Source organism: Halotolerantifilum yawarlongkerapense, assembly GCF_054506745.1.
The window spans coordinates 1,382,944-1,844,316 of sequence record NZ_CP199719.1; the positions used below are offsets into that span (position 1 = coordinate 1,382,944).

Consider the following 461,373-nt stretch of genomic DNA (forward strand, 5'->3'; position numbering starts at 1 on the left):
TCTGCGAAACCGAACCACCATGTGTTACGCGTGTTCTTTTCCCAGTTTGCTACGTCAGCAGATACCATGATTGGATCTGTGTAGTAGTAGATAGGCATGTTTGTGTAAGAGTTCATCAGAATGTCGTTGGCTTCGTAGAGCAGTTCGAAACGCTCTTGACCTTCTGCAGTTGCAGACTGGTCGAGGAGTGCGTCGTACTCTTCGTTAGACCACTGAGCGTAGTTCATCGGAGAACCTGAACGGAACATGCCGAGGTACGTCATCGGGTCAGAGTAGTCGCCGATCCAACCGCCACGAGCAACTTGGAAGTCGCCGTTCTTTCTTGTATCCTGGAACACTGCCCACTCTTGGTTTGTCAGAGTAGAGTCGATTCCGAGGTTTGTCTTCCACATTTCTTGGATAGCTTCTGCGATAGCCTTGTGGCCTTCAGAAGTGTTGTACATGATCTCGATTGCTGGGAGACCTTCGCCGTTCGGGTATCCTGCTTCAGCAAGGATTTCTTGAGCCATGCCAACAGCGCTTCCGTCTGGAGCGATGTCGTAGTTTGGAACCTGCTCACTAAATACATTACCTTCAGCATCACGTGATGCGAGAGATACCATGTTCAGTGCTGGCAGCTGTCCACCCTTGGCTACTTGCTCAACGATCGCTGTACGATCGATAGCGAGTGTGAGGGCTTTACGTACGTTGACATCGTCGAAAGGCTCTTTTTCAGTGTTGAAAGAGTAGTAGTATACGCCATCCATCGGCAGAATCATGAACGTAGGATCTTCTGCGAGGAGTCTTGGAATTTCTTCCGTAGGCATGTCGTCGAGAACGTGTACTTCACCAGCATTGTAAGCTGTGAGTGCCGTCGTCTGGTCGACGATCATGAGCGTAGTGATTGTATCGAGCTTCACTTGATCTGCTCTCCAGTAGTTGTCGTTCTTCACAAGCACGAGTCGGTCGCCGCCAACATATGACTCGAGCATGAACGGTCCGTTAACTACTGAAATCTCAGGATCGATTGCCCAACCGCCATCAGGATTCTGCTCTACAGCACCTTCATAAACTGGGAAGAATGTGTAGAAAGCTGTGAGTCCGAGGAAGTAAGGTGTAGGTGCTCTCAAAGTAACCTCAAAAGTCTTCTCGTCTAAAGCTTGGAAAGAATCCACGTTAGCTTCGTCGAAGATCCAAGAGTACTCAGAAGCTGTTTCCGGATCGAGAACACGAGCCCAAGCGTACTCAAAGTCGTAAGCTGTTACAGGCTCACCGTTTGACCAGAGCGTGTCGCGTAGTGTGAACGTGTACACGAGGCCGTCATCAGACATCTCGTAGCTCTCAGCCATAGCAGGCTGCATTTCGCCGTTCACTTCTCGCATGAGACCTTCGAACATGTTGTTGACAACATCTCCACCGTCAGATGCTGCGTTCAGGCCTGGGTCAATCGTCTTTGGCTCAGAACCGAGGTTCCAGATCAACTCCTGTGCAACGGCTGGTTCTTCTTCCGGTGCGTCGGCTGGCTCTTCAGTTACAGTTTCTGCTGGCTCATCTGCTGTTGCTGGCTCTTCTGCCGGTGCAGAACAACCTGCGAACAGTGACAAGACCATTACTAGGGCCAACATCAATGCTAGATTCTTTTTGAACAAACAAATCCCCTCCATTTTTCTTTTTGAATACGATGGCTACAAGTCGACGAGACGTCGTTTGCGCTACCATCATTTCACGTGAATATTATAATACAGTTTCTTAAACTTTTCAAATATTTGCGCAGAGAATACATACGGAATCCACATCCGGGCAAACGATTCCCCTCACGAAACACCACCTTGAAACCGTGTTTTTTCAATGCTTGCAGGAGATAGTGACAAGAAATTCACATGTAAAAATTTTTTTATATTATGCGGTCTCCAAGAGCTCTCTTGCGCATAAATCACACTTTTAATCATTTGTCAACCCCTCTCCCTTTTTCACAGGCCATACCCTTTCTCGAAAAGCGAGCGCACAAAAAAAGAAGCCATCTTTATCAGATGACTTCTCATGAACATTATAATTCTTTGCGCTTTTCCGGTTCTTCGATCAGGTGACAAGCGACAAAGTGATCGCCACCAACATCCTGAAGTAGCGGCTCTTCTAGAGCGCAACGATCGAAGGCATGCATACAGCGCGTGCGGAATCGACAACCGCTCGGCGGGTTGAGTGGCGAGGGAACATCGCCCTCGAGTACAATCCGCTTCTGCGACGCCATGAGCTCGGGATCAGGAATCGGCACTGCCGAGAGCAACGCCTCCGAGTAGGGATGACGCGGCGTGTCATAGAGCACGTCGGATGCGGCCACTTCCACGAGTTTCCCCAGGTACATAACGCCAATACGATCGGAGATATGCTTGACCATAGAGAGGTCGTGCGCGATGAAGAGGTAGGTGAGTCCCAGCTCCTGCTGCAGGTCTTCGAGCATATTGACGACCTGCGCCTGGATCGATACATCGAGGGCAGAAATAGGCTCATCACAGATGATGAATTCCGGATCAACCGCCAGTGCACGGGCAATACCAATACGCTGACGCTGTCCACCAGAGAACTCGTGTGGGTAACGGCTGGCGTGATCGCGGCTAAGGCCCACACGCTCGAGCAGGTAGTAAATGCGTTCCTGGCGCTCTTTACCCTTGGCGAGGCCATGGATATCCAGGGGTTCACCGATGATATCTCCCACGGTCATACGCGTGTTTAACGAAGCATAGGGATCCTGGAAAATCATCTGCATCTTCTTTCGGAAAGGCTTCATATCGATTTCCGACAGCTTGCCGATTTCGGCGCCATCGAAAATCACTTCTCCGCCGGATAATTCGTACAAGCGGATCAGAGTACGTCCCGTCGTAGACTTGCCACAACCGGATTCTCCCACGAGACCGAAGGTCTCCCCTCTATAGATATGAAAGGACACGTCATCGACGGCCTTCACGTATTCTTTATGCTGTCCGAAGAAGCCCTTGTGCATGGGGAAGTACTTCTTCAGATTCTTAACGTCCAGTAAGATTTCTTTTTCCGCCATGATTACTCACCTCTCCTTACGCCTGTGTCCACTTCAACGGTCGGCGCCCCTTCATGCTTTAGCCAGCAGGCCGCACGATGCGTATCAGAAGAATTCACATAGCCCGGGAACTCTTCCAGACAGATCTTCATGGCATAAGGGCAACGTGCCGAGAAAGGACAACCCTTCGGGGGCTTGATCAGATCCGGCGGTGTGCCGGGAATCGGGATCAAACGCTGGTGCTGATCGAGGTCCAAACGCGGGATCGATTTGAGCAGGCCCATCGTGTAAGGGTGAGAAGGCGTGTAAAATACTTCCTGTGCCGTTCCCTCTTCCATGATCAGTCCGCCGTACATCACGACGATCCGGTTGCAGACATCGGCCACAACACCCAGATCGTGGGTGATGAGGATAATCGCTGTATCGACCTTTTCTCTCAGATCCTTCATCAGTTCGAGAATCTGAGCCTGGATTGTCACGTCAAGAGCCGTCGTGGGCTCATCGGCAATCAGTAGATCGGGCTGGCAAGACAGCGCGATCGCGATCATCGCACGCTGGCGCATGCCGCCGGAAAATTCGTGAGGATAGTTGTCCACACGCGTTTCCGGAGATGGGATTCCTACCAACTTGAGCATGTCGATCGCACGCTGACGCGCTTCTTTCTTGCTGACCTTCTGGTGACGGACAACCGCTTCGATAATCTGATCACCGATGGTGTACACGGGATTGAGCGAAGTCATCGGGTCCTGGAAGATCATGGCGATCTCATCCCCGCGGATGCTCATCATTTGCTTAGACTTCTTTTTGACGAGATCTTCACCTTTGAAGATCACTTCTCCTTCGACAATCTTACCCGGGTACTGGAGAAGACCCATGACAGACATGGAGGTCACACTCTTACCACTACCGGACTCTCCCACGATGCCGAGGGCTTCACCTTTGTCAACGTGAAAATCCACGCCTCGAACGGCTTGTACTTCCCCAACGTGCGTAAAGAAAGATGTCTTCAGATTTTTCACTTCGAGTATTCGTTTGCTCATCTTGAACTCCTTCCTATTTACGTAACCTTGGGTCGAGTGCATCGCGCAGTCCATCGCCAAGGAAGTTGAAGGATAGCACCGTCAAACTGATGAATAGCGATGGGTAGAACAGCTGGTAAGGGTAGGAACGCAGACCTTTAACGGCTGCGTCTGCCAAAGTACCCCAGGAAGCCATCGGCGCACTGACACCCAGCCCGATAAAGCTGAGGAAGGCCTCTGTGAAGATGGCGTTTGGAATCATCATGGCCAGGGAAACGATAATCGGACCCATGGCGTTCGGGATCAGGTGTCGCACCATGATCCGCCACGTGCTCGCACCGATGGTACGGGCGGCCAGAACGAACTCCTGTTCCTTGATACTAAGCACCTGTCCACGCACGATACGTGCCATGCGCACCCAGTAGACGGTACCCAGGGCGATCATGATCGTCTTGAGGCCTGGCTCGAAGAGCACCATGAGCAGGATAACGTACAGGAGCAGCGGGATTGTCGCGATGATATCCACAATACGCATCATCAGGTTATCCACGGAACCGCCGGCGTAACCGGAGATACCACCGTAGAGAACACCGATGAAGAACTGGACGACCGTCGCCACGAGGGCGATCGCCAGCGAGATGCGGGCACCGTAGGCCACACGAACGAAAAGATCGCGACCCAGGCTGTCTGTTCCGAAAATATAGGTTTGATTGCGTACAGTGACCGTTGGTTCTTCTAATACGCGGTCACCCACGCGGATTTCATACTTCTTGTAGTCCGGATCTTCCGAACCGGCGTTTTGCATCGCGAAGCTATAGTCGAGCACGACTTCTTGACCGTCGATCTCATAGATCCGCTGGCGGTTCATCATATCGTTTTTCGTGGGAGCCAGTTTCTCAATGATCTCTCCCTCGCGGGAAATCCGGTACATGGAGTACTCAGGATGCAGATAAAGTAGCGCATCATCGGAAATCTCAAAGAGATCGAGTTTGTTGGGCAGGTTCGTCATGTTTAGATCCTGATCGGAATAGTTGAAATCCGACATATAGGGCCCGACGAGAGCGAACAGGGTCATCAGGATGACAACGACCAGGCCGGCCATGGATAGGTAGTTCTTCTTGAGCCGACGCCACGCATCCTGCCAATAGGTCAGGCTCGGGCGACTGATAACCTCCGCATCTTGATCAGAACGTTCGACACGTTCCCACATCTGCGGTGTATTCTTGATGTTTTCTGACATGTCAATCCTCCTAGTCTCCGAGTTTGATACGTGGGTCGATGAGGCCGTAAGCGATGTCCACGAGGAATATCATAAAGATACTAAATGCCGCGTAGAAGACGGTTGTGCCGAGCAGGACCGTATAGTCACGGTTACCCACCGATTCAACGAAGTGCTTACCCATCCCGGGGATGGCAAAGATCTTCTCGATAACGAAGGATCCTGTCATAATTGCCGCGATCATCGGGCCCATGTAGGTGATGACCGGGATCATTGCATTTTTCAGTGCGTGTTTAAAGATAACAACGCCTTCCGGAAGTCCCTTGGCTCTGGCCGTACGGATGTAGTCTTGTTGCATGACCTCAAGCAGGCTCGAACGCATGAGCCGAGATACAAAGGCCAGACTGAAGCCCGACAGGGCGATGACCGGACCGATGTAATGCACGGGTGATTCCAGACCAAAGGATGGTGCCCATCCCAAGGTGGCACTGAAAATATAAATATAGACCGTGGCGATAACGAAGTTTGGCACCGCTACCCCCAAGGTGGCAAATACCGTTACAAGGTAATCCTGCCACTTGTTCTGCTTTAAAGCGGATATGATCCCCACCGGTATCCCCGCGATGATAACCGCCAGTGCCGCCAGACCGCCTAGTCTTGCTGACACAGGGAAACCCTGCTTGATCAAATCTTCAACATTATAACCAATTTTCTTGAACGATGGACCCATCTTGAAGGTTGCGATCCCCTTCATGTAATCCACGTACTGCTTCCACAGCGGGTCGTTCAGATGGTACTTTTCGTTCAGTGCTTGGAGCACCTGCTCCGGTAGTTCCTTCTCAGATGTAAACGGACCGCCTGGTACCGCGTGCATCAAGAAGAAGGTGATGGTCGCCACAAACCAGAGCGTGATGAACATCGAGATGATCCGCTTGAATAAGTATCGACTCAACTTGTGTACACTCCTTTCATTGATAACCCTCCTAGTAATCCATGAGTTTCGGCGCCGCCCATCGTACAGCGCACACCGGGGCCGAACCACCCGATGTGCAAATTGAAAAAAAATTCTTGAAGTTTTCAAACTACCCGAAAATTCAAGGACCTATATGAATGCGGTCTGTCGTTATGGGCGAACCTTAAAATTCATATGTCTAATAATAGAGTATAACGGTTGGAATTTCAACGTTTGCAGTCAAAATCACTCTTGAAGAAAATGTAACAACTCCCCGGTGCGCGGTAAAAAGCCCCTCTTGGCCTCATTACAAATTCGTAAGAATTACTGCGCTTGACAGAATGTTATCGTTTTCCCGAGTTGTCACACCTTTGTGTATCTTCTGACAACTGCAAGTTTGGCTTCTGTTTGCATGAAAAAAAGGACGCCACCCGAGGGTGACGTCCTGCCTTTAACCATCCAATCGCTCGCGCAATAGTTCATTGACCATTTGTGGATTCGCCTTGCCGCGTGAGGCCTTCATCACCTGACCTACGAGGAAGCCAAGTGCTCTCCCTTTTCCGCTTCGATAGTCTTCGATGGATTGTGGGTTCTGTTCGAGCACCTCATCTACCAACTTACCCAGCGCATCCTCATCGGAGATCTGCTTGAGGCCGAGGCTTTCCAACAGCTCATCGGGTTTCTCCCCTTGCTCGAACATGCCGCGGAAGATTTTCTTTGCAGCGCTCGTGCTCACGGTATTCTCCTTGACCATCTCGAGCAACCGTTCGAAGTCCTCGATTCCAAACTTCAAGGCATCGAAGGACGTCTCCTCATCCTTCATACGACGGAGGAGCTCTGTCATGATCCAGTTCGACACCAGCTTGGCGTCACCAACACGCTCCACTACCGTCTCGAAATAGGCGGCCAGCGCACGGTCAGAAACGAGCACGCCCGCATCGTAGTCAGGTAGCTCGTAAACGCTCACGAAACGTTCTTTCTTGGCCAGGGGTAGTTCGGGAATCGTGGCACGCACGCCTTCGATCCACGCATCGTCGATTTCGAAGTCCACGATATCGGGCTCAGGGAAGTAACGGTAGTCTTGCACGTGTTCCTTCGAGCGCATGAAGACCGTTTCGCCTATCTGGTCGTTCCAGCGGCGCGTTTCCTTATTCGTATTCTTCCCTTCCTCCAAAAGAAGCTGGTGACGCTTCGCCTCGTACTCGATAGCGCTGGCCACAGCCTTGAAGGAGTTGAGGTTCTTGACCTCCGCGATCTTGGAGACGAGACCCCTCTCGTCGTCCACCACGTTGATGTTCACATCGCAGCGCAAAGAACCCTGCTCCATCTTCACATCGGACACCTCGATGTACTCGAGAATCCCCTTGAGCTGGTCGAGGAAGGCAGTGGCCTCTTCGCCTGAGGCCATGTCGGGATGGGTCACGATCTCGATGAGAGGAACGCCGCTCCGGTTGTAATCGAGCAGGGAGCTTCCATCTTCTGAGTGAAAGGACTTGCCCGTATCCTCTTCAATATGAATCCGCTGGATACGGACTTCTTTCTTCTCGTCGCCCGTCTCGATGATCACGTGACCATCGGTGCAAAGCGGCTTGTCGTACTGCGAAATCTGGTAGGCTTTCACTAGGTCCGGATAGAAATAGTTCTTTCTATCCATCTTGCTGTGGCGTGTGATCTCGGCGTCAAAGGCAAGCCCCGTCTTGATGGCAAAGTCGATCACGCGTTCATTGACCACGGGCAAGGAACCTGGGAGGCCCAGGCATACGGGGCATACCTGGGTGTTCGTGTCTCCACCGTAGGTCGTGCTGCATCCACAGAAAATCTTGCTCTCCGTCTGCAGTTCGGCGTGAATTTCTAGTCCGATGATTGTTCTATACATATGCAACACCTCCTACAGTTCTGCCCGGTGGGCGCTTGCGTTCGTGGCACGTTCATAGGCGTGGGCCACTCGGATCAGGCCCTCTTCATCGAAGGGCTTCCCGATGAGCTGCATGCCCACGGGTAGGCCATCGACGAACCCACAGTTCATGCTCAGGGCCGGAAGCCCCGCGATATTCACTGGTACCGTGCAGATGTCCGACATGTACATTTTCAGTGGATCATCGGTCTTTTCTCCGAAGGCAAAGGCCGTCTCCGGACTCGTTGGCGAGAGCAGTACATCGTAGCTCTCGAAGGCACGATCAAAATCTTCCTTGATCTTGGTGCGAACCTTCAGGCCCTTGTTGTAGTACTCATCATAGTATCCCGCGGACAAGGAATAGGTGCCCAGCATGATCCTTCTCTTGACTTCTTCGCCGAAAGCCTCCGATCGGGCGCGCGTGAAGAGGTCGTTGAAACCCTCGAAATGATCCGGTCGGTAGCCGTAGCGCACGCCGTCGAAGCGCGCCAGATTCGAGCTACACTCACTGGTGGCCAGCACGTAGTAAACGGGTAGCGCATACTTCGAGTAGGGGAGCGCCATCTCTTCGACGGTAGCGCCCTGCGAACGGAGCACATCGGCCACCTCGAGCACCTTGTCACGCACTGCAGCGTCGATCCCTTCTCCGAAGAGTTCACGCGGTAAACCCACGCGCAGACCTGCAATCTCCTGTCCAAGGCTCGCCGTGTAGTCCGGCACTTCCACCGGTGCCGAGGTCCCGTCACGCTCGTCTGAACCTGCGATCACATTCATAAAGAGTGCTAGGTCACTCACGTCTTTCGTGAAGGGGCCGATCTGGTCGAGACTCGAGGCGTAGGCAACGAGACCATAACGCGAGATCCGTCCGTAAGTAGGCTTCATGCCCACGAGGCCCGTCAACGCCGCTGGCTGTCGAATCGACCCACCGGTGTCGGAGCCGAGGGACAAGGGCACTTCCCCTGCCGCAACCGCAGCCGCACTACCGCCGCTCGATCCACCGGGCACGCGGTTCAAATCCCAGGGGTTCTTTGTTGTTTTGTAGCCGCTGTTCTCTGTGGAGGAACCCATGGCAAACTCATCCATGTTGGTCTTGCCCACGATGATCCCATCGGCCGCCGTGATCTTCTCCACGACCGTCGCGTTATAAGGTGGAACAAAATGCTCGAGCATCTTTGATCCGCACGTGGTGTTCACCCCGGTGGTGCACATGTTGTCCTTCACAGCGATAGGCAGACCGGCCAGTAGACCGATCTTGTCTCCCGCTGCACGACGGCGATCCACTGCTCGTGCCTTCTCAAGCAAGGCCTCTTCGGAATAAAGCGTCAGGAAGGCGTCCACGCGCGTTTCCACGCTGGCAATTCGATCGAGGTAGGCCCGCATCACCGCTTCGGAAGTGACCGCACCCCCGTTCATTTTTTCGATCAAAGTGGTGGCTGTTTCATTGTACAGTTTCATCGTCATCCTCCTACTCCACCACTTTCGGTACACGGAAGCAACCGCTGAGCGCATCGGGTGCGTTCTCCAGAACATCGGATCGCTCCATGGACGTTGTCACGACGTCCTTTCTAAAGATATTCTTGATCGGGAGCACGTGGTAAGTGGGCTCTGTGTCCGCCACATCCACTTCCTCGAGCATCTCGATATAGTTTAGAATATCGTTCAACTGGCCTTTGAAGGCCTCTTTCTTCTCGTCATCGAAATCCAGCCGCGCGAGTTTCGCGACGTGCTCGACTTCTTTGCTTGTTAACGACATGTCCTTCGCCTCCTTCGTTTCCAATAAAGTTTAGTATATCACAGCTTTTTTCGAAAATCATCTTCTGTCATCAGCTCAACACCAAGGGAACTTGCCTTGTCCAGCTTGCTCCCCGCCTTTTCACCATAGAGTAGATAGTCCGTGTTTTTCGACACGCTTCCCGTTACCCGCCCGCCGCGGGCTTCGATCAGCTCTTTCGCCTCCTGGCGTGAATAGTTCTCCAGCGTACCCGTCAGCACAAACACCCGATCGGCGAAGGGATGGTCCGCGGAAACAGGACCAGTAACCTCCTCTTTCATCGTGAGCCCATGGGTCTTCAACTGTTCGATCATCTCGCGGTTTTCCGGTTCATCCAGATAAGACCGCAGGCTTTGCGCCATCTTGGGTCCCACATCATCGATCGCCTCGAGCTCATCGATCCCCGCATCGAGCAGCCGGTCCATCTCGGTGAAATGCTCTGCAATCAGCTGTGCAGCGCGGGCACCCACCAGGGGAATGCCCATGGCAGCCAAAAGATCCGATAGGGATCGGTCTTTCGATGCCTCCACCGATTCGATCAGCTTTTTGACCGACTTTTCGCCCAGACCCGGCATCTGTTCCAAGGCCTCTCGTCTTTCCTCGAGCGTGTAGAAGTCCGGTAGATCGCTCACGATCCCTTCTTCTAACAATCGTTCCACGAGGCGTTCGCCCAGACCGTCGATATCCATGCCCGCCTTAGATACAAAGTGGATCAACTGCCGTTGTTTTTTCGCAGGACAGGACTCGTTCATGCATCGCTTGGCCACTTCACCGTTCTGTCGAGCGGCCTCCCCGCCACATACAGGGCAGGTGTCCGGGAGTTGATAAGGTTTTTCGTCCCCGCTGCGCTTTTCCTTGACCACGGAAACCACGGCCGGGATCACATCGCCGGCTTTCTCAATGATGACGTGGTCGCCGATCCGAATGTCCTTCTCATCAATGTAATCCTGATTGTGAAGCGTTGCCCGGGCGATCATCGATCCCGCGACGCGGACCGGGGCGAGCTCCGCCGTAGGCGTCAGCACACCGGTTCTGCCCACTTGCACGGTTATGTCTTGGATGACCGTCTCCTGGCGCTCCGCCTTAAACTTGTAGGCAATGGCCCACCGGGGGCTCTTCGTCTTGACGCCGAGTTGGTCGCGCAGGTCAAGTTCGTCCACCTTGATCACGAGGCCATCGATCTCGTAGGGTAGGTCGTGCCTCTTCTCTTCCATCCGTGGAATCTCTTCCTGTACAGCCGCGATGCTCTCGACTACGTGATGGGGTCCCACGGGAAAACCGAGCTCTTCTAGCTTGTCGAGCGCCTCGTGATGGGTCTCGAACGTCGGTTCTCCGGTGAGATACTCGAAGACCCAGATCCCGAGGGGCCGCCTGGCCGCCACAGAAGAGTCCAACTGTCTCAGGGACCCCGCCGCTGCGTTGCGTGGATTGGCAAAGGGCGCTTGACCGGCCTTCTGCTGGTCGGCGTTCAGGCGTTCGAATCCCTTTTTCGGCATATAAACTTCTCCGCGCACCACCAGGTTCAGAGGCTCTGGGAGCACCAGGGGGATCTGACCGATTGTCTTGAGATTCTCCGTTACATCTTCCCCGCGCTGGCCATCACCTCGTGTGGCCCCCTGGACGAATCGTCCCTTCTCGTAGGTGAGGGCGACGGATAGGCCGTCCACCTTGTACTCGGTCACGTAGTGAAATGTCCCGTCGATTTCACGTTTTAACCGCGCATCGAAGGCCTCGAGATCCGCCTGGTCGTAAGAATTGTCCAGCGATAAGAGCCGCACGGGATGCTCGACCGTCTCAAACCTGTCGAGGACCCTACCGCCGACGCGCTGTGTGGGTGAGTCGGGTCGTTTCAACTCGGGATGCTCCTCTTCGAGATCCTCGAGTTCTTTCATCAGAGCATCATACTGGTCATCAGAAATCTGCGGCTGGTCTTCCTCATAGTAAGCGCGATTGTGCTTCTCAATACGCGCGATGAGCGACTCCATGCGCTCCTTTGCACCTTCCAAGGTCATCACTCCTTCCGAACCGGACATCACAGGACCTCGAGGGTCACATAGGCCGGATCCAGGGTCTTGATGCCCTGGTCATCAAAGGCCACCTTCAGATAATCTCCCTGCTTGGAGATGATCGTCCCGATTCCAAAAATCTTGTGTCGGATCTTCGTCCCCGGCATGAGGCCCGCACCTGCGTTCGCCGCTTTCTTTCTGATCGGAGCGGCCTCAAAGCTTAGCCCTTCGTTTAAGTGAGGCTTTGTGCTCGTGTCTGGTGCTGTCTCGAACTCCTCTACCGGTACTTCCTCGATGAAGCGGCTCCTTTGATTGATCTGGTTGCGTCCGTAGAGGAACCGTTGTTCAGCGTGACTGAGGTACAACCGCTCCTTGGCACGGGTGAGAGCCACATAGAACAGCCGCCGTTCTTCCTCGAGATCGCTCTCGTTCTCCAAGGCCCGAAAGGTCGGGAACATCTTCTCCTCAAGGCCTACGACGAAGACCACGGGGTACTCGAGCCCCTTGGCGCTGTGCACGGTCATCAGGGTCACCCGGTCTTCTTCTTCGATTTGATCGACATCCGAGGTGAGGGAAAGCGTCGTCAGGAATTCCTCCAGATCGCTGGTCTCTGCCGACTTCTCGTAGGCGGCCACGACGGCCTTGAACTCCATGAGGTTGTCGACGCGCGTCTGCGCCTCGATCGAACGGTCTTGTTTCAAAGCTTCGAGATAGCCGCTCTTGTCGAGAAGACGCTCGACAATCTCCATGACCGACAGATACTCTACCTCACCCTGCAGGCTATCGTAGAGGTTGAAAAAGTCCGTCAGGGCCTTCTCGCTGCGGCCGCTCATCTCGCCTTTCTCCGTCAGGCGTTTGAAGGCCTCAAAGAGGCTGATCCCTTCCGTATCCGCGTAAACCTTGACCCGTTCCATGGTCTTTTTCCCGATACCACGTTTTGGTTCGTTGACCACCCGCTCCGTGCTCAGATCGTCCTGCGGATTGAGCACCAGCGTGATATAGGCGACGAGATCCTTGATCTCCTTGCGTTCGTAGAACTTGATGCCGCCGATGAGCTGGTAGGCTACGCCCTCTCTGCGCAAAAGATCCTCAAAGGCTCGGGACTGGGCATTGGTCCGATACAAAATAGCCATGTCGCCGTACTTGTAGCCATTCATTTTCCGGAGCGTGAGCAAAGTTTCGACAACCTGCGCCGCCTCATCTTCTGCACTGTGGCCAAAATAGTAGCCGAGCTTCTCGCCCTCCACCTGCTCCGTCCACAGCTTCTTGTCGCGTCGATCGATGTTCCGCTCGATCACACGGTTGGCCGCCCGCAGGATCCGCTTCGTAGAGCGGTAGTTCTGTTCGAGCTTGATGATCTGGGCACTTTCAAAATCTTTCTCAAACTCCCGAATATTCCGGATGTCGGCACCCCGCCATCGGTAGATCGACTGATCCATATCACCCACCACAAAGGCGTTACCGTGGCCGGAGGAGATCAACTTGACGATCATGTACTGGGCCTTGTTGGTGTCTTGGTACTCATCCACGAGGACATGGTGAAACTTCTGCTGGTAGAAGGCCAAGACATCGGGCGCTGCGTTGAAGAGATCGATCGTCTTCATGAGTAGGTCGTCGAAGTCCATGGCCCCGTTCTTCCGGAGGACCTGCTCGTAGGCCTCGTAGACATCGGCCACCATCTTTTTCTCGAAATCGCCATCGTATAGCTTACGGTAGTCCGCTGCCGATAGCATATCGTTTTTCGCGTTGCTGATTTCCGCTGAAAAGTAACGGGGCGGAAACTGCTTGTCATCGATATTTTTGGCCTTGACCACCTGCTTGATCACCGTTTTCTGGTCCTGACCATCGTAGATGACAAAGCCCGTCGGATAACCGATACGATCGGCGTCCCGTCTCAAGATCCTCACACAGGTGGCATGAAACGTACCGATCCACATGCTCCCCGTCACCGAACCCACGAGATCTGTGATCCGTTCTTTCATTTCACCGGCCGCTTTGTTCGTGAATGTGATTGCGAGTAGGTGCGAGGGTCTCAGGTCCCGCTCTTCAAGCAAGTAGGCCACGCGGTGCGTGAGGACCCGTGTCTTTCCACTGCCCGCACCGGCGATCACGAGGAGTGGCCCGTCAGGCGCCGTCACGGCTTGGTACTGGGCTTTGTTGAGATGTGATAAATCCATAAATATACCTCCAAGGAACATAAGTTCTTTCTATTGTATCAAATGGTTCACGTGAACAAAAGGACGGCCCCGACCATGACAATAGCCAGATCGATGGCAGCGTGAAAGAAATAGGGATACAAAATGTGTCCGAACTTTCTAAGCAGCCATGAGAAGAACAGACCTCCCGTCCAAAGGACCAGCATCACCAGCAGGCCCAACCAAGGCGTCACGTAAGCTGCAAAATTCGTCAAATGATAAATCGAGAACAAGAGGGCAGAGATCACCCGGGTGCTTCTCTTCCCATCTTCTGGTGCCACTCGGAAAACCAGTTCTTCAAGCAGGGCATTACCGATGATCAGGTACAGGGCACCGAGCACAAAAGCGTAACCCTGCAGTCGGTACCGTTCGAACACCGTTTGACGGAGCATCTCGCGATCGATACCACCTAGGAAGGGCAGAAGGACTAGGGTCAGGCTTACGGCGAAGAGGAGGGCGAGGACCATGAGGCGCCGAAGGGCTGGACCCGAGGGCAGAGGTCTTGTCCACCAGTCCAATACCCGATCCCTTCTATTGTAGAGAAAGAGTCCAAACAAACCCCATTTAAAAAGCAACTTAACATAGTAGGGCAAGGCCATCACACCGTCCACGAAGGAGAGCACCAAGATGCTTATGATGAGAATCATCCAGTTTTCCCTGCGCATCGACATCCCCTCCGAAAAAAATGACAGGTGCCCTGCACCAGGCACACTGTCATTATATCGAAAGCTACAGTAATTTTATACCGTGTTTTTCACAAGTCTCGATCATCTCATCGGGCCAGAGGGCTGCCTGGACTTCTCCGATGTGAGCTTTCTGCAGGAAATACATGCAGATCCGCGATTGTCCGATACCGCCACCGACACTATAGGGTAGCTCCCCATCCAAAAGCATGCGGTGAAAGGGGAAGTGCTTGCGCTCTGTGGTCCCGGCAATCTCGAGCTGTCTCTCCAGCGCCTCCTCATCCACTCGGATTCCCATGGAGGAGAGTTCATAGGCGTTGTCCAACATCGGGTTGTAGAACAGGATGTCACCGTTGAGCTCCCAATCATCATAGTCGGGTGCGCGGCCATCGTGGGGGGCACCGGAGGCGAGTGCCCCGCCGATTTTCATCAGGAACACGGCACCGTGCTCCTTTGCCGCAAGATCCTCCCGCTCCTTCGGTGTGGCCTCGGGATAGGCATCCTCCAGCTCCTGGGTGGTGAGAAAGACGATCTTTTTCGGCAGTGTTCGCTCAAGGGATGGGTAGCGCTCGTGCAGATGGGTTTCGGTGGCTTTGAATACATCGTAGATTGTCTCGACAATCTCGCGCAGCGTCTCCTCTGTGCGCTCTTCCCGCTTGATGTGCTTCTCCCAGTCCCACTGGTCCACGTAAATCGAGTGGATGTTGTCGAGTTCCTCATCGCGGCGGATAGCGTTCATGTCCGTGTAAAGCCCTTCCCCGACGCCAATCTCATAACGGTGAAGCGCCATGCGCTTCCATTTCGCCAGCGAGTGGACGATTTCCACATGATCGCCCGTGTCGCGTACATCGAAGGCCACGGGACGTTCCACACCGTTGAGGTTGTCGTTGAGGCCCGTGTCCACTTTCACGAACAAGGGGGCGGATACGCGGGTCAAAGACAGGGCGTGGGCCAGCGAGTGTTCGAAAAAGTCCTTGGTTTCCTTGATCGCCACCTCGGTCTGCAGCAGGTCTAGTTTAGGTTTGTATCCCTCGGGAATAAACAGTTTGGCCATCCTTCTCACTCCTTCATTTCATTCAAAAAAAGATAAAGCCCCGTCCGTCAAGGGACGAGGCATCGCTCGTGGTACCACCCTCGTTCACGTACCATCCCCAAAGGGAGAACACGTCTCGAGATCGCAACTACAATCATAGTGCGCGCCGTTTAACGGTGGCGTGCCGTCCGCTACTACTCGTCCCGGGGGGACTTTCGATCGGATGCTCGGGGAAGTTGCGCCTTCCTGCCTCTTTCCACCGATCTCTCACCATCATCGGTTCGCTTATCGAAAGAGCGTACGAGGAAAACGGGTCCCGTCTTCGCATGTTACAACTTTTGTATATCTTACGCCAGGATCGGGCACATGTCAAGATTGACCGTCGATAAAAAATAATTTTTTCGAGCTCGAAAATCCGGCACTATGAAGCCATCACATCCCTGTGTGCAGAACGGTCAGACGAAAAAATTCAGCAGGAGCCCCTGGATCTGCCCCACTTTGCGCAGGATCTCGAGCTGCCGTTTTTCCTGTCGCAGGATGATATCGGTCAGTTCCAAGAGCTTCTTGTCCACCTGTTCAACCAGCCGAAGGACCTTTGTTCTGCCACGCCGCGAGAAACCACCGCGTTCCTCAACGGTCAATCCCTCTTTCACGGCCTCGTCCACGAAGGATTTTACCATCTCCTTGTAAGCCAGCAAGTTCTCTACCGTACGCGTCTGAACGAGGTGATTGCCCATGTCCTCGATCTCATCGAGCATCTCCTGAAGGACCACCCGCTGGTCGTCGATGGACTGGTGCTTCAGGACCTCCACGAAACTGACGCGGGGCGATTCCGTCGCCGCCTTCTTCTTTTTAGTCCCGGTGGTGGAACCGCTTCTCTCCGTCTTTTTAATCTTCATCTGATAAGCCCGCCTCCAGTCGATCGAATACAGAAACTAGCCCGTAGATCATCTGGTAGATCTCAATAGGCAGGTGCTCCCGCAGATCCATGTCCAGGTTATCTTTTAAAAAATCGCGATCCATGGCGGACGTCTCCCCGCGCTCCTTGGCCTGGGCAATCACCCGATCCGCCAGGGCATAGAGCCCCTTCTCATCTTCCATCATAAGCTCACATCCAATCGATCCGTCAGTGCTTCTGTACGCGCCATCGTTCTGCTCTGCGAAGCGAGCGAGGAAAAGGACATCTCTGCGAGTTCGAAGCCCATATCGGAGAGCCAGGCCCCATAGGGCGCGAGGGCCCGCTTGGCATCCTCACGAAAGGCCAGATCATCGTTCTTCACAGTGGTCTTCACACGCCCCTCGGTGATCTGAAGGCGAATGCCCGTCTTCCCGTGACGTTCGAGGTCCAGTACGAAATAGAGTTCACAGTTCGCGGCATCGACGCGACCGTTTTCTTTCTTTGCATTGATCATCACCGAAAGCGGCTTGATCTTCTCTTGGATCGTCACCGGAATCTGAAAGTGGTATTGGTCCTGCATCTGGTGCGTCGGTTTGTTCTGCAGCTGTTGCCCTTCGATGGATCGGCGGAGCCCGGTACCCACTTCTTCCCCAAAGGCTTCCTTCAGTGAGATCAAGAGTTGTTTGAGGTTCGGCTCGGGCAAGGGCTTTTCCTTCAGAAGCGACTTGGCCGTCTCGATCTCATGGTTGAAGCCCATGCGTCTCAGTTGTTCGAGCCCCTGCCGTCCGGTCATGTCGGCCCGTGCCGTGATTTTCGGTCGCACTTCTATGTGCACCTTCTCGAAGGAGAGCGTCAGACGCTCAAGTGCCTTCTCCACGCCTGCGGTCAACTTTTTTGCTCCGGTAAAATCATCCTCTTCCAGCAATTGCCGGGCTTGCGCGAGGTTACGCCTCCAGCTACCCAGGGCTATTTCTTCCTCCATGCTCGTGTAGAGGGTGAGGTCGGACTTTGTCATCAGGTCATCCATCCGCTCGATGGCTTCGGTGAGAGCAGCTCGTGGCGTCGGTCCTTCCACCTCTTTCAACAGGTGCAATAGCGTCTGCTTTTCCGTCCGAAAGGCCGACTCAGCCGCCAGGGTCCGCTCGGTGGTCTCGCGCACGAGGAGCATCGTCAGGTCCTCACGCGAAACCACCTCGGGCAGGGGGTAGCCTTTGGCCTCGATGTCGGCGACAAGCGCTGCAATCTGCTCCGTTGCGGTTTCGAGGAAAGCCTGGGTCCTATCCAAGGGCACATCATCGCTTGCTAGGACTGGATGCTCTCGTTCCGGAGACGCGATCGTGGACGCCCCTCCGGAAGAATGCTCCATCCCGTCGGATGACAACGGGCCCACGGTGGCTGATTCAGACGCAGTCGCCAAGGGGCCGAGGGGGAGCTGTTCGAGGGCACCGAAGTGGATTTCCAGCTTGAGCGCCTGTGCGAGGGCTTGGGGATCGGCTGTATCAAGCGGTAGCGCGGCAACCCCCTCCCCTTGTCCTAGCATCAGACCGAGGTCTTTGAAAAGCGAAGCGTAATCCGGTCGATCGACGAGCACATTTGCCAGTCTCATGAGATTCTCGGCAGTGGGGGCAATATCCTTGGCCACCACAAGACCGAGCACATTGCGGACGACCGCCGGTGGTGTTTTTTCCCCTAAGAGGGTCTTCACCGCATCGATAGCCTCTTCCGTCGGCTCGATACCTTCGGCCATCAGATAGGCCACGGCTTCGCGGTTTTCCTCCGTGGGAGCCATGCCGAGGTCCTTCAGCACCTGGCCCTCGCCGGCGATTTCGCGATTCTCCGCCACCACGTTGTTGACACCCTTGGTCTGCGGTGTCGTCATTTGATTGAGCCACTGTGCAATCTTCAAGATCCTCACCCTTTCTGAGTGATAATATCGGCATCGGCCACCCGAAGCTTAAGAAGTTTCCTCAGTGGCCCGGGGTCTCGCGACGGAGCCGGTAGGCACCGGCAGCACCGGCGATCAGGATCATGGCCACGAGGGCCAGCAGAGGGAGGATCAGATCGGTCAACCCTTTGCCGCCTACTACGAGCCCGCGCATGCCCTCCAGGGCCCAGCGGTGCGGAGTGATCGTCGAAAGAGCGAGGATCACCTGTGACCGGACGATCTCTAGCGGCCATAAACATCCCCCGATCATGGCCATGGCCGTGAGAACGAGCGGAGAGAAGGCCCCCAACTGTCCGGGAGTCTTCAGAAAGGTGCTGAAGAAGAGCCCGTAGGCCACCATAGCGCTCACGTAGAGAAAACTGAACACCAGAAGACCCGAGAGTTGATCGGCAAAGGGAAGGCCGAAAACCAGCACCCCCACGGTAAAGACAACGGTCATCTGGACCAGGCCGATCAAAACCGTCACCACGGCGTTACCCATGATGATCTGGACCTTCGACAGCGGACTGACGAGCAGTCGCCAGTAGGTCCCCTGCTTCTTCTCGGTGATCAGCTCCCCGATACCGAAGACCAGGGTGAAGGCGGCGAACATGACGGTGAACCCGATCATGGTCTCGGCCACATAGGCCACCCGCTCCCCTGAATCGGCAATGGTCATTCTCGTGTGCAGCACGTCGGACCGCGCCTGACCTTGCGCCAGCGCACGTTTCACCTCGTCGGTACCCGCTTCCGGGTAGGTGCTCTCGAGCAGGTCGATTACCGTCGCCTCCTCTACACGGGTCGACAGGATACTCTCGATCTGCCGCACAAGCGTTCCTGTCTCCAGGTCGCTCTTCGTGCTGACAAGCGATAGGGTCGGGTGTCCCTCAGAGAGTAGGGTCTCGAAATTTTCAGGTAGATCCAGATGCGCAGTGGCATCCCCCCTGCGTAAGGCGTCGGCAGCCTCTTCGCGCGTCGTGCCTTCGACCCTATAGGTCCCGAGTTCCTCCAGATCAGCGGCCAGTTCTTCACTCGCTGTGAGATCCGCCGGTGAGATCACCACCAGGGGAGCAGGCATAGAGGTGCCAGCACCACCGAAGACAAAGGTGAGCACGAGAGACATGCCGATCATAGCGAGAAGGATCTTGTATTCTTCTTTCAAGCGGATCAACCGCAATTTAAGAATGGCTAGCATTTTCAGATCCTCCTCTGTTGAGCTGCAGAAAAGCGAGAACGGCGAACAAGAGCATGTTCAGTAGAAGCAGGCTCAGGTGAAAGGTGATGGCCCCGAGTCCCTCGCCGCGCATCAGTGTCAGAAAGGCCCTGAGGGCCACCCCGTTCATCGGCAGGTAGCTCAAGGGCCGCAATACGGCCGGTAGCACCTCCACTGGAATGAAGGAGCCACCGAGCAGAGCCATCACCTGGAAGACGACGGACTCCAGCATGCGGGAGACCCTGAAGTCCCCACTGTTGAGGGTCCACAGGGCGAAGAATAGACCCATGGCACCGATGGTCGCCGCGAGGGTCAGGGCCAAAACGACCAGCGCGACGGGATCTCCCCAACGCACGCCGAAGGCCACTCCTGCATAGGCGATCATGACCACGATCTGCAGGAGGGCTATGGCGCTGATCACCGTTGTTTTGCCCAGCATGATCTGCCCCTTCGCCACGCCGCCGAGGTGCATACGGTCGAGGGTGCCGTCGATCTTCTCTTCCAAGAGCATCGCGGACCCCGTTCCCGCTGCAAAGAGCAGGAACATGGCCAGCATGGCCGCGCTGTAGTAGCTCATCGCATCGATGGTGGGCGATGGACCCCTGTTTTCCAGGGTCAACTGAATGTTCTCTTCTCCCAGCTCGTCAAAAAGATCGTTTTCTACAGTGCGATCGGTCTGCAGGGCCAGGGTGATGGCGGCGTTCTTGATCCCAACTCGGGATTCAAAGGCTCGCTCGAAAGCACCCATGATCTCGGCCATCAAGGTCGTTCGTGTTCGGTTGTTCTCACCACCGCGGATTGTCATCTCGGTTTTTTTCTCAAAGGGTGTCATCAGGTTGATGGCCAGGCTATCGAAAAAATCCGCGGGAAGGACCAGTAGCGCGTGCACACGCCCCCCAGCCAGGGCTTCTTTGCCCTCTGCCAGCGTCATCCGCTCGATCTGAAGGTGTTCAGCGAGAGCTTCATCACCCAAGAAGGTATCGAAGAAAAGTCTTTCCGCCTCCTCAGGATCGTAGGCAGCGACCACTTCCCCGCGGTCTTCCTCGGGGATCATATCCAGGAGCGGGTGGTCCTCCAGACCGCCCGAGCCTTCTCGGCCATCTTCCATCACCACGGCCACTCGGGTTCTGCCTATACCCTTGCCCCCTTCGAAGGTGCTCGATAGGGCCATGCCCAGGATCGTACAGAGGACCACGGGCATCAGAAGAAGCACTGCCATCTGCTTGGGGTCGGATAGTAGGATCTTCAAGTCCTTTGCGATCAGTGCTTTCATCATGATCACCTAGTCCCTGAGCGCTTTGCCAGTGAGCTGAAGAAAAAGGGTTTCCAGCGTGGGCTTGCGGTGTTCCAGCGTCTTCAGATGCCAGCCCGTCTCCCTTGCCAAGTCTACAGCAGCGCCCATGGTCGCAGCAGGCGCGTCGGTGGTGAGGAGAAAGCCACCATTTTCAGCCGTGACCGCCTGAACGCCGGCGAGCTGCCCCAGGGCCTTTTCAAGGTTGCCTGTCCCGCCTTTGAAAGAAAGGTGCAAGTATTGCTCGCCGCCGAAGGAACGCATCAGCTCAGCGTGTGTCCCCCGCGCGATCACCCTTCCCTCATCCATGATATGGATTTTCTCACACAGAGTCTCCACCTCTTCCATGTAGTGGCTGGTGTAGAGTACCGTCATCTCCTGTTCACGATTGAGGCGAAGGACCGTATCGAGGATGTGCCTTCTGCTCTGGGGGTCAATGCCCACGGTGGGTTCATCCATGATGAGCAGCTCGGGATCGTGGAGCAGGGCGGCGCCGATATTGAGTCGACGCTTCATCCCGCCAGAGTAAGTATCGACCCGGTGGTGGAGACGGTCGCCAATACCGATGATCCCAGCCACACGATCGATCGCATCATCGAGCGCCTGGCCTTTTAACCCGTATACACTGCCAAAAAAACGCAGATTGTCGATGCCCTTCAGGGTCGGGTAAAGCGCGATTTCCTGGGGGACCACGCCGATCTGCCCTCGTATGAATCCGGGGTTTTCCACGACGGAGCTACCGCGATAGGTCAAGGTCCCTGCATCGGGTCGCAACAAGGTACTGATGCAGGCGATGGTCGTGCTCTTGCCCGCCCCGTTCGGTCCCAGAAGACCACAGATTTCACCCTTTTCGATCTCGAGATCCACGCCACGCACGGCCCGAATCTTGCCATAGGATTTTTCCAGGTTCTCGACGCGTAACAGGTTCATGATCCGCTCCCCCCCTCAAAGAGGCGCATGAGATTCGGTGCTTCCTCGGTCAGTTCCTCTGGATCCACCAATCGATCAGCTGTCACTTCGGGCAGTTGCAGCGCATCCGACGTGCCAAAGTTCTCGTTCTCGAGGGTGTAGCCGATGGAAGTGGTGAGCGCACCGAAGCGTACAGCGCTGTCCAGGACCTCTCGCACCACACGGCCGTCGGCATCAACCCAGTAGGTCACTGTTCCGCTTAGGATCTCCAGATCGGACAGGGCTTCTTCGATCTCCGCTCGGTCCTCCTCCTTGGCCGTGGCCACCGCACTCTTGCGAATGGCTTCCGCGAGCGACGTCGGGTCCACGGATAGGTCGTAACGATCGGTACGCAGGGTCTGATCGCCCATCGTCAGTGCTTCCCGTTGGGTGACGAGGAGTGTTTCAGGGTCCTCTATCCCCTCGAAGGTCTCCATGTAGGCTTCCGCTTCACCCCACTGGATCTCACCGGCGATACCCGTCGACGACAGGTCGTCGAAGGCCATATAGCGACCGATCATCGGGATTCCGATGTAGGCCCCTTGTGCCGATTCATGGTAGGTCAGGGAGATACCCACGCCTCCAATTTCCAGGTAGTATTGATCCGAGCGCACATCGCCGCGCAGTTTCGCCAACTGTTCCACGCGGACCGTCTTAAAGCGCTGGAAGTTTTTCACGGCTCCGTCGGACCAATCGTGCCCGGCCTCTAGGGCAAGGTCCATCCGTACATACAGGTGAGTGTCGTAATGGGTCTGGGACTCGGTCTCTGCAATCGCGCGCTCGAGATCCTCGTAATCACGACTGCTACAGCCGGAAAGCAGGAGGGCGAGGAGCAGCAGGAGTAGGCTTGCTCTCTTGAATAGTCTCACGGTTCATCATCCTTTCTATCTCTTCAAGTCCATTGTATACCGATTCATGAGGAATCACCATCTACCCCACGTCACGAACTGACGCCCCTCACCGTGACTTTTGTCATAGATGAGAAGACCCTCCCGGCGACGGAAGGGTCTTCTTAGGATGCAATCGATGCCTTGTCCGCGCGTCTTCCCCTCGGCCGGTAAATGGCGCCCACCAGGGAGATGACAAAGAAGAAGAGCTGCCTCCGCTCGATACGGCGCTTGAAAAGCACCGCCTCTGTGACCAGAGTGAAGACAGGGATGGTGGCAATTAGCAAGGAGGTCATCGAGGCGCTGAGCAGTTGCACTGCCGTGTTTTCGAAATATAAGTACAGGCCGATCCCCACACCGCCAGCAAAGAGGAACATGGGTACATCACGGCGCTTGAGCGGATCGCGCGCTCCTTTGTAGGCCAGGAGCAGACGGATCATGACTGTGGCCAGGATAAAGCGTAGAACGGCGATGGTCATCGGGCCTAGGTAATCTAGCAATACCTTGGTGTTGACAAAAAAACGCCCCAGGCAATGATCGGGACGGTGATGGCAAGCCATCCTTTGGTTTTCTGCGTCATGGTTTCTCCTTTCCGATGCGCCGCTCAATGGCAAAGATGGCCAGCTGCGTACGGTCCCTCAGCTCCAGTTTCCCCAGCACATGGGTGAGATGGTTTTTGACGGTCCCCACGCTGATAAAGAGTTCCCTGGCGATCTCACGGTTGTTGAGCCCACGCCCCACACCGGCCACAATTTCGCGTTCTCGCTCGGTGAGCGGGAGTTCCTCGGCCGGGTGCAACACGGTCTCTTTCATACGACCGAGCACCTTGCCCAGCACCTGAGGTTCGATGAAGGCCCCACCTTTCATCACCTCTGTGAGGGCTTCTAAAATCTTCTCGGGCGATTGGCTTTTCAACAGATAACCATCGATCCCGGCGGCCAGCCCACCATCGATGTAATCGTCTCGGATGAAGGTGGTCAGGAGTACGACCTTGATCTGCGGGTATTTCTGTTTCAACCGTCTCGCCGTTTCGATGCCACCGAGACCCGGCATGTCGATATCCACCAGACAGAGGTCCGGGGTCTGCCTATCGAGGTGGGCGAGCAGTGTCTCGCCATCGGGGACAGTGAGCACCACCCTAACCTCTCCCTCTCCCTTGGCCTCCAGGACGGCCTTCAGCCCTTCCCGAACGACCGATTGGTCATCGGCTATCGCCAGTTTCATCACGGCAAACCTCCTTGTCGAGTTCCACATCGAGTACGAAACCCTCTTCCGTGCGAATCGCCAGTGATCCGCCCAGTTCTTCGATCCATTCGCGCATGCCACCGAGGCCTCTGCCCGGTATCGGCGGTGCGCTCACGATGCCATCGTCTGCAATGGTCAGATGGACGGATTGATCTCCTGCGGTGAGATACACCCGGAGGGCCTCTCCGTTGCTGTGTTTGAGAAAATTTGTAATGGCCTCCCGCACCACTGTTTTTACCGGTGTACAGGTCAGGTAAGCTTCGGCTCCCCCTGCCTCGAGGTCGACCGTGTAGCCCATGGCCGCGAGACGGGCGAGCATCCGGTCCACCGGTTCGATCCTGTGGAGATCACGCACCACCGCCTGTAGTTCGGACAACCCCTCGCGCAGCCTATCCTTGGCCGCCATCAGCTGGGGATCCTGCATGGTAGACATCTCCAATCGCAAGAGGACCTCGGTGAGACGGTGGCCCAGGGTATCATGAAGCGACCGGCTCATACGCTCTCTTTCCTTGACCAGGGTCAGCTGGTCGCGGTGGACCACTTCTTTGCGCAACCTGCTGTAGAGAGCAGCCACCGTTGCCTTTTCCGCCCGGTATCTATCGAGCAGAAGGATTCCCAGCGTGACGAAGAGCTGTAGGAGTCCGTAGAAGAGGACCATTTCGTTCAAGACGGTGGGGACCCCGTAAACCCAGGCGATGGGAAACTTAAACAGCGCCGCCAGGGTCAAGAGTACAAAGGTAAGCTTCCGATCCCTCTGGTCTTCATCAAAGGCATAGGCACCCAGGTTGTAAAGGTGCAGCAGGTGGGCCGTTGGGGACAGGAGCCGCGCCGACTGGAGTTCGATGCACACGGCACCGAGGGCCACCAGGGGATAGAGGGTGTGCGGCGGCACACGCCGCCATACCCTCATGGTGTAAAGGAGGGTTACCACCGCTATCCAGAACAAGATCCAGAGCCGTCGATTGCCCACGGGGGCTTCTTCCGCATAGTACAGCAGGCTAACGAGCATCCAGCCGCCCAATAGTATCCAGCGATGTGCCTTCCTCAACGTCTCTCCCCCCCTTATTGGCGCCCTACTCTCACTGTTCATTCTAACACGAAAGTCTCGAATTTTGGATCCTTTGTCCAGAAAGCAAGCAGAGGTACCGACACACGTCAGTACCTCTCTTTATCGGGCAAAGCCTCGTATTGTGCGAAGAGTTCTAGACAAGCCTCCCGTTCGATCGGGTGCATCTCGGGTTGATCCTCCTGAAACCTGGCATCGTCAAAACCGATTTTCTCTGCATCGCCGGCCGTGCAACCGTAATAGATGCGCCCGACCCTTGCCCATTGGATCGCTCCCTGGCACATGGGACAGGGTGCGCAGGTCGTGAACAATGTGCATTCGGACAAGTCGACGGTCGAAAGGGTCTCGGCCGCTTCGCGAATCGCCAACAACTCGGCGTGTGCCGTCGGATCCTTGCGATGGATCACCTCGTTGTGGCCCTTTCCGACCACTTTGCCATTGCAGATCACCACCGCCCCGAAGGGCCCACCGTGACCCGCTTTGATACCAACCCTGGCCTCTTCGATCGCCAGCTTCATCCAACCAATCATAGGATCACCTCCTAGGATACTCATACCCCAAAATGAAGAAAAACCCACGCAAAGCGTCGGTTCTCCTGTATGACTCCTCATCCGATAAAAAGTCGGCCGATTTGATAGATCAACCCGGATAATACCCAGGCAATGGCCAGCTGGTAGACCACAGAAAATCCCGTCCACTTCCAGGAATTCGTCTCACGCTTGATCACGCCGATCACCGCCACACAGGGCGTGTAAAGGAGAACGAAGACCAAGAAGGCGTAGATGGACAGGGGTGTGAACTGTGCGGACAAAGCCCCGTAGATCCCAGCCGCCGAGGCACTATCGGAAATCCCATAGAGGATGGACATATTGGCCACGACAATCTCTTTGGCGAAGATCCCCGTGAGCAGGCTCAGCGCAGCCTCCCAGGTACCGAATCCGTTGAAACGGAGGAGCGGGGCCAGCGCTTTACCGACGCTGGCGCCGAAGCTCTCGGTGATGGCAGCGGGTCCTGCAAAGTTGTAGTTCAAGACGAACCACAGGATCACGGAGGCCGCGAAGATGACAGTCCCCGCTTTGATCAAATACCCTTTGATCCGTTCGAAAACATGCACGAACAAGCTTTTGAGATCCGGTAGCCGGTAGCTCGGCATCTCCATGATAAAGTGGGAGGCCTCCCCCTTGAAAAGGGTGTGGCGAAGGACGAAAGCCGCCGCCAGGGCCACCACAATACCCAGCAGATAGAGCGAAAAGGTCACCAGAAAGGCCCGCTCCGGGAAAAAGGCCGATGATAAGAGCACGTAGACGGGAAAACGCGCCCCGCAGCTCATGAAGGGATTGATCAAAATCGCCAGGAGACGGTCGTTTTCATTTTCCAGGGTTCGCGTGGCCATAATGGCTGGCACGTTGCATCCGAAGCCCAAGATCATGGGGATGAAGGTCTTCCCACTGAGCCCCACCTTTGTCATCCACTGGTCCATGATGAAGGCAACGCGGGCCATATAGCCCGAATCCTCCAGAATCGAGATGAAGAAAAACAAGATCGCGATGTTGGGCACGAAGGTGAGCACACCTCCGACACCACCGATGACACCATCGACGATCAAATTGATCAGCCAAGGGGCCGTCGACAGGGCGACGAGACTTCCGCGGACCCATCCGGAGAGCAGCTCAGAGAAAAACACATCGATGTACTCGACGAAAACATTACCAATATTAAAGGTTAGGTAGAAGACCAACCCCATGATACCCAGGAAAATCGGGATTCCCCACACCTTGTTGAGCAGAACATTGTCGATGCGATCGGTGAGGGTGCTCCCGATGGGTCGTGCGTAGTGCACCACCTCAGCGATCAAGCGACCGATAAAGTCGTACTTTTGATGGATGATTTTCTCACCATTGTGATGATCGATTTCCAAGCTTCGAGAAAAGGTAACCTTCTCTCTGATGATCTCATCGTGTTCGAAGATCATCAGACTGGTCCAACGCTCGCGATCTGGATAGGGACCGGTCACGATGGCAGAAGAAATGGTCTCGAGCATCGCTTCCGTCTCCGCATCATAGGTAATCAGGGGATGGCCCTTGGGAGTCGCCTGATCTCCTGCGACGATTTTATCGAGCACCGCTTCCAGGTTTTCCCCCTTCAGCGCAACTATCGGGATCACAGGGACGCCGAGTCTTTCCGAGAGCAGGTCTGCATCGATGGTCATCCCGCGTTTCTCCGCTTCATCCATCATATTGAGCAGGATGATCGTGGGCATCCCCAGTTCGATCAACTGTGTGGACAGGTACAGGTTGCGCTCGAGGCTTGTGGCATCGACAATATTGACCACATAATCAAATCGCCCGTCTAAAAGGTACTCGCGGGCGATTTTCTCTTCAAGGGAATAGGGGGACAGGCTATAGATACCGGGTAAATCGACCACCTGGATCCTTGCATCCCGGTGGGTCAGGTGACCTTCTTTTCTCTCCACTGTCACACCGGCCCAGTTGCCCACGTAGTGGTTGGCACCGGTCAAGCGGTTGAAGAGCGTGGTCTTCCCTGCATTCGGGTTTCCGGCCAGACAGATGGTTCGCTCTTTCGACATAGCGACCACCTAGTTGAGCTGATCCACGAAAATTTTGTCGCACACGCCGCGCCCGAGGGCCAGACGCGTACCACGGACGCTCAGCATCATGGGTCCTCTTCCCGTATCCGACAAGACTTCTACCTCGACACCTGGTGTCAAGCCTAGGTCCGTCAACCGCTTCTTGAGTCGCATGCCCCAGTTGATATCCTTCAAGACCACGCGGGTCCCCTTTTTAGCACCAGATAATGACATAACTGTCAACCCCTTAATCGAAAGTATTTATCATTTGCTATCTTTATTGTAATGCGAATGAGAGGCGTTGTCAATGGCATGCGGTAAAACCTTAACAACCCTTCTGTCATTCGCTTTTGTTGGCCTTGATGATGGCCTGGGCAGCCAGTTGTGCCGACGCGAAGGCAAAATGCAAGTTGTATCCGCCCGTCCTGCCGTCGATATCGAGTATTTCTCCCAGTAGATAGAGTCCTGGTACTTTTTTCGACTCCATGGTCTTCGGGTTCACTTCCTCAAGAGAAACACCACCGCGCGTGACCATGGCCCGCTCATCCTTAATCCGATGAATCCGAAGGGGATGTGCCGTCAGGTGCTCCACCAATTGTGCGCGCTCTTTCTTGGTTAGATCGCCCAGCCGTTTCGCCGATAGGCTCCCGAGGAGGGCGGTGAGCAGACGTCCGGGGAGCTTTTCCTGGGCACCAAACCATGCTCCGACGGTCGTCGCACCCTTTGAAGCCGCGGCTTCGATAAGCTGCCCCTCTAGGTCGGCTCTCCAGAAATCCAAGCGGATCGTTTCACCTGCGGAAAGATCGCCGGCTTGATCTAAGACCAGCGGGCCGGATAAGCCGTCATGCGTGAAAAGCAGATCGCCTTCCGAACGTCGTCCGCGGGCATCTACCAGGGCGGCCGGTACGGCGATACCCGATAGCTTGTGAATCCAGGCGTCCTTCACTTCGACCGGGGCGAGCGAAGGTCTGGGCGCCCTAATACCATGGCCCATCCCCGCGGCCAGCTCATACCCGTCGCCGCTCGACCCCAGCTGTGGATAGGTGAAGCCACCCGTTGCCAAGAGCACACGACGGGCACTGTAGCGCTCTTTGTCGGTCTTCACGGTGAAGTAGCCGTTGTAAACGGAAAGACCGGTGACCGCAGTGGTGGTCCGGATTTGAATCCCCCGATCGATCGCCCGCTTCTTCAGGGCTCCGACGATATCCGAGGCCTTCAAGGACTCGGGGAACACCTTGCCATCTTCACGAACCAGACTGGGGACCCCCAACTCGTCAAAATGCGCGCGCAATTTCTCTGTGGTCAGCGCCCGTAAGGCAAACTTGGCGAAGCGTCCGTCGTGGAAAGCCTTCAGAAGTTCCTGCGGGCTCCCCGCGTGGCAGAAGTTGCACTGTCCACCGCCACTGGCCAGTACCTTGAGACCCGGTCGGTCCATTTTCTCCAGAAGGAGTACCTTTTCTCCGGCCAGCTGTGCAGCCGCGTATAGTCCGGCGGCACCGCCGCCAATGATGATCGTATCGTAAGTCATTCCATTTCTTCCTCTCATGGTTAAAGCCCTTTCCCATTTGGAAAAGGGCCCCGGGATCATCCCAGTAATTTTGCTTTCTTCGTCGTTTCTTCAACGGCCGTGATCAGAGCGCTTCTGAGCCCCTTGGCCTCGAGGGTCTTGATACCCTCTATCGTTGTACCACCCGGCGAGGAGACCATATCCTTGAGTTCGCCGGGATGCTTGTCTGTTTCGAGTACCAGCTTAGCCGCCCCGAGTACCGCTTGGGCGGCGAAGACGTAGGCATCTTCGCGTTTGAGGCCCATAAGAACGCCACCATCGGCCAGCGCCTCTATGAACATGAAAGCGAAGGCGGGTGACGACCCGCTGATCGCACTGATCGCGTCGATATCCTTTTCCTCCACGACCACGGCTCTTCCGCAGGCGTTGAACAGGTCGAGCACCGTCTGTAGCTCACGCTTGCTCACCTGATCGTTGGGGCTGATGGCCGTCATGCCGGCACCCACGAGGGCTGGGGTATTGGGCATGGCCCGAATGATCTTCATCTCGCGTCCGAAGGCCCGGGACATCTTGTTGATGGTGATGCCTGCAGCGATGGAGACAATCACCGTATCCTCCGCCACATCATCGCGAATCTCTTTGATAATCTTTTCCACGAGATGGGGCTTCACCCCCAACATAAGGATATTGGCCTTCTTGGCCACTTCCTTGTTCTCTAGGGCGATCTGAATCCCCAGCTGGTTGTTGGCCTCCTTCAGCTTATCGAAACTTTTCGTGCTAGCGATCACTTCTTCCGGTTTAAAGAGTCCGCTTTTAAGCGTTCCCTCGATAATAGCCGAAGCCATGTTCCCAAATCCTATCACACCGATCATGCTTCATTCCTCCTCATCTTATCATCTAACGCCTCCAAAAGCTCCCCTGGTTGATTTCCATGGTCGGGGTAAGAGACAAACAAATTGGTCATCTTGAAATGGTCGTAAGCATCCTTCTTGAGCTGGATTGCTTCGAAGTACTCTTTCATTTTGTCGAAAATCACACTGGTTCGACTGGCCTCACAGAAGGGATACACACTGATGAAAGCGTGATTGGAGTATCGAATAATGACATCTGTCTCCCAGTAGAACTCCTTAAGCGATACAAAGAGTTCCTGGATCAAGGTGTGGTAATGGTCATCGTCCACGATTTTCACATCATCATCAGGATGAATCATGACCACTCCGAGGCTGAGGGGATATCCCCCCTTCTCCGCTTTTTTCAATTCTCCCTTTAGGTATTGATCAAAGGGCATGACGACCTTGCCGATACGCATCTCCTCATCTTGAAAGGCGCTGAGCAGGTGACGCTTGACCCGGCGGTTCAGTTCGCGATCATCGATATCATGCAATATGTAATCCGTAGCACCGAGTTTGATCGCCTTGACAAAGGAAGATCTCGATGTCGTAGAGGTGAAGAGAACCACCGGCAGTCCCGGGCGCATGCGTCGCGCCAATTTCAACGCCTCGAACTCCTCTGCATTCTCGGCCACTTCCTCCATGATCACCAGATCCAGCGGTGTATCCTCTGAAGAAAGGAGCACCTGGAGAGCCGTCAGGGTCTGGGGCTCGATGAACTTGACGTTCTCATCGGAAAAGACCTTTTTGATCCGATTCTTAATGTACGTTCTCCGCTCGAAAATTGCTATGGTCTTCATCCACCACACCCCTCTATCTTCTATACTCTTCATTATACCCCATACACAGTGCCTTGGACAGCTGCGATTATGTCTGGGTACCACAGGAGCCCTTCCATTTGCTATAATAAGGTTATCGCACAATCACGCTGGGAGGGAAGAAACGATGGGACCGTCGATGTTCAAACAACTTAGAAGTGGTCAACTACCGCGGGCCATCGACCGATACCCACTCATCGGTAGGGATCGGCTGATCGCAGCCCTCGATGACGACCTCGAGTCCGCACGATTCGGAGCGGGTGGCTTCAAGCTGATTATCGGCGACTACGGTTTGGGCAAGAGCCTCTTGGCCGAGCATGTCAAGCAGCGGGGCCTGACCAGGAACTTCGTGGTCGCCCACCTCCAGCTGGACGAAGGGTTCCGCTTGCATCGCTTTGAAGATGTCTACTACCACCTCATGCACAACCTGTGGATGCAGGGACCACGCGGGGTGCGAAAGATCAGTTTGGACCGTTTGATCGACGACTGGATCCTGTCGATCCGACAAGAAACGGACAAGCGCGAAGCGCACGCGCAGATCAACCGGTTGATCGCAGACCTCCACGATGAACATCCTACCTTCGCAAGAGCCTTTCTCTTTTTGATCAAGGCCAAGATCACCGGTGATACGTCCATGGTCCGCGCCACCAGCAGTTGGCTGTCGGGGGATCTAACCGTTCCCCACGAAGTGAAAAAGCGGTTCGAGGTCAAGGGTGGTGTGGACAAGCATAATGCCTTCGATTTTCTGAGGGCCTTTCACCATCTCCTTTTGGCCATGGGCTACAATGGCTTCCTCCTCATCCTCGATGAACTCGATCTCATTGCAAGAAAACGTAGCGACCTGAGGGAGAAATCTCTGGAGAATCTCCGCACCCTGATCGATTACGCCTCCGGTGGCCACCTCGCTCATCATTACAGTCTGCTCTTGGGAACGCCGGCCTTGGCCCATACCCTCGGTGAATCAAGGGCCCTGTCTCAACGTCTGGTTCCCGACGGCCCTGCTAACGTGAAGAGTCCTACGGTCCTCCTAGAGGGCTTCAACCTTGAAGAGGCGGGGAACTTGACCCGGCTTCTTCTCGAGGGCTACGCTCTCCCACAGGACGGATGGAAAACCTATCGGAACCAGGCGCTGGTGATTCTGCAGAACAAAGGACACGCCATCCAACCGGTGAACCCACGGCAGTTCGTCACCACCCTGGTGGGACTGTTCGATCAACTGACCCTTCAAAATCCAGATTATTGATCACCACAAAGAAAAGGCCTCCGATCGACACTTTGCCGATCGGAGGTCCTTCTCATGTACCCAGGTAAGCCTTTTTCACTTCTTCGTTGACCAACAGCTCTCTTCCCGGACCCTCGAGCACAAGCCCGCCGGTCTCGAGCACATAAGCATAATCGGAAATCTCCAAAGCTACCTTGGCGTTCTGCTCGATCAGCAGGATGGTGACACCTTCCTTGCTGATGCGCTTGATAATCTCAAAGATATCCTTGACGATCAGCGGGGCCAAGCCCAAGGAGGGTTCATCCATCATCATGAGCTTTGGCTTTGTCATCAAGGCCCTGGCCACGGCCAGCATCTGTTGCTCCCCGCCGGACATCGTGCCCGCCTGTTGCCCGCTACGCTCTCGTAGGATCGGGAACAGATCATAGACCCACTCGATATCCTCCTTGACCTTCTCGTTATCCTTACGGGTGTAGGCGCCCAGGACCAAGTTCTCGTAGACGGTGAGATTGGCAAAGACACGACGGCCTTCCGGCACCAAGACGATGCCTTTCTTGACGATATCCACCGTGGTGAGCGCTGTAATGTCCTCGCCATTGTACAGGATCCTACCGTCCGTGGGCTTTTCCAAGCTCATGATCGAACGGAGGGTAGTCGATTTCCCGGCGCCATTGGCCCCGATCAACGAGATGATCTTACCTTGTTCCACCTCGATATCGATACCACGGAGCGCGTGAATCCCTCCATAGTGCACGTTCAGGTTTTCTATCTTCAGCATCTAATCAACCCCCAGATACGCTTCGATAACCTTCGGGTTGTTTTGGATCTCCGCCGGATTGCCTTCGGCGATGGTCTCGCCATGGTCCAGTACGTAGATTTTCTCACAGACCCCCATGATGACCTGCATATGGTGCTCGATCATCAGGATCCCCACGTCGAAGGTGTCACGGATTTCACGGATGAAGGCCATGAGTTCCATGGACTCCTGTGGATTCATTCCCGCGGCCGGTTCATCGAGCAACAGCAGTTTCGGATCGGTTGCCAGCGCCCGAGCGATCTCGAGACGCCGCTGTTTGCCGTAGGGTAGGGAAGAGGAGCGATCGTGTAAAGCATCCTTTAGACCCACCTGTTCGAGCAGCTCGATGGATTTATCGTAGATATGGGCTTCTTCCTTACGGTAGAAAGGACTTTTAAAGACCGACCCGAAGATCGTGGATTTCAGGCGTAGGTGATTGGCAATGATCACATTGTCCAGCACGCTGAGTTCTTTGAAGAGTCGGATGTTCTGGAAAGTCCTCGCCACACCGCGTTTTGTGATCTGATGGGGTTTTGCCCCGGTGATATCGTGGTTTTCAAAGAAGACCGATCCGTGGGTGGGTGCGTAGACACCAGTGATCATGTTGAACGCTGTGGTCTTGCCCGCTCCATTGGGTCCGATGAGACCCACGATCTCACGCTCGTCCACGGTGATGGACAGTTTGTCCACTGCCGTCAGACCACCGAATTGCATGGTCAGCTCATCGGTTCTCAAGATCGCCATGGCTACGCACCCCCTTTCTTATCTCGGAAACGTTTCACAAAGCGGTTCTTCGTGATCATATCCCAGTCCAGTTCATTGGTCCCCATGAGACCCCGTGGGTAGAACAGGATGACCGCCATCAGTAGCAAACTGAACAGCACCATCCGCATGCCTGGGATTCCGGGGATTGTGATGAAGCCGAGGGAGATGTCTGCCTCGATGAAACGGAGCACTTCCATCATCGCCGTGACGACAACCGCTGAGATCACGCTGCCGGTGATGCTACCGATACCGCCGAGTACCACGATGAGCAGAATATTGAAGGTCATCAGGAAACGGAACATCAGCGGGTCGATGGTCCCCATCATGTGGGCCAAGAGCCCTCCGCCTATACCCGCGAGAAAGGTTCCCAGGATAAAGGAGTAAACCTTGTGTTTGAACAGATCGATTCCCATGGCCTCCGCGGCAATTTCATCTTCCCTGATGGCCTTGAAGGCCTTTCCGTAACTACCGTCGATCAGGTATTTCATCAGGATGATCGTTAGGATTGCGAATCCCCAGGCCCAGAAAGTGTTCGTGTGCCGGGTGATTCCCTTCAGGCCGAGCGGTCCGTTGGTCAGCGACTGGAGATTGGTGAGCACCACGCGAATGATCTCACCGAACCCCAGCGTGGCGATGGCCAGGTAGTCATCGCGAAGTTTGAGCACCGGCGCGCCGATCAAGAAACCAAATAGCGCTGCCACGAGTCCCCCCATGAAAAGGGCCACGAGGAAGGGAAGCTGTACGTTCGCCAGGAAAGGCGCGATGGGCTTGAGGTAGAAATTCTGAGCCTTCAGCTCAGGTGACATGCTCAGGAGCACGGAGGTATAGGCCCCGATGGCCATAAATCCGGCGTGTCCGAGCGAGAAAAGACCGGTGAAGCCATTGATCAGGTTCAAACCCAGGGCCAGTACCACGTAAATACCCGAGAGATTGAGGATTCTCAGTTGGTACGAATCGAAGACCAGGTTGGCGACGATCAACAGAACGATCAAAAGGACCAAGGCGATGAGACTGTAACGAGTTTTCTGTGCTGTCGTCATGGTCTACACCTTCTCCTTCACGTTCGAACCGAGCAATCCGTTGGGCTTCACCATCAAGATCCCGATCAGCAGGACAAAGGCGAAAGCATCTCGGTATCCGCTGAGCGCCGGGAAGAAAGCAACGATCATGATCTCCATGAGCCCGAGGAGAAAGCCCCCGAGCAATGCGCCGCGGATGTTCCCAATGCCACCGACGACGGCAGCGATAAAGCATTTGAGACCGGGCATCAGGCCAAGGGTCGGGATCAACTGAGGGTATTTCGATCCCCACATGACACCACCGATGGCGGCCAGACCAGAACCCATACCAAAGGTGATCGAAATGATCTTGTTGACATCAATCCCCATGAGCTTCGCGGCTTCGTAGTCGCGACTGACGGCACGCATGGCCATCCCTGTTTTCGTCTTGTTAACGACGAAGAGAAGAATAGCCAGGGCTATGGCCGTGATCACGGGGATATAGAAGGTGACGCTCATGATCTTGATATCCCCCAGCGAAACCACCTGACTGAACAGGGGCGGTACTGGGAAAGCCTTCGGTCTACCGCCGAAGATAACAACGGCAAGGTTCTGTAGTAAGAAAGAGGCGCCGATGGCCGAGATCATGACCGAGATCCTGGGCTGATTTCTCAGCGGTTTGTATGCTGCCCGCTCGACCAGGATGCCGAAGGCCACCGTGAACAGGATGGCCAAGAGAAAGGCTAGGTACCAAGGAAGCATGAAGCTCGTCATCGCGTAGAAGGCGATATAGGTACCGACCATAAAAATCTCACCGTGGGCGAAGTTGATCAACCGGAGAATACCGTAGACCATTGTGTAGCCGATGGCCAGGAGCGCATACAAACTACCCAGGGAGATGCCGTTACTCAGATGCTGTAAGAATACGAAAAAAGACATAATACCTCCCATGAAAATGCGTAGACCTCTCGTGATAAAGAGGTCTACGTCTTTTTTTTAGTAAGGTTCTACCGTCGTCAGGTACTTGAACGCGCCATCATCCACGTGCTTGATCACAGCGCTCTTCACAGCATCGCCGTTCTCATCCAGTGTGACCATACCGGCCGCACCTTCGAAGTTTTCCGTGGCTGCGATGGCCTTCTGGATTTCCACCGGATCAGCACTACCGGCTCGCTCGATGGCATCCAAGATCAAGATGTAAGCATCGTAGCCAAGCGCCGTAACGGAAGCAGGCTCTTTGTCATAGCGTGATCTGTACTCAGCGAGGAAGATTTCACTCTCTGGCGTGATCGCGACTTCTGATGTGAAGAAAGTTGAGAAGACAGCACCTTCAACAGCTGCGCCACCGATATCGATAAACTCAGGTGCTTCCCATGTATCCGTACCGATGATTGGCGTCTCGATGCCCAGCTCACGCGCCTGTTTGATCAGAAGGGCAGATTCTGTGTAGTTACCCGGTGCAAAGATGACATCGGGATTCGTGTCTTTCACGCTGGTGAGCTGAGCGGTAAAGTCTTGGTCTCCCGTGTTGTAGCTGGACACCGTCAAGATCGCATCCTCATCACCCGTGATCTCTGTGAAGGCCCTTTCAAAGTACTGCACCAGACCCACGGAGTAATCCGATGAGATTTCCTGGATGATCGCAGCTTTCGAGGCGCCCAGTTCGTTGTAAGCGTAGCGCGCCATAACCGTTCCCTGGAAGGAATCGATGAAACAAACGCGAGAGTAATACTCTACACCCAAAGTAACCAATGGATTTGTACAGGATGCACCGACCGCGGGCACTTGCGCCTCATCTACGATGGGACCTGCGGCCATGGAGAATGAAGATCCCCAAGAACCGATAATCGCATTGACCTTCTCTTTTTCCACGAGCATCGTGGCAGCGTTGGCAGCTTCTACTTTATCCGACTTATTGTCCGCTACGACAAGTTCGACTTTTTTCCCGAGTACCTCAGGATACAATTCATTGGCCAGTTCGATTCCCTCGAGTTCCATGGCACCACCGGCAGCATTGGCTCCGGTCATTGGCTCGAAGACTCCGATCTTGATGACGTCGCTATCCGCTGCTGTCTCTTGTCCGCCACAGGCCGTCAACAAGAACATTCCCACGATCATTACGATAACTACATAACGCTTCATACGAAATACCCCTCCTCATTTTGTGTTAAAAAATTTTAACAATCATTCTATTATAATAAACACTTGTCCGCCAACTGTCAATAAGCCCCACGATAAAAAGAATCTTATACAGCATCTTTCTGACATGAAAAAAGCGCCCAAAACCTTAGTTTCTGGGCACTTTGAAAGTAAACCGCGTGCGTTTTCCCGGGAGGCTCTCGACTTCAACATCTCCCCCGATAGCCAACAGTTGTTGTTTCACGGCGAACAGGCCGAGCCCCCTACCGCTCATGACCTCGACTTGGTCCTTCGTGGTCATCTCCTCGAGAAATACCTTCTTCAAGAGGAGATGGTCCTCGATGGTCAGTTCCTCTTCTTCGCTGAGCAGTCTCTTCAAACGGAGTTTCTCCTTCAGGCGCTCGCGATTGATTCCCCGTCCATCATCCTCTATGATGAGGTAAATGCTGTTACCGATCTCCCGCCCCTGGCATCGGATCTTCCCTTTCTCGGGTTTGCCGGTGGCTACCCGCTCCGCCGCCGGTTCGATGCCATGTTCAATGGCATTTCTGAAGACATGATTCAACGATTTGACAAAGGGACTGTATACTTTCTCGTTCAGCAATAGATGTTCACCCTGGTATCGGATGGGTTCGATGGCGAGGCCGTTCTTATCGATGTACTCATTGAAATAGGTGATATGCGGTGCCAGGAGATCTTCAAGCGACGGGTAGGCCAATTCGACGAAATGATTATACAGTTTGTAATGCCGGTCTCGGCGCAGCAGTTCGGCAAATCCCTTGAAATCTTCTGGGTGCACCCGGATCCGCTTCGACCCCTTCAGCTCCGTCCCCATATAAGAGGTCAGGATCGCCAAGTCGCGCTCGAGGTGCTCCAGCGGTTGGTAAAAGCGCATGATCTCGATAAAACTCTGTTTATCCAGCGCTTCATCCTGCTTGATCTCATAGAGTTCGGTCTCGAGCGACCGCAGGAACCGGCTGATGTGAATCAGATGGAACTGTTCGAAGAGACCCACATAGGTATGCAGATCTGTCAGGATATGGATCAGAATCCGCGAGAGTACATCTTTAGAGCTCAAAATACTGTCGAGCTCAACGGCCGCATAATAACGAAAATCCTCCACTAGACTATTGAACGTGGCCCGGTTCTTGATGACCGCGGAGACCATGTTCAGCTGCAAGCGCTCCTGCTCCAGCCGATAGCTTTCCTTCAGAAGTGCCGTCTCATCACGGAATCGGATGAGGAGCCGGTCCGGGTCTTTCAAGAAGGTGTAATTCAGATGGTAGGTCCTCCGCTCGTTAACCCATTCCGTGGGTAAAAGGTCCATGAGCAGTTGCTTCTCCTGCTCTCCGGGCACCTTCAAAATCTTGCCGATCAGGGTGTGCAGATACTCCCTTCTCTCCACATGGTGCCCATATAGAAAACGATCGAGCTCTTTGCCCTTGAGACTCACATCAAAGAGCGGGTCTTCTCTCGCCACCAAGACCTCCAGCACGATCAGGGAGGGATCACAGATCACGATGCTCTCCGAGAGATTAGACAGGGCATCATCGATATGTCGTCCGAATATTGCTTCGTGATTTGCAGCATTGGGCGTAAGGGACATCAGACGGTCCAGGCGATAATGGTAGACCACCAAAAAGAGCTCGAGGAAAAAGATGACCAAGATGGCAAAGAACAGATGGTATCTTGTGTTCATATAGTGCAGATGATATGCTGCATCCGCCACGAAAAACACGGTGAGTAGCAAATGGAACAGCATGCCCAGTATTGCATACCCATTTTTCGTCTTCCGGTAGTGCGTCCAAAAGGCCCTTAGCATGTAGACCGTCATGGACAAAAGCACGAAGGCGTGCACATAGATCCAGTCGTCTAGGAACCGCTGCCGCATGTTCATGACGACCAGCACCGTGACCAGGCCATAGGTCTTAACGGTCCAAAGAACTCGTTCATCGATTTTTCCAGGTTGAATTTTGGTACTCACCAGGAAGGTGAGCGGTAACAGCAAATGGAAGGCTAGGGTATTGATACGTCCGAGGAGCCTCTCGGAAATCATGAAAAAGAGCTCTTGGTCGTAGCCAAAAATTCGCAAGGTCATGACCAGCAGAGCGACCAGTAAATAGGCGTAGAGCGTATAGTCACTTTCCCTGATCGTGCGGTGGTAAAAAATCGCATAGAGCACAAGTATGATAATGAGCATACAAAAGAGTAAAAAACCCATGTAGGAACGTGCCTCTAGATAACGTAGGATCTCCTCATAGGAGCCCCGAATGACACCAGGCGACTTCCAGTGCCGCTGATTTTCGGAAAGAAAATGAACGGTCACTTCGACAGCATCTGCTTCCTTGGGCTCAATACGATAGATCCCGTGCTCATCTGCGGCGAGTTCACGGTCTTCAGTGAAAACCCGTTGAAAAGACCACGTGTAGGGAAAATAAATTGCCGTGTCTTGCCCGGGATCAATCGGAATTTGTTTGGTCAATGTGCCGCGGTTGATGTCAGATCGTCTGAAGAGATCATTGAGATCTACCGTCTCATAGCGCGGGGCCCCTACTGCGGACTGGAGATAGCGACCACTGTAATACCGCCAATCCTGCTGTAGACCGGTGATCTCTGTATGCACGACCAGCTCCACGTACAAAAAGGCGACCAACAGGATCGCCAGTATCGGTATACCGTATTTTTTCATCCGTAACATCATCGATTGTTGCCCCCTCTACCCTTCCATTTTAACAGAGACGGATCTATAATAAAATAAGGAGACGTTTTTTAAAAGTGAATCTGAAGGAGGTCCCAATTTGCTTGACTACCATATGATCATCCAATCGATCGACACAGATGATACCGGCCGCATCATTTTGCGCATGAAACCGGAAATCGCTCAGTTCCTGGGCGAAGAATCCCACCGCACCAGCCTGAAGCAGATGCTGGAGGCTATCCTGAAGGAGGATTTTCTCAAACTGGAAATCGGCGGCCAGAATCTTCGGATCACCGTTGCCGATGGCAAACAGGAACTTGCAATCGAGCGTATTAAGGAAGAGATCTCAAACGCCCTGCAGCTGGCCTCTAGTTTCTCCGAGTCTTCAAAAGGTCCGATCAACTAGAAAATCCCTCGGGGGCACTTCTGCCTCCGGGGGATCTTTGCCGTACTCTTGTGAGGATCATTTCAACAGTGGTGAAATCTTCTTGTAGATGAGGGCCGTGATAATCATGATCACAACACCCTTGAGCAGATTGAAAGGCACCACCCCGTAGATCACGAGGGTCCTTACATCCACGATGGCCGCGTTCGCCTGTTGGCCCATAGCGATGATCGCATCGATGGGCATGAAGTTCTGGTAAAAGGGGATCAGTACGAAATAATTGGCCAGCGCTCCCACGATTGCCATGCTGACGATACCAACCAGCATACCCACGATCGCGCTTTTTCTCGATTTATCGCGATAGTAGATTGCCGATGCCGGGCCCACCAACGCCACGCCGATTACAAAATTAGCCAGTTCCCCAACGCCACCGGTCGACGTTTGGAACAGGTGCAAAAGATTCTTGATCAGTTCCACCATGATCCCTGCCACGGGACCCAGTGCGAATCCCGCGATAAGAGCCGGCAGATCACTTAGATCGATCTTGAGGAAAGCGGGGAAAAAGACAATGGGAAATTCGATGTACATAATCAAAAAGGCAATGACAGATAGGATGGCCACCTTTGTCATCACATTCACCTTCAAAAGTGAACCTCTCTTCTTTTGGTTGTCCATTCGGGAATACCTCCTGTGTTTTTGATAACGTAATCGGAGCATGAAAAAAACCCCGAAGCATCAGACAAGGCTCCAGGGTTTGCGCTCAAAAAAAGCTATGCTTCTTCTTCCATCCAGACTTTAACTGTCGGCTCTGGAATCTCACCAGATCAACCTCTCGGCTCGCGGGCTCTACCGCCGGTGGGGACTTACACCCCGCCCTGAAGAACTATTATTCATTTGCATATAAAAGATAACACAGGAAAAGCTTAGTGTCAACTATTTCACGAGTTCTTTTACCACGGCTAAAGCCGCATCGTAATCCGGTTCTGTACTCACCTCGGGTACGTACTCAACATACTGTACTTTTCTCGATGGGTCGATCACGACGACTCCTCTCGCCAGCATACGGGTCTCCTTCATAAGAAAACCGTACTTTTCACCGAACTCCACATCCCTGTAATCACTGACCACGCGGATGGTGTCCACACCCTCTTCTGAGCAGAATCTTTTTTGCGCAGTAGGTAGATCCACGCTGATCTGTACAATCTGAACACCCTCTCCCAGGGCCTCAGCTTCCTCATTGAATCGTTGTGCCTGCAAAGAGCAAACGCGCGTATCTAGGGAGGGTGCAGCGCTTAATACCACTACTTTTCCTTCCGTCTCTTCATAGAGAGAGAAAACCGAGAAGTCCTGACAAAGTGCATTGAAATCCGGCGCCTTATCCCCTGGCTTGATCGGATCTCCGACCAGTGTCACGGGAATACCTTTGGATGTTACCTTGACTGTCATGTGATATCCTCCTATCCTGTGATAAATATTCTCAATCCGTCTTTTCTATTGATACCTGTCCTGATGTGCTCTAAACAAATTCTTGGTTACTCCATCCCATACGGTGGTATCTGTATAGCGTTAGGAGTCCTTCTGAGCACTTGACAGATTTGTTATAATACATGGTAGGAGGTAACATACATGAACAAAGCAAGCCTAGTTTTATCCATCTTATTGATCGTCGCAATCTCCCTAGCCGGTTGTGCGGAAGCTCCAGTAACAGACCGTCCGGTCATCGGCACGAGCATCATGCCTCTCGCGGCCATGGTGGAAGCCATCGCCGGAGATACGGTGGATGTTGCCGTCGCCGTTCCCACGGGATCGAGTCCGACGAACTACCAACCGTCCCCTCGCGAACTGACGTCTCTATCTGAGGCCTCTCATTACTTCAGTGTCGGCACGCCGTCAGATCTCGCCTCGACGATCGATCGGCTACAGGATCTGAATGACAACCTTACGGTCCACCGTCTAGACGATCTCGTGCAGGAGACGTACCCCGCCCGGTATTTTGAAGAAGGGGAGCACCAACACGACGACGATGCAGAACACGGACACGACGACGATGCAGACCTCGAACATGACGACGATGCAGACCACGGACATGACGACGATGCAGACCACGGACACGACGACGATGCAGACCACGGACATGACGACGATGCAGACCACGGACATGACGACGATGCAGACCACGGACATGACGACGATGCAGACCACGGGCACGACGACGATGCAGATCACGCCGATGAGGAGGAGGCGCACGACCATGAACAGGGGCAGAAGGATCCTCATATCTGGCTCAGTCCACGTCGCGCCATGTTGATGGTCGATGAGATTGCGCGCGTCCTCTCGGAGGTAGCCCCGGAGCATGCAGAGCGGTATGCTGAGAACGCTGCTTCCTTCAGAGAGGAACTCGAGTCCATCGACGAAAGGATCCGCGCACGACTAGAAGAGGTTGAGAACAAAACCTTTATCATGTACCACCCTTCGCTGGGGTATTTCGCCGACGACTATGGTCTCGAGATGCTGGCCATTGAAGCCGGTGGCAAAGAGGCCACAGTGAACCAGCTCAAGGATGTTATCGATTTCGCTCTGGCGAACGACATCCGGGTCATTTTCTATCAAGATGAAATCACGTCCAAACAAGCGGAGACCATCGCCGAGAGTATCGATGGCGAGACTGTAGCCGTGTCCCCCTTGTCCGGCGATTACCTGGCGAATCTCGAGAAGATCGCCAGCACCCTCGAAGAACATCTACGCTAGGAGTCCTTATCATGATCAGTATACGCAACCTCACGGTTTCCTACGGTGAGACCCAGGTTTTGGATCGGGTCAACCTCGAAGTCTCTGACCGCGATTTCGTCGGGATCATCGGACCGAACGGGGCCGGAAAATCCACCCTGCTCAAGGCTATCTTGGGCCTGATCAAACCGGACAGTGGTGAGGTCGTCTTCACCGGACCCGCTACCATCGGCTATGTACCCCAGCTCGTCCACTTTGAGAACCGCTTTCCCATCCGGGTTCGCGACGTGGTATTATCCGGTGCTCTCGATCCACCGATCCGGCCTTTCCATCGCTACGGGAAGATCGAACGATCTATGGCAGAGAAATGGATGAAATCACTCGGGATCGATCAACTCGCCAGGCGGCTGATGCATCAGCTCTCCGGCGGTCAGAAGCAAAAAGTGCTCATAGCCCGAGCCCTGATGAGAAAGCCCGATATCCTTGTGCTCGATGAACCCACCGCCAGCATCGATGCCAGTAGCCGAACGGAAATTTTCGAAATCCTCAAGACGCTCAACGAAGACATGGCGATCCTTCTGGTGAGCCATGATGTGGGTGTGATTTCTTCCTACGTGAAGCGGATCGCTTGCATGAACATCCAGCTGATCGATCACAACGAGCCCGAGCTTGATCATGATACGATCGAAAAGATCTACGGGTGTCCGGTGGATCTGATCAGCCATGGTGATGTTCCTCACCGAGTGCTTCACGTACACGAGCACGCGCACAAAGGGGGGCACAGCTCATGATTGCCGATCTCCTGAGGTACCCTTTCCTTCAGAACGCCCTCATTGGGGCGCTGCTCGCCAGTGTGGTCTGTGGCATCATCGGCACTGTGGTCGTGGAGAAACGACTCGTGATGCTGTCCAGCGGCATCGCCCATACGGCCTTCGGCGGTATTGGTTTCGGATATTTTCTGAGCATCGAACCCATTGTGGGCGCCCTGCTTTTCGCCGTGGTATCCGCTCTGGCCATCACCCGGATCAAACGGTCCTCCATGGCCGGTGCCGATGCCCTCACGGGCATGTTCTGGTCTGCCGGCATGGCATTGGGCATCTTGTTCATCGCCCTGACGCCCGGTTATCCCCCGGATATGAACAAGTATCTGTTCGGCGATATCCTGACGATCTCCTCCACCCAGCTCCAGATTATCGGGGGTACAGGGGTCGTTGTGGCCCTCTCCTTCGTCTTGTTCTTCGATTACTGGCGAGCCTATCTATTCGATGAAGAGTTCGCGAAGGTCATCGGGTTGAACACGGCGGCCTTCGAGTACTACTTGTTCCTGCTCGTGGCCCTTGCCACCGTGGCACTGATCCAACTGGTGGGCATCATTCTGGTGATGGCGCTTCTGACCATCCCGCCCACGATGAGCCGCCATTATTTCGATGATTTCAAGACCATCATCTTCTCGAGTATCGGCCTGGGGATCCTGTTCTCCACCGTTGGGCTCACCTTGAGCTACTATCTGGATATCCCCTCCGGTGCAACGATCATCCTGGTCAGCATCACGGGATACCTTGTCTCACACATCATGAAACCCGCAGCCTAGGCTGCGGGTTTCTCTTATTTGTGGCCTTCTTTGGGTACGATACAGATAAAGCGGAAGGTCCCCTCACCAGTATTCTGGAACTGGTGGTGCTTCCCGGCGGGTACGTAGGCATAGGATCCGGCCTTCACCGCGATATCCTCGCCGTCGAGGTGGAGGGTACCCGTTCCCTCGATCATATAGTTGATGTGCGGCCAGGGGTGTTCGTGCCTGGGCGAATATCCACCTTCCCCCAGCTCGATGATACGCATCACATGGGAGTCCCAGCCCTCTTCGGGTGAGACGAGCACCTTCATGGCTGCATTTTTCACGGCGTCACCGCTTAGTACCTTGGCCTTGAGATCCTTTTCATTGGCAACGATCATGGTTATTCCTCCTTTGGTTTCTTTGTGCCCTCATTATACCATATTTTAGATAAATGATAATCATTAGCCCCTCGAAATAATTGATGGTGCAACTGGATTTTGCTATACTGAGTACAGGAAAAAGGAGGGCACTATGGACTTCAGACAGAAGCGCGAGCTGATCTTAAACGGGGCAATGACCCGCGTGATCCTGACGCTCTCATTACCCATGATGATCAATAACTTCATTCAGACCATCTACAACCTCACCGACACCTACTTTGTCAGCCGTATCGGTGGAAACGAGGTCGCCGCCATCCAGTTCACCTGGCCCATGATGTTCTTCATGATGAGTTTCGGCATCGGGTTCTCCATGGCCGCTACCAGCCTGATGAGCCAGTATATCGGCGCCCACGATGATGAGAAAGCACAGCGTGTCGGTGGACAGATCCTGCTCATCAGTCTGGTCTTCTCCACCATCGTAGGCATCGCCGGCGGACTCCTATCCAGGCCGATCCTCACCCTGATGGGCATCGAGGGCGACCTACTGGCCAATGCCGATGCCTATCTCAGCGTCATGTTCTACGGCATGCCAGGGATGTTCATGATCTTCGCTTACAATGGGGTTCGGAACGGGCAGGGCGATACCCTCCGTCCCATGATCCTCAGTGCCTTTTCCGTTGGCCTGAATATCCTGCTCGATCCGATCTTCATCTTCACCCTCGGTATGGGCGTGCGCGGCGCGGCCATCGCCACGGTGATCAGCCGGGTGCTCTTCGGCACCCTCGCCGTGACCAAGCTCTTCTTCAACCGAGATCTGCGGATCTCCCCGGAGGACCTGGTGCCCGATCCTGCCGTGATCCGCAAGATCACGGGAATCGGTTTGCCTTCCTCCGTGGGACAGTCCACTGCCGCGCTGGGCTTCGCGGTCCTCAACATCTTCATCGTCTCCTTCGGTGAGAGCACGCTCACAGCCTTCGCCATTGGCAACCGCATCAGCAGTCTGGTCCTGATGCCCGCCATGGGCATCGGCAGTGCCCTGGCCAGCATCGTGGGGCAGAACCTCGGGGCCGATCAGATCGAAAGGAGCCGGGCCTCCGTGAAGAAGAGTGCCCAGCTCTCCACTCTTTTTCTTGCCATCGGGGGGAGCATCCTCTTATTCTTCGCAAGGGACATCGTCAATCTCTTCGCGAATACACCTGCGCAGGCGGAACAAAGTTTGACTTACATGCGCCTCATCGTGGTCAGCCTACCGCTCATGGGCTTCTTCCAGATCTTCATCGGCGTCTTCCAGGGATCTGGACACACGATGTACGCCATGGCCATGATGATGGGCCGACTCTGGGTCCTGCGGATTCCGATGATCTTGCTCTTCAAGTCCTATACGGATTTCGGGCCCAATGGTGTGTGGTACGCGATGGTCTTATCAAATCTGCTCACCGTCCTGTTCGGTCTCTCCATCTACCTCACCGGCCGGTGGGAGCAAAAAGTTATCAAAAAAAGCGAGGTCCTGGGTGTAGAAGCACCCTAATCTGGACCCTATGTCAAGGACAATTAAAAAAAGAGAGAGCTAAGCTGCTTGTTTCAAGAGCTGATTCCGGTAAGATACCGGGGTCAGCTTTTTCAGTTTCCATTGGCCCCTCTCGTTGTTGTAGTACTCCATGTAGTCCGCGATAACCGTCTGCAATTCCTCGAGAGAACAGCATTCCTCATAAGCGATCTCATCCTTCAAGTGACCGAAGTAGCTCTCCTGTGGAGCATTGTCCCAGCAGTTTCCACGGCGGGACATTGACTGCTGGAGGCCACTTTCTCGTACTAATTTCTGGAATACAGGACTCGTGTAGTGACAGCCTTGATCGGAATGCAGGAGGGCTTCCGCATGTAAACTATTCCCATGATCTGCCTTCAGACTCTTCACTGTGTCGAGTGCAATATCCAAGGTAATCCGGTCAGAGACGTTGTAGGCTAGGATTTCCTTCGTTGTAGCATCGAGAATGGTGGAGAGGTAGCCTAGGAAGCCTTCCTTCCCTCGCAAGTAGGTAATGTCGGTCAGGAGGACCTTCCCTGGAATCGATTGGTCAAACTGCCGATCTAGGTGGTTCGGGAAAGTGCGGTGTTCCTTGGTGGCCTTGGCCATCTGGCGGTATGGGTTCGCACGCCGAATCGGACACTTTAGGCCGTACTTCCGCATGATTCGTTGGATTTTCTTGCGATTTGCTATCGTTTTCTTCGTGTTCAGGAAGTACATGACGACGGCGCGAGAGCCCTTTGCAACTTGTTTGTAGGCCATCGCCTCTATCGCGCTGTCACGCCATGCAAGATCATCCTTTTCCTTCTCCCATCGTTTGAGTTGGTTCTTAGGAGAGACGTGCGCATAGTAGCCGGATGTAGACACCTCTAAGATCAGACAAGCCCCTCGGACAGATAGCGAGCCAGGCTTACCCGTCATCTGCTGGATGAGTGCATATCGTTCATGTTTGGATAATTCACTTCCCCTCCTTTCTGCGAAGTCGAGCTTTTTTAGTAACTCATTCTCCTCTCTCAGGAGGGCATTCTCCTGCTTGGCCCGACGGAGCTGCTCTTCTGTCGAGAGTTCTGTAAGGCTACGGCGTCCTGAGGCCCCCTTACGCTGATCCTTCAAACCAATGATCCCTTTATCTCGATAAACCTTTTTCCATCGAGTGGCGGCGTTATGGATACGCCTCTCCCCTAAAACCTCTAGCGGGAGGCCTGCCTCCTCGAAAATCTGAAGGCTAGGCTTTCCCTTTTCCCACTCCGCGAGGAAGTGGACCTTGAACTCGTCTGAGTAAGTGATCGCTTTCGAGGAGACGTTTTTGACATAGGGGTTATGAGACAGTTCTTTGACCTGCTCATCTGTGAAGATGCGTTTTGACATGGCTTCCTCCTCCAAATATATTTCTGTAAAGCTCCTCGTGAGTCGGTTCAGATTCCTTTTCTCCAGTTTACCAGTAATGGAGGCTGAATTCTTACCTTAGACACAAGAAGACCCTATAAAGAGTCTCTTTTTCAAAGAGTCCACTTTATAGGGTCCAGTTTACCCTGAACCTCGCTTTTTCCAATCGCCTTCACCGTTCGATCTGTTCCCCGATGTCCCGACGGTAGTAGCTCCCTTCGAAGGTCACCCCGTCGATCTTACCGTAGGCATCGTTACGTGCGGCTTCGAGGGTCTCCCCCCTCCCGAGCACACCGATCACACGACCGCCGCTCGTGACCAGCGTACCCGTGGAATCGAGGGTCGTTCCGCTGTGAATTACATCGTCAGGTGAAAGCGTAACTTCGATGGGTATCCCCTTTTCGTAGGCACCCGGGTAACCGCCGGAGACCAGCATCACGCAGACCGCATGGTGGTCCGACCAGTCGAGGGTCACCTCCCTGAGACGGTCCTCCAGCATAGCCTCGAAGACATCGTAGAGATCCGTCTCCATACGGTCTAGTATCACCTGGGTCTCTGGATCGCCAAAGCGTACGTTGAACTCCAGCACATCGATCCGGTCCCCATCGATCATCAGACCGAGGAAGAGAATTCCGCGAAAGGGGAACCCGTCCTTCACGATCCCCGCCATGAAGGGATCGAGCACCTCGGTTTTAACTTGGTCCAGGCGTTCGGGCGTCATCACGGGACTCGGGGAAAAGGTCCCCATACCACCTGTGTTCAGGCCCTTACCGCCCTCACCGATCTTCTTGTAGTCCTGTGCCGGGGCCATGGTCAGGTAGCCGCTGCCGTCGACGAAACACAGGAGGCTGGCTTCCACACCCTTGAGATAGCGTTCGATCACGACCTTGCTACCCGCGTCACCAAAATTCTTATCGCGAAGCATGGCCGATAGGCCGGAGACTGCCTCCTCTTTGTTCTCGCAGATCAAGACCCCTTTTCCAGCTGCCAGGCCATCGGCCTTGAGCACCACAGGGTAGGTGAAGGACGCGAGCACTTCGAGCGCCGATGCGTAATCCGTGACCGTCACGCTACCGGCCGTGGGAATGCCGTGCCGCTCCATGAAGTCCTTTGCATGGGCCTTCGATCCTTCGAGCAAAGCCGCCGCTTTTCCCGGCCCGATGACCGACAGTCCCGCCGCTTCGAAGGCATCGACGATGCCGCCCACCAGCGGATCCTCGGGGCCTACCACGGTCAGGTCGATCGCTTCCTCTCGGGCAAAACGAACCAAGCCTTCGAAATCCATGGCATCCATTGAGACGTTGGTACAGTCCTCACCCGTGCCACCGTTGCCCGGCGCCACGTACACTTGCTCCACGCGGGGGGACGAGAGTAGTTTCTTGGCGATGGCGTGCTCGCGCCCGCCACCACCGACGATCAATACTTTTTTCATTCCCTCTTCCCTCCCTAGTGTTTGAAGTGACGCATGTCGGTGAAGACCATAGCGATTCCGTATTGATTCGCCATCTCGACGACCTCTTCATCCCGCATGCTTCCACCGGGCTGAACGATGGCCGTGATCCCGGCCTTGGCGCAGGCCTCGATGGAATCCGCGAAGGGGAAGAAGGCATCAGAGGCCAAGACAGCACCTTTGGTCTGCTCGAGGCTCTGCCGCAGGCTGTTCTCCACAGCCCAGATGCGATTGACCTGACCGGGTCCCACACCAAGGGTCTTGCTTCCCTTGGCCACGACGATTCCATTGGACTTGATGTGCTTCACGACCTTCCAGGAGAAGAGAAGATCCTTCATCTCCTTATCCGTGGGCACACGGTGGGTGACCACCCGCATATCCCCTTTCATCAGGGCAGCATCGATTCCCTGCACCAAGAGACCCCCTTCGACTTTCTTCAGATCAAGAGCGTTGGCCTTGGGTGCGTGCAGGATATTGGGTAGTTCGAGTAGTCGGATGTTTTTCTTCTGCGTCAAAATCTCGAGCGCCTCTTCCTCAAAGGCAGGAGCTACCACGATTTCAACAAAGATCTCATTGATCTTACGCGCGGTCTTCACATCGACGGGTCGATTGGCCGCGATGATCCCCCCGAAGATGGACTTCGGGTCCGCCTCGTAGGCTTTCATGTAGGCATCGTGGAGATCGAAACCCACGCCCACGCCCGAAGGGTTCGTGTGCTTGACAGCCACGACACAAGGTTCTCTGAACTCCTTCAGTAGAGCAAGCGCACCATTCGTATCGTTGATGTTATTGAAAGACAGCGCCTTACCGTGGAGTTGTTTGGCCTCCGATAGGGTGCCGGGTGTAGCAAGTGGCTCTCTGTAAAAGGCAGCCGACTGATGGGGGTTTTCTCCATACCGCAGGTCGTCGACTTTTTCGAAGGTTAAGGTCAATTTCTCCGGATAGGTCCTACCCGTCACACCGGCCAGGTGGGCCGCGATCAGCGCATCGTAGGCCGCCGTTGTCTCAAAGACCTTGAGCGCGTAGCGGAGTCGTTCCTCCCCGTCGACCTCACCGTCGGCTTTTAGACTCGTGATGAGTCCATCGTAGTCCGCAGGATCGGTGAGCACCAGCACATCCCTAAAATTTTTCGCCGCAGAGCGCAGCATCGTGGGACCACCGATGTCGATGTTTTCGATAGCTTCTTCTAGGGTGCAATCCGGTCGTGCGATTGTCTCCTTGAAAGGGTACAAGTTGATGACCACCAGATCGATGGTCTCGATCGCCAGCTCCTTCAACTGCTCGCGATGCTCCTCCAGATCGCGTCGGGCCAAGATGCCCGCGTGGACGGCCGGATGAAGCGTCTTCACGCGTCCGTCGAGACACTCGGGGAACCGGGTGATCTCACTGATATTGGTCACGGGGAGCCCTGACTCCGCAAGGACCCTCTCGGTACCTCCGGTGGAGATCAGCTGGACCCCCATCTCGTGTAGGCTCTTGGCAAAGGATACGATGCCGGTTTTATCGGAAACACTGAGCAGTGCGCGTTTGATCATTGATTGGAACCCCCTATTTCAATGCTACCCGATGCGATCCGCTTGACCACATCGATGAGTAAACGGTGCTCGATGACCAGCACACGACGTTGCAATGCGGATGCATCCATCGTGGGAGCCACCGGTATGCGCTTTTGATCGATGATTTCACCGGTGTCCACACCGGTATCAACAAAATGAACGGTCGCCCCGGTTTCCGCTTCCGCCGCGGCGATCACGGCCTCATGTACCTTGAGACCAAAATGATCCTTGCCGCCGTATTTTGGCAGCAAGGAGGGATGGATATTGATGATCCGCCTATGGTAACGGCTCACGAAAGGACCCGGGAGAATCTCTAGATAACCGGCCAGCACGATCAAGTCAACACCCATCGTTTCCAGTCGTCGTGTGAGATGATCGTAACGATCCTCTTTGGGCAAGACCAAGGTCTCGACACCAGCGATTCGCGCCCGCTCCAGTCCGTAGGCCTCCGATCGGTTCGACGCCACCAGGACCACCTCACCCTCGATGATGCCGGACCGACAACCGTCCAAAAGCGCCTGGAGGTTCGTTCCCCCTCCAGAGACGAGGACGGCGATCTTTAGCGTCATAACCGCGGCTCCCCGCCGCTGATGACGCGGCCAATGACCAGCGCCTCTTCCCCGGCCTCGCGAAGGATGGAGAGGGCTTCTTCCTGCACCTCGGGGCGGACGATCACCACCATGCCGATGCCCATGTTGAAGGTCCCGAAGAGCTCCTTATCACTGAGACCGGAGCGCTCGCGCACGTAGGTGAAAAGCGGTTGTTCCGGTAGGGCTGCGCGGTTGATCTCAAAGGTTAGACCCGCCGGTAGCACGCGGGGAATGTTCTCGAAGAAACCGCCCCCCGTGATATGAACGATCCCCTCCACCCGCAGGTGCTCGAGCAGTGAAAGCACAGGCGCCACGTAAAGCTTCGTTGGGGTGAGCAGTGCTTCTCCTAGGGGCATCTCCATTCCCGGGAGAGGCTCATCGAGGGGAAGGGCCCATGTATCGAGAAACAACTTGCGGACGAGCGAGTAACCGTTGGAGTGAAAACCGCTGGACGTGAGCCCAAGGATCACATCTTCCTCGCGAATCGATGCCCCGGTGATCAGCTGGTCCTCATCGGCCACGCCGACGCAAAAACCGGCGAGGTCGTATTCTCCTGCTTGGTAGAATCCCGGCATCTCTGCGGTCTCTCCGCCGAGCAGTGCCATCTTGGACTTTTTACAGGCGCCCGCGATCCCGGCCACGATACTGGCCGCTTTATCGGCCTCCAATTTTCCTGTGGCCATATAATCGAGAAAAAACAGCGGACGGGCACCCTGGCAGAGGACATCGTTAACGCACATGGCCACCAGATCCTGACCGATGGTATCGTGACGATCCGTCAAAAATGCGAGTTTTAACTTGGTGCCCACACCGTCGGTCCCTGAAACCAGAACGGGCTTTTCATAGCCGGTGGGGAGGCGGAAGAGTCCGCCGAATCCACCGAGCCCGCCGATGACGTGTTCGTCGAAGGTATCCTTCACGGCACTTTTCATCAGTTCGACGGCGCGCTGCCCCTCCTGGGTATCCACACCGGCGTCTTTGTAGGTCATCGGTTTTTCCATATCGCTCCCCCTATTTCTTCTCAAACACAAATTTATTGCCGACCTTCGGTACTTCCATGGGATAGTCGCCGTTGAAGCAAGCCAGGCACAGGTGCTGGCCGCTCAGTCCGATGGCCTCCACGAGGCCGGCGGTGCTGATGTAGTGAAGCGAATCGGCACCGATGGCTTCACAGATTTCATCGATGCTATGGGTGGCGCCGATCAGCTGCTTTTTCGTTGGTGTGTCGATGCCGAAGTAACAACTGTGCATCACCGGTGGGGAGCTGACGCGCACGTGGACTTCTTTAGCCCCCGCGGCCTTCAGCATATCCACGATCCGTCGGGAGGTCGTCCCCCGTACGATGGAATCGTCGATCAGCACCAGTCGCTTGCCCTCGATGTTGTCCTTGAGGACGTTGAGCTTGAGCCTGACGGCCAGTTCCCGCGTTTTCTGATCGGGCTGGATAAAGGTCCTGCCCATGTACTTGTTCTTGATCAGGCCCACACCATAGGGAATCCCCAGCTCCGCTGCGTAACCGATGGCCGCGGCGATCCCCGAATCGGGAACGGCGATCACGACATCGGCCTCCACGGGGCTTTCCTTCGCTAGGATTCGACCCGCGTTCTTGCGGGTGATGTAGACGTTCTTGCCGTCCACATCACTATCGGGACGAGCGAAGTAAACGTATTCAAAGGCGCAGTGTGCCGTGCGCTTGTTCTGATCGAAAAAGTGCGAGCGAACGCCATCTTTGTCGATGATCACCATCTCGCCCGGCGCGATGTCGCGGACAAAAGTGCCCCCCATCACATCGTGGGCACAGGATTCAGAAGCCAGGGCATAGCCCTGGTCTGTCTTCGAAAGGGAGAGCGGACGCAAACCATTGGGGTCCCGTACGCCGATGAGCACATCTTCTGACATGATCACGAGCGCGTAGGCCCCACGGATTTCTTTCACCGATTCCTCCACCGCCTCGGCGAAACCACGGTGGTAGTGTCGGGCGATCAGATTGGCGATGACCTCGGAGTCGATAGAGGTTTGAAAAATACTCCCGGCGTCCTCCAGTTCATCGCGCAGGCGATCGGCATTGACCAGGTTCCCATTGTGCGCCAGGGAAATGCTCCCACCCTTATAGCGGACCACTAAGGGCTGCGCATTGGCTACGTAGCTCTCACCGGTCGTGGAGTAGCGGACGTGCCCGATCCCCACGGATCCCTTCAGCTTGGCCAGGGTTTCCGAAGTGAACACTTCCTGGACCAATCCCATCTCTTTATAGTAGGTGGTGTGTCCATCATCTGAAACAGCAATGCCCGCGCTCTCTTGACCGCGGTGCTGCAGGGCGATGAGACCAAAGCAGATAGTCTCGGAAAGGGTATCGTCACCGGGGGAGTAAAGCCCGATGACGCCGCACTCGTCCTTCAACTTATCCATCATCATTGGATGCGCCCCAAGATCTCTTGGTAAACCGCTTCCGGATCGCCGAGATCCCTGCGGAAGACATCTTTGTCCAGCTTCTTTCCCGTCTCCTTGTCCCAGAGGCGACAGGTGTCGGGACTGATCTCATCGGCCAGGATAATCTCGCCATCGTATCGACCGAACTCGATTTTGAAGTCCACCAGGGTGATCCCACGCTCATCGAAATAGCCCTTGAGCAGGTCGTTCACAGCCGTGGCCATCGTCCTGAGTTTAGCAATTTCTTCTTTAGTGGCCAGCTCGATGGCGGTGATATGGTCGTCATTGATCATGGGATCACCCAGTTCATCGGACTTGTAACAGAACTCGATGACCGTGTGCTTCATCACAGTCCCCTCTTCGAGGCCGAGTCGCTTGGCCAGCGAACCGGCGGCAACGTTCCGAACGATCACTTCGACCGGGACGATCTCCACGGCGCGTACCAACATCTCACGCTCGGACAGTTTCTCGATCATGTGCGTCTTGACACCCGCCTTCTCCAGCTCTCCGAAAAGTAGGGCGCTCATCGCATTGTTCACGATCCCTTTATCGCGGATAGTGCCTTTTTTCACGCCATTGAAGGCAGTGGCATCATCCTTGTACTGTACTACATAGGCTTTCGGATCATCGGTCTTGAAAACTTTCTTGGCTTTCCCTTCATAGATCATTTCCCGCTTTTCCATTATTTCAAACCCCTTTCGGCCCTGAACTCAGGTATCTTAACGATCGGCAAATCAGCGTCGCTTCCCATGACAACAACCATTTTCACAACCAATCTTCCTTTCCGTTCTCGTTCCAATAAGTTGGCAATGTTCACCATTTGATCGCATCTGCCAGCTTTTCACCTTCATCCTATCAGAACACCCGGGAAAAGGTCAATGTTTTTACGAACGTTTTATTATTATATTGAGTTATTTTTCGTTATTTGAAGTAACGGACACCTCCGGCGATCACCGGCATATCCTTACTTCCCACGATATTCTGGTAAAGCCCTTCCTCGTAACGCTCCACGTGGCCCATCTTTCCGAGCACACGTCCGTCTGCCGATGTGATCCCCTCGATCGCCAGTACAGAACCGTTGGGATTGTAGCGACCATCCATCGTGGCCTGTCCCGCCGGATCCACATATTGCGTGGCCACTTGTCCCGACGCCACGAGTCGATCGAGTGCTTCTTGGTCGGCAACAAACCGTCCTTCGCCGTGACTCATGGCCGTCTTGTAAATCTCGCCCACCTTCACCTGGCTGAACCACGGCGATAGATCGGAGGCCACGCGAACAGAGCTGAAGGTCGCCACGTGTCGACCGATTCGGTTGAAGGTCAGGGTTGGATCTGAGGGCCGAAGGGGATGAATCTTTCCGTCGGGCAAAAGACCCAGCTTCACGAGCGCCTGGAATCCATTGCAGATACCGATGGTGAGACCATCGCGCTCATCGAGCAAACGCATGAGTTCTTCTGAAAGCCTGGGATGAGAGAAGACGGAGGCGATGAACTTGCCGCTTCCATCCGGTTCATCGCCGGCGGAGAAGCCTCCCGGAATCGCCAGGATCTGGGCAGAACGCAGGGCTTTCGAGAAGGCCTCGATCGACTGTGCGATATCCTGCTGATGACGGTTGCGGAAGAGGACCTCCACGACCTCGGCTCCAGCGCGCTCGAAGGCCCGCGCTGTATCTGTTTCGCAGTTGGTGCCCGGGAACACGGGGATCATGACCCGCGGTCTCGCCACTTTTTCCTTGGCGATGACAATGTTTTTCGCATGATAGCTTAGGGTGGCCACATCACCCCGTTCTCCACTCTCGAGCGGGAAGACACCGGCGAGCGGTTCTGTCATGAGGCGGTTCAGTTCCTCGAGGTCGATGGACTCGGGCCCCTTGCGCAGGGCCGCTTCCGCCATTGTCATCCCCAGGGCTCTGAATCCGTCAATCTGGATGGCTTCCTTGGTCTCGATCACCAAGGCACCGGGCATCCGGGCGAAAAGAGCATCTTCTCCCCGGATTTCCACACCCACACGATTGCCAAGGGCCATTTTGGCCAGGGTTTCTGCAATCCCACCGCCTTCTACCGCTGCGCTCGAGAGAAGGAGGCCTTCTTGCTTCAGTCCCTTCAGGCGCCTGTACCCTTCGAGGAGTGCTTTTGTATCGATCAGACCGTCATTCGTCCTAGGTGCTTCCAATAGGTAGAGGTGATGAGCGGGCCCCTTGAGCTCCGGGGTCACAATCTCTTCCACCTCGGCCATGGACACAGCGAAGGCGATGAGCGTGGGGGGAACATCGAGCTCATTGAAGGATCCGCTCATGGAGTCCTTCCCGCCGATGGCGGCCACATTGCACTCTTTTTGCGCTTTGATGGCACCGAGCAGAGCTGCGAAGGGCTTGCCCCATCTCTCGGGATCTGTACCGAGCCGCTCGAAATACTCTTGAAGGGACAAATGTACCTTGGCGGGGTTGCCACCGAGGGCAGCTTGCCTGGCAAGCGCATCGATTACGCTGTAATAACCCATGTAGAAGGGCGACCGCTCATTGTCTTCGGGCTCGAATCCCTGGGTCATCACAGTACAGGTAGAGGTGGTCCCTTTGTCGAGGTGCACCTTGGCCACCATGCCCTGCGCCGGTGTGTCACCCATTCGTCCACCAAAGGGGGCGATCACGCTCCCTGCGCCCACGGTGCCGTCGAAGGTTTCCACCAGACCCTTGTGGATCCCGCGGTTCAGATCGGTCGTCAGACGTTCGAAACCCTCTCGGAAGGACAGCTCTCTTTCTTCGGCGTCAAGGGTACCCCCGTCCACGTGAATCGAGACAGAGGGGGTTACACCGTTGGTCTCGAGGAAGTCGCGCGATAGGTTGACGATCTGATCGCCGCGCCATGTCATTTCCAGCCGTCCCGTGTCGGTGACCGTCGCGATGGGAGTGGCCTCTAGATTCTCGGAAGCTGCAAAACCCTTGAGCAGCTCGAGATCCTCCGGTGCGATGACCACGGCCATGCGCTCTTGGCTCTCGCTGAGCGCCAGTTCGGTCCCATCGAGTCCCGCGTATTTTTTCGGCACCGCATCGAGATTGATGTCCAGGCTCTCGGCGATTTCGCCCACGGCCACGGCCACACCGCCGGCGCCAAAGTCATTGGCGCGCAGGATCATGCGCTTGACTTCTGGTATCTTGAAGAGACGCTGGAGCTTTCTCTCTTCCGGTGCGTTTCCCTTCTGGACTTCAGAACCACAGGTGGCAAGAGAGGTCTCGTCGTGTTCTTTCGAGGAACCCGTGGCGCCACCGACTCCGTCGCGTCCTGTGCGTCCGCCGATGAGCACCACGAGATCGCCGTCACGAGGGGTTTCGCGACGTACGTCCTCAGCCTTCGTGGCACCGATCACAGCACCCACCTCCATGCGCTTGGCCAGATAACCAGGATGGTAGATCTCCCGGACGAATCCGGTGGCCATGCCGATCTGGTTGCCGTAGGAGGAGAAGCCGTGGCAGGCTTCCTTGGTAATCTTGCGCTGGGGAAGCTTCCCGGGCAGCGTTTCTTCTAAGGGAGTCCTCGGATCGGCCGCCCCGGTAACACGCATGCCCTGGTAGACATAAGCACGTCCCGATAGCGGGTCACGGATCGCACCACCGAGGCAAGTGGCCGCGCCCCCGAAGGGTTCGATCTCCGTGGGGTGGTTGTGCGTCTCGTTCTTAAAGAGAATGAGGTACTCTTCTTCTTGTCCATCCACCTTCACAGGGGCATGGAAGGTGCAAGCGTTGACCTCTTCTGAAACATCGAGATCCGAAAGCGTGCCCGTCCTGAGCTTGTGCTTCATATTGATCGTCGCGAGACCCATGAGGGTAAGCGGCTTCTCCCGCTCCCTCGGATGAGCTTCCTTCATCTCGAGGTAATCATCGTAGGCTTTTCGGATGACCTCCCGATGGGGGCCCTCTCCGAAGACCACGTCCTCGATCTTCGTGGCAAAGGTCGTGTGCCGACAGTGATCCGACCAATAGGTGTCCAGCATCTTAATTTCCGTGACCGTGGGCTCACGCTGTTCTACCGCTTTGAAATAGCGCTGGGTATGGACCAGATCGTCCAGGCTCATGGCCAGTCCCATGTCGGTGAGAAGCGAGCGCAATCCCTGACCATCAAGGGCCGTGAATCCCTCGATGCGTGATACGGGCTTCGGCTCTGGGTAGTGGGCTTCGATGGTGAGGGGAAGGGCTGCTGATCCCTTCTCTGCTTCCACGGGATTGATCAGGTAGCCTTCGATGGCCATGAGATCAGAGGAAGATAGCGCTCCCTTGAAGAGGTACCAAGTGGAGGACTTGACGGCGATGCCGGCCTTGCCCGTCAGGATTTCCAATACCTGACGGGCGCTATCGGCCCGCTGGTCGTACTGACCGTCGAGTAGTTTCACGATCAGAAGATACTCTCCCTCTAGGGGAATCAGCTCACTATAGGTGTGGTCGACATTAACCTCTGCCAAGACCCGGTGCGCAACCTCGTCAAAGGTTCCACCCAGTCCTTCGGTATCGTAACATTGTACTATGCGAAGGGACTCGAGTCCTTCGAGATGCAAATCCCGCATCAGGTCTTTCTTCAGCTGCTCTGTTGCGATGGCAAAGGGTGTTTTCTTCTCCACAAAAAGTCTTTGTACGGCCATGAGATGCCTCCTATTCTCTGCTTGTTGCCTTGATTGTACCACAGGAAGTGTTATACTTATATTGAATCATTTTAATCAAAATAATAAGGAGGGCTTATCAATGTCCGTGAGTCTCGATTACTATAAAGTCTTCCTGGCCGCCGCTCAAGAGGAACACTTCACGAGGGCCGCCAAACGACTGTACACCAGTCAGTCGGCGGTGAGCCAAACGGTGTCCGCGCTGGAAGAACAACTGGGCCTACCACTTTTCAAGCGCGTGGGCCGGGGGTTGAAACTAACGCCGGAGGGACGTCATCTGGCGACAGGCGTAGAAGAAGCTCTTGCCATCTTGGATCGGACGGAAAAAGAACTCTTCGCCATGAGAGATCTAGAGGCCGGTCGCCTGATGATTGGTGCGAGCGATACGATCTCACGCTATTTCGTTCTCCCCCTCCTTACCTCGTTCTCCGCCGCCCACCCGAACATCCAACTGACCTTTATCAACCGGTCCTCCCCGCGCATCACCGAGATGGTCACAGAGGGCAGTCTCGATATCGGCTTCGTGAACATCGATCCAGAAAAATCCTACGATGCTGTTACCCTCGAACCCGTGGCGACCTTTGATCATGGTTTCATTCGAAAGCGGGGTACTTTCCCCACGGTCACCACCCTCCAGGATCTGACCGATGTACCGATGGTCACCCTCGAGGACAATGCCACCACCCGGAGGGTCATGGACCGCTTCCTCGCCAAGGAAGGCCTTCGTATCACCCCCACTTTTGCTTTCGGGAGTATGGAGCTTATCCTGGAGATGGTCCGACGCGGTATGGGCATGGGCTTTGTGACCACGCGGGCCGTTTCCCAGGGGGACGATCTGGAGATCATGACCTTCGGAAAAAAAATACCCCACATTTCCGTGGGGTTGATTACGAGAAAGCATGCGGTCCTATCAAAGGCGCAGCAGACTTTCGTCCAAAAAGTGAAAGAAGAGGTCTCCACGTGAGGGACCTCTTCTTCTTTCTCATTTTTAATTAGAATGGATGCTTACACATCACAGCTACCGGCGCAGCTCGAGCAAGCGGAAGGTTGTTGTACCTTCGGCTGAACGAGGTAACCGTCGCCTTTGAATTCCACCATGATTTCTCCCATGGAATCATAGATGTTCTCCTGCATCACAAACGTCACACCATTGTGCTCTTCGGTGAGATCATCTTCTTTGGCCTCATCGAGGCCGAGTCCCAAGGATGGGCCGGAACAACCCATGCCCGCTAGGAAAATCCGAACACTACCTGGTTTATCTGTATTTTGATCGATGATTTTTTGGATTTCGTCACATGTTGCTTCATTGGTCGTGATATACACGTCTATCACCTCCGTATTCTAAAGTTATTATAACAAATAAGCACCTGGGGATGCTAGTCCCCCGTCCCATTGTTCACAAAGGGTTCATCAATCGTCTCGATGATCTTAAGGGCGTAGAAGCCAAAGAGCCCATAATAGACCACCGGGCTGATCGCCGCCATACGGTCTGGCATCAGCTCGATCAGGGTCACAACGATCGTGGGTAGGGTGATCGCGTAGGCCGATACTCGGAAGCAATCTTCATAAGCCATCCTGTGGTTCTTGACCCTGGCGATGGCCCAAAAGAATAAGGCCGCAAGGAACAAGCCGATCATTTTCCCGAGCACCCGGAAGAGTACGACCACAAGGAAAAGAATGAAGCTGAGGAGCATCAGGCGATCGGCAAAGAGCTTGAGCCGCTCGCGATCCACCTGCAGAAAACGCAGGTCTTGATAGTAGGTCTTGTTATAGAGTCGGTTGTTCGCCCGAAGCTGCATCCCGTCCGAGCCCAAGTACAACCCGATCTCATAGGGTTCGAGTACCTCGGCGCTCAGGTGCCCCTCTTCGTCGAAAATCAGGACCGACTGATCAAAATCAATGATGTGCGGGTGGTTCCCCTCGACCTCAAGACCCTCTTTGGTCAGGGTAAAGGGAGGGACGTCGTTCTCAATCCGGCGGACGAGAACGTCTTTGGAGGTCTGAAGGATCAAGAAATAACGGAGGCCTGTGAACATAGAAAGCACCACCACGAGAAAAATCACGTAGCGAACGGCTTTCGATGTGTCTTCCTGTAAGAATCTCCGGTAGGCCGCAAAAGACCCGATGGCGGAGAGCAAGTCTCTGAATTTCTGCATGGTCCCACCTCTCCCGAGTATTATACCATGACCCGGTCGCGATAGAAACACGCCGTTAAAAAAATCACGAAAATTCCGCCATCACTCCCGCCAAACGAATCTTCGTCATGATCCCTTCCTTTTGGGGTATAAGGCGAATAGGTCGCCACCGAAGAAGACAGCATCGACCGCCGGGCAGGTGGACCGCGGCGAATCTAGGGGGTGGGTAGGTCGCTAAACTTAAAAAAAGGACTACTGATCATGCTGCTCTTGTTGGTTGGAGTGGCCTTATCACTGGGTCTCTCCTATTATTTTGCCCTCTCGGGCAATCCGATCGCCGGATGGCGAGAAGAACGCGCTGTACGTTCCTTCTATGAGGGTCGGTACCACATGTCTTTTGACGTTTTAAAATCCAATTACGATTACAAGCGCGGGGAGTTCTCATTCGACCTGACACCCGAAAAGAACCCCGAGCATCACTTTACCACCACCCTTTACGAAACGAACCACAGGGATGTCTACGGAGAGACCCGGGCCACCGCGTATCTCAGGCGGCAGATAGCCGATACGCTGACGATGGATGATTCCGTAGAGGCCTTTCGATTCCATGTATCGGAAAACTATGACTCACCCGCACCGATGGAAACCGACCTGATGAAGCGACTGGGTCAGAACCAGTACACGATCTCGTTTTCCTTCGATGTCGCACACCTCGGTTCCTCGGCACTGGAGACCCTCTTTGATGATGTGAGAGGACATGTCGAAAGCGCGATGGATGTCCCCGTCGGTGGGCTGACCCTCCGCCTCAGCGCCTACGATGGAACCGACTATGCACACGAGGAAATGACGCTCATGCTCGGAAGCGATTAGCACCAGAGAAGGCTCTCCCCCTATGTTAGAAGAGTGGGCGTTCGAAGGCACGACCGGGGGTACCCAATGGAAAAAAGTGAGAAGGAGTGTGGCAATGGAAAACAACAAAGATCATGTGTACGGAAAAAGCCAGAAGGCGTTAACGCTTGAAGAGGCCCTGCAAAAACCCCGCAAATACCGGGACAGAAGGCTTGCCATGGAGCCCATGGATAACTACAGCAGTACACCCGAGGGTCCTCAGGGAATGCCCCTGTCCTTCTGGGCCTCTTGGAGCCTGGCCGATCGACCCAGGCGCATCGCTCTGTTGTTGGACGATTGCCAGGAAGAGTACCGCCCCTATGCAGAAGATATTCTGCCGAACCTGACCCGCCTCGTCGACACCTTCCGATCGGTCCGATCGACCCACGAGGGCGTTTGTATCGCCTGGAGTGCCTGGAGCCGTCGCTTTGAGGACGGGATCTCCAATGCCATGGACCGGTGGTATGGTCCGCGAGGACTGCGACCTGAGAATCCGGAGAATGCGGCTTACATCTTCACGGGAGAGGCAGGCCTCGAACCGCTCGAAGAAATCGCACCCAGCGAGGAAGAGATCGCGGATGGCTGGTTTTACCACGGAAAACACCTCGATATGTTTTGGACCTTCAACGAAGACGGCACCTCGTATCTAGATGAGAAGCTGAAAGCCCTCGGTATCGACACCATCGTCATCTCGGGCCTTTGGACGGATGAGTGCGTCCTGGCCACCGCCTATGCGGGTAGCTCCCGCGGCTACGATGTGATTGTGGTCGGCGATGCTGTCGCCACCGCGACGGCCAATCACGAGATGGCTCTGACCATTGCCAACAGCACCGTTGCCAAGGTCCTCTCCACTGATGACGTGATCCGCTACATGGAGGAGGACTTCACCACCGGCTCTCCCGGATCGGCCAAGGGCACAACGCATTCCGACGGACGTAAGGAAGACTGACAAAAAACCGATGCACAAAACCCGGAGGGCCATCGACAGGCTCTCCGGGTTTTCCTTGTGCGCAGATAAAGACAGTCAAACAGGTACCGGTCATGCAACCGATCCTATTTTCTCATCTCCATCTCCTCTAAGTAGGCTTGGTAGGACATGGATTCCAGACGCTCGGCCTTATCGATGACCATTTTCTCCAGATCTTTTTTGTAGGCCGCTACTTTCTCGTAAACATCCTCATCGAAAGCCCCGATGATTTCTGCCGCCAGGATCCCGGCGTTCTTCGCACCGTTGATGGCCACGGTCGCGACGGGAATTCCCGGTGGCATCTGGACGATTGAATAAAGAGAATCCAATCCGTTTAGCGTTCGTGTCTTCACCGGCACTCCGATGACAGGTGCCGAGGTCATCGAGGCCACCATCCCAGGCAGGTGGGCCGCACCGCCGGCGCCCGCGATGATCACCCTGATCCCCCGTTCCCTGGCTGTCTTGGCATAGTCCACCAAACGGTCTGGTGTTCGGTGGGCCGAGACCACCGTGAGTTCATAAGGAATCTCCAGTGCATCTAAGAAGACAGCAGCTTCTTTCATCACCGGCAGATCTGAGTCGCTTCCCATAATGATCCCGATCATTCTTTTCCTCCTTGTATTCTAATCAATCGATAGGCTTCTTCGACGGATGCTCTTGCTTCTTCTAAAGTTTCACCCGTGGCCGTGATGTGTCCCATTTTCCTTCCCGGTTTCGAAACTTTTTTTCCGTACACATGTACTTTTACATGGGGGTTCTCGTACGCTTTGTCGACACCCAGCACTTGACTGGGTCCCACAGGTCCTTCGCCCAGAATGTTTTTCATGGCGACGGGGCGGATCAAATCCACGTCTCCCAGCGGCAAGCCGGTAATCGCTCGGATGTGCTGTTCGTATTGAGAGGTAGCCGTCGCTTCGATCGTATAGTGCCCGGAGTTGTGGGGTCTCGGTGCCACCTCGTTCAGGTAGACTTCTCCAGAAGGATCGAGGAACATCTCCGTGCAGAACATACCCACACCTTCAAAAATCTCCATGATCTCGTGGGCCATGTCCATGGCCTTGTCCCGACTCTTGGCACTCATCCGAGCAGGGACCAGGGTTTCATCGAGAATGCTGTTCGAGTGAATGTTCTCCGCTACGGGATAGACCACGATGTCGCCCTGAAGGCCCCTGCAGGCCAGGACCGAGATCTCCCTGTCATAATCGATGAACTTCTCGGCCATCAGGCCTACTTTTCCAGCGCCCAGGGCCGCGAACTGCATCTCGATCTCCTCGGGACCGCCGACCACCGCGTTCCCCTTGCCATCGTAACCACCGGTTGTGGCCTTGAGCATGTAGGGAAAGCCGTAGGTTTCTCCCGCCAGTTCCATATCCTGCATTGTCTCCACCTTCATGAACGCGGGTGTCAGGATACCGGCGGCTTTCACGTGAGACTTCTGAGTGAATTTATCCTGGATGATTTTCAGGCTGTCAGCCGTGGGATAGACCGCATGGCCGGTGGTTTCCAGAGCACTCAAAAGATCGGCATCGATGTGTTCGAACTCATAGGTGATCACATCCACCGCATCGGCCAGTGCCCGGTAGGCCGCCTCGTCTTGAAAAGAGGCGCGGATGTGCTCATCGCTAATGCTATGGGAGGGGCAGTCCTCCGTCGGATCCAAGGTGACGATCTCAAATCCCAACCGTTTGGCATCGAGCACCATCATCTTGCCCAGCTGGCCGCCACCGATAATACCGATTCTCTTTTCCAATGGATTCATGGACTTCCCTCCAAAATGATTGTCCTCTACATGCCAACGTTCCCTCATCCCATTTGTTCGAACACGTGATGAAGGCGATTGGCGAACATTAACACCTTAAGAACCATTAAAGTTTGCATTTGTAGGTACATCATACCGTATTCGTGAAGACGGTTCAACATTTTCGTGGTAATTTCCCTATATACACGCCCAACGGCATGTTCCCTGGCATCCTCCCTAGTGCGGGCTTGTCTAGCATGATACAAAAGATCGGACAAGCCTACAGAAAATGCCTGCAATCCGTTGATTGCAGGCATCTTGTCTTATTCCCACTCGATGGTGCTGGGTGGCTTGGATGTAATATCGTAGACGATCCGGTTGATCCCTTCGACCTCGTTCACGATGCGACTCGAGATCTTTTCGAGCACCTCGTAGGGTATCCTGGCGAAATCTGAGGTCATCCCATCGATACTGGTCACCGCGCGAATGGCCAGCGTGTGGGTGTAGGTCCGCTCGTCTCCCATGACGCCCACGGACTTGATGTTCGGCAGCACCGTGAAATACTGCCAGATCTCACGTTCGAGGCCGGCCTTTTTGACCTCATCACGAAGAATCGCGTCGGACTCACTGACGAGGTGAAGCGCTTCCTCCGTGATCTCACCGATCACTCGAATCGCGAGGCCCGGGCCTGGGAAGGGCTGACGGTGCACGATCACGTCGGCTATACCCAGCTTCTCACCCACCGCACGCACCTCATCCTTGAAAAGGTCGCGAAGCGGCTCGATGAGGGAGAATTGCATATCCTCCGGTAGACCACCCACGTTGTGGTGGCTCTTGATCACCTGGGCTGTATCCGTTCCACTCTCGATCACATCGGGATAGACCGTCCCCTGTACAAGATAGTCAATATCCTGGAGCTTGTTCGCCTCTTCCTCGAAGACGCGGATGAACTCCTCCCCAATGATCTTTCGCTTCGTTTCCGGATCCGACACACCGCGCAGACGGTTCATGAATCGGTCGCGGGCATCCACCCGGATGAAATTCATATGGAAACCTTCCTTAAAAGTCTTCTCTACCTCATCGCCCTCGTTCTTGCGCAGCAGGCCGTGATCCACAAAGATACAGTAGAGCTGGTCGCCCACCGCCTTGTGTACCATCACGGCCGCCACGGAGCTATCCACGCCACCGGAGAGACCGACTAGCACCTTCTTTTCGCCCACCTTCTCGCGGATCTCGGCGATGGCCGTCTCAGCGAAGTCACCCATGTCCCAGTCACCCTTGGCCCCGCACACTTCATAAAGGAAGTTCTTGATCAGCTGTCTGCCGAAGGGGGTGTGCTCCACTTCCGCGTGGAACTGGACACCGTAGAGCCTGTTGGCGCGATCCGCCATACTGGCCACCGGGCAAGCGTCCGTTGTCGCCGTGACCTCGAAACCCGCCGGCGCTTCTTCCACAAAATCGAAGTGGCTCATCCAACAGGTGGCCTGCGTCACGTCAGCGTAGAGATCACGTGCCGCTTTGACCTTGAGCTCAATCTTGCCGTACTCCTTCTGGTCGGCTCGCTTCACCTTGCCGCCCAGTACATGGGCCATCAGCTGCATACCGTAGCAGATACCGAGCACCGGGATGCCCAGCTTGAAAATTTCGTTCGAGATGCTGGGCGCACCCTCGGCATAGACAGAATTCGGTCCCCCGGTGAAAATAATCCCGATCGGTTGGTTCTTCTTCGCTGCCTCGAGGGCGTTCTTGTAGGAGACCACTTCACTGTAGACGCCAGCCTCACGCACCCTACGGGCGATGAGCTGGTTATACTGTCCGCCGAAATCGACGATGAGAATCTGTTCGTTTTGCATGGGTCTCTCCTTAATCACGCACTGAGTAGTTGGCCGGTTCCTTGGTGATGGCAACATCATGGGGATGGGATTCCACGAGACCGGCGCTTGTGATCTGAACGAACTTTCCGTTCGCACGCAACGCCTCGATGTCAGCAGTGCCGCAATAGCCCATGCCGGACTTCAGTCCTCCCACCAACTGGTAGATGATATCCTTGAGCAGACCGCGATAGGGTACGCGACCCTCGATGCCCTCGGGGACAAACTTTTTCGTGTCATTCTGGAAGTAACGATCTTTGCTACCCGCTGCCATGGCGGCCTCGGAACCCATGCCCCGGTAACTTTTGAAGCTACGTCCTTGGTAGATCACAATCTCTCCCGGGCTTTCTTCCGTTCCGGCGAAGAGGGAACCGAGCATCACGAGATTCGCACCCATGGCAATCGCCTTGGCGATGTCCCCCGAGTACTTGATCCCACCATCGGCAATCACCGGTACATCGTAGGGCTTGGCAGCCTGCACGCAGTCGTAAATCGCCGTGAGCTGCGGTACACCCACGCCGGATACCACGCGCGTGGTACAAATGGATCCCGGGCCGATACCGACCTTTACCGCATCTGCGCCTGCCTCGATCAGATCGCGTGTAGCCTCAGCCGTGGCCACGTTGCCCGCCACCACTTCAACCTCGGGGAAGGCCTCCTTGATCTCGGTCACAGCCTTGATGATATTCTTGCTGTGGCCGTGGGCAGAATCGAGCACCACCACGTCCACACCCCGTTCGACCAAGGCGGACACGCGCGCCATCATATCGGTCCCGATACCAACGGCGGCTCCTGCCAGCAGACGCCCCCCGCCATCCGTCGCACGGTTCGGGAAGATCACGGCTTTCTCGATATCCTTGATCGTGATCAGACCCATGAGCGTTCCATCTTCTGCTACCAAGGGCAGTTTCTCGATCTTCCATTTGCGCAGGATCGCCTCGGCTTCCTCCATGGAAATGCCGGCAGAAGCGGTGATCAACTCTTCTTTGGTCATCACCTCATCGATGCGCTTGCCGAGATCGCTCTCGAAGCGAATATCGCGGTTGGTGATGATCCCAACGAGTTTCTTCTCCTCATCCACAATCGGCACCCCTGAAATGCGGTAGCGTCCCATGAGCTCCTCCGCATCGCTCACCAGATGATCCGGCGAGAGGTAGAAGGGATCTACGATGACGCCGTGCTCGCATCGCTTGACCTTATCGACCTCTAGGGCCTGTTGTTCGATGGACATGTTCTTGTGGATGATCCCGATGCCACCCTCCCTGGCCATGGCGATCGCCAGTTTTGCCTCCGTTACCGTATCCATACCCGCGCTCATGATCGGGATGTTGAGCGAGATTTTCTTGGTCAGTCGCGTTTGGACAGAAACCTTGTCCGGTGTGACACTGGATTTTTGGGGTACCAATAGAAGGTCATCGTAGGTAAACCCCTGTTTGATCACTTTATCTTCCACGTGCACGACTCCTTTCCTCATTTGATCTTCAAAAAACAACGAGCACGAACCCCATGGGCTCATGCTCAAGAAAAGGGGCGCGAACGACCCCTTCGTTGACCACGACCCATAGAGGGACAATTCACGGTTGTCCCGTAGAAACTTCCGAACCACATCATCGGAATTATATGGTGTCTCGCGCTTTAACTTTTTAATAACGTACCACGACCACCGCAGCTTGTCAACCACGTAGAAGCCTTACAGTTTATGCAATAAGCGAGAACACCCGTGACTTCAGTCGTGGGATGAATCGCTTGACTTTGTCCTAGAGTCACTGATAAACTAAAAGCGAACATATATTCTCATAAAATCTTTACAAGGAGGTGGTTTTTTGTTAAAGCATAAGGCGTACAAGTTCAGGATCTATCCAGACAACCCTCAAAAAGAGCAGATCGCAAAGACAATAGGCTGTAGTCGATACATCTTCAATCACTTCCTGAGCGAGTGGGAAACTGCTTACAAAACCACCGGAGAAGGGTTAACCCAGAGTATTTGTTCAGGACAACTACCCTCCCTCAAGAAAGAACTACCTTGGCTAAAGGAACCCGATTCCATCGCCCTTCAAGCGTCAATTGAAAACCTCCAGGATGCCTTTGATCGTTTCTTTAGAGGAGAAAATGGACATCCTCGGTTCAAGAGCAAGAAAAACCCCGTCCAGTCCTACAAGACAAAACACACAAACGGAAACATTGAGGTAGTGGGCAACAAAATTAAACTCCCGAAACTTGGCTGGGTGAAGTTTGCAAAAAGTCGCGAGGTTGAAGGTCGCATCATCAATGCTACCGTCCGCAGAAATGCTGCGAACAAGCATTTTGTTTCAATTCTTTGCGAAGTCGACATTGAGCCATTAAAAAAGACGGGTTCTTCTGTTGGGATCGACCTCGGACTGAAGGATTTTGCCATTCTTTCCGATGGAACGGTCTATGACAACCCAAAATTCTTCCGCTCGCTCGAAAAAGAATTAGCTAAAGAACAGCGCATTCTTTCTCGCAGAAAAGAGCGCGCGAAAAAAGAGGGACGAAAACTGTCCGAAGCGAAGAATTATCAAAAGCAAAAGCGAAAGGTTTCTCTTCTTCACGAGAAAATTAGGAACAGACGCGAAGACTACCTCCATAAGCTTTCCACCGATATCGTCAAAAACCACGACGTGATCGGCATCGAAGATCTTCACCTAAAAGGCATGGTGAAAAACAAAAAACTTTCGAAGGCGATTTCCGAGGCAAGCTGGGGGCTTTTCCGCGAAATGCTCGAGTACAAAGCAGACTGGTACGGTAAAACCGTAGTAAAAGTTGCCCGGAATTTCCCTTCAAGCCAGCTCTGTTCATCATGCGGGTACAAGAACAAAGCCGTTAAAGATCTCTCTGTGAGAACATGGACATGCCCTGACTGCGGGACCACTCACGACAGAGACGTTAACGCAAGCATGAATCTTCAAATCGAAGCCGAACGGCTTCTAACCGTTGGGACCACGGGGTTAGCCTAATAAACAACTGCCCGTTAGGGCGGTTTTCCTAGGAATCTTGGCACTTCAGTGCCAAGTTGTTCAATCATAACTTCAGCAAGGCACCCATGCATCTGATAGAATAGAAGTCATCGACCGAGATCCCATCTACCTGGAGGCCCATTATGTTTCGACATCTTCGCAGTTTTTTAAAAGAACACCGCTGGGCGTATCTCTTTGGCGTCCTGACGCTCGTCATCATCGACATCCTACAGCTCGTGACACCGATCCTCATCGGACAGTTCACCGATATCCTAAACGAAGGACGGCTCACCAATGCCATCATCTACCGGTACATGGCCTACGTCATGGCGATCGCCGCCGGTGTAGCCCTCGGCAGGTTCATCTGGCGCAACCTGCTCTTCGGGGTCTCGCGAGACCTGGAGTACGATTTGCGCAACCGATTCTTCGGACATCTCGAGAATCTATCGCTTTCCTATTTTAATACGCACAAGACCGGCGATCTCATGGCACATGCCACCAACGACCTCAACGCCATCCGCATGGCCTTCGGACCGGGCATCGTGATGATCACCGATGCTCTGTTCTTGAGCTTCATGACCCTCGGTCTTATGCTCACGCGTATTGACGTGCGCCTGACGCTTGTCACCCTGGTACCTCTACCCTTTATCGCCATCTTTGTCGGTCTACTGGGCCGCTCCATCCGGAAACGTTTCAAACGCGTCCAGGAGGCCTTTGGCGGGGTCCTCGATGCGACCAATGAGTCCTTTTCCGGCATCCGCATCATCAAGTCCTTCGTTCAGGAACGCTACCAACTGGCCTATTTCGAGAAGGCCAATGCCGAGAACTATGAGGCCAACATGGATCTGGTCAAGGTCTACGGGATCATGTTCCCCCTCGTCCAGTTCATCGCTTCCCTGAGCCTGCTCATCGGAATCGGATACGGATCCCACCTGGTTCTCTCCGATACGATCACCGTGGGCGAGTTCGTCACCTTCCTATCTTTCATCGGTATGCTCACCTGGCCCATGATGGCCCTCGGGTGGGTCATCAACATGCTACAGCGCGGCGCGGTGAGCCTCGAGCGAATCAACCACGTGCTCGATACCACATCGGATATCAAGAACCCCAAGCACCCCGTGGTGCCGGGTCCGATCGCTTCTATAGAAATGAACGATGTCACCTTCACTTACCAGGGCAAATCAGAACCCGCCCTTGAGAAAATCAACCTGGCGATCCACCGGGGAGAAAAGGTGGCCCTGATCGGTCGAACGGGGGCAGGAAAGAGCACCCTGGTCCACCTTATGAACCGTTCCATGGACATCACCGGTGGCGAACTGCTCATCAACGAACAGTCCATCGACACCCTCGACCTCTCCTCCCTTCGCCGACGATTCGCCTATGTGGTCCAGGATAACTTCCTCTTCTCTGATACCATCTTGGAAAATTTGCGTTTCGCCGCCCCGGATCTATCCGAGGAAGAGCTGTTCGAAAAAGCCAGAATCGCGGGTATCCACGAGGAAATCCAGGCGCTCGAGAACGGCTACGACACACTCCTCGGCGAACGGGGGATCAACCTCTCGGGCGGTCAGAAACAGCGTCTCTCCATCGCCCGCGCCTTGGCGGCCGATGCCGATATCCTTGTGCTCGATGATTCGCTCTCCGCCGTGGATACCAAGACGGAGAAAGCGATCAAGGAGCACCTCTTCGCCCTCGAGGACCAGACCACGATCTTCATCGCCCACAGGATCAGTACCATCAAGGAGGCCGATCGCATCTACGTGCTCGACGAGGGCCGGCTAATGCAGTCGGGCGACCACACATCGTTACTCGAAGAGGGCGGCCTCTATCGCGACCTGTACGAACACCAGCTCCTCGAAGAGGAACTGGACACGAAGGAGGTGTAGAGATGGCCATACAAAAGGGATACGAAGAAAAGCATATTGAAAAGAGTTTCGATCTCGCCATTTTCCGCCGCCTCTTCACCTTCACGCGGCCCTACCTGGGTCTGTTGTTGATCAGCCTCGTCCTGCTCCTGGCTGTGACGGGGGTCGATCTGTTCAAACCCTACCTGACCAAAATTGTTATCGATGATTACATCAAGGGGACCGAAAAACCCCTGCACATCGACCCCGAAGGACCGATCAGCCTAAATGGACGGACCTTCTCCTTTGGAGATGTGGGTTCCGCAGGTGATGCGGCCCTCTTAAAAAGCGAGGACCGCTACTACTTGGTCGAAAGATCCCTCACCTCCACCGAGAGGAGCCGGGTCCGTTCCATCGATGGCAGACCCCACCTAGAGGGCGAGCCGTTGGCCGTTGAAGCGCTCACCGATGCAGAGGTGGAGGCTGTGAAAAACCCGCTCAGGGGCGGCATCACGCGTTTGGTCCTGGTCTTTGGGGTCATCCTCATCCTGGGCTTCATCCTCAACTTCGTTCAGATCTACCTGCTGAACAAGGTAAGCCAGCGCATCGTCTACGACATGCGAATGAAACTCTTCGATCACATCCAGTCCCTACCGCTTCGTTTTTTCGATAAAAACCCCGTGGGTCGACTGACCACGCGCGTCGGAAACGACATGAACAATATCGCCGAGATGTATACGGGTGTGCTGATCAATGCCTTCAAGGATTTCTTCCTGCTCTTTGGTACCGTGGTCATCATGCTTTCCATCGACGTTACCTTCACCCTGATCTCCCTTTCCACCATGCCCTTGGTGCTCCTGGCTTCCTATGTCTTCCGTCTCAAGGCCCGCGAGGCACAGCGTGCGGTGAAGGTCAAGCTGGCGGTCATCAACTCCAAGCTCTCCGAGAATATCAGCGGCATGCGCATCATCCAATTTTTCAACCGGGAGAACGCCGTCTACAAAACCTTCGACCGGATCAACGAGGACCATCGCCAGGCCTCGCGTAGGGAGATCAAGATTTACGCCATCTTCCGCCCGAGCATGAACCTGATCTACAGCCTGACCCTGGCCATCATCCTCTACTACGGCGGTCGTCGCGTGCTCGGCGCCACCATAGAACTCGGTGTCCTTGTGGCTTTCATCTCCTACACGGAGCAGTTCTTCCGCCCGATTTTCGACCTGACGGAGAAGTTCAACATCCTACAATCGGCCATGGCTTCCTCGGAGCGAATCTTCATCCTCCTCGACGAAACCTCTGATCTTCCGGAACCAGAGGAACCGCAGACGCTCGATCCCCTCCGGGGAGACCTCAGCTTTGAGAATGTGACCTTCCGCTACGAGGAGGACGATGTGCTACAGGACGTTTCCTTTGATATCCAAGCGGGCGAGACCATCGCCATCGTGGGACACACCGGGGCCGGCAAGTCCACCATCATCAACCTGATCAATCGCTTCTACGACGTCAACGACGGTGCCATCACCATCGACGGTACGGATATTCGCAATGTGCCCCTCAAGCACCTGAGGGAACAGATCGGTATCGTGCTACAGGATGTCTTCATCTTCTCCGGTGACATCCAGAGCAACATCCGACTGCAGTCCCCCGATATCACCGACGAAAAAATCCGAGAGGTCGCTCAGCATGTGAATGCCGATCATTTCATCGAACGCCTGCCGAAGGGCTACGATGAAGTGATGGCCGAACGGGGCGCCACCCTTTCCAGCGGGGAACGGCAGCTGCTCTCCTTCGCCCGGGCCCTGGCACACGATCCCAAAATCCTGATACTCGACGAGGCCACGGCCAATATCGATACGGAGACGGAAAATCTGATCCAGGATGCGATCGAAAAACTCATCGAGGGTCGCACGACCCTGATCATCGCCCACCGACTCTCTACCATCCAACACGCGGACAAAATCTTGGTGCTACACCACGGCAAACTCTGTGAAATGGGCAACCACCAGCAGCTCCTCGAAAAGCGGGGACTCTACTACGATCTTTACCGCCTGCAGTACGCTTAGACGACGAAATGGCCTCCGATGTACGCTTCACGCGCTCATCGGAGGCCATTTCTCATTTTTTATTTCAAGGTCTCCAGCTGTTTTACGAGCAGTTCTCGCGTCCGCTCGGGATGAGCTCGCCCCCGGGTTTCCCGCATCACGCGACCCATTAGGGCCATCAGTGCCTTGTCTTTTCCGCCCAGATAGTCCGACACACTATCCGTCTCACGCGCCAGTACGCTCTCGATGATCGGCAGGAGTTCTTCCACCGATGCGAGCTGCTGGAGCCCCTGCTCTTCCACATAAGCCGCGGCCGACAGGTGGGGTTCTTCCCACAGGGCACCGAGGACCCGTTTCGCCATGCTGAAACTGATCTTTTCTTCGGAGATCAAGCCGGCCAACTCCGACAACTGCTCGGCCTGCAGGGGGATATCCTCTCCTTCCCCGAGAAGGCGGAGCACTTCCGAGAGAAGCAGATTGGCCAGCGGACGCACGTCCGCAAGGGAGCCTGCGGCTGCCTCGAAGAGATCCGCCAGCTGTTGGTCCGATACCAGGACCTCCGCTTCCGAAGCCTTCAAACCATAGGCTTTCATGTAGTGCACTTTCCGCTCTTCGGGAAGCGCGGGCATCTGGTCCTTCAGTTTCACCAGGAGCTCCTCTTTGATCCGTAGGGGGGGCAGATCCGGTTCGGGAAAATACCGGTAGTCGTGCGCATCTTCCTTGTTGCGCATAGCCTCGGAGAGGCTTCTCTCAGGAACCCAACGGCGCGTTTGCTGGATGATCACCTCACCACGCTCGAGAGAGTCCACCTGGCGCTTGAACTCCGCTTCGATCGCTCGCCCCACGAAGGTGAACGAGTTGAGGTTCTTCATCTCCGTGCGCGTCCCCAGCTTGGGGTCGTCTTTTTTACGGACGGAAAGATTCACATCGGCACGGAACTGTCCCTCGTTCATCTTACAGGGAGAGACCCCCGCATAGATGAAGGCGGCCCGCAATTTTTTCAGATAGGCCTTCGCTTCCTCCGCCGATCGTATCTCCGGCTCTGAAACCACTTCGATAAGCGGCACACCCCCTCGGTTGTAGTCCACCAACGTTCCACCCAGTAGCGAATCGTGCGTGAGTTTCCCCGCATCCTCCTCAATGTGGATCCGAGTGATCCCAATGGTCCGATGGCCTTGGGGAGTCTCAATGTGCACGGCCCCATCGTAGCAGATGGGCAGATCGTACTGGCTGATCTGATAGGCCTTGGGCAGATCGGGATAAAAATAATGCTTGCGGTCTTGCTTGTTGGTCCGGGCGATCTTACACCCTGTGGCCAAGCCCGCCAAGAGCGCTTTCTCTACCACCTTTTCATTGAGTACGGGCAGCGCTCCTGGAAAACCCAAGCAGATGGGACAGACCTGGGTGTTCGGTGTCTTGCCAAATGTGGTGCGGCATCCGCAGAAAATCTTGGTCTCCGTATCCAGTTCCACGTGGACCTCAAGACCGATGACCATTTCATATTCACTGTATCCCACGGGGCATCCTCCTCTCAATACACGAGGTTATCTCGAACTGGTGGGCCAGGCGCAATAGGTTTGCTTCGGAAAAAGCCGGGCCGATCAGCTGCATTCCAATCGGCAGCCCTTTTGGGTCGTAACCGGCGTTGATCGAAATCGCAGGTAGGCCGGCGATGTTCACAGGTACCGTATAAATATCACCCAGGTACATCTCCAGGGGATCCTGCGTCTTCTCCCCGATTCCGTAGGCCGTGGTGGGCGCCACCGGCGAGAGCACGGCATCATAGGTAGAGAAAATCTTTTCGAAATCCCGGTAGATCAGTTCCCTGGTCTGCTGGGCCTTTTTATAGTAAGCGTCGTAGTAACCGGCACTGAGGGCATAGGTCCCCAGGAGAATCCTCCGTTTGACCTCACGCCCGAACCCTTCCGCGCGACTCTTGCGAATCAAGGTTTGGTAGTCCTCGTAAACATCCGTCCGGTGACCGTATTTCACGCCATCGAAGCGGGCCAGGTTGCTGGAGGCCTCCGCTGAAGAGAGCAGGTAGTAAGCGGGCAGGGCATAAGAAACACTGCTCAGCTCCACCTCCTCCACGATGGCCCCTTCGCTTTCGTAGTGGGCCGCCGCACTGTAGATGGCCTCGCGAATCTCCGGATCGAGTCCTTCCCCGAGAAAGTCCACGGGTAGGGCCAGGCGCATCCCCCGGATGGATCCGTTGAGACCGCCGGCCATACCCCCGTAGGAGCGCTCCACAGAGGTGGCATCGAGTGGATCGTGACCCATGATCGTGGTGAGCACCAGCGCCATATCGGCCACGCTTCGGGTCATCGCCCCCACCTGGTCGAGACTAGAGGCGAAGGCCACCAGTCCACTTCTAGAGACGGTCCCGTAGGTGGGCTTCATCCCCACCACACCGCAGAAGGCGGCGGGCTGGCGGATGGAACCACCGGTGTCCGATCCCAGGGCGAAGGCCGCTTCGTAGGCTGCCACGGCGGCCGCGCTACCACCCGAACTACCCCCGGGTACCCGCTCGAGATCGTGGGGATTTTTGGTCGTGAGAAAGGCCGAATTTTCCGTGGATGAACCCATGGCAAACTCGTCCATATTGGCTTTTCCGAGCATCACGGCACCGGCATCGAAAAGCCGGGAAACCACCGTCGCGTTTTGCGGGGGAACGAAATCCTCGAGCATGCGTGAAGCGCAAGTGGTGGGGACCCCTTTGGTGAGCAGGTTGTCCTTGATGGCCACCGGGATGCCGTGAAGGTTCCCCACGCGTGGCAACCGGTCTAGTTCTGACGCGCGTGCCAAGGCTTCTTCCCCCGTGACCCGCAGGTAGGCACCGATACGTGTTTCCGTAGTCGCGATAGCGTCGAGATAACTCTTCACCAGCTCAGAAGGAGCCAGCTCCTCATGGCGGATGGCCTCCAGGGCTTGTGTGATGGATAATCGGTTCAACATATTTGCACCTACCCTTCCAGTACTCTCGGTATAAAGAATTGATCGGCCTCATGCTCCGGTGCGTTGGCAAAAACCTCATCGCGCGTCAGGGACGTGCGCTCGACGTCCGGACGTAGGACGTTCTCTAGCGGCAGCACGTGCGTGCGGGGTGGTACACCGTGGGTATCCAGCGCCATCAGGCGATCGGCAAAGCCGATGATCTCATTGAGGTCCGTCATGAGCGCCGCTTCTTCATCCGGGGTCAGGGCCAGGTTAGCCAGCTCGGCCACCCGACGGACAACGCCTTCTTCCAATCCACCCTGGTCTTCCGTCTCCACCGGTTGCTGGTCCCGCGAAAGGCCCAGCGCTTCGAGTTGCTCGGAGGAGACAGCACCCGGTGTCTCCATCATCGCGCAAGACCCATCGCGCATCTTGGGAAAAGCGATGACCTCCCGAAGACTCTTGGCTCCCACGAGGAGCATGACCAGGCGGTCAAGTCCGAAGGCAAAACCCCCATGGGGTGGCGTCCCGTATTGGAAAGCCTTGAGCAAGAAACCAAAGCGCTCTTCGACGATCTCCTTAGAGAGACCCAGCAGATCGAAGATCCGTGCCTGGAGCTCACCGTCGTGGATCCGGATGGATCCGCTCCCAAGCTCCACACCGTTGAGCACCACGTCGTAAGCCTTCGCCCGCGCTTGCAGCGGGTCCGAGTCGAGCAAGCTCAGGTCCTCATCCTTCACCATCGTGAAAGGGTGGTGCATCGCCTGGTAGCCCTTCTTCTCCTCGTCCCACTCGAAGAGCGGAAAGTCCGTGATCATACAGAAGGCCTCCTCGTCACGTCGCAGATCGAAGTGATCGGCCAAGGACAACCGCAACTGGCCGAGGATTTCGGACACTTTGGACCGTTCATCCGCGGAAAAGATCAAAAAGTCTCCGGGGCTAGCATCGAGTCTCTCGAGCATTTTTTCCAGCACGAGGGGATCGAAGAACTTCGTGATCACGGAATACAGTGATCCATCCTCCTTCACGGCGATCCAGGCCATCCCGTCGCCACCCATCCGCAGGGTTTCCTCCGTCAGGTCCTCGATCATGCGGCGGGGCATATCGGCCTTTCCCTTGAGGTTGATCGCCCGTACCACGCCACCCCGAGTCACGACTTTATCGAAGACCGCGAAGCCAGAGTCGTGCATCAGATCCGACAGATCGACGATGGGGAGGTCGAAACGCAGATCCGGTTTATCCGATCCGTAGCGATCGATCGCTTCACCGTAGGTCAAGCGCGGGAAGGGACCGGGATCGCTCTTGCCGGGAAACTCAGCCACCACTTCTCGAAAGAGCGTTTCCAGGTAGGTCAAAATTTCTTCTTCATCGATGAACAGCATCTCCATATCCACCTGGGTGAACTCCGGTTGTCGATCGGCGCGCAGGTCCTCATCCCTGTAGCACCGGGCCACTTGATAGTAACGGTCCACACTGCTGACCATCAGAAGCTGCTTGTAGATCTGCGGTGACTGCGGTAGGGCGTAGAAGGCGCCCGGAGTCACGCGGCTGGGCACCAGGTAGTCGCGAGCGCCCTCCGGTGTGCTCCGCGTAAGCGTCGGGGTCTCGATCTCAAGAAAACCAGCCCCTTCCATCCGCTCTCGAATGCTCCGGAGGATCTCTTGGCGATGGCGCAGGTTCTGCTGCATGGCGCTACGCCTTAGGTCCAGGTACCGGTACTCCAGGCGCAGGCGTTCGTTGACCTGATCGGCTTCCTCAAGGGGGAAGGGAGGCGTCTTGGCCTCAGAGAGAATGCGAAGTTCCTCGACCCGGACTTCCACGGTACCCGTGGCGATGGCCCGGTTGATGGTTTCCTCATCTCGGATTTTGACGCGTCCTCTCACGGCGATCACGTATTCCGCGCGAAGGCCCTCGGCCTTTAGAAAATCAGCCTCTTCTACGGCAGCGGCATCGAAGACCACCTGACTGATGCCCGAGGCATCCCGCACATCGACAAAAATCAAGCCACCCAGATCGTGGCGACGGGCGACCCAACCCATGAGTACCACCGTTTCACCGACCTGGTCCTCCGATAGGGCGCCGCAGCCCTGTGTTCTCTTCAAGCCCTTCATGCTCTCCATGTCCATCCTCCTTTTCGCCACAATAGAAAAAACCCCCATCCCAAAAAGGGACGAAGGTTTTGCTTCGCGGTGCCACCCTAGTTAATCCGACGCGTCGGATCCAGCTCTATTCCGGCACGAGTCGTCACGCGACCGATGCCTGGCGACGATAACGGGTCGCACCCGGTGGTCTCTACTGCACTGTTTTTCAAGACCACGGCTCAGAGATGTTTTTCGCACGATGGTCTCCCGCCGGACTTTCACCATCACCGGCTCGCTCTTGGGTTCACCTATCGTCTACTCTTCTCTTCAACGCCACATTTCTTTGAATGAGTTTTCCCCATTCTAGCCGAAAGCCGTCCGCTCGTCAAGGGCAGTGTAACGTTTTCTTCATATTTATTTTCTTATTCGGCCGTTTTTTTGCGCTTGATTGTAAAATGAAATTGAAACAATAAAAAATCCATAGTGTGCCAACCTGTAATATAATTAGTTCACCACAAACAATTATAAGGAGGGCATCACTATGGATACCATCAATGATACACCAGTTGACCGAAAGAATAAACATTTAAGTGCATTTGAGCGGGGTGAAATTGCATCTCTGCTCAAAGAGGGCTACAGCGCTTATGCCATCGCAAAGAAGCTAGGACGAGCGTATAACACGATTCGAGTCGAGCTCGAAAGAGGTACTGTCACCCAGATCAAAAACGACCGCGAGGTAAAGATCTACTATCCAGATACCGGCCAGCTCATTTACGAGCGTAATCGGGAAAACTCGAAGAAACAATACAAGCTGCTCCAGGTCAGAGCTTTCATCAAGCATGTTATGAAACAGTTCAGAAAGAGCAAACATTCGATCGACGCCATCGTTGGGCAAGCTCGAAAACTAGGGCTTTTCGCACCCTCAGAAATGGTCTGTACGAAGACCCTTTACAACTATATCGACCTAGGCCTTCTTGAGATCATCAACCTTGATCTCCCTCTGAAAGTTCGTCGTTCGAGTAAACCCGCTCGCGTACGGCAGAATAAGCTCAAGCTAGGGACAAGTATCGAAGAACGCCCAGAACATATCAATGACCGCAGCGAATTCGGACATTGGGAGATTGACACGGTCATCGGCAAGAAGACCACGGGAGAGCCTGTGCTCTTGACGCTCACAGAGAGGCAGACGCGTTATGAGTTGATCATCAAGATACCCAGTAAAACGGCACACGCCGTTATGGAGGCTCTAGAGGAGTTGACTATCACATTTGGAGCGTTCACCCCGGAGGTCTTCAAAAGCATCACGAGCGATAATGGCACCGAGTTCTCAGGTTTGGCTTCACTAGAGGAGCACATCAAAACCAGCGTCTACTTCGCTCATCCCTATACCTCAGGTGAGCGTGGCACTAACGAGCGACATAACGGAATGATCAGAAGGTTCATCCCAAAAGGGAAAAGCCTAAATGACTTCTCTGCTGAGTATATTGCTCGGATCGAGCTCTGGTGTAACACATTGCCTCGCAAAATCCTGGGGTATAGCACCCCTGAAGAAGCCTTTGAGGAAAAACTAGGATTACTTAGATGCAGTTAGATTAGTCCATCGGTTAAATATTGGCTCACTATTTCAATTTGCTATTGCAATCGAGGGCCGTTTTTTTGCCCGGATCCGTTTGTTTTTTTGCTTGCATATAATGAAAATCACCTCCGCTCCATCGGAGCGAAGGTGATTTTCAATCGGGTGGTGTGGGGCTTACATCATACCGCCCATGCCACCCATGCCGCCCATGCCACCAGGCATAGCCGGTTCATCTTCTTCAATATCCACAACAGCCGCTTCGGTGGTCAGGAACATCGCTGCGATGGATCCTGCGTTCTGGAGCGCGCTTCGTGTGACCTTCGTTGGGTCCACAATCCCCGCTTTGATCATGTCCACATACTCACCGGTCAAGGCGTCGAATCCGAAGCCATCCTTCTCGTGCTTCACCCGCTCGACGACTACCGAACCCTCTAGGCCAGCATTTTGAGCAATCTGACGGACCGGCTCCTCGAGGGAACGCGCCACGATCATAGCACCGGTCTTCTCGTCCTTCTCTAGCTTCTCGATCAACTCGAGCACGGGCTTGAGGGCTACGAGCAGAGCCGTACCACCACCGGGCACGATGCCCTCTTCCACAGCGGCACGCGTGGCATTCAGCGCATCCTCAATGCGGAGCTTCTTCTCCTTCATTTCCGTCTCCGTGGCTGCGCCCACTTGGATCACGGCTACGCCACCGGCCAGCTTGGCCAATCGCTCCTGGAGTTTCTCTTTATCGAACTCAGAGGAACTTTCGTCAATCTGCACGCGGAGTTGACGCACGCGCTCGTCAATGAGGGTTTTTTCACCCTCGCCATCGACGATGGTCGTGGATTCTTTGTCGATCTTGACGCTTTTGGCGCGACCGAGCATATCGATGGTGGCAGATTTCAACTCGTAACCGAGCTCTTCGCTGACCACCGTACCACCGGTCAGCACGGCAATGTCCTCGAGCATCGCTTTGCGGCGATCGCCGAAGCCCGGTGCCTTGACGGCGATACACTCAAAGGTCCCGCGGAGCTTGTTGACCACCAGCGTGGCCAGGGCTTCGCCCTCGATGTCCTCGGCGATGATGAGGAGCTTCTTGCCCTGCTGTACGATTTTCTCGAGCAGGGGAAGAATTTCCTGGATCGACGTGATCTTCTTGTCGGTGATCAGGATGTAAGGTTCATCGAGGGAAGCTTCCATCTTCTCCGTATCCGTTACCATGTAGGGGGAAACGTAACCGCGATCGAACTGCATCCCCTCCACAACTTCGAGGTGTGTGCCAAAGGTTTTCGATTCTTCCACGGTGATGACGCCATCCTTGCCAACCTTGTCCATGGCCTCAGCGATCAGTTCCCCGATCTTCTTGTCGGCGGCAGAGATCGAAGCGACATCCGCAATCTCCTCGCGGCTCTCGATCGGCACGGAGATTTCCTTGAGCCGTTCTACGGCTACTTCCACCGCTTCGTTGATGCCGTTTTTCAGAATCATCGGGTTGGCGCCGGCTGCTACGTTCTTGAGGCCTTCTCGCACGATTGCCTGGGCGAGGAGCGTAGCCGTCGTTGTGCCGTCACCGGCTACATCGTTTGTCTTCGTGGCCACCTCTTTCACGAGCTGGGCGCCCATGTTCTCGTACTTGTCCTCCAGTTCGATTTCACGCGCGATGGTCACACCATCGTTGGTGATCAGGGGAGAACCGAATTTCTTATCGAGGATCACATTGCGGCCCTTGGGACCGAGCGTAACCTTCACTGTATCCGCCAGTTTGTTCACGCCTTTCTCGAGGCGTCTTCTGGCGTCTTCTGAAAACTTGATTTCTTTAGCCATCTTGCATTTTCCTCCTTCGTAAGCGTGTTAGTCTACAATGCCGAGCAGGTTGGCGATTTCGATGATCGTCACTTCTTCGCCTTCGAATGTCACATCGGTACCGCTGAACTTCTTGAAGATCACGCGGTCACCCACTTTGATCCCGTCCTCATCCTTGATCTCTGTTCCGAGCGAAAGGACCTCTGCCATTTGCGGTTTCTCCTGTGCTTGTGTGGGGAGCACGATTCCGCTGACCGTCTTTTCCTCGGCCTTGAGTTTCTTGATGACAACTCGTTTTCCCAGTGGTTTGATGCTCATAGATGGTACCTCCTTTAAATGATTTTATCTGACCTCACCTCTGTGGAGACGAGGCACATAGCGCTTTCTATAGACAATGATAGTACAAAGGCAATCGAAAATCAAGAGTTTTTTAGCACTCATTTATTAGGAGTGCTAACAACGTCCGATCATAACAAAACACGGCGAACAGAAGGGTTCAACCGTGTTTGAGGTGATGAAGACCGATCTTGAAAATTGTCTCCACGTGGTCATCGTCCAAGGTATAGTAGATGACCTTCCCATCACGACGCCATTTCACCAGACGGGCGTTCTTCAGCACGCGGAGCTGGTGGCTGACCGCCGACTGCTTCATATCGAGCACATAGGCCAGGTCGCAGACGCAGAGCTCTGTCTCTGTCAAGATCGATATGATCTTCATGCGGGTAGAGTCTCCGAGCACTTTGAAAAAATCTGCAAGTTCATAGAGATCCGTTTCTTCAACAAGCTTTGCCTTTGCCTTCTCCACTTCATCCTCGTGGATGATAGTACAATCGCAGGTGGGCATCCTGATCACTCCTTTCCTATACTATCCCCTGTTTAGACTCTTCATAAAGTGCGTACATATGAAATAACGATAGAAGGGAAGTGAGTCCATGCAACTCTATGCTATTAAACTGGTCAACCAACACTTCATATGCCTGGCAGACAGTGTCGAAGAAGCACGAGAACTGCTGATCGATCGCTACCACGATGAACTGACCGACTACATTGATATCCAGTACATCCGGCCGGAGCACTTCGAGAGAGTCAACCTGAAGCTCGATGAGCCCGGTGTCATCAACCTGCCCTGAAGAGAGCACCCGATCGAAAGATCGGGTGTTATTCTTTTTTGAACACCTGATCGGCGAAAGTGATGGCCACGAGATATTTCTCGAGCACCGATTCTCCCCGCTCCTCGACCCGCTCGAGCTGTGATACGATCAATCCCCACTCGCCTCGCTCGTAGCTTTTACAGAAGCTCAGCAGGTCCTCAAGAAGGCTCCCCCCTCTGTGCTCGAGCGCAGCACGCACATCCTCCGTGACATTGATCTTATCGAGCACCACCGCGAAGGGACGATCCAGCAGGACGTCGAGATGACTGAAGAGCCCGAGCATGAAACACTCTTCCTTCCGACCGGCGAGCGAGAAGAACTTCGCCAGGCTCTCGAGAAACTTTGCCCGGACTAGGGAGCTCTTGATCAGCTCAGGTGGTTTGCTCCCCCCGAGGTCGCGGAGCATCAGTAGCATGATCCACTTGCGAATCTCCTTGAACCCGAGGAGCGTCAGCGCGTTCTTCACGCTATTGATGCGGTTCCTATTCGCAAAGGCCGGGGAATTGACCAGTGTCAAGAGCCGGTAGCTGAGCGATGCATCGTAGCCCACGGTGTTCGCGATCAAATTGAAATCCGGCTCCTCCCGCGATGCCTCTTCATAGACCTTCAGGTAGATGTTGCTCGAGACATCGAACTCCTTGGCGCTCATCACCTGCGGACGAGCGAAGAAAAAGCCCTGGAAGAGATGGAAGCCCATGAGCTTTGCGTCCACGAAGACCTCCATTGTCTCCACTTTCTCCGCCAGCAGGCGGACGTTTTTGCCTTTGAACATCTCCACGATGTAGGCGCGTTCGAGGACGTCCGTCTCTATGAAATCCACCTTCACGATATCCACCAGATCATAGATCGCGGGGTAGGGATAGTCAATGGTGAAATCATCGAGCGCGATGGTATACCCCTTCTTACGGAGACTCTTCAGCTCCTCGAGGAGCGCATCGTCGACAACAAGATCCTCGAGCACCTCGATCACGAGGTGGTCCTTTGAAAAGATCGTCGGGATCTCATCGAGGATCAAACGGCGCGTGAAATTGACGAAGGCCTTTTTACCCTCCGTCATTTTCTCCACACCGATGTTCGTGAGCGCGTTGACGATCACGTCACCTGTGGCAGCATCGCCATCGAGCACGTTTGCCTTACCAGATGCCTTGCTCCGGTACAACAGTTCGTAAGCGACCACCCGCTGGTGTGTATCGAATATCGGTTGTCTTGCTACGAAAACATCCATGAAATTCGCCTCACTTCTGAGCAAAAAACGTCGAACTGACTAGAACAACCCCATGACGAGACCGAAGATAATGGGCATGAACACGGCGGGCAGCAGGTTCCCCACCTTGATGCGTACCTCGAGCAGCATGTTGATACCCAGGCCGAAAATCAAGAGTCCGCCCACCACCGACATATTCGCTACGACGGGATCTGTGAGCACATCCTTGAGCAGACCCGCACCGAGTGCGATTGCACCCTGGTAGAGTAGCACAGAAACCGCCGAGAAAATCACCCCGATCCCCAGTGTCGATGCAAAAATCACCGAGGTGATGCCATCGATCACGGACTTGGCGAAGAGGGTCTCGTGACGTCCGAGGAGACCACCCTCCAGTGCGCCTACAATGGCCATAGAGCCCACGCAAAAGAGCAGGGATGCCGTTACAAAGCCTTTGGAAAACTGGCCGTCTCCCCCCTTGAATCTCGATTCCAGCTGATCACCCAATCCCTCGAGTCGCTCTTCAATGCGCAAGAAAGTGCCCACGATCGCTCCTGCGACCATCGAGAAGATGATGACCATGAGATCATCCACGGCCAAAGCACCCCTTAAACCGATTAGGATCACGGTGAGGGCCACAGCCTTCATGATGATATGAGCATAGTGTTCTTTGATGCCATGCTTAAAGAATAGTCCTAGCGTGCCACCCACCAGGATGGCAATCGTGTTGACAACGGTACCTAGCATACACGTCTCACTCCAATTCTAATCGGTTCTCTCTCATATAATAGAACAAATACTGCTGCAAGTATCCGGCGAGCTCGCCGAATGTATCGATAATCGCATCATCACCGTCAAAATAGCGTCCGATGGCCTTGCGGATCCACGTGTCCACCGGAAAGACATCGGTTCGGTGGTAACCGAAGAGCAAAATACAATCGGCTACCTTGGGACCCACCCCAGAAAACCTGAGCAACTCTTTTCTCAGTTCGGGGGTTTCCCTTTCCTTCAGCTTGTGAAAATCCCCCCCCATGGTCACCACGCGCTGTGCGGTCTCGACCACGTAGCGATCGCGATAGCCGAGTCCCAGCGCGCGCAGTTTATCGGGTGCGACCGCCGCCAGCACCTCCGGTTCGGGAAAAGCATAACCACCTCCCGCGGCGGGAAGACCGTAGGCCTCCGACAAGCCTTCTACCGAGGCCCGGATCCGGTGAATATTGTTGTTCGCGCTGATGACGAAGGTCACGAGGGTTTCAAAGGGCTCTTGACGTAAGATCCGTATTCCCTTACCCGCCTCGATCACCGATTGAAAACGCGGGGCGATCGCCAGGATCTCCTCGATGATGGTACTGTAGTCCGTTTGCAGGTCGAGATAATCGCTGACAAAACCTTCGATGAAATCGTTATCGGTACCCCTGACCTCCAGTTGCGTCTCGGTCGTTCGGAGTTCGATCTGATGGCCCTTCACGACACCCCTGTATCCGCCGTTCACCGGTATGAAGCGAAAAGCCTGTCCGCAGTTGAAGATTTGATCGAGATCAAAGTGTTGCGGTCGTTCCCAGAACATGGACACACCTCCACCTTCTACTATACTTTGAAGCTGGAAAAAACACAAGATGTCCCCTTTATCCGATCACCTCGATCGGGCAAAAGGAAAAGCGCTCGCCATCAAACAGACCGCTTTCCGTAAGCTTGAGGGCAGGGATCACGGGCAAGGACAAGAAGGCCAGCGTGAGAATCGGATCGATGCCCTTGGCGAGTCCCGCCTCTTTCACGGATGCTTTGAGCCCCTCTACCTGCGCCGCTACCGCTTCCATAGAGGACAGGCTCATCAGACCGGCGATGGGCAGGGGAATCTCGGCAACGACTTCACGATCCCGTACGAAGACCACACCACCCTTTAGATCGCGAATGCGATTGACCGCCAGGGCCATCTCTTCGTCTTCGCGACCGACCACAACGATATTGTGCGAGTCATGGCTGATTGTGGTCGCCAGCGCACCACCCGTCAGACCAAAACCCTCCACCAGGGCCACAGCCCGCTTTTTTGTCCCGGCATGACGTTCAAAGACGGCCATTTTGATCAGATCCAGATGCGTGTTATCGGCGAAACACCCGTCCACCACGTCAACCTTGCGCACGACTTTTTCCGTGACGATGGACTCTGGGATCAGACCGATCACCCGGACAATGTCGGAAGCGAGTGGCAACCTGAAGTCCTCCGCTGTCACGGCATCGAGCACCACCGTATCGAGCAGGGCAGCGGGCGGTTCGTCCGCTGGGATCCTTAGGTCCGATAGGGCGGTACCCCGTTTGTAGACCTCGCGGACGTTGAAGGCCGTGAGGTTGTCCACGAGCACCATGTCGGCCAGGTAGCCGGGTGCTAGGCCCCCTCGATCTTTCAAGCCGTAGCAAGTGGCGGCGTTGAGCGTGGCCATCTTGATGGCGGTCATGGCCGGCACACCTCGGCCCACGGCCCGGCGTAATAAGTGATCGATATGCCCTTCAGCGAGCAGGTCCCCCGGGTGGCGATCGTCCGTACAGAGGAGCACCCGGTTGTGGTTGCCTCGGGTTACCCCACCGATCAGCACATCCAGGTTCTTGGCTGCAGACCCCTCGCGGATCTGCACGTAGGCACCACCGGTGAGACGCTCCTGCATCTCGGCAAGCGTCGTGCACTCATGATCCGTGCGGATTCCAGCCGCCAGATAAGCAGACAGGTCTTTCCCCATGAGTCCCGGGGCGTGGCCGTCGATGGGTCGACCCTTTGCCCCGGCGATTTTCTCGAGCACCTCAGGATCAGCGGCCAGAAGCCCTGGGACGTTCATCATCTCGCCGAGACCCAGCACCTCTGGTTCACGATAGAAAGGTGCCAGATCCTCGGCGCAGAGGACCGCGCCCGCGTGGTCAAAAGGGGTGGCTGGTACGCAGCTGGGCAACATGAAGAAAAGATCGAGCGGTACGGCTCTTCCCGCCTCGACAAAATACCGCAACCCGGCTTCCCCTGCCACATTGGCAATCTCATGGGGATCGGCGATCACCGTCGTCGTCCCCCGGGACAAGACCCCCTCTGCAAAGGAGGAGATGCGACACATGGAGGATTCCACGTGCACGTGAGCATCGATAAGGCCCGGTAGCAGGTAGCCTCCCCCGGCATCGTGTTCTACTTGTCCCTCGTAGGTGCCGATGCCAGCGATGATCCCGTCGACCACCGCCACATCACCCGATTCGATGGTCTCGGTGAAGACATTGATGATCTTTGCATTTTTGATCACGAGCTCTGCCTTTTCCTGGCCCCGTGCTACGGCTATTCGTTTGTTGATCATAATAAGCCTCCTTATTTGCGAAGAATCTTTTCATTCTTTATATATCATTTACAATTTCCTGTCAAAGGGTCCCAGAGAAAAGCTCGGATTTTGTGAAAAAGTACCAGTGCGGCCTGTGCCCCTTCTCCTGTAGAATGGAGGTACAGGTTGCACGTCCCATGCAATCCGTCCCATGAAAAACTTTTTCATGACCGGTCGTCCCTGATCACGAACCCCCGATCAAAAGACCGGCCCAGCGGGTCCTCCGTCCCAGAGGACCTGCTACTTCATTTTTTGACGCGTAAAAATCCCCCGCGAGAGGCTCGATCAGCCCTTCGTGGGGGATTGCTTGATTTTTTGATTCTTTCTTCTCTACAAGAAGAATTTCAAAACGAACAACACCGCGATGAAGTAGGTCAACGTCGGAATTTCTTTACCCCGGCCCGTCAAGAGCTTCAGAATGGCTACGGAAACCACACCGAAAACAATACCCTCCGAGATGGAGTAAGAAAGGGGCATCATGATAATCGTGAGGAAAGCCGGGATCGCTTCGGTGAAATCATCGAAGTCAATCTCTTTGATCGGGCTCATCATGAAAAGACCCACGAGAATCAGGGCCGGTGCGGTGGCCGCGCCGGGTACCATCAGGAAGATCGGTGAGAAGAAGAGGGCGATAAAGAACATCACGGCCGTGCTAACGGCGGTGAGGCCCGTACGTCCGCCTTCCGATACACCGGAAGCACTTTCCACGTAAGTCGTGACCGTAGAGGTCCCGATCATCGCACCAACCGTTGTCCCCACGGCATCGGCGAAGAGGGCCATCTTGGCGTTCGGCACCTTACCATCTTCCGTCAGAAGGCCCGCTTTGGTCGATACACCCACCAGTGTTCCGACCGTGTCGAACATATCGACGAAGAGGAAGGTGAGGAGAACCACGAGCATATCAAAGGTAAAGATCTGTGTCCATTCGAAACGCATGAAGTAGGGCATCGTGGGCATCTGAACCACGCCACCGGGCAACTGCGTAACACCTAAAGGGAGACCAATGATCGTCGTTACCAGGATCCCGATGAACAGGGCACCCTTCACGTTGCGAGCGAGCAGGTATCCCGTGAGCACCAGGCCGATCAGTGCGAGCAGCGCGGATCCACTCGTCAGGTTCCCGAGGGTCACGATGATGCCCTCGCCTGGTACGATGATCTGGGCGTTGTTCAGGCCGATGAAGGCGATGAACAGGCCGATACCCACGGAGATGGCCCGCTTCAAGTTGAGCGGTATGCTGTTGATGATCGCTTCACGCACATTTAAGAAAGTTAATGCGATAAAGATAAGTCCTTCGAGAAACACAGCTGTGAGTGCGAACTCCCAGCTCTTCGACATACCGAGCACCACGCTGAAGGCGAAAAATGCGTTCAATCCCATACCCGGTGCCAAGGCGAAGGGCAGGTTGGCGAGGAGTCCCATCATGAGTGTGGCGATAATCGATGCGATGGCTGTTGCGGTAAACACGGGTAGGAATTCCATACCGGCACTCTGGAGAGTGAGCGGATTCACGACTAGGATGTAAGCCATGGTCATGAAGGTGGTGATTCCCGCGAGCACTTCCGTGCGGAAGGTCGTCCCATGCTCTTTGAGCTTAAAGGTTTTTTCGGAAAATCCGATGTCTGACATGTTTTGTTACCCCCGATTCTTAGTTTTTCAACTTGTCCCATGTTGATTACATGGTTATTTTAACACCCTGTATCAAAAATGCCAAATGTTTTTTAAAAAAATACGTTTAATTTTCGTGTTTTTGAAAAATCAAAAAAGACACCTCCGCGTGGGAGGTGCCTTCGCTCCTTATGCAGTTTAGAATAAGCCCAGAATTTCACCGTCAGGAAGAATATCCATGCGGTTGGCCGCCGGCACTTTCGGCAGGCCCGGCATGCGCATGATGCTACCGGCCATAGCGATCAGGAACCCGGCACCAGCCGAAGGCTTGACCTCGCGGATGGTGACCACGAAATCCTTGGGCCTTCCTTTGAGGGCAGCGTCATCGGAAAGCGAGTACTGGGTCTTGGCCATACAGATGGGCAGTCCCGACAGACCGTCTTCTGTCAGCTTGTCCATGTCTTTCTTTGCTTTCTTGGTGAAGTCCACGGCAGCTGCTCCGTAGATTTTCTGACAGATCATCTCGATCTTGTCCTCGATGGGCAGGTCGAGATCATAGAGAGGCGCATACTGCGTAGGCTTCGTCTCTACGATTTCTACAACAGCGCGGGCGAGCTCCTCGCCACCCGCTCCGCCGCCTGTGAAGACTTCCGAGAAGACGGCGCGGGCGCCGGCCTCTTCACAAAGACGCTGGATCATGGCCAGCTCGGCTTCCGTGTCCGTCGGGAAGTGGTTGATCGCCACGACAGCCGGCACGCCAAAGGTCGACACATTCTCGAGGTGTTTCGCCAGGTTTCCGAAGCCCTTCTCGAGAGCTTGCAGATTCTCTTCGGCCAGGTCTTTCTTGTCCACGCCACCGTGGTTCTTCAGCGCACGCACCGTGGCCACGATCACTGCCGCATCGGGTGTGAGGCCCGCTTGACGCGCCTTGATATTGAAGAATTTCTCGGCTCCGAGATCGGCACCGAATCCGGCTTCCGTCACCACGTAGTCCGCTAGTTTCAGGGCCATCTTGGTGGCCACCACCGAGTTCGCACCGTGGGCGATATTCGCGAAGGGACCGCCGTGGATCAGCGCAGGCGTGTTCTCGAGCGTCTGTACGAGGTTCGGCATGAGGGCATCCTTCAGAAGAAGGGCCATGGCCCCCGTTGCTTCGAGCTGATCGGCCGTCACGGGTGTGTAATCATACGTATAGGCCACGATCATGCGACCCAAGCGCGACTTGAGATCCTCCATATCCTGAGCCAGGCATAGGATCGCCATGACTTCTGAGGCCACGGAGATGTCGAAGCCATCTTCCCTGGGCACACCGTTACCGCGCCCGCCGAGACCGATGACGATATCACGCAGCGCGCGATCGTTCATATCGATAGCCCGGCGCCACACGATCCGTCGCGGATCGATGTGCAGGGGGTTGCCCTGGTGAATGTGATTGTCGATCAAGGCTGAGAGCAGATTGTTCGCAGCGGTCACCGCGTGGATGTCCCCGGTGAAGTGAAGGTTGATATCCTCCATGGGAACCACCTGGGCGTAACCACCACCGGCGGCGCCTCCCTTGATTCCGAAGCACGGTCCCAGGGAAGGTTCGCGAAGCGTCGTAAAGGTCTTTTTCCCAATACGGTTCAGGGCCATGGAAAGGCCCACGTTCGTGGTCGTTTTTCCTTCGCCGGCGGGCGTCGGATTGATGGCCGTCACGAGAATGAGCTTCCCGTCCGGCTCACCAGCCAGTCGATCGAGCACATCCAAATGGACCTTCGCTTTGTACCGACCGTAAAGTTCCAGGTCATCCTCCGTGAGTCCGACCCGTTTGCCGACCTCTACGATCGGATCCATCTTGGCTTCTTGAGCAATCTGCACATCTGTTTTCACTACTCGCACCTCCGTGTGTTTAAGAAAGGTCTAGGACCTTCATGATTTTCAGGGCTGTTTGCATGGCATACCTGTCTTTCTCATGGGAAAGACTTACCCCAGTGATTTCTTCGATCCGGTTGATTCGGTAGAGCACGGTATTGTAATGGGTGAAGAGTACTTCGCTCATCTTCTTCAGGTTGCCGTTGCACTCGAAGTAGACCTCCAGGGTCTTGATCAGCTCGGTATCTCGCTTCTCATCATAGGCGACGAGATCTTTCAGTGTCCTACGGTAGAAAATTTCTAGTTCATCTCGGATCGCCTCGTTGGTGAGTACCTTATAGATACCCAAAGAATCGAAGCGAATCACAGGATCGGATGGTACCATGAGCCCGGCGGCCTTGACGGCTTTGAGCGCATCTTTCAAGCTGCAGTGGACATCGTCGAGCCGCTGGTAAAGGCGACCGATCCCCACCAGGAGACCTTCGTCGTAAATCTTTTTAGACAGTACTTCATAGAAAAGGGTCCCCATCCTCCCGGCGATCTTTTCAAAATCCTCCTCCGATCGGAACTGGATCAGCACGTTGGCCTCCGACTCCTTCACGGCGATCAAGTAGGGTCTGCCCTTATCCTTCAGGATCAGTTCCAAAAGGTACCCCATCTTGCCCATGGCATCGCGTGCCACTGGATTTTGGGATAATCGCAAGTTGTAAATGGCATAGGCGCCTTCAGCGGTAAAACGATGGTTCGCCGCTCGGTCGATGGCCGTCGACCGGCGGTATGCGTCGAGCGAGACCAGATCTTCGAAAAATTCCACCTTGTAGCGGTTCTCCACTTCCTGAACAGAAAGTTGTTTGAGGAGCTCCAGGGCAATGACATTGGATACGGATTCGAGGTTCAGTTTATCGAACTCGGAGATCGGTTCGTAGAGACCGTAGCTGACCATGTGGCCAAAAACCTGGTTTTTCACCACGATGGGCACGAGCAAACGGTCGACCTCTCCATCCTCAAGGAGCACCCGATCCACGGAAACCTTCGAAAGCTTTCGCAGGCTCTTGTTCCGCCGGAAAGTTGTTTCTACATTTTCCACGAGCTTGTTGAGCATCAGATCGCGGAGATCGTTGTGGTAATAGAGATCTTCAAAATAATGATCCTTCACGAAGACAGGGTTCTTGATCGTCCTGGAAAGGCTCTTGAGAATATCGCTCAGATCTCCTCCTTTGAGAACCACGGCCATGGTATCGTTGTGGATGGTCTCCACCCGACGGAGCACCTCGGACTGCCGATCGTAGATCATCTTGTAGACCCCGGACATGATGTCGGTAAAGGCCGTATCATAGGCAATCTCGATCAGCGGGAACCCCAGGTCATCGGCTCGCGCTCGAAAATCCTCAGGCAGGGTGTCCCGATAAGGCTGGACCTTGATCAGCATCCCGCTCACCCCTCCGTGATCGAGGGCCTCCAAGATGTCAATCTGCTTGTCCCGATCCGCCTTGTCGAGCACTTCGGCCGTGGTCAGGATCATCTCTTCTCCCGCGATCCACTTCTCGATATCCAGATCCACCATGATATTGATATGTTTCACGCAGCGATCCAAACCGACCTCACCCGACAGGATAACGCTTTCCCCAAGGGTGCTAAGAGACAGCAGTTCCTTCACCTTCACACTAGAGTCCTTTAACACGGCCGGCCACCTCTTCCTTCGCTTTTTCACGCCTATGTTTCTATTCTACCAACAAAAAAGGCCTTCTTCAACGAGAAGACCGCTTTCGATGTGAATTTTCGACAAATCATTCGAGGGAGAATCCCGCTTCCTCGAAGGTGATCATATGGGCCATCATGGCCGAGGCCATGTCCACCAGCGGCATCATCATCACGGCACCGGTACCTTCGCCAAGCCGCAGACCCAAATCGATGGGCGCCTTCAAGCCCAGATGCTCCAGAGCCACCCCGGCGGCCGGCTCGGCAGAAGCATGACTGGCGATCATGTAGGCGGTGGCATACTCGGAGAGTCCGGCGGCGATCAGTGCACTCGCCGCGGCAATCACACCGTCGATGATCACGGGGACGCGCTTGGCGGCTGCCCCGAGGATCACCCCGGCCATCCCTGCGATATCGAGCCCCCCCACGCAAGAGAGGATATGCAGTGGGTCGGCCTGTGTGCGGTGATGCAGGGCGAGTCCCTTCTCGATCACCGCGATCTTGTGGGCGCGTTTTTCCGCCGGTAGATTGGCACCGAGTCCCGTGATTTCGCAGACCGCGGCGCCGGTTAGAGCGGCGATCACCGCCGTGGCCGGTGTGGTGTTGCCGATGCCCATCTCCCCGATGGCCACTAGCTGCGCTCCCTTTCCGATTGCCTCTTCGGCCATCTCGATGCCGACGACGAGGGCACGTCTTGCTTCTTCCCGCGTCATGGCCGCTTCCTTTGTGAAGTTGGCCGTACCCCGACGGACCTTTTTGTGGTGGATCGGCGCACCGGCCAGATCACGGTCCACACCGATGTCCACGATGTACAGGTCACTTCTCGCCTCCTTGGCGAAGGCACAGACGCCCGTGATTCCCTTGGTCATGTTGAGGGTCTGGATCCATGTGATATCCCGGGGAGCGGCTGATACCCCCTCTTCTGTGATCCCGTGGTCCGCAGCCATCACGATGGTGGCCCTCTTATCGAATCGAAAGCGCATCTGTCCTGTGATGGCAGAAAGACGGACGGCCAGGTCCTCCAGTTCCCCGAGGCTGCCCAGTGGTTTGATCAATCCGTCGATTCGGGCGCGTGTGGTCTTCATCAGCTCGGGATCCAGCGGTTCGATGTTCCTTAGGACCTCGTTCAATTTCTCGCTGGTCATGTTCTCTTCTCCTCCTTTTTACCAATGAAAAAAGGCCCACGGATCCCAAGGAGCGCACAGACAAGCCTGTACTGCTTCCCGGGACCGTGGACCTTACCTAATCCATGGTGTATCGATCGATGTGGCAGGTCTCCTGACTTCGCGTCTAGGCTAGGGACGCCTTCCCGAATCCCAAGAAGGATCGGTGGCCTTTCGTCCGTTCGCTCGGCGTTACAGTGGCGGGACCGTTCACGACTCTCACGTGATTCCCTATTCTCCCCTGGTGGGGCACCGCATCGAGTGATTCATTTTTGGTTGATTCTAGTAATTACCCTGTGCGTGCATGGCTTCGGCAACTTTTACGAAGCCAGCGATGTTGGCACCGGCCACGAGGTTGTATCCGAATCCGTAGTCGCCGGCAGCTTTCATGGCGTTGTCATGGATATTCTTCATGATCGCCTGGAGCTTGGCGTCGACTTCTTCTTCTGTCCAGCTGTAACGCATGCTGTTCTGGCTCATCTCAAGTGCAGATGTGGCCACGCCACCAGCGTTGGCTGCTTTTGCAGGACCAACGATCACGTTGCTCTTCTGGAGGAACTCAAGAGCATCGTTCGTCGTAGGCATGTTCGAACCTTCGATGACGAATTTTACGCCGTTTGCAACGATTTTCTTGGCGTCTTCCATGTGGATTTCGTTCTGTGTTGCGCATGGAACCAAGATGTCGGCTTTCACGCCCCAAGGCTTCTCGCCTTCGAAGTACTCCACACCGAACTTGTCAGCGTAGAGCTTCACTTTGTCAGCGCCGGAGTTACGCATTTCCACGAGGTAGTCGATCTTCTCAGGCGTCGTTACACCGTCTGGATCGTAAACGTATCCATCGGGACCAGAGAGAGTGACCACTTTACCGCCGAGGTCGCGAACCTTCTGGCAAGTACCCCAGGATACGTTACCGAAGCCCGAGATGGCAACCGTTTTGCCTTCGAAAGAAGTGCCTTCGTGCTTGAGTACTTCGTTGGCGAAGTAGACGATACCAAAACCAGTGGCTTCCGGACGGATCAGTGATCCACCGTAGGGAAGGCCTTTGCCCGTGAGCACACCGTTTTCAAAGGCGCCGCGGATACGTCGGTACTGGCCGTAGAGATAGCCAATCTCACGACCGCCCACACCGATGTCTCCAGCCGGAACGTCTACATCAGGACCAATGTGACGGTAGAGCTCTGTCATGAAGCTCTGGCAGAAACGCTGCACTTCGCCTGCGCTCTTACCGTTGGGATCGAAGTCAGAACCACCTTTACCACCGCCGATGGGAAGACCCGTAAGAGAGTTCTTGAAGATCTGCTCGAAACCGAGGAACTTCACGATGCCGAGGTACACGGATTTGTGGAAACGGAGGCCACCCTTGTAAGGGCCGATGGCGCCGTTGAACTGTACGCGGAAACCACGGTTCACGTGGAGGTTGCCGGCGTCGTCCACCCATGGTACGCGGAACATGATCTGACGCTCGGGCTCGGCGATGCGAGACAGGATATTGGCCTCAACCCACTCGGGGTGCTGCTCGAGTACGGGCTCGAGGGAAACAAATACTTCTTCAACCGCCTGGATAAACTCCGGCTCGGATGCATTGCGTGCTTTAACCTGCTCTAAAACCTCTTCAATGTACTTCATTGGACAACCTCTCCTTTTTTCGGGAATCGTTTTCCCGTCTCCAAAAATTTTTTTCCCTTCGTGGCAGAAACGTGGCAGAAAGTTTGTTAAAAATTTACGCAATCTGTCATACACGTGCATTATAACACACAATTTTGAAGAGTGACAACCGCGTCAACGCTTTTTCACATATAAATTTTTTGACACGATTGTCAGGTCCCTGATATAGAGGTGGGTCATGTGTTCAAGCGCCTGGAACACTTCCATTTGCAGTATTTTCAGACTTTTTGACAGGGGCCGTTCGAGGGGGTAGTCGTGCCCCATCTCGAGCAAAATCTCCAGTCCTCCCTGGCGTCGGTAGATGCGCCGCTTCTCGAGATGCATCTCCGGTGCCGCGCGGCAAACGGCCTCCTCCAGGACCTGATACAGGGTGTGATCGGAGATGGTGAACTGTCCCATCTGGGAGAAGGTCGGTCGCACCACGGTCTTTTCCTCGACCACCCCACCGCCAAGCCGACGTTTGATGAAGGCGTGGAGCGTGTCGAAAAAATGCCCGGAAAAGTCCCGCTTGATCTCAAGGGTAGGCAGGGGGATGATGTGCTTGCCGTGGAAAAGACGCTCTTCCCGGGCCTTCTTGATCTCGGCCTCCGTGCTGATCTCCTCGATCATAATCAGTTCGTCGACCGGATCAACCCCGAGGGCCTCGGCGATACGGTTGACCATCTTGATGGAGGTTCCGATGATCAGCATGTGGTCGTAATCACCCTTCTCCAACAGTTCCCTAGCCTGGCGCCGGTGCGCGTCGTCCAGAAAGAGGGCGCGCTTGACCGCGGCGATCTTGGTCTGCTCGGATTTCGCACTCGTTCCCGTGAGCCGCACGCGGTCCGAAATCAAGAGACCATCGTCCACGATCAGATCGACGCCCCGCTTGATGGCCAGTTCAATGGCCTTGAAGCTCTTGCCCGTTCCACTTTTCCCCACCAACGCTTCTACGCGCATAGTCATACCTCCCAAAGTATTGAAAATCATTATAAATTAAGGATTTGTGATGCTTTTCACGTGTCCTGTCTTGTTTACATTGTATACAAGAATTATAATGAATAACAGGTAAAGTTGAAAACATCATCTTGAAGGAGGTATGAACTATGGCATACTTTATTGAAGATTCTTGCATCGCTTGCGGCGCATGTGAGCCTGAGTGCCCAGTGAGCTGCATCACGGCCGGTGACATCTACGTGATCGACGAAGATGCTTGCATCGACTGTGGCGCTTGCGCGAATGTCTGCCCAGTAGACGCACCGCAACCCAAGTAAGTCTTAAAAAAGCACCGATACCACGCACGTGGTATCGGTGCTTTTTCTATGTCCATCCCAAAATACGCTGCAAGCATCGGCTTACCATCGAAAAAAAGAGCCTAGGTCGGCTCATTTTGGCTGAGGAACTGATTGAGTTTGCTCAGGAACTTCAGGACGGCCTTCTCTTCGTTCACCGTCATATCCGCCAAGATGAAATCGATCATCTGATCAAAGGTGGGAATCTGCTCTTGGTAGACGACCTTGCCCCGGTCACCCAGATAGACCTCGTAAGACCGACGGTCCTCTTCACACTGTTCCCGCTCGAGATAACCACGCTTGTGGAGTTTCCCAAGCACACCGTTGATGGTCTGCCGGTCGACCTCGAGAAGAGCGAGGAGCTCGAGCAGCTTCATCTGCCCCTGTTCGCCCAGGGTTTTGATCACCAAGAGATCGAGCAAATCGAGTCCCTGCCCGTGACGGTGGTTCATTCGGAAGCCCTTTTTGTGGAGCACGAGAAGCCGTTTCGCCGTCTTCTGCGTCATGTTCTTGATCTGATGCGTATAGTTGGCCATGGCATTCCTCCCGTTGATAACTCTTCTCGCTCATTCTATCATGACCTCGAAAAAAAAGAAAGCCTAGCGCAAGGCCAGGCTTTCTGGGGTCTATGGATTTAGTCGCGCTTGACGATCAGGGCTTCGCCCATACCGCCGCCGACGCAGAGCGTCGCAAGTCCCGTCTTGGCATCGCGCTTGATCATCTCGTGGAGAAGCGTCACCAGGATTCTGGCTCCGGAAGCACCGATGGGGTGTCCGAGGGCGATGGCGCCGCCGTTCACGTTCGTGATCTCGCTCTTGAAACCGAGGGTCTTGGCCACGGTGAGCGCCTGGGCTGCGAAGGCTTCATTCGACTCGATCAGATCGAGGTCTTCCACCGTCATGCCAGCTCGCTCCAGGGCCTTTTTCGTCGCCGGGATCGGGCCCGTACCCATGATGCTGGGATCGACACCCGCAGAAGCGTGTGCCACGATCGTCGCGAGGGGTTTCAGACCCAGCTCGTCAGCCTTCTCTTTGCTCATCACGACGAGCGCCGCGGCCCCGTCGTTGATCCCGGAGGCATTACCCGCTGTGACCGAACCGTCTTTTTTGAAGGCAGGTCTGAGTTTCGCGAGCCCTTCGGGCGTGGCGTTCGCTTTGATATACTCATCCTCTTTGAAGAGAATTGGATCTTTCTTTCGCTGTGGAATCTCCACGGGCACAATCTCATCGTCAAAACGACCGGTTTCCCTTGCCTTGGCCGCCCGCATCTGGCTCTCGTAGGCCAGCTCGTCTTGTTCCTCGCGGGTCAAGTCGAACTGCTCCACCAGGTTCTCGGCGGTCACACCCATATGGTAGTCGTTGAAGACATCCCAGAGACCGTCGTTGACCATGGGGTCGTAGAGTTCTCCGTTGCCCATACGCTGTCCCCATCGGCCCTTCTTGAGCAGGTAGGGTGCCATGGACATGTTTTCTGTACCCCCGGCGATGTAGACATCCCCCGCACCGGACACAATGCCCTGGTAGGCGAGTGATACCGTCTTCAGCCCGGAGCCACAGATCATATTGATCGTGCTACAGGGCACCGTCACCGGTAGATCGGCACCGAGGCCCACCTGACGGGCAACGCCCATGCCGTGGCCGGCCTGGAGCACTGATCCGAAAATCAGCTCATCCACGATCACCGGCTGGATTCCAGCCCGTTCGATGGCCGCGTTGACCACGATGCTACCGAGTTTCGCCGGTGTGATGTCCTTGAGCATTCCGCCGAAACTACCCAGTGGTGTCCGGACGGCGCTTACGATTACTACTTCTTTCATTTGTCATTACCTCCCTTTCGTATCCCTACTCATCATTATATCCCTCTTGGCGGGTCGGTGCAAAAGAAAAACCGAAGCGCTAGGCTTCGGTTTCCGGCTTTTCTTTTAAAAAATACGAAAGGGTAAGCAGATCATCGATGAGATGGACGTTTTCCACCACAATCTCCTCCGGTAAGTTCAAATCCACCGGTGCGAAGTTCCAGATACCGCGAATATCGGCTTCCACCAGTCGGTCGGCCACATCCTGTGCCCCTTCCTTGTTCGTACAGATGAAGGCGAGCTCCACGTTCTTCTCTTTGATGAAGGCTCCCAAGTCCTCCATATCGTAGACATCGGTATTGGAGATGCGCATTCCCACCAATCGGGGATTGATATCGAAGATCCCCTGCAGTTTGAATCCGTAGTCGCCAAAACTCGTGTAATTCGCCAGTGCCTGTCCCAGGTTCCCGGCTCCCACGATAACGGTGTTATAGGGTTTCGTCAGGCCCAGGATCTTGCCGATCTCGTGGTAGAGGTCCTCCACGTTATAACCGTATCCCTGCTGTCCGAATCCCCCGAAATTATTTAGATCCTGTCGGATCTGTGAAGCAGTGAATCCGATGATCCGGCTGAGCTCTTTCGAGGAGATGCGATGAACGTCCTTATCGAGCAGATCCTTCAGGTACCTATGGTACTTCGGCAATCTCTTGATGACCGCCATCGAAATCTTATTATCGGGCATTTTTCATCAACTCCAGTCTTTGTCAACCTGATTATAGCACCCTAGTTAAATTCCTGTCAAATGTTCTTGAAGATTCCTAAAGCTTTCCGACGAGGTCCCCCCAGGGGGAATTAAGATTCCATGATCCGGGGATTTATGATACACTAGTTGCGTCAAAAAACAAGCAAGAGCGAGGGAAAACCATGATGATTCTATCCTGTTCACAATTGAAAAAAAGCTATGATAGCGAGGTCGTTCTCGATGGGATCAGTTTCTCCATCCAGGAGGGCCAAAAAGTCGGTCTGATTGGCGACAACGGCAGCGGCAAGACCACTCTGTTCAAGATCCTGACGGGGGAGCTCTCCCACGATGAGGGGCACGTCTTCATCGCACGGGACAAGCAGCTCGGTTACCTACAGCAAACGGTGGAGGAAACGGACCGCTCCCTCTGGGACTTCGTGCTCGAGAGCTTCGCCGATTTGATGGCGCTCGAGAAAAAGATGCGTCTTCTCGAGATCGAGATCGCCGAGGCCCACGATGAACCGGACCGATTGGAGATCCTGATGGCCAACTACAGCGAGGCCACCGAGACCTTCGAGAGACGGAAGGGCTACGCCTACGAGAGTTATGCCAAGGGTATCCTCCGCGGTATCGGCTTTGAGGATGACCAGTTCGGTCGCCCCGTCTCCACCCTCTCCGGTGGTGAACGCTCGCGCCTGGCGCTGGCCCGCCTCTTGATCTCCACACCGGACATCCTCCTGCTCGACGAACCCACCAACCACCTGGACATCGATGCCGTACGTTGGCTCGAGGGGTTTTTGTCTTCTTACGAGGGCACGCTGATCGTGATCAGCCACGACCGGTACTTCCTCGACCAGATCGTCAACGTGGTCATGGCCCTCGATCATCACCAGTTGATCCGACACGAGGGTTCCTACACCGATTTCGTGGCCTACCGCGACCAGCTCCGCGAAGAGCAACGTCGACGGTATGAAAAGTACAAGACCGAAGTAGAGAAACAAGAGGAGATCATCCGCCGCTTCAAGGGCCGCGGGACGGAGAAACTGGCCAAACGGGCAAAATCCAGGGAAAAACGCCTCGAGCACATAGAAAAGGTCGATGCCCCGACAGACCACCACAAGGAGGCCAAGCTCAACTTCCACGTGACCCACCCTTCGGGAAAAGATGTGCTCCACGTCGAATCCCTCGGGTACGGCTACGAAGAGTCCCTTTTCGAGAATTATACCTTCGATGTCTACCGTGGCGACAAAATCGGGATCATCGGACCCAACGGAATTGGAAAGACCACCCTGGTCCAGCTGGTCTTGGGCCGTTTGCATCCCACCGAGGATGACGCCGTTATCCAATGGGGTCACAACGTCATGCGAGCCTACTACGACCAGGAACAGGCGGACCTCAGCGGCGACCGCGAGGTGCTGATGGAGATTCACGAGCACTTCCCGCAGTTCGACCTCACCGAGGCGAGAAGCCTGCTCGGACGCTTCCTCTTTTTCGGTGACGATGTGTTCAAGCCCGTGGGGGCGCTCTCCGGCGGGGAGAAGGCGCGGGTCGCCCTGCTCAAGCTCATGTTGTCCGAACACAACACCCTCTTGCTCGATGAACCGACCAACCACTTGGACATCAGCGCCAAGAGCGTGCTCGAGGGGGCGCTTCTCGATTACGACGGTACGGTGATCGCCATCAGCCACGACCGGTACTTTCTCAACCGCGTCTGCGACAAAATCTTTGAAATGCATCCCGATCATCTGGAGGTCTACCTGGGCAACTACGACTATTACCTCTACAAGAAGAAAGAGGCCAAACTCCTCGCAGCCGGTGGGGAACCGGAGGTGCTCACGAAGACCGAGCGCAAGGACAAGAACCGTCGAGAGCGCGAAGAGCGACAGGAGAAGCGGGCCCAGGTCGAGGCGCAACAGGACCTGGAGAGCCAGATCGCCGAACAGGAGGGGCGCCTATCGGAAGTGGAGGTGCTGCTGTGCGACGAGGCCGTCTACACCGATCCCGACCGGGCGGCACCGCTCACGCGCGAGATGCAGAGCCTGAAGGAGGCGCTCGCGAAACTCTATGAAAAATGGGAAGCTACCCTCTAGACAAAACGCCGACGTATCCTATAATAGAAATAGAATCACAACCAAAGGAGGCAACATCCGTGTTTGAAACTGTACAGAAGATCATCGCCGATCAGATGGGTCTGAAAGATCCCGAGAAAGTCACCATGGATACCGTCCTCGATGACGATCTGGGCGCCGATTCCCTCGACGCCGTGGAGATCATCATGGCTATCGAGGATACCTATGACATCGAGATTCCCGATGATATCGCGGAAAACATCCGCAAGGTATCCGAGATCATCACCTACCTCGAAGACGTGCTCGAAGACGAAGCGTAAAAAAGGAAATGCCCGGTGTACGACCGCTTGAAGCGGTGCGCACCGGGCATTCTACATTTTTTGTTCCCTACTTCATCCGGATCAGCTTGATGTAGAGCTTACCATCGACCTCGTCGACGGTCGCTTCATCGGTCATCAGGCCGATGAGGTGGAGCTCATTGTCCACATCGCAATCTCCGGCGAGACCCCAGTAGTATTCTTCCATCTCTTCTTGCTTTTCCGTGGCGAGGGCCATGACCAGGGCGTTGATCTTCGAGGATTTATTGGGGTTGTAATCCCCTTCCATGTAGATTTCAAAACGATCGGACTTATTGCGAACGGCGATATCGATATTCTTGGCCCCGAGGTAGAACAGGTAGTTCATGAGCTCGTCGACCATCAAGGAGATGCGCTTTTTCATATGTTTCATTTTAATCACTCTCTTTCTTGAAGGCCTCGATCACGGGGATGAGAAAGGCGGCAACAAAGCCCGCGGAGAAGCCGTTGTTATACAAATTGAGTCCGCTGTGGAGGACGCCCACGCTCAGGACCACGGAGGAGTGGATGAACCCCGTCAGGATCCCCACGCCCCAGCCGAATTCGCCGGCCAGCGGCGCGAGGGCCGTGCCGAAGAGGGCCGCTAGGATGGGGCCGGGTTCAGTGATCGACCACACCTTCATCATGGAGCCCAAGAAGACCCCAGCGAAAATCGGCCAGACGTTGTTCGGGTGCTTACCGAAGCCGCCGAAACCGGCCACCGTCAAGATGCCCCCGATCACCGGACCGTTGATGGGTGCTCCGACCAGCAACACGAAGGTCGTGGCCATAATCCCCAGCATACCCATGTTGAAGAGGGTCGTCCCCATGCCCTCGAGGATCACGAAATCCGTGACCAGACGGCCGACGTACTTGAAAAGCCGCGGGAGCACCTTGAATACCCCGGGGTTGACCCACCAGCCCATAAAGAGGAAGAAGGCAAAGCTCGCGTACAGGACCACGGCGGAAACGGTGGTGTAGGCATCGGTCCAGATCATCTGGCTTTCCACCTGGAAACCGAAGGACTTGAAGATTGCCACGTAGATGGTCCCCACCACGCCCACGGTAAAGCCGACGTTGTAGAGGTTAAAACCCTGGTGGACGCGCAGCATGTAGGTGGCGAGCGGTGGCAGGATAAAGCCCATGCTTATCCCCACGAGGGAGCTGATGAGCATCCGCTGCACGAGGCCGAGGCCGGGATAGGTCAGCAGGGCCGAGGCCATGGGGGCCAAGGCGGTACCGAAAAGAGAAACGTAGACGTGCTTGGAATAGCTATCACCCTGGACCTTCGCGTAGAGGTAGACCCCCGCGATAATGAACCAGATGTTGACCAGATTCTTCCCGAAAAAGGCAAAGCCGATGATCAGCATGATGGCGGCAAGGGTGGCACCGTTGAAGTGAATACCCATTTTGTAGAGCATGAAGGTAATGATCATCCCGAGGAGACCTGCGTTCACGAAGGTGGCCCCGGGCCCCCCGAGACCGAAGTAATCGGTGATCAGGGTGGCGGGGCTCGTCAGGATGACCTTGAGGCCGTTGACAATTTCTGTTGGTGTCGATAAGAAAAATCCTACGATCACGAGGAATAGGGCGAAGAGACCGATCAGCCCGAACTGATAGGCGCGGTCCTTCATAAGTTTTTCTCGCATGGGCAACTCCTTTTGCTAGATACAAGGGGTTGTCGCTCGGCACCGCTCGGCGGTCTTATTCAAGGCGCAGATTGGGTACGGCGTTTAGGAATAGGTCGGCGAAATCGCCGCGTTGGTACTGGTGGTAGGCACTGGCGCCGATCATGGCGGCGTTATCCGTGCACAGGTCCATCGGAGGGTAGTAGAAGGTGATGCCATCCTGAGCAGCACGGATGGTCAGCGCTTTTCTGAGGGCACGGTTGGCCGCCACGCCACCGGCGAGGCAGAGGGTTCTTGTCCCCACGCGCTCGGCGGCTTCCATGGCCTTGTCCACCAAAACCTCCACGACGGAGGCCTGGAAGCTAGCGGCCACGTCGGCCGTCACCACGGGTTCCTTTTTCATGCGCATGCTGTTGAGGTAGTTGAGCACACCGGATTTGATTCCGCTGAAGGAAAAATCCAGGCTCCCCTTCTCTAGGTAGGAACGCTTGAAATGAATGGCCTCGGGATTCCCCTCATCGGAAAGCCGGTCGATCAGGGGGCCACCGGGGTAACCGAGGCCCAGGGAGCGGGCCACCTTGTCGAAGGCTTCGCCCACGGCATCGTCCCGGGTCCGTCCGAGAACCTCGTGAACCCCGTAGTCTGGCACCCACACCAGGTGGGTATGACCGCCGGACACCACCAGGGTGAGGAAGGGCGGTTCAAGTGCGGGATGGGCGATATAATTCGCCGCGATGTGACCCTCGATATGGTTCACACCGATGAGCGGAACGTCCAGGCTAAAGGCCAGGGCCTTGGCGTAGGACAGCCCCACCAAGAGGGCACCCACGAGCCCGGGACCGTAGGTCACGGCCACGGCGTCGAGGGCATCGAAGGAAAGTCCCGCCTCCTCGAGGGCCGCGTCCACAATCCGACTGATCTTCTCCAGGTGATTGCGCGAGGCGATCTCCGGGACCACGCCACCGTAGGTGCGGTGGATGGCCACTTGTGAGTAGATGGTGTTCGAGAGGACCTCTCGACCGTTTTTCACGATGCTGGCGCTGGTCTCGTCGCAACTGGACTCGATGGCCAGGATAATTAGATCTTCCATAACTGCCTCCTTAACTTTAACCATTATATCCTGTGAGATGCCCCGAGGCAAACCCTTCTCTTGCCTAACTATGATATAATGATGGGTAATGACGTCGAAAGATGAGGGAGGACGCACGATGCTTGACAATACAACCGATCGCACCTTTATCGAAAGTTTGAGCTATCAGTATTTCACCGAAGCAGATTTCCTACAGGTCTGTCTCGAAGCCCTCTGTGCCCATGTACATTTTTCTTCCCTGGCCCTAGTTGCCATCGATTACCGGGACGGGCTGGTCCAAGAGGTGCTGACGGTGAACCGACGCAGGGCCAGTAGAAGGGAGACCTTCCCGCTCCTTCACTTCCGCACCCTGTTGTCCTCCTTGGAATCGGGAAAGTATCTCTTGCTCGACGAGAGGGATTACGAACTGGGAATGGTGATGCGAAAGCTGGATTTCAAGGCAGAGAGCATGGCCCTCTTCCCCCTCTTCACCCACGGCAAGATGACCCACGTGCTCGTGGGCATCCGAGAACAGGATGCTCCCGGTGAGCGCGCTATCAACACCTGCCGGGCGGTGCTCCCCCTACTGACGGAACACTTGGCCCGCGATATCAAACCGCTCCGCATCGCCTTCGAGGAAAACTTCGAACCCGCCCTCCTGGTCAACTGCGACCTGGTGATCCTAGAACTAAGCCACAACGCAGAGCGGTTTTTAGAAAGCAACGAACCCTATGCCCTGGAGACGTGGCTAGCGCACGATGAGCGGGAGCGGCTGAGAGAAACCCTTCTCTCGCTCGAAGCCAGCGAGTCGTCGACCTGTCTGATCGAGCGCACCGATTGGCACTATCCCTTGCGGATCAAGCGGATGTCCACCACCGCCCTCTACCTGATTTACCTCGATGCCGTTCCGATCAGCAAAGAGATTGCCGGTGGTCCGGACCTCGAGGATGTGCATGAGGTGCTCCTCGATCTCGTCCCCCACCATATTTACGTGAAAGATGACCAGGGGCGTATCGTCTATGCCAATGCCACCCATGCCGCCTACTTGGATCTGCCCAGGGAACAGATCCAGGGACACAGCCAACGTGAACTCCACCGGTTGATGCGAGAGGATATCGAACGCTTCACCCATGAGGATCAGGAGATCCTGAAGAGCGGACGCCGCATGCACCTCACCGACGAACGGGTGGTGGACAACCGGGGTATGACGCACTTTTTCGAAACGCACAAGATTCCCTATGAGAAGAGAGACGGTCGCTATATCCTAGGGGTCTCCACTGAGATCACCGACCTCGTGCGATCCCAAGCCTATCTACATCAAAAGAAAGAGGAACTCCAGAAGAGTTACGAAGATCTGGAGGCCATGAACGAAGAACTCTACAGCATCAATGAGGAGCTGCAGGAGACCTATTACGAAGTTAGTCGCCTCTACCGGGAGTCCGAACGAACCAACGAGGGACTCGAGGCGCTCATCCACACGATCATGGGACTGGGTGATGGCGATGTGAACCTCGATGCCTTCCTGATCAATGCCTTCCACGGCCTCTACCGCCTCATCGACACGGCGGACTACGGCAGCCTGGTCTTCTTCCAAGACGGTGTCACCCACTATATCGATGCCATCGGCCACGATCTAGAGGGTCTGAAGGGTCTACACATAGCAGAGGAAAAATTCATTCATTCCGACCAGGTGGTCATCGTAGATGACCTTCTCCATACGAAGAACATAGAGAGCCAGTTCACAGCAGAGGAGCTCAACGGGGTGATCGCCGCCTCGCAACCCATTCGTTCGAGCCTGATCCTGTGCCTTACCGAGGGCGATACGATGATCGCCAATGTATCGCTGGACATCAGCACCACCAGTGATAAGCAGTTCGCCGAGACGGACGAGCGGATCGCCGAGGGGTTCAAGACCCTGGTGAACGCCTACCTCGGCCAGAAGCGGCTGCGCGAGCTCTCCGAGGATTTTCACCAGCACATCGTGCTGGCCATCACCGGCATGCTGGAAATCCACGACCTCTACACGCGCGGTCACTCGGAGAATGTGGCCCGCATGGCGAAGGCCTTGGCGGCCAGGCTCTCCCTCGACGAGAGCGTTCTGAACGATACCTACTGGGCCGGCATGGTGCATGACATCGGTAAGATCCTGATCGGCGACGAGGTACTGAACAAGACCGAGCGCCTCACCGAGGAAGAGTACCGCATCATCCGCCAGCACCCCGTCTGGGGATACGAAACCCTCCGGGCGTCCAAACCCCTGGAGAAGATCGCCCGCTACGTCCGCCACCACCACGAGCGGTGGGATGGGAAGGGCTATCCCGATGGTCTCTCCGGTGAGGAGATCCCGCTGATCAGCCGCATCCTCTGCGTCGTCGACGCCTACGATGCCATGACCTCAGAGCGCAGCTACCGGTCGGCGCTGAGCTTCGAGGAAGCTACCGCCGAGCTGAAGAAGCACAGCGGGACGCAGTTCGCGCCCGAGATCGTCACCCTGTTCCTTTCGCTCTTAGAAGAGGCCCGTTGATCGGGTCTCTTTTCTTGTGCATAAAAAAATCCCCCGTCCGAGAGGACGAGGGAGGCTGATTACATCATGATCGTCGGGATCACGCTGAAGAGGATCACGATCACCCAGGGGATGAGGACCACGGCAGCGGCCTTCGCCGTCGTGATCTCGTGGATGATCTTGATACCAATGATGGAAACCCCGAGGTACCAGAGGTTGAAGATATCCAGAGACGAGGCGATCATGTAGGCGATGCTGGTCGTGTCCGGCGTGCCGAAAAAGAGGGCCGGTGAAAAGCTGATCATGGCATTGCCCGTGAAAAAGATAATGATGGAGCGCAGGATCACGCCCAGTACCGTGATCAGGTAAGCGTAGACCACAACGGCGAAGGTCTGCTTGAAACGCCCCGCCCCGCCGAAAAGGATCGAGAGACCGTGGGCGAAGGCCGCCTTGATGATAGGGCTTAACATGGAACCCAGGATTCCGCCCACCATGGTACTGATGGTCAGGGTGCGCAGCATCTCGGCGTTGATCGTGATATTGGGATTTTGCTTGGTCAACTGCTCGATTGTCATGGCCCTCAGGCCGTCGAGCTGCAGATAGAGGCCTAGCGCCACGATGACGAAAACAATGACAAAGGGCAGGAGGACCGGTTTGGGGTTACGCTTGATATCCTCCATGACCAGGGAGGGCGATGTGAAGATGCCCAACATGCGATCTGCGAAGGACAGCTTCGCCTCCTCCTCTTCCTCGAAACTCAGGCTCTCCTCGTAAAGGTCGTTTTTTGGTTCTTGTTCGTGTGCCATCGGATGATGTCCCCCTTTTTACTCGTAGCGCAAAGCTTCGATCGGGTCGAGCTTCGCCGCTTTGTTGGCTGGATAGATACCAAAGAAGATGCCGACGCCGGCAGAAAAGAGCCAGGCGATCAGAATGGTCCCGAGACTCGTGGCCGGGGGCACGTCGATAAAGGAAGCCACACCGTAGCCGAAGGCGATGCCCAGCAGCGTGCCGAGCACCCCGCCCAGCGTGGAGATAATGACCGACTCCACGAGAAACTGCATCAGGATGTCCTTGTGCTTGGCCCCCAGGGCCTTGCGGATCCCGATCTCTCGGGTCCGCTCGGTGACGGACACCAGCATGATGTTCATGACGCCGATGCCCCCCACCACCAGGCTGATGGCGGCGATGGCGCTGACCACAGCCGTCAGGATGCCCATGATGGAGTTGACCATCTCGAGCTGTCCCTCGGCGCTAAAGGCCTGGTACTTATTCTCGTTCTGGTGCCGTCGTTCGAGAACTGTGGTGATCTCCTCGATCATCTCTTCAGAGGAAACGTCAGCGTGAAAGTTGATCTCCGTGTAGTAGACGTACTGACCGAGACCCACCTGCTTTTCCATGAGGCTGTAGGGAACGTACACGTTGAGCGGTTGATCGAAGGCCCCTATGGATGGTATAGCCGATCCCGGCGGTTCGTAGACCCCGATGATGAGGAGTGACAGCTGCTGGGCGCCGGTGTTGACGCGCAGGCGTTCGCCCACCACATCGAGACGACCGAAGACTTCCTCTGCCACTTTTTTCTCGATGACCACCACGTTGCGGGCCGACTGGTCGTCGCCGTCCTGCAGAAAGCGGCCGTCGAGCAGGTCGAAGGCCTGGATATCTTGGTACTGGTGGTTGACCCCGTTGAGGGTCAGATCCACATTCGTCTGTTCCCCGGTGATCGGTGCCACCTTGCCTCCCCGCGTATAGGAGGGGCTGATGCCTTTGATCTGATCCTCAAAGATCCGGGCGATCGCATTGTAGTCGTCCTTGGTAATATAGTCGGAACGGACCAGGTCCTCCGACCAGTTCATGGTGAGGAAGATCCGGTTCACGCCAAAGGACTCGAACTCGCCGCGGATCGCCGATTCCATGCCACTGCCCAGGGAGACCACGGCGATTACAGAACTGATCCCGATGATGATCCCGAGCATGGTCAGGAGCGAGCGCATCTTGTTGACCCAGATGGCCTTCATGGCGATCCGGAAGCTCTCTACAAAGTTCATGCGGAGACCTCCTTCTTCTCATCGGACAAAATCTGCCCGTCCCGGAAGGTGATGACCCGGCTGGCGTGGGCGGCAATATCGTGTTCGTGGGTGACCAGGATGATGGTCGCCCCCTCACGGTTGAGTTCCTCGAAGATCTGCATGATCTCGACGCTGGACTCGGAGTCCAGGTTCCCCGTGGGTTCATCCGCCAGGATGATGGAGGGTTTGTTCACGAGGGCACGGGCGATGGCCACGCGCTGCTTTTGACCGCCGCTGAGCTCGTTGGGCGCGTGGGTCATCCGGTCGCCGAGACCGACGCGCTCGAGCGCGGCTACGGCACGGGCGTGCCGCTCTTTCCTGTGGACATGCCCGTAGATCATGGGCAGCTCCACATTATGCAGGGCTGTCACCCGGGGGATCAGGTTAAAGGACTGAAAGACGAAACCGATCTTTTCATTGCGGATCGCCGCCAGGTCCGTTCCCTCTAGGCGGTGGGTGCCCACACCGTCTAGCTCATAGGCGCCCTTCGTGGGGCGGTCGAGACAGCCGATGATATTCATCAGCGTGGACTTCCCGCTACCCGAGGCACCGATGATGGCGACGAACTCTCCCTCTTCGATGCGAAGGGTCACGCCGCGCAGGGCCTTGACTTTCACAGCCCCGGTGTCATAGATTTTCCATAGGTTCTCAATATTGATCATGAAGGCTCCTTTTTAATTCGTAACCTCGGCGAGCTGTCCGTCTTCAAAGGATTCCGTGGGATTGAGGACCACGCGGTCACCGACGGAAAGGGTATCGGTCAAGACCTCGAGGGAGAGGTCTCCCTCGATCCCACGCGTGACGGGGATCCGGTCCAGGCGGTTGTCGGCATTCACTTTAAAGACGAAGGCCTGACGGTCTTTATCGACATAGAGGGACTCGTAGGGCACGACGAGCGCATTATCCTTCTCGTCGGTGGTGATCTCGATGTCCGCGGAGAAGTTCGGTTTGAACGCCGTATCCGTTTGCAGATCGATCCTTACCTCGACCACGGTCTCGGCGCTCTGGCCGCTGGTGGTGCGTCTTGCCGATGCGCCGATAAAGGCAACGGTGCCCTCATAACGGGCATCGCGAAGGGCATCACCGGTCACCACAACAGGTTGTCCGATATCCACGCGCTTGATGTCGTACTCCGAAATCTGGCTGACCACCTCGAGCTTTGAGAGGTCATCCACGGTAAAGAGCGCTGTAGAGGGGCTCACCAGATCGTACAGATCCACGTCCAGGGCCGTCACGGTCCCGGCAATGGGTGAACGCAGGGTCATTTTCTCTAGCTGGTCTTCCAATCGCTCCAGGCGGAGCTGTGCGTTCTCCACATTGAGGCGAGCGACCTCCAGATCGCTGGAGAGTCCATAGCCCTGGTAGTTGCGCCGGGCTGATGTATAGTCGTTCTGGGCCAGTTCGTAGGCCAGTCGAGCCGCTTCAAGGGCAGACTGACTCACGGCACCGGCTTGAAAAAGCTGCTGTTGGTCCTCGTAGGTTTTCTTCGCGTCATTGAGCCGCTTTTCCGCCGTGGACAGGGCGAGGTCAAACTGTGTCGATCCCTGGGAACGGAGCTTCTGTAGATTTTCCCTACTGATGGCAAGCCCAATCTCAGCCTCTTCGATCTGCCGCTCCACTTCATCGGTTTTGAGCATGAGCACGATATCACCTTTCGAGACGAGAGTGCCCTCTGAGACCATGATCTCTGCTACCTCGCCGGAAACCTCCGGCCTAAGGGTAAAACTTTCCTTTGAAACCACGGTGCCGTCGGCAAAGATCCGTGCGCTCAAGTCCTGTTCCGTTGCTTCGCTCGTCTTGACGTAAAGAGGCTCTTCGCCGCCACCGCCCATGGCCTTGACGATCGCAAAACCGACGAAGGCCACGACCAGGGCCATCAATAGGCCGATTATTATTTTCTTCTTCATCCATCACACCTCACACCATAGGATCAGAGCGTCTTCTTGCTCCGCTTGATAGTAGTTTTCGCGTACGCCCTCGACGGTAAAGCCGAAGGCTTTGTATAGAGCGATGGCGGGCGCATTCGACCGCCTCACTTCCAATGTCATGTGCCCGACGCCGAGATCCCGGGCATCTTGGATCAAATGCTCCAGGAGCTTACGGCCGTAACCCTTTCCACGCCTCTTGGGACTCACGGCAATGTTCGTGATATGCCCCTCGTCGAGAATCTGCCAGTAGCCGCCGTAGGCAGCAATCTGATTTTCCTCCTCAAGCACCAGGTAACGGGCTAAGCTGTTCGTGGTGAGTTCCGCCCGGAAGGCTTCTGCAGACCAAGGGGTGGAGAAGCTCTCTTTCTCGATCGCCACGATCTGCGGAATATCCGCGATCGTCATCTCGCGGACGGTCATGTCATGTCTCCTCCCGCTCGCGTTCGGCCTGGCTTTTTCTCAGGTAGGTCACGCTGGCGGCGCCGGATTCGGCGAGGTCCTCCTCGCGCATCCCGGCCGCGAGCCAAGCGATATGGGCGGCGCGCTGGCGGTTGTTGGTCGCCTCGGCGAAAACCGCACGGCTGCCCAGCCGCTCGACGATCCGGTCCCTCGAGGGCGGTAGGCCGTCCCCAGTGAAAAGAATGGGCCCCTTGTGGTGGGCCAGGAGCTCAAGCCAGTCGTCGATGACGATGGCCCGCTCTTCTTCCACCGTAAGGAGTCGCCCCTTGTCCCACCGGTAAAGTCCGGTGTAAACTTGGGAGCGGCGCGCGTCCATGAGCGGGGCGATCAGTCCTTCGAAGTACATACCGTTGAGGGCAAGACCCGCGAGGGTCGAGATCTCGGCGATGGGAATGCCGTGCGGATGGGCGAGCCCCTTGGCCGCGCTCATCCCGATGCGGATGCCCGTAAAAGAGCCGGGACCTGCGGCCACGGCCACACGGTCGATGTCCGTCATGTCCAGTTCAAGGTTCTCGAGCAGCGAGGCCACCAGGGGCATCAGCTTCTCGGAATGGGTTCTCGGGTGATTGACGGTCATCTCGCCGAGCAATTTATCGTCGTCGAGGATGGCCACCCCGGCCACATGGGCCGATGTTTCAAGCGCTAGTATTTTCACGGTGCCACTCCTTCATTCTTTCTTCTAAGTCGGCATGTCCATCGAGGGTCAAGACCCGTTCGCCCGGCGTTTCGCCGTAGGCGATCGCGATCCACAGGGCCGGTTCCGGAATCAGTCCCCGGACTTGGTCCGCCCACTCTATGATAGATACCCCGTCCCCCTCGATGTACTCGTCGAAGCCAATCTCCAGCATCTCGTCCTCGGAAGCCGCCCGGTACACATCGAAATGGTAGACCAGGTAGCGACCGCTGTCGTAGACGTTCATCAGGGTGAAGGTGGGACTCGTGATCGGTTCGTCCACCCCGAGACCGGCGCCAATGGCCTGGCTGAGGGTGGTCTTGCCGGCACCGAGGTCCCCGGTGAGGCACAAGATGTCGCCGCCAGCCAGCTCACCGGCCAGGGCTTCACCGAAGGCACGCATGGTGCTTTCGGACACAATACGCAGGGTTGTCAAAGGAAGTCACCTTACTTTCTACTGTCAAGTATACACCAGGCCATAGGCCCAACCGGTGCATTTAAGGGTTTCTTAAGCCGTAGTTAAACAAATTTATATCTTTCAATACTATACCATACTTTTCTAACCCTGTGCGACAGGGCTAATTTCAAGGCTTTTGGGAATTGTCATGCCTTGGTCTTCTCTAGTAAGAAGAGTATTTTTCCTAGTAGGGTTTGGCATGCATCGTTAGCAAAAAAAAATGTCAGCCTCGAGTCTGTATAATGACAGCATTTTGTCCACACTTGCTTCCCCTTGGTTTGTCGATGACCAACCACCCACCTTCATGGGATTTCACATTGAACATACAACTCCCCCCGAGTTCTTAGCACGACAAAGCCCCGCGACAGAAGACCGATCGCAGGGCTACTTGAGGAAGGAAAGAAGTGAACAGCAAAGGCCGGCCGCAAATAGGTATCCGACTTGTTGCTTTTCTTCCCATGACAAGGTCTACACTACATATGCTATGAAAAGACGCAAGCATACGTGACCATATTCGGCGAGACCTCATGCATGATTAATCCCTTGAGTCGATACCAAAATATTCTTTCTTCAGATTGGCGCCAACAGTATAGGCAATATCGTTTACCCTTTCTTCGTCATGCCCCTCTTCCACAAACTTGGATATCGTATGCTGTACAGCATTATCGATATACTGATTTTTTCCCATTAGGTTTGTTGTAGAGTAGTTCAACTTCGGATCATTCCTGTAATTCTCAGTCATATCCTTGATCATCATCTCGATATCATTTTCTAAGCTCATACTCATCACCTCACATTCTCATTGAGTATTCTGTATAGTCTGATTTTATCATACTCCCCAAAGGAGTTGATCCTTTCTCAACCGTGAACCGCTGGATTGTACATTACTTCATTTTTTAAACATGTTCAAGTCGCTGTTACTTCAACGATTTTTCAAGATTTTTCGTTACCCCTCACAGAAAATCAGAATTCAGAGGGGTCTTTAATGGATGAAAAAAAGAGCCTCCTCGATCAAAAGGAGACTCTCTCAGCTTACTTCGCGTAGACTTTTTCGCCGCCGATAAAGGTCATCTCGACTTCGCTGTGCAGGTCGAAGGGATGACCGGACCAGACCACGAGATCGGCGTCTTTGCCGACCTTGAGGCTGCCCACGCGGTCGTCGAGACCCAGGATCTCTGCGGGGGACAAGGTGATCGCCCGGAGGGCGCCCTCTTCCGACATGCCGGCCTTCTTGCTCATGGCAGCCAGGAGGGACAGGTACTGGATGGGGATCACGGGGTGATCCGTCATGATCCCCACCTTGACGCCGGCCTTCTCGAGGACGCCCGGCGTGTCGAAGGTCAGGTTCTTCAGCTCGAATTTACTGCGGTCGCCGAAACTCGGTCCCACGATGGCCATGAAGCCGTCCTTGGCGATCTCTTCGGCGATCAGGTGACCCTCCGTGCAGTGCTCCAGGGTCATCTTGACGCCGTACTCCTTGGCGATGCGCATGGCCGTGAAGATGTCGTCGGCCCGGTGGGCATGGGCTTTCAGGGGTAGCTCGCCCTTGACCACGGGGACCAGGGCCTCCAGCTTCATGTCGTAGGCCGGCATCTTGCTCGGATCGCCCGACGCCTTCTCCTTTTTGTCGAGGTACTCCAGCGCTTTGGAGAGTTGGTTGCGGAACTCGGCGGCGATGGCCATGCGGGTGGACGGCGACTGCTTCTTCTCACTGTACACACGCTTGGGGTTCTCACCGAAGGCACATTTCATGGCCAGCGGTGCCTTGACGATCATGTCGTCAATCCGGCGACCGGCGGTCTTCACCGCGGCGAACTGGCCGCCGATCACATTGCCGCTCCCGGGGCCCGTGGCCACCAGGGTCACGCCACCGGCGCGCGCCTCTTCAAAGGTGCGGTCCAGGGGGTTGATCCCGTCGATGGCCCGCAGGTGTGGGGTGATGGGATCTGTGAGCTCATTGCCGTCGGCCCCTTCAAAGCCGATGGCGTCCTCCCACATCCCCAGGTGACAGTGGCCGTCGATCAGACCCGGTGTCACGATCTTCCCCTCGAGGTTGATAACCTCCACATCTTCTACAGCGCGCAGGTTTTCGCCCACGCCCACAATCTTGCCCTTTTCGACCAAGAGGTCACCGGCTTCGATCACGCCAGCCTCTTCCATGGTGTATAGTTTCGCATTCTTCAACAGTATCATCATCAGTCCACCCTTCTCCTTACGGTAGGTCATTTTCCTTATTATACAAAAATAATTTTACGGTGTCTAAACAGCTTTCATGGACAGGCCGATCTTGCCCCGGTCACGGTCGATGGTCAGGATCTTGACCTCCACCTCGTCACCCACACTGACTACATCGTAGGGGTTCTTCACGAAACGGTTGGCCAGCTGGGAAATGTGCACGAGCCCATCGTTCTTGACGCCGATGTCCACGAAAGCGCCGAAGTCCACGACGTTTCGCACGGTTCCCGTCAGGATCAGGCCTTCCTCGAGATCGTCGAGGGACAGGACGTCGGTCTTGAAGGTGGGCCTTGGCATCTCGTCGCGTGGGTCGCGCCCGGGTTTCTTGAGCTCGGCGATCATGTCCTTGAGCGTAGGCAGACCGATGTCCACGGCCTTCGCCACGGCGGCCAGACCGCCCTTGTCCTTGATCCGCTCGTCGAAGAGGGACCGATCGTCGATCCCGAGACCGATGTGGTCGAGAAAGCGCTCGCAGGCCGTGTAGCTCTCGGGGTGGACCGCCGTGCGGTCCAGGGGGTTGGCGCCTCCGACGATGCGCAGAAAGCCCGCCGCCTGTTCGTAGGTCTTGGGTCCCAGCCGCTTGACCTTCAGCAGTTCCTTTCTCGAGGAAAATCCGCCAATGGCCCGGCGGTGGGCCAGGATATTCTCGGCGATGACCGGGCTGATGCCGCTGACGTGGCCGAGGAGGGCACCAGAGGCGGCGTTGAGCTCCACGCCCACGCTGTTCACCGCATCCTCCACCACATCACCGAGACCAGTGTCCAGACGCCCTTGGTTCAAATCGTGCTGGTACTGGCCCACGCCGATGTGCTTGGGATCGATCTTCACGAGCTCCGCCAGGGGATCCTGCAGTCTGCGGCCGATGCTGATGGCCCCTCGGATCGAGACGTCGAGCTCGGGGAACTCTTGGCGGGCGATATCCGAAGCCGAGTAGACCGAGGCCCCGGCCTCGGACACGATGGTGTAGTGAACAGACCAGTCTACCTCTTTGATCACATCGGCCACGAAACGCTCTGTCTCACGACTGGCCGTCCCGTTCCCGATGGCGATGAGCTCCGTGTGCTGGTTTTCGATCATAGCGAGGAGCTTCTTCTTGGCGCCGGCCACGTCATGCTGGGGTGCATTGGGATAGATCGTCACCACATCGAGGAGGTCTCCGTCCGGGGTCAACGTCACGCACTTGCAGCCGGTGCGGAAGCTGGGATCGATGCCCAGAACCCTTGCGCCCTTCACCGGTGGAATGAGCAGGAGAGCCTTAAGGTTGCGCTTGAAGACATCGATGGCATCGGTCTCGGCCCGCTCGGTGAGCTCGGCCCGCACCTCGCGCTCGATGGCGGGAAAGATCAGGCGCTTGTAGCCATCGGCAATGGCCGATTCCCGCTCCCGGCGGCAATGTACATCGCCCGGGGGGTTAAACCGTTTCTCTAAAAGGTCGATGTTGCGGCCGTCGTCTACGCCCAGGGAAACCTTGAGGAAGCCCTCGCGCTCACCGCGATTGATCGCCAGGATCCGGTGGTTGGGAAGGGCACTCACGCGCTCGGAAAAATCGTAGTAGCCCTCGTAGACGGAAGCCTCGTTCTTCTTCTTTGCTTCGCTGACCAGCACACCCTGGTTGAGGGCGCGCTTGCGGAGGGTGGACCGCACGTCGGGGTCGTCGGCCACGAGCTCGGCAATGATATCCCGCGCTCCGGCCAGGGCCTCTTCCACCGTGGCGATGCCCTTCTTTGGATCGACAAAGGGCTTGGCGTCGAAGCCGCGGCCCTTCATCAACTGATCGGCCAGGGGTTCGAGTCCGGCCTCGCGTGCCTTCGTCGCCCGGGTCTGTCGCTTCTTCTTGAAGGGGCGGTAGAGATCTTCCACCCGCTGGAGGACTGTCGATTCTCGGATATCCGAACTAAGGGAGTCGGTCAGCTTCCCCTGTTCTTCGATCAGGCGGAGCACCTCCTGTTTGCGGGCCTCCAGGTTCCTCAGGTAATCGAGTTTTTCCTTCAGATCGCGAAGGGTACCGTCATCGATGCCCCCGGTGATCTCCTTACGATAGCGCGCGATAAAGGGTATGGTGTTGCCCTCGTCGATCAGTGCCACCGTATCTTCCACTTGTTTTTCCTTGAGGCCAAAGGCCTTGGCCAGTTCTTTGATCAGCATGAATCGTCCTACTTCCTCTTCTTCTCGTGGTCGACCAAGGCTTGGATCACCCGATCGACTTCGTCGTCTGTCATGTGACCGTGGATGGGCAGGCGCACGAGGCGTGCGGCCACATCATCGGTCACGGGTAGTACCGTTTGAATCCCCAGGCTTCTGGCCATGGGGGCCGTGTGCAGGGGAACGTAGTGAAAACTAGCCGGGATCCCCCGGTCTCTCAGGTGGGCGATCAGCCCCTCGCGGTCCGCTGGCCTGTCCACCAGCACCGGGTACAGGTGGTGGGAGAGCTGGATCGCTCCCCTGCCTTTTTGCGCTGTGAGACTCAGGTGCACCACCGCCGCATCGTAACGCGCGGCGATCTCCGCGCGGCGCCTGCGCAGGGCCTCTACTTCCGGCAACTGAACCTGGACCAGGCCGGCCGTCAGATCGTTCATGGCAAAGGAACCGCCTTCGGAGACCCAGGTGTACCGTTCCACCTCCCCGGCGTCAAAGGCCGCCCGGTTCGTACCCTTATCAAAAAGAAGGCGGGCCTGCCGGTATCTTTCTGCATCTTTCACAAGGAGCAGGCCACCCTCTCCGGTGCTCAGGTCCTTGGTGTGATGGAAGCTAAAGGCGCCGAAGTCCCCGATCGTGCCGAGATACCTCTTTCCCCTTCGCCCCATGAAGGCGTGGGCAGCATCTTCAAGCACGGGCAGTCCCAAGGCCGATAGGGCCTCGAGATCGGCGGGTACCCCACCGTAGTGGACCGCCAGGATGGCCCGGCTCTGGTCCGTCACCTTGCTGGCCACGGATCTCGGATCGATGCAAAAGGTGTCTGCCGTGATGTCGCAGAAAACCGGCGTCCCACCGGCGCGCAGGACCGCCGTGGCACAGGCCACGAAGGTGAAGCTGGGCAGGAGGACCTCATCACCGGGTGAGAGGTCCAGCGCCATGAGCGCCAGCTCCAAAGCGGCGGTGGCCGAGGTGGTGAGAAAGGCGCCGGCCACGCCGAAGTCTCCCGCGAGTTCTTTTTCCAGGGCACTACGGATCTCGCCCTTCCCGTGGAGAAAAGCACTCAGATGCCGGATGATTTTTTTCTCTGGATAATGGTGTGCTTTCGCCTGCATGGCTATCACCTCGAAAAAGGCCCGGGGGATTCCCTAGGCCTTCTGCTTTAGATACGCATCGATGAACGGGTCGATTTCTCCGTCCATCACGGCGTTGATATTGCCCACTTCCGCATTGGTCCTGTGGTCCTTGACCATGGTGTAGGGATGGAAGACGTAGGAACGAATCTGGCTGCCCCAGGCGATTTCGGAGTAGTTCCCCTGGAGGTCCTCGATCTTTTCCTTCTGCTCCATCTGCTTGAGCTCGATGAGCTTGGCCATGAGCATTTTCATGGCCGTGGCACGGTTGGCAATCTGGCTGCGCTCGTTCTGACACTGGACCACGACGCCCGTGGGCATGTGGGTGATGCGCACAGCGGAGTCCGTGGTGTTGATGTGCTGGCCGCCGGCGCCGGAGGCGCGGTAGGTATCGATCTTGAGATCGCTCTCCTTGATATCCACCTCGTCCTCATCCTCGAGTTCCGGCATGACATCCACCGAGGCGAAGGACGTGTGGCGTTTGCCGGAGGAGTCGAAGGGCGACAGACGCACCAGGCGGTGCACACCCTTTTCCGACTTGAGAAAACCGTAGGCGTAATCGCCATGGATCCGGAGCGTCACGCTCTTGATGCCGGCCTCACCATCCAGGTAGTCCAGCACGTCCACGGAAAAACCGGCGTGCTGGGCATAGCGCTTGTACATGCGAAAGAGCATACTGGCCCAGTCCATGGCATCGGTACCACCGGTGCCAGCGTGGATGGACAGGATGCAATTGTGGGTATCGTACTCACCGGAGAGCAGGGTCTCCAGGCGGAGCTTCTCCATGCGTTTGGTAAGGTCCTTGACCGTGGCCTCCACATCGGCGGTCACCGATGGGTCGGATTCCTCGAGGGCCATCTCGCAAAAGAGCTCGACCTCCTCGATCTCCCGATCCAGGTCCTCGGCGGTCTTCACCTTTTTCTTTAGGAAGTTGGCACGTTTGACCACCTTCTGGGCCCGTTCCTGGTCATCCCAGAAGGTGGGCTCCACCATTTCCTTCTCGAGGGTTTCGATCTCTTCTTTCATCGGAGCGAGGTCAAAGAGACCCCCTAAGTTCGTTGTAGTCCTCCCGTAGGGAGCGGATTTTCTGCAGTGCGCTTTCCAGTTGAATCAACGCTTACACCTCTCGTTCTTTCGCCAGGTCACTTTTCATGTGACATTTCTTGTATTTCTTGCCGCTGCCGCAGTGACAGGGGTCGTTGGGACCCGGTCTGTCCTTGGCGTGCACCGGTTTCTTCTCCTGTGTTTCGGCCTCTCCACCGTGGGAGGCGTTGGTGATCGTCACCGTACTCTTTCGCTCGGTGTTCGTTCTGAGTGATGCCCCGAAGAGGTAGCGGATCGTGTCCTCCTGGATGTTCATGATCATCTCGTTGAACATATCGAAGCCTTCGATCTGGTAGGCACGGACGGGGTCCTCCTGACCCACGGCCCGGAGGCCGATTCCCTGCTTGAGCTGGTCCATGGCATCGATGTGATCGATCCATTTGGCATCCACGACCTTGAGGATCACGTAGCGCTCGATCTCGCGCATACGATCGGCCGTGAGGTCCTCTTCCTTCTGAGCGTAGAGGGCGAGGGACACGCTCTTGACCTGCTTCTTGAGGTCTTCCTGCGTCAGGGTCTCCACATCACCGAAGTGGAGGGCTTCCTTGGGCAGGAAGATGCCGTGCAGATAATCCACGAGCTGGTCGAGATCCCAGTCCTCGGGGTAGGTTCCCTCGGGGGCATGGAGATCGACGGCGCGCTCGATGAGTTTGTCGAGCATATCCATGATCTCATCGCGGAGGTCATCGCCGTGCAGTACCTTGGAGCGCTCGTTGTAGATGATCTCGCGCTGCCGGTTGATCACGTCATCGTACTGGAGCACGTGCTTCCGGATCCCGAAGTTGCGGCCCTCCACGCGCTTCTGGGCATTCTCGATGGATTTCGAGAGGACGCTGGCCTCGAGGGGCGTGTCCTCATCCATGCCCATCTTCTCGACCATACCCTTGACACGGTCGGGGATAAAGAGACGCATGAGGTCATCTTCAAAGGAAATGTAGAACTGCGAGGAACCCGGGTCGCCCTGGCGACCGGCACGACCGCGCAGCTGGTTGTCGATCCGTCGGGATTCGTGGCGCTCGGTACCGATGATGTGGAGACCGCCGGCGGCCTTGACCTTCTCGGCCTCGGCATCGGTGGTGGCCTTGTACTTGGCCAGGTAGTCCTTGTAAAGGGCCTTGGCCTCCTGGACTTCCTCGTCATCGTACTCGAGGGGTGAATCCACCTTGGCCAGTACCTCGTCATCATAACCCCTGGCCGCGAGGTCACGCTTGGCCATGAAGTCGGCGTTACCGCCGAGGACGATGTCCGTACCACGGCCGGCCATGTTGGTGGCGATGGTCACCTGACCGAATCGTCCGGCCTGGGCCACGATCTCGGCCTCGCGCTCGTGCTGCTTGGCGTTGAGAACCTCGTGGGAAATCCCGCGCTTTTTCAGGACCTTGGAAAGAAACTCCGAGGTCTCGATGCTGATGGTACCCACCAGGATCGGCTGCCCCGTGGCGTGGCGCTCTTCGATATCGGCGAGCACGGCGCGGAACTTTCCGTTCAAAGATTTGTAGATGGCATCGTCCATGTCGTCCCGCACCACGGGTTTATTGGTGGGAACCTCTAGGACGTCCATGTTGTAAATGTGCGTGAACTCATCTTCTTCCGTCTTGGCCGTACCGGTCATGCCGGCCAGCTTCTCGTACATGCGGAAGTAGTTCTGGATGGTGATGGTGGCCAGGGTCTGCGACTCTTTTTGGACGTCGAGACCTTCCTTGGCCTCGATGGCCTGATGGAGGCCGTTGGAGTAGCGGCGACCGAACATGAGCCGTCCGGTGAACTCGTCGACGATCACGATCTCGCCATCTTTTTCCACGTAGTCCACGTCGCGCTTCATGATGGCGCGGGCCTTGAGGGCCTGGTTCACGTGGTGGCTGATGGTCATGTTCTCGGGATCGGACAGATTCTCGATGCCGAAGAAACGCTCGGCCTTAGCCACGCCAGAGTCGTCGGAGAGGACCACGGATTTGGCCTTCTCATCGACGGTGTAGTCTTCCTCGCGCTTGAGGCCCCTCACGAACTGGTCGGCCAGGTGATAGTACTCCGTGCTCTTGGATCCGGCACCGGAGATGATGAGCGGTGTACGGGCCTCGTCGATCAGAATGGAGTCCACCTCATCGACGATGGCGAAGTGCAGGGGACGCTGCATGAGGCGCTCTTTGAAGACCACCATGTTATCGCGCAGGTAGTCAAAGCCGAACTCGTTGTTCGTCCCGTAGGTAATATCGGCCCGGTAGGCGGCCTTGCGGTCCTCTCCCTCCACGCCGTGGATCAGGTAGGCCACGGAGAGTCCGTGGAACTCGTAGATCTTGCCCATCCACTCTTTGTCTCGCTTGGCCAGGTAGTCGTTCACCGTGACCACGTGAACACCCTTGCCCGTGAGGGCATTGAGGTAGGCGGGCAGGGTGGCGGCAAGGGTTTTACCCTCCCCGGTTTTCATCTCGGCGATCCGTCCCTGGTGCATGGTCATGCCACCGGCGATCTGCACGGGGTAGTGCTTCATGCCCAGGGTCCTGACGGCGGTCTCCCGGACCACGGCGAAGGCCTCGGCCATCAGGTCGTCCAGGGTCTCTCCCGCCTCCAGGCGGTTCCTGAACTCGGCGGTCTTTGCGGCCAGCGCCGCATCGGAAAGGGCCGCCATCTCCTTGTCGTAGACCTCGACGGTCTCGACTTCTTTCATCACTTTGTTGAGTTCCCGGTCAGTGAAACTCTTCATAATCTTATCTAAAAATCCCACGGTACACATCCTCTCGTGTTCGAAATCTTTCTCCCCATTATACCATAAAAGGGCGGGGGGAGAAAAAGGCGGCTGAGTCTTCACAAACTGTTTTTACTTTTGTAAAACGCATGCAATGCACCCGCCACCATGGCGCCTACAAAGGAGGGCACGTGCGACCTGTGAACCGGTCGTACGCGCCCTCGTGTTTTTTGGCTGAATGGATCTAGAGCTTAGAATTGTAATTGTAGCGCACGACCACGGACCGGCGGAAGAGAGAGTCCTTGGACGTCTTGTAGACGAACCAGAAGATCGCCAGGGTGATCAGGATATCCCCTGGGCTGATGATCTTGGGATAGCCGTAGAAGGAGGGTACGGGGATCCACTTGCCCAGGATGAACTGAAGGGTACCCAGTCCATCGTCCAGCAGGTAGTTGATGATCTGTCCGCTCTCAATGCCCTCCACCAGGTGGTCGAGGGATAAAAAGGAGATGGCCTGGCGGGAGATCGGCATCTTGAAATCATTGAGGGCCATGGCGATGCTGTTCAGGATACCACCGGCGAGAAAGAGATAGCTTCCCCGGAGGACACGGTTTAGAAAGACAAAGAGCAGGACGATCAGCGTCGCCGCAAAGGGGAAAAGGTGCAGGTGGCCTGAAAGGGCATCGATACCCGAGAGTGGGATCGGTGCGATCTGCAAAAGGAGGGCGATGAGCAGGAGGAAAGTGGCTCGGAACTCGAGGTTGCCGAGGTTCGATAGGCGACCCTTCGTCAAGAAGGCAACGACGAGGCCAATGAGCAGGGCTTCTATGTACATGGACTTCACCTCTCTTCGGGTACAATGGTTAGGTCGACGCGATCGTTCACGAAACGGCGGTGGAAGGCATCCACCACCATGGGGTGAAATTGATCTCCGGATTCACCCAGGATGATGGCGATGGCCCGTTCCCGGGTCAGGGCCTTTCGATAGGCTCTATTGGAGGTCATGGCATCAAAGGCATCGGCCACGGCGATGATTGCGGACTCAATGGGGATTTCTCCGCCCACCAAACTTTCGGGGTAACCGTTCCCGTCGTGTCGCTCGTGATGGTAGCGGACGATCCGTCCGATGTCCCTGAGAAAGGGAGCGCTCCCCAGGATGTCTGCCCCGATGTCCGGGTGCCTTTTGATCTTGTACATTTCATCGGGGGTGAGCATACCGGTCTTGCCAAGGGTCCGGTCATCGATGCCGATCTTCCCGATATCGTGGAGGAGCGCAGCACGCCTTGTCCGTTCGACGGCCACGGGCTTGAGCCCGATGTCCTCGGCCAGGATCACGGCGTACTGGGCCACGCGCCGGGCGTGGCCAGCGGTGTAGGTGTCCTTGGCATCCATGGCCTTGGTCAGGGCCTCGATGGCGGCGAGGTAGGAGGCCTCCAGATCGAAGATCTTGCCCACGAGCACCACACCCAGGGCGGCCGGGACGACCGATAGGTAGAGGGCGGTGCGTCCGAAGGTGAAGAACAAGAAGGCGAAGAAAAAACCGATGATCAGTTGACTCCAGCGGACGTAGCGGTGCTGGTCGGGTCGCAAGTAATGCTCCATGGCGATGAACACGATGGCCACGGAGAGCCACGCTAAAAAAGTACCGAGCGAAGTCAGCCGCGCTGCGAGAAGGCCTCCGATGAGGTAGCCGATGCTCCGCTCGATCGGTAGGATCCCAGGGTTGGTCATACCCGATGCCAATCTGGCAATGAAGACAGCGGGACCCCCGAGGGTCAGCATACCGAGAACACCCAGTACCGGCGAGGCATCAAAGGTGTTCTGGTGGGCCGTGATACGTATGCGGTCGAAAAAGAGAAACGCGGTGGCGAGAAAGAGTGTACGCAAGAGGAGGCTCGGTTCTCCATAGAGAGCGAGCGCACTCACGCAGACCCCGAAGAAACTCAGGATCCCCATTAGATACTTGTTTCTCACCTTCAGTCGTTTTTCCATTTGATCTCCTGTCGTCATTACGCTTGATGTCCTCTTCATTATAGCAAAGTATGTGAAACGGGCAAAACATTTCGACAAATTTCGCCACTTACACTTTGATGACGGTAGGCAGAAAATTCCACCGGGGTGAGAACCGGGGCCTATTCTTCTGAAATACATAAGAAAATGGAGGCTCCAGTGTGCGGAACCTCCACTCTCGATTGTCCGGTCAGCTGACCTTGAAGCGTGTGATCTCGCCCATGAGATCTTCGCTCATGTGGGCCAGTTGGGTGGCCGAGCTGGCGATCTCTTCACTGACGGCGCTCTGCTCTTCGCTAGCGGCCGCTACGCTCTCGGCCTTCTCCGCCGTCTCGCGGATGATCTCCACGATTTCGGAGACGGAGGTGGCCACTTCGCCACCGAGCTGATCGGTGGTGTCGATGGCACGGACCACATCCAGGATCCACTCGCCCATGGTGCGGATCCCCTCGATGATTTCGGAGAAGCTGTGCTCCACGTCGGCGAAGGCGTTGATCCCCTGGTCCACCTTCTCGTTCTCTTCCTCGATGATGCCACCTGCCACGGTGATCTCTTTCTGAATCTGGACGATGAGGTGGTTGATGTTCTCGGCGCTCTGCTGGGACTGGGTCGCCAGCTTGCGGATCTCCTCGGCGACGACGGCAAAGCCCCGTCCCTGTTCGCCTGCGCGGGCGGCCTCGATGGCGGCGTTGAGGGCGAGGAGGTTGGTCTGTTCGGAAATGTTGGAGATGACCTCGTTGATGTTGCCAATTTCGCCGGATCGCTCCTCGAGACGGCCGATCACCGAGGTGGTCTCTTCGGAGGATTCCTTGATGGACAGGATCTTGTCCTTGGTGGTGGTGAGGACGGCCTGTCCTTTTTCCGCAGCCTCGGTCACCCGGACGGCTCCCTTTTGCATGGCGCGGGTTTTCTCGGCGCTGTCGGTGAGTTCGGTCCGCAGCCCGTTCATCTTGTCCTTCATGGCGTCGGCGTGACCCCGTTGGGTGTCCGTGGAGGCCGTGATCTCCTCGATGTTCTTAGCGACCTCGTCGGCGGAGGCACCACTCTCTTCAGAGGAGGTGGCCATCTCTTGCGAGGAGGAGGACAATTCCATGGAAGCATCTCGGATGGTGCCGAGGGTCGTGCGGAACTCGGCCAGCATGTTGCTCAGCGAGCGACCCATTTGTCCGATCTCGTCGCCCTCTGTAGCCTTGTAGGTGGCGCAGACGAGGCACTTGTCCATCTTCTCGCCCATGGTGCCCTGGACTTCACCCTCGCAGAGGGTCCCTTCCATCTGCCAGCAGCGGAGGTCTTCGTTCTCGTAGGCGACGCAATCCTTTTCATCGCAGCCCATGACCTCCCAGCAGCGCTTGAGCTCGCCGGTCTCGGCGTTGACCGTCAGGTCACCCGTGGCGGCTACGGACATGGCTTCTTTCATCTTGCTGATTTTCTTGCCCAACCAAGAGGTGAAGACCAGGACGAACAGCATGCCGAAGAGAAAGGCGCCGATCCCCACGACCATCAGCTTCCTCCCCAGGGTTGCAACGGGTGAAAGGTAGTCAGCTTTCACGGCGTTGATGTTCAAGATCCATTGGTCGGCCAAGGGGCTGTAGATATTGAGCTTGTCGTCTCCATTGTAGGTGTACTCCAGCCGGTCGGACTGGAGGGCCATCATCTCTGGAAGAGCGGCATCGAGCTCGGGAACCCCGAAGGCGCTCAGGGGTTGTCCGATGTAATCCGCGTTCGGGTGGTAGAGGAGGATGCCTTGTCGGTCGAGTAGAAAGGCATAGCCCAGCTCGCCCACCTTGACCTCGGACAGTGTATCCGTGACGAAGCCAAAATCCATGGAAGTGGCTAAGATCGCATCGGCGCGACCGTTGGTGATGGTGATGGGGCTGGCGTAAACGATGACAGCTTTACCGGTCTCCCTGGATACGATGACCTCGCTCCAGGAAGCGTCACCCACGAGGGCCTTCTGGAAGTAACCGCGATCGGAAAGGTCCGTACCCTCGAGGTTCCCGCCAGAGGCGTCGGCGATGATCTTACCCTCCGAACCGATGATGAACACACTGTCCACGAGCTCTTGGTTCTGGTCCTTGTAGGTTTCCATGAGCTCTGTGACCACAAACCGTTGGTCTCGCCACTCCGAGAACTCCTCTACGTAATCGATGCCCGTGATGAAGTCAATCTGGTCAGCGATGGCCTTCTGGCGCAAGGCCACCTCATCTTCTACGAGATGTACTGTCGTTTGAATCGATGTTTCGACTTCTGCTTCAATGGCTTTCCCGGCTTCGTTGTAGCTCACCAGGGAAAGTCCTGCAACGATGATCAGGGTCAAGAGACCGATGGCCAGCATCATCTTGGCTCTGAGACTGCGTTTGATCACGACGACTCCTCCTTAACAACTGTATAAAAATGTGTTATTACCCATTAATTCTATCACAACGCAAGTCATTATCAAGAAGTTCACCCTATTTTGTTAAAATTTTTACAAACCTTTTTGTAAAGCCATCTTTTAGGGGCTCCTCACGCAGAAAACGCCCGGACCTTTCGGTCCGGGCGTATCATTTTCAATGGGTTTATAGGTAGGGCTCGATCAGTCCGTAGTTTCCGTCTTTTCTCATGTAAACCACGTTAACCTCTTCGGTCACGCCATTGAGGAAGACGAAAAAGTCGTGTCCGAGCATTTCCATCTGCAGGACCGCCTCTTCGGGATCCATGGGTTTCACCGCGAATCTTTTGCTCTTCACGATGCGCTTTTCTTCTTCTGCTACTTCTGGTGATTCGAACGCTGGAATCTGTTCGAACTTGATGGAGTCATGTGCCTTATAGCGCTTCTCGAGCTTTGTCTTATGTCGCCTGATCTGCTTGGCCAGCTTGTCGACGACATTGTCGATGGACTGGAACATATCATCGGTTGTCTCCTCGGCCCGGAAGATGACATCGTTCTTCAGCGGAATGGTGATTTCCACCACGCTTCGGTTCTTCTCCTCGGTAAAGGTGGCATGTACCTCGATGTTGGTGTTAAAGTACTTTTCGTACTTCTCCAGCTTGCTTTCCACTTGCTCTTGCAGTGGCTGAATGGTTCTGACGTTCCGTCCTGTTGCGATGATTTTCATTCACTTCAGCTCCTTCCAATTTAAAAGGTGTCTGCACTTTTTATTTAAATTGTAGCGAGCATACCTCCCTTTCTCTTTTGGTGTATTGGTTAAATACCCTAGGGAAAAGGAACGAAACAGTCATCTTTTTCCGTATCGCTGTTTTACCTTCCCAGCCATGCGCCGTTGGTAGAGTTTTTTTGCGATTTCCGGGGATTCTTGACGAAGCGCGCGATTTTCATCTTCCAAGCTTTCCACCTCGAGCTCAAGGTCCATGCAGTGGCTGATGAGCTGCTGGAGGGTGCTCACCTGGATTTTTTCCTCTTCGGTGAAGTTACCCCGTCCGAGCACGTCACTTCTAAAGTGCTGGTAATCGGCGAGGAACCGGGTATCGCATTTGACCAGATCACTTTTCATCGCGATGATGTCGAGTTCGGTCTTTCTGAGCTCGTCGATCTCTTTGTTCTGGATGGTTCGTTTTTGCAAGAGGAGGAGCATGCGGAGCTCCTCGAGAAGCGTGCGTTTTTCTTCCGTGGTCTGTCTGAGCCTGTCGATCATCCTGTTCAACCTCCGATCCGTTTTGACACTTTTAAAAAAAGAACCCAGGTATGCCGGGTTCTAGAGCTTGATATCAATATGCGCGCCTTTGGTCGGTGTCACGCTTTGTTCCATGCCCTTGACGAGGCTATCGATGGCCTGCTGGTCTTGGTTCATGGCTTTCTGCATGTTGGCGACACCAATGGCTTGTCTCAGACTGTAGATGTTCTGAGCAATGCCTTCGGATATTCTCATGGTATCGAACCATCCTTTCTGTTCGTCTTCCCATTATACCCGACAACTGGCGATCAAATCAAGTCAAAGAGCCATGGCCTCTTTCCAGGTATCCTTGAGTTCTGTGACCAGACCGATGACCTCTTCCAAGATCTCGTGATCCTTGTCGAGGTTGGCGTCCATCAGACGGCTGAGCATGTACTCGTAGAGGCTATCCAGATTTTCGGAAAGCGCGATGTCCATGTTGAGCGTGGCACGGAGCTCCACGATAATGTCCTCGGCCCGCTGGATGCTGTTGTTCACCTTGTCGAGCTTCTTGTCGCCTAAGAAGATCTGGGCTTGCTTTAAAAACTTGATGGCGCCTTCGTAGAGCATGAGCGTCAGCTCTTCGGGTTTGGCTCCCATGACCCGCTGTTCTAAGTAGGGATCGGCCTTACCCTGACCGTTCTGCTGCTTGCCACCCACGGGTTTGGCCGCGGGTGCGGGACGCTTCAGGTTGATGGGCTTCTGCGGCCGCTGGTAGTTATAGGGGTTTAGCATCGCCATAGGGGTCTCTCCTTTATTGTGATCATTTCTTCTCATCGAATCGGTAACCGCTGGCGTTGGAGATATAAGGGTTGTACTGCTTCACCTTACCGCTCTTGGCCCTCAGGTCGCCGCGCTTTTTCTTCTGTTCATCTGCTTTATCGGCGAATTCTCCCTTGACCTTTAGGAGTGCCTTGCGATTGTCTTTGTCGATTGTTTGGATTTTCTTGATCAGTTGCATGTAGTCTTCGAAGGCCGCGCTGTGCCGCTCGGCATCCGTCAGATTGCGCAGGTTATCGAAGAGCTGGATCAGGTGCTCTTTCTGATCGAGCGTGGTCTCCAGGAGGTGAACATCCTTCTCCTGTATGGCGGTCTTGATCAGTTTGGTTGCCTTTAGCATGTCATTGAGAATCGTCATCCGTTTCTCTAGACTCACGGTCTTACATGCCTCCTAACTGGCTCTGTAGCCACTGCCCCTGACTGTCCATCTCGGCGAGCGCACTTTCCATGCGCGCGAACATCTGGTAGTAGTACTCTTCACGGCTGTTGAGGTAGTCCAGCATATCGGAAATCCGGTCGTCGAAGCCGCCGATACGGGTCTGGATGGTATTCTGCAGATCGGAGAGCTCGCCCTCGAAACCGGCCTTTTCGATGAGAACCCCACGCTTGCCGTTGGCGTCGCGCGTATTGCGGACATTGTCCTGAACGAGATCGTAGAGGCGGTTGGAGAAGCCGGACTCATTGTACCGCTGCGAGCGGTTGGCCGTGTCTTCGTAACCGATCTCGCTGGTCTTGGTGAAGAGGTCAACAACCTTGTCGAAATTATTCTGTAGGGCCGACTCGAGCTTGGCTTCGTCGACCACCAGTTTACCGTTGTCTTTGTAGTTGGTGCTCGTGGTAATCCCGATATCCCTCAGGGTGATATCGACGCCTTCCACGGGTTCGTAGACAAGGCGGCGGAGGTTGTTGGCGAAGGTCTGCAGCTCATTCGAACCGCGCAGAATCCCACTCTTGGCCTTTTCGTTCCAGAGCTCGATATCGTCCTCGCTCATGGATTCTCTCTGTTCGTCCGTTAAAGGTTTAAAATCATAATTGCGCTTTTCATTCAGGCTTTCGTTGACGGTTTTGATGATTTCATTGAATTTCTCCACGAAACCACCGATATTTTCCTTTAGCTCTTCCGTGTTGCGGGAGAGCGAGATATCGATAGGCCCATCAGCGACATCATGGGTGCTGTTCAGCGTATAGGTCAGTCCGTCGATTGTAAAGTTGTTGGAGCTTCTCGAGGTGGTGACACCGTCGAGGGTGAACTGGGCGTCCGTTGCCGCCTCGTATCCATCATCTAGGTTATACCCGTCATTTGGAGTGTCGACTGCAGATGTATTGATCTTGAGATTGTCATTAAGAAACGTATTGCTGCCACCAAAACCGATTTTGTTGATTGCACCGGTATCATTAGCAGTTAATTCAAATTTCCCTGATAGGGAAGAGTAACTGATGGTCACCCCGGCATCGGAGTTGTTGATCTTGTCCATCATTTCTTTCACGGTGTCGGTGCTCTCGATGCCAAAATCCGTGACACCATTAATCTCCACCGCCACAGGTCCAGCTGCGATGCCAAAAGCACTTTCCAACGTTTCTGAAGTCTTTACAAAACTGGCATCTCCGGTTTCAAAACCTAGATTTCCTAAGATATTAGCATCAGAGCTGAATACTTGCATCTGGTGTCCGCTCTCTGGAGAGGAGAACTTGAGACTCGTACCTTCGAAAGATGCTGTGATTTTGTCACTTCCGAAAGCAGCGTCTAGTTTGTCTTGCAAGTCTAACAAAAGAGCGCCTTCGTCTGCGTAAACTGCTGCATCTGCTCCATTGTCCAGTTGTATTGCCTTGGTCACGCCATCAAAACTAAAGCTGAAGGTATCGTTACCGGCGTTGATGCTATCATTGATCGCAGAGAGATCGATCGCATCGCCATCAATGGTGCTTTTCACAGGACTAATGCTGGCATATTTGTCTGCAGTTGCAAGCTGGCTGATTTCGCTGATGGTATGCGTCAGGTCTGTAGCCGTCGCACTACCCGTTACGCTCACGGCACTAGTTTCAGCTCCACCGGCCATTACGCTGGAGGAGAAATTAGCAAACATGCTGGGGCTCCTGAAATTGGTCGCAGGGGTCAGGATATCCATGTAGGTATCGCGGAACTCCCGGAGCATCTTGGAGATGTCCTGGTAAGATTCTTTCTCCCACTCGGCCAGTTTCTTCTGTTGTTCGAGAGCGTCCATCTTGAGGCTCTCGGCTTTCATCAGGTCCTTGATCATGGTTTCTGTATCCATGCCGGACATAATCCCGGTTATTCTCATCGTATCACTCATGATTTATCACCACTTTTTCTATTGGTTCCAAGGTTTACGCCTTCTCGTCTACAAAGAGCCCGGCCAGTTCCCACATCTTGGCGATCATATCCTGGATCTTCTTTGGGGGAAACTCACGAATCACTTCATCCGTCTTGATGTCCTTGATCTGGTACATCACGGTGTGTGTTTTCTCGTGTACGGTCCGTTCGATACGTCGATCGTAGGTTTCGAGGGACTTGTTAGCCTGTTCGATGCTCTTGTTCAGCATATCATCTGTGATGACCATCTCGGCTTCGCGCTGTTCCTCGCGGTGGATCTTATCGACGGTCTCGGAGACGGTTCTCTCCACTGGTTTCGCCTCAGCACCTTGGGATACACCCGGCATTTGTGCGTGATCAAACCCACTTTTTAAACTTCCGATATCCATATCGTCACGACCTCCATCCTTGGTAGGGTTTTTCCGTTACTGTTATTATCGGCACACCGGGGGTAATCTTAAGGTCTCAAGGGTCGTTCGGATAAATATTTCGAAAAATTGCAGAAGAAAAGACGTCCGGGGTTTTACTCCGCGGACGCTTCTTCGTCTCTCCATGCTTCGAGCTTTTCCATCACGGCATCATAGGTCTGTTGGGAGATCTCGGGAAGCTCTCCTCCGAGGGCTTCTTTAGCGGCCTCAAATCCTTCTTCAATGGCGCCCACGAGCTTATCGAATTTGCTCTTATCGCCACCGGAAATGGCCTTGGCGAATTCCACGATCCGGTCGCTGACAGCTGCCACACCGAATTCTCCGTCTTCCGAGATGGCTTCCTGGGCGGCCATACGGGTTTCTTCGTCGACTTTGACGACTTCGCCGGCGTCGACATCACGGAAATTCATACCCTGGCGCTCGAGGAGCTCGCGCACCATGTCCCGCAGGCCTTGGAAACGGGCTTCTGATTCTGCTTTCAAACGTTCAATGGTACTCACGTCCGGCTTGCTATAGTTACCGGCATCCACGGGCTTGTTCCCAGGGCTATACTGGTCCTGGATCCCCAGCTCACGTGTCTTGATATCCTGTGATTTGTCACTTCTATTGGCAGTGTCTGGATTCAGGTTGGGGTTCTTGGTATAAGGGTTCTGATTGATCTTCATAGGTTACACCTCCATCATATTATGTTTACCCAATTAGGCCAGTGTATACACATCGGGCAAGTTCCTCTCCAATACTCGAATTTCGCGGCTCAGGCGGCTCATTTCAGACTGGAGACGCTGTAGCTCCTCTTCGTCCACGCTACCCAGGGCTGCCTTAGCGATGGCCCGCATATGAAAAAGCTTGGTCTCGATTTCCTCGAGCCGAACAATCCGTTCTTTGACTTTCGCTAGTAATGACTCCAGTTCTTCTCTAGACTGTTCCATGATCACCTCCAGGGGTCAAAAATGCACAAAAAGAACACAGTACACGACCGGTGTTCTTTTCTCTATAAAGAATATTCTATCGATTGCTAGGTTGAGACTGCATCCATGCGGTCGTACGCATCATCCTTGATGCGAATGACATCAACATTATCGGCGACCGCACGATGAACTTTAATGGTTTTTCGTATCCACGCAAAAAAAGCGTCAACGCCCAAATTATTTCAATACGCGACTTTTTACAACGAGAGATCGATGTTGCTTCCCACTGAGGGATTGACACTCTGTTCCATCATCCGGGTCAAATCGGTCATCTGACCTTCCGCGGTGTCCATGGCGATTTTCACAACGCCGATACTGACTTCCTGGGCGATTTTCATTTGGCTCAGTCCCATGGAAAGTGCTGCAATATCCATTCAGATCACATCCAATCATTCTCTAGTAACCTAAGGTAGAGTTTTTCAATCTCAGGAAAGCACTTTGTCGTGACGTCTTCCTCTATCTTATCGATTGAAGCCTCCAAAAAAAAACATCTTTTAATTTCTGTCGGCAACCATTCCCTTACAAGCATGATGATTTCCAATCAAGTTGATCTGATCAGTACGCCTGATCAAACCACTTCCATTATATCATAGCTTATTCATTTCTTCCTCATTGGGGACAGGTTCTTTTTGTGAAGAAATATTTCCGGGCAATCGCTGAATCCATTGAATTCTAAGCCCTCTAGCAACCGAGCGAAATAGTTCTTTCACAGAAAGGGACAGACCCCGTGATCGAAAGGGACAGACCCCGTGATCTCAATGTTAACCCTTCAAACACATCATTCATTTTTCCAACTTCACTAAGATAGATACTACCCGTTTCAATGGATCGAACACTATTATAGTTAAAAGGCATGTAACGATACAGTTTCACTGAATTCGACTTTTTTAACTTCTGGATTAGACCCTTTGAAAACTCCATAAGATCCATATCAGACAAACCTTTATTACCATTTTCTTCTATTCTGTGAACAAGTTCTTTTCTAAAATCTACGGTAAGTGTCAAAATAATCATCCTCCATTACAAATCTCCACAATATGTAAAAAAAGAGCCAGGAGAAAAATCCCCTGGACTCCTTAATGGCTTCAATTTGCGTCCAATTATCTGAGTAACTGGAGAACGCCTTGAGGTGCTTGGTTTGCTTGCGGACCATCACATACCTTTCAGTATATGCCAGACTATATCTTCAACCGGGTTAGTTGGTCAGGAGGTTCGAGTACTTTTCCTAATCGTTGATTGCTGACCTCTTACCCCTTTTCGGTTGTTGGGCACTTCGGACCACCTCTGATCCTACGGATTTCATCATCATAATCTATGGTAACGTCACCACAATGACCTTAGATGGTCTATCCTAGTCGTTGAACCTTCTCCAACCTTTCGGTACAGGAGCTTGGCTGCTGATTATCCAATCTCAGGCTATTTTCAAACCGTCACGTTTGCCGTTTCCAGCTGCGTTGTGATTAGCTGAGCTTAAGGAAGTTCCAGCAATTCACCCAATTATCATTTAGAGATTACTCTCTAATGGACCCTGAACAACTTTACTCTTAACGTAAGAGTTGTAATACTCCCTGGGGAGCGTTGTTCGCTTGAGCCAACATAGCTTGTGCAGCTTGCTGAAGAATATTGTTCTTAGTGAACTCCATCATTTCTTTCGCCATATCTACGTCTCTAATTCTAGATTCAGAAGATTGGAGGTTCTCAGCAGATGTATCAAGATTTTTGATTGAGTGCTCAAGACGATTCTGGAATGAACCAAGTTTTGATCTCTCAGCAGAAACCATCTTAATAGCATCATCAAAAACTGTAATCGCTGCATCTGCTTCAGCTTGTGTAAGAACTCCACCTGTTGTAGCAGTATCTACATTAGCTACCTTAAGTGAGTTAACACTTGTTAACGTATTTCCAATAGCGCCAACTGTAAGCTTCAAACTAACTGCTGCACTTACGGTTCCACCGCCGTCAGCCGTTGTAATAACTTCTGCAGTTTTATTTACAAGAGAAATTTTATTTCCTTCAACAACTTTGGCTTCAATCAAATTCTTATACTCTGCATTACCTTGAATCTGATTATTAATTGCATTTGCAACTTCATCAACAGTTCCATAGTCTTGTGATGTTACACTAGTTTTATAGACACGTTCTAAGCGATTTAAAACAGCTGCGGTAGAGTGGCATCTCCTAATTTGAATAGATGATCGCGTATCGATATACTTGAATGAGTTAGGAGATGATAGAAATGGCAAACAACCGAAAGCACTATGATGATGATTTTAAAAAGATGATAGTCGACCTATACAAAAGTGGACGATCTGCAGATGAGTTAGCCAATGAGTTCGGCATCTATCGCGGAGCAGTCTATCGGTGGAAGAAAGAGTTTGAAGTCGTTCATCAAGATAATGGGCAAGCCTTAACAAATCGCGATATGACTGAGATGAAGAGAAAAATGGCTAAAATGGAAAAAGAAAATGCCATCCTCAAAGATGCTTTAAGAATCATGTCAAAAAAGTAACGACCGGGCAGCTCCATCAGACCGCGCACGAAGTTGTAAAGCTTCACAGTAGCTCAGTATCAATGACGTGCGACCTGCTCGGTATTAAGCGGTCAACGTTTTATGAAAAGGAATCGAGAACCCCAAGCCAGCGAGATCGAGAGAACCAGGAGCTGCGGGAGCAGATTCTACGGATTTGGATGAACAGCAAAAAACGATACGGAGCACCCAAGATCAGAATGCGCCTCAATGAAAAGCGTGCGAAGAAAGAGCAAGGAGCCGTTGGCATCAACCGTGTACAACGCTTGATGAGAGAACTGGGTATTCATTCGATTACTAAGAAAAAGTATAAGCACCACGCTTCAAAAGCGAATCACGACCCTCTTCTAAAAGATTTGATTGGTAGAGATTTTAGGGCTTCGACGCCTTTTGAAAAATTAGTCAGTGATATTACATATATTCATACCGCGAGACACGGGTGGTGCTACCTCGCTGTGATCATGGATGTATACTCAAAGGCTGTCATCGGTTGGTCATTCTCAAAGAAAATGGACGCTCGGTTAACGAGTGATGCTCTCAAGAAAGTGATTAAAAAGGGACTGTTTCACCGAGGTACGATTCTACACTCAGATCGGGGTAGTCAGTACACCGCTCACGCCTATAGAGCTTTAGCTAAAAAATATGGCTTTCAGCAATCTTTCTCAGCTGTGGGCTGTCCATACGATAACGCGTCCATAGAGTCTTTTAACGCTGTTCTGAAAAAGGAACTCGTGCACCATGAGAAGTATGATACGTACCAGCAGGCTCATATTAGCCTCTTCCAATATATTGAAGCATTCTACAACAACCAACGGATCCATGGGTCCATTAATTACCGAACACCCAATGAAATGTTGAAGAGTCACTAGTAGCAAACTTTTGGGTAGAATAGTGCAAGCTAGGTTTATGCCGCGAAAGCCCCTTCGGTAAGGGTGGATCCCCTCTGGTATGCTTTCAAGGTTTGATAGGGCTACCGATTGATAGACTCAGGTGTCCAGAGGGGATAGGGCCCCTGCCGAAGTGGAACGTGGAATAAATAATTCAGGAGAGAATCCATCCTTAACAGCGATTTGCTTAAAACTTGTCCAAAAACTTGACTTAGATCCATTGATCTAATGTAACGTCCATAGTTGCAGTTGGTGTTCCGGCAGTACCATCTAGTGTCAAAGTACTATCTAATGCACCAGAAAAATCTGTGACAATTGATGCTGATGATGTTTGACCAGTTCCTGATGCACTTCCAAGAGCAGTCGTCTGCATATCAGCAATGGTAAGATCCATAGACTGTCCTTCATTAGCCCCAATGTGAATCTTAGTTGCACTGAAAGAACCATCAAGCAATTCTTTAGTGTTAAACTCAGTATCAGTTGAGATTCTATCTACTTCATCAACCAGTTGGTTAATCTCCTTTTGAATCTCTCTTCTGTCGTCAATCGTCATTGTATCATTCGAAGACTGAACGCCTAATTCTCTCATTCTTTGAAGAATGGCATGTGATTCATTTAAAGCACCCTCTGCTGTCTGAATGAGTGAAATACCATCTTGAGCATTTCTCGATGCTTGATTTAAACCACGAATCTGACCTCTCATTTTTTCAGAGATAGAAAGACCAGCAGCATCATCACCAGCACGGTTAATTCGGAAACCTGAAGAAAGTTTTTCGATGGACTTGGCACCAGCATTTTGGTTGAGACCCAATTGTCTATGGGTGTTCATTGCCATTAAGTTATTGTTAATTCTCATTTGTTCATTCCTCCTTGAATGATTGTGTGTTTTCGGCATCCTTGCCGTTTATGGTTGTTGTCGTCTCACGCGTGCATCGGCCGCTGCATGCATAAAGCCGTCAACTACTTAGAATATCGGTGGGTGGTGGGAGAACTTTAGTCTTTTTTGAAAATTTTCTCGAGATTTTTGAAAGCATCTTTCTTTGCCTTCGCCTCTTTGTTCTCCTCCTGGATCTTTTCAAAGATCTCTTTCCTGTGGATCTCGATTTCCTTTGGAGCCGTGATCCCCAGCTTAACCTTGCCATCCTCCGATTTAATGACCGTGATTTCGATCTTGCCGTCGATGATGAGGCTTTCTTCTTCTTTTCTCGTTAAGATCAGCATCGGATCACCTACGCCTTCTGGTTGAACAGCTTGTGCTTGTAAGGATAGTCTTCCACCAAGATCACCTGCTTGGCTTTCTTGCTTTCCTTGTTCACGATGATCGGCGCCTTGAGATTGATCGTCGTTTCCTCGCTCTTTTCTGGAATTGTCGTGAGGGAAAGGACGATCACATCCTCCGGCTGGTCAATCTCAAGCTTTTTCACCAAGGTGTCCGAGATCTCAAAATCATAGTCCTCCAGGAACAGATAGGGGGAGGTCACGATGAAATAGAGTTCCTCGTCCTCCACACTCTGCAGGAAGTCAAAGGGGAGCTCTTCCTCCGGATTCGTGATCAGTAGATATTTCTTCAGCTCATCGAACCCATAGATTCCTTCCACAAAGGTCAGCACCTCTTCTTCTTGATACTCAAAATCTCCAAATAACTCTGTCTTCACGATCATCTGAACGCCACCTTTTCTCTAGACTTCTTCATCATAAACCACATCGATCTGCAGTGAGTTGCGCTGTCTGAGGTATAGGTCCACCTTCCCCCGCTCGTAGTCATGCTGGGGTCGACTCTGCACCGTCTTGTTCTGAACCGTCCCACGCCTGAGGTTGATCCGCACTTCTCCGGGGATCACATCGATCTGGGGGCGTGTCCGCGGCATGGTCACCATGCCGAATTCTTTCGAGAACTGACCGAAGGCATTGTCATCGGCCTGTTCCGCCACCACATCCACATTCTTGTTCTGGATGTTGGCCATCTCATCACCCTGGCTGGAATAGCGGGCCATGGCCGCCATATACTGCTGGTAACCCATCTGGGCATTCTCCCGGATCAGTTGAAAAACCGACTTGAGTCCCGACTCCGCAAAGGACTGGGACTGATCAATGGTCACTTTCGCATGGGTCGTCTCCATCTCCAGTTGGGGCTTCTCCGTTTGGATATCCAGCACCTGTTGTTCTGTCTGAATGGACTGACGGCCCGGGGTCGTCTCTATGCCAATCAGGGCCTGTTGGGACTGCATCGTGATACGCATCGACGACTCACCTCACTCTACTACCGTAGGAAATCCATCAAGGTCGGCTGGATGATCCGCGCACCAGCGGACAGCGACGCTCTGTAGACATTCTCCGCATTCTTCAGATACATAATGGCTTCTGCCATATCCACATCCTCTGCATCGGATAAGAGACTCGTGATATTCACCTGGGTCTCGTTGATCCGCTCCGTGATCAGCTCCAGACGGTTGGTCCGTGCCCCCACGTCGCCCCAAATGGCCATCAGGTTGTCCATCTGCACATCCAGCTTACCGAGGAAATTCTGGATCCCGGCATCATCTCCGGTGTTGAGCGCCGTGATCATATCATCGAAATCCGTCAAGAGTTCCGACTCATAGGCTTTGATCGGCTGAACGGATAACCGCGGCGTCTTGCCTTCGATCGTCCCTAGTGTCGTGAAGGTCATCGGATTCGCATTGGATCCACCCACCGTGATGACACCGGTACCGAAGGCTGTATCCACTGATGCTTGCATGGCAGTTACATAACCCGCCACATCGTTCGATGGGAGCGCCTGCATATCCACCATAATCTCCCGCTGCTCACCGTTTAGGTTAATCAGGATTTTCTCCACACCGGCGCCCTCGGCGACGGCCGTGGAGATATCCGTATCTAAAAGGTTCTCCATCCCGGCGATCAGGGCCTCCGTGGTATCTGCGCCTTCCACTAACTCAGTAGCTGTCGGTACGGGTGTTGAGGTAAAGGTAATATCGCCCGCGAGATTACCATAGGTCCTCGACTTGATCACCAATTGATCCATCTCGTTAAAATACACATCCGCCACTTGGTTTAGTGAATCTGTACCGTTTTTCGCCGACCGTAAGGCCGAGACGATTTCCGTCTTCAGCTCTTGTTTCAAATCGGGCGTGATATTGGCTTCTGTTGTCCCCTTCAGCTCAGCGAGCAGTGCCGCATCCACTTGATAAGGCGTCCCATCAAAAGTCACCGTCACCGGGTTTGCCGAGTAATCCTCTGTCAGATCCAGCTGGACCTTGAGGGCTTCTTTCGTAGCAGGTACTCCCGCTACGGCCTCCGTGGGTACCGTTGTGGCCGTGATCGTATCCAGCGGCAGGTGGCCAAAGATATTGATCCCATTCGTGCTCACGTCCAGGCTCTCTCCGCGTCCCAGTTCAAAAACCGTCTTATTGGCGCTGGTCACCTGGGCCTGGGTCACATCGATGTTATAGGTACCATCCTCATTGAACAGCTTCCTGTCCGTCTGGTATCCGGAGAAAAGAAATTTCCCCGCGTGGGTGGCATTGGCATTCGCGATTAACTCTTGTTTTAATTGGGAAAGTTCTTGAGCGATTTTTTGACGATCCTCTGTCGCCAGCGCACCATTGGCCCCCTGGACCGTCAGTTCTCTCGCTCTCTGGAGCACATCATTAACGCTTTTAATGGCGCCTTCCGTAGACTGGATCCAGCTCAGGGCATCGTTGGCGTTGGATGCGTACTGCTCCAGCTCGTTTCTTTCCGTCGTATAGCGGAGCACCTTGGAGACCTCCACCGGTCCCTCGTGGGGCTTGGTCACGGACTTCCCCGTGGCCAGCTGCTCCTGGTAGCGCTCCATCAAATTCAGGTTGCTGTTGACGTTGCGCATCATGTTCATGATCATCATATTATTGGTCACGCGCATCTTATCTACCTACCGTTCCCAGTCGATTCACCAGTAAATCCAGCATCTCGTCCACCACATTGACCATGCGGGCGTTGGCGTTGTAAGCATGCTGGTAGCGTACCATATTGGACATCTCCTCATCGAGGGACACCCCCGACACCGATTCCCTGCGGTACTGGGCCGCTTCGATCAGCACCTCTTGGTTCTCTCTGACCCGTACGGCCTCCTGGGTATCCACACCCAGGTTGGACACGAGGGACTTGATGAAGTCATCGGCGCTCCCCCACTGGAAGAGCGAGTTGTCGTGACGCACATTGGCCAGCTTCAAGGCATTGGACCCATCGCCCGGAGCACCGTCCTGGCTGCTCGCTGCCGCTATCAGGTTCAGATTCTCAAAATCCGGATTCACCGTGATATCGCTGGCGCGGAGCTTATCCACCATATAGTAACTGCCACCGATGTACTGGACGGACTTAAAGGCGTACTGGGGGTTGTTGTCCACCAGTTTCTCCATATTCTCGTGGATCTTCTCCCGAAGCTCCGGGTCCTCCAGACCCGCTGTGCCCTGGAGCACGGAATCCGTCACATCTAGGGCCGGACCGTTGTCAAAGCCCTTGGTCAAGAGGTGGTTCTCGAACTCCTGTGAGTTCATCCCCTTGATGGTGAAGAAATACTCATTGGTTTCACCCTGCAGACCAAAGCCATTGTAGTGGACCTGGTTCATATCCCGCATGAGCGCATCGGTAAACTCGTTGATCTTGTCCACGTAGTAGGGAATGCCTTTTGAATCTCCCGCGATGTTATCGCGCATATTCATGATGCCCCTAATCTTTCCGCTGGTGGCGTCAAAGGGCACACCGCTCGCCCACTGGATGTCCACGAGAAAGTTCGGGTCATCGTAATTCTTCACATCGTCCCGTTCTTTGATCTCCAAGGTATCGTGCCGCGTGTGCGCCACGATGGCATTTCCGTTCAGGAGCACATTGAAGCGACCCTTGGCATCCTCATAGTAGTCGATGTCCACGAGTGCACTCATCTTGTCCACCAGCACGTTCCGCTGGTCGCGGATATCGTTGGCCTTGCCGCCGCTAACCTCCGTGGAGTAGATGATCTCATTGAGCTTGGCGATCTGCGACGCATAGCCGTTGAGCTCTGTCACTGCACTCTCGAACTCGAAGTTCATGTCCCGCTGGAGCCGCTTGAGTCCCTCGCTGATGTTGTTCAAACCAGCGGTCAGCGCGATCCCGCGCTGACGTACCAGAGTCCTGGTCGTCAGGTTCTCTGGGTTTTTGGACAGTTCCTGGGTGGCCGCGAAAAACTGGTCCATGATCTCGCGCATCCCGGAATCCGATGGCTCGTTGATCACCGACTCGATGATCTTGAGCACCTCTTCCCGCGACTCCCACTCCGCCATCTTGGAATTCTCCTGACGGTACTTGTAATCCAAAAACTCATCCCGGATCTGCTTGACGCTACCGAAGGTCACACCCATACCCAGGGTGCCGTAACCAGCGGGTAAGCTGTCCGGTTTCTCCGCGAACATATCCAGGCGCTGTCTAGAGTACCCCTCTGTGTTGGCGTTGGCGATATTGTGACTGGTCACCTGCAGGGCCCGCTGGTTGGCGGTGAGTCCCGAGTAAGCGGTTCCGAGTCCTAAAAAAGAAGAAGCCATTTCACATCACACTTTCGCATCGAAAAGACTTCTGACGTCGTCTTCCCGATCTTCCGCCAGGTCCTTGCGGTAGGTGGCGGCATCCGGGGTCTTGAAGCTCTTCATCATATTCATGTTAAAGTCGATAAACTCAAGCGATTGCTGGATCAACTGTCCGTTCAGATCGTTGTGGCTCTTGAGCTCTCCAAGAAGACCCATGAGCTCCTTGCGCAGGCCCTCGGCCCGGTGCTGTTCCTGAGGGGCCAGGTACAACATCAACTCCGACAGATCCTTCACCTCGCCGATGCCCTTCTCCCGAAGGAGCGCATCAATGATCTTCTGGCGGATGTCCTCCAGCTTCAGAAGCGAGAGCGACAATCCCTGCTCCTTCACCGTCAAATGCTCCAGGGTCTTGATCTCGTTGTCTATGATTACCTGGCGTTTCTTCTTCGCAATGTCCAGCACCTCGTGATAGATCTCGAGCTGCTTTTCCATGGCCATGATCAGTTTGGTCGAAAGTTGACTCATCACGATCGTCTCCTTCTACTAGTGGTCCTATCTAATAAAAACGGACACCACGTCGGGATGTCCGCTAGCTCACACGCATCACCTTTCCCTTTGGGTAAGGGAAAATCGGCAGGTCCTTTACTCGTCGCTCGACAGCTCGCCCAGGATCTTCGCGGCAATGTCTTCCGCCGGCGGTCGGTAGGTGCCCTCTTTGATCTGTGTCTTCAGGGCCTCTACCTTGTCCTGGCGTACATCGGGAATCTCCTTGATCCCCTGCATGGCCACCTGGTAAGCGCGGGCCTCCTTCGAGATCTCAATCTTGTCCGACGGCAGTGCCGCCTTGGTCTCTTCGGTCTTGTGCATGTTCTTCTGGTAGCTCTTCACGAGCTTATTCACCATTATGCTGTTTTGAATCTTCATAACGAAACACCCCCAGTTCCTAGCCGATTTTCTATCCATAATATCGGCAGTCCCCGGGGGATGTTAAATGTTTTTCGTTAATTTTTCCTGATGTGCATCTGGTCTCGCTTCTTGACCTCGGCTTTCTTGGGCTCCTCTTTCTTCTTGCCCGCAGAAGACAGTTCGTTCCTCAGCTCGCGCGTGCAATCCGGGCAGAAACGGCCCGTGTCGATCTTGACCCCGCACCGTTCGCAGGAAAGAAGCGTGTGGTCTCCCTTCAAGATCAATCGGCCCTCGCGGATGAACTGAAGGATCAACTCCTCCGCCACATCCGTTCCCTCGGCCGCATCCTTGATCGTGGCTTCCGGATGATCGTAAACAAAGTTCCTGACGATCTTGAACTCCTCCTCGGTACCCACCTTGCACCGCGAGCAGTAGTCCTCGTCGAGGTAAGGAGAAAAGAGTCGGTTGCATTTCTTACAGTGTTTGAGATTGGCCATAGCTGATCACTCCTTTATGTTTACTCGTCATCCTGCATCTGCACGGCAAGGGTCATGGTGATCACCCTTTCGGCCCCGCATCGTTTCAGCACATTGGCACAGGCATTGAGTGTCGTGCCCGTGGTCATCACATCGTCCACCAGGAGGACGCGCTCTCCGGTCAGGTCACCATCGTAGCTAAAGGCCCCTGTGAGCGCCGCCGCTCGCCCCGATCCATCGAGTTGTTCCAGGGGTGGTGTACGCCCCACGCGTCGCAGGTGGGTGTCCACCGGCACGCCCAGGGCATCGGCCACGGGTCTGGCCAGGGCCTGCGTCTGGTTGAAACCACGCCGGATGAACCGCGTCCAGTGCATGGGCACCGGGATCACCCGGTCCACCCGCTTGCGCTCCTCACTATACCACCGATCGATCATCAGCTCGGAAAAGGGGCGCCACAAATGGGGCCGCCCCCCGTATTTATAGGTGCGTATCAATTGTTTTCCCAATTCTTCGTAGGTAAAACAGGCGATGTTGCCCTCAAAGTGATAGGACATCAGCATGCACTCCGAACACAGGGCCCCTTTTTCCACGGGTCGCCCGCACCGCGTGCAGACCGGGCCCTCGATCAGCGGCAAGGAACCCGAACAGTCGTGACAGAGATAAGCCTTCGAACGCGTGGGCAGCTCCTTACCGCAAGCATAGCACGACGCATTCTCCGATAGCAAATAGCGTAAAAGATCAACAGACAATGCAGTTTCCTCCCTCTTCCTTGGCCACGTACATCTTCTCATCGGCATGTTCCACCAGGTGGATCAAATTATCCTTCTCCTCGGGATAGCGTGAGATCCCCACGCTCACGGTGATCACTTCCCCCGCTTCCCGGAGCACCGGGATCCGGTCCTTGATCTCGCGGATCGCCACTTGGATGCGTTCCGTTACCATCTTGACCCGCTCATCATCCAGTCCTTCGAAGAGGAGGGCAAACTCCTCGCCCCCGTAGCGGAAGCCGTGATCCTGGGACCGGATGGTCCGCTTGATCGCCCTTCCGATCTCCTTGAGCACCTCATCGCCCAGCACATGACCAAACCGGTCGTTAAAAGACTTGAACTTATCAATATCCATGATCACCAGGTGGAGGTTCCCCTCCTGGTCTTTGGTCTCCTTGATTTTATGCGCCATGATCTCGTAGAAAGTCCGCTGGTTGTAGAGTCCCGTCAGCGCGTCGGTCTTGGCCGAGATCTCCATGTTCCGGTAGAGGTGGTTGTTGTAGAGGACCATGGACACGCGTTTTGCGATCACATCGAGGAAGCGATCGTCGCGTTTTTTGAAAAAGTGCTGTCTCTTCGATGCCGTGATCAGGACGCCGAACTTAAAGCCCTGGTAAATCAGCGGCACCACGGCGATGGCCGACAGCCCGAAGCTATGCTGCAATTTTTGCTGAACGAAATCGTCCGACGCGATATCGTTCGCAAAGACCTTGACCTCGTTCTCATAGACCCATCCGGCGAGCGAGCTCTTGAGTCCGTAGTAGGTCTCCTCCGTCAGGTCCCTACCGTACTTTGCCACCACTTCGAGGGCGTCCTCCCCATCGGTGAGGAGCAATATGTATGCCTGTTCGATGCCCAGCGCATCGGAAATCACCTTGACCATCCGGCTCAGGATCTCCTCGGTGCTGGGGAAGCTATCGATGATATTCGAAATCTTATAGAGGGTCCGTACCTCAGAAAGCGTTTCGTCGTGCTTTTCGATCAGCCTTCTCAAATTACCGTGGATTCCATTCAGCATCACCGCACCCAGTAAAATCAAGAAATAGGTAGTCAGGATTTCAAAATGACCACATTGTAAGACATGGATACCTGTGATCGTCGCCGCGCTTAAGGCGAGGGCCATTCCCTCGCGCCGCGAATAATAGAATCCCGCCAGGATGATCAGTAAGAAATGGAAGTAGGCCACGGTATTGTTCTCGAAATGGCTGAGCAGATACAGTAACTGGGTCCCCACCAAGAGGTTCACACCGTAGAAGAGGTAACGCCACCATTCTTTCGGTTTCTCGGGATAACGGAAGAAAAAGTGCAGATCGAAGAGCACCAAAAAGAGCAGCATTGTGCCGACGATCGGCGTGGCACGCTGCAGTTGGTCCGCGTTCATCGCCATGATCCCCCCTAGAATGAGGGTCATGAGGGCCATGAAGTAGAATTTGATCTGTCGGTACTCTTTCACGTGGATCACCCTTTTTTTCAGGAGAAAACCTTCCGTGGCCGCACTTATCCGAAGTAAATTTTTCTGAGCCGCCCAAAACGCTCGAGCACACCCGAGCGGCGATCGTTCTGGTCCGTCGTGTCGATCATCTGCTGGAGGTAGCGCCGACTGCCCACCAGGACCACCAGCTCTTTGGCCCGCGTCACCGCCGTGTACAGGATATTTCGGTTCATCAGCATGGGTGGACCGCCGGTGAGGGGCATGATCACCACGGGGAACTCGTTCCCCTGGCTCTTGTGCACCGTGACGCAGTAGGCGTGCATGAGCTCGTCGAGTTGGTTCATCCCGTAGTGCACGCGCCGGTCGTCATCGAAAAAGACCCGCACCGTGCTGGCCTCCTTGTCGAAGGCCTCGATGATCCCGATATCGCCGTTGAAGACGCCCTTGCCTTCTTCGCCATCCGGGGTCACCCAGTCGATTTCATAATTGTTCTTAATCTGCATCACCTTGTCGCCGACCCGGTAGGTGTTCCCTGCGTAGGCCTTCTCGTCCTTGCCCGGCGCCGCGGGGTTCAGCAGGTTCTGACAGAGGAGATTCAGGCTGTTGACCCCCACCTTGTACTTCTTCATGGGGCTGAGCAGCTGGATGTCGTAGAAGGGATCCACATCGTAGTAGTCCTTGAGCCGGTAGCTCACCAGATCACCGATGGTCGAGAGCACTTTCTCCGGTGTCGGTGCATCGATGAAGAAAAAGTCTTTTCCCTTCTCGTTGAGGATCGGCAGGTCCCCCTCCCGGATCCTCCGGGCATTGAAGGGGATCATGCTCTCCTCCTGCTGGCGATAGATCTTCTCGAGGCGGAAGACCGGCAGGATCTCGCTCTGGATGATATCCTCGAGCACCTTACCCGGTCCCACGCTGGGTAGCTGGTGGTGGTCGCCCACCAGGACCAGCCGCGTGCCCGGTGCCAGGGCCGTGAGGAGGTGGTGGGCCAGGATCACATCCACCATGCTGACCTCATCGATGATCACCACGTCGGCACCAAGGGGGTTGGCCTCGTTCCTGCCGAAGGACAGCATCTCCTCTTCTTCGGAGAACTGATATTCCAAGAGGCGGTGGATGGTCTTGGCCTCGAGACCCGTGGTCTCGAACATCCGCTTGGCGGCGCGCCCTGTGGGAGCCGCCAGGGCCACGCGCTGGTCCAGGGCGTGGAAGACGGAGATCAGTCCCTTGATGATGGTCGTCTTTCCCGTACCCGGTCCACCGGTGATCACCACGACGCCGCTCTGGTAGGCGCCCGCGATGGCCTCCCGCTGTTCTTCCCCCAGGGAAATATCCTCTTCCTTCTCGTAATGGCCGATCAGGTCCTCGATGGTCTCCAGGTAGTCAAGCTCCGTGGCCCCCTGCTTCAAGCGGAGCAGGTTGGCGCAAAAGGTCGTCTCGGCATGAAAGAGGGCCGGCAGGTAGAAACGCTCGCCATCCAGGTTCACGCGACCGTCGATGGCCATGTCCATGAGCTCCGTTTGGATCTGTTCGGCGCTCACACCGATGAGAAAGCGCGTGCGCTCCACCAGCGACGCTTTCTCCGAGTAGGTGTGCCCGGCGCTCACGTCCTCCGCCAACACGTGGAGGAGGGCCGCTTGGCACCGGTAGGGGGCGTCGCGCTCGATGCCCATCTTCTGGGCGATCTGGTCGGCCAGCTTGAAGCCGATCCCACGTACTTCCTCGGCGAGGAGGTAGGGGTTCTCCCGGATCATCTCCAGGGCCTCTTGGCCGAAGCGCCGATAGATCTTCATGGCCACCCCGGTGGAGAGGTCGTACTGCTGCAGGCCCATGAGCACGGTCTGCAGAGCCCGGTTCTCCGAGTAGCTGGCCACGATCTTGGCCAGCTTCTTCTTGCCGATCCCGTGGATCTCGAGCAGGCGCTCCGGGTGCTCATCGAGCACGGCAAAGACGTCGTCTCCAAAGGCATCCACGATCTGGCCCGCTAACGTTTCCCCCACGCCGTCGATCAGACCGCTCGACAGATAGCGGATCACCTGACGACGCTCCGTGGGCAGCACCTCTTCACAGGTGGTCACCTTGAACTGCTCGCCGTACTTGGGGTGGCGTGTGAACTCCCCCTGCAGGGCGAAGTCCAGTCCCTGCTCCAGGGTCGGCATGATGCCGTTGGCCGTGACGAAGCCATCCTCCGTCTCGATAATGGCCACGGTGTAGCCGTTTTCGTCATTTTTATAGATAATATCTTCCACAGTGCCCCGAAGGGTGATCATAAACGTTCCCACTTTCCAAAGATTCCTACACATTCCCCCTTAGTATATCAAAAAAGATCCCCGCTGGACTAGCCAGAGGAGACCTTTTGTGTAGATTTTCCACTTTTTTCTATAAGAAAGTTGCCATCGACAGCCAACCGTCCTGTTCGAGATAGGAAGATGCTTTTCACCGCGTGTTACAAAGCAGTTTGGGCCTGCTGCGCTTCCACCGTTGACGGGGCACATCCACTTGCCGTATCATGAGGTCAAATGAGAAGAGCCAGACCGAGAGGGGGAGTTAGCATGAAAGAGTTACCGTGGATGTTAAATTACGTCGATTCCATGATGGTCGTTGATAAGAACCTGCAGGTGCTCTATACCGTTCGGATCAACGGGTGGTCCGAATCCGAGCCCATCGTCAATGATTACAGCGCCTATTCGAATATGTACTACTTCGATGTCTACCCGCAGTTGGACCCACAGGAAAGTACCATGAAGACCTGTTTGAAAACGGGCAAGGTCATCTACCAGAAGAACCAGACCTTCAAAGATTTTCGCGGTCGCATCTATCACACGAACAACATTACCTTTCCCATCATCCGTTTCGGTGAAATCGTCGGGGCCATCGAGCTTTCCCAGGATCGCACCTCCCTCGACGACCTCCAACGGTCGTCGGAGCGGACGAAGCCTAGGGACCCATCGCGGACCAACCTGCACGCCTACGATCACCACATTACTTTCGATGACATCATCACGCAGAACAGCGAGCTCCTCGACACGATCGAGCGCGCCAAGCTTTATGCCAAACTGGACAGCCCGGTCCTTCTCTACGGAGAAACCGGCACGGGTAAAGAACTCTTCGCCAGCGCTATGGTCAACCACAACCCCGATCGCAAGGGGCCCTTTATCACCCACAACTGCGCGGCCACACCCGAGAACCTATTCGAGTCCATTCTCTTCGGTTCGACCAAAGGAGCCTTCACCGGTGCGGAAGACAAGAAGGGCCTCTTTGAACTGGCCGATGGCGGCACACTCTTTCTCGACGAGCTCAACTCCATGCCCATCCACCTGCAACCTAAGCTCCTGAGGATCCTACAGGACGGCATGGTCCGACCGCTGGGTAGTACCAAGGAGACACAACTGGAGGTCAAGGTCATCGTGGCCATGAACAAGAATCCGCTCGAACTGATGAGAGAAGGAAAACTCCGCGAAGATCTTTTCTATCGGCTCAGTAGCAACACCCTCTACCTACCTCCTCTTCGCGAGCGCAAGGAAGACATCTACGTCTACGTCGAACACTTCCTCAAGCAGGCCAGGCAGCGTGGAGCCGGGGCCCAGCGCCTGTCCCCAGCACTGATGGATCTCTTTCTCCACTATTCCTGGCATGGCAACGTACGGGAACTCAAACACGTGGTCGAGGCAATGACCACCATCACTTCCGATCGCATCCTACAGACCAAGCACTTACCCGCCTATTTCAAAGAAGCGGTCAACAGCCTTCAAAACCAGGAATCCTCACAAGATCTGGAATCCTATACCAAACGCCCGATTCAAATGTCCCTCAGAAAACACCTGGAGAAGGTAGAGCGGGAGATGATCCTGCGTGCCCTGACGCACTCCCGAGGAAATATCGTCAAGGCGGCCGAGATCCTAGAGTTACCGCGCCAGACCCTCACATACAGAATGAACAAGCTGGATATTACCCCCTAGACCCCGTCTCGGTGACAGTTTTTCGCCATTTCAGGATCGTTAGTGACGAAAAGCCGTCACATCTTTCGGAAAACGTTTTTCATATGCTCATTTATTGGCATTTTGTAATGGTTCAAACTGCACACTTCGCTCAAAGTTAGTGATTGCAACCCTTCTAACCTTTTCAGAATATTGGCACAGCCTTTGCACTATCCTAGGGTAGATCATTCTCAACAGACAGAGAAGATCACATGGAACTTACCGGATTGTACAAGCAAAGGACTGAAAAGGGAGGAAGTACAGTATGAAAGTAGCCATCTTAGGATCGGGCAACGGAGCCTGTGCAGCGGCGGCAGACTGGTCACTGGCAGGGCATGAGGTGAGTCTCTTTGATTTTGAGGCTTTTCCAGCACAAATCGACAAACTCAACCGGGACAAGGGCATCCGAGTAGAAGGTGAACTGGAGGGGTTTGCCCCCATTCTCTATGCGGGCCACGATATCGCCGAAGCCATCCGCGACGCCGCGTTGATCCTGGCCATCGGGCCCTCTTTTAGCACAGAGCCCTTTGCCGAGACCATCAAAGAAGTCATCGAGCCGAATCAGGTCTATATCGTCTGCCCCGGTTCCTTCGGAGGCGCCCTGATCACGAAAAAAATCTTCGGCGATCACCCCAAAGCCTCACAAGTCTTGATCGGGGAAACATCGACGCTCCCCTATGCCTCTCGGATTCTACCTTCGGGCGGCGTCAAGATTTTCCTAAAACTCAGGGGCGGTCTCTACCTCTCCACCATTCCCAGTGGCGACCTCGACAAAGCGCTCAAACTCTTCCAAGCGGTCTATCCCCATACGGAAGGCGCAAAGAATGTCTTTCAGACCATGCTCCAGAACTCGAACCCCGTCCTCCATCCCTCGATCACACTGATGAATGCCGCTCTGATCGAACGGACCAACGGCGACTTCCTTTTCTACGAGGAGGGCATTACACCGGGTGTGGCCAATCTCATGGCTGCCGTCGATCGCGAGCGCCTGATGATTGCAGAAAAGCTCGGCGTCACGATTCTACCGGACAACGAGCTCGGCGTACTCCAGGGCTATATGGAAGAAGCCACCTACCACGAAGGCTACACCAAAGCTCCGGGCTTCCAGGGGATCAAGGCGCAATCCGCCCTCGACCACCGCTATCTCAATGAAGATGTCGGCTACGGTCTGGTCTTCATGTCCCACATGGCCGACCAACTGGGGATAAAAACCCCGCTGATCGACTCCGTGATCGCTGTAGCCTCTGCTGTCCGACAGAAAGACTACCGATTCGAGGCCGTGCGTACCATGGCCACCATCGGGATCACGGTCAACGAGGTCTTGGATGAAAAATTTGAAGCTCTCTACCAGAAAGAGGTGAACTAATATGGATCGATCTTTACCTAGCTTGAATGCATCCCTGGCTATCTTGCTCTTCATGATCGTGGGTATGTCCACAGGTGTTTTCCTCCTGAGCATCCCCATCCATATCACCCTGCTCCTGGTCACCTCTTTTGCGATTTTGGTCCTGATGCTCGGTGGTGCCAAATGGGAGGCCATCATGTCGTCCATCGAAGAAGCCGGAAAGCTGGCCCTCCCTCCGCTCCTGATCCTTTACATCATCGGTACCCTGATCGGAACGTGGATCGCCAGCGGTACCGTGCCCCTGATCATCTACTGGGGCTTGAAGCTGATCAACCCTTCTATGTTCTTGGTCACCTCAACGATCATCGCAGCCATTGTGGCCCTGGCCACCGGTAGCTCTTGGTCCACCGCCGGTACGGTGGGTGTGGCGCTCATGGGCGTCGGCGCTGGTCTCAGTGTGGACCCTGCCATGACGGCAGGTGCCATCATCTCCGGTGCCTACCTGGGCGACAAAATGTCACCCCTCTCCGATACCACGAACCTCGCACCAGCCGTGGCAGAGGGTGATCTCTTCGACCACATCAAATCCATGATGTACACCACGGTACCCGGATTTGCTATCACCCTGGTGATCTTTGGTGCCCTGGGGATGAACTACGGTGGTACGGTCAACACCGCTTCCATCGATGCCATCCTCCAGGTGATCGAGCAGAACTTCAACCTCAGTATACTCACGCTCATCCCACCGGCCATCATCTTAACGGCCGCTATCAAAAAGGTCCCTTCCCTGATCACGCTGGTGAGCGCCACTCTGGCCGCGGCGGTCTTGGCCATCTTCCTTCAGGGAGAATCCGTCACATCCATCGCCGGCATCTTGAATAGCGGTTACGCCTCTGCCAGCGGTATCGATGAAATCGACACCCTCCTGAGCCGCGGGGGGCTCCAGAGCATGAACTGGACGGCCAGCCTCGCCATGCTCGGCATCACGCTGGGCTCTGTACTGGAGAAGAACGGCGTCCTGGAAGTGCTCCTCGGTCAAGTGGTCCGCCTCACCAAATCCATCGGTGGACTCGTCACCTCCGTCGTGCTCAGTGCCATCGGCCTCAATATGATCACGGCCAGCCAGTACACGAGCCTCGTGATCACGGGCCGCATGTTCGTCGGGGAGTACAAGAAACGCGATCTCCTACCCCAGACCCTTTCGAGGACTCTCGAGGACTCGGCCACGCTGACCTCGCCCCTTGTACCGTGGAACACCTGCGGCGTCTTCATGGCGGGTACCCTGGGCGTCAGTACCCTGGCCTACGCGCCCTATGCCATCCTTTGTTGGGTGGTCCCGATCATCTCGATCGTTTACGGACACCTGAACAAGTTCCAGTGGAAGACCGGCGAGATCGAGAGTGCGAAAGTCTACGCTGTCACCGCAGAGAGTTAAGACAAGATCAAACGGCCCCGGATCCTAGTTTTCTAGGATCCGGGGCCGTTCTCTTACCGCTAAAAAGGCACTTTCGTCGTTGCCTCGCTGATACTGCTTTTATTGTTTTGGGTCCGTTTACAGACCCGCTTCTTCCTTCAGGAGAGCAGCCTTGTCCGTGCGCTCCCAAGGCAGATCGATGTCCGTTCTACCGAAGTGACCGTAGGCGGCCGTCTGACGGTAGATTGGGGCGCGGAGGCCCAGCGTATCGATGATCGCAGCGGGGCGCAGGTCGAAGTGCTTGCGCACGAGCGTCTCGATCAGGTCTTCGTCCACCTTGTTGGTGCCGAAGGTTTCCACCAGGATGGAAACGGGCTCTGCCTTACCGATGGCGTAGGCCAGCTCCAGTTCGCACTTGTCGGCCAGCCCAGCGGCCACGACGTTCTTCGCCACGTAGCGGGCTGCGTAAGCAGCCGAACGGTCTACCTTCGTCGGATCTTTCCCGCTGAAGGCTCCGCCGCCGTGACGCGAGTATCCACCGTAGGTATCCACGATGATCTTGCGGCCCGTCAGGCCAGCATCACCCTGGGGGCCTCCGATGACGAATCGGCCCGTGGGGTTGATGTAGTACTTGGTCTCCGCATCCAGTAGGTCCTCAGGAACAATGGCCTTCACCACGTGCTCGATCAAGTCGGCCTCGATCGTAGCAAGGGCTACGTCCTCGCGGTGCTGGGTGCTGATGACCACCGCGTCCACGCGGTAGGGCTTGTCGTCGCGGTACTCTACCGTCACCTGGGTCTTGCCATCGGGGCGCAGGTAATCCAAGATACCTTCCTTGCGTACATCGGCCAGACGCTTGGCCATCTTGTGGGCCAGGCTGATGGGCAAGGGCATAAGCTCTTCCGTCTCGTTACAGGCGAAGCCGAACATCAGACCCTGGTCACCGGCACCGATGAGCTCGTACTTGTCCTGTACACCGCTGCGGTGCTCTAGGGACTCGTTGACGCCCATGGCGATGTCCGCAGACTGTTCGTCGATGGCCGTGAGCACGGCACAGGTTTCACTGTCGAATCCATATTTTGCACGGGTGTAACCGATCTCGCGAACGGTCTGTCTCACGACCTTGGGGATGTCTACATAGCAGTCGGTCGTGATTTCGCCGGCGATGAGCACGAGTCCAGTGGTCACACTCGTCTCACAGGCCACGCGGGCCTCGGGGTCTTGCATGAAGATGGCGTCCAGAATCGCATCGGAAATCTGGTCGCACATCTTGTCTGGGTGTCCCTCGGTTACTGATTCCGAGGTAAAAAGTCTTTTTTTCACAGTCGATACACCTCCAAAAGGGTTAGCTGAATAGGAAAAACTCCCGTTCTGGCATAAGCGCGCGAGAAGAGAGTCGGTTCTTTCGTCTCCTTATCTTCCAGGCATCCAGAGCGCCTGTAGGACTTAGCACCTTACCCTCTTTCAGGCAGGTTGCCGGACTTCGCGGGGCCTAATCCCTCCGTCTCTCGCAATAAGGTTATGTTGTTTTGCAGTTTGTACTATACCACAGGAAAATACCGTTAGCAAGAATTTTTCTTAGGAATACTAGATTTTTTTGTCCGCGTGACCACGTCTTCCCCAAAAGCCCTTAGCGGGGGAGACAGATCGTCACCGTTGTTCCCTGGTTTTGGTCGCTCGTCACATCGATCTGCCCGCCCATCTCTTTTTCCACCAGGTGGCGGGTCACGTGGAGGCCCAGGCCCATTCGGTGCGTCCCTTCCTTCGTGGTGTAAAAGGGATCGAAGACCCTGGCTAGGTCCCCTTGGGGGATACCCACCCCATCGTCTCGAATCCGGACCGCCAGGTCCTCATCCTCTCTCACCTCGATGGTCAGGGTCCCGCCTTCCTCTTTTTTTCCGATGGCCTCCAGTCCATTCTCGATCACTTGGAACAGGATCCGGTTCATCGGCACCTCCCTACAGGTGAAGGGAGTCACCTCATCCATGTCCACCTTTACCATCACTTGATCACCGATCAGGGGCGACAGCAGGGACAAGACCCGGTCTAGGGCTTCCCCGAGGTTGTAAGGGGTATTCCCTTCTTCCCTTTCTCCTTCCGTGTAGGAGGTGAAGGACCGGATCACCCCTTCCACATAGCCGAGAGCGCGGTCGATCTCAGACAGGAGGGACTGCGCCTTTCTTTCTCCAACCCTGTCTTTCTCCTCTTGCAGGGTCTCCAGCCTATCGCGTAAGACCTGCAGTGGAATCGCCAGCTCGTGGGACAAGCCCGCCGCGAGATCGCCGACTTCCTCCAGTCCCTCCTGGTCCCGAAGGGCCGTCTGGGTCCTCTCCAGTTCCGAAAGCACATCCGCTAGGTGCCGGTTCTTTAGGATCAGGGTCTCCTCGATTTTTTTCTGCAGGGCGATATCCGTTTTGTAGGCCACGTAGACCGTCTCATCGGCGAGATCGAGCGGCAAAATCCGAGCACGCTCCCAAAAAAGCGATCCGTCCCTGCGCTTGTTGTGGAACTCACCGAGCCAGGGACGGCCCGCCTTGATCTCCTGCCACATCTCTTGGTAAAAGGCGTCGGACTGCTCGCCCGAACGCAGGATGTTGGGATTTTCGCCGATGACCTCCACCAGCTGGTAGCCCGTCATCTTTTCAAAATGGTAATTCACATATCGGATGTGCCCGCGTTCATCGGTGACCAGAATGCTGTTCTCACCGTAATCCGCGATTTTCTTGAAGAGCTCCCGCTCCTTCTCCACCAGGGCCAGGGACAACTGATCGGCCAGGAGCTCGGCGAGCAGGGCGTACTTGTCCTTCATCTCGTGTAGCACCAGTTCCACGCGACCCCGACCGCCCCTCACCATCTCGTTGATCCGGTGGTGTTCCGTCTCCTTCTGGTAGGCCCGATCGATGGCGACTCCCAGTTCCGGGCAGGTCACGGCGATGTGAATCAAATCCTGGTCTTTGTAGGCCTCGATGATTCTCTTGATCTTTTCTTCCATGGCTAGGCCCGCCCTCCTTTTTGCTTTACACGGCGCGTGATGAAATCGATGAGCGTTGCGTCCGTCTGGTGCTTCAGGAGGAAATGATCGGCCCCCATGACCTTGGCGACGCTCTCGTGGGTGGGATCATCCTCTCCGGCGTAGACGACCAGCTCCGCCTGGGGCAGGGCCACCTTCATTTCGATCAGCATCTCGTAGACGGCTTTACCCGTCATCTCGTGATCGAGGACGCAGAGATCAAAGGACTCCTCCAGGTAATTGAGCGCCGAGTTCCCGCTATCCACCGCGACGCACTGCGTCACCGCCGGTGCGATTTGTTCCTGCAGCCGCTCCCGGCGCTCCGTCTCCCTCTCTATGATCAGTACTCTCATGCTCTAGGCTCCTCTCCCGGGAGAAAAATCTCCCTTACTCCTCCCGCACTTCGCCCTCCCAGTTGGGCTGGGCGCTGGCTCCAGACAGTAGCAACACGAACAGCGAAGTTTCGCCCTCGTTGTTCTCTATGCGGTAGATCCGCACCCAGAGGGAGGTGTCGGGACCTCCCCCCAGGATCGGTCGGGCTTCTCCCCGCCATCGCCCATCTGTCTCCAGACACGCGAGCGCTTCCTCCCTTTCTCCCTCGGCCACAAGCATCTTGAAATCCATCTGTTCCTTGAGACCCACACCCCAGACATTCCGCTGGAAGGGTCGGTTGGACCACTGGATGATGCCCTCGCTATCGGCGATGGCAAAACCCTCGTCCGTACGCGTGAAGCATCGTTCGAGCAGCTGCCGCTCCGAGTCCTCGGCCTCGTCGCTCCGGTCGCGATAGATCACGTGGGTACCCACCAGTTCCTCACCCCAACGCACGGGCGTCAGGATCATGTGGCACAGGTGATCGTTCCCTAGATGGTCTCTTCGGATCACGTCCCGTTCGAGTGTCTCGCCGAAGGCCAGGAGGTCGCGGTAACGCCGCGCCTCCTCACGGTGCTCCGTGGGGATCACCAGCTCCATGATCGAACGCCCCACCACCTCTCCTGCTTCATAGTGGAAAAAGCGGTGGAAAGCTTGATTGGCCACGAGTACCCGTTCATCGGTGGTGACCACACACTGGGCCTCGTGTCCTTTGAAGAAGATCTGCTCAAAGAGAGAGGCTTCTATCGTTAGATTTGACTTCTGCTGCTCCTCCCGCGGTCGCACCAGGGAGTACAGCGCCTTCTTTCCCATGTAATCGATGGGACCACTGATCACACGGACCTCACGTGAGGTCCCGTCCGCCAGACGGTGGTAAAATTCGAAATGCCGCCGCTTCTGCGATGCGGCCTTCTGCATCTCGGCGCGCACCTCCGCCCGCGAGAGGGTATTGATCGTTGCGATCGAACGGTCTGTGAGCTCTTCCTCGGTGTAACCGTAGAAGGCACAGGCCCCCTCACTGGCGTACAGGATCTGACCATCCTCCGGATCGATGATCAGGATAATGGCCTCCTGATCGCCGTAAAACTCCCCGTAAAAATCCGACGTGCTCTCGGCCCGTTGGATCCAGTCCGATAGGTCCACCACGATCAACGCAAATAGACTCTCTTCATCGAGCCCCACGGGGAACACGATCACCTCCGACTCAAAGGGACTTCCATCCGTCTTCTGGTGCTTCCAATCGAAGCGGTATCCACTACCGTTTTCAGCGGGGTTCGCTTGCATACGCTTCATATAATCAGGATAGGGCGCACCCGGGGGGGTCACCGAATCGATCGATCGGCCCACCACTTGCGCTAGGTCGTCATAGCCGAAAAGATCCAAAAACGCTGCGTTGGCATAAAGAAATTTTCCACCTGAGAAAAAGGCCATGGCGTCATCAAAAGCATCGGTCTTTGCGAATAATCTTTTCACTGCTTGATCCCCCATTCTCACATACTCATCTACGTCTCTTTATTTACCCCCGCACAAAAAAAATAACCGCAGGATTCCTGCGGTTGAAGGGGTGGGATGGATGAAGACGCCATCCCAGATATGCTATGATACCCTGTCATTGGGGGGGAAGGGTAGCCTATCGGTCATTTCGGGGGAAACTTTCATCCGACGGCCAGGGCCATTCTAACATAGGTCGCCCCCCGAAATACTTCCTTTCTTCCGAACGGTCGAAAACTCATTCCGAAATGACATTTTTTTTATTTAAGCCCCAAAAGCTCCTTGAAGGCCTTCACCTGTGAACGGGATACGGGTACCTTCTCCTCTTCTCCACGCAATTTCACCAGGTAGGTATTGTTGAACCAAGGCTCCACTGCTTCGATAAAGGTGAGGTTCAAGAGGAAGCCCCGGTGCGACCGGAAAAAAAGCTTATGAGGCAACTTCTTCTCCAGGTGGTTGAGGGGATAGGCATAGGTAAAAAGGCCCTTGCGCGAATGGATCGTGGTGTGCTTGTCCACGATGCTCACGTAGGTGATCTCTTCCACGGGGAGCGGATAGTAGGTGCCCTCCTTCTCCAGGTAGAGACGGTCCATATCGTATTTCTGGTCCTCGCGCACCTGATCGACCAGGAGGCGGGTCCGCCGTAGGTAATCCGATGGTTCCTCGAGTCCGATCCGCTGGAGCGCCCGTACCAGACGGTCGCTGGAGATGGGTTTCATCAGGTAGTCGATGGCGTTGAGTTCAAAGGCCTGGATCGCATAATCATCGTAAGCCGTCGTGAAGATCACACGCGGGGGTTGTTCCCAGAAAAGGAATTTTTCCGCCACACGGATGCCACTCAAGGCGCGCATCTTGATGTCCAAGAAGACCAGATCCGGAGACAGCTCCCCGGCCATCTCGATGGCGGCGAAGCCGTCATCGGCCTCGCCCACGATCTCCACGCCATCGAGATCCTGCAGTAAAAATTTTAGTTCCTCTCGTGCCGGCATTTCGTCGTCAACAATCAAACATCGGATCATGTGGCCATCCCCTTTCGCGGTACGTAGAAGGAGACGGTGCTACCGAACCCCTCCCGGCTTTCGATGATGAGTCCGTTCTGTTCTCCGTATTTATTCATCAGTCGCTGGTGTACGTTGTGCAGGCCGATGGCGTTGACCTTCTGGGGACCGTCCATCAGACGCCTTCGGATCGCCTCGGCATCAAAACCCACGCCATCGTCGATGACCTGGACCCACAGCGCATCGCCCTCTTCTCGGGCCACGATGGACACGCGACCGGGCCCCTCCTTCTCCAGGATCCCGTGTTTGATGGCGTTCTCCACCAAGGGCTGGATGATCAGCGGGGGGACGATGCACTTGATCTGGTCATCGAGATCGTAGATCACCTGCAGCTTGTCGCCAAAACGTGCCATCTCGATCTCCACGTAGTTCCGGACGTTCTCGATCTCCTCGAAGAACTCCACATCCTCGTGGATGTCGAGCAGGTTGTTGCGAAAATACTCCGCCAGGTGGATCAAAAGCTCCCGCGCCCGATCCGGTCGCATGCGGACGAAGGATACGATGGTGTTGATGGCGTTGAAGAGAAAGTGGGGGTTGATCTGGGACTGCAGGGCACGCAGCTCTGCCCGGTTCAGCAGCTTCTCCTGTTCATCGAGGCGGGCCAGCTGCAGCTGTGTGGAAAAGAGCGAGGACAGACCTAGGGCCAGCTCCACATCGATCTTAGAGATGGCGTTCTCGTGGTCCTTGTAAAGCTTCAAGGCGCCGACGATCCGCTCGTCGTCCTTCAGCGGAACGACCACGGCGCTCTTGAGCCGACATTTCACATGGTGACAGGCGATATCGTCCCGTATTTGGGCCACCTGGTGGTCGCCGGTCTCCAGGGCCCGCTGGACGGCCTTCTCCAAGATCAGATCGCCCACGCGGTGGTGGTCTGAACCGGAGCCCAGATGGGTGAGGGTCACCACGGTATCCGTCAGGCTCACGGCCTTGAAGTCCGTCTTCTTATAAATGATCTCGGCCGTTTTCTCCGCCGTTTCCGGGGAAAGTCCCTTCTTCAGGTGGCTGAGTGTGTTGTTGGCGATCTCCAGCGTCCGCTGGGCCTGGAAGGCCGCGATGGTCTCCTGGTCGCGGTAGATCGTCTCCACCATGGCCATGAAAATACTGATGCCGATGGCATTGGTGAGCACCATGGGAAAGGTGATCAGACGCACCAGGGCCCAGGCCTGGGACAGGGGATGGGACAAAAGGAGCACCAGGGCCATGTGGATGAGCTCCGAGATGACGCCCATGTTGAAGCCGAAGACCCACTTGGATTCAGCGTGGTAAAACTGACGGCTCAGGTAGCCGGCCACCACACCCTCTAAAAATGTAGACAGGGCACAGGCCACCGTGGTAAAGCCATCGACATCATAAAACACCCGGTGTATCCCGGCGATGGCACCCGCCAGAACGCCCACCACGGGACCGCCCAAGAGGCCGCCGACGGCCGGTCCGATGACCCGGGCGTTCAAGACGGCTCCCTCCACCGGGATCCCCGCGTAGGTACCGATGATCCCGATAACCCCGAAGACGATTCCCGTGAGGATCCGATCGAGAAAACCCACTCGTTCCGACGTGATCCACGTGCGAAAGAGCTTGATCTTAGTGATGATGACCGACAGGATGATGATGATCCCGATGCGATTGACCAGGCTGACGAATAGGCTCGTGACCATAACTCCAATCTCCTTTCGAAAAATCTCTCTCCTTATTGTACACCACTACAAAATGGCTGACAATCTACAGGACAAAGAGAAAACGCCCTGCGTCCGCAAAAACGGCACGAAGGGCGTGATGAATCTCATTAGGTTAGCTTTTCCTTGACCATGAGGTCGAGAATCTCCGAGAGTTCCTGAAGGGGGAAATCGTAACATCCCTCGAGAGCCTCAAGGGTCTTATCCTTCGTCAGGTGGAGGCGACTGCTGAGGTCTTCAAGATCGAGGGCCTCGCGCCGCTGGTACTCTTGAATCAGTAGGGATACCTGCATGAGCACCTCATCGGCGCCGTGGTGTCCGTTCAAAGGCTTCCCCTCCTCCCATTCCTTTCTTCTAGTATACATCCCTTGCATAGTCTGCGCTATGTCTAAGATTGACGAAAATTGTCGAAATCTTTCGACCGTTGGCACGTCGGTCCTCTAACGGTTGTCACCCCTGTCTGCATTTGGTATAATGCACAGGATAAGAATTGTTTTTTTACAAACGCGACCACAAGGAGTGCCCGCTATGCTCATGAACTTTCTCGAATCCTTTACCACGCCCTGGCAGACGCTCCTGATGTCGATGCTCCCGATCATCGAACTGAGGGGAGCCATTCCCTACGGCATCGCCATGGGCCTGCCGCCGCTCGAGGCCGCCGGTCTCGCGATCCTAGGCTCCATGCTGCCCGTCCCCTTCCTGCTGCTCTTCCTCGATCCGGTCTTCTTCTACCTGAGGAACCAACCCTTCTTCCGACACCAGATCGACCGGTACACCCACCGGACGCTCAAGAAGATCGAACGGACAAAAACCTTCGGCACGGTGGCCCTGGTCTTCTTCGTGGGGATCCCGCTACCAGGCACCGGCGTATGGACCGGTTCCTTCGCCGCCAGCCTCATGGACATCGATTTCAAACGCGCGCTGCTCGCGATTTTCCTCGGCGATCTTCTCGCCGCTCTGGTCGTCACCAGCATGAGCGCCACAGCCCTCTCCTTCTTCTAAGGGAGGGCTTTTTTCGTGTCAAAGATTTAATCCACGCGTAATCAAGCTGTCACCTGTCGTCCTCATCCGGTGGATATAATAGGGGTGAGGTGATAGAAATGAAAAAAAGAACGGGCATCTCCCTTCTTCTGCTCTTACTCGTCAGCATACATACAGTCTTTGCCGCCTACACCCCCCTCTACAAGACACAGACGACCACGGTGATCGGACCCGGGGTCGCCCACCAAGAAATCCGCGTCCTCACGCCCGAGGGCTGGGTCATCGCCAATGTCCTAGAGGTCGATGTGGAGAGCGACACCCACGAGCTCAAGGTCCTCTACGATGAGGAGGCAGGCCTGATGAAGGGCAGCACCCTTTCGGAGATGGCCGACAACTCGGACCACGTGATCGGCGCCATCAACGGCGACTTTTTCGACGGCACGGCCAAAACGCCACTGGGTCAAATGATCTCCGATGGGGATCTCATCATGAGCGGGATCAACGAAGACCGTTTCAACAGCTTTAGCACCAGCACCTACGGCTACGCCTACTTTGCCTACTTTGGCTCCCCCCGCATGGTGGTCCAGGGCGATCGGTACAGCATCCCCGTGGACTTCTATAACAAGCCCTACTTCGGATGGCCCCGGGCCGTCCTCATCGACAACCAGTTCGCCAGCGCTTCACCGGGTAAGGGCGGACAGTTCAATCGCCTGGAGATTGTGATGGAGAAGGGGATCGTCACAGACAAGATCTGGAACGGTGCCCCCCAACCCCTCGGCGAGGACACCCAGATCCTCGTGCTCATCGGCGACGTGGCCAAGACCTACGAGCGCTCTCTTTCTATCGGTGAAAAGGTCGAGGTTGAGATCTACAACAAGAACTTTGAGAATCTGCTCGAATCCATCGGTACCGGGGCCATGCTCGTGGAAAACGGCAAGCCCATCGCCGAGGTGGACCAGACGCACAACATCGCGGGTCGTCACCCGCGGACTGCCGTCGGTCTTTCCGCCGATAAACGCACGGCCTACCTTGTGACCGTTGACGGTCGACGCACCTACAACAGAGGGTTGACCCAAGGCGAGCTGGCCAATCTGCTCGTTTCCATCGGGGCCCACGAGGCCGCCAATCTGGACGGCGGGGGTTCCACCGAGATGGTGGTCCGCCACTACGAAGACACGCACCGGATCGTGAACAACCCCAGCGACGGTTCCGAACGCCGGATTTACAACGGACTAGGTGTCGCGCTGAAAAGCGCCCCAACGGAAGTGGCCGATGTACGGGCGGTTTTCGACAAGGACGCTCTTTTGAGAAACGACCGAATCCCCTATCGACTGACCGCCTTCGATGCCTACGGACAGCCGATGGGCCTGAAGGAGACCGTTTCCATCGCTCTCGAGGGCCTGAACGGCCAGTTGGTCGACGGCACCTTCCGCCCCACCGAGGTCGGTGAGGGGACGTTGCGGATCAGCCACGGTGACCAGACCTTCAAGCAAACCGTCGGCGTGGAGGAGGCCGTTCGCCTCGATGCCTATATCACCCCCTATGGCGAGGTGATCCCGAGAGCCTTCACTACCGAGGGCCACAGGGTCCTGCTCGACGCGCAAACCGTCACCACCACGAATCTGAAAACCGGCGAAGCCACACACGTGGTCCTCCCCGATGACTACCACGTGAAACTTGCCTTTGACGGACTCAGCTATGAGAGAAAATCCATGGCCCGTGAGGAGGTCACCCTCCTGCACGACTTCGAGACCCAGCTGGGGACCTTCGTTTCCTACCCCACCGACGTGACCGGTTATTACCAGGTCCACCAGACCGCCAACATGACTTCCCGCGCCGGCGCCTTGGTCTACAACCTGGACAGCAAGGCGGATACCCGCGCGGCCTACGTGGACTTCGGCACGGCTCTGAAGGTGAACAACCCGGCCAAGAGCCTTTCGCTAGATGTCCGCGGCGATTACGTCAACGGACACTGGCTCCGCGCCAAGATCGTGGATGCCTCGGGGACGGAGCACACGGTGGATCTGGCCAAGACCGTGGACTGGACGGGTCTGCGCACCCTGACCACCGACGTCAGCCACATCCAGGCCCCCTTCACGGTGAAGCGTCTCTATCTCGTGGAGACGGATCCCAACCGACGGGATGCCGGTGGGATCTTCTTCGATGATCTGCGCGTGACACAGATGATCTCGGAGGAAGACGTCCGTTCCGTGGACAGATCGGACCCCGAGCGGGACCTGATCAGCCCAAAATTTGGCATTGACAAAAATGGTAATAATTTGTACAATGAGGTCATCCAAAACATTCCAACAGCATCCAAACCGACCTTCGGTACCGTGGCGGGATCCAACAACACCACGGTCAACGAACAGGCGCTCTGGAAGTCCCTTTCCGCGCCCACATCCCCACATGCCTTCGTGCTCTGGAACCGATTCACAGGGTTCCGGGATACAGCAGAAGAGCAGCTGCTCGCTTCGGGGCTGAAAGGAATCGAGTCGTTTACCATTCTGCGCCTCGATCGACCCACGAACAAGATCACCTGGCAAAATGGCCTGCGCTACATCGACGTGGCGAAAGATCAGATCCTGCTGATCGATGGCGATTCGGGAAAGGTGTCATTTTCAAGGAAGTGATCGGATGTCCTATACAGAGATCCTTGCCAAGCAAATTAGCGAGGAACGAAAAGAACTAGACAATCGACTGGTGGCCGCGGGCTTTTGCTTCAACGAACCCTCGGTGCTCCGCCAATCGAAAAAGCTCGACCGCCTCATCAACCTCTACCAGTTGATGCAGGCCATCGATAGTCCATCCTGACCAAGTTGCGGTCCTCCCCAGGGGAGAGGCCGCTTTTTTCGTGCAAAAAAAGAAGACCCCCGGAACCGGGGGCCGCCTATTAAGAGAGCAGGGCGATGAAAATCGGAATGGTCCCCACGCTGAGCAGGGTGGTCATGAAAACCAGCTTCGATGCCAAGGACGCGTCCCCGTCGAAGCGACGGGCGAAGAGGGCGCTGCTGGCGGCCACCGGCATCGCGGTGATGATCACCGGGATCCCGATCAGATAGTCCGTCAGGCCAATGGTCCGTAGCACCAGGTACACAAGGAAGGGGCCGACCAGCAACCGGAAGCCGCTGATCACGTAATCGCGATAGTTGTTGAAAAGCGCGGATACCTTGAGTTCCGACAGCATGAAACCGATGAACATCATGGAGAGCGGCGTGGTCGTGCGGCCGATCAGATGCATGGTGTTGTAAACGGGTTCCGGAAGCTCGATCTGAAAGAGAAAGAGACCGAAACCGACCAAGATGGCCACGAGACCTGGATTGAGAATCGCCTTCACGCGCGAGAGGGCCGTCGCCCGCTCGCGCTTTTTGTGCCGTACGTAGAGGTGGACACCGTAGGTCCAGATCAGTACGTTGAAGGACAGATTGTATAGCGCCGCGTAGAAGACACCCGTCTGTCCGTAGACCACATCTAGAACGGGATACCCCATGAATCCCACGTTGGAAAAGCAGAGGGCCCACTGGTAGACGTTCCTGGCGTCCTTCTTGGGTCGGATCACCTTGACCACCAGATAACTGAGCAGGATGATCCCCGTGTAGACGCCCGCGGATATGTAGATCAGATTGATGCTGTCGAGCAGCACTTCTTTTGAGAATTCAAATTGCATATTGGTGATCAGAAAGAAGGGTAGCGTGACATTCATGATCAGATTTGATAGCTCCGTGTCCATCGACTCGTGGACGATTTTCAGTTTCCTGACGAGATACCCCGTGAAAATGAGAAAAAATAGGACGAGCACTTGGTTCATCACAGCCATAAGAATCCCTCCGTTCCACGATATCTTATCACATCCCCCCCATAAAAAAAAGTGGCTCTTTCGAGCCACGAATTTTCCTTAGAAGTTGTCGAGGGCCTTCTCCATGGCCTCGCGCATAGTCTCCAGGCGCTCCTCTGCGGCCTTTGCCGTCTCGTCCACGCTGGAGAAATAGAACTTGATCTTGGGTTCTGTCCCGGAAGGACGGATGGCGATCCAGCTGCCTCCCTCTAGGTAGAACTTCAGCACATCGGCAGCGGGCAGACCCGTCCGGTCGCTATCCTTGTAATCGATGGCCTCCACTACCTCGAACTGGTCAAGTCCTTTTTCCCTGAAGTGGGCCATGATTTCCTTCATCGTTTCCATGCCGCTCTTACCGGCCAGTTTCTTGGCCAGCAGGCCCTCCCTGTGGTAGCCGTGTTCTTTCTGGAGGGCATCCAGACGATCGAGAAGGTTCTGTCCCTGCTTGTGGTAATAGGCGGCCATTTCCACCACGAGGAGCGAGGCGCTCACGGCATCCTTATCTCGCACCTCCGTGCCCACGAGGTATCCGTAGGACTCTTCGTAGCCCATGATAAAGGTATCCTCGGTAGACTCGAACTTGCGGATCTTCTCCCCGATGAATTTGAACCCTGTCAGCGTCGCCAGGTGATGCACCCCGTGGGCCGCACAGAGCTTCTTCGCCAGGTCGCTGGTCACGATCGTGGTGATCACCACGGGGTTCTTTGGCAGCGCCCCCATCTGCGTCAGTACGTAATCCGTCAGGAGTGCACCGGTCTCGTTTCCGTTGAGGGGATGATAAGCCCCCTCTTGGTCACGGACCACCACACCCACGCGGTCACAGTCGGGATCCGTCGCGATCAGGACATCGGCCCCCTCTCGCTCTGCATAGACGCGTCCGAGGTCGAAGGCAGCCAGCTCCTCGGGGTTGGGGTTCTTACAGGTGGTGAAGTCGCTGTCCGGCACCATCTGCTCCTCTACGGGCACGAGGTGGGTGAAGCCCAGTCGCTTGAGGGTTTCCGTCACGGCCATGCCGCCGGTTCCGTGAAGCGGTGAGTAGACCACCTTCATCTCCGTCTCCTTCAATAGATCCGGATGGAAGCTCTTCTCCATGACCATGTTGATGTAGGCGTCATCCGCTTCTTGTCCCAAGATCTCCAGGAGACCCTTCTGTTTCGCTTCTTCCGCGGTGAGCCGCTGGACCTCGTCAAAGGAAGCGACGCCCTCCACGAAACGCACCAGCCGCTCGGCCTTGTCCGGCACCAGCTGGCACCCGTCATCTCCGTAGACCTTGTATCCGTTGTACTCGGGAGGGTTGTGGCTCGCCGTGATGATCACACCGGCGGAAGCCCCCAGCCGCCGGAGCGTGAAGGAAAGCTCCGGTGTGGTGCGCAGGTCCTCGAAAAGATAGGCCTTGATTCCATTGGCCGCCATCACCAGCGCCGTTTCCAGGGCGAACGCGGGCGATTTTCTCCGGGAGTCATAGGCGATGGCCACGCTGTAAGGACCTTCACCCTCGGCCTTTATGTAGTTAGCAAAGCCCTGGGTGGCCCTTCTCACGATGTATTGGTTCATCCGATTGCGACCGGCTCCGATCACACCGCGCATCCCCGCGGTGCCGAAAGCCAGGTCCGTGTAAAAACGGTCTTCAATCTCCTTCTCGTTGCCCTCGAGGTCCTTCAGTTCCTTTCGGAAGGCCTCGTCAAAATACGGGTTGTCCCGCCACTTTTCATAAATCTCTCGGTATCCCATGTGCTATCACTCTCCTTTTTCCCATTATACCCCAAGGAAGGGAGCGTCCTCATCTTTTCCGCACGATTTTGAAGACCCTGTACAGAATTTCTTCCTTCACGGTCTGAAAATAGAGGGGATTGTTCTTCAATCGCTCCGGTAGTTTCTTGGCAAAAGACTCGCGGATCGCCACATCCTCGCGGTCGAAGCTTGCCTCCACTGTCTCAAGGAAGTCCGCCGTGGTATAGATCTTGAACCGTTCCACCTCCAGCTTTTCGGCAAAATGCTCGTAGACCGCCAGCATCACCTCGGTGTAGTCAGAGCGCTCGTCACAGCCGAGGAGCTCGCGAAGCATGGGAAAAACCGCTTCGAAGATAAAGGGATAGCGGGTGCGGGGATCGGCTCCCATGAGCGCCCGTAGCTCCTCAAGATCCTTTTCCCCCACTTTCTCGAGGTGGTGCAGGAGCGTGGCATCATCCACATCGCGCTCGACATAGTAGCGGTTGCCCCGTAAGGTCTGCATCCTTCTGTAGGTATCGTGGTAACCCAGGGCAATATTGTAACGCGCTTTTTCTTCGGAAATCTGGAGCATCCCACCGAGGTCCTCCTTGGGGGCGATCTCGATCACGGGACGGTCCACATCCTTCACCTTCTGGACGATTCCCTTGGAGTTCAGGCGGATGACGATCACTTCCTCCACATCCGTCTCCAGCATCAGGCAGACGGGGACATTGTCGTAGAAGCCCCCGTCGATGAAGAGGCCCGTCTCCTTCTTCTCCATTTTGAAAACGGGCAGATTGGCCGAGGCCAGGATGTAGTCCACCAGCTCTCCCTCCGGGATATCCTCGAGAAAAATCTCGAGTGGCTTTCGCTCCGTGAGCGAGACGGTGACGAGCCCGAAGCGCAGGTCCTTCTCGCGAAGCTTCGCCTCGTCCACGTACTCCCTGAGGAGCGTTTTGAGCGGGGAAATATCCAGGCCGCCATCGGTAAAGATTCCCCGGATGAAGCGGTGGATCTTTTTCATGTCCGCTCCACCGAAATCGAAGTGCATGAGCCGATCCAGGGTCTTATCGTCCCCCTTGATGATGCGCGAGGGCTTAGCGTTATACCACAGGTCGTAGAGAAAATCGAAATCTCCCATGGCGTAAAGGGCACCGTTGATCGCACCCACGCTACTGCCCGTAATGGCATCGAACTCGCCGTACCCCATTTCTCTCAGGGCTTTTAGCGCTCCAATCTGGTAGGATCCCCGGGCGCCGCCGCCCTCGAGTACAAGTCCCCTTTTCATCCCTATGACCTCCTAATCGGTCAGTGCGAACATCAGTATACCCTTGGCCGCCACCTCACCATCCACGCTGGCGATGGCCTCGCCTTTTCCGATACCGCGTCGCATCTTGGTAATGGTCACCTGGAGATCGAGTCGATCGCCGGGCACCACCTGTCGTTTGAACCTCACCTCATCTATACCCGCGAAGACCGCCAGCTTACCAGCGTTCTCCTCTAGGCTCATGAGGGCCACGGCACCCACCTGGGCCAAGGCCTCCACCATCAGAACGCCGGGCATCAGCGGTCGGTTGGGGAAATGACCCTGGAAGAAGGGTTCGTTTACGCTCACGTTCTTGTAACCGCGGGCCATCACGCCCGGTTCCACCTCTAGGATCCGGTCCACGAGCAGGAAGGGGTACCGGTGGGGGATCAGGGCTTGAATCGCTTGTTGATCGAGCATTGTCACACGTCCTTTCAATAGTTAGTACCTGGTTCTTATTATAGGTCACAGCTTCCCGGGTTACAACTGAAAAAAGGACAGCGCGTGGCTACCCTTTGAGATCAAAACCTGTGTTGTTCTTTTCTTCTTCCGACCGCAAGTAGCGGATGATCATGTCGGCGATCCCAATGCCCTTGGCGCCGCCGATCTTGTCGGCCAGCTCCTCGTCGAGCATCTCCTCGAAGACGGTGCGGGCGTGGCTCTTCTCGATGAAGCCCTCCGTGGTCCCGCTCGACCGCATGGTCTTCATCAGCTGGCGCACGAAAAGGGACTCGAAATCCGAGGCCACTTTTTCCAGCGCCTTGTCGTCCCCCGAAGCCGCTGCCGCCCGGAGTTTCTCCTCGAACCCCCGGATTTCCTTTTCTTCCGTCTCGCCTTTCGCGGTGGTCTGCACTTGGCTGAGCAGTGCGTTAGCGTCAATTTTCAATCAAATCACCTACCGCTTCACGGAGTTGGCCACTTCGAGCATACGGTCTACCGTCTGGATGGTCTTGGAGTTGAACTCGTAGGACCGCTGGGCAGTGATCATGTTGACCATCTCCTCGACGACCTGCACGTTGCTGGACTCCAAAAACCCCTGCCACACTTCGCCGCGTCGTTCGTCATCGAACATGGCTGGACCGCTGGCCGGTGTTTCGCTGAAAAGATTCTCCCCTTCGGCCGTGAGACCCGCCGGGTTCACGAAGGTCGCCAGCTCCAGGGTGTCGATTTCTTCGTACTCCACGCCGTCGCCGCGCTTGACCTTGACCACGCCGGCCTTGTCCACCACCAGTTCCGTCACATCTGCGCCGATGTTGATGTCGCCGCCCTGACCCTGGAGATAGTAGCCGTCGGTGGTGACGAGCCGCGCCTCGTCGCCGATCACACTGAGTTTAAAACTCCCGTCTTTGGTGTAACGGGTGTTGCCGAGCTCGTTGTTCACCACGAAGAATCCCTCTCCCTCGATGGCGAAATCCAGGTCGTTCTCCGTGGGCTGGAAACTTCCCACGGTAAAGTCCCTGACCGTTCCGGCCGTCATGACGCCATGGCCGATCTCGAGGGCAACGGGTCGTCCCTCTCCCTCGGAAAAATTACGCTGGTCGACCTTCTCGTACAGAATATCCTTGAACTCCAATCGCTGGGCCTTGAAACCCGTGGTGTTGACATTGGCCAGGTTATTGGAAATGGTATCGATTTTCGTCTGTAGCGCCCGCATACCCGAGGCTGCTGAATACATGGCTTTCATCTCGTGCACCTACCCTCTCTTCTTTTATCGTACGGCTCCGACTTCGTTCACGGCCTTGCCCAGCATCTCATCGATGGTGGCGATGACCTTCTGGTCGGATTCGTAATTGCGGCTCATCTCGATCATCTTGACCATCTCGGTGATGGCGTCTACGTTCGGTCGTTCGATAAATCCTTGCAGGACCTCCCCCTCAAAAGCTCCCCTTTCGCCCGTTATGGGCTCGAGCGTTGTGAAGAGGGTGCCCCCCACCTTGGCCAGGTCACCTGGATTGGAAAAGCTGACGAGCGCCAAGCGGTCCACGATCTCGCCGTTCTGGAGGATCTCGCCGAAGCGGTTCACGGCGAAGTCGCCTTGGGCCAGTTCGATGGGACCGTCAAAACCCATGACGCGGTGACCGTCCAAGGTCACCAGCTCGCCGAACTGGTTGCGGCTGAAGACACCGTTCCGGGTAAAGTACTCACCCTCCGGGGTCTCTATGGTAAAGAACCCATCGCCCCGTAGCGCCAGGTCGAAGGGACCGTCGGTCCGCTCCAGTTGCCCCTGGGAAAAATCGGTGACCTTCCGTTGGTGCCAGACGCCGGCGTTCATGGTGCCGATGGTCGTGACCCCCGGGTGGTAGACCAGTCGGTCCACTTCGGCGCCGTCTACTTGCACGGCACCGTTGTCGGCGATGGCCAGTTCGCCGTCGCCCACGAAGATCTCACCGTCACGACCGAGCACCCGGTGGCCGAGCCGCTCGTTGATCGTCCGGTTGGAGTTCTGATAGTAGGTGCTGAGGTATCCCTCGTCGTCCACGTGGAAGGCCAGCTCCTTGTTATGGCTCGTACCCTCGGGTGTGGCCACGCGGAAGTAGCCATCCGCCGTCTTGACCCGGTAGCGGTCATTGGCTTCTGTCACCTCGATGGTATCGTTACCCCTTTCGAGGGTCAGGCGCGATCCGTTCTGCCGCTGGATCAGCACGTCGTTGAAGGACTCCACCGAGATGTCATCCTTTTTGTAGCCCGCCGTGTCGATGTTCGCAAGGTTATCCGAGATGGCATCCATGCGCTTTTGGGCGGTGAGCATATTGGTTCCGGCTATGTATAATCCCCTGACCATGTCAGCGTCATCCTTTCTATTTTGTTCTCTGTGCACAATATCGGCCGAATGCGGGATGAACTTGAGCCCTGGAGGCAAGAAAAATAGCGGGATCTCAAGGAGTTCCCGCCATTCGTTACCGTCGTTTGTATTGTTTTTGCGTCATCATGCTCTTCTCGAGCACATCGATATGCTCCAGACTCATGCCCGTGCCCTTGGCCACGCAGCTCACCGCGTCCTCGGCGATGTAGGTGGGGATGCCCGTCCGCTTCTCGAGCAGCTTGTTCAGACCGTGGAGCAGTGCGCCCCCGCCTGTCATGACGATACCCCGTGAGGAGATATCGCTCGATAGCTCCGGCGGCGTCTTCTCGAGCACCGCGTGCACCGCATCGCTGATGGCGTTCACCGGTTCCTGGAGTGCCTCTAGCATCTCCTCGCTGTTCACGGAGATGGTCTTCGGCAGACCCGTGATCAGGTCGCGACCGCGGCACTCCATCTTGATGGACTTGGCGCGAGGCGAGGCGGTACCGACGTTGATCTTGAGCTCCTCGGCGGTGCGTTCACCGATGAGGAGGTTGTGGTTCTTCTTCATGAACTTCATGATGGAATCGTCAAACATATCCCCCGCCACCTTGATGGAGTTGGAGACCACGATACCCCCGAGGCTGATAACGGCAATATCCGTTGTGCCGCCCCCGATATCGATGACCATGTTCCCATCGGGCTTCGTGATGTCGAGCCCTGCGCCCACGGCCGCCGCGATCGGCTCCTCGATGAGGAAGACGCGCCCGCCACCGGCTTCGGTGGTGGCGTCGATAACCGCCCGCTTCTCCACCTCCGTGACCCCGCTGGGTACACAGATGATGATCTTGGGTTTAAAAAAGCGGCGTTTACCGCAGGTGCGGTTGATAAAATAACGCAGCATGCGCTCTGTGACATCATAGTCACTGATGACCCCATCTTTCAGGGGACGGATGGCCACAATATTCCCGGGGGTTCGACCGAGCATACGACGCGCCTCGGCACCCACGGCCAGCACGCGATCGGTGTTACGGTCGATGGCGACCACCGATGGTTCCTGCAGGACGATTCCCTTGCCTTTGATATACACGAGGACACTTGCGGTCCCCAGATCGATACCGATCTCCGTTCCTAAACCAAACATGCCAACACCTCTATTCGTAGATTCGCTCGATCTCCGCACCGACGGCACGAAGTTTTTCTTCAAAATTGTCGTAACCGCGATCGATGTGGAAGATATTATCGATCAGCGTTTCACCGTCGGCACTGAGGCCGGCGATCATCAGTGCGGCGCCCGCCCTGAGGTCCGTGGCCTTGACGCGTGCGCCCTCGAGTTTCTTGACCCCTCGGATCACGGCGCTGTGGCCCTCGATCTTGATGTTGGCACCCATTCGGTTGAGCTCCGTCACGTGCATGAAGCGGTTTTCAAAGACCGTCTCCATGATCACGCTGGTTCCCTCCACCGTGGCCAGCATGGCCATGAACTGGGCCTGCATATCCGTGGGGAAGCCGGGGTAGGGAAGGGTCGTGATATCCGCCGCCGTCAGGGTCTGGGGACCGATCACGCGGATCTCATCGTCTCCTTCGATGATCTCGGCGCCCACTTCACGGAGCTTGGCGATCATCGGTTTGAGGTGGCTGAGGACCACGTTCTCAATGGTCAGGTCTCCCCGCGTTGCACAGGCCGCCACCATGTAGGTGCCCGCCTCGATCCTGTCGGGGATAATGCTATGCTTGGTACCCTTCAGACGCGGCACTCCCTTGATCCGGATGGTATCCGAACCGGCGCCCTTGATGTTGGCGCCCATTTTATTGAGGAAGTTGGCCAGATCCACGATCTCCGGTTCCTGGGCCGCGTTCTCGATAATCGAATCACCGGTGGCCAGTGTGGCCGCCATCATGATATTCTCCGTGGCACCCACACTGGGAAAGTCCAGGTAGACCGATCCACCTTTCAAGCGTCCGTCCACCACGGCCTCGATACTCCCGTGGTCCATATGGATGTCGGCGCCGAGCGCCTTGAATCCCTTCAGGTGCAAATCGATGGGTCGGGCGCCGATGGCACAACCACCGGGCATGGAAATCTTGGCCCGCCCTTGTCTGGCGAGCAAAGGTCCCATGACAAAGAAAGACGCCCGCATCTTTTGGATCAGGTCGTAGGGGGGTTCGGTTGTGGTGATCACTTGCGTCTGGATCTTCAACAGGTGTTTTTCACTCGTGTCCAGGGTCCCGCCGAGGGAACGGAGCACATCACCGAGGACTTCCACGTCCTTCAGTGCCGGGATACCCTCGAGATCGCTCACCTCATCGGTGAGCAGCGTGGCTGCCATGATGGGGAGAACGGCGTTTTTCGCGCCACTGATCCGAATGGTCCCCTTCAGGGGTCCGTTGCCTTTTACTCTTATTAATGCCAAGGGATTGGCCTCCATTTCTATTTGAAAAAACAATTCTATCTTCTTCAGGTCACACTCTACCCCATTATAACCGAAAAGTCCAAAAATACAAAATGAATCCGCGTAAAAGACGCGGATCCATCTGATTTTTTCCTTATCGGATATCCTTGAGTCGCAAGCGGTTCATCGCACGGTCCATTGAGGCCCGCGCCCGTACCACATCAATCTCCTTGTTTTCTCGCAGACGGTCCTTGGCACGCTCTAGAGCGGCCTTGGCGCGATCCACATCGATTTCATCCTCCCACTCCGCGGAGTCGGTGATGATCGTGGTGGTGCCCTCTTCCTCGACGGTGACGAAACCACCGCCGCAGGCGGCCACGCGTATCTGTCCATCCTGCTTCACCTTGATGGCGCCGATTTTCACCGGTGCCACGAGGGACTCGTGGTTGTACATGACCCCGACGTCGCCCTCGGCAGTACGCATGATGGTCAGCTCCACATCACCTTCAAAGAACTTCCGATCTGGTGTGACGATCTCCAGGGGATACGTGCTCATGTCAGCACCCCCTAATCCATATTCTTGGCTTTTTCGACGGCCTCTTCAATGGTGCCGACGTATAAGAATGCCGACTCCGGCAGGTCGTCGTGCTTGCCATCCAGGATTTCCTTAAATCCGCGCACCGTCTCCTTGACGGGCACGTACTTACCGGCGAATCCCGTGAACTGCTCGGCCACGTGGAAGGGCTGCGATAAGAAACGCTCCACACGACGGGCACGGCTCACGATGGTCTTGTCTTCGTCGCTGAGCTCGTCCATACCGAGGATCGCGATGATATCCTGTAGCTCCTTATAGCGCTGGAGGATCTCCTGAACGCGGCGGGCTACATTGTAATGCTCTTCGCCGACAGTATCCGGCTCGAGAATTCGCGAGGAGGAATCCAGTGGATCCACCGCGGGATAGATCCCGAGCTCGGAGATTTTACGCGACAGTACTGTCGTCGCATCGAGGTGGGAGAAGGTCGTCGCCGGTGCCGGGTCCGTCAGGTCATCGGCAGGCACGTAGATGGCCTGTACCGATGTGATCGATCCCTTTTTCGTCGACGTGATCCGCTCCTGCAATTGACCCATGTCGGTGGCCAGCGTCGGCTGGTAACCTACGGCCGAAGGCATACGACCGAGTAGGGCCGATACCTCGGAACCCGCCTGGGTGAAGCGGAAGATATTATCGATAAAGAGCAGCACGTCGCGGTTCTCCTCATCGCGAAAGTACTCCGCCATGGTGAGGCCCGTGAGGCCCACGCGCATACGTGCTCCCGGTGGTTCGTTCATCTGGCCGAAGACCAAGGTGGTCTTATCGAGTACGCCCGACTCCATCATCTCGTGATAGAGGTCGTTCCCCTCGCGGGTCCGCTCGCCGACACCGGCGAATACAGACAGACCGCCGTGTTCCTTGGCGATGTTGTTGATCAGTTCTTGGATCAGTACCGTCTTCCCAACGCCGGCCCCTCCAAAGAGACCGACCTTACCGCCCTTGGCGTAAGGGCAGACGAGGTCCACGACCTTGATCCCAGTCTCGAACACCTCTGTCGAGGTCTCCTGCTCGTCGAAAGGCGGTGCCTCCCGGTGAATCGACCAGAAATCCCCTTCTTCGATCTGACCCTTTTCATCAATGGTCTCTCCGAGCACATTGATGAGTCGTCCGAGCGTGGTCTTACCCACGGGGACGGTGATGGGTCTTTGGTGGCTGGTCGCCTCGATACCACGGACGAGACCATCCGTGGAACTCATGGCAATACAGCGGACGGTATTATCGCCGATATGCTGCGCGACTTCCGAGACAATCTTTCTGCCTTCGTAATTCACGCTCACGGCGTCGTTCACCATGGGTAGGTCATCCGTATCGAACCGGACGTCGAGCACCGGACCGATGATCTGGACGACCTTACCTTTGATTTGCTCCATTAGTCCTTCACTTCCTTTCTCATGCGCGCTATTTCAGAGCCTCTGCACCGCCGACGATCTCGGAGATCTCCTGGGTGATGGCCGACTGACGCGCATGGTTAAAGCTGAGCGTCAGCTCGTCGATCATCTCTTCGGCATTATCCGAAGCGCTCTCCATGGCCATGCGCCGCGCCGCCTGCTCCGCTGCAGCGGACTCGATGAGTCCACCGTAGATCGTGCTGATGATGTACTTGGGTATCACATAGCTCAGCACGACCTCCGGAGAGGGTTCGTAGTTCACATAGCGGAATTCTTCGTCGTCTGGCGTCGTCTCCTCTTCTACCGCGGCCACGGCCACGGGGATCAGCTTGAGGAGCGTTGCCTCTTGGTTGATGGTGCTGATCAGCCTCGTGTAAATCAGATTGATCTCGTCGACCGCTTCCTTCTCGTAAAGTTCCATGGCAAAATCCGCCACGGCCTTCGCGTCCTGGTAATCGGGATTCTCAGAGATATAGCTGAAGCTCTTCACCACGTTATACTCGCGCTTTTTCAGATAGTCGATGGCCTTCTTACCAATGGCAATGAACTGGGCCGTCTCCTTGTCCTCGCAGTCGGCCAGGGCCTTCTTGAGCGCATTGATATTATAGCCGCCGCACAGGCCGCGGTCCGAGGTCACGACGATATAGAGCTTCGCACGTACGTCCCTCGGCGTGATGTAGTCGTGTTGTAGATTTCTCTCCATCCGGATGATGTCTTGGACGGTCTCCACGACAGTTTCGAAATAAGGTTTCGTAATGTCCACCCGATCGCGAGCACGCTTCAGTTTTGCGGTCGATACGAGCTCCATGGCTTTTGTGATCTGTCGGGTACTGTTGATCGACGATATCTTTCGCTTGATATCGCGCGTACCGGCTCCCGCCATCGTATCACTCCCTTTCTATGGTGGTCCTTACGCTTCCTTTGCGAATGAGTCCTTGAAGGTCTTGACGGCCTCATCCAACTTATCCGTGACCTCGTCGGTGAGCACGCCCTCTTTGACGATGGCCTTGCCCACTTCGGGGTGATGCTCCTTCATGTAGGTCAAGAAGCCCGCCTCGAATTCCGTGATGCGATCCACTGGAATATCCATCAGGTATTTGTTGATCACCGCATAGATGATCATGACCTGGTCTTCCACGGGCACCGGCTTATACTGGGGCTGTTTGAGCACTTCCATGAGGCGCTCACCGTGGGCCAGTTTATTCTGCGTTTCTTTATCGAGCTCCGAACCGAACTGGGCAAAGGCCGCGAGTTCTCGGTACTGGGCCAGCTCGAGCTTGATCTTAGAGGCTACTTTCTTCATGGCCTTGATCTGGGCATCCCCACCTACACGGGATACGGAGATACCGGCGTTAACCGCCGGGCGCTGGCCCGAGAAGAAGAGCTCGGCCTCGAGATAGATCTGTCCATCGGTGATGGAGATCACGTTGGTCGGGATAAACGCCGATACGTCGCCAGCCTGCGTCTCGATAATCGGCAGGGCAGTGAGCGAACCGCCGCCCAGTTTGTCGGACAGCTTCGCGGCGCGCTCGAGGAGTCGGCTATGTAGATAGAAGACATCCCCGGGGTAAGCTTCGCGTCCCGGTGGTCGGCGAAGCAGCAGGCTCATGGCACGGTAGGCCACAGCGTGCTTGGACAAATCATCGTAAATGATGAGCACGTCTCGGCCCGCTTCCATCATCTCTTCGCCGATTGCACAACCCGAGTAGGGCGCCAGGTACTGCAGCGGTGCGGGATCGGAAGCCGATGCGGAAACGATACAGGTGTACTCCATGGCGCCGTAACGCTCGAGGGAGTTCACGATCTGCGCTACCGTCGATTTTTTCTGACCGATGGCCACGTAGATACAAAGTACGTTTTCCTTCTTCTGGTTGATGATCGTATCGATGGCTATCGCCGTCTTACCGGTCTGACGGTCACCGATGATCAGCTCACGCTGACCGCGACCGATGGGGATCATCGAGTCGATGGCCTTGATCCCCGTTTGGAGCGGCTGGTGCACGCTTTTACGGTCGATCACGCCGGGGGCCTGTGATTCCGCTGGACGGAATTTGTCGGATTCAATGGGGCCTTTGCCGTCGATCGGCTGACCCAGGGCATTGACAACACGTCCGAACAGGTGCTCGCCCACGGGCACCTCTACGATGCGCTCGGTGCGCTTGACCATGTCGCCTTCACTTACTAATTCGTCGGAACCGAAGAGAACGGTTCCCACGCTATCCTCCTCAAGGTTCAATACCATCCCGTATACATCGTTTGGAAAAGCCAGGAGCTCGCCGGCCATGCACTTCTCTAGGCCGTGGACGCGAGCGATCCCATCGCCCACCTGGATGACGGTACCGGTATCTTCGACTTGAAGCTTGCTCTCATATTTTTCGATCTGTGCTTTGATCACAGAACTGATTTCTTCAGGTCTCAGATTCATGCCAAAATCACTCCTATACCTATACTATGGTCTTCGCCAGGGACTCTCGGATCTGAGAGAGTTTACGCTTGACGGAACCGTCGAGCACCTGGTCGCCCACGCGGATCACGAGTCCACCGATGAGATCTGGCTTGACGCGGTTGTCGAGCGTTACGTCTTTGCCGAGGGTTCCCTTCAGCGTCTCGATGAGTTTCTCACGTTGTCCGTCGTCGAGTGCGACGGTGCTTTCCACGATGGCAGTGACGCGTCCCTCGTGTTCGTCGACACGCCTTATGAATGCCTGCCTGATCATCTCGAAGTCCGACGCGCGTCGCTTGTCCAGCAGGACCTTGAGAAAATTCAAGGTGTAGGCGGACAGCTTACCCGCGAAGAGTTCATCGAGAATGCCCTTGCGCTCGTCGATGCTCAGTCGGGGGGTGCGGTAGAGCTCTAGAAAATCAGGGTGCTCTTCAAAGATCGACCAGACTGCGTCGAGTTCCTCGGCCACTTCCCCGAGCTTGTCGGCCTCTAGGGCCACGTCGAAGAGTGCGCCGGAATACAATTTGGAGACTAGTTCTGCCATTGCCGATCCCCTGCCTTCTCGATCACATCATCGATAATGCCCTTGTGGTCCTCAGCGGACATATCTTTCTCGAGCACTTTGGAGGCCACGAGCATGGCCATCGTTGAAATATCATCTTTGAGGGCGTTGACGGCTTTCTTCTGTTCTCTCTCGATATCCTTCTCTGCCATAGCTTTCTTAGCAGCGATTTCTTCCTCCGCCTCTTTCTTCATCTCGGCGGTCAATGTCTCGCCTTTCGCGCGGTAATCGCGCAGAATGGCCTTACCTTTTTCATCCGATTTGCTAATCTTCTCCTGGTACTCTTCCTTGAGCCTTACAACCTCTTCGTTCTTTCTCTCGAGATCCTCGTACTTGGAAGCCACCTCGTTCTCGCGCTTCTCCATGAACTCGGTCACGGGCTTGAAGAGGAGCTTTCTCAGGAAGAAGTACAGGATGAGGGTATTAGCAATCTGCATGACGAAAGTCCAGTTGGGCTCAACGAGCCCCAGTCTCAACTGTGCTGCGATTGCGTTTACAGTCATCTGCCTTCAGCCCCCGTTCTATAGGTAGTTGAGGAGTGGGTTGGCGAAGAGCAGGATGAGTGCGATGATCAGTCCGTAGATACCCGTTGTCTCGGCAACAGCGGCACCGAGTAGCATCGTTCTGACGATATCACCCTGTGCTTCGGGTTGACGGCCTACACCTTCTGCACCTTTACCGGCGGCATAACCCTGACCGATACCAGGTCCGATACCGGCGATCATGGCCAGACCCGCACCGATGGCTGAAGCTGCTAAAATTAACTCTTGACCCGTAATAGTATTCATCGTAGAATCCTCCTTTAATTAAATCATCTGTAACAAGGGATTTGCGAACATTAGGATGAGCGCGATGATCAGCGCGTAGATCCCAGTGGTTTGAGCGACGGCCTGACCGAGGAGCATTGTCCTCACGACCATCGATTGTAGTTTCGGTCTTTTCCCGACCGCTTCGGTCCCTTTCCCCGCGGCATAGCCCTGGCCAACGCCCGGGCCGATACCGGCGATCATGGCGAAGCCCGCGCCAATGGCGGAGGCCGTGAGAATGATCACGGAACCATCGAGATTGATCAGCGGGTTACCGTAGAGTAGGATCAGGGCGACCACAAGGGCCAAGATGCCCGAGGTCTCTGCAACGGCAGCTCCGAGGAGCATGACCATCGTGGATTGTCTGGAGCTCTTCGGGTTCCTGGCGACAGCCTCCGCTCCTTTACCGGCAGCATAGCCCTGGCCCACACCGGGGCCGATGCCCGCGATCATGGCCAGTCCTACACCGATGGCGGTGGCGGCTAGAATGAGGGCCGTCCGGTCGAAGCTCAGCAGCCATTCCAAGAACTGCATGATAAAATTGCCTGACACGATTCTTTCACCTCAATTCGTTCTAGTCCATTGCCATGGCCACGAAGACCATCGTCAGCATCGTGAAGATAAACGACTGCAGTAGGCCCGCGAACAGGTCGAAATAAACATGCAGTACCGCGGGTACACCGATCTGCAGAATCGGTACACCGATGCCGAGGAACATTTCCGTGAAGCCACTGAGCATGCCGTAGAGCAGGCTCATGATGATGAGACCACCCACGATATTCCCGAAGAGACGGAAACCCAGTGAGATCGGGTTCGCGAGCTCACCCAAGATATTCAGGGGTAAGAGGAACGGAATCGGTTCGGTGAAACTTTTCAGGTAACTGCCGAGTCCCTTTGACTTCGTTCCGAAGACATGGGTCATGATAAAGGTCATGATGGCGAGACTGAGCGTGGTGTTCACATCGGCCGTCGGCGGTCTAATGCCGAAGAGTCCGGCGATGTTCGCGATGGCCAAGAAAATAAGCAACGTACCCATGTAGGCTGCGAAGCTCATCTTGTCGGGTCCCATGGTCTGTTTGACCAGGCCGTTGATGCTCGTGACCAGCGTCTCTGCCACGAGTTGTTTCCCCTTGGGGACCCGTTGCAGGTTGCGCGTCACGAGATAAGCGCCCGCGATGAGCACGACCATGATGAACCAAGTGACCGTGACGGTTTCCGTCACCGGAATTCCACCGGGCAGATTGAAGACAACCCGGGGGCCAAATCCTTCTGTGCCCACTAATTCTCCTCCTTTCTCTTGATAATTTTCTTGAAGTATTCTTTATCATTAAAAAGCTGGGTGAGATAGATAACAGCTTTAATGAGCAGTAGACCGAGCACCGTGCCAAGTGCGTTGAGATAGGGCGCCTTCAGCGCCACAAAAAGCACGATTCCCGTGAGCAGGAAACGGAAGAAATACTTCCTGGTCGTGTAGTTCTGCGCTTTTCCCGGCGGCATGGTGATCGCCCGCTCCAGGGTCTTGGCCAGCTCGAAAAAATTAAGCAGCCCGATGGTCGATCCGAAGACCAGACCCAGTAAGAAAGGCGTGCCGGCTCCGAGCAGCAGCCCTATGGCGCCGAGCAGGAGGGCGGACCCCAGATGGTAGCGCAGAATCTTGCGTTTCATCCTGTCGAGTGAGTGTTGTGTCATGATCACGTCACTTGTCCTCCCCTTCCTTCGATTTATGTATGGCCAGTTTGTACAGGTTCATAAAAGCAGCGCCAGTCCCCAGCAGAATGGAGAGCAATAGCAGGATTCCGCCGGTGTCAAATCGATCCTCGAGAAACCTGCCGAGGAGCACCGAAAGGAAAATGGGTGTGATCATGATGAAGGCTACCTGCGACAGGAGTGCCAAGTTTTCCAACATTTTGACATCTTTCTTTGCCACGGGGCCACCCCTTCTCACGTTCTCCTGACAAGTATACCAGAAAACACTTCATCTTGTTAAAACCTTGACATAAAATTTTTCTTATGTGGGAACGAAAAAAGGCGTGCGAACAAGAAGAAATGACTCCTTTTCTCACACACCTTCCGAGCGGTCGTTCTACCGTTCGAAAGAGAGAGAATATTTAGGCCCCTCTCTCTATTATACGGCATAGCGAACAGCTTCGCATCAATTTTTAGTTACAAGACCATTTGAACCAGGGGATCGGCTACCTTGAACTCCGCTTCAGTAGCGGCTTTCACCTCTTCCACGGTGAACTCCGGATTGATCTCCGTGAGGACAAGCCCCTCGTCGGTGACCTTCATGACGCCCATTTCCGTGACGATCAGATCCACCTGACCGGCCGCCGTCAGCGGCAGGGTGCAACGCTTCATAATCTTCGGTGCGCCCTTGGCCGTGTGGGTCATGGCCACGATCACTTCCCGTGCGCCCGTCACCAGGTCCATGGCCCCACCCATTCCCGGGACTTTCTTCCCTGGGATCATCCAGTTGGCGAGGTTGCCCTGTTCGTCCACCTGCAGGGCACCGAGGACCGTAAAGTCAAGATGCCCCCCGCGAATGATGGCAAAGCTCGTGGCACTGTCAAAAAAGGCAGCGCCGGGTAAAACGGTCACCGGTTGTGCGCCGGCGTTCACCAGATTTTCTATGGGCACACCATCTGCAGGAGCGGGACCCATCCCGATAAAGCCGTTCTCCGATTGAAAGGTCACCTCTACACCTTCTGGAATGTAGTTGGCCACCAGCGTGGGAAGGCCGATCCCGAGATTCACCAGCGTGCCATCGATGAACTCCTGGGCCACGCGCTTGGCGATCAGTGCCTTGATATCCTTCTTATCCACGGTGATCTCCCCTTTCAACGATGTGATGGACGAAAATGTGCGGTGTGACGACCGTATCTGGATCGAGCGCACCCACTTCAACGATTTCATCGGCCTCTACGATCACGAGATCGGCGGCCATGGCCATCAGGGGATTAAAATTGCGGGCCGCCTTGTCGTAGACCAGGTTCCCTTTTCTATCGGCTTTCCTCGCCCGGATGATCGCCACATCGGCGCCCAGGGGCTTTTCTACGATGAAGGTACGACCGTCTACGGTGAGCAGGTCCTTGCCTTCCTCTACAATGGTCCCCACACCCGTCGGCGTCACCACGGCACCGAGTCCGGCGCCCTTGGCGCGAATTTGCTCCGCCAACGTCCCTTGTGGTGTCAAGACCACGGTGATCTCACCCTCGTTCATCTGGCGCCCCGTTTCCGGGTTCGTACCGATGTGACTGGTGATCACTTTCTTGACCTGCTTGTTCACCACGAGTCGCCCGTAGTTCTGATCGGGAAAAGATGTGTCGTTCGCGATGAGAGTCAGGTCTTTCACGCCCGTTTTCACGAGCTCGTCCAGGATCGCCTCCGGCGTCCCGACGCCGAGAAATCCGCCGACCATGATGGACATCCCATCTTTGATCTTCCCTGCGGCTTCCTCCACTGTAAGTAATTTTTCCATAGTACACCTCCTGAAGATTCTGTAATTCCCCAATTAGAGCATACCACAGATGTTCGTAGAAATCATGACGAACTTTTCGCTTCAAACTGCTCCTCTGTCAGACTGAAGAGGTAAAAGTGTTGGTCTAGAAATTGAATCTCGTTGAGCCGTTCGAAGCCCAGTCGTTCGAGCACCTGTTCCGAATCGGTATTGTCCTTTTTCACCACGGCGTTGACGTGGTAGAGGTCGCTCTGCTCGAAGGCCACCTTCAGCACCCTGCGGCAGCTCTCCGTGGCGTAGCCCTTTCCACGGTGGGCGGGTAGCAGGTGAAAGATCAGCTCGACAGAATCGCGGCCGTTCATCTCCCGGATCACCAGACCGCAGTCCCCGATGACCCCCTCGCCCGATAGTTCCACCACGTAAAGACCGTAGCCCCGGTCCCGGTGGTTTTTCTTGGCATCGGAGATCAACTTGCGCACGGCCATCGTGTGTTTTTTCCGCGGGTAGATCACGGAGACCTCCGGATCATTGTACAGCCCGTGGAGGGCCGGGATATCGGCGTAACGGGGTTTTCTGAGCGTCAGTTGGTCCATAGCCATCGGTTATTCACCTCCGATCAAACGAGCGATGCGCTCGGCTGCATGGCCGTCGCCATAAGGGTTGACGGCGGAAGCCATGGCTGCGTAGGCCGCCGCGTCGGTCAGCAGGCGGTGCGCCAGGCGATAGATCCGCTCCTCTTCCACACCGGCCATCAGCACCGTCCCCGCATCTACCGCTTCGGGCCGCTCGGTCTCCGTGCGGAGCACGAGCACGGGCTTGCCCAGGGCGGGCGCTTCTTCCTGGATACCGCCGGAATCCGTCAGCACCAGGTGACAACGCGCCATCAGGTTGGCGAAGGGTGCGTAATCCAGGGGTTCCACCAGGTGGATATCCGGGTGGTCCGACAGGTGTTCACGGGCAGTTTCCCGCACCTTGGGGTTCAGGTGCATGGGAAAGACCACGGCCACATCCTCCAGCTCCTCCACGAGCCGACGCACGGCCCTGAAGATCGCGTGCATGGGCTCGCCCAGATTTTCCCTCCGGTGAGAAGTGAGGAGGACGACCCGTTTTTCGTCGAAGGGAATGCGGTCCAGCTCCTCCCTGTCGAAGCGGTAGTCCTCCTTCACGACGGAGAGCAGGGCGTCGATCACCGTGTTTCCCGTCTTGTGAATCCATTCGACCGGGATGTTCTCGGCCAAGAGATTGGCGACGTTCCCCTCGGTCGGGGCAAAGTGCAGGCTGGCCAAGCGTCCCGTCAGACTGCGGTTGGCCTCCTCGGGGAAGGGACGCCAGAGGTCGTGGCTGCGTAGCCCCGCCTCCACGTGACCCACGGGAATACCCAAATAAAAAGCGGCGAGACCCGCCGAAAATGTGGTGGTGGTATCGCCGTGGACCAAAATCATATCCGGTTGTTCTTCCTTGAGGAGGGGTGTCAGGCCCGTGAGCACCCGTGAGGTGATCTCGTCGAGGGTCTGCCCTGCCTTCATGATGTCGAGATCATGATCCGGTGTGATGTGAAAGAGCGACAGCACTTGGTCGAGCATCTCGCGGTGCTGGGCCGTGACGATCACGCGACTCTCCACGGCCGGGTGGGCCTCCAGCGCCCGTACCACCGGTGCCATCTTGATTGCCTCCGGTCGCGTCCCGAAGATGCTAATGACCTTCTTCATCAAGTCCTCCTATCTCAGCTTGGTTCGTTTCCATGCGTGTCAGCGGAATGATGACGATCAGCGCCGCCAGGAGAAGCAGGACCGTCATGGCCGTGTAACTCTTCATCATGAGCTGGATCGCACTGATTCCCAATAGGCTGGACAAGAGGTAAAGCGTCAGGACGACGCGCTTGTGGTCGAGCCCGAAATGGAGCAGGCGGTGGTGCAGGTGCCCTTTGTCCGCCTCCATGATCCCTTTTCCCTGGACGAATCTGCGGACGATGGCGAAGGCCGTGTCGAAAATCGGCAGACCCAGGGCCAGGATCGGAATGATGAAAGCGATGAAAGTCGCGCTCTTCAGTGCGCCCTCGATGCTGGCCGCGGCCAGCACGAGTCCCAGGAGATAGGCCCCGGTATCGCCCATGAAAATTTTGGCGGGATTGAAGTTATAGGGTAGAAAACCCAGTGTGGCACCGGTCAGGATCAACGTCAGGAGCATGATTTCGTAACGGCCGCTGATGAAGGCCACGTAGCTCAGGGTGACGGCCGCGATCACGGCCACACCGGCGGCAAGCCCATCGAGGCCATCGATCAAGTTCACGGTATTTGTGATCCCTACGATCCAGAGGAGCGTGAGCGGCAGGCTCACCCACTGTTCGAGATAAACGATCCCCTGCATCTGATCTTGGAAAAAGTCCGTCAGGAAGGTGATCTGGAAGCCGAACCGGTACAAGATCAGCGCAGCGACAACCTGAACCGCCAGCTTACCCTTGGCGGGCAGATCGAACTTGTCGTCGAGCAGTCCCATGCTCACGATCAAGAGACTGGCCAGCATCAAGCCGTAGAGCTTCATCTCCGGTAGCGGTCTGAATAGCATCACGACCAGGGCGAAGGCCAGGAAAATCGCCAGCCCACCCATGAGTGGAATCGGCTCTTTATGTACTTTTCTCTCGTCCTTCGGCACGTCGACCACGCCGAAGTAATGGGCGGCTCGGATCGCCACCGGTGTGAGTCCGAAGCTCATGGCGAAAGCCATCAAGGGTGCCAGCAAATACGGCCACATAATCTGATCTCCTTCTCTAATCAATACAATCTATGGTCGGTTGATACTCAAAAATGCCATCTCATCACTAGCTAGTTTACATCAGCAACCTGTGAAAGGCAACGCGTCCGTCCTAGTTGTCATACAAAAATAATCCTTAATAACCGAACTTATGATCGAGGGACTCATCGTCGTAAATCCAGTCGCAGACCTCGATGGTCCGGTAGTGGTCGCTGTCGTTGCGGATGATCACCCTTTCGATGCCGGCGTTGATGATCAGGCGTTTGCACATGGCGCAACTGTTGGCATTCTCCACGTAGATTTCCGTCTCCCTCTCGCGCCCCACGAGGTAGAGAGTCGAACCGATCATGTCCTTGCGGGCCGCCGAGATAATGGCATTGGCCTCGGCATGCACGCTACGGCACAACTCGTACCGTTCTCCCCGGGGTACCCGGTGCTCCTGCCGTACGCAAAAACCCAGGTCCAGGCAGTTCTTGCGGTGCCGGGGGGCTCCCGTGTACCCCGTCGCGATGATTTCATCGTTCATCACGAGGATGGCCCCGAAGTTGCGCCGTAGGCATGTTCCCCGCTTCAGCACCGTCTCAGCGATGTCCAGATAATAGTTGGTCTTGTCCCGTCTCATCGTCCAACCTCCCATCAATTTTTTAAATAGTCCTTTACCTTGCATTCAGATTTCACATACATCTTGACGTCTTTGCTCATAAGCGTAAGATAGACGATGGTGCTATAGTCAAAAAGGAGATGACCAACATGTTCACCAGTTCCATCGCTCTTTCCCTCGTCATATTCATCGCAACTTACGTCCTCATTATATCAGAAAAAGTCAATCGCGCTGTCATCGCAATTTTCGGTGCGCTCTTAATGATTCTCTTTCACATCTTGAGTCAGACCGAGGCTGTGTCGACCATCGACTTCAATACCATCGGTTTGCTCCTAGGGATGATGATCCTCGTGAGCATCTTGAAGCGAACGGGCGTCTTCCAGTATATCGCCATCGTGGCCACGAAGAAGTCGGGTGGCGAACCCTGGCGTATCCTGCTGTCCTTTGCCCTGATCACCGCGGTGGCCAGCGCCTTTCTAGACAACGTGACGACCATTCTGTTTATCGTCCCCATCACCCTGGTCATCACGGAGCAGCTGACGATCAACCCCCTGCCCTTTTTGATCACCGAAACCCTCGCGGCCAACATCGGTGGTGCCGCCACCATGATCGGCGACCCGCCCAACATCATGATCGCCGGGGCCACCTCCCTGGGCTTTTTGGATTTTATCATCAATCTCGCGCCGATCATCCTCTTGATCTTCGCGGTGACCCTGGGCATCATTCTCTTTCTCTACCGTAAGGACCTGGCGGCGAGCGGCGAACACAAGAAGGCCATCTTGACCTTCGATGAGTCAAAGACCATCACGGATCCCCTTTTGTTGAAAAAATCCCTGATCGTCCTGACTTTCACGCTCCTCGATTTTATGTTCCACCAGCTCTTCCACTACGAATCCGCCACCGTGGCACTGCTGGGGGCCTTCGTCCTCCTGTTGATCAGTAGTGTCGATGTAGAAGAGGTCCTGCTTGAAGTCGAGTGGACCACTCTGTTTTTCTTTTTCGGGCTCTTTGTCCTCGTAGGCGGCCTGGAGGCCGTGGGTCTCATCGACCTCCTGGCCGAGAAAATCCTAACCTTAACCAGCGGTAACCTCTTTGCCACCGTGCTGCTTATCCTCTGGCTCTCCGCCATCGCCTCGGCCTTCCTCGATAACATCCCCTTCGTGGCCACGATGATCCCCTTGATCAAGAGCATGGGTGTCCTGGGTTTTGCCAACCTCACGCCGCTTTGGTGGGCGCTGGCCCTCGGTGCATGCCTGGGTGGTAACGGGACGCTCATAGGGGCTTCGGCCAACGTGATCGTCAGCGGCATGGCCCGGAAAAATGGCTACGCCCTGACCTTTGGTCATTATTTTCGCTTCGCCTTTCCCCTGATGCTGCTCTCCATCATCCTATCCACCGGTTACCTCATCCTTTTCTATCTATAGGAGGTCCACCATGCAGAAATTTATCAATGCAGAGGCCAGTCAACACGAAATGCGACTCATCCAGCTGGGGGCCAAGATTGACCAGGTCCACTCGAAGCTTTGTTTTGTTCAGTTTGACCTCGATGGCTTTCTCATCGAGTACGCCTACAACATCAATAGAAAAGGACAGTACTTCCTCGAGCGGATCAAGCCCTACCCGCTACCGGTGAAGACCTTTGACGACCAAGCGGATATGGTGGAGATCATCCGGATCGACGTGGAGCAGTTCAAAACCGCCAAGCGGAGTAAGAATATCGATGCCTTCCTCACGATCAACAAGGCGCTCCTAGAGGTAGCGCATCGCTTTGAAGATCTCTTCCTCTACTACAATGTCCCTTCTATCGAGACCAAGATCATCATGGACAAGATCCGCGAGATCGAAGCGGAGATTGACCAGGTAAAGGGAAGCTCCCAGCGGCTCTTTTTCGAAAAAGACCCCGACAATCTTTAGCCTACAAAAAGGGAAGAGGTCGCCCTCTTCCCTTTTTTACGTTGCCTTTTACTTGGTGCCGAAAAGTCGGTCGCCCGCATCGCCCAGTCCCGGGACGATGTACGCGTGATCGTTCAGCTTCTCATCGATTCCCGCCACGTAGATATCCACGTCAGGGTGGGCTTTGGTCACAGCCTCGATTCCCTCCGGGCACGCGATGAGGCAAACCAGCTTGATCTGCTCGGCGCCGCGCTCCTTGATGAAATCGATGGCTGCATTAGCACTTCCGCCCGTGGCCAGCATGGGGTCAACCACGATGAGCTCCCGCTCCTTCACATCGCTCGGAAGCTTGCAGTAGTACTCCACTGGTTCGAGCGTCTCGGGATCTCTGTAGAGACCGATGTGCCCCACCTTCGCCGCCGGAAGCAGTGAAAGGAAACCATCCACCATACCGAGACCCGCGCGCAGGATCGGCACGATGGCCAGCTTTCTGCCGGCGATGACTTTGGCCTTGGCCGTCGTGACCGGTGTCTTCACGTCAACTTCCTCCAGGGGTAGATCGCGCGTGACCTCGTAAGCGAGGAGCATCGATACCTCTCTCACCAGCTCTCTGAATTCCTTGGCGCCCGTGCTCTCATCTCTGATCAGCGTCAACTTGTGCTGGATCAGGGGGTGATCCATTTCATAAACTTTTCCCATTTCGAACCTCGCTTTTTCTCTACTTCATGTATTTGTCTTCGATGGCCTTGATCTTACCCACGCGTCGCTCGTGGCGTCCGCCTTCGAAGGACGTCTCCAGGAAAGTCTTCACGAGTTTCCTCGCGAGCCCCGGACCCACCACGCGCTCGCCGAAGGCCAGGATATTGGCGTTGTTGTGCGCCCGGGCCATCTCGGCGCTAAAGGTATCGCTGCAGACCGCGGCGATGACGCCCTTGACCTTGTTGGCCGCCATGCTGATCCCGAGTCCCGTTCCGCAGATCAAGATCCCGAGCTCACTCTCTCCCGAGGCCACGGCCACGCCGACCTTTTCCCCGTAATCGGGGTAATCGCAAGAGGTGGCATCGTGTGTCCCGTGATCCTGGACCTCGTGGCCCAGCTCTTCTAAATAGGTCACGATATCGGCTTTCAGGTGGATCCCACCGTGATCTGATCCGATGGCTATTCTCATCCCATTTCACGCTCCTTCGCTTCTTTGTTCCGTTACACTCCTATCTATTATAGAGACTTGACCGGTACAAATCAAGCGCTGTCTCACTCGAATTGGCGATGTTCTGCCGCGGCCTTGGCGAGTCGGTTCATGACGGCCAGTCCGGCATCATCCCAAGGATAGCCCTCGATCAGGATCAGATCTATACCGTCGTCATCCATGGCACGCAGGATGCGGAAGAGCTCGCGCTGGGCATCCGCTGCTTCGGGCAAGAGGTACAGGCGATCGGCATGCTCAGCAAAGGGGACGGCCGCCCTCAAGACGAGGCCCACGCTGAGGCCCCCTGTCTTTGCAGAGGCCAGTTCCACCTGCATGTCGGCGCTGACCGCTTCCCTGTTTCCGCTGTACAGGATCACCCGGCCCTCGGGGGCATAATGCCTGTACTTCATTCCCGGGGATTTCGGGCGCTCCTCTCCGGAGAGTCCCGGATCCAGACGCACCTCCCCGATCACGCGGGCGATGGCTTCCATCGTCACACCACCTGGCCGGAGGATTGTCGGGATCTTTTCCGTGAGGTCGAGCACCGTGGACTCCAGTCCCACATCACAGGGACCACCGTCCACCACGTAGGCTACCTTGCCCTTGAGATCGGCCATCACGTGAGCCGCGTCCGTGGGGCTGGGTTTGCCCGATAAATTAGCGCTGGGCGCCGCCACGGGCACACCTGCGCTCCTGAGCAGCTCTAGGGCCACCGGGTGGGAGGGCATACGGATCCCCACGGTGGAAAGCCCCGCTGTTACTACCTCGGGAACGGCGGAAGCTTTTTCGAAGACCAGGGTGAGCGGACCCGGCCAAAAGGCCTCCATGAGCTGCTTGGCACGGACGTCTACCGTTTTGACCAGCCGAAGCACCTGATCAACTGCGCCGATGTGCACGATCAGTGGGTTGTCCGACGGACGACCCTTGGCCCGAAAGATTCCGGCCACCGCCTCGTCCGAAAGGGCGTTGGCCCCGAGGCCGTAGACCGTCTCCGTGGGAAAGGCCACGAGTTCTCCGGCGGCCAAAGCGGCGGCCGCCGCCTCGATGCCCTGGTGGTCTAGCCCGTCTATCCATTTTGTCATCAATACCATCACCTTCTTTTCCAGTTCATTATATAAAAAAAAGAGCCCCTGTACAAAGGGCTCATGCGTGGTGGGCCACAGGACGTGGGACAGCAAAGGTCATCTTGAGCAGGGCGGGCGTCACGAGGGTGGTGGTGACCACCATCAAAAGGACACCTGCCAAGTGGTGTTCGGTGAGAAAACCCATGCGTACGCCGAGGTTGGTGATGATGATCGCTACCTCCGCACGCGGGACCATACCGACGCCGATCTGCAATGCGCTTCTCCCGTCGAAACCACTGAGACGGGCGCCACCATAGCATCCCAGGACCTTGCCCAGCATACCGAAGAGGATGAGCAGCGATCCCACACCGAGGGCCGACAGGGCCGCCGTCAGGTTGACGCCCATCCCGATGGAGACAAAGAAGACCGGGACGAAAAAGAGACTGGCCAACCGGTCGATCTCGTGGGAGACGCGGTGGCGGTGGGGCGTCATGGAAAAGATCACACCCGTGAAATAGGCTCCTGTGATGGCGGCCACCCCGAGTTCTTCGCTCAAGAAAGCAAAGAAAAAGCAGGTGACGAGGGCCATGGTGACGATGCGGTCGTCAAAGGTCACGTGTTCACCCAGGTAATCGACCAAGCGGCGGAGTCCGTAGCCCACTAGACCCACGACGAGAAAGAAGGCCACGATTTTCCCCACCACAAGGAGCATGGAGCTATCGGCCTGGGGCACGAGCGCCCCGATGAAGAGGGTGAGCAGCAGTATCCCCACCACATCGTCGATGATCGCGGCCCCCAGGATCCCGAGTCCCTCGCGCGTGCGCATCTTTCCAATCTCCCGCAGGGTCTGCACGGAGATTCCCACGCTGGTGGCCGTGGATACCAGGGCCAGGAAGGCCGCGGGAACCGGATCCTTCAAAAGCATGTAGGTGGCGGAAAATACCAACAGGGCAGGCACCAGGACGCCGCCGAGGGCGATCAGGCTGGAGGATTTCCCCGAGGCCTTTAGCTCCTCCACGTCGGTCTCCAGACCCGCTATGAAGAGTAAAAAGATGACACCGATCTCGCCGATCGATGCGATGAGCTCTGTTTTCTCGATCATCCCCATACCGAGGACAATCCCGGCGATAATTTGACCGAGAACCGCCGGTTGATTGCATTTCTTGGCCAAGGCCCCTCCGGCCCCGGCAGCGAGCAGGATGACCCCCAGGTCCAGTAGATCGTAAAGATGTTCCCCCATATTCGATGCATCTCCTTTATTATTGCGGATAATCACAGGACCCAGTATACGCCCCCTTCGGGCAACTGACAAGGGTGCAGAGGCTGGACCTTTTGGGGAAAACGTTTCCTGTAGAATGAGTTTTTCTATGACTTCAAAGCGCCTCATTCAAAAATTCTATAGCGCAAGAAAAAAGGACGCCTTAGGCGTCCAGATCTTTCAATGCTTCCGTTTGGTCGTGGGTGATCATCGTGTCCAGCATCTCGTCGATCTCCCCGTCCATAAAGCTGTCGATCTTGTAGATCGTCACGGGAATGCGGTGATCGGTGATGCGTCCCTGGGGGAAGTTGTAGGTGCGGATCTTGGCGCTTCGATCGCCCGTACCCACCTGGTTCTTCCGCTGCTCGGAGATCTCCTTGTTCTGTTTCTCCAGCTCCCTCTCGTAGAGTCTTGCCTTCAGCACGCGCATGGCCTTCTCTTTGTTCGAGAGCTGGCTCTTGCCGTCCTGACAACTGACCACGAGCCCAGAGGGTTCGTGCGTGATGCGAACCGCTGAGTCCGTCGTGTTGACGGACTGGCCACCGTTACCGGAGGAACGGAACACATCGATACGCAGGTCGTTCTGATTGATCTCGATCTCCACATCTTCCACTTCAGGTAACACCGCCACAGTGGCCGTCGATGTGTGGATCCGACCGCCGGACTCTGTCTGGGGTACGCGCTGGACGCGGTGGGTGCCAGACTCGTACTTCAGACGCGAGTAGGCACCCTTACCTTTGATCATCATGGCCGCTTCCTTGATGCCGCCCACACCGCTTTCATGTGTGTTCATCATCTCGACCTTCCAGCCGCGACGCTCCGCGTAGCGCATGTAGAGTCTCAGGAGTTCAGCGGCGAAGAGGCCGGCCTCGTCGCCACCGGCACCGGCGCGGATCTCCACGATAACGTTCTTCTCGTCGTTGGGATCCTTGGGGATCAGGAGCTTCTTCAGCTCAAACTGCAGATCCTCCACCTGGCCCTCGAGATCCTCGAGCTCCATCTTGGCCATCTCCACGAACTCCGCATCGTCGGATGTGGCGATCACGTCCTTGGCCTCGTTGATGCCCTTCATCAGTTCTTTATAGGCGCGGTATTTCTCCACAATGGGTTTGATCTCCGCGTGTTCTTTCACGAGCTTCTGCCAAACCGTCTGATCCGCAATGATATCGGGATCAGAAATTTTTCGACTGAGCTCATCGTACTTTTCTACAATAAATTCTAATTTATCAAACATATTTCTTCACCTCTTTTTTGAAGAGTAGCGTCCGATGAGGACGCGATCGTGTCCACCATAGTCACGCAGGGGCCCATGGACCTCAAAGCCCGCTGTGCGCATCAGTGCCATCACATCTTCCGCCTGGTCGTGTCCGATCTCTAGTGCGAGCAGTCCATTTTCCACCAGATGATCGGGGGCGCCACTCACCAGGCGCCTGTAGAGATCGAGACCATCGGCTCCTGCGAAGAGTGCCTCGTGGGGATCGTGGGCGATCACCTCGAGCATGAGCTTCGGTCGATCGCTCTCCGGGATATAAGGCGGATTGGAGAGGATCAGGTCGAAGCGCTCCGTTTTCAAAGCATCGTACAGATCGCTCTGAAGAAGCGTCAGCCGATCCTTTACAGCCAATCGCTCGGCATTGGTATTGGCAAGGGCTAGGGCCGCTTTCGATATATCCAGGGCCACCCCCGTAGAAGCGGGCGACTCGGCGAGCAGGGTGATCGATAGGATCCCGCTGCCCACACCGATCTCTAAAAACCGACAGGGCGCTTCTCCGACTTCTTGAAGAACCGCTTCCATCAACCGCTCTGTGTCGTCCCTGGGGATCAATACCCCCGGGGTCACGCGGAACACGCGACCGTAAAATTCTTTCTCCCCGAGAATCAAAGCCATGGGCACACGCTCGGCCCGGTCCTCGACCTTGTCGAAGTAGTCGTCGGTGTTCCCTCCCACGGGATCGTTCATCCGGAGGATCACTTCCCCCAGCGAACAGGCGAGAAAGTGGGCGAGCAGATAGCGCGCCTCCATTCTCGGATCCTCCAGATGAGCGAGACGACGGAGCGTCTCCTCATACAGGTCGCGGATCAGCATACGGTCTCGGTACCTTCTTTCTCGATTACTCCCTGCAGCGCGGCGAGGGCCACCTCGAGCTGGTCATCGTCAGGTTCTGCCGTCGTGAGTTTTTGCAACATCAGACCGGGGTAACTGATCAGACGCACGAGCGCGGCATCGCTCTTTCCGGCGAGTCGGATCATCTCAAAGGCCAGTGACGCGACCACTGGCATCAAGAGAAGCTTCATCAGAACCCGGTTTCCAACAGAAGACCAGGTGACGAAGGAGAAGATCAGGATGCTCAGGACCATTACGATGAGCAGGAAACTCGTGCCGCACCGCGGGTGCAGCGTGGTAAAGGTCCTGGCGTTTTGCACGTCCAGCGGACCGCCGGATTCCAGACAGTGGATGGACTTGTGCTCGGCTCCGTGGTACATGAAGACCCGTTTGATCTCTTTCATCCGACGGATCAGCAGGATGTAACCCACGAAGAGCAATATTTTGAGCAGTCCCTCGAGGCCGCTGAGGTAGATGGGTCTCGAAACGACACCGCGCAGGAAATTGATGAGAATCGTGGGGAGCACGGCGAAGAAGAGGATGGCCATCACCAGCGCCGTCACCATAGAAATGGCGGCGATAATATCGTTGGCGCGATCTCCAAATCGGTCCATGATCCACTTGTCGAATTTCGAAGGTTCGTAGCCCGGTTCATCCTCGTAGAACTCCGCCGAGTACATCAGCGCCTTGACCCCGATGACCATGGAGCTGATCAGGGCGAAGATCCCCCGTATAAAGGGAAGCTTGAAGAATTTCCCCGAGAAAAGGGCGGCTGCCGGTTCCTCGCGCAGGGCAATGGTCCCATCGGGTTTGCGGACGGCGATCACCGTGGTCTGACGACCTCGCATCATCACGCCCTCGATGAGGGCCTGTCCACCCACTTGACAATATTGTTTGGCCATATCGATCACACTTTCTTTTTTCGATGCTGATACTCGTAGTAACAGGTGGCACAAAGGGATTCGTAGGTGACGGCATTCTTGCCATCGATGGCGACCTGGTCGCCTTCGAAGACAAACTGACCGCCGATCTTTCTCCCGTTCAGCACGGCCTTGCGACCGCAACGGCAGATTGTCTTGAGCTCTTCGATCGCGTGGGCGATCAGAAGCAAGCGTTGGCTTCCCTCGAACCCGTTCATTTTAAAATCCGTCCGAAGTCCGTAACAGATCACGGGAACATCGAGGAGCACGGCGACTTTAAACAATTGGTCGACATGGTCCCTTCGGAGAAACTGGGCCTCATCCACCAATACACAATGCAGGGGGCCGTCTGTCTCCACACGGTCCGAGAGTCTCGCGAAAAGATCATCTCCCGGCTCGATCACCAAATCGACCTTGCGTGCAACGCCCAGTCGGCTCACCACCGTTTCCCCGCCCTTGGTATCCGTTTTAGGTTTCAAGATCACTGCATCCATCTCACGCTCGGCATAGTTGTGGGCGACTTGCATCAACGCCGTCGATTTCCCGCTGTTCATAGCACCATACCGAAAATAGAGTTTCGCCAAACCGAATCCACACCCCTTCTACCATAATAAAAAGGGTTAGGAAGCATCCTAACCCGTGAACTACTAGAGACCGTATTTTTCTCTGAATTTCTCGGCGCGTCCACCACGCTCGACTTGCTTCTGGTTGCCGGTGAAAAATGGATGACACTCTGAGCAAATTTCTACTCTGATCTCATCTTTCGTCGACTTCGTTACGAAATGGTTCCCACAGGCGCAGGCTACCTCTACTTGCTTGTATTCCGGATGAATACCGTTTTTCATGGTTCTTCACCTCTTTCCTTTCAAAATTCTCTATTTAATATATACCGCTTACCGGTCCTTTGTCAAGCCTTAATATTGTACCACAGGCACCCCGCCCATGACAAGTCCCGCTTTGTTTGGAACTTTGTTACAGCGAGATTAAGATTCCGCTACATTCCTTTTAGAGAACGATGCGAGGTCATTTCTTTGTGGTATATTGAAGGTGTAAATCGCCGGAAGAACCGAGGGACCGATCCCTCTCCTTCTATTTTATCAGAAACGACCGGCTCTACGCAAGAAAAGCAAAGGTGATTAGATGCTCAGAAAAAACATATTCCTCATAGGACTCCTCTGCCTCCTGCTTGGAACAGCCGCTTTCGCCGAGGATCCTGCCATCATCGAGATTGTTCTCGATGGGCAGACCCTGGCCTTTGATCCGGCACCCCAGGTGGTCGAAGGACAACCTATGGTCCCCATGCGGGCCTTTTTCGAAGCCCTCGATTCACGGGTGGTCTGGATCCCAGAGACCCAACAGGTGCTCGGCTACAAGGACAACATGTTTATCAAGTTGCAGATCGGCAGCCAGACGGCCTATAAGAACGGTACCGCCTCCCGACTGGTCGCGGCCCCCTACATTACCGAGGGTACGACCATGGTCCCCGCCCGCTTCATCGCAGAGACTTTCGACCTCTCCGTCTCCTGGGCCCCGGAGGATGGCATCGTCCGCTTGACACGCCGTGACAACAGCGTGGCCTACAACCTCTACAACAATTACTTTCTCAAGAAGTACTACCTCGACGACCTGGGGGTCAACCTTTCGGTTCCCCCGGGTTGGGACCTGGTGGAGAAGAATCTCCTGGTCGATGTGACCAACCCCAATCCCATGCAGATCGAGCTCTCGCGCTTTGAGAGGACCTCTTCCATGGGTGATCTCGACCAGATCGCCATGCGCTTGCAGCGGGATTACCTCGTGAAACTCGGCGAATCAGCCCGTGCGACGGGTCTGACCGGTCGCACCTTGCAGGAAACACAGGCGCGACGGATGACTTTTACCGTCGGCGATGGGAGCGACCGCACCTACAAGGTCGTCTACCTGATCACCTCCGACGAGTATGGCTACGTATTCGAGGCCACTTACGGCGAGAACGCCGACGCGACCTATGCGATCGATCTGTTCGATACCCTGGCCGAGACCCTGCACATCACGAAGCTCACGTTAAACCGCGAGGAGGAACATTACGTCGAGTACCTCCCCTTCTTTGAGGATGGGGTGACACTGGAAACGCCCGCGCACTCGAACATGGAGGTGCAGGGTAGCCTGACCCTCGAGGGAACGCTCGCGGATGACCATGAGGTCGAACGCATTGGTGTTGAGGTAACCAAAAACAACCGGGAAGTCCGTTTTATGATCCCGATTCGTGAGGATCATTTCAAGGGCACCCTCCATACCCCCTTCGGTCTGGGCAAGCATAATGTGCTTGTCTACCGGGTGCCCACGCAGGATGCGGTGATTCCCGAAGTGGTCATCGAAGTGAACACCACCACGGACGCGGCCATCGATCCCGTGGAAGAGGCGATCCTTCCCGTGACACCCCCCACCATCGTGGAGGAGCGGGTGATCCCAGCAGAAGACTACTACCTCCGATTTTCCGTGGTGAATCTCAATGCAGACGTCTCACCTTATCTGATCCCGACGGAATCCGTTCCCTCGGCCAACGCCGAGATCAAGGGAGCCGCCAAGGTGGCCACGGTCAATCTCACGACGGAGTATGCCAAGGGAAAACGCCTATACGATCTGCTCCTGAACCGTTTGGAGATTGATCCCGCCTCTGATGCCTCTACCCTGGGTGCCTTCAGAGAAGGCCGGGCGGATGAACTCACGGTCAATCAAATCTACGTGGCCATGTTGCGTTCTGTGGATATCGAATCTCGGATCGTGGCCCTCTTGACCGACACCGAAGAGGGAACCGACCGACATTACCTGACGCAGATCAAGATCAACGACCGCTGGGTCTATTCCGATCTCGTGCGCGCCGTGCGCGAAAACGACGACGTGACCGAGGCCAACTACTTCAACGTCTACCTGGCCTACTATACCTACGACAGGCTGGAAATCTTAACCCATTAATCCCCGAATTGCCCATAAAGAAAAGCTGTCTTCCCTCGGGAGGACAGCTTTTTTCATTTTTGTGGCTATCTTTTCAGACCTAAGATCTCGCGGGCTTCATCGGGTGTTGCCACCTCGCGACCGAGTTCCTCGGCCAAACGCTTGATCCTGGCGACGAGCTGCGCATTGGACGTGGCCTTCTCGCCCTTTTTATAGTAGACATTGTCCTCGAAACCGACGCGCACGTGTCCGCCCAGCAGGATGCCGTGAACAGCCAGGGGCAGTTCATAGCGTCCCACACCGGCCACCGTCCAGGTGGATCCCTCGGGAATCACGCGGATCATCTGCATAAGATCATCGAGTTCTCCAGGACAAGCGCCGGGTACCCCGAGCACAAAGTCAAAGTGCAGCGGTGCATCCACGAGACCTTTTTTCACGAGACCTTTCGCCGTCTCGATCATACCGCGCTCGAAAACCTCCATCTCGGGTTTCACACCATTTTCCTTCATCTTCTTGGCGAAAACCTCGATGTACTCCGGTGAGTTCATGAAGACATCGTCCCCGAAATTCACGGTCCCGCAACTGAGGGTGGCCATCTCGGGCTTGAGCTCAACGGGCTGCAGACGCTCCTCCGGAGAGTGCCAGGTGGCCCCGCCGGTGGAGGGTTGAACGATCACGGGGCACAGGGCCTCGATTTTTTCCTTGATCGCCTTGTAGACATCGTAACCTTGGGTCGGCGAACCGTCTTCATTGCGGGCGTGCACGTGAATGATGCTGGCACCGGCCTCATAGCAAGCTTTGGCATCGGCGGCGATTTCATCGGGCGTGATCGCGAGGTTGGGTTGCACGTCTCGCGTCACTTCTGCACCGGTAATCGCCGCGGTGATGATCAGTTTTTCCATGATCTATCCCCTCTGCTTGTCCTTGGGTACCACACAGGTTCCCTCGGCGCGACAGACGACAACCGGTTCCTCGAGCACATCGCAGGCCGAGTCGGAAATATCCGGTCTCGGTACGATCACCTTGCGCGCTTCAAAGCTCATCTTGCGACTGGAGTTACCCACCTTGGTGATACGACCTACAGCTTCAATGTAGTCCCCTGCGTACACCGGTGCGGTGAATTCCACCTTGTCGTAGCCTGCGAAAAGTCCCTCGTCCCCATCCTGGCGGATCAAGAGTTCCGTGGCCACATCGCCGAAAAGCTGAAGCATCTTGGCGCCATCCACGAGGTTGCCCCCGTAGTGAGCGTCGTGCATGCTCATCCGCATGCGGATCATCACTTCATTCATTTTCATTCCTCCCTCTGTAAAGGTAGTTGAGTTGTGACGCCTCTAGTATACCACAAGGTCCCGGTTTTGCATCAAGGGACTTAAGCGACTTTTCGGCTCACAAGCCTTGAAAAAGCTGTACCTTCAGCTTATGTGATTTGTTTAACGAAAATTTTCCCCCTCCTCCCCTCCGGTCGTGTTAACATGGACTCAACACGATAAAAAAGGAGGAGAATGCCCCTTGCACATGAGAACAGCGACGGCCGGCGATTACGAAAGGATCCTGGCCCTGAACGAAGCATCCGTCCACGTCCTTTCCCCGCTCACGCGAGAAAAACTCGAGCGCTTGGCTGCCGAAGCCGACCTCTTCGCAGTCATCGAAGAGGCCGGACGGGTGGAAGCCTTCATCCTCGCCCTGCGCGAAGGACAAACCTACGACAGCGTCAACTACCGGTGGTTCTCCGACAACTACGACCATTTCCTTTATGTGGACCGGATCGTGGTTGCCACTCGGCAGCGGGGTGCCGGATACGGACGTCGGCTCTACGAAAGGGTCTTCGACCGCGCGAGAACGGCCGGGGTCCCCCGCGTGGCCGCCGAGATCGATCTCCTGCCACCCAACCCTGCCTCCCTGGCCTTCCACGAAGCCTTCGGCTTTGGCGAGGTCGGCAGGCAGTCTGTGGCGGACGGTAAAAAAACCGTCTCCCTCCAGGTGGCCGACCTCAGTTGATCCCGCATCATCCGCTGAACAAAATGAACAAGGGACGCAGAGCGAAAGAAGCTCAGCGTCCCTTGATGCGTTTTAACCGGAAAAAATCTTCGCGTTCCCTTTCCTCCAGGGTCTCCGTCATGGATTTCGTCCTCTTCTGTAGCTCAGGGATTCGGATCCGATCCAAGGCATTCGCTCTCTTTTGTGTACTCTTGATTGCCTCGGCCAAGCGGTAGATCGTCTCCTCTACCTCCGCCAATTCGTAGAGCAAGTACCTGAGGTCGTGAAAATCTCGCACGGCATCATCCAGGGCAGCGTTGGTACGAAAGAATCCATAGGTGGCCGGCACTTGCTCTGTCTGGTAATCGAGCCGGGGAATCTCCACGCCCATGATCGATCGTGTGAGAAGGGTATAGGAGGGTTCCACGGGTATCGTCATAGCCATCTCCGATACGGCGGCCGAACCCAAGGTGATGTTGGCCACGCGTAGGGCTTCATAGGCTTGCGAGCGTTTTTCATCGATTTTTCCACCGATGGCTTCCGCTCGCTCCATCATCCCCATGAGCTCACGGATCAGCACATTGCGTTTCTTATCGAGAAGGGAGTAGCCCTGTTTCGAAAAGGACAGGGCATTTTCCGTCTTCATCAGATTCGCGCGAGTGGCCGTCACTTGGTCCCTCACGGTGTGATCCCCCTTTCCTCGAGCCGCTCATCGCTCAGGCGATCGAGACTGGCGATCGGCATCTCTTCCACGAGTCGCCAGCCGATCTCCAACGTCTCCTCCATGGTCCGGGCCTCATCCTGGTCTTGTCCGAGTAGCTCCGCTTCGAACCGCCGACCGAAGTCCATGTGGGCCCGGTCCATATCGGAGAGATCCGCCTCGCCCACAATCTGGGCCAGACCCCGGATCCGCTGCACCTTGGCATAAAGGGCAAAGAGCTGATTGGACAGGTCGGGATGGTCCTCCCGGGTGTAACCTTCTCCGATCCCGTCTTTCATCAACCGGGATAAGGAGGGGAGTACGTCCACGGGAGGGTAGATCCCCCGCTGGTGGAGTCCGCGGGAGAGCACGATCTGACCCTCGGTGATGTAACCTGTGAGGTCCGGAATGGGATGGGTGATATCGTCTCCCGGCATGGTCAGGATCGGTAGAAAGGTGATGCTGCCGGGGCGATCCTTCAGCATCCCCGCCCGCTCATAGAGAGAGGCCAGGTCCGAGTAGAGATAACCGGGGTATCCCTTTCTCGAGGGTACCTCCTCCCGGGCCGAGGCCACTTCCCGAAGGGCCTCGCAGTAGGCGGTGAGGTCGCTCATGACCACGAGCACGTGGTAGCCCTTGTCGAAGGCCAGGTGCTCCGCTGCTGTCAGCGCCACGCGGGGCGTGCTCACGCGCTCCACGATCGGATCGTCTGCGCGGTTGAGGAACATCACCACGCGGTCGATAACGCCCGATTCCTCGAAGGCCTCCGTGAAAAACAGGGATTCATCGTGCTTCACGCCGATGGCGGCAAAGACCACGGCGAAGGGCGTATCTTCACCGGCGATATCGGCCTGGCGCACGATCTGGGCTGCCAATTGGTTGTGGGGAAGCCCACTACCCGAAAAGATCGGTAGCTTCTGCCCCCGAATGAGGGTCATCATCAAGTCGATGGCACTGATCCCAGTGTGGATGTAGTTTCTCGGGTACAGGCGGGAGACGGGATTCATCGGACGACCGTTCACATCGGCCTCCTTTTCTCCGTAAAGCGTCCCGCTACCGTCGATGGGTCGACCCAGGCCATCGAACACTCGGCCGAGCATCTCCTCCGAGAGCGAGAGGGTCAAGGGTTTTCCCGTCAAGCGCACCGTGGCTCCCTTGGCCGATAGTCCGGAGGTTCCTTCGAAGACTTGGGCCACAATGGCCTCCCCATCGAGCGAAATAATCTTGGCCAGCCGCTTCTCCCCGCTCGCCAGCTCGATCTCGATGAGTTCTCCGAAAAACGCCCCCTGGATACCGGAGAGCATGACGAGGGGTCCGTCGATTCGATCGATGGTTAAAAATTCTCTCTTCACGAGGAGCCCTCCTTTCCGTAGGTTGTCATCAGCCGGTCGTAGACTTCATCAATGTGTCGGTCGATGTGTCCGATCGCAGCCAGGTCATCGTTTGGCACCTTATATTTCATCCGGGTGATCTGGGCGAACAGGTCTTCGTCTACGGCTCTAGAGTAGGGGATGCCGGCCGCGACTGCCTCGCGCGAGCGATCCACCAGGTGGGCGATCACCTCGAGCATGAGAATCTGCTTGGCCAGGGGAACGTAAGTGTCCTGGTCGTGAAATGCATTCTGCTGCAGAAAGCCCACCCGAACGATCTGGGCCAAGGAAAGGGTCAGGCGTTGGTCATCGGGGAGCACATCCTCACCCACCAGTTGCACGATATCCGAAAGCTCGCTCTCCTCTTTGAGCAGTGCCATGATCCGCTGCCTGAGGTCGGGGTAGTCATCGCTCACGTGGTCTCGATACCACTGCTCGAGCTGGGTCACGTACCCGCTGTAGCTATCGAGCCAGTTGATGGCCGGATAGTGGCGGGCGTAGGCCAGTTCTCTGTCGAGGGCAAAGAATGTCCCGATAAAACGCTTGGTGTTTTCTGTCACAGGTTCAGAGAAGTCGCCGCCGGCCGGTGACACGGCCCCGATCAGTGTGACCGAAGCCTCCTCGCCGGAGAGCGTGCGCACGCGACCGGCTCGTTCGTAGAAAGCGGCCAGTCTGGAGGCGAGATAAGCGGGGTATCCTTCCTCGGCCGGCATCTCTTCCAATCGACCGGAAATTTCCCTCAGGGCCTCGGCCCAGCGTGAGGTGGAATCGGCCATCAGAGCCACGTGGTAGCCCATATCGCGGTAGTACTCCGCCAGGGTGATACCCGTGTAGAGCGAGGCCTCCCGGGCCGCCACGGGCATATTGGAGGTGTTGGCGATCAGGATCGTTCGCTCCATCATGGGACGACCCGACCTGGGATCCTCCAGCTGAGGGAAGGCCTCGAGCACATCGGTCATCTCGTTGCCGCGCTCCCCGCACCCCACGTAGACGATCAGATCCGCATCGGACCACTTGGCCAGCTGGTGCTGGGTCATGGTCTTGCCGGTGCCGAAACCACCGGGAATTGCCGCCGTCCCCCCCTTGGCCAGAGGAAAGAAGACATCGATAACCCGTTGTCCCGTGATCAGGGGAGCGGCGAGACCCAATCGTCTCTCGATCGGCCGGGGATCCCGGACGGGCCACTCCTGGTAACCCAGCAGGTCGATCTCCTGACCATCTTCAGATTGGAGCGTGACCAGCGCCGTCGTGAGCGAATGTTCTCCCTGCGCCTCACACCGGATCACCTCTCCCGAGATTCCAAAGGGAACCAACAGGCGGTGGCGAATCAGGGGTGTTTCCTCGATCGTCGCGTACAGGTCTCCCGCTTGAAGGGACTCCCCTACTTTCACGGTGATCTCCACGGACCAGGCCTTCTCCAGGTCAATGGTGGCAAGGCCAACCCCCTCGGGGATGAAGGCCCCGGCCTGCTCGGCGATCTGCGAGAGCGGCCGCTGGATGCCATCGAAAAATCCACCCACGAGACCTGGACCCAGGGTGACCGACAGGGGTTTTCCCGTTCCCTCCACCGCGGCTCCCACGGTTAGGCCCTCGGTTTCTTCGTACACCTGGAGTGTGCCGTGGTCACCGGACAGGCGGATCACTTCCCCGATGAGCTTCTTCTGGCCGATGGTCACCATCTCGCGCATGGCGAAGGGTGTCATTCCACTGGCCTCAATGACCGGCCCGTTGATCTTTTCCACACGTCCTGACATTACCCTTCCCCTCCTTCGAGCGTTCGGATCACGCGTCGTCCGATTTCTTCTCTGTGCTCTTCGATGTAGGTTTCGAGCGTGGCATCGATCCGAACGTCCTCCTCTTCAGAAGTTACGACGAAGCCGCCGGTGAAGCCTTCGCCATCGAATAGAAGGTCGACGGCCCTGCCCTTTTTCTCGATCCGTGTTTGCAGTTCTGACTCGAGGTGCTCATCGCGCGGAACCAGGGTGATCTTGAGGCCGGGCCAACCGATGGCGTAATCCAAGGCCTCATCGATCCGTTGTGTCAAAAACGCTTTGTAGTGGTCGCCCGCGCAGAAGGTATCCATTCGGTCGATCAGGGCCTCGATCGTCGCATCGATCGCCGCTTCCCTGGCCTCCAGGATCTCACCCTTGGCATCGCGACTGGCTTCCGAGAGCGCCCTTCGCTTCTGACGTTCGAGCGATCGTCGTTCTTCCTTGACGCCGACTTCCTCCCGCGTTTTCAGCTCTTCGCGACGCTCTTTGAGGAGCGACTCGTACTGTGCGTCGATCTTACGCTTCTCTTCGTCAACACGGGCGCCCACTTCACCGAGGACCATTTTTTCAAATAATTTTAGTTTCGCTTGATACCTCATGAAAGGGTCCTCCTTCTCATTCGATCTTCAGTCCCACGGCCTCGCGAATCTTGGCGCGCAGTCGATCGGTCCCCTGGTCCTCGCCCACCTCAACGAACAGGGTCTCCGAGACCTCCCGTCGGAGCGTCTCCACGCCCTTGGGATCAAGAGCGATGACCGGGGAGGTCAACAGGACCAGACCGATCGTCGGATCCGCCACCAGCTCCTGGAGGCGACTGGCGAGCCGATTGGCATCAGGGATGATCTCACCCTCGATCCCGGCCAATCGCAAACCCAAGACCGCCTCTCGGTCGCGGGCAAGCAGGTAGCTACGCATACTCATAACCGCCCGAGGATCAAGATCGATACGATGAGCCCGTAGATGGCGATCCCTTCCGCCAGGCCCACGAAAATCAGGGTCTTACCAAGGATCTTGGGGTCTTCGCTCACGGCTCCGAGGGCGCTGGCGCCAACGGCCCCCACGGCATAGCCGGCGCCGATGGTCGCCAAGCCCGTGGAGAGGGCCGCCGCCAGGTAGCCCATACCATCGGCCGAGGCCAGCTCACCCTCCGTAGCCGCGTAGGCCACATCGGGAAGCAGCACGATCAGCGCTGCGACGATGGCGGGAATGAAAGTCGCAAGGTTCACCCGTAGGGCCCTGCGCACTCTTTTCTCATCTTTCCCCAGATAGTAGACCCCTGTTCCGATGGTCAGGATCACAATGACCAGACTTGCTATCAAGATTGCTTTCAACAACATCATCCTCCTCGGACATCACGCGATGGGAGACCGGGCGCAAAAGCCACACCTTCCCCGCGATAGTACTTTGAAAAGAGTTCGTAGTAGATCAAACGCAGGCTTTGGATCAACACGATCAGACCTTCTAAGAAAATCACAATCAGGTTCCCAAGGATCATCATGGCCACCTCACCACCGAGACCTCCGATCAGGGTGGCCATGGTGTGAAAGGCAATGAAGAGCCCCACGTGATTCAGGGCGAAGGCGCCCACGCGGACGAAGGACAGACTGTTCGAGAGGAGGCTCAAGAAAGTCTCGAAAAGATCGAACCCACTCTCCACGTAATAACCGCTGGCGCCCTCCTCGTAATACGGCCGCTCACCGGAGATCAGTTTCCCCAGGGGACCCGAGAACAAGAGCACGAGCAGCGACAGCCAAATGCCGTAAACGGGCAAGCCGTCGGGAATCCAACCGATGCCCAAAAACCGGTCCGTCGCAAACAGCACCAGGGACAGATAGAGGGTCAACCCCGCCAGTCCGTTTCTTCCGAAGAAGGCCTCTCCCCACGCACCGATTCGCCACTTGTTCATCAGACTGTAGCCGTAACTGAAGACCAGTAACCCCCCGCCTAGGACCACGGAGGCAAGGAGCAGGGTGTCGGTATTCTCAATGGGACGGAAGTAGGGAAGCCCTGGGACCAGTCCGCTGATCACGTTTTCGTATCCGAAGACCGAGTCGTAGAGTACCCCGAACAGAGCACTGACCATCCCGAGCCGCAGGAGAATATCCCCGTAGAGACTCTTTTTCGAGAGATAAACACCGGCCAGGGCCAGGAGGATGCCTTGCCCGAGATCGCCGAACATGGCGCCGAAGAGTAGCATGTAGGTGAGACCCACGAAGATCGTGGGATCCATCTCATCGTAGGCCGGCACCCCGTATAGGTTGACAATCTCCTCGAAGGGACGGAAGAACGAAGGGTTCTTCAATCGTGTCGGTGGGTGTTCCCCATCGTCCCCATCTTTTTCCACCGCTTCAAAGTGCATCGTGGTCTTCGGTGAGATCCCGGCCACTTTCTCCTTCAGCGACGCCAGCGCCGACTCCGGGGCCCATCCCGACAGATAGATGAAATGCTCACTGCAGACTGTCAATCGCTGGGCCTCGATCATCCGGCGCTCCAGCTCCAGCCGCGCTTCGCACAATGCCAGCGTTTCCTCGTGCTTCTCGGCCTGTTCTTTTGCCAAATCCTGCAGGGTCAATAATTCGAAATGGACATCATAGGCCATACTGGTGATCTTTCTCACCATTTCCGGGGGTTTTCCCGCCAGGTAGGAGGGAATCTTGATCTCTTCGAAATACACGCTGCGCAGGATGCGATCCGTTTCCGCCTCCAGCGTCTGGGGCATGAGGACCAAGAGCATCTCCTCATCGCTGTGTGTCTCGATGGGAAAGAAAAGGGCCACGATATTCTCATCATTGCGATCGAGCTTCATACGGTTTTCGCGCGTGAGCGTGCCCAGTCGATAGGTGAAGTGCTCCAGATCCCTCAATTTGGCAAAATCAACATCCAGGGATTCTAAGGCCTCGAGGCTTTCTAGACGGGACAATTTCTTGGCCGTCTCCTCCAGCAGACGTACCCGCTCGGCCGTATCGGTGAGCGAGCTATAGATCTCATCGACATCTTCTTTCACAGATGCGAAGGACTTATCCCTTGCCACGGGTAGCGAGGCCTCCGCGGTGGAGGACAACAGGCCCTTTAGCTCCGCCAGTTGATCGGCAACGGATTCGACCTCCGACTGACTGGGTAGCACATCGATCTTACAGAGCTGGTGGCGTTCCTCCATCTGGGCTTCCTCCAGGGGAACCGTGAAGATATTGGTCTCGATTCGCTCGCCTGCGTCCACAAGGGAGACCTCCCCCGAGAGCAGCAGTTCTTTGAACAGCTCTTCTAGGTCTTCATTCGGTGCCACGAGATTCATACGGTACATGGTTTCGACCAAGTCACTTCACCTCCTTCTTCCGGTGCACCAGATAGTCCCGGGTAGCTTCTGCCGCCAGGTTGTAACGCTTCGCCTCGAGCAGCGCAAAGAGATCACGGATCTCGAACTCCACCCTGTGCAAAAAATCGATGGCTGTCATCACCGAATAGCGATCCTGTGATGCCAGCTCTCCGGTGAGGTCCTTGACAGCCCGCTCCATCCGCACCTCGATGAACCGGTCCACCTGCTCTCCTTCAAAGAGAAATCCGTAGGGTCCGGCCCGAAGAGCATCGATCAGGGCCGATGCATCTTCCAGGTAACAAAGCTCTTTTAACTGTCCATAGGAGAAGGAACTCCCGCCCGACAGTGTGTAGTTCAAAATTTCTTCTGGAGAGAGGCGGTAGGTCGTGCGTCCCCGATAGAGCCACTGCATGTTGAGCATATCGGCATTCCGACCCAAGAGTTCGCGGAGAAGCTCACCCTCCTTCCCGTCGATGGCTTCGATCGCCTGGGTCAATTCCTTGAAATAATAGCGGTCGAGCCGCATCTCTGTGTAGAAGAAAAAACGATCCTCCGGCTCGTCGAGGCTGTAGGACAGGATCTCCCCGTAGGTCGTTCCCTCCAGCTCTCTGGCCAGCTCCTCTACGGACCCCACAGAAAGGAGCGACAGCACGTCGATCGTGCTGTAGATCTCACTCGGTCGTAAGCGCTTGCGGAGGGGTTCTAGTGGTTCCCCTCTTTTCAGGGCACGCAGGAGCGTCTTCAGATCCTCCACCTCGTAGCGCCGGAAAAGCGCCCGGAAGAGTTTCTTTTCTTTATAGTGGAAAAAGTGGGCAATCTTCTCGAACTGCATCACGATAAAGCGATTGAACCACCGCTCCACTGTCTCCGCCGCCCTGAGTTCCTCATCATTCAACAGACCGAACCGACGGAGATCCAATAAGACGGCCTCCACATCGGACGCCGTCAACAGGCGTTCCACTTGATGGTCCGTCAACCGCAATCGGTCGAGGACGCGGATTTTGGTGTTCACCGCTGCGTACCGCGCCAGGCTACCCACGCGGATCACTTCCGAAGAGTTGGCCGACGAGCCGGTCGACCAGGTCACTCCGGTCTCCCTGCATCAAGCCTTCGATACGCTCGAGGGCTTCTCGTTTCTCTTTTTCAATAGCGAGTAATGCAGCGTCGCGCTCCTCCATGATCTCCTGCTTCAGCGCATCACGACGTTGCTTCAGACGATGCATTCCGTCGATCTCGAGCTGATGGATCTCCCGGCGATAGGCGCGCTCCGCTTCAATCTGATAATTTTCCACAGATTGACTCTCCTCACGGGCCTCTTCATCGAGGTCGATCACCTGATCTAACAAGGATTTCATCCGTTCTTTTTGTATCATGTGCACCATCACCTTTCCGCTATACCACTGATACCCACGTGTGCACCGATATCACAGGTCAACGGGAAAGCTCCACTGACCCGATAGCGGCCCCATCGGAGAGATCCTACGGATTGCCATGCAAGGAATCCAAAGTTTTGTTAGAATGAGAAGTAGAGAACACCCACGATCAAAGGAGTCCCCCATGGCAAAGAGAAACGAAGAAAAATTAGCCCACCAGCCGATCCTCCCCCTGCTTATCGGCCTATCGGTGCCGGCCATCTTCAGCATGATGATCCAGGCCCTCTACAATGTGGTGGATACCATCTACGTCGGCCGACTGAGCAAAGAGGCCCTTTCGGCACTGAGCCTGGCCTTCCCCGTACAACTCGTGCTCATCGCCATCGGCGTGGGGACGGGTATTGGGGCCAGCTCCCTGATCAGCCGACTCCTCGGTGGCGGGAAGAAGGATGAGGCCCGCCGAGCCGGCGAGCAGGTCATGCTGCTTTCCTTGCTCTACGGAGTCATCTTCGGCGTCATCGGTTTTTTCTTCAGTCGACCGATCATGCACCTTTTCACCGAGAATCTGATGCTGATCGATCTGTCCGTCCAGTACGTGCGGATCATTCTGATGGGTTCCGTAGCCATGTTCATCCCCATGATCGGCAACAACATCTTGCGCGGCCAGGGAGATACACTCCGACCCATGATCAGCATGCTGATCGGCGCCATCACCAATATCGTGCTCGACCCCTTCTTGATCTTCGGAATCGGCTTCTTCCCTCGCCTGGGCATCGCCGGCGCCGCCTATGCCACGATTTTCGCCCGCTTCGTGAGCGGACTCTACATCCTGAGCATTATCTTCTCCGATAAGAATATCATCCGCCCCACCTTCAAGCGCTTCCGTCTCAATCGCGCGCTCATCACCAAGGTCTATAAAGTCGCCTTCCCCGCCATGATGATGCAAATGCTCGCGTCCTTCATGGTCACCGGGATCAACCGCATCATCGGGCAGAGCAGCCTAGAGGCCGTGGCCGCCTTTGGTATCTACTTCCGCCTCCAGTCCTTCATCCTGATGCCGGTCTTCGGCCTCAACCAGGGATTCATGCCCATCGTGGGCTACAATTTCGGTCATGACAACCCGCACCGCGTGAAAGAGGCCATCGGCTACGGTTTCGCCGTCGCCTTTACCTTCACCTTCCTCGGATTCTTGCTCTTTCGCTTCCTGCCGGGGCCCCTGATTCTGCTCTTCAACGACGATCCGAAACTCTATGCCATCGGCGTCCACCTGCTCCGTACCATCGCGTGGGCCTACCCCCTCATCGGACCGGCCATCCTGGGGGCCACAATCTTCCAGGCCCTCGGCAAGGGAATGCCCAGCCTGGTCCTCTCCTTCTCAAGGCAGATCCTACTGCTTCTACCCATGGCCTTTTTCCTCTACCGCTACGGCGGGCTGGATACCATCTGGTGGGCCTTCCCCCTCTCCGAAGGGATCGCCTTTGTCGCCAACATGACCTGGCTGCGCTTCACGCTAAAAAAAGCCCTCGATTGACCCGACAGGACCATTTGAATCTTCCAAGAATACAAAGAATTAAGTAGGCGCATTCGCTTAAGAATGCGCCTCTTACAGATCCGGACGTGCGGGTCATCGCATCCGGCTCCTCCACAACTATCCCCCTTGGGGGTGGTAATCATCGTAAATTTTCACAAGGTCCACAAGACCTAGGGAGTCAAACCATTCATTCGGCATGGCCATATGCGCTTGCTTTGATAGCGAGTTATGCCATCGGCTCATGGCCAGCGGAATGATTCTTCCCCTCCAGCCATTGCGACGCATAGCCTTGTACATTTTCTTTGGTTTTCTCCAGCTCCTCATCTGCACCATGCGTAGGCGCCTTCTTATCCAGCTCATAGCATTGGTAAGAAGGGTCTTGATATTTGCGATTGCATAGTAGTTAGCCCAGCCTCTAAGCACTGGATTTAACCGTTCCTTAATGAGGTTTCCTATGTTCACCGTCTGGTTCCTACGGGTGATTTTCTTAACCTTGGCTTTGAAGGTTTTCACCTTCCTTTCCGGCACTCGAATCGTTCCCCACGGGGTAAATTCAAATCCCAGAAAGACGAAACTCTCTGTGTAGCTATCCACGATTTTAGTCTTCTCCGGATGTACCTGGAGTCTATAGGTACCTTCTAGGAATTTATTAATTCCTTGCAGTACGCGTTCCGCTCCCTTTTGAGATTTATGAAACACAATGAAGTCATCCGCATACCTTACCATCTTATGACCTCGTTGGGCCATCAACTCGTCAAATGCATGGAGATAGATATTAGCGAGCAAGGGGCTAAGCACTCCGCCCTGCGTCGTTCCCTTTTCCGTCTCGTGAAAATATCCGTATTCAAGCACTCCTGATTTTAATGTTTTCCTGATAAGATCGAGTACCTCCGGGGCCTCGATTTCTTTTTGGACTTCCTTCATCAAAAGCTCTTGATCTATGGTGTCAAAGTACGATTTCAGGTCTGCGTCTATGACATATCGGTAACCCGATCGTAGGACTTTCTTGATTTCATCCACTGCCATATGCGCACTCCTGTTCGGTCTAAATCCATAACTACACTCAAGAAATTTCCGCTCAAACCGCGGTTCAATCACCAGCCGGATGGCCTGTTGAACAATCCGGTCTTCTACGGTTGGTATGCCTAGGGGCCGTTTCTTCCCGTCCGGTTTATCGATGTACACTCGTTTGACAGGCTTTGGTCTGTAGCTTCCCTGCTTTAGCTTTGCCTGAAGGACTTCTAGATTGTTCTCCAGGTTCTCCTTATAGTCAGAGAGCGTAATACCATCCACCCCAGCGCTACCTCGATTCCGTTTGACTTTCTTAAACGACTCCTTGAGATTCTCCATCTCATAGATTTTCTCATACACGGCTTTACCACCTGTTTTCCTTTGTGTCCTCTTACTCTTACTCGCAGACTGCTTCTTCCTTGTTTCCCATGCTACGTACCGGAAGATATTTATCCGTGTATCGCTTTTCTTTAAGCGTCCTCTGGATTTTCCCCCATAGCAAACGGTGTACCCTTCTGTTCCACCCCGGGTCTTTAGGTCTTTCACCTCGCCGGCTTCTGCTCGCTCGTATCGGTCTCTAGGATTGCCTTGTCTGTCTTATTGTGGGTGCATAGGCCTTCGCGCGCATCCATGGGCCTTTTGGGTCCCATGTGCCCCCGCATTCTGTTGATGCAGGTCATCTATGTGCTGCCCTCCACTTGTCGCCAAGCTTCATTGCATAGACTTCTTCACTACTATACCGCACTCTGACTCCTCACCAGCCATCTAAATCCTCTCCTGCTTTCGCCTTTGATGATTTATACCCTTTCAGGAACCGATGAGGTCTCCATGGGTCACGTCAATATACTTTCCCACTGCCCCAGCCCTCTTAACATCATGTGGATCTGCTTATGGTATTGGAGTCTCCCACACTTTACAAGGTTCTCCTCCAGCATCATGCTACCATGGGTTTTAGTTGCAGCTCTGTGCAGTGGTTTGCCTTACGATCCTCCGCACCCCTTTTCGCAAAGACGCACTATCGCTCAGCTATCTGCTTCCGCCATATCGGTGCATTCGGGACTTTCACCCTTTAGTATATTGCGCTGCCACGCGCACAAAGCGGTGCCTCCTTTGAAAGGTTGGCACCGCTTTTTCTTATGATTAGATCCGTTCTCTCGGTACGTAGTGGGTGTGCAGCAGTTCGTGGGCTTTTTCGCCGTAGGGCTTGCCGATGTACTTCTCGTACAGGGCAAGGACCTCTTCGTTCTCGTGCGATTTACGGCGCTTCTTGCCCACGTCCTCACGGTAGATCGCCTCTTGGCGCTTCTTAAGAACTTCAATATCCCCGTGATGGTAGGGTTGTCCGCCGCCGCCGATACAGCCGCCGGGACAGGCCATGATCTCGATGGCATCGAAATGGCTCACGCCATCCCGGATGTTCTCGAGAAGGGTTCTCGCGTTGCCGAGACCGTGGGCGATACCAATCCGTAAGGTCAGATCATCACTGATCTTCACGTCCGCCTCGCGAATGCCCTCGAGGCCGCGGAGCTGTTTGAAGTCTACATCCACGAGTTCTTCACCGGTGATCCACTCGTAGGCTGTACGCGTGGCAGCCTCGATGACACCACCGGTCGTGCCGAAGATGACAGACGCACCGGTGGATTCTCCGAGCATCTCGTCGAAGTCGCTATCCTCTAGGTTGGCAAAGTCGATGCCGGCCTCGTGGAGCATCTGGCCGAACTCACGCGTGGTGATGACCACGTCGACGTTCTTGCTCTCATCCTTTGTCAGCTCGGGACGCTCGGCCTCGGCCTTTTTGGCCAGGCAAGGCATCACGGAGGCCACGACGATATCCTTAGGATCGAGTCCCTTTTGTTCAGCGTAGTAGGTCTTCGCAATCGTTCCGAACATGATCTGCGGTGACTTACACGTAGACGGGATATCCAGGAGATCCGGGAACTGGTGCTCAAAGAACTTGACCCAGGCCGGACAGCAAGAGGTCAACATCGGCAGGGTACCGCCGTGTTCAATCCTGTGCACCAGTTCAGAGGCTTCTTCTAAGATCGTCAGGTCGGCCCCGAAGTCCGTGTCGAAGACACCGTCGAAGCCCATGCGTCTGAGGGCCGTGGCAATCTTACCGGTGCTGATCTCACCGGCCGGCATATCGAAGAGCTCACCGATGGCCACCCGGATCGCCGGGGCGATTTGAACGACCACGTGTTTTTTTGGATTGTTCAAGGCCATCCAGACCTTATGGGTGTTGTTCACTTCCGTCAGCGCTGCCGTCGGACAGACGGCCACACACTGACCACAATAGGTACAGCTGGTCTCTGCCATGGGTAGGTTGAAGGCCGGACCCACAAAAGCATTGAAGCCACGGTCCACACCGGACAGGATGCCACAGGTCTGTACCTCGTTACACATTGTCTCACAGCGGCGACACATGATGCACTTGTTGGGATCCTTCACCAGCGAGAAGCTGGAGACGTCTTTATCGTAGTTCATCCGCTCGCCTTCCCAGCGAATCTCTCGCACACCCAGCTCTTGGGCGAGGGCCTGCAAATCACATTCGAGGTTCTTGGCACAGGTCAGGCACTCCTTCGGGTGATTCGAGAGGAGCAGTTCTACGCTCATGCGTCGACCGTTGATGGCGCGCATGGTATCGGTCTTCACCACCATGTCCTCCGTCACAAGCTCTGAACAGGAGGGGGCAAGTGTTCTTCTTCCTTCTACTTCCACCACACACACGCGACAGGAAGCAGCCTGGCTGACGATTCCAAATTCCTCGAGCTCGAGGTGACAGAGCGTCGGGATGTGAACCCCGACCTTCTGCGCGGCCTTCAGGATCGTCGTTCCAGCCGGCACTTCCACTGCGTGGTCGTTGATGGTCAGTTTAATCATATCCATTGAGTCTCCACCCCTCCTACGGTTTGATGACGGCATCGAACTTACAAGCATCATAGCATGCGCCGCAAGCGATGCACGTCTCTTCATCGATGACGTGTACTTCCTTCACTTTCCCCGAGATACAATCTACGGGACAAACCCTCGCACAGGCTGTACAACCGATACACTTCTCGGGATCGATCTTGTACTTGGCCAGGGCCGAGCATTCGCCGGCAGGGCATCGTTTGTCCAGGATGTGCGCCTCATATTCTTCGCGGAAGAAGTCCATGGTGCTGAGCACGGGATTCGGCGCCGTTTGACCGAGACCACAAAGAGCGGTATCACGGATCATCCTGGCCAGCTCCTCGAGATGCTCGAGGTCGCCCATCGTGGCCTCACCCTCGGTTATCTTCTCGAGCAACTCGAACATACGCTTCGTCCCCACACGACAGGGGGTGCATTTACCGCAGGACTCATCCTGCGTGAATTCCAAATAGAATTTGGCGATATTGACCATACAGGTATCTTCGTCCATGACGATCATACCACCGGAGCCCATCATCGATCCGATGCCCATGAGGCTCTCGTAATCGATCGGGGTATCGAGGTCCGCCACGGTGATCACACCACCGGAAGGACCACCGGTCTGAACGGCTTTGAAGGCACGGTCATTGCGGATGCCGCCACCGATATCGTAGATGATCTCCCGAAGCGTTGTGCCCATGGGCACCTCTACGAGACCGACATTGTTCACGTCACCTGCCAGGGCAAAGACTTTGGTACCCTTGGATTTTTCCGTACCGATCGACTGGAACCACTCCGGCCCGTTCAGGATGATCGGTGCCACGTTGGCAAAGGTCTCCACATTGTTCACTGTCGTGGGCTTACCGCGGTAACCGGACTGAGACGGGAAGGGTGGCTTCTTGGTAGGCTCGCCTCGCTGTCCTTCCACAGAGTGGATGAGCGCGGTCTCCTCACCACAGACGAAGGCCCCGGCACCCAGTTTGATCTGGATGTCAAAGTCGAATCCAGAACTAAAGATGTCTTTACCGATAAAGCCCATCTCACGGGCCTGATCGATTGCCGTTTGCAGGCGGTTGATCGCCAGCGGATACTCGGCGCGAATGTAGACGATTCCCGTGTTCGCCCCAGTGGCATAGCCACCGATGACCATGGCCTCGATCACGCTGTGGGGATCACCCTCCAGGATCGAACGGTCCATGAAGGCTCCGGGATCGCCCTCGTCGGCATTACACATGATATACTTTTCATCGCTCTTCTCACGACGGGTGAACTCCCACTTTAGGCCCGTGGGGAATCCACCGCCACCACGACCGCGTAGGCCCGCCGAACGGACCAATGCCGTAACCTCTTCGGGTTTCATCTCCGTGAGGACGCGCCCGAGGGCTTCGTAACCACGGAAGGCAATGTACTCCTCGATATCCTCCGGATTGATGGTCCCGCAGTTGCGCAGGGCGATGCGGTATTGCTTTTTGTAAAAGTTCATCTGGTCGTGCATCTCGAGTTTTTTCTCTGGCTCTGTGGGTTCGGCAAAAAGCAACCGCTCGATCTTTCGACCTTTCACGATGTGCTCCTGCACGATCTCGACGGCATCTTTTGCCTCCACCTGTACGTAGAAAACATTGTCGGGGTGCACTTTCACGATCGGGCCCTGTCCGCAAAATCCGAAACAGCCCGTTTTGATTACACTGATCTCCTTGTCGTAACCGGCTTTTTTTAACTCCACCTTGAGTGCGTCCATCAATTCATCGCTACCGGAGGAGATACAGCCGGTACCGCCGCAGACCATCAGATGGGTTCTTACACGCTCCATAAAATCCCCCTCTCTACGCTTTGTTAAAGGTCTTGATCAGAATGGCATCATCGAGCAGATCTTTTTCGATCACGTGCTTTTCAATGATTTCCCGTGCGCGGGTATCATCCACGTTCCCGTAGATCACTGGCTCTTCACCGGGTACGTTCACCTGAACCGTCGGTTCGGAGTGACAGTAGCCCAGGCAACCGACCTGAATGACCTTTACATCGCCTAGTTCGCGCTTATTGATCTCATCGAGTAAGGCCGATAGGGTTTCGCGGGCCCCGGCGGCAATGCCACAGGTGGCCATACCGACGAGCAGTTCGATCTCTTCTCCTCCTCCGCCGGATTCACGCAGGTTCACTTTCTTCTTGGAGTTCTCACGGATCTTGAGCAGTTCATCTAAACTTTTTACTGGCATCTAAGCGTCCTCCTCTTTTAGCTCCTCGATGATTCTGGTAACATCATCGACCTCGAGCCGACCGTAAACCTTCTCGCCGACCACCACCACTGGGGCCAATCCACAGGCACCGATACAGCGGACATCCTTTAACGTGAACATCCCGTCAGCCGTGGTTTCTCCCGAGCCAACACCGAGTTCCGTTTTGAATTGTTTGAAAATTTCCTCTGCTCCTCGAACGAAGCAAGCGGTTCCCATGCACACGCTGATGGTGTAGTCACCCACGGGTTCCGTCGTGAAGTAGGAGTAAAAACTGACCACACCAAAGACCTTTGCACCGGGAATCCCAAGGACCCTGGCGATGTGTAGCTGTACCTCCATCGGAAGATACCCAAAGATCTGCTGTGCCTTGTGAAGCACTGCAATCAATGACCCCTCACGATCATCGAGCGTCGCAATGTATGCGTCTAAGGTTTCAAATCCTTCTTTCGGCAGCCCCGCAAGGGTTTTCTCTGCAATCGTTTGACTCATGCCAACACCGACCTCCTTTGTAGAAAGTTGTCCTGCTTTGCCCCCATCATTGTCAAGAGTTAAACAAAGCGAATCACCTTTATTATACCCAAGGAGTGGTGTCAATCGAATCCCACCTGGCCTTATAATGGAATTTTTAGATAATTTAAAGTGAGAATCATTATGAATTGGCCTTGTTGCCTTCAAAAAAAGACAATAGGACCCTTTTTAAGGGCCCTATGCCACGGGGAGGGTTAGGGTGAAACGACTGCCCTTCCCTGATTCGCTCTTTACGGTCAATCTGCCTCCGATAGCCTCGGCTTCGGCCTTGGCGGTGTAGAGCCCCAGACCCTCGCCGGGTCGGTCCGAAAGGCCTTTCCCACGGAAGTACGCCTCAAAGAGGCGGGGGATTTCCGACTCCGGGATCCCGACGCCCCGGTCATCGACGTGCACGTGGGCCTTGTCCCCGTCTTTTTCCAAAGACACCCGCACTTGGCCACCCGGATCAGAGTACTTCAGGGCGTTGGCCAAGAGGTTATGCAGGATTCGGATTACCCGGTTGGCATCCGTTTCGAGCCACAGCGTCTTCTCGGCTTCAAAGGCAAGGGAAATCTCTTTTTTCTCGAAGGAAGGCCGCATCCCGTCGACCAAGCGGAGCACGAGCGATGCAAGATCCGTCGGTTCGCGGTGCACAAGTCCCTCGCTGTCGTGTAATTCCACGATAGAGGGTAGGTCTTCCACGAGCCCCCTGAGCCGTTCGATCTCGCCCAGCACGCGGTCATAGCGATCTGGCGTTGTATCGAGCACCCCATCGCGCATGGCCTCGATCGTGGACTGTAGGATCGTCAGCGGTGTGCGGACTTCGTGGGCGATCACATCGGCCTTTTCCTTCTGTGTTCTGGCCTGGGCCTTCAGCCGGAAGGACAACCGGTTCAGTGCCCGCTGCAGGTCCGCGATCTCCCGGGTACCCGAAGCCTGGGAGATCGCTACCTCCTGAGCAGAAGCAATGTGCTCGGCATAATGGGCGGTGTGGGAGAGATCGCGTGTCAGTCGCTTGCTGATCAGGTGGGCCACCGTGAGGGCCAGAACCAGGGAGACCAGGATCGCCATTGCTGTACTTCTCAAGAGCATGCTACCGAAAAGCCGGACCGCCTCGGAATCAGCCACGGTGCCCTGCAGATAAAGGCGCAACCATCCGCCTTCTAGTGAGATTTCCTCCACCCCTATGGCCTCGCGCTGCATCATCCTGCCGTGCATCATCTGCATCCGGTCTTCCACATGCACCAGCGGTGTCCCGCTGGCGTCAAGGATTTCGATGCCCACGATGGGAGAGACCAGGTCACGGGCCAGGAGGTCTTGTGAGATCGGTCGGCCGGCTAGGACCTCTCCCGCCAGCATCTCTAGATTTTCCACGCGATCGGTATAAGCGGACTCAGCGGTCCCCGTGTAGAACCGATCGATCATGCGCGTGGAGAGAAAAGCCTGCAGTCCCAGGGAGACCACCACGGTCACCAGGATCATGAGCATCAGGAGTCTTTTAATCGGCATCCTGCACCTCCCCAAAAACATACCCCAAACCGTACTTGGTACGGAGGTAACGGGGTTCGTCCCCGACTTCGATTTTCTTGCGCAGATTCTTCACGTGACTGTCTATCGTGCGATCGTAAGCGTCGTATGCTTCTCCGAAGGCCAGGCGCACGAGCTGTTCGCGGCTGAGCACCTGGTTGGGATGGCGCATGAAGACATGCATCAGCTGCCACTCCGCCGGTGTGAGGTCGATCATATCGTCACGACGGTAGAGGGTCTTTTCCCCGATCTCCAGGGTGAAGGGGCCGTGGACGACCACCTCGCGGTCCGCGGTCGGGGCATAGACGCGCCGGAGGAGCACCGCCACCCGGCGAAGGACCTCACCAGGACTAAAGGGCTTGGTCACATAGTCATCCACACCGAGATCGAACCCCTTGATCTTATCGATCTCATCCCCTTTCGCCGACAGGATGAGCACCGGTGCCTCGGACCAGATCCTGAGCTGGGACAGCACATCGAAGCCCCCGACGCCGGGCATCATGAGATCCAGAATCACCAAATGGGGTTTTCGCTCGCGGAAGCGTTCCAAGCCTTCCAGACCATCCGCGGCTTCCACTACCTCGTAGTCCTCTTTCTCCAGATAGGCACGGAGTACTTCGCGGATCGCCGGTTCATCTTCTATGATCAATATCCGATAGGCCATCGTTTCTCACCAACCTTTCCCTTTTATCTTATCTTAACACGAGAAAAAGAGAAAGTAGTCCCCTACCCTCTCTCCAGCTTGTCGCGCATACGGTCGTAGGTCTCTTCGTCGATCTCGCCGCGTGCGTATCTTTCGTTCAGTGTGTCGAGCGAACGGTCCCGTCCGCTCTCCTGTCTCCGCTGGCCTATACCTCCGTCCCAGGCGAAGTACAAGAATACGCCAATCAGCAGAATGGGTAAGAACATCATCGGTTTATCAGCTCCTCCTTGGGTCCTTGAGTTTGTTCATCATTTTCTCGTAGGTTGCCTCGTCGATCTCTCCGCGGGCATAGCGGTCGCGCAGGATGGTCTGGGCCGAATCCTCCGATGACGTGGCCGTTCCGCGATTTTTCACAACAGCTCTATAGATCAGGTAGACCGCGAGGGCAATGACCACCAAGTGGACCACGCCCATGGCCAGCCACCACCATGTGACCTGTTGAAAACCGGGTCCACCGAAACCACCGTAAAAACCATGCATCATCATGCGTCGCCTTCCTCTCTCTCGATCCTTTCGATCGTTCCAAAGCGCGCATCGCTGCGCACGAAACCGTTCCATTTGTTCACGCGGATCACCTGTGTGATCTCATCCTCTTGTTCTAGGTAGAAGGTGTAGAAAGTCTTAAACGCGTGTCCTTCGATCAATACTCCCTCTATCCCGGTAGTTTCCAGCGCTTCAACAGCCAGTCTTTCTGCCTCTTCTACCGTTAGCTCCGAAAATGGGGGGTCCTGTACTGCTCTTCCGCGGTAGGCGCCTCCACTTCCTGGGGAGCGGACGAATCCGTCGGCGGGATTTACGATCAGCTCAATGGCTTGTGTCTCTCCGTCAGGCAGGACGACGACGTAGCGTACACCGCTATCGTAGGTGATCTTATCGAGCACCTCGAGTTCCACCCGGGCATTATCCAGATAGTCTTGTAGAGCTTCTTCCGTATCCACAGCGTTGAAAGATGCCTGGTTAACTCCTAGAGCATGACAGGGTCTCCCGGCGTAACCGCCCATCATCCCGTATCCGGAACCGAACTCGCGTCCGTAGTACCCCGGTGCAGCCGGTGAGCCGTTGTCCGGGTAGGAACCACCCATCATGCCGTAGCCAGGACCCCATGTACCCGATCCTTCCTCGCGTCCAAAATCCCCTGAGAAAGCCGGTGTACCGGTCGTCCCAAAGGGACTCCCGTAGCCACCCATCCTACCGGGATAGGCAAAGCTGAAACTGCCGATGGCCACCATGCCCACGGCCAGTAAAACCATCACTTTCTTGTTGAAAAATTTCTTCACACTACTCACTCCTTCTGTCGTCATTTCTTCTATACACTCATCATAGGGGTAAAGTGTGGAGGAATCATGGAGATGGTCCGCATATTTGGGCCATAAGAGCAAAAAAAAAAGAAAAATCGACCGCATGCCCCCTATGGAGAGTACACAATCGATAAAACATCTTGTTCCATCCCTACCTATGCCTCTTCTCCCCGGATCGCCGACCAGTCGATCTGTTCGGCGAGAAGCAGGAAAGCGATCAGGAGAAAGGGGATCACCGGCTGGTTGTAACGGGGTTGTCCCTCGTAGACGAAGTAGACAGCCGAGATAAAGCCCAGGTGGAGCAGGGGTACGAGCAGCGCGTCACGGTAGCGCCGCTTGTTGAAGAGGCCGAAGAGCAGTGTCTTCAGATTGAAAAGCACGAAGAGAAGCCCCGACACGGACAAGATGGCCAGGAAGACATCCCCCACAGCTTTGAAGAGCTTCATGTTCCTGGACAGGGCCACCGGATCACCGGTGTGCTCTGCCTGGAGTCGGTTGAAGGTCCACTGGTGCAGGTCCCAGGTACCGTTAAAGTAAGTGGAGTGGAGGCGGATGACCCCCAGCTTCAAGAACTCCACCGGATTCTGCTTGATCCAACCCACCGCCGCTTCCTTGAAATCAAGCTCGATATCCGAGGCCAGCTTCACCGACCGCTCCCCGTTCTCCAGGTGGGCGTCGATCTTTTCCTGGAGCTCTGGCGTCTTGTAGATCGCCTCGAGGCTCATCCAGCCACCGTGGGTGTTGTGCTTGTTATTGTTCAGGTACAGGACGAAACCCGAGTTGTAGCTCACCGGGATCCAGCGACCGAAGGCATTGTAATTTCGGATCGTCCAGGGTGCCACCACAGCCCACAGGCCGATGAAGACCACTAGCGTGGCGATCAGCGTGCGCTTGAGATCCTTTGTCTTCAGGTGGGTGTACATGGCCACCAGCACCGGATAGGCCAGGAAGAAGGGCTTCGTGAGCGCCGTGATTCCGGCGAGAAGACCTAGGAGCGGCCACTTCACCTTATCGGGAAGGTCCGAGACGAAAAGAGCGGAGAGGGCCAGCATCAGAAAGATGCTCATGACCTCGGTACCCAGCGCATTGTTATAGGCTACAACCTGCGGCATCACGGCCAGAAGGAGGGCGCCCGCGAAAGGCGTGAGCGGTTTCACCGTCAGCCTGCGGAGCACGTAGTAGACAAGCCCGATGGAAAGGGTGGATAGGACCACGTTGTAGGCCTTGGCCACGGCCTCGCTGTCGGACCCCACCAGCCGGAAAACCATCCCCAGGGAGAGGGAGTAGAAACTCCCCTGGAAGGCCATGGGCTCCCCCATGAAGGTATAGCCGCGTCCGGCGGCCACGTTGCGTGCCACCTCGAGGTAGGCTTGAAAATCGAAGAGCTGTTCCGTCGGTATCTGCGTCACATAATAGTATCTGAGCCAGAGACCCACCAGGAGGATCGGCAGGAGCGGCCAGTGCTTCTTGAGTCGATTCATCGGTCACCTCGTTATGTTCATTGCTCTCTTTCCTCTGTGGAAGAAAAGGGACCCCTAAAGGTCCCCCTGTGCTTTCGACGCCGCGATGAAATCCCTGAAAAGGGGATGGGGTCTGGTCGGACGCGATTTGAACTCGGGATGGAACTGGGCTGCGAGGTACCAGGGATGGTCCTCCAGCTCCACGATCTCCACGAGTCGCTCGTCCGGCGAGAGACCCGTGAACTTCAACCCCTTATCGGCCATCATCTCGCGGTAATGGTTGTTGAACTCGTAGCGGTGACGGTGACGTTCGTAGATGAGGTCCTCACCGTAGGCCTTGGCAGCCAGTGAACCTTCCGCCAGACGACAGGGGTAGAGGCCCAGGCGCATGGTACCGCCCTTATCCTCCACATCCACCTGGTCTTGCATCAGATCGATCACGGGGTCGGCCGCGTTGGCGTCGAGTTCCGATGAATGGGCTTTCTCGAGACCCATCACATTTCGTGCGAACTCCACCACCAGCATCTGCATGCCGAGACAGATCCCGAAGAAGGGAATCTTGTTCTCGCGGGCGTAGCGCGTGGCACGGATCTTTCCTTCGATCCCGCGATCGCCGAAGCCACCGGGCACCAGGATCCCATCCACGCCGTGGAAGTGGTCGTCCAGGCTCTCCTCGGTGACTTCTTCCGAGTGTACCCAGCGGATGTCCACGTTCACGTCATTGTGGATCCCGGCGTGCTTGAGGCTCTCGGCCACGGAGAGGTAGGCATCGCGCAGTTCCACGTACTTGCCGACGAGGGCGATGGTCACGCTCTCCCGCAGTTGCTTCTCTTTCTCCACGATTGCCTCCCACTCCGAGAGATCCGGCTCACCGCAAGAGATCCCCAGGCGCTTGCAGACCACGTTGGGAAGGCCGGTTTTCTCGAGGGCCAGCGGCACCTCGTAAAGGGTCTCGGCATCTTCATTGGGGATGACGTTCTCGGCATCCACGTTACAGAAGAGGGCGATCTTATCCAGCATCTCCTCCGAGACCTTGTGCTCGGTACGGGTCACGATGATGTCCGGTTGGATTCCGATCTCGCGCAGGTTCTTGACGCTGTGCTGCGTGGGTTTCGTCTTCAGCTCGCCGGCCTTCGCCAGATAAGGGATCAGGGTCACGTGAATGTAGAGGACGTTTTCCTTGCCCACATCGTACTTCACCTGACGGATCGCCTCGAGGAAGGGCAGGGACTCGATGTCGCCCACGGTCCCACCGATCTCGATGATCACCACATCGGGATTCTGGTCATTGGCCAGGCGGTAGGCGCGTTCTTTGATTTCGTTCGTGATGTGCGGGATCACCTGCACCGTCGCGCCCAGGTAATCGCCCCGTCGCTCCTTGTTGATCACCGTGGAGTAGACCTTGCCGGTGGTCACGTTGGAGAGCTTCGATAGATTGATGTCGATGAACCGCTCGTAGTGGCCTAGGTCCAGGTCCGTCTCAGCGCCGTCATCGGTCACGAAAACCTCACCGTGTTGGTAGGGACTCATGGTCCCTGGATCCACGTTAATGTACGGATCGAATTTCTGGATGGTCACTTTCAATCCTCTAGCCTTCAGTAGCCGTCCCAGGCTGGCGGCCGTGATGCCCTTCCCCAGAGAGGATACCACACCACCGGTAACAAAAATATACTTCGTCGCCATAACTACTCCTTCCGTCTGTCTCACACGCTCTCGTCCCAAAAAAAAGGGTGACAGGTCCCCCGTTGTGGGATGACCTGTCACACACGCTCCGATCACCCTTCACGGGTGCGTCATTTAAAATTTAAATACCTAACTAGTATACGTACAGGCCGTGGGGTTGTCAATCCCCAATTATCCGTTCCTCGAAACGAAGGGCTTCGATGAGCCGATCGTTGAGCCGGATTCCCTCGATCACCAAGCGGTCACCCACGGCGAGGGCCGAGAAATCCATGTCCTCGGGGATTGCCACGAGCTCCTCCACCCCTTCCGCCGTGCGGATCGTCAGGAGGTGACGATCCGTGAGCAGATGGATGATCTCACCGTCGACCTGTAGGGCCTTTGAAGGCACTTCCCCCACAGCGATCCGCTCGATCCCGCCGGTACCGAACCGCAGGTTCACCGGATCACCCAAGCGAAGAGCGTATAGGTCCGCGCTGGTCCCCTGCCCTCCATCTACCACTGTGTCCAGGGCAAATCCATAGGTGGCCTCTTCCGTGCCCGAGCGAATCGTCAGCCTTGGTGTCGCGGCGATGGTCAAGGAGACGAGTTCACCGGACTCGAGCCGGCGGCGGTAGGTGTTCTCCACGCGATGGATGGCCCCGCGTGAGATGGTCAGGGTCACGATATCCCCATCGGTAAAACCTTCTTCCGCCTCGATCTCCACAGATTCAGGCAAGGGCCGTTCGTAGTACTCGCCATTTTCCAGCATCAGGCTGATGGCCCCGCCCGGAGCAAGTCCCGCCTCACGGGTCAGGACACCCGTGTAGGTGGCCTCTTCCACCAGGGCGACCACCGAGGAGGCTTCATACCCTTTGTAGTAGATGCGGACCAGGCTCTCGGGAACCAGGGTCGCCCGCTCCACGGACGTCTCCCCTTTTTTGTAGAGCACATCGTTGTAGAGGGCGAAGAACCGCTTCTTCCCCTCGACGCTGAGCTCCAGCACCCGGTAGCTCTCGCCCCGGGCATCCTCGACGGGATCGGTGATCCGCACCAGTTTCCCGTCCACAAAATCACCGGAGGCATAAAAGAGAATATCTCCAATGGCGAAGCCGTCCTCCTCCACCCACACCTGGTGGCCCGGGACCAGCTGCAGGGGATCCACACCTTCCGGCAGCGGGTAGGCCGTGAGGTGACCAGCCCCGTCGCGGATCCACAGCCGTGCTTCCTCCGGATCGAAATAGGAAATCCGTCCCTCGTAGGTGCGGTCGCCGGTCTGAACTTCGACCGTTTCTCTTGCTTCCTCCACCGGCACCTCGATCGTCACTTCACCCGTCATGGCGCCGAGGAGTCCCTCGAGGAAGACCGCCGTGAGGTCCCGCGTCATCAGACGGTCCGGGTTGAAGTTTCCCTCGGCATCCCCCTGTTCCCCGATCACATCGTGTCGGATCAATAATTCCACATAAGGCGCCGAACGGTAGGAAATCTCGTGGGCGTCATGATAGGAAAAGGCCATGATCCCTCCGAGGTCTTCCTGCTTGACGGCATTCAACAGGCGCCCTGCGTAGGCCGCGAAACTCACCTTGTCGATGGGTTGAGCGAAACCCGAGAACTCGTCGGTGGTGAGCACGCCCCAGCCGATCAGATCCGTCACGGCCCCCGGCACAGAAAAGGTGTAGGGAGCGATGGTCTCCGGTACCGAGGCTGCCACGAGCAGAGGCTCGATCCCCAGGTCATCGCCCGCCGGTAGCCCAACGGTACGACCGAGGGCGGAGAGTCCCATCAGGGCCTCTCCCTTCGACATTTGCCGCGAGGGTTCGAACCGCTCTCCATCGAAGAGCGGCAGCAGTCCGCGCTCCACCGTCACCTCGATAAAGGATGAGGCCCAGTGCCCTTCCGTGTCCGGTGCAGCATAGGCCACCGGTCCCCACGCGAGTATACACATCAGTACGATGGCCAAACACTTCTTCCACATGGTCTTTCCTCCTCGATCCTTAAAATCCCATAATTTCGTTAAATCCTTCACTTTGCCCTTTTCAAGGGCTAAGAAATGTACTATAATGAAGATGCGTTAAAAACTTAACATGACGGTTGCCCTCCTGGTAACCTGCATAACGCACTTCCCTTTTCGGTCCTTGTGGTTGCCCCCGCGAGGGCTCCTTTTTTTTTGCCTAGTGTCTTGTCTCGTTGATGTTTAGATATATTTAATGCTCGTTTATGTATTCAAGGATGTGAGCTTTGGATATAGGGAAATGAGTTTTACCCTTGCTTGATCATTCGTGAAATGCCATTTAATCTTGGAAACATCTGTATTTCTTTTCGATTCCCATGCTCTTAGCTCGACGTCTAGCTTTTCGATAGAGTCAATCCTACGGCTTAAACATTGTTTCGTCATCACGTTGAGCTCAATCTCAGCGATATTTAACCAACTACCGTGTTTAGGAGTGAAGTGTACCTCAAAGCGTTTAGCCAATCTTCGTGCCTCTGCTGCTGGAAAAGCTTTGTATAGCGAACCCATGGTGTGCGTATTCAGATTATCGAGAACCAGAACAATTTTCTCAACTTCAGGATAACAAACATCGGCTAGGTACTTGATTTTATGAGCCCAATCCACTGCAGTTCTCCGATTTCTAACGCTTACGTGGCGGACGCCATTCAATGGTTCTGTGAAAACAAATATGCTGCAAGTGCCGTTGCGGACGTATTCCGAGTCAATTTTCTGCTCGCTACCTTTGCGCATTGGTAGCGGTTCACGTGATTCTCCATGAAGTTGGTAAGGTTTTTCATCCATGCATACCACTGGACGCAATGAATCGTACGGCATCTCATAGACATCCAAAACATCTTCCATCCTTGCTACGAATTCTCCGTTTTCTTTTGGCGGGATGCACCAGTAGATGTTTTTGTGAGGTCGCAATTCGTTTTTTTTAAAGCTCTACCGATTGCATCCTTACTAACGGGTACGTCCAATTCAATTTTTGCCTTTTCTTCTAATAATCGAAGGGTCCATCTTGAATGGCCTTCTGGTGCTGGACCACAAGCAATTTCAATGAGTTTAGCCTCTGCTCTTCCGTCAATCTTACGACGAGCATTATCGGAATTGACGCTTCTGTTGACAGTGACTACATTTTCTATGCCTCCGTCAACATAATATCGAATGACATTATAAACAGTTGCTTTGCAGACACCAATCGATTTCGCACACTGCTCCTGTGTATACTGCTTACCATGGGCTTCGTCAAGAGCTAAAATAATCTGGCATCTACATTTGATGGTGCGACTTGTTGATTTCTTGCGCATCACAGATTTTAACGCGCGTACTTCTTCTTCAGATAAGGAGACAATGTACTTCTTTTTTCTTGCCATTAGAATCACCGCCGTTTCTTTTATTATACCACGAAAAGGCAGCAATACCAATACTTACAAGCGTTTGATTTAACTTATTTTTCAACGATACAAGACACTAGAAAACCCACCATTTGCTGAAAAAATAGTTCAAGACCACCACCACGATGGCCATGAGCCCCTTGGACAAGTAAGCATCGGCGCCGACCGCCTCGATCAAGAGGGCCAGTCCCGCCGTCTCGGTTGCAAAACTCAGCAGGCGGAAACCGTAGAAGCGGATCACCTCGATCTTCTCAACGGAACGCCCCTTTCTAAAGACAAATCCCTTGTTCACCAAGTAGGCGAAGAACACCGCCACCAGAAAGGCGATCGAAGTCGCCACAAGATAATGGGCGCCGATGGCCATGAAGAGACCGTAGGTCAAGAGGTTCACCAGCGTGGTGAGGCCACCCGCCAGCAGGTACCTAAGGATCTCGCCGGTCAAGGGGCACCCCCTCGGATTTTTCGATGATGTAGAGCGGCCGGCTCTTGACCTCCTCGTAGATGCGGGCGATGTACTCGCCGAGGAGCGTGATCTGTAGCATCAGGATACCGAAGAGAAAAAGCACGATGGCCACGATCGACGTCCAGCCCTCTACCGCCCGGTGTCCCATGAGCTTGGCGAAAATCCAGTAGAACATCATCAGGAGCGAGCCCACCGAAGTCATGAGGCCAATGGCGCTGAAGATCTTCAGGGGCTTATAGGAAAAGGATAGGATGGCATCGAAGGCCAGTTTCAACAGTTTGAGAAAATTGTACTTGGTCTCCCCCGCGTGGCGGTCATCGCGATCGAAGGTCACGTAGGTCACGTGAAAACCCACCCAGTGGGTCAGACCACGGAAGAATCGGTTGTGCTCATTGAGCCGATTGAGCTCGTCCACCACCCGCCGCGAGAGCAATCGGAAGTCCCCCGTATCCAGCGGGATCTCCACATCGGACAGGTGGCCGAGGACCCGGTAGAAGGACTTGGCGAAAAACCGCTGAAGCGGTCCCTCCTTATGCCGTTTCTTGCGCTTGGCGTAGACGATATCATAGCCCGAGCGGTATTTGTCGTACATAGGTCGGATCAGTTCCGGCGGATCCTGAAGATCGCCGTCTATGATACAGACGGTCCGTCCGGATGCCTCGCGAAAACCCGCGGTATTGGCCATCTCGTGACCGAAGTTCCTGGAAAAACGTATGTATTTTACGCGCGCGTCCCGCTCCCGCAGGGCCTCGATGGCCGCATGGGTGCCGTCGCTACTTCCGTCGTCAACAAAAAGAATCTCGTGCTCCGGATCGATTTCCTCCAGTACAGGATGCAATCGCTCGTACAGCGGCGCGATATTGGGCTTCTCGTTAAAGACGGGTACGATCACGCTGATCTCCATAAAGTAACACCTCCAACGACCTCATTATACCACATCCCGGCGCTGACAGCGTGGGCCCATTTATGATATGATAAGTGGGAAAAAACGACGGGAAGGAGTACCACTTTATGACGATGACGATCGATGGACGAAAGGTCCAGGTCTATGACCAGGGAGAGGGGCAAGCTCTCTTTTTCCTCCACGGTTGGGGGACGGATCTGACCCTCTTCGACACCTATTACAAAAACCTCGCCAAGGACCACCGGGTGGTGGCCATCGACTTCCCAGGCTTCGGCGGGACGGATGAGCCCACCGATCCCTGGCGACTGGATGATTACGTGGCCTTCACGAAATCCTGTATGGAGGCGCTCGATCTGGAGGACCCGATCCTCGTCGGCCACTCCTTCGGTGGTCGCGTGGCCATCAAACTGGCGGCCGAGAAGAGTGTGACGGCCCCCATGATCTTAATCGGGAGCGCCGGTGTCAAACCGCGCCGGAAGCTCACCTACTACTTGGATGTTTACAGCTACAAACTGGCACGCGCCATCGGCCGGCTGCCTTTCTTCTCCTGGCTTCTCGGCCCCTCCCTCGAGCGGGCGAGAAAACTCTCGGGCAGCACGGACTACCGGCGGGCTACCCCTGTGATGAAGGGCGTCCTATCGGCCGTGGTCAACGAGGACCTCCGCCATCTGCTGCCCACGGTAACGGCCCCCGTTCTCCTTCTCTGGGGAGAGGACGACGAGGCCACCCCCCTGGAGGATGCTCTGCTCATGGCCGAGAAGATGCACAACGCCCGGCTCGTCACCTATGCCGGCGCCGGCCACTACGTCTTCCTGGAGAGACAGGCCGGCTGCCTCAAGGAGATCCGTGGCTTCCTACGTCAAGTGAAAGGCGGTGAGAAAGGATGACCCTGCTTCTCGTCTTCTCCTCTTTCCTCATGCTGGTCTATAAGCTCCAGAAAAGCCTCCAGGCCTTCCAGATGAACAGCTACCGCTACGATCGCTACCTGCGTTATCTCAAGAGCGAGGACCACGTGCTCTTCGAGTACTACGATCTCTACTACCTGATCGGCGCGCTGGGGATCCTCCTCCTACGCACGACCTGGGTCCAGATCGTCTTCGCGGCCCCGGTGGTCCTCGCCTATTACCTGACCATCCGCATCACGCGCCGCGAGGAGATCAAGAAACCCCTGGTCTACACCGACCGTGTCAAGCGCCTCATGGCCACTTCTGGTGTTCTGGTGGCCCTCCTGGCCATCGCCAGCGTCCGCCTGCCCGGTTTGGCCCTTCCTTTCTACATTTTCCCCTTTCTGGTCCTGTATCCCGCCGCCTGGATCAACCATCCGATGGAGGCCGCGATCAAAGGCTACTACCACCGAGATGCGCAGAAAGAGCTGGAGGCCGTCAAAGGGCTCACGGTGATCGGTCTTACCGGTAGTTACGGTAAGACCAGCACCAAGGACATTTTACACGCCATGCTCTCCACCACCTTCAATACCCTGAAGACACCGGAGAGCTACAACACCAAGATGGGGCTCACGCTGACGCTCCGCAGGGACCTGCGCCCCTACCACACCTTCTTCATCGCCGAGATGGGGGCCAAGGAAGTGGGGGATATCGCGGAACTCGTACGCTTCGTCTCGCCCCATGCTGCGCTGATCACCTCCATCGGCCGGATGCACCTCGACACCTTTGGTTCCGAGGAGAATATCAAGAAGACCAAGCTCGAGCTCTTCACCACCGACGGTAAGCAGCGTTTGAAGTTCATCAACTGTTACGATGAGACCCTGGCGGCCTTCACGCCCGAGGGCCCCGCCATCACCATCGGTCCCGGTGGGGACTTCGAACTGCTCGACGACCGGATCGAAGATAACCGGGCGGTTTTCGACGTGCGCCTCCGCGGCGAGGTGGTCACCTTTACCACGCGCCTTCTCGGTCGGCACAACCTCTACAACATCGTGAACGCTCTGGCCATCGCCCATACCTACGGTGTTCCCACCGCTCGTCTGAAGGCTGCGGTGCGGAGCCTTGAACCCACCCCACACCGGCTGAGCTACAGCGACATGAAGACCTACACCCTCCTCGATGATGCCTTTAACGCCAATGAGATCGGCTTTACCAACGCGCTCGAGGTCCTCGGCCAGATGCCCGGGGGGGAGAAGTACTTGATCACACCTGGGATCATCGAGCTCGGGGAGGCCCACGAGGCCGTCCACCGCCGGCTGGCGGTGAAGGCAGCAGAAGCCTGCGACCGCATCTACCTGGTCGGCGAGAACCGAACGGCCGTCTTCCGGGAGGCCCTGCTCGAAAACGGGTTTCCCCAGGACCACCTGATGGTCTTCGGCCGCTTCTCCGATGCCTTTGCCGTCTTCCGCTCAAAGCACAAGGCGGGCGACGTGTTGCTCATCGAAAACGACCTGCCGGACATCTACAACGAATAGGAGGGAACGCCCCATGATCCGATTAGCCGTCATTTTCGGCGGACCCAGCGTTGAACACGAGGTGTCCGTCATCACCGCCCAGCAGGCCATCCAGGTGCTCAAAGAATTCGAAGACTACCACCTGGTGCCCGTTTACATTGACAAAAAGGGCCGCTGGTTCACCGGCGAGGCCCTCTTCTCCCTCGAGAGCTTCAAGGACCTGAAGACCCTCGAGAAAAACTTGATCCGCGTGAACATCCTGAAGACCGACCGGGGTGCGGCCCTCTACCGCTGGCCGCTGCCGAGAGTCGGCGACGGTCAGGTGGCCGAGATCGACGTGGCCTTCCCCATCATCCACGGGACCTTCGGAGAAGATGGGGCTCTCCAGGGTATGCTGGAGTACCTGGATATCCCCTATACCGGTTCCAACGTCCTTGGTGCTTCCATGACCATGGACAAGATCGCCAGCAAATTCTTCTTGCAAGACCGGGGGATCCCCGTGATCGAGGGAACCTTCGTCTACAGCTCCGAGTGGCTCTACGATGAGGTGGCTGTTCTGACCCGCATCGAGGATGTCCTCGACTACCCCATGATCGTCAAGCCCGCCGATGTCGGCTCCTCCGTGGGCATCCAGATCGCACCCCACCGCCAGGGTCTGATCGACGCCCTGGACCAGGGACTCCGTTTCTCCGAGCGCATCCTGATCGAGCGTAAGGCCGAGGACTTCCGGGAGATCAACGTGTCACTCATCGGTTCCAAGGACGGTATCGACTGCTCGGTGCTCGAGGAGCCCTTTCCCTCCGAGGAGATTCTCTCCTTCTCCGACAAATATGAGAAGGGCGACAAGGGCGGCGAGGGCATGGCCAGCCTCAAGCGGAAGATACCCGCAGAACTCCCCCGTGACCAGGCCGATGAGATCCTTAGGATCGCCCAGGAGGCCTACCGCCTCCTGGACCTCTCTGGGATCGTCCGCATCGATTTCATCCTGGAGGGCGACCGGATCTACATGAACGAGTTCAACACCACACCCGGTAGCCTGTCCTTCTACCTGTGGGAGCCAGCGGGTGTCCCCTTCGACGAGCTGCTCGAGAAACACCTGGCCATCGCATACGCCAACTACCGGCGGAAGAAGGCCGTCGTGCACAGTCACGATACCAATATCCTGGCCACTGCCGACCTCTCCGGAGGGAAAAAATAAGCAAGCGATGATCGAAAAACGGGTCTCTTCAGGAGGGACCCGTTTTTCTTAAGACAATTTTCATGCAATTTTATTTTGAGAATCCTTTTTCCACGTCCCATCCTACCGTATAATGGAGAAAACACCGTACCGAGGGGGAATGAACATGCCGAAAGAACACATCTTGGTCGTCGAAGACGACCGCGACATCAACCAACTCATCACTGACTACCTCAAGGCCTCCGATTATGAGGTGACCGTCTGCCACGACGGCGAATCCGCCCTGAAGGCCTTCCGCGAATCATCCTTCGATCTGGCCATCCTGGACATCATGCTACCCAAGGTAGATGGTTTCGAGCTCTGCCGCCAGTTCCGGCGCGACACCAAGATGCCCATCATCATGCTGAGCGCCAAGAAGGCCGATCAGGACAAGATCCTGTCCCTGGGGCTCGGCGCCGACGACTACGTGGAGAAGCCCTTCAGCCCGCGCGTCCTCATCGCCCGCGTCCAGAGCCATCTCCGCCGCTATCGAGACGGTGGGGCACCGGCCGCCGCTCAGGCCCTCGAGCGGGGGGACATCAGCATGGACCTCAGCGCCCACCAGGTCTTCGTCAGGGGCGAGGAAGTAACCCTGTCCGTCAAGGAGTTCGACATCCTGCGCTTCTTCTTGGAAAACCCCAACCAGGCACTTTCGCGCGAGCGGATCTTCGATGTGGTCTGGGGCTACAACGAGTACGGTGACATCAACACCGTCACCGTCCACGTGCGCAAGCTCAGGGAGAAAATCGAGCGGGATGCCTCGAAGCCGGCTCTGATCGAGACCGTCTGGGGTATCGGCTACAAATTGAAAGCATGATCTCCATGGACATGAAGATTCGCTCCAAGATTCTTCTCACCTATATCTCCATTATTTTTATCCCACTATCGGTCCTGCTCCTTTCGGTCATTATCATCGAGACCAATGATCTGCCCCTACCGGGTCTGCAGGACTACAGCAACCTGCGGGACCAGGCCGATGAGATCACCGAATCGATGCGCAGTCAACTCCTTGCCTCCCCAGAGGGAGCCATCGATTCCGATATTGCCCTCCCACCGATCTTCGACCGCCTTTTCGTGGTGAGCGCTGATAATACCATCCTGTACGATTCCAACGATAAGCTCGCGGGATTGAGCTACGATTACCTCAGCATCAACAGCTCCTCCCTCGACGCCATGATCTATCCGCTCAACGACGGGGAACGCTTCTTGGGTCGCGTGATCCTGGTTCCCAAGCTTAACTTCCAACAGGCGATTAATTTTCTCACCATCATCCCCATCCTTCTCCTGCTTCTCTTCGTCTTTTCCATCGTGGCCACCGGACTTTTGCTCTACAAGTTCCTCACCGAGAGCATCATCACACCGCTGACGGAACTCAACAATGCGGCCACCCGTATCGCAGGGGGCGATCTGACCTTCGAGATGGGCTGCGAGCATACCGACGAGATCGGCCTCTTCTGCCGCACCTTCGATGACATGCGCCAGCAGCTCAAGACCTCGCTGACCATCCAGAAGGACAACGAACAGCGCCGGCGGCAGTTGCTGGCCGCCATCACCCACGATCTCAAGACCCCGCTCACCAGTATCGTGGGTTATGTGGAAGGCATCCAGGATGGCATCTACCGCGAGGAAGAGGCCATCTCCGAGGTGCTGGATATGATCCACAAGAAGGGGGTCAACCTGAGCATGCTCATCGACGATCTTTTCGTCTTTTCGAAACTCGATGCCGACGGTTTCCACCTGAACAAGGATACCTACGGATCGAGCGTACTCCTCGGCGAGGTTCTCGATGGGATCCTCTACGACTTCGAGAGCGACAAAATCCGCTTCCACATTGCCGACAAGGTGAGCACGACCCTCCACGTGGACCGACAGCGCTTCCACCAGATCCTGACCAACGTGCTCCATAACGCGGTGAAGTTCACCACGGACACCATCTGGGTGGAGACGGCCATCGCCCAGGGACGGTATATCATCCGTATCAAGGACAACGGGCGGGGGATCGCACCCGAGGACCTGCCCAGGATCTTCGACTTCTTTTACAAGGCCGACAAATCCAGGGGGGAGAACCTGGAGGGCAGCGGTATCGGACTGGCCATCTGCAAGCAGCTCATGGTGGCCCACAGTGGTGACATCACGGCCACCTCTACGCCGGGAGAAGGCAGTACCTTCACCCTTTCCTTTCCGCTCCAATAACAATGACCCCGCCAGCTTTGGCGGGGTCATTTCTTTTGTCTGTCGTAAAGGGCGGTCGCCGCGGCAGTGAGGAAGAGCACCCCGCCGAGCAAAAAGGTGATGCCGGCGGCGCCCAGGAAGGGCCCTTCGATCAGCTCGTAGTAGCCGAAGGGAAGGAGCATCACCAGGGCGTTGTTCACCAGGTGCATGAAGACCGCCAGACCGAAACTGCCGGTCATGAGGTAAAAGCCTCCGATGACCAGGCCGATCAAAAAGGCGTTCATCCCCTGGTGTACGTTGAAATGCCAAAATCCAAAGAGTAAACTACTGCCCACAAGGGCAGTGAGCGCTCCGTACCTCCTCTTCAATCCGGTGAGAAAGATCCTGCGGAAAATCCATTCTTCAAAGAGCGGCGCCACGAGCACGATGGAGAGAAAACCGGCCAGCGGATTGATCAGCAGGTCATCGAAGGCCTCCGTGAGCCAGGCCGGCACCTCGAAGAGCAGGAGCATCACGCGATCGATGCTCGTATCATAGAGAAAGCGAAAACCGATCATGGCCACCAGGCCGGCCACGAAGATCCGGACAGGCGGAGCGGTCCCTGGTGGCACGGTCTCCGTCCTCTCTCTGATCATCAGCGTGAGGCCCCACACCAGCAGGCCTTTGGAGACGATCTCAATCCCCAGGTCCCACCAGCCGCCCAGGGGGAGCCAGCCGGCCAGGGACCAAAGATAAGATTCGGCCACCAGGAGCAGGAGGAGCAGACCCACGATCTGCCAAAAGCCCAGTGGTTTTACGCGCATCGTCCTCACCCCCTCTCTCTACCGTGTTCTTTTGACGTACCACGCGATGGTCTCGCGCAGCGATTCTTCGAAGCCTACCGTCGGCTCATAGCCGAGGGTGGCCAGTTTCGCCCCGTCGATGGCATAGCTCCGGTCGTGCCCCGGCCGATCGGCCACATGGGCGATCAGGCCTTCGGAAAGGCCGAGCTCTCCTAAGATCCGCCGCACGAGCTCGATATTCTCCATGCGGACCGAACCCGGGACGTTGTACACCTCGCCGCTCTTGCCCCTAGCGAGCACCAGGGCGATGGCGCGGACGTGATCGGCCACCGCCACCCACTCTCGTTCCTGTCGGCCGTCGCCGTAGAGCGGAAGCTTTTCACCCTGGAGGGCCCGACGGATCATCTTGGGAATGAGCTTATCCCCGGCCTGTCCCGTTCCGTAGGTGTTGGCCGAACGCGTGGTCACCACATCGAGACCGTAGGTGCGGTGGTAGGCGCGAACCAGATGATCGGCCCCGGCCTTGGCAGCGGCGTAGGGATTGTTCGGCGAGAGCAGATCTGACTCCCTAAAGGCTTTCTCGAACGGAACCCCGTAAACCTCGTCCGTGGAAACCTGTAGGAATCGTCCTACTCCGTGGAGGCGCGAGAGCTCGAGCAGCGCTTGGGTCCCCAGGACATTGGTCATCACCGAGCGCCTGGGATCGACAATACTGTGGTCCACATGACTCTCGGCCGCAGCGTGGATCACGGCATCGATCCCCTTCTCGAAATGCGGTGCGAGGGCCTGGGTATCATTGATATCCGAAAGGACCGTCGTCACGCGAGGGTGAACGATCACGTGGTCGCGGCTCTCGGGGACGGACAGATTGTCCACCACCAGGATCTCGCACGCTGTGGTCTCCAGATAATTGCGGACCAAGTGGTGTCCGATGAAACCGGCTCCCCCAGTGATCATGAGTCTTCTCAAGGTTTTCACCCTTTCTTTGGTTAAACGTGTTCGCTGAAGGTATAAATGGATTGAAAGGAGACGTTTCTATGGGCCAGACAAAAAAAGCTTATGCAATCGACAACCTGCATGATCTGAGCGCCGTGCATCGGCAGCTTTTGGAACCTTACGTCACAAACGTGGACCTCCCGCCGCTACTCTATGCACCGCAGTGTCATGCGATGGACGCCCTGGAGCATTATCTACTCCTCCTACCCGACCAGCTCATCCTCATGGCCGAGCGCGGACAAGAAACGACATTGAAGATCCTGCCCCTCGACCATCTCACGACCGTAGTCTGCCACCTGAGTTTGGAAGAATCCTATATCTCCCTCAGGGGACGATCCAACGGCAGCGGTCATTACCAAGAGAAAATTCATTTCAACTTCCCCGATAATCCGCTTTTCCGACAGTTCATCTTGCAGTTGCGCCACCAGATCGATGTGCATGTCCCCGATGACAAGGATTCTCGTTCGCTAGGGTATCTACGCGAGCTGAATCTACGCTTTTACGACTACCTGGACGATCTGATGATCTCAGGTGATCGGGTGGTGGATTCCATTTATCAACCGAGGCAACCCCAGATCAACATGCCCGCCCAGCTTTTGGTGTTGACTACCACGGAGATTATGTCCATACGGGCACCGGAAGATCTCGATGAATCCGTGGGCGGAAGTTTTGTCTTCTATCCCCTACGGCACATCACCGGCGGCCGCCTGGATTCCATCTACGGTAATCTCACCTTCGATCTCAATCTGAACCTGGACCGCGGCGAGATTATCTCGATTCGCTTCGCCAAGGAAGCCCTCAGCGCTTTCAAGGATTTCGATCGAACGCTCATGGGTCTTTTGACCGAAAGGCGCCTCACAGAAGCCACAGGATAAGTCCACGAGAACCCCGCGCATGACCTGCGCGGGGTTTTTTTATTGTTTCGGGAAAAGGACCTGTAGTTGATCGGCCACGGCCTTCGTGTCCTGATGGGCGATCGTGGCATCGTAAGTGTAGGTACGCTCGCTCTTTTTGTATAGCGGATCGTAGTGTTCCTCCATCAAAAAGGCGGCCAGGGCCAGATGGTCCCTTGCGGAGAGTAGCTCACGGAGCTCCTTCCGCATCTGGTGAGAATGGTAGGTGCCGAGTCGTTCGAGGATCGGCTCTACGGAGGCTTCAAAATCGGCCGTAGCCGTATAGTCGGCCACCAGCCGCTCGGCGCGGCGTGCCATGGTATCCTCGATGAGCACGTGCTGGCCCTCACCCATCACATCGAAGAGGGGTTTTGGCACGGTGACCATCCCCACGCGCCGGCTCTCCGATTCCAGGTACACCGGACCCGGTCCGAAGCCAGCGAGCTCCTCGAAGATCATATTCTCATACTGCATCTGGCTCGTGAGGGGCTCGCGACCGATCCCACCCAGTAGCGAGCCCCGGTGGTCGGCGAGGGCCTCGAGGTCGAGCACCTGCTCGCCGCGACGGGCCAGCTCCTCCAGGATCTCGGTCTTGCCCACGCCGGTGTGGCCGTGGAGCATCACAAAGGAGCGGTCGAAAAAACCATGGCTATCAAAGGTGTCCAGCACCAGCCTGCGATAGGCCTTGAAACCGCCTTCCATGATCAGGACCGGATGGCCCAAGGAAGCGAGGAGGCCCCCGATGCTGCCCGAGCGCATGCCGCCCCTTGCGCAGTAAAAGAGGAGGGGGCGGTGGCTCTCCAGCAGCGCCATCACACGATCGTAGTAGGCGGGGAGCCTAGCGGACATATACTGGATACCGGCGCGCTTCGCCTCTTCCTTGGAGCTCTGTTTGTAAAGAAGGCCGATCTCATGACGTTCCTTCTCATCGAAGATCGGTAGGTTCACGGCGCCGGGGATATGGCCGCGCTCGAACTCCGCCGCTGTCCGCACATCCACGGGCAGGCTCCCCTTGGGTCTCTTCTGATAGGTGATGCGTCTGATCATGGGTCCATCCTTTCCGATGTGCATATCGTGAAGATGAGGTGTCCCAATGGGCACCTCATCGCATAAAGTCCGTCTTGACGCCGCTCACGTAGAGCCGCTTGAAAAACATTCCGTCCACCTTGATCTCGGCAGGGTCGTTGCGCTCGGCCAGGGCCCTGGCAACGTAGATGTTCACGCCGTCTACCACTTGCAGGTCAAACTTCTCTTTTTCTTCGGGAGACCAAGCCTTGATCTCCGCAGATTTGAAACTGCCGGCTCAGCCGGAGGAGCATTTTTCGTAGGTGATCGTCACGTCGGTAATCTTCTTCTTTTCCATGAGCGCCAGTGCCTTTGGGTCGATCTTAACTCGCATGATCTGGGCCTCCTCGTTAGAGGGCGTCGATCTTCACGCCCGACAGGGTCAGGGACTTTTTGATCAAGCCCGTGACGGTCAGGGTGAGAGTGGCGTCCTTCTTGGGTTCGATGTTGCGCTTGATGAATATTTTCAATCCGTTCAACTCTTGTTCGTCATACTGCTCTAGGGTCTCCTTGTCGGGTGCCCAAGGACGGCTCTCGATGGTGGGCAGGCCGCCGGTGCACCCGCAGCCCACGAAATCCTGGCTGATTGTCAGAACGGTGTATCCCTTATCCGCAATCAGTTTGCGGGCATTCTCTGCAATTATGATCTCCAAGCGAACCACGCCCCTTTCTGTTCTCTTTCATTATACCAAAAAAAGACGCCGTCCCACAGGGACGAACGTCTCGATGTTAGAAAATTAGCTCGCGATCCAGGTGGGGGTAGACCTCTGGATAGCCGATGAGGACTTCCCCCTCCTCGAGAAAGAGGACGATCCCCTCGTTTACCAGGAGAAAATCCACACCCTCCGCCGGTAACTCGCGGAACCCATCGGAGGCCAGGAGATCATCGAGCGGCGTGAGGTCTCCCCCGGGGAAAAGATCCTCCAGCCCGAGTTCTCTTTCCTCTTCGTGGTCCCACAGGATACCCTCGTGTTCGTAACCGATGGCCTCCATCGCACCACTACCGTAGTTGGCCGATAGAATGAAACCGAGCAGCCGCGGTGATACGTGGGTGATCTCGTAGTTGTAGACCAGGGGATCGTGCCCGCTGTATCGACCGTAGTGATCGAGCACCCGTTCGTTCAGGGCAACATGGGCCTCACTCTCAAATTTCGGGTAGCGGATATACCGGGTTTCGTCGGTGAAAAGATGCTCTGAAAAACGCAGGTCCGTCCAGGGACCGGCGATGTAAAAGGTGCGCAGCGCCTCATCCACCTTTTGGTCGTAGGTATCTTGAGCGGTTTCGAGGATCCCAAGGTAGTCCGCGGTGAACTGACCGAGGTGCGTATCCCCGTAGCTCTCCACGATCTCTTCATAGAGGTCGCGGTAGCCCGGTGTCAGTTTCCCCGTAGCGGCATCGAAGGGTCGATGGTCCCCGCTACCGTGGAAAAGGCCAAAGGCGATCCGTTCGTAAAAGGTAGTGCTCATCAGCTGGTAACGGCGACCGGCGTACAGGTCTCCTTCCTCCTCCAGCGCCACGAGAAATGCGATCATCTCGGTGGCGTCCATCCCCTCATCGAGGAGACGGTTGAAAGCACGTTCTCTTGTGAGAAAAGCGTTACCGGCAGCATCGAGTCGGTCGCCGTATCGGTTGAGAAGCAGCGCATCATCGACGCGCAGGGTCCGCTCACCGGCCACCTCGATGGACGCCAACCCGGCTTCGACCAGGGTCTCGTCAGCGGCTTCCGCCTCGAGGTACTTTCCCTGGTACTGCTTGAGGTAGAGGAGGTAGTCGTCGAAATGCGCTGTGAACACATCATCTGTTGCTCCGGACAATCGCGCCAGTGCTTCGTGGGGCGGTTCCTCCGCGCGAAAGGCAAAGGGCTCCGTAGCTTCCGGCTGTTCCCCTTCGGTAGGAGCGCAGCCAGCAAATAGCAACAGGGGGATCAATAGGATTAGGTAGAGTGTCTTTCTCATGGTACAGCGCTTCCTTTCCTCGCTCGTTTTCGTTACGACGAGCGTATCAGGTGGCTGTGTTATCTGAGTGAACCGGAGGGCGGCAAGAGTCGTTCGTGGGTTTTCCCGTTGGAGGCCACGATGGTGGTCTCCTGCAGTACGCCGGGGTGGACGCCCGACCAGTCGGACACGCGTCCGCCGGCCTCCTCGACGATCAGCATCCCCGCGGCGTAATCCCAGGCCTTCAGGGTGTACTCCACATAGCCCGTGTACCGTCCGCAGGCCACGAAGCACAGATCGATGGCCGCAGCACCACAGCGACGGTAACCCTGTACCTCGTCGAAGAGCGGTACCAGGTGGTCGAAGATCTTATGCTTCAGCGAACGATCGTAGGGCAGGCCGAAGGCCACGAGGCCCTCCCTGAGGTCCGCGTCCTTGTTGACGGCGATGGGGGTCAACCCCAGGTGGGCGCCCTTGCCTTTTTCAGCGGAAAACAGCTCGTCGAGCACCGGGGCGTAGACCACCCCGCGGATCACCTCACCCTTTACCACGTGGGCGATGCTCACGGCCACGAAGGGGTGACGATGCATGAAGTTGCCCGTGCCATCGATGGGATCCACCACCAGGGCGTTCTCCAGCGTCCCGATGTCCTCTTGGGTCTCTTCGCCCACCCAGGTGAGGCTGTCATCGAGGGGCATGAGGCGCTTCTTCAGGTACTTCTCTACCTTGACATCGTAATCCGTCACGAAATCGTAGGTGCCCTTCCGATCGATGGTGAGCGGCTCTTTCAAGCCCTCTCGGATCATGGCTCCCGCCCCTTGGGCGGCTTCGATGAGTGCTGCTAATGTGATAGGCATATCGAACTTCCTTTCCTTACGCGGGTGCGGCGAGAGGGGCCAGGCGCAAAACGAGGAGGACGAGGATCAGGATGACCGCCAAGATTAGAATCCACTTGTAACGTCCTTTGGTGACCGGCATCTCCCGCTGATGGGGAGCGGGTCGGTGGTGGAAAAGCGGTCGGTGCGGTGTGATCACTTCCTCCACACCGGAGAGAATGGTCCTGGCCACTTCGGCATCCTTCTGCGGTACCTCCAGCCGGTAACCCACCTCATCGTCCACCACCCGGGTGATCAGGGTGGCACGGTTGAGTTTGACCTCGGCCACTAGCACCGATTCCTTGTCTTCTTCTATCAAAACCGTCTCGTAAGTATGGAGATCTTCCACGCGCATGGGCTCTCAGCTCCTTTCAAGCCCATTATACCACGTCCTAACTGATCTGGCTCATCGGCAGAATCAGCGGGGTCCCCGTCAGGGGGTGGTCGATGACCTGGAAGTGGCTACCGTAGACACCCGCCAGCGTCCCGGCCTCCATGACCTCCTGAGGAGTCCCCTCCCTCACCACGCGTCCCTCTGCCAGGAGCACCATACGGTCGGCATACTGGGCCGCTAGGTTCAGATCGTGGAGGACGCAGATCACTGTGATCCCTTCCGCCAGGCACAGGCTTTTGACCGTATCAAGCACCTGCACCTGGTGGTGGATATCCAGGTTGGAGATGGGTTCGTCGAGCAGCATGATCTTGGCCCGCTGGGCGATGGCCCGAGCGATGATCACGCGCTGGCGCTCACCACCGCTCACATCGCACAGGCGCGCCTTTCTCAGGTGCCAGGTGTTCGTCGTCTCCATGGCCTCTCGTACGATACGCTCCTCCTCGGGACCCGACCGGACGAAGCGACCGAGATAGGGGGTCCGACCCATGAGGACGATCTCACTGCAGGTGAAGTCGTGCTGCGTATCCGCCTGCTGGGGGACCGAGGCGATGCGCTGGGCCAGTTCCTTTTGGCGGAGTTTCGCGAGGTCGTCGCCGCCGATGCGCACCCGACCGGAGGAAGGGGTCAGATGACGGAGCAAATTCTTCAGGAGCGTCGTCTTCCCCGACCCGTTGGGGCCCACGATCGCGTAGAAGCCCCCCTCTTCAAAATCCAGGGAGAGGGTCTTCAAGATCGGCTCCTCTCGATAACCGAAGGTCAGTCGATCGACATGAATGGCAATGGACATGAACTCACCTCTTTCTCAATAGCAGGAAGATAAAGTAGGGGGCGCCGAAGAGCGCCGTGATGGCACCGACCGGTATCTCGGCCGGCGGGATGATGGAACGGGCGATGGTGTCCGTGAGGATCAAAAACAAGGCGCCGCCCAGGGCCGAGGCCGGGAGCAGGTAGCGGTGGTCCGATCCGATCAGAATCCTGAGGGTGTGCGGGACGATGAGTCCCACGAAACCGATGATCCCGCTCATGGATACCGCTCCGGCCACCATGAGGGAAGTGATTCCCAGCAGGATGCGGCGGACCGTCTCCACCTCGATCCCCAGGCTCTTGGCCTCGTTGTCCCCCGTGAGCATCACGTTGAGGTCGCGGGAGAACAGACAGGTGGCTCCTGTACCGACGAGGATAAGCGGGGTGAGTAGCGTCACCTTCCGCCAGTTCGCCGCGGATACGCTACCCATGGTCCACAGGTACACCTTCTCGATGGCCTCGCGGTTGAGGATCATCATCAGGGAGATCATGGCCGACAGAAAGAAACTGATGGCGATTCCCGCAAGAAGTAGTGTCCCTACACTCCGGCGCTTGTCCACCCCGGCGATCTGGTAGACGATAAAAATCGTCAGCAGTGCCCCTGTGAAAGCGAAGAAGGTGATCGTGGAGAGCCCGGCCACCGTGCGCTCGCCAAAAGTGATGATGGCCAAGGTGGCCCCCAGCGCGGCCCCAGAGGAGACCCCCAGGACGTAGGGTTCGGCCATGGGATTCTTAAACAGCCCCTGGTAGGTGGTCCCGCTGATGGCCAGCCCCATCCCCACGAGTCCGGCGAGCAGGACCCTGGGCAGACGAATCGACCAGAGGATCTTCACATGCATGGGCTCGGTGCTCGAACCGGTGAACAGAATACCTAGGGCGTCGATGAAGCTGATACGGGCGGCCCCGAAGGTCGTGGCCAGGACCACGAAAAAGAGGAGGGCCAGGGCCAACCCGATGACGGCCCTGGTCCCCCGGGCCACTATTCGAAGGCCCCGGGGTGGATCAGGCGGGCCATGGACTCGAGTCCCTCGGCGAGACGGGGGCCTTGGCGATCGAGCGTGTTGTTATCGATAGGGAGTACGCGGTTGTTTTCTACGGCGGAGAGCTCTTTATAACCTTCGGTTTGAGAGAAGGTCTCGACGACATCACCAAAGGCCGAGATGAAAACGACCTCGGGATCCTTTTCCATGAGGGTCTCCAGAGAGTACTTCCAGCCCGTGGCATCGGCTGCCACGTTTTCTCCACCGGCCATAGCGATCATATCGGAGATAAAGGTGTCCCCTGTGGCCGTGTAGTCACCGTACTCACCGAAGCCCACCACGTAGTAGACGGGTGGTTTCTCCAGCCCGGAGACGCGCTCTGTCACTTCGGCGACGGTTGCCTGCATACCCGCGATCAATTCGTCGGCCTTATCGCTCGCGTCGAGCACAGTCCCCACCTTCTCGATGGTCTCGTAGGCGCCCTCGAAAGAACTCGGTCCGTAGAGGACGACCACGGTGAAACCCAGGTCCTCCAGATTGTGTAGCACCTCTTCTTTGAAATGAGTGGAGGCGATGATCAGATCGGGGTCGAGGGCCGTGATGGTCTCGAGGCTGGGGTCGGACAAGAGGCCGACAGAGTCGATCTCGGAGACTTCCGCCGGGTAGTCACAGTAGTCCGTGCGGCCCACCAGAAGGTCCGCCCGGTCCAGGGCAAAAATCGTCTCGGTGATGCTCGGGGCCACGCTGACCACGCGCTCCGGCTTCTCCTCGATGGTCACGGCGCGACCGTTGGAATCGGTGATCACCATGGGATAGCGAGATCCGGAGGTCTCCTCTGCCCCCTCATCTTCTATCGATTCTTGCGCTGCAGGAGCCTCGGGCTCAACGGTATCGGCCGGTGTGGCCTCGGTGGTGCATCCGGCGAGCAGGCCCGCCAGAACCAGTGTCATCATGAACAACCAGATCAGTTTACGCATGTCAATCTCTCCTTCGTTTTCTAAAAGTTTTCGTCACATGAAAAAAAGACCCCACAAAGTCGGAGTCTTAGATTAACAAGCAAAGATTACTTGTGCACGGTTTTTCCCTCCGAAATCGTGTCGATCTAGGGGAGCTGGTCTCCTGGCTCGCGCGTCATCCTAATCCCGGCCTTCCCAAAGCGATGGCTTCAGTGGTCTCTCGGGGGTCGTCTGCGCTTACAGTAGCGGGGGCTGCACCGGCATTGCACCGGTTTCCCAATGAAGTCCTCTCGGACACTCACCCTAGCGTATGATGCTTTTTATTGTGTGGCCTCGGGCCCATTATACGTTACATCCCGGGGAAAAGGCAAGCCCTTTCACACCCGGCGGTAGAGTAGCAGATCGAAGCCCCTCTCCATCAGGCCGGCGACGAGCACCGCCACGAGCGCCCAAGCGAAGACACCCGCTGTATTCAGGTAAATCTTCTCGAGGTGCATGGCCGCACCGATTCCCGATCGAGGCTGGCTGAGGACCTCGGCGGCGATAATCACCTTGAGTCCAAGGCCCGCACCGGTACGGATCGCAGCGCGAATGGCACCGCCGATGGCCGGTAAATAAAGAGCCCGCCACCGTTTTTTCCGGTCCAGCCCGAAGGACCGGACCATCTCGATCAGACGGATATCGATACCGTCGAAACCGGCGAGCAGCGTTTCGTAGAGCGTGGGAAAGAGAATCAAGAAGCCCACAAAGAGCGGGGCACGTGAGGACTGCAACCAGATCAGGGCCAACAGGATCACCGCAATGGTGGGAACGCTCCTTATGGTGAGGAGCAGTGGTCTTAAGAAGAGTCGAACCCCCCGCCTTGCATAGGCAGCGGCTGCGCCGGTCAAGGCCAGACCAAAGGAAAGAACCAGGGCGATCAGGCTCCTAAGGAGCGTGGCCCCCACGTGTCCATAGAGCTTGGGACTGGGGATCATCTGCCCGAGGACCACCAGCGTTTCCACCGGAGAGGGGAGCAAAATCGGCTGACCCACCAAAGTAGCGGCAAGCTGCCAGAGGAGGATAAACCCTAGCGAAGCGAGAAAGAGCGGCAGTCGATCACTGGAAAAGGCCTTCATCGGGTAGACTCCCCCCGATACTGGCGGGATTGAAATCGTAGAGCACTTGGTAGTAAGCCATCAGGGCTTCTTGGACCTCAGTGGCCTCTCGATGCTCGAGGTTGTTTCGCGGCATACTGGCGGCCACCAGCGGACCCTGCATGCCGGTCTCGAGCGCTTCCATCAGCGCACCCGTCTCCTCGGGATTTTCGTTCGCATAGGTCACACTCTCCGCCAGGGTCGCCTGCATGCCCTCGAGGATCTCGGGGTAATTGTCCGCGATCTCATCCTTAACGAGCAAACCCGCCTGGGGATAGGACGTCTCGAGGCCAGTGACCTCGCGCCAGGCTTCCTGAAGGTCCATGGCAATCTGGGTGTCGGGGGCCTTTCCCATCACCGCGGTGAGCATGGGCTCTGGCATCATGGAGTAGTTCACCTGTCCAGAGATGAAGAGTGGTGCCAGCTCTGTGGCACCGGTCACGTAATTGAGGGTCACGTCGGTTTCGGGATCGAGCCCCTTTTGTGAAAGAATATAGCGGAATAAAATATCCGGCGACAGGTTCTGACCGATCATGTTGATCGTCTGACCCTTTAATACATTCACATCTTCAATCGGTTCGGGTCCGGCGATGTACAGGTTGCCCCAAACATCCACGGAAGCCAGGCGGTACGGTAGGCCGTCGTTGTACAGCTTGGCCGCCAGATTCGTGGGGGCCACGGCGAAGTCCGCCTCGCCGTTGACAAGCTTGGCCACCAGGAGATCTGTGGACATCACGATCTCATAGGTGATCGTGGCACCCTCGACGAACTGGGTCTCTTCGGCGATGGCCTTGGCCAGTGCAAGCACAGGCGTCCCATTGGGCACGACCACGTGGAAGGTCTTGCCTTCGTAATCAGGTGTCTGCTGACAACCGGCCAGGAGGCTGGTGGCAAGCACGAAAACCATCAGGAGGATAAGTACATTCTTTTTCACGGGACATCAACCTTTCTTGATCCGTTCGGTGACGGACGCTTTGATCTCGAGGTAATCGGTACGCGTAAGCCGATCGGGCCCCCGATCATGGGCGCCCAGTTCATAGGTCGCTCGTTCCACCAGCGGTCGGTCGCTGGCAACGAGGAGACGGTCGGCCACTTGGATGGCCTCCTCCACATCGTGGCTGACGAAGAGGACCGCCGGCCGGTAGTGGCGGAAGAGTTGTAAAAAAAGTGCGAGCATGCGGTCCTTGGTCCCCACATCCAGGGACTGAAAGGGTTCATCCATCAAAAGGAGCGCGGGTTCGTGGGCGAAGGCTCTGGCCAGGGAAAGTCGCTGTCGCATACCGCCGGAGAGCGCCGCCGGTTTGGCCTCGGCAAAAGCGGTGAGACCCACCTCATCGAGAAGCGTGTCCACCAGGTCCCTACGTCCCGGGGCCACGACCAGTTCAAGATTCTGCCGGGCCGTGTACCAGGGGAGGAGACGGTCTTCTTGGAAGACCACCCCCACGCGGCCGTCGACACCCTCGATTCGTCCGGTAGAAGGGTGCTCCAGACCGGCCAAAAGGCGGATCAGTGTCGTTTTGCCGGCACCCGACGGTCCCAGCATGGCCAGGATTTCCCCTTGGTCCAGGGAGAAGCTGAGCCCCTCGATCACGGACAAGGTATCATATTTTTTCGTCAGTTTCTCCACGCGGATCACGGGCCTTCTCCCCTTTCTTCAACGTACTCATTCTAACATGTTTTTCCACGAGAAAAAAGCGCAGCCCTCAACAGGCTACGCAATTTCAATCGCTTGGTTCGAATCATACTCGCGGGAGGTTTCTAAGTAAAGTTGCACCGGGTAGGTGGTGTGGAGGACCTCGTTGCGGTCCACGAAAAGCCCCATCTCATCGAGAAGCCACATGACCTCCTCCACGGTGAAGGCCTGGTGTGGTTTGATCCTGCTCCCGGCGATCTCCAGCAGACGATCGGTCAGCCGATTCTTCTCCCCGTGGCAGAGCATAAGGATGCTGAGCTTCCCGCGCTCTCCCAGGAGACAGGTCGCTGCGGAGAGAAGGGCACCCGGTGCTTCGATGCACTCGAGCCGGTGGGCGATGATCACCCGGTGAAAGTGGTCTCCCCGAAACCGGGACAGGGTTTCGGGCTCCGTCGTAAAGATCTCCAGACCCTTGTCGCGGGCGCGGGCAACGAAAGCTTCGTCCCGGCCGACCAAGAGAATCCGCTGGCCGGATTTTAACCCCGCTAGTAGTTTCTCCGTTGATTTGAAAGACTGCTTCTCTAGAAAACGTTCGTAATGCTCACGACATCCGTCCATGGGATGAGCCCTCCCTTCGGGTCATTTTCCATACTGTACTTTACCATTTGAGGGCGTTAAGATTCAACGAGTATGACAGAAAGGTCATATAAATATTTGTTAATAATTTCAAAAAAATAGACCCCTGGGGGTCTAGATGGCCGTGTGGATCTTGAGGACCAGATCGATGCGCAGACCCGGATCGAGATTCTTTATCTCCAGCGAACCGCGGAAGAGCCCCTCCACCATGTTCAGTGTCTGGTAAAGGCCGATGCCGGCGGTATTGGTGGACCGGTCTGTGGTGAAAAAAGGATCGAAGACCTTGTCCATATGCTCGCCCGCGATGCCGCTCCCATTGTCTAGGATGGAAAGGCGCAGCTCATTGTCGAAGCAGCGGGCCTTCAGCGTCACCGTGGGCGCCTTGATGCCCTCGAAGGCATGATGGGTTGCGTTGTCCAGAAGATGCTTGAGGACGCGCTCTAGAGCCGCTTCGTAGGACAAGATCTTCCGTTCGCACCCCTCGGTGAGTAGCACGAAACGAACGCTGGAAAAATTCTTCTCGTAACTGAAGAGGACACGATCGAAAAAGTGCTTGAGATGAAAGAGCGAGAGCGCGTTCTCATCATAGAGATTCTCCGAATTTTCGATTTCGCTGATCAGCCGGATCATGGCCTGCACATCACCATCCATGACCCGGACATCTTTGTTCAGTTCGTCGATCAGTCCGGACATCCGCTCTTTGTCCGAGGCATCGCAAGCCTCGCGCAGGGCGTCGAGCTGTTTGTGCATGTAGGATTCCAAGGTGACAAGGTTGCCCAGTGGTGTGTTGAATCCATGGTTGATGCCGCTGACAAAACTCTTGAAGGCATCGCGCTTGTGGCGGAAGAGCTCCCGCTCCTTGTAACGCTCGAGATCTTGGAGGGCCGTTTCCAACGCCTCCTTCTTCCGCTCAAGGGTGGACGTGCGTTGGGCCACCAGGTTTTCCAGATGATCGCGGTAGGACACGGCTTCCTGCCACAAATAGCCGACGATACCCCCGTAAAGGGCACCAAAAATCGCGGGGACGATGTATCCCCTTAGCTCAAATACCGGCGTCCGGATGAGCATTTTCTGAAAAACAGAGGCGAAGATCAGGAGCAAAGCTCCCAGTAGTACGGACCCTAACAGTCTCGTGGTACGAGTCAATATGACCACCTCTCTCCCTATACCCTACTTTACCCCATAATCGCAAATGTTAACCAAAAATCACCCACCCCTGCTAATAGCAGGGGTGGGTGATGCACTTTTTCTAAGGGATCACTCGACGCGCAGTCCTTCTTCCAGGTCGTTGTCGATCTCAAGAACAATCTCGTCATCGACAGCCAGACCCTCGGTGACCTCCACATGGTTGTCCCCTTCAAGGCCCAGGGTGATCTCCCGACGCTCGAGCGTGCCTTCGGAGACCAGGAAGACGAAGGCCCTATCCCCATCCTCATAGTAAGCGGTATCCGGTATCCGGATGACCTCCGTCCCTTCGTTCAGGACGAGTTCCACATCCACCTCTTGGCCCAGGACGGCCTTTTCCATCCCGTCCATAAACTGTAGCTCGACGACCACCTTGCGTTGTTCGATGCCCAGGTCGCTCACCTCGGTAATGACCTTGGGGTGGATCTTCGTGATCTCGGCGGATGTCCAGCCATTGCCGTTATCCAGCGAGATCCGGGCCTTGGTGTCGAAGGAAAGGTCCCCGATGTGCTCGGCGAGTACGCGGGCCTCGATCTCGAGTGTCTCGAGATCAGCAACCTCGACAATCGGTTGACCCGGTTGCAGGAAGTCACCCACCTCCACGAAGAGGTCCACCACCGTGCCGTCGAAGGTCGCCGGGATAGTGTAACCGCTGGCAATCAATTTGTCGATCCCGGCGATCTCGGCGTCGATGGCCGCCATCTGCGCTTCATACTGACCCTTCACGTTACCGGAGGCCTGCCTTCGTAGGAGGGCCAGTTGGCTGACGGCAGAAGACCGTTGGGCCTCCAGGCGCGCCACCCGATCTTCCGCTTCTTCCAAGGCCTTTTGGCTGATGGCCCCGGCACTCTTCAGTGCCTTGGCGTCTTCCAAGGCTTTTTTGGCAGCCTCCAGGTCCACGTCGATACCGCGGATCACAGCCTGCTGGCCGGCAATCTGGTCGCTCTGGGCTGGGCCCAGGGCTTCCTGCATGGTGTACCGGATGGAAGCGCGCTGGGCTTCTAGGGCTTCTTTTTGCAGGTGTACACTCTCATCATCGAAGGTCACGAGCACCTCCCCAGATGCTACGGTCTCCCCTACGCTGATGGCTACCTCTTCTACCTCGGCGGAGGTGGTGGCCTTATAGGTCCGATCTCGATCCGCCTGGATCACACCGGTGACGTCGTAGGTGTCCACCACGTCCCCCTTTGCCACGGCATGGGTTTCTACGCTGATCGTATCTCCGGTGAACATCGCGTACCCCGCGGCCGACACGATCACGAGGAGCAGGGCCGCCAGGATCACTTTCTTTTTGGTCCATTTGATTTTTTTCATTTTTTACACCTCGCTAGCTCATGCGGTTCTTAAGGGCTTCGATGAAGTCCAAACGGTTGATTTTCCAATAACTTGACGCCTGGGCGATCAGGACGAACAGGATCGTAAGACCCGCCGTGACCAGATGGACCCACGTGGGAAGATGCGTATCCAACCGGAAGAGGTCGCTGCTCATGGTATTCGATATCGCCACGACCAACTGCTGGGCGATCGGTATACCGATGAGAATCCCGATGAGGGTCATGACGGCCTTTTCCTTGACGAGACTCGAGAAGATTTCATTTTTCGACATCCCGAGGACCCGCAGAGAAGAAAACTCCAGTCGCCGCTGGTTGATGGTCATGATGGTGGCGTTATACACGATGACGAAGCCAAGACCACCGCCCACCAGGATCAGGGTGGAGATTGAAGCGATCATCAGCCCCATGAACTCCTCGAAGACCTTGCGCATGTCCGCTAGGGTCTGGATGGTCGTGAAGGCTGGATAATCCTCGAGCTCTCCCATGATATCTCGGTCCGTCTGGATGAAAAATCCGTTGATGAAGCCGGGCTCCAAGAGATGCTCCTGCATATCGTCCAGGGGCATATAGATGTTCGCCCCCAGATCCTGGCGGATGAGGTCCGTCACCCTGAGCTGCTGGTCCTCCCTGTTCGGCAGGTAGGTGTTGAAGGTGATCAGGTCCCCCGGTTCGATTCCCATGTCCAGCGCGATGTTTTCCGAGATGAAGAGATCACCCGGATGGAGGGAGATCGCTTGCCGGTTGGTATCGGTGAAATGGTACACACCCGTATCTTCTATCAATCCGACCACACTCACCACTTTCGTCTTGTGGTCCACCTGGATCTCAAAGGGATACTCCACCTTGGGTTCCACGTGCTTGATGTTCAAATCATGGGCCAGGTCATCGGCCGCCCGCTCGTTGGCACCGCGGGCTATACTGATGTTGTAATCCATCGTCATGAAATTTTCGTACTGGTTGAAGAACATATCTTGCATCACCACCCACATGAAGATGGGGTAGAGGGTGATGGCGTAGGTGAGGGCGATGCCCATGGAGATAAAGAGCACGCGTCCCTTGTTCCTCAACAGATTGCGGATAACGATCTTGTTGGTGAAGCCAATGTGCTTCCAGACCTTAAAACGTTCGAAGATCGTGCGTTTCCCGTGGATCTTGGGTGCTGCGGGTCGCATGGCTTCCGATGGCATGATGGACATGCTTTTTCTCGCGCCGAAGACGCCGCTGACCACGGCAAAGGAGAGGGAGAGGGCCATGGAGCTCAGGATCAACTGCGGCCTGAGCGTAAAGGTCATATAGGGGATTGCAAAAAAGTCCCCGTAGAGATCGGTCATACCGTCCGTGACCAGAAGTCCAAAGAGGATACCCCCCACAGCCCCCACGAAACCGATGACCACCGATAGCATCATGTAGTGGACGAGCACCTGTAGGTTTGTATAGCCCATGCTCTTCATGATCCCGATGACCATCCGGTCCGATTTCACGATCCGGCTGATCATCACGGACAGGATCACCGCAGCCACACCCAGGAAGATAATGGGCAACTGGAAGGTGATCTGCTTGTTGCCCTCGATCTCCTCGTTGATCATGCTCGCGCTGAGCTGGGTCTCCCGGGTGTAGATCCGGGTGATCGTCAGATGGGCGAGCTCTTTTTCCACGGCGTCGGCCACACGGTCGTGACTGTAGCCTTCCTCCACATCGATCACAATCTCGTTGTAGTGTCCGGAGAGGCCGAGCCGGTTTTGCAGATAGGATTCTCTGATGTAGCCGACGCCAAAGGTCTCTGCATCGGGGAGCATGCTCTGTTCCGATTCCATCAGATAGACGAATTCCGGCGAGGAGACCTTGCCGGCCACTCGGAAGCTTTCCACGGCGCCCGCGATGCGGAGGTCCACGGTATCGCCGAGTTGATATCCGTTGGCATCGTAGAACATATCGATGAGGTAGATGTCATCGTCTGATCCGAGAGAAGGTTTCCCTTCGTGGAGGTAGAGGCTGTTCACTTCATTCTCCGGTGTCAGGGAAATCAAGCGGAGCTTCACGCGGTCTTCTTCCTCTTCTGTATCAAAGTACACATCCCGGACGATGCGACCCTCGATCCCCTTCACCCCCTCCAGCCTGGAGAGCGTGCGGACATCACGGTCGGAGGCCCCTGGAACCTGGACAATCACATCGGAGAAATTATTCTCCTCATAATAATAGTCCACCGAGGTCTCGAGGTTGAGAATCGCGTGTCGGAAGGCGATGTAGGCCATGATCCCGAAGATGATGACCATGGCGATGGCGATGTACTGGGATTTCGACTCCTTGATCAACCTCAGGAGCCGTTTGTTCAGCATACGCATTACCACTCAATCCCTTCGGCCGCCGCTTTCTCTTCGTTCACTTGGATGTCGGTGATCTTACCCGAGCGCATCTTGATCACGCGATCGGCCATGCGTCCGATGGCGGCATTGTGTGTGATGACCATCACGGTCTTACCGTATTTCTGGTTGACCTCGGAGAGGAGCTTGAGAATCTTGATTCCCGTCTCGTAGTCCAGGGCCCCGGTGGGCTCGTCACAAAGGAGCAGGTCCGGATTCTTGGCCACGGCGCGGGCGATGGCCACGCGCTGCTGTTCCCCACCGGACATTTGAGAGGGAAAGTGATCGGCCCGGTCCATCAGGCCCACATCTGCCATGACTTCGTCGATCTCGAGGGGATCTTGACAGATCTCCGTGGCCAGCTCCACATTCTCCCTGGCCGTGAGATTGGCCATGAGGTTGTAGAACTGAAAGACGAAGCCCACGCGGTCCCGTCGGTAGCCCGTTAGTTTCTTATCGTCGTAGGTATGAATCGGTTCCCCCCGAAAGGTGACCGAACCGCTGGTGGGCTTGTCCATGCCCCCGAGGATATTGAGCAGGGTGCTCTTGCCCGAGCCAGAGGGCCCGAGGACCACGATAAATTCTCCCTCGATAACATCGAAGCTGTCGCCCTCGAGGGCCTTCACCGTGACCTCGCCCATCTGATAGTGTTTGACAAGATCGCGTACGGTTAAGATTTCACTCATGTTGTCACCTCCCCACCGGTAAATTCATCCACACGGCTCACCTGGAACAGCTCGACGGTTCCGGGTGGTGTCCCTAGGATGCGATTGATGCTCTCGTTGAAGGTTTTGAGTCGAAGAATCAACGCCTGTGGGTTCGTTGCGTATTCGTGGTAGGCATCGTTCATCCGCTCACCGTAACTGAAGAGAAATTCCATGACGAGCTCGGCCGTGATCTGGCCGTCGCTGATCTGAAAGATGCCCTCCTCCTTGCCCTCTTCAAAGATCACGGCTAGAATCGGGATGGTCTCGTCGGCAAAGCCACCGAGAAGCTTCTTTTTGAACAGGGTGTTGTGATCGTCGTAGATCTCGTCGCCTATGCTTTTAAAAAAATCGATGTGCTGAAGCTTCCACTCGGCGATACCGGCGAAGAATCGGTTCAATCTCCCCACGGCCCCGGGCTCTTCCTGGATCTTCTCTGTCATCTCCCGGTAGACTTCTGCCAGCATCTCCGAGATCACTGCATCGAGCAGGTCGAGTTTTGATGAAAAATAATGGTAGAAGGTTCCCTTGGCGATCCCCAGTTCCGAGATGATGTGGTTCACACGTGCCTTGTCATATCCCTCTCTGATGAACAGTACCTTGGCCTTCTGGATGATCTGTTCCCTCTTATTGTCTTCTTGTGATGCCAATGCCGTCACCTCCCTACCGACCGACCGTCGGTCTATACGATGATTTTACCCTTTTTTCAATCGAGAAACAAGATTTTACCTAAATTTCGCTTAAGTTTAAGAAACTTAGGCTATCCTGAAGGTAACATGAGTAGAGGGGGATTCCATGACTATCGAAACCGTACTCCGCGAGCGACAGATCACCACCCATTATCAACCGATTCTCGATCTAAAGGATGGTGCCGTGCATGGATACGAGGCCTTGACGCGCGGTCCCAGGGAAGGCACACTACACAGTCCCCTGCACTTAATCGAAGCGGCCGCGCAGGCCGGGCTCAGTGGCCCCCTGCATGCCCTGATGATGCAGCGGGCCCTCGAGCGATCGCCCGCAAAAAAGGACCAACGTCTATTTTTGAATCTCTGTCCCAAGCAGGTGGAACGCGGCGAGCTGACCTTTTTATCCGCCTTTACGCTGGACCATGTCGTCTTCGAACTGACGGAGAAGCACCAGGTACTCGATCCCGGTCGTTTTCTCCAGGGATTGTCTCCTTATCTTGAGTCCGGGGCGCGTCTTGCTATCGATGACTTCGGTAAGGGCTTCAGCGGACTGGATACTCTCCAGCGCATCCGCCCGAGTTACATCAAGATCGACATGTCCCTGATCCGCCACATCGAAAGGGACTCCTACAAGCAGTCCCTGGTCAAGGCCATGGTCACCACATCGAAAGAGCAGCAGACCATCATCATCGCTGAGGGCGTGGAAACACTGGCCGAACTCAAGATGCTCATCCACCTGGGCGTGGAGTACGCACAGGGATTTCTCATCGGAAGACCTGAGATCGAACCCTCCCCTATCGACGACGATCTGCTTGCGCTCATTCGAACGGAGCAGCGTCTACAGGAGAACCTGCGCACCTACTCCGCAGACTACCACCACGCCCACACGATCCTAGAAACCTATCCCGCCTTCTCCATGGATCTCAAGGTGCGAGAGGTGCGGGCCTATCTCGATGCCAACGAGGCTTGTCAGGGCGTGGCCCTGATCGACGGCCGGGGCAAGCCGGCGGGGCTATTGATGCGCAGTCGCCTGGATGCCTCCCTGGCCAAGATGCATGGGTTCAGCCTTTTCATCAACCGCCCGGCGCACCTCTTAATGGACGACCGGCCGCTCGTTGTCGATGCCTATGCCCCCATCCAGCAGGTGGCCAAGCTGGCCATGGACCGGAAGGACGAACATCTTTACGATGATATCATCGTGACCCGAGGAGCCGCCTACAGCGGGATGATTCCCATGAAGAAGCTCCTCGATTACATCATCCGGTACGAGAAGAACTACAACCGGGAGCTCAACCCCCTGACCTCGCTTCCCGGAAATCCCATCATCAACCGGACGCTCCGGGACATCGTGACCTATAACAACGAGACCACGGGGGTCTTTTACGCCGATCTGGACTCCTTCAAGGTCTACAATGATAAGTACGGGTTCGAGCTGGGCGACCAGATCATCCGGATGACAGCCGAACTCCTCAGCGATACGATCAAGAGGGCCTTTCCCTACAACAGTTTCATCGGCCACATCGGCGGGGATGACTTTCTCTTTATCATCGACGCCTCCTACGGACAGTACCAGCAGATTTGCAAGGAAATCACGCGGCGCTTCGACGAACAGATCCAACCCTACTTCGATGCGAAGGACCTCGAGCGACGTTCGCTCATCGCCAAGGACCGGGATGGAATTGAGCGGCTCTTCCCCCTGACGTCCCTCTCCATCGCCGGGGTCTATGGGGATCTGAAGTCCTTCCGTTCGCCGGAAAATCTGGCCAAGTCCATGGGCGAGGTCAAATCCGCCGCCAAGCGGGTCCGGGGGAGCGCGGTGGTCATCCGTCAGATCGAGAGAACCATCAGTGCCAGCGGATAACTCGAAAAAAAAGTCCCGCCCTCTCCCGGCATGCCGGGGAGAGGGCGGGACTTCTCTTATGCGCCGTAGTCCACCCGCTCGAGGGTGAGACCTTTGGCGGGGGCCGTTTCGCCCGCGAAATTACGGTCTTTTTTCGCCAAGATCACAGCCATGTCCTGGGGTCTGCGGACACCGATACCCACTTCCAGGAGGGTCCCCACGAGGATCCGCACCATCTTGTAGAGGAATCCCTCTCCGGTGAACTTGATCGTGAGGAGCGTCCCCTCACGTTCGATGTCGATGGCATCGAGCTTACGGACGCGCGATTTCTTCTTGGATTTCATCTGTGTGAAACTGGAGAAATCGTGGGTGCCGACGAGATGCACGGCGGCCGCCCGCATGGCCGAAAGGTCGAGCGACTCGGGATGGTGATGGCTCAGGTGGCGGCGCAGGGGATCGTAGACATCGCCCAAGTCAATCTGGTAGCGGTAAACCTTTGCGACCACCGCGTAGCGAGCGTGGAAGCGGTCCTCTGCGATGGCCACAGAACGAATGCGGATCGCCTCGGGTAGGTACAGGTTCATGTGGTCTCTGAGCGCCGTGGGGTCCACGTCGCCATTTACGTTGAAGCTGGCTACTTGCCCCCAGGCGTGGACACCGGCATCGGTGCGACCGGAACCCACGATCTCAATGGGTTCGCCGAAGTGCTTGGAAAGCACATTTTCGATGCGCCCCTGGACTGTATCCTTCTTATGGTTCCGCTGCCAACCGTCGTAGGTCGTGCCATCGTAAGCTATGGTCAATTTAATCGTCATCATCTTTTTCCCTTCAAAGGAAAAGAGGCCGTCCGGCCTCTTCCCGTCTATTCGATCTCTTGGATGCGACCGGAGATGCCGGTCACACCATTGCCGTTCATATCACGAATCTCGTGCATTTGGATCACTTCATCGTAGCGCTCCACCCGGTCCTCATCGTCTGCATCGATGTAGATGTAGATGCGGGTCCCGGAAACACCGATATCGCTAATCTCATAGTTCATGACCTCGAAAGAAAGGAGCGATACCGTTCTCGGATCGATATCCTCGGTGAAGGTAAGCTCCACGCGGGCACGGTCCTCGTCATAGATAATATCGTCTTCCTCGTCGCCGTCGATGGTCACTCTCGCCAGCGTGGGGCCGACCTTATCCTCCACCAGCACAGGTGCCTGGTCGAGATCTAGGGTCTCATCATAGCGGTTTACCGATTCGTTGTCCACCACCTGCACGGTCAAATCCGTTGCGTCGGTGGGCACGGGGTTTCGGAGCACATAGATGATCTCCGTGACGCCATCGTCGTTAAGACCGCTCAGTACATCGTCGAGGGCCAACGGATCGTCGTCCTCATAGACGCGCACGTCATCTGGCTCGAGACCCACGATTTCCTCGGTGAAGGTCACCCGTACCTGGTCCTCGCGGATTAGCTGGGCGTAGTCGATGCGGAAAGTACCCTCGCCCTGCAGATCGATCACATTCACGAAGCTGGCGGTATAATTGCCGGCTTCATCGGCCACGCGGGCGATGACCACGTCATCGTCATCCTCGGCCTCATCATCACTGTCGACATCGATCTCCAGTTCCTCCGGATCGATGTAAATCTCGATCGCCTTTCCATCCTCGACGGACTTGATCGCCACGTCATCTAGATCCACGAGATCGATACCGTTTACCTGGTACTTCTCAAGATCGAGCACACTGTATTTCCCATCTGTCGCCATAGGTTCATCAAAAGTGATCCGCAGCATCTGGTCCTCATCACCCACGAAGTAAGCTTTCGCCGTCCACTTGTCGCTCTCAGGCGATGTGAGATCGGCCACTTCGAAGAAATGCTCGTCATCGTCGAGACCGTTGCCCGAAGCGTCCTCCAGATCTTCCATCAGGAGGCTGTAAAGGCCATTGAGCTGGTCGTAGAAGGTGATCGTCACCGTGTACTCCGAGGCATCGTAATCTGCTCTCAAGACGGCGTCATCGATCTCATCGTGCGACTCATCGAAGAGCACGTAATTGTTCCGATTTTCCATGGCATAGTTGCCGTTGTTCATGGGTTCTGAGAAGGTGATCATGATCTCGTTCTCATCGAGGACTTCGATCTCTTCGACGCTAGGATCGGTATTGTCCTCTTCGATCTCCACCGTGATGCTCTCGTCGTCGTTCTCGTTACCCCAGTAGTCGCTCACGCTATCGTTGTCCACGTAGACGCGCACCCGACCTTCCGGTAGCGGATCATTGGCAAAGGAGAGGCGCATCCGCTCGCCGTCGATATCCGATGCGGTCAAATTGCTGTCGATCAGCGTATTTGTGTTCGAGTGATAATAATGAGACTTGTTGCCGTTCTCCAGGCGGATGGTCTCGCTCCACACGAGGGTCAATCCCACAGGGGAAACCTCTTCGACCGCGATGATCTCCGGTGCATCGTCATCCCGCTCGTAAGCGGCTTCGATGGGATCAGACACGAGGCTGAGGCCCGCGTAGTCTTCGATCGTCGGCTTTGGATCCACCATGACATCGTCGCGGATGGAGGTATAGGTCTCGATGACCGCCCTGCGGTTACCATCTAGTAGCACGATTTCCCGTACGTAAATATCACCCTCATCCACGTCGATGGCATCCTTGTCCAGAGTGGCCACGTCGTCCTCGTCAATGTCATGAGGCATAACTGGCTCAGAGAATCGCACTTCGATGGCCTCGCTTCCGATGACACGTGCGCTCAGTACCGACGGGAAGGTTCGGTCGGAGACGGTGTAGGTCTCTTCGAAGTCTTCCAGAGGAATCCCCTCTACTGCACTTAGCTCTTCGATAATCAGCGTGACCTCTTCCTGCTGGTCTACGGCCTCTTCAAAGGTGAGGACCACCGTCATCTCACGAGCATCGTACACGGCGCGATCGAGAGCGATGTCCCGACCGTCTTCATCCTCCAGTTCGTAGGTCTCCAGATTCTCCGCTTCTTCTTTGTCCACTTCTCTGTTGAAATGCAGGGTCATGCCCATCAGGTGATCGCTGGTCACTTCTTCGATCACGAGGAAAGGCAGCTCTTCAGGCTCTTCCGGTTCGGGAACCGAAGGCTCAAACCGTCCGATCTCTTCTCCCAGGGGCATATCGGCATCCTTTCGAGGGAGGTTCACGGCCTGCCACATGGCCTCAAAGGCCTCGCCGCGTAGGATGGCGCCGGGGATCGTGGCCTCTACTTCAATGCCCACATCTTCCATTTCATCGAGCACATCCACCCACGGGAACTCGTAACCCATGACTTTCATGAGCATGGCTGCCCATTCGCGCTGGCTGATAGGATTCTTGGGTTTAAAGCTATTGTCCTCGTAACCCGATACCCAGCCGGCCACGCGGGCGTAGCCGATGTAAGGGGCGTACCAATCGCCGGCCTTCACATCGGTGAAGGTCGGGACGAAGATGAAGTTCTCAGCTTCTTCTTTCTTACCGTACATTTCAGATAAAAGTACCGTTGCCTCTGCCCGGGTCAGGGATTTATCGACCATCAGGTCGCCATCGGCTCCGGCGATAAATCCATAATCGTAAAGGTTCTCGGCCCCGGTCGCGGCGAAGCTCGCCATCGATGGGATCAAGAGGGCGATTGTCAGTAAAAACACCAGTGTTTTTCTCATGAAAATTCCCCTTTCATCTTGTGGTTGTCGTCTGTAGGCAAAAAGGGCCCGAGCTCCGTGGTGTCGAAGCCAGGGGCCCTCTGTCGTTCCCTATCTATGCCTTTTTTTCTGCTTTGGTTTCCGCTCCGGTGTTCTGCCAGTACTCCTTGAAGAAGACCACGAAGACCCCGAGCATCAATCCGAGCACCGCGCCAATGGCCAGATTGAGCATTTTGTTGGGACCGGTGGGTCGATTCGGCACGAAAGCGTCCGATACGACGATCATACTGGATTCTGCGATTCGCGTGGATTCTGCGATCCGCGTACTCTCGAGCTTGTTAACGAAGGCATCGTAGATCTGCTGGGAAGTGGCCACCTTGTTGTTCAGTAGCTTCTCCTCGTACTCGCGCTCTGCGTAGATGACCTTCAGTTCGTCCAGCTCTTCTTCCACCGTGGTGATGGTCTCCTCTAAGCGTACGGTCTGCTCCTTGTACTTGGTCTGGAGGTTGATAATCTCCTGGCGCAAACGCGTGACCATGCCCTCGAGCTCGGCCTCGCGGCTCCTAAGCTCCGTGTACACCGGGTTGATCTCTTCGGACTGAAACTGGATTTCGGAAAGATCCGATACCGTGGCACCCGTCTGATCGCGTAGTGCGTCTTTGACGACGGGTTCATTATATATACTCTTAGAAGTGCTGAGCATCTGGGGTGTGCTCGCCAAGTTGGCGCGCACGGTGGCCAGCTCGCTCTCGGCTACTTTCAGCTCCAGCTCCTTCTCCATGGTATTGGTCTGGTAAGCTTCCTCGAGGCCCGTTCGCTGGGTCTTCTGGGCGTTGAGGAAGTCGAGTTTGATCTGGATCTCGCTGTTGAGCTCTGTGGAAGATTTACCGCTGGCCAGGAGGTCCTTGAGCTCCTGTAGACTCTGCTCGAGGTTTTGCTCCTCATCCACAAACTGACGGCTCAGGAATTCGTAGGAAGTTGACAACCGTTCATCCTGCATGCGATCGATAAAGGAAATGTACTCCCGCTTCACTGCATTGGCAATCTCTGCAGCGAACACAGGATCCGTATCGGATACCGAGATATTGATCAGGTACGTATCATTGCCCGAGCTGACTGTGATTTTGTTCGCCAGCTGCTCGTACGTGTAGGGTACCTCTTCTCCGTCCCGTTCGACGGTCAGGTTCTCCTTCTCAATCACCTGGCTGAGTACCTCGTAGCTTTTGATCTGCTGCTTGTAGGACTCTAAGTTGAGCGACGGATAGGTCGAGATGTTGTTCAGGATTTCCGTGATATTGTCCGCGTTGGGATCTACCCGCTGCGGTTGCTCGATCGTCGTGGGCATCAGCGTCACGCTGGCCTCGTAGGTAGGATCCATCACGAAAAAGGACACGATCCCAGCCAAGAGGATGGCCACCCCCGTGAACCCTGCAATCCACCATTTCCCGCGTAGTAAAGCTTCGATTAACTCCCGAAGGCTGATTTCATCGTATTGTTCTTGGTAATTTTCCAATAGTCTTCACCTCATCATCATCTTTTCATCACCTCATATTTTAACATATTTCACCAACCTTTTGGTCCTCGCAATATTAAAATTAGATTATATGATATTCACTAGCGAAATTCGCTGATTCCAAGGCTTTAAGCCCATCATTGAATGGGCTTCTGTGCATATTCATATGGGAATCATTATGATATAATAGCCATGATATTAAAGGAGGTCACCAACACCATGATACAAAAAAACCAGAAGCGCCAGACCTTTTCGTTGCTGACGCTACTTCCCATTATTCTCTTCGGTGTGATCACCCCGGCCCTCGTGAAGGTCATGGGTGTACAACTGCCGGAGACCGATTTGTTCTGGACGGTCTACAAGGGAGAAACCCTAGATGTCTTCAGTTATGTGAAGAGCCTATCCATCATGATTTCAGGGGGCGCGGCCTTCGTGATGCTCGCGATGTACTTTTTATCCAAAAAGATTACCTTCAAGAAGGGGCCGATTCTATACGCTTTCGCCGCCATGGCCCTGCTCTTCATCCTGTCCACCCTGACGGCCTACTCCCGCCCCATCGCCCTGATGGGCTTCAGGGAGCGCTATGAAGGCCTATGGGTGCTCCTGTCCTACCTGATCATGGCCCTTTACACCGGGGTGGTCCTGTACGACCAGAAGCGACTCTCCATTGTGATCAAGGCTCTCTACATTGTCTCCCTGGGAATGGTCGTCATCGGTATCTTCCAGTTCATGGGCCAGGATTTCTTCCGTTCGGAGCTGGGTACCAAGTTGATGCTCCTGGGTAAGTACTCAGGCCTCGACCCCGAGAACGTCAACTTCACAGTGGGCGAGCGCCGCGTCTACATGACAGTCTACAACCCCAACTACGTGGGTTACTACCTGGCCATGCTGATTCCCTTCGGCATTACCATGGCTATCTTCCACCACCAGAAGCGCTGGCAGCTTCTCTGGGCTGGCCTCAGTGCCTTGTCCATCGTCACGCTGATCGGTTCCTACTCGAGAGGTGGTTTCGTAGGGATCACGGCAGCCCTCATCGCCCTGGCCCTCTTCAATGCACCCTTTCTCCTCAAGCGCTGGTGGATCATCTTACCGCTCATCGCCCTCATGGGCTTCGCCTTCGTCCAGGCCGACGAGTCGCTGGACAATATCTTCACCCGAAGGTTGGACACGGGCTTCCAGATTGAAAAGACGGAGAACAACGCCCTACAGCGTGTGATCACCAGGGACAATGAACTCTTTATCGACTACCGCAACGAGCGCTTCGTCTTCACCTACGACCTAGAGGATCGAGGTAAAGGTGTTGAGTTACACACAGAAGATGGCACGCAGATCAAGATGCCTTTTGACAAGGAGAATAAAACCTATACCTTTGAGAACGAGACCCTAGCAGGATGGACCATGCAATACGGAAACATGGAGGACGACCTATTCATCCGATTTCGTTTCGATGGACGTGAATGGGACTTCGGTCTTGGTGAATCTGGTTTCTACTACATCAACCAATTGGGACGCAAAATCCCCCTGAGAGATGCGGAGACCTTCAGCCCGCTCGATGGTTACGAACGCGTTGGTTCGAGCCGCGGTTATATCTGGAGCCGTTCGATTCCACTGATTATGGATAACCTGATCATCGGCGCCGGTCCCGACCACTACGTGATCGAGTTCCCACAAGACGATTACGTGGGCAAGCGACATGCTTTCAGCAATCCGAATATGATCGTAGACAAACCGCACAACTTCTTCATGCAGATGGCCATCAATACCGGTCTCCTGTCCCTCATTGCCTATATGATAGCCGTGGTCCTGATCCTAGCCAAGCTGGCCACGATCAACTTCATGAAGCACGAGACAGACGAGCAACACTACTTCTCCCTGGTGGGTAAGGCCAGCTTCGTGGCCATCATCGGTTACCTTTTCGCAGGTCTTACGAACGACGGCAACGTCAATGTATCGCCCCTCTCCTGGATGCTGATCGGCTTCGGCATTGCCGTGATCCTGTACTTCGATTACGAGGGCAAGTTGGAGAAGAAGAGCAAGAAGGCCACTGCCTGAGTTCACCGCAAGCTAACCGACACGAGAAAACTCAAGTTATTGACAGAGCAAAGGCCGCCCGCCCACAAGAAATCTTGTGGGCGGGCGGCCTTTATTATGTTGAGATTATTCTTCTGTTCCAGCCGGCTCTTCCATTGTCGTTTCCTCGACAGCGTCTTCAGCGGGCTCTTCTGGGAAGGGAACGTCTAAGTGGTACTTACTGTCGAAGTCTCGCATCTTGGTCATCAGATCCACGCGTGACTCGATGTAGGCCAGGTAATCGCTCACCAGGTCATTGTGTGTCGCCTGCAGCTCGACATAGGTGATCATGCCCAGATCGTACTTGAGCTTCTCACTCGCGTACAGACGCTTATCGTAGTCAAAAGTCATCTTGTTGATCTCGCTGGTGTTTTTCGCATTGAGCAGATTGTTGTGCTCCGTGAAAAGATTGAAACGGGCGGAGCGCCTAGCATCCAAGAGCGCCTCTTCTGTATCCACTATTTCTTCTTGGGTATCATCATAGAGGTCGGCGTCGTCGTCTGCCTCGTCCAGAATCAGCTCTACCTTATACTCAAGCAGTTCAAGCTCTCGCTCGAGGTTCACGATTTCCGTGATGCCTTCCAGCTTGTAAGCTTCAATCTTCTCGAGATCGTAGTCAATCACCACGGGCGTCGTATCGATGGGGCTGGCCAGCGTCACCTTAGTGATCAGATCGTAGTTGATCAGTTGCTTAAAGGAGTAAAGCTGATTCTCCAGTTGATTTTCAAGCGCCGAGATTGATTGTTGTCTTTGTGAAAGTGCGAGTGCCAATCGGTCGTAATCCAACTGGGTGATCAGGCCTTTTTCCAAACGGAGTTTAGCATTGGATAGCTCCCGCTCAGCTGTGGAGACGAACTCCTTCTCTGTGACCAGCTGAAACTCTGTAGCCTTGATCTGATGGTAGAGGTCATAGGCTTGGTTTTCAAGATCCACGATCAGGTCTTCTTTCTGTCGTTCTAACTTCTCGATAGCGAATGCTTTCTCGAGAGACGTGAGGTTCTCTTGGAAGGTCAGGTTCAAGCGTTCCTCTTCATCCATATAACGGGCGATGTAAACATCTTCCGCATCAAACTCAGCACTTCTCAATTCGTTTTCAGCCAGTTCGATTCTCTTCTCTAGGATATCAAATTGGGGGTTATCCAGTGCATAGATCATAGCTTCATCTAGTGTAATACTGGTATCCACCACGGCAAACCCGATGCCCTGAAGGCTCAATAGTGCGACCAGCAGGCCGACGATCATTTTTCTTCTCATTGTCCTTGTCCCTCCTCGGCAAAGGCCGGTCCGACACCTACGGCATCCATGAAGCGGTCGTAGGTTGCATTATAGGTACGTAGCGCTTCTTTCAGTGCATTATCTGCCATATCTTTCTGGAATGTAGCCAGGTCCATTTGGACCCTAGTCATATACCCGAGCTCATAGCTCACGTATGCATGACGGTAGCTTTCCATGGCATTGACATAGGTCTTCTCGGCATTCTGTAGTGCCACAAGCGCCGTCTTTATCTCTTTGTAGCCGAAGATCACGTCTTGAATCAAAGCATCGAGTGTGGTGGATAAGGTATCTTGTGCTTCGAGCAGAGTGATTCTGGCATCGATAAAGTCATCGGAGGTTTCCACAGAGGTTACTTCAGAAACCACGTCGTATTTGATCTGAGCGAGTTCAAGGCCTCTCAAAGCATCGTTATAGTCGTAACGTGTCTCCCGTGCACTCTGCAGGTAGTACTCTAGCGATTCAAGCTCACGTGATCGCGTACGGATTGATTCGCGTACGGAAAATGCAGTCTGAGCATCACGCTCGAGCATTTCGTTAAGTTGCATCTTGAGGTTCGCCAGTGATCGTTCGAGGTTTTCCACCTGCTTGATCTGGGCCTGATAATCCATCTGCGCTTTTTCGTTCTCTAGAATAGAGACTTCACCCAAGGACAGTTTAAGCTTACTATTCACTGCCTGACGTTCCGTGATATCTAGGTAGTCTCTTTGAAGATCCAATGTATTCTCAAGAGATAAGATGCCTTCATAGAGTCCTTTGAGACCTCGACTCAGTTGAATTGCTGTTGTTTCGCGAGTATGCGCCAACTGGTTGGCGCCGTGGCGCACGTTTTCATAAGTATACTCGCCAAGCAGTTTCATTTGAATGTAACCACTCTTGCCGGGATCAAAGGGAATAAACATAAACATGAACCGGAGTTTCTCCAACTCATCTTCCTGGTCATCGGTAAGCCGAACGCCATTGCGGTCGAAGCTATCCAGCTTTTGGTAAAGCTCAAAGTCTTCAACGAGCTGTCTTTGGGACATCCCGCGAGCCTGCAAACGATCAGCTTGCTTTTCAATCTCTTCAACCTGATCGTCCAGGTTCTCGAGCACGTCGCTATTCTCCAATAGGATCTCGGTGGCCTCATTCAATGTCAATGCTGGAGCAGCGTATGTAGCTCCACTTTGAAGAACCAACCCGAGTACCAATAAGAGAACCGTTATCTTATTTCTCATCGCACGTTACCTCCTTATCCCTTTTATCATACCCCATGCAGGTTAATTTATGTGAAATGCTTTCTTAAGATTTTATGAAGTCGGAACAACCCCTAGCTATTACCCGGGAAATCAATGGATTCAATTCTTTCCTTCAATACCCATCTATTATACCAAATTCTGTCCTCCTACTCAGGATGTACGTGATGATCTCATCAACTTTTAATATGACAGCAGTCAGGCCGTTTAAGAAATCGTTTGAGAAACCCCGATACCCATCCGTAGATCTGTCGCCTACAGCTCTAGACTCATTATAGCAAAACACATTGATCGGTTTCATAACCTATGTTACCAACAGGCTGATACATAGAAAAATCCGCACCTCCAGTTTTTCAACTCAGAGACCCGGATTAGTTTTTTCACTTCTTCACTCATGGGGACAGGCCCTATCGAGGAAGAAACTTTTTCATTCGAGATGCTCTACCGTTGCTATTACCGATGCGCAGGATTCCATCAGACGACTTTTTTCCAAGAAAGTACCTGGACCCGCAATCTTATAGCAAAACACATCTATCGGCCGCATAACCTATGTTACCAATCGACCGATACATACAAAAATCCGCGCCTCCAAGTCATTTGACTCAGGGATGCGGATTTGTTTTTTCACTTCTTCAATCATGAGGACAGGCCCCAAAGCGGAAGAAACTTTTCCAGCTGGTAAAGCAAGTCGTTGCTATTGCTGAGATGCAGGGTTCAATCAGCTTACTTTCTTCAGGGAAAGTGCCTGGCCCCGAGATGGACTTCTTCACTACTATACCGCACTCTGACTCCTCACCAGCCATCTAAATCCTCTCCTGCTTTCGCCTTTGATGATTTATACCCTTTCAGGAACCGATGAGGTCTCCATGGGTCACGTCAATATACTTTCCCACTGCCCCAGCCCTCTTAACATCATGTGGATCTGCTTATGGTATTGGAGTCTCCCACACTTTACAAGGTTCTCCTCCAGCATCATGCTACCATGGGTTTTAGTTGCAGCTCTGTGCAGTGGTTTGCCTTACGATCCTCCGCACCCCTTTTCGCAAAGACGCACTATCGCTCAGCTATCTGCTTCCGCCATATCGGTGCATTCGGGACTTTCACCCTTTAGTATATTGCGCTGCCACGCGCACAAAAATCCCCCCTCGAAAACGAGGAGGGATTTGTAATCTCTAGTAACTGAAATTAGTTACCGTATACTGCATTGTAATCTGTTGCAGTTGGAATCTCTACGCGAGTATCTCCAATTTTGTTGTTTCCTCTGAAGTCTCGAATAGTGGTAGCGAATACGATATCTTCTTCATAGAAATCGGAAGCTGTAATTTTCTCATCTGTATCTTTGACTCTGATCGTAATCTGGTTTCCGCTAGCAACTACTGATGTAATTGCCTCGTCGTTTCCACCATCATACTCGTAGCCAGCAATATCTACAACTGATACGTTTGATACAGAAGACTCATTAAGAAGCTCTTCAAAAGTTACAACTACGATAACGCCATTAGTAACAGTATTGTCATTCGTCACAGTAATATTAGCGATATCCTTAACTGTACCTTTGTCAGCGATCTGAACTTCTGGAGCAATCTTATCTACGACGTTAGTGTACAGACCGTAGTCAATCTCTTCACCATATCGATTCTCAGAGAGAACTCTGTCAGCATCTTTAACAATCTCTACCATGAGATTTGTTGCGTCATAATCAACTAAAGCAACATCATCATCTTCGAGAATTGTAAGAACTACTACGCTGTTACCATCGCTATCTTCATCTAAGTCCACGCCTACTTCAATAACAGAAGCAGTTGTGTTGACATACACTACGAAATCATCGTCATCAATATCGTCTAAACGATCTTTCAGAGTAACTTTAATCTCGTCTGTATCTGTAGCTTCAATCTTCTTAACTTCAACTTTGCCTTCACCAACAATGTCAATGTCAGCAGAGAATTCGTCCATGAAGTTACCAGCAGCATCAGCTACACGTGCAATGCGAACATCATACTCGTTAGTATCTACATCTGCTTTAACGAAATCGAATACATCTTCTGCCTTCGCATCTGGCTCATCTTTAGAAGATGGGATCGTAATCTCTACAGCTTTGCCATTATCAACAACGTCGATAACAGGTTCTTCGCCCAGAGAAGAAAGCTTCACTTTAGTACCATCAGTATGAACGATTGTGTACTTTTCAATATCGTCTACTGAGTATTTCCCTGAAGTAGCCATTTCTTGATCGAAAGAAATCTTGAGCATCTGATCTTCTTCACCAGCGTCATATACTTTAGCTGAGAAGTCGTCTGGATCTGGAGATGTAACGTCTTCAGCAGTGAAGTCGTAAGCGATTTTATCCATCACATTTCCGCTTCTGTCTTCAAAGCCCTCGATTACTAACGTGTAGTCTCCGCTTAACTCTTCGTCGAACTCAAGAGTAATTTCATCAGAAGTATTCTGAGTAACGAAATCGAAGTCGATATCTGCATCGTCTCCATCGCTATCTAGGAGCTGGAAGTAATCTTCTGGCTCGTCTTCATCAAATTTCACATCTTCGTTAAACTCGATTACTACACGATCTTCACGATCTTCATCAGTGTATACGTCAAGAACTACAGGCTTCTCGTTATCAATCTCAAGCTCAATAGCAACTCGAAGTGTTGATTCATTCTCGTTATCCCATAAATCGTTTACAGCATTACCATTAACGTAAAGGTAAACTGTGCCTTCAGGCATCTCATAATCTTCGTCAAATTTGAGCGTTAACTCCGCTCCATCGATTTCTGCTTTATCAAACACATTTTTAGTATTTGTGTGGTAGAAATCATCATCATCAGAAGCATTAGTTACTTCACCATCGTAGTTCTTGAAGTTAACAAACTCAATATCTTCGTTGAAAATCAAAGTAACTTCAGTGGCAGATGCATTCTTGTATCCAACAACGAAAGGTGCTTCATCATCTTCTACTACTTCAATCTCAAATACTTGAGAAAGAATGCTGTAGCCAGCGAAATCTTCAACATCATTATCAACTTCAACAGTTAACATACCTTCTTCAAGCGTACCGTAAACCTCTACGTTGATTTCAGTAGCGTTATTCGCTGCAGTTACAGATTTTACATAGTAGTCTTCTACATCAAAGTCATCTTTCTCAAAAGTCTTAATCGGTTCTGAGAAGAATACTTTAATCGTATCATTACCTACTACTTCAGCTTTTACAGCTTCAGGGAAAGTCTTGTCAAGGAACTCAACTTCGAATGTAGCTTCAATCACTTCATTCTCATCAAGATCTTCAACGCCTTCAACTGTTACTTCAGAAACCTCTTCTTGTGAAGGGATATCATCAGTAAGGTCAAGTGTCAGAATGACAGTCACACCATCTTCGAGAAGTGTAGCATCTTGAAGATCGAAATCTTCGTCTTCTACGGAGTAGTTGTCAGTCTTCTCAGCAGACTCTTTGTCTACTTCTTGATTGAAGACTACTTCGATCTGAACGAGGTTGAGTGCTTCTACAGAAACAACTTCAAGCTCTTCAGGTGTAACTACTACTGGAGCTTCTGGCTCGAGTACGCCAAGCTGTACGCCAAGCTTCTCAGTTGCGCCATTAGGAACAGTGTTTACAGCTGCCAGCATGAATGCGAAGCCTTCGCCTCGAGTCAGCATTGCAGTGTTCATCACTTCTACGTCGATGCCGATTGCTGCAGCATCTTCCATAGCGCTAGCCCAAACTACTTCGTAGTTCAGAACGTTCAGTACGAAAGCTGCCATTTCTTGAGCTGATACAGCGTTCATGGGCTTGAATGTTCCGTCTGGGTATCCAGCAGTCCAACCAGCCATTTTGCCGTAAGCTACGAAAGGTGCGTACCAAGCTTCTGCGTCAACGTCTGAGAAACCAGATGGTAACTCAAAGTTTTCAGCGTCTTCTACAACACCGTTCAGCTGTGCGAAAAGCACCATTAACTCAGCACGATTTAACGTACCCTCTTCGTCAAGTTCTTTTTCAGTTGCGCTTCGGCCTGCGATCAAGTTCCACTCATAGAGCTGATCGCCCGCGGTCATATGCTCATCCGCGAAGGCTAAAGGCATACTACCCAGTACCAGCACTAAAGCTAGTACTAATGATAATACTCTCTTCATGTTCAAATTCCTCCCTTATAATTGTTATGTACTTTTTAGGGGTACATCCCTTGTTCTGGCATGAACCACAATAGCCCACGCCAATCCTAGCATTGATTATATCACTTGCTCGGTGACCAGGTCAATCTCTCCCATTTCTTGTAATAGAACTGTAAAAGACTGAAAAATCAATACTCGGACCTTCTAGACCCATTATACAACAGAATGACCCAAGATGCATTTACAATTGGGTTACCATTGTGTTGATTTTCCGCTAAAAACCAAAAGTTATCAACAATTGTCCTGTGTTTATCCACAATTCGTATCCACAACCTGTTGATAACCACGTTTTGGCGGATCTGGGCTCTTTTTGACTTTTATCCACCTGTGGACTGAATAATCATAAAACCGTATGAAATAGGAGAACCTCTCGATCGCTCGAGAGGTTCCTTTTGTTTTTCTAGTTGTTCTGAAGGTAGTCGATCGCCTGTTTCAGCACCTGATCCGCCATCTGCTCACGGATCGCCGTATTCAGCTCGCGCTCCGTCTCATCCTCCAGGATCCCGTCCACGGTAATCCCGCGCTCTTCTTCAAAAGTCTTTAGGATCCCCTCCGTACCCGATCCAAAGAGGCCATCCACAGACAGCTCGTAACCAAGAAGCGCTAATCTCTCCTGCGCTGCATACACATCGATGCCCACGCTTCCGCGCTCCAGCGGATCCTCCATCACGAAGGGTTGGAGATTCTCCACCTGCTCGTAAAAACCCTCGTCCACATCAGCATCGACCGTAGGGCTCACGCCCACACCATCGATCTTCACATCACGGCCCACCAAATACTCGGCGATCGTCATCTTTACACCACTGCCATCGGACAATTCAATAAGATTCTGAACCGTGCCCTTCCCATAGGACGTCGTCCCCAGGATCGTGGCGCGATTGTTCTCCTTGAGCGCACCCGCCAAAATCTCCGAGGCACTAGCGCTACCCTCGTTAATCAGCACAACTGTTTCTCCCTTATAAAGCATATCCACAGAAGCGATATAGGACTGGTCCTCTCTCGCCCGGTAGTCTACCGTCAGAATCGGAGCGCCCTTGGGCAGGAACAGGTCTGCAATTTTAATTACCTGATCGAGAAAACCACCGGGATTATTTCTCAGATCCACGATTAAGGGACGGTCGCCGTTCTTCGTGAGCGCAGCCGCCACTTCCTTGAAAGCGTGCTCGTTAAAGGTCGATAAACGTAAATAGCCCATACCTTCCTCAAGCACCTCATAGGTCACAGGATGTACCGTGATTACCTCGCGCGTGATCTCCATCTGGATAATTTCCGCCGCGCCTCTTCTTTTGACCCCCAGCTTCAGGACCGTGCCCGGCTCTCCACGCATCTTGTTCGCGACCATATCCAGGGCCTGGCCCTCTACCGAAACGCCATCCACCTCGACGATCTGATCGCCGGGCAAGATACCAGCCCGATCACCGGGTGTTCCATCAAAGGGAGAGATCACCGTCACGTAACCATTCTCCATGGTCACCTGCACACCGATCCCGCCATAAGTGCCCGTGGAATCGATATTGAAGGCCTCCAGCTCCTCTTCATTATAGTAAACACTGTGCTGGTCTAGCGCCTCGAAGAGGGCCTTGTAAGCCGCTTCATAAAGAAGCTCTTCCTCCACTTCCTCATAATAGCCCTCTTCAATGTACTGCATCAAAAATTCCAATCGCTCCTTGGGGGTATCCCCTCCGCGCACCGTGATCGGGATCGCAAAGGCCGACGTGGCCATTACCAGGACCAACAACAGCGAGGTCAGGACAACAGTTGCTCTTCTCTTCATATTTCATCGACTCCTCTATTTCTACATGTGTTCTTTATTGTACCACTCACGTGTGTCCAGGCAAAGGGTGGTCACAGAAAGTTAAAGACTCCCGGATAACCCAGGAGCCTTTTTTCTATCTGACGTTCAAAATGCTTTCCCGATAATCATAGGTGATCGTATCGCGGATGTGGTCGATGAACTTGACCAAGAGGGCCGCTGCCTCCGCCCGCGTCATCTCGGACTTGGGTCGGATCGATCCGTCGGCATAGCCCGATACAAGGCCGATCTCGCCGGCCACGTACACCTGGTCCTTGGCCCAGGCAGCGACCTGACTATCATCCGTATACATCGTGGCGTAAGGCGGCATCGGCGCCAGGTTCTCCAGTCCCAGCGTGTTGATCAGAATCGCCAATACCTCCTCGCGCGTCACCGTACGGTCCGGTTTGAAGAAGCCCGTCTCCCCCGCCATGATCCCCCGTTCTTTTAAGAAGGCGATATGGTTGTAATCCGCATGGTCCGAGTCGATATCGTAGAACAGCTTCTCATTTCCCGGTCTGGCCCGGCGGATAATCTCCGCACGCGTCGCCGGCTCGATCGACGTGATCGCATTGGCCAGCGCCTTCCCGAACTCCAACCGTGTGATCGGCGTATCCGGCGAGAAGTAGGTCTCCGAGGCCTCCAGGATCTCCAGAGAGGTCAAAAGCACGATGGGCTCCTCCGCCCAGTGGCCGCCCACATCCTTTAACTTGGGGGTCACCAGGCTCCGGCTGTCCGTCACCAGCTCGCGGAAATAACTCTTCTCCACCGTCTGCCGATCGTACCGCTCGTCTTCCGAGGGGGTACTGGCCCGGTAACTCATCACATTCTCCTGGTGTTCCGTCATGATGTAGTTGCCGCGGAAAGAGATATTCTGCGGGTCCGTCCGCGTGTAGCGAAAGCGCGTCTTGTCCAGCGAGCTCATCTTCACCTGGGCCTGGACCTCGTACGGATCCTCCGTCTCCGAAACCGTCAGCGTGTGGTTGAGAATCTGCGTCTCGCTCCGGCCCCAGTAGTGATCGTAACCCACGAAGGTATCGCTGGTGATCTCGTAGTCCACCCGTCCCTCGTTGTCAGCGAAATCGCCATTCAAATAGTAGACACGCTTCAAATAGAAGTTCCCGTTGAAATAATCCACCGCCGGCGTATTGTCCGTCAGCTTGGTCTGGTCGTACCGGTAACTGGCCAGGTTGTACTCCGTCCCGTCGATGGTGATGTCCTCATCGATCCCCGCGAGCTCCACCTTGGTGGTGGTCTGGTCGTAGTCGCGACGGTCGCGGACCACCCGTAGACTCACCGTCCGGTTGATCTGGGCACCGGCCTCTTCATTAAAGAGCTCATAATCGTAGGTCAGGCGAAAGTCATCGTCGTCTTCCGGAATCTCCGGCAGGGTCGCCGTCCCCTTGAGCAGAATCGGCTCCCCCGACAGAAAAGTGATCTCCTCGTAGTAGTAGGTTCCCTCCGTCATGGTGGTCTCCCCCACGATCCCTGCCTCAAAGGAGGGGACGTAGGCGAAGCCACCGCCGGAGACCAGTAGGCTGAGCATCAATGCGCCTATCATCATTCGTTTCATCATCTTAATCCGCCTCCACAAAGATCAGCACGGCATCCTCGAGACTGCGCAGGAACATGAGCTCATCGCCCACCTCGATCTCGCGTTCCTCGATCACTTCACCCTCGCGGATGAAGAGCGCCTCCGAGTGCTCGATGGTCACATCGTTGGTCTGTGCACGCCACTCGCCACCGACGCGCGACCACTCATAGGCATCGGTCAGGGTAAAGCGGCTCCAGTTCTCGTCTTTTTCTGAGAGCAGGCCCCGCGTGATCCGGTAGGACGCCAGTGTTTCGTCGATGGCCTCCGGAATCTCATCCCGGTCCTCCAGGTTGTCATCCAAATTCTGCTGATAGTCCAGGCCCTTGTGGCGGAGCTTCATGGCCACGGTCCCACCCTCGCCGTCGGTTACGATCACGGCGTAGTAGCGTTCGTAGGTCAGGCCCTCATCATCCGTCGATCGGTTCTCCGTCCGAGAATAGGGCTCGTTGAAGAATGTCTTCTGGTCCAGTTCCGTTGGTGGAAGCTCGGTGGCATCGATGATCTGCGTCTCCGTAAAGGTGTACAGCATCTCGCGCTCCTCGCGCGTGGTGTTGAACTCGAAGCCATCGATATCGGCCACGTGATCCAAGGTAAAGTAGTTGGCCGCCACCTGGTCGATGGTCCCGAAGCGTACATTTCTAAAGTAGTCATCGAAGAGACCCGTCACCTGCAGAACGTTGGCGTGGTTGGTCCCGCGGTAGTAATCGCTCACCACCAGCAGGTGGTCGTTGTACTTCAAATTCTCCGGCGCGATCAGGCGTCCGTTCTTTAGCACAATGGTGCCTTCCGAGTAAGCCACGTTTTGCTTGGAATCCAGTTCCACGCGCGACAGTGCCTGGTTCAAATCGTCGATACTATCGGAGAAGACCTGCTCGCCACCCTTTTTGATGGTGGCCTGCATGCCCCGCTCATTGCCGTAAAAGTCCTCCACGACCACATAGATCACATCCCCGCGGTAACCGCGCAGGAGCTCGTCGAGCGCCAGGTAGCGATCACCGTGGTAAACCCTGCCATCGTCGTGCATCTTGATGGTCACCGTGTGGGTGTCCATCTTCTCGAAACGCGTGTTCGCCAGCGTATAGGGCTCTTCTAGGACGAGACTGCCCGTCGCCAGATTCACGTTGGCGATGCGACCCCGGTAGACGTTCTTGATGATCCGCTCCTTGCCCTCCACCTCGATACGCGAGGGGCGGTTGGTATCGATGGCATCGTAGTAGACCTTGACCTTGTCGCCCATGCGGATGGCCGAAGCAGCGATGGCCCTTCCCGCCTTGACGATCTCCGGATCACCGGCCAGAGAGACCAGCATCTTCTCGCCAGTGGACAGCGTGAGCCAGAGCCCGTCATTGTTCAGGGTATAAACGTCTCCCATGCGCATCTTGCCATAGGCAGGAATGTAGCCGGGGTTGAGGAAGGTCTCCCCATAAACCTGGGTGATCGTACCGTTCTTGACCAACAGTTCGATATCCTGTCCGAACTTCAGATCGCCCATCGCCGTCGGGCGACCGTTGATCATGGTCTGGGTGTAGGAAAGGTAGGGGTAGGTCTTGATCTCGTTGTCATAGGTATAGATCGTGAGGGTCTGCTCCCCTTCGTCGAGGCTGCGCAGCGTCCCCTTCACCCGCTCTTGCGTCAGTGGTTGCTTCTCCAGGTAAACGACCTCCTGGTCACCGGTCACGATCATCATGATCGTATCCCCCGGCACCAGGTCCGAGATCTCGCCCACACCTTCAGGCAAGAAGACTGGGATCTCTTCCTTGATGCCCGTGTAGAGGTCTTCCGTCACCACGATATCGAACACATCGCCGGAGTTGGCCACCACGCGGACCGTCTCATCTCGCATGCGGTTGCTATCCTTGATGTAAGTGTTTTCAAAAGTATCCTTCACTTCGGCGTAATAGGCACGCGTTCCCTCTAAGTCCGCTTCGGTGATAAGCTGGCGTAGCACCGCCTGGTCCTCCAGCGACCGCACGTAACGGACCTGATCGTCTAGGGTGTAGTAGGCCACCTGATCGCCCACCTTGAACACGCTTTTACCGGAGATCACACCCTTCCGGTACCCCACGTAGTTCGACTCCGTCCGCGCCGCCCGGTCTTCCACCGACCCTAGCGTCGTGTAGGTGCCGTCCAGTTCTTTCAAGGTCAGCTCGTGGATAATCCTGTCGCCACCAGCCTGGGCTTCCGTGGTTATTTCCACCGAAACCACCATGCCGATGCCCTCCTCAATCCCTAGCCCATCACTGGCGTAGGGCAGGCCTCGCGCCAAGGTCAGCGCCGCCTCGCCCCGGGTCAGCTGACCACGGGGATTGAGCCGTCCGTCGTTCTCACCCATCAGGATTTTTTCCGCGAGCACCGGCTCGATGAGCTGCCGGTTGGAAGGGTCCACCTGGTCCCAGTCTTCAAAGGCCATGAGCGTCGAGAGGTCGCCCGGTGTAGGAGCGAGACCCAGGGTCCGACCCAGCCACACGGCGAACCGTTCGCGGGTCACCGGTGCAAAGAGACCGCCGCTCTCTTCTTCCAGGAGGATACCGCGGTTCAAGGCCTCCTCCAAGTAGGTATTATCGTAAAGACGCTTGAGCGCCTCCGCGTTCATATTCTGCGCCTGGGCCAGCACCTGCTGGTTCACCACGTCGCCACCACCCGTCATCCGGACGAGGAGGGCCAGGGTCTCAAAGCCCGTCAGGGCTTCCGAGGGACGGTAGTCAAAGCTCCCGTACTTCTCCACGACGCCCAGGGCAGCCAAGCGGGTGACCTCTTCCTTATAGGGTGAATCCCCCAGATCTCTGAAATAGCTATCGATCAACAGGGCCTGCCCCTTGGCGTGAGCCCCGATCACCTCGGCCTCGGCTTCCTCGTACACCTGGGCTCGCAGGATGGGGACATTGAGATCCAGTGGCATCTCCTGGGTGAAGACGGGCATGGTCCCCACCAGGGCCAGGATCGTTATGTATAGTAGCGTGCGTTTCATCTTTGCAACCTCCCTCTCTTTTTTCCTTCTATAAGCGTCAAAGGGAATACCTCCCCCTTATGTCCTCACCGGGGACCGTCTCGATCAGCGAGACGGTCTCCGGTGAAGAGCCGAGTGTTGATGCACTCAGCGCTTCGTCGTAATCAGATAATAGCCCGGTCTCTGCACCGCGGTGGTCATCCGCTCCCCGCTCATCTGGAAGGGGACGCTGACCCAACTACTACCGCTGTACATCTTGAGATCCAGGTCGATGCGCTCCTGCATGGTCAGCCGGTGCGAGGCCACATCGAAGGTGAAGTACACCGGCGTGGACAGCATGCCCATGGGCGTGGCCGCCGCGTTCGTCACCGCATAATAGTCCACCCGGTAGAGCTGGCCCACGGCCCGTTCGCCACGGGGCAGACCACCCATCATCACCGAGGCGAAATCGTCCTTCACCGATCGGTGGACGATCTGGCCGTAGGTGCGGTCACGCGCCTCCAGGTTACGGAAGATCTGGGTGTTCAGCGCCAGCGGTGTGAAGTTCAGCCGCACCTTGCCGTAGTCCACCAGGATCAGCGACCGGTTGGTCTTGATCTGGTTGGCCGGCAGGGTGATCTTGTGGTCCTTCTGCTCGTAGGCCACCGTGGTCAGCTCGATGCCCAGGTTGGCCGGCAGGGTTCCCGGTGACAAGAGGACCTCATCGGAGGTCACACCCGTGACGACCTCATGGGTCTGGTCCTCCGGCACATCGGTCCCGCCATCCACATCCTCCGGTCCGATGCGGTCTACATCCTCCACATCCTTGGAGGTGAGATAGGCGATATTCGACCAGCCCGAGGGACCGTACTTGTTCACGGCCTTGAGGACGAAGTAGACCTTTTCACCGGCTTCCACATCCTCCACACCCTTGAGCTTAGTGATCTTGTAGGGTTCGATCTCCGTGCTATCGAGATAGCTGAAGTCCCGGTAGTGGTTCCTTCTCAGCTCGATGGTGCTCTTCGAACCGATATAGGTGTAGATTTCATAGTAGAGCACGCTCTCGGCATAGTAATCGTAGAGCCGGATGATGGTATCATCGAGCAGTTCTACTTTTAGGTTCACCGGATCCGAGGGCACGGGCACCCGGTAGTCGATGGACACGTCCCCATCGGAGATGCCACCGTCACCATTGATCACCGTGATGTAGACCTCCCCCTCCGCCGTGATCGGCGGCACCGTCACGCGAAGCGTCGTGCTGTTTATGACCTCCACGGTGGGACTGCGGAATCCCTCTTCAATCAGGAAATAATCGTCGTTACGCCACAAGCCGGTATTCTGCTCCTGCGTATCAGCGTTGGCGCGCACACGGTCGCCACCGAAGTAGACGGAGGCCCCGTCGATGAACTGCTCACCCTTGAGGGTGATGACCTCTCCCCCCTCCACAGAAATCCGAGTCTTGATATTGTCCTCGATCTCATCGTAGATAGTGGTCTCCACCTGGGGGTAGGAGACAACCGCTAGGGAAGCCTCGGCGATGGCCACGCCGTAGTCGTTGTTGTAGACCTGGACGTTCTTCTCGCCGAGGGTCAGGTTCTTCGGCGTGCGGAAGGTGAGTACACTCCCCCGGTCGTGGATTTGCACATCCGTCACGGGCACCCCGTTTCGGCTCCCGATGATCACGTAGGCCCCATCGCGGAAATCCTTACCGGTGATCGTTACCAGGTTGCCCCCGTAGACGGAGGTTTCAGCCGGTGAGATGTTGGTGATCTCGGGGTTGGAGAGGGGCTTTCTGTAGACGTAATAGATGCGCAGGGTCTCATTCTCCCCGTAATTGGGCCCGTACAGGTTATCGACCGTGGCCGAGTTGGCCAGGCCGAAGTCCTCGTTCTGGACGATGATGGGGAACTTGCGGTCGATATCCGTCTCCCCCGTGGTGGGCACCTTGGCCACGAGACTGTCGAAGACCTCTCCATCCACCACCGTGGTGGTGAGCTCGATGACCTCGGCCTGCCTTTCGCCGATAAAGACCTTGGCGTTGTTCCTGAAATCCTTACCGATAATCTCGATCTCCAGGGCCGCGTTGATGGAACCCTCCACCCACCACTCGCTCTCGTCCACGGACAGGACCGCGGGCTTCACGATGTGGATCTTGGGATCGCTGGCCGGGTAGGTGTAGCGGAAGCTCGTGGTCCCCCGTCCACCATCGCGGTTGGTGACGGTTACCGTCACCGTGCCGATGGTGTAGTAGGAGGGCGTGAGGACCGACAGGTGCATCTGGTTGTCGTAACTGACCTCAGGTGCATAGCCGCGCTCTACGATCAGCCGCCGATCCTCAATTTGTAGCTTCACGTACTCGAAGGCCTCACCCGTGTACGTCAGTCCCGTATAGGAGTCGAGACCGTTGGGCACATAGTAACGTCCCGTTTGGTCGCGGAGCATACCCATGGGGAAAAGGGTCGGCTGGTTGTCGTAACCGGAGAAGGTCCGGCTGTAGATCCGGTTGTTTTCCTCGAGGAAGAAGGTCACCGTGCCGTCGAGACCGTTGTAGCTAACCTTGAGTCCTCCCTCCAGGTTCACCTCGGTGCGCCCGTTGTTGATGAGCCCCGAGTTCGGTAGGGTCCGGTCGATCTGCCGGTTGTCGATGGTTCCGAAGCGGACATCGGCCTCGAGATCTTCCAAGATGACGATGTCATCGTCTGTGTCCCCGGTATAGCCGCGCATTTCCTTGCGGAAGAACTCCGACCCATAGAGATCCTTGATCTCTTGGCCCTGCCTTCTCCCGAAGCCCGGGTTGATGTTCGTCACCCTGGGGTTGGATGTCTCATAGCGGTAGGTCACCTTGTTGGAGATCCCGCTGTCGTTGTTGACCACGTAGACCTCCACGGCATCACCCTGTCCGGGCGGTGTGATGACCTTGAGGTAGCCGTTGCCGTACTCTACGATCTTGGCCTGCTGGTCGCCGAAAAAGACGTCGGGCAGGATCGGAGATTCGTAGTAGTTTTCGTAGTAGGGGTTCATGGTCTCGGTTAACTGCCAGATGGCATCGGGATCGACACCGGAGTCCAGCAGATCGTCCCACTCCCCGTTTCGGAAGAGATCCGTGTAAGGGTCCCCCACGTCGTAGCGGTCGCCACCGATCAGGTTGGTGTAGGGCTCGTAGAAGCGGAACTCGTAGCCGATGATTTCCACGATATCGCCACCGTTGGCTGAACCGGAGACGGGAATGATCCGGTCGATCTCAGGATCGCTCACCGGGATAATGTAGGTGAATCCCTCTTCCCGGTAGTCCGATCCGCCGTCGGGGTTAAGCACCACCACGGGAACCGAGAGACGGTCCACGCCGAAGTCCCCGGCCAGATCCTTGATCGAGGCCGGCATGCGGATGGTGACCGAGGTCCCATCGATCGAGACATTGGTGTCGACTAGCGGTACGGGAACGGAGTCCACGTACACGCGTATATCGTCTTCAAAGTCGTTTCCATCGATTCGCACGGTGTAACCGCCATCGACAGAACCAAAGTCCGGCACGATCTCTTCGATCACTGGATTGGAGGAGGCTTGGGTGATGTAGTAGAAGCGGTCGGCGCCCGCTCCGATCTCGCCATCGGATTTGGTGTCGGGATTGACCACAGCGATGTCTTTGTACCCCTTGCCCGTCGTAAGGCCAGGCACAAAGAAGCTCACCTGGTTACGGTTGATCACACGCGTACGGTCTCCCACGATTTTGCCCGTCTCCGTGTCGATCCGGTAGGGGGTGAGCAGTTCGAAACGCGTGGCGCCCACGATCAGGGCCGTGTCATCACTTGAAACAGACACGACGCCACCACCCTCTTCGCGGGCCTTCAGACCATCGCTGTAGTAGAGGGTGTAGCGACGGTCGCGCCCGTTCTCGAGCACGATGTCCCCAGCGGTGTTCTCGCGCAGGGTAAAGTAGCTCGTCCCGTCGTAGAGGACCGTGCTCTCCACGTAGTCGGTCACGGCCGCCTCGAGAAGGCCGCCGGCCGTCTCCACCACGCGCACCGGTGCGTTGTCTGTGTACAGGTTGAACTCCCTGCCGTTTGCCAGGGTCAAGGTCGTGATCCCCTCGGAGGTGTTGAAGGTCTGTGAAACGGCCCCAAGGAGCCTGCCCTCGCCATCGTAGGCCACGAAGGTCGTGCCGTTGTGGTCAAAGATCACCTCATCGGCGTTCCCATCCGTCAGCCTCGGTCGTTCCAAGCGGTCGCGTTCAAGTTCAAAATAGGTGCCCCCATCATCGGTGGCGTAAGTATTCTCTGCAAAGACCGTGAAGGCCGCCGCATCGCCGTCCCGCCGGAGGGCTGGCATGGGCTCGGGTACCGTGTAGGCTCTGAAGTCGATGTTGCCGTAGCTATCGTAGTGATAATCGTTGACGTCGCGTCCGTCGAGGAAAACCCGGGTACCGATCAGCTTGAAGCCGTCGAAACCGGTGGTGCCCAGGGCCGTGGGATCGGGCCTCAGGTAGTTGTCACCGTTGATCACCACAAGGGTCCCCTGGGTCCCTTGCTTGGGCTGGAAGCTCTCGAAAAGGGGATCCTTGTTAAAAGATCTTACGTAGGTAAAGTCGGCCACGGCTAAGCCGCCCGAAGGGTTAACCACCTGCAGCTGCGTGGTCCCCTCGCGTCCCGGGGGAGCCACGAAGGTCAGGATGATGTTGGCGCCCGTGGGATCGATCTCCCGGGTGAAAGCAGTGATCTCGTCCCCATCGAGGTAAAGACGCAGCCCTTCTTGGAAGTTCGAACCCACGACGCGTATGGTTTCACCGCCGTCGATGGTCGTGATATTGGGATCCACGGTCTCGATCACGGGAATATCGATGGTCGTCAGGAACTCCAGGGCATTGGTATAGAGACTCGCCGCCCCGACAAGGTCGCTCTCCCTTCGGGGGTTGGTCACCTGCACGTGACGGATCCCGAGGTCAGCGATGGTCAGGTCAATGGGCATGCGAAAGACGATCTTGCTTCCCACGTCGTTACCGGTGATCCCGGTCACGACATTACCCGCTTCATCGAGGACGGTCATCTGCAGGGGGATCACGTTGCCCGCTTCATCTCGCAGGATATCGCCCAAACCCGAGGTGCTCTCCTCGGCCTTGATGCGGACGACGCCTGTGATCTCCCGTCCGTCGTCCACCACAGTCTCATTGGGGAAGAAACCGATCTGGAAGACGTTGTTCTGCGTATTGTTGCTGTTCTTTTTGATCAGCACGGAGGGCTTGCGCGTGACGCTCTGCCCTTCGGCGTTGACCACACGGTCCACGAGGAAGTCGTCGCCCTTGACCACGAGGAGGGTCTCCTCCTTGAGCCGGTAGCCGGGATCGAAGTCGATGACCTGGATCAGGTCCGGGACCACCTCGGTGATCACCGGTGTGATTGTCGAAGGGATGTAGCGGTAACCGTTCTCGCGGGTCACGGATTGTACAAAAGTGTAAGTATCCACGATCACATTGGGATCATTGGGATCGTACTCATTTAATGTAGTGGTCAGCTCGATGAGGACGTCCTTCAGCGGGTCCGACTCCGCATCATCGATGATCGGCGTGCGGATGAGAAAGCTATCGGGCGTGCCCTGGGTGTAGATGTAATCTCCAAGGTTGTTCTTCAGGAAGCGGACGGGTTTACCGATCTGCACGGTCATCTCCCGTTTGATGGTCACGGGGTTACCGTCGTAAGTGCCGTCTTCGTAAAGAATGGTGAGCGTCTGGTCTCCGCTCAAGCCCGTGATCTCGCCGCCACCCTCCACGCTCAGGTTAGGAATGTTGAGGGACAGTAGGTTCCGCCCCTCGACCTGCACGTCACCGCCGGTATCGGGACCCTCGGGAGGGAGGAGCCGCTCGATGGTCGGGCGGAAGCTGGCGTCGATGACCAGGAAGGGTTCCGCTTCGTTCTCCTCGTTCAGTATCCGCTGCTCGGCGATGATCTCGCCGCTTTGGACCTCTGTGAGGACAATATAGTAGGTCCCCAGGCCGAAGTCCACGTGGTCGGGTACCAAAATGTTCAGGCGTCCCTCGCCCGTATCGCGGTTGATCTCCAGGGACACCGTCTCCGCTGCGTTCACGTCGGAATACACATCGGTCCCGTCGAGGGACCGCAAAAAATAGGCCCGGTAGTTCTTCTGGTCGTTGAAGTTATCCGCCGTGATCGTGGCGGGATCGCCCTTGGCGCCGGTATTGGGGAAGACGCGCAGGTTCTCGAGATCTAGATTCTGCACGAAGCGGAAGGCATCGGCATAGAGATACTCCACGGTGGTGACCAGGTCATCTGTCGTATCCTCCGTAATCTTGGAGATCCGGATGTTCTGGTAACCGTAGTTCTGGGCCGGCAGGGGTTGAAAGAGGGTCAGGCTGGTCCCGTCGGGAGACACTTCGTTCGGGTCCTCGGGTGTGAACACCCGCGTCTGGATCCGTCCGTATTCCGCCGTCACGCCATCCACCCCAATGTTATCGAGGTAGTTACCGCTCAGGGTGAAGTAGTTCTCGGGATCTGTTTCGATGCTCAGATCCTCGGGGTCCTCATCATCGTACAGATCCACGTTCACATTCACACGGTCTGCACCGTTTAAGTTGGGGAAGCTCCCCAGCTCCAAGGAGAAGATTTCTCCGGCGATGTTGAAGCGCCCCGTCAGGTCGCGCGTCTCCGCAGCTGTAAAGGTGTACTTGAGAAAGGTATCCTCCGATTCCTCCAGGGTCCCCATGGTCTGGAAACCACCGCCCAGGCCACTCTTCTCAAAGCGCACGGTGACGTTATCGAGTCCTGTACCGGAGATTTCCATGAAGGAAGATGCCGTATCGAAGCCATCGTGTTCCACGGTAAAGCGGATGTCCCGCACGAAAATATCCCCAGGTAATTTCAGCGCTTCCGTCGCCGGTATCAAGAGCAAAAAAGTGAAGAGCAAGGCGATGACGAGTCTTTTCATGATGACCTCCCGAAAATTTAGTATCTATGTCAATTACCTACAATGCCTGAAAATAGACGGTTCTCTCTATTATTATCGGTCATCTGGCGCGTTTCTTAACATTAAAAAGAGATGACATCCGGGATTCATCACCTCCACTTTTCTCCAAAAAATAAAAATGGACGCCAAAGAGACGTCCACGAGGGTTAGGGCGGTGGATGAGCGGTCCACCTAAGAACTTGTTCGGTTGTTTTTTATCTATCTGATCATTTAGGGAGGGCCTACAAGATATTGTTCCTGTAGACTAACTACAGTATAGAGCCTCCGTATGGAGCCCATTTGTCAACCTTGTGAACTTTCTGTGTCCTTTGCGCTTAAAATGCAGGTGCCACGGCCCCTTCATAAGTGGTCTCTACGTAGGTCTTCAGCGTCTCGGACTGTAGGGCCGCCCGCACCTTTTCCACGACCTCTGCACTCACGCCCCCTTCCTTGGCCACCACCACATTGGCGTAGGGAGAGTCCGCCCCTTCGATGATCAGGGCGTCCTCCAGGGGATTGAGTCCTGCCCCGATGGCATAGTTGCCATTGATCACCGCACCGGCCACGTCCTCGAGCACGCGAGGCAGCTGGGCCGCTTCGATGGCCTTGAACTGCAGTCCTCGTGGGTTATCCACGATGTCGCGCTCTGTCGCCTCCAGACCGGCCGCCGGATCGACCTTGATCAGCCCCTCCGCCTCCAGAAGCAGGAGGGCGCGTCCACCGTTGACCGCATCGGCCGGGATGGCGATCACATCCCCCTCTTCAAAGACACCCAGGGAATCTCTCGCTCCCGCGTAGAGAGCCATGGGCTCCACGTGCACGGTGAAGAGCGAGGTGAGGGTCAGCTCGTGCTCCGCGTTGAAGGCATCCAGGTAGGGCTGGTGCTGGAAGAAGTTGAGGTCCAGCTCCCCCTCGGCCAGGGCCAGGTTGGGCTTCACGTAATCAGTGAAGGGGACGATCTCCAGATCGATACCTTCCGCGGCCAGGTCGGCCTTGACCAGTTCGAGCAGTTCCACGTGGGGTGTGGGCGTGGCACCGATGCGCACGGTATTGTCCTCCGAAGCCCCGCAGGCCGTGAGGGTCAAGACTAGGAGCAGAGCCAAGAGTGTTGTTGCGATACTTCCCTTTACAGTTTTCATATGCGATTACCTCCAATTTGTCGTCGTTTGCGTTCTTTGTTTTCGAAAAAGTCACCCAGTCGTTGGATTCCCTGGACCAGGAGTAAGAGCAAGAGGACCGAGACGGCCAGGACCACTTCATCGCTACGGTGGAAGCCGTAGCGGATGGCCAGGTCACCCAGACCACCACCCCCGATGGCCCCGGCCATGGCCGAGTAGCCCACCAGGTTGATCAGCATCAGCGTCGCCCCTTCGATCAGGGCGGGTAAGGCCTCGGGCAGGAGGACAAAGACCAGGATCTCCAGGGGAGGCGTCCCCATGACCACGGCCGCTTCCACCACACCATCGTCCACACCCTTGAGAGCCCCCTGGACCACCCGTCCCACGAAGGGGGACGCCGCCACGGCCAGGGGAATGATCGTGGCCAGGGTACCGATGGTCGTCCCCACGATCAAGCGCGAGAGCGGAAAGAGCAGGATCATCAGGATGATGAAGGGAAAAGAGCGGAGGGTGTTGACGGCCCCGTCGAGGGCCCGGTAGAGACGCGGTCTAGGGAGTAGGAGGGGATGGCCCGTGAGCACCAGTACGGCCCCGATCAAACCGCCCAGGGCCGTGGCCACCAGACCAGAGAAGAAAAGCATGGACAGGGTCTGCAGGGTCGCTTCAACGTACAGCATGTCGCGTCCCCCTTTCGATCGAGAGTGCGGGGACCTCTCGACCCTCGTGCAAGCGGAGCTGTCTCATGCAGAAGGTCTTGGCCACCTGCTCGTCGTGGGTGATCATCAGGATGGTCAACCCGTACTCGGCCCGCAGGTCCGATAGAAGGTCCAGGATCTCGGACGCCGTTTCTTTGTCGAGGGCACTCGTCGGCTCATCGAGCAGAAGCAGCCGCGGGCGGGTCACCAGCGCCCGGGCAATGGCCACCCGCTGCTTCTGCCCACCGCTGAGCATGGCGGGGTAGGCCTCGCGCTTGTCCGATAGGCCCACCCGTTCGAGGAGTCCCATCACCCGACTCTCGATCTCATTCCTCTCGACCTTCCGCCGGCGCAGGGGAAAGGCCACATTTTCGAAGACCGAACGGCCGGACATCAGATGGAGTCCCTGGAAGATCATGGACATCTCCTGGCGGAAGGCCCGAAGGGCTTTGGGGCTCATTTTGGCGGGCTCCTTGTTCATCACCTGCACGGTGCCGGAGGTGGGCGTCTCAATACCGGTGAAGAGACGGATGAGCGTCGACTTCCCGGCACCGCTACGGCCCACGATCCCCAGGATCTCACCGGTCTTCACCTCGAGGTCCAGGCCCCTGAGCGCCTCGACCTCCCCGTAAAGTTTCCTCACATTCATGCAACGGATCATGTCACACATCCTTTCTTGGCACTTAAAAAAGGCCCCCTTCGTCTCGCGACGAAAGAGGCCTCAAAAGGTCACTTCTCTACCCATCTCATCGCTGTTAGCAGGACCACCGTTCCTCGGTTTTTCGCCGGGATGGTTGGTGTAGGGTCATCGAGCTAACTCTCTCGCCTACTCTTGATAATTTGTTATGGAGTTGTTCAAGTTGCAACTTGGTACTCAGTCTAACATAGGTTTTCGAAAGCGCGCAAGTCTTTTTTTCTATACAAGGTTTCGATCGATGACCTGCTGGACCACAAAGCTCGCCACGTCTTCCGCATAGGAACCCGGTCCGAAACCGGCATCGTAGCCCAGTTCCTTGGCCAGTTCATGCCCCACGCGAGGACCGCCGGCCACAACGACCAGCTTGTCGCGGAGACCCTCGGCCTCGAGCAGCTCGATGAGCTCCGTGAGGTTGGGGATGTGAACGTTCTTCTGGGTGACCACCTGGGAGACCAGAAGGGCGTCTGCTTTGAGTTCAATGGCCTTGGCCACGAGCTCCTCATTGGGCACCTGGCTGCCTAGGTTGATGGCCTCGATGCCCTTATAACGCTCGAGTCCATAGTGTCCGTCGAAGCCCTTCATGTTCATGATCGCGTCGATGCCCACCGTGTGAGCGTCCGTTCCGGTACAAGCCCCGAGGATCACCACATCGCGACCGATATTCTCCTTGATGAAGTCCTCCACCGCGTACTTGTCCATAACATCGCCCTCGACCTTGGGCACTTCAATGGTGGTAAAGTCGATGGTCAGCGGTGATTTCGCGTACATGGTGAAGAAAGTGAAACCGCTGCCGAGGTCCTTGGCATAAACCACCGCGGGTTCCTCGAATCCGAGACCCTGCAGGTAGCGCCGGGCCGCCTCTTTGGCCTCTTCACCGTAGGGGACGGGCAGTGTGAAAGAAAACTGCATCATTCCGTCGTTCAGCGTGTCACCGTAGGGTTTGACCTTCGTGAGATCCATTTGCTGCATAGCCATTATCTTTCACCTCCCAGCATAAGGTCGATAAAGGGATTCAGGTAACCGTCGCCCTTCTTCGATACACCATCGAGACCCTTGCCACCGTTCATCGGGCGCTTAACGCCGGCGAACTTACCGTGCTCGATTGTCGAGAAGAGACCTTCCTCTTCGATTTCCTCGAGCATCTTGGCCGCACTGGCCACCACTTCATGGGCTCGGCTCTGGATCATACCGCCCTCTTTGAACTGGATCTCATCGCCGAGATGACGCATGTTGTTGAAGATGTAGGATGCGTTCTCGATGGAAAGATAACGGTCCTGCATGTGAGGCGTGTGGATGGCTTCGGTGTGCATGCCGAGAAGTTGGATCGTCTGACCCGTGGTCACGGCGATCATGTTGAAGAGGGCATCCTGGATGTGCCCGCGGAAGATGTTCCCCGTCATGTACTTGGTGGGGGGCATGTACTTCAGCGGTGCGTTGGGGAAAATCTCTTTCGCCATTTGCGCTTGGGCGAGCTCCAAAAGGAAGCCGTCCTCAAGCTCCGGATTCATCTCGAAGGCATGGCCCAGTCCCATCTGTTCTTCCGGCAGTCCGGCCTTGAGGGCGAACTGCTCGTTGATCAGCTGGCTGGCCAAGACGGTGTGGGCTTCCTCCACGGCATCGGCCGTGGTCAGGTAGTTGTCCTCACCGGTGTTGATGATGATGCCCGCGAAGCCGTTGATCACGCGGCTGAAGAACTGATCGACCAGCGTGCGCTGCATGTTGATATCGCGGAACAAAATCCCGTAGAGGGCATCGTTGAGCATGACGTCGAGTCGCTCGAGTGCACCCATGGCGGCGATTTCCGGCATACAGAGTCCGGAGCAGTAGTTGCACAGACGGATGTATCGGCCCACTTCTTCGCCCACCTCGTCGAGGGCCTTGCGCATCAAGCGGAAGTTCTCCTGCGTCGCATAGGTTCCACCGAAGCCCTCGGTTGTTGCCCCGTAGGGCACATAGTCGAGCAGGCTCTGGGCCGTCGTGCGGATCACGGCCACGATATCGGCTCCCTGGCGGGCAGCTGCCACGGCCTGTGTGATGTCCTCGTAAATATTTCCCGTGGCCACGATCACGTAGAGGTAAGGCTTTTTCCCCTCGCCGATCTCCACGAGGAAGCGCTCTCGGTCTTCGCGGTTTCCCTGGATCTTTTTCACCCATTGCTCCGCTTCAATGAAGATGACCTCGCGGATCTTCTCCTCGGGTGCCATCTCGAGTGCCATCAGATCGAGTTCCTCCGTGCTCACGGCCTCGGCGATCTCCTGGGGTGATTTGCCGGTCTGGATCATGGCGTTGCCCATCCAGAAAGCGGCACCCTTGGAGAGACCACCGGCTTCCTTGATCACATCCACCACGACGTTTGACAGCGGTTCCTCGATATCGTTCACACCATCTACGCCCAGCAGACGGAGCACGGTACGCTCGACGGAAACCGTGGTATGGCCGTCGATAAAAGTCTGCGTTGAATCGGCGATCCGTGCGGCCGATTGACGCGCCTTGTCGACGAGCGACCAATCTAAATTCAGCTTACTCTGCATCAAAACCCTCCTCGTTTGTCGTTCATCATCTCTTCTGCCCGCTCGAGCACATCCTGGGGAAAGCCCATGAGACGCGCGATTTTCAACGCATCCTTTGGGACCTCCCTATCCGATGTGACTTCCACGAGCCGGTAATCCATGTATGATTCTAATTCCGCCGCTTCCACGGCCTCGGACTCAATCGCCTTGAGACCCCGCACCTGGAGGTGTCGGGTTCCGGGGGACAGGACGCCGTCGAAGTGCGTGGTCAACACGCTGATCGTCGGTGCCGCCGTGAGTTTCTCCACGATAGCCTTGGTCATGGCCTGTCCCTCGAAGGGGTTCGTACCCCTGGCCAGTTCGTCGATCAGGAGCAGGCCCCTCTCCTGGATCCGCGGCATGTAGCCGCGGAGCTCTTCGATCTCGGCTCCAAAACTCGAGAGCCCCCGCATCACATCCTGCTCATCTCCCATCGACAGATGGTAGAAAGCAAAGGGTGAAAACGAGAAGCGCTCGGCCGGTACGAACAGCCCCATCTGTGCCATGGCGGCGCAGAGTCCGATGAGCTTGAGGCTCACGGACTTGCCGCCCATGTTGGCCCCCGTGATCACAGCGCAACCCGCGGCGAGGCGGACGTCTATGGGCACGAAGCTTTTTTCCTGGCGCCGAAGCGCTTCCTCCACCACCGGGTGTCGCCCCCCGGTGATTTCGACCGCAGGCTCCGACACGATCTTGGGTCTTGTCAGATGGAAGCCGGCGGCCAGCGCAGCCTTGGCCAAGAGTAAATCCAGTCGCCCGATGCGACCGGTCATTTCCACGAGATCATCGATCATTCCCGCCAGGGTCGTCGTGAGACGCTCCCTGACCTTTTCTTCTTCCGCTTCCTCCACAGACTTGATCTCCTGCAGTTTCTCCTCGAGTGCAACCATCTCCTCCGTGGGTTTGATCACGAAGGTCAGGTTCATGAAGGTCTCCTGAGCATAGGTGAGCAGGGGTTCCTCTTCCAGCCGACCGATGAGCCCTGTGTCACTCTTGCTTACAGTCAGCGACCCGTTCGGTCGGAGGGTCACATCAAGGTGGTTCTGCACCTCGAGGATCAAAGCCTTGCGAAGCCTCTTGTGAGCGGCATCGAGATCGCGCATGCGCTTTCTCGTTTCCCTGAGCTGCTCAGAATAGGCGTCGTAGATATGGAAGTTCGGTAGCCGCTGGTCTTCTGGATCCAGTAGCTCCATCACCGCTGTCAGCGTACGGACGCGGTACTGCTCGTCGAGCGTTACCCGCAAGGTCTCGAGGACCCCGTCGATCTGGTCGATCACGCCGGCCAGGGTCTTGATCTCAAAGAGCTCCGTCACCGACAGGATATGACCCCCTCGAATCCGCGCGAAGGTTCCCCCCAGATCCTTCACGTGTTTGAGGGCGTTCCTGAGCTCGACCATCTGGTACCGCTGCCTATCGAAAACCGAGAGAAGCTTAGACAGGTCGTCGTAGGCGCCCTCCAGTTTTTCGGTCTCCCCCGGGGCGAAGAGCGTCATCTTACCACGTTCTTCTCTCCCCTGGGGCGTCAGACAGACGATCTTCCCGAGCATCACATCGAGCCCGAGTTTCTTTTTCACGCCACCGGTCATGCTCATATCCTCTCACCTCCACCGAGTACATCCACCACCGCTAGATTCGGCAGGGCCTCCCTCAGGCCCTGTAGGAATCGCTCGGGATGAAAGTAGTAGCCCTCGGGGCTGAAGGGGTTTACCGTCAACCCCAGCAACCGGATGGGGTCTTTGACCACCACACGGAGCCCGGCGCGCTTCCATTTTTCCCAGGTCATGGGGTCGATGAACAGACGCGTTCCGTCTTTTACCACCACCGTCACCTGTTCTAGGTAGCGTCGATCGGCGAAGAGATCCCTCAGCGTACGATCGACCAGTGCCCCCGGGATCAGCACGTGTGTCGTTTCTTCTGTCAGTCGACCGGCGATCTTGCGACCGGCGAGAAGCGCCGAAGGGGAGGAGACGACATGCGCCTCTCCCCCCTCGATGAGCGTGAGCTCATCGGCCTCGAAAGCCTCTTCCACCAAGCTGCGCAGCACTGGATCCTGTAGTGGCTCCAGCCTCAAGAGGCTGACGCGGTGCTGCGTGAGCCGGATGGCCATCTGCATATCCCGCGAAAGCACGGCTCCCGTGGACAGGATGCAGGCCTCGCACACAGCCGGTGAGGCACTGGAGACGCGATCGATCGCGCCGTCCACCAACACCTTCTGGGCCCCCCAACGAAGCATTTCATTGGTGACCCGTCGGATCCCGCTATTGGTCACGGGTCCCGCGAGTTCGATAAAACCAGGAGAGAGGGCCCGACCGATCACCACTTCCCCCATGGGGGTCAGTAGATCGGTCACATCGAGCACCTCCAGCCGGGCATCGGCTCCATTGAAGAGCGTGGAGGCGGTCGCGATGAGGGTTCCCTCTTCGACATAGATGCTGGGTTTTTCCGTCATGGTCACGCGGTCTTCCCGCTCGCCATCTCGGCCGATGCTCGTCAGCCCGAGGGTCACGTGTTCCTCGGCGGCCTCCGCGATGAGCGCGTTGAGCGTCACTGTCTTCCCGGCGTTCTTCGCCATCCCCACCACGGCGATCCGCCGCACCTTACTGCTCGTCCAATGGAACAGGCTCATCTTACTTGTGGCTCCGCTTGTGTCGGTCCAGGTTCCCTGGTTCGAGCGCAACCTGACGACCCTGGAGGAGTCCACCCACGCCATCGATCTTGTGGTTTTTCTGCTCCTCTGTTTCCACAGCGCCTTCTTTCTCAAGATCGTAAGGCTTCGGCTCAGTGTAGGTCGTGATCACACCTTCGTAGTTTCGGAGTACCACTTTGTCCGGAGACTGTGTGATCAGATAGTTCGGCATCACAGGAATCTTACCGCCGCCGCCGGGTGCATCCACCACAAAGGTCGGAACACAGTAACCGGACGTATGACCGCGAAGACCTTCGATGATCTCGATCCCCTTGGCCACAGGCGTTCTGAAGTGCTCGATTCCCTTGGAAAGGTCACACTGGTAGATGTAGTAAGGGCGCACGCGGTTCACAACGAGCTGGTGCACGAGATCGCGCATGATGTGCACGGAATCGTTCACGCCGCGGAGCAGTACGGACTGGTTCCCCAGCGGGATACCGGCATCGGCCATGAGCGCGCATGCTTTCTTCGACGTCTCCGTGATCTCTTTCGGATGGTTGAAGTGCGTGTTGAGCCAGATCGGATGGTACTTCTTGAGCATGTTCACGAAGGCAGGCGTGATCCGCTGTGGCATCACGACAGGTGTACGCGAACCGATGCGGATGATCTCCACGTGTTCGATCTTACGCAGTTCAGAAACAATGTACTCGAGTCGTTCGTCGCTCACCAGCAGGGCGTCACCACCGGAAAGCAGTACGTCGCGCACCTGTGGTGTATTGCGGATGTATTCGATCGCCTGGTCGATGCGATCTTTGGGTGCACCGGCATCGGACTGCCCGGCGAAACGACGACGCGTGCAGTGACGGCAGTACATGGAACACATGTCCGTAATCAGAAGGAGCACGCGGTCCGGATAGCGGTGCGTTAACCCTTCTACGGGTGAATCCGCGTCCTCGTGAAGCGGATCATCCATATCCCCTTTGCCGAAGTAGGTTTCCATGATCGTAGGAATCGCCTGCTTGCGAACGGGACAGTGCGGATCGTTTTCGTCCATCAGCATCGCGTAGTAGGGTGTGATCCCCATGCGCAGGATGCCCAGTGACTCGACGATGCCCTCTTCTTCTTCCTTGGTCAGGTTGACCACTTTCTTCAGATCCTCGAGGGTCGTAATCCGGTTCTTGACCTGCCACTGCCAGTCGTTCCACTGGTCTTCGGTAACATCCTTGTAAAGGGATACACTTTTGTAATCTCTCATTGAATGGTTTCCTCCTTATACCTTACGCGTAAAGATCTGTATAGAGTTTGCGGAGCACGTCGCTCTCGCGCATGATGTTCAGGGCAATCTCGGCGTGGTTCTTCGCATAACCGTTACCGATGATCATCATGGTGTCCTTGCCAACACCCTCTGCTCCCAGTGCCGCCGATGTGAAGCTGGTGGCCATGCTGAAGAAGTAGATGGTTCCCACGTCTTTCGTCGCCAAGATGCAGGACAGTTCCGTGCGGGGAACGTTCACGCAGTTGATCGTGAGGTCGGCCATCTCGCCGCCGGTAATCTCAGCGATCAAGTTCATCACCTGTACGGGATCCGTTGCATCGGCAGCGATGTAGTGGTCGGCCAGTTCTGCTTTTTTCACGCGATCCATGGACTTTTCCGAGTGTCCTAGGCAGATGACCTTGCCCTTGGGGCCAACCGCTTTTTTGGCTTCGTAGAGGCAGAGCATGCCGCTCTTGCCAGCGCCGCCGATCACGAGGACCGTGTCGCCTTCTTTGACGAGCTTCTGGGTCTGTGCCGGTGCACCGGCGACATCCAGCACGCTGAGGGCCAGGTTCTCCGGAATGTCCGTAGGTAACTTGGCCATGATCCCCGATTCAAAAAGAATAGCCTGACCTTTGATATCCACCTGGTCAATGTCCTTGCGTACATCCAGGATCTCGTCGATCACGAGAGGCGTGAGGGAAAGCGAAACGAGCGTAGCAATCTTGTCGCCCACCTTGAGCTCTGTCTTGCCTTCGAGCGCCGGACCGATTTCGGCCACCGTACCGATGAGCATCCCACCGGAACCCGTCACGGGGTTGTGGTGCTTGCCACGCGTGGCCACGATATCGCGCATGATCTCCTTGATCTTCTCCACATCCCCACCGGCCTGCTCCTTGATCTGCGTGAAGCTGGCCGAGTCGATGTTGAGCGTCTTTACATCGATCAGAATCTCGTTGTCGTAGATCTCCATGGTATTGTCGATGCGCTCTGCCGGCTGTGGTAAAGTACCCTTTGGTTCGAGTACGCGATGCGTACCGTATTTGTTACCCTTCTTCATCCTGCATACCTCCTTGATTGCTGTCGTGTTGTCTCATCTTTAACAATATGCAAAAGCGATGCCAAGCCCGCAAGCCCTGCAATTGGTGGAACACGCTTCCGTAGGCATGAAAAAGGTGCCGATATTCCGGCACCTAGAGGCGGTATTTCTTGATTTTATACTGCAGGGTCTGTCGGGGCACCTCCAGGATCTCGGCCGCCTGGGAAACATTCCCCCGACAGCTCAGGAGCGCCCGCTCGATGATCTTGCGCTCGTGTCGATCGATGGCCTCCTTCAGCCCGATACCCTCTTCTGCCTCGATCCGATCGAAATAATGGGGCAAATCCTCCACCGTAATCTGTTCCCCCTCACCCACGCTGATGATACCCTCGAGCACATGCTCAAGCTCACGGACATTGCCGGGCCATTCGTACAGCATGAACCGATCCATCACACGGTCCTCCACCGAACGAAGCCGCTTCCCAAAACGCTCGGCAAAGCGCCGCGTGAAGACCTGGGTGAGCAGCGGAATATCGACGGCACGGTCTCTGAGCGGTGGAATCTCCAGGTAGACCACATTGAGCCGATAGTACAGATCCCTGCGCAGGAGGCCGTTCTCGATGGCCTCCTGGGGCTCGGTGTTGGTGGCCGCGATCACGCGCACGTCAGAAAACCGCGTCTTCGTATCTCCCACGCGTCGAAAACGACCATCCTGTAGCACCCGGAGCAGTTTGCCCTGGATCTCCAGGGGCATCGAATTGATCTCATCGAGGAAGAGGGTTCCGCCATGGGCCAGTTCAAAGAGCCCCAAGCGGTCCACACTCCCTGTAAAACCACCTTTCTTCGTTCCAAACAGGATCCCCTCGAGCAAGGAAGCGGGCAGGGCTGCGCAGTTCTGGGCGACGAAAGGACCGCGGCTCCTTCGCGAGGCGGCATGAACAGACTGGACGAGGAGCTCCTTGCCCGTGCCCGTTTCCCCGTAGATGAGCATGGGGATTTCCTGCCGGGAGGCTTTCTTCGCCTTCTCGATCAACCGCTTGAACTTTGGATCGAGGGTCCGGATATCTTCGAAGCGGTAGATCACATCGTCCACCTGTGCCGCTTCTTCGCGCTTCATCACCCGGCTCTGGAGATCCATCACGCGTTCGGAGAGGTTTTTGACCTCGGTGATATTCTTGGAGATCTCGATGGCCGCCACCACCCGCTTACCCCGTTTGATGGGGATGGTGGTGTTGATCGTGGCCACCTCTTTTCCCATGTATGTCTTGAAGGTCTGTTCTTTGTCGACGATCGGCTCTCCCTCTTTGAGCACCCGTAGTAGGGTGCTCGTCTCCTCCGTCAGGGACGGGTACACATCGAGCAAGTATTTACCGCGGACGAACTCCGCGGTCAGGCCCTCTCGCCGCACGGCCCGTTCGTTGGTGTAGAGCAGTTTCCCCTCCGCGTCGATCACCTGGATCCCATCGGAGAGATAATCCGGCAACCAGTCCATTTCCCTGAATAATGTCTTGAAATCCACCGCATTTCCTCCCTGCTTGATTTTCGGCATGTAATTGCCGATTTTTCGGCATTCGTTAGTGAGAGTATATCATTTTCCGTGTCATCCCGCCATCGATCACCAAATTTTCTCCGTTGATAAAATCATTCTCCGGATCCGACAGGTACTTGCAGGCGCGCCAGATGTCCTCGGGCCGCCCCACGCGGCCGGAAGGGTGCTGTTCGTGATCGATCTTTCGCAGGGAATCGTCGGTGGTGTGGATCCACCCCGGGCTAATGCTGTTGACCGTGAAGCCGTCGATCTCAGCCGTGCTCATCATGAGCGCATGGGTGAGGGAGTAGATTCCGCCCTTCGATGCGGAGTAGCTCTCCGTTCCTGCCTCGCTCATGGACTGCCGGGTGGACGAGATGTTGATGATGCGTCCCCAACTGCCCCGGTGGTGCCGAACCATCTCGCGGGAAAAGATGAACTGACTGGTCAGGTTAGTATGCAATATGCGGATAAAGTCTTCCGTAGCGGTCTCTTCCAAGGGTGAGAAGGTGCTCACCCCGGCGTTGTTCACGAGCACATCCACCTCGTGGTTTCGGAAGAGACCCGCGGCCGCGTGCTCCGCAGCCTGCGGATCCCCTAAGTCCACAATGATATCAGCACCCTCGATCCGGTCCACCACGACCACGTCGAACCCTTCAGCGCGAAATCCCTCGGCAATCCGTTTGCCGATTCCACGCATGCCTCCGGTCACCACTGCACATTTTTTTCGATCCATTTGATCACACGCTCCTTTCGAGTATTTCTTTTTCAATCTATTGTATCATGCAGGTGTTGAAAACATGTTTGACTTGTCCAGCCCTAGCCTTTCATGGTATGCTGTTCCTATCCCGAGGGGGAGGGGGTGTTTGTAAGGATGATCAAAAATCGTCGCGTCATCCAGGCCTTTGCGGCTGCCATCGTTTATTACCTTGTATTCGTTCTGGGCTTCAGCCTACTCTATACCGTACTGATCGCCGGAGCCCTGGTGTGAACGTCAAGTAAGTTTCCTCAGAAAATAACAAATAAGTTTCCCCACCTAATTTTCTCCAAAAATGGTTTTTCTGTTTCTCATTCTATAGCTATGTTCATCATTAAAGTAGATAACTTCGCAGCGGTGCAAGAGTCGATCAAGGATAGCTGTTGTTAATGCTGGGTCACCGATCAACTGGCTCCACTCATCTGGCCCTTTGTTTGAGGTAATGACAACGGAAGTTTGATTATGCAATCGACTGACCAGTTGAAAAAACAAACCTGCTCCCACATGATCATTTGCAATCATCATCAGGTCATCGATAACCACTAGGTTGGATTCTTCTATGCGCTTGATTCGGGTTTTGGAAGTACGACTGATCTCTTGTGTCTTCAGGAGCCTCAGAAGGTCATCCATGCTTACGAAGCAGGCTTTGTAGCCCTTTTCTAGAGCCTCGGTGACGAGTCCTATGCCAAGCAGTGTCTTTCCTACACCTGGGGGCCCTAGAAGCAAGATGTTAAAAGCTTGCTCCACCCAGCCCAGCTCCTTGAGCTGGTTCAATTGCCGTTTGGATAATGTGTGCTGCTCGTGTAAATTATAATCATCCAATCGCTTATACTCGGGCAACTCAGCCCACTTTAAACGCTTCAGGTACTGTTTTCTCGAGCGACTATCTATTTCGTGTTGAACGACAGAAGCAAGGAAATCTTGATATGATAGATCTTTCGACTCAGCGTCCATCACGAGCTGTTCAATTGCTCGTGAGGTCTCTGTGATCCTCAGTTGCCTCATCTGTTCGGCGATCAATTCAATCTTTCTCATTCACTCACGCCTCTCATGATTTTGTTATAAACATCAAAATTTCGAATTTCCGGCGCCGACGGATATATGAATGATCGAATCAAGTGCTCGTGCATTAGCTCATCTCTAGGCACTTCAGTTGTCGGCAACAAGGTTACGTGATAGTAGGCGAGGGCATCAGAAAAGTCATTCGCACTATAGAGACTATGATCCATACAATAATCCAACGCTAAGGAGATTAACTTGTGGGATCGATTCTCCATACTTTTCTGCAAGATCTTCAGCTGGTCTCGAATGTAGCGTCCTTTTGACTTGTGGATCGCCTCGATAAACTGGTACGCCTTAGGATTACCACCCATCAGTTGGTGGATCTTTTCCTTTAGCTCTGGAATCCCGACGTTTCTATCTCTAGTATGCGTGGTCTTCTTAATCAATCGCCCGCGGTCATGGCATAACTCATGATCGGTTATGAATGCACCTGTAGCTGTATCAATTACCTGAAATCTTTCATCGTTGATCATTTCGATCGTTACTTTCTTTGATTTGTTATTCTCATCATAGGTTCCTGGTGGAAGCGAATACTCGTTGGCAAGATAACAGATGGTATTGTTTTTTCTCACCGTACGCTCTATACTATTGGTGGGTAAAGTATTATTTATCTTCTTGTCTACCGGTATGAGGTGCTGCTTCTCCAGAGCAAACACTTCTGCCGGTACTTTTTTTGTCCGCCCGTGTTCTTTGCCGTTACCTCGACGTTCCAGCCAAGCTAGGATTACCTGGTTCATCTCGTCATCGGTCGTATACTCTCGGTGTCTCAGGCAGTTGTTCTTCACGTATTTGACCATACTCTCAACGCGCCCCTTTGTCTCGGGATCGCTCTTGCGACACATATAGACATCAAATTTTCTCATTTTCTTATATTTGGTAAATTCATACGTATAGACAAGATCACCTCCGTTTTCGGATGCTAGGATAATGCTATCTTGATCGTAGACAATTTGCTCTGTGCGTCCGCCAAAGTACTCAAAGGCTTTTTCGTGAGCCTCTAGGAGGTCCCGGGTATTGAATGGACGACTCTGTAGCTGTGCGTACTTGAATCTGCTATGTGAAAGAACGAAGCATACGATATAGACTTTGATGAGTTTTCCAAGCAGATTTTGCAATTTCATTTCACCAAAATCAACTTGCATCTGCCTACCCATTGGTGGATCTTCCATCGCCTCATAGTCTCTATTATCAGGTGCCCTACGGGGAATCCCCAGTTCGATCCTCAGATTGTTTACATAGTTCCTTACTGTGCCCTCAGTGGCCACTTCCTCTTTCAAGATTTCGTGAAGCCGATCTGCAACTTGCGACGCCATCATTTCTGGATACTGTCTAATCATCTCCTCAATTCTATCCCGATGTTGATCAAGCTTCTTGGATCTGCTCTTCAGCGAATCACAATAGGCAAGATAATCATCTGGTGTCATTGTTAAGTACTTCTTCACGGTCTTACGATCCATGTCTAAACGGTTAGCGATTTGGCTCTTGTTCAAACCGACTTTTTTCAGTCTCTGAATCTCTTGATACATCTCCCATTCCTTTAGTTTTTTCATCGGTTACCTCCATAATGATTATTTCCAGTTAATCATAATCAATATGGAGATTGTTGGCAATAAGTGGGGAAAGTTATTTGATGAATTTTGGTGATTCTAGTTTATCATTCACACCTGGGTATTGTGTTCGGAAAAACCTTCTGCCGCTGGCTGTGCCCAATGGGTGCCCTGATGGAGCTCATGACCAAGGGCCTCAGTGGGGATGCTAAGAAGCAGCAGCTGTACAACTACCACAAGCTCGGCTGTCCCATCGCCTGGATTCAAGGCCTGCTCAATCGTTTCAGCCTTTTCAAGATCAAGCGAGAGGTCAGCTCCTGCACCGATTGCGGGCTCTGCGACAAGGCCTGTTATATCGCCACGTTGAACAAAGATTTTAGCCTGCATAGGGCGGGCAAACAGGATCCATCCGCAGCCTACATTTGTTCGAAGTGTCTCTCTTGCGTCGACGACTGTCCCACGGGGGCACTCGCCGTCAAACGGTCCAAATAGCCAGGCCCTTCATGAGAAATCCCCCTGTCGCCAGGGGGATTTTTTGTCTCTAGACGTCCACGCTCTCGAGCACTAGGATCTCCTCTTCGTAGCCGATGTCCAGTGTGCTGAGCAGATTGGATTTCGACGCACCCACACTACCCGGGACCTCCAGGATCGCCAGTTTGTAGCCTTCCCTGAGCTTTTGCACGGCCTGGTCCTTGAACCAGTCTACGTATATGCATAAACGGCTGTTGAGATTGAAGCCTTTCGAGCAAAAACCCTCCGTCATCTGAAGGTCTTCCACCTCATCGATGACACGCACCGAGCTGTTGAGCAGGATCTTCTCTACCTGTGGGGACACATCGCGGTAGGCGATGAGAAACACCTTGAATTTCGAAGCCATGCGATAACCTCCTCTTTCTTTTGATAATCTTTTGACAAGATTCTATTTTTCTCTTACCCTTTCTATGCACGGGCAATCACCAGCGAGAGGTGCTCGTCGCCGATTTTACACAAAGCTAACGATAATCTCATGCCTCCGGGGTAAGTATAATAGAGTACAAGATCCAGGAGGTTTGCTATGGTTCCCAATTGGTTTTCGAAAGACCCAGTTGGCATCGACACATTCCAACTCTTTTCAACGGATCACCTCCTCACATTGGTCGTGATCGTCGTCGCCCTGTCCGGCGAGGACCTGCGTCGGTATGAGATCGCCATGGCCCTTTTTATGCTCGTGTTGGAGATCACCTATAAGTACTGGCGTCTGGAAGTGGTCGAGAGCCGGTGGGTGGAGAATCTGAACCTGAACCTCTGTGGAATGGTGGTGGTCCTAGCCATTTATCATTACCTGCGGCCGAAGAGCCAGCTGCGCTACGAGCTGATCTATTACTGGGCCCTAGCCGGGGCCACCCAGGCCATCCTGACCCCAGACCTCACCTATGGTTTCGGCCACTATCGCTACTTTCATATTTTCCTTAGTCACGCCCTTATGATCCAGGCGGCCCTGCACTTCACGCTCCATCGAAATCGACGCCCGCGACGAAAGAGTCTGCCCATCGTAGTGGCGACAACTGTGGGCGTTGCCCTGCCAGTTTACATAGTCAACAGCGTCTTCGGTACCAACTACCTCTTTCTACTCGAAAAACCCGGCGGACTCTCTGTCCTGGATGCCTTCGGTCCCTGGCCCTCTTATCTGATCGGCCTGTTTCTCATCGGCTCCCTGCTCTTCACACTGCTCTGGTTGCCCCAGCGCCTTGCTACCCATGAACCCGAGGAGGGTTGATCCTTATGCTCTACGCCGCCATCGATATCGGCTCCTATCTCACCACCATGAAGATCATCGAGATCATCGGAGATCGCACGACCACGCTCGAGACCATCACCCGCGTGATCCCACTGGGGGAAGATACCTTCCTCTCCAAGAAAATCTCGCGAACAAATGCCGACGTCCTGATCCGCACCCTCGAGGGCTTCAAGGGGGAGCTGAAGGCCTACGGAATCCGCCGCTACCGCATCGTGGCCACGAGTGCCTTCCGCGAAGCGAAAAACCGAGACTTTCTCATCGAGCAGATCCACCGGGAAACGGCCATGCGCGTGGATGTCATCAGCAACGCCGAAGAAAAGTACTTGCTCTTTAAAGCCTCCAAGGCCGACCTCAAGCTCTCCAAAGAAACCTCCTATTACTTTCTGAACATTGGGTATGGAAACGTACAGCTCACCCGCTACGATCGCTTCGGGATCCGCTACAACCAGAGCTTCAAGCTCGGGACCATGCGCATCTACGAGGTGCTACAGGAACTCGAGGGCCATACGCTATTCTTCGCCGATCTCATCGAAAGTTACATCCGCCGTCACCTGGTGGCGCTCCCCGTCCCCAGCGAAGACGAAAACGAGGTCGCCCTCGTGGTCTACGGTCGGGAGATGGACCAGCTTCTGGCCCCCTTGGGAGGCCAGCGGCGGATCGATGCGATTTCCGTGAAGGACCTCGCCTACAGGGCCAAGATCAAAAAAGAACAGGATCTATCTCCCCAGCACCAGTTGCCGGGATTGATGCTCCTCGATCAGCTCATCGATCTGACGGATGCGAAAACACTGGATTTTCCGCCGATCAGCCTGGTGGACGGTCTGTTGCGGGAGGAAATCGAAAACCGCACCCTGAAGAAAAAAGAACGGATCCTGGACGAAGATCTCATCAGCTACGTACGCAACTTGGCCCTGACCACCGACGTGAAGATCGAACACATCCGCTTCCTCGAGACGGTTACCAGCGAACTCTTTGGAAAGGTGAAAAAACGCCTCACCCATCCCAAGGATCGCCTCCTGCTCAAGCTCAGTTGCTTCCTCCGCCCCCTCTTCAACGACGCCGCCACGGAACACTGGCAGGCCGGTGGATTCGAAACCATCCAGCAATTGGATTTCCCCGGTCTCAGCACCGTGGACAAAACGCTGATCGCCATTTTGTGCCGCTTCGACTCGGCGGAACTTTTGATCGCCTACCTGGAGGACAAGCGCCATACGCGCGTCTTCGGACTGCGGGCTTCGAAACTCTTTGCCATCATGATGATCGCTGACGCTCTGGACTACGCCAAAGAGGAAAACCTCTACGACCTAATCGTTAAAAAGAGAAAGGATACCATTACCATCACCGGCAACACCCACTCCGAAGCACTTCTGGAAACCTGGCAGTTCAACGCGCACAAGGACTTCTTCACGGAGGTCTTCGGCGTTTCTCTCGAACTCACCCTCACCCGCTATTAGGAGGCTTCTCATGAAAACGCCCGAACACCCATCCTATTACTTTAACCGCGAACTCAGTTGGCTCGCCTTCAACCACCGCGTGCTGAGGGAAGCCATCCGAACCAAGCACCCCCTCTTCGAGCGCCTCAAGTTTCTGGCCATCGTGGCCTCGAACGCCGACGAATTCTTCATGATCCGCGTGGCCACCCTAAAGGATCTGATGGAGGCCAACTACCAGGGGACCGACCTCTCCGGCATGACCCCCAAAGAGCAGTTGAACGCCATCTCACGCTACCAACACGAGATTGTAAGCGAGCAGTACAGTTTTCTCACCGAACAGATTATCCCGGCGCTCGAGGCGGAAAAGATCAGATTCTGCCGCTACGAGGACCTGACGCCCGAGGAATACCACGAGATGCTCAAGTATTTCGACGGGTACATCTTTCCCGTCCTCACCCCCATGGCCGTCGACTCAGGGCGCCCCTTTCCCCTGATCCTCAACCAGACGCTTAACATCGGCGTTTTTTTCGACGATGGACAGTTCGCCACAGTGCAGGTTCCCGCCAACCTTCCGCGGGTCCTCACCCTGAGCCGCAAGGGGATGCACCGTCTCATCCGCCTCGAAGAGATCATCAAGCTCTTCATCGATCGCCTCTTCCCCGGCAAGGTAGTGAACGAGACCCTCTGCTACCGCATCACGCGCAATGCCGATCTCAACGTGGCGGAGGAAGAGGCCGACGACCTGCTCCTCGAGATCGAGGCCAGCCTCCGACAGCGCAAATGGGGCCAGGCCATCCGTCTGGAAATCGAAAAGGGTAGAGACGACCGGATGCTACAGCTGCTTAAAAAATCGCTGGAAATCCATAAAAAGGATATCTACGAACACAATGGCGCGCTGGACCTCTCTTTTCTTTTCGAAATGTACAAGCTCAAGGGTTACGATCACCTCCGCGACCCGGATTTCAAACCCCTCTCCGATTCCACTCTCGCCGGTGTCAGCATGTTCGAGGCCATCAAGGCATCCGAACGTCTCTATTACCATCCTTACGAACAGTTCAAGCCCGTCGTCCGTTTCGTTGAGGAAGCGGCCGACGACCCCGACGTTCTGGCCATCAAACAGACCCTCTACCGGGTGAGCGGCGCGTCGCCCATCGTCCGGGCCCTCGAGCGGGCCGCGGACAACGGCAAGCAGGTGACGGTCATCGTGGAGCTCAAGGCACGGTTCGACGAAGAGAACAACATCCGCTGGGCCAAGCGTTTGGAGAAAGCGGGCTGCCACGTGATCTACGGCCTCGTGGGCCTCAAGGTGCACTCCAAGATCACGCTGGCAATCCGGCGCGAGCCCATGGGCATGCAGCGCTACATCCACCTGGGGACCGGTAACTACAACGACGTCACCGCCAACATCTATTCGGATCTCTCCTTTTTCACCAACGATCCCAAGATCGGCGAAGACGCCTCACTCTTCTTCAACGCACTCTCTGGATATGCAGATCAACCGGTCTTTCACAAGCTCGTGCAGTCGCCCGACGGCATCAAGCGTCGGCTCGTGGAGGATATCGATCGGGAGATCGAGTGGGCGAAGAACGGATCAGAAGCCCGGATCATCGCCAAGATGAATGCTCTGGTGGACAAGGATCTTATCGACAGGCTCTACGAAGCCTCACGAGCCGGCGTGAAGATCGACCTGATCGTCCGGGGCATCTGCTGCCTCAAGCCCGGTCTAAAAGGAGTGAGCGAAAACATCCGCGTGATCAGCCTCGTGGGCAGGTTCCTCGAGCACAACCGCACCTTCTACTTCCACAACAACGGAGCTCCTCGGGTCTACAACGCCAGTGCCGATTGGATGCCTAGAAATCTCTACCGGCGGATCGAGCTGATGTTCCCCATCGAGAACCCCGCGCTGAAAACGCGTTTGATCGACATCCTGAGGTTGGAAATCGAAGACCGGTCGAACGCCAGCATCCTCGATGCCGAGGGAACCTATCATCCCCAGGGTGATGCGCCCGATTCCACAGATTCACACCAGACGCTCATGACCTATCTCGATCGAAAGGAGGCTTCCCATGCATAAACTCGCGATCATAGACCTCGGATCCAACTCCGTCCGCATGATCATCATGCGCATCGATCACCGGGGCGCCCACAAGATGATCGAACAGGCTAAGGTGATGGTCCGCCTCAGCCAAGGGACAGGAGAAACCGGGGAACTCCAGCCGGAACCCATCGAGCGGACCATCGAGACCCTCCATCTGTTCCAGCACCTGATGCGGGTGCACGACACCGATCGCGTGATCCCCGTGGCCACCGCTGCTGTCCGCGACGCGGCCAATCAAGCGGCCTTCCTCGCGAAGGTCGAGGCTGCCACGAATCTTCACTTTAGCGTCCTCAGCGGCGATGAGGAGGCCACCTATGACTACCTGGGTGTGATCAACACCCTCCCCCTCAAGGACTTCCTGCTCATCGATACCGGTGGTGGGAGTACAGAACTCGCTCTGGTAAAAGGCGGAGAGCTCCTCAAGACCGTCTCTCTCCGCTTGGGAGCGGTGACCCTAACGGAGACTTTTTTCCCCGACTACGAAGTCAAGCCCGAAACCCTTAGGGAGGCGCTCTCCGAGATCCGCGCACAACTACTGGCGCTCCCCTGGATCGACGAAGCCGAGGGCCTACCCATCGTGGGCGTCGGCGGGACGCTAAGGAGCCTCGCGAAAATTGACAAGTACCGCCTGCGGCTCCCCCTCGATCGGATTCACGGCTACACGTTGTCCAACGACGAGGTCTTCGACATGATCGACGAAATCCTTTCTCTTCCCCTCAAGAAGCGGCGGAAGATCAAGGGCATCTCCAGCGATCGTGCCGAGGTCATCGCCGGTGGCCTCCTCCCCCTGCGGGCGCTTCTGGATGTGGTGGAGTCCCCCCTCTTCATGGTCAGCGGCAACGGTCTGAGAGAAGGGCTCTTCCACGAGGTCCTACAGGAACAGTTCCCCGACGACCGTCCGCTCCTCGAAAGAAGTCTTTCGAACCTTGCCAAGCGATATGAAGTGAACGAAACCCACAGTAGCCATGTTCATCACTTATCCCGTCGACTGCTAACCGGTCTTCGACAAGAGGCTGATTTCTTCGACAACAGTGAGGAGCTTCTCCTCGCAGCGGCCACCCTGCATGATACCGGTATGTTTGTTGATTATTATGACCACCATAAACACAGCTTCTACCTCACCCTCAACAGCGATCTCGAAGGACTCTCCCATGAGGACCTGGTAAAAGTGGCCTTTATGGTCGGACGCCACCGACCGGACCGTAAGCTCCGCGAAAGCTGGCGTCAGTATCGCCACTATCTAGATCGGGATAGCTATGAGAAGGTCAAGCGATTGGCCACCCTCCTTATGATGGCTGAAAAATTAGACCGTTCGGAGGATAGCGTTGTCCATGACATTGCCGTGAAGGTGAAGAAGAAAAGCGTGATCCTCACTCTCAAGACCGACCAACCTGTGCCTCTGGAGAAAGCCGCGGCCATGAACGCCGCGGCCGCTTTCAAAAAAGCCTTCGGCAAGCGTTTGATCATCAGGGAAAGGAGCTGACGTGCCGTGCTCATTCAAAAGCAAGTGAAAATCAAGGACAAGGAGACCATCTACCGTGCCGCCAAGCGGTCGGGTATCAAGATCAAGGGCTCCTGTGAAAAAGGGAGTTGTGGCAAGTGCAAGGTTCGCCTTCTGGGGGATACGATTCCCGAGCCAAAAAAAGGAGACCGCAAACATCTCTCGGAAGAGGCCTTGGCCAAGGGCTACCGACTGGCCTGTCTCCACCGGGCAGAGGATCACCATCGAGTAGAAGTGGGAAAGAGCAAGAAGAAGAAAAGATAATCGAATTTAACTGAAAAAAGTTATCAATTAGTATTGACAAGTCAGTTGAGAGGTGTTATCATTAACTCATCAAATGAAAGCAACATTCATTTGACCCTCCTACAAACCCTTCAACACCCTATAACCTTCCTAAACTTTTTCAAATCGTTAGATCCCCCTCAAAAAATCTTACGATTGTACACTCAACCCCCCTAAAAGGAAACCTCCCCCCCGAGGTTTCCTTTTTCTTTTTTGTTTTCTTTATAAAAAAGTGCAGGCTACCATCCATTGATGGCACCCTGCACTTTTCCTTCACGCTTAAAAAATATCCCATCATCCTACACAAGGCTGCTGCCGCATGCATGCGGAGCCGTCAGTTGCTCTTGGGTGCTTCTTCCACCCCGATCACTTCCCTGCGGTAGGCCAGTGACGGCTGGGCGCCGAGTCGCTGGATCGCAACGGAGGCCGCACGTTGGCCGCGATCGATGGCGCGCTCCACGCTTAAACCCTCGATCAAACCCGTTGCCAATCCCCCGATAAAACTATCGCCTGCAGCGGTGGTATCCACCGCTTTCACCGAATAAGCCTCGTAGGTCAGTTGATAGTCAGATGTGGTGTCAAGGCATCCCTCGGCACCCAAGGTGGTGATCACCCTTCCCGCCCCCCAGGACAAGAGTTCCTTTGCTCCGCGCTCGCGGTTGTGCATCCCCGTCATCGCCAGCTGCTCCTCTTCGTTGGGCACCAGGAAGTCTACCTTCTCATAGATGGACCGCTCGAGTTCTTTGTGAGGGGCCGGGTTCAGGATTGTCACAACACCCCGCTCCTTGGCTTTCTCTAGAGCTGCCTCGATCACTGGGATCGGAATCTCCTGTTGGATCAAGAGGTGCGTCACGCCCTCGAAAACCTCATCGCGTGTAACGTCCGATACGCCGATCGAACTGTTGGCCCCGGGATTCACCACGATCTTATTCTGTCCGTTGGGCGCGATCATGATCATGGCCGTCCCCGTGGCACCTGATTTCTCGCGGGTGTGCTTGAGATCGATCCCCTCTTCGGCCAGTCCCTTCAAAAGCTCCTTACCGACGGCATCATCACCCACCGCTCCCAAGAAGGCTACTTGCGCACCCATCCGGGCGCACCCTACGGCCTGATTGGCTCCCTTGCCACCGGGGTGCACCGAGTACCCATTGGCCGTTAACGTTTCACCCACGTTGGGGAAGCGATCGATCTCGAAGGCATGATCTTGGTTGATGCTACCGATCACCAGGATCATGTACTCACCGGCTTCTCTAAAACCAGATAGGCTAGGCTACCGTTCTCCAGGCGCTTCTCGACCATCCCGAAGCCCGCATCCAGGGCCATCTTGCTCAGCTCATCATAAGAGAGGAAACTGCCGTAAAACGGATCCGATTGGTGCTTCAGCATCAACGCATCATAATCGGGATCCTGGCCCTTGAGCGGCATGACCAGGTAGAAGTGTCCACCGGGTTTCAAAACGCGGGCCGTTTCCTTAAAAGCTTTTCTCGGATCCTCCAGAAAATTGAAAGTCAGGGATGATATCGCCGTTTCAAAATAGGCATCGACCAGCGGGATCTCGTGGATATCCACCTCGAAGAGATAGAAGGGATCAATTTTCTTTGCCTCCAAGCGTTTCTTGGCCTGAGAGAGCTGGTCCTTGCTGAAATCCATACCGTAGTATGACCGTAGCTCCGGCAGATGATCGATGACCGAAGCGGTTCCACATCCAAGGTCCAGCACACGCTCGATCCGCTGGTCATCGAACAGACGCTTCAGTTGGATCTTATGCACTTCCTCATCCGCCTTGAAAAAGCGTGGTAGGGCCACGTGATCGAGCAGGAATTCATAGACACCGGCCAATTGATTGTACCGTTTCACCACCCGATCCTCCAGTGGTCTTTCCGCGCAATTGATAATCCCTTGGTATCGTTTATACTCCTTCAATTCGAGCACCTCCTGGTACATAAGTTAGCTATTCTCATACGACCTGATCTTTGCCCATCGCTTTTCCCTTCTTCAGTAGTGCCTCCGCATCGCTAAATAGTTTTTGCTCCTGCATATCACCGTCAAAAGACATCACAGAAAAGGTACAGCTCACCGGTCCGAAGCCCGGCCACTTCAAAGCCCGGATGGCAAGCCGTGTACCTTCAGCACGTTGCTGGGCCGTCTCTCGATCAGCACCGGGGAGTAGCACTGCAAAGGCATCTCCGCGCACCCGCGCCACGATTCCCCCGTCGAGCTCCTCGCGGACCGTGGCAATGATGCCATCGAGCATGTGATCGGCCAGGGTTCTGCCGTGGCGACGGTTCACCTTCTCGAAGTCATCCACATCGAAAAGAATCATGGCAGAGGTTTTTCCGAAAAAAGCCAATCGTTCCCGTTCCATCACCAGCACGTTGAGGAAAGCCTTCAGATCCATCTGACCCTCTCCATCGGCATGGATGAAACGATCGTAGATGACATTTTCTCTGAACTGCATGGCCTCGTGGTCCTGGAGTCGCTTGTAACCGTAGAGAACCACCATGATCAGCACCACGGAGAAAAACAGCGTTGCGGCCCAGTGCACACCCCGTGTCAGCGATTCGGGTAATAACCAGACCTGCACCGTGGCACGCACCAAAAGTGCCAGGGTGATCATCCATAAATAGGTCGATCTTTCCATGCCTTCACCCCCCATAAAAGGTCTTCTTCTCCATTATATCAAAAAAACCGCGCATCATCGCACGGTCAGTTCGATTTCATTTTCTGATGCTACGTCCCCATCGATCGTCAGCCTGTACTGAAATGTCAGTTGACCCCGACCCTTTTCATCGATCAGCAGGGAGATCCGGTGTCCTTCTGTGGTCATCTCCAGGATGCCATAGGGTGTCCGGTACTGGTTTTCACAGGTTTCGCCCACCCGGATGGTCATCGTTGAGCCCGCGGGTCCGAACCGCCGGATCTTAACGACCTCCTCCTCCACCGAGAGGAGGGTGTCGCCCTCACGACCTTCCTCTTCATAGCGAAAATGATGGGTTCCCTCGCGGAAGACATAGGCCCCCGTCACATGGTGCTCGATCCTTTCCTCCCGACCATCTTCATAGCGGAGCACCGAGCGGAGGGTCAGCTGTCGCTTCGTCACGTACGAGCCACCCGCTTCTTGATACTCTGGATGATTACCCTCACGTGTTCCTCCGCCTGTTCTTTCGCCAGGTCCTCATCGCCGGCCACGATCGCCTCGCAAATGACCTCGTGTCGGCGACAAACCTCAGCATAGTCGTCGAACTCATTGAAGTAAACCAGACGAAAACGCTGGTACTGGTCGTGCAAATCTTGGATGATCTCGATCAGCTTCTCGTTTTCCGTTGCTTCGTAGATAATATCATGAAAGGCATTGTCGTTATCGATCATCGTGGTGCGATCCATATTTTCGATGGCCTCTTTGAAGTCACGAACATTTTGCTTCAACTGCTCGATGTCTTCTTCCTTCATTTTCTTGGCAGCCAGTTTGGCCGCCAGACCCTCCAGTACATAGCGAATCTCCAGCACATCCAGGATATCCTGTTTGGTCAGATCCGCCACGTAGGCGCCCTTTCTCGGGATCATCTCCACGAACTTCTCTTTTTCAAGCTTCCGGATCGCCTCTCGCACAGGTGTGCGCGATACGCCCATTTCTTCTGCCAGGGCGATTTCCATCAAGCGCTCTCCTGGTTTCAACTCACCCTTGAGAATCGATTCTTTCAAATGATCGAACACAATCTCTCCCAGTGGTTTGTAGTGCTTGAAATCCAACTTCTTAAACTTAGACATCAAAAAATCCCCCATTTATCGGTCTCACCATGTAGGTCTGGTCATTGATCCGTTTACATGCCTCAAAGGCCGCTCTTGCCCCCAGCTCGTCTGAAAAAAGACCGAACACCGTGGGCCCGCTGCCGCTCATGAGTGCACCCAAGGCCCCCTTGTCGATCATGATGTTTTTCAGACTGGCGATCTCTGGACGCGCGGGCATTGTCGAGAGCTCCAGCGTGTTGTGCAAGGCACGCCCCACTCGGTCAAGATCACCCGAACATAAGGCCTCTTCCATCGCACGCGTCCGTTGTCCCCGGGTAAAGGATCCCGGTGGTAGGTTGCGATAGGCCGCCTGGGTGGAAACCCCTTCTTTCGGCTTGGTCAACACGAGAAAACCCTCATCAAGACCGGTAACGGGTCTGAGAACCTCGCCGATCCCCTCGGCCCGCTGCGTACCCATGCCCAGGCAAAAGGGCACATCGGCACCCAACCCAAGGCCAAGGGCCAAGAGTTCATGATCATCGATGGCCACATCATAGAGCTCGCGCATCCCAATCAGTACAGCCGCAGCATCAGCGCTACCACCGGCCAGGCCCGCTGCCACGGGAATCCGCTTTTCGATGTGGATCGACACACCCCCTTCGAGAGCCGCCTTCTCCATCAATACAGCCGCAGCACGATAGGCCAGGTTGCCTTCATCTGTCGGTAGGTCGGGATCATCACAGGTAAGCGCAATCCCCCGATCGCGTTTGTCAAGGCGCACGAGATCATAGAGATCGATTTTCTGCAAGATCATGTCCACGAGATGATAACCATCCGCGCGTTTACCGATCACTTCCAGACTGAGATTGACCTTTGCATAGGCTCGATATTCCACAGCATCCACCTCTAATACATTATACAAAATACACTCATTTCTATTATAGCCCATGTATCACGGCATGAAAAGCCTCGCACGAAAAAAGATGCCCGGATGGGGCATCTTTAGGAAACCTCGATTTTTGCTTCATCTCTGCAAAGTGTGATCTCGACAGTCTCGGTCAGGATATCGGAATAGGAGAAGGACAGTGTCTGTCCGATGTTAAGCCCTTCATCAATTCGTACGGTAAAGACGCTAGGGAACACATCATCAATGATGCCCTCGCGAATTTTGACTTTCCGCTTACCCTTATTCGTCTTGAGCTGAACCTTTTGACCCAGGCAGTCCTCGACGTATTTTCTGATTTCCAAAAGTGTTTCACGGGTCGCCAATTTATCACCTTCCTCTTATGGTCAAGCCTATCTTAGCACTTCCCACCGGAAAAGTCAATTATTATACAATAGCTTAAAAGTATTTGTCAACCACTTTTTCTGCTCCCATTTTTCTCTCCCGTGCATATCCCTACCAATGGGTGGTATATATAGACAGAAGCTGACAAAAGGATTGTTTCTCAACTGACAATGATTCCCGAAAGGTGGCGAAGTATATGGAAACCATCAACGGTCACGATATCTACAAATCGATGGTCAGGAGCACTCTGGCCATTGAGAAGGAAAAAAACCTCCTCAACAAGACCAACGTTTTTCCCGTGGCGGACGGCGATACAGGAACGAATCTGCATGCGACGATGCGGGCCATCGTGAACAACACAGAACCAGATGATGATGTCGATGTCGTGCTCGGTCATATGGCCGAAGGCGCCCTGACGGGGGCTCGTGGGAACTCGGGACTGATCGTCGCCCAGTTTTTCAACGGATGGAGCGACGCCGTGGCCGGCCGTTCTCATCTGTCCACCTCGGAGTTCATCGATACCCTCTGCATCGCATCGGAAAAATCGGCCGCGGCCGTGGATACACCGACGGAGGGTACCATCCTAACGCTCATCGACCGCTGGACAGGCTATCTCTCCGAACGCAAGGGGACCCACCGCTCCTTCCCCGCCCTCCTCAGTGACAGTCTGGAGTACGCCGGTGAAATCCTGGAGAACACCAAGCACCAGCTGCAGGTGCTCGCCGACCATAATGTCGTGGATTCCGGCGCCATGGGCTTCTACCACGTCATCGCCTCCATGGCCCAGCATTTCAACGGGGCAGAAGAACCTGAACTCGATATGGAGGGGCCGCTGGAGATTCCCGATGTCGATCATGCCCACGACGAACTAGGGGACTACCGTTACTGTACGGAGGCACTGGTCCTCAATAGTGGCACCACACCCGATGCACTGCGCGAATTGCTCGGCGATCTGGGCGATTCCCTGATCGTGGCGGGAGGTCGCAAGAATCTTCGGATCCACCTGCACACCAACGCCCCCGAGGTCCTGCACAGCCTATTGGTGGAAGAGGGCCTGACCATTCTAGAGACCAAGGTCGATGACATGCAAATCCAGTTGCTCGACCAACAGGTATCCGATCGACGGATCGCCCTTTGCACGGACTCTATCGCCGACCTACCGGAGTCCTTGATCGAAGCCCACCGCATCCACGTGCTCCCCATCCATCTGACGATCAACGACAGTACCTTCCTCGATAAGGTGACTGTCAAACCGCATACCTTCTACGATCTGGCGGGAAAATTCAAGAACCAACCACAGAGCGGGATCCCGAGCATCCAGCGGGCGGAAAATCTTTTCGATGATCTCTTCAGCGTCTACGATGATGTCCTGTTCATCAGCGTGGCCGCCAAATTATCCGGCATGAACCAGATGATCTCACGGCTCGCGGACGGTTACAAGGGCAGACTCCATGTGATCGATTCCCGCTTGAACTCCGGTGCCCAGGGACTGCTCGTTCTGAGAGCCGCCGAGATGATCGCCGATGGTCGACCCATCGACGAAATCGTCCGCACACTCACATCCACACGAGAACGTACCAAAATCTACGTGGGCGTCGACACGCTCAAGTACATGGTTAAGGGCGGGCGCGTCCCTCCCACCCTAGGGATCGTGGGTAAGGTGCTCAACCTCAAGCCCATCGTATCTCTCGATGACATGGGTGCCGGTATCGCCTTCGGAAAAGCTTTCTCAAGATCTGGGGTACTCAAGAAAATCAAATCGCTCTTAGCTGAAGACCTCCCTGTGAGCCACCTCTGTATCGTCCACGGGAACGCACCGGAAAGAGCGCAAATTTGGAAGGAACAAATCGAATCGGAATTCAACATAACGGTGGATTACATCACCGACATCTCGTCCGTGGTAGCTGCAAATTCCGGACCAGGTGCCGTGGCCATCGCCTATATTAAGAAAGAAGGATCCTCATGACTTTACTGTGGCAAGTACTCCTTTTGACCTTCATTTTTTTCTCCTTGTTCTTCCTCATCGGACAAGCCATCGGGAAGAACTCTGTCGTGGATACAGCGTGGGGTTTGGGCTTTGTTCTGATCGCTCACTACAGTTACTGGATGGGCTCCGGGAACACCCTCTCGCTCATCCTGATGGTCCTCGTGACCCTCTGGGGTATCCGATTGGCCACCCACATCGGTCTTCGCAACTTCAAAAAACCCGAGGACTATCGTTACGTCAAAATGCGGGAGTCTTGGGGCGACCATCCGATGATCAACGCCTTTTTCCGCGTCTATATGCTCCAGGGCGTCCTGATGCTGTTGATCGCATCGCCGATCATCTACACGGGTACCCGGGGGAGTGCCTCCACCGGCATCACCACGTATCTCGGCATCCTCATCTGGGTCATCGGTTTCTACTTTGAAGCGCTGGGCGATTATCAGCTCAAGGTCTTCAAAGCCGACCCCGCCAACAAGGGAGAGCTCATCGACACAGGGCTCTGGCGTTACACGCGCCATCCGAACTATTTCGGCGAAGCCACCATGTGGTGGGGTGTCTGGCTGGTCTCCTTGCACGGCGTCGCCGCCCTCCCTTTTATCCTCAGCCCTATGGTGATCACCTACCTTCTCCTCTTCGTTTCCGGTGTACCGCTTCTGGAGGAAAAATACGAAGGCCGCCCGGACTTTGAAGCCTACAAAAAACGGACCAACAAGTTCTTCCCCTGGTTTCCCAAGGATGCAGGCTGATGAAAAGCGCAAAAATTCTCCTGGCATTCGGTGCCCTGGTCATGCTGGGTGTCATCCTCTACGGTTTCACCCTTGGAAACTTCTTTGAAGAGGGTGGGCAGCTGACCTCCCTCTACTGGGGCAAGGTCACACTGATCGACCTCTACCTCGCTTTTTTCGTCTTCATCGGGTGGGTCGCCTACCGCGAGAACCACATGGGACGCACGCTTCTGATCGCTATGCTCACCCTCACGCTGGGCAGCCTAACCATCACCCTCTACACGCTCTACGCCCTCATGCAGGCAAGGGGGGATATGACCCGTTTCTTCCAGCACAAGCGCCATAAGAAAAGCACCTAACCACGGGTCAGGTGCGAAACAACAGAGCGGACCCCCTCTTCATAGTAGCCCCTCCCTTTATAGTAGGGGGAGGCTTCTATGATGAGGGGCTTTTCTTTTGTCAGAAGAAGATCGAGCACCTCTCGCGTATCGAAAGCAAAGCCGTCGGCCCTGCGCTGTTCGATGTGCGGAACGATGTGATGGTAGGCCTTGTAGTGGGGATTGTTTCCATAGGGGCGGTCGCCCTTGGTCGTCCAGAGGTGAAAAGCCTCTGCCTGATCGGCCAACACAGTGAGGGCCCAATCGAAATCAAAGCCGCGCAGGAGCGAGGCGAAGTACAGATGACCCGTATCCACCAGGATCCCGAGATGCGCATAGGAAGCCAAGCGATCGACCCACTGTTCTGGATCCGAGAACATCACGTTCGAGCCGAAATACTCCAGCAGGATGCGCACATCGTAAGCAGCTGCAACGTCCTCCAAGCGGTCGAGGCCCGCCATAAGCACACGATCGAAGGCTTCTGCATCCATACTCTCGTGATGGTAGACCCCAGGAAAATGAAGTACGAAATACTCGGGATTGTACAAGCGGCACAAACGCTCGAGATTGGCCTCTAGAAAACGAAAGGACAGATCACGTAGCTGTGCATCGGGGTCGAGGTAAAAAGCCGAAAGATAGTCGTGGTCATACCAGTCGAAGATCTCCAGCGGTAGGTGGATGGAGTAGGGCCAAGACCGCTCTGTCGCGTAGGCGATCTCTCGGTCGATCTTTTCCAACATCTCCTCGTGTGTTTTCCCCCGGCCAAGACATGCTTCGATCCGATGGATGCCAAGCTGGTCCAGTTCGTCCACCTGAATATGCACGGTATTGATTCCTAGATTCTTCACTGCCAACATACTTCGATTCCTCCTGCTATCCTATCGGAAGGCCAAAAAGGCCGCAAAAAACGCCATGAGACTAAAGAAAAGGTAGAAAAGTGCCAGTTGCTTTCGGCCCTTTTGCTGCTGTTCGCGAGCGTAGACGACCAGATACAGGGAAAAGAGTACCCCCATGGGTCCGTTGAGTCCCCAGGCACCTGTCCATTGCCAGCGGTGCATCAGTATATAGATAAGCGCCAATACCGCTAGACCCAGTCGAATCTTCACACCCATCATCCCCACCTCCTCAGTACCCACCTTAGCATAGCCCGCCGTTTTTTTCCACGAAAAAAAGGATGGCCGAGGCCACCCTTCCCAATTTTTTATCGATTCAGGAGCTGGTTGAGCGCGACGCCCACGATGGCCGCGAAGCTCAGTCCCGAGAGACTTACCGTCTCCGTGAGACGAATTCCCACGAAAAGGCCTGTTGACTGTTCGATGTAGCTACCGCCGAAGCCCAGGATCAAGATGACCGCCATGACGATCATGTGCTTGGCATCCATCTTGGTCTCGCTGCTTTTGATGGTCTTCACACCGATCAAGGCGATCATGCTGAAGAGCATCAGGCTGATTCCGCCCATGACCGGCACCGGGATGCTCGAGAGCACCGCGCCCACCTTGGCAATGGTGGCCAGGCCGATGGCGAAGACCGCTGCGAGGCGCAAGATCGCCGGGTTGTAGTTCTTCGTGATGGCCAGCACGCCCGTGTTCTCACCGTAGGTCGTATTCGCAGGTCCACCGATCATACCGGCCATCAGCGTGGCCAGGCCGTCACCCAGAAGCGTTCGGTTGAGGCCAGGATCCTTGATGAAGTCTTTGCCGACCACTGCACCGTTTGTCGTGATGTCACCGATGTGTTCCATGAAGACCGCCAGGACCACCGGCGCGATGGTCATGATGGCACCCAGTGAAAACTTGGGGAGCGTCAGGTTCGGAATGGCCAGGACTTCCGCTGTCGTCACGATGCTCGTGTCCACAGCTCCGAGCGACAGGGCCACAGCGTAACCGACAAGAACGCCGATCAAGATAGCGAGTTGCTTGGTAAATCCCTTGAATGCGAAGTTAACGAAAAGTGCTGTGCCCAGTGTGATCGCCGCCAGCATGAGGTTTCCGCTGGCCATCCCGTAGGCCACGGGGATCAGGTTCAGACCGATCACCATGATCATGGGGCCGATGACATGCGCGGGGAGATATCGCTTGAGCGTATCCGTTCCGATCCGATCGACCACGCGTGAGAGCAGGATGTAGAGAAGACCTGCCACAACGATACCACCCTGGGCGTAGGCCAGGCTACCGTAGGTGTTCTTCACCGCGATGATCACGGGAATGAAGGCAAAAGAGGAACCCAGGAAAACCGGTACCTTTCGCTTGGTGACCGAGTGGAAGATCAGGGTTCCGAGTCCTGCGGAGAGCAGGGCCACCGAGGGGTCGAACCCCGTTAGGATCGGTACGAGCACCGTGGCGCCGAACATGGCGATCAGGTGCTGTAATGCCAAGATCACCTGTTTGATCGTGGGGGCCGCTACAGCCGTTTTGTTGGTCATCGCTTTCGTAGTCATTCTCATGTCTCCTTTCGGGTCTCACCGGACCGGGTTAAAAGGTATGTGTACAAAAAAGGCTCCTCGGGCGCAAAGAGCACACGAAGAGCCTGACAGATCTCGTCAAATCGCTTCGGGTCTCTCGGACTCCTTTAAAGCGTACTATTTATTCATCTCGTATTATTATATGGGATAGAGAGAAAAAGTCAAGGTGAAATTTCAATCCACTCGATCTCACCGGACACCGTGGTCAGACGCATCTCCCTGCTTCCATGACCATTCTCCACCAGTAACCTGCGGTCGCCCGTTCGATCGATGCGGTCGCTCCTCCCCTCATAGGAAAGGTCTCCCGAGATGGTCTCGAGCAGCAACCTGAGATCGGTGATCGGTGGCGCCTTCACCGACACATCACCGCTGGTGCTCTTGAGGACGAGCGATCCCAGGGCCTCGCAAGCGAGTTCGAGATCCCCGCTTACGCTCTCGAGCCGCGCCTGACCGATCTCTGCTTTCGTGAGGATCACGTGACCCGAGGTGCTCTCCGCTGAGAAAGCTTCAACATGAGGTGCCTCCACCGTCACGTCGCCAGAGACCGTTCGTATGACCAGACGATTCAAGACCAGCGGAGCGATCCAGGCATCATTAGAAGTCCCCTGGATCTCCAGATTTCCCGCGAAGGATTCGGGGATCTCCAGGTCTAGTTGCGACCAGCTACCGATATGGATCCCCACCAGGTTGGGGTAGTTTACCTCGATCTTTCGGTCGCGCTCATCGCCGGACATCTCGATCTCCGGGACCCGGTCCATCGGATAGGTCCCCGTGAAGGACCAGCGGACCTGATCACCGGGATGGGTGGTGATCCTCAGGTCGCTATCCACCACTGAGATCTCGAGGATACCGTCACTAGCGAGGCTTTCGCCACCGGTCGTCTCGAAGGCCCGGGCCGAATCGGCAGAAAGCCGCATCTCATCGGCCGTCTCACGTAACACATCCCAGTTGAAGGTCTGTAGCGTCATGGAGGCGAGGCCGAAACTAACGAGCGCCACACCCAGGAAAATGAGAATCCATCGATTGGATGATTTCATACTATCGTTCCCCCTTGATGATCTGACTATTCATCTGCAAATAACGCAAGGTCAGTCGGTAAATGAGCTGACCTGCCTTCAGACCGATCAGCATCATGGCCATGGACAGGGCGATGAAGCCTACACCGAGGAAAAATCCGCCCAAGGCCATGCCAGAGAAAATCGTGAATACGGAGGAAAGCAGGCCACCGACAATGATCGCGAAACCCGCCACGAACAAAGCGACGGCCACGGCGAAAAAGGCAACCAGCAGCCCGCAGAGGGCGAGGAAGGGCCCCAGCAAGAACACGATGTTGAAAAACCCGAGTCCCAGGGTGGCCACGATCGCTCGGAGCAGATTGCGAGAACTCGGTTCCTCCTCAGCCCGGGCCACCAATGTCCGCACGCGGTACTGTTTGGCTAGCTGCTCGGGAGAACCCAAGGCCTCACCGGCGGCTTCTTCCGACTGTCCATCTGCCATGGCCATCTCGAAATGCTCCCGGTAATCCGCCAGGATCTCCGACCGCTCCTCCTCCGGTAAGCCGGAGAGGGCCGTTTCTAATCTTGTCAAGAACTCATGCTTCTTCATCCGCTGTTCCCCCCTTGACCAGCTGGTCCACACCCTCTGTGAACCTACGCCACTCCGAAGCCAAGAGTTCCTTGGCCTCTTCACCCTGCTTGGTCAGTCGATAGTATTTTCTCGGTGGGCCTTCCTTCGATTCCTTCAGGTAGGTTTCAAAGTACCCTTCCTTTGTCAACCGTCTCAACAATGGATAGATGGTTCCCTCCGATATGGTGATGCGCTCCGAGATCATGCTCACCAGCTCGTAGCCATAACAATCCTTTTGATCGAGGATCGAGAGGACGCAGAGCTCCAGCACACCCTTCTTAAATTGTATGTTCATAGGGCGCTCCTTTCTTTCGTCGGGATTATTCTATCACACGCTACCTTTTATGGCAAGGTACCTTGTTAAGAGTTAAGGAGGACTTTAGCTTCCCCTGCATGAGAGGACCTCCACCCGGACAAGCTAACCGATCCCCCGAGGGTGATGACCGCCGATTAACCGGCGGTTGCCCTTCGCACCAGATGGCGTATAATGGAAGCAAGAAGAAAAAATCCTAACAAAGAGTACCAATGTCCTTCGTCCTGAGGAAAGGAGTCTACCCATGACCACTCTGTTGAAAAATATTCACTATCAGCTTGAACCCGTGGAACTCTTGATTGAAGAGGGAAAGATTTTGGATCTTCTCCCTCCGGGCACGACATCCGAAACGGAAGCGTGCCTAGTCGACGGTCATGGCGGGCATCTCTATCCCGGGTTCGTCGATGCCCACCTACACCTGCTCGGACACGGATTGTCCCTCAAGCAGTGTTCCGTCGAAGGGGTCAAGAGCATCGATGCGATCATAAGAATCTGCCGTCAGCATATGGTCGACCATCCTCTGGCCGATGGCGATATCTTCCAGGGACACGGTTGGAACCAGACCTACCTGGAGGAGGGGCGGATGCCCACGCGGTCGGATCTCGACCGTATCTCCACAGAACACCCTGTGCTTCTCACGCGCAACTGCCACCACGTCCTCGTGGCCAACAGCGCCGCGATCGCTCTTCTCAGTCAAGAGGCCGTTACAGAGAAGCAAAGCACCACCGGTCTCTTCGAGGAAGACGCCATGGGCCTTTTGCTCGACAAGGTCCCACGTCCCACGATCGAGGACCTCAAGGAAGGGATCCTAGCCGCCCAAGCCGAGATGTTCTCCCTAGGGATCACCAGCGTCTTCAGCGACGATCTCTCCGCGGTTCTGCCCGGTGAAGAGCAGATGGTCTTCGACGCTTACGAGGACCTTGAGACCTCTGGCCAATTGCTGCTCAACGTTTATGAACAGAGTCTCTTCCGTCGCTCGGATACCCTCGAGCGCTTTCTAGAAGAAGGGTACCGGATGGATCCCCCAGGTCGACGTTTTCGACGCGGTCCCCTGAAGATCTTGCTCGACGGCTCCTTGGGGGCACGTACCGCCAAACTCAAAGCACCCTATTCCGATGATCCATCGACCGACGGCATCCTGAACCACCCACCAGAAGAACTGAAGCGCCAGATCGCTCTGGCCGCGGCCCACGGCGTTGATGCCGCCGTCCACGGAATCGGCGACGCGGCCATCGAACTGGCCCTCGATTCGATTCACGAGGCCTACGGTGACGAGGGACGACATGCTATCGTACACGCCCAGATCACCTCACCGGAACTCTTGGAAAAGTTCGAACGCTATGGGGTGGGTGCCATGATCCAACCGATCTTTATCACCGACGATATCTTTGTGGTCAAGGATCGGATTGGCGAGCGGATCAAGGGCAGTTATGCCTTCAAAACGCTTCTGCACACGGTACCCACGGCCCTGAGCACCGACGCACCGATCGTCTCACCAGATCCCTTCTCCTGTCTCTTCTGTGCTGTGACGAGACAGGATCTGGGACAGAGTAAGGCCCCCTTTCTCCCCGAAGAGGCACTGACCCTCGCCGAGGGACTGCGCGGATATACCGAGACGGCCTACCACTTTAGTTACGAAGAGAAGACAAAGGGCCGAGTCACTCCCGGTTTTACCGCCGATCTCTGCGTGCTCGACCGCCACCTCGAGTCCATCTCCCCCGAGGAGATCCGGTCGACACGGGTCCTGTTGACCTTGGTCGACGGGAAGGTTACCCACAGGGAGGAGTAGACCATGGGCACACTGAGACGGTACTGGAACCGACTGCACAGGCAGGTCTGGTTCATTCCCTCCACCCTGGCAATTTGGGCGGCGATCATCGCATTGGCCATGGGTTTCATCGACGCCACGGTGGTCCCCTATATCGTGAACGGATACGATCTATTCCTGCTTCCGATTGACCTCGGACGCGAGATCCTATCGACACTCACCGCCTCGCTTCTCACCATGACCACCATCACCTTCTCCACTATCATGGTGGTGCTCACGACCTATACCAGCCAGTTTTCCCCCAGAACACTAGAAGATTTCATCACCAATACCACCACCCAAAGGGTGCTCGGCGTATTCATCGGTGGATTCGTCTACTCGTTGCTCTCACTGTATCTGATGAAAAACCTGAGGACCGAGTACATGCTCTCTGCCTCTGTAGGTATCCTGATCGCCCTGATCTGCCTGGCTTTCTTCGCCTACTTTATCCATCACGTGGCCACCTCGATCCAGGTGAACCGTTTGATCGCCAGTCTCACCGATCGAATCCTGACCACGGTGGACAACCTGGCCAAGCGGTATGAAGCTGAGACCATCGATAACCAAGTGCCGGAGGATCACGAAAGATGGGAAAAGCTACCCAAGCGCGTGGTGCAATCCAGTCGCATCGGTTATATCCAGCGGATCGACCACAAGGGTCTGCTGCACCGTGCCACGGAGGAAGATGTTGTCGTTCGGATCGAAAAATCTGTGGGAGACTACCTTACCACCAAGACCCACGTGCTCTCTATCTGGCCCATCCGCGAGGATCAAGAGGTCGACGGTCTCAGGAATTACCTGACCATCGCCCGGGAGCGGGACATGTATGAAGACGTGGCCTTCGGACTCAAAAAACTCGTGGAGATCGCCCTGCGGGCCCTCTCCCCAGGGATCAACGATCCCAATACCGCCGTGCTGTGCATCCACAACCTAGGGATGATCCTCTCCCGCATCGCCAGCTCGGAAATCGAGCACACCTATTTCTACGATAAAGAAGGGGAGCTCCGGCTGATCCACCAGGATGAGCCCTTTTCCGATCTGCTCTACGAGACCTTCTTCCAGTTGAGACTCTACGGCCGTCAGGATGTCTCGGTCATGTCGGCGATGCTCGATGCCGTCGTGATCATCGCCGAGGAGAACCGCATGGGGATCAATCAACCGCTGGAGGATCTGACGGATTATCTGGCCAGCGGCTTCGACAGACAGACCGCCAGCGATCTGGACTTCGATTTCTTAAGAGGCAAACTGGCCAAGATCGACGCCTACCTCCACACGGACTTTGCGAACCAGTTGGTGGAGCCGAAAAACAACAATTGACCACGAAAAAAGACGCCGGCGTTCCCCCTGGGGAAAACGCCGGCGCTTCTTCTTGCCTTTTCTAGTAAAAACCCTTCATGATCTCGCGATGCGCCCAATCGTTCGGATTGGACTGTCTGCGGTCTTTATGATGGATACGCTCCAGCGGATGTTCTTTCCGCTCGAGATGGATGCGAATGTGAAGTCTGTTCAGTTGAATCTTTTTTTCTTTCATGGGATGTTCCTCCTATGGAATCGATCTCCTTCGATGGTGCCCTGCACCTTCCGAAGCATTGTGTTGTGTTTTCAAGTTCAAGGTATGAGATCGGCTAGGACGGTCATCCACCTGAGGGGCCCCCCATGGGTCCCGCTACTCGATGAAGATTTTAACGCTCTCCCCGTTCTCTGTATCAATATCTACGAGGCTTCCCTCGTTACCCCCATCGATCATCTGGATGATCTCGTCCACGTCGATCCCCTCGAGATCCGCGGATTTTTTCTTGGCCATCTTGAGTCCGAAGGTCGCCAGTGACAGCGGTACCTTGAGATTGACCTTCGCCTTTTCCGATGGATCGAAGACCCTGATGACGAGCCATTTCTTACCGCTTCTCGATGGTTCGAATCGCACATCCTCCGTATCTTCGCCGACCGCATCTAAAAGCGCCAGCCCTTCCTCGGGTGTGACCACACCCTCTTTGATCATGTTCAGCACTTGCAATCGTTCTTCTGTTTGATTCATCAACGGACACCTCCCTTATTTTTCGTAACCCTTCAATTGATCGAGTGCTTCTTCAGAAGTAATCTCACCGGCTGCCAATCGAGCGAGCACGGCTTTCTTGTCTACTTCCACCTTGGGTTCCTTCTTCTCGTAACCGAGCGATGCAATCACCTGTTCGAGATGTCGTCGGACGGTAGGGTAGGATACGCCCAGATCCCGTTCCATCTCTTTCAAATTCCCTCTGTTCTTTAAGAAAATCTCGATAAAGTATTTCTCCTCTTTCGAGAGCGTAGAAAACTTGTCCAGTTCGAATTTTCCCTCCACCGAGGTATGGCAATGATCGCAACTGAGTTTGGTGACCTTCATGTCGTGTTCGCAGACCGGGCATTTCCCGATGACTTTATGTGGCACAGAACCATCTCCAATCTATGAATTGAAATAACTAATAAATAAGTTGAATTAAATCAATAAAGTTAATTACCATATACCATTTATTGATTTCTACAGGTAAATCTTACACCCGCATGATCAATTTGTCAACCGCAATAATCATTTCTTTATCTTTCGACATCTTTTCTTAATAAAGTTAAGGTCTTGCTTAATAATTTCCACATAAATGGAACATTATCTCCACCTTCTTCGGATTTGAACATGAAAATAGATCGTCTGCCCTTCGCGGGCAAACGATCTATCGTAAGACTTGGCTTATTTCATGTCTGGATCGACTGGTCCCGATGGTTCAACGGTCTGCTCTTCCTTCTTCATCAGCTCCGCAGCCGTGGTCACGAGGCCCGCCACATTCTGCAGTTCGCTGGGGATGATGATCTTCGTGGCGCGACCCTCTGCCACACGAGCGAGTGCCTCAAAGCTCTTGAGCGTCAGCACGGCTTGGTCGACCTTGGCCTCCCGGATCATCTCTAGACCACGGGCCGTGGCCTCCTGCACCGTCAGAATCGCCTGGGCTTCACCCTCGGAGCGTCGGATATCCGATTCACGTTGACCCTCGGCGTCCAAAATGGCCGCTTCCTTGTTTCCCTCTGCGACGAGAATGGCCGACCGCTTCTGTCCTTCCGCACGCAAGATCAATTCGCGGCGCTCGCGTTCAGCTCGCATCTGCTTCTCCATCGCTTCCTGGATATCTTCAGGCGGGAGGATATTCTTGACCTCCACGCGGTTGATCTTGATGCCCCAGGGATCTGTCGCTTCATCCAGGATGCTTCGCATCGACGTGTTGATATAGTCCCGGCTGGTGAGGGTCTCATCCAGCTCCAGTTGACCGATGATGTTTCGGAGCGTTGTGGCCGTCAGGTTCTCGATGGCCGGGATCGGTCGGTTCACCCCATAAGAGTACAGTTTGGCATCGGTCACCTGGTAGTAGATAACCGTGTCGATCTGCATGGTCACATTGTCCTTTGTGATCACGGGCTGGGGTGGAAAATCAACCACTTTCTCCTTCATGCTCACCTTGTTGGCAATGCGGTCGATCAACGGGATCTTCATGTGCAGTCCCGTGTCCCACGTATCGTGGAAGGCACCCAAACGTTCGATCACGTAGTTATCCGACTGAGGAACGATCCGGATATTCATGGCAAGGAGCAAGACGAGCAGTAAACCTAATACGAGAAAAATAATGAATCCTAACATGGTCAGTCCTCCTTTTCTATCTCATGCACAATCAGCTTGACACCCTCGATCCCCAGGATTTTGACTGGGGTCTTGGGTTCCAGATCACTCTCATCATCGGCTCTGGCCGTCCAGATCTGGCCAGCAACCTTCACCTGTCCGGTGGCCTCCGGGGTGATCAACTTCACGACATAGCCTTTTTTACCGATCAAACTCATGGCATTGGTCTTCGTCTCGCCCACTTTCAAGTAGCGGATGGTGATGGGACGTGCATAGAGGATCGTGAGCGTAGATACAACAGCGAAAATCAAAATCTGTACGAGCACCGGTACGTGGAAGGCCGAGGCGACCAGAGCCACCAGCGAACCCACCGCGAACCAAATGGATGTCAACCCGAGCGAAAATCCCTCGATGAGTGTAAACACGATGATCAGGACCGTCCAGATGATCGACATGGAGACCTGCAGATCAAACATAACCTCACAACCTTTCATGTGAGAAAGCTGCCCGTCCGTCTGTACTATTGTTAAGAGCAGTCTGCTTCCCTTATTTGAGTTACTCTCATCATAGCCTAAAAATATTAAAAAAGGCTTAAAGCACCATGAACGCCCTCGTAAGCTTCAGCAGAGATCATTAGTTTTTTCAAAACGCTGGATATAGGGTATACTTATTGAAAAGACCGCAGAAAGGAACGATTCCATGGAGAGATCATTCAAGTATCTTGCCCTACGCATCGCCCTCATCCTCTTATCCCTACTGGCCATCGCTCTACCGGTGTATTTCTTTCCCGGAAGAGCACTCCCCTGGCAACTGTTTTTCACCGGCCTCGTGATTTTCCTTGTGACCCATGTGGCCTTATCCCGGCACGGTCGGGTCATCGACCAGATCCTATCCTTTCTCACCACCTATAACCCTGAACTTACCTATAGCAACATGCCCCTGGACGAAAAACTCACCACGATCCGCAAGGAGTACCGCAAGACGCTGGAGAAAAAGCAATCGATTATTGCCGATTACTCTCTGATCAAGCGCCGCCTCGAGCGGGCGAACACCATCAACCAATACGTCCTCTCGATCAGCAATGAAATCTTTACTATCGATTCAGAAAGCGACCTTTTCGATTACATCCTGACCAGTCTTGTCGAGATCATCCCCGGAGCAAAGGCGGGGAGCTTCCTCAGGATCCAGGATGCCGATGGGAACATGCGCTTCGTCAGCGCCATTGGCTATGATCTAGAGGAGCTCCGACAGTTAAAACTCGAGCTTCGTGACACCTTTGTTTTCATCGCTACCGATGGCAAAATGGATCGACCGATCGTTATCCCGGATATCGAGACCTTCTATCGAGAGCATCTATCCGATCAAATGTTCATCAACCTCAAGGGGGCCTTCTCACTTGAACTGTCCTCCAGCATCTCGGCCCCAATCTATCTCAACGATGAAATCTACGCCATGATCAACATCGACGGAAACGACGAATCGGCCTTCACCGAACAAGATCTGCAGATGGTCCAGACCTTTACCGGTCAGATGTCGCTGGCCCTGAAAAATTTCGAACTCATCCACCGGATCAAATATCTCTCCAAATACGACAAGCTCACTGATGTGATGAACCGCAACTATTTCGAGGATCACCTGGACCGTTTCACCACCGAACGCGCCAAGCATCTCTCCCCCTATGTCTTAGCGATGATGGACCTCGATGGTCTCAAGGGAATCAATGATACCTTTGGTCATGCAGCGGGAGATTGTGCCATCGTCCAGTTTGTCGATGCGATCAAGTCGATTCTGAAGGCAGGCGATCTTGTGGCCCGCATCGGCGGCGATGAGTTCATCGTGATCTTCGACCACACAAAACTGGACGAGGCAAAAGAGCGCATGGAGCATCTCTCGACGAAACTCGCTGATCGGTCCCTCGAGTACAAGGGGAAGCTCATCCCCATTCGCTTTAGCTATGGCCTCAGCGCTGCTCCGGATGAATCCATGGTCTATGAAATCCTGTTTAAAATTGCCGATGACAGGATGTACAAGCATAAATTGACGAAGAATTCCTGATCGGGTGTTCTTCGTTTTTTCTTTCGGGTAACTACTATTGAACAACCCATGACTGAAGTCACGGGATTCGGTTATCGCCTTCGGCGACGACCACTTTTTCCTGTTTCACCGGCTACCGCTTGGAATGCAGGAGCAACCCAAGTCTTACAAAGCCTCCTACAGAGCTTGGCTCTGCTCACAAATGTGACAGGCACTTCCCGTTGTCCCAACGGTGCAGGTACACTTGGTACCGGTTATGCTTAGGCTGAGATGCCTAATGTATCTAAACCCTGATTTCTGATGTTAATGGCTGCATTCTCATCCCGTTCGTGCTCAGCACCGCAGTGACTACAACACCACTCTCTGTCACTCAGCGTAAGAGCGATGTGTTTCTCCCCACAGGAAGAGCAAATCTTAGATGAGGCATACCAACGGTCGATCTGTACAAGATGCTTTCCCTGCCACTCCAGTTTGTACTTCAGGAAGGTGATGAACTGAGACCATCCCGCATCTGATATGGCTTTCGATAGTTTCTTGTTCTTGACCATGCCCTTGATACTCAGTGTTTCCAGTACAACCACTTGGTTTTCGTTGGCCAACCGGGTACTCAGTTTGTGGGCGAAGTCTTTTCGCTGGTTTGCTATATGGGCATGCAAATTGGCTATTTTTTGTGCTACCTTCTTGTAATTCTGTGAATCGAGCTGTTTCTTTGCCAACTTCCGTTGGAGCTTGGCCAGCTTCTTCTCCGACGCCTGGATGTACTTGGCTCTTTCGATGAACTCGGTGTTTTCACCATTGGAGATGGTGGCGAAGGTCTTGAGGCCAAGATCAACACCGACTGCTTTTGAAGCGTCAATATGCTCGATCTCCAAGGGCTTTACCAACTCGATCGTCTCTTCGAGAGCAAGGGAAACATAATACTTAGAACCCTTCAGGGTGATCGTCGCTTTTAAGATCCTTGCCTGACCCCCTCTGACTTTTTTGAGTATCCCCTTATTTCTTGCTGTCTTTACTTTTGCCGTGGACACCTTCCCAAGTTTCGGTATCTTGATGTGAGAAGAACCAATGATTTCGATGTTGTTGTTCGTCATCTTGGTTGTATAAGCCTTCTTGGCGCTACGTTTTGATTTGAACTTCGGATATCGGTTTTGACGAGTGAAGAAGCGACCGTACGCATCTTCGACATGTTCACAAGCCGCTTCCAAAGCAAATTTGTCGACCTCTTTCAAGAAACCATAGTCCTCAGAGGACTTCAGTGGCACCATGGTCTCCTTCTTGTACCTACCAACCGAAAGTTTCTCTCCATTCTCCTTATAATAGGTTTTCCTCGCATCGAGATACTTATTGTAGATCATCCTGGCACATCCGATGGTCTTGTTGATGAGAATCGCCTGTTCCTCAGTAGGATAAACACGAAGAACAAGGCCATAGTGTTTCAACTGAAGACCCTGTTTAGCCAATACCTCGTTTTTTTCTTTGACCGTCATTCGTTTACCCATGAGTACTCCTTCTCCTTTTGAGACTGGCGTATCTTCGGATTTGATTTTCATCAGTAGATGTGCATAATTCCATCTGTGAGCTACAGCAAACTGCATTCATTTCATCCTTGGCGAATCTAAAATATTGTCACTCATCATGTCTTTTGGGTATGAAAACCCAAAGTTACGACTCGAATGTATATCGTTACAACTTCAAAGTTCTTTTGTTAATGAAATCACCTTTCTATTATTGTAACATATGTTCTGTTCCTTCGACAGGAAATATTGAGCACATTGCGCGAAAAAAAACGCCCTAACTCACGACTGAAGTCACGAGTGTGCAGGCGCTAAATCATCAACATGTGATGAAAAGGAGGAACACCATGACCCAAGACCGCTGGCAACTCAACAGCCTCTACAAGGACTTTGATGATCCGCGTTTCCTAGAGGACCTAGAGCGCGCGATCGCTCTCCCCACTCTCATGAACCAGGTGATAAAGGACCACTTCACAGGTGCCTATACACCGTCCGAGGAACTGCATGATTACCTCGACCGCACGGAAGAGGTGCGCACCGTTTTCGGGCGCCTCTTCGCCTACTGCAACTTGCGTTTTTCAACCGATACCAGCGATGAGGAGGCCATCGGCTACATCAGTCGGCTGGAGGCCCTGGGATCCGAGCTGACCCCCTACGAAGTTGCCTTCGAAAAATGGATCCTCACGCTCGAAGACGAACAGCTCAACCTTTTGGTCGCAGCCGACCCTCGTTTGCTTGATCACCGATTCTATCTCGATAGGATCCGGCAACGGGCCACCCACCGGCTCTCCGAAGCTGAGGAGATTCTCATGGCACGGCTGCAAAACACCGGATCACAAGCCTGGGAAACCCTTCAGAATCGACTCAACGCCGATTTGACCGTTCCCATTACCCTTGACGGCGAAGAGACGGAGCTCCCACTGATGGTGGTGCGCAACATGGCCTATGAATCCGACCCGCAACGAAGAAGAGAAGCCTATGAAGCCGAACTTGCCGCCTACAAGAGCAGTGCTCCGCTCAGCGCCCTGGCTCTTTCGAGTATCAAGGGTGAGGTGCTGACCACGTCGACGGCACGAGGTTTCCATAGCCCCCTTGAAGAGAGCCTCTTCAACAGTCGGCTCTCCAAGGAGACCCTCGATGCCATGTTGACGTCCATGCGGGATGCCCTCCCCCATTTCCGACGTTATCTCCAGGCGAAGGCGCAATGTCTCGGTCATGACCATGGACTCCCCTTCTACGATCTCTTTGCTCCCGTGGGAGAAACCGATCGACGCTTTACCATCGATGAAACCCGCGAGCTGATCCGAGAGGTCTTCTCCGGCTTCTCTGGTGATCTCGCTGATTTCTCTGAAATGGCCTTCGAAAAAGCGTGGATCGATGTATCGCCACGCAAGGGGAAACGAGGGGGTGCCTTTTGCTACAACCTCCCCTTCATCGGAGAGAGCCGTTTCCTCCTCAACTTCACCGGTAGCCTTTCCGATGTGCTCACCACAGCCCACGAGCTGGGCCACGGATACCATGGGCACCGGATCGCCGAAGAACCGCTGCTCAACACCAGCTACCCGATGCCCCTAGCCGAAACCGCCAGCATCTTTTGCGAGACCCTCATTAAGAACACCCTTCTTCAAAAGGCCTCGGGTGACGAAAAACGCTATCTCCTCGAATCCGGCTTGCAGGGACAGACCCAGGTCATCGTCGATATCTATTCGCGTTTTCTCTTCGAAAGCGAACTGTTCGCCCGGAGAAAGCAGGGGGCTCTCTCGGCCGACACGCTGAGTGCCATGATGTTAGCGGCGCAAGACGAAGCCTATGGCGATGGGCTCGATCCCAAGGTCCGACACCCCCACATGTGGCAGAACAAACCGCACTATTATAGTGCCGGCCAGAACTTCTACAACTTCCCCTATGCCTTTGGGCTTCTCTTCGCCAAGGGGCTCTACGCTCTCTACCTTGAGGAAAAAGAAACCTTTATCCCGCGCTACGATAACCTCTTGCGTTACACGGGCAAAGCCACGATCGAAGACGTAACCGCTTCCGTGGGAATCGATGTGACGACCCGCGCTTTCTGGGATCGCTCTCTGCAAATGGTCATCGACGAGATTGATGCCTTCGTTGACCTGGTTGATTGACCAACCGGTCCGAGGGTATCATCTTAAGGAGAGGAGGTACAGAGGCTATGAAGAAAAACTATCTTGTCGACAAAGGTGATTATCTCTTTTGGATCAACAACGATGCCCATCTCTCTGCCCCGGAAGCGAAAGCGCTCACGCGGCAGATCAAAGACCGCCTCGACCAGAAACACTATAAGGCCATGATCGTCGATAATCGCAACCTCGACAAGATCTGGAGCACTGATTACGATGACATCTGGCTGGACCTGATGCGTTACCTCCCGGAAAAAGTTGAGAAAACGGCCTCCCTCTGCGAGAACGTCGTCAATAAGCTGCAACTGGACTATCTGTCCAAGCAACTGGGGCACAATGACCAGATCAAGGCCTTTCTCACGAAGGAAAAAGAGGCTATGAACAACTTTCTCAACCATAATATTGACGATCTTATCGATTGAACCCAAAAACCCGTGCGCCTCTGCGCACGGGTTCATTTTTTCCTAAACTTAACACCCCCCGGCTCTCATCGTGGTACGATGGAAAAAAGGAGGCGTTTTGATGATCAAGAACTACGTGCTCGATACGAACGTGTTGATCCACGATCCCAAGGTTCTCTTTCATTTCCAAGACAATCACCTGATTATCCCTTTGATCTGCATCGAAGAACTCGATGGTTTGAAAAATAAAGACGGATTGGTAGGCTATCACGCGCGTGAGGCCCTGAGAGAAATCAACCAGCTGCGGGGGAAGGCACCCCTGACCGATGGCATTTTGCTACCGGGTGGCGGCTACCTGCGCATCGAGCCCAACCAGATGAACCTTGCCCTCTTGCCCGATGCCTTTGACCCCACCAAGAATGACAACCGGATCCTAGCAATCACGAAATCCATCCAGTCCCACGCCCAGCGACCGACAATCCTCATTACCAAAGATCTGAACATGGCCATCAAAGCGGATACCATGGGGATCCTGGTGGAGGATTACCAAACCGACCAGATCAACGTGGACGAGCTCTATAGGGGATACACCACCCTCTATCTCTCTACAAATGAGATCCAGCAGCTCTTCGAGGGAGGATACACCCCCGGTGAAAACTATCCTCCGAACCACTGCTTCCATATCATCAACCGTGAGAACGCTTCAAATGAAGTCTTGGCTCGCATGAAGCACGGAAAAGTCATGCCGTTACAGTACAGTAAATCTCAGGCCTGGGGACTGAAGCCTAGGAATAGAGAGCAGCGCTTCGCTTTTGAACTCCTCATGGATCCCGACGTTCCGCTCGTCACCCTGACCGGTGGCGCGGGAAGTGGAAAGACGATCTTGGCCACGGCCGTCGCCCTGCAAAAGGTTGTGGAAGATAAAGCCTACCGTCGCATCATCTTCGTGAGACCCGTGATCAGCGCCGGTAATGACATCGGCTATCTTCCGGGGACGGAGGAAGAGAAACTCAAACCCTGGATGGGCCCCTTCTACGATGCCATTGACAATCTTTTTAACCTGGGCAAACCTACGGACCAGGAGACGGTGGCCAGTTTCATCGAAATCTACCGCGAAAAGGGGATTATCGAGACAAAAACCTTCAACTACATGAGGGGACGAACGCTTCACGATGCTATCGTGATCGTTGACGAATCTCAACAGACCACACCGCATCTGGCCAAGCTCATGCTCACGCGTGCCGGGAGCGACGCCAAATTCATCTTCTGTGGGGATCCCTCGGACAACCAGATCGATTCTGTTCTCGTAGACAAGAAGTCCAACGGACTGGTCTACCTCGTGGACAAGCTGAAAGCCTACGATCTCACCGGGCATATCACCCTGAAACAAGTGGAGCGGAGCCCCTTGGCACGGGTGGCCGAAGACGCTTTGTAAGGGACTTAACAAGGACTTTACACAGATCATCAAGAGGTTGTCCACAATTTACTGTGGATAACCTCTTTTTTCGGTGGATATCCTCATCATCCACAAAAACATCTTTTCCGTTCCCCACAGAATCCACAGGTTATCCACAAAAAGAATCCTGTTATCCACTTGACAAAGATCTCTATCCAGATTATCATATTAGCATATTCTAATATAATGATGAGGTGAAATTCATGCAAAAATACAAACTGCTCAGCCAGCTGTTCAAATCGATGGCGCATCCCACGCGCTTGATGATCCTCAATCGTCTGCGCGAACAATCCCCCCTGTGTGTCTGTGAAATTCTAGAAGAGACTGCGCTCGAACAATCCAATCTCTCTCAACATCTGAAGATCCTGAGAGAGTCCGGGCTCGTCACCAGCAATCGGGTCGGTGTCAATGTGCACTATGCCGTGGCCGATCCTGCTGTCTTTGAACTAATGGATACCGCCGGGCACCTGCTGTCAGCACAGCTTCAATTGTTGACCGAGCAATTGACCGATTAAGGGAGGCTTACCTATGTTCAAAGCTTTTGCCGATTGGCTGGTCTATGATATTTTTGGCATGACCGCCGGTGTCCATCTGACAGAAAGTGTCCATTTCTTCGTTTACGATACCCTGAAGATCCTCTTTCTCCTGACCTTCATGGTCTTTGTCATCGGATTCATCCGTAGTTTTTTCCCGCCCGAGCGGGTGAAAAAAATGCTCGGGAAAATTAACGGCTTTTTCACCTACGTGGTGGCCGCCTTCCTCGGGGTCTTGAGTCCCTTCTGCTCTTGCTCCACCGTTCCGATTTTCATCGGTTTCGTGGAATCGGGGATTCCGCTCGGTGTGACCTTCACTTTCCTGCTCACCTCCCCCATCGTCAATGAGATCGCCCTAGGTTTTCTACTGATCACCTTTGGACCCAAGATCGCCCTCATCTACACCTTGGCGGGAATGACCATCGGGATCATCGCGGGCTATCTGATCGAACGGTTCAATCTCTATCACCTCGTCGAACCTTACGTTTTTGAAATGAACGTGGGGGAGACGGAAGTTACCCATATGACCTTGAAGCACCGGATCACCATCGCCTGGGGTGAAGTCAAGGCTGTGGTCTCGCGCGTGTGGATTTTTATTGTCATCGGTATCGGCCTGGGCGCATTGATCCACGGCTATGTGCCCGAAGACTTTCTCGTCACCTATGCAGGTCCGAACAATCCACTCGCTGTTTTTGTGGCGGTTGGAGCAGGTATCCCGCTCTATTCCAATGCCGTCGGAACGATTCCCATCGTGGAGGTTCTCATCCAGAAGGGCGTGGGCGTTGGAACGGCTCTCGTCTTTATGATGAGCGTCGTGGCCCTGAGTCTTCCAGAAATGCTCCTGCTCAAGCAGGTCATCAAACCCAAGCTGATCGGGATCTTCGTCGGTATTTCCGGCACAGGAATGATTCTGGTCGGCATACTCTTCAACACCATACTTTAGGAGGTTATCATGCAGATTAAAATTTTAGGTTCCGGCTGTGCGAATTGCACGAAACTCGAGAAGCGCGTGCGAGAAGTCATCGAGGAGAATCAGCTAGAGGCCACAGTGGAGAAAGTAGAGGACTTCAAAAAGATCATGGGCTACGGTGTGATGAAAACGCCCGCCCTGGTGAAAGATGATAGCGTCGTGGTGAGCGGTAGCGTCCCCTCGAAAAAAGAGATTCAAGCCTACCTGACAGATTAGCCACAGTAGCTTACGGGTATCTACTTCATAGAAGGGAGCGTGGTGGACCATGACGGCTTCATGGAAACTACTGACCAATGTGAAGGATGATTTCCAGGCCAATCAGATGCGGGCCTTTCTCGCTTCAGAAGGAATCCAGGCCTTTGCCAAGATGCACGATAACAGTGGGGTCACCAGCCTGTATATGGGCACGCCGCTCTTTGGCATTGACCTCTATGTACTCGATGGTGATCACGACAGGGCCAAGGAGCTTATTGAAGCCTACTATGATATGGATGACGAATTACAAAGCCCGAGTACCTTTTAGGTACCCGGGCTTTTTTCATGCGTAGGTATTCTTGATGATCTTCCAATCCTCATTCTCGTGCATCGACTCGAGTAACATCGAGGCCGAGGTGATATTCGTGGCCAGCGGTACCCCGTGCACGTCACAGATTCTCAGAAGTGCCTGGACATCGGGCTCATGTGGCTGAGCGGAGAGCGGGTCTCTCAAGAAGATGATCAGGTCGATCACATCTTCCGCTACCATGGCGCCGATCTGTTGGTCCCCTCCGATCGGTCCTGAGAGTTTGCGTACAATGTCCAGTCCCGTCACATCCATCACGCGTTTTCCCGTCGTCCCTGTACTGTACAGTTTGTGCGCCTGTAAAATCGATTCATTTCTCACCGCGAACTTGACCATCGCATCCTTCATTTTATCATGAGCAATCAAAGCTATCCGCATGGATCTCAACTCCCCTTTTTTCGTACTTTTCAATCATTATATCACAGGTGAAAATTTTTTTGGTTTTCCTCGCCTCGAAAGGGTATTTTTTTAACAAGGAGGTGGGGAAGAGTGAAAAAGTATAAAATCTCTATCCAAAAAGGAATTCCTGACATCGAAAAAGCCTTGCGAGAGGTAGGACACGAAGTGGTCTATTATGGCGAGCACGACATGGACGCTGATATCACCATCATCTGTGATGTGGATGAGGCCTATGAAGAAATCGAGCCCGTGCAGTGCCACATCGGTAAGGATGAAGAACATGGTATGCTTGTCATCGATGCCACGAACATGACCCCCGAACAAGTACTCAAACACGTAGAGAACAACTCCTGCTGAAGTTGAAAAAGGTCCCATGCGCGAATCATTCAGCGCATGAGACCTTTTTAAGTTTTTTTAGAAGCTTGCTGTCTCGACGGTATCTACCGTCTCAAAGCCTTTGTTCGCCCAACCACCAGGTGTTTTAGGCGTGCCCATACCGAAGTTGAGGCTCACGGCATCGTATCCGAGCAGTCGCATGATGGCCACCGCTTGACCGGCCGTTTGTCCGGAGTAGCAGTTCACGATGACTTTCTGATCCTTGGGAAGACCCATGGTCTCGATGTCCGACAGCATCGTCTGTCCGTAAGGCGCGTTGAGCGCTCCGGAGATATGCTGGTCTTTGTAGTCATCGTAGCGACGGATCGACAGGAAGATCACATCTTCAGCACCCTCGTCGAGAAGCGCCTTCGCATTGTCTTCTGAAATCTTGTAGTTCGCGTAGGTGTCACCGGCCACATCAGCAAGTCCCTCGTAGTAGGCTACGAAAGCTTCCTTCACAGCGGGATCAACAGCTAGGGTCTCCACATCACCGAAATCATTGGCTTCTGTCTCCGCGTAGCCTTCGAATCCATCTGTCTGGGAAACGCCCAAGTTCCAACCGTAACGGACGCTGTACGCATCGTATCCAGCGAAATTCAGCATAGCAACGGTTTGACCGGCCGTCTGACCTGTGTAGCAGTAGAGGTAGATCGGCTTGTCAGCGGGCAGGTTCTCCAGCACGCTACCGAACTCAGGACCCCAGGGAGCGTTCACAGCACCCTTGATGTGCCCTTCTGCGTAAACATCGGGCTGACGGATGTCCAGCACGAAGAAATCTTCACCGTTGTCGATAGCCGCGAAGACATCCTCGGCACCGACCATGTAGCTGTGATCTGGCTTCTCGTCCATTACCGCACGGGCAATGGCCTGTACGTTAGTTGCACCGAAATCAGCGGTTTCAACAGTATCTACCGTCTCAAAGCCTTTGTTCGCCCAACCACCAGGTGTTTTAGGCGTGCCCATACCGAAGTTGAGGCTCACGGCATCGTATCCGAGCAGTCGCATGATGGCCACCGCTTGACCGGCCGTTTGTCCGGAGTAGCAGTTCACGATGACTTTCTGATCCTTGGGAAGACCCATGGTCTCGATATCCGACAGCATCGTCTGTCCGTAAGGCGCGTTGAGCGCTCCGGAGATATGCTGGTCTTTGTAGTCATCGTAGCGACGGATCGACAGGAAGATCACATCTTCAGCATCCTCGTCGAGAAGCGCCTTCGCATTGTCTTCTGAAATCTTGTAGTTCGCGTAGGTGTCACCGGCCACATCAGCAAGTCCCTCGTAGTAGGCTACGAAAGCTTCCTTCACAGCGGGATCAACAGCTAGGGTCTCCACATCACCGAAATCATTGGCTTCTGTCTCCGCGTAGCCTTCGAATCCATCTGTCTGGGAAACGCCCAAGTTCCAACCGTAACGGACGCTGTACGCATCGTATCCAGCGAAATTCAGCATAGCAACGGTTTGACCGGCCGTCTGACCTGTGTAGCAGTAGAGGTAGATCGGCTTGTCAGCGGGCAGGTTCTCCAGCACGCTACCGAACTCAGGACCCCAGGGAGCGTTCACAGCACCCTTGATGTGTCCTTCTGCGTAAACATCGGGCTGACGGATGTCCAGCACGAAGAAATCTTCACCGTTGTCGATAGCCGCGAAGACATCCTCGGCACCGACCATGTAGCTGTGATCTGGCTTCTCGTCCATCACCGCACGAGCAATGGCCTGTACGTCAGCATCGGCTTCTGGTGCTTCTGGTGCTTCTGGTGCTTCAGCTGGTTCTGCAGGCGTCTCAGCCGGTTCATCTGACTTTTGAATCATTTCCTGTGGCTCATCCTGTGCTGGTGTCTCTCCCGCACAACCGCTGAGGATGGATAGAACCATCATCAGGGATAGTAGTAGTGCTGCGATTCTCTTCTTTTTCATCATCTTTGTAGCCCCCCTTGCTTCTTACGAAGCATCCTGCTGATTAAACTCTACAGCTTCTTCGCCTTCTGGTCTCTGGATCGGTAGTTGTGGATCGCTCGACCACTCCAGATAAGCGCCATCGTAAATCTTAAGGTCCCGGTACCCCGCATTATACAGGGCAACAAATGTCTCGGCACCTCTGACGGATGTTTTGCAGTACATGATCAGTGTATTGTCCGTGTAAAGATCATTGTCCATGTACATGATACGAATGTCCTTCGCTTCTTTAAAAGTTCCGTCTGACTCGTTGTTCTCATTGTAAGGGATCAGAATCGATGTGGGGATCGTACCCTCATCAAACTCCTCGGTGCTCCGCGTATCCAGCAACGTCACCTGTGGATCGGGGTAATTGAGCTGCCCAATCACATCATCAATCGTTGCGTAGTACTCCGACTTGAACTCGCCCGCCGTGTAGGTTGTTTCGGGCAAAGTCGTTACGTCGGTCGTTGTCTCGGCGCCCGCTGCTTTCATCGCTTCGAGACCCCCACTGATGACCTTGAGCTTTGTGTCCTCATGTCCGTAAACAAATAATGTGTACCAGAGACGTGAGGCATCCATATTGTTGTTGCTGTCGTAGATGAGGAGCGTGCTCTCATTGGAGATGCCTTTTTCGCCCATTGTGGTTTCAATCTGCTCTGCCGGTGGAAGCATATTGTTCACCGGTTCGTTGATCATGATTTCGGGTCGCGCGATACTGATCGCTCCCGCCACATGCTCATCCTCGTACTTGTCATAGGTATTCTGCGCATCTACCAGGATGACCCCGGCATCATCTTTCATGGCCAGGGCTTCTTCAGCAGAGATGATAAAATCTCCCGCTTCATCGCTCGCTCCAGCCGTACAACCGGCGACGAGCACAAGAACCATACCCAGCAACATGAACCATTTCAAGCGATTCTTCTGCATAATTCTCCTCCGTTTTGTTACTCTCGAAAAGATCATTCCCGATTGATTGTTAATTCTTCAACAATGCACACTCTCATTATACGCGAGAACCCCCGAAACTCACTATCAGTTTTTCTAATATTGTAACCGTTTCATGAATGCAACGTGAAAAAAGTATCAGACGATCCCTTTGCATCCCCAAGCACATAGAGTATGATAAGGATACAGAAGGGGGGAGCTCGTGCGCGCAGTTCCCACCCCCTATCGCATTACGGACGCCCTTTGCCGAAGGCCGCTCTGCCCCACTGCCCATGTTTTGTATGAAATGGCTGCCAAAAGTTACCTCCCAACGAGCCCCAGCGGGACCTGTTCATCAGGGCTCTTTCATCACATTGGTTTTCGTCTCTACAATCCCGGGTCCACTTTCAAAGCCGATACACTGAGGCGTGATGCAGAGTCTTCCCTACTCGAGAGGATCGCCTCGTGAAAAAAGCAGGTGTATAAGCCGATGAAAAAAAACCTATCTCTCCTCTTGTTCTTGACTTTGGTCGGGAGCTTGGCCACGCTCACGCGCTTTCCCTTCATGCATTCGGACGAGAGCTGGCTGGCTCTACTCAGCCAGGAGATGCTGAGCTCCGGCTCGCTCTCCGCCTCTCATCCTTTTTTCGATTTGTACCCCATGTATCCCCATGCGATCAAGGTCGTCTTCAATCTGCTCCAGATGACTTTCATCGGTTTGTTCGGTACAACGCTTTTCTCCATGCGCCTGCTTTCTTTCCTGGCTTCACTGCTCGCGCTGGGACTTTTCTACCGTCTTCTCAGACACCGCTACGAAGAACAGACAGCCCTTGCCACCGTCCTCCTGCTCGCCCTCAATGTCCAGTGGCTCCATGCCTCGCATATGGCTAGACAGGAAAGCATCCTTCTCGCCTTTCTGCTCGGCGCCTGGCTCTTGATCGATGGCGACAATAGAAAGTTCCCGCGGCTGATCGCCTCCGGAGCCCTGGTCGGGCTGGCCATCGGCGTTCACCCGAATGCCTTCCTAGTTTTCTCCGGGCTCTTCGCAGTCCTCGGTCTTTCGGAGGGAAATCGCCTGAAGCGCTGGTTCTTCTGGGGCCTTCCCATCGGCCTCTTCGCCCTGTTTTTCGTCCTATGGAGCCTCCGGATGGATCCCGATTTTTTCTCCCACTTTTTCTCCTTCGGTTCTACGCTGGGTGTGGACAGTGGTCTGATGACAAAAATCCGTGGGCTTGACGACTATCTCTACAAACTCTATCACGCCATCTCGGGCACCTACTTCGTCCCGCGCCAAAAGCCCCTCTTCTGGTTCTTCGGAGGTCTGCTCCTCTGGTCGATCTTCTCCTCCGGTAAGCACCACGAGTTAAGGGCACCGCTCGCTGGTATCCTGGGTACGCTGATCGGGCTCGTGCTCATCGGTCGTTATAATCAGACGAGCCTGATCTTCTTCTACCCCTATCTCTATGCGCTCTTGGCCGGCCTTCTCCACTCGCTCTCCCAAAGAAAAAAGACCGCGGCCCTCGTGGCCGTCGGTCTGCTATCCCTCTTCCTTTCACTCGCTAACCTTTCTCTCGTGTGGTCCTACGATTATCCTGCCTTCGCGTCATTTCTCTCACGCGAGGTCACGGAGGGACCGGTGCTCGCCAATTTGAATACCGGATTCGCCCTTTCCGATCTTTCCTTCTATGATGTCCGGAATCTAGACCATCTCGAAAGACAGGGGCTCACCTTCTCGGAATACGTGGAAACCCGGGACATCCGTACGGTTGTTCTCTTCGAAGAGATGCACCTATTCTACCAGAAGCGACCGCTCTACAACGCCCTGTACGGTAACCTCTATCCCTACTACGACGAGATGATGGGTTACTTGGGCACACACGGCAGAATCACGGCTGAGATGGACTCGCGCTTCGCCATGCGTGTGGTCGATCTGGCCCTAATAAGACCCTATCGCATCACCGTGTACCGCTTAGAAAGAACGGATGATTAACGGCCGCCTCCGGTGTCAAGGACACCAGGCGGTCTTTTGCTTCTACTATCAAAATGTCATCGGCGAGACGCAAGGCCTCCTCCAGATCATGCGTCACAAAGAGGAAGGTCTTCTGCGTCTGCCGCTGTAGATCCACGACCATCTCCCCCAGTTTTCGCTTCAGTCCCTCATCCAAGCTCCCGAAGGGTTCGTCGAGAAGCAAAACGGAGGGATCGTAGGCCAGGGCCCGTGCGAGCGCCCCACGCTGGCGCATGCCGCCGGAGAGCGCCGGGGGTATTGGTCTTTCGCTTCGCTCAATCCCACGGCCTCCAGCCATCGGTCCACCTGTCCCTCCTCATGGTTTCCCGCGAGGTGCAGGGCATAGGCGACGTTCTCCCCGAGGGTCTTCCAGGGGAGCAACTGATCGAAGGTTTGAAAGACCATCAGCGGACGCGGTCCCCTCACGCGGCCCCGGTGTGGGGTTAACCCCGCTAGGGCACGGAGCAAGGTGGTCTTACCCGAACCCGAGGGCCCCACGAGCACATGGAAACGACCGGGGGTCAGATGACCCGATAGATTCTCAAGGATCACCTGCTTTTCTATAATAACCGTCAACCCATCAAAACGGATCATCCGTACCACCTCCCGATCGTCTGTTCCTCCAAGGTCGAGAACAGATGCTTCTCCACGACGATACCCGTCACGACGATCAGAAAGAGGGCCGCCGTTAGAGCGGGGACGTCAAAAAAAGCCCGCTTCTTGACGATGTAGAAACCAAGCCCCCCGCTTCCACCGATCGCACCGAAAAACATCTCCGCGGCAATCACCGCCCGCCACCCACGGGCGAAGGCCTGTCGTGAACCGGCCATGAGGTGGGGAAGACTGGCGGGTAAGGCGATGTCCTTCAACTGTCGTACCGACGACAATCCGAAGGTCTTCCCCACATCTCGGTAAATCGAGGGAATCGCTTGGAAACCCTTGGCAAGCGCAATATAGAGAGGCCAGAACATCGCGTGCGTCACCAGAAGAAAGAGCGCCGCCGTTCCGATCCCCAACCAGAGAAGAAGGAGGGGCAAGAGGGCGATTCCCGGTAACGGATCGAAGAGTCCCATGAGTAGCGACATCCCTTCCTTGACCCAGAGGGAACGCTCCGATAGCGTGGCGACCAAAATGGCCAACAGCAGGCAAGACACAAAAGCCACTAGGATCAAACCGAGGGAGAGCAGCGCATAACGGTAGATGGACAGGTCACGCAACAGTACCCCTAGCACTTCGATGGGGGAGGGTAGCAGATTGGGGTTAGACAGGAGTAAAGCAGCCCCCCACCAGACCCCAATGAGCACCAGGAGCAAGAGACGACGCCTAGTCATCTCGTCTCGCCGCCCGGTAGCGTTCCGGGCCCCCTTGGATCAACTCCGTATCGATCATATGCAAAACAAAGGCTTCGTAACCATCGACCTCCAGACCATAGGAGGAACGACCTTCCGATAGCCAACGGCCGAGGGTCTCTTCCGATAGCCCGTAGGTCTCAGATAAAATGGACACCGTCTCCTCAGGATGCTCCTCCATGTAATCCAGCGTCTTCGCCAGGGCCTCTTCAAAGGCTTCCAGCCCTTCCGGCTCTTCCCGTAGGAAGGCGCCAGAAGCTACGCCGACGATCAGGGTGAAGGGCCCACCGAAGGCCTCTTCACCCGACAGCACCTCCACCGCACGCCCCCCTTCACGCTCCTCGAGTACATAAGGGAGGGTGGTGAAGTGGAGGGTCACCAGGGGGTCTTGCGACAGGGCCAACATGCCCTCGGGATGATTGAGCGCCACCAACTGATCGTCAAATCGCGTGGCCTCCCCGAAGGCTCGCTCGGCGGCCATGGTCAAGAGGATATGCTGGATGCTCCCCGGCTGAGGGAGCGCAATGCGGTCGGAACTTTCGATCTCCTCGAGCCTGTCGATCCCCGGCTTCCCGTTTAAGGCCAGGTAGGAGCGGTTGAGGCCTGTGAACAAGTACCAATCCATCTCCTTGTCGACACCGATTAAAAAAGGGGGGATTCCCATGAAGCCGATATCGATGCTACCGGTCAGCATCCCCTCCCTGAGGGCTGCACTGTTGTTCACCTGCACCCACTCGATGTCGAGGTCCACATCGAACCCCTTGGCCGCCATGATCTCAAGCGGGGCATAGGGGAGCCCGTACTGCTTGGCAACCTTAAGCTTTCCCCCGTCGGCGCTACAGCCCGTAATGAAAAGGAGTCCGAGCAAAAGGACCAAGAGTAGTCTACGTTCTTTCATTTTCCCTTCCTCCCTTCGACGAGCAGGTTCTCCCTACCCTCGAGCACGCGATTCCGCTCGAAAAACATCCCGATCCTTTGTTCCAGCTCTGCTTGCGATGTGGCCCCGATGATGGCGTAGCCCACGCGGTAGGTGGCATTATCAAAAGGCTCGATCTGATCGCCCGGAGATACGAACCACTCACTCACCACCTCTCCGGGTACCGTCTCATGAAGCAGTTCCGTCACCCGACCAGGCCGGGCGAAGAGTAGCTGTACACTGAGGTGTGAAAATCGGGTATCCTCCTGGGTGTGCTCGGGTATCTCGACCTCCCCATCGAGGTGGCTGGCGATCAGGAGTCCCAGAAGGTCCACACCCGTGACGAGGGGGACGAAGACATCTTCATAGGCTCCACCCAAACGACAGGCGATCTCGTTGATCACAGGACCCCTTTCGCCGAGGAGCATCTGATAGTAAATGGGCCCTTCCTGAATAACGAAGGCCCGGGTGATCTGATCTGCCAAGGATCGAATCTCGTTCTCTATGCCGCGGGCTGCCCGCGACGGGTACAAGTGCTCGGTACAGATTCCAATGCTCCTGCCGTTTTCCGTGGTCACACGGTCTGTGATGGTGAACACGTGGGTTTCTCCACCGGACACCCATCCGGTCACCGTGACCTCCCGCGATGGATAGTATCCCTCCAGAAGGAGCTGATTCTCTCGGGTGAATCGAAAACTATCATCGATGGCCGTGGACAGTTCTTGGGGCCGATCTATGCGATAGACCCCCCGCTGTCCCTGGGCATCTAAGGGCTTCACCACCCAGGGAAGGGGAAAAGGAATCTCGTCTGGTCGCGTCTGTCGATCGACGAAAAGAAAGGGGGCGGTGGGGAGCCCCGCATCCACGAATCTCATCTTCATGGCCCGCTTGTTCGTGACCAGATATGCCGTTTCAGGATCAATAGGAGTCGGTAGATCCAATCGCTCCGCCACGTGAGCCATGGTACGGACCGGTTGATCCGTCCCCATGGTCATTACGGCGGAAACGGACTTGTCCCTAGCCACGATCAGATTGGCCTCGAGATCAAAAGTACTGATCTGAACATGTGCATCGGCAAGCTCTTCCGCGTGGGGGTGCTCATAGTAGTCCGTCAGGATCACTTCGTGTCCCAATGCTTTCAAGCGACGGATCCCATTTTCCTGGCACCTCCCGCCTCCTAAGAATAATACGCGCATGTTCATCTCCTCTCAGCTATCTGGTAAAGGGGGCCTTTGGCCCTGAATCGATCTAATAAGGGAAGGGTGCCGTGGTAAAGGATCAGCCGTCCGTAGAGTTTCGCCAGGCGTAGCAAAGTGTAGTTGCTCATACCGTGGTGCCGCGGCCGGAGACTTCCCTCCACCGTAACAGGGCACTTCGATCTTCCGAGCAGATAGGCGGAAAGGTACAAGAATCGATAGGGATACCGGTGCAGCTCACAAACAATCTCCCGCTTGAAAGCCCTGAGGCTAGAGATCTTGATCTGGGTGGGCTTACCGACCAAGAAGTTGAAGGTGCGATCGGTCAAAAAAGACCCCCAACGTCGATAGTGCTTGTGTGGTTTGACGACCGGAACAACAAAGGCCAAATCCGCACCTGCTGAGATGGCCGCGAGCAATCTGTGGATCTCCGAAGCCGGGTGTTGTCCATCATCATCCATGGTGATGAGCACTTCGCCCTTGGACTCGATAATCCCACCGGCCAAGGCATTCTGTTGTCCTCGGTTTTCCGTAAGACGTAGGCCGCGCAAGCGGGAATCCCCCGCACAAAGGGTTTCGATTACCGCCCAGCTCCCATCGGGACTGGCGTCGTCCACAAGGATTATCTCGTAGTCGATCTTCAGAAGTGCCCCCTGGATTTCGGAAACCACCCTTTCGAGAGAAGCTGCTGCTCGGTACACCGGAATAATGATCGATAGCATGTGTTGGTCACCTCCATAGCTAAGCAGTCCCATTTTTCCACAAAAAAATTTTTTCGTCAACCTCCACTGCGGTATAATAAAGATGGAGGTGTTACCAATGATTCTACTGATTTCACACGACGCACTGCCCGCTTCGGGACTTGCGACGATCTATCTGATGGACGACGAACTCACAATCTCGGGGCCCAAGGAGCATCGTGATGCACTGAAAAACCACATGAAACGTTATGACCGAGAAAAGAAAGAGGCTTTCGTCAAGGTAAGTGTGCTCACAGAGGATGATGTCCTCTTTGCTTATCCGGGATCCAAACCCCTCGCGCATCTGGCGGGACAGGTTTTCAAGGCTCTTCAGGACCTCGGGGTGAGTACCGGCGTGATCCACGCACCGCATCTCGTTTCCGAGGAGGCGGAGCGATTCTTCGAAGGTTTGGGGCTCGCCGATTACCGGTTCGACCGCTATCGATCGGAAAAGAAAGAAGCTCGCGATCTCAATCTATGCCTCGAAGGAGCAACGGCACCCGTGGATGCCGCCGCCTTCGGTCTGTCTCTTGCAGAAGCCACGAACCTGACGCGCGATCTTGTCAACACACCAGCCAACGACCTGTACCCAGAAGATCTCGCCGCTGCATGCGACACCTTGTTTTCCGATCTCCCCGTTGAGGTGACGGTCCATGAGGAGGGCGCGATCCGTGCCTTCGGTATGACCGCCTATCTCGAGGTCGCCAGAGGATCCGTTCACGCGCCCAGATTGATCCTCCTTCGCTACGAAGGAGCACCGGATCAACCGGAGGAACTGACGGCTTTCATCGGCAAGGGACTCACTTACGACTCAGGTGGCTACTCGATCAAGAGCAAAGAGGGTATGCTGGACATGAAATCCGATATGGGTGGTTCCGCCGCTGTCATCGGTGCCCTGCGTCTGATTGCCGAACGCGCCCTCCCCGTGAACATCGTGGGCGTCATCGCCGCCTGCGAGAACATGATCTCTGGTGGCAGTTACCATCCGGGGGATATCATCGGGAGTATGGGTGGAAAATCTATCTACATCAAGTCCACGGATGCCGAGGGACGATTGACACTGGCCGATGCACTCACCTTCAGCCAGCGTGAACTCAAGGCCAAGCGACTGGTGGACATCGCCACCCTCACCGGTGGCCAGGTGGTGGCCCTTGGTCAAGAGCGCATCGGTAGCCAATCCAATGACGATACCTTCCACGCGCTGCTCGACCGGGCTTCCGAACGCTCTGGGGAAAAGATCTGGCGCATGCCCCATGATGACGCCTATGGTGATCTGATCAAGCACCACGAGGCTGATCTGACCAACGCTGCCAGAGAGGCCAGCATGGTGACCGCGGGCATGTTCTTGATGAACTTCGTGGAGGATCGCCCTTGGATCCACCTGGATATCGCAGGACCGGCCTTCACCGACAAAGCAACACCCACGGGACCGAAGGGTGCCACCGGCGCCGGAGTTCGTCTTCTCTATCGTCTGGCCGAGGAGCTTGTCTGATCATGAGGACCGACCTGGACTGCATGGGGGATATGTGCCCCCTCCCGGTGCTCAAGATCGACCGGACGTTTCAACGCATGGAAGTGGGCGATAGCGTGGTCGTGGCCATCGACCATAGTTGTGTGCTCACTTCCCTAGAGGACAAATACAAAGCCCCGACCTTCACCGTCGACGTTGACGAGGTGATGACCGGGGTCTGGGAAGTCACGATCACAAAGGTACGTTAACAGAAGCTCTTGTTCCCCACTTCTTTGAACGCATCGATGAATTCCTTCACCGCTTCATTCTCCATGCTCTGATTGGTATAAACCAAATAGATATGATTCAAGAGATCAAATCCTTTGATCTCTATTTTTTTGTATTGTTTGCGATAGAGTTCCTTTTTCACAGCGCTGTAGGGGATGAAGGCAATCCCGTAGCGGTGGGACAGTGAATTTTTCACCGCTTCCACGGCATCGAGGCTGAACAGGATATTCAGATCGTCGAGACCCTGGTTATGCTCCGCTAGATTCTTGCGAATGATCTCTTCAATCCGAACGTTATCGTTAAGCATGATAATCGGATAAGAAGATAAATCCTTAGCGTTAATCTCTTCTTCAATGTCAAAATTGGCCTCAGCCACGAGCACCACCTCATCGATGCCCACTTCAACGCCCAACACGTTTTCATTCTCCGGTTCACCGTAGACAAACCCAATATCGGCGATCCCGTTGTTGACCACCTCGATGATATCTTTTGATCCGTTGGATTTCAACTCATAGTTGTGGAGCGGGAATCTCTTCTTCATATCGTAGAGCGTACAAGGTAGCGCGTAGTTCGCGATGGGCCAAGAGGCCTCGATCGTAATCTTGCGACTGTTGCGATCGGCATTCGATAGCTCTTCTTGCATCTTGTTGTAGGTTCTAACGATGTTATTCGCGTATTTCAGAACGATCAAGCCCATGTCCGTCAACTCGACACCCTTGTTCGATCGCGTGAGCAGCGGATAACCCAACGTCTCCTCAAGCCTCTGGATCTGCTGGCTCAGAGCAGACTGCGAGATGTGCGATGAGTTCGCCACCTTGGATATCGATTTCGCCATGGCGACTTTATAAAAGTAAGCAAAGCATTCTATGTGCATACGATCAGCTCCAAACTCCATTGTTTATGCCTTGGGTCCATTATATCATCTATTATAAGAAAAACCGATAGCAAGTGAGAATGTTATCCTCTATCATTATCACAAAATCCGAGCAAGGAAGCTGTCCCCTCTATGCGTGCAGAGTAGCGAGTGAACTTGTTTCTTTCGCTGCGCTTGTTGAACGCTCCTCCTTTCTGACACTAGAGACTCCTCGTGGGCTATGTTAGAATACTAGTAGATACGACGTTTATGAAAGCAGCTGAAAAGGAGCGTGATCCAGTGATCGATCGGAACGATAAAAGCTCCGCAGGAGGAAAGGCCGACGGTTCTTCTTCTGAAAAACATACCGATTCAAAACTGCGTTCTTCTGTCCGTCGCAAGGGGGGCAAGAAAGCAAACCAGATCCCACGAGGACTTGCTCTCCTCACCATGGTCTTGTTTATCGGCTATTTGTTCGCCCAGAAAAGTCCAGTCCTCGGTTTCTTCTGGCTGTCGGGCATCGCCTTCGGATTCATCTTGCAGCGCGCGAGATTCTGCTTCACCGCCTCAATGCGCGATCCCATGCTGACGGGCATGACCAGCTTAGCGCGTGCAGTGCTCGTGGCTTTCGCCATCACCACCCTTGGCTTCGCCGCCATCAAGTACGGCTTCTTCGTCCGGGGATTACCCATCCCCGGACAAGGCTACGTCGTACCCATCAGCTTCGCCACGCTAGCCGGTGGCTTCATCTTTGGCATAGGAATGGTCATCGCCGGCGGATGTGCTTCCGGCACGTTGATGCGCGTGGGCGAAGGATTCACCATGCAGATGATCTCCCTCGTCTTCTTCATCATCGGATCTTTCTGGGGAGCCCATGACTTCGGCTGGTGGACGAGGACCTTTATCGCCGGAGGCAAGTCGGTTTTCCTTCCTGATTATTTCGGGTGGTTCGGAGCCGTCGCTCTCCAGTTGATCGTGATTGCCGCCCTTTTTATCTTGGCAGACCGATGGGAGGAGAAAAGAACAACACGCTAGTCACACGATAATCGAACATACCAAGCGGGAGGTTTTAGCCTTGTCTTTAAAACCCTTTGACGCATTGCATGAAAACAAATACTACAAGAGATGGTTTCGAGATGCCTTTCCCTACATCACTGGCGCAGTCTTACTTAGCATTTTGCAGATCGCCACATTGGCAGTCACGGGTAATCCCTGGGGCGTCTCGGGCCCGCTGGCCCACTGGGGGGCTTGGTTCTTCGAAGCGATCGGTGGTGACGTTAGCTCGTGGTTCTACTTCCGTTCACAAGCGGCAAGCTCTACCCTTGAGTCAGGCTTTCTCGCCCATGGAGAAAGCATCCGAAACGTCGGCTTAATCATCGGCGCTCTGTTGGCCACGCTCATGGCCTCAGGTTTCAGAATCAAGAGAATCAAGAACCCCAATCAGATCGTCGCGGCTGTTCTCGGTGGACTCATGATGGGCTACGGTGCCCGTATCGCCTTCGGTTGCAACATCGGTGCTTTCTACTCGGGTGTCGCTTCCCTCTCGCTCTCTGGCTGGATCTTTGGCATCGCCCTGTTTCTCGGTGTGATTGTGGGTAGCAAACTACTCATTCGATTCTTTCTATAGCCCTCACCTGTTCATCTTGATCGGGAAAAGCATCCTCCGGCGAAGGTCCCGGGAGGTGCTTTTTAATTGACAAAAAAAAGAACACGCCACCTAGTCGGTGTTCACGTGTTCTTGATGTCGCCTGTGTCGCTTTTTCTTGCGGCATATAATCTGATCGGAGCCACAAGCGATGCATGCCTTCTCATCCTGTACAAGTCCCACTTCAAAGGTGGCGCCACACGCTTCACAGCTATAGAGGCACCCTCGGATCTCGTAATCACCGCCCTCGATTTTGATGGCGTGACCCTCGATCAGGGCCCTGGCCACTTTCACGCGCGCTTCCTCAAGAATCAGCTGAAAGGTCTGCCGGGAAACGTGCATGGCCTCCGCACAGTCCGACTGGTGCATGCCCTCAAGATCCTTGAGGCGGATGGCCTCGAGTTCTTCGAGCTTCAGGGTCTCTTCCTCGAGTAAAACCGTGGGGATCCCCTGAGGTTTAAAATAATGATGGAGAGGCGAATAAGCGATTCGTCTCTTTTTCTTTGGTCTAGGCATCCTGCTCACGACACTTAGGGCAGATGCCGTTCATCAGCACCGTGATGTCATCCACCAGTGCGCCGAAGGTCTGCTCTACATAGTGCTGGTCTTTCAACATGCTGAGCATCAGCTCATCGTCTTTGTACTCGATCAGCGCATCACAGGTTCTGCACTTCAGGTGCACGTGAAGGCGGTTGCCCGAGTACATGATCAGTTCGTAATAACGGGCATCATGAAGAGAAATCTCCTTGATGATCCTGTGTTGCTTCAGAACATCCAGGTTGCGATACACCGTGGGCACGCTGATATTCTTGTCCTTCACCATCTCCACGAGATCCTCCGGTTTCAAATGATCATTGGTTTCGAGAAACAAACGGATGATCTCCGTCCGGGGGTACGTGATCTTGAGGCCCTCGGCCTTGAGTTTTTCTAGGATCAAATCCAATCGGTTATCCACGGTCATCGCTCCTTTTTAATCGTGATGATGTGAGTCGTGATTACATACTTCGTCGGTACTCTCTAGGGTCCCGGACAAATAGGAGGAGACGACTTCATCGATATTTCCCTTGGCTCCTACGATGACCTCCACCCCTGCATCCTTGAACAACAGCTGGGCAGCTGCTCCCATCCCCCCCGAGATAATCAGATCGACACCGTGTTCCTTAAGGTACCCGGGTAAGAAACCGGGACGGTGGCCGGGATTATCAATGGTCTTTTTTTCCTGAATCTCGCGATTCTCAACGGTATAAAACGTATACTTCTTGCAGTGTCCAAAGTGTTGGGCGACTTGTCCGGCTTCTGTTGCCACGGCTAATTTCATATACATGACTCCTCTCTCCTCGTCTACTTATGAAAAACAAACAACGCACGTTCTCCGTAAATCTCCTCGACTGTCGCTCGTAGGTGATCGGTCACCTCCACGAGGGCTCTGGAGGCCGGAGACGCTGGGTCAAAAGCGACCACGGGTTTCAATCGGTTGACCGCTCGCGCCACGGCCGGGTCATAGGGTATGCGTCCAAGTATTTTGATAGAATATTCACGAGCCTTTTGCTCTATTTTATCAGATAGGGAGGGGTTCAAGTCAAATTTATTTACAATCAACCCCGCCTTTAGCTTAAAATGTTCGACAATTCCCCAAACTCGTTGGAAATCGCGGGCTCCAGAGAGCGTGGGTTCGGTCACGATCACGACGAAATCTGCACCTGTGATCGCACTCATAACCGAACATGCCACCCCGGGGGATGAGTCGATCAAATAGCGCTCGCCTCCGCTCCCCTTGGCCTTCTGCCGAAGCCGACTGATCAGCTTTCCAGATCCCTCCGCACCAATCTCCATGTCAGCATGAAAGAGGGGAGCCCCCCGCTCCGGCTGTGACGTCAGGAGATCCGCGGTCTTCTCTTCGAAAAGCCCGATTGCTTCTTCAGGGCACCCGACAACGCAAGCGTTGCAACCTTCGCATAAATAGGGATTCACGTGGTAACGACCTTCTTTCCAATCGATCGCTTCATACCGACACAAGTTGTCGCATCGTCCGCAGGCGGAGCAACGTTCCGAATCGATCTTGGCGACTTTGGCCCCATAGAAAACTTCCGACGCCTGTGTCTTGGGAGAGAGGAGCAGGTGTAGATTCGATGCATCCACATCGGCATCCACTTTCACAAGATCAGGCAGCAAGTAGGCCAAGGCCCCGGATACTGTTGTCTTACCTGTACCCCCTTTTCCGCTGATTACCGCGATTTCAAACATTTCGGACCTCCTCCATCAGCCTCCTGTAGATCTGCTTGAATAATCCAGAGAAGGCACCGACATCCCAAAGCATCTGACCCTCGGAGAGAGCACGGGCTGCGGTCTCCGAAAAAGGTAATTTTCCTAGCATCGGCAGGTTCTCCTCTTCCAAGTAATCCTCAACCACATGATCTTCCTCACCCGCGCGGTTAAGGACAACACCGTGGGGAATACCGAGCTGTCTCATCAAACGGACGGCCAGGTTCAAATCATGTAAACCGAAGGCCGTCGGTTCGGTCACGATCATCGCGTAATCTGCTCCCTTCGAAGCGGCGATCACGGAGCAACTGGTCCCCGGGGGGGCATCGATGAATGCATTTTCTTCTACCGGCAACAGGGCCTTTGCTTGATGGATGACCGGTACAGCCGTTTCTACCATCAAGTTTAGCTCTCCCCGAGCATACCCGGGCCCACGGTGCAGGTGACCGATCGTTTTCGGCACCTCCTCGATAGCGTTCACCGGGCACACGATGCTACAGGCACCACAACCGTGGCAGAGGTCCTCGAAAAGCATCACTTCTTCTGAAACCATTGCGAGCGCATTGTATTGGCATGTCTGTATGCATTTCCCGCAGGATATGCAGGTCTCCCGATCGACTCTCGGAAGCATCAGGACCGCTTCATTCACCGATTCGATCTCCGGATCCAAGAAGAGGTGCCCGTTGGGCTCCTCGACATCGAGATCCAGGTAGGTGAAGCCCGAAAGCACGGCCAGATGGGTACTGACCGTCGTCTTTCCCGTTCCCCCCTTGCCACTGAGTACGACCACACGCATGTCTAGCCCTCCTGGAGAAGAGACAGATTGCCCGCTACCACGTCATCGATCGTACCCGCGATGGTCGCACTCTTTAGCGCGTATCCACGGACTTTTCCTTTATTGAGTACCGTGGAGGCCTTTGGTCCGAGATGCCCGGTGACCACGATTTCTGCACCTAGGGAGAGGGCCAGTTGTCCCGCCTTAACACCTGCTCCAGAATTCTCCTTCGCCGCTTCGTTCTCGATGAACGTGATCTCTTTCGTATCGGTATCATAGAGACAGAAATAGGCCCCTCGCCCAAAGTGTTCGTCCACCGCTCCGTTCAAGTATGCTTCTTTCGCTGTGATCAAGACCTTCACGCTAACATCTCCTTTACTCTTTTCACCAGTGCTTCGTTAATCTGATCCGCGAAAACAAGATTCTCTTTCTCATACAATTCTATCCGACCCTCGTCGGAAAGTACCGCCAGGTTCGGATCGATTGGCATGCGCAACAAAACCTCTGCCTTGAGCTCCTTTGCGATCTCTTCGATCTTCGAAGGGCCGAAGAGTTCGTAGGTCTTACCGTTATCCGGACAGAGGAAAAAACTCATGTTCTCGACGAATCCTAGGATTGGAACAGAAAGCATCTGCGCCATCTTCAGGGATTTTGTCACGATCAAGCCTACGAGATCTTGAGGTGAGGTGACTAGGATCATACCATCGATAGGAATCGACTGCATGACAGTCAGGGGCACATCTCCCGTTCCCGGGGGCATATCGATGAGGAGCACATCCAGCGCGCCCCAATCAACCTCCGTGTAGAATTGCTTGACCGTCTGATTGAGAATTGGTCCTCTCCAGATCACGGGATGATCCTGGTGTTCAAGAATATTATTGATCGATACGACCTTAATCCCCGAAGTGGTCTCGACAGGCCGAAGCCCTTTTGGTGTCCCCACGATCTTCTGATCCGCCACACCCATGACCTTGGGAATCGAAGGACCCGTGATATCCGCATCGATCACACCCACCGATAGCCCTGCGGAATGAAGTGCCGTGGCCAGTAAGGCTGTGACGGAAGATTTTCCAACCCCACCTTTGCCACTCATAACAGCGATGATTTTTTTCGCCTGACTATGTGTGTTCATCTGCTCCTTTTGTATCATCGTCTACCTCCTTGTTGTTATTGGCATATGCTAATAACAGAATACGCCTCTCCTCAGTGCTTGTCAACAAGGATTCCTCAGCTCGCTACGATTGTTTTCTCTCCTGCCCGTGATATAATGGTGGAGGACAAATCGACAATAACCACTGCACTGTGAAACCGCGAGGGTGATCCAACTTGAAATCAGTTTATCTTTATACAGATGGCGCATGCGCCAACAACCAGAGCACAGAGAATGTCGGGGGCTGGGGAAGCATCCTGGTCTACCAGGGCCACGAGAAAGAACTCTATGGTGGCATTGTGAACACGACGAACAACATCATGGAGCTCACGGCAATCATCGAAGGCCTCAAGGCCCTCAAGAGCCGTGACCTGATGGTACACGTCTTCTCCGATAGCGCCTATGTCGTCAATTGTTTCCACCAGAAATGGTATGTGAACTGGCGTAAAAAGGGCTGGAGAACGTCCAAGAACTCACCTGTGGAAAATCGAGCCCTCTGGGAAGAGCTCCTCGAACTCGTGGAAAGCTTTCACGAGGTGCATTTCTTCAACGTCAAAGGACACCTCAATGTGAACGATGAGCGAGAGATGGACAAATGGTACCGCCGCTTCAACGAAAAAAACCCCGGCTTCATCACCCGGGAGGCTTTCGACGAAATCGTCGAAAAAAACCATCGTGCCGATGAACTGGCAAACATCGGGATGATGGAAATCAAATCATGATCCGCTGGAGAAAAGCGGGAAAATAAGAAAAAGCGGCGCCTTTGGCTCCGCTTTTTCTTATTTCTTTCTATTTGATCAGGCTGTCGCCCATTTCACTCAGTGCCTCTTCCCGGTCTCTCAAGGAATCGATCACCAGCTGGAGATGCTCGGTCATATCCACACCCAACTCAGCGGCGCCCTTCTCGATCTCCTCACGGTTAACGGCTCGAGCAAAAGCCTTATCCTTGAGCTTCTTCTTGACACTCTTGACCTTCATTCCTTCAAAACCGTTGGGGCGTACGAGGGCTACGGCGACGACAAACCCACTCAGTTCATCGACGGCATAGAGCGTCTTGGCCAGGCGTGTCTCCCGCGGTGTATCGGTATAGTCCGCGTGTCCTTTGACCGCTGTCACAAAATGCTCAGGATAGCCGGCCTCTTTCAAGATTTCTACACCCTTTAGGGGGTGCTCATCGGGATACTTCTCATAGTCGATGTCGTGTAGCAGACCCACAGCCGCCCATTCTTCCACAGGCTCATCCCACACTTTAGCGTAGCCCATCATGCTGGCCTCAACGGCATAGGCGTGCTTGAGCAGACTGTCCGTCTTGGTGTACTGTTTCAGAAGTGCCAAGGTCTTCTCTCGATCGTACATCACACGTTCCCCTTCCTATGGAAAAGGGGTCGACATCCTCGGTTGTCGACCCGTTTTTCTTCTAGTAGTTTGATTCCTTGAGTTCGAAGTTCCCCTGATCGCGGAGGCATGTCGGGCACATCTTGGGTGCCTTTTCTCCCACGTGCACATAACCGCACACGCGACACTTCCATCGAACGGCCTCGTCCTTTTCAAACACACGCTCTTTCTCGACATTCGCAGCCAGCTTGCGATAGCGCATCTCATGCTCTACCTCAACCTTAGCGACATTTCTAAAAGTCGCAGCTACTTGCTTGAAACCTTCCATGTCCGCCACATTGGCAAACTCGGGATAAAGCTCCGTGTGCTCTTCGTTCTCACCGGCTGCAGCTTCTAACAGGTTCTCATGGGTCGTACCCACTTTACCTGCTGGGTAAGTCGCCGTGATCTCCAGGGGACCACCCTCGAGGAAGCTGAAAAAGCGCTCGGCGTGAATCAGTTCATTCTCCGCTGTTTCCATGAAGATGGCCGCGATCTGTTCGTAGCCCTCTTCTTTTGCCTTCTCTGCAAACAACGTGTACCGACTTCTCGCCTGTGATTCCCCCGCGAAAGCCTTCAACAAATTTTTCTCTGTTTTTGTTCCTTTGATACTCATCCTATCCCGTCCTCTCGTAAACTATTCTGCGTCTGCTTCTGGTGTGAAGACCCTTTGTCCGAGCTCTCGATCCATCATGAGAAGACCGTTGCCCTTACCATCGATCCACTTCAACTGATCCAAGATCCCCTCGGCTGTGTCCTCTTCCTCTACCTGCTCATCCACAAACCAATCGAGCAGATTTTTCGAGGCATAATCTTTTTCTTCGAGCGCCACATCCATCATGTGATGGATTCTGCTCGTGATGTGCTTCTCGTGGTTGAGTGCGTCAGAAAAGATTTCGAGGACATCGCTCCACTCGAACTTGGGTTCTTCGATGGCCATTAACTTCACACGGCCCCCACGCTCGTTGAGGTGGTACATGAATTTTTCAGCATGGAATTTTTCCTCTTCGGCCTGAACGCGCATCCAGCTGGAGAAGCCCGGTAGACTAGCGTCTTCTAGGTAATTCGCCATCGAGAGGTACAGGTATGATGAAAAGAGCTCTTCGTTGATCTGCTTGTTAAATTCTTCTTGCATTCTTTTGTTCATGGTTCTCCTCCTTAACATACATTAAAGAGGCGCTAAATGGCCTCTTTAATAGTAATATTCTTTATAAGTCACCTTTCCAGTGACCGTGTACGTTACAGTACTCTCTGGCGTACTTCACCGTCTCATCTGTCTTGAAGACCGCGATGGGCTCATCACCAGGCTTCAAGTACTTTCTAAGCAGCTTTTCGCCGGCCAGTAACTCGATCCACTCGATGTAGTGTTTCTCCTCCATCGGATGAAGTGTAGAGCCGACCGTCACTTTGTATCCGCCATCAATTTCTTCGATCACAGGTACGTGTTTTTCTGTCGCCATGTCAGCTGTCTGTTCTTCCATCAGCTTCATGGTCTCACCACAGCATACCAAATCAGCGTCGCCACCATGATTGACCATAACGATGTTTCCACAGATTTCACATTTGTATACTTCAAAACGTTTAGGCATTGATAAATCCTCCTATTTCTCCTTCAAACTACAATTCTTGCAAATCCCCTTAACATAAAGATGTGTTTCCTTAACACGATGGCCACCCAGCTCAAATTCCCGATGCACGGTTTCGCTTACGGGAAAATCGATCACCCTGTCGCAGACTTCACATTTAAAATGACCGTGAAGATGCATATCCGCGTCATATCGGGTCTCGTGGTCTTCGATGGCGATCAGTTGTGCTACACCTCGTTCCACAAAGAGATTCAACGTATTATAAACCGTCGTCTTGGACAACGTCGGCATCTCTGGAATCAAATCCCGATAAATCTGATCGATCGAAGGGTGTTCCCTCGTATCCATCAGGTATTCGTAGATTTTGATCCGCTGATAAGACGGCTTGATGTCATTCTCTTTCAGAAAGAGACCGATATCTTTCGGGTGATACTGCATAAGTCGGATGACTCCTCTCTATCGTCTATGCGACGGGTTCAAACATATCCTTTCCAACACCACAGAGCGGGCAAACCCAATCGTCCGGGATGTCTTCAAAAGATGTTCCAGGTGCTACGCCACCATCAGGATCGCCTACTTCAGGATCATAGATGTAACCACAAGCTGTGCATTCATACTTCATATTTACCTTCCTCCTTTTTTATCTACTCAACAGGTTCAAACATGTCTTTGCCTACGCCGCAAAGCGGGCAAACCCAATCGTCCGGAATATCCTCAAAGGCAGTTCCCGGAGCAACGTCCCCATCGGGATCACCTACGGCCGGATCGTAAATGTAACCACAAGCAGTACATTCCCACTTCATATAAACCCTCCTTCGATCTATGCTGTTGTCATACACTGTATTTTTTACCCATACAATTGTGAATCAATCTACTTTTTCACTGAATAGTAGCATCGTTTGGGAGAAAAAATCTTCTCTTCCGATTTTAGTGCCTTCATTGTTTTGTCGAGTTCTTTTTTCTCAACACCCAAGTGCTCGGCAATTTCTCCGGTGCGCATCGGCTCCGATGACGCGAGCAGATCCAACACCGATCCTTTGATATCCACTGGCCAATAACCCCCTTCTCATATTGTAACAATTACAAAATCAGTCTACCATATGCCCTTGTTCGCGTCAAGCTCCGCTCAACCGGTGAAAGATATACAAGCCAATCATGGCACAATAAATCGCCGGTAGAATCGTTGCGTAATGCCGGTACAGGCGCTTCATGTCCACCCGGAAATACTCTAAGGTTAGTACCTGGCACATATGGAGGGGAGAAATGTAATAGAATACGAAGGCACTGGTGTAGATGAACATCCCGTAGATCAGCCGTTCATCCGGTGTGTTCGCCAAGGGTAGGATCAGGGGATACAAGATGGCGATTCCCGGTTGCGTGGAAGCCATGGGAAAAGAAATGAGCGCCGCCGCCAGGAAGATCAGTAATTCCACGGGTAAACCCGTTTGAAAGAGATTCTCGAGGACCACGAAAAGCTCCTCCAGATGGTCCACGCTGGTCTTAAACAGCATAATCCCTAGGATCGCCAATACCATGCCAGGCCGGAACCCTTGGCGTACGAGCTGGAAGAAAGCTTGGGCCTCCCGTCCCTCCCATCGGTGGAGGCCCCAGGCCACTGCAATCCCGAGGAGCAGGGACAGATAAAAGGGAAGTGAGAAGACGATCACCCCGAGCAAGCTCACGAGGATCGGGGAGGCGTTTTTCAAAAATGCGCCCAGGTGCACGAGACGATGCTCGGTATGCATATGCTCAGGCGCTTCCGCCGGTGCCAAGAGAATGAAGTAACCCACGAGATACATCACCACGGCGATCGGCAACTGGATCTTGATCAGATCCAGCATGGCAAAACCACCGAGTTCCACCGCCAGGATCATGGGTGGAGACAAGGGATAGATAAAGTAGAGCGCATGGCGGAAAACCAGATTCACAGCTGCCCTGCGATCGGAAGACAATTGCAGCCGCTCTCCAAGTTCATCCACCACCGGACAACTGAGCAGGGCTCCTCCGGTGACGAGTAGTGTCCCGATAATCGCAGGGGCCAGCAGGATTGTCAGCTTGGCGCTCTTCAAAAAACCTTCCAATGCCAGAATCATACGGTCGAGCAAACCGTACCGGTCCATCAAATGACCGAGGACCGTGATCAGGGCGATACTCAGGGCCAAGTTCACCGTCGTGGTATCGACGATTGTATCGAGGATTACCGACCCTATCGTTCCAAAGTCCCTACCGTTGAAAAGGAGCAGCAGGACCGATCCCACCACTAGCGACAGACCGATGTTGATTTTTTTAGCCGCCATAAAAAGGACCACCGTCATGGCTAATACAAGCGAAAGTATGACCATTCTTCTCTCCTTTGTTCGTTAGTAAGGCGAAATATCATTTCTATTTTAACATAGCTCACCTGATAAAAACTAGGAGATAAAAAACCCGATGGCTTCTTCTCAAGAAGCCATCGGGTTTCGAACTAGGTCTTTGTATAATTGAGCAGCATGCCGATCACGCGATCGAGAGCGTCCTGATCGATGTCCTCGGACTCAAGCAGGATGCATTCCTTGGCGTAATCCTCCAAGATCACCATGCCGACACGGCTGATGCTGGATCGGATGGCCCCCACCTGGACGAGGATATCCTCACAGGCGCGGTCTTCTTCGATCATTTTCTCGATCCCACTGATGTGGCCCTGGATTGTGCGCAGCCGGTTGACGATCTTCTTCTTCTTCTCTTCGGTTGGCATCTCATCACTCTCCTTAAATAAACAGGTTCACATCAGACTCTTCAGCGTCACCCAGGTAGCTGGCCACGCCACCGAGTTCAATGCCGTCGATCAGCTCTTGCTCAGTGATTCCCATCAGATCCATGCTCATGTTACAGGCGATCATCTTGACACCGTTATCGAGTGCCATCTGGAGTAGCGTTTCCACCTGGTCTACATTGTGGTCCTTCATGATCTTGCGAATCAGCTTGGCTCCCATGCCCATGAAGTTCATGCGGCTCAAGCCCAACTTCTGCGTTCCGCGTGGCATCATGGCTGCAAAGGCCTTCTGAATGGCACCCTTCTTCACGTGGATCTTCTCGGGACGCCTCAGGATGTTCAGACCCCAGAAGGTGTAGAACATCGTGACCTGTCGCCCCATGCTGGCCGCACCGTTGGCGATGATCAGCGATGCGATTGCCTTGTCAAGCTCCCCGCTGAAGACCACCATGGTCTTGTTCGTCTTGGCCGGCATCATCGCGCCGTTCTTGACCACCGCTGGTTTTTTCGATCCCTTCACGAGACGGGCAACGAACTCGCGGTCCTTCTTCCCTGCCTCGAGAAGTGTGTTCTCCGTGCGCTTGCACCACGTCTCGATATCACGTACAAAGCCGGGATCCGTGGCGCGCACCTCGAGCACATCCCCCAATTTCATTTCTTTGATGCTATTCGATACCTGCATGATGGGTCCGGGACACTGTAGACCGCAAGCGTTCAGCTTAATGACTTCTCCGGTAGCCCCGCTAAAATCTGTTGACTCGTGTTCCTCTACATCGCCGGATTCCGAATAATCGAGATCTGGTGAGCAAGTGACACCACCGCACTTCGAACCGTCCTCTTGGCAGAAGACGCAGGAGTAGGTCGCGTATCCACCGGCCAGGTTCTTGGCTTTGAACCCCTTTTGCATGAGAATTCTTGTGGCCACGTAACCGCGCACACCGATGGCACAGTACACCACGTAGGTCTTACTCTTATCGAGCTCATCGATGCGATCGCGGAGTTGATCCACCGGAATATTGATCGAACCCTCGATGTAGCCAAGGTCTCGCTCGAGAGGTTCGCGAATGTCGAGGACCACCGTGTTCTCGTCGAGAGTGTCCATCTGGTCCCAATTCACCGTCTCCACCGTACCTTCGAGCATGTTCTCCCCGACGAACCCAGCCATGTTGACGGGATCCTTAGCAGAAGAGTAGGGAGGCGCATAGGCCAGCTCGAGTTCTTTCAGATCATCAACTGTTCCCCCGAACCTCATGGCCGTTGCAATCACATCGAGTCGCTTGTCCACACCTTCATAACCAACGACCTGAGCGCCCAGAACCTTACCTTCCGGTTTGGTGAAGATGACCTTCAAGGTCATCGGAATTGCACCGGGATAATAGCCGGCGTTAGATTTCGAGTGCGTCATGGAGACCAGGTAATCCTCGCCGTACACCTTGCCGCTCTTCTTGAGCGATTTCTCATTGACACCCGTTGAAGCGACCGTCAGATCGAAAACCTTGGCTATCGAAGTCCCCTGGGTCCCCTTGTAGATTTCTTTTTCACCGTAAGTCATATTGTTCGCACAGATCCGTCCCTGCTTGTTTGCCGGACCCGCGAGTGGAATCATGGTCTTCCCACCGTTCACATAATCGATGATCTCCGCAGCATCGCCGATGGCATACACACCCTCGGCGTTCGTTCGGAGGTACTCATCCACGATGATCCCTCCGCGCTGGTTCAGCTCGATACCAGAATCCTTCAGGAACGCCGTCTGGGGCCGTACACCGATCGACAGCATCACCATATCGGCTTCGACTTTCGTACCGCTCTGCAGTACGACGGTCGTGGTCTCGCCTACGGTGACAAATTCCTTCACGCCATCGCCCAGATGGAGATTCACCCCGTGCGTGCGCATGTGCTGGTGCACATCTTGGGCCATCTCGAAATCGATGGGCGCCATGACCTGGTCCAACATCTCCACAAGCGATACCTCGATCCCCAGATCAGCCAGGTTCTCGGCCATCTCGATACCGATGAAGCCGCCGCCGATCACTACGGCGCGCTTCGGTTTCTTCTCGTCCACGAAAGCCTTGATCCTGTCCGTATCTGGAATCGTCCACAGGGTAAAGATGTTCCCCTGGTCAATGCCGGGAATCGGTGGACGGAGCGGCTGCGACCCTGGTGAAAGCACCAACTGGTCGTAGGACTCTTCATAGGTTTGCCCAGTTACGTGGTTCTTCACCGCCACACTTTTCTTCTCGGTATCTACTGTCAGCACTTCATTCTGTACGCGTACATCCACCTTGAAACGCGCGTTGAAGTCTTCGGGCGTCTGCACGAGCAAGGCGTCGCGCTGTTCGATCACACCACCGATGTAATAGGGTAGACCGCAGTTGGCAAAAGAAATGTACTCACCCTTTTCGAACAGGATAATCTCGGCCGTTTCATCGACCCGCCGGAGTCTTGCCGCTGTGCTCGCGCCACCAGCGACCCCTCCGACTATCAGGACTTTCTTGGACATGTTGGACCTCCTCGTCAGTTGCTTCTATATAGTTTGTTAAAAGATAGACTTATATACCCCCACCCCGCCGGGTGGTGGCTTCATCTTATAAGATAGACTATCTTTTGTCAAGCGAGCGAACATAAAAAAAAAAGCCGTTCCCCTTTGGGAACGACCGGATGGTCTGTTGGCTTACCCCAAGAGGGAATCCAACTTCGCTTTATCGAAACCTTGTACCGTCTCCTCGTCGACCATGATCACGGGCACGCCCATGAATCCCTTGGACATCAGTTCCTGACGGGCCTCGGCATCCGTGGATACATTCTTCTCCACGTAGGAAACACCCTTCTCATCCATGTACTCTTTGGCCATTTTGCAGTAAGCGCATGTGTTCGATGTGAAAATCGTTACATTCATGTTCTTTCTCCTCTCGTGTCGGCTAGCAGCTTCCGCCGCCGCCAGCGTATTCCGATTGTACGACGAATCCTTTAGACAACCAACTGTCCCGGTAGTCGACATCAAATTTTCCAAACTGATCCACCAATGACTTCTCCACGATCAGGGCAAAGTCATCATGCTCTACCACGACATCATTTTCCGACCGCTCATCCAGAGCGATCCCAAAGGCAGGGCCGCCTCAGCCAATACCCTTGACGAAGACGCGAACATCCTTCTTTGTTTCTTCTTTAGATGCGCCGAGCGCTTTGACAATCTCTCCGTATGCGCTATCCGTTACTTGAATACTCATAATTTCCTCCTATTCATCCCCCCAGATGGGGGCTGTTTGGCCCTATGATAATGCATTTCGTTTTCTTTGTCAAGTACCGTCACGGCTTATAAATCTGTATCTTATCTATCCCATCCGATCGAAAGATCGTCCCTTCAAAACCCACGAGAAACGACCGCTCTAGGGAGAAGTAGGGACTTTTGTAACCTCGAAACAGACGGATGGCCTGGTCCTGAGGATCTACATTCAGTCGATTCTCATCGTAGCGCTCATTGACTTTCTCTTCGTCCACGATCCAAAACAGAAGCCCCTTTTCTCGACGTTCCACGAGCACGTAGCGTTCACCATCGAGGGGGATTCTGGTGATCGACGCCCGGGAAGGGGAATAGACGGTGGGGGGCCAGCGTTCCTCGGCAGTCACTAGCCCCAGATACAAGCGACTAAAGGGATCAAGCATCATCCCGTCCGACGTCTCGGAGGTATAGCCCCGTGCCATGAGGCTGAACTCTCCTACACCCCGTGGGGATGGGGGACCATAGAGATCCGGCAAGTTGAAATTGTGGCCCAGTTCATGGAGAAAAACCCCCAAGGGCGTCAGTTCACCCGTCTCCCATATTTCACCGATCACAATGTACCCCGGTAGGTCCACCCACTTGGTGAGGCGCGTATCATCAGAGGACAAGCGCCGTCGGTGGGAAAGAACAGAGGATTCGTCCGCCGGTAGCTCCGATTCTCTCCCGGCGATCACCAGGATGATGTGGAGTTCATCGGGATCCAGGATGCCATCGTCGTTACCGTCGAAGCTGTCAAAGTCCACAGTATCCGTCAAGGGTCTGAGAATCTCCTCCATGAAGTCTTCCCCTTGAAATCCTCCCCCGTGCGCATGATCGACAGTGACCATCACGACCCCGTCGTTCACCTCGCCCACCTCTTCGCTCGCGGGTACCAGTCGGTGCTGTCCGTCCGTCAAATCAAACCATGCATCCGATAGTGCGCGAAGACGATCCGCTAGAAGCTCTTCCGACGAACGAATGGTCACATCGCTATAGGAGACCGCCACCAGGAGCACCGGCTGTTTTGATCGGTAGCTACGCTGTCGGTCGGTGAACCGGTTGCTCGCAAAGGGAGAGTGTCCTTCTTTGGAAAACAGAATGGGACTCCTACCGCCACCCGCGTAGGTATATCGCCCGATCCCATGGATCTTGTCGTTACGAAAACCACCCACGTAACGGGTACCATCACGCCCCCAGCGGTACAAGCCAACGCCTTCGAGTGAACCCTTCACATGGGTTCCGATCACCTCATCACCGTTCTCAAAAATCGTATACACCAGCTCATCCGTCTCACCGTGCCATCGGTCCATTTCATCCTGCTGCAGAGTGGGCCGCCAGTCGCGGGCTTTTTCTTCAAACCAGTCTCCCACTTCTTCCAACCAAACTTTGGATGAAGGTCGCCATCCCGTGAACAACCCTTTCTCCTGCAACTGCCAAGACAAAGCTTTCAGCACCGGCTCCGTAAGCGGAAGGTACAAGATCTCTCCTCGCTTCATCAGGCGAATCTCATTTTGGGTATCCCCTCCCATCATCACCTCCCGCTCATCGAAGGAGAAGGTAACATCAGAAGCAGTCCGCCGCCCGAGGTACACAGGAGCGCGAGGGGGCACGCGGTCGATCGTGATCTTTTCAGAAGCTACCTTCGTGTCGATCCCCAGGTAGTCGGTCATCGACGGGATCAAGGGGAGATAATACACGTTATCCACAATCTCAAACTCCGTAGCAGGAATCCACTGCTCGTCCACAAGTAGTCCCTCCGGCGACTCTGCCCAAACGCCTCCCGCTATCCACACCATCCACAGGATTGGGAGTAAAATCGTGCTTAAAACACGGTTATCCACAAGAAACACGCGCCTTTCCTTCGTCTTTCCACCAAACTGTTCACAGGTTATCGGTAGTTATCCACGGTTATACACAGCTTATCCACCGAAATTGTGGATAAGAAAAATCAGGCTCTCAAAAACACGTACAATGCCGTTTCGTACCGGTAATAAAGTTCGTGAGCATATCCGTTCCTTTTTCCCCTACACGCCCTAATCACCAGATGTTATAATAAATATGGATAGAAACGGGGTTTCCCCCACCATATATGGGGGGTGAAATATTTTTAATGAAACGCCCTCTATCCCCTTGACAGTACAGATCATTCACTTATACACATTATCCACAGGTTATACACAACCCGAAAGGAGCACCCTATGACAGCCTGGAGAACAGGAGGCGGACGCGGCGACGCCCTTGAAGACCTCATCTTATACACCAATACCTACTACCAACGAAAGGGACTCGGCCGTATCGATCCCGTGAACATCCCCATCAAGGTGCTCGAAATCGACGACCGGGGGCTGATCCGCAAGGCCTTCTTCGAGAAGAAATCCACCGTGGATTTCATCGGTGTCATCCAAGGGGTGGCCATCGCTTTCGATGCAAAGGAGACCACGCGCAAGAGCTTGCCCCTCTACAATATCCACGAGCATCAGATCGATTACATGAGGGACTTTAACGATCAGAAGGGATTGAGCTTTCTGATCTGCCACTTCAAGGACCCCGATCGATTCTTTTTGATTCCCTATGAGCTGGTGGAAGAAGCCGTTCGAGGTAAGGACCGTAGTTCCATCGCTATGGCCGCTCTCGATGATTCCCTGGAGATCCATCGGGAGCACGGGGGGGTATTAAACTATCTACCCACATTAAATGCATATCTTCGTTTCAAAGAAAAAAGGGTCGATAAAAAACCGCTCTAATCGAGCGGTTTCAACATTTTTTGTCGGATCAAGCCATTGGTAAGCGCTGCAAAATCATCCATCGAGAGCGTTTCTGCCCTTCGCTTGGGATCGATCCCCGCTTCCCAGAGCACATCTGCCAAAGCGCTTTTTTCGAGCTCAAGTCCCGCCGAAAGCGCATTGAGGAGTGTTTTCCTCCGCTGACCGAAGGCCGCCTTGACCACCTGGAAGAAGGACCTGCGACTCAAGACATCCACCGCCCGTTCTTGGCGAATCCTCAAGCGGATCACCATCGAATCCACCCCTGGCTGGGGCATGAAGACGGAACGGGGTACGCGGAATAGTTTCTCTGCCTCCGCATAATACTGTACCGCCACACTCAAGGCACCGTATGTTTTGTTACCCGGTGATGCGATGATTCGATCGGCCACCTCTTTTTGCACCATCACGATGAGATCCGTTACCTCTAATCCCTCTTCAAGAAAACGCATGATGATCGGCGTCGTGATGTAATAGGGTAGGTTCGCCACTACCTTTGGCGGTCTCGTGAAATGACCCGACAGGACTTCTGCCAGATCGAGGGCTAGGACATCCCCGTGTACAACGGTTACATTCTCACGATGGGATAAGGTCTCCGCCAAGATGGGAATCAACCGATCATCGATTTCCACAGCCACCACACGCTCGGCAACGCCGGCCATGGCTTCCGTCAGCACCCCCATCCCGGGACCGATCTCCAGGACCTGATCACCGGCTTCGAGACCAGCACCCGCCACGATTCGATCGATCATACTTTCATCGATCAAAAAGTTCTGACCCAATCCCTTTGCCATCTCGAAGTTAAAAGCTTCTTTGATCGCCTTGACTCGTTTCGGTGAACTCAATTTCGTCATTCTACCACCCCAGTTCATCCAAGGCATCCGCGAGTTCTTGACGCGTGATGCCATAGTGATTGAGCCGCTCGAGGAAACCGCGCGCATTCGCATAACCGATACCCAGCACCTTGCCCAATTGATTGCGTCGTTCGACAGCTTGGGGATGTCCAGAGAGACCCAGCATCACAAGATCCGCCGGTGTATAGTCACCGGGTTTTTCCGACAACGTCCGCACTTTGGCGAGTGCTTCTAGAATAGCCCCACAAGATGCGTTTTCCACGCCCACGTTGTCATCGAGGGTGCCTTCCTCACGGGTGATGAAGGCGTGCTTGACCCCTGGAATCCGCCGGTTGATTCTAGACCGAATCTGTTCTCCAGCATAGTCGGGATCCGTAAGAACAATCGCACCCGTCCGCTCCACGGCATAGGCAATCTCCCTGTAGATCGCCTCTGTGATACCGAAACCATGGGTAATGATGATATGGGCATCCAGACAGGTTCGAAGCCTCGTCAGATCATCGCGCCCCTCGACGACAATCGTCTCCTTAACCGTTATCATTTTAGCGCCCGTCTTTGATCTTGAAAAATCGCAGTGCGTTCGCCGTGGTTGCCTCGGCGACTTCCTCTGGTGTCAATCCCCTTAGCTCGGCGATCCGTTCGCACACCCATTTCACGTGGGCCGGCTCATTTCGCTTTCCGCGGTGCGGTGTAGGTGTGAGATAAGGCGCGTCCGTCTCGATGAGCAGATGATCGAGGGGGACCTCTTGTGCCACCTCTGCGGGTTTCTTGGCATTCTTGAAGGTGACCGGTCCAGCAAGGGAAATCATTGCCCCCAACTCGACATACTGTCTGGCCATCTCTGCCGACCCAGAATAGCAATGCAGAAGTACACCGTTGGAGAAAGCCTCTTCCTCCTTCAGTATCTCGAGTACATCCGCATGTGCCTCCCGGTCGTGTATGATGATGGGCAAGTGCAAGTCCATGGCCAGTTGGATCTGGCGACGGAAGACCTCCCTTTGAACGGAGCGTTCGGAGTGATCGTAATGATAATCGAGTCCGATTTCCCCGATCGCCACCACCTTCTCAGATCGGGCAAGATGCTTGATCAGGGCCAATACCTGATCGTCCACGGATTTGGCCTCATGAGGGTGAACGCCCACGGCAGCATAGTAGTCTTCGTTCTCCTCGGCCAAACGCACGGCCTCGGTAGACGAAGCGAGGTCTGCCCCGGGGTTCAATATGAACCGCACACCTGCGGCTCTCGCACGTTGGATCACAAACTCGCGATCGGATTGGAACCTCCCATCATCCAGGTGGGTGTGTGAGTCAAAAAGTGTCATGGGTAGTGCCTCCTTCAGTTCTTTCGTTTCCTGTTTTTCTCTTGAGAAAAAGAAGTGCCCGGGACAACCCAGGCCTTTCTCTTATCCTTGCACTCGATTAAGAGACCGAGGTGCCGGGCACGACATCTGCACCGAGAAGGCTCAGATTCTCTTGGTCTTCAGCAGCCAGAATCATCCCCTGGGATTCTACCCCTCGTAGCTTCACCGGTTTCAGATTCGTGATCACAACCACTTTTTTGCCCAAGAGATTGTCTCGATTGTAATGTGACTTGATCCCCGATACCACCTGGCGCTTTTCGTAGCCTAGGTCCAGAGTCAATACCAAGAGCTTGTCGGCATTCGGATGATCTTCAACCTCGATAACCTCTGCCACGCGCAGATCCAACTTTGCAAAATCATCTATACTGATTTCTTCCTTGGGTTCGGGCTTCTTTACTTCCGGTGCCTTCTTCTCTTCGTTCATCTGGTTGAGTTCCTCCAGTTCCTTCGCCACATCGATACGGGGAAAGAGTGATTCCCCTTTCTTAACCGTATTGCCCACGGGATAGAGACCGAAGGTTTCACTGGACGCGTAGGGCTGCTCATCAATACCCAGCTGCTCCCAGATTCTCTGTGAGGTGTGGTGCATGAATGGCTGGATGAGCACACTGATCACACGGATCCCTTCGATCAGATTGTAGAGCACCGTATCCAGTTGCTCTGCCGATTCTTCCTTTTTCGCGAGAGCCCAGGGCATCGTCTCATCGATATACTTGTTCGTCCGTCGGATCACTTGCCATATCTCCTCGAGCGCTCCCGAGAAGTCCAGGTCCGCCATGTGAGCGTCCACGCGTTCATGGCAGGTGGCAGCAAGCGTCTTCATGTCTTCGTCAAAATCAAAGGCCGGTCCCGCCGCTGGCACAACGCCATCGCGGTATTTTTCCACCATGGCCAGCGTACGTGACACCAGGTTCCCCAGATCGTTCGCCAGATCGGCATTCAGTCGGTTCAACAGGACCTCGTTGGTGAACAGACCATCTTGACCGAAGGCGTACTCGCGAAGGAGGAAGTATTTCAAGGCATCCACGCCATAACGATCGATAAGCACGACAGGGTCCACAATATTCCCTTTCGATTTGCTCATCTTACCACCGTCTAGCAGGATCCAACCGTGTCCAAAAACTTTCTTCGGTAGGTCGATCTCCAAGGCCATCAGAAGACCAAACCAAATAATCGTGTGAAAGCGAACGATCTCCTTTCCAACGAGATGGATATCAGCCGGCCAGTATCGTGCGAATTTTCCCTCTTCCACTTCGGGGTAACCGAGGGCAGTGATGTAGTTCGACAGGGCATCCAGCCAAACGTAGATCACATGCTCTTCGTCGATGGGCACTTCGATTCCCCAGTCAAAGGAACTCCGTGAGATGCAGAGATCCTCAAGGCCAGGTTTGATGAAGTTGTTGACCATTTCTTTGACACGTGAAGCGGGTTCTAGAATCTCCGGATTGGTCTCGAAGAGCTCGAGCAGACGATCCTGGTACTTGGATAAACGGAAGAAGTAGGCCACTTCGCTGGTCACCTCTACCGGACCCCCGCAATCGGGACATTTCCCATCTTCCACCTGTGAGTCTGTCCAGAAGGACTCGCAAGGTGTACAGTAGAGACCCTCGTACTGGTCTTTGTAGATGTCCCCTTTGTCGTAGAGCTTCTGGAAGATCATCTGCACGCGGCGCTTGTGGTCTTCATCGGTGGTCCGGATGAAATCGTCATAGGAAATCTCCATGGTCTCCCAGAGCACCTTGATCTCTGCCACGATTTCATCGAGAAAGGCCTTGGGGCTTTTCCCTGCTTCTGTAGCAACCTTCTCGATTTTCTGACCGTGTTCATCCGTCCCGGTCAAGAACATGACATCAAATCCCTTGGCACGCTTGTACCTGGCAATGGCGTCGGCGGCCACCGTCGTGTAGGTGTGACCGATGTGGAGCTTGCTGCTCGGATAGTAAATGGGTGTCGTCACATAAAACGTCTTGCGATCGGACATATTCAGTCGCCTCCTCTTCTCAAAAAGTGAAAAATCCCCCATCCCTTAGGGACGAAGGTTTCATTCGCGGTACCACCCTAGTTAGAGATCCTCGATCGGATGCCCTCACTCTGCTCCCTTAACGCGGGGGTACGGCCCGGTCTCACGTTCGTCGACCGAGCGGCTCGGGGACCATCTTCTCCCGTGAAAACGACCGGTTCCCACCAACCACCGGCTCTCTTGACATTTTCGCTCGAGATACTCTTCCCTTCTCAGCCTGTTTCAATGTCAAAATTATACCATAGGCCCCCGATGAAGACAAGCTGTACAAATGCACTTGCAATTATCCGCTCCATATGATAAAAAAGTGTAAGCGCAACAATAGGTGCTTTTTGAGGAGTGACAAATATGCAGGAGAAACTGAATCCCCTACTTCATCAATACAAGAACAAACGGGTGGCCCAACTTCATTTCCATATGCAGGAAGAAGTGATCGAAGTGGAACTCGTCGATGCCTCTGGTGAAAGAACTCGCGTGTTCTTCAATGGGGTGTCCGCCTTTTACTTCGTCGATGGCGAGGAATCCGCCCTGTTCTCAGGGCGTCAGCTTGATGCCATCAGTTATTTCTCCACGGGGTTTGGAGAATTTGCCACTGTCGACGTGACGGACCCTGAGGATGCGGTGAACATCAGTGTTCCCAATTTCGCCGTGGACACGGGTACATCTTCCCTGTACATCGAGGCCTCGTCGATTCGTATCGACGACAAACAGCTCGATGTCAAACGACCGCTACAATAATCCTTCACCACCCGGCAGCCCAAAGGGCTGCTTTTTTTTACTTCAAATCGTAAGTTCTCAGGATCTCACCGTAGTAGATATGATGGAAATCTCCCGTTGGATAATGCCCTTCCTGCACCGAGCGCGGGATTGAGTCCCCATCGAAGCCTTCCCTTTGCAGCACCCGACACTCGAGGTGTCGGCCGGCGATCAGTAGTGTCGGGGCCGCCACCCGTTCGGAGGATATGCATTTCAACCCGCTCGCCTCCACCTTGTCAAGATCGCGCCCCGAGCGGCTTCCGCACAGCGACAGCGCCTCGCGGTAGGCCCCGGCCTCGGGTATCGAGACCGTGAAACTATCCGATCTTCTCAGCAACTCATCGGTATACCGCGAAGGGCGGACGTAGAGCGTGAACACCGGGCGGTTCCAGAGATAACCCAGGCTCCCCCAGGCGATCGTCATCGCATTTTCCCGTTCGCCATCGGAAACCGTAACAAAAGCACCTTTTGAGAGCCTCTCGAGGATAAGATCCGCATCATCGTGCCATCTTTTCAAATATTTTTCCATTTTTTCTCCTTTCTACTGTTAGAACGCGCTATAATGGGCATAAATTAAAGGATAGGGGCAACGCAATACAATTTGATGGGGTGATTTCATTTGAATACTGTACTGGCTTTTACATTGAAAGACGTCGGGTTCTTCTTCCTTTGGATCTTGGTGATGGTGATTCTTGCCTATCTGGTGCTGATCCTGCGCAAAGCGTATCAGTCGCTCAAGATGGTCAAAGCCTTGATTGAAGAGAACCGAGAGGAGATCGATGCAACGCTCGATAGCGTACCCGATCTGACGAAAAACGCCAAGGACATCTCCACAGAGGTGGCCTATACGCTGGGCCGTTTCCGGGGTACGATTGACAATGTCGCCGATACGAGCGAAGAGGTGACCAAGGAGATCAACGACAACAAGGATATCGTGGGAACCATCAGCTCGTTTTTCCACACCGCTTCCGTGGGCAAGAAGGCCTACGATCGTTTTTTCAACAAGGAGAATGAAACCGAGGACGTAGTGAAGGAAGAAAAAGCCGAAAGTGAATAAGCAAACCGTGCACCGCTCTTTGAGCGGTGCATTTTGTCGAAATTTCTTTGGAAAACAATTGAATTATAGGAAGGTTGATAGTATAATTGAACCATAAATTAACAAAATAGCCCCGAATCATAAGTAACATTTGACACTTGTGCCATCTGTTGCTATTATTTAGGTGTATTTTGTCGAAATTTGTCTACTTTTGTCTAGTGAGGAGGTTAGTCGATGAAATCCACTGGTATCGTGAGAAAGGTCGATGAGCTCGGTCGTGTGGTTATCCCCATCGAACTCAGACGTACCTTAAGCATCGCAGAAAAAGATGCGCTTGAAATTTTTACAGAAGGCGAAACCATCATTCTAAAAAAATATGAACCCGCTTGCATTTTCTGTGGTCAGGCCAAAGGCGTCACCAATATCAAGGGCAAGAACATCTGCCCCAGTTGTATTGAAGAATTGAAAACGCTGTAAGGAATCCGAAGCCCCCATCTCTCGAAGCAGAGAGATGGGGGCTTTTCCTCTGGTCATAGGTCGTGACTCTCTCGGTAGATCTCGTTCTTCTGGACACCCCGCAGCTTGGCCACTTTCTTGATGGCCTCTTTCTTGGAGAACCCCATCTCCATAAAACCCAAGATATGCTCCCTTACCGGCAGATCATCGTAATCCGTCTCCTCGGGTGCTGGTGCCCCCTCGACCAGAAGTACGATCTCTCCCCTTACACCCGTCTCCCCGAAGTGCGCCATGAGCTCGGCGGCCGATCCCCTGTGAAAGGTTTCATAAGTCTTGGTGAGCTCCCTGGCCACGACAATCCGCCTACCAGGCAGGCTTTCCTTCAGATCCTCGAGGCAGGCGACAAGCCGGTGGGGCGCTTCGTAAAAAATCAGCGTGGCATCAAGAGGCGATAGGTGTTCAAAGACCTTTATCCGGGCCGCTTTTTTACGCGGTAGGAACCCATGAAAAAAGAAGTGCTCCGTCGGCAGTCCCGATCCCACCAGGGCGTTCACGAAGGCCGTGGGACCAGGTAGCACCCGGACCTCGTGACCTCCGGCGATGGCCTTTTCGATGATCAAACTGCCGGGATCCTGGATCCCCGGCATACCGGCATCTGTCACGAGCGCCACATGGGCACCCGCTTCCAGCCGGGAGAGAATCTTTTCCGATGCACCCTCTTGGTTATGCAAATGATAACTCATCAAGGTCTTCTCGATCTCAAAATGTCTCAGGAGCTTCAGCGTATGGCGCGTGTCTTCACAGGCGATCAGATCGGCCGACCGTAGGGTTTCCAACGCACGATAGGTCACGTCGTCTAGGTTGCCTATGGGGGTGGGGACAATGCTCAGCATAATCTATCTCCCTTCAAAAGTATCGATTTGGGCGCTTTGGTAAATCCCGTGGATTGCCTCGGTATAGTCACCCTTTTCATCGTAGACCACCAGGGGAGGCATGAATTTCAACTCAGGACGACCGCGCTTTTTACAGTGGAGCAGCACAATGTTAGGAGCCTCCCTCTCTTTCGGATGAACGAAGCGGATGGTCTTCGGCTCCAGATCATGGTTGCGCGCGGCAACAATCAAATCCACCAATCGGTGGGGTCGATGCACGAGGTAAAGATCCCCGCGGTCTTTGAGCAGTCGAGAGGCACTCGCGAATAATTCTTCCAGTGTAAAGGTCAGCTCATGTCGACTGATGGCCTTCTGTTGTGTGGGACTACTCATGCCATCATCGGCCGTCATGTACGGGGGATTCGAGAAGACCACGTCGATCTCGCCGGCCCCGAGGTGCTCCGCGGCCTGCGAGAGGTTCGCGTGGATGATCTCGATACGATCCTCCAGACCATTCATGGCGACACTCCTGCGGGCCATTTCGACCACCTCTTCTTGAATCTCAAAACTGTGGATGCGAGCCACCCGTGTCCTGGCTGTCAGCAGGATGGGGATAATCCCCGTACCGCTACCGAACTCGACCGCCCGCTTACCCGGTCTTATGCGGATGAAATCGGACAGTAAGACGGCATCGATCCCGAAACAAAACCAATCGGGATTCTGTATGATCCGAAGTCCTTCCCTCTGTAGATCGTCGATCCGTTCACCTTTTCTCAACATTAGCTCCTTTCAAAAAAAGGGGACCCTCTCGGGTTCCCTATTTGACTTTCTTGACATCTTCTTTTTTAAAGAGCAGGACATCTTCACCGAGTTCCCGCTTCTTCTTATCGGCGAACAACCGTACTTTCACCGACTCCTGCAAAATGATGCTGTCGACCACAATGCCGGCACCTTCGGGCGTCATCACTTCGGCGCCTCGTACCGGAAGATCCACGCGCATCTGCACATAATTCTCGTGCTCGTAACGCAGACAGCACATCAGTCGACCGCATACACCAGAAATTTTCGAAGGGTTCAACGATAAGTTCTGGTCTTTTGCCATCTTGATGCTGACCGGGTCAAACTCTGAGAGCCAGTTGGCGCAACAGAGTTGGATTCCACAGGGACCGACGCCGTTGAGCATCTTCGCTTCATCCCGTACGCCGATCTGTCTCAGCTCGATTCTCGTGCGGAAAACTGAGGCCAGGTCCTTTACCAGTTCCCGGAAATCCACTCTTCCATCAGCTGTGAAGTAAAAGATCACTTTGTTGTTGTCGAAAGTGTATTCCCCATCGACCAACTTCATGCCTAGTCCATGCGCCCGGATTTTTTCCTCGCAAATGGTCATGGCTTCTTCTGCCTTCAACTTGTTCGTTTGGTGCACGATACGATCTTCGTGTGTCGCCACTCGGATCACGCGTTTGAGAGGTGAAACCACCTCTTTTTCCGTAATCTCCCTGGGACCGATGACCACGGTGCCGAACTCAACACCCCTGGCCGTCTCCACGATGACTTCATCGTTTTGCTGTACTGTATGATCTGCAGGATCGAAATAATAGATCTTCCCCGCTTTTTTAAAACGTACGCCCACAACGGTTACCATAAATTCCTCCTCGCTATGCGGACAAAAGATTGACAAAAAGAACATCCATAATGGTTTCCACTTGAACGTTCTGCTTAAACATCGTTTCACAAGCTTCCAGCTGCTCCATCGCCCGCAGAAGTTGCTCTCGGGAGACCGCGTGTCTTTTGGCACGTAGCAGCTCGATCTCATCGGCATGGATCAATAAGCGATCATCTCCACCACCTTTTAGTATCATGAGATCACGAAACAGATGTTTAAGTATATACATTATATCATCAAAGGAATCTTCATAAGCCTTCAATTTCGAGATTTTTCTCAAAACCGGCTCACGCTTGCGATCGATCATATCGATTACGATCTCCACGAGGAGGGTTCTGAGGGCATAGAAGTCATCGCTCTCCTTCAGAGCCAGCGCCCTTCCGACGGATCCTCCGGAGAGACGGGCCAACTGCTCTGCCTCCAGATAGGACAAAGCGTGTCTCTCCACCAGTAATCGCGTCAACACTTCCTCCGGCATCCGGTGGAAACGCAAGATCAAGAGACGGGAGCGTACCGTAGGTAGAAGCGCAGAAGCATTGGCACTGATCAAAAAAAGGTGGGTATCAGCCGGTGGCTCCTCCAGTGTTTTCAACAGACGGTTTTGAGCGCGTGGTGTCATCTGGTGCGCGCGATCGATCAGGGCGATCTTTTTTTTCGCTCGATAGGGTTTCGTCCGGACAAATTCTTGAAAAGCTTCGATCCTTTCATTCTTGATACTCTCTTTACCGGGTTCGATGAGGAAAAAATCCGGATGCTGGTCCGAAAGCACCTGGCGGCAAGATGGGCATTCGCCACAGGGTATGGGATGAGAAGCCTCGCAGAAAAGACCCTGTGCAAAAGTCTTTGCCAGGGTCCACTTCCCCACGCCCTCCGGACCCTCGAATAGATAGGCGTGTGAGAGACGGCCGCTTTTCAGGGCGGAGAGCAGATGATTCTTCTGTTGTTCATGGTGCAAAACGTTACTCAGGTCCATAGTCGACTCCTAGATCTTCAGATAGTTCTCCACATCGATCACAAAGATAGTCGCTCCACCGACCGTGACCTCTATGGGCATGCCCACGAATCCCGTGGCGTTGCCTACCATGGTATTTGTCGTCGTGTACTCTTTGCGCGTGTCACAGGTATCCTTGATCACTTCGATCACATCATCCACCTGTCTCTTGGGTACGCCGATCAGTAACGTGGTGTTCCCAGCTTTTAGGAATCCACCGGTGGATGCTAATTTCGTAACCCCGTATTCTTTTTCTGTCAACTCTTCTACCAAATCATGTGCATCTTCGTCGTGAACGATTGCGATGACAAGTTTCATGACTATCCCTCCTCCTACATACTACCGATACGATTGAGCGGCCATAATCTGAAGATCGCCTTGCCGATGATGGTCTCGCCATCGATCAGGCCTAGATGCCGACTATCCATGCTCACCGGGCGGTTATCCCCCATGAGAAAATACTGCCCCTCGGGAATCTCTTCAATGGACACATCCCCAGAGGTCGTGGTGCTCAGGTAGGGTTCTTCAAGAACGGCACCATCGATGTAAACATGTCCTCCCTCAATGGTGAGGGCCTCCCCCGGCAGTCCGATAACACGCTTGATCAAGTGTTTCTGATCACCTTCACTGGCGATCAGCGACTGGATCACGTTCAACTGTTCGAGATCATCTTCTGATAGCTGCAGGGACGATTCAAATGAAATGATGTCCCCTCTATTCACATTTGTACCCTTTTTCAGAAGGAGTAAATCGCGCTCCACAAGAGTGGGATACATCGAGGTCGAGTAGACGGTAGTGGTACCGATGAAAAGATTCAGCACGAAGAAAATCAAAAGCGCCAGGGCAATGGATTTTCCCCATTCGATCAATTCTTTTACGATTCGCTCTCTCATTATATTTTTCCTTCTTTCTCTAGCGGAGAACCTGTAATGTCCTCAATGAGTGGTCTTTAGTACCTACAATCTGCATATTGTGCTCTTTCATCGATTGGATTTGATCGACCATCTCGACCGTAATCCGTTCACCGGGTGCGACCAACGGGATGCCCGGTGGGTAGGGTGTAATGAACTCTGCCGCGATTGTTCCCACGGCATCATGGAGGTCGCAAGTCCGCTTCAGGTGATCAAAAGCCTCCCTTGGTGACGCAACAATCTCCGGTGGCGTCAGGGGGTTCATCACGTTTCCGTGGACAAGCGCTTGTCCATCGGCATCGGCATCTATTCTTGCCAACGCCTCGGAAAGGGCCATAAAATCCTCCCGTGTATTTGCAATGCTCGTCATCAGCAGGCAGTAGTCCCTACGGGCGTACTCCACTGCGATCCGGTGCTCTTGTCTCAATTTGCTCTGTAACGTCAACCCATCGATGCCCAGGTGCAGACCGGAGAGCAAGATCTTCGTGGGATCTTGTCCCTGAAAACGTAGCACCTCAAATCTCGTGTCCGCAATACGCTTCTCGAAAGCCTCGATCTCTGTGATGAGAACCTTCATCTCTTCTGGCCCCGTAGTGATCAGACGCTCGAGTGCCAGGTCGATCGAGGCCATCAGGAGGTAACTGGGGCTCGAGGTCATCAGGGCCGAGAGATAGTAATCCATCCGGTCTTCATCCAAACGCTCGCTCCGGATGTTCAAAATCGCCGTCTGGGTCATAGCAGGTGTTGTCTTATGAAGGCTTTCCACCGTCGCATCGGCCTTCGGAGGTGCCCCTTGGAAAAGCGGAAGATGCGCTCCATGTGCTGCATCCACCAATAGAGGGACTCGACTTTCAGCCAAGGGCGACAGGTCTGTCACCGCCCCCTCGTAGGCCGGAGTCGTCAACACCGCACAGGAGAAGGCCTCCTTCGTCAACAGCCCTTGCATCTGATCGGAATCAACACCAAGGGGAATACCCCATTCTGAATGAATGCGTGGGACGATATAGGTCGGCATGAGGTCTTGGAGAATCATAGCATTATAGATAGACTTATGCGCGTTGCGATTGACCAGGATCCGATCGCCCCGGCGCGTGTTCCCCAGAATCATCGCCTGGATGCCCGAGGTGCTTCCGTTAATGGAGAGCTTGGCCCGACGGCTGGAAAAGTACCGGGCAGCCAGTTTCTCGGTTGCCAAGATAATGCCCTCGGCGTGGTGGAGATCATCTGCACCCTCGATCTCTGTCAGGTCAAATCGATTCTCCAAGTGGTCCAATACCTGCCGACCCTTGTGACCCGGCATATGAAAGGAGATCAGCTCTTCATCGGCGATCTTTTTCAGACCGTCGCGCAGTCTCATGCTTCTCACCCTTCCTCAAATCATGTATCAAATCTTTTACAGTGTACAGCGCCATGATCGCCATGATCACGATCACAGCAAAAGCCACCAGTTGGAATACCAGGGGCATGCAATCCCTTCTCTCTTTTTTATCATCTCTACAGAAGAGCCAGCGACCACGGGTTGTCTTGCGTGTGAACGGGCTCAATCCTTCTCCCTTTCTGTGGAAAGGGGTAAAAATCATGTTTCCTTGGATATGGTATAATCAGTGTAGCCGAAACGGTCTCAAACTACTCTTATTTTATCAGTCCATCCATCAAATACAAAGGGGGAATCTCATGCTATCTCGAAAACTCATGAAAATCACACCTTCCTATACGATCGGGATCAGTACCAAGGTCGCTACCATGCGACGCGAAGGGCATGATATCGTCGACCTGAGCATCGGGGAACCGGATTTTCATACACCAGTGCCTGCCATTGAGCGCGGTGTTCGCTCCTTGGACGAGCACCAGACACATTACGATGCCGTCCCTGGTCTTCTGCCGCTGAGAGAAGCGATCGCCGAGAAGCTTTCGCGTGACAATGGACTCGACTATGCGGCCGATGAGATTGTCGTCACCTCAGGGGCCAAGCAGGCGATTACCAATGCCCTCCTCGCTTTTCTTGATCCCGGTGATGAGGTCCTCATCCCCATACCCTACTGGGTAAGTTATCCTGAGATGGTGAAGCTAGTGGGCGGTGAGCCGGTCTTCGTCCCCACCTTACAAGAGAATCACTATCGCGTGACCCCTCAAGATCTTGATGCCCATATGACCCGCCGTACGAAAGTGGTTATCTTAAACAATCCTTCGAATCCCTCCGGAGCGCTCTACAGCGAAGAGGAGGTGTCGGCTATTGTTACCTTCTGCGAACAGGAGAATCTCATCTTGCTCGCCGATGAGATCTACGAGCGGATCATCTACGAACGGGCCTTCACGAGCGCAGGGCGCTTCTCAAAGGATCAGGTGATCCTGGTCAATGGTATGAGCAAATCCTACGCCATGACGGGTCTACGCATCGGCTACACCGCCTCTTCAAGGCATTATGCCGAGGCCATGAGCCGACTGCAGGGTCACCTTGTCTCGCACCCGTCTCTCACCGCACAGTACATCGCACTGGGTGCCCTCGAGAGCGCGCGGGTGGAAGAGGCGTCCATGATCGATACCTATACGAAGCGCCGCGCCTATCTACTCGACCGGATAAGAGGGAATCCCGCGCTAACCTTTGTTCCGCCTGACGGTGCTTTTTATCTTTTCGTCAATATTTCTCCCTACCGCGACCATTTCGATGAGGACGCTTCCTTCTCCCTCGCCTTCACCGAACGACTGCTGGCGGAAGAAGGGCTGGCGATTGTGCCCGGTATTGCCTTCGGGATGGACGATCACGTGCGCATTTGTTACGCCGCCTCGCTTGAGGAAATCGAACGTGGTCTCGATCGTTTTATCCGTTTCCTCGATACCTTGGACGGGGAAAAGAACTAATCATTACACAAGATAAGAAGAGCCCACGAAGTGACGTCCTCACGTCTTTCGCTGGGCTCTCTTGCCTTCTTTATGCTTCTAATCTCTCTCTGCCACCCATATAGGGTCTTAGGGCCTCAGGTACGATGACCGAACCATCCTCCTGTTGATAGTTCTCCAGAATAGCGGCTAACGTTCTGCCCACGGCAAGACCCGATCCATTGAGCGTATGGACAAACCGAACCTGCTTGGTCTCCTCTTCACGAAAGCGGATGTTAGCACGTCGGGCTTGATAATCCTCGAAGTTTGAACAAGAGGAAATCTCGAGGTAGCGATCATAGCTCGGCATCCATACTTCGATATCGTAGGTCATCGCCGAGCTGAAACCGAGGTCGCCACCACAGAGCTGTACGACGCGATAGGGAAGGCCCAACCGCTTGAGCACTTCTTCTGCCGCCAGAAGCAAACTCTCCAGCTCATCGTAAGAATGATCCGGGTGGACGAACTTCACGAGTTCCACCTTGTTGAACTGATGCTGGCGGATCAAACCGCGTGTGTCTCTACCCGCCGATCCGGCCTCCTTGCGGAAACACGGTGTATAGGCTGTATGGTAAATCGGCAACTGCTCCTCGGAAAGGATCTCCTCCCGATAGAGATTCGTCACGGGTACTTCTGCCGTTGGTACAAGGAAGAAATCCTTGGCCGGCAAGTGGAACATATCCTCCTCAAATTTGGGAAGTTGACCCGTACCGACCATGGCATCTCGGTTGACCATGAAGGGGGGGAGCACTTCTTCGAAATCATGTTCTCCCGTATGCAGGTCCAGCATGAAGTTGATCAGAGCGCGCTCTAGCTTTGCCCCCGCCTTCTTCAGTACTGTAAACCGTGCACCGGCGATTTTCGAAGCCCTTTCAAAATCCATGATGTCCAGATCGACCCCAATATCCCAATGTGCTTTGGGCTCGTAAGCGAAGGTTATCGGTTCCCCGACCTTTTTCACCTCGATGTTGTCGGCATCGGTATCGCCCACGGGTGTACTCGGATGCGGTGTATTCGGTATCCCCAGCAGTCGTTCGGTCAAATCGGTCTCGATGCCCTTCAGTTCTTCATCGAGGACCTTGATTTCTTCTGACAGTTCCTTCATTTTCCCGATAATGCCAGAGACATCCTCCCCCTTCTTCTTCAACTGGGGAATTTCTTTCGATACCGCATTCTGTTCGCTTTTCATCGTTTCGACCCGTGTGATCAGGGCTCGCCGTCGCTCGTCGATCTCGATGATCATCGGCAGACCATAATCTCCGGCACCTCTTTTTTCCAACAGTACTTTTACTTCGTCAAATGACGCACGCACGCGTTTGAGGTCCAACATCTCGATTGCCTCCTTTTCAAAAAAACAAAAAACCCCTCTCCCATGTCAGGGACGAGGAGGTTCTACCCGCGGTGCCACCCTGTTTGACCCCCGTTTACAGCGGAGATCCAACTTCAGTTCAGCGCGATAACGAACGCAAATCGTTTGGCATTACCCAAAGGTTCCGGGATGGATTTCGAAAGGGTACCCTGCTGATTCACACCGACCACCAGCTCTCTTGAAGGGCTCTCTGTCTACTTGCTCCCATCATCACCTACAATGATATTTGAAAGAATCATACCATACCGCTGCCGATCGTGTCAAGCTAGAAGCTTCGCTTCAGATCGTTGAAGATCAACCGATCGAAGCGTTCAATATCCGCTTTTAGTTTCTTCGGTTTTACCCGTAGGACACGGCACATGGCAGCAAAGGTCAACGGTTCCTTACGATCGATACCGTAACGCAACTTGATCACCTGTTCTGCATAAGGATCGAGACTCTTGGCTTCAATGAGTTCAGCGATACGCGCCTCGATCAAATGACGATCATCGGTCCGTTCCACCGGATTTACCATCGTTTCTTTCGTCCCGTCGTTCGTACCATATGATGGTGCATGAGGAAGGTTTTCAAATCCTCATTTTTCTTCTTCTTAGAAAAGAGCTCTATAATTTTATTGAATATTCTCATCATGGTTTCACCTCTGTCATTAAGCGCACCATATCATAATATCGTATTATGGCTTGGAGGACAACTGACTTTTTTGTAGCAAATCCAAGGATCTTTGGACCAGTTTGTCCCCCGCCGTGTTTTCGATCACCAGTTCCCCGGGATCCTGGCGTTTCTCCAGTTGATGGCGGACCCCGAGCAATCGGATCAACTGCCTGACCGTGCCCTCATTGCCATCGATAACCTTGGTCTGAGGGAAAATCTCTTCAATCAACGGTCTCAAGAAAACGAAATGAGTACAGCCAAGTACAATGGCCGATGGTGGTCCTTGTCTGTAGGGACACAAGGTGGACATTACCATCTCCCTTGCTTCTTGATCGTCCAGATGCCCCGCTTCCACCAAGGTGACCCATTCGGGCGCCGGTTCTTTGAAAATCTCATGACTTTTCCCGACACGTTCCATCAGCCCCGCGAACTTTTCCTCCGCAAGGGTCAATTCTGTGGCTAGCACGAGGATCGAACCCGCTACATCCTCTGTGGCCACCTTAAGGGCGGGCTCCATCCCAATCACCGGGAGATCATACCGCTCTCTCAGCTCGCCGATGGCAGCACTGGTTGCTGTATTGCAGGCCACGACCAGAGCCTTGCACGAACGGCGGACCAACTCGTCACCAATAGCGATTGAACGCGCCACCACTTCTGATTTCTGACGTACCCCATAGGGCGCATGAGCAGAATCCCCTATATAGATGATATCCTCCGACGGTAACAGGCGCCTGATCGTTTCAACCACCGATAGCCCGCCCAATCCCGAATCGAAGACACCGATCGGATCTTTTCGCATTGTCTCACCTCGCTGATTAACATTATAATGTAGTGAAAAAAAAAAAGAAAGGCCACTTTCGTTTTATGGGCCTTTCAAAGCGTATAATAGAAATAGGAGGGTCGTGATGGTCAATTGTATGAGATGCAAGCACTACTTTATCACATGGGATCCAAAGCAACCGAGAGGTTGTCGCTACTTTGGATTCAAATCGAAACGACTCCCCTCGATCATCGTCAAGCAGAGCTCGGGCGAGGACTGCAAGGTCTTTCGTCCGAAAGGTAAGGAATAGGAGGGGCACAGATGCTAGATAAATACTGCATCGAAGAACTGCTGCAAAAGTCCGATAACCGGTATGAGCTCATCGACGTCGTCTCCAGACGCGCGCACCAGTTGGCACGCCTCGATCATACTATGAAGGTGGCCGATGCGCTGAATGAAGCGGTTAGCCAGTTGCTCGATGGCACCTATCAGGTCAAGAGGTCAGATGAAGATCATCCACTTTGATCCATCCCTTTTGGCGCATATAACGCGCTACGATCCAACTGATCAAAGCGGGAAGCAAGAAATGCAAGAGTGCCATGAGAGCGATCAGCTGTGGCATCGGAAGGGATTCTGACATAGCCGCGATGGTTCCGAACTGACCGACGAGACCACTGGTACCCATACCCGCTCCGATGCTATTTGATTCCATCTTGAAAACCGCACTACCTATAGGCCCCAGGACTGCACTTGCCACAATTGGCGGGATCCAGATCCTGGGGTTTCTTATGATGTTCGGAACCTGGAGCATACTGGTGCCCAAGCCCTGGGCGATCAGTCCACCGAATCCATTCTCACGGTAACTGATCACAGCAAAACCAATCATCTGTGCTGAGCAACCGATCAAAGAAGCCCCCGCGGCCACACCGCTCAATCCCAATGAAATCGCCAGTGCAGCACTGGAGATCGGCAGCGTGAGGATCATGCCCATGAGGACGGCCACAATAATTCCCATCGGTACTGGACGCAATTCTGTGGCTGTATTGATCACAGCGCCGATTCCCTTCATAAAGGTCGCAATCGCAGGGCTCAGGAACAAGCCAACCAGTCCTCCAACAATAATCGTGGCCGCAGGAACCAATACGATATCCACCCGCGTTCGACCGGCGATACGTTTGGAGAATTCACTTGCGGCTAGTGCCGCTACAAAGGCACCCATGGGCTCCCCTATGGCGATGGTCATCCCCGCATCGGTTACGTTGACGGTGCCTGCTCCAATGGCCCCAGCGGCAACCGTGGCAAAGATCGCCAGGGGGGACGCCTTGACATTGTAAGCGACGGCGGCTCCAATGGCTGGACCCATCATGAACTGTGCCACTTGCCCCAGCCAGATCAATTGCTCAATTCCCGTGAGTTCACCAATTTGCTTGAGAATCAATCCGATGATCAGGGAAGAAAACAATCCCAGTGCCATCCCGTTTAATGTGTTGATCAAGTACTCTCTGATCTGTTTACCCTTCATGACTTGCTACACCCTTTCTCTTTATGTATTGTCATCTGTCTTGTCAGTACCGGCGAAAAAAAAGAATCAGAACCCCTCTCGCTCCAATTCCTCGAGGACCAGCGCGTAGATTTTCTCGCTGGGCACTTCAATTGTATGAATATGTTCGCCATTTGTCAAGACCGCCAGCGGGATCGCCTGTACACTCTCGACCTTTTTCATAAAGGCTTCAACATCGGCAGGCGTTTCGATCATCAAGGGCGCTACGATTTCACCGTAGACCGGATGATCGACGATGACATCTAAGATTTTTACGCCGTATGAAACGAGGAGATGCAACTCCTTCTCCATGGCCTCTCTCCCCTCATGACGGCTCACGAGGGTTTTTAGCAATCCTTGGCCACTGTGTGGACGCTGGATGCGATATCCCGAGGAAGAACCTACTATAGGATGTCCCATGGCTCTCAGTAGAGCGATGTCCTGGACGATCACCTGTCGCGAGACACCATAGGTATCCGCGAGATCCTGACCCTTCAGGGGCTGCTCCGATTCGCTCAATTGTTTCAATAACGATTGGCGTCTCTTCTCAGACATCTCTAGATCGCTTCCTCTCTAATGATCGATGCTCTGCATGGAGTGCATGACATGGGCGCTGGCAGCTTTCTTCGCCGCCTCGATATCGCGATTCTTGATCGCTTCGAGTAACTGTCGATGCTCTCCGAGTGCTGTCTCGAGTCGGCCGGACATGCGCAGAGAACGCTCCCGGGTAGATTTGATGAACAGCTGGAAATCTTTCAGTACGTGTTCCATGTATCGACTTTTTGTCGCCTTGTAGATGGTTTCATGGAAGCGGGTGTTCAGTTCGAAGATGCGATCCACATCACCTTTGACTGTGAAGAATTCCATAAGATCATAAATTTCTTGAAGCTCACCGAGGACCTCTTCATCCATCCGCTCGATACACCATTCTACGGAGATGGTCTCGATGGCCATTCTGATCCGGTAGATATCACGAATATCCTGCTCGCTGATTCCCGTGACCACGACACCACGATTTGGAATGTTATCCACCAAACCGTCGAGCTCCAGTTGTTTAAGCGCTTCTCTCACAGGGGTACGGCTCACGCCGATTTCCTCGGCAATTTTCGCCTCCACCAGTTTATCCCCACGGCTATAATCGCCATTTAGAATATCCTCACGTAATTTTTCAAAAATCATCGAGGTTAAAGATTTATTCTCCTTTTTCTGATCGAAAAGGTCCATTTGTCACCCTCCAGTGCCCTCTTTCACTCCGGTAGTCACCTTATTCTAACGAACCGAGAAAGCCTTGTCAACGAGAGTTCAAGATGGAAAGAAACGCCGAAAGTGTTTCCCCAAAATACAACCCTTTGAGATACTTTTCGCGGTCAAATTCTTTGATAGAAGGACGCTCTACGAAGCTCCCCAGCAGTTGATCGCCACGGTAGAAGCGAATGGTCGGGATCTTCAAAACACCGTCTACATGGTCTTCTGCAAATTGCTCCCCAGCTTCTTCTTTTGTCATGAGCCTATAGGTCATGTCGATTCGGCGTGCCAGCTTCTCCAACACGACGATGTTCACGACACAATCCGGACACCAGGTTTCCGCTACAGCTACAGCCCGTATGGGGCCATCGATCTCTTCGATCTGGCGATCCAAGTCTTTCGGTAACGGGACTAGCAATAGTCGTTCGATTTTATCGGCCAGCCTACCGTCCTCACCCATTTTGAATTCTTCAAATGTCATATGAAATCACTCCCTTATGCTTATTCTATCAGAGAATGAGAAAAGTGCGTCCAAAAAATGCAAAAAAAAAGAAGACCGGCAACGTCCTATTCTCCCAGGGGACTGCTCCCCAAGTACCTTCAGCGCTGAGAAGCTTAACGTCTGTGTTCGGGATGGGAACAGGTGTATCCTTCTCGCTATCGTCACCGGATTCTTCAATTGTAAGCAAGCTTTCGCTCACTCAAAATCGCATACAGCAAATCAAACCAAGTTGTTTCTAAGAAAAAGTATCTTCTCTTTATGATCTTCTCACCAACCCAAGGTTCGCCTTAGGTCAAGTCCTCGACCGATTAGTACCAATCAGCTAAAAGCATTACTGCCCTTTCACCCTTGGCCTATCAACCAGATGGTCTATCTGGGGTCTTACTCATAAATGATGGGATATCTCATCTTGAGGGGGGCTTCGCGCTTAGATGCCTTCAGCGCTTATCCCTTCCGCACGTAGCTACTCAGCTATGCCCTTGGCAGGACAACTGATCCACCAGCGGTGCGTCCATTCCGGTCCTCTCGTACTAGGAACAGAGCCTCTCAAATATCCAACGCCCACAGCAGATAGGGACCGAACTGTCTCACGACGTTCTGAACCCAGCTCGCGTGCCTCTTTAATGGGCGAACAGCCCAACCCTTGGGACCTACTACAGCCCCAGGATGAGACGAGCCGACATCGAGGTGCCAAACCTCCCCGTCGATGTGGACTCTTGGGGGAGATAAGCCTGTTATCCCCGGGGTAGCTTTTATCCGTTGAGCGATGGCCCTTCCATGCGGTACCACCGGATCACTAAGCCCGACTTTCGTCCCTGCTCGACCTGTATGTCTCGCAGTCAAGCTCCCTTATGCCTTTGCACTCTTTGCGCGATTTCCAACCGCGCTGAGGAAACCTTTGGGCGCCTCCGTTACTCTTTAGGAGGCGACCGCCCCAGTCAAACTGCCCACCTGACATTGTCCCAGAGCTGGATCACAGCTCCTGGTTAGAACACTGGTATGGAAAGGGTGGTATCCAAAGGACGACTCCACACACACTGGCGCGCATGCTTCTATGTCTCCCACCTATCCTGTACATCCCATACCAAAATCCAGTGCCAAGCTACAGTAAAGCTCCACGGGGTCTTTCCGTCTTGCTGCGGGTAACCGGCATCTTTACCGGTACTACAATTTCACCGAGTCCATTGTTGAGACAGCGCCCAAATCGTTACGCCTTTCGTGCGGGTCGGAACTTACCCGACAAGGAATTTCGCTACCTTAGGACCGTTATAGTTACGGCCGCCGTTTACTGGGGCTTCGATTCTAAGCTTCGCTTACGCTAACCTTTCCTCTTAACCTTCCAGCACCGGGCAGGCGTCAGCCCCTATACATCATCTTTCGATTTAGCAGAGACCTGTGTTTTTGGTAAACAGTCGCTTGGGCCTATTCTCTGCGGCCGCCTCAGGCTTTGACACCCTACGCGCGGCACCCCTTCTCCCGAAGTTACGGGGTCATTTTGCCGAGTTCCTTAACAATGGTTCTCTCGCTGGCCTTAGAATTCTCTTCCTACCTACCTGTGTCGGTTTACGGTACAGGCGCCCTAAAAACTCGATAGCGGCTTTTCTCGACAGTTTGAAATCGACAGCTTCGTTACTTAAGTTCACTCCCCATCACAGCTCACCTTTTAACGGGACGGATTTGCCTATCCCATCAAGCTTGCTGCTTGGACGCGCTCTTCCAATCGCGCGCTCTGCCTATCCTCCTGTGTCACCACATCTCTCAAACGCTTCTAAAGCGGTACAGGAATCTTCACCTGTTGTCCATCGCCTACGACTTTCGTCCTCGGCTTAGGTCCTGACTTACCCTGAGTGGACGAGCCTTCCTCAGGAACCCTTAGGTTTTCGGCCGGTGTGATTCTCACACACCTCTCGCTACTCATGCCAACATTCTCTCTTCTATACAGTCCACCATACCTTACAGTACAGCTTCGTCCCGTATACAATGCTCCCCTACCACTAGAAGACCTTAAGTCTTCTAATCCATAGCTTCGGTGGTGGATTTTAGCCCCGGTAATTTTCGGCGCGACATCACTCGACTAGTGAGCTATTACGCACTCTTTCAATGCGTGGCTGCTTCTAAGCCAACATCCTAGTTGTCTAGGCAATGTCACATCCTTTCCCACTTAATCCACACTTGGGGACCTTAGCTGATGGTCTGGGCTGTTTCCCTCTCGACAACGAATCTTATCACACGCTGTCTGACTCCAAGGATAAAGATCACGGCATTCGGAGTTTGATAAGCTTCGGTAGGCGGTGAAGCCCCCTAGGCTAGTCAGTGCTCTACCTCCGTGTCTCATTTCCTCAGGCTAGCCCTAAAGCTATTTCGGGGAGAACCAGCTATCTCCGTGTTCGATTGGAATTTCTCCGCTACCCACAAGTCATCCCAGCCTTTTTCAACAGACATGGGTTCGGGCCTCCACAAAATTTTACTTCTGCTTCACCCTGCTCATGGGTAGGTCACACGGTTTCGGGTCTACGCCATACAACTCGTCGCCCTATTCAGACTCGCTTTCGCTACGGCTACGGTGCTCAAGCACCTTAACCTATCGCTGCATAACGTAACTCGTTGGCCCGTTCTACAAAAAGTACGCGGTCGCAAGTCATGCTTGCTCCCACTGCTTGTAAACATAAGGTTTCAGGTTCTATTTCACTCCCCTCCAGGGGTTCTTTTCACCTTTCCCTCACGGTACTATGCGCTATCGGTCACTTGGTAGTATTTAGCCTTGGGAGATGGTCCTCCCTGCTTCCCACAGGATTTCTCGTGTCCCGTGGTACTCTGGATCGGACGTCGTCCGGGTCCACCTTTCGTCTACGGGACTATCACCCGCTCTGGTGTGCCTTCCCAGGCATCTTCGACTAGACTTATCCCTAAACTTTATTCGTCCGTCCGCAACCCCGAGACCCGTAGGTCTCGGTTTGGGCTCTTTCCCTTTCGCTCGCCGCTACTCGGAAAATCGATTGTTTTCTTTCTCTTCCTCCGGTTACTTAGATGTTTCAGTTCACCGGGTTCCCCCCGTCAGGCTATGTATTCACCTGACGGTCCTCGCGGATGAACGCGAGGGGGTTTCCCCATTCGGACATCCCCGTATCATCGCCTGCTTGCGGCTACACGGGGCTTTTCGCAGCTTACCACGTCCTTCATCGGCTCCAAGTGCCAAGGCATCCGCCTTATGCTCTTACTTACTTGACCTGCTTCACCTTGAGTCGGTGTTCAGATCTTTTAAAAAAGAGATTCTTTCTTTCAAATTTCAGCTTGGTTTTTTTCTTAGATTTTAAGAAGTTTTGCTGTATGCAATTTTCAATGAACAAAAACTATACAAGGGAAAAAATCCCTCAAAACTGAATCGTACGAACGTCTTTTCATTAAAGGCTTATTTTTTATGATTCTCCTTAGAAAGGAGGTGATCCAGCCGCACCTTCCGATACGGCTACCTTGTTACGACTTCACCCCAGTCATTGGTCTCACCTTCGGCAGCTTCCCCCGCTTAAAGCGGTTGGATCACTGACTTCGGGTGCTCCCAACTTCCATGGTGTGACGGGCGGTGTGTACAAGACCCGGGAACGCATTCACCGCGACATGCTGATTCGCGATTACTAGCAACTCCAGCTTCACGTGGGCGAGTTGCAGCCCACGATCCGAACTGAGATCGGCTTATAAGGATTCGCTCCTGCTTGCGCAGTCGCTGCCCGTTGTACCGACCATTGTAGCACGTGTGTAGCCCAAATCATAAAGGGCATGATGATTTGACGTCATCCCCACCTTCCTCCGGTTTGTCACCGGCAGTCCATCTAGAGTGCCCAACTTAATGCTGGCAACTAAATGCAAGGGTTGCGCTCGTTGCGGGACTTAACCCAACATCTCACGACACGAGCTGACGACAACCATGCACCACCTGTCATCCCTGTCGACCAAAGGCCGAAAGCTCTGGTTAAAGAGCGATCAAGGAGATGTCAAGATTTGGTAAGGTTCTTCGCGTTGCTTCGAATTAAACCACATGCTCCGCTGCTTGTGCGGGTCCCCGTCAATTCCTTTGAGTTTCAGTCTTGCGACCGTACTCCCCAGGCGGGGTACTTATTGCGTTAACTGCGGCACCGACACTCGCATGCCGACACCTAGTACCCATCGTTTACGGCGTGGACTACCAGGGTATCTAATCCTGTTCGCTCCCCACGCTTTCGTGCCTCAGTGTCAGTTACAGTCCAGAAAGTCGCCTTCGCCACTGGTGTTCCTCCTAATATCTACGCATTTCACCGCTACACTAGGAATTCCACTTTCCTCTCCTGTACTCAAGTCCAACAGTTCCCAAGGCTTACAACGGTTGAGCCGTTGCCTTTCACCTCAGGCTTGATGGACCACCTACGCACTCTTTACGCCCAGTGATTCCGGATAACGCTTGCTCCCTACGTATTACCGCGGCTGCTGGCACGTAGTTAGCCGGAGCTTGCTTCTAAGGTACCGTCACTGCTTCTTCCCTTAGAACAGAATTTTACGACCCGAAGGCCTTCATCATTCACGCGGCGTTGCTGCATCAGGCTTGCGCCCATTGTGCAATATTCCCCACTGCTGCCTCCCGTAGGAGTCTGGACCGTGTCTCAGTTCCAGTGTGGCCGATCACCCTCTCAGGTCGGCTACTGATCGTCGCCTTGGTAGGCCGTTACCCTACCAACTAGCTAATCAGACGCGGGCCCATCCTGAACCGATAAAATCTTTAACGAGCAGGTCATGCGACCTTCTCGCTTCATGAGGTATTAATCACCGTTTCCGGTGGCTATCCCTCTGTTCAGGGCAGGTTGCCCACGCGTTACTCACCCGTCTGCCACTTTCCGCAAGTTCCCTTCCACCGAAGTGTCCGTTCCCTCGCTTCTCGTTCGACTTGCATGTGTTAAGCACGCCGCCAGCGTTCATCCTGAGCCAGGATCAAACTCTTTGAAAAAATTTTGAAACCATAGCTCTAATAAAAATTGACGTTTCGTACGATTCAGTTTTCAATGATCTTTTCCCCGTTGCGTCTTCCGACGCGACAAATAATATTATATAATACTCTCTACTATTCGTCAAGGATTTTTTTATTTTTGTTTCCCGCCACTCATCTGAGCGACTACATCATCTTATCATCGCACCAATCTAAAGTCAAGCCGAAATCCAAGAAAGTACCCGTGGTGTTAATGTCGGACGAATCATTATTTTCTCACATCTTTTTTCTAGGGATCTCATCTTTTGAAGAATGATCCCCATGAAAAAACCCCGCAAAATGAGCGAGGTTATACTTTCAACACCTTGATGGTCTCTAAGGTCGGATCTTCCGGACCATTGATGACCGTTTGTTGTCGTAGTAAAAATCGGATATAGTGGATCATTTCTTCCGTAATGAGTTCACCTGGATTGACAATCGGTACACCCGGCGGGTAGGCCATGATCGATTCCCCGCAAATCCGTCCCACGGATTCTGACAAAAGCAGCGTTTCCTTCGGAAGGTAGAAAGCATCTCTAGGAGAGTAGACCACTCGGTAGTCGTTGAAACTCGGGATGATAGGCCGGTCCATCTCTTCGGATACGAAGAATCGCCTACTGATATCCTCCAGTGCCGATACGAAACGATCGATTGCATACTGGTTGTCCCCCAGGCTGATAATCGCCAACACATTCTTGGCATCCCCCAGCTCCATCTGGACGTGATAATCCTCTCGTAACAAATCGTACAGTTCGAATCCGTTGATCGACAGAGACTCGATATGAACCACCATCTTCGTTTCATCGTAGCGGAAGACACGTCCTTCGTCCTCCACTTCTTTGCCGATTGCCTTGAGTCCAGGAATCACATTGATCCGTTCTCTCAGCTGTCGCGATAGTGCGAGTACACCGGAAAGCTTTTCTCTTCCTTCAAGCGCTAACTGCTTTCTGGCGACATCCAAGCTTCCCATCAACAGGTAGGACGCACTTGTCGTCTGCGTCATATTGATGATTTTCCTCAGGTAATGGGGATCCACACGGTTTCCTTTCATGAGGAGAGCTGAACTCTGGGTGAGGGAACCTCCGGTCTTGTGAAGGCTCACGGCACTGATGTCTGCTCCCGCCTGCATAGCACTCAGTGGAAGCTCATCATGGAAGCACAGGTGTGCTCCGTGTGCTTCATCCACGAGTACCGTCAAACCCTTTTCATGCGCATAGGCAACGATACGCTCGAGATCATTGGCAGCGCCGTAGTACGTCGGATTAATTAAAAAGAGGGCCTTGGCATCATCATTCTCATCGATACTCTGTTTCACTTCTTCATAGGACAGACCCAGATAAATCCCGAGCTCACGATCGTAAATTGGTTCCATATAAACTGGAATGGCCCCGCTGAACAAGATACCAGTGATCGCCGATTTATGGATATTCCGCGGGATCAGTATCTTCTCATGTGGATGCATAACGCTCATGATCATGGACTGCACACCGCTTGAGGTGCCGTTGACCAGAAAGTAAGCGTAATCGGCGTAGAAGGTCTCTGCAAGCAAGGACTCCGCTTCTTTGATCACAGAAACGGGATTGGCCAGGTTGTCCAAACTCTTCATCGAGTTTGCATCGATTGCCAATACTTCTTCACCTAGAAGAGCAGCCAAAGCTGCATTGCCCTTCCCCTGCTTGTGTCCGGGAACATCGAAAGCGATCACGCCTTCCGCGCGATAGGCTTTCAGCGCATCAAAAATCGGTGTTTTTTGCTGTGATGGGTGCATGCGCGTCAACGCTCCTTTCTTCTATAGAATCAGCGCGAGTTCTCTCAACGCTTTTGCAGCGACTGCTGTGGAAACTCCGGAGCCATCATAATGAGGGGATAACTCCACCAAATCGGCACCCACGATGTTCAAGGGAGCCAACTGTTCAAAAGCCCACAGGAGATCGTGGAACTGAATGCCGCCGGGCTCTGGCGTACCGGTGCCGGGAAAAACAGAGGGATCCAGCACATCCAGATCGATCGTAAGGTAGACAGGATAGTCTTTGAGTGTTTCTATCTGATCGACCAACGATTTGATCGTGAATCGCTCCATGGTTGTGTGTTCCGCCTGCCATTCGAACTCCTCTTGGCTTCCCGAGCGAATGCCGAACTGGTACACCGCCATGGGTTCGAGATGGTCCATGCAACGACGGATCACTGTAGCGTGAGAGTATCTTTCTCCCATGTAGTGATCGCGGAGATCGGCATGTGCATCAAGGTGGATGATTCTTAAATTGGGATACTTCTCCACCATGGCCTTGACTGCCCCGTAGGTCACGAGGTGCTCGCCCCCAACCATCAGGGGCTTTTTCCCGTCAGAAAGGATTCTCTCGGTCAGTTTCTGGATCTGAACGAGCACCTGTCCTGTATGACCGAAGGGTAAATCGAGGTTGCCATAATCGAACAATTGACGATCGGTCAGCGAGCGGTCCCTATAAGGACTGTAGAGCTCCAAGCCGATGGAGTCACGACGCATATGATCAGGTCCAAAACGTGTTCCGGGTCGAAAGGAAGTGGTTCCATCAAAGGGCGCTCCGAACAGAACGATTTCACTTTCATCATAGCTTGCATCGAAACCCATGAAAACATTCGGTTGATTCTTCACTTTTTCATCATTTCCTTCACATATGTCGGTAGTGCAAAGGCACCACGGTGTAAAGCCGTGTTATAGTATCGTGTACTAAGGCCATACGCTTCCCAAGAGTCCACGTTTTCATTCTCGGTCGGATGAATACCTTTCGAAGCAAATCCGAAGAGCCAGTGACCTGATGGATACGTCGGCATATGGAACTGGTAAACCTCTGCTACCGCAAAGACCTCGCTGATTTTTTCGTATGCTCTCTTGAACTCACGGGACTGCTCAACGTAGTAAGGAGATTCATTCTGGTTCACCAGGATCCCTTTCTCCGTAAGCGCGCGGTGACAGTTCTCGTAGAAAGCGCGTGAAAAAAGACCTTCTCCAGGTCCAATTGGATCCGTTGAATCTACTAGAATCAAATCATAGACTGCTTCTTTTCCTTCGATAAAGGCAATACCATCTTCATAGTAGAGGGTCACGCGTGGATCATCGAGACTCTCGGATGTGAAGGGAAGGTACTCCTTGGCCAGATCTACGACGCGACGGTCGATTTCCACCATATCGATACGCTCCAACTGGGGGTATCGACACAATTCGCGCACCGTTCCACCATCACCACCACCGATCACGAGAACCTTTTTGATCTCGGGTGAGGCGGCCATAGGTACGTGGACAATCATATCGTGATAGATGAACTCATCTTTTTCATTGACCATCATCAGGCCATCGAGCGTGAGCACACGGCCGAAGGTCGGTGTCTCGAATACATCGATCTTCTGAAAATCACTCTGCTCTGAATGCAGATGCTTGGCTACCCTTAATGACAGTCGTACACCGGCTGCTTGCTCTTCTGTGTACCAAAGCTCCATCTATACCACTTCCTCCATGATCGTCTCTTCCATGGGTTTATGAGTGATCGCACCTTGGATATTTGAAAACCGTCGGATCTTGTCTACCACGCCACGTGCGACTTCAGTCGATTCACTGCGCTCAGCCTTCAGGTGATCGCTCAGATGGTCAAAACCCACCCAAGGGTTCACGGTATCGCCACAGGTGAAAAGATCAACAGCTGCATATCCGTATTCAGGCCACGTGTGGATGGTCAGATGTGATTCTTGGATCACCACTGCACCGCTGACGCCCCAAGGGTTAAAGGTATGGAATACACTTTCCACTACCGTAGCGCCTGCCACCACAGCCGCATCGATCATCATTGTCTCAATTTCGTCATGATTGTTGAGGACATCCTTGTCGCAGTTATAGTACTCCACGAGAATGTGCCGTCCCAGTTGTTCCATTTTCATCATCTGCCACCTCCACGAGTTTAGTTTCATTAAACTTAACTTTCGATTTAATATAGTATTACTAAATTTAGCTATACTATGTTTCTTGTTTACACTAACTAAATATACAGGATTTTTTGAGAAAGTCAATCCTTTTCAATCAACTTTTTTCATTACAACAAAAAATAAAAAAGACGGACTATTCCGCCTTTAAACTGATGCTAAACTGAACACCACCGGGTTGATTTACCACATCATATTTACCGTGATGAAGGGTCATGATCTCCTTGAGAATGGCCAAGCCCAATCCAGTCCCCGAGTCTTTTCCCTCCCTCTTATAGAAGGAATCAAAAAGATGTAACTGGTCTTTCTCTTCAATCGCATCCCCATCATTATATACCGTCAGCACCACCCATTGGTTTTCCTCCCGACAGCCCACTCGTACTTCCCCACCCGGCACTACATGCTCGATGGCATTTCGCATCAGGTTATTGACGACGAGGACCATTCGCTCCCGATCGATCATCAGTTCTCGATTGCTTTGCGAAACGTAGATCAGGGAAACTTCTTTTTCTTCAGCCATCGGGGTGAATTTATCCACCTCTTTGGCAACAAAATCACAGAAGAAGGTACGGTTGAGATTCAACTGCATCGTGCCCGCCTCAAACTTAGAAAGCTCAAGCATCTGCTCGATCAACGTGCTCATGGCGTCCATTTCACGCTGGACCAACAAGTGATAATGCTCTCGCTCCTCTGGAGAACTGTAGAGACCATCCTCCAGAATCTCCAGATAGCCTTTGACGATCGCGATGGGTGTTTGCATTTCGTGGGACACCTGTGCGATGAATCGCTTGCGCAAGCGGTCGATCTTCTTTTCTTTCGCCAACTCTCGCTCGAGCTTTCTGATTGTTTCTTCCAAAGAAGAGGCGAGTAGATTGAACGTCTCTCCCAAACGACCGAGCTCGTCACGACGGTCTCCCTCGTACCGACGGTCGAACCTGAGATCCTTCAGCGCATTCGCGAGTTCATCTAGTTTCCGGATGGGTGTAGTGAAACGCCTGGAGAACAAGATCGCCAGAGGGATACTGATCAGGGCATTCAACAACAATAGCCATAAATAGAAGCGCTGAAAGGTTGAGATGGGCTCTTCAATATCAGCGGTTGGTACTTGGAAAACCAAGGTGTATGCTTCAGAACGCTCTGCGTAAAGCATCCAGCGCACGCTTCGCCCATCGAGCCACTCGTAGAAGAGCACCCCCTCCTCTTGCCTGGGGAGCTGGATCCCGGAAGGTAGGTGGGAACTCATCGCTCCCATGCCCCTTCCCCTGGTTGCCTCCACATACTGAGAGGAAAAGAGAACATTTCCCCTAGCATCGAGCAGATAAATATTTCCCTTCACGCGGCTGATCAGATTATCGATGACCTCTTCCGTCAACTGGTCCTCACGGTAGAGATCGAACACCGTCGAAGCTTCAGCGGACAGACTATCTTCTGTTTGATCGTAATAATAATCCGGTAGATAATAGGTGATCAAAAGATAGCCCAAGCTGTGGGTAAGCACTGCAAAAAGAATGAACAATAGCAACAGTTGATAGGACAGCGATCTACGCATCGTTGATCTCCATTTTGTACCCCGTTCCCCTCACCGTCTGTATATAACCACTCGCTTCTCCGATCTTCTTTCTCAAGCGCTTGATGTGGGTATCGACGGTACGATCGTCACCCTCATAATCAAACCCCCAGACGGCTATGAGAATTTTCTCCCGCGAGAGTGCGATCCGTTCGTTTTTCATCAGAAAGGACAATAGGGCGTGCTCTGTGGCAGTCAGCTCCACCGGCCGATCGTTGATTCTCAACACATGTGCCGAGGTATCTAAGGTTAATATCCCCATCACCAGTTGATTAGGGTCATCAGTACCATAGCTTCTCTTCAGAAGTGCTTTCACTCGAGCGACCATCTCCTTATTTGAGAAAGGTTTCGTCAAGTAATCATCGGCTCCAAGGTCAAAACCCATCAGTTTGTCTTCTTCTTCTCTACGCGCCGTTAGCATGAGCACGGGTTTCTGCGATCTTTCTCTGATCCCACGGAGCAGTCTCCATCCTTCGCCATCCGGTAGCATCACATCAAGGAGGTAGAGATCGATTTCGTTTAACTGCATCAGCTCCTGGGCTTCTTCCACAGAACCCGCCACGATCAAGTGCAAGCCTGCGTTCTCTAGATACTTGACTGCGATATGCTGCAGTTGTCGATCATCCTCAACCAGTAAAACAGTAAACATAGGTCTCTTCCCTCCTCTCTTTATCTCTTTTTATTTTACCCTCATTTTCGTGACAATCTCGTGTCAAGTTGAAGGGGCTTGTGATTTCGGCTATAATGTAGGCAATACAATCCTATGAACGAGGAGGACAATCATGAAAAAACGTGTTTTCTCCGGGGTGCAGCCTACCGGACAAATTCATCTCGGAAATTACGTGACAATGCGGAATTTCGTTACACAACAAGCTGACAAAGACTGTTTCTATTGCATCGTAGATCTCCATGCTATCACGGTTCCACAGGATCCGGATCAGTTAAGGCAAACCACATTGGAGTTGGCGGCCCTCTATCTGGCGATAGGCATCGATCCCGAAAAATCGACATTGTTCGTTCAATCCCATGTAGCCGCCCATGCCGAACTCGCCTGGTATCTCCAGTGTTATACCTACATGGGTGAATTGAGCCGAATGACCCAGTTTAAAGATAAATCGAAGAAGCAAGAATCCGTGAGCACTGGCCTTTACACGTATCCCGTTTTGATGGCCGCCGATATCCTCCTGTACGACACACACTACGTCCCTGTAGGGAACGATCAGAAGCAACACCTCGAGTTGACCAGAGACGTCGCAGAACGGTTCAACAATCGTTATGGTGAAACCTTTGTTATTCCGGAACCCTTGATCGCGAAGCAAGGCGCTAGGATCATGGCCTTCGATGAACCGGAAAACAAGATGTCCAAGAGCGATGAAAACCCCCACGCCAAAATCTTACTGCTGGATTCACCGAACAAAATCAAAAAGACCATCATGAAAGCAACAACGGACAGCGACATGAGCGTGCATTATGATCCCAAAAACAAATCCGGCATCTCGAACCTCATGACCATATACGCAGAATTCACCGGTACAAGCTTTGAAGAGATCGAAAAGACCTACGCCGGTCAAGGCTACGGTCAGTTTAAAAAAGATCTCGTCACCATCATCCAGGACGAGCTGGCACCCATTCAGAAGCGTTACCACGAAATTCTAGAGAGTGGAGAAGTAGAAAGAATCCTCAAGGCTGGCGCTGAACGCGCTCAGGCCGTCAGCGCCGAAGTACTGGCGCGCACCAAAGAGAAAATTGGCTTTTACATCGGCTAGAAAAAAGAGCAGGGATTCATCAAATTCCTACCCCAAGTAATGACAAAAAGCGAACAAAACCGCCTTCGGCGGCAATAAATCAAAACCTACACGGTGATTAGACTATTCATTTAGTCTATGGGTACCATAAGCCCATTGCACTTGACACACAGTGCAGTGGGTTTCCCCTTTTCATCGCAGTTTTCTGGTGTAGACATTTCGTAGACGATATCTGCATCGATTCCTTCTTCATAGCCACAACGTTTGCATCGAAACTGAACATACTCAACTGGTGCATCTGCTCCGAATGGGATGGTGTATTCTCGTTCATCCATTTCTCTTCACTCCTCGATGGTATAGTAAGACAATTCTCTGTTACATCATAAATCAATCCATACTTCGGATGCCATATCTCCCATAATTCCATCACATGCTTACATTTCTTACAACGCATCGGATCTTTTGAAAAGTTTTGAATGAGTCTTTGGCGATAACTCATTTTCGATGCTCTTTTATTCCACCAGCTTTTGCTTGTATAATAGGTCCGCTGGTAGCCACTTTTGATATATTGCTGTAAACCATACATCCTTTTCCTCGTCAAAGCAGTTCTACCTGAATAGATTCCATAGCGCCTGACTAACTTCTGATTTTTCATTGGGATATGTTGAACGAGTTTGCCCATGAATGTATGGATGCTTTCTGTGACCTCTTCTCGTTTTTCGCTCTTATGATCAATATACCAATACCTGATTTCTCTCTCAGTGACCCCCATGATGCGGTGTTCTGCCATGGCTGGTCGTGCCAAGTAGCGCCCAATATACTGGGCGCTCTTCTTGGCACTTTTCATTTTCCCCTCTGCATAAACATAAAATCCGTCTTTGTATCGTTTGAAATAGCCACTGTACTCTCGACTTTTATGGGGATTTTTCTTGATCATGTATTGGATAAGCTTATATTGCCAGATCTTTCGAAAACTCGTGTAGTTGAAATAGTTCAGTTCACCTATTTCATCGCCTTTCATCTTTATCTCAGGGATCAATGCATGTACATGTGGATTGTATTTTAAATCACGACCAAAGGTATGAACCACGCTGATCATACCAGTTTGCCACAGTAAACCTTTTTGCTTACGTCGTTTTCTTCTGTCATATGCTTCGCGATTTTTTCCATTCACCCTGTTGATGGTTTCCTCAACGACTTCCCACGCCAAGACTTGCAAATCCTTTAAGCAGTCCTTGTTATAGAAAAAGTGCGCTCTGAATTCCTCAGGTATGGTGAATACACAATGGCGATGGATCACATCTAGCAGTTTAGACTGCTGCCTATCGCTCCATTCATCACTATATCTCTTTCCACAACTATTACAAAACCTACTTTTACAGGTGAATCCAATTATCTTTTCTTCGGCGCAATGGGTACACTTATATTTGATATACCCTCCTTTTGGATCTCCACATTCGATCATCTTCTTCACTTGAGATTGAATCTGCTCTCGTTGCGACTCTGGAAACTTATGGGCATTTTCTTTCCAGAAGTCTGCAAAGTGATCCCTGAAGATATCTTTTATTCTGTATTTGGCATCAACAGTTGTTTTCATAGTATCAGTTTATCTTTCCTCTCTACTGATGCCAACTACTTATTCTCATTTCATCCACATCTCTTTGCGCATGCTATTTCCTAAGCTACAAGAAAAGGAACGGACCACCGATGGATGGTCCGTTCCTTTTAGATTTCTCCAATTTTCTTCAGTTCCTTGCGGAACTTCTTAATGATTTTTTTCTCCATCCTGGAGATGGTCATTTGAGATACATCGAGATCTCTAGCCACTTCAATCTGGGTCTTATTCTCGAAGAAGCGATCGTAGATGATTTTCACTTCTACTTTGTCCAGTTTTTCCATGCACTTCTTTAAAAAATCTTCATTTTCGATAAAAGTAAACTCACGATCCTCCTCACCCACGATATCCATCAACTGGATATCCTTGTCATCTCCAGAACTATCGAAAGAGATGTCCAGCGATTTGGGTGTGTAAACCTGTGAGGCTTCCATCGCCTCGATCACCTGTTCCTCGGTACAATGTAAGAAATCAGCGATGTCCCCAATAGTAGGAACCCGCTGCAGCTCTTGCTGTAACTTCTGCTTGGAAACATTAATTTTCTTGCTCAGTTCCTGGATGCGCCGCGGCACACGAACAGACCAACCTTTATCGCGAAAGTATTTTTTGATTTCGCCGATGATCGTTGGTGTCGCAAAAGAGGAAAACTCAAAACCTCTATCGATATCATACCGTTCGATCGCAAAGATCAAACCCAGTGAAGCCACTTGATAGATATCTTCATAGTCGATTCCTTTGTTAATATATTTTTTCGAAAGGATTTCCGCAATATACAGATGACGGTCGATCAGTTCATTTCGAATAGCCATATCTTTTGTTTCTTTGTAGGCCCGGAAAAGTGCCTTGCTATCTACCGTCTTCAGATCCCCTGCGGTGCTCCCATCCTTTTGACGTGAAGCAGTCGTAGTGTCCATCTTCGAATCAGCCCCTGTTTCTCTCTCTATCTGTGTAATCGCTATTGATTCACTCGCTTGATGAGCTTGATCATGGTACCCATTCCAGGATACGTTTCGATGGTCACCTCGTCCATAAGAGACTTCATGATAAAGATACCGAGACCTCCATCTTTAGGATTCGTAAGATCCGGTTCTTCATAATTTCCGATATCAAAACCATTGCCCAGATCTTCAATCACCACCACCATGCTGTCGGCTTCCGCATCAAATCGAATATTGTACTCTTCTTCCATCTTCGAATGCAAGACAGCGTTATTACAAGCCTCACTAACCGCAACCTTGATATCTTCAATATCCTCGATATTAAAACCGAGGTGATTGGCAAATACCGAAGCGGTCAATCGGGCCACACTCACGAATTCAGATTTAGTCGGTAGTCTAAGCTGTACAGAATCACTCATAATGACCTTTCACCCTTCTCTTGATATCCCATGCCCTAACTCAAAATAAAAATCTTATCGAGTCCCGTAATTTTAAAGAGTCTGAGAATATTTGATTTTGCATTGTAAATGGTTATATTGAGATCTTCACCCTTGATTCGCTTCAGGGCACTGATCATCACACCAAGTCCCGTACTATCGATATAGTTCAAATCTTCGCAATCGATTTTAATCTCAGCCAATTGCTCATCGAGCGCTTTGGTGAAGGTTTCCTTCAAGTCTGCTGAGGTTTCGATATCTACGTCCCCGATCAATTTGACATGCCAAAAGCCCGGGTTTTCTTCATAATTCTTGATTATCTTCAAAGCCATGTTCTATTTCCCCCTTAGCACTCTTACCTAAATACCCCTGCATCACAGAGGTAAACACAGATATTTTGATTTTGAATGTTCTTTCATTTCGGAATTGTAAGAAATTTAACGCACTTTTTTTTATATAATTTGATTATAACATACTGATACGAAATACCACACCTCAACCAAGTGCGCGTGGGAATTTTGTCGTTAAATGGAGGGTTGCATGAAAATTTTTAGAAGTTGGAAAACATTATTGGTAATCGCCCTGATCTTGGCATTCACTTTTCTCTTCTCTATTCTTTATCAAGATGCACGGTCACTTCCCAGTGAAAATTGGAGCCAATCGATCGATCTCTTCGATTATTCCACGGGAGGAGATTACGAGAGTTTCTACAATGATAATTTCGATGTACTGCACAATGGAAACCACTTTGAAATTGTCTATCTTGAGGAAGGCGAAATCATATGGAAACAATATGATCTCGAGGCAGTCGAGATCGGCACCACCTCTTTCCCCTACCAGGGCGATCGAGTGGAGAGTCTCTATCTCGCGAAAGACACCTCCGGCCTACACCTGATTCTCTACCGAAGCCAAATGCTCGAGCATTATCTGCTAGAGGACGATCGTATGGTCCTCGTCGAGAGCTTCGCTAACATCACTAGCTTCAGCGAGGTTAGCAACCTGGGTTTTGTTTACATCCAAGACCAGGATCTCTATCGTTACGACTATGCAGTGAGTCATCCGGTCGATACCTTGGATACGCGCGTTGAGATCATGAACGCTTTGATCAGCGATAATGATACCATTCACCTGGCCTTCATCGGTTATGAGAATGCTGAGTACCGATTGTACGCATCCACCTACTCAGCAGGAGCAAAGACATCAAGTGATTCGGAATCCCTTACCTTCTTGAATGCCATCAAGATTCTCAATCTAGAAATTGCGCAAACAGAAGATAGCATCAAAATATTAAGCCTATTCAAATACACAAAGTTCAATACCAACTATGCATTTCTCTATGATTATCAAAATGGGATGATCACCAATGAACCGTTGGAAATTGAAACGGACATCTACTCACCGGATCCTTATCTCATCGACTACAGTGATCCCTTCACCATCATTCTATCTGGTAAGAGCGATGTGGGACGCGTCGATGTATCTAAGAAAGATGAGATTTTCCCGAACATCTTGCGTTTGACTCTCGAAGGAGAAAGAATTACATCGACACCCTTGAGCAAAACCATCGAGACCAGTGGAAATCCACGCTATCTGTCCGTCGATGCATATGATTATCTCTTTTTCACCGACAGCACGACCCAACGGAAGACACTTAAACTTGCCTCCAACCATCCCGTGATCATCGAGAACAGTATCCGCCTCGAAAGCGAAACACTCGTTAATATCGCGCTGAATACACTGACCACTTTCCTCCCCTTGTTCTACGTCGGTCTGGTACCAGGTATCTTCATGATCTTACCCGTGATTTTTATCATCTTGCCCGTCGCGATGTTCAAGATGAACTGGGTGGAAGATAATCCAAAAAAACTACTCATTCTATCGATAGCCATCTACCTCACGACAAAATTCTACTATCTGATCAACCAAGGTACACTCGAAGGCTTTCCACTGCTCATGGGCACGATCGGCGGTCGACTACTCGTCCACGCCTTTATGACCCTCTTCAGTCTCTTAGCCCTCAAGCTCTATTATGAAAAGGATCATCACTTTATCAAATCCTTCGTTTTCTTCTATATCTTTGATATCCTGCTCTTCACACTGATCTTCACACCCTATTTTGTCATCTAAGAAAAACTCCCTTGATCGGGAGTTTTTTTCATGTGCCTTCGCTTGGAGAAAAAATCCAAAAAAAAAAAAAATGAACCCAACAAATCCGAAGGGTTCAAAACCATATATCATTGATTAAAGGGGGCTATATTACTTATATGCCCCTAGTTTTTATTTTCAAACATCTTTCTCTTCCTCTTCTTCAATGATTTTTGCCATCGAAACAAGGTTGGTATTTCCTTCGGCTCTCATGAGCTTCACTCCCTGGGTGATTCTAGAAGATATGGCCACATCCCGAAGAGAAATGCGGATCAAGACGCCATCCGAATTGATGATCATCAGATCTTCATCGCCCATGACGCCCATGGCACCGATCACACGACCGGTTTTTTCTGTCAGTTTATAAGTAACAAGTCCCTTTCCACCGCGGTTCTGGAAGCGATACTCATCGAGTTTTGTGAGTTTACCGTATCCCTTCTCACTGGCGACGAACAAATATCGATAGGAATCTGTTCGATCGACGCTCACGACAAGATCTTCATCCGCGAGATTGATCGCCTTCACACCCATGGCACCACGTCCCATTTCACGGACATCGGTTTCGTGGAAGCGAATGGCCATACCACCGGCTGTCACCACAATCATATCATCGTCGCCCGTCGTACGCCTAACGCCAATCAATCGATCTTCATCCCGGAGGTGAATGGCTATCAGGCCATTTTTACGATCCGTATCGAACTGATCGATCGACGTACGCTTGATCAAACCTTTTTCTGTCACCAGAGTGAGGTATCCTTCTTCAAAATCATTCACAGGTACCACACTGGTCACATACTCATCTCGATCAAGTTGTAGCAGGTTGATGATCGCCGTACCCTTTGACATCCGAGACGACTCGGGAATATGGTAGGCTTTTTGTCGGTAGACCTTCCCGAAATTGGTAAAGTACAGCAGATGATCGTGCGTTGAAGTAGTGAATATATCAACGACAAAATCTTCTTCTCGTGTGGATAGACCGCTCTTGCCCCTACCGCCACGTTTTTGGAGGTTGTACTCTGTGATCGGCATCCGTTTGATGTAGCCCGCATGCGTCAGGGTGATCACAACATCCTCTTCTTCAATCAAGGATTCCATATCGAGCTCATCAAAATTGACCGACAACTCGGTGCGTCGTTCGTCACCGTAGTCCGCTTTGATCGCCAGCAGTTGTTCCTTGATTACCGAGAATAAGAGCTCCTCATCGTTCAGAATACTCTTCAGGTATTTGATTTCTTCTCTCAAACCGTTCAGTTCGTCTTCGATTTTACCCCGTTCGAGGCCCGTGAGGCGATGCAATCGCATCTCTAGAATGGCATTGGCCTGTTCCTCGGTGAAATCGAAACGGTCGATCAATTTGACCTGTGCCTCGGCTTTATCGTCCGATGACTTGATCAATTCGACAATCTCATCGATATTTGAGTTGGCGATCATGAAACCCTCGAGTATATGGGCCCGTTTCTCCGCCTTACTCAAATCAAATCGAACGCGACGTGTTTCTACATCCTTCTGATGGGCGATATAGGCATTCAACATCTGTTTTAAATTAAATACCCGAGGTTCCCCATTAAGGAGTGCGATGAAAATGATGCTGTAGGTCGTTTGTAGCTGAGAGTATTTATAAAGCTGATTCAAGACCACATTCGCGTTTACATCTTTACGGAGTTCGATCACCACACGAATACCCGTTCGATCACTCTCGTCCCGCAGATCCGTTATCCCGTCGATTTTCTTGTTCTTCACGAGATCCGCGATACCTTCGAGCATTTTCGATTTATTCGTTTGGTAAGGAATCTCCGACACGATAATGGCAGATTTTCCGCTGCGAATCTCAACGATTTCCGCTTTTGAACGCAATTTGATCCGTCCACGGCCTTTCTCGTAAGCCCGCTTGATACCCGAAAGGCCTAGTATTTCGGCTCCGGTTGGGAAGTCAGGACCCTTGATAAAGGTCATCAGATCTTCAACCGTTGCATCGGGATGGTCCATCAGGTGGATGGTACCGTCGATCACTTCCGAAAGATTATGCGGAGGAATCGATGTGGCCATACCAACGGCAATCCCATTGGAGCCATTGACGAGAAGATTCGGGAATCGACTCGGGAGTACGATCGGTTCTTTGGTCGTCTCATCAAAGTTCATGCGGTAATCGATCGTCTCTTTATCGATGTCCGCTAGAAGAGCAGACGCAATTTTCGACATTCTGGCCTCTGTATATCGCATAGCCGCAGCACTATCACCATCGATTGATCCGAAGTTACCATGACCATCAACCAGGGGATACCGAATAGAGAATTCCTGTGCCATACGGACCATCGCGTTATAAACCGATGAATCACCGTGAGGGTGATACTTACCCAGGACATCACCGACAATACGCGCGGATTTTCTGTGAGGCTTGTCATGGGTGAAGTTCAGTTCTTTCATCGCATAAAGGATACGACGATGAACTGGTTTCAGACCATCGCGAATATCCGGAAGAGCCCTCGATACGATTACGCTCATCGCATAGTCGATATAGGATTTTTTCATTTCATCGATGATATCGATGTCTATCACCCGATTGGTTTCTATGATTTCACTCAAACTCTATTCACCCCTTAAATATCAAGATTTTTGACGTATTTTGCATTCATTTCGATGAACTCTCTTCTGGGTTCTACCTTTTCACCCATCAAAGTGGAAAAAATGACATCCGCTTCAACGGCATCTTCGATATTGACCATGATCAGCGTTCGCTCATCGGGATTCATCGTCGTTTCCCATAGCTGTTCAGGGTCCATCTCACCAAGGCCCTTGTACCGCTGGATATCCACACGGTTACCTGTTTCTTTCAAGAGTTCTTCGAGCTGAGCATCGGAATACGTATAGTACACCGACTTGCCCTTGCTCACTTTGTAAAGAGGCGGTTGAGCAATATAGATATGTCCATTGTCGATCAACGGTCTCATGTACCGGAAGAAAAAGGTCAACAGAAGCGTACGGATATGCGCACCATCGACATCGGCATCGGTCATAATCACGATCTTGTGGTAGCGAAGGTTCTCTAAATCAAACTCGTCTCCAATACTGCAGCCGAAAGCTGTGATCATCGAGCGAATCTCATTTGAATTAAAAATACGCGATAAGTTGGCTTTTTCCACATTAAGAATTTTGCCCCTGAGCGGAAGAATGGCCTGTGTCTTACGATCTCGACCCTGCTTAGCACTACCGCCTGCGGAATCACCCTCGACCAGGTAGATTTCTGAAAGTTCCGGTGACTTTTCCTGGCAATCGGCTAACTTCCCGGGTAATGTGAGTCCGTCGAGCAAGCCCTTGCGTCGGGTTAATTCGCGAGCTTTGCGAGCAGCTTCCCGAGCACGTTGTGATTTCAGGCACTTATCGATGATCACCTTCGCATCATCCGGACGTTCCTCCAAGAAACGCTCGAGCAGACCCGTGGTGGCCGAGTCGACAAAACCGCGCATCTCACTGTTTCCCAGTTTGGTTTTCGTCTGTCCCTCAAACTGCGGTTCCTCGATTTTGACGCTGATGATGGCCGTAAGACCCTCTCTAACATCTTCACCAGAAAAATTCGTGTCCTTTTCTTTGAGGTAGTTCTTCTTGCGTGCAAAATCATTGATCACGCGGGTCAAAGAACTTTTGAAACCACTCAGATGGGTACCACCCTCGTGAGTGTTGATGTTGTTTGCAAAACTGAAGACATTGTCAGCGTAGCCATCTGTATACTGCATGGCAATTTCGATCACATTGCCATCGTTGTTGACCTCGTAGTAAAAAACATCCTCTTGGATCGTGGTTCGATTGCGGTTCAGGTACTCTACGAATTCCTTGATACCACCCTCGTACTTGAAACGTACTTTTTCAATTTCATCGTGACGCTCATCGATCAAGGAAATACTCAAACCCTTGTTCAAAAAAGCGAGTTCTCGGAATCTGTGCTTGAGTACATCAAATTCAAACTCCACGGTGTCAAAAATCGTCGCATCGGGCTTAAAAATTGTCGTGGATCCCGTGTAATTCGTTTCTCCGACCACTTCTAAAGGCTCTACCGTATCACCCCGTTCAAATTTGATGCGGTAGACCTGTTCGTTTCGATTGATTTCCACGATGAACCATTCGCTCAAGGCATTTACTACGGAAGCCCCGACACCATGCAGTCCTCCGGAAACCTTGTATCCACCGCCACCAAACTTTCCCCCTGCGTGTAGAACGGTATGAATGACCTCTACAGCTGGTTTTCCGGCTTTTACGTGTAGGTCGACCGGCATGCCACGGCCATTGTCCTTCACCTTGATGGTATTGTCTCGACCGATGATCACTTCGATCTCATCACAATAACCGGCGAGCGCTTCATCGATACTGTTATCCACGATTTCATAGACCAAGTGGTGTAGTCCCCTGGCGCTGGTGGAACCGATATACATACCAGGACGCCTTCTGACGGCTTCTAATCCTTCGAGCACCTGAATCTGTTCGGCATTATAATCGCTGTTTATCTGCTGACTACTCATTGAATACCTCCGTTAACTAAACGATCTTCGTTGCGTGATCCTCCCCGACTCTATGGTGAAGGCTTTCCCTTTGCGCAAGTGTGGAGAGATGAGGTCTATATCCGTGGTGGTGATGATTGTCTGTACTTTTTCCGTATATTGCATCAAATCGCGTTGTCTGCTCAGATCGAGTTCACTGAGAACATCATCGAGCAATAGGATCGGTGACTCACCGGTATCCTGTTCAATCCATTCGATTTCGGATAGTTTGAGACTGAGTGCTGCTGTGCGTATCTGCCCCTGAGACCCATAGGTACGAACCTCTAGGTCATTGATCGCAATCTTAAAATCATCTCGGTGCGGTCCCTTTTGGGTGTATCCCCTCTGGCGATCCGAGGAAAACTGATTGGTTAAAGCAGATTTAAGACCATATTTGATTGTATCATAGTCTGCATCATCCGTTAACGATAGATTCGTCACATACGAAAGCGACAGGCCCTCTTCACCGCTTGTCAACGCTCGTTGGATTCGCTCCGCGATTGTCGAGAGTCGTGCGATAAAGGCCCGTCTTGCTAGAATGATCCTCGCTCCGTGCTCTGCTAACTGCTCATCATAGATCGTGACAAGGGTCTCATCGATCGTCTTCTTCTTAAGATAGTCATTTCTTTGTTCCAGGTATTGATGGTAAACAATCAAATCCCTTAGATAGGATCGATTCAACGAGGATAATTCCCGGTCAATGAACTGCCTGCGTTCTTGGGGCGATCCCTTGATCAGTTCAAGATCTTCTGGAGAGAAGACGATGACAAGCAGATTGCCGATCAGTTCCGATCGTTTTTCGAGGGTCATGCCATTGAGTTTAAACACTTTCTTTTGGGCATCGATATGATAGGTCAGTTGCTGGTCTCTCTCCTTCTTCTGGAAATGAAGGTTCACATGAGCAAAATCACTCTGCAGTTGGATCAGCTCCTGATCCCTACGCGTTCTGAAGGATTTTCCATGCGCTCCAACGTAAATCGCCTCTAGAATATTGGTTTTACCCTGGGCATTGTCCCCGATGAATAGATTGATACCGGGATCTAAGGAGAGCTCTAGCAAATCATAGTTTCGAAACCCCTTGAGCGCTAAAGAGCGGACGAACATCCTATCACCCTACTGTGTGACGAGGAGCGTAACAACTTCGTGACCGCCCTCTTCTGTTGGCAGTTCCAATCGAATCTGATCACCCGCAATAATCTTCTTTCCTCGCTGCAAACAAACCTCACCATTGACTGAAACAAATCCTTCTTTGATGAGTAACTTGGCGAAGCCGCCTGAATCAGCGATGGTAGATAGTTTTAAAAATTGGTCGAGTCGAATCGTTTCCGTCTCTATCTGAATTCTTTGCATGTAATGCTCCTTCCGGTAATGCCTACTTCGCCTTGGTTACTGTGCCAGACGAACAGGTAATACGAGGTTGGTGAAATTATCGTCGTCCACAGGTTCCAGAATGCATGGGCTGATAGCGTTGTTGAAACGCATCAGAACTTTTTCAGAATCTATGGCCTTTAGGACGTCCAAAATATAGCTTGGGTTGAATCCGATCACGAGTGGACCACCTTGGTGGTTGATCCGAATTTTTTCTGTTGCATCACCCGTCTCCACGTTACTCGATAAGGTCAGGTAGTGCTCATCAATTTCAAACTTGATAGAGCCCATCTTTCCTTCACGTGCTAGCAACGCCACACGATCAACAGCATCATGCAGTGCTTTGACATCTGCTGTGACTTCCGTCTTGAACTGATTGGGAAGGATTTCTCGATAATTGATGAACTCACCTTCAAGTAAACGTGTAGTAAGTTTGACATTATCCACGGTTACAAAGGCATGCTTGTCTGAAAGATGCAGCGTGATCTCTTCTTGCGCATCGTCCGAGGTTAGAATTTTGGATAGCTCGGCCAGGGTTTTACCAGGTATAACGGCTTTTCGTTCCGTCTCTCCGGATATCTTGATGCGTTTCATTGCCATCCTAAAACCATCGACTGCCACCAAGTGCAAACGGTCTTTTGACATTTCAAGTAATGCACCCGTTAGAATCGGTCGTGTTTCATCCGTTGAAATCGCGAAATGTGTTTTTTTGATCAGATCATTGAAGAGTCCCTTATCCAGTGTAATGGATGTAGACGTTTCGAGCTGTGGTAATAATGGGTACTCATCAGCTTCTTTGATCAGTAGATTGAAATCAGAGTGATCTGCATGAATATGCAGGTGGTGTTCTTTGACTTCCAAATACAACTGAATACTGGGAAGCTTTCTGACGATATCACTAAACAATCTTGCATTGACGACGATACTTCCCGGTTCTTCGACTTCAGCCGGTATATCGATCTCTATGCCCAACTTCAGATCAGATGCGATGAGTTTCAGTGTTTGGTCTTCTCTGGCCTCTAGATAGATGCCTGTGAGAATAGCCGAAGGTGCTTTTGGGTTAATCGCTCGATAGACGGTATTTATTGCATTTTGTAATATCATTTGGCTTACGAAAAAACGCATTTTGTGGATAACCTCCTCGCGTGACGATCTAATTATATATTAAGAAAGTGAGTAGTCATAGTAATAGGCGCTGTGGATTTGTTGAAAACCGCTGTAAGTGAGATGTTGTAAGCGATAGAGCGATTGGAAACCCTGTGGATAACTTTTGGGTTCGGTGGGATAAATAGCGACTTATCCATAGGATGAACTTATACACAATGCATCCCTATCTTATCAACAGCGGATTGTGTAAAACACTAGCCCTTCAGTTCTTTGAGAATGAGATCGACAGAATCTTTTAGATTTTGGTCGTCCTTGAGCTCGGTGCTAATCTTATCATGTGCATGCATGACGGTCGTGTGATCCCTGCCGCCAAAGAGTTCGCCGATTCTCGGTAGAGAGAGATCGGTCAATTCTCTAGAGAGGTACATGGCAACTTGCCGTGGAAATGCGATCGTGCGCGTTCGCTTGCGTGAACTAAAATCCTCGACGCGAATCTGATACTGCTTCGCCACTATTTCTTGGATCAGATCAACATTGATCTTTTTGGGCTTCGACTGGGTAATGAGATCTTTTAGCGCTTCATTGGCCAGATCGACACTGATCTCTTTATTGGTAAGGGAAGCGTACGCCACTAACCGGTTGAGGGCACCTTCTAGTTCACGAATGTTTGATTTGATTTTAGATGCGATGAACTCGAGTACATCACTGGGAACCGAAACGTGGTCATGTTCCGACTTCTTCTTCAGAATAGCGATTCTAGTCTCAAAGTCAGGGGGCTGGATATCCGTGATCAAGCCCCACTCGAATCGTGACCTCAAGCGATCTTCAAGCGTAGGGATCTCCTTAGGAGGACGATCACTCGATAGGATAATCTGCTTGTTTGCATCATGTAGCGTATTAAAGGTATGGAAAAACTCTTCCTGCGTTCGTTCTTTTCCTGCGATAAATTGGATATCATCCACGAGGAGTACATCGACCGTTCGATATTTATTCCTGAATGCTTCGTTCTTATCATCTTTAATCGAGTTGATGAGTTCATTGGTGAATTTTTCGCTTGATACATAGACCACGCGGCTATTGGGGTTGTTCGAAAGAATATAGTGACCTATGGCGTGCATCAAGTGTGTTTTGCCCAGCCCTACGCCCCCGTAAATAAAGAGTGGGTTGTAGGCTTTTGCCGGAGATTCTGCAACGGCCAAACTAGCTGCATGAGCGAAGCTGTTGGAGTTCCCGATGACAAACTCTTCGAAAACATACTTCGGATTCAAATTGGGGACTTCGAAACCGTGTGGATCTTCGGGGCGCTCTTGTTTCGATGGAATGGGTTCGGGTTCTTCTCCTTGCACGATGAATTCTACGGTACAGTGTTTTCCCGTGACCTCCATCAGCGCATTCTCAATGAGGTTCATGTAGCGCTCTGTCAGGATGTTCATATTAAAGGGACTCGTGACAGAAAGGATGTAATGTGTATCGTCCACGGTGATCGGTTTGATCTCCTGGATCCAAGTGTTAAAACTGATCTCCCGAAGTTCTGCTTTAATGAGATCCCGGGTCTTTTCCCACGTTTCTTTTAATTGCGTACTCATAATTTTCCTAGCGAACTAGGTTGTCCACCTCCCAAAGGCGTTCTATCAAGAAGTTATCCACACAAAGTGCGATATCATGTGGATAGCCGACAGAAACGGTCAAAAAAAAAAGATTTATGGATAACCTGTGGAGTGTTCGTGAACGATGGCGGTTTGTTCACGTCCTGTGTATAGAGTATACACAGGTAAAATCGCTAAAAATCAGTCAATTTAGGACCTTATCCACAAGTTTATTCACAAATATCTGCAAAATGTGGATATCTGGATGCTTTTGAGTTATCCACATGTGTATAATATCATATCAGAAAGGGGAATGATCTTCAATGAAAAACTAGAAGTTATCCACAAGCCGGCAGCTGCATGCACCTGTGGATAGAACGACAATTTTCTCGGTTGACATGGCGAAAACCAGCATGTATAATGATTTAGCGGAGTTTTTGTATGTAATAACATGATATAGATGAGTCCATAACGAGGAGGTGTCACGATGAAACAGACTTACCAGCCTAAGAAAAGACAACGTAAGAAAGAGCACGGCTTTCGAAAGCGCATGAAGACGAAGGCGGGACGCAACGTTCTGAAGAGAAGAAGAAGAAGAGGTAGAAAGAGTTTGACTGCTTAAGACCGCATGAATAAGGTGGTCTTTTTTTTCATCAATGCTGGCATTTGACTGGAGGTAACGCGTCATATGATCGAAAGTTTGAAGACAAGTCGAGAGTTTAATCGCGTGTACCGACATGGTAAGTCATATGCGAACCGACGATTGGTTATATACTTTCTGAAGAACAACCTCGGTTACCATCGATTGGGACTATCCGTCAGCAAGAAAATCGGAAATAGTGTGAAGCGAAATCGAATGAAGCGACTTATTAAAGAAGCTTTTCGTTTGAGAGTGAAGCAAGGACCGGTAGGATATGATATAATATTCATTGCTAGGGTAGCTAGTGTAGGGTCAACATATCACGATATCGAGAACTCGGTGAATCATCTACTGAAGAAACTGGAAGCCAGGTGAGAAAGATGAAGCGCGTGATTTTGAGCAGCTTGAATGTGTATCGAAAAGTTGTATCACCGCTGAAACCTCCAACTTGTAGATTTTATCCTACGTGTTCACAGTATGCTGTGGAGGCGGTGGAGAAATATGGGGCTGCAAAAGGGAGTTATCTAAGCGCCAAACGGGTTTTGAAGTGCCACCCCTTTCATCCGGGTGGGTACGATCCGGTTAAATAGGAGGATAACGATTTGATAGCAGGAACTTTGGGAAAACTACTCGGGTTGATTTTTAGCGTAGTGCATAGTTATGGATGGTCGATCGTGATCTTCACGATCATCGTGAAGGTACTGCTCATTCCTCTTTCGATATCTCAGGTCAAGAGTACGAAGGCGATGAGCGAGATCCAACCGAAAGTAAAAGAACTTCAAGAACGATACAAGAACGACAAGGAAACGCTCAACATAAAGACCATGGAGCTTTATAAGCAGCACAGTGTGAATCCATTGGGCGGATGCTTGCCCTTGTTGATCCAATTACCGATTCTTTTCGGTCTTTTTGCCGTTCTCAGGGAACCAGCTACCCACGTTTTCGGTGGCAATGAAGCGCTCGCCAATGCCGCGACCGGGGTGCAGTTCTTATGGATGAAAAATCTAGCCGAGCCGGACCTGCTTTCTAACGTTTTCTCCAGTGGCCCCGCTTGGTTGTTGACTTTGCCAGGAATCTTGCCCTTTGTTTCGGCGGCGAGTACGTATGTTCAGATGAATTTCATGAACACGAATCCCGCAGCAGCAAATTCTCAAATGAAAGTGATGAACACGGTTATGCCGGTCCTCATCCTTGTGTGGGGCCGCACCTTTGCAGCGGGCCTACTGATCTATTGGACGGTCAGTAACTTTTTCCAATTGGCCCAGCAAGCAGTGATCATGAAGCTGGCCAAGGAGGATGAGTGATGCTAGAGAAAAAAGAAGTCGTCAAAAGTTCTCGTACGATTGAAGAAGCCGTCAAGTTAGCCTTGATCGAACTTGGGACCAGTGAGAACCAAGTAGATGTTGAGGTGATCGAAGAACCGACGAAAGGTCTCTTCGGATTGATCGGCGCCAAAGATGCAACCGTTCGCGTCTCCATCAAGGATGATCCGCTTGAGATTGCAGAAATTTTTCTACAAGATATTTTTCGTGAAATGAAGATGAACGTTCGCGTAGAAGCGAAACTTGATGACGAACAATTATCCATCAATTTAAGCGGGGATAAAATGGCGATCTTGATCGGTCGGCGTGGCACGACTCTCGATGCACTGCAGTATCTCGTGAGTCTAGCTGTAAACAAAGACCGAAAAGAGTACATCCGAGTATTCATGGACACAGAAAACTATCGCGAGAAGCGTGAGAAGACGCTCATGAATTTGGCGAAGAAGTTAGCTCGGAAGGCGAAAAAAACACGTAAGGACATTGTTCTCGAACCAATGAATCCATACGAACGGAGAATTATCCACTCTACCCTGCAGGGTGATCCTCACGTGAGCACCCGTAGTGAGGGAGAGGAACCTTACCGAAAAGTCGTCATCTCTTTAAACAAAAAGTAAGCCCAAGACCCAGTACGCAAGTGACTGGGTTTGATTTTTTTGAGGAGGAATGAGGATATGTACGAAGATACCATTGCAGCGGTTGCGACGGCCATTGGTGAAGCGGCCATTGGCATCATCCGGATCAGCGGACCCGAGGCATTCGATGTGCTCGGGGCAATCTTCGTGCCCAGTAAAGATGCACCCCTCGACCATTTTGGAAATCGGGAGATGATCTACGGGCATATTGTCGATCGTGAGAAAACAATCGATGAAGTGTATGCCGTGCGTATGGCAGGGCCTGCTACCTACACACGTGAGGATATCGTGGAAATCCATTGCCACGGGGGACACCTGGCCATACAACGTCTCCTTTCTTTGATTTTGACAAAAGGGGCCCGTCTAGCCGAACCCGGTGAGTTCACCAAAAGGGCTTTTTTAAATGGCCGACTGGATCTTGTTCAGGCGGAAGCCGTGATGGATTTGATCAGAGCCAAGACCACGAAGGGTTTTGATGTAGCGATGGACCAACTAGAAGGCGATCTATCGGACCGAATCCACCGATTGCGGGAATCTTACTTGACGCTCATCGCTAATCTTCAAGTGAGCATCGATTATCCTGAAGAAGACATAGAGGAAATAACCTACGCCGAGCTGGTCGAAGGAATGGACGCGATAGCAAAAGAGCTAGATCATCTCATTCAGTCTGGAGAAACGGGTAAAATCATCAGGGACGGCTTAAAGACGGCCATCGTGGGAAAGCCCAACGTAGGGAAATCTTCTCTGTTGAATGCACTTTTGAAAGAAGCCCGCGCTATTGTTACCAGTATTCCTGGGACTACGCGAGATGTCATTGAAGAGTATTTGAATATTAAAGGTGTACCTGTTCGAATCATCGATACAGCTGGTATTCGTGAGACGGAAGACACCGTGGAGCGAATGGGTGTGGAGAGGAGCAAGCGCATTTTTAACGAAGCAGACCTCGTGATTCTCGTGCTCAATGCGTCAGAACCCATGGACGAAGAGGATCGTCAGATTATCGATTTGATGCACGGTCGCAAGGGTATCGTCGTGGTGAACAAGACGGACCTTGGTGAGAAGATTGATTTCGAACTGATCGCCTCGCGGTTGGGTGATCATCCGCTTATCAAAACATCCCTCACACAGGCTGTTGGCATTGAAGAGGTTGAAGAGGCCATTGCCCGTGAGGTCTATGGTGGATTGGAATGGCAATCGGGAGATACCTTTGTGACAAGTGCCCGACAAATGAGTGCGCTGATCAGAGCCAAAGATCATCTTGGGACCGCGAAAGCAGGAGCTGAAACTAACGTTCCCTATGATCTTATCGAGATTGATCTGAAAGAGAGTTTGTCAGCATTAGGGGAAGTATCCGGTGATACGGTGGCAGAAGATCTACTAGAAACGATCTTCAGTAAGTTCTGCCTGGGCAAATGATTGCAAGAAGAATACAGGAGATGAGGTATAATGGAAAATTTTCATGCCGGTGCTTATGATGTGATCGTGATCGGTGCGGGTCATGCTGGCGTAGAAGCAGGATTAGCATCGGCACGACTCGGCAAGCGTACACTGATGTTGTCTATCAATTTGGATAGTCTCGCGATGATGCCCTGTAATCCATCCATCGGCGGAACGGGCAAAGGACATCTGGTTCGTGAGATCGATGCTCTGGGTGGCGAGATGGGATTGGCCATCGATAAGGCGACACTGCAGACAAAAATGCTCAATAGTTCCAAGGGTCCGGCGGTTCACTCCTTGAGGGCCCAAGCGGATAAGACGGTCTATCACATTGAAATGAAGAAGGTTGTTGAGAACCAGATCAACTTGGATCTCATGCAGGCTGAAGCTACGGAGCTCATCATTGAAGAGGGGCGCGTCGGGGGTGTGGTCACGGCACTTGGTGCTCGGTATGATGCCAAGGCAGTGATTCTTGCCACCGGTACCTATCTGGGTGGAAAGATTTTCATAGGCTCCTCGGTGTTCAAAAGTGGTCCTAACGGCTTGGCCGCTTCGCAGAAGCTCACGGAAAACTTGAGAGACCAGGGCATACTTATGAGACGTTTTAAAACAGGAACGCCTGCAAGAATTAACAAACGTACACTGAACACCGATGCAATGGTCATCCAATGGGGAGATGAAGAACGGATCCCCTTCAGTTTTATGAATGACCAGCTGCTATTTGAAGAACTCCCCTGTTACTTGAGTTATACGAACGAAACCACGCATGGCGTGATCTTGGAGAACATTTCGCGTTCCGCTATGTACAGTGGAGAGATCGAAGGGACGGGACCGCGTTATTGTCCGTCCATCGAGGATAAAATCACTCGTTTTGCCGATAAGAATCGTCACCAGTTGTTCATCGAGCCCGAGGGAAAAGATACGAATGAAATGTATGTCCAGGGAATGAGCACCTCCCTTCCATTGGACGTACAAGTTGAGTTCATGAGGACAATACCCGGGTTAGAAAAAGTTGAGGTCATGCGGCCTGCCTATGCCATAGAATACGACTGCATTGATCCCACAACACTTCAGTTGAGCTTAGAGGTAAAGAGTGTGGAAAATTTGTTTGCATGCGGTCAGTTCAACGGTAGCTCTGGCTATGAAGAAGCTGCAGCCCAAGGTTTGTTGGCTGGGATCAACGCTTCTAGAAAGTTAGATAGTCAGGAACCGCTGATTTTGGATCGCTCCCAGGGATACATTGGTGTGTTGATCGATGACCTCGTTACCAAGGGTACCAATGAACCGTACCGAATGATGACCTCTCGGGCGGAATACCGTCTTGTTCTTCGGCAGGACAATGCTGACCAGCGGTTGACACCTCTTGGTCGCCAGATGGGTCTGGTCTCCGAGGTGCGATACCAGCGTTATCTGAAGAAGATGGAACTGGTAGAAACTGAACGGAAACGCCTCGAGGAAACAATGGTAAAGCCCGCAACTTTCGAACAGATTACCGATCATCTGGGGAGTGCATCGATTCATTCCTCTCAGAGTCTTGCTCAGTTGTTGAAGAGAACAGAGTTGGATTATGTAAATTTGTCCCCTGTTGATCCAGAACGTCCTGTTCTTCCTGTGGAAGTCTGGAGACAGTGTGAAATTGAAATTAAGTACGAAGGTTACATCGATAAGCAGAATGCTCAGATTAAGAAGTTTAAATCACTTGAGAAGAAAGTATTACCAGGGGATATCGATTATCATTTGATAGATGGTCTGAGAATCGAGGCGAAGCAAAAGTTGTCGGCAATCCGACCCGAGAACATCGGACAGGCATCTCGCATATCCGGTGTTTCACCAGCTGACATCTCGGTGCTCATGGTTGCGCTGGAGCAAAGAAGGAGGCGGGAGAATGTCTAAAGTACTCCTGAAAGGAACAGAAACGCTAGACATTCAGTTGACGGACCAACAGATCCAGCAGTTCGATCTGTATCGTCTACTACTCCAAGAGTGGAACGAGCGAATGAATCTGACGGCCATCACGGAGGATGAGGCAATCGAGCGAAGACATTTTCTCGATTCGCTCTCTTTATATGAAGGCGAGTACTTCGATGGGAAGCGAGTCATCGATATTGGTACGGGTGCCGGGTTTCCCGCATTACCGATCAAGATCGTATCCCCTGGCATGCGGATCACTCTCCTCGATTCACTGCGCAAACGTATTGATTTTCTAGATGCGGTTATTCACTCACTGGCTCTTGAAAAATGTGATGCTGTTCATGAGCGGGCAGAAATTTTGGCATGCTCGAAGACTCACCGTGAAAAGTATGATACTGCCATGGCCAGGGCAGTCGCTCCATTGAATGTGCTCGTGGAGTATGCACTTCCCTTTCTCAAGGTAGGGGGTGTCTTTCTCGCCTTAAAGAGCCAGCAGACAGATGATGAGATACAAGAGGCGAAGAAAGCAATTGCCACATTAGGTGGAGAGTTGGTCGAGATCAGAGAAAAAAAGGTGCCAGATTCTGAAATGATCAATCGACTGATCATCATACGAAAGGTCAAACCCACACCAAAAAAATATCCACGTAAAGCGGGAACACCATCCAAACAACCGATTTGCTAAAAGGGGGGAGAGACCATGACAGGACAAGATGAACGACGGATCGAACAAATCTCAGTGGATACGATCAAACCGAATCCTTACCAACCCCGGGGACAATTCGACTTGGAATCTCTAGAAGAACTAGCAGCCTCAATTTCCCACTATGGCTTGATTCAGCCGATCACGGTACGAGAGGTCGATGGACACTTCGAGTTGATTGCTGGTGAACGTCGGTTCAGAGCCTCTAAGTTACTGGGTTTAAAGGAAATTCCGGCGATCGTCATGCGATCAGACCACAGATCCTCCGCAATGATGGCACTAATCGAGAACGTGCAAAGACGCGATCTCAATTTTCTTGAAGTGGCAGAAGGTTACCAACGGTTACTGGAAATCCATGGGTTCACACAGCAGGAGCTTGCTGAGCGCGTAGGAAAAAGCCAGTCAACCATTTCCAATAAAATGCGATTACTGTCTCTCTCCCCTACGATCAGAGAAAACGTCATTGCTGCGAGACTAACCGAGCGACATACGCGGATCTTACTTTCGATCGAGGATGAAAAGGACCGTATGGGATTACTCGACCAAATGATTAGCAAGGGCCTTACAGTGCGTGAGGCTGAAAAGCTACTCGAGAATCGACAGAAGAACCGTAGAAAGCGCCAAAAAGTAACCTACAAAGTAAAACAATATAAGCTGCTTTCCAATACGGTGAAACAAGCGCTCGCCTTGATTCAGAAGACGGGGGTAGAGGCAGAATATATTGAAAGAGATGAAGACGACTATATTGATATGATCATCCGCGTGCCGAAAGACCTCATATGAGGTCCTTTTTTATTTCCCGGGAAATATTCGTAGTTGTCAATTATTTACATTAATTTGAGACCTGCAGAGGTTTGTTTTCGTGTATAATAAAATGGAAGAGGTGATCCAATGGGAAGAGTAATCGCGGTATTTAATCAAAAAGGTGGTGTGGGTAAAACGACCACCAATGTGAACTTGGCAGCTTATCTGGCTTCCTTCGGGAAAAAAGTACTTGTGATCGATATCGATCCCCAGGGGAACAGTACCTCGGGCCTCGGTATAGATAAAGTGACTCTCACACGTTCACTCTACGACCTACTGGTTGAGGGTGATTTGTTTGAGGAAGTGGTGATACGCGATGTGTTCCCTGGACTCGATGTGTTACCGTCTAGTGTGGAGTTATCGGGAGCTGAAATTGAATTGATCGACATGGAGAAACGGGAGTTCAAGCTTAAGTTTGGAATTGCCTCGCATCGTGATCAGTATGACTATGTATTTATCGATTGCCCCCCGTCATTGGGCTTGTTGACGATCAACGCAATCACCGCTGCGGATAGTGTGATCATACCCATTCAGTGTGAGTATTATGCCCTGGAAGGTGTTAGCCAACTGGTGAACACTTTTCAATTGATAAAGAATCACTTGAATCCACATCTAGAAATCGAGGGTGTGTTGATGAGTATGTTTGATGCGAGAACCAACCTATCAATTCAAGTGGTTGAAGAAGTGAAAAAGTATTTCAAGGATCAAGTCTTCCAGACCATGATCCCCAGAAACGTGAGACTTGCAGAAGCACCTAGTTACGGGACACCTATTCTGCATTATGATGAGAAAAGTAGGGGGGCTACAGCCTACCGTGATTTAGCAGTGGAAATGTTAGAGATGAGAGGTGAGACGATTGGCTAAAAAACGGGCACTCGGGAGGGGTTTGGGCGCACTGATTCCCACCGACGCAAGTGAACCCAAAGAGGGCGCTGTATCTAATCAGGCGATCGTAGCAAAGCAAGTACTACCGATTGATGAGATTATGCCCAATGAATCCCAACCAAGACGACGTTTTGAACCAGAGGCGCTCCAGGAACTCGCTGATTCCATTGTAAAACACGGATTGATCCAACCGATCGTTGTCCGTAGAAGAAATCAGTTCCACGAGATCGTCGCAGGTGAGAGGCGCTGGCGCGCTTCAAAAATGGCAGGTCTTAAAGAAGTGAGCGTCGTGGTGATGGACGTCGAAGATGACGTGCTGGCACAGTTGGCCCTCGTGGAAAACTTACAGCGCGAGGATCTCAACCCCGTGGAAGAGGCTTCTGCTTATAAGGCACTAACGGAGAAGCATGGGCTGAATCAAAGTGAAATTGCAGATTCTGTCGGAAAAAGCCGCAGTCACGTTGCGAATATGATTCGACTTCTGGGATTAGACCGGAAGACACTAGGCTGTTTAGCCTCAGGTCAGCTTACGACGGGGCATGCACGTACATTGCTAGGCGCTTCTGAGAATAGTCGTAGCAAATTGCTCGAGTGGGTGATTCAAGACCAACCGTCCGTGAGGGAACTCGAGAAGCGTTTAAAAATCCAGCAAAAAGGAGATAAGCCGAAGGAGCGTTCCCGCAAACCTTTGGAGGTCATCTCTTTCGAAGAGTCTCTAGCCTCTAGACTAGGCACAAAAGTAAAAATCAAGCATGATCAAGACAAGGGCAAGATCGAGATTAGTTACTTTGGAGTAGAAGATCTCAATCGTCTCCTGGAACTCTTGAAGGTGTAGAGGTGTTTCACGTGAAACATCTCTTTTTTTGTTTCACGTGAAACACTATGCATGCAATCTCAACAGGCATATGGAAGAAAGGTACACGAGCTGCAGAGATCATGATGTTTCACGTGAAACACTGTGTATGCAATCTCAACAGGTATTTAGAAGAACGGTACACGAGCTGGAGAGATCATGATGTTTCACGTGAAACACTATGCAGGCAATCTCAACATGTACTTAGAAGAACGGTATTACATGACCACAAGGGTAAGCACTTCAAAAAGGTTGTGGTGAAGGGTCATACAGCGTATAGAATCAAAGTTTTCGTTAGCAACACATGGGATTGGGTGTCACTCAAACGCAGAAGAATAGATATCAAATATCTAGAAAAACATATCTGCAATCATCCAGACGAAAGCAACAGTACTCTCCTAAGCGAATCAAGGAGGGACGTTTGTTTTAGCTTCAATTCAGTTTTGGGTTTGATACGAAGCTCAGTGACACGGACCACGAGAATCAACGCGTAGAAGCTGCTGATCTAGGCTCAACACCTCGGCGCTTTGTTCCGCAATGTGTGCAGTTGGCACTATCTATGACAGGTTTTTCACCAACCTATAAAAGGATAGAGACCGTCATCATCACATGCTTAACAAACCTAAGAAGAAGCAGGCCAAGGCGTAAGTATGATCAAAATAAAACCGAGGAGTTCACGAAAGTCGCGGATGCATATGTGACAGAAGAAGCTGATCTTCAACCTTGTGATGTCTCAGGCGCATAAAAATGGCATCAGGGTACAGATCATAAACCCAGCGTACATAAGAGCCCTCGCATTTGATGGTTCTGGGTCAGTGATACGAGAGAGCCAAAACCATGCGGTCTCCACCTTTCCGAATAAGAAAGTCTACAGTTCAGACCTAAAGGCTCCGTACAATACCGGGGCTCGCTATTTCATAGGAGAATACAGAAAAGCCCTGCCTGAGAAGGTATAGTTTCATGCGACGGCAAAAAGTTCCCTTACTTGGACAGAGAGTAGAAGGTGCTTTGTCCACATGAATAAGCTTGAATGTGGAGCTTACACTGCATGCAGTTTAGGTTTCTGAGTTCAAACCGTTTTTGAGGAAGAGTAATCTACGGGTCTAAAACCCATTAAGACGCCCTCACTTGAAGCGTTCCTACGAAAACGAAGTGATGGGGTTACTCACGAGACTTGGCATAGATCGCAGAAGAAGGTACAATAGAAGAAACCAATGGCAAATAAAGAACATTTGTTCATATTGATATAGCAAGGAGACATCCTATGAAGGCGAGAATCATTGTAAACCCTGTGGCTGGTCGAGGCAAGGGAAAAGCACTGCTACCGCTGGTGGAGACCAGACTAACAGAACTCGACATCTGCTACGATATCCAGATCAGTGATCATCCCGATGGAGTGACACAACTGGTCCGTGATAGTGAAGTCGATCTGATTGTAGCCATCGGCGGTGATGGTACATTTAGCGAAGTGGCAAGGGGGATGCGTTCCGACCAGGTTTTGTGTATGATCCCTTCAGGGACGGGTAACGATTATCTGCGAAATTTCGAGAGCGTCGATCCACAGTCCATTATCGCCTGTATCGAGAGCACACTTCCCTGTCATCTGGTAGACTACGGGATATTGTCAAACCGCCCCTTCCTCAATAGTCTCACGATGGGAATAGACGGCCAGATCATAAAAAGGACGCAGCGCTTGAAACGCCATCTCAACGGGAAGATCGCTTACTTCTTGAGCACCTTGATTGAAGTGTTGAGGCTCAGGTCCTACGGTATACGCTTGACGATCGACGGACAAGTCGTTGAGGAGGAAATGCTATTGGTCGCCATTGCAAACGGCCCATATATCGGCGGCGGAATGGCGATCGCACCTTCTGCTGACCTTACGGATGGAAGACTGCACGTGGTCATCATCAGAGCGATGACCCTAGCTCGCCTGCTCACAAGATTACCCTACCTTTTCAACGGTAGGATTCTAGACCTACCAGAGGTATCCTCTTATGCAGGCGAAAGCATTATGATTGAGCATACAGGAGAGCCGTTTCCTATTAGCGCGGATGGGACCTTCGTCCAAGAGTCTCCCGGTGTAGCAAGGATCGTCAAGAGACAGTTGCGCGTGCTGAATCGTACGAATATGAAATGGAGAGAAGAGTCAAATGATTGAGAGGGAAAGCCTGGCTAGAGCGCGGGCCTTATATCGTCAAACAGGACAACTGAAGAAGCATCTGCTAAGGGAGGATATCGCTTACTCGTGGATCCGCAGTCAGGTATTCAATGTGAAAGAGGGGTCTCTTTCTCATGCTGTGGAATTCACTCACGAGGACCTCCTCAAACAGCTGATGGGTAGACTGAAGCTGCTTGAAGCTGACATCAACTTACCATTCTCCCTTTATCTCGTGGATGTAAACGGCCATGTATTCGGCACCTTCGAACATAATTCACCCTTTGAACTCAGCACGTTTCAAGAGTCAATCGTCGGTACCAACGGGGTTGCACTCTCCCTGCTGAAGGAAGAGCCGATTATCGTGAGCGGAGAAGAACACTATCTGCGCTATTTCGATGATCACCTTACGGTCGCCTTACCCCTTTACAAGAAAGAGCGTCTCCAGGGTGCTCTGGCGATTCTAGCGACGATTGACCAGCGCGACGAAGTGGCTTCTTGGATCGCGACGACGGATATCGAACGGGAATTGCTGCAATTGGATTTTTCAAAACAAGAAGAGTCGACGGGGTTCTTACATTCAGACCTTAGGGAAGCCATTTTGAAAATCAAAGACACACGGACTCCGATTTTTCTCCATAGAAGGCGTAGCATGGGGTTGAACAATCTCTTTCACTACATGATCGAGAGGATGCCACACCTGGTTCCCCCTCTTTACACTCTAGATTTTCAAAGGAAAAATACACGGGAAGCGCACGATGAGCTGGATGCGCTAAACGGACAGAAAGGCACCTTGATTCTTTATCATCCAGAGCTTTCACTGCGTTCTCAACAGAAGAAGTTACTAGCCATCATTAGCAGTAAACCTATTAACAACGAGGCATCTAAGCCTGAAAATAGCAAGGGATTGAGCCTGATTATGGTTTCGCATATGTCTCTGGAAGAACTGGGGAGCAAAAGGCTCCTTATGCCAGAACTATTGGAACGACTTGTATTTGCAAAGGTCGAAGTTGCAGATAAAATCTACGACGAGAGGCAGAATGGTAAACGTGTTAACAGCCTGCTTTCTCATTTTGATACAGAAAGACAAGAGCGACTACGTTATGTATACGAAACGGGTCTGATGGCCGAAGCGCACCGTTATGATGATCCGACGATTTTGAAATTACTCGACCTGATGACCTCCGATTACGAAGGGGTGACCTACACAGAAGCGAAGACGCGTTTACACGATGAAGTGGGTAAGCGCAAGAGCCTTGAATCCGTTGAAAAAGAGACGATTGTAGCGGTTCTCGAAGAAGTGGATTACCAGATGACCCTAGCGGCTGAATGGCTTGGCATCGGACGTAGCACGCTTTACCGCAAGATTAAGAAGTACCAGATCGAAACGCCCTGATGCGTTTCATTCTGATTATGATACAGTGTGCGGCACATGGGATAGAAAAAGAAGCGTATACCGCTTGTGTACTGTATTGAGGCTTTAACTGGTTAAAAGAATCTAGTATAATGAAGAAAATGCGTTAACATACATAAAAAGGGGGTGTGTCAATGCGTATGATCGGAGAGGTTGCGGATCTACTTGGTCTCGAGACAGTGAAGATCTTTGAAAAGATTATCTTGAACAAGAAGGTCATGGCTCCTTTCATTCAAAAGGATCGCGGCGTCACTTACATTAGCGATGAGGGAATCGAGCAGCTCAAGGTACTCTTTCATCTCATCGGCGAACCGAAGGACAGCGGGAAAGATGACGATCAGATGGAGGTGGGTGAGCACCACTTGCAAGAGGAGATACTTCTGTTGAAGGAAGAACTGGAGAAAAAGAAAAAGCGTGTGGACACCCTGGACGGAGAGATTGAACGCATGGATGAGATGATCGGGGTATACCTGACTGAACTATCGAGGTTACGGTAAGGATGTACAGGGTCATAGAAGCCGCCGACCAACTGGGTGTAAGTAAAGTCACGGTTTACAAAAAGATTCGCCAGATGAAGGATGAACTCGGGGACCATGTATTCAAGAGAAGTCGCATTACATACCTTGATGAGCAAGCCTTGGAATTGTTGCGCAAAAACATCTCGATGAGTAATTTCAAGAATCTTCCCTTCGATGCACTGGGCGATGCTTTTTTAAGAGACTATCTCTTGGAACTGCAGGCGCTCGACCATTTTCTGTCGAATCAAGTGGAAATCAAGGAGCTACAATTGGCAATCAAGAGGGAGCAACTGAGGACGATCAAGCATCTTCTGGAGAAACCAGGCAGAGGGTCGAACTGAAAACAGTGGAGAGTTAGAGGAGGTCATTAGGGTGGCTGCAAAGAAGAACTTATTTGAAAAGTTAGGATTGATCGAACAGGTACCTTCGGAGGAAGACAAGGTGGATTTTGTGGGTCAGGAGGACGAGGTACCCGAGCTAGAGCACATCCCCAACCTCACGATGGAGGAGAAAGCTGAGGAAGCAGCTCCAAAAGAAGAAGGAGGGGATGGAGCTTCGGTCGAAGCAAGCACGGCCAAACCCAGCGTTGCAAAAGAAGAACCGGAGGGCGAAGCATCTGAAGACATAAAGAAACGTTTGGATGAGCTCATCGGTAATTACGAAAAAAACCGGCTGATGACCATAGAGGAAATCTACCGAAACGCTAGATTGAGCAATGAGGCTAAGGGGACCATCTTCATGGCAGATGTGTACATGAAGACGCTACCGGAGAACTTGCCCGCTGATATCAAGAGAGAGTCGGTGCTCAACATCCTCAATGTCTCGAGCATTGACAAGGAAGACCTCTTGAACGATGCCTACCAAAGGATCGATAGCCTGAACAAAGTGCTCGAGAGCACCGTTCAGACAACGCAAGATATTACGAATAAGAATGAGGCGACCATTCGTGAACTCGAGCAGAGAATTCGCGATCTGCGTAAGGCAATCGACGACAGACATAAGTTCCAGGAAGATCAGAATACGCTCATTGAATACGAAATCCAGAGAATCATCAATATCGTTGATTTCATCAAACCTCAAGAATAGGGAGGATGAGCCACTTGTCCAACTATCGGTTGACGACGAGGGGAAAGATTGTGGTGACCCTTTTATTGGTGGTCATGGTCCTCGTCTCCTTCTCCTATCTCTCGAGAGAAAAAGAAGCGGTATCTGATGAGGAAGTTTCCGAAGACCAAATGCCGGGAAAACCCGCACCAGCACCCCAGTCTGTGCGTACCGAGTCACCACAGGTGGGGTCAATCGATCCGTCGGTCGGAAAAGTGACGGAGAAGACGCCGGTGCGTCAGGAGACGTCTCTACCTCCCTTCGAACAGAAGAAGATCCTTGTCTACTTCGGACCGGATAATGACGCGCTGAGAGATTCAGCCCAAGGAGAACTGTCGACCTTTATCGACGTCGCCGAGGAGACACCCTGGATGATTCGTGTGGATAGCCATATCAATGGCTATCCAGATTACAATGATTCGGAATTCGGGGAGTGGCTCTCGCGTGAACGCGGTCAAGTGGTGGCCCGGTTCCTGATCGCATCGGGCATCGACGAAGAGCGGCTGATTTTGTACTCCCACGGGAGCTCAGACCCGATTCACGACCGACCTGTCGCTGAAGAATTGGCTCGAAACCGTAGGGTAGAAATCCAATTTGTCTTTCAAACGGTTGACAAGACAGGCGAATAAGCTTAAAATACTGACTAGACTTCAGGTTGCACCCGTAGCTCAGCAGGATAGAGCAACCGCCTCCTAAGCGGTAGGTCGAAGGTTCGACTCCTTTCGGGTGCGCCACTTTTACTTAATAATGGATAAGGAGAAATCGGTGGATCAAATCTATATGGCTGAAGCCCTTCTAGAAGCTGAAAAAGCTTATCGTATCGGGGAAGTACCCATCGGTGCAGTCGTGGTGAAAGACGGCATGATCATCGGGAGAGGCCATAACCTGAGAGAAACCGGAAAGGATCCGACTGCGCATGCGGAGATCATTGCGATCAAAGAAGCCGCTAAAAATTTAGGTGGTTGGCGCTTGACCGGATGTGAAATATATGTTACCATTGAACCCTGCGTGATGTGTGCAGGCGCGATATACCAAGCGCGACTCGATCGCGTGGTAATCGGTGCCCTAGATCCCAAAGCTGGAGCCTGTCGATCGCTTTATGAAGTGTGCGAAGACCAGAGGCTCAATCACCAGGTGGCCGTTACGGTTGGAGTATTACAAGAGGAAAGCGCTCAATTGATGAGGTCTTTTTTTAAAGCATTACGTTCATGAGGAGAGGTGTCCGAGTTGGCTAAGGGGCACGCCTGGAAAGCGTGTAAGACCGCAAGGTCCCGCGGGTTCGAGTCCCGCCCTCTCCGCCATTTAGAAATTTTGCCGTGCTAGACGGGGAGGTAGCGGTGCCCTGTAACCTGCAATCCGCTATAGCAGGGTTGATGTCCATTAGCGAGATGCCTTGGTTAGGGTCTGACCCTGACACGTGGCGTTGAAGATTGGGTCCTACGCAACGGGAACTCCTGAACCCCGTCAGGTCCGGAAGGAAGCAGCGGTAAGGGAACCCTTCCGTGTGCCGTGGGGAAGCCTGGTCCGAGTTAACGATTAGGGTAACGCCTGGTCATCGGTCGCAATAATGGATGCACGGCATTCACAAGAATTCAAACGATCTGCAGCCCATCTGCAGGTCGTTTTTCTGTGTCTAGCATTTGCTGTGCATGTGGTATAATGCATTCAGCGAGGAATTTTTGAGGGTGTGGTGAAGCATGTTAACGGAAAAGAAAATCCAGTTGATATTCGGAGGGATCGCTATCGCGCTCCTGGGTTTCTTTTTGTTCACAGTCACGCTTTCTAACTATACACTATCAAAGAGCAACCTCATGATCAGTCGTACTGAAGAGGTGGAGAGCGAACTCATCATGGCGATCGACTGGTTTGACCACCGCGTGGAATCCTTTTACGATTTGTCAGAAGTATTCAGAGAATCCGTCGAAAACCGGGGATCAACACGGCTCCTTTTAGACGAATTAAAGAGGATGGATTCTTTTTTTCACACCGTTTTTTTTACCACGGTATCGGGTGAGAACATCATCACGGATGGACGCTCCATTCGGATCGATGGACGATCCCGCGAGTGGTACAAAGAGGCTGTCAACCGCGACATCTTTATCTCTAGCGTATACACCGATGCTCTGACAAAAGAGCGGGTCGTGACCATTTCCCGGGCAATACTCTCTCCAGCTGGTGAAATGTTGGGCGTGCTCGGAGTGGATATCACCTTGGATCAGATGAAACGTTCACTCAAGGGGCCAATCGACTTCGTATGGGTCGACGATCCTTCTTATCGCGATTCCATGGCCTCCAAACGTTATCCTTACCGAATGGTCCTCCAGCGAAGAGGTGGCCGCGATACCCTGGCCCTCACCTTTGAACAGGCACTTCAGATTCTTTTCAACCTTGTGCTCTTTGTGCTGATCATAAGGTGGTTCTTGCGGTTTCACCGAGGGTCAGTGGGGATTGAGAGCACTTGGAAAGAGCGGTTTGGAGATGAAGTGAGCAGCTTGCTAGCAGGTCAGAAGATTGAACTCACCCGATTGACCTATCGGGAAGACCATCTCTTCGAGACGCTCGAGAACAAAGCGGCCGAAGGGCAGCGGATAAGACAGAAGCTCAAGAGCTCCAGAGCGAAGGTCCACGATGAGAAGAATTTCTACCATCGGATTGCTGACGGCATGCCAGATTTTCTATGGTTGATGGATCCTGAGGGTAGAATTCTCCTGGCCAATGATAAAATGAAGGCATTCTTAGCAATTGATGAAGGCGAGAGCGCTTCGATCAGAGATGTTTTTCCCGATTTCCGGCAAGACCCGGGGATCATCGAGCGCGTGCTCCTTTCGCGCGATCACAATCAACTGGAAATGGAGATGGAGAATCGAAAGACCGGAGAAAAAAGGATCGTCAGCACCAAAACGGTCAGATTGTTCGAAGGGGACGAAATGAAATCGGTCCATGGATTATCACGTGATATTTCTGAAGAAAAGAAATTGTACGATTCCTATCATGAGAGTATTCGTGAGCTCTCGATCATCCAAGAGCTGACACAGCTATTAAGCGGTACACGCATGAAAGATGTCATTGATCAGATCACGGCAAAAATGATGGCTCTCCTTCCGATAGAAGGGGTGAGCATCCGGTTGAACGATGGTGAGGGCCGATTGATGTTGGCCGGTTTCTCGACAGCTCGGTACGATCTGTTGTACGCTCCCGTTATCGATGACAAGACGAGTCACCTCGCCCTGTGCTTTCGAGAGAACCGGACGCTCATTTTGAATGAAGTGGCAGACCTCATCTTCGAAGAAGAGGCATTATCCGCACCGATGGCAGAGGGGAAATCGTGGGGGTACTTTCCCCTCTCTGTTGGGAGTAAGGTCTTTGGTGTACTGTCGATCATGAATGCAGGGTCCATCGGGGAAGAACAAACGCATCTGATGACACTCGTATCTCAAAACATCTCGGTGATTATTGAGAAGATGCTCGTCTATGAGCAGTTAAAAAAGAATTTTCTCAATACGGTCGAGGCCCTTGCCATCGCTCTTGAAAAAAAGACCCGCGCCCCACTGGGTCATGCAAAGCGTGTGGCGGATTTGGCTCGATTGATCGGTGAAAGTCTGAATTTGAAGGACCAGGAGATCGAGAACATCTATATTGCCGGTTTGTTGCACCAAATCGGAAAATTCAAGTGGAGCGATGATGCATTGGCGGACCCGGATGCTCAATTTGACTATATCCAGTCGAGTCAGGAAATCGCCCGGGAGATCGGATTGTCCGGCCAGATTTGTGATGCCATCGGACTGCAGAATCATCCTGTGGATGCAGTCGATCGCTCGGAGGCGGTACCCATTGAAGCGAATATCTTGAGGATTGCGATCGATTTTGATCGAGGACTCGAGAGTGGCGGTTCCTGGGAGACCACCTTTCGTGACCTAGATCCCAGTCGCTACTACAGGGAAGTGAGAAACGCCCTCTCTGCCCTGTTGAGTCGTGAGGCGGAGGCACTCCGGCGAATTTACGATGAGAAGGGTGATGTCCGATGACAAGGAAGAAATTCTTCACGCGTTTTTGGCCGGTTCTTCTTCTGCTCATCATCATCTATTTTGTACTTGCCTTCCGCTCACAATGGGTGAGGGATGAACAGGCGGCGCTGACGCGCACCTATCATCTGGAGCAAAAACAGCGTGTGTCACGCGAACTCGACCGGCTCATGTGGGCTTTGGATGACTATTTCAACAAGATCTATCGGCGGGATCAATACGGCATCCCGAACCTTAGAACAGAGTTAGAAGTTGTCAGCCTGTCGCGGTCCCTCGCGCCAGAAGCCGCTGGGGAAGAAGACTTTGTGGTCACACAGGTGCAGGGAAATCGGATTACTGTCGAAAAGCTCCTGACCCCTTGGCATTACCAAGTGGTTGTCGAGGTCGACCGTGAGTTGTTGTCCACCAAGATACAGGGAGCTGTTCTGTACAACGAGAACCATCCGCCGGTCTACAGCGGATACTACAGTGATGCCTATCAAGCGGTGCATGACCTGGATGTAGGGTTCCTATCGGAAGGCGAGAGGCTGTTCACCCGTTATACCCACGGTAAGATGGCGGGAGAAATGATCCTCGCGCTGGACATGAAGGAATTGGAGAAATACCTAGACCTACATACAAGAAGGTACGACCGAGCAGCGCTGATTTTCTTTCTGTTCGCGGTCGTAGCGCTTACAGCCATCAAAAGGAAGTGGAGGACCCCCCTAGAGGCCTTCGAAGAAGGTATAGTCGGGTTAGAGGCCAGGGGAGATTTGCACTTGTTCGATCTACCCGTTTCAGAATCTACACAGGTAGAAAAAGCAATGACTCACCTGCGCAGGGAGTGGTGTGAGACAGTCGGTGAACGGAATGCAAAAACGGCTAGGCTGAAGTATCTTGAACAGCAGAGAATCCGACAGGAAAGTTCACTACTTGCAATGGAAAAGAAACTGATCCGTTCGCTTGAAGAACTCGCACAGATCAAGAATAGAAATGAACAACTGATCGGTCATATTGAAGACCTACTGTGGATCATCGATTCCAAGGGAACCCTCACCTATGTGAACGATGCCGCTCTTCACTTGCTCGATCGATCACCCAAGGAATTGATCGGTGCGTCGTGGGACGAATTGCTCTATCTGACGGAAGAGACGCGAGCATCGCTCCATGCGGGTCCTCTTTCGAACCACCGGATGCGCTTCATTTCGAAGAAAGGGCATATTGAGCAGATGATGACGACCACTATCCTCCTCACAGAGGGTGGGGAGACCTACGTCCAGGGAATCAGCCGACCGGTCTTTCGAAGCCGGGCGATCAGTGATATGCTGGATAAGAAGAAACTGGAACTGCATATGCTGGGTCAAATCAACAGTTCTCTTATCAACCAGTGGACGCTATCAGAGTTGCTCGATAGCGTCGTGGAGCGATTGGAACAACTCTATTCTGTTGAAATCTGTACCATTCGCTTGTTACATGAAGAGGATGACGCCCTGCGATTGAAGGCGAAGTCAGGTCGCTTGAAGGACCATATCATTGAGGGCATGCTCCCGCTCGAGGGCGAGGTACTACAGACGTGCTTGCGAGAGAATCGGATGATCCACATCAGACGATTCCAGATGGGCATGATCCATGCTTACGATGACAAACCGGTGGCCTTCTTGAGCGATCCGGAGGGCGTCTTTATTCCCCTTGAGAACGAAGGACGGATTATCGGACTCCTCACCTTGGTCGTGGATGATCAACTGAGCGAGGAGAATCTCGAGATTTTCAAGACCTTCGGCTTACAAGTATCGCTGGCCATCGAGCGGACGCGTACCTATGAAAAGCTCAAGGAAGAGTATTTCAACACCCTAGAGGTGATGATCGCCGCGATCGAGGCCAAGGACGAGTATACAAAGGGACATTCGCGACGCGTGGCAAGGGTGGCAAGCCTACTGGCGAAAGCACTCCATTACACGGATGAGCATATTGAGATGGTCGAGACCGCTGGACTTCTCCACGATATCGGGAAAATCGGGGTACCCGATGCCGTGCTCACGAAAAAAGGGAAACTGGAAGCTGAAGAGTACGAACTGATGAAACAGCATCCGCTCCTAGGAGAAGATATCTTGGCGCCGATCGGATTACCCGAGCGGGTGATCGACGGTATTCGTTATCACCACAAGCGGTTTGACGGCACAGGATATCCGGAAGAGCGGGAAATCGATAGCCTCGATCCGATCAGTGAGATTATCGGTGTGGCCGATGCTTTCGACGCGATGACGAGCAGGCGGTCCTACACAAAGAATCGAAGTATCACGGAGGCTTTGGAAGAACTCAAGAAGTATGCCGGAAGTCAGTTTTCACCCCGTGTCGTGACCGCGATGGTTGAACTGATCAATCAGAACATATCGGAGATAAAGAAGGCCATGGAGGATGAGGACTGAGTATGAACAATGAAAAGGTAGCACTCTATAGACAGTGGAGACCGAAGACGTTCGACGAAATCGTCGGGCAACAGCGTGTGGTCGAAAATCTCAAGCATCAGGTGATGGAGGGGTCCATCAACCACGCCTACCTCTTCTCGGGTATCCGGGGAACGGGGAAGACGACCACGGCCAAAGTGCTGAGCCGGGCGATCAATTGCCTGGATCCTCAAGAAGGAAATCCGTGTAATCGTTGCGAAATATGCACAGGCATCCTGGGAGAAAGTCTCATGGATGTGATCGAGATGGATGCGGCATCTCACAACAGTGTGGATGACATTCGCGAGCTAAAGGATCATGTGAACTATCCTCCGGCGCGAGCCAGGTACAAAGTGTACATCATCGATGAGGTGCACATGCTGTCGAAAGGCGCATTCAACGCTCTGCTCAAAACACTGGAGGAACCACCGGCCCACGCCATCTTTATGTTGGCCACAACAGAGCCGGAAAAAATCCCCGACACCATTCGATCCCGTTGTCAGATCTACTCGCTCAAGCGCGTGGGCCCAATGGCCATCAAGCATCGTCTGCAAATCATTTGCGATGGCATGGGGGTGGAGGCCGAGGAGAAAGCGCTGTACACCTTGATCGAAAAAACCGAGGGATCCGTCCGCGATGCCATCGGATTGCTAGACATGGTGCTCACGGGTTCGAGCGACAGTCTGACGGAAGACCAGGTGGTAGAGGTTCTCGGCCTGGCACCCACTCGTTACTACTACGAGATGACCGGCGCGCTTTACCAGGGGAAAGAAGCGGTTCTCTTTCGGAAGATCGATGAGCTTTACACCAGCGGTCGCAATCTCCAGTCCTTCATCGAAGGGTGGATGGGATTTCTTAGAAATCTTCTGATGACGGGACTCGACGATCGGCTCGATGAGCTGGTCATCGCTTCAGCTGAAGAACACGAAAAGATGCGGACCTTCCAGTCGGACATGTCCAGGACTTTTCTCTTGAGGCTCATGGAAACACTGGCCGATCTGGCCCAGAGACTGCGCTATGCATCTCACGAACGTATACTCATTGAAGCCGCGATCATGAAGCTGGCCATGTTGCCAAAGGGCCAGGACCTATCCACATTGGTCGAGCGGATCGATCGCCTGGAACGGCGTGAACCGATGGCGCCTGCGCAGGAGGCTAGACCCCTTCCACTGGAAGGGAAAGTACCGGAGGAGACGGTAAAGCAGGAGAGCGACCAGCTGAGTGCGGCGACCACAGGCGGTGAACCCGAGGGTTCACCAGAAGTCGAAACGGTAGAAGTCGAAAGGGTCTCAACGGTAGATCCGGCGCTCTGGGGACAATTGCTAGATCGTGTCCAAAGTGAAAACAACTCGGTCTTCACCCTCATTATGGAAGCAGAACCCATTAGTTTGGAGAAGGGTACGCTTGTGATCGGGTTTTATGATTTCGCTCGCTTCCAATACAACATGATGCTGGCGGAGACCAATCAGAATGCATTGATACGATTGGGAAGGGCCGTGATCGGCAACCTCCAGCAGATCAAGCCGATCATTATCAAGGAAAAGCCGAAGAAAAAGGATCTCGAATCGGATGTGAAGCGTTACTTCGAGGGCTTTGAGGACAAGCTTTCCATCGAAGACTAGCTCGTGTATAATAAATGCTAGAAGAAAATAAAGGAGGAAAAATCAAATGGCTAAAAGGAATAAGATGCCTGGCAACATGAACAACATGATGAAACAGGTACAGAAAATGCAGCGTGATATGGAGGTAAAGCAAAAGGAGATCGAGAGCTCAACCTTTGAAGCGACCGCTGGTGGCGGTGCGATCACTGTTGAGGTGAGCGGCAAGAAAGAAGTGCTGAACATCAAGCTCGATGAAGACATTGTGGATCCCGATGACATCGAAATGCTACAGGATCTGATCGTGGCTGCAGTCAACGAAGCCCTGCGCCAAGCCGATGAAACCATGGCCAAGGAAATGGGTCAATTCACCGGAGGACTCAATATCCCCGGGCTGATGTAATGAGCACATCCTTCATCGAGCCGATCGCCCGGTTGATCGAAGCGTTCTCCAGCCTGCCCGGAATCGGGAGGAAGACCGCCCAACGATTGGCCTTTCACGTGATCAGCATGGATGATGACCAAGCGGTCGCCTTATCCGAAGCGATCATTAGAGCCAAGAAAGAGATCAAGCGGTGCTCCCGCTGTTTCAACATCACCGATCAAGACCCTTGTTCCATCTGTTCGGATCACCGGAGGGATGTACGGTCGATCTGTGTTGTGGAAGATCCGAAGGATCTTCTCGCGGTTGAGAAGACGGAAACCTACAACGGTCTTTATCACGTGCTCGATGGCGTGATCAGTCCGATCGACGGACGCGGACCGGAGGATGTTCATATCCGTGAACTCGTCATACGCCTTCAAACGGAGCCGGTGGATGAGATTATTCTGGCCACGAACCCTACGATCGAAGGAGAGGCGACCGCGATGTACATCGGACGTCTGTTGAAAAACACCGATCTAAGGGTCACGCGACTCGCCCATGGTATACCAGTGGGTGGGGGACTTGAATATGCAGATGAGATGACCGTCGCCAAGGCTTTGGAAGGACGACGGGATCTTTGATCTGAAGAGACTCACCCTAAGGGTGGGTTTTTTCTTTGCTTGTGATTTGACATATATTTACATATGTAATAATATGGAATATAGAAAGGGGGAGGGGCCCATGGAAATCACCGGATTGTTCGGAGGACTACGCTCGAAACTGGCTACGCCCGTCGTGAGAAAGTATGGCAAGGTGATGCATATCGTCGTTTGGAGTCATCCGGTCTTTGCCTATGAACTGGCCTATACAATGGCCAAGAGCATGAAGAAGAAAGTGATGTTGGTGAACGGAGATCTTTTTTCACCCTTCATCAGTGATTTCAGTCATACCGATGCGACGATCCAGGAGCCGCATTCTTCGCTCCATCCCATGGATCTTACGGGGCTCAACCTGATGATGAACGCGGTGTCCGAGGGAAAGCGCGATAAGAAGATCATACACCGCTATATCAATCGACATCCGAAGACCGATCGACTGTCGATGCTGACGGGTAACTACCGGCCCGAGAATGCAGAGTTCTGCCGTCTGGAGCAGTATCAACAGGTGATCGCTCTGTTGAAGGATGAGTTCGATGTGCTCGTCGAGAATGTATCGCCGAATCTCTACGATGAAATCAGCTGCAGCGGGATGCTCAGTGCGGATGTCGTCTTGTTTCCCCGGAGGCTGACATTAGCAGATATCCGCGCCATCCATGAATGGGTCTTGTTCTTGGAACGTTTTCAGGGCTTTGATCCTAAGAAGGCTTCCCTAGTGGCTTATGATTACCCCTATCGTCTGCGGAGTCCACTTCGTGCGGCGGAAGAGGTGACGCCGATGCGCATCCTCGGTTCGATTCCGATGAATCGAAAACGCGATCACACGCTCCTCAAAGGCGAGCGCTACCTACCACCGAAAAAAGTGAGAAAAGCCCACCGTCGCTTGATTCGAAAACTGGTCAGGACGTGGACGATATGATGTTGACCACATTGCGCCGGCCGATGCATGCATCTCCTTCAAAGGAAAATCGCGTCTTCGGTGCGGACACCATGCGGCAGAAGGTGATCGATGAACTCTTGGCCACTTCGCCGGATCTGGTATCGGGTTTCGATCGGGGGGAGGTGGAGGAGGTACACTTGAAACAGGGGATCGTGCACATTATCGATCGATTGGAGCTGGGTTATTACAGAGATGAAATCCTGACCGCTGTCTTCGACTACCTCTTTGGTTACGGACCTCTTGAGGAACTCCTTTCCGATCCTGAGGTCACGGATATCGATGCGACGCGCTATCATCACTTTACAATCAAGCGAAGGGGACGGCGGGAAAAGGTGGCCGTGGCTTTTGAGAACGAGATCATGTTCTCTGCTTTTTGCAAACTACTGATCATCCGAAATGGAGGGGTGATCAATGAGTCGAGATGCCACGCCCGCGTATCGGACGAAAAGCGACAGTTACGGATCAACGTGACCGTCCCTCCACTTAGCGCGACAGGCTCTTCGCTATCGATCCGAAAGCATGCGCGCGAGCGATACGATCTTGATCGGCTCGTGGAGATGGAAATGCTGACCCCTTCCCTGGCCGTAGCCCTCCGACGCATGATGTCCACCCAGGAACGCTTTCTCATCTGCGGAAAAGGCGGGGCGGGGAAAACCACCCTTCTCCGCGCGCTTCTCGAAGAAGTCCCCTGGTCCCAGCGTTTGCTGATCTGTGAGTCCGATGCTGAGATTTTCCCCCGAAAGCCCAACCTCATGGTACACAGAATCCGAAAGATCAAGGGGCAGAAACAGGAGACCCTACAACGTCTCATTCAGGATGGGCTCACGATGTCCCTCGATGGTTACTGCATCGGAGAAATCGTAGGTGAGGAGGCCTGGGAGTTCATCAAGGCCGGGTTTACAGATCATAGGATCATGGCAACCCTCCATGCCATGGGGCCAGAAGAAGCCCTGCTTCGTCTCTACTCACTGATGCGAACCTCTAACGATCCCGAAACGAGCAAGCGGATGATCGCAAGGGGAATCGACCGGATTATCTATCTACGGTCCTTCCGCGTGGAACGGATTGTCGATGAGCTTTCATACGATGGAATCTTTCGTTATCAGGAGCGGTATACAGAAGAAAGCGGTTGGATCGAAAGGAGGTCGGAGGATGTTGATCGTGAGAACGCTGTTGAATCTGATGATCCTGCTCACACTGGGCAGCCTGCTCTTCAGAACAAGAGTGAAGAGACGCCCCAGGAGCCCGCGTGAGGGTAGACGGTTTTGGCAGGCCCCCTTGATGATCCAGCGTTGGCTGGGGGGATACGAGGCCCACTTCACCCTTTTGATGATGATTCTAACGGTGATGATGGCCGGCTTCTTGTTTAGGAATATCTTCAGCACGACACCGATTCGACTGGTGGTGGCGATGGGCTTTTCCTCCCTGGTCTTTGTCTTCTACGAGGGCATCGCACTGCTAGAGACCGAGGCACTACGGCGACAGTATCTACCGCTGATCACCCAGCTTTCCAAATGGTTGAGCATTCGAGATGATCTGGCCTATGCGATTGAAAAAGCAAGCGCAGAAGGTTTTCGGTTTCCCCTGTCCGTCTATCTCTCGGATTTTACGATTGCCCTACAACGCGGGATGGAAATGACGGCCACAATGGACCGGCTCGCGGACCGCCTCCAGCTACAGGTTTACCGCGATGCGCTCATCCAGATGACCCAGGTGCTCGTCCATCACGGAGATATGGTGGGCCTGGTCCGTCAACTGGAGGAAGAGGGCTTTTCCCTGGAGAAAGAGGTGATGAGAAGTAAGATGGAAATGCGCAGGGAACTCATGATCCTCCTGGGCATCTTGCTGTCGATCCCCCTGATCGCCCTTCTATTGATCGACACGCAACCTTCGATCCGATTATTCTATCTGGAGTCGGTTTGGGGCACCTGGCTGTTGGCGGGCTACTTCACGTCCTATCACTTGGGTCTATTCTTGATCCTCCACTTGTTGGCCTATGAGCATTGAGTCCTACCTTTACCCTGCGCTCAGTATCCTCCTCTTCCTCCTTCTCTCATCGAGCATAGATGCACAGCGCCGTTACAAGCGTCTGCGGTCGCGCTATGATCGGCAAAGAAAAGACGGCAGACCAGGCTATCGATGGTTTGCCCTCCTTCTTCCTTTCGGATTGTTTCACCTGAGGATAGCCTTTGGTCTGATCATGATCCTTTGTACCTGGCGCTATGGAAAGCACCTTGCCAAGCATCGCAAGGAGGTGGTCTTCCAACAGTTCGCCTATCGGGCCTATCGGTACCTGAACATGCAACTGAATGCAGGCGTACGCCTCGAAGATGCGCTCGGACGTCTTCATCTGATGACGCCTCACCGGGGGTTGCAGGCAGAAGTTTCGGAGTTCACGGGCACCTATCTGCGCAACTACCATCTGGACCAAGCCATGGAAGTGCTGTCTCACTATGAGGATAGCTACCTGTTGAAGAACGCATTGAGGCGCTTTGATGTGGAAGGGGGAGGCGGCCTTTACCGACAAGAAGAGAAGTTGATGTTTGAAAAATACCTAACCGGATTGCGGCTGGGTTACAAGAATCGGCGGCAACAGATGGTGTTCGTCGGCATCGTTTACCTTGGACTTTTGGTGATCTTGATCTTGATCCCGATTCTCTTTGACATGATGATGGCCACCCAACTGTTGTTCACCTGAAAGGAGAACCGTATGAATTGGATGAAAGAATGGATGACCCGGCACTGGCATATGAATGAAAAGGGGGAGTTTGGGATTGGTCCGATCATCAGCCTGGCTGTCGCCCTGATCATTGCCGCGTTTGTCTTGATACCGGGCTTTAAAGATTTTTCCGAGATGGTACTGAACGACATGGATATCTGGTGGAATAACACGGTTAGCGAAGTCGTGTTCCCTCTCGAGTGATGGCTCTAGCGGATAGCGTTGTTTTCGCTTGCTGCCTTGTGATGACATTGGTGCTCGTCGTGGCGATGTTCGATTACGCAATGGTACTGCATCTGAAGATGCAGTTCGATCAAATGGGTGCCCTGCTCTTCAGCGAATGGTCCGGGAAACCGTTGGAAGAAGAGTCGATTGCGCTGGTGGAAGAACGATTGACCCGACTTGGATTTGAGTCGATCGGTATTGAGAGTTGGGAAGATGAGAAGAGACACTTGATGTTGACCGGTAATCTCGAACGCACCTACCGGACCGGAATTTTCGATCGGGAACTCAGGGAGCAGACCTTTCGGTTTTACCGCGTGCTACCTGGGGCGAACTGATGCAATGGGTGCTCCTGTGGGCCAGCATCTTGCTGCTGCTCTTCCTTCCTATAGTCCAGGTGATCCTCAGTCAAGCCACGCTCTTACACACGCATCGACAGCTGGTGGATTTTCTAGGGAAACTACCCTTTGGACTTACCGAAGAGGAAGTGGAGGTGTTGCTCGCCGCATCGGGGTTTGATGAAGGGATCGTTCGGCTCCTGTCCATGGAAGGGGCTGCTTACCGACTGGAGTACGTTTGTCCCCTGACCCGAAGGACGCGGGCATTGAAAGTACGCGGCGCAGATTAAAGAAAGGAGGGTGAACCGTGCGATACACGGGTAGAATACTGGTTTTGGTCCTTTGCGCGCTGACGCTCTTCTACTTACAGGTGAGGGCTTCGCGCGCGATTATTTCCGGTGATATGGTGGCCTATCCCACGCTCGTTCGTACTTACAAACGCCACGAACCGATCGTGATGATGGATCTGGAGGTCGTTGAAGTCAAGAAGAACAACTTGTTGTCTCCCCCCTTAACCGTTGAAGAACTTGTGGGAAAAAAAGCAGGTCAGCTGATCTTGCCGGGTACGCCCTTGGACGAGCGACTGCTCTACGACCCCATTGATAAGAAGGCGGAGGGCCACTATCTCGTGGCGGTTTCCTTTGATACGGTGGAAACAGTCTGCTGGCAAGTGGGTATTGGGGATGTTGTGGACTTGATCTTCAAACCTTCTGACCGTTACCGTAGGACCGAACGGTACGAAAAACTCCGTATCGTGGATGAAAAGGAGGAAGGTCATCGAAAGCGATATCTGATTTTTGAGGGGCCGGAGGAAACGATCACGTCCATCATATACAATCGAAGCCATGGCACCTTTGAAGTTCTCACGAGATGAGAACTTCTTTGGTTTTTGGAGACTTTCTGCAGGGGCTCGCTCACCGTGGGCGGGAAAACAGTGGGTTTTCTCTCGAGTTTTGATATAATGAAGAGAAGAAAGAAGAGGGAGGGGTCGCGCTTGAACAAAGAATCAATCGAGGGATTGTTGAATGCCGTGTCTGCCTACATCCTTGAGATCGATGAAAAGGATGAAATCCTGTGGGGTAATGAGGCGGCACATAAACTTGAACCCGATCTTTTGCACCGACCTGTGACGGAGGCCTTTCCCTTCTTGCCGGAGATTCCGGCGAATGGGGAAGAGGCGCATATCGTGCAGGAGGCGGTACACCGGTCGAACGAGATTCTCTGGCGATTGAAAACGGTGGACCTAGAAGGCCGTCGCTTTCTTTTCATGGAAGAACTGACCAATATACTCTTGTCGAATGAAGCCGTACGGTCGTACATCGAACAGCTCTTCTTGCTCAAAAAACACGTGGAAGAAGAATCACAACAACAGATGGCCCATCGTCAATTTCTTCTGGCGATGCATAAGACGTTATCCGCCTACTATGATGCCCTCTTCGCCCTCTCCACCGGTGGCTATGCCATCGACCCCGCCTACAAGCGGCTCTTTTCCTTCCAGTTGAACCGGTACGAACTGACGCTCAAAAACCTGAGCGCGCTTGATGAGGAGACCCCCTTGGAGATCCCCAGGGTCGTGGTGAACCCCAGGCTGATGATCGACCAGATCAAAACACTGGTCACTCCTCTGGTGGATGCCCGTGGGCTTGTGATTAACACGGAAGTCGCTCCGGGTATTCCCAAGATGGTCTACGCCACGGCCACGGCTATCGAGCTCATCTTATTCAACCTTCTACTCAATGCGATCGAGGCTTCCCGACGGGGCGAGATTCACTTGTCCATGTCCGCGGAGGAACATCGATTCCTCATCAAGGTAGAAGACCCTGGGACGGGTTTTGATGCGCGTTCGGCAGCACAAATTTTTGATGCTTTTTATTCAAAGAAGAAAGATCACCTAGGCCTCGGATTGACCTTATCCAGGCGATTGGCCCTTCGGGTCGGCGGACAGCTAGAGGTCCAATCCCCGGGGACCATGGGGGTCACGGCGACGTTGATCGTACCCTACGGAGACATCAACCGGGAGGTACAGGGACCGTCAGAAGAACGAAAGGCAGACCGAGCACTGCTCATGATCGGTGAATCGCAGACCATCGACCGCATCAAGCTCGATAGTCTGATTGGAGAACGCTATGATCTCGTCTACTTCGATGACGGCGATAGCATGCTCCGTGGCCTGAGGGAAAAGAAACCCGATCTGATCCTAGTGGACGTGTTGTTACCCGGGAAAAGTGGTTTCGACCTATTGGATATACTAAGGGGCACTGATATGTGGCAGGAGATCCCGGTGGTGGTATCGAGCCGGAAGATCGTTGAAATTGAGCGGGACTACCTGATCAGCTACGGTTTTGATGAACACCTTGAAAAACCCTACGAAGAAAAACGCGTCATCGAGACGATCGAACACTTGTTGCCCCACTCACGGTGAGTGGAGGCATCGCGAGCGAAAAAACGGAGGTGAATCGCGCAGCGGCAATACCAGCTGCGCAACTCATATGAACTATACAATCATTGCAACAACCACCTTTGGGGTGGAAGCGATCGTGGGCAGCGAACTGAAAGAACTGGGGTATGAAGTCACCGTGCACAACGGGTACGCATCCTTCGAAGGAACCCTGGAGGACATGGTGCGTGCCAACCTGTGGTTGCGCACGGCCGAGCGCGTGTTTATCGAGCTCGCGCAGTTCAAAGCGAGGAGCTTTGAAGAGCTTTACCAAGGGGTCCGTCAGATCGAGTGGGAAAAGTTCATCGAGCAGGACGGAGCGTTTCCCGTTAATGCAAAAAGCGTGAAGAGCACCCTCTTCAGCCTCTCGGATATCCAGTCGATCTCTAAGAAGGCTACCGTCGATCGGCTCGCCAAGATTCGGAAAACAGAGTGGCTGGACGAATCGGGCCCAACTTATCCTATCCTGATCAGTATACTGAAGGACCGGGTGAGTGTATTGTTGGATACATCTCTCACAGGCCTGCACAAGCGTGGTTATCGCTTGCAACAAAAGGAAGCTCCCTTGAAAGAAACGCTGGCAGCCGCGATGCTCAAGATCGCTCGCTGGAAGCCGGCCATCCCCTTGATCGATCCATTGTGCGGATCGGGGACCATTCCTATCGAAGCCGCCATGATGGGTCTTTCCATCGCACCCGGCCTCGGGCGCACCTTTGCCTTCGACGATTGGTCCTTTGTTCCCGACGATATGATCCGCCGTGTACGCGATGAGGCGGCAAGCATGAGGCGGGACCTCCCGCTACAAATCTTCGGTTACGACCGAGACCGCGGGAGCATCGAAGCCGCAAAGGAAAATGCCCGGACGGCGGGGGTCTCCGAGTACATTCAGTTTGAAACGGCAGAGGTATCAGAACTATCGTCGGAGCTGGATTATGGGTACGTGATCACGAATCCTCCCTATGGGGAGCGACTGTCCGATCGCCGCTCTGTGGAAGCCCTGTACGAGCGGATGGGGGATCGTTTTGAGAAATTGGAGACCTGGTCGAAGTACGTACTTACCTCTCACGAAGGGTTCGAAGGGTCTTACGGAAAAAAGGCCACGAAGAACCGCAAGCTTTACAATGGCAATATCAAATGTTACTACTATCAATATTACGGGCCGCGGCCACCGAAAAAAGTGATCGATCATGCGCTGGCTACCGAAGAGTAGGTTCTCCTCGATCCTGTGGTTGCTGGTCTCCCTACTGATTGTCTTCCGTGCGGGCTTCCTTCTCGATCTCCTTCCCGGTCGATCGACCCGGGTGATCGAAGGCGTGAGCAGAATCCGGTTCAACGAGGCGGGGACCTACTTCGATGAAGTGACCTTTCTCGCCCAAGGGGATCATCTCTACGTCGGCGAGAACCAGTTGCTACGCAAGTATCGCAACGATGGAGAATTGATTTGGGAAAAAGAAGTGGAAACCGATGCGCTGTCGCTGGTGGGGGAGGGCAAGTACCTCTATCTGGTGGACAAGCGGCGGGGACACTTGGTGCGAATCGATGAAGAGGGGGAAATTCAGGCCAGCCATTACGGCTTAGGCGAACTGTCCTTCGTCAGTATCGAGCAGGACAACGTGGTGGTCCTCCGTCCGGGAGAAGTTATCGTTCTCGATCGGACGCTGACGGAAAAGCGTGTCCATCCGATACAAAATGGCGAGGTTTTACACGTCAAGCGCTTTGGTGACCGCCTGTATTTTTCGCAGCTCATTTTTTCTGAAGGTACGATTGGTCACGATCTCTACGAATACGCGCTCAACGGTTTGATCTTGGAGGGACACAAGTTCAGCGGAGAAATCATCTTGGATTTTGACAAAATAGGAGAAACGCTCTGGGTGGTTACGGATCGGCAGGGTTACCGCATCTCTGGAGAGGAGATGACGGAGTATCCCTTCCAACACCGCATCCAGTCGGTTCTATTCGATGACGAGCGATTGATTTTTTCCTTTCGAAAAGAAGCCGATCCGGCCCTCGATGTGAACGTCAACGAGGGTGTGATGATCCTTACGAGAGAACTAGACCTCTTGATGGAAACCTATCTGCCCCACACGATCGATGATCTTGCTGTCGTGCGCGGTGGTTTTGCCATCGCGAGCGGAGAGCAGCTTTATTTTTACGATGAATCCTTCGCATTGTTGCAAGAAAGACGTTTCGATGAGCCGGTAGAGGCTCTCGTGAAAATCGATGACCATCATCTCGCGGCCATCACGCTGAAGACGATCAATCTGATCACCCTCCGGTGATCCTAAGAGAAGTAGGTGTTTGCACATGAATTACGTAGATTTGATCATAGCGGTGGTCTTTGCTTTTTATCTCCTCTCGGGTTACTCCCGAGGATTGATCTTGAGCCTGGTTTACCTCTTCCGCTATATCGGGGCCTTTTTGGTCGCACGCCAGTATTTCAGGCCCTTTACCGCAGTGCTTGTGGATCAGGCCTCCTTCTTGGCAGAGTGGCGAGACAAGATGGTCGGCTCCTTCGAGGATTTTCTCGCCACCTCGGAAGGCGTGGCGGGCCTTCCCCGGTTGGCCCAACGTCTCGTTGAAGACCAAGGGGTGGAGCTCGCGGAAGTTCCGGATTTTCTCGCCGATCTCCTGTTGGAGGGTCTGGGCTTTCTGGTGCTCTTTCTCCTGACCATGCTTCTGATCACATTGGTCGGGCATCTGGTCAACAGTTTCTTCGAACTACCCCTGTTGAAGGACGTCAACCGTCTCGCGGGATTATTCTTTGGTGTGGTGCGGGCAGGCATCTTCGTGATGGTCGTTGTCGCGGCGATCACCGTTTTCTCGCCGGTTTTCGGCTGGAGCGATCTGCTGGCGGACATCGCTACGAGTACCTCCGGGCGGTTTTTCTACCATAACAATCTCGTGATGTATCTGGTCTATTCTTATCTTTAAAAGGAGAGTTTTTCAATGAAAGTTCAAGTAGACGGACGTGGTCTTACCCCGCCGACACCGGCGCTGTTGACCCAAAAGGCACTCGAGCATCTTGTGGAGGGGAGCGTTGAAACCTTCGTCGATAGTCGCGAGGCCATGGAGCAGGTGGTGGCGCTCTGTCGACGACTTCACTATCACTACGATGTCATGGAGATCGATGGGCTCTACCAGATCTCGATCTTCAAGTGCGAGCTGAACATGGAGAATGAACTGATGCCCGAGGAGAAGCCGAAAATTGAGGATCTGGCGATTTTCGTGGTCCACCCCACAATTGGGGAGGAGGAAATCCTGGGGGATGTACTGATCCGGGGGTACTTCCACACCCTCGCCCAACGAAAGATGCTTCCAAGGGCCCTGCTCTTTGCCAACGAGGGGGTCTTTCTCACCACAGAAGGCTCACCGGTGCTCGATGCCTTGAGAAAGCTGGAGAGTTTGGGCGTGGAGATCCTCTCCTGTAGCACCAGTTTGGATTACTTCGGTCGGAAGAATCGACTGGCCGTGGGTGGCGCTTCCACGATGGTCACGATTGTGAAACGAATGCACAGCGTGAAACGTACGATCACGATTTAGGGAGGAGGTAGGAGCCATGCCGTTGGCCATACAGGTGGGTGATACCATCGAAACAAAGAAAAAACATCCCTGCGGGGGGAATACCTTCGCGGTGCTCCGGACGGGCATAGATTTTCGTATCGCCTGCACAACCTGCGGAAAGCAGATCTGGATTCCCAGGACAAAACTCGAGAAGCGAGTCAAGAGGATTATCCCTGGTGAGCAAAAGGATGAGAACGCATAACAATTTCAAAAGAAACAACAACGCTGCTAAAAACAATGGAATGATTCGTGCTATAATAACAAGAGAAAACCTTTTCCCAAGCATGATGGAGGTGTAGCATGTCGTTGAAATATGCGAAACGTATGGATCTCATTAAAGCTTCTGAGATTCGAGAAATTTTAAAGCTCACCCTGCGACCGGAGATCATTTCCTTTGCGGGCGGATTACCAGCTCCCGAACTCTTCCCGGTGGAAGCGATGAAATCGGTCAGTCAACAGGTACTGGAAGAGCAGGGGCAAGAGGCACTTCAGTATTCTACCACTGAGGGCTATGACCCTCTCCGGACGCACATTGCCAAACGCATGATAGTGCGCGGTATTCCTACGACGAAAGACGACATTCTGATCACCAGCGGATCCCAGCAGGGCCTCGATTTCTCTGGTAAGATCTTTCTCGATCCGGAAGATGCGGTTCTCGTGGAGAGTCCATCTTACCTCGGTGCCATCAATGCCTTCAAAGCATACGAATGTCGCTTCATCGAAGTGAAGACCGATGAGAACGGCATGGATATCGTGGATCTCGAGGAGAAGATTAAGACGAACGATCAGATCAAGATGATCTACGTGATCCCGGACTTCCAGAATCCTTCCGGAAGAACCTGGTCCCTGGAGCGAAGACAAAAGCTGATTGAGATTGCCAACCGCTATGACCTTCCCATTGTCGAAGACAATCCCTATGGGGAGCTGCGCTTCGAAGGAGAGGAAATGCCCCCGATCAAATCCCTCGATACGGAAGGACGGGTAATCTATCTCGGGACATTCTCAAAAACATTTAGTCCGGGCCTGCGCATCGGTTGGGTGATGGCATCGCCGGAAGTTCTCAACAAGTATATCCAGATCAAGCAAGGCGCGGATCTACAGACCAACACCATGAGCCAGCGTGAGTTGGCCCTATATCTGGATCAGAATGATCTCGATGTCCATATCGAGAAAATCATCTCTGTCTACCGTAGACGCAGGGATCTGATGTTCCAGACGATGGAAGAGAGTTTCCCCAAGGGTGTCGAGTGGACGCATCCGGAGGGCGGGCTCTTCCTATGGGTGACCCTGCCCGAGCATATGAATAGCAAGGCCCTCATGGCAAAGGCTGTGGAGAGAAAAGTGGCCTTTGTGCCTGGCGGCTCCTTCTTCCCCAACGGTGGGGTGCACAACACGATGCGCATCAATTACTCCACGATGCCCGACGAGAAGATCGTGGAGGGAATCCGACGATTAGGGGCTGTGATCAAGGAGAATATGTAGTCAAAAAAATAAAATTGGACCCCGTCTTAGTGACAGCGTCCGCTATATGTAAGAGCAAGCCATCTCTTTGAAAGATGGTTTGCTTTTTATTGCTGCGAAGGACTTCGCTTGGCAAACGGTTTCGAAGTCCTCCATTAGAACATGTTGTAGAATCGGTCCCAACGTTCATTTTCATTTTCTTCACCGTACAGGTTCGTGAGGAATGTGAATGTCAATAAGCTCATCATGAATAATCGCTCCTTTCGATTGTGGTTTGTGTCCCCTGAGGACAAATTCAGTATAGCAGGTATCCAATCAATGACAAGGTGGAAAACGGTGTCCGGCTTGGGAAAACATTGCCTGCTTTCCGACAACGTTTTCCTACAAAAAGCTTGATTCTGCCTCTGGGAGCTGATATAATCCTAAGTTGTAGTGTGGAAAAGTCCACTCTCTGCCCCTGGCATAAGTGACCGGGGGCCATCAGTCCAAAGGGAGGTGTATTCTCATGAGAAAGTATGAAACGCTTTTCATCCTGAGACCAAGTCTTGAGGAAGAAAAAAGAATCGAAGTGATCGATTTCTTCAAGTCCATTATCGCTGAAAAAGGTGAAGTGGTGAACGTCGACGAGTGGGGTAACAAGCGACTCGCGTACGAAATCGAGAAGATCCGAGAAGGTTACTACGTATTGATTGACTTCAATGCGGAGACGGACCATATCATGGAGCTCGAGCGTCACTTTAAAATCAACGATGATGTTATGCGTTATATCGTCATCAACAAAGAGGAAAAGTAATCAGGAAGGGGTACAAGCCACATGAATAACGTGATATTAATCGGTAGACTTGTTAGAGACCCCGAATTACGATTCATCTCCGGTACAGGCACGGCCGTGACGAATTTCACATTAGCTGTCGACAAGAATCTTTCGAGAGAGAAGAAGCAACAGTTCGAAAGCCAGGGAAAACCCACCGCGGATTTCATCCGGATCGTCGTGTGGGGGAAACAGGGCGAGAACTGTGCCAATTACCTAGCGAAGGGACGTCTGGTTGCCGTGAACGGCTCCATTCAGACGGGCAGTTATGAGAAAAACGGCGTGCGCCATTACACGACCGATATCAACGCCAACCGCGTCGAGTTTCTCGAGTGGGGCGATGGTCAATCCGGAAATACGGGTGGCGGACAACGCCAGACCAACAACTATGGTCAGAGCAACTCGGGATACGATGATTTCGATCCCAACGAGTTCAGCTCCGTAGACGACCAGGATGACGATATTCCATTCTAAAGAGTAAGGAGTGAAAAGCGACATGAGAAGAAGAAGAAAAAGAAGAGGTTGCTCTTTTTGTCAGGACAAAGTGACAGCAATCGATTATAAAGATACGAAAAAGTTACAGCGTTACCTGACCGACCGTGGGAAGATCTTACCCCGTCGAGCGACCGGCAATTGCGCGAAGCACCAACGTATGTTGACAAGCGCTATCAAGCGTGCACGTATTGTTGCGTTGCTTCCGTTCGTCAAGGAATAAGGAGATGCCCACTGTGCCTTCAACGGCCGTGGGCTTTTTTCATTGTCCCCACCGGCTGTGGTATAATGAAGAGACCTGACTGTATCAAAGGAGAGTGAAGATATTTTGAATCGATCGAGAGGCGTTACCGAAGGGGCACTCATGTCAGCCATTGTAGTCATCCTGACCTTCGCTGGACTCTTCATCCCATTTTTTACATACATCATGATGCTGATGCCCTCGTTGTTCGCGCTTCTTGCCTATCGGCATCCGATCAAGTACGGTATCGCGGCAGCTGTTGCCAGTAGCCTGATCATCTTTCTCTCCACCGGTCTAGAGCTCGGGCTCTTCACAGCCTTCTATGCAGGAGCCGGTGGACTGGTGATCGGATGGTCTATGTCCAGGAAGAAACCCCAGATCATGACCATCGGACTGGGTAGTGCTGTCATTTTGGGTGCTCTGATCATCATCCTCATGTGGGGCCAGGTGCTCTCGGGGATGGATTTCACCCAGATGATGCAAGAGCAGGTGAACATGATGAAGGAAATGATCGTGACCGCCCAAGTGGAGGGTGACGATGTGCTCACTTATCTCGATGATATGATGCAGCTGATCAAGATGATGGTGCCGAGTATTTTTGTTATTATGGCCATTCTCTTTTCGGTGATCAACGAGGGGTTCACCCGGTTCTTGATCCGCAGGTTCGGTATGTCCCTACCGGAGACCAGTGATTTTAAGTACTTTACACTACCGACGAATATCGTGATGGGCACACTGATTATCGGGGGACTTTCCTATCTCGCCGGCAGTCTCGGTTTTATCAACCGGGATGTGATGCTCATCAACGTGGTCAGTATCTTTTTCTTCATCTTCATGATCCAAGGGGCGGCGAGCGTTCTGTTCTTCACAGAGAAATGGGGTATCACGAAGGGGGTGCGCTATTTCATCCTCGTGATCTTGTTTATCTTTAACGCGGGTATGATCTTGACGCTTATCGGCTGGACCGATGCCGTCTTTAAACCCAGAGTGAGAAAGGCAGAGTGATTCCATGAGTCAAAAGAAACTGGACATGACGCTGCAAGTTCTTATTCCGCTGATGGTCATGCTGGCCGTCATGGTGGCCATTCTCTTTTATTACAATCTGTACCTGGGGTATGCTTTTGCAGCCATCTATCTCTATCTGGGTTACTATCTCTGGCATCTGAAGAGCAACCGGGACAAGCGATGGGACAAGACGATGGAACGGTTGACGCTGGACATGGATGCCGCTGCACGCTACTCTGTATTGAACCTGCCCTTTCCCCTGGTGCTGGTGGATATCGACGGCACCATTAGTTGGTACAATTCGAAGTTCCAGGAGATGATCGAAAAGAAGAATTACATGGGAGAAGGCATCAACAAGATTTTCTCGAGTATGGATATGGAACAGCTCGTGAGCTCAGAAGAGGATCGGTATATCACCCTGCGCGAGCGCACCTACCTGGTGAAGAACAACCTGATCAAAATCGATACGGAAGAGGATAAGTACATCGTGATGCTGTATTTCCTCGACCGCACGGATTATTATCAACTGATGGATCGTTACCGCGACGAAAAAATGACGGTCGCCCTGATCCAGGTGGACAATTACGACGATGTGATCAACGAGACCAAGGAGGAAAAGCGCCCCTTTGTCACCAGCGAGATCGATAAGCTCATTAATCTCTGGGCATCGCGTATGAACGCCGTGCTAAGAAAATACCAAAAAGACCGATATATCGTGGTCTTTGAGAAGAAGTACCTAGAGAATCTTGAGGCCAAGCGATTCTCCCTGCTCGATGATATGCGGGAGATTGAAGCCGGCAACAAGTTTCCGATCACCCTGAGCCTGGGTATCGGATGTATGGCCACCAACCCCAACAAACTGGAAGAGGAAGCCTTCAACTGTCTGGAACTGGCCCTCGGCCGTGGCGGCGACCAAGCCGTGGTCAACAAAGAGGGGAACTACGAGTTCTACGGTGGAAAATCCAAAGCGGTGGAAAAGCGAAATCGTGTAAAAGCAAGGATTATCGCGCACGCGCTCCGTCCCCTGATCGATGAGAGCTCTCAAGTGATCATCATGGGACACCGCTTCCCCGATATGGATGCCTATGGTGCGGCCATCGGGATGTGTCGTGCGGCTCTCAATCGCGGAAAGGATGCCTACATCGTTCTGAACGAGGTAAACGAGGCGATCCGCAATGTACACGCGGTATTCTCAGACAATGAGGATTACCAGTTCCTGACTACGGAAGAGGCCAAGGAGCGGATCGACGATCGCACCCTTCTCGTCATCGTGGATACCCACAGGCCTTCCTTCACCGAAGCACCGGAACTCTTACCGCTCGTGCACAATAAGGTGCTGTTGGACCATCACCGGAGGGGGACGGAGTTCATTGAGGACACCGTCTTAAAATACCTTGAGCCCTATGCATCGAGCACCAGCGAGCTGGTGTCCGAGGTGCTGAGCTATCTCGAGAACAAGGTGCATATCGAAAAGGAAGAGGCCGAGGCTTTGCTCGCCGGTATCGTGGTGGATACGAAGAACTTCACCGTGAAAACCGGTGTGAGGACCTTTGAAGCCGCCAGCTTCCTGCGCCGTTTCGGTGCGGATACCACCAACGTCCGTCAGTTGTTCCAGGACGACCTGAGCACACTGGTGGCCAAGTCTGAAGTGATCAAGCATGCGACCCTCTACCGGAGCGACGTGGCTATTTCCGTTGTGGCGGATGATATGGAGAACATCCAGCTGATTGCTGCCCAGGGCGCCGATGCCCTGCTCAATATCCGCGGAGTCGAATCCTCCTTTGTTATCGGGAAGAAAAGCGACGGAATGGTCTTCATCAGCGGCAGAAGCCTGGGCGATACCAACGTACAGGTGATCTTGGAGCAACTGGGTGGTGGAGGTCATATGTCCGTGGCCGGTGCTCAATTCGAAGAAAAATCACTTGAAGAAGTTCGCTCTCTCTTAGAGGAAGCGATCGATACCTATTTTGAAGAGGGAGGAGATCAATCATGAAAGTCATTCTCTTAGAAGATATCAAAGGTACAGGTAAAAAAGGTGACATGGTGGAGGTCAGCGATGGCCACGGCCGAAATTTCCTAATCCCCAAGGGGTTAGCGAAGAAAGCGACCGAGGGTAATGTGAAGGAAATGAAAGCCCACAAGAAATCCATGAAGAAGCGCAAGGAAGAAGAACTGGACGATGCCAAGGCGCTCAAGGAAAAGATTGAGAAGCTGGAAGTGACCATCAAGGCAAAGGCCGGCGATGGTGGAAGACTTTTCGGTTCCGTGACGAACAATGATATCGCCAAAGCGATGGCGAGCCAGCATAAGATCAAAATCGATAAGAAGAAAATCGATATGGAGGGGCCCATTCGACAGCTTGGATACAGCCAGGTACCCTGCAAGCTCCATCAAGAGGTAACGGCAACCATCAAGGTTCACGTTATCGAAGAGTAAGGATTCTGAAAGCGTTCGCCGAACGCTTTCTTTTTTTCCCGTAAACCGTCATAATAAGAGGTAGATGGGGAGGGATGACTGTTGAATGTATTGATCCAACAAATCGAACAGAAGATGATCGGAAAACATGCTCAGGTAGAACGTGCGGTGATGACCTTGATCGCCGGAGGACACCTCTTGATTGAGGACGTCCCCGGTGTGGGAAAGACCACACTGGCAAAGGCGTTGGCGGAGTCCATCGATGGCGCCTTCAATCGCGTTCAGTTCACATCGGATCTCATGCCCGTGGATATCTTTGGCATGAATATTTTCCTCGCGAAAGAAGGCCGCTTTGAACTGCGGCGCGGTCCGATCTTCACGAACATACTGCTGGCAGATGAAATCAATCGGTCGAGTCCGAAAACCCAATCGGCCCTCCTGGAGGCCATGGCCGAAGGCCAGGTGACGATCGATGGAGAAGCCTATTTTTTGCAGCGCCCCTTCATGGTGATCGCGACACAGAATCCGGTGGAATACCAAGGGACCTTTCCGCTACTCGAGTCACAACTAGACCGGTTTATGATGCGGATCGAGATCGGGTATCCGGCCCTAGAGCAGGAGTCCGCCATATTGGATTTGGATGAGACGCGACCGCTGACGCCGGTGATGAGCGGCGCTCAGATCAACGAAACGGTAGAGCAGGTGGCCAGCGTTTACGTAGAGCCCGCGCTCAAGGAGTATATTCTTGCGATCGCCACGGCAATTCGCGTGGATGAGCGGGTGAAGCTGGCCGTGAGTCCACGTGCGACGAAGGATCTCTATCGCGTGGCAAAAGCCCGAGCTTTTCTCAGGGGCAGGGATTTTGTTTTGCCGGAGGATGTTCAGCACCTGGCCGTGGATGTTCTCGCCCATCGCCTGCTGCTCAATGAGGAGGTCCGTTACCGCGGCCTCACCGAACGACAGCTGGTCATTGAGATACTCAAGCGGATCACCGTTCCCAGGGTGAAGCGGCCATGACACGACGCGGGGGGCTCTTCTTATTGTTTACCGCCGCCCTGCTCCTCTTGTCGCTCTTATCCGGCGCGCGGCTCTTTTATTATCTGTTCTTTGTTTTCACTGCCTATTTGGGTGCGGCCCAATGGATCTTACGGGCGAACAGTCGGGATTTCTATCATTTTTTTGACTTCGACGAGGCCGAGCTGGAGGTAGGAGAGGTCTTCTCGCTCGATTTCAAATTCGAGAATCTCGGATGGCTTCCCATCATGGGCTTCCGGGTACAATTCGAGGCTCTCGAGGGACTTTATCACGTGGACTTTCATACGGAGCGACATGACCTCGGCTCTTACGCCCGTGTGAACACGAGGAAAGAATTGACAATGGATCATCGGGGCTATTTTACCGTGGGCCGGATCCTAGTCCACTTTGTCGATCCCCTGGGGTGTTTCGAAAAGCAGCGACGATTCGATAAGGGGATTGCGCTGACGGTATACCCGAAGACCAGGAGACTGATCACAGAGGGTTGGCTTATGACCTACCCCTCTGAAGCGGGTAGCGAAGGGAAACACACGCGACAGGAGGGAGACCCTGGGGGTATCCGCCCTTATGTTCTGGGGGAACCGCTGAAACGCGTGCTTTGGAAACACTTAGCAAAGCGAAACGAGATGGTCGTTGCCGAACGCGTGGGCAACCGACAGGTGAGCGTGCTGGTGGCCCTGCACGGACTACCGGAGAAGCCGGATAGCGAGACGCTCGTCTCCTTTGCCTGGAGCCTGATCGACGAGCTCTTGAGAAGGGGTGTTACCCCGGTGCTCTCCCTGGGGGATCAGTTGATTGAAACACAAGCGCCCGCTGTGTACCGCGGAGCGTTGACGCAGTACCGATTTCATGTCAACGGCCTGGTCTCCCGGTGGACGCTCGAGCGAGCCCGAGATCAACTGTTGACGGTGTTGATCACGAACGATCGGGCGTTCATGCGCCAACGGACCCCATACCGGGGATTGTTGGTGGTGACCGATCGAGTAGAGGAGACCCTGTGGCCCGAGGTCCATACGCTCTCCACCGTGAGGGGGGATCGATATTTTAAGCTTGATCAGTTTTCTGATGATCTTGCACGCGCTGCTCTTTGATTATTTCGTTGATCTCGTAGCCTTGCTTTCCCCTTATACACTACCGATTATCGCGATGGCGATGTACTATGCTCTCTTGGGGTGGTCCCATCCCAGTTGGAAACAATCCAGGGGCTACGTGGTTTGGGCGGGTCTCGGCTTTGTGATAATCGGAGGGATCCTGGCCGCGATGCCGCTTTTTTCAACGGTTTCGTCCTCCCACTTGTGGATGGTACGGTTCTTCCGCTCAGAGATCGTCGTGAGTACGGGGCATGCGTTCTTACGCTTGTACGACTACCTGATGGGACGAGAGGCACCAACGGTATCCGCTCTGCTGCTGTTGATTTTTTTTCTCACCGCAGCCTTTAGACGCATCGAGAACCGCCGGTGGGGATTCTGGTTGTTCCTTCCCATGCTCGCCTATGTGGTCCGTTGGTTTTTGTACGATCCAATCGACCAGATGGCCTTGAATCTATACGTGTTCGGGAGCTTTCTTTTCCTGCTACGCGATCAGAAAAAGTGGTTGGGCCTTTTCTTGACCGCTTCCGTTTTCGTGCTCGTCAACATCATGGCCTTCTTATGGCCTTATGAATGGGTCAACCAGCGTGTGGATGCACTGGTGCCGGATGTGGTGAGCTTGCGCACGGAATACCAGCGGCCGCGTATGGTGCTCTACCGATCCGCTTTCGAGAGCGATAGCGACCTCGGCGGACCCATTCGGCATGAGGGTGTTCTGCTCTTCCGCGTCGAGGGGAATGTGCGTGGTGGTTATCTCAGGGGAAGGACCTTCACTGACTACCATGGTTACTACTGGACGAACGAGCATAATCTTTATCAGGCAGGGGACTTTGCCTCGGGACGATCCGAGGTGAACTATCGCGTGATCCTAGATCATCTGACAACACGCACGCTCTTTCTGCCCATGAGCACTACGAGTACATCGTTGTCGAGCGATCAGGTCTTTATCAATGCCGATGGCGGGGCCTATTACAAATACCAGGATTTTGAGCCCCAGCTGACGGGCTACCGTGTGAGCGGAAGCTTTGACGACACAGCAGAACCAGAGGACCCTTCTGTCTACCTGACGCTGGACGAAGGCGTCACCGATCGCACGCGGCATTTGGCCCTTGAGATCGCAGGAGATGCCAACGACCCAGGGGAGATCATGATGCTGCTCACGAAGCACCTGCGGCAGGCCTATCCCTATACGCTCGACACACCCACTGTGGGAGACCGGTTGGATTTTGTGGATACCTTTCTTTTCGAGACCCAGCAAGGGTACTGCACTTATTATGCGACGAGCCTGGCTGTGATGGGGCGCACCCTGGGTGTGCCCACGCGCTACGTGGAGGGTTTTCTCCTTCCCGAGGAAACGACCGGTGGCGGGTACGCCGTGACCGATGAAAGGGCCCATGCTTGGGTGGAGGCCTACCTTCCAGACCGAGGTTGGACCATCTTCGAGGCCACTCCCGCCTATCCTCTGCCAAGCTTCGAGGAGCGGCAGCGGGGTGCGATGGAACTGGACCGCTCGGAGGAACTCGAACAACTGGGGCGGGAAGAGGCGCTCGCCAGCAAGGAAGATCAGCTGGCGCCGGATCTACCCGTGGGAGCTGCAGGTGAGACCGGGCGGACCCCCTTGCCCTGGTTGCTCTTGGCACTCGCCGGGGCCTTTGTGGGCCTGTGGTTGATCCTCCGACGCAAGAAAATCGGCCAGGCCACGGAGATTTACATCCAGTGGCACGCCCTCGAAACCTATTATGACCTGGGTCCCGACCCGGCACTCAAGGCCTTGTTTGAAAAAGGTCTCTACGGCCCCCTTCCTCTGAAAGAGGAAGAGATGCAGCGCATGCACGAGGCCATTCGCACACATCATAAGGAGTTCAAAGAAACAAATGGAGCCCTGAAGGGCCTCTTCAATCGTTTGAGAACAGGAGTTGATTTGATCCATGGAACAGGTAAAGCGAGTACCACCCCATAATCAAGAGGCAGAGCAGGTTGTACTCGGAGCGATGATGCTATCGAAAGAGGCCATACACGATGTGCTCGAGATCTTAAAGGGCCGGGAATTCTATCGTCAGGCTCATGAAAAAATCTACGTGGCGATACTCGATCTGTACAACGAGAACGAGCCAGTGGACTCGGTCACGGTGGCCAACCGCTTGGGAGCTGCGGGGATATTCGATGAGATCGGAGGTCACGATTATCTTTCCTTCCTGTTGGACATGGGGATGATCACGACGGATGCCAAGGCCCACGCCAAGATCGTGAAGGAGAAGTATGTCCTGCGCGAGCTCATTGGTGTGGCTTCTGAGATCATGGAAACGGGCTACCAGTCGGAAGATCCCAAGGTGGTCCTCGATGTGGCAGAACAGCGGATCTTTGACATCAGCCAGGATCGCAATGCCAAGAGCCTGAGCCCTATCGGCGAGATCGTCACGGAAACCTATACCAAGATCCAAGAAGTGCACAAGAATCCCGGCAACCTTACGGGCATCAGCACGGGATTCAAGTACGTGGATGAGAAGACGAGCGGTCTCCAGCGTTCGGATCTGATCCTGATCGCCGCCCGCCCTTCCATGGGGAAAACGGCCTTTTCGATTAACCTGTGCCAGCACGCGGCCCTGAAGGGCGAGGGAACGGTGGCGATCTTCAGTCTGGAGATGGCCAAGGAGCAGCTTGTTCAGCGTATGCTGGCCTCGGAGGCCATGGTGTCGATTGGAGACATTCGAAACGGCACCCTAGAAGCAGATGACTGGGTACGGTTGGCGAGCGCCGGTGCCAAACTGAGCCAGGGCAAGATTTTCATTGATGATACACCGGCTCTGACCGTATCTGAGATCCGCGCCAAAACACGTCGGCTTAAAATGCAGCAGGGTCTGGACCTGATCATGATCGACTACCTCCAGCTCATGAGCGGGGGCGGACGGTCGGAGTCCCGCCAACAGGAGATCAGTACAATCTCCCGCTCCTTGAAAGCCCTGGCCCGCGATCTCGATTGTCCGGTTGTTGCGCTGAGCCAGCTGTCCCGGGCACCGGAGCTGCGGGCAGATCACCGACCGATCCTTTCAGATCTCCGTGAATCCGGTGCGATCGAGCAGGATGCCGATGTGGTGATGTTCCTCTATCGCGATGAGTACTATTTCGGAGAGGAATCGGAATACCCCGGCGAAGGGGAACTGATTATCGCCAAGCAGCGTAATGGTGAAACTGGGAAGATCCACCTGGCCTGGGTCGGCAAGTACACGAAGTTTGTCGACAAGGAACCTACCTATGGTAGCGCTTGATATCAGGCGCATGCGCCCCTCTGACGTGCATTTCATGACGCGATGGGGAGAGCACGGTGATCCGAGGTTCTTTCACTACAACTTTCCCTACGAAAAAACTTTCGACCTATGGTACTGGTTTTTTATCAAGAACACATACATCACAAGGATCCTGTACGGTGGATTCACCGAAAGAGAGATGGTGGGTTATGCGGTCCTGAAGTCGATCCACTGGCTTCGCCGGGAGGGAGAGCTGGGAATTTCTCTTAATCCTGATCTCGTCGGTGCCGGCTACGGTCGCTTGCTACTCGAGGGTTTTCTGGATCACGTCTTCAAGGATCTGCCGATTCGGCGCGTTTACCTGAGAACCGCCCATTTCAACCGGCGGGCTCAGAATCTCTACAAACGGGTTGGATTCACGGTTTTCAAGGAGACAGAGGAGCCTTTTGAATCACAGTACTTCAAACGGGAAGTGCTCGCGGCTTATCCGGAAGATTTCACCGAACGGGATGGTGTGCTCTACACCCGGTACCTGTGGATGGAGATAGGGAAAGAAAATTAAAATTGTTGCATCGAAATCCCCTCCTCAAGTGTCTATATAGTAGAAAGGAGGGTGACTATGAATAGAATTTGTTCAGTATGTGAAGAGGAGATCGCCATCGTGCAATTTAAGAGCGGTGCGATCTGCCCTGTCTGTCTGATGCATGTGAAAGAAAGCGTCGCAGGCTATGAAACGAATAATAAAAAAATATCAAGACAAAACATTCGTTAATTGATTGACCACCACCGCTCTTTCTGTTACCATGGACTGTGTATGTTCGGAAGAATGGAAGAAGAGGTGGACTATGTCGACTGTAGTGATTGTTGGCGCCCAGTGGGGCGATGAGGGTAAAGGCAAGATCATCGACTATTTGGCCCAAAAGGCGGATGTTGTCGCCAGGGGTCAAGGGGGTAATAACGCCGGCCACACTGTGGTTGTCGAAGATCAGAAGTACGCGTTACACTTGATTCCGTCGGGGATACTGAACCCGAAGACCTTGAATATCATCGGCAACGGCGTTGTTTTCGATCCCGAGGGTTTTCTCAAGGAGATCGATGGGCTCGTGGCCCGTGGGGTGGATGTATCGACGATTCGCGTTTCGGATCGAGCCCATGTGATCTTCCCTTATCATAAGACGATCGATGCTCTGGCCGAGGAGGCGCGCGGTGAGCATCAGATTGGTACGACCAAAAAAGGGATCGGCCCTTGTTATATGGACAAGGTGGAGAGAAGCGGTATCCGGATCTGCGACTACGTGGATGTGGAGACTTTCGAGCCGATGTTCCGACGTAGCGCCGAGAAAAAGAATGAGATCATCGTGAAACTCTACGGTGGAGAACCGCTGGATATCGATGAGATGCTAGCAAGTTACCGCGCCCATGCTGAGCGCGTTCGTCCCTTTGTAGCGGAGACGACGGAAATCATGTACGAAGCTGTGCGGGATGGGAAGAAAATCCTGCTCGAAGGAGCCCAGGGTACGCTTCTGGATGTAGATTACGGCACGTACCCTTATGTGACGAGCTCACACCCGATCAGCGGTGGATTTGCCATCGGTTCAGGGATTGGCCCCAATAAAATCGATGAAGTGCTTGGAATCACAAAGGCCTACACAACACGAGTGGGCAAGGGTCCTTTTGTCACGGAACTGGAGAATGCTACAGGCGACCGCATTCGGGAGCAGGGGCACGAATTCGGAACAACCACGGGCCGTCCCCGTCGTTGCGGTTGGTTCGATGCAAATCTCGTCCGGTACGCAGCAAAAGTGAACGGTATGACCGCGATGAGTCTGATGCTACTTGACGTGCTCACTGGCTTCGACGAACTGAAGCTCTGTACCGCCTACCGCTACGAAGGCGAGCTGATCACGACCTATCCGTCGAGCCTCCGGGTCTTAGAAGCCTGCGAACCGGTTTATGAAACGTTACCGGGATGGCAGGAGGATTTGACCGGTGTGGAGACATATGAGGACCTGCCCGCTGAGGCGCGTGCCTATGTCGAGCGGATCGAAGCAATCGTCGGTGTCCCAATCACCATGGTATCCATCGGCCCTGCACGCCGTCAGACCCTGATCCGACAGGAGATTTTTTAACCGTAGGATCAAGCAGGGCAAAAAAAAAATAAGGAGGGATTCATCCGCTTGTTCGGATGGATCCCTCCTTTCGTGTGGGTCTTATTTTTTCCGTGCCTCCCAGCGCAGATCAGGCCCGAAGAACTTGTAGAGTTCGAAGGAACCGAAGATCCTAGAGGAAATCCTGTCGGTATAGGTGTTGACGATTTCCGCTGGTGATAGATTGGTGGAGATGATCATGGATTTTTTCGACAGGAGCCTTCGGTTGATGATGTTGAAAAGCTCCGTGTTGGTGAAGGCGTTCGTGAGTTCGGTGCCCAGGTCATCGATAATCAAGAGATCCGCATCGAAGAGCAGTCGATACTTGAGTCGATCGCGATCCGAGGTGTCGCGGCTGAACCGATAATCTCCTAGTGTTTCCACGAGTTCGAAAGCTGTTTGGTAGACGACCGAGATTCCGCGGTCCAGGAGGTCCTTGGCGATCGCATTACAGAGGTAGGTTTTTCCGAGCCCCGTGTTACCGTAGAAGAGAAAGTGCCGGGTCTCTTCATCAAAGTGTTGTGTGAAGGTTTCCGCTTCCTGCCGGATGTTGCGGATATTATCCCGCGGGCTGCTCCCTTCTGCCGGGTCTGGGGTGGCGGAGAAAAGGGTCTCATCGAACCGAGAGAAGTTCTCTCGGTCTAACACCATCATGAGGTTGCTCATCTCATAGGCGCGATCGATGATTTTGGCTTGATAGCAACGACAACGTTTCCCGTTCGCCAGTCCCGTGTCCTGACAGCGGTTACAATCGTAATGCATGGAGAGAAAGTCCGTCGGGAGGTCGAGCTCCTTCAGAAGGATGTTGCGCTTTTTCTTCAGACGGTCGATCTGGCTCTTGAGATGCTGGATACCCGCTTCGGGGTCCGCGCCGCTTTCGATCAGCGTGCGGCTGATCTCAACGCTAACGGCGGCAATCTCCTCGTCGATCTGTCGGATCTGTGGTACCCGACGGTAGACCTCACTTTTCTTCTCCTCGAGTTCCCGGCGGTGTCGATCGCGTGCGGCTTGATATTCTTCATTGATCGTTTGTCTACTCATCTTGAGACCCTTTCTTTACGCCGAGCATTGTCTCGAGTTCATCGTTGCTGTAGGCTTTGCGCTTTTCGAAATTGTGGAAGCGGTTGGGCGCACGGGTGGGTGTGGTCTTCCGTTCGGTGGAAGGGCCCTGAGAAAAATGCGTTGCGATGGACTCTGGATCCAGTTTCCCCTGTGCGTGCAGGTCCGTCATGATGCGGTCCATGTAGTTCATGTTCACGTTGGCCGTTTTTTTCGAGGCCTCTTTCAAGACCAGGAGGATGGCGTCGTAGGCGAATCCGAAGTCATCCAACCATTTGTCGATGAGTTCACGGTCGCCCATGGCGATGCCTTTGCGCCCATAGCCCAGGGTGCGGTAGACTTCCGCGTAGAAGAGTTGACGCCGTTCCGTGCGCTCGAGGTATTGGGTGACCTCCGTGGGCGTACTCAGACCTGCATCGACCCAGTTTCTCACGATGGCCTCGATGTACCTGAGATTCTTGTTGTTCTTTTCTTGCACGGCATATTCGAAGGCTTTGATGATAAGGGCTTCCGATGCGCCGAACTGGTCTTTCCAGTTGTAGATCTTCATTTGCTCACCACTGTAGATCAGGGTACGGTCCATGATCTCGGCGATCCTTTTAAAGAACTTATCCGATTCTTTGACCTTCATCTCCCCCAAGGTACTGGACGTTTCCTTTTGACGGGAGGTGTAGTTCGAATCGATATAACTCTGGCGTAGGCTGATGAAGGTCACGTCGTAATCATGGGGGTCGTCGGAGCGCTGTTGGCGTTCGATCAGGTGCTTGGATTCCCAGAAGAGCCAGGCGTTGTGCACATCCTCAATAGACAGGGATAGGCGCGAGGCAATCTCGCGGTTGCCGATTTCATGATGATCACATGCGTATTTATACCCGAGGAGAAAGACCTTCACGTAGGTACCATTTGCCATGGGCATGAACTCCTCAATGAAGAGATTCTCCAGTGGGGTTTCCCCGAGATCGAATTTTGGTGGTTTCTTGTGAAATGCCATGTGTATCGCCCTTTCTTGCTGATTCGCTGTAGGACTATTATAACATGTCGCGGTGGGAAAACGAGGGGAGAAGCACTCCGTTTTCGCGCGGGATCCGAGGAGAGTCCAACTGGATGACATAACCAGTTGTGGGAAAGCCTTATCCGTGTTTCAATCTGCCTTCGATTGTGATATAATCAAGTTAATTCTGAGTGTAAAGGAGCGAAGCGATGAGAAAACGGGGAATGAAGGACCATCTGGAGTTTGTCCTGGTCTGTATTCTGGTTGTGCTGGCCTATCCATTCAAAGGGCTGAAACGGCGCGATCATACGCAAGCGAATCATTCGAACCCGCAGCTGAAATGGCTGCTGGACAATAAAATAGAAGCAAGCTTTATCGCAATGGTACTGGTGTTGGTTTTGGTCGGGGGAGTGACCCTGAAACAGACCATCGTATCAAAGCCGACCGTGAGTTTGGCGGCTACGGAAGCGGCGGCAGGAGAAGTCGCAGCTGCAGAGCCGACCGTCGATTTAGCGGCGACGGACAAGCCAGTCGGTCAGAGACCAGAGATCGAGAGTTCTCTGGAAGTCATTGCACCGGTGACCGTTCCGGCCTTCAGCCTGACGGTGAACGGTAGCGAGATGGCCTACTTCAAGCGTCGTGAGCAGGCAGAAGAACTCCTGGAGCGATTGAAAGATAAGTACCTCCCTGAAGATGAGAGCATTGAGATCACGGGGGTCGATTTTTCTGAAGAGGTGGAAATCAAGGAAGAGCGAATTGATGCGGCTGCTTTCGAGAAGTACGACGACCCGGAAGAAGTCTTCGCCTATATCGTGAAGGGAACAAAAGAGGAAAAGATACATACCATTCAGAGCGGAGAGAACTTTTGGGTGATCTCGGAGAATTACGGATTGAGCGTGGACGATCTGATCCGCGCGAATCCCGATGTGGTGCCGGAGCGTATTCAGATCGGTCAAGAGATTTCCTTGATCGTTCCGCGACCGTTGATCAACGTGCGCACAAAAGAGCGCCAGCATTACGAAGAGAGAATTCCCTTTGAAGTGGTCTATGAAGATAACAGCAATATGTACAAGGAAGAGTTTAGGACCAAGGTCCAAGGGGCCTACGGGGAAAGTGCGATTGTCGCCGATGTTGTCAAGGAAAACGGCATCGAGTTGGGTCGACTGGTGGTCGCAGAAGAGACGGTGAAAGCGCCGTCGGCCAAAGTCGTCTACCGGGGTACCAAGAACCCGCCCCCGAGGATCGGGACGGGGACCTTTTCTAGACCGACATCGCGCGGCTACGTGACCTCGCCCTTCGGAGAGCGATGGGGTCGTCGTCACGAAGGTGTCGACATCGGACTCCCGATGAACACGGCGATCCGAGCTGCCGATGGTGGTGTGGTCGTGGAGACGGGTTACGACCGTTACGGCTATGGTTATTATGTGAAGATCGATCACGGTGCGAACATGATGACATTGTACGCCCATAACAACAAGATCCTGGTTACCAAAGGGCAGAAGGTCTTCAAGGGTGAACAGATCGCCCTTAGCGGCAATACCGGGCGAAGCACTGGTCCTCACCTGCACTTTGAAGTGAGAAAAAACGGTGTGCCTGTCAATCCATTGCAATTCGTTAACTATTAAGCGAGAAGAGATTCTCGCTTTTTCCGATAATATGATTTCTTAAATACAACGAGGTGTTCTGAATGAATAAGCGAATTCTTGTCGTTGACGATGAGAAACCAATCTCTGACATTATCCGATTTAACCTCGAAAAAGAAGGATTCGATGTACTCGTAGCCTTTGATGGCGAAGAGGGTTATCGTATGGCTTCCGAGGAAAAACCGGACCTGCTCCTGCTCGATGTCATGCTCCCCAAGATGGATGGATTCAAAGTGCTTAAGAAGCTCAGGGACCATCACCAGTTTCCAATCATCATGTTGACCGCAAAGGAAGAAGAGGTGGACAAGGTACTGGGGCTGGAACTTGGCGCCGATGATTACATCACCAAACCCTTCGGCATGCGGGAGCTGATCGCCCGTGTCAAGGCGAATTTAAGGCGTATCGAACTCATGAATGCAGATGATGAGAGCGGCAATGAGATCCACGCCGGGAACCTGATCGTCGATTTGGACAGATACGAGGTGAAGAAGGATGCTCAGGTCATCGAATTGACACTGAGGGAGTTCGAGCTATTAAAATATCTGGCCACGCAGGAGAACCAAATCTTCAATCGGGAACAGCTTTTGAAAGATGTGTGGGGCTACGAGTATTTCGGAGATATCCGGACGGTAGATGTTACGGTCCGGCGACTACGCGAGAAGATCGAGGATGATTCTTCTAACCCGCGTTTCATTCTGACGAAAAGGGGCGTCGGCTACTACTTCAGGAGGGCTTAGTGCATGTTCAAGAGCATCCGGTGGCGATTTACAATCATATATTTTATTCTGGTGTTCATCGCCATGATCTTGGCGGGCGTTTTCATCATCGAGTCTTTCGAACAGTACCTTCTCGATGATGCCGACGGCCGCCTTGATGATATTCAGGCGATTATCATGCCCCGTTTGGAGGCAATCGACCAGCCCCTGTGGAACGAGACGGCCCTCGATGACATCGTGAGCTCACACCGTGAGCTGGGCCTTCGCGAAGAGCTCTACGTGGTAGATCTCTCAGAGAATCGTATCCTGGCCACGAGTACGCAGAATATCGGCAGAAGGGCGGATACCATTCTTGATTTCGATCTGCTCGTGCGTGGACTCTCGGGAGAGACGGCCATGAAACGCATGAGCCTGGCCGGCGAGTCCTATACAATCCGCACGATGGACAAGATCTACCCTGTAGCGACCGATGGGCCGACCCAGATCGCATTGTACCTCCGTTACAACCTGGAAGATGTATACGCGGCCCTGCAGAAAGCAAGAAATTTCATCGCCCAGGCCACCGTTCTTTCGGCGATGATCACCCTCCTGCTGGGGTATTTCATTTCGAAATCCATCACCGATCCGATCAATGAAGTCACCGAGAAAGCCTCGCTCATGGCCGAGGGGGATTTCAATCAGAAGATCACGGTGGCTTCTAACGATGAGATCGGACAGTTGGGTGAGATGTTCAACTACCTCTCTGCGGAGCTCAAGGATAGCCTCAGCCGGATCAGCCAGGAAAAATCCAAGATGGAGGCCATCCTTCACTACATGGCAGATGGCCTGATCGCTGTGGATGTGCTCGATCGTGTGATCCATTGCAACCCTAGGGCCAAAGAGCTCTTCATGACTTCCAAAGAGGAGGTCGCCTTCGAGAGAATGTGGGCATCCGTTGAGGAGATTGAGCATGATGATCATGTGCACAGCCGCGTGATCCATCTGGACGAACGGTATTTGCAGGTGAACTACGCGCCGTTCAAGAACGAGAACGGTTACCGGGCGGGCACGGTATTTCTGATCAAGGACATCACAGAGCAAGAGCGCCTAGATCGGATGCGCAAGGAGTTTGTGGCCAATGTTTCCCATGAACTGAAAACACCGCTCACGAGCATAAAATCCTATGCGGAGACCCTGATGGACAATACGGTGGACCCTGAAACGACGAATGCTTTTTTGCATATCATCAATTCGGAAACAGACAGGATGGGACGCCTGGTCAAAGATTTGCTCCAGCTGTCTAACTTCGACGCGAGTCGATCGGCTTTCCGTTTTGAGCGGGAGGACCTTTCCGAGCTGGTGAAGAACACACTGTTCAAAGTTAAGGTGACTGCCGAGAAGAAGAACCAGGTCTTTGACTTCTCCTACCGCGAAGAGGAATATCCCGTGGAGATTGATTACGACCGCATGGAACAGGTGCTACTGAACATCTTCACCAACGCCATGAAGTACTCTGGGCCGGAAACGACCATTCGCGTGACTTTGTCGGAAGAGAAGGGTGAGCATGTGCTGGTCATCGCCGATGAAGGATACGGTATACCGGAAGAGGATCTTGTGAGAATCTTCGAGCGCTTTTACCGCGTGGATAAGGCCAGGAGCAGAGAGCTCGGTGGTACGGGTCTTGGACTCTCCATCGCCAAGGAGATTGTCGAGGCCCACGGTGGACAGATTGGCATCGATTCAACCCTTCACGAGGGGACCACTGTGACGATCAAACTAAGAAGTGTAAATAGAGCGTAAATCCCGTGTAATGACCTTGTAACACTAGCGATGTATAATGAGGTATACTAAGTGTGATATACGGGAGAGGAGTGCCTGTGATGAGGCCATTCATTATAATCGCAATGCTGATGACCCTGATGGGCTCTGCAGCATTCGCTGTTCAATCGACGGAGATCGTTGATGATAGCTTTGAAATTATCGAACCTGCCCTGGGCGAGAGCTCGCGGGTGATCGTCAAGGACCAGTTGCTGGTCTCTATTCGATTCCTCGAGGAGAAGGAAGCCCGGTTGAACCTTTACAAGGTGGAAGAGGTATTGCCAGAGTTCGAAGAAGTGACCTTCGACAATGCCACGGGCACTTCAGTCAACGTGTTCGATCTCGTCAACGACGAGACCTGGGTAACTTTTGATGAAAATGCCGAGGGGGAGTTTGAGCTCACCTACACCAATACCGAAGAGCGGACGAAGCGCGAGGAGATCATCCTCCGTTACTTTGAGCTCAGAAGCTTGATGCAGCAGCTTGAAGCAGATCGCAACAGTCTTCGCTCAGAAATCAACCTGTCCGAAGCATCGGGAGATTTGATCGGTTCCCTAGGGGCCTTAGAAGAGAAACTGTTGATCGTCCGATCGGATTTCCACCGATACCGTGGTCAATACCAGGACCTTTTCCGCGTACCCGTCGTCGAAAATGTAGCGGTTCGCAAAGAGGGGATTCTGCCTTACTTCACCATGACCTTTGAACGCATGGCATCCGGGCAGTACGAGTTAGAATTGCGTTCGACAGAGGACAAAAGGCTTTATCGCAAGCGGTTCACTGTAGAGCGATCCGACGGTGCAGCGAATGAAATCACAGATCAAAATACGGATCAACAACTGAAGAGAATTTTCCTCCCCACTGCGGAGTAGGGAGAAAGGAGTAATCGATTTTGGAGGCGTCCATGGAGAGATTGAAATCCTACGCCTTGTATGTGCTCTTTGCGCTCAGCGTGATGCTGTCGGTGGTTTTCCTAACAGACCAGAGCCAGCTGGAGCGCCCGAGAGAGACGGAGATTTCCTTTGTTGCCCATGACCTGAGTATTGCAGATGTATTTCGCCCCCAAGGTTATCACATTAGCTTTGGGGGCAACTTGTATAGCAAGGTCTACGATGAACAGGTCAGACAAGTTCTCTGGGACGAGGCCATGGAAAATTTCATGCTGCTCAACAGCGAAACGACGGTGACGACGGTGGATGTGGAATCCTGGAACGAAGCCCACCGCTCGAAAAGTGTGTACTTTAGTCTGCCATTTCCCTTGGAGGGGGTAGACTTTTTTGACGTGCTCGGGTACGAAGTACCCGAGGCGATGGCCACGGCTAGGTTTGATGAAGTGACGATCGCCGCGGGTGACGGCGGAGGTATTTACTTCGCTTCCCCCGATCGCGATCAGATTTGGTGGATCGATTTACCCGTGAGAGGACGATCGCTCACGCGATTGATCGACGACTTAGCACAAGAGCCATTCATCGAATACCGACGGGTGGAGAGTTATTTCTCCCTCCGGAAGATTTTGGCACAAGAGGGTCCCTTTGTGGAAAACCACTATCTGATTCCCCTCCGTATGGATGCTCCGCTTTACACGATCCGTGTGACGCCCGAAGTTAGCCTTGACGGAGGACAGGTCGATGAAGGTGCTGCACGCGAAATTGCCACAACGGTCTTTGGTTCGCGATTTGACTTTGTCAAAAAACTCAACGATTCAGACGGGTCGATCGTTTACATGTTCGGCTATGCAGAGAAGTCTCTGAAGCTCGATAGTGATGGGACGGTGACCTACAACGAAAAATTCGACCCATCCGCCTATGAGGGACCCGTCTCCTTTCGAAGGGGTCTGTTGATCGCTCTGGACCGGCTCCAGCGCTATGGTGAAATTCCCGACACCCTGACGTTGACGGGTTATGAAGCGGTGGAGAATCCCCGGATGAGCGTCAAGACCTTCTCCTTCCGACACAGGGTTCGCGGGTACGGACTCTACATGCCCGCCATGCACGAGGGCCACACCTACGAGGTGACGCTTCACGGGGATCAGTTGGTCTCTCTGAAAAGACAGACGGTCACTTACGAGAGGAGTATCGATGTATCGGAGATCGTGGAGAGCTATCGGAACATCGACAGAATACTGAACGATAATTTCTATCTGATCAGCAGCAATTTCTTCAACGATCTGGCGCTAGACGTTGAGGAAGAGAATGTCACGCACTATGTCTACCAGCTCATCCAAGAAGTTGAGGACATTGAAGTGGTCTACTACTACGACCGGGAGACCAGCAATCTGCTACCGGCGTGGAAGTTCACCATACTCGATCATACTTATCTATTCGGCATCTACGAGGGTAAACTGCTCAATATTCGCGTACAATAGTGTCTGGAAAGGGGGCCTGAGCCCATTGAACTGGAAAGAAACCAAGACCATCTTCATCCTCACCTTGCTCGTGACCAACGCGATTTTGGCGGGGATTCTTCTCTACAATCGATATGGACAGGCGCCCGAGGAAACGTCCCTCGATGCCCTGCTTTCCATGATGTCGGACCGTCAGATCCGTGTCCGATCCCTCGAAGCCACTTATCCCGAAAGCGTTCGATCGCTATCTGTGTCCTATGAGACCTATCGGATCGAGGACCTGACGGAGGTCTTCTTCGGGCTCTCACGCTTTGAGGATCAAGAGGTGGGTGCGGACCCGAACTATGAACTCAAAGTTGTGAACGACAAAGTTTTGGTATATGCTTATAAGGGACATCTCGTGGCCGATAATTTGTCTGCACCGGAAGAGGCCGCTGGGTTGGCGGATAATTTTCTCAGGAGCCTTGGCTATCTGACCGAGGATGTCATCCGGGAAGAAGCGGAAACGGTGGATCAGGTGATCCGCGTCAC

Annotated in this window: 443 protein-coding genes, 2 tRNA genes, 3 rRNA genes, 1 other RNA gene, 1 pseudogene, 5 riboswitches and 3 other annotated features (2 of these 458 cut by a window edge); of the genes and pseudogenes, 135 read left to right on the plus strand and 315 right to left on the minus strand. The window is 53.9% G+C overall.

Annotated features, from left to right (window positions below):
* The 28 genes from ACULM0_RS06765 to ACULM0_RS06900 form a co-directional block, all read right to left on the minus strand.
* On the minus strand, positions 1-1,628 hold the 5' portion of the coding sequence (locus tag ACULM0_RS06765) for a peptide ABC transporter substrate-binding protein (RefSeq protein WP_463679663.1). The gene continues 13 nt to the left of window position 1, outside the view; 1,628 of the gene's 1,641 nt are visible here — the first part of the coding sequence; its start codon is at positions 1,626-1,628; its stop codon lies beyond the left edge, outside the window.
* Positions 1,629-2,026: 398 nt separating this feature from the next.
* A complete protein-coding gene (locus tag ACULM0_RS06770) occupies positions 2,027-3,031 on the minus strand; it encodes an ABC transporter ATP-binding protein (protein WP_463679664.1) in 1,005 nt (334 codons plus the stop codon).
* A 2-nt stretch (positions 3,032-3,033) separates the two neighbouring features.
* Entirely contained in the window at positions 3,034-4,050 is a 1,017-nt protein-coding gene (locus tag ACULM0_RS06775) for an ABC transporter ATP-binding protein (protein WP_463679665.1), read from the minus strand.
* A 13-nt stretch (positions 4,051-4,063) separates the two neighbouring features.
* Positions 4,064-5,269 (minus strand): ABC transporter permease, encoded by a 1,206-nt coding sequence (locus ACULM0_RS06780; protein WP_463679666.1) that lies wholly within the window; start codon positions 5,267-5,269, stop codon positions 4,064-4,066.
* A 10-nt stretch (positions 5,270-5,279) separates the two neighbouring features.
* Entirely contained in the window at positions 5,280-6,200 is a 921-nt protein-coding gene (locus ACULM0_RS06785) for an ABC transporter permease (protein WP_463679667.1), read from the minus strand.
* A gap of 451 nt (positions 6,201-6,651) precedes the next feature.
* Complete coding sequence (gatB, locus tag ACULM0_RS06790; RefSeq protein ID WP_463679668.1) at positions 6,652-8,076, minus strand: Asp-tRNA(Asn)/Glu-tRNA(Gln) amidotransferase subunit GatB; 1,425 nt, start codon at positions 8,074-8,076, stop codon at positions 6,652-6,654.
* 12 nt (positions 8,077-8,088) lie between these two features.
* Positions 8,089-9,549, minus strand: coding sequence for an Asp-tRNA(Asn)/Glu-tRNA(Gln) amidotransferase subunit GatA (gene gatA / locus ACULM0_RS06795; protein ID WP_463679669.1), 1,461 nt, complete (start codon positions 9,547-9,549; stop codon positions 8,089-8,091).
* A 10-nt stretch (positions 9,550-9,559) separates the two neighbouring features.
* Complete coding sequence (gene gatC, locus ACULM0_RS06800) at positions 9,560-9,847, minus strand: Asp-tRNA(Asn)/Glu-tRNA(Gln) amidotransferase subunit GatC (protein ID WP_463679670.1); 288 nt, start codon at positions 9,845-9,847, stop codon at positions 9,560-9,562.
* A 38-nt stretch (positions 9,848-9,885) separates the two neighbouring features.
* The gene (ligA, locus tag ACULM0_RS06805; RefSeq protein ID WP_463679863.1) at positions 9,886-11,877 is read right to left on the minus strand and encodes an NAD-dependent DNA ligase LigA; all 1,992 of its coding nucleotides are present in this window, start codon (positions 11,875-11,877) and stop codon (positions 9,886-9,888) included.
* Positions 11,878-11,897: 20 nt separating this feature from the next.
* Positions 11,898-14,048 (minus strand): DNA helicase PcrA, encoded by a 2,151-nt coding sequence (gene pcrA, locus ACULM0_RS06810; RefSeq protein WP_463679671.1) that lies wholly within the window; start codon positions 14,046-14,048, stop codon positions 11,898-11,900.
* 47 nt (positions 14,049-14,095) lie between these two features.
* A complete protein-coding gene (locus ACULM0_RS06815) occupies positions 14,096-14,731 on the minus strand; it encodes a CPBP family intramembrane glutamic endopeptidase (RefSeq protein WP_463679672.1) in 636 nt (211 codons plus the stop codon).
* A 64-nt stretch (positions 14,732-14,795) separates the two neighbouring features.
* Entirely contained in the window at positions 14,796-15,803 is a 1,008-nt protein-coding gene (gene asnA, locus ACULM0_RS06820; protein ID WP_463679673.1) for an aspartate--ammonia ligase, read from the minus strand.
* Between the two features lie 434 nt (positions 15,804-16,237).
* Entirely contained in the window at positions 16,238-16,681 is a 444-nt protein-coding gene (locus ACULM0_RS06825; protein ID WP_463679674.1) for a YaaR family protein, read from the minus strand.
* Positions 16,671-16,886: a hypothetical protein gene (locus ACULM0_RS06830; protein WP_463679675.1), complete on the minus strand. Its 216-nt coding sequence runs from the start codon at positions 16,884-16,886 to the stop codon at positions 16,671-16,673. Before ACULM0_RS06830 ends, ACULM0_RS06825 begins: the two co-directional genes overlap by 11 nt.
* Positions 16,883-18,586: a hypothetical protein gene (locus tag ACULM0_RS06835; protein WP_463679676.1), complete on the minus strand. Its 1,704-nt coding sequence runs from the start codon at positions 18,584-18,586 to the stop codon at positions 16,883-16,885. The genes ACULM0_RS06830 and ACULM0_RS06835 overlap by 4 nt, the downstream gene beginning before the upstream one ends.
* Positions 18,587-18,647: 61 nt before the next feature.
* Positions 18,648-19,799, minus strand: a complete 1,152-nt coding sequence (locus tag ACULM0_RS06840) for an ABC transporter permease (RefSeq protein WP_463679677.1) — start codon at positions 19,797-19,799, stop codon at positions 18,648-18,650.
* Positions 19,783-21,093: an ABC transporter permease gene (locus ACULM0_RS06845; RefSeq protein ID WP_463679678.1), complete on the minus strand. Its 1,311-nt coding sequence runs from the start codon at positions 21,091-21,093 to the stop codon at positions 19,783-19,785. Before ACULM0_RS06845 ends, ACULM0_RS06840 begins: the two co-directional genes overlap by 17 nt.
* A 6-nt stretch (positions 21,094-21,099) precedes the next feature.
* Positions 21,100-22,038 (minus strand): ABC transporter ATP-binding protein, encoded by a 939-nt coding sequence (locus ACULM0_RS06850; protein WP_463679679.1) that lies wholly within the window; start codon positions 22,036-22,038, stop codon positions 21,100-21,102.
* On the minus strand, positions 22,035-22,925 hold the full coding sequence (locus ACULM0_RS06855; protein ID WP_463679680.1) for a hypothetical protein: 891 nt from the start codon (positions 22,923-22,925) through the stop codon (positions 22,035-22,037). Before ACULM0_RS06855 ends, ACULM0_RS06850 begins: the two co-directional genes overlap by 4 nt.
* Before the next feature lie 143 nt (positions 22,926-23,068).
* Positions 23,069-23,503, minus strand: a complete 435-nt coding sequence (locus tag ACULM0_RS06860; protein ID WP_463679681.1) for a DMT family transporter — start codon at positions 23,501-23,503, stop codon at positions 23,069-23,071.
* A gap of 16 nt (positions 23,504-23,519) precedes the next feature.
* A complete protein-coding gene (locus ACULM0_RS06865) occupies positions 23,520-24,167 on the minus strand; it encodes a response regulator (protein ID WP_463679682.1) in 648 nt (215 codons plus the stop codon).
* A complete protein-coding gene (locus tag ACULM0_RS06870) occupies positions 24,145-25,236 on the minus strand; it encodes a sensor histidine kinase (protein ID WP_463679683.1) in 1,092 nt (363 codons plus the stop codon). The genes ACULM0_RS06865 and ACULM0_RS06870 overlap by 23 nt, the downstream gene beginning before the upstream one ends.
* Before the next feature lie 107 nt (positions 25,237-25,343).
* Positions 25,344-25,784 (minus strand): nucleoside deaminase, encoded by a 441-nt coding sequence (locus ACULM0_RS06875; RefSeq protein ID WP_463679684.1) that lies wholly within the window; start codon positions 25,782-25,784, stop codon positions 25,344-25,346.
* A 77-nt stretch (positions 25,785-25,861) separates the two neighbouring features.
* The gene (gene feoB, locus ACULM0_RS06880) at positions 25,862-27,841 is read right to left on the minus strand and encodes a ferrous iron transport protein B (protein WP_463679685.1); all 1,980 of its coding nucleotides are present in this window, start codon (positions 27,839-27,841) and stop codon (positions 25,862-25,864) included.
* A gap of 9 nt (positions 27,842-27,850) precedes the next feature.
* Positions 27,851-28,075 (minus strand): FeoA family protein, encoded by a 225-nt coding sequence (locus ACULM0_RS06885; protein ID WP_463679686.1) that lies wholly within the window; start codon positions 28,073-28,075, stop codon positions 27,851-27,853.
* A 106-nt stretch (positions 28,076-28,181) separates the two neighbouring features.
* The gene (locus tag ACULM0_RS06890; protein WP_463679687.1) at positions 28,182-29,369 is read right to left on the minus strand and encodes a BaiN/RdsA family NAD(P)/FAD-dependent oxidoreductase; all 1,188 of its coding nucleotides are present in this window, start codon (positions 29,367-29,369) and stop codon (positions 28,182-28,184) included.
* Positions 29,370-29,425: 56 nt separating this feature from the next.
* Positions 29,426-30,220, minus strand: a complete 795-nt coding sequence (gene proC / locus ACULM0_RS06895) for a pyrroline-5-carboxylate reductase (protein WP_463679688.1) — start codon at positions 30,218-30,220, stop codon at positions 29,426-29,428.
* Complete coding sequence (locus ACULM0_RS06900; protein ID WP_463679689.1) at positions 30,217-31,038, minus strand: hypothetical protein; 822 nt, start codon at positions 31,036-31,038, stop codon at positions 30,217-30,219. Before ACULM0_RS06900 ends, proC begins: the two co-directional genes overlap by 4 nt.
* Before the next feature lie 145 nt (positions 31,039-31,183).
* Between ACULM0_RS06900 and ACULM0_RS06905 the strand changes: the two genes are divergently transcribed.
* Complete coding sequence (locus tag ACULM0_RS06905; protein ID WP_463679690.1) at positions 31,184-32,299, plus strand: BREX system ATP-binding domain-containing protein; 1,116 nt, start codon at positions 31,184-31,186, stop codon at positions 32,297-32,299.
* Between the two features lie 52 nt (positions 32,300-32,351).
* On the opposite strand, the gene ACULM0_RS06910 is transcribed toward ACULM0_RS06905, so the two are convergent.
* The 6 genes from ACULM0_RS06910 to ACULM0_RS06935 all read right to left on the minus strand — a co-directional run bounded on the left by ACULM0_RS06910 (position 32,352) and on the right by ACULM0_RS06935 (position 39,677).
* Positions 32,352-33,056 carry an ABC transporter ATP-binding protein gene (locus ACULM0_RS06910; RefSeq protein WP_463679691.1) on the minus strand — a complete coding sequence of 235 codons (705 nt, stop codon included), beginning with the start codon at positions 33,054-33,056 and terminating at the stop codon, positions 32,352-32,354.
* Positions 33,057-33,818: an ABC transporter ATP-binding protein gene (locus ACULM0_RS06915; RefSeq protein WP_463679692.1), complete on the minus strand. Its 762-nt coding sequence runs from the start codon at positions 33,816-33,818 to the stop codon at positions 33,057-33,059.
* 2 nt (positions 33,819-33,820) lie between these two features.
* Positions 33,821-34,879 carry a branched-chain amino acid ABC transporter permease gene (locus ACULM0_RS06920; protein ID WP_463679693.1) on the minus strand — a complete coding sequence of 353 codons (1,059 nt, stop codon included), beginning with the start codon at positions 34,877-34,879 and terminating at the stop codon, positions 33,821-33,823.
* Positions 34,880-34,882: 3 nt separating this feature from the next.
* The gene (locus ACULM0_RS06925) at positions 34,883-35,776 is read right to left on the minus strand and encodes a branched-chain amino acid ABC transporter permease (protein ID WP_463679694.1); all 894 of its coding nucleotides are present in this window, start codon (positions 35,774-35,776) and stop codon (positions 34,883-34,885) included.
* Between the two features lie 57 nt (positions 35,777-35,833).
* The gene (locus tag ACULM0_RS06930) at positions 35,834-36,979 is read right to left on the minus strand and encodes an ABC transporter substrate-binding protein (protein WP_463679695.1); all 1,146 of its coding nucleotides are present in this window, start codon (positions 36,977-36,979) and stop codon (positions 35,834-35,836) included.
* A gap of 145 nt (positions 36,980-37,124) precedes the next feature.
* A complete protein-coding gene (locus tag ACULM0_RS06935; RefSeq protein WP_463679696.1) occupies positions 37,125-39,677 on the minus strand; it encodes an ATP-binding protein in 2,553 nt (850 codons plus the stop codon).
* Between the two features lie 97 nt (positions 39,678-39,774).
* Between ACULM0_RS06935 and ACULM0_RS06940 the strand changes: the two genes are divergently transcribed.
* Positions 39,775-40,080: a hypothetical protein gene (locus tag ACULM0_RS06940; protein ID WP_463679697.1), complete on the plus strand. Its 306-nt coding sequence runs from the start codon at positions 39,775-39,777 to the stop codon at positions 40,078-40,080.
* 57 nt (positions 40,081-40,137) lie between these two features.
* Here the strand turns inward: ACULM0_RS06940 and ACULM0_RS06945 are convergent, their stop codons facing one another.
* Together ACULM0_RS06945 and tpx are read right to left on the minus strand one after the other, a co-directional pair.
* The gene (locus ACULM0_RS06945) at positions 40,138-40,734 is read right to left on the minus strand and encodes an ECF transporter S component (protein ID WP_463679698.1); all 597 of its coding nucleotides are present in this window, start codon (positions 40,732-40,734) and stop codon (positions 40,138-40,140) included.
* 97 nt (positions 40,735-40,831) lie between these two features.
* A riboswitch (FMN riboswitch) is annotated at positions 40,832-40,946 on the minus strand.
* 46 nt (positions 40,947-40,992) lie between these two features.
* The gene (gene tpx, locus ACULM0_RS06950; protein ID WP_463679699.1) at positions 40,993-41,505 is read right to left on the minus strand and encodes a thiol peroxidase; all 513 of its coding nucleotides are present in this window, start codon (positions 41,503-41,505) and stop codon (positions 40,993-40,995) included.
* A gap of 180 nt (positions 41,506-41,685) precedes the next feature.
* Between tpx and ACULM0_RS06955 the strand changes: the two genes are divergently transcribed.
* The 3 genes from ACULM0_RS06955 to ACULM0_RS06965 are packed head-to-tail and all read left to right on the plus strand — an operon-like array spanning position 41,686 to position 44,377.
* Entirely contained in the window at positions 41,686-42,807 is a 1,122-nt protein-coding gene (locus tag ACULM0_RS06955) for a metal ABC transporter solute-binding protein, Zn/Mn family (protein ID WP_463679700.1), read from the plus strand.
* Positions 42,808-42,818: 11 nt separating this feature from the next.
* Positions 42,819-43,577 (plus strand): metal ABC transporter ATP-binding protein, encoded by a 759-nt coding sequence (locus ACULM0_RS06960; protein WP_463679701.1) that lies wholly within the window; start codon positions 42,819-42,821, stop codon positions 43,575-43,577.
* A complete protein-coding gene (locus ACULM0_RS06965) occupies positions 43,574-44,377 on the plus strand; it encodes a metal ABC transporter permease (RefSeq protein ID WP_463679702.1) in 804 nt (267 codons plus the stop codon). Before ACULM0_RS06960 ends, ACULM0_RS06965 begins: the two co-directional genes overlap by 4 nt.
* A 14-nt stretch (positions 44,378-44,391) precedes the next feature.
* Here the strand turns inward: ACULM0_RS06965 and ACULM0_RS06970 are convergent, their stop codons facing one another.
* Positions 44,392-44,739, minus strand: a complete 348-nt coding sequence (locus ACULM0_RS06970; RefSeq protein WP_463679703.1) for a cupin domain-containing protein — start codon at positions 44,737-44,739, stop codon at positions 44,392-44,394.
* A 133-nt stretch (positions 44,740-44,872) separates the two neighbouring features.
* Between ACULM0_RS06970 and ACULM0_RS06975 the strand changes: the two genes are divergently transcribed.
* Positions 44,873-46,249 carry an MATE family efflux transporter gene (locus ACULM0_RS06975; protein WP_463679704.1) on the plus strand — a complete coding sequence of 459 codons (1,377 nt, stop codon included), beginning with the start codon at positions 44,873-44,875 and terminating at the stop codon, positions 46,247-46,249.
* Between the two features lie 39 nt (positions 46,250-46,288).
* Here the strand turns inward: ACULM0_RS06975 and ACULM0_RS06980 are convergent, their stop codons facing one another.
* The 8 genes from ACULM0_RS06980 to ACULM0_RS07015 all read right to left on the minus strand — a co-directional run bounded on the left by ACULM0_RS06980 (position 46,289) and on the right by ACULM0_RS07015 (position 58,287).
* On the minus strand, positions 46,289-47,614 hold the full coding sequence (locus ACULM0_RS06980; protein WP_463679705.1) for an IS3 family transposase: 1,326 nt from the start codon (positions 47,612-47,614) through the stop codon (positions 46,289-46,291).
* A 190-nt stretch (positions 47,615-47,804) separates the two neighbouring features.
* Complete coding sequence (gene purD / locus ACULM0_RS06985; RefSeq protein ID WP_463679706.1) at positions 47,805-49,064, minus strand: phosphoribosylamine--glycine ligase; 1,260 nt, start codon at positions 49,062-49,064, stop codon at positions 47,805-47,807.
* A 14-nt stretch (positions 49,065-49,078) separates the two neighbouring features.
* A complete protein-coding gene (gene purH / locus ACULM0_RS06990) occupies positions 49,079-50,617 on the minus strand; it encodes a bifunctional phosphoribosylaminoimidazolecarboxamide formyltransferase/IMP cyclohydrolase (protein WP_463679707.1) in 1,539 nt (512 codons plus the stop codon).
* Positions 50,614-51,207 (minus strand): phosphoribosylglycinamide formyltransferase, encoded by a 594-nt coding sequence (purN, locus tag ACULM0_RS06995; RefSeq protein WP_463679708.1) that lies wholly within the window; start codon positions 51,205-51,207, stop codon positions 50,614-50,616. The genes purH and purN overlap by 4 nt, the downstream gene beginning before the upstream one ends.
* Positions 51,204-52,229, minus strand: a complete 1,026-nt coding sequence (gene purM / locus ACULM0_RS07000; protein WP_463679709.1) for a phosphoribosylformylglycinamidine cyclo-ligase — start codon at positions 52,227-52,229, stop codon at positions 51,204-51,206. Before purM ends, purN begins: the two co-directional genes overlap by 4 nt.
* Positions 52,230-52,239: 10 nt before the next feature.
* Positions 52,240-53,643, minus strand: a complete 1,404-nt coding sequence (gene purF / locus ACULM0_RS07005; protein WP_463679710.1) for an amidophosphoribosyltransferase — start codon at positions 53,641-53,643, stop codon at positions 52,240-52,242.
* The gene (gene purC / locus ACULM0_RS07010; protein ID WP_463679711.1) at positions 53,640-54,341 is read right to left on the minus strand and encodes a phosphoribosylaminoimidazolesuccinocarboxamide synthase; all 702 of its coding nucleotides are present in this window, start codon (positions 54,339-54,341) and stop codon (positions 53,640-53,642) included. Before purC ends, purF begins: the two co-directional genes overlap by 4 nt.
* Positions 54,342-54,579: 238 nt before the next feature.
* Complete coding sequence (locus tag ACULM0_RS07015) at positions 54,580-58,287, minus strand: phosphoribosylformylglycinamidine synthase (protein ID WP_463679712.1); 3,708 nt, start codon at positions 58,285-58,287, stop codon at positions 54,580-54,582.
* Positions 58,288-58,387: 100 nt separating this feature from the next.
* On the opposite strand from ACULM0_RS07015, the gene ACULM0_RS07020 reads away from it, so the two are divergent.
* Positions 58,388-59,269 (plus strand): LysR family transcriptional regulator, encoded by an 882-nt coding sequence (locus ACULM0_RS07020; protein ID WP_463679713.1) that lies wholly within the window; start codon positions 58,388-58,390, stop codon positions 59,267-59,269.
* Between the two features lie 41 nt (positions 59,270-59,310).
* Here the strand turns inward: ACULM0_RS07020 and ACULM0_RS07025 are convergent, their stop codons facing one another.
* Together ACULM0_RS07025 and ACULM0_RS07030 are read right to left on the minus strand one after the other, a co-directional pair.
* Entirely contained in the window at positions 59,311-59,628 is a 318-nt protein-coding gene (locus ACULM0_RS07025) for a hypothetical protein (RefSeq protein WP_463679714.1), read from the minus strand.
* Positions 59,629-59,681: 53 nt separating this feature from the next.
* Positions 59,682-60,461: a DUF1189 domain-containing protein gene (locus ACULM0_RS07030; protein WP_463679715.1), complete on the minus strand. Its 780-nt coding sequence runs from the start codon at positions 60,459-60,461 to the stop codon at positions 59,682-59,684.
* 240 nt (positions 60,462-60,701) lie between these two features.
* Here ACULM0_RS07030 and ACULM0_RS07035 point away from each other — a divergent pair, with 240 nt between their 5' ends.
* Both ACULM0_RS07035 and ACULM0_RS07040 read left to right on the plus strand, forming a co-directional pair.
* Positions 60,702-61,310 carry a hypothetical protein gene (locus ACULM0_RS07035; RefSeq protein ID WP_463679716.1) on the plus strand — a complete coding sequence of 203 codons (609 nt, stop codon included), beginning with the start codon at positions 60,702-60,704 and terminating at the stop codon, positions 61,308-61,310.
* Positions 61,311-61,404: 94 nt separating this feature from the next.
* Positions 61,405-62,277 carry a cysteine hydrolase family protein gene (locus ACULM0_RS07040; RefSeq protein ID WP_463679717.1) on the plus strand — a complete coding sequence of 291 codons (873 nt, stop codon included), beginning with the start codon at positions 61,405-61,407 and terminating at the stop codon, positions 62,275-62,277.
* A 104-nt stretch (positions 62,278-62,381) separates the two neighbouring features.
* Here the strand turns inward: ACULM0_RS07040 and purE are convergent, their stop codons facing one another.
* From purE to guaB, 4 genes are all read right to left on the minus strand, one after another.
* A complete protein-coding gene (purE, locus tag ACULM0_RS07045) occupies positions 62,382-62,900 on the minus strand; it encodes a 5-(carboxyamino)imidazole ribonucleotide mutase (protein WP_463679718.1) in 519 nt (172 codons plus the stop codon).
* A complete protein-coding gene (locus ACULM0_RS07050) occupies positions 62,897-64,054 on the minus strand; it encodes a 5-(carboxyamino)imidazole ribonucleotide synthase (RefSeq protein WP_463679719.1) in 1,158 nt (385 codons plus the stop codon). Before ACULM0_RS07050 ends, purE begins: the two co-directional genes overlap by 4 nt.
* A 302-nt stretch (positions 64,055-64,356) precedes the next feature.
* Positions 64,357-65,886, minus strand: a complete 1,530-nt coding sequence (gene guaA / locus ACULM0_RS07055; protein ID WP_463679720.1) for a glutamine-hydrolyzing GMP synthase — start codon at positions 65,884-65,886, stop codon at positions 64,357-64,359.
* A 10-nt stretch (positions 65,887-65,896) separates the two neighbouring features.
* A complete protein-coding gene (gene guaB / locus ACULM0_RS07060) occupies positions 65,897-67,378 on the minus strand; it encodes an IMP dehydrogenase (protein WP_463679864.1) in 1,482 nt (493 codons plus the stop codon).
* A gap of 68 nt (positions 67,379-67,446) precedes the next feature.
* Positions 67,447-67,549, minus strand: a riboswitch (purine riboswitch).
* A gap of 178 nt (positions 67,550-67,727) precedes the next feature.
* Here guaB and tnpB point away from each other — a divergent pair.
* The 3 genes from tnpB to ACULM0_RS07075 all read left to right on the plus strand — a co-directional run bounded on the left by tnpB (position 67,728) and on the right by ACULM0_RS07075 (position 72,786).
* A complete protein-coding gene (tnpB, locus tag ACULM0_RS07065) occupies positions 67,728-68,879 on the plus strand; it encodes an IS200/IS605 family element RNA-guided endonuclease TnpB (protein ID WP_463679721.1) in 1,152 nt (383 codons plus the stop codon).
* Positions 68,880-69,022: 143 nt separating this feature from the next.
* Complete coding sequence (locus ACULM0_RS07070; RefSeq protein ID WP_463679722.1) at positions 69,023-70,765, plus strand: ABC transporter ATP-binding protein; 1,743 nt, start codon at positions 69,023-69,025, stop codon at positions 70,763-70,765.
* Between the two features lie 2 nt (positions 70,766-70,767).
* Positions 70,768-72,786, plus strand: coding sequence for an ABC transporter ATP-binding protein (locus tag ACULM0_RS07075; RefSeq protein WP_463679723.1), 2,019 nt, complete (start codon positions 70,768-70,770; stop codon positions 72,784-72,786).
* A gap of 59 nt (positions 72,787-72,845) precedes the next feature.
* Here ACULM0_RS07075 and gatB (ACULM0_RS07080) read toward each other — a convergent pair whose 3' ends face one another.
* Genes gatB (ACULM0_RS07080) through aspS form a run of 3 tightly spaced genes read right to left on the minus strand, consistent with a single transcriptional unit; the run spans position 72,846 to position 77,819 of the window.
* On the minus strand, positions 72,846-74,282 hold the full coding sequence (gene gatB / locus ACULM0_RS07080; protein WP_463679724.1) for an Asp-tRNA(Asn)/Glu-tRNA(Gln) amidotransferase subunit GatB: 1,437 nt from the start codon (positions 74,280-74,282) through the stop codon (positions 72,846-72,848).
* Positions 74,269-75,720: an Asp-tRNA(Asn)/Glu-tRNA(Gln) amidotransferase subunit GatA gene (gene gatA, locus ACULM0_RS07085; protein WP_463679725.1), complete on the minus strand. Its 1,452-nt coding sequence runs from the start codon at positions 75,718-75,720 to the stop codon at positions 74,269-74,271. The genes gatB (ACULM0_RS07080) and gatA (ACULM0_RS07085) overlap by 14 nt, the downstream gene beginning before the upstream one ends.
* An 8-nt stretch (positions 75,721-75,728) precedes the next feature.
* Positions 75,729-77,819 (minus strand): aspartate--tRNA ligase, encoded by a 2,091-nt coding sequence (gene aspS, locus ACULM0_RS07090; protein ID WP_463679726.1) that lies wholly within the window; start codon positions 77,817-77,819, stop codon positions 75,729-75,731.
* 43 nt (positions 77,820-77,862) lie between these two features.
* Positions 77,863-78,120 (minus strand) — a binding site (T-box leader).
* Between the two features lie 201 nt (positions 78,121-78,321).
* On the opposite strand from aspS, the gene ACULM0_RS07095 reads away from it, so the two are divergent.
* Positions 78,322-79,371, plus strand: a complete 1,050-nt coding sequence (locus ACULM0_RS07095; RefSeq protein WP_463679727.1) for an IS30 family transposase — start codon at positions 78,322-78,324, stop codon at positions 79,369-79,371.
* A 159-nt stretch (positions 79,372-79,530) separates the two neighbouring features.
* Here ACULM0_RS07095 and groL read toward each other — a convergent pair whose 3' ends face one another.
* From groL to ACULM0_RS07110, 3 genes are all read right to left on the minus strand, one after another.
* Positions 79,531-81,165, minus strand: a complete 1,635-nt coding sequence (gene groL, locus ACULM0_RS07100; protein WP_463679728.1) for a chaperonin GroEL — start codon at positions 81,163-81,165, stop codon at positions 79,531-79,533.
* A gap of 27 nt (positions 81,166-81,192) precedes the next feature.
* Entirely contained in the window at positions 81,193-81,462 is a 270-nt protein-coding gene (locus ACULM0_RS07105) for a co-chaperone GroES (RefSeq protein ID WP_463679729.1), read from the minus strand.
* A 178-nt stretch (positions 81,463-81,640) separates the two neighbouring features.
* Complete coding sequence (locus tag ACULM0_RS07110; protein WP_463679730.1) at positions 81,641-81,988, minus strand: ArsR/SmtB family transcription factor; 348 nt, start codon at positions 81,986-81,988, stop codon at positions 81,641-81,643.
* Between the two features lie 88 nt (positions 81,989-82,076).
* Here ACULM0_RS07110 and ACULM0_RS07115 point away from each other — a divergent pair, with 88 nt between their 5' ends.
* Positions 82,077-82,274: a hypothetical protein gene (locus ACULM0_RS07115; protein ID WP_463679731.1), complete on the plus strand. Its 198-nt coding sequence runs from the start codon at positions 82,077-82,079 to the stop codon at positions 82,272-82,274.
* 28 nt (positions 82,275-82,302) lie between these two features.
* Here ACULM0_RS07115 and ACULM0_RS07120 read toward each other — a convergent pair whose 3' ends face one another.
* From ACULM0_RS07120 to ACULM0_RS07165, 10 genes are all read right to left on the minus strand, one after another.
* The gene (locus ACULM0_RS07120; RefSeq protein WP_463679732.1) at positions 82,303-83,520 is read right to left on the minus strand and encodes an EAL and HDOD domain-containing protein; all 1,218 of its coding nucleotides are present in this window, start codon (positions 83,518-83,520) and stop codon (positions 82,303-82,305) included.
* A gap of 39 nt (positions 83,521-83,559) precedes the next feature.
* The gene (locus tag ACULM0_RS07125) at positions 83,560-84,243 is read right to left on the minus strand and encodes a DUF554 domain-containing protein (protein ID WP_463679733.1); all 684 of its coding nucleotides are present in this window, start codon (positions 84,241-84,243) and stop codon (positions 83,560-83,562) included.
* Between the two features lie 7 nt (positions 84,244-84,250).
* Positions 84,251-85,063 carry a DNA-3-methyladenine glycosylase family protein gene (locus ACULM0_RS07130; RefSeq protein WP_463679734.1) on the minus strand — a complete coding sequence of 271 codons (813 nt, stop codon included), beginning with the start codon at positions 85,061-85,063 and terminating at the stop codon, positions 84,251-84,253.
* Between the two features lie 58 nt (positions 85,064-85,121).
* Positions 85,122-86,822: an adenine deaminase gene (gene ade, locus ACULM0_RS07135; RefSeq protein ID WP_463679735.1), complete on the minus strand. Its 1,701-nt coding sequence runs from the start codon at positions 86,820-86,822 to the stop codon at positions 85,122-85,124.
* Positions 86,823-87,173: 351 nt separating this feature from the next.
* The gene (locus ACULM0_RS07140; protein WP_463679736.1) at positions 87,174-88,472 is read right to left on the minus strand and encodes an NCS2 family permease; all 1,299 of its coding nucleotides are present in this window, start codon (positions 88,470-88,472) and stop codon (positions 87,174-87,176) included.
* Between the two features lie 177 nt (positions 88,473-88,649).
* Positions 88,650-90,320 (minus strand): formate--tetrahydrofolate ligase, encoded by a 1,671-nt coding sequence (locus ACULM0_RS07145; protein WP_463679737.1) that lies wholly within the window; start codon positions 90,318-90,320, stop codon positions 88,650-88,652.
* Between the two features lie 19 nt (positions 90,321-90,339).
* Positions 90,340-91,983 carry a PucR family transcriptional regulator gene (locus ACULM0_RS07150; RefSeq protein ID WP_463679738.1) on the minus strand — a complete coding sequence of 548 codons (1,644 nt, stop codon included), beginning with the start codon at positions 91,981-91,983 and terminating at the stop codon, positions 90,340-90,342.
* A gap of 106 nt (positions 91,984-92,089) precedes the next feature.
* Positions 92,090-93,145 carry a nicotinate-nucleotide--dimethylbenzimidazole phosphoribosyltransferase gene (gene cobT, locus ACULM0_RS07155; protein ID WP_463679739.1) on the minus strand — a complete coding sequence of 352 codons (1,056 nt, stop codon included), beginning with the start codon at positions 93,143-93,145 and terminating at the stop codon, positions 92,090-92,092.
* Positions 93,146-93,251: 106 nt separating this feature from the next.
* Positions 93,252-93,435: riboswitch (cobalamin riboswitch) on the minus strand.
* A gap of 10 nt (positions 93,436-93,445) precedes the next feature.
* Entirely contained in the window at positions 93,446-94,789 is a 1,344-nt protein-coding gene (gene gdhA / locus ACULM0_RS07160) for an NADP-specific glutamate dehydrogenase (RefSeq protein ID WP_463679740.1), read from the minus strand.
* Positions 94,790-94,942: 153 nt separating this feature from the next.
* On the minus strand, positions 94,943-95,767 hold the full coding sequence (locus ACULM0_RS07165; RefSeq protein WP_463679741.1) for a hypothetical protein: 825 nt from the start codon (positions 95,765-95,767) through the stop codon (positions 94,943-94,945).
* 146 nt (positions 95,768-95,913) lie between these two features.
* Here ACULM0_RS07165 and ACULM0_RS07170 point away from each other — a divergent pair, with 146 nt between their 5' ends.
* Entirely contained in the window at positions 95,914-96,081 is a 168-nt protein-coding gene (locus ACULM0_RS07170; protein WP_463679742.1) for a DUF362 domain-containing protein, read from the plus strand.
* A 101-nt stretch (positions 96,082-96,182) separates the two neighbouring features.
* Here ACULM0_RS07170 and ACULM0_RS07175 read toward each other — a convergent pair whose 3' ends face one another.
* The 3 genes from ACULM0_RS07175 to ACULM0_RS07185 form a co-directional block, all read right to left on the minus strand.
* A complete protein-coding gene (locus ACULM0_RS07175) occupies positions 96,183-96,635 on the minus strand; it encodes a MarR family transcriptional regulator (protein ID WP_463679743.1) in 453 nt (150 codons plus the stop codon).
* A gap of 98 nt (positions 96,636-96,733) precedes the next feature.
* Complete coding sequence (locus tag ACULM0_RS07180; RefSeq protein WP_463679744.1) at positions 96,734-97,915, minus strand: acetyl-CoA C-acetyltransferase; 1,182 nt, start codon at positions 97,913-97,915, stop codon at positions 96,734-96,736.
* Between the two features lie 79 nt (positions 97,916-97,994).
* Positions 97,995-98,636, minus strand: coding sequence for a redox-sensing transcriptional repressor Rex (locus ACULM0_RS07185; protein ID WP_463679745.1), 642 nt, complete (start codon positions 98,634-98,636; stop codon positions 97,995-97,997).
* A gap of 182 nt (positions 98,637-98,818) precedes the next feature.
* Here ACULM0_RS07185 and ACULM0_RS07190 point away from each other — a divergent pair, with 182 nt between their 5' ends.
* Positions 98,819-100,726, plus strand: coding sequence for an ABC-F family ATP-binding cassette domain-containing protein (locus tag ACULM0_RS07190; RefSeq protein WP_463679746.1), 1,908 nt, complete (start codon positions 98,819-98,821; stop codon positions 100,724-100,726).
* Positions 100,727-100,785: 59 nt separating this feature from the next.
* On the plus strand, positions 100,786-101,025 hold the full coding sequence (acpP, locus tag ACULM0_RS07195) for an acyl carrier protein (protein ID WP_463679747.1): 240 nt from the start codon (positions 100,786-100,788) through the stop codon (positions 101,023-101,025).
* A gap of 67 nt (positions 101,026-101,092) precedes the next feature.
* On the opposite strand, the gene ACULM0_RS07200 is transcribed toward acpP, so the two are convergent.
* Genes ACULM0_RS07200 through tsaD form a run of 3 tightly spaced genes read right to left on the minus strand, consistent with a single transcriptional unit; the run spans position 101,093 to position 103,758 of the window.
* On the minus strand, positions 101,093-101,434 hold the full coding sequence (locus tag ACULM0_RS07200) for a hypothetical protein (protein ID WP_463679748.1): 342 nt from the start codon (positions 101,432-101,434) through the stop codon (positions 101,093-101,095).
* A gap of 1 nt (position 101,435) precedes the next feature.
* On the minus strand, positions 101,436-102,689 hold the full coding sequence (locus ACULM0_RS07205; protein ID WP_463679749.1) for a DUF1576 domain-containing protein: 1,254 nt from the start codon (positions 102,687-102,689) through the stop codon (positions 101,436-101,438).
* A 55-nt stretch (positions 102,690-102,744) separates the two neighbouring features.
* A complete protein-coding gene (gene tsaD, locus ACULM0_RS07210) occupies positions 102,745-103,758 on the minus strand; it encodes a tRNA (adenosine(37)-N6)-threonylcarbamoyltransferase complex transferase subunit TsaD (RefSeq protein WP_463679750.1) in 1,014 nt (337 codons plus the stop codon).
* 118 nt (positions 103,759-103,876) lie between these two features.
* Here tsaD and ACULM0_RS07215 point away from each other — a divergent pair, with 118 nt between their 5' ends.
* Positions 103,877-106,261, plus strand: coding sequence for an HD domain-containing phosphohydrolase (locus ACULM0_RS07215; RefSeq protein ID WP_463679751.1), 2,385 nt, complete (start codon positions 103,877-103,879; stop codon positions 106,259-106,261).
* Positions 106,262-106,320: 59 nt separating this feature from the next.
* Here the strand turns inward: ACULM0_RS07215 and ACULM0_RS07220 are convergent, their stop codons facing one another.
* From ACULM0_RS07220 to ACULM0_RS07350, 27 genes are all read right to left on the minus strand, one after another.
* Positions 106,321-107,046: a Yip1 family protein gene (locus ACULM0_RS07220; RefSeq protein ID WP_463679752.1), complete on the minus strand. Its 726-nt coding sequence runs from the start codon at positions 107,044-107,046 to the stop codon at positions 106,321-106,323.
* Positions 107,047-107,064: 18 nt separating this feature from the next.
* Complete coding sequence (locus ACULM0_RS07225; protein ID WP_463679753.1) at positions 107,065-108,285, minus strand: ABC transporter permease; 1,221 nt, start codon at positions 108,283-108,285, stop codon at positions 107,065-107,067.
* Entirely contained in the window at positions 108,282-108,968 is a 687-nt protein-coding gene (locus tag ACULM0_RS07230; RefSeq protein ID WP_463679754.1) for an ABC transporter ATP-binding protein, read from the minus strand. The genes ACULM0_RS07225 and ACULM0_RS07230 overlap by 4 nt, the downstream gene beginning before the upstream one ends.
* Before the next feature lie 12 nt (positions 108,969-108,980).
* Entirely contained in the window at positions 108,981-110,213 is a 1,233-nt protein-coding gene (locus ACULM0_RS07235) for an efflux RND transporter periplasmic adaptor subunit (RefSeq protein WP_463679755.1), read from the minus strand.
* A 3-nt stretch (positions 110,214-110,216) separates the two neighbouring features.
* Positions 110,217-110,654 (minus strand): ribosomal protein S18-alanine N-acetyltransferase, encoded by a 438-nt coding sequence (gene rimI / locus ACULM0_RS07240; protein WP_463679756.1) that lies wholly within the window; start codon positions 110,652-110,654, stop codon positions 110,217-110,219.
* A gap of 1 nt (position 110,655) precedes the next feature.
* Positions 110,656-111,348, minus strand: coding sequence for a tRNA (adenosine(37)-N6)-threonylcarbamoyltransferase complex dimerization subunit type 1 TsaB (gene tsaB / locus ACULM0_RS07245; RefSeq protein ID WP_463679757.1), 693 nt, complete (start codon positions 111,346-111,348; stop codon positions 110,656-110,658).
* Complete coding sequence (gene tsaE, locus ACULM0_RS07250) at positions 111,329-111,802, minus strand: tRNA (adenosine(37)-N6)-threonylcarbamoyltransferase complex ATPase subunit type 1 TsaE (protein ID WP_463679758.1); 474 nt, start codon at positions 111,800-111,802, stop codon at positions 111,329-111,331. The genes tsaB and tsaE overlap by 20 nt, the downstream gene beginning before the upstream one ends.
* 556 nt (positions 111,803-112,358) lie before the next feature.
* Positions 112,359-112,604: a hypothetical protein gene (locus ACULM0_RS07255; RefSeq protein WP_463679759.1), complete on the minus strand. Its 246-nt coding sequence runs from the start codon at positions 112,602-112,604 to the stop codon at positions 112,359-112,361.
* 251 nt (positions 112,605-112,855) lie between these two features.
* On the minus strand, positions 112,856-114,016 hold the full coding sequence (locus ACULM0_RS07260) for an amidohydrolase (protein WP_463679865.1): 1,161 nt from the start codon (positions 114,014-114,016) through the stop codon (positions 112,856-112,858).
* A 66-nt stretch (positions 114,017-114,082) separates the two neighbouring features.
* Complete coding sequence (locus ACULM0_RS07265; RefSeq protein ID WP_463679760.1) at positions 114,083-116,203, minus strand: Tex family protein; 2,121 nt, start codon at positions 116,201-116,203, stop codon at positions 114,083-114,085.
* Positions 116,204-116,211: 8 nt separating this feature from the next.
* Entirely contained in the window at positions 116,212-117,306 is a 1,095-nt protein-coding gene (locus ACULM0_RS07270; protein WP_463679761.1) for an aminotransferase class I/II-fold pyridoxal phosphate-dependent enzyme, read from the minus strand.
* A gap of 33 nt (positions 117,307-117,339) precedes the next feature.
* Positions 117,340-118,438 (minus strand): peptide chain release factor 2 gene (prfB, locus tag ACULM0_RS07275; protein ID WP_463679762.1). Its coding sequence is split into 2 segments (ribosomal slippage): positions 117,340-118,362 and positions 118,364-118,438, totalling 1,098 coding nucleotides; the frame shifts between segments, so codons are not numbered across the junction.
* A 3-nt stretch (positions 118,439-118,441) separates the two neighbouring features.
* Positions 118,442-121,129 (minus strand): preprotein translocase subunit SecA, encoded by a 2,688-nt coding sequence (gene secA, locus ACULM0_RS07280; protein ID WP_463679866.1) that lies wholly within the window; start codon positions 121,127-121,129, stop codon positions 118,442-118,444.
* A 226-nt stretch (positions 121,130-121,355) separates the two neighbouring features.
* Entirely contained in the window at positions 121,356-121,946 is a 591-nt protein-coding gene (locus tag ACULM0_RS07285; protein WP_463679763.1) for a DUF5317 family protein, read from the minus strand.
* A 5-nt stretch (positions 121,947-121,951) separates the two neighbouring features.
* On the minus strand, positions 121,952-123,103 hold the full coding sequence (locus ACULM0_RS07290; protein ID WP_463679764.1) for an HD-GYP domain-containing protein: 1,152 nt from the start codon (positions 123,101-123,103) through the stop codon (positions 121,952-121,954).
* Between the two features lie 208 nt (positions 123,104-123,311).
* Positions 123,312-125,486 (minus strand): methyl-accepting chemotaxis protein, encoded by a 2,175-nt coding sequence (locus ACULM0_RS07295; protein ID WP_463679765.1) that lies wholly within the window; start codon positions 125,484-125,486, stop codon positions 123,312-123,314.
* Between the two features lie 193 nt (positions 125,487-125,679).
* Positions 125,680-126,219: a ribosome hibernation-promoting factor, HPF/YfiA family gene (hpf, locus tag ACULM0_RS07300; RefSeq protein WP_463679766.1), complete on the minus strand. Its 540-nt coding sequence runs from the start codon at positions 126,217-126,219 to the stop codon at positions 125,680-125,682.
* 120 nt (positions 126,220-126,339) lie between these two features.
* A complete protein-coding gene (locus tag ACULM0_RS07305; RefSeq protein WP_463679767.1) occupies positions 126,340-126,756 on the minus strand; it encodes a hypothetical protein in 417 nt (138 codons plus the stop codon).
* Positions 126,757-126,816: 60 nt separating this feature from the next.
* Positions 126,817-126,990 carry a YjfB family protein gene (locus ACULM0_RS07310; protein ID WP_463679768.1) on the minus strand — a complete coding sequence of 58 codons (174 nt, stop codon included), beginning with the start codon at positions 126,988-126,990 and terminating at the stop codon, positions 126,817-126,819.
* 63 nt (positions 126,991-127,053) lie between these two features.
* A complete protein-coding gene (gene fliS / locus ACULM0_RS07315) occupies positions 127,054-127,515 on the minus strand; it encodes a flagellar export chaperone FliS (RefSeq protein WP_463679769.1) in 462 nt (153 codons plus the stop codon).
* Positions 127,516-127,537: 22 nt separating this feature from the next.
* Positions 127,538-127,930 (minus strand): hypothetical protein, encoded by a 393-nt coding sequence (locus tag ACULM0_RS07320; RefSeq protein ID WP_463679770.1) that lies wholly within the window; start codon positions 127,928-127,930, stop codon positions 127,538-127,540.
* A gap of 4 nt (positions 127,931-127,934) precedes the next feature.
* On the minus strand, positions 127,935-129,866 hold the full coding sequence (gene fliD / locus ACULM0_RS07325) for a flagellar filament capping protein FliD (RefSeq protein ID WP_463679771.1): 1,932 nt from the start codon (positions 129,864-129,866) through the stop codon (positions 127,935-127,937).
* Between the two features lie 34 nt (positions 129,867-129,900).
* On the minus strand, positions 129,901-130,275 hold the full coding sequence (locus ACULM0_RS07330; protein ID WP_463679772.1) for a flagellar protein FlaG: 375 nt from the start codon (positions 130,273-130,275) through the stop codon (positions 129,901-129,903).
* 134 nt (positions 130,276-130,409) lie between these two features.
* A complete protein-coding gene (locus ACULM0_RS07335) occupies positions 130,410-130,979 on the minus strand; it encodes a hypothetical protein (RefSeq protein ID WP_463679773.1) in 570 nt (189 codons plus the stop codon).
* Between the two features lie 33 nt (positions 130,980-131,012).
* Positions 131,013-131,243, minus strand: a complete 231-nt coding sequence (locus ACULM0_RS07340; RefSeq protein ID WP_463679774.1) for a hypothetical protein — start codon at positions 131,241-131,243, stop codon at positions 131,013-131,015.
* Between the two features lie 236 nt (positions 131,244-131,479).
* A complete protein-coding gene (locus ACULM0_RS07345; RefSeq protein WP_463679775.1) occupies positions 131,480-131,656 on the minus strand; it encodes a YjfB family protein in 177 nt (58 codons plus the stop codon).
* A gap of 1,170 nt (positions 131,657-132,826) precedes the next feature.
* Entirely contained in the window at positions 132,827-133,525 is a 699-nt protein-coding gene (locus ACULM0_RS07350) for a flagellin (RefSeq protein ID WP_463679776.1), read from the minus strand.
* On the opposite strand from ACULM0_RS07350, the gene ACULM0_RS07355 reads away from it, so the two are divergent.
* Complete coding sequence (locus ACULM0_RS07355) at positions 133,519-133,791, plus strand: transposase (RefSeq protein WP_463677602.1); 273 nt, start codon at positions 133,519-133,521, stop codon at positions 133,789-133,791. The genes ACULM0_RS07350 and ACULM0_RS07355 overlap by 7 nt on opposite strands.
* 26 nt (positions 133,792-133,817) lie before the next feature.
* Positions 133,818-134,678: pseudogene (locus ACULM0_RS07360) on the plus strand (IS3 family transposase); the annotation flags it as partial.
* 229 nt (positions 134,679-134,907) lie between these two features.
* On the opposite strand, the gene ACULM0_RS07365 reads toward ACULM0_RS07360, so the two are convergent.
* The 12 genes from ACULM0_RS07365 to recD2 form a co-directional block, all read right to left on the minus strand.
* The gene (locus ACULM0_RS07365) at positions 134,908-135,552 is read right to left on the minus strand and encodes a flagellin N-terminal helical domain-containing protein (RefSeq protein ID WP_463679777.1); all 645 of its coding nucleotides are present in this window, start codon (positions 135,550-135,552) and stop codon (positions 134,908-134,910) included.
* A 137-nt stretch (positions 135,553-135,689) separates the two neighbouring features.
* Complete coding sequence (csrA, locus tag ACULM0_RS07370) at positions 135,690-135,917, minus strand: carbon storage regulator CsrA (protein ID WP_463679778.1); 228 nt, start codon at positions 135,915-135,917, stop codon at positions 135,690-135,692.
* Positions 135,918-135,925: 8 nt separating this feature from the next.
* On the minus strand, positions 135,926-136,357 hold the full coding sequence (fliW, locus tag ACULM0_RS07375; protein WP_463679779.1) for a flagellar assembly protein FliW: 432 nt from the start codon (positions 136,355-136,357) through the stop codon (positions 135,926-135,928).
* 18 nt (positions 136,358-136,375) lie between these two features.
* The gene (locus tag ACULM0_RS07380) at positions 136,376-136,936 is read right to left on the minus strand and encodes a DUF6470 family protein (protein ID WP_463679780.1); all 561 of its coding nucleotides are present in this window, start codon (positions 136,934-136,936) and stop codon (positions 136,376-136,378) included.
* Between the two features lie 20 nt (positions 136,937-136,956).
* Positions 136,957-138,594 carry a flagellar hook-associated protein FlgL gene (flgL, locus tag ACULM0_RS07385; RefSeq protein WP_463679781.1) on the minus strand — a complete coding sequence of 546 codons (1,638 nt, stop codon included), beginning with the start codon at positions 138,592-138,594 and terminating at the stop codon, positions 136,957-136,959.
* A gap of 1 nt (position 138,595) precedes the next feature.
* Entirely contained in the window at positions 138,596-140,248 is a 1,653-nt protein-coding gene (gene flgK / locus ACULM0_RS07390; RefSeq protein WP_463679782.1) for a flagellar hook-associated protein FlgK, read from the minus strand.
* 6 nt (positions 140,249-140,254) lie between these two features.
* Positions 140,255-140,755 carry a flagellar protein FlgN gene (locus ACULM0_RS07395; RefSeq protein WP_463679783.1) on the minus strand — a complete coding sequence of 167 codons (501 nt, stop codon included), beginning with the start codon at positions 140,753-140,755 and terminating at the stop codon, positions 140,255-140,257.
* Positions 140,756-140,872: 117 nt separating this feature from the next.
* On the minus strand, positions 140,873-141,154 hold the full coding sequence (flgM, locus tag ACULM0_RS07400; RefSeq protein WP_463679784.1) for a flagellar biosynthesis anti-sigma factor FlgM: 282 nt from the start codon (positions 141,152-141,154) through the stop codon (positions 140,873-140,875).
* 77 nt (positions 141,155-141,231) lie between these two features.
* Complete coding sequence (locus ACULM0_RS07405) at positions 141,232-141,633, minus strand: MerR family transcriptional regulator (protein WP_463679785.1); 402 nt, start codon at positions 141,631-141,633, stop codon at positions 141,232-141,234.
* 20 nt (positions 141,634-141,653) lie between these two features.
* On the minus strand, positions 141,654-142,361 hold the full coding sequence (locus ACULM0_RS07410; protein ID WP_463679786.1) for a double zinc ribbon domain-containing protein: 708 nt from the start codon (positions 142,359-142,361) through the stop codon (positions 141,654-141,656).
* Complete coding sequence (locus ACULM0_RS07415) at positions 142,351-143,832, minus strand: GGDEF domain-containing protein (protein WP_463679787.1); 1,482 nt, start codon at positions 143,830-143,832, stop codon at positions 142,351-142,353. Before ACULM0_RS07415 ends, ACULM0_RS07410 begins: the two co-directional genes overlap by 11 nt.
* Positions 143,833-143,876: 44 nt before the next feature.
* Positions 143,877-146,081, minus strand: a complete 2,205-nt coding sequence (gene recD2 / locus ACULM0_RS07420; RefSeq protein WP_463679788.1) for an SF1B family DNA helicase RecD2 — start codon at positions 146,079-146,081, stop codon at positions 143,877-143,879.
* Positions 146,082-146,363: 282 nt separating this feature from the next.
* Between recD2 and ACULM0_RS07425 the strand changes: the two genes are divergently transcribed.
* From ACULM0_RS07425 to nhaC, 3 genes are all read left to right on the plus strand, one after another.
* Complete coding sequence (locus ACULM0_RS07425) at positions 146,364-147,770, plus strand: sigma-54 interaction domain-containing protein (protein ID WP_463679789.1); 1,407 nt, start codon at positions 146,364-146,366, stop codon at positions 147,768-147,770.
* Between the two features lie 283 nt (positions 147,771-148,053).
* Positions 148,054-149,154 (plus strand): NAD/NADP octopine/nopaline dehydrogenase family protein, encoded by a 1,101-nt coding sequence (locus ACULM0_RS07430; RefSeq protein WP_463679790.1) that lies wholly within the window; start codon positions 148,054-148,056, stop codon positions 149,152-149,154.
* A gap of 1 nt (position 149,155) precedes the next feature.
* A complete protein-coding gene (gene nhaC, locus ACULM0_RS07435) occupies positions 149,156-150,568 on the plus strand; it encodes a Na+/H+ antiporter NhaC (RefSeq protein WP_463679791.1) in 1,413 nt (470 codons plus the stop codon).
* A gap of 117 nt (positions 150,569-150,685) precedes the next feature.
* Here nhaC and metK read toward each other — a convergent pair whose 3' ends face one another.
* The 7 genes from metK to ACULM0_RS07470 form a co-directional block, all read right to left on the minus strand.
* Positions 150,686-151,870: a methionine adenosyltransferase gene (gene metK, locus ACULM0_RS07440; protein ID WP_463679792.1), complete on the minus strand. Its 1,185-nt coding sequence runs from the start codon at positions 151,868-151,870 to the stop codon at positions 150,686-150,688.
* Positions 151,871-151,957: 87 nt separating this feature from the next.
* Positions 151,958-152,067, minus strand: a riboswitch (SAM riboswitch).
* A 110-nt stretch (positions 152,068-152,177) separates the two neighbouring features.
* On the minus strand, positions 152,178-153,539 hold the full coding sequence (locus tag ACULM0_RS07445) for a two-component system sensor histidine kinase NtrB (protein ID WP_463679793.1): 1,362 nt from the start codon (positions 153,537-153,539) through the stop codon (positions 152,178-152,180).
* Positions 153,540-153,541: 2 nt separating this feature from the next.
* On the minus strand, positions 153,542-153,910 hold the full coding sequence (locus ACULM0_RS07450; protein ID WP_463679794.1) for a response regulator: 369 nt from the start codon (positions 153,908-153,910) through the stop codon (positions 153,542-153,544).
* Between the two features lie 34 nt (positions 153,911-153,944).
* On the minus strand, positions 153,945-155,402 hold the full coding sequence (locus ACULM0_RS07455; protein ID WP_463679795.1) for a PAS domain-containing protein: 1,458 nt from the start codon (positions 155,400-155,402) through the stop codon (positions 153,945-153,947).
* A gap of 278 nt (positions 155,403-155,680) precedes the next feature.
* Complete coding sequence (locus ACULM0_RS07460; protein WP_463679796.1) at positions 155,681-156,439, minus strand: LytR/AlgR family response regulator transcription factor; 759 nt, start codon at positions 156,437-156,439, stop codon at positions 155,681-155,683.
* A complete protein-coding gene (locus ACULM0_RS07465; RefSeq protein ID WP_463679797.1) occupies positions 156,436-158,133 on the minus strand; it encodes a LytS/YhcK type 5TM receptor domain-containing protein in 1,698 nt (565 codons plus the stop codon). The genes ACULM0_RS07460 and ACULM0_RS07465 overlap by 4 nt, the downstream gene beginning before the upstream one ends.
* A gap of 128 nt (positions 158,134-158,261) precedes the next feature.
* Complete coding sequence (locus ACULM0_RS07470) at positions 158,262-158,477, minus strand: hypothetical protein (RefSeq protein ID WP_463679798.1); 216 nt, start codon at positions 158,475-158,477, stop codon at positions 158,262-158,264.
* A 202-nt stretch (positions 158,478-158,679) separates the two neighbouring features.
* Between ACULM0_RS07470 and ACULM0_RS07475 the strand changes: the two genes are divergently transcribed.
* The 3 genes from ACULM0_RS07475 (at position 158,680) to ACULM0_RS07485 (ending at position 161,946) form a co-directional block, all read left to right on the plus strand.
* Positions 158,680-159,153 (plus strand): COG2426 family protein, encoded by a 474-nt coding sequence (locus ACULM0_RS07475; RefSeq protein WP_463679799.1) that lies wholly within the window; start codon positions 158,680-158,682, stop codon positions 159,151-159,153.
* A gap of 98 nt (positions 159,154-159,251) precedes the next feature.
* The gene (locus ACULM0_RS07480; protein WP_463679800.1) at positions 159,252-161,765 is read left to right on the plus strand and encodes a phosphodiester glycosidase family protein; all 2,514 of its coding nucleotides are present in this window, start codon (positions 159,252-159,254) and stop codon (positions 161,763-161,765) included.
* 4 nt (positions 161,766-161,769) lie between these two features.
* Complete coding sequence (locus tag ACULM0_RS07485; protein ID WP_463679801.1) at positions 161,770-161,946, plus strand: Spo0E family sporulation regulatory protein-aspartic acid phosphatase; 177 nt, start codon at positions 161,770-161,772, stop codon at positions 161,944-161,946.
* A 79-nt stretch (positions 161,947-162,025) separates the two neighbouring features.
* Here ACULM0_RS07485 and ACULM0_RS07490 read toward each other — a convergent pair whose 3' ends face one another.
* From ACULM0_RS07490 to ACULM0_RS07615, 26 genes are all read right to left on the minus strand, one after another.
* On the minus strand, positions 162,026-162,949 hold the full coding sequence (locus ACULM0_RS07490; protein ID WP_463679802.1) for an AEC family transporter: 924 nt from the start codon (positions 162,947-162,949) through the stop codon (positions 162,026-162,028).
* A gap of 78 nt (positions 162,950-163,027) precedes the next feature.
* Positions 163,028-164,698 carry a phospho-sugar mutase gene (locus tag ACULM0_RS07495; RefSeq protein WP_463679803.1) on the minus strand — a complete coding sequence of 557 codons (1,671 nt, stop codon included), beginning with the start codon at positions 164,696-164,698 and terminating at the stop codon, positions 163,028-163,030.
* Positions 164,699-164,747: 49 nt separating this feature from the next.
* A complete protein-coding gene (locus ACULM0_RS07500; protein WP_463679804.1) occupies positions 164,748-165,965 on the minus strand; it encodes a patatin-like phospholipase family protein in 1,218 nt (405 codons plus the stop codon).
* 12 nt (positions 165,966-165,977) lie between these two features.
* Positions 165,978-166,403 (minus strand): 3-hydroxyacyl-ACP dehydratase FabZ, encoded by a 426-nt coding sequence (gene fabZ / locus ACULM0_RS07505; RefSeq protein WP_463679805.1) that lies wholly within the window; start codon positions 166,401-166,403, stop codon positions 165,978-165,980.
* An 88-nt stretch (positions 166,404-166,491) separates the two neighbouring features.
* The gene (locus tag ACULM0_RS07510; protein ID WP_463679806.1) at positions 166,492-166,869 is read right to left on the minus strand and encodes a rod-binding protein; all 378 of its coding nucleotides are present in this window, start codon (positions 166,867-166,869) and stop codon (positions 166,492-166,494) included.
* Positions 166,870-166,878: 9 nt separating this feature from the next.
* Positions 166,879-167,667: a flagellar basal-body rod protein FlgG gene (gene flgG / locus ACULM0_RS07515; protein WP_463679807.1), complete on the minus strand. Its 789-nt coding sequence runs from the start codon at positions 167,665-167,667 to the stop codon at positions 166,879-166,881.
* Between the two features lie 24 nt (positions 167,668-167,691).
* Positions 167,692-168,765, minus strand: coding sequence for a flagellar hook-basal body complex protein (locus tag ACULM0_RS07520; protein ID WP_463679808.1), 1,074 nt, complete (start codon positions 168,763-168,765; stop codon positions 167,692-167,694).
* A 115-nt stretch (positions 168,766-168,880) separates the two neighbouring features.
* On the minus strand, positions 168,881-169,909 hold the full coding sequence (gene mreB, locus ACULM0_RS07525) for a rod shape-determining protein MreB (RefSeq protein ID WP_463679809.1): 1,029 nt from the start codon (positions 169,907-169,909) through the stop codon (positions 168,881-168,883).
* Positions 169,910-169,919: 10 nt separating this feature from the next.
* Positions 169,920-171,179, minus strand: a complete 1,260-nt coding sequence (gene murA / locus ACULM0_RS07530) for a UDP-N-acetylglucosamine 1-carboxyvinyltransferase (RefSeq protein ID WP_463679810.1) — start codon at positions 171,177-171,179, stop codon at positions 169,920-169,922.
* A gap of 133 nt (positions 171,180-171,312) precedes the next feature.
* Positions 171,313-171,714, minus strand: coding sequence for an ATP synthase F1 subunit epsilon (gene atpC, locus ACULM0_RS07535; RefSeq protein WP_463679811.1), 402 nt, complete (start codon positions 171,712-171,714; stop codon positions 171,313-171,315).
* Positions 171,715-171,725: 11 nt separating this feature from the next.
* Positions 171,726-173,120: a F0F1 ATP synthase subunit beta gene (gene atpD / locus ACULM0_RS07540; protein WP_463679812.1), complete on the minus strand. Its 1,395-nt coding sequence runs from the start codon at positions 173,118-173,120 to the stop codon at positions 171,726-171,728.
* A 28-nt stretch (positions 173,121-173,148) separates the two neighbouring features.
* Positions 173,149-174,021, minus strand: coding sequence for an ATP synthase F1 subunit gamma (gene atpG, locus ACULM0_RS07545; RefSeq protein ID WP_463679813.1), 873 nt, complete (start codon positions 174,019-174,021; stop codon positions 173,149-173,151).
* A 27-nt stretch (positions 174,022-174,048) separates the two neighbouring features.
* A complete protein-coding gene (gene atpA, locus ACULM0_RS07550) occupies positions 174,049-175,563 on the minus strand; it encodes a F0F1 ATP synthase subunit alpha (RefSeq protein WP_463679814.1) in 1,515 nt (504 codons plus the stop codon).
* Between the two features lie 19 nt (positions 175,564-175,582).
* The gene (gene atpH, locus ACULM0_RS07555) at positions 175,583-176,125 is read right to left on the minus strand and encodes an ATP synthase F1 subunit delta (protein ID WP_463679815.1); all 543 of its coding nucleotides are present in this window, start codon (positions 176,123-176,125) and stop codon (positions 175,583-175,585) included.
* On the minus strand, positions 176,113-176,646 hold the full coding sequence (gene atpF, locus ACULM0_RS07560) for a F0F1 ATP synthase subunit B (RefSeq protein ID WP_463679816.1): 534 nt from the start codon (positions 176,644-176,646) through the stop codon (positions 176,113-176,115). Before atpF ends, atpH begins: the two co-directional genes overlap by 13 nt.
* Before the next feature lie 18 nt (positions 176,647-176,664).
* On the minus strand, positions 176,665-176,931 hold the full coding sequence (atpE, locus tag ACULM0_RS07565; protein ID WP_463679817.1) for an ATP synthase F0 subunit C: 267 nt from the start codon (positions 176,929-176,931) through the stop codon (positions 176,665-176,667).
* An 18-nt stretch (positions 176,932-176,949) separates the two neighbouring features.
* On the minus strand, positions 176,950-177,501 hold the full coding sequence (atpE, locus tag ACULM0_RS07570) for an ATP synthase F0 subunit C (protein ID WP_463679818.1): 552 nt from the start codon (positions 177,499-177,501) through the stop codon (positions 176,950-176,952).
* A gap of 22 nt (positions 177,502-177,523) precedes the next feature.
* Entirely contained in the window at positions 177,524-178,228 is a 705-nt protein-coding gene (gene atpB / locus ACULM0_RS07575) for a F0F1 ATP synthase subunit A (RefSeq protein ID WP_463679819.1), read from the minus strand.
* Complete coding sequence (locus tag ACULM0_RS07580; RefSeq protein WP_463679867.1) at positions 178,228-178,638, minus strand: ATP synthase subunit I; 411 nt, start codon at positions 178,636-178,638, stop codon at positions 178,228-178,230. Before ACULM0_RS07580 ends, atpB begins: the two co-directional genes overlap by 1 nt.
* Before the next feature lie 7 nt (positions 178,639-178,645).
* Positions 178,646-178,876 (minus strand): AtpZ/AtpI family protein, encoded by a 231-nt coding sequence (locus tag ACULM0_RS07585; protein ID WP_463679820.1) that lies wholly within the window; start codon positions 178,874-178,876, stop codon positions 178,646-178,648.
* A gap of 236 nt (positions 178,877-179,112) precedes the next feature.
* Positions 179,113-179,772: a 3-oxoacid CoA-transferase subunit B gene (locus tag ACULM0_RS07590; protein ID WP_463679821.1), complete on the minus strand. Its 660-nt coding sequence runs from the start codon at positions 179,770-179,772 to the stop codon at positions 179,113-179,115.
* Positions 179,765-180,427: an acetate CoA-transferase subunit alpha gene (atoD, locus tag ACULM0_RS07595; protein WP_463679822.1), complete on the minus strand. Its 663-nt coding sequence runs from the start codon at positions 180,425-180,427 to the stop codon at positions 179,765-179,767. Before atoD ends, ACULM0_RS07590 begins: the two co-directional genes overlap by 8 nt.
* A gap of 62 nt (positions 180,428-180,489) precedes the next feature.
* The gene (locus ACULM0_RS07600; RefSeq protein ID WP_463679823.1) at positions 180,490-181,005 is read right to left on the minus strand and encodes a GNAT family N-acetyltransferase; all 516 of its coding nucleotides are present in this window, start codon (positions 181,003-181,005) and stop codon (positions 180,490-180,492) included.
* Positions 181,006-181,008: 3 nt separating this feature from the next.
* A complete protein-coding gene (gene wecB, locus ACULM0_RS07605) occupies positions 181,009-182,115 on the minus strand; it encodes a non-hydrolyzing UDP-N-acetylglucosamine 2-epimerase (protein WP_463679824.1) in 1,107 nt (368 codons plus the stop codon).
* A complete protein-coding gene (locus tag ACULM0_RS07610; RefSeq protein WP_463679825.1) occupies positions 182,099-183,157 on the minus strand; it encodes an MraY family glycosyltransferase in 1,059 nt (352 codons plus the stop codon). Before ACULM0_RS07610 ends, wecB begins: the two co-directional genes overlap by 17 nt.
* A gap of 136 nt (positions 183,158-183,293) precedes the next feature.
* Positions 183,294-183,779: a deoxycytidylate deaminase gene (locus tag ACULM0_RS07615; RefSeq protein WP_463679826.1), complete on the minus strand. Its 486-nt coding sequence runs from the start codon at positions 183,777-183,779 to the stop codon at positions 183,294-183,296.
* A gap of 104 nt (positions 183,780-183,883) precedes the next feature.
* Between ACULM0_RS07615 and ACULM0_RS07620 the strand changes: the two genes are divergently transcribed.
* Together ACULM0_RS07620 and ACULM0_RS07625 are read left to right on the plus strand one after the other, a co-directional pair.
* Positions 183,884-185,182 (plus strand): ArsB/NhaD family transporter, encoded by a 1,299-nt coding sequence (locus ACULM0_RS07620; protein WP_463679868.1) that lies wholly within the window; start codon positions 183,884-183,886, stop codon positions 185,180-185,182.
* A 10-nt stretch (positions 185,183-185,192) separates the two neighbouring features.
* A complete protein-coding gene (locus ACULM0_RS07625) occupies positions 185,193-185,672 on the plus strand; it encodes a hypothetical protein (protein ID WP_463679827.1) in 480 nt (159 codons plus the stop codon).
* Between the two features lie 48 nt (positions 185,673-185,720).
* On the opposite strand, the gene upp is transcribed toward ACULM0_RS07625, so the two are convergent.
* From upp to rpmE, 9 genes are all read right to left on the minus strand, one after another.
* A complete protein-coding gene (gene upp / locus ACULM0_RS07630) occupies positions 185,721-186,350 on the minus strand; it encodes a uracil phosphoribosyltransferase (RefSeq protein WP_463679828.1) in 630 nt (209 codons plus the stop codon).
* Between the two features lie 19 nt (positions 186,351-186,369).
* Complete coding sequence (gene rpiB, locus ACULM0_RS07635; RefSeq protein ID WP_463679829.1) at positions 186,370-186,819, minus strand: ribose 5-phosphate isomerase B; 450 nt, start codon at positions 186,817-186,819, stop codon at positions 186,370-186,372.
* 83 nt (positions 186,820-186,902) lie between these two features.
* Positions 186,903-187,919 (minus strand): L-threonylcarbamoyladenylate synthase, encoded by a 1,017-nt coding sequence (locus ACULM0_RS07640; protein WP_463679830.1) that lies wholly within the window; start codon positions 187,917-187,919, stop codon positions 186,903-186,905.
* A 61-nt stretch (positions 187,920-187,980) separates the two neighbouring features.
* Positions 187,981-189,141, minus strand: a complete 1,161-nt coding sequence (locus ACULM0_RS07645; RefSeq protein WP_463679831.1) for a cation:proton antiporter — start codon at positions 189,139-189,141, stop codon at positions 187,981-187,983.
* A gap of 181 nt (positions 189,142-189,322) precedes the next feature.
* Positions 189,323-190,393, minus strand: coding sequence for a peptide chain release factor 1 (gene prfA, locus ACULM0_RS07650; protein ID WP_463679832.1), 1,071 nt, complete (start codon positions 190,391-190,393; stop codon positions 189,323-189,325).
* Positions 190,394-190,399: 6 nt separating this feature from the next.
* Entirely contained in the window at positions 190,400-191,245 is an 846-nt protein-coding gene (gene prmC / locus ACULM0_RS07655) for a peptide chain release factor N(5)-glutamine methyltransferase (protein ID WP_463676959.1), read from the minus strand.
* On the minus strand, positions 191,239-192,165 hold the full coding sequence (locus ACULM0_RS07660; RefSeq protein WP_463676960.1) for a DUF1385 domain-containing protein: 927 nt from the start codon (positions 192,163-192,165) through the stop codon (positions 191,239-191,241). Before ACULM0_RS07660 ends, prmC begins: the two co-directional genes overlap by 7 nt.
* 5 nt (positions 192,166-192,170) lie before the next feature.
* A complete protein-coding gene (locus ACULM0_RS07665) occupies positions 192,171-192,767 on the minus strand; it encodes a thymidine kinase (protein ID WP_463676961.1) in 597 nt (198 codons plus the stop codon).
* 63 nt (positions 192,768-192,830) lie between these two features.
* Entirely contained in the window at positions 192,831-193,028 is a 198-nt protein-coding gene (gene rpmE, locus ACULM0_RS07670) for a 50S ribosomal protein L31 (protein ID WP_463676962.1), read from the minus strand.
* A gap of 295 nt (positions 193,029-193,323) precedes the next feature.
* On the opposite strand from rpmE, the gene ACULM0_RS07675 reads away from it, so the two are divergent.
* On the plus strand, positions 193,324-195,135 hold the full coding sequence (locus ACULM0_RS07675) for a stalk domain-containing protein (protein WP_463676963.1): 1,812 nt from the start codon (positions 193,324-193,326) through the stop codon (positions 195,133-195,135).
* Between the two features lie 65 nt (positions 195,136-195,200).
* Here ACULM0_RS07675 and kce read toward each other — a convergent pair whose 3' ends face one another.
* Positions 195,201-196,016, minus strand: a complete 816-nt coding sequence (kce, locus tag ACULM0_RS07680) for a 3-keto-5-aminohexanoate cleavage enzyme (RefSeq protein WP_463676964.1) — start codon at positions 196,014-196,016, stop codon at positions 195,201-195,203.
* 3 nt (positions 196,017-196,019) lie between these two features.
* Entirely contained in the window at positions 196,020-196,403 is a 384-nt protein-coding gene (gene kal / locus ACULM0_RS07685; protein ID WP_463676965.1) for a 3-aminobutyryl-CoA ammonia lyase, read from the minus strand.
* A gap of 226 nt (positions 196,404-196,629) precedes the next feature.
* On the opposite strand from kal, the gene ACULM0_RS07690 reads away from it, so the two are divergent.
* Complete coding sequence (locus tag ACULM0_RS07690) at positions 196,630-197,112, plus strand: GNAT family N-acetyltransferase (RefSeq protein ID WP_463679869.1); 483 nt, start codon at positions 196,630-196,632, stop codon at positions 197,110-197,112.
* A 52-nt stretch (positions 197,113-197,164) separates the two neighbouring features.
* Here the strand turns inward: ACULM0_RS07690 and ACULM0_RS07695 are convergent, their stop codons facing one another.
* From ACULM0_RS07695 to ACULM0_RS07735, 9 genes are read right to left on the minus strand one after another with little or no spacing between them, the layout of a single operon-like run.
* Positions 197,165-197,773, minus strand: a complete 609-nt coding sequence (locus tag ACULM0_RS07695) for a V-type ATP synthase subunit D (protein WP_463676966.1) — start codon at positions 197,771-197,773, stop codon at positions 197,165-197,167.
* Positions 197,770-199,143, minus strand: coding sequence for a V-type ATP synthase subunit B (locus ACULM0_RS07700; protein ID WP_463676967.1), 1,374 nt, complete (start codon positions 199,141-199,143; stop codon positions 197,770-197,772). Before ACULM0_RS07700 ends, ACULM0_RS07695 begins: the two co-directional genes overlap by 4 nt.
* Positions 199,140-200,915, minus strand: coding sequence for a V-type ATP synthase subunit A (locus tag ACULM0_RS07705; RefSeq protein ID WP_463676968.1), 1,776 nt, complete (start codon positions 200,913-200,915; stop codon positions 199,140-199,142). The genes ACULM0_RS07700 and ACULM0_RS07705 overlap by 4 nt, the downstream gene beginning before the upstream one ends.
* Positions 200,915-201,532 carry a V-type ATP synthase subunit E gene (locus tag ACULM0_RS07710; protein ID WP_463676969.1) on the minus strand — a complete coding sequence of 206 codons (618 nt, stop codon included), beginning with the start codon at positions 201,530-201,532 and terminating at the stop codon, positions 200,915-200,917. Before ACULM0_RS07710 ends, ACULM0_RS07705 begins: the two co-directional genes overlap by 1 nt.
* 16 nt (positions 201,533-201,548) lie before the next feature.
* Positions 201,549-201,848 carry a V-type ATP synthase subunit F gene (locus ACULM0_RS07715; protein WP_463676970.1) on the minus strand — a complete coding sequence of 100 codons (300 nt, stop codon included), beginning with the start codon at positions 201,846-201,848 and terminating at the stop codon, positions 201,549-201,551.
* Positions 201,849-201,850: 2 nt separating this feature from the next.
* Positions 201,851-202,270 (minus strand): ATP synthase subunit C, encoded by a 420-nt coding sequence (locus ACULM0_RS07720; RefSeq protein WP_463679870.1) that lies wholly within the window; start codon positions 202,268-202,270, stop codon positions 201,851-201,853.
* Positions 202,270-204,246, minus strand: coding sequence for a V-type ATP synthase subunit I (locus ACULM0_RS07725; RefSeq protein WP_463676971.1), 1,977 nt, complete (start codon positions 204,244-204,246; stop codon positions 202,270-202,272). The genes ACULM0_RS07720 and ACULM0_RS07725 overlap by 1 nt, the downstream gene beginning before the upstream one ends.
* Before the next feature lies 1 nt (position 204,247).
* Positions 204,248-205,333: a V-type ATPase subunit gene (locus tag ACULM0_RS07730; RefSeq protein ID WP_463676972.1), complete on the minus strand. Its 1,086-nt coding sequence runs from the start codon at positions 205,331-205,333 to the stop codon at positions 204,248-204,250.
* A complete protein-coding gene (locus ACULM0_RS07735) occupies positions 205,278-205,619 on the minus strand; it encodes a hypothetical protein (RefSeq protein WP_463676973.1) in 342 nt (113 codons plus the stop codon). The genes ACULM0_RS07730 and ACULM0_RS07735 overlap by 56 nt, the downstream gene beginning before the upstream one ends.
* A gap of 184 nt (positions 205,620-205,803) precedes the next feature.
* On the opposite strand from ACULM0_RS07735, the gene ACULM0_RS07740 reads away from it, so the two are divergent.
* Entirely contained in the window at positions 205,804-207,150 is a 1,347-nt protein-coding gene (locus tag ACULM0_RS07740; RefSeq protein WP_463676974.1) for an MATE family efflux transporter, read from the plus strand.
* A 117-nt stretch (positions 207,151-207,267) separates the two neighbouring features.
* On the opposite strand, the gene ltrA is transcribed toward ACULM0_RS07740, so the two are convergent.
* The 17 genes from ltrA to ACULM0_RS07825 form a co-directional block, all read right to left on the minus strand.
* Entirely contained in the window at positions 207,268-208,521 is a 1,254-nt protein-coding gene (gene ltrA / locus ACULM0_RS07745) for a group II intron reverse transcriptase/maturase (protein WP_463676975.1), read from the minus strand.
* Between the two features lie 780 nt (positions 208,522-209,301).
* On the minus strand, positions 209,302-211,047 hold the full coding sequence (locus ACULM0_RS07750; RefSeq protein WP_463676976.1) for an NADH-dependent [FeFe] hydrogenase, group A6: 1,746 nt from the start codon (positions 211,045-211,047) through the stop codon (positions 209,302-209,304).
* Between the two features lie 16 nt (positions 211,048-211,063).
* Positions 211,064-212,860: an NADH-ubiquinone oxidoreductase-F iron-sulfur binding region domain-containing protein gene (locus tag ACULM0_RS07755; RefSeq protein ID WP_463676977.1), complete on the minus strand. Its 1,797-nt coding sequence runs from the start codon at positions 212,858-212,860 to the stop codon at positions 211,064-211,066.
* 13 nt (positions 212,861-212,873) lie between these two features.
* On the minus strand, positions 212,874-213,263 hold the full coding sequence (locus ACULM0_RS07760; RefSeq protein WP_463676978.1) for a (2Fe-2S) ferredoxin domain-containing protein: 390 nt from the start codon (positions 213,261-213,263) through the stop codon (positions 212,874-212,876).
* On the minus strand, positions 213,264-213,773 hold the full coding sequence (locus tag ACULM0_RS07765) for an NADH-quinone oxidoreductase subunit NuoE family protein (protein WP_463676979.1): 510 nt from the start codon (positions 213,771-213,773) through the stop codon (positions 213,264-213,266).
* 216 nt (positions 213,774-213,989) lie between these two features.
* Positions 213,990-215,300, minus strand: coding sequence for a sensor histidine kinase (locus ACULM0_RS07770; protein ID WP_463676980.1), 1,311 nt, complete (start codon positions 215,298-215,300; stop codon positions 213,990-213,992).
* Complete coding sequence (locus tag ACULM0_RS07775) at positions 215,290-215,982, minus strand: response regulator transcription factor (RefSeq protein WP_463676981.1); 693 nt, start codon at positions 215,980-215,982, stop codon at positions 215,290-215,292. Before ACULM0_RS07775 ends, ACULM0_RS07770 begins: the two co-directional genes overlap by 11 nt.
* 62 nt (positions 215,983-216,044) lie before the next feature.
* The gene (locus tag ACULM0_RS07780) at positions 216,045-216,230 is read right to left on the minus strand and encodes an SHOCT domain-containing protein (protein ID WP_463676982.1); all 186 of its coding nucleotides are present in this window, start codon (positions 216,228-216,230) and stop codon (positions 216,045-216,047) included.
* A gap of 7 nt (positions 216,231-216,237) precedes the next feature.
* Positions 216,238-216,507 carry an SHOCT domain-containing protein gene (locus ACULM0_RS07785; protein ID WP_463676983.1) on the minus strand — a complete coding sequence of 90 codons (270 nt, stop codon included), beginning with the start codon at positions 216,505-216,507 and terminating at the stop codon, positions 216,238-216,240.
* Positions 216,504-217,298, minus strand: a complete 795-nt coding sequence (locus ACULM0_RS07790; protein WP_463676984.1) for a hypothetical protein — start codon at positions 217,296-217,298, stop codon at positions 216,504-216,506. Before ACULM0_RS07790 ends, ACULM0_RS07785 begins: the two co-directional genes overlap by 4 nt.
* Before the next feature lie 176 nt (positions 217,299-217,474).
* Positions 217,475-218,800 (minus strand): ArnT family glycosyltransferase, encoded by a 1,326-nt coding sequence (locus ACULM0_RS07795; RefSeq protein ID WP_463676985.1) that lies wholly within the window; start codon positions 218,798-218,800, stop codon positions 217,475-217,477.
* 54 nt (positions 218,801-218,854) lie between these two features.
* Entirely contained in the window at positions 218,855-220,462 is a 1,608-nt protein-coding gene (locus ACULM0_RS07800; RefSeq protein WP_463676986.1) for a CTP synthase, read from the minus strand.
* Between the two features lie 160 nt (positions 220,463-220,622).
* On the minus strand, positions 220,623-222,413 hold the full coding sequence (locus tag ACULM0_RS07805; RefSeq protein ID WP_463676987.1) for an S-layer homology domain-containing protein: 1,791 nt from the start codon (positions 222,411-222,413) through the stop codon (positions 220,623-220,625).
* Between the two features lie 240 nt (positions 222,414-222,653).
* Positions 222,654-223,355: an IS630 family transposase gene (locus ACULM0_RS07810; protein WP_463676988.1), complete on the minus strand. Its 702-nt coding sequence runs from the start codon at positions 223,353-223,355 to the stop codon at positions 222,654-222,656.
* Entirely contained in the window at positions 223,295-223,804 is a 510-nt protein-coding gene (locus ACULM0_RS07815; protein WP_463676989.1) for a helix-turn-helix domain-containing protein, read from the minus strand. The genes ACULM0_RS07810 and ACULM0_RS07815 overlap by 61 nt, the downstream gene beginning before the upstream one ends.
* 97 nt (positions 223,805-223,901) lie before the next feature.
* Entirely contained in the window at positions 223,902-224,267 is a 366-nt protein-coding gene (locus tag ACULM0_RS07820; RefSeq protein WP_463676990.1) for a GtrA family protein, read from the minus strand.
* The gene (locus tag ACULM0_RS07825) at positions 224,248-225,192 is read right to left on the minus strand and encodes a glycosyltransferase family 2 protein (RefSeq protein ID WP_463676991.1); all 945 of its coding nucleotides are present in this window, start codon (positions 225,190-225,192) and stop codon (positions 224,248-224,250) included. Before ACULM0_RS07825 ends, ACULM0_RS07820 begins: the two co-directional genes overlap by 20 nt.
* Positions 225,193-225,299: 107 nt before the next feature.
* Between ACULM0_RS07825 and ACULM0_RS07830 the strand changes: the two genes are divergently transcribed.
* The 5 genes from ACULM0_RS07830 (at position 225,300) to ACULM0_RS07850 (ending at position 230,999) form a co-directional block, all read left to right on the plus strand.
* Positions 225,300-226,079 (plus strand): alpha/beta fold hydrolase, encoded by a 780-nt coding sequence (locus ACULM0_RS07830; protein WP_463676992.1) that lies wholly within the window; start codon positions 225,300-225,302, stop codon positions 226,077-226,079.
* The gene (locus ACULM0_RS07835) at positions 226,076-227,611 is read left to right on the plus strand and encodes a Mur ligase family protein (RefSeq protein ID WP_463676993.1); all 1,536 of its coding nucleotides are present in this window, start codon (positions 226,076-226,078) and stop codon (positions 227,609-227,611) included. Before ACULM0_RS07830 ends, ACULM0_RS07835 begins: the two co-directional genes overlap by 4 nt.
* Positions 227,612-227,624: 13 nt before the next feature.
* On the plus strand, positions 227,625-228,788 hold the full coding sequence (locus ACULM0_RS07840; RefSeq protein WP_463676994.1) for a D-alanine--D-alanine ligase family protein: 1,164 nt from the start codon (positions 227,625-227,627) through the stop codon (positions 228,786-228,788).
* A gap of 145 nt (positions 228,789-228,933) precedes the next feature.
* Complete coding sequence (locus ACULM0_RS07845) at positions 228,934-229,623, plus strand: response regulator transcription factor (protein WP_463676995.1); 690 nt, start codon at positions 228,934-228,936, stop codon at positions 229,621-229,623.
* Between the two features lie 5 nt (positions 229,624-229,628).
* Positions 229,629-230,999, plus strand: a complete 1,371-nt coding sequence (locus tag ACULM0_RS07850; RefSeq protein ID WP_463676996.1) for a sensor histidine kinase — start codon at positions 229,629-229,631, stop codon at positions 230,997-230,999.
* Between the two features lie 26 nt (positions 231,000-231,025).
* Here the strand turns inward: ACULM0_RS07850 and ACULM0_RS07855 are convergent, their stop codons facing one another.
* Both ACULM0_RS07855 and ACULM0_RS07860 read right to left on the minus strand, forming a co-directional pair.
* Positions 231,026-231,781 carry a lysostaphin resistance A-like protein gene (locus ACULM0_RS07855; RefSeq protein ID WP_463676997.1) on the minus strand — a complete coding sequence of 252 codons (756 nt, stop codon included), beginning with the start codon at positions 231,779-231,781 and terminating at the stop codon, positions 231,026-231,028.
* Positions 231,782-231,799: 18 nt separating this feature from the next.
* Positions 231,800-232,729 (minus strand): dTDP-glucose 4,6-dehydratase, encoded by a 930-nt coding sequence (locus ACULM0_RS07860; protein WP_463676998.1) that lies wholly within the window; start codon positions 232,727-232,729, stop codon positions 231,800-231,802.
* Positions 232,730-232,797: 68 nt separating this feature from the next.
* On the opposite strand from ACULM0_RS07860, the gene ACULM0_RS07865 reads away from it, so the two are divergent.
* Positions 232,798-233,631, plus strand: coding sequence for a hypothetical protein (locus ACULM0_RS07865; protein ID WP_463676999.1), 834 nt, complete (start codon positions 232,798-232,800; stop codon positions 233,629-233,631).
* 39 nt (positions 233,632-233,670) lie between these two features.
* Here ACULM0_RS07865 and mnmH read toward each other — a convergent pair whose 3' ends face one another.
* The 17 genes from mnmH to ACULM0_RS07950 all read right to left on the minus strand — a co-directional run bounded on the left by mnmH (position 233,671) and on the right by ACULM0_RS07950 (position 250,296).
* A complete protein-coding gene (gene mnmH / locus ACULM0_RS07870; protein WP_463677000.1) occupies positions 233,671-234,696 on the minus strand; it encodes a tRNA 2-selenouridine(34) synthase MnmH in 1,026 nt (341 codons plus the stop codon).
* Positions 234,697-235,064: 368 nt separating this feature from the next.
* Positions 235,065-235,367, minus strand: coding sequence for a hypothetical protein (locus ACULM0_RS07875; RefSeq protein ID WP_463677001.1), 303 nt, complete (start codon positions 235,365-235,367; stop codon positions 235,065-235,067).
* A 76-nt stretch (positions 235,368-235,443) separates the two neighbouring features.
* A complete protein-coding gene (locus tag ACULM0_RS07880; RefSeq protein ID WP_463677002.1) occupies positions 235,444-236,670 on the minus strand; it encodes a hypothetical protein in 1,227 nt (408 codons plus the stop codon).
* A gap of 59 nt (positions 236,671-236,729) precedes the next feature.
* On the minus strand, positions 236,730-237,506 hold the full coding sequence (locus ACULM0_RS07885; protein WP_463677003.1) for an inositol monophosphatase family protein: 777 nt from the start codon (positions 237,504-237,506) through the stop codon (positions 236,730-236,732).
* 16 nt (positions 237,507-237,522) lie between these two features.
* Positions 237,523-237,879: a hypothetical protein gene (locus ACULM0_RS07890; protein ID WP_463677004.1), complete on the minus strand. Its 357-nt coding sequence runs from the start codon at positions 237,877-237,879 to the stop codon at positions 237,523-237,525.
* 37 nt (positions 237,880-237,916) lie between these two features.
* Positions 237,917-238,705 (minus strand): heme ABC transporter ATP-binding protein, encoded by a 789-nt coding sequence (locus ACULM0_RS07895; RefSeq protein ID WP_463677005.1) that lies wholly within the window; start codon positions 238,703-238,705, stop codon positions 237,917-237,919.
* 4 nt (positions 238,706-238,709) lie between these two features.
* A complete protein-coding gene (locus ACULM0_RS07900) occupies positions 238,710-239,702 on the minus strand; it encodes a FecCD family ABC transporter permease (protein ID WP_463677006.1) in 993 nt (330 codons plus the stop codon).
* Complete coding sequence (locus tag ACULM0_RS07905) at positions 239,702-240,679, minus strand: ABC transporter substrate-binding protein (RefSeq protein WP_463677007.1); 978 nt, start codon at positions 240,677-240,679, stop codon at positions 239,702-239,704. Before ACULM0_RS07905 ends, ACULM0_RS07900 begins: the two co-directional genes overlap by 1 nt.
* Positions 240,680-240,794: 115 nt before the next feature.
* A riboswitch (cobalamin riboswitch) is annotated at positions 240,795-240,975 on the minus strand.
* Positions 240,976-241,035: 60 nt separating this feature from the next.
* The gene (locus ACULM0_RS07910) at positions 241,036-241,776 is read right to left on the minus strand and encodes an ABC transporter permease (protein WP_463677008.1); all 741 of its coding nucleotides are present in this window, start codon (positions 241,774-241,776) and stop codon (positions 241,036-241,038) included.
* Positions 241,757-242,728: an ABC transporter substrate-binding protein gene (locus ACULM0_RS07915; RefSeq protein WP_463677009.1), complete on the minus strand. Its 972-nt coding sequence runs from the start codon at positions 242,726-242,728 to the stop codon at positions 241,757-241,759. Before ACULM0_RS07915 ends, ACULM0_RS07910 begins: the two co-directional genes overlap by 20 nt.
* Positions 242,729-242,734: 6 nt before the next feature.
* Positions 242,735-243,430, minus strand: a complete 696-nt coding sequence (locus tag ACULM0_RS07920) for an ABC transporter ATP-binding protein (protein WP_463677010.1) — start codon at positions 243,428-243,430, stop codon at positions 242,735-242,737.
* A 75-nt stretch (positions 243,431-243,505) separates the two neighbouring features.
* On the minus strand, positions 243,506-244,045 hold the full coding sequence (locus ACULM0_RS07925) for a hypothetical protein (RefSeq protein WP_463677011.1): 540 nt from the start codon (positions 244,043-244,045) through the stop codon (positions 243,506-243,508).
* A 132-nt stretch (positions 244,046-244,177) separates the two neighbouring features.
* A complete protein-coding gene (locus ACULM0_RS07930; protein WP_463677012.1) occupies positions 244,178-245,209 on the minus strand; it encodes a sensor histidine kinase in 1,032 nt (343 codons plus the stop codon).
* A 111-nt stretch (positions 245,210-245,320) separates the two neighbouring features.
* On the minus strand, positions 245,321-246,562 hold the full coding sequence (locus tag ACULM0_RS07935; protein WP_463677013.1) for an efflux RND transporter periplasmic adaptor subunit: 1,242 nt from the start codon (positions 246,560-246,562) through the stop codon (positions 245,321-245,323).
* A 13-nt stretch (positions 246,563-246,575) separates the two neighbouring features.
* Positions 246,576-248,924 carry an ABC transporter permease gene (locus tag ACULM0_RS07940; RefSeq protein ID WP_463677014.1) on the minus strand — a complete coding sequence of 783 codons (2,349 nt, stop codon included), beginning with the start codon at positions 248,922-248,924 and terminating at the stop codon, positions 246,576-246,578.
* Positions 248,924-249,628 carry an ABC transporter ATP-binding protein gene (locus tag ACULM0_RS07945; RefSeq protein ID WP_463677015.1) on the minus strand — a complete coding sequence of 235 codons (705 nt, stop codon included), beginning with the start codon at positions 249,626-249,628 and terminating at the stop codon, positions 248,924-248,926. The genes ACULM0_RS07940 and ACULM0_RS07945 overlap by 1 nt, the downstream gene beginning before the upstream one ends.
* Entirely contained in the window at positions 249,625-250,296 is a 672-nt protein-coding gene (locus ACULM0_RS07950) for a TetR/AcrR family transcriptional regulator (RefSeq protein ID WP_463677016.1), read from the minus strand. The genes ACULM0_RS07945 and ACULM0_RS07950 overlap by 4 nt, the downstream gene beginning before the upstream one ends.
* Before the next feature lie 145 nt (positions 250,297-250,441).
* On the opposite strand from ACULM0_RS07950, the gene ACULM0_RS07955 reads away from it, so the two are divergent.
* Complete coding sequence (locus ACULM0_RS07955) at positions 250,442-252,193, plus strand: GGDEF domain-containing protein (RefSeq protein WP_463677017.1); 1,752 nt, start codon at positions 250,442-250,444, stop codon at positions 252,191-252,193.
* Positions 252,194-252,249: 56 nt separating this feature from the next.
* On the opposite strand, the gene truA is transcribed toward ACULM0_RS07955, so the two are convergent.
* The 3 genes from truA to ACULM0_RS07970 all read right to left on the minus strand — a co-directional run bounded on the left by truA (position 252,250) and on the right by ACULM0_RS07970 (position 257,316).
* Positions 252,250-252,990 (minus strand): tRNA pseudouridine(38-40) synthase TruA, encoded by a 741-nt coding sequence (truA, locus tag ACULM0_RS07960; protein ID WP_463677018.1) that lies wholly within the window; start codon positions 252,988-252,990, stop codon positions 252,250-252,252.
* A 44-nt stretch (positions 252,991-253,034) separates the two neighbouring features.
* Complete coding sequence (locus tag ACULM0_RS07965) at positions 253,035-255,824, minus strand: S-layer homology domain-containing protein (RefSeq protein WP_463677019.1); 2,790 nt, start codon at positions 255,822-255,824, stop codon at positions 253,035-253,037.
* A 94-nt stretch (positions 255,825-255,918) separates the two neighbouring features.
* The gene (locus tag ACULM0_RS07970) at positions 255,919-257,316 is read right to left on the minus strand and encodes a GumC family protein (RefSeq protein ID WP_463677020.1); all 1,398 of its coding nucleotides are present in this window, start codon (positions 257,314-257,316) and stop codon (positions 255,919-255,921) included.
* Between the two features lie 219 nt (positions 257,317-257,535).
* Between ACULM0_RS07970 and ACULM0_RS07975 the strand changes: the two genes are divergently transcribed.
* Positions 257,536-259,368, plus strand: coding sequence for an O-antigen ligase family protein (locus ACULM0_RS07975; RefSeq protein ID WP_463677021.1), 1,833 nt, complete (start codon positions 257,536-257,538; stop codon positions 259,366-259,368).
* Positions 259,369-259,473: 105 nt separating this feature from the next.
* On the opposite strand, the gene ACULM0_RS07980 is transcribed toward ACULM0_RS07975, so the two are convergent.
* The 20 genes from ACULM0_RS07980 to istA all read right to left on the minus strand — a co-directional run bounded on the left by ACULM0_RS07980 (position 259,474) and on the right by istA (position 294,199).
* On the minus strand, positions 259,474-260,640 hold the full coding sequence (locus tag ACULM0_RS07980; RefSeq protein ID WP_463677022.1) for a TolC family protein: 1,167 nt from the start codon (positions 260,638-260,640) through the stop codon (positions 259,474-259,476).
* Complete coding sequence (locus ACULM0_RS07985) at positions 260,637-261,875, minus strand: TolC family protein (protein WP_463677023.1); 1,239 nt, start codon at positions 261,873-261,875, stop codon at positions 260,637-260,639. The genes ACULM0_RS07980 and ACULM0_RS07985 overlap by 4 nt, the downstream gene beginning before the upstream one ends.
* 1,203 nt (positions 261,876-263,078) lie before the next feature.
* Positions 263,079-266,021 (minus strand): S-layer homology domain-containing protein, encoded by a 2,943-nt coding sequence (locus ACULM0_RS07990; RefSeq protein WP_463677024.1) that lies wholly within the window; start codon positions 266,019-266,021, stop codon positions 263,079-263,081.
* A 439-nt stretch (positions 266,022-266,460) separates the two neighbouring features.
* Positions 266,461-267,834, minus strand: coding sequence for a S41 family peptidase (locus ACULM0_RS07995; protein ID WP_463677025.1), 1,374 nt, complete (start codon positions 267,832-267,834; stop codon positions 266,461-266,463).
* Between the two features lie 115 nt (positions 267,835-267,949).
* The gene (locus ACULM0_RS08000) at positions 267,950-269,428 is read right to left on the minus strand and encodes an S-layer homology domain-containing protein (protein ID WP_463677026.1); all 1,479 of its coding nucleotides are present in this window, start codon (positions 269,426-269,428) and stop codon (positions 267,950-267,952) included.
* 1 nt (position 269,429) lies between these two features.
* Positions 269,430-272,414 carry an S-layer homology domain-containing protein gene (locus tag ACULM0_RS08005; protein WP_463677027.1) on the minus strand — a complete coding sequence of 995 codons (2,985 nt, stop codon included), beginning with the start codon at positions 272,412-272,414 and terminating at the stop codon, positions 269,430-269,432.
* 126 nt (positions 272,415-272,540) lie between these two features.
* On the minus strand, positions 272,541-279,305 hold the full coding sequence (locus ACULM0_RS08010; protein ID WP_463677028.1) for an IPT/TIG domain-containing protein: 6,765 nt from the start codon (positions 279,303-279,305) through the stop codon (positions 272,541-272,543).
* Between the two features lie 353 nt (positions 279,306-279,658).
* On the minus strand, positions 279,659-280,462 hold the full coding sequence (locus ACULM0_RS08015) for a MetQ/NlpA family ABC transporter substrate-binding protein (RefSeq protein ID WP_463677029.1): 804 nt from the start codon (positions 280,460-280,462) through the stop codon (positions 279,659-279,661).
* Complete coding sequence (locus ACULM0_RS08020) at positions 280,459-281,118, minus strand: methionine ABC transporter permease (RefSeq protein WP_463677030.1); 660 nt, start codon at positions 281,116-281,118, stop codon at positions 280,459-280,461. The genes ACULM0_RS08015 and ACULM0_RS08020 overlap by 4 nt, the downstream gene beginning before the upstream one ends.
* A complete protein-coding gene (locus ACULM0_RS08025; protein ID WP_463677031.1) occupies positions 281,105-281,797 on the minus strand; it encodes a methionine ABC transporter ATP-binding protein in 693 nt (230 codons plus the stop codon). The genes ACULM0_RS08020 and ACULM0_RS08025 overlap by 14 nt, the downstream gene beginning before the upstream one ends.
* A 255-nt stretch (positions 281,798-282,052) precedes the next feature.
* On the minus strand, positions 282,053-282,808 hold the full coding sequence (gene kamE / locus ACULM0_RS08030; RefSeq protein WP_463677032.1) for a lysine 5,6-aminomutase subunit beta: 756 nt from the start codon (positions 282,806-282,808) through the stop codon (positions 282,053-282,055).
* Positions 282,808-284,364, minus strand: coding sequence for a lysine 5,6-aminomutase subunit alpha (gene kamD, locus ACULM0_RS08035; RefSeq protein ID WP_463677033.1), 1,557 nt, complete (start codon positions 284,362-284,364; stop codon positions 282,808-282,810). The genes kamE and kamD overlap by 1 nt, the downstream gene beginning before the upstream one ends.
* Positions 284,364-285,974: a lysine 5,6-aminomutase reactivase ATPase KamC gene (kamC, locus tag ACULM0_RS08040; protein ID WP_463677034.1), complete on the minus strand. Its 1,611-nt coding sequence runs from the start codon at positions 285,972-285,974 to the stop codon at positions 284,364-284,366. Before kamC ends, kamD begins: the two co-directional genes overlap by 1 nt.
* Positions 285,971-287,008, minus strand: coding sequence for a lysine 5,6-aminomutase reactivase subunit KamB (gene kamB, locus ACULM0_RS08045; RefSeq protein WP_463677035.1), 1,038 nt, complete (start codon positions 287,006-287,008; stop codon positions 285,971-285,973). Before kamB ends, kamC begins: the two co-directional genes overlap by 4 nt.
* Position 287,009: 1 nt before the next feature.
* Positions 287,010-288,263, minus strand: a complete 1,254-nt coding sequence (kamA, locus tag ACULM0_RS08050; RefSeq protein ID WP_463677036.1) for a lysine 2,3-aminomutase — start codon at positions 288,261-288,263, stop codon at positions 287,010-287,012.
* Positions 288,264-288,285: 22 nt separating this feature from the next.
* On the minus strand, positions 288,286-289,323 hold the full coding sequence (kdd, locus tag ACULM0_RS08055) for an L-erythro-3,5-diaminohexanoate dehydrogenase (protein ID WP_463677037.1): 1,038 nt from the start codon (positions 289,321-289,323) through the stop codon (positions 288,286-288,288).
* A gap of 133 nt (positions 289,324-289,456) precedes the next feature.
* Positions 289,457-290,821: a sigma-54 interaction domain-containing protein gene (locus ACULM0_RS08060; protein ID WP_463677038.1), complete on the minus strand. Its 1,365-nt coding sequence runs from the start codon at positions 290,819-290,821 to the stop codon at positions 289,457-289,459.
* Positions 290,822-290,876: 55 nt separating this feature from the next.
* Complete coding sequence (locus ACULM0_RS08065; protein WP_463677039.1) at positions 290,877-291,566, minus strand: SDR family NAD(P)-dependent oxidoreductase; 690 nt, start codon at positions 291,564-291,566, stop codon at positions 290,877-290,879.
* Between the two features lie 300 nt (positions 291,567-291,866).
* On the minus strand, positions 291,867-292,622 hold the full coding sequence (gene istB / locus ACULM0_RS08070) for an IS21-like element helper ATPase IstB (protein WP_463677040.1): 756 nt from the start codon (positions 292,620-292,622) through the stop codon (positions 291,867-291,869).
* A complete protein-coding gene (istA, locus tag ACULM0_RS08075; protein WP_463677041.1) occupies positions 292,619-294,199 on the minus strand; it encodes an IS21 family transposase in 1,581 nt (526 codons plus the stop codon). The genes istB and istA overlap by 4 nt, the downstream gene beginning before the upstream one ends.
* 90 nt (positions 294,200-294,289) lie before the next feature.
* On the opposite strand from istA, the gene ACULM0_RS08080 reads away from it, so the two are divergent.
* Positions 294,290-294,688 (plus strand): 4Fe-4S binding protein, encoded by a 399-nt coding sequence (locus ACULM0_RS08080; RefSeq protein ID WP_463677042.1) that lies wholly within the window; start codon positions 294,290-294,292, stop codon positions 294,686-294,688.
* 49 nt (positions 294,689-294,737) lie between these two features.
* Here the strand turns inward: ACULM0_RS08080 and ACULM0_RS08085 are convergent, their stop codons facing one another.
* Positions 294,738-295,073, minus strand: a complete 336-nt coding sequence (locus tag ACULM0_RS08085; protein WP_463677043.1) for a hypothetical protein — start codon at positions 295,071-295,073, stop codon at positions 294,738-294,740.
* Positions 295,074-295,250: 177 nt separating this feature from the next.
* Here ACULM0_RS08085 and ACULM0_RS08090 point away from each other — a divergent pair, with 177 nt between their 5' ends.
* The 5 genes from ACULM0_RS08090 to ACULM0_RS08110 are packed head-to-tail and all read left to right on the plus strand — an operon-like array spanning position 295,251 to position 301,269.
* Positions 295,251-295,952 carry a YwaF family protein gene (locus tag ACULM0_RS08090; protein ID WP_463677044.1) on the plus strand — a complete coding sequence of 234 codons (702 nt, stop codon included), beginning with the start codon at positions 295,251-295,253 and terminating at the stop codon, positions 295,950-295,952.
* Between the two features lie 5 nt (positions 295,953-295,957).
* On the plus strand, positions 295,958-297,427 hold the full coding sequence (locus ACULM0_RS08095) for a Ppx/GppA phosphatase family protein (protein ID WP_463677045.1): 1,470 nt from the start codon (positions 295,958-295,960) through the stop codon (positions 297,425-297,427).
* A 10-nt stretch (positions 297,428-297,437) separates the two neighbouring features.
* Positions 297,438-299,480, plus strand: a complete 2,043-nt coding sequence (gene ppk1 / locus ACULM0_RS08100) for a polyphosphate kinase 1 (RefSeq protein ID WP_463677046.1) — start codon at positions 297,438-297,440, stop codon at positions 299,478-299,480.
* On the plus strand, positions 299,473-300,987 hold the full coding sequence (gene ppx / locus ACULM0_RS08105; RefSeq protein ID WP_463677047.1) for an exopolyphosphatase: 1,515 nt from the start codon (positions 299,473-299,475) through the stop codon (positions 300,985-300,987). The genes ppk1 and ppx overlap by 8 nt, the downstream gene beginning before the upstream one ends.
* A gap of 6 nt (positions 300,988-300,993) precedes the next feature.
* Complete coding sequence (locus ACULM0_RS08110; RefSeq protein ID WP_463677048.1) at positions 300,994-301,269, plus strand: 2Fe-2S iron-sulfur cluster-binding protein; 276 nt, start codon at positions 300,994-300,996, stop codon at positions 301,267-301,269.
* Positions 301,270-301,621: 352 nt separating this feature from the next.
* Here the strand turns inward: ACULM0_RS08110 and rbsK are convergent, their stop codons facing one another.
* From rbsK to ACULM0_RS08145, 7 genes are all read right to left on the minus strand, one after another.
* Positions 301,622-302,521 (minus strand): ribokinase, encoded by a 900-nt coding sequence (rbsK, locus tag ACULM0_RS08115; protein WP_463677049.1) that lies wholly within the window; start codon positions 302,519-302,521, stop codon positions 301,622-301,624.
* A complete protein-coding gene (locus ACULM0_RS08120; protein ID WP_463677050.1) occupies positions 302,518-303,210 on the minus strand; it encodes a class I SAM-dependent methyltransferase in 693 nt (230 codons plus the stop codon). Before ACULM0_RS08120 ends, rbsK begins: the two co-directional genes overlap by 4 nt.
* A gap of 34 nt (positions 303,211-303,244) precedes the next feature.
* The gene (locus tag ACULM0_RS08125; RefSeq protein ID WP_463677051.1) at positions 303,245-303,928 is read right to left on the minus strand and encodes a GGDEF domain-containing protein; all 684 of its coding nucleotides are present in this window, start codon (positions 303,926-303,928) and stop codon (positions 303,245-303,247) included.
* Positions 303,929-303,982: 54 nt separating this feature from the next.
* Positions 303,983-304,387, minus strand: a complete 405-nt coding sequence (locus ACULM0_RS08130) for a YwiB family protein (protein ID WP_463677052.1) — start codon at positions 304,385-304,387, stop codon at positions 303,983-303,985.
* Positions 304,384-305,055, minus strand: a complete 672-nt coding sequence (locus ACULM0_RS08135; RefSeq protein WP_463677053.1) for a GntR family transcriptional regulator — start codon at positions 305,053-305,055, stop codon at positions 304,384-304,386. The genes ACULM0_RS08130 and ACULM0_RS08135 overlap by 4 nt, the downstream gene beginning before the upstream one ends.
* A complete protein-coding gene (gene ispE / locus ACULM0_RS08140; protein ID WP_463677054.1) occupies positions 305,048-305,938 on the minus strand; it encodes a 4-(cytidine 5'-diphospho)-2-C-methyl-D-erythritol kinase in 891 nt (296 codons plus the stop codon). The genes ACULM0_RS08135 and ispE overlap by 8 nt, the downstream gene beginning before the upstream one ends.
* 80 nt (positions 305,939-306,018) lie before the next feature.
* A complete protein-coding gene (locus ACULM0_RS08145) occupies positions 306,019-306,285 on the minus strand; it encodes a Veg family protein (RefSeq protein ID WP_463677055.1) in 267 nt (88 codons plus the stop codon).
* Between the two features lie 215 nt (positions 306,286-306,500).
* On the opposite strand from ACULM0_RS08145, the gene ACULM0_RS08150 reads away from it, so the two are divergent.
* The 3 genes from ACULM0_RS08150 to ACULM0_RS08160 are packed head-to-tail and all read left to right on the plus strand — an operon-like array spanning position 306,501 to position 309,375.
* On the plus strand, positions 306,501-308,270 hold the full coding sequence (locus tag ACULM0_RS08150; RefSeq protein ID WP_463677056.1) for a DegV family protein: 1,770 nt from the start codon (positions 306,501-306,503) through the stop codon (positions 308,268-308,270).
* Positions 308,267-309,037: a DUF1295 domain-containing protein gene (locus ACULM0_RS08155; protein WP_463677057.1), complete on the plus strand. Its 771-nt coding sequence runs from the start codon at positions 308,267-308,269 to the stop codon at positions 309,035-309,037. The genes ACULM0_RS08150 and ACULM0_RS08155 overlap by 4 nt, the downstream gene beginning before the upstream one ends.
* The gene (locus tag ACULM0_RS08160; protein WP_463677058.1) at positions 309,037-309,375 is read left to right on the plus strand and encodes a DUF1475 family protein; all 339 of its coding nucleotides are present in this window, start codon (positions 309,037-309,039) and stop codon (positions 309,373-309,375) included. Before ACULM0_RS08155 ends, ACULM0_RS08160 begins: the two co-directional genes overlap by 1 nt.
* Here ACULM0_RS08160 and ACULM0_RS08165 read toward each other — a convergent pair.
* The 6 genes from ACULM0_RS08165 to ACULM0_RS08190 form a co-directional block, all read right to left on the minus strand.
* Entirely contained in the window at positions 309,372-310,250 is an 879-nt protein-coding gene (locus tag ACULM0_RS08165) for a sugar phosphate isomerase/epimerase family protein (protein ID WP_463677059.1), read from the minus strand. The genes ACULM0_RS08160 and ACULM0_RS08165 overlap by 4 nt on opposite strands.
* Positions 310,251-310,271: 21 nt before the next feature.
* Positions 310,272-310,508: a hypothetical protein gene (locus ACULM0_RS08170; RefSeq protein WP_463677060.1), complete on the minus strand. Its 237-nt coding sequence runs from the start codon at positions 310,506-310,508 to the stop codon at positions 310,272-310,274.
* A gap of 86 nt (positions 310,509-310,594) precedes the next feature.
* Positions 310,595-311,830: a uracil-xanthine permease family protein gene (locus ACULM0_RS08175; protein ID WP_463677061.1), complete on the minus strand. Its 1,236-nt coding sequence runs from the start codon at positions 311,828-311,830 to the stop codon at positions 310,595-310,597.
* Between the two features lie 185 nt (positions 311,831-312,015).
* Positions 312,016-312,891 carry a DUF4097 family beta strand repeat-containing protein gene (locus tag ACULM0_RS08180; protein WP_463677062.1) on the minus strand — a complete coding sequence of 292 codons (876 nt, stop codon included), beginning with the start codon at positions 312,889-312,891 and terminating at the stop codon, positions 312,016-312,018.
* 1 nt (position 312,892) lies between these two features.
* The gene (locus ACULM0_RS08185; RefSeq protein WP_463677063.1) at positions 312,893-313,459 is read right to left on the minus strand and encodes an HAAS signaling domain-containing protein; all 567 of its coding nucleotides are present in this window, start codon (positions 313,457-313,459) and stop codon (positions 312,893-312,895) included.
* Positions 313,446-313,775, minus strand: a complete 330-nt coding sequence (locus tag ACULM0_RS08190; protein WP_463677064.1) for a PadR family transcriptional regulator — start codon at positions 313,773-313,775, stop codon at positions 313,446-313,448. The genes ACULM0_RS08185 and ACULM0_RS08190 overlap by 14 nt, the downstream gene beginning before the upstream one ends.
* Before the next feature lie 262 nt (positions 313,776-314,037).
* Here ACULM0_RS08190 and ACULM0_RS08195 point away from each other — a divergent pair, with 262 nt between their 5' ends.
* The gene (locus ACULM0_RS08195) at positions 314,038-315,582 is read left to right on the plus strand and encodes an amidohydrolase (RefSeq protein WP_463677065.1); all 1,545 of its coding nucleotides are present in this window, start codon (positions 314,038-314,040) and stop codon (positions 315,580-315,582) included.
* A 3-nt stretch (positions 315,583-315,585) separates the two neighbouring features.
* A complete protein-coding gene (locus tag ACULM0_RS08200) occupies positions 315,586-316,917 on the plus strand; it encodes a DUF2254 domain-containing protein (RefSeq protein ID WP_463677066.1) in 1,332 nt (443 codons plus the stop codon).
* A 61-nt stretch (positions 316,918-316,978) separates the two neighbouring features.
* Here the strand turns inward: ACULM0_RS08200 and ACULM0_RS08205 are convergent, their stop codons facing one another.
* The 5 genes from ACULM0_RS08205 to ACULM0_RS08225 form a co-directional block, all read right to left on the minus strand.
* On the minus strand, positions 316,979-317,131 hold the full coding sequence (locus ACULM0_RS08205; protein WP_463677067.1) for a hypothetical protein: 153 nt from the start codon (positions 317,129-317,131) through the stop codon (positions 316,979-316,981).
* 135 nt (positions 317,132-317,266) lie between these two features.
* Positions 317,267-317,635 carry an SHOCT-like domain-containing protein gene (locus ACULM0_RS08210; protein WP_463679871.1) on the minus strand — a complete coding sequence of 123 codons (369 nt, stop codon included), beginning with the start codon at positions 317,633-317,635 and terminating at the stop codon, positions 317,267-317,269.
* A gap of 15 nt (positions 317,636-317,650) precedes the next feature.
* Positions 317,651-318,025 (minus strand): DUF2089 family protein, encoded by a 375-nt coding sequence (locus tag ACULM0_RS08215; protein ID WP_463677068.1) that lies wholly within the window; start codon positions 318,023-318,025, stop codon positions 317,651-317,653.
* A 294-nt stretch (positions 318,026-318,319) separates the two neighbouring features.
* Positions 318,320-319,258, minus strand: coding sequence for an SPFH domain-containing protein (locus ACULM0_RS08220; protein WP_463677069.1), 939 nt, complete (start codon positions 319,256-319,258; stop codon positions 318,320-318,322).
* Between the two features lie 2 nt (positions 319,259-319,260).
* Positions 319,261-319,713 carry an NfeD family protein gene (locus tag ACULM0_RS08225; protein WP_463677070.1) on the minus strand — a complete coding sequence of 151 codons (453 nt, stop codon included), beginning with the start codon at positions 319,711-319,713 and terminating at the stop codon, positions 319,261-319,263.
* Between the two features lie 223 nt (positions 319,714-319,936).
* Here ACULM0_RS08225 and ACULM0_RS08230 point away from each other — a divergent pair, with 223 nt between their 5' ends.
* Positions 319,937-321,292, plus strand: a complete 1,356-nt coding sequence (locus tag ACULM0_RS08230) for a sensor domain-containing diguanylate cyclase (protein ID WP_463677071.1) — start codon at positions 319,937-319,939, stop codon at positions 321,290-321,292.
* A gap of 239 nt (positions 321,293-321,531) precedes the next feature.
* On the opposite strand, the gene ACULM0_RS08235 is transcribed toward ACULM0_RS08230, so the two are convergent.
* Positions 321,532-322,770 (minus strand): RNA-guided endonuclease TnpB family protein, encoded by a 1,239-nt coding sequence (locus tag ACULM0_RS08235; protein ID WP_463677072.1) that lies wholly within the window; start codon positions 322,768-322,770, stop codon positions 321,532-321,534.
* A 362-nt stretch (positions 322,771-323,132) separates the two neighbouring features.
* On the opposite strand from ACULM0_RS08235, the gene ACULM0_RS08240 reads away from it, so the two are divergent.
* From ACULM0_RS08240 to ACULM0_RS08270, 7 genes are all read left to right on the plus strand, one after another.
* On the plus strand, positions 323,133-324,914 hold the full coding sequence (locus ACULM0_RS08240) for a M3 family oligoendopeptidase (protein ID WP_463677073.1): 1,782 nt from the start codon (positions 323,133-323,135) through the stop codon (positions 324,912-324,914).
* A gap of 47 nt (positions 324,915-324,961) precedes the next feature.
* Positions 324,962-325,351, plus strand: a complete 390-nt coding sequence (locus ACULM0_RS08245; protein ID WP_463677074.1) for a hypothetical protein — start codon at positions 324,962-324,964, stop codon at positions 325,349-325,351.
* A gap of 100 nt (positions 325,352-325,451) precedes the next feature.
* Positions 325,452-326,765: a PhoH family protein gene (locus tag ACULM0_RS08250; protein WP_463677075.1), complete on the plus strand. Its 1,314-nt coding sequence runs from the start codon at positions 325,452-325,454 to the stop codon at positions 326,763-326,765.
* A 224-nt stretch (positions 326,766-326,989) separates the two neighbouring features.
* A complete protein-coding gene (locus ACULM0_RS08255; protein WP_463677076.1) occupies positions 326,990-327,301 on the plus strand; it encodes an ArsR/SmtB family transcription factor in 312 nt (103 codons plus the stop codon).
* A 13-nt stretch (positions 327,302-327,314) separates the two neighbouring features.
* Positions 327,315-328,262 carry a permease gene (locus ACULM0_RS08260; protein WP_463677077.1) on the plus strand — a complete coding sequence of 316 codons (948 nt, stop codon included), beginning with the start codon at positions 327,315-327,317 and terminating at the stop codon, positions 328,260-328,262.
* Positions 328,263-328,271: 9 nt separating this feature from the next.
* The gene (locus ACULM0_RS08265) at positions 328,272-328,505 is read left to right on the plus strand and encodes a thioredoxin family protein (RefSeq protein ID WP_463677078.1); all 234 of its coding nucleotides are present in this window, start codon (positions 328,272-328,274) and stop codon (positions 328,503-328,505) included.
* Positions 328,506-328,554: 49 nt separating this feature from the next.
* Entirely contained in the window at positions 328,555-328,812 is a 258-nt protein-coding gene (locus ACULM0_RS08270) for a putative signal transducing protein (RefSeq protein WP_463677079.1), read from the plus strand.
* A 15-nt stretch (positions 328,813-328,827) separates the two neighbouring features.
* On the opposite strand, the gene ACULM0_RS08275 is transcribed toward ACULM0_RS08270, so the two are convergent.
* Positions 328,828-329,229, minus strand: coding sequence for a methylglyoxal synthase (locus tag ACULM0_RS08275; protein ID WP_463677080.1), 402 nt, complete (start codon positions 329,227-329,229; stop codon positions 328,828-328,830).
* A gap of 111 nt (positions 329,230-329,340) precedes the next feature.
* Between ACULM0_RS08275 and ACULM0_RS08280 the strand changes: the two genes are divergently transcribed.
* Complete coding sequence (locus ACULM0_RS08280; protein ID WP_463677081.1) at positions 329,341-329,607, plus strand: YkuS family protein; 267 nt, start codon at positions 329,341-329,343, stop codon at positions 329,605-329,607.
* A gap of 57 nt (positions 329,608-329,664) precedes the next feature.
* Here ACULM0_RS08280 and ACULM0_RS08285 read toward each other — a convergent pair whose 3' ends face one another.
* Positions 329,665-331,545, minus strand: a complete 1,881-nt coding sequence (locus ACULM0_RS08285; protein WP_463677082.1) for a rhodanese-like domain-containing protein — start codon at positions 331,543-331,545, stop codon at positions 329,665-329,667.
* A gap of 21 nt (positions 331,546-331,566) precedes the next feature.
* A complete protein-coding gene (locus tag ACULM0_RS08290; RefSeq protein ID WP_463677083.1) occupies positions 331,567-332,490 on the minus strand; it encodes a sulfurtransferase in 924 nt (307 codons plus the stop codon).
* A gap of 220 nt (positions 332,491-332,710) precedes the next feature.
* Between ACULM0_RS08290 and ACULM0_RS08295 the strand changes: the two genes are divergently transcribed.
* Positions 332,711-332,956: a hypothetical protein gene (locus ACULM0_RS08295; RefSeq protein WP_463677084.1), complete on the plus strand. Its 246-nt coding sequence runs from the start codon at positions 332,711-332,713 to the stop codon at positions 332,954-332,956.
* Positions 332,957-332,977: 21 nt separating this feature from the next.
* On the plus strand, positions 332,978-334,477 hold the full coding sequence (locus ACULM0_RS08300) for an ArnT family glycosyltransferase (protein ID WP_463677085.1): 1,500 nt from the start codon (positions 332,978-332,980) through the stop codon (positions 334,475-334,477).
* Here the strand turns inward: ACULM0_RS08300 and ACULM0_RS08305 are convergent.
* The 6 genes from ACULM0_RS08305 to ACULM0_RS08330 are packed head-to-tail and all read right to left on the minus strand — an operon-like array spanning position 334,443 to position 338,678.
* Positions 334,443-334,652: a hypothetical protein gene (locus ACULM0_RS08305; protein ID WP_463677086.1), complete on the minus strand. Its 210-nt coding sequence runs from the start codon at positions 334,650-334,652 to the stop codon at positions 334,443-334,445. The two genes, ACULM0_RS08300 and ACULM0_RS08305, sit on opposite strands and share 35 nt — an antisense overlap.
* Positions 334,637-335,089, minus strand: coding sequence for an ATP-binding cassette domain-containing protein (locus ACULM0_RS08310; RefSeq protein WP_463677087.1), 453 nt, complete (start codon positions 335,087-335,089; stop codon positions 334,637-334,639). Before ACULM0_RS08310 ends, ACULM0_RS08305 begins: the two co-directional genes overlap by 16 nt.
* A complete protein-coding gene (locus tag ACULM0_RS08315; RefSeq protein ID WP_463677088.1) occupies positions 335,086-335,826 on the minus strand; it encodes an ABC transporter permease in 741 nt (246 codons plus the stop codon). The genes ACULM0_RS08310 and ACULM0_RS08315 overlap by 4 nt, the downstream gene beginning before the upstream one ends.
* Positions 335,819-336,742, minus strand: coding sequence for an ABC transporter substrate-binding protein (locus tag ACULM0_RS08320; RefSeq protein WP_463677089.1), 924 nt, complete (start codon positions 336,740-336,742; stop codon positions 335,819-335,821). The genes ACULM0_RS08315 and ACULM0_RS08320 overlap by 8 nt, the downstream gene beginning before the upstream one ends.
* Entirely contained in the window at positions 336,739-337,956 is a 1,218-nt protein-coding gene (locus ACULM0_RS08325) for an ATP-grasp domain-containing protein (protein WP_463677090.1), read from the minus strand. Before ACULM0_RS08325 ends, ACULM0_RS08320 begins: the two co-directional genes overlap by 4 nt.
* A 2-nt stretch (positions 337,957-337,958) precedes the next feature.
* On the minus strand, positions 337,959-338,678 hold the full coding sequence (locus tag ACULM0_RS08330; protein ID WP_463677091.1) for a glycosyltransferase: 720 nt from the start codon (positions 338,676-338,678) through the stop codon (positions 337,959-337,961).
* A gap of 97 nt (positions 338,679-338,775) precedes the next feature.
* On the opposite strand from ACULM0_RS08330, the gene ACULM0_RS08335 reads away from it, so the two are divergent.
* Both ACULM0_RS08335 and ACULM0_RS08340 read left to right on the plus strand, forming a co-directional pair.
* On the plus strand, positions 338,776-340,188 hold the full coding sequence (locus ACULM0_RS08335) for a leucyl aminopeptidase family protein (RefSeq protein ID WP_463677092.1): 1,413 nt from the start codon (positions 338,776-338,778) through the stop codon (positions 340,186-340,188).
* A 2-nt stretch (positions 340,189-340,190) separates the two neighbouring features.
* A complete protein-coding gene (locus tag ACULM0_RS08340; RefSeq protein ID WP_463677093.1) occupies positions 340,191-340,415 on the plus strand; it encodes a sulfurtransferase TusA family protein in 225 nt (74 codons plus the stop codon).
* Here ACULM0_RS08340 and ACULM0_RS08345 read toward each other — a convergent pair.
* Complete coding sequence (locus tag ACULM0_RS08345; protein WP_463677094.1) at positions 340,412-341,308, minus strand: LysR family transcriptional regulator; 897 nt, start codon at positions 341,306-341,308, stop codon at positions 340,412-340,414. The genes ACULM0_RS08340 and ACULM0_RS08345 overlap by 4 nt on opposite strands.
* Before the next feature lie 249 nt (positions 341,309-341,557).
* On the opposite strand from ACULM0_RS08345, the gene ACULM0_RS08350 reads away from it, so the two are divergent.
* Positions 341,558-342,322 (plus strand): YeeE/YedE thiosulfate transporter family protein, encoded by a 765-nt coding sequence (locus ACULM0_RS08350; protein ID WP_463677095.1) that lies wholly within the window; start codon positions 341,558-341,560, stop codon positions 342,320-342,322.
* Positions 342,323-342,362: 40 nt separating this feature from the next.
* On the plus strand, positions 342,363-342,914 hold the full coding sequence (locus ACULM0_RS08355) for a YeeE/YedE thiosulfate transporter family protein (protein ID WP_463677096.1): 552 nt from the start codon (positions 342,363-342,365) through the stop codon (positions 342,912-342,914).
* Between the two features lie 90 nt (positions 342,915-343,004).
* Here the strand turns inward: ACULM0_RS08355 and ACULM0_RS08360 are convergent, their stop codons facing one another.
* Genes ACULM0_RS08360 through ACULM0_RS08390 form a run of 7 tightly spaced genes read right to left on the minus strand, consistent with a single transcriptional unit; the run spans position 343,005 to position 347,119 of the window.
* Complete coding sequence (locus ACULM0_RS08360; RefSeq protein ID WP_463677097.1) at positions 343,005-343,448, minus strand: DUF134 domain-containing protein; 444 nt, start codon at positions 343,446-343,448, stop codon at positions 343,005-343,007.
* On the minus strand, positions 343,441-343,887 hold the full coding sequence (locus tag ACULM0_RS08365; protein ID WP_463677098.1) for a Fur family transcriptional regulator: 447 nt from the start codon (positions 343,885-343,887) through the stop codon (positions 343,441-343,443). Before ACULM0_RS08365 ends, ACULM0_RS08360 begins: the two co-directional genes overlap by 8 nt.
* A 15-nt stretch (positions 343,888-343,902) precedes the next feature.
* The gene (locus ACULM0_RS08370; protein WP_463677099.1) at positions 343,903-344,256 is read right to left on the minus strand and encodes a NifB/NifX family molybdenum-iron cluster-binding protein; all 354 of its coding nucleotides are present in this window, start codon (positions 344,254-344,256) and stop codon (positions 343,903-343,905) included.
* 17 nt (positions 344,257-344,273) lie between these two features.
* A complete protein-coding gene (locus ACULM0_RS08375; protein ID WP_463677100.1) occupies positions 344,274-345,176 on the minus strand; it encodes an ATP-binding protein in 903 nt (300 codons plus the stop codon).
* Positions 345,169-345,990: an ATP-binding protein gene (locus tag ACULM0_RS08380; protein ID WP_463677101.1), complete on the minus strand. Its 822-nt coding sequence runs from the start codon at positions 345,988-345,990 to the stop codon at positions 345,169-345,171. Before ACULM0_RS08380 ends, ACULM0_RS08375 begins: the two co-directional genes overlap by 8 nt.
* Positions 345,991-345,992: 2 nt before the next feature.
* Positions 345,993-346,331: a NifB/NifX family molybdenum-iron cluster-binding protein gene (locus ACULM0_RS08385; protein WP_463677102.1), complete on the minus strand. Its 339-nt coding sequence runs from the start codon at positions 346,329-346,331 to the stop codon at positions 345,993-345,995.
* Entirely contained in the window at positions 346,328-347,119 is a 792-nt protein-coding gene (locus ACULM0_RS08390; RefSeq protein ID WP_463677103.1) for an Mrp/NBP35 family ATP-binding protein, read from the minus strand. Before ACULM0_RS08390 ends, ACULM0_RS08385 begins: the two co-directional genes overlap by 4 nt.
* A 176-nt stretch (positions 347,120-347,295) precedes the next feature.
* On the opposite strand from ACULM0_RS08390, the gene ACULM0_RS08395 reads away from it, so the two are divergent.
* Entirely contained in the window at positions 347,296-347,841 is a 546-nt protein-coding gene (locus tag ACULM0_RS08395) for an RNase H family protein (protein WP_463677104.1), read from the plus strand.
* A gap of 67 nt (positions 347,842-347,908) precedes the next feature.
* On the opposite strand, the gene ACULM0_RS08400 is transcribed toward ACULM0_RS08395, so the two are convergent.
* From ACULM0_RS08400 to ACULM0_RS08465, 14 genes are all read right to left on the minus strand, one after another.
* A complete protein-coding gene (locus ACULM0_RS08400; RefSeq protein ID WP_463679872.1) occupies positions 347,909-348,475 on the minus strand; it encodes an HD domain-containing protein in 567 nt (188 codons plus the stop codon).
* A gap of 61 nt (positions 348,476-348,536) precedes the next feature.
* On the minus strand, positions 348,537-349,109 hold the full coding sequence (gene rbr, locus ACULM0_RS08405) for a rubrerythrin (protein ID WP_463677105.1): 573 nt from the start codon (positions 349,107-349,109) through the stop codon (positions 348,537-348,539).
* A gap of 21 nt (positions 349,110-349,130) precedes the next feature.
* Entirely contained in the window at positions 349,131-349,640 is a 510-nt protein-coding gene (locus tag ACULM0_RS08410; protein ID WP_463677106.1) for a ferritin, read from the minus strand.
* Positions 349,641-349,701: 61 nt separating this feature from the next.
* A complete protein-coding gene (locus ACULM0_RS08415; protein WP_463677107.1) occupies positions 349,702-350,082 on the minus strand; it encodes a desulfoferrodoxin in 381 nt (126 codons plus the stop codon).
* A gap of 12 nt (positions 350,083-350,094) precedes the next feature.
* Positions 350,095-350,517, minus strand: a complete 423-nt coding sequence (locus ACULM0_RS08420) for a Fur family transcriptional regulator (protein ID WP_463677108.1) — start codon at positions 350,515-350,517, stop codon at positions 350,095-350,097.
* Positions 350,518-350,542: 25 nt separating this feature from the next.
* On the minus strand, positions 350,543-350,701 hold the full coding sequence (rd, locus tag ACULM0_RS08425) for a rubredoxin (RefSeq protein ID WP_463677109.1): 159 nt from the start codon (positions 350,699-350,701) through the stop codon (positions 350,543-350,545).
* Between the two features lie 22 nt (positions 350,702-350,723).
* Entirely contained in the window at positions 350,724-350,882 is a 159-nt protein-coding gene (gene rd, locus ACULM0_RS08430; protein ID WP_463677110.1) for a rubredoxin, read from the minus strand.
* A gap of 68 nt (positions 350,883-350,950) precedes the next feature.
* A complete protein-coding gene (locus ACULM0_RS08435) occupies positions 350,951-351,127 on the minus strand; it encodes a MarR family transcriptional regulator (RefSeq protein ID WP_463677111.1) in 177 nt (58 codons plus the stop codon).
* Between the two features lie 67 nt (positions 351,128-351,194).
* Positions 351,195-352,421, minus strand: a complete 1,227-nt coding sequence (locus ACULM0_RS08440; RefSeq protein WP_463677112.1) for a DUF401 family protein — start codon at positions 352,419-352,421, stop codon at positions 351,195-351,197.
* Between the two features lie 122 nt (positions 352,422-352,543).
* On the minus strand, positions 352,544-352,813 hold the full coding sequence (locus ACULM0_RS08445; RefSeq protein WP_463677113.1) for a metal-sensitive transcriptional regulator: 270 nt from the start codon (positions 352,811-352,813) through the stop codon (positions 352,544-352,546).
* Between the two features lie 13 nt (positions 352,814-352,826).
* Positions 352,827-355,331 carry an FAD-dependent oxidoreductase gene (locus tag ACULM0_RS08450; RefSeq protein WP_463677114.1) on the minus strand — a complete coding sequence of 835 codons (2,505 nt, stop codon included), beginning with the start codon at positions 355,329-355,331 and terminating at the stop codon, positions 352,827-352,829.
* A gap of 171 nt (positions 355,332-355,502) precedes the next feature.
* Positions 355,503-355,727: a glutaredoxin family protein gene (locus tag ACULM0_RS08455; protein WP_463677115.1), complete on the minus strand. Its 225-nt coding sequence runs from the start codon at positions 355,725-355,727 to the stop codon at positions 355,503-355,505.
* A gap of 22 nt (positions 355,728-355,749) precedes the next feature.
* A complete protein-coding gene (locus ACULM0_RS08460; RefSeq protein WP_463677116.1) occupies positions 355,750-355,896 on the minus strand; it encodes a hypothetical protein in 147 nt (48 codons plus the stop codon).
* 241 nt (positions 355,897-356,137) lie between these two features.
* Positions 356,138-357,835 (minus strand): metallopeptidase domain-containing protein, encoded by a 1,698-nt coding sequence (locus ACULM0_RS08465; RefSeq protein ID WP_463677117.1) that lies wholly within the window; start codon positions 357,833-357,835, stop codon positions 356,138-356,140.
* A 453-nt stretch (positions 357,836-358,288) separates the two neighbouring features.
* Between ACULM0_RS08465 and ACULM0_RS08470 the strand changes: the two genes are divergently transcribed.
* Positions 358,289-358,834, plus strand: a complete 546-nt coding sequence (locus ACULM0_RS08470; RefSeq protein WP_463677118.1) for a Holliday junction resolvase RecU — start codon at positions 358,289-358,291, stop codon at positions 358,832-358,834.
* Here the strand turns inward: ACULM0_RS08470 and rsmA are convergent.
* From rsmA to metG, 4 genes are all read right to left on the minus strand, one after another.
* Positions 358,831-359,706, minus strand: a complete 876-nt coding sequence (rsmA, locus tag ACULM0_RS08475) for a 16S rRNA (adenine(1518)-N(6)/adenine(1519)-N(6))-dimethyltransferase RsmA (RefSeq protein WP_463677119.1) — start codon at positions 359,704-359,706, stop codon at positions 358,831-358,833. The two genes, ACULM0_RS08470 and rsmA, sit on opposite strands and share 4 nt — an antisense overlap.
* A 1-nt stretch (position 359,707) precedes the next feature.
* Positions 359,708-360,247, minus strand: coding sequence for a ribonuclease M5 (gene rnmV / locus ACULM0_RS08480; RefSeq protein ID WP_463677120.1), 540 nt, complete (start codon positions 360,245-360,247; stop codon positions 359,708-359,710).
* A 1-nt stretch (position 360,248) separates the two neighbouring features.
* Positions 360,249-361,028, minus strand: coding sequence for a TatD family hydrolase (locus ACULM0_RS08485; RefSeq protein ID WP_463677121.1), 780 nt, complete (start codon positions 361,026-361,028; stop codon positions 360,249-360,251).
* Positions 361,029-361,125: 97 nt separating this feature from the next.
* Entirely contained in the window at positions 361,126-363,090 is a 1,965-nt protein-coding gene (gene metG / locus ACULM0_RS08490) for a methionine--tRNA ligase (RefSeq protein ID WP_463677122.1), read from the minus strand.
* A 2-nt stretch (positions 363,091-363,092) separates the two neighbouring features.
* Positions 363,093-363,310 (minus strand) — a binding site (T-box leader).
* Between the two features lie 125 nt (positions 363,311-363,435).
* Here metG and ACULM0_RS08495 point away from each other — a divergent pair.
* A complete protein-coding gene (locus tag ACULM0_RS08495; protein ID WP_463677123.1) occupies positions 363,436-363,825 on the plus strand; it encodes a YxiG family protein in 390 nt (129 codons plus the stop codon).
* A 37-nt stretch (positions 363,826-363,862) separates the two neighbouring features.
* Here the strand turns inward: ACULM0_RS08495 and ACULM0_RS08500 are convergent, their stop codons facing one another.
* On the minus strand, positions 363,863-364,372 hold the full coding sequence (locus ACULM0_RS08500) for a flavin reductase family protein (RefSeq protein WP_463677124.1): 510 nt from the start codon (positions 364,370-364,372) through the stop codon (positions 363,863-363,865).
* A 90-nt stretch (positions 364,373-364,462) separates the two neighbouring features.
* On the opposite strand from ACULM0_RS08500, the gene ACULM0_RS08505 reads away from it, so the two are divergent.
* On the plus strand, positions 364,463-364,900 hold the full coding sequence (locus ACULM0_RS08505; protein ID WP_463677125.1) for a hypothetical protein: 438 nt from the start codon (positions 364,463-364,465) through the stop codon (positions 364,898-364,900).
* A 213-nt stretch (positions 364,901-365,113) separates the two neighbouring features.
* The gene (locus ACULM0_RS08510) at positions 365,114-365,356 is read left to right on the plus strand and encodes an AbrB/MazE/SpoVT family DNA-binding domain-containing protein (RefSeq protein ID WP_463677126.1); all 243 of its coding nucleotides are present in this window, start codon (positions 365,114-365,116) and stop codon (positions 365,354-365,356) included.
* Positions 365,357-365,409: 53 nt separating this feature from the next.
* Here ACULM0_RS08510 and rsmI read toward each other — a convergent pair whose 3' ends face one another.
* From rsmI to ACULM0_RS08545, 7 genes are read right to left on the minus strand one after another with little or no spacing between them, the layout of a single operon-like run.
* Positions 365,410-366,228 carry a 16S rRNA (cytidine(1402)-2'-O)-methyltransferase gene (gene rsmI, locus ACULM0_RS08515; RefSeq protein ID WP_463677127.1) on the minus strand — a complete coding sequence of 273 codons (819 nt, stop codon included), beginning with the start codon at positions 366,226-366,228 and terminating at the stop codon, positions 365,410-365,412.
* Between the two features lie 3 nt (positions 366,229-366,231).
* The gene (locus tag ACULM0_RS08520) at positions 366,232-366,987 is read right to left on the minus strand and encodes a tRNA1(Val) (adenine(37)-N6)-methyltransferase (protein WP_463677128.1); all 756 of its coding nucleotides are present in this window, start codon (positions 366,985-366,987) and stop codon (positions 366,232-366,234) included.
* A gap of 37 nt (positions 366,988-367,024) precedes the next feature.
* Positions 367,025-367,849 (minus strand): PSP1 domain-containing protein, encoded by an 825-nt coding sequence (locus ACULM0_RS08525; protein WP_463677129.1) that lies wholly within the window; start codon positions 367,847-367,849, stop codon positions 367,025-367,027.
* A 13-nt stretch (positions 367,850-367,862) separates the two neighbouring features.
* Positions 367,863-368,843 (minus strand): DNA polymerase III subunit delta', encoded by a 981-nt coding sequence (gene holB, locus ACULM0_RS08530; protein ID WP_463677130.1) that lies wholly within the window; start codon positions 368,841-368,843, stop codon positions 367,863-367,865.
* Positions 368,844-368,852: 9 nt separating this feature from the next.
* The gene (locus ACULM0_RS08535; protein WP_463677131.1) at positions 368,853-369,179 is read right to left on the minus strand and encodes a cyclic-di-AMP receptor; all 327 of its coding nucleotides are present in this window, start codon (positions 369,177-369,179) and stop codon (positions 368,853-368,855) included.
* A gap of 14 nt (positions 369,180-369,193) precedes the next feature.
* Positions 369,194-369,754 carry a signal peptidase I gene (gene lepB, locus ACULM0_RS08540; protein WP_463677132.1) on the minus strand — a complete coding sequence of 187 codons (561 nt, stop codon included), beginning with the start codon at positions 369,752-369,754 and terminating at the stop codon, positions 369,194-369,196.
* A gap of 19 nt (positions 369,755-369,773) precedes the next feature.
* Positions 369,774-371,129 (minus strand): aminotransferase class I/II-fold pyridoxal phosphate-dependent enzyme, encoded by a 1,356-nt coding sequence (locus tag ACULM0_RS08545; protein ID WP_463677133.1) that lies wholly within the window; start codon positions 371,127-371,129, stop codon positions 369,774-369,776.
* Positions 371,130-371,446: 317 nt separating this feature from the next.
* Here ACULM0_RS08545 and ACULM0_RS08550 point away from each other — a divergent pair, with 317 nt between their 5' ends.
* Complete coding sequence (locus ACULM0_RS08550) at positions 371,447-372,631, plus strand: pyridoxal phosphate-dependent aminotransferase (protein ID WP_463677134.1); 1,185 nt, start codon at positions 371,447-371,449, stop codon at positions 372,629-372,631.
* A gap of 70 nt (positions 372,632-372,701) precedes the next feature.
* On the opposite strand, the gene serS is transcribed toward ACULM0_RS08550, so the two are convergent.
* From serS to murI, 3 genes are all read right to left on the minus strand, one after another.
* Positions 372,702-373,979 carry a serine--tRNA ligase gene (gene serS / locus ACULM0_RS08555; protein ID WP_463677135.1) on the minus strand — a complete coding sequence of 426 codons (1,278 nt, stop codon included), beginning with the start codon at positions 373,977-373,979 and terminating at the stop codon, positions 372,702-372,704.
* A gap of 44 nt (positions 373,980-374,023) precedes the next feature.
* Positions 374,024-374,238 (minus strand) — a binding site (T-box leader).
* 45 nt (positions 374,239-374,283) lie between these two features.
* Positions 374,284-374,532: a hypothetical protein gene (locus ACULM0_RS08560; RefSeq protein WP_463677136.1), complete on the minus strand. Its 249-nt coding sequence runs from the start codon at positions 374,530-374,532 to the stop codon at positions 374,284-374,286.
* A gap of 159 nt (positions 374,533-374,691) precedes the next feature.
* A complete protein-coding gene (murI, locus tag ACULM0_RS08565; RefSeq protein ID WP_463677137.1) occupies positions 374,692-375,468 on the minus strand; it encodes a glutamate racemase in 777 nt (258 codons plus the stop codon).
* A 106-nt stretch (positions 375,469-375,574) separates the two neighbouring features.
* Between murI and ACULM0_RS08570 the strand changes: the two genes are divergently transcribed.
* Both ACULM0_RS08570 and rpoZ read left to right on the plus strand, forming a co-directional pair.
* Positions 375,575-375,739 carry a uracil-DNA glycosylase gene (locus ACULM0_RS08570; RefSeq protein WP_463677138.1) on the plus strand — a complete coding sequence of 55 codons (165 nt, stop codon included), beginning with the start codon at positions 375,575-375,577 and terminating at the stop codon, positions 375,737-375,739.
* Between the two features lie 11 nt (positions 375,740-375,750).
* Positions 375,751-375,954, plus strand: a complete 204-nt coding sequence (rpoZ, locus tag ACULM0_RS08575; RefSeq protein ID WP_463677139.1) for a DNA-directed RNA polymerase subunit omega — start codon at positions 375,751-375,753, stop codon at positions 375,952-375,954.
* Here rpoZ and ACULM0_RS08580 read toward each other — a convergent pair.
* The 13 genes from ACULM0_RS08580 to ACULM0_RS08640 form a co-directional block, all read right to left on the minus strand.
* On the minus strand, positions 375,923-376,951 hold the full coding sequence (locus ACULM0_RS08580; protein WP_463677140.1) for a PTS sugar transporter subunit IIC: 1,029 nt from the start codon (positions 376,949-376,951) through the stop codon (positions 375,923-375,925). The two genes, rpoZ and ACULM0_RS08580, sit on opposite strands and share 32 nt — an antisense overlap.
* A gap of 66 nt (positions 376,952-377,017) precedes the next feature.
* Positions 377,018-377,524: a 3H domain-containing protein gene (locus tag ACULM0_RS08585; RefSeq protein ID WP_463677141.1), complete on the minus strand. Its 507-nt coding sequence runs from the start codon at positions 377,522-377,524 to the stop codon at positions 377,018-377,020.
* Positions 377,525-377,542: 18 nt separating this feature from the next.
* Positions 377,543-378,193: a GntR family transcriptional regulator gene (locus ACULM0_RS08590; RefSeq protein WP_463677142.1), complete on the minus strand. Its 651-nt coding sequence runs from the start codon at positions 378,191-378,193 to the stop codon at positions 377,543-377,545.
* Positions 378,194-378,260: 67 nt separating this feature from the next.
* Complete coding sequence (locus tag ACULM0_RS08595; protein WP_463677143.1) at positions 378,261-378,695, minus strand: thioredoxin family protein; 435 nt, start codon at positions 378,693-378,695, stop codon at positions 378,261-378,263.
* A gap of 73 nt (positions 378,696-378,768) precedes the next feature.
* Positions 378,769-378,885 (minus strand): 5S ribosomal RNA (gene rrf, locus ACULM0_RS08600).
* 119 nt (positions 378,886-379,004) lie between these two features.
* A 23S ribosomal RNA gene (locus ACULM0_RS08605) occupies positions 379,005-381,944 on the minus strand.
* A gap of 204 nt (positions 381,945-382,148) precedes the next feature.
* Positions 382,149-383,688, minus strand: a 16S ribosomal RNA gene (locus ACULM0_RS08610).
* The 16S, 23S and 5S rRNA genes sit together here, the layout of an rRNA operon.
* A gap of 328 nt (positions 383,689-384,016) precedes the next feature.
* On the minus strand, positions 384,017-385,474 hold the full coding sequence (locus ACULM0_RS08615; protein WP_463677144.1) for an aminotransferase class I/II-fold pyridoxal phosphate-dependent enzyme: 1,458 nt from the start codon (positions 385,472-385,474) through the stop codon (positions 384,017-384,019).
* Positions 385,475-385,495: 21 nt separating this feature from the next.
* Positions 385,496-386,314: an agmatinase gene (gene speB / locus ACULM0_RS08620; protein WP_463679873.1), complete on the minus strand. Its 819-nt coding sequence runs from the start codon at positions 386,312-386,314 to the stop codon at positions 385,496-385,498.
* Positions 386,315-386,334: 20 nt separating this feature from the next.
* Positions 386,335-387,180 carry a polyamine aminopropyltransferase gene (speE, locus tag ACULM0_RS08625; protein ID WP_463677145.1) on the minus strand — a complete coding sequence of 282 codons (846 nt, stop codon included), beginning with the start codon at positions 387,178-387,180 and terminating at the stop codon, positions 386,335-386,337.
* Positions 387,181-387,609, minus strand: coding sequence for an adenosylmethionine decarboxylase (speD, locus tag ACULM0_RS08630; RefSeq protein WP_463679874.1), 429 nt, complete (start codon positions 387,607-387,609; stop codon positions 387,181-387,183).
* A gap of 184 nt (positions 387,610-387,793) precedes the next feature.
* Complete coding sequence (locus tag ACULM0_RS08635; protein WP_463677146.1) at positions 387,794-389,206, minus strand: sensor histidine kinase; 1,413 nt, start codon at positions 389,204-389,206, stop codon at positions 387,794-387,796.
* A complete protein-coding gene (locus ACULM0_RS08640) occupies positions 389,199-389,873 on the minus strand; it encodes a response regulator transcription factor (protein WP_463677147.1) in 675 nt (224 codons plus the stop codon). Before ACULM0_RS08640 ends, ACULM0_RS08635 begins: the two co-directional genes overlap by 8 nt.
* Before the next feature lie 133 nt (positions 389,874-390,006).
* Here ACULM0_RS08640 and trpS point away from each other — a divergent pair, with 133 nt between their 5' ends.
* Positions 390,007-390,990 (plus strand): tryptophan--tRNA ligase, encoded by a 984-nt coding sequence (gene trpS / locus ACULM0_RS08645; protein WP_463677148.1) that lies wholly within the window; start codon positions 390,007-390,009, stop codon positions 390,988-390,990.
* A gap of 115 nt (positions 390,991-391,105) precedes the next feature.
* Here trpS and ACULM0_RS08650 read toward each other — a convergent pair whose 3' ends face one another.
* From ACULM0_RS08650 to ACULM0_RS08665, 4 genes are all read right to left on the minus strand, one after another.
* Positions 391,106-392,566, minus strand: coding sequence for an IS91 family transposase (locus ACULM0_RS08650; RefSeq protein WP_463677149.1), 1,461 nt, complete (start codon positions 392,564-392,566; stop codon positions 391,106-391,108).
* Positions 392,567-392,694: 128 nt separating this feature from the next.
* Positions 392,695-393,498, minus strand: coding sequence for a SigB/SigF/SigG family RNA polymerase sigma factor (locus ACULM0_RS08655; protein WP_463677150.1), 804 nt, complete (start codon positions 393,496-393,498; stop codon positions 392,695-392,697).
* Positions 393,499-393,539: 41 nt separating this feature from the next.
* The gene (locus ACULM0_RS08660; RefSeq protein ID WP_463677151.1) at positions 393,540-393,941 is read right to left on the minus strand and encodes an ATP-binding protein; all 402 of its coding nucleotides are present in this window, start codon (positions 393,939-393,941) and stop codon (positions 393,540-393,542) included.
* A 35-nt stretch (positions 393,942-393,976) separates the two neighbouring features.
* On the minus strand, positions 393,977-394,291 hold the full coding sequence (locus ACULM0_RS08665) for an STAS domain-containing protein (RefSeq protein ID WP_463677152.1): 315 nt from the start codon (positions 394,289-394,291) through the stop codon (positions 393,977-393,979).
* 208 nt (positions 394,292-394,499) lie between these two features.
* Here ACULM0_RS08665 and ACULM0_RS08670 point away from each other — a divergent pair, with 208 nt between their 5' ends.
* Positions 394,500-396,086, plus strand: a complete 1,587-nt coding sequence (locus ACULM0_RS08670; RefSeq protein WP_463677153.1) for a hypothetical protein — start codon at positions 394,500-394,502, stop codon at positions 396,084-396,086.
* A gap of 156 nt (positions 396,087-396,242) precedes the next feature.
* Here ACULM0_RS08670 and gyrA read toward each other — a convergent pair whose 3' ends face one another.
* The 6 genes from gyrA to dnaA all read right to left on the minus strand — a co-directional run bounded on the left by gyrA (position 396,243) and on the right by dnaA (position 404,694).
* Positions 396,243-398,687 carry a DNA gyrase subunit A gene (gyrA, locus tag ACULM0_RS08675; protein WP_463677154.1) on the minus strand — a complete coding sequence of 815 codons (2,445 nt, stop codon included), beginning with the start codon at positions 398,685-398,687 and terminating at the stop codon, positions 396,243-396,245.
* Between the two features lie 14 nt (positions 398,688-398,701).
* A complete protein-coding gene (gene gyrB / locus ACULM0_RS08680) occupies positions 398,702-400,615 on the minus strand; it encodes a DNA topoisomerase (ATP-hydrolyzing) subunit B (protein ID WP_463677155.1) in 1,914 nt (637 codons plus the stop codon).
* 12 nt (positions 400,616-400,627) lie between these two features.
* Positions 400,628-401,737 carry a DNA replication/repair protein RecF gene (gene recF / locus ACULM0_RS08685; protein ID WP_463677156.1) on the minus strand — a complete coding sequence of 370 codons (1,110 nt, stop codon included), beginning with the start codon at positions 401,735-401,737 and terminating at the stop codon, positions 400,628-400,630.
* Between the two features lie 9 nt (positions 401,738-401,746).
* Entirely contained in the window at positions 401,747-401,983 is a 237-nt protein-coding gene (locus tag ACULM0_RS08690) for an RNA-binding S4 domain-containing protein (RefSeq protein ID WP_463677157.1), read from the minus strand.
* A 36-nt stretch (positions 401,984-402,019) separates the two neighbouring features.
* The gene (gene dnaN, locus ACULM0_RS08695; RefSeq protein WP_463677158.1) at positions 402,020-403,126 is read right to left on the minus strand and encodes a DNA polymerase III subunit beta; all 1,107 of its coding nucleotides are present in this window, start codon (positions 403,124-403,126) and stop codon (positions 402,020-402,022) included.
* Between the two features lie 236 nt (positions 403,127-403,362).
* Positions 403,363-404,694 carry a chromosomal replication initiator protein DnaA gene (gene dnaA, locus ACULM0_RS08700; RefSeq protein ID WP_463677159.1) on the minus strand — a complete coding sequence of 444 codons (1,332 nt, stop codon included), beginning with the start codon at positions 404,692-404,694 and terminating at the stop codon, positions 403,363-403,365.
* A gap of 487 nt (positions 404,695-405,181) precedes the next feature.
* On the opposite strand from dnaA, the gene rpmH reads away from it, so the two are divergent.
* The 54 genes from rpmH to ACULM0_RS08970 all read left to right on the plus strand — a co-directional run bounded on the left by rpmH (position 405,182) and on the right by ACULM0_RS08970 (position 452,277).
* A complete protein-coding gene (gene rpmH / locus ACULM0_RS08705) occupies positions 405,182-405,316 on the plus strand; it encodes a 50S ribosomal protein L34 (protein ID WP_463677160.1) in 135 nt (44 codons plus the stop codon).
* Between the two features lie 66 nt (positions 405,317-405,382).
* Complete coding sequence (gene rnpA / locus ACULM0_RS08710) at positions 405,383-405,709, plus strand: ribonuclease P protein component (RefSeq protein WP_463677161.1); 327 nt, start codon at positions 405,383-405,385, stop codon at positions 405,707-405,709.
* Positions 405,710-405,714: 5 nt separating this feature from the next.
* Positions 405,715-405,924 (plus strand): membrane protein insertion efficiency factor YidD, encoded by a 210-nt coding sequence (gene yidD, locus ACULM0_RS08715; RefSeq protein WP_463677162.1) that lies wholly within the window; start codon positions 405,715-405,717, stop codon positions 405,922-405,924.
* Positions 405,925-405,936: 12 nt separating this feature from the next.
* Positions 405,937-406,638 (plus strand): YidC/Oxa1 family membrane protein insertase, encoded by a 702-nt coding sequence (locus tag ACULM0_RS08720; protein ID WP_463677163.1) that lies wholly within the window; start codon positions 405,937-405,939, stop codon positions 406,636-406,638.
* Positions 406,638-407,270 carry an RNA-binding cell elongation regulator Jag/EloR gene (gene jag, locus ACULM0_RS08725; protein ID WP_463677164.1) on the plus strand — a complete coding sequence of 211 codons (633 nt, stop codon included), beginning with the start codon at positions 406,638-406,640 and terminating at the stop codon, positions 407,268-407,270. The genes ACULM0_RS08720 and jag overlap by 1 nt, the downstream gene beginning before the upstream one ends.
* Positions 407,271-407,327: 57 nt before the next feature.
* Positions 407,328-408,704, plus strand: coding sequence for a tRNA uridine-5-carboxymethylaminomethyl(34) synthesis GTPase MnmE (gene mnmE / locus ACULM0_RS08730; RefSeq protein ID WP_463677165.1), 1,377 nt, complete (start codon positions 407,328-407,330; stop codon positions 408,702-408,704).
* Positions 408,705-408,734: 30 nt separating this feature from the next.
* The gene (gene mnmG / locus ACULM0_RS08735; protein WP_463677166.1) at positions 408,735-410,618 is read left to right on the plus strand and encodes a tRNA uridine-5-carboxymethylaminomethyl(34) synthesis enzyme MnmG; all 1,884 of its coding nucleotides are present in this window, start codon (positions 408,735-408,737) and stop codon (positions 410,616-410,618) included.
* A complete protein-coding gene (gene rsmG, locus ACULM0_RS08740) occupies positions 410,611-411,321 on the plus strand; it encodes a 16S rRNA (guanine(527)-N(7))-methyltransferase RsmG (protein ID WP_463677167.1) in 711 nt (236 codons plus the stop codon). The genes mnmG and rsmG overlap by 8 nt, the downstream gene beginning before the upstream one ends.
* Positions 411,322-411,336: 15 nt before the next feature.
* The gene (locus ACULM0_RS08745; RefSeq protein ID WP_463677168.1) at positions 411,337-412,122 is read left to right on the plus strand and encodes a ParB/RepB/Spo0J family partition protein; all 786 of its coding nucleotides are present in this window, start codon (positions 411,337-411,339) and stop codon (positions 412,120-412,122) included.
* 108 nt (positions 412,123-412,230) lie between these two features.
* Complete coding sequence (locus ACULM0_RS08750) at positions 412,231-413,007, plus strand: ParA family protein (protein ID WP_463677169.1); 777 nt, start codon at positions 412,231-412,233, stop codon at positions 413,005-413,007.
* On the plus strand, positions 413,000-413,863 hold the full coding sequence (locus tag ACULM0_RS08755) for a ParB/RepB/Spo0J family partition protein (RefSeq protein WP_463677170.1): 864 nt from the start codon (positions 413,000-413,002) through the stop codon (positions 413,861-413,863). The genes ACULM0_RS08750 and ACULM0_RS08755 overlap by 8 nt, the downstream gene beginning before the upstream one ends.
* A 1,282-nt stretch (positions 413,864-415,145) precedes the next feature.
* The gene (locus tag ACULM0_RS08760) at positions 415,146-416,042 is read left to right on the plus strand and encodes a diacylglycerol/lipid kinase family protein (protein ID WP_463677171.1); all 897 of its coding nucleotides are present in this window, start codon (positions 415,146-415,148) and stop codon (positions 416,040-416,042) included.
* Entirely contained in the window at positions 416,035-417,435 is a 1,401-nt protein-coding gene (locus ACULM0_RS08765; protein ID WP_463677172.1) for a helix-turn-helix domain-containing protein, read from the plus strand. Before ACULM0_RS08760 ends, ACULM0_RS08765 begins: the two co-directional genes overlap by 8 nt.
* Before the next feature lie 152 nt (positions 417,436-417,587).
* Entirely contained in the window at positions 417,588-417,950 is a 363-nt protein-coding gene (locus tag ACULM0_RS08770; RefSeq protein ID WP_463677173.1) for a hypothetical protein, read from the plus strand.
* Between the two features lie 2 nt (positions 417,951-417,952).
* On the plus strand, positions 417,953-418,312 hold the full coding sequence (locus ACULM0_RS08775) for a hypothetical protein (RefSeq protein ID WP_463677174.1): 360 nt from the start codon (positions 417,953-417,955) through the stop codon (positions 418,310-418,312).
* Positions 418,313-418,343: 31 nt separating this feature from the next.
* Positions 418,344-419,057, plus strand: a complete 714-nt coding sequence (locus tag ACULM0_RS08780) for a hypothetical protein (RefSeq protein ID WP_463677175.1) — start codon at positions 418,344-418,346, stop codon at positions 419,055-419,057.
* Positions 419,058-419,071: 14 nt separating this feature from the next.
* Entirely contained in the window at positions 419,072-419,704 is a 633-nt protein-coding gene (locus ACULM0_RS08785) for an OmpA family protein (RefSeq protein ID WP_463677176.1), read from the plus strand.
* 28 nt (positions 419,705-419,732) lie between these two features.
* Positions 419,733-419,809, plus strand: a tRNA-Arg gene (locus ACULM0_RS08790).
* A gap of 31 nt (positions 419,810-419,840) precedes the next feature.
* A complete protein-coding gene (gene tadA, locus ACULM0_RS08795; RefSeq protein WP_463677177.1) occupies positions 419,841-420,287 on the plus strand; it encodes a tRNA adenosine(34) deaminase TadA in 447 nt (148 codons plus the stop codon).
* Positions 420,288-420,376, plus strand: a tRNA-Ser gene (locus ACULM0_RS08800). It abuts the gene before it with no gap.
* A 13-nt stretch (positions 420,377-420,389) separates the two neighbouring features.
* Positions 420,390-420,654: signal recognition particle sRNA large type (ffs, locus tag ACULM0_RS08805), an RNA gene on the plus strand.
* Positions 420,655-420,772: 118 nt separating this feature from the next.
* Positions 420,773-423,100 carry a cache domain-containing protein gene (locus ACULM0_RS08810; RefSeq protein WP_463677178.1) on the plus strand — a complete coding sequence of 776 codons (2,328 nt, stop codon included), beginning with the start codon at positions 420,773-420,775 and terminating at the stop codon, positions 423,098-423,100.
* Entirely contained in the window at positions 423,097-425,502 is a 2,406-nt protein-coding gene (locus tag ACULM0_RS08815) for an HD-GYP domain-containing protein (protein ID WP_463677179.1), read from the plus strand. Before ACULM0_RS08810 ends, ACULM0_RS08815 begins: the two co-directional genes overlap by 4 nt.
* A 2-nt stretch (positions 425,503-425,504) precedes the next feature.
* A complete protein-coding gene (gene dnaX, locus ACULM0_RS08820) occupies positions 425,505-427,142 on the plus strand; it encodes a DNA polymerase III subunit gamma/tau (RefSeq protein ID WP_463677180.1) in 1,638 nt (545 codons plus the stop codon).
* Between the two features lie 46 nt (positions 427,143-427,188).
* Entirely contained in the window at positions 427,189-427,521 is a 333-nt protein-coding gene (locus ACULM0_RS08825; RefSeq protein WP_463677181.1) for a YbaB/EbfC family nucleoid-associated protein, read from the plus strand.
* A complete protein-coding gene (gene recR / locus ACULM0_RS08830; protein WP_463677182.1) occupies positions 427,521-428,123 on the plus strand; it encodes a recombination mediator RecR in 603 nt (200 codons plus the stop codon). Before ACULM0_RS08825 ends, recR begins: the two co-directional genes overlap by 1 nt.
* Before the next feature lie 100 nt (positions 428,124-428,223).
* The gene (locus tag ACULM0_RS08835) at positions 428,224-429,057 is read left to right on the plus strand and encodes a P-loop NTPase family protein (RefSeq protein WP_463677183.1); all 834 of its coding nucleotides are present in this window, start codon (positions 428,224-428,226) and stop codon (positions 429,055-429,057) included.
* Entirely contained in the window at positions 429,054-430,331 is a 1,278-nt protein-coding gene (locus ACULM0_RS08840) for an ATPase, T2SS/T4P/T4SS family (RefSeq protein ID WP_463677184.1), read from the plus strand. Before ACULM0_RS08835 ends, ACULM0_RS08840 begins: the two co-directional genes overlap by 4 nt.
* The gene (locus ACULM0_RS08845) at positions 430,231-431,085 is read left to right on the plus strand and encodes a hypothetical protein (RefSeq protein WP_463677185.1); all 855 of its coding nucleotides are present in this window, start codon (positions 430,231-430,233) and stop codon (positions 431,083-431,085) included. The genes ACULM0_RS08840 and ACULM0_RS08845 overlap by 101 nt, the downstream gene beginning before the upstream one ends.
* Positions 431,075-431,776, plus strand: coding sequence for a hypothetical protein (locus tag ACULM0_RS08850; protein WP_463677186.1), 702 nt, complete (start codon positions 431,075-431,077; stop codon positions 431,774-431,776). The genes ACULM0_RS08845 and ACULM0_RS08850 overlap by 11 nt, the downstream gene beginning before the upstream one ends.
* Before the next feature lie 12 nt (positions 431,777-431,788).
* Complete coding sequence (locus ACULM0_RS08855; RefSeq protein ID WP_463677187.1) at positions 431,789-432,001, plus strand: hypothetical protein; 213 nt, start codon at positions 431,789-431,791, stop codon at positions 431,999-432,001.
* 59 nt (positions 432,002-432,060) lie between these two features.
* Positions 432,061-432,357: a hypothetical protein gene (locus tag ACULM0_RS08860; protein ID WP_463677188.1), complete on the plus strand. Its 297-nt coding sequence runs from the start codon at positions 432,061-432,063 to the stop codon at positions 432,355-432,357.
* Entirely contained in the window at positions 432,357-432,647 is a 291-nt protein-coding gene (locus ACULM0_RS08865) for a hypothetical protein (protein ID WP_463677189.1), read from the plus strand. Before ACULM0_RS08860 ends, ACULM0_RS08865 begins: the two co-directional genes overlap by 1 nt.
* A gap of 17 nt (positions 432,648-432,664) precedes the next feature.
* The gene (locus ACULM0_RS08870; protein WP_463677190.1) at positions 432,665-433,231 is read left to right on the plus strand and encodes a hypothetical protein; all 567 of its coding nucleotides are present in this window, start codon (positions 432,665-432,667) and stop codon (positions 433,229-433,231) included.
* 120 nt (positions 433,232-433,351) lie between these two features.
* The gene (locus tag ACULM0_RS08875) at positions 433,352-434,779 is read left to right on the plus strand and encodes an ATP-binding protein (RefSeq protein ID WP_463677191.1); all 1,428 of its coding nucleotides are present in this window, start codon (positions 433,352-433,354) and stop codon (positions 434,777-434,779) included.
* A 67-nt stretch (positions 434,780-434,846) separates the two neighbouring features.
* Complete coding sequence (locus tag ACULM0_RS08880; protein WP_463677192.1) at positions 434,847-436,004, plus strand: THUMP domain-containing class I SAM-dependent RNA methyltransferase; 1,158 nt, start codon at positions 434,847-434,849, stop codon at positions 436,002-436,004.
* Complete coding sequence (locus ACULM0_RS08885) at positions 435,982-437,073, plus strand: DUF5711 family protein (protein WP_463677193.1); 1,092 nt, start codon at positions 435,982-435,984, stop codon at positions 437,071-437,073. The genes ACULM0_RS08880 and ACULM0_RS08885 overlap by 23 nt, the downstream gene beginning before the upstream one ends.
* Before the next feature lie 25 nt (positions 437,074-437,098).
* Positions 437,099-437,725: a CvpA family protein gene (locus tag ACULM0_RS08890; RefSeq protein ID WP_463677194.1), complete on the plus strand. Its 627-nt coding sequence runs from the start codon at positions 437,099-437,101 to the stop codon at positions 437,723-437,725.
* Between the two features lie 15 nt (positions 437,726-437,740).
* Entirely contained in the window at positions 437,741-438,334 is a 594-nt protein-coding gene (gene yedF, locus ACULM0_RS08895) for a sulfurtransferase-like selenium metabolism protein YedF (RefSeq protein WP_463677195.1), read from the plus strand.
* A gap of 16 nt (positions 438,335-438,350) precedes the next feature.
* Positions 438,351-438,557 (plus strand): DUF951 domain-containing protein, encoded by a 207-nt coding sequence (locus tag ACULM0_RS08900; protein WP_463677196.1) that lies wholly within the window; start codon positions 438,351-438,353, stop codon positions 438,555-438,557.
* Positions 438,558-438,655: 98 nt separating this feature from the next.
* Positions 438,656-439,837 (plus strand): aminotransferase-like domain-containing protein, encoded by a 1,182-nt coding sequence (locus tag ACULM0_RS08905; RefSeq protein ID WP_463677197.1) that lies wholly within the window; start codon positions 438,656-438,658, stop codon positions 439,835-439,837.
* 484 nt (positions 439,838-440,321) lie between these two features.
* Positions 440,322-440,609 (plus strand): 30S ribosomal protein S6, encoded by a 288-nt coding sequence (gene rpsF, locus ACULM0_RS08910; protein WP_463677198.1) that lies wholly within the window; start codon positions 440,322-440,324, stop codon positions 440,607-440,609.
* Positions 440,610-440,630: 21 nt separating this feature from the next.
* Complete coding sequence (locus tag ACULM0_RS08915) at positions 440,631-441,101, plus strand: single-stranded DNA-binding protein (protein ID WP_463677199.1); 471 nt, start codon at positions 440,631-440,633, stop codon at positions 441,099-441,101.
* A 22-nt stretch (positions 441,102-441,123) separates the two neighbouring features.
* The gene (gene rpsR / locus ACULM0_RS08920) at positions 441,124-441,342 is read left to right on the plus strand and encodes a 30S ribosomal protein S18 (RefSeq protein WP_463677200.1); all 219 of its coding nucleotides are present in this window, start codon (positions 441,124-441,126) and stop codon (positions 441,340-441,342) included.
* A 141-nt stretch (positions 441,343-441,483) separates the two neighbouring features.
* A complete protein-coding gene (locus ACULM0_RS08925) occupies positions 441,484-442,365 on the plus strand; it encodes a DUF2232 domain-containing protein (RefSeq protein ID WP_463677201.1) in 882 nt (293 codons plus the stop codon).
* A gap of 4 nt (positions 442,366-442,369) precedes the next feature.
* Positions 442,370-444,358 (plus strand): DHH family phosphoesterase, encoded by a 1,989-nt coding sequence (locus ACULM0_RS08930; protein WP_463677202.1) that lies wholly within the window; start codon positions 442,370-442,372, stop codon positions 444,356-444,358.
* Positions 444,355-444,801 carry a 50S ribosomal protein L9 gene (gene rplI / locus ACULM0_RS08935; protein WP_463677203.1) on the plus strand — a complete coding sequence of 149 codons (447 nt, stop codon included), beginning with the start codon at positions 444,355-444,357 and terminating at the stop codon, positions 444,799-444,801. The genes ACULM0_RS08930 and rplI overlap by 4 nt, the downstream gene beginning before the upstream one ends.
* Positions 444,802-444,882: 81 nt before the next feature.
* Positions 444,883-445,797, plus strand: a complete 915-nt coding sequence (locus ACULM0_RS08940) for an AAA family ATPase (RefSeq protein ID WP_463677204.1) — start codon at positions 444,883-444,885, stop codon at positions 445,795-445,797.
* Entirely contained in the window at positions 445,794-446,906 is a 1,113-nt protein-coding gene (locus ACULM0_RS08945) for a DUF58 domain-containing protein (protein WP_463677205.1), read from the plus strand. The genes ACULM0_RS08940 and ACULM0_RS08945 overlap by 4 nt, the downstream gene beginning before the upstream one ends.
* Positions 446,866-448,863, plus strand: a complete 1,998-nt coding sequence (locus tag ACULM0_RS08950; protein ID WP_463677206.1) for a transglutaminase-like domain-containing protein — start codon at positions 446,866-446,868, stop codon at positions 448,861-448,863. The genes ACULM0_RS08945 and ACULM0_RS08950 overlap by 41 nt, the downstream gene beginning before the upstream one ends.
* Positions 448,832-450,169 carry a replicative DNA helicase gene (gene dnaB / locus ACULM0_RS08955; protein WP_463677207.1) on the plus strand — a complete coding sequence of 446 codons (1,338 nt, stop codon included), beginning with the start codon at positions 448,832-448,834 and terminating at the stop codon, positions 450,167-450,169. The genes ACULM0_RS08950 and dnaB overlap by 32 nt, the downstream gene beginning before the upstream one ends.
* On the plus strand, positions 450,156-450,710 hold the full coding sequence (locus ACULM0_RS08960; protein WP_463677208.1) for a GNAT family N-acetyltransferase: 555 nt from the start codon (positions 450,156-450,158) through the stop codon (positions 450,708-450,710). Before dnaB ends, ACULM0_RS08960 begins: the two co-directional genes overlap by 14 nt.
* A 57-nt stretch (positions 450,711-450,767) precedes the next feature.
* A complete protein-coding gene (locus ACULM0_RS08965; RefSeq protein ID WP_463677209.1) occupies positions 450,768-450,920 on the plus strand; it encodes a hypothetical protein in 153 nt (50 codons plus the stop codon).
* A gap of 73 nt (positions 450,921-450,993) precedes the next feature.
* Complete coding sequence (locus ACULM0_RS08970; protein ID WP_463677210.1) at positions 450,994-452,277, plus strand: adenylosuccinate synthase; 1,284 nt, start codon at positions 450,994-450,996, stop codon at positions 452,275-452,277.
* Positions 452,278-452,358: 81 nt separating this feature from the next.
* On the opposite strand, the gene ACULM0_RS08975 is transcribed toward ACULM0_RS08970, so the two are convergent.
* Positions 452,359-453,336 carry an ATP-binding protein gene (locus ACULM0_RS08975; RefSeq protein WP_463677211.1) on the minus strand — a complete coding sequence of 326 codons (978 nt, stop codon included), beginning with the start codon at positions 453,334-453,336 and terminating at the stop codon, positions 452,359-452,361.
* The gene (locus ACULM0_RS08980; protein ID WP_463677212.1) at positions 453,329-454,345 is read right to left on the minus strand and encodes a DnaD domain-containing protein; all 1,017 of its coding nucleotides are present in this window, start codon (positions 454,343-454,345) and stop codon (positions 453,329-453,331) included. Before ACULM0_RS08980 ends, ACULM0_RS08975 begins: the two co-directional genes overlap by 8 nt.
* 209 nt (positions 454,346-454,554) lie before the next feature.
* On the opposite strand from ACULM0_RS08980, the gene ACULM0_RS08985 reads away from it, so the two are divergent.
* From ACULM0_RS08985 to ACULM0_RS09010, 6 genes are all read left to right on the plus strand, one after another.
* On the plus strand, positions 454,555-455,970 hold the full coding sequence (locus tag ACULM0_RS08985) for a peptidoglycan DD-metalloendopeptidase family protein (protein ID WP_463677213.1): 1,416 nt from the start codon (positions 454,555-454,557) through the stop codon (positions 455,968-455,970).
* Between the two features lie 62 nt (positions 455,971-456,032).
* Complete coding sequence (gene yycF, locus ACULM0_RS08990; RefSeq protein ID WP_463677214.1) at positions 456,033-456,725, plus strand: response regulator YycF; 693 nt, start codon at positions 456,033-456,035, stop codon at positions 456,723-456,725.
* A gap of 3 nt (positions 456,726-456,728) precedes the next feature.
* Positions 456,729-458,483 carry a sensor histidine kinase gene (locus ACULM0_RS08995; RefSeq protein ID WP_463677215.1) on the plus strand — a complete coding sequence of 585 codons (1,755 nt, stop codon included), beginning with the start codon at positions 456,729-456,731 and terminating at the stop codon, positions 458,481-458,483.
* 80 nt (positions 458,484-458,563) lie between these two features.
* Positions 458,564-459,370 (plus strand): hypothetical protein, encoded by an 807-nt coding sequence (locus tag ACULM0_RS09000; protein ID WP_463677216.1) that lies wholly within the window; start codon positions 458,564-458,566, stop codon positions 459,368-459,370.
* A 32-nt stretch (positions 459,371-459,402) separates the two neighbouring features.
* Positions 459,403-460,863 (plus strand): hypothetical protein, encoded by a 1,461-nt coding sequence (locus ACULM0_RS09005; protein WP_463677217.1) that lies wholly within the window; start codon positions 459,403-459,405, stop codon positions 460,861-460,863.
* Between the two features lie 25 nt (positions 460,864-460,888).
* Positions 460,889-461,373, plus strand: partial view of a two-component system regulatory protein YycI gene (locus ACULM0_RS09010; protein ID WP_463677218.1) — the 5' portion only. Its footprint extends 346 nt past the window's final position; 485 of the gene's 831 nt are visible here — the first part of the coding sequence; its start codon is at positions 460,889-460,891; its stop codon lies beyond the right edge, outside the window.

Excerpts from the sequence above, each read along its gene's own strand:
- ACULM0_RS06770 (WP_463679664.1), bottom strand. The coding sequence starts at position 3,031 with ATGGCGGAAAAAGAAATCTTACTGGACGTTAAGAATCTGAAGAAGTAC.
- ACULM0_RS06775 (WP_463679665.1), bottom strand. The coding sequence starts at position 4,050 with ATGAGCAAACGAATACTCGAAGTGAAAAATCTGAAGACATCTTTCTTT.
- ACULM0_RS06780 (WP_463679666.1), bottom strand. The coding sequence starts at position 5,269 with ATGTCAGAAAACATCAAGAATACACCGCAGATGTGGGAACGTGTCGAA.
- gatB (WP_463679668.1), bottom strand. The coding sequence starts at position 8,076 with ATGTATAGAACAATCATCGGACTAGAAATTCACGCCGAACTGCAGACG.
- gatA (WP_463679669.1), bottom strand. The coding sequence starts at position 9,549 with ATGAAACTGTACAATGAAACAGCCACCACTTTGATCGAAAAAATGAAC.
- gatC (WP_463679670.1), bottom strand. The coding sequence starts at position 9,847 with ATGTCGTTAACAAGCAAAGAAGTCGAGCACGTCGCGAAACTCGCGCGG.
- ligA (WP_463679863.1), bottom strand. The coding sequence starts at position 11,877 with ATGACCTTGGAAGGTGCAAAGGAGCGCATGGAGTCGCTCATCGCGCGT.
- pcrA (WP_463679671.1), bottom strand. The coding sequence starts at position 14,048 with ATGGATTTATCACATCTCAACAAAGCCCAGTACCAAGCCGTGACGGCG.
- ACULM0_RS06815 (WP_463679672.1), bottom strand. The coding sequence starts at position 14,731 with ATGCGCAGGGAAAACTGGATGATTCTCATCATAAGCATCTTGGTGCTC.
- asnA (WP_463679673.1), bottom strand. The coding sequence starts at position 15,803 with ATGGCCAAACTGTTTATTCCCGAGGGATACAAACCTAAACTAGACCTG.
- ACULM0_RS06825 (WP_463679674.1), bottom strand. The coding sequence starts at position 16,681 with ATGAAGATTAAAAAGACGGAGAGAAGCGGTTCCACCACCGGGACTAAA.
- ACULM0_RS06830 (WP_463679675.1), bottom strand. The coding sequence starts at position 16,886 with ATGATGGAAGATGAGAAGGGGCTCTATGCCCTGGCGGATCGGGTGATT.
- ACULM0_RS06840 (WP_463679677.1), bottom strand. The coding sequence starts at position 19,799 with ATGCTAGCCATTCTTAAATTGCGGTTGATCCGCTTGAAAGAAGAATAC.
- ACULM0_RS06845 (WP_463679678.1), bottom strand. The coding sequence starts at position 21,093 with ATGATGAAAGCACTGATCGCAAAGGACTTGAAGATCCTACTATCCGAC.
- ACULM0_RS06850 (WP_463679679.1), bottom strand. The coding sequence starts at position 22,038 with ATGAACCTGTTACGCGTCGAGAACCTGGAAAAATCCTATGGCAAGATT.
- ACULM0_RS06860 (WP_463679681.1), bottom strand. The coding sequence starts at position 23,503 with ATGGCTTGCCATCACCGTCCCGATCATTGCCTGGGGCGTTTTTTTGTC.
- ACULM0_RS06865 (WP_463679682.1), bottom strand. The coding sequence starts at position 24,167 with ATGAAACTGGCGATAGCCGATGACCAATCGGTCGTTCGGGAAGGGCTG.
- ACULM0_RS06875 (WP_463679684.1), bottom strand. The coding sequence starts at position 25,784 with ATGATTGGTTGGATGAAGCTGGCGATCGAAGAGGCCAGGGTTGGTATC.
- feoB (WP_463679685.1), bottom strand. The coding sequence starts at position 27,841 with ATGTCGAAAGAGCGAACCATCTGTCTGGCCGGAAACCCGAATGCAGGG.
- ACULM0_RS06885 (WP_463679686.1), bottom strand. The coding sequence starts at position 28,075 with ATGTCATTATCTGGTGCTAAAAAGGGGACCCGCGTGGTCTTGAAGGAT.
- ACULM0_RS06890 (WP_463679687.1), bottom strand. The coding sequence starts at position 29,369 with ATGACTTACGATACGATCATCATTGGCGGCGGTGCCGCCGGACTATAC.
- proC (WP_463679688.1), bottom strand. The coding sequence starts at position 30,220 with ATGATCGGTGTGATAGGATTTGGGAACATGGCTTCGGCTATTATCGAG.
- ACULM0_RS06900 (WP_463679689.1), bottom strand. The coding sequence starts at position 31,038 with ATGAAGACCATAGCAATTTTCGAGCGGAGAACGTACATTAAGAATCGG.
- ACULM0_RS06905 (WP_463679690.1), top strand. The coding sequence starts at position 31,184 with ATGGGACCGTCGATGTTCAAACAACTTAGAAGTGGTCAACTACCGCGG.
- ACULM0_RS06910 (WP_463679691.1), bottom strand. The coding sequence starts at position 33,056 with ATGCTGAAGATAGAAAACCTGAACGTGCACTATGGAGGGATTCACGCG.
- ACULM0_RS06915 (WP_463679692.1), bottom strand. The coding sequence starts at position 33,818 with ATGGCGATCTTGAGAACCGATGAGCTGACCATGCAATTCGGTGGTCTG.
- ACULM0_RS06920 (WP_463679693.1), bottom strand. The coding sequence starts at position 34,879 with ATGACGACAGCACAGAAAACTCGTTACAGTCTCATCGCCTTGGTCCTT.
- ACULM0_RS06925 (WP_463679694.1), bottom strand. The coding sequence starts at position 35,776 with ATGTCTTTTTTCGTATTCTTACAGCATCTGAGTAACGGCATCTCCCTG.
- ACULM0_RS06930 (WP_463679695.1), bottom strand. The coding sequence starts at position 36,979 with ATGAAGCGTTATGTAGTTATCGTAATGATCGTGGGAATGTTCTTGTTG.
- ACULM0_RS06935 (WP_463679696.1), bottom strand. The coding sequence starts at position 39,677 with ATGATGTTACGGATGAAAAAATACGGTATACCGATACTGGCGATCCTG.
- ACULM0_RS06945 (WP_463679698.1), bottom strand. The coding sequence starts at position 40,734 with ATGGACAACCAAAAGAAGAGAGGTTCACTTTTGAAGGTGAATGTGATG.
- tpx (WP_463679699.1), bottom strand. The coding sequence starts at position 41,505 with ATGACAGTCAAGGTAACATCCAAAGGTATTCCCGTGACACTGGTCGGA.
- ACULM0_RS06955 (WP_463679700.1), top strand. The coding sequence starts at position 41,686 with ATGAACAAAGCAAGCCTAGTTTTATCCATCTTATTGATCGTCGCAATC.
- ACULM0_RS06960 (WP_463679701.1), top strand. The coding sequence starts at position 42,819 with ATGATCAGTATACGCAACCTCACGGTTTCCTACGGTGAGACCCAGGTT.
- ACULM0_RS06965 (WP_463679702.1), top strand. The coding sequence starts at position 43,574 with ATGATTGCCGATCTCCTGAGGTACCCTTTCCTTCAGAACGCCCTCATT.
- ACULM0_RS06970 (WP_463679703.1), bottom strand. The coding sequence starts at position 44,739 with ATGATCGTTGCCAATGAAAAGGATCTCAAGGCCAAGGTACTAAGCGGT.
- ACULM0_RS06975 (WP_463679704.1), top strand. The coding sequence starts at position 44,873 with ATGGACTTCAGACAGAAGCGCGAGCTGATCTTAAACGGGGCAATGACC.
- ACULM0_RS06980 (WP_463679705.1), bottom strand. The coding sequence starts at position 47,614 with ATGTCAAAACGCATCTTCACAGATGAGCAGGTCAAAGAACTGTCTCAT.
- purD (WP_463679706.1), bottom strand. The coding sequence starts at position 49,064 with ATGAAAAAAGTATTGATCGTCGGTGGTGGCGGGCGCGAGCACGCCATC.
- purH (WP_463679707.1), bottom strand. The coding sequence starts at position 50,617 with ATGATCAAACGCGCACTGCTCAGTGTTTCCGATAAAACCGGCATCGTA.
- purN (WP_463679708.1), bottom strand. The coding sequence starts at position 51,207 with ATGACGCTAAAGATCGCCGTCCTCGTCTCTGGAGGGGGAACGAACCTC.
- purM (WP_463679709.1), bottom strand. The coding sequence starts at position 52,229 with ATGGAAAAACCGATGACCTACAAAGACGCCGGTGTGGATACCCAGGAG.
- purF (WP_463679710.1), bottom strand. The coding sequence starts at position 53,643 with ATGATGATGGATAAGTTGAAGGACGAGTGCGGCGTCATCGGGCTTTAC.
- purC (WP_463679711.1), bottom strand. The coding sequence starts at position 54,341 with ATGGAAAAGCGGGAAATGATCTATGAAGGGAAAGCCAAGAAAGTTTTC.
- ACULM0_RS07015 (WP_463679712.1), bottom strand. The coding sequence starts at position 58,287 with ATGGCCGTACAAAGACTTTTTGTGGAGAAGAAAACACCCTTTGCCATC.
- ACULM0_RS07020 (WP_463679713.1), top strand. The coding sequence starts at position 58,388 with ATGTCCGTGAGTCTCGATTACTATAAAGTCTTCCTGGCCGCCGCTCAA.
- ACULM0_RS07030 (WP_463679715.1), bottom strand. The coding sequence starts at position 60,461 with ATGCAGAAATTCAGAGACTTGCTCTCCGCCATCGGGTCTTTTGCGGCC.
- ACULM0_RS07035 (WP_463679716.1), top strand. The coding sequence starts at position 60,702 with ATGCTGCTCTTGTTGGTTGGAGTGGCCTTATCACTGGGTCTCTCCTAT.
- ACULM0_RS07040 (WP_463679717.1), top strand. The coding sequence starts at position 61,405 with ATGGAAAACAACAAAGATCATGTGTACGGAAAAAGCCAGAAGGCGTTA.
- purE (WP_463679718.1), bottom strand. The coding sequence starts at position 62,900 with ATGATCGGGATCATTATGGGAAGCGACTCAGATCTGCCGGTGATGAAA.
- ACULM0_RS07050 (WP_463679719.1), bottom strand. The coding sequence starts at position 64,054 with ATGAATCCATTGGAAAAGAGAATCGGTATTATCGGTGGCGGCCAGCTG.
- guaA (WP_463679720.1), bottom strand. The coding sequence starts at position 65,886 with ATGCAAAACGAACAGATTCTCATCGTCGATTTCGGCGGACAGTATAAC.
- guaB (WP_463679864.1), bottom strand. The coding sequence starts at position 67,378 with ATGAGGAAAGGAGTCGTGCACGTGGAAGATAAAGTGATCAAACAGGGG.
- ACULM0_RS07070 (WP_463679722.1), top strand. The coding sequence starts at position 69,023 with ATGTTTCGACATCTTCGCAGTTTTTTAAAAGAACACCGCTGGGCGTAT.
- ACULM0_RS07075 (WP_463679723.1), top strand. The coding sequence starts at position 70,768 with ATGGCCATACAAAAGGGATACGAAGAAAAGCATATTGAAAAGAGTTTC.
- gatA (WP_463679725.1), bottom strand. The coding sequence starts at position 75,720 with ATGTTGAACCGATTATCCATCACACAAGCCCTGGAGGCCATCCGCCAT.
- aspS (WP_463679726.1), bottom strand. The coding sequence starts at position 77,819 with ATGGAGAGCATGAAGGGCTTGAAGAGAACACAGGGCTGCGGCGCCCTA.
- ACULM0_RS07095 (WP_463679727.1), top strand. The coding sequence starts at position 78,322 with ATGGATACCATCAATGATACACCAGTTGACCGAAAGAATAAACATTTA.
- groL (WP_463679728.1), bottom strand. The coding sequence starts at position 81,165 with ATGGCTAAAGAAATCAAGTTTTCAGAAGACGCCAGAAGACGCCTCGAG.
- ACULM0_RS07105 (WP_463679729.1), bottom strand. The coding sequence starts at position 81,462 with ATGAGCATCAAACCACTGGGAAAACGAGTTGTCATCAAGAAACTCAAG.
- ACULM0_RS07110 (WP_463679730.1), bottom strand. The coding sequence starts at position 81,988 with ATGCCCACCTGCGATTGTACTATCATCCACGAGGATGAAGTGGAGAAG.
- ACULM0_RS07115 (WP_463679731.1), top strand. The coding sequence starts at position 82,077 with ATGCAACTCTATGCTATTAAACTGGTCAACCAACACTTCATATGCCTG.
- ACULM0_RS07120 (WP_463679732.1), bottom strand. The coding sequence starts at position 83,520 with ATGGATGTTTTCGTAGCAAGACAACCGATATTCGATACACACCAGCGG.
- ACULM0_RS07125 (WP_463679733.1), bottom strand. The coding sequence starts at position 84,243 with ATGCTAGGTACCGTTGTCAACACGATTGCCATCCTGGTGGGTGGCACG.
- ACULM0_RS07130 (WP_463679734.1), bottom strand. The coding sequence starts at position 85,063 with ATGTTCTGGGAACGACCGCAACACTTTGATCTCGATCAAATCTTCAAC.
- ade (WP_463679735.1), bottom strand. The coding sequence starts at position 86,822 with ATGATCAACAAACGAATAGCCGTAGCACGGGGCCAGGAAAAGGCAGAG.
- ACULM0_RS07140 (WP_463679736.1), bottom strand. The coding sequence starts at position 88,472 with ATGTCAGACATCGGATTTTCCGAAAAAACCTTTAAGCTCAAAGAGCAT.
- cobT (WP_463679739.1), bottom strand. The coding sequence starts at position 93,145 with ATGACCAGCGAGAAATTGAACGAGGTCCTAAGGAACATCGAACCGCTG.
- gdhA (WP_463679740.1), bottom strand. The coding sequence starts at position 94,789 with ATGAAGTACATTGAAGAGGTTTTAGAGCAGGTTAAAGCACGCAATGCA.
- ACULM0_RS07165 (WP_463679741.1), bottom strand. The coding sequence starts at position 95,767 with ATGCGCGTAGAAGCGTTGGTGGGGAAAAGTGGAACGGGCAAGAGCTTC.
- ACULM0_RS07170 (WP_463679742.1), top strand. The coding sequence starts at position 95,914 with ATGGCATACTTTATTGAAGATTCTTGCATCGCTTGCGGCGCATGTGAG.
- ACULM0_RS07175 (WP_463679743.1), bottom strand. The coding sequence starts at position 96,635 with ATGGCCAACTATACGCATCAGATCAAGAACATGACGCAGAAGACGGCG.
- ACULM0_RS07180 (WP_463679744.1), bottom strand. The coding sequence starts at position 97,915 with ATGAAAGAAGTAGTAATCGTAAGCGCCGTCCGGACACCACTGGGTAGT.
- ACULM0_RS07185 (WP_463679745.1), bottom strand. The coding sequence starts at position 98,636 with ATGCCCGATAATAAGATTTCGATGGCGGTCATCAAGAGATTGCCGAAG.
- ACULM0_RS07190 (WP_463679746.1), top strand. The coding sequence starts at position 98,819 with ATGATGATTCTATCCTGTTCACAATTGAAAAAAAGCTATGATAGCGAG.
- ACULM0_RS07200 (WP_463679748.1), bottom strand. The coding sequence starts at position 101,434 with ATGAAACATATGAAAAAGCGCATCTCCTTGATGGTCGACGAGCTCATG.
- ACULM0_RS07205 (WP_463679749.1), bottom strand. The coding sequence starts at position 102,689 with ATGCGAGAAAAACTTATGAAGGACCGCGCCTATCAGTTCGGGCTGATC.
- tsaD (WP_463679750.1), bottom strand. The coding sequence starts at position 103,758 with ATGGAAGATCTAATTATCCTGGCCATCGAGTCCAGTTGCGACGAGACC.
- ACULM0_RS07215 (WP_463679751.1), top strand. The coding sequence starts at position 103,877 with ATGCTTGACAATACAACCGATCGCACCTTTATCGAAAGTTTGAGCTAT.
- ACULM0_RS07220 (WP_463679752.1), bottom strand. The coding sequence starts at position 107,046 with ATGGCACACGAACAAGAACCAAAAAACGACCTTTACGAGGAGAGCCTG.
- ACULM0_RS07225 (WP_463679753.1), bottom strand. The coding sequence starts at position 108,285 with ATGAACTTTGTAGAGAGCTTCCGGATCGCCATGAAGGCCATCTGGGTC.
- ACULM0_RS07230 (WP_463679754.1), bottom strand. The coding sequence starts at position 108,968 with ATGATCAATATTGAGAACCTATGGAAAATCTATGACACCGGGGCTGTG.
- ACULM0_RS07235 (WP_463679755.1), bottom strand. The coding sequence starts at position 110,213 with ATGAAGAAGAAAATAATAATCGGCCTATTGATGGCCCTGGTCGTGGCC.
- rimI (WP_463679756.1), bottom strand. The coding sequence starts at position 110,654 with ATGACCGTCCGCGAGATGACGATCGCGGATATTCCGCAGATCGTGGCG.
- ACULM0_RS07255 (WP_463679759.1), bottom strand. The coding sequence starts at position 112,604 with ATGAGCTTAGAAAATGATATCGAGATGATGATCAAGGATATGACTGAG.
- ACULM0_RS07260 (WP_463679865.1), bottom strand. The coding sequence starts at position 114,016 with ATGATACTGTTGAAGAATGCGAAACTATACACCATGGAAGAGGCTGGC.
- ACULM0_RS07265 (WP_463679760.1), bottom strand. The coding sequence starts at position 116,203 with ATGCTGATCAAAGAACTGGCCAAGGCCTTTGGCCTCAAGGAAAAACAA.
- ACULM0_RS07270 (WP_463679761.1), bottom strand. The coding sequence starts at position 117,306 with ATGCAGGCGAAAGCACACCATTATCCAGAGAAAAAAATCATCCGGCAT.
- secA (WP_463679866.1), bottom strand. The coding sequence starts at position 121,129 with ATGAAGAGTTTCACTGACCGGGAACTCAACAAAGTGATGAAAGAAGTC.
- ACULM0_RS07285 (WP_463679763.1), bottom strand. The coding sequence starts at position 121,946 with ATGTACATAGAAGCCCTGCTCATTGGCCTCGTCGTTGCCTTCTTGACG.
- ACULM0_RS07290 (WP_463679764.1), bottom strand. The coding sequence starts at position 123,103 with ATGGAAAAACGACTGAAGGTGAGAAACAAGTATCTAATGGGGATCCTG.
- hpf (WP_463679766.1), bottom strand. The coding sequence starts at position 126,219 with ATGAAAATCATCGCAACAGGACGGAACGTCAGAACCATTCAGCCACTG.
- ACULM0_RS07305 (WP_463679767.1), bottom strand. The coding sequence starts at position 126,756 with ATGATCGACAGGCTCAGACAGACCACGGAAGAAAAACGCACGCTTCTC.
- ACULM0_RS07310 (WP_463679768.1), bottom strand. The coding sequence starts at position 126,990 with ATGAGAATATCCGAAGGCATTGCTCAGAACATCTACAGTCTGAGACAA.
- fliS (WP_463679769.1), bottom strand. The coding sequence starts at position 127,515 with ATGGCGATGCTAAACCCCTATAACTACCAGCGGCCGCAGAAGCCCATC.
- fliD (WP_463679771.1), bottom strand. The coding sequence starts at position 129,866 with ATGAGTGATACGATGAGAATAACCGGGATTATGTCCGGCATGGATACA.
- ACULM0_RS07330 (WP_463679772.1), bottom strand. The coding sequence starts at position 130,275 with ATGGATATCGGAAGTTTAAAAAGTGGGTTTGATCACGCACAAATGCCG.
- ACULM0_RS07335 (WP_463679773.1), bottom strand. The coding sequence starts at position 130,979 with ATGAAGATCAATCAGAACCCTTATACCAAGAACCCCAACCTGAATCCA.
- ACULM0_RS07340 (WP_463679774.1), bottom strand. The coding sequence starts at position 131,243 with ATGGAACAGTCTAGAGAAGAACTGGAGTCATTACTAGCGAAAGTCAAA.
- ACULM0_RS07345 (WP_463679775.1), bottom strand. The coding sequence starts at position 131,656 with ATGGATATTGCAGCACTTTCCATGGGACTGAGCCAAATGAAAATCGCC.
- ACULM0_RS07355 (WP_463677602.1), top strand. The coding sequence starts at position 133,519 with ATGGCAAACAACCGAAAGCACTATGATGATGATTTTAAAAAGATGATA.
- ACULM0_RS07365 (WP_463679777.1), bottom strand. The coding sequence starts at position 135,552 with ATGAGAATTAACAATAACTTAATGGCAATGAACACCCATAGACAATTG.
- csrA (WP_463679778.1), bottom strand. The coding sequence starts at position 135,917 with ATGCTGATCTTAACGAGAAAAGAAGAAGAAAGCCTCATCATCGACGGC.
- fliW (WP_463679779.1), bottom strand. The coding sequence starts at position 136,357 with ATGATCGTGAAGACAGAGTTATTTGGAGATTTTGAGTATCAAGAAGAA.
- ACULM0_RS07380 (WP_463679780.1), bottom strand. The coding sequence starts at position 136,936 with ATGCGTATCACGATGCAGTCCCAACAGGCCCTGATTGGCATAGAGACG.
- flgL (WP_463679781.1), bottom strand. The coding sequence starts at position 138,594 with ATGCGCGTGACCAATAATATGATGATCATGAACATGATGCGCAACGTC.
- flgK (WP_463679782.1), bottom strand. The coding sequence starts at position 140,248 with ATGGCTTCTTCTTTTTTAGGACTCGGAACCGCTTACTCGGGACTCACC.
- ACULM0_RS07395 (WP_463679783.1), bottom strand. The coding sequence starts at position 140,755 with ATGAGTCAACTTTCGACCAAACTGATCATGGCCATGGAAAAGCAGCTC.
- flgM (WP_463679784.1), bottom strand. The coding sequence starts at position 141,154 with ATGAAGATTCAAAACAGCATAATGGTGAATAAGCTCGTGAAGAGCTAC.
- ACULM0_RS07405 (WP_463679785.1), bottom strand. The coding sequence starts at position 141,633 with ATGGCCAATCTCAAACACTGTAAGAAATGCAACCGACTCTTTTCTCCT.
- recD2 (WP_463679788.1), bottom strand. The coding sequence starts at position 146,081 with ATGATCACCCTTCGGGGCACTGTGGAAGATATTATCTATAAAAATGAC.
- ACULM0_RS07425 (WP_463679789.1), top strand. The coding sequence starts at position 146,364 with ATGAAAGAGTTACCGTGGATGTTAAATTACGTCGATTCCATGATGGTC.
- ACULM0_RS07430 (WP_463679790.1), top strand. The coding sequence starts at position 148,054 with ATGAAAGTAGCCATCTTAGGATCGGGCAACGGAGCCTGTGCAGCGGCG.
- nhaC (WP_463679791.1), top strand. The coding sequence starts at position 149,156 with ATGGATCGATCTTTACCTAGCTTGAATGCATCCCTGGCTATCTTGCTC.
- ACULM0_RS07445 (WP_463679793.1), bottom strand. The coding sequence starts at position 153,539 with ATGGAAGAAAAGATCAAGAGAATCATCGAGGCCTACAAAGACCAGGAT.
- ACULM0_RS07450 (WP_463679794.1), bottom strand. The coding sequence starts at position 153,910 with ATGAGAGTACTGATCATAGAGAGGGAGACGGAGCGCCGGGAGCGGCTG.
- ACULM0_RS07460 (WP_463679796.1), bottom strand. The coding sequence starts at position 156,439 with ATGATCCGATGTTTGATTGTTGACGACGAAATGCCGGCACGAGAGGAA.
- ACULM0_RS07465 (WP_463679797.1), bottom strand. The coding sequence starts at position 158,133 with ATGGTCACGAGCCTATTCGTCAGCCTGGTCAATCGCATCGGGATCATC.
- ACULM0_RS07475 (WP_463679799.1), top strand. The coding sequence starts at position 158,680 with ATGCTCATGAACTTTCTCGAATCCTTTACCACGCCCTGGCAGACGCTC.
- ACULM0_RS07480 (WP_463679800.1), top strand. The coding sequence starts at position 159,252 with ATGAAAAAAAGAACGGGCATCTCCCTTCTTCTGCTCTTACTCGTCAGC.
- ACULM0_RS07485 (WP_463679801.1), top strand. The coding sequence starts at position 161,770 with ATGTCCTATACAGAGATCCTTGCCAAGCAAATTAGCGAGGAACGAAAA.
- ACULM0_RS07490 (WP_463679802.1), bottom strand. The coding sequence starts at position 162,949 with ATGGCTGTGATGAACCAAGTGCTCGTCCTATTTTTTCTCATTTTCACG.
- ACULM0_RS07495 (WP_463679803.1), bottom strand. The coding sequence starts at position 164,698 with ATGGGATACCGAGAGATTTATGAAAAGTGGCGGGACAACCCGTATTTT.
- ACULM0_RS07500 (WP_463679804.1), bottom strand. The coding sequence starts at position 165,965 with ATGAAAAGGGGACTTGTACTCGAGGGCGGCGGCGCCCGGGGATCCTAC.
- fabZ (WP_463679805.1), bottom strand. The coding sequence starts at position 166,403 with ATGCTCGATCAACAAGCGATTCAAGCCCTGATCCCCCACCGGTACCCC.
- flgG (WP_463679807.1), bottom strand. The coding sequence starts at position 167,667 with ATGAAAGCCATGTATTCAGCAGCCTCGGGTATGCGGGCGCTACAGACG.
- ACULM0_RS07520 (WP_463679808.1), bottom strand. The coding sequence starts at position 168,765 with ATGGTCAGGGGATTATACATAGCCGGAACCAATATGCTCACCGCCCAA.
- mreB (WP_463679809.1), bottom strand. The coding sequence starts at position 169,909 with ATGTTTGGTTTAGGAACGGAGATCGGTATCGATCTGGGGACCGCAAGT.
- atpC (WP_463679811.1), bottom strand. The coding sequence starts at position 171,714 with ATGAGCACGTATCCCCTGGAGATCGTCACACCAGATCGGAAGTTCTTT.
- atpD (WP_463679812.1), bottom strand. The coding sequence starts at position 173,120 with ATGGAGCAAATCAAAGGTAAGGTCGTCCAGATCATCGGTCCGGTGCTC.
- atpG (WP_463679813.1), bottom strand. The coding sequence starts at position 174,021 with ATGGCGGGAGCCGGTACGCGCGATATCAAGCGAAAGATATCGTCGATC.
- atpA (WP_463679814.1), bottom strand. The coding sequence starts at position 175,563 with ATGAATCTGAGACCTGAAGAAATCAGTTCTGTGATCAAAGCACAGATC.
- atpH (WP_463679815.1), bottom strand. The coding sequence starts at position 176,125 with ATGGCAGAACTAGTCTCCAAATTGTATTCCGGCGCACTCTTCGACGTG.
- atpF (WP_463679816.1), bottom strand. The coding sequence starts at position 176,646 with ATGACTGTAAACGCAATCGCAGCACAGTTGAGACTGGGGCTCGTTGAG.
- atpE (WP_463679817.1), bottom strand. The coding sequence starts at position 176,931 with ATGAATACTATTACGGGTCAAGAGTTAATTTTAGCAGCTTCAGCCATC.
- ACULM0_RS07580 (WP_463679867.1), bottom strand. The coding sequence starts at position 178,638 with ATGACACAACACTCACTCGACAGGATGAAACGCAAGATTCTGCGCTAC.
- atoD (WP_463679822.1), bottom strand. The coding sequence starts at position 180,427 with ATGGAAAAATTACTTACAGTGGAGGAAGCCGCAGGGAAGATCAAAGAT.
- ACULM0_RS07600 (WP_463679823.1), bottom strand. The coding sequence starts at position 181,005 with ATGGCTATGGACCAACTGACGCTCAGAAAACCCCGTTACGCCGATATC.
- wecB (WP_463679824.1), bottom strand. The coding sequence starts at position 182,115 with ATGAAGAAGGTCATTAGCATCTTCGGGACGCGACCGGAGGCAATCAAG.
- ACULM0_RS07610 (WP_463679825.1), bottom strand. The coding sequence starts at position 183,157 with ATGTGGCCGTATTTGCTGGCACCCTTGATGGCTTTCGCCATGAGCTTC.
- ACULM0_RS07615 (WP_463679826.1), bottom strand. The coding sequence starts at position 183,779 with ATGAGACGGGACAAGACCAACTATTATCTGGACATCGCTGAGACGGTG.
- ACULM0_RS07625 (WP_463679827.1), top strand. The coding sequence starts at position 185,193 with ATGCAGAAATTTATCAATGCAGAGGCCAGTCAACACGAAATGCGACTC.
- upp (WP_463679828.1), bottom strand. The coding sequence starts at position 186,350 with ATGGGAAAAGTTTATGAAATGGATCACCCCCTGATCCAGCACAAGTTG.
- rpiB (WP_463679829.1), bottom strand. The coding sequence starts at position 186,819 with ATGAGAATAGCCATCGGATCAGATCACGGTGGGATCCACCTGAAAGCC.
- ACULM0_RS07640 (WP_463679830.1), bottom strand. The coding sequence starts at position 187,919 with ATGACAAAATGGATAGACGGGCTAGACCACCAGGGCATCGAGGCGGCG.
- ACULM0_RS07645 (WP_463679831.1), bottom strand. The coding sequence starts at position 189,141 with ATGGGGGAACATCTTTACGATCTACTGGACCTGGGGGTCATCCTGCTC.
- prfA (WP_463679832.1), bottom strand. The coding sequence starts at position 190,393 with ATGTTTGATAAATTAGAATTTATTGTAGAAAAGTACGATGAGCTCAGT.
- prmC (WP_463676959.1), bottom strand. The coding sequence starts at position 191,245 with ATGCTGATCCGCGACCTGTATGAGGAGACGCTCCGTCGTCTCGCTCAT.
- ACULM0_RS07660 (WP_463676960.1), bottom strand. The coding sequence starts at position 192,165 with ATGGCCAAACAATATTGTCAAGTGGGTGGACAGGCCCTCATCGAGGGC.
- rpmE (WP_463676962.1), bottom strand. The coding sequence starts at position 193,028 with ATGAAAAACGGTATTCATCCGGAATACAAGCAAGTAGAGGTAGCCTGC.
- ACULM0_RS07675 (WP_463676963.1), top strand. The coding sequence starts at position 193,324 with ATGCTCAGAAAAAACATATTCCTCATAGGACTCCTCTGCCTCCTGCTT.
- kce (WP_463676964.1), bottom strand. The coding sequence starts at position 196,016 with ATGGAAAAACTGATCATCACCGCGGCGATTACCGGTGCAGAAGTGACG.
- kal (WP_463676965.1), bottom strand. The coding sequence starts at position 196,403 with ATGAATGAAGTGATGATCCGCATGCGGATGAGCATGCACGACGCTCAC.
- ACULM0_RS07690 (WP_463679869.1), top strand. The coding sequence starts at position 196,630 with ATGAGAACAGCGACGGCCGGCGATTACGAAAGGATCCTGGCCCTGAAC.
- ACULM0_RS07705 (WP_463676968.1), bottom strand. The coding sequence starts at position 200,915 with ATGTCAGGACGTGTGGAAAAGATCAACGGGCCGGTCATTGAGGCCAGT.
- ACULM0_RS07710 (WP_463676969.1), bottom strand. The coding sequence starts at position 201,532 with ATGAGGTATCAAGCGAAACTAAAATTATTTGAAAAAATGGTCCTCGGT.
- ACULM0_RS07715 (WP_463676970.1), bottom strand. The coding sequence starts at position 201,848 with ATGCGTAGCTACCTGCTTGCCCGCGACCGAGAGGCGGTCTTGGGTTTG.
- ACULM0_RS07720 (WP_463679870.1), bottom strand. The coding sequence starts at position 202,270 with ATGTTGTTGAAAGCAATCTTGATAGCAAGTCTGGTCATTGTGATCCTG.
- ACULM0_RS07735 (WP_463676973.1), bottom strand. The coding sequence starts at position 205,619 with ATGATACAAAAAGAACGGATGAAATCCTTGTTAGATCAGGTGATCGAC.
- ACULM0_RS07740 (WP_463676974.1), top strand. The coding sequence starts at position 205,804 with ATGGCAAAGAGAAACGAAGAAAAATTAGCCCACCAGCCGATCCTCCCC.
- ACULM0_RS07750 (WP_463676976.1), bottom strand. The coding sequence starts at position 211,047 with ATGGATATGATTAAACTGACCATCAACGACCACGCAGTGGAAGTGCCG.
- ACULM0_RS07755 (WP_463676977.1), bottom strand. The coding sequence starts at position 212,860 with ATGGAGCGTGTAAGAACCCATCTGATGGTCTGCGGCGGTACCGGCTGT.
- ACULM0_RS07760 (WP_463676978.1), bottom strand. The coding sequence starts at position 213,263 with ATGCCAGTAAAAAGTTTAGATGAACTGCTCAAGATCCGTGAGAACTCC.
- ACULM0_RS07765 (WP_463676979.1), bottom strand. The coding sequence starts at position 213,773 with ATGAGTCAAACGATTGCAGAGAAAACCCTTGCGGGGCTGCCGAAAGAA.
- ACULM0_RS07770 (WP_463676980.1), bottom strand. The coding sequence starts at position 215,300 with ATGCCGATTAAAAGACTCCTGATGCTCATGATCCTGGTGACCGTGGTG.
- ACULM0_RS07775 (WP_463676981.1), bottom strand. The coding sequence starts at position 215,982 with ATGGCCTATCGGATATTGATCATAGAAGATGAACCGGCGATCCGCGAA.
- ACULM0_RS07780 (WP_463676982.1), bottom strand. The coding sequence starts at position 216,230 with ATGATGTTCTTACCCATTCTGCTGATTGGCGTATTCTTGTACTTCGCC.
- ACULM0_RS07785 (WP_463676983.1), bottom strand. The coding sequence starts at position 216,507 with ATGATGATGCATGGTTTTTACGGTGGTTTCGGTGGACCCGGTTTTCAA.
- ACULM0_RS07795 (WP_463676985.1), bottom strand. The coding sequence starts at position 218,800 with ATGAATCGACTCAAGAAGCACTGGCCGCTCCTGCCGATCCTCCTGGTG.
- ACULM0_RS07800 (WP_463676986.1), bottom strand. The coding sequence starts at position 220,462 with ATGGCGACGAAGTATATTTTTGTTACCGGTGGTGTGGTATCCTCTCTG.
- ACULM0_RS07805 (WP_463676987.1), bottom strand. The coding sequence starts at position 222,413 with ATGTGGAAGAAGTGTTTGGCCATCGTACTGATGTGTATACTCGCGTGG.
- ACULM0_RS07815 (WP_463676989.1), bottom strand. The coding sequence starts at position 223,804 with ATGGCAAGAAAAAAGAAGTACATTGTCTCCTTATCTGAAGAAGAAGTA.
- ACULM0_RS07825 (WP_463676991.1), bottom strand. The coding sequence starts at position 225,192 with ATGGAGATCAGCGTGATCGTACCCGTCTTTAACGAGAAGCCCAATATC.
- ACULM0_RS07830 (WP_463676992.1), top strand. The coding sequence starts at position 225,300 with ATGACGATGACGATCGATGGACGAAAGGTCCAGGTCTATGACCAGGGA.
- ACULM0_RS07835 (WP_463676993.1), top strand. The coding sequence starts at position 226,076 with ATGACCCTGCTTCTCGTCTTCTCCTCTTTCCTCATGCTGGTCTATAAG.
- ACULM0_RS07840 (WP_463676994.1), top strand. The coding sequence starts at position 227,625 with ATGATCCGATTAGCCGTCATTTTCGGCGGACCCAGCGTTGAACACGAG.
- ACULM0_RS07845 (WP_463676995.1), top strand. The coding sequence starts at position 228,934 with ATGCCGAAAGAACACATCTTGGTCGTCGAAGACGACCGCGACATCAAC.
- ACULM0_RS07850 (WP_463676996.1), top strand. The coding sequence starts at position 229,629 with ATGGACATGAAGATTCGCTCCAAGATTCTTCTCACCTATATCTCCATT.
- ACULM0_RS07855 (WP_463676997.1), bottom strand. The coding sequence starts at position 231,781 with ATGCGCGTAAAACCACTGGGCTTTTGGCAGATCGTGGGTCTGCTCCTC.
- ACULM0_RS07865 (WP_463676999.1), top strand. The coding sequence starts at position 232,798 with ATGGGCCAGACAAAAAAAGCTTATGCAATCGACAACCTGCATGATCTG.
- mnmH (WP_463677000.1), bottom strand. The coding sequence starts at position 234,696 with ATGATCAGACGCATCACCTATCAGAAGAGACCCAAGGGGAGCCTGCCC.
- ACULM0_RS07880 (WP_463677002.1), bottom strand. The coding sequence starts at position 236,670 with ATGAGAAAGACACTCTACCTAATCCTATTGATCCCCCTGTTGCTATTT.
- ACULM0_RS07885 (WP_463677003.1), bottom strand. The coding sequence starts at position 237,506 with ATGCCTATCACATTAGCAGCACTCATCGAAGCCGCCCAAGGGGCGGGA.
- ACULM0_RS07890 (WP_463677004.1), bottom strand. The coding sequence starts at position 237,879 with ATGCGCGTGGAAGATCTCCATACTTACGAGACGGTTTTGATAGAAGAA.
- ACULM0_RS07895 (WP_463677005.1), bottom strand. The coding sequence starts at position 238,705 with ATGTCCATTGCCATTCATGTCGATCGACTGACCTTCGGTTATCGAGAG.
- ACULM0_RS07905 (WP_463677007.1), bottom strand. The coding sequence starts at position 240,679 with ATGCGTAAACTGATCTGGTTGTTCATGATGACACTGGTTCTGGCGGGC.
- ACULM0_RS07910 (WP_463677008.1), bottom strand. The coding sequence starts at position 241,776 with ATGAAGGCCTTTTCCAGTGATCGACTGCCGCTCTTTCTCGCTTCGCTA.
- ACULM0_RS07925 (WP_463677011.1), bottom strand. The coding sequence starts at position 244,045 with ATGGACGGATGTCGTGAGCATTACGAACGTTTTCTAGAGAAGCAGTCT.
- ACULM0_RS07935 (WP_463677013.1), bottom strand. The coding sequence starts at position 246,562 with ATGAAAAAAATCAAATGGACCAAAAAGAAAGTGATCCTGGCGGCCCTG.
- ACULM0_RS07940 (WP_463677014.1), bottom strand. The coding sequence starts at position 248,924 with ATGCGTATGCTGAACAAACGGCTCCTGAGGTTGATCAAGGAGTCGAAA.
- ACULM0_RS07945 (WP_463677015.1), bottom strand. The coding sequence starts at position 249,628 with ATGAGTGAAATCTTAACCGTACGCGATCTTGTCAAACACTATCAGATG.
- ACULM0_RS07955 (WP_463677017.1), top strand. The coding sequence starts at position 250,442 with ATGACTATCGAAACCGTACTCCGCGAGCGACAGATCACCACCCATTAT.
- truA (WP_463677018.1), bottom strand. The coding sequence starts at position 252,990 with ATGATGACGATTAAATTGACCATAGCTTACGATGGCACGACCTACGAC.
- ACULM0_RS07965 (WP_463677019.1), bottom strand. The coding sequence starts at position 255,824 with ATGAGAAAAACACTGGTGTTTTTACTGACAATCGCCCTCTTGATCCCA.
- ACULM0_RS07975 (WP_463677021.1), top strand. The coding sequence starts at position 257,536 with ATGATACAAAAAAACCAGAAGCGCCAGACCTTTTCGTTGCTGACGCTA.
- ACULM0_RS07980 (WP_463677022.1), bottom strand. The coding sequence starts at position 260,640 with ATGAGAAGAAAAATGATCGTCGGCCTGCTGGTCGCACTATTGAGCCTT.
- ACULM0_RS07985 (WP_463677023.1), bottom strand. The coding sequence starts at position 261,875 with ATGAGAAATAAGATAACGGTTCTCTTATTGGTACTCGGGTTGGTTCTT.
- ACULM0_RS07990 (WP_463677024.1), bottom strand. The coding sequence starts at position 266,021 with ATGAAGAGAGTATTATCATTAGTACTAGCTTTAGTGCTGGTACTGGGT.
- ACULM0_RS07995 (WP_463677025.1), bottom strand. The coding sequence starts at position 267,834 with ATGAAGAGAAGAGCAACTGTTGTCCTGACCTCGCTGTTGTTGGTCCTG.
- ACULM0_RS08000 (WP_463677026.1), bottom strand. The coding sequence starts at position 269,428 with ATGATGAAACGAATGATGATAGGCGCATTGATGCTCAGCCTACTGGTC.
- ACULM0_RS08005 (WP_463677027.1), bottom strand. The coding sequence starts at position 272,414 with ATGAAACGCACGCTACTATACATAACGATCCTGGCCCTGGTGGGGACC.
- ACULM0_RS08010 (WP_463677028.1), bottom strand. The coding sequence starts at position 279,305 with ATGAAAAGACTCGTCATCGCCTTGCTCTTCACTTTTTTGCTCTTGATA.
- ACULM0_RS08015 (WP_463677029.1), bottom strand. The coding sequence starts at position 280,462 with ATGAAAACTGTAAAGGGAAGTATCGCAACAACACTCTTGGCTCTGCTC.
- ACULM0_RS08020 (WP_463677030.1), bottom strand. The coding sequence starts at position 281,118 with ATGCTGTACGTTGAAGCGACCCTGCAGACCCTGTCCATGCTTTTCTTC.
- ACULM0_RS08025 (WP_463677031.1), bottom strand. The coding sequence starts at position 281,797 with ATGATCCGTTGCATGAATGTGAGGAAACTTTACGGGGAGGTCGAGGCG.
- kamE (WP_463677032.1), bottom strand. The coding sequence starts at position 282,808 with ATGGCTATGCAGCAAATGGATCTCACGAAGGTCAAACCCTACGGTGAC.
- kamD (WP_463677033.1), bottom strand. The coding sequence starts at position 284,364 with ATGCAGAGTAAGCTGAATTTAGATTGGTCGCTCGTCGACAAGGCGCGT.
- kamC (WP_463677034.1), bottom strand. The coding sequence starts at position 285,974 with ATGAGCATGACCGGTGGCGTGAAAAAGAAACTCGGGCTCGATGTGATG.
- kamB (WP_463677035.1), bottom strand. The coding sequence starts at position 287,008 with ATGAGCCTGTTCCATTGGACGAGCAGTAAGGTGCGGCGGATCGCCGTG.
- kamA (WP_463677036.1), bottom strand. The coding sequence starts at position 288,263 with ATGAGAGATTACAAAAGTGTATCCCTTTACAAGGATGTTACCGAAGAC.
- kdd (WP_463677037.1), bottom strand. The coding sequence starts at position 289,323 with ATGAAGAAGGGTAACAAATACGGTACGCATCGCGTACTCGAACCAAAG.
- ACULM0_RS08065 (WP_463677039.1), bottom strand. The coding sequence starts at position 291,566 with ATGGATCGAAAAAAATGTGCAGTGGTGACCGGAGGCATGCGTGGAATC.
- istB (WP_463677040.1), bottom strand. The coding sequence starts at position 292,622 with ATGAGAAAGATTGAATTGATCGCCGAACAGATGAGGCAACTGAGGATC.
- istA (WP_463677041.1), bottom strand. The coding sequence starts at position 294,199 with ATGAAAAAACTAAAGGAATGGGAGATGTATCAAGAGATTCAGAGACTG.
- ACULM0_RS08085 (WP_463677043.1), bottom strand. The coding sequence starts at position 295,073 with ATGGCTTCGAAATTCAAGGTGTTTCTCATCGCCTACCGCGATGTGTCC.
- ACULM0_RS08090 (WP_463677044.1), top strand. The coding sequence starts at position 295,251 with ATGGTTCCCAATTGGTTTTCGAAAGACCCAGTTGGCATCGACACATTC.
- ACULM0_RS08095 (WP_463677045.1), top strand. The coding sequence starts at position 295,958 with ATGCTCTACGCCGCCATCGATATCGGCTCCTATCTCACCACCATGAAG.
- ppk1 (WP_463677046.1), top strand. The coding sequence starts at position 297,438 with ATGAAAACGCCCGAACACCCATCCTATTACTTTAACCGCGAACTCAGT.
- ppx (WP_463677047.1), top strand. The coding sequence starts at position 299,473 with ATGCATAAACTCGCGATCATAGACCTCGGATCCAACTCCGTCCGCATG.
- rbsK (WP_463677049.1), bottom strand. The coding sequence starts at position 302,521 with ATGATCCTGGTGATCGGTAGCATCAACCAAGATCATGCCTTCGAGATC.
- ACULM0_RS08125 (WP_463677051.1), bottom strand. The coding sequence starts at position 303,928 with ATGGAAAGATCGACCTATTTATGGATGATCACCCTGGCACTTTTGGTG.
- ACULM0_RS08135 (WP_463677053.1), bottom strand. The coding sequence starts at position 305,055 with ATGTCTAAGTTTAAGAAGTTGGATTTCAAGCACTACAAACCACTGGGA.
- ACULM0_RS08150 (WP_463677056.1), top strand. The coding sequence starts at position 306,501 with ATGGAAACCATCAACGGTCACGATATCTACAAATCGATGGTCAGGAGC.
- ACULM0_RS08155 (WP_463677057.1), top strand. The coding sequence starts at position 308,267 with ATGACTTTACTGTGGCAAGTACTCCTTTTGACCTTCATTTTTTTCTCC.
- ACULM0_RS08160 (WP_463677058.1), top strand. The coding sequence starts at position 309,037 with ATGAAAAGCGCAAAAATTCTCCTGGCATTCGGTGCCCTGGTCATGCTG.
- ACULM0_RS08165 (WP_463677059.1), bottom strand. The coding sequence starts at position 310,250 with ATGTTGGCAGTGAAGAATCTAGGAATCAATACCGTGCATATTCAGGTG.
- ACULM0_RS08170 (WP_463677060.1), bottom strand. The coding sequence starts at position 310,508 with ATGATGGGTGTGAAGATTCGACTGGGTCTAGCGGTATTGGCGCTTATC.
- ACULM0_RS08175 (WP_463677061.1), bottom strand. The coding sequence starts at position 311,830 with ATGACTACGAAAGCGATGACCAACAAAACGGCTGTAGCGGCCCCCACG.
- ACULM0_RS08180 (WP_463677062.1), bottom strand. The coding sequence starts at position 312,891 with ATGAAATCATCCAATCGATGGATTCTCATTTTCCTGGGTGTGGCGCTC.
- ACULM0_RS08185 (WP_463677063.1), bottom strand. The coding sequence starts at position 313,459 with ATGAAGAAGCATGAGTTCTTGACAAGATTAGAAACGGCCCTCTCCGGC.
- ACULM0_RS08190 (WP_463677064.1), bottom strand. The coding sequence starts at position 313,775 with ATGAACATACAATTTAAGAAGGGTGTGCTGGAGCTCTGCGTCCTCTCG.
- ACULM0_RS08195 (WP_463677065.1), top strand. The coding sequence starts at position 314,038 with ATGACCACTCTGTTGAAAAATATTCACTATCAGCTTGAACCCGTGGAA.
- ACULM0_RS08200 (WP_463677066.1), top strand. The coding sequence starts at position 315,586 with ATGGGCACACTGAGACGGTACTGGAACCGACTGCACAGGCAGGTCTGG.
- ACULM0_RS08205 (WP_463677067.1), bottom strand. The coding sequence starts at position 317,131 with ATGAAAGAAAAAAAGATTCAACTGAACAGACTTCACATTCGCATCCAT.
- ACULM0_RS08210 (WP_463679871.1), bottom strand. The coding sequence starts at position 317,635 with ATGAATCAAACAGAAGAACGATTGCAAGTGCTGAACATGATCAAAGAG.
- ACULM0_RS08220 (WP_463677069.1), bottom strand. The coding sequence starts at position 319,258 with ATGTTAGGATTCATTATTTTTCTCGTATTAGGTTTACTGCTCGTCTTG.
- ACULM0_RS08225 (WP_463677070.1), bottom strand. The coding sequence starts at position 319,713 with ATGTTTGATCTGCAGGTCTCCATGTCGATCATCTGGACGGTCCTGATC.
- ACULM0_RS08230 (WP_463677071.1), top strand. The coding sequence starts at position 319,937 with ATGGAGAGATCATTCAAGTATCTTGCCCTACGCATCGCCCTCATCCTC.
- ACULM0_RS08235 (WP_463677072.1), bottom strand. The coding sequence starts at position 322,770 with ATGGGTAAACGAATGACGGTCAAAGAAAAAAACGAGGTATTGGCTAAA.
- ACULM0_RS08240 (WP_463677073.1), top strand. The coding sequence starts at position 323,133 with ATGACCCAAGACCGCTGGCAACTCAACAGCCTCTACAAGGACTTTGAT.
- ACULM0_RS08245 (WP_463677074.1), top strand. The coding sequence starts at position 324,962 with ATGAAGAAAAACTATCTTGTCGACAAAGGTGATTATCTCTTTTGGATC.
- ACULM0_RS08250 (WP_463677075.1), top strand. The coding sequence starts at position 325,452 with ATGATCAAGAACTACGTGCTCGATACGAACGTGTTGATCCACGATCCC.
- ACULM0_RS08255 (WP_463677076.1), top strand. The coding sequence starts at position 326,990 with ATGCAAAAATACAAACTGCTCAGCCAGCTGTTCAAATCGATGGCGCAT.
- ACULM0_RS08260 (WP_463677077.1), top strand. The coding sequence starts at position 327,315 with ATGTTCAAAGCTTTTGCCGATTGGCTGGTCTATGATATTTTTGGCATG.
- ACULM0_RS08265 (WP_463677078.1), top strand. The coding sequence starts at position 328,272 with ATGCAGATTAAAATTTTAGGTTCCGGCTGTGCGAATTGCACGAAACTC.
- ACULM0_RS08270 (WP_463677079.1), top strand. The coding sequence starts at position 328,555 with ATGACGGCTTCATGGAAACTACTGACCAATGTGAAGGATGATTTCCAG.
- ACULM0_RS08275 (WP_463677080.1), bottom strand. The coding sequence starts at position 329,229 with ATGCGGATAGCTTTGATTGCTCATGATAAAATGAAGGATGCGATGGTC.
- ACULM0_RS08285 (WP_463677082.1), bottom strand. The coding sequence starts at position 331,545 with ATGATGAAAAAGAAGAGAATCGCAGCACTACTACTATCCCTGATGATG.
- ACULM0_RS08290 (WP_463677083.1), bottom strand. The coding sequence starts at position 332,490 with ATGCAGAAGAATCGCTTGAAATGGTTCATGTTGCTGGGTATGGTTCTT.
- ACULM0_RS08300 (WP_463677085.1), top strand. The coding sequence starts at position 332,978 with ATGAAAAAAAACCTATCTCTCCTCTTGTTCTTGACTTTGGTCGGGAGC.
- ACULM0_RS08310 (WP_463677087.1), bottom strand. The coding sequence starts at position 335,089 with ATGATCCGTTTTGATGGGTTGACGGTTATTATAGAAAAGCAGGTGATC.
- ACULM0_RS08315 (WP_463677088.1), bottom strand. The coding sequence starts at position 335,826 with ATGACTAGGCGTCGTCTCTTGCTCCTGGTGCTCATTGGGGTCTGGTGG.
- ACULM0_RS08320 (WP_463677089.1), bottom strand. The coding sequence starts at position 336,742 with ATGAAAGAACGTAGACTACTCTTGGTCCTTTTGCTCGGACTCCTTTTC.
- ACULM0_RS08325 (WP_463677090.1), bottom strand. The coding sequence starts at position 337,956 with ATGCGCGTATTATTCTTAGGAGGCGGGAGGTGCCAGGAAAATGGGATC.
- ACULM0_RS08330 (WP_463677091.1), bottom strand. The coding sequence starts at position 338,678 with ATGCTATCGATCATTATTCCGGTGTACCGAGCAGCAGCTTCTCTCGAA.
- ACULM0_RS08335 (WP_463677092.1), top strand. The coding sequence starts at position 338,776 with ATGATTCTACTGATTTCACACGACGCACTGCCCGCTTCGGGACTTGCG.
- ACULM0_RS08340 (WP_463677093.1), top strand. The coding sequence starts at position 340,191 with ATGAGGACCGACCTGGACTGCATGGGGGATATGTGCCCCCTCCCGGTG.
- ACULM0_RS08345 (WP_463677094.1), bottom strand. The coding sequence starts at position 341,308 with ATGCACATAGAATGCTTTGCTTACTTTTATAAAGTCGCCATGGCGAAA.
- ACULM0_RS08350 (WP_463677095.1), top strand. The coding sequence starts at position 341,558 with ATGAAAGCAGCTGAAAAGGAGCGTGATCCAGTGATCGATCGGAACGAT.
- ACULM0_RS08360 (WP_463677097.1), bottom strand. The coding sequence starts at position 343,448 with ATGCCTAGACCAAAGAAAAAGAGACGAATCGCTTATTCGCCTCTCCAT.
- ACULM0_RS08370 (WP_463677099.1), bottom strand. The coding sequence starts at position 344,256 with ATGTATATGAAATTAGCCGTGGCAACAGAAGCCGGACAAGTCGCCCAA.
- ACULM0_RS08375 (WP_463677100.1), bottom strand. The coding sequence starts at position 345,176 with ATGTTTGAAATCGCGGTAATCAGCGGAAAAGGGGGTACAGGTAAGACA.
- ACULM0_RS08380 (WP_463677101.1), bottom strand. The coding sequence starts at position 345,990 with ATGCGTGTGGTCGTACTCAGTGGCAAGGGGGGAACGGGAAAGACGACG.
- ACULM0_RS08390 (WP_463677103.1), bottom strand. The coding sequence starts at position 347,119 with ATGATACAAAAGGAGCAGATGAACACACATAGTCAGGCGAAAAAAATC.
- ACULM0_RS08400 (WP_463679872.1), bottom strand. The coding sequence starts at position 348,475 with ATGTACGATCGAGAGAAGACCTTGGCACTTCTGAAACAGTACACCAAG.
- rbr (WP_463677105.1), bottom strand. The coding sequence starts at position 349,109 with ATGAGTATCAAAGGAACAAAAACAGAGAAAAATTTGTTGAAGGCTTTC.
- ACULM0_RS08410 (WP_463677106.1), bottom strand. The coding sequence starts at position 349,640 with ATGAACAAAAGAATGCAAGAAGAATTTAACAAGCAGATCAACGAAGAG.
- ACULM0_RS08415 (WP_463677107.1), bottom strand. The coding sequence starts at position 350,082 with ATGCCTAAACGTTTTGAAGTATACAAATGTGAAATCTGTGGAAACATC.
- ACULM0_RS08420 (WP_463677108.1), bottom strand. The coding sequence starts at position 350,517 with ATGCAGTATCACCCGAAAGATATCGGTCTCTTTCTGAAAGAGAATGAC.
- rd (WP_463677109.1), bottom strand. The coding sequence starts at position 350,701 with ATGAAGTATGAATGCACAGCTTGTGGTTACATCTATGATCCTGAAGTA.
- rd (WP_463677110.1), bottom strand. The coding sequence starts at position 350,882 with ATGAAGTGGGAATGTACTGCTTGTGGTTACATTTACGATCCGGCCGTA.
- ACULM0_RS08440 (WP_463677112.1), bottom strand. The coding sequence starts at position 352,421 with ATGGTCATACTTTCGCTTGTATTAGCCATGACGGTGGTCCTTTTTATG.
- ACULM0_RS08445 (WP_463677113.1), bottom strand. The coding sequence starts at position 352,813 with ATGCCAACCGAAGAGAAGAAGAAGAAGATCGTCAACCGGCTGCGCACA.
- ACULM0_RS08450 (WP_463677114.1), bottom strand. The coding sequence starts at position 355,331 with ATGTCCAAGAAAGTCCTGATAGTCGGAGGGGTCGCTGGTGGCGCGAGC.
- ACULM0_RS08455 (WP_463677115.1), bottom strand. The coding sequence starts at position 355,727 with ATGAATGTAACGATTTTCACATCGAACACATGCGCTTACTGCAAAATG.
- ACULM0_RS08470 (WP_463677118.1), top strand. The coding sequence starts at position 358,289 with ATGACAGCCTGGAGAACAGGAGGCGGACGCGGCGACGCCCTTGAAGAC.
- rsmA (WP_463677119.1), bottom strand. The coding sequence starts at position 359,706 with ATGACGAAATTGAGTTCACCGAAACGAGTCAAGGCGATCAAAGAAGCT.
- rnmV (WP_463677120.1), bottom strand. The coding sequence starts at position 360,247 with ATGATAACGGTTAAGGAGACGATTGTCGTCGAGGGGCGCGATGATCTG.
- ACULM0_RS08485 (WP_463677121.1), bottom strand. The coding sequence starts at position 361,028 with ATGACACTTTTTGACTCACACACCCACCTGGATGATGGGAGGTTCCAA.
- metG (WP_463677122.1), bottom strand. The coding sequence starts at position 363,090 with ATGGGGGATTTTTCACTTTTTGAGAAGAGGAGGCGACTGAATATGTCC.
- ACULM0_RS08495 (WP_463677123.1), top strand. The coding sequence starts at position 363,436 with ATGCAGGAGAAACTGAATCCCCTACTTCATCAATACAAGAACAAACGG.
- ACULM0_RS08500 (WP_463677124.1), bottom strand. The coding sequence starts at position 364,372 with ATGGAAAAATATTTGAAAAGATGGCACGATGATGCGGATCTTATCCTC.
- ACULM0_RS08510 (WP_463677126.1), top strand. The coding sequence starts at position 365,114 with ATGAAATCCACTGGTATCGTGAGAAAGGTCGATGAGCTCGGTCGTGTG.
- rsmI (WP_463677127.1), bottom strand. The coding sequence starts at position 366,228 with ATGCTGAGCATTGTCCCCACCCCCATAGGCAACCTAGACGACGTGACC.
- ACULM0_RS08520 (WP_463677128.1), bottom strand. The coding sequence starts at position 366,987 with ATGTTGAGAAAAGGTGAACGGATCGACGATCTACAGAGGGAAGGACTT.
- ACULM0_RS08525 (WP_463677129.1), bottom strand. The coding sequence starts at position 367,849 with ATGGTAACCGTTGTGGGCGTACGTTTTAAAAAAGCGGGGAAGATCTAT.
- holB (WP_463677130.1), bottom strand. The coding sequence starts at position 368,843 with ATGGACCTGAGTAACGTTTTGCACCATGAACAACAGAAGAATCATCTG.
- ACULM0_RS08535 (WP_463677131.1), bottom strand. The coding sequence starts at position 369,179 with ATGAAACTTGTCATCGCAATCGTTCACGACGAAGATGCACATGATTTG.
- lepB (WP_463677132.1), bottom strand. The coding sequence starts at position 369,754 with ATGAGAGAGCGAATCGTAAAAGAATTGATCGAATGGGGAAAATCCATT.
- ACULM0_RS08545 (WP_463677133.1), bottom strand. The coding sequence starts at position 371,129 with ATGAGACTGCGCGACGGTCTGAAAAAGATCGCCGATGAAGAGCTGATC.
- ACULM0_RS08550 (WP_463677134.1), top strand. The coding sequence starts at position 371,447 with ATGCTATCTCGAAAACTCATGAAAATCACACCTTCCTATACGATCGGG.
- serS (WP_463677135.1), bottom strand. The coding sequence starts at position 373,979 with ATGTTGGACCTCAAACGCGTGCGTGCGTCATTTGACGAAGTAAAAGTA.
- ACULM0_RS08560 (WP_463677136.1), bottom strand. The coding sequence starts at position 374,532 with ATGGTAAATCCGGTGGAACGGACCGATGATCGTCATTTGATCGAGGCG.
- murI (WP_463677137.1), bottom strand. The coding sequence starts at position 375,468 with ATGCGAAAAGATCCGATCGGTGTCTTCGATTCGGGATTGGGCGGGCTA.
- ACULM0_RS08570 (WP_463677138.1), top strand. The coding sequence starts at position 375,575 with ATGGTCAATTGTATGAGATGCAAGCACTACTTTATCACATGGGATCCA.
- rpoZ (WP_463677139.1), top strand. The coding sequence starts at position 375,751 with ATGCTAGATAAATACTGCATCGAAGAACTGCTGCAAAAGTCCGATAAC.
- ACULM0_RS08580 (WP_463677140.1), bottom strand. The coding sequence starts at position 376,951 with ATGAAGGGTAAACAGATCAGAGAGTACTTGATCAACACATTAAACGGG.
- ACULM0_RS08585 (WP_463677141.1), bottom strand. The coding sequence starts at position 377,524 with ATGTCTGAGAAGAGACGCCAATCGTTATTGAAACAATTGAGCGAATCG.
- ACULM0_RS08590 (WP_463677142.1), bottom strand. The coding sequence starts at position 378,193 with ATGGACCTTTTCGATCAGAAAAAGGAGAATAAATCTTTAACCTCGATG.
- ACULM0_RS08595 (WP_463677143.1), bottom strand. The coding sequence starts at position 378,695 with ATGACATTTGAAGAATTCAAAATGGGTGAGGACGGTAGGCTGGCCGAT.
- ACULM0_RS08615 (WP_463677144.1), bottom strand. The coding sequence starts at position 385,474 with ATGCACCCATCACAGCAAAAAACACCGATTTTTGATGCGCTGAAAGCC.
- speB (WP_463679873.1), bottom strand. The coding sequence starts at position 386,314 with ATGGGTTTCGATGCAAGCTATGATGAAAGTGAAATCGTTCTGTTCGGA.
- speE (WP_463677145.1), bottom strand. The coding sequence starts at position 387,180 with ATGGAGCTTTGGTACACAGAAGAGCAAGCAGCCGGTGTACGACTGTCA.
- speD (WP_463679874.1), bottom strand. The coding sequence starts at position 387,609 with ATGGAACAACTGGGACGGCACATTCTCGTGGAGTACTATAACTGCGAC.
- ACULM0_RS08635 (WP_463677146.1), bottom strand. The coding sequence starts at position 389,206 with ATGCGTAGATCGCTGTCCTATCAACTGTTGCTATTGTTCATTCTTTTT.
- ACULM0_RS08640 (WP_463677147.1), bottom strand. The coding sequence starts at position 389,873 with ATGTTTACTGTTTTACTGGTTGAGGATGATCGACAACTGCAGCATATC.
- trpS (WP_463677148.1), top strand. The coding sequence starts at position 390,007 with ATGAAAAAACGTGTTTTCTCCGGGGTGCAGCCTACCGGACAAATTCAT.
- ACULM0_RS08650 (WP_463677149.1), bottom strand. The coding sequence starts at position 392,566 with ATGAAAACAACTGTTGATGCCAAATACAGAATAAAAGATATCTTCAGG.
- ACULM0_RS08655 (WP_463677150.1), bottom strand. The coding sequence starts at position 393,498 with ATGGACACTACGACTGCTTCACGTCAAAAGGATGGGAGCACCGCAGGG.
- ACULM0_RS08660 (WP_463677151.1), bottom strand. The coding sequence starts at position 393,941 with ATGAGTGATTCTGTACAGCTTAGACTACCGACTAAATCTGAATTCGTG.
- ACULM0_RS08665 (WP_463677152.1), bottom strand. The coding sequence starts at position 394,291 with ATGGCTTTGAAGATAATCAAGAATTATGAAGAAAACCCGGGCTTTTGG.
- ACULM0_RS08670 (WP_463677153.1), top strand. The coding sequence starts at position 394,500 with ATGAAAATTTTTAGAAGTTGGAAAACATTATTGGTAATCGCCCTGATC.
- gyrB (WP_463677155.1), bottom strand. The coding sequence starts at position 400,615 with ATGAGTAGTCAGCAGATAAACAGCGATTATAATGCCGAACAGATTCAG.
- recF (WP_463677156.1), bottom strand. The coding sequence starts at position 401,737 with ATGTTCGTCCGCTCTTTAGCGCTCAAGGGGTTTCGAAACTATGATTTG.
- ACULM0_RS08690 (WP_463677157.1), bottom strand. The coding sequence starts at position 401,983 with ATGCAAAGAATTCAGATAGAGACGGAAACGATTCGACTCGACCAATTT.
- dnaN (WP_463677158.1), bottom strand. The coding sequence starts at position 403,126 with ATGCGTTTTTTCGTAAGCCAAATGATATTACAAAATGCAATAAATACC.
- dnaA (WP_463677159.1), bottom strand. The coding sequence starts at position 404,694 with ATGAGTACGCAATTAAAAGAAACGTGGGAAAAGACCCGGGATCTCATT.
- rpmH (WP_463677160.1), top strand. The coding sequence starts at position 405,182 with ATGAAACAGACTTACCAGCCTAAGAAAAGACAACGTAAGAAAGAGCAC.
- rnpA (WP_463677161.1), top strand. The coding sequence starts at position 405,383 with ATGATCGAAAGTTTGAAGACAAGTCGAGAGTTTAATCGCGTGTACCGA.
- yidD (WP_463677162.1), top strand. The coding sequence starts at position 405,715 with ATGAAGCGCGTGATTTTGAGCAGCTTGAATGTGTATCGAAAAGTTGTA.
- jag (WP_463677164.1), top strand. The coding sequence starts at position 406,638 with ATGCTAGAGAAAAAAGAAGTCGTCAAAAGTTCTCGTACGATTGAAGAA.
- mnmE (WP_463677165.1), top strand. The coding sequence starts at position 407,328 with ATGTACGAAGATACCATTGCAGCGGTTGCGACGGCCATTGGTGAAGCG.
- mnmG (WP_463677166.1), top strand. The coding sequence starts at position 408,735 with ATGGAAAATTTTCATGCCGGTGCTTATGATGTGATCGTGATCGGTGCG.
- rsmG (WP_463677167.1), top strand. The coding sequence starts at position 410,611 with ATGTCTAAAGTACTCCTGAAAGGAACAGAAACGCTAGACATTCAGTTG.
- ACULM0_RS08745 (WP_463677168.1), top strand. The coding sequence starts at position 411,337 with ATGACAGGACAAGATGAACGACGGATCGAACAAATCTCAGTGGATACG.
- ACULM0_RS08750 (WP_463677169.1), top strand. The coding sequence starts at position 412,231 with ATGGGAAGAGTAATCGCGGTATTTAATCAAAAAGGTGGTGTGGGTAAA.
- ACULM0_RS08760 (WP_463677171.1), top strand. The coding sequence starts at position 415,146 with ATGAAGGCGAGAATCATTGTAAACCCTGTGGCTGGTCGAGGCAAGGGA.
- ACULM0_RS08765 (WP_463677172.1), top strand. The coding sequence starts at position 416,035 with ATGATTGAGAGGGAAAGCCTGGCTAGAGCGCGGGCCTTATATCGTCAA.
- ACULM0_RS08770 (WP_463677173.1), top strand. The coding sequence starts at position 417,588 with ATGCGTATGATCGGAGAGGTTGCGGATCTACTTGGTCTCGAGACAGTG.
- ACULM0_RS08775 (WP_463677174.1), top strand. The coding sequence starts at position 417,953 with ATGTACAGGGTCATAGAAGCCGCCGACCAACTGGGTGTAAGTAAAGTC.
- ACULM0_RS08810 (WP_463677178.1), top strand. The coding sequence starts at position 420,773 with ATGTTAACGGAAAAGAAAATCCAGTTGATATTCGGAGGGATCGCTATC.
- ACULM0_RS08815 (WP_463677179.1), top strand. The coding sequence starts at position 423,097 with ATGACAAGGAAGAAATTCTTCACGCGTTTTTGGCCGGTTCTTCTTCTG.
- dnaX (WP_463677180.1), top strand. The coding sequence starts at position 425,505 with ATGAACAATGAAAAGGTAGCACTCTATAGACAGTGGAGACCGAAGACG.
- ACULM0_RS08825 (WP_463677181.1), top strand. The coding sequence starts at position 427,189 with ATGGCTAAAAGGAATAAGATGCCTGGCAACATGAACAACATGATGAAA.
- recR (WP_463677182.1), top strand. The coding sequence starts at position 427,521 with ATGAGCACATCCTTCATCGAGCCGATCGCCCGGTTGATCGAAGCGTTC.
- ACULM0_RS08835 (WP_463677183.1), top strand. The coding sequence starts at position 428,224 with ATGGAAATCACCGGATTGTTCGGAGGACTACGCTCGAAACTGGCTACG.
- ACULM0_RS08840 (WP_463677184.1), top strand. The coding sequence starts at position 429,054 with ATGATGTTGACCACATTGCGCCGGCCGATGCATGCATCTCCTTCAAAG.
- ACULM0_RS08845 (WP_463677185.1), top strand. The coding sequence starts at position 430,231 with ATGTTGATCGTGAGAACGCTGTTGAATCTGATGATCCTGCTCACACTG.
- ACULM0_RS08850 (WP_463677186.1), top strand. The coding sequence starts at position 431,075 with ATGAGCATTGAGTCCTACCTTTACCCTGCGCTCAGTATCCTCCTCTTC.
- ACULM0_RS08855 (WP_463677187.1), top strand. The coding sequence starts at position 431,789 with ATGAATTGGATGAAAGAATGGATGACCCGGCACTGGCATATGAATGAA.
- ACULM0_RS08865 (WP_463677189.1), top strand. The coding sequence starts at position 432,357 with ATGCAATGGGTGCTCCTGTGGGCCAGCATCTTGCTGCTGCTCTTCCTT.
- ACULM0_RS08880 (WP_463677192.1), top strand. The coding sequence starts at position 434,847 with ATGAACTATACAATCATTGCAACAACCACCTTTGGGGTGGAAGCGATC.
- ACULM0_RS08885 (WP_463677193.1), top strand. The coding sequence starts at position 435,982 with ATGCGCTGGCTACCGAAGAGTAGGTTCTCCTCGATCCTGTGGTTGCTG.
- ACULM0_RS08890 (WP_463677194.1), top strand. The coding sequence starts at position 437,099 with ATGAATTACGTAGATTTGATCATAGCGGTGGTCTTTGCTTTTTATCTC.
- yedF (WP_463677195.1), top strand. The coding sequence starts at position 437,741 with ATGAAAGTTCAAGTAGACGGACGTGGTCTTACCCCGCCGACACCGGCG.
- ACULM0_RS08900 (WP_463677196.1), top strand. The coding sequence starts at position 438,351 with ATGCCGTTGGCCATACAGGTGGGTGATACCATCGAAACAAAGAAAAAA.
- ACULM0_RS08905 (WP_463677197.1), top strand. The coding sequence starts at position 438,656 with ATGTCGTTGAAATATGCGAAACGTATGGATCTCATTAAAGCTTCTGAG.
- rpsF (WP_463677198.1), top strand. The coding sequence starts at position 440,322 with ATGAGAAAGTATGAAACGCTTTTCATCCTGAGACCAAGTCTTGAGGAA.
- ACULM0_RS08915 (WP_463677199.1), top strand. The coding sequence starts at position 440,631 with ATGAATAACGTGATATTAATCGGTAGACTTGTTAGAGACCCCGAATTA.
- rpsR (WP_463677200.1), top strand. The coding sequence starts at position 441,124 with ATGAGAAGAAGAAGAAAAAGAAGAGGTTGCTCTTTTTGTCAGGACAAA.
- ACULM0_RS08925 (WP_463677201.1), top strand. The coding sequence starts at position 441,484 with ATGTCAGCCATTGTAGTCATCCTGACCTTCGCTGGACTCTTCATCCCA.
- ACULM0_RS08930 (WP_463677202.1), top strand. The coding sequence starts at position 442,370 with ATGAGTCAAAAGAAACTGGACATGACGCTGCAAGTTCTTATTCCGCTG.
- rplI (WP_463677203.1), top strand. The coding sequence starts at position 444,355 with ATGAAAGTCATTCTCTTAGAAGATATCAAAGGTACAGGTAAAAAAGGT.
- ACULM0_RS08945 (WP_463677205.1), top strand. The coding sequence starts at position 445,794 with ATGACACGACGCGGGGGGCTCTTCTTATTGTTTACCGCCGCCCTGCTC.
- dnaB (WP_463677207.1), top strand. The coding sequence starts at position 448,832 with ATGGAACAGGTAAAGCGAGTACCACCCCATAATCAAGAGGCAGAGCAG.
- ACULM0_RS08960 (WP_463677208.1), top strand. The coding sequence starts at position 450,156 with ATGGTAGCGCTTGATATCAGGCGCATGCGCCCCTCTGACGTGCATTTC.
- ACULM0_RS08965 (WP_463677209.1), top strand. The coding sequence starts at position 450,768 with ATGAATAGAATTTGTTCAGTATGTGAAGAGGAGATCGCCATCGTGCAA.
- ACULM0_RS08970 (WP_463677210.1), top strand. The coding sequence starts at position 450,994 with ATGTCGACTGTAGTGATTGTTGGCGCCCAGTGGGGCGATGAGGGTAAA.
- ACULM0_RS08975 (WP_463677211.1), bottom strand. The coding sequence starts at position 453,336 with ATGAGTAGACAAACGATCAATGAAGAATATCAAGCCGCACGCGATCGA.
- ACULM0_RS08980 (WP_463677212.1), bottom strand. The coding sequence starts at position 454,345 with ATGGCATTTCACAAGAAACCACCAAAATTCGATCTCGGGGAAACCCCA.
- ACULM0_RS08985 (WP_463677213.1), top strand. The coding sequence starts at position 454,555 with ATGAGAAAACGGGGAATGAAGGACCATCTGGAGTTTGTCCTGGTCTGT.
- yycF (WP_463677214.1), top strand. The coding sequence starts at position 456,033 with ATGAATAAGCGAATTCTTGTCGTTGACGATGAGAAACCAATCTCTGAC.
- ACULM0_RS08995 (WP_463677215.1), top strand. The coding sequence starts at position 456,729 with ATGTTCAAGAGCATCCGGTGGCGATTTACAATCATATATTTTATTCTG.
- ACULM0_RS09000 (WP_463677216.1), top strand. The coding sequence starts at position 458,564 with ATGAGGCCATTCATTATAATCGCAATGCTGATGACCCTGATGGGCTCT.
- ACULM0_RS09005 (WP_463677217.1), top strand. The coding sequence starts at position 459,403 with ATGGAGAGATTGAAATCCTACGCCTTGTATGTGCTCTTTGCGCTCAGC.